The following is a 447,464-nucleotide window of genomic DNA, read 5'->3' on the forward strand; positions in this document are numbered from 1 at the left end:
GCACACCTGGCTCTGGGAAGCCATGCACGACGGCGAGCACCATCTGGCCGCCAGGCCCGACCTGCTGCTGGCCATCACCAGGTTGGTGCCCGGAGGACCGCGCGCGCCCGAGAGCCAGGGACGGGCGCCGCGGATGCTGTTCGCCGCGGGCGCCGCCCTCACCGACGAGGTGATCAGACCCGGCGCCATGTTCATGGGCCTGCTGCGCGCCCTCGACGCCGACGGCGTGGCCGTCACGCGCGTCGCCCAGGTGTCGGCGGAGGACCTCGCCGAGGTCTGCGCCGGCTTCAGACCCGACATCGTCCACCTGGTGGCGCACGGCTCCGTCGACGAGGACGGCGCCTCGGTGCTGATGCTGCGCGGCTCGTGGGTGGGAGCCGCCGACCTGGCCGCCGCGCTCACCGCAGGAGGCCCGGTGAAGGCGGTCGTGCTCGGCGCCTGCCACAGCGGCGCCGGATTCGCCGCCGAACTGGTCGCGGCCGGTGTCCCGCTGGTGTCGGCCATGGCCGGTGAGATCAGCGAGCGGGCCTGCAGGCTGTTCGCCCGCAGGCTGGCGGGCGCGCTCTCGGGCGGCGAGCTCGTCGTGGAGGCCTCGGCCAAGGGCCGCAGAGCAGCGCTGATCGGCACCTCTCGCGACCACCTCGACTGGGCCAGGCCCGCGCTGTTCATGGCCGAAGGGCTCGACGCCACCAGGCCGCTGGTCGACCCCTCGGCGGGAAGGCGGCTGGTGCGCTGGGCCGACGAGCTGAGGCTGCGCCACAAGCCGCTGCACATCGGCCGCGAACGCATCCTCGACCAGGTCGACAGGCTCTTCACCGACGGTCTCGGCCTCCTGGTCGCCTGCCGCGACGGCACCATCCGCAGGACGGGCGGCACCAGGCTGCTGCGCGAGGCGGGCTTCAGGCTGCTGCGCGACGGCCACGTCCCGCTGTTCGTCGGCCCCTTCAGCGGCACACCCCCGCAGAGCGTCCGCGAACTGCTGCGCGAGCTGTACTTCCTCGCGGCGGAGGCCGCCGAGACCCTGGGCGCGCCCCCGCCCCGCGTGTACGGCAGGCAGCCGGGCGGCTTCGACGAGGCCTTCGAGTGGATCGACGCCCTGGGCGACCCCGACCCCCCGCGCCGCCCGCCGCATCCTGGCCGCCGACCTGGCCGCGCTCGGCGACTCGCTGGCAGGGCTCGGCGAGCCGTTCGGCCCGCACACCCGCGCCGTCGTGCTCATGGACGGCCTGCACGCCTTCGGCGACGCGCTCACCGCGCTGCTGGCCATGGTCCGCGCCACCGGGCTCGGCACCGCCGAGCGGCCGGTCCCCGTCGTGGCCACCGCCTCTCTCACCGAGGACCACGGCCGCCTGCTGAAGTCCTTCAGCGAGAGGGAGGCGGGCGCGCCAGGCTTCGCCTTCCCCGAACTGGCCGCGCTCGGCGAGGATGAGGCGGTGCTCGGCTTCCAGTGGGTGCTGCTGCACCCGTGGCGGCGCGACAGGGAGCCCGAGTACCAGCGGGTGTACGTGACGCCCAGGAACGTGCCGCCCGGCAAGATCCGCGAAGGGCTGCGGCTGCTGAAGGGCGACCCGACGGTCGTGGAGGACAAGCTCTACCTCGCCGCCCAGCTGATGACCCTGCACGAGCTGTTCGTCACCGACGACGACGAGGCCGCCTACGCCGACTACCTGGAGCGGTTCGGATGAGCTCGCTGGAGCAGGAGCTGGAACGGCGCGGCGCCGAGCTCCTCGAACGCCGCCTGTCCGGCTTCGAACCGCGCCTGCTGGCCGGGCTCGCGCTGCTGCCCGAGTGGACGGAGGACCTGGCCAGGGCCGTCTCCCTCACCGGTGAGCCGCTGGCCGAGCTGCTCGAACGGCTGGAGAGCCTCGGCCTGATCGAAAGGCGGCGGGTGCTGGGCGCCAGAGGACGCCGCCAGGAGGCGTTCTGGGTGCGCTCGGGCCTGCGCTCCGACCTGGCCAGACAGGTGCGCGGCGTGCTGCGCGAGGAGTGCGGCAGGCTGGAGGCCGCGATCGGGGCGATCTCGCCGCTGTCCCCCTCGGCGCAGGCGTGGCTGCGGGCCGTACGGCTGCGCGAGGAGCCCACGGGGCTGGAGCTGGTGGCGACCGTCGACCGCCTCATCGAGGACGGTGACCTGGCCGCCGCCTCCCGCCTGGTCACCGCCGCCGAGGTGCTCGGGCGGACGCTCGGAGGGCCGCTCGCCGACGCCGCCCGCCGCGCCGCGTGGCGGGTCGACAGGCTGGCCCGCGCCACCGACGACCTCGAGCACCTGCGCCACTACCTGCACCGCCAGGAGGCCGAGCAGGCGCTCACCGAGCTGATCCTCGGCGACGGCGAGCAGTGGGCGCTGCACCTGCTGGGCGGCGGCGGCACGGGCAAGACGATGCTCGTGCGCTACCTGGCCTCAGGCCGCTTCGCCGCCGACCGCCGGGTGCCGCCCTTCCCTGTCGCCAGGGCCGACTTCGACCACCTCGACCCCCGCTACCCCGAGCAGCGGCCCGGCCTGCTGTTGCACGCCCTGGCAGACGAGTTGCTCGGGTACGGCACGCACCGCCATACCGCGAACGCCTTCCGCCACTTCGAGGACGCCTCGCTGGCCCTCGACGAGGAGCTGGGCAGGTCCATCCCTGACCGCTCGCGCGTCGAGGCGCTCCTGCGCGCCCTCGCGACGGCCTTCGCCCTGTTCGTCGCCTCACTGCCCGAGCCCGTCGTGCTGGTGCTCGACACCTGCGAGGAACTGGCCAAGCTCTACCCGCCGGGCTCGCCCGCGCCGGGCATCGAGCACACCTTCATGCTGCTCGAACTGCTCAGGGCCGAGCTGCCGCAGCTGAAGGTCGTGCTGGCCGGCCGTCGCTGGCTGGTGCCTCCTCCCGAGCCGCTCACGGCGGGGCCGCTGCTGAGCGAGCGCCACTACGTGCGGGTGCTGCGCCTCGGCGGGTTCGTCCAGCAGGAGGCCGACAGCTACCTGTCCCGGCGCGCGCCGGGGCTCCGCGCCGACCTGCGTGCCGCCGTGCTCGACAGAGCCAGGCAGCGGGGCGACGGCCGCTACAACCCCTTCGAGCTGGCCGCCTACGCCCACTGGGCCGCCGTCGAACCCGGACTCGACGCGCGCGAGCTGCTGGAGGCCCCCGGCGACCCCTACGTGGAGCGCCGCATCGTCGGGCGGGTCCTCTCCTCGGATCTGCGCGTCGCGCTGGCGGTGGCGGCCGAGCTGGGCCGCTTCGACCTGGGCCTGCTCTCGCCCGCCCTGCGCCGCCACGGTATCGACCCCGGTCCCGCCTTCGACGCGCTGGCCATGTACGACTGGGTGAACGTCGTCGCGCTCGGAGCCGACGGCAGGGCCAGGGTGATCGAGGTGGACGAGCACCTGCGCGACAGGCTGCGCGCGGTCCTGCCGCCCGCGGGCCCCGCGCTGCTGGGCCGCGACGCCGCCGCGGTCGTCGACGCCACCCCGCTGCCCGAGCTGCCGGTGGAGAGCGTCGAGGCCGCCGTACGGCTCCTGCCGCCCGCGGAGGCCGGCGAGCTGTGGGAGCGGCTGGAACGGCGCGTCGTCGAAGGCGGGCACTGGGGCTGGGCCGCCCAGGTGTGCGCGCGGGTGGCGGCGGTGGAGGAGGGCCGCGAGGGAGAGACGATCATCGCGGCGATCTTGGCCACCCAGGCGGCCGCCGACTCCAGAGCGGGCAGGCCGGGACCGAGGGTGTGGTCGATGGTGGAGCTGCACGCCGCCCGCCACCCCTCGCCGCGCCATCGCGAGGAACTGCGGACGCGGGCCCTTCTCGGCATGACGGCCACCGGCCAGGCCCTGGCGCGGACGTCCGACGCGGCGGAGGAGCCCGAGGAGTGGGAGCCCGAGGAGCGGGAGGCTGACGAGGAGGACCCGCTCGACGAGCCGCCCGCCACCGAGCCGGCCCACCGTGACGGACTCCTCGTCGGATCGACGGTCGCCGCGCTGGAAGCCGCGCCCGCCAGGGTCGCGTGGGCGGACGACACCCTCGCGACCCTGTGGGAGTCGCGCCACGACCCCGGCGCGGTCAACGCGGCGGCCGCCGCGCTGGCCGTCTCGCAGGCACGGGCGGCCGAGGAGGCGGAGGAGGCCTCGCGCCTGGCCGAGCTGGCCGTGGCCTTCGCCGCGCTTCCTCCTGGCCCGCCGCTGCTCGACTGGGACCCTCCCGCCAACCTGCTCTTCCACTGCAGGAAGGCGAGGCTCGAGGTGGCCGTCAGGTGGGGAGAGCCGCTCGACGCCGTCCCGTGGGAGCTCTGGCGCGCCGAGGCCCTCGCCGCGTCGGACGGCGACGAGGTCGCGGCGCTGACCGTCGCCTTCGAGCTCGGCCACCGCAGGCTCGCCCGCGAGACGCTCGAGGAGCTCGACCCCGGCACCCCCGGCCCCCTAGCCGTGGAGCTGGCCTGGGCGTGGGCGGTGGCGGGCGATCCCGAGCGCGGCAGGAGGCTGCTTGACGGGTGCGTGGAGCACGCGGTCCACGAGGGCGACGCCGACCTGGTGGAGCGGGCCAGACTCGCGCTGCTCGGCCTGGCGCTGCGCTGCCGTACGACGGCGTGGGTGCCCGAGCTGGAGGCCATCGCCACCACCGGCGCCCCGGCCGAACGGAGCGCCGCCCGCGCACTGGCGGCGCTGATGGAGGGCGGCCAGGCCGACCCGCCCGAGCACCTGGCCTCCGGCGCCCCCGGCCGGAGGGGAAGGGCGCTGCTGGCCGAGGCCCAGCACCTCGTCAAGGGCGACCCATGGCGGGCGGTCGCCCTGCTCGCGGAGGCCGAGCGCCTGCTCGCGAGGGCGCAGGACGACGACGGCGCCAACCAGGCGCTGGTGCTGCGGGTGCTGACCGAGACGTTCTCCGGCGCGCGGACCGGCCCCAGGGCCGCGCGGAGCCAGGAACCGCTCTTCCTCGTCGTGCCCGAGTCCGTCGAGGGCTCGCAGTGGCCCCCGCTGTCGAGGGCCGCCGAGGGCGTGCGGCGAGGAGAGACCCGAGGTCCCGTGCTCGACAGGGCCAGGCGCATGCTGTTCGGCCAGGAGCCCGCGGTCGTCCCTTCGCGGCGCGCGGGGGACAGGAGCACGGCCTGGCGGGTGGCAGTGGGGGCGCTGTACGCGGGCTCGGCCGTGGCGCTCACGCTCGGCGCCACGCTCTTGGGCACACCGGCCGAAGGCTTGGGCGTGGTCTCCCCCCTCCTCCTGGCGACCGTGGGAGGGGTCGCCGCCATGGGCCTGGGGATCAGCGGCAGGGCCAACGAGAACGTCGTCGCCCTGCTCCTCGGCGCGTGGGCGGCGGGCGGCGCCCTGGCCATCGCGGGGGCGACCCTGCCGTACGGGTGGCCGAGAGTGGCGGCCCTCGTCGTCTCGCTGGTGCCCGCCGCGCTGACGGGCGGCGGGTACGCGTACCTGTGGTCGGTCGTCATGCGCCATCCACCGGTCTACCGGTTCAGCGTGGACGCGGAGGGAATCACGGTCAGCGAACTCGGCTCGCTCACGTGGCTCGACGGCGGCCTCGTCGGGCGAGGCGGACGCTACGTGCGCGCGCCCTCCACCCTCAGGCGCGCCGCCACCCACGAGGACGGCTCCATCACGCTGGAGATGAGGCAGCCGCCCGGCACCGGTCCCGTTCCCATGGCGCTGCGGCTGTCGCCAGAGGTGCGTGACCAGCACTGGGAGCGCCGCCTGGCCGAGGCCGTGCCCGCCTCCGTGTGCGACAGGCTGGTCGTCTTCCGCGAAGGCTACGGAGAGAAGGTGTCGCGGCGGGTCTGGGTGGCCGCGCGCAGGGACGCCTACCTCGGCCCCCCGCATCTGGCCCAGGGCAGGAAGGCGCCGAGCGCGCGCGGAGGGATGCTCGGCTACCGCCTGCTCCACCTGGTCGGCCAGGTCGTCGACACCGCGGCGGGCCCGCGCCTACGCACCGCCGACGACGGTGCCACCGCCGTCACCAAGCGCGTCAGGGAGGGCGAGCGCCTGATCGGCCCCGAACTGGAGGACGCGATCGGCCTCGTCGTGCTGCAACCCGAGCCCGACGAGCGGCCCAGGGGCCTGGGGGAGAGCAGGGCCGCCTTCCTCTCCGTGGCCGCCAGGGCGTTCGCCCGCAACGCCCAGGCTGTGCTCGTGCTGCCCACCCTGACCGACGCCCTCGCCGCCGAGGTGACCTCGACGATCCGGGCGGACTACCCCAGCGGGCTGCGGCAGCCGTACCCGACGGAGATGCTCGAGCTGGCGCTGAAGGTGAAGCGGATCCTCGGACCCGAACTGGCCGACGAGATGGTGCTGCTGCTCAAGACCCGCTGACCCGATACGATCTTCGCGGCCACGCCTGACGACCACGGAGAGACCCCGATGACCCGTACCACTGTCATGAAGACCGCCGCCGGCCTGGCCGCGGGGCTGCTGCTCGTGAGCGCCTCGCCGGCCGTCGCGCAGGCCAAGGAGGCGCTCGGGCCCTTCGGGTACGGCGGCGTCAAGCTCGGGATGAGCGCCAAGACGGCCAGGGCGACCGGCAAGATCGTCGCCAAGACGAACGACGGCGGCTGCTCCGGCTGGGACCTGAAGGCGCACCCCACCGGCGAGAACGCCGTGGGCATGTTCATCTCCAAGAAGCGCGGCGTGGCGGTGATCTTCGCGGCCAAGGGGGTGAAGACCCCGCAGGGCATCGGGCTCGGCTCCACCACCAAGCAGCTGAAGCGGGCCTACCCCCGGCTCAAGACGAGCGCCAGTGGCTACCCCTACGTCAGCGTCGAGGGCAACCCGAAGGCGTACTACTCCTTCCTGGTCTCGCGCGGCAGGGTCTACGAGATGGCGCTCGGGCTCAACACCCAGGACTGCGTCAACTGAGCCTGGTTCGCACGACCAGGTCGTGCACGGCCGCACCGACGGTCGCCGCCTCGGGCAGGCTGGAGTCGGCCATGGCCTGCTCCAGCTCGGCCGTCAGCCGCGCGACGTCCTTCTCGGCCGAGCAGGAGGCGGCAAGGGCGGGCGCGGGAGCGTGCTCGGCCTCCTTCTTGGCCTCCACGAGCTCGGGCAGGTACGCGGGCCCGTAGGCGAACAGCCTGGTCAGGTCGGCCTCCAGCTCGCCCGTGCGCATCAGGTGGATGCCGGTGGCCAGCACCCTGAAGGTGTAGAGCAGCGGCTTGAGCTCGCCGGTCCTGCCGTACAGCCGCCACTGCGTGCGCGCGAAGCCGAGGTAGTGGTGGCCGTGGTTGCGCGTCACCAGGCCGGGGGCCAGCGCGACCAGCTCCTCGTGCACCGGCGAGGAGGCCACCACCAGCGGCGAGAGCAGCTGCTCCAGCACGTAGCCGTTGCGCCGCAGCAGCAGCCCGCAGAACTTCAGCAGGTCGTGCGTCACCAGGTCGACCTCGACGCCCGACCGCACCCACGACCTGTCGATCGTCGCCTCGCCGACCCGCAGCCCGACGACCTCCTCGACCGGCAGCACGTGCACGCCGCGCAGGTCCACGTCCGAGTCGGCCGAGGGGAAGCCGTACAGGTGCGCGCCGCTGACCGTCGCGAAGACCAGCGGGTACGGCTGCTCGCCGGGAATCTGCTCCAGCCACGGGGGAAGCGTCACAGGTTCGCCCTTCGCACGTCGATGAGGAACTCCTCCACCTTGTCCCGGTCGGGCGCGGCGGGCAGCGCGCTGTGCGGGAGCGCCCGCTCGAAAGCGGCCATCAGCTCGGCCCGCCACTCCTGCAGCTCCTCCCACGGCACCAGCCCCTGCCGTACGGCCAGCAACCGCTCGCGCCGCTCGCTGACGTCGACCAGCGGGGAGCCGTGCTCGACCAGATGGATGCCGCTGAGCAGCAGCCTGATCATGTGCATGGCCTGCTTCCACTTGGGCGCGGCCGGATCCAGGCGGCGGAACTGCGCGTCGGCGTAGCGGGCGAAGGTCTTGTGCGCCAGCTGCGACACGAACGCCCCGCGCAGGCCCAGCAGCCGCGCGCCCGTCGGCGTGACGTGCTCGACCAGCGGCGACCACAGGGTCTCCAGCACCGTCGGGTTGGCGTCGAGGGCCAGCGAACAGAAGCGCTCCACCTCCCACGAGAACTGCTCGGGCAGCGGCCCGTCCCGGTGGGTGGGCGGCTTGTCCAGCCGCCAGAACGCCTCGGTGGGCACGACGAACACGCCGCGCCTGTCGGTGTCGGAACCGGGGGTGTCGAGGCCGTAGGCCCGCGAACCGACGATCACCGACAGGATCAGGTCGTCGTTCACCCGCTCGCCCCCAGCCCGCTGATCAGGTCGGCGGCGTCCATCCTGCGCACGTCGGCCAGCCGGCCAGGGTACAGCGCGTAGACCTGGGCGGAGGAGGGCAGGTCCACGTCGCCGGAGACCAGGGCGGCGAAGTCCACCCGCTCGTACCCGCCGGAGTGCTCGCAGCCCTCGGCGCGGGCGACCAATCGGTCGGCGAAGTCCCGCACCGGCTCGTCACGCCCCCGGTCGAGACGCTCCACACGCTCGCCCCTGCGCACCAGCACCGAGCGGGAGCGGGCGGCGGCGTGCCAGCAGGCGACCTCCCACAGCGTCACCCTCGCGCCGGAGCCGAACGCGCTCTCCACCGCCGCGCCCATCCTGGCCAGCTGGTTCGAGGTGCTCGCCACACTGTGGAAGTCGCCGAAGGCCGAGACGTTCAGGTCGGCCCAGCGAGTGGTGCCCTCCCACAGGTCGGCCACCAGCGGCACCAGGATCTTGGCGGCACCGCTCAGGTCGAAGCGCTGCCGTACGGCGCGCGGATCGAACAGCTCGGCGGGCGAGCGCATGAACCCGGCGAATCCACGCGTGAGCCGGTCGAAGGGGACGTCGTTGTAGCTGTAGACGATCGGCACGACGTAGCGGCCGCCCAGCGCCGCCACCTTGGCCACGTCGAGGTCGACGAACTCCGAGGAGCCGAGCGGCTGGGGCGCGGAGGTCAGGTCGCCCGAGTGGACGACCGCGTCCTCGCCCAGTCGCAGGCGGGTGTAGTCGCACAACCCGACGAAGCGCCAGTCGGTGTCGAAGAGCGCCACCGACAGGTCGAGATCGACGACCGTGTCCTCGGGTTCGGCCCAGTGCAGGAACAGCCTGATCAGCTGCTCGCGGGGCAGCGGCTGGAGGCTGCCGCGGGCCAGCCGTACCAGAGCGGTGGAGTCGGCCCGCTCGGACGTCGGCGCGACCAGGTCGGCCAGGCCCTCGTCGAGCAGCGGGCAGGCCAGCGGCGGCAGCTTCCCCGCGCGGCGCAGCAGCTCGCCCGTGATCAGCTCCGCCGCGCCGAGCACGGCGGCGTCGGGCAGCGCGGGACGCTCGTCGCTCCTGCTGTGGAGGCGGGCGGTGCCGCCCCTGGGCAGGAACAGCCGCAGGCCGCCGGGCGGCGTGCGCAGCTGGCCGAGCGCCGACATCAGCACGCCGGGGGCGATGCGGGGCAGCGCCTGAGCCAGCGCGTCGCCCACCAGCTCGGGGGCCATGCGCACCAGCTGGCTGAGACGGCGGCCCAGCTCGCCGGGGCGCGCGGCCAGCAGGGCGAGCGCGCGCTCGGCGTCCTTGGCCGCCAGCGCCGACTCGACGTGGGTGGCGAACGTCGTCACCCGCAGCCTCCCCTCCCTGACGGTCAGCAGGCCGGGATGGCGGGCGGCGGCCTCCAGCAGCGCGGCGCCGAACGCGGTCGAGGGGTCGAGCCTGGTGCCGCGCAGCGCGGCGAAGGCCAGCGCGGCGTTGAGGTGGCGGGCGTGCTCCTCGTGCGGGTGCAGCACCTCGGCCATGCGCTTCCACTGCTCGCCGTGGCGGCGCAGATCCTCGATCAGGTACGGCAGCGCGAACCCGTCGAGCAGGCCGAGCAGCGTCCTGCGCAGCCGTCTGGGCAGCGACCGGCGGCGCTCGGGCCGTACGCGCAGCCCGGGGTCGGCGCCCATGAGCACGTACATCAGCCTGAGCACGTCGCTCGCCGTGCCGAGGTGCCGGGTCAGCAGCTCGTCGGCGGCGCCCGCCTCGGGACGGGCGACCCGCCCCTGCGAAGGGCCTGGCGCGGTGAGCGCGGCCGCCAGCGCGACAGCCCTGGTCTCCTTGACAGGGATCGTCTCCGGCAGCCACCCGGCCGACAGCGGCCAGTAGGCGTCCAGCAGCGTCAGCAGGTCGTCGCGGTCCTCCTGGGGCATCGGTGTCTGCCTGGACAGCATCGCCTCGGCCAGCTCGCGGGAGGCGGCGCCCGCGTCGTGGCAGGCGTGCAGCACCGCGGTGACGTAGGTGTTGATCACCGCGCCGCGCTCGCGCCTGGCCGACGGGATCAGGAAGGGGTCGGCGGGGTCGATCCTGCGGTGGCAGATCGGGCAGGCGCTGAAGTCGGAGCCGTCCCAGCAGGAGCGGCACACCAGGTGCGCGCACGGCGCGACCGGGTGCACGGTGCCGACCTTCCCGCACAGCACGCACGGCCTGCGCGGTTCCTGGAGCAGCAGGGTGAAGATCCTGCGCACGAAGAAGTCCTCGGTGTCGCGCGGCACGCTCTCGGGGAACTTCCTGAACATCGGCACGTGGTGGACGTGGCCGCCCAGCGCGGCCGCGACGCGGTGGAGCAGGCCCCTGCCCGTCGCGGCCAGCTCCGCCACCGGCAGCGCGGCCAGTGCTCGGCGCAGCTCGGCCGACAGCAGGAAGCCGAACTGCAGCAGCTCGGCCTCCAACGCCACGACGCCGGCCTGCGCGCCCAGCCGCTGCTCGCGGCGCGGCCCTCGCGAGTCGCCCGCCATGAGGTCGAGCGCCACCAGGTTCCTCCTGCGCAGCAGCACGTCAGCGGGTCCGATCACGGGAGCACCTCCTGGCCGGGCATGAAGAAAGGGTGGAGAGCGGACGCGCTGGTTGCCTTTGAAAGAAGGAGAAGGAAGCACGTCCAGGAGCCACCCTTGGTCGTGCACATTACCGGGGAGCTCCGGTAATGTCGCCCGATATATGGCCAGGCTCAAGGACGTCGTGTTCGACTGCCGTCACCCCGCCTCGCTCGCCAGGTTCTGGGCGGCGGCCCTCGACGGCTACCGCATCGCGCCCTATGACGGCACCGAGCCCTTCGACCCTGAGGACGATCCCACGGTCCTGGTCGAGGGAGGCTCGCCCCGGCTGTGGTTCCAGCTCGTCCCCGAGAGCAAGATCGTCAAGAACCGCGTCCACCTCGACGTGCGCTGCGACGACCTCGACGCGGAGTCGCGGCGGCTGACGGCGCTGGGCGCCCGCGTCGTCGAGTATGTCGAGGACTGGATCGTGATGGCCGACCCTGAGGGCAACGAGTTCTGCCTGCAGGGTCCCTGACGCTTGCGCGCGGCGGCCCCTCTTGATCTGATCGGAGGTGTGAGCGAGCTTTTCTGGGACGCGGCGGCCCGCGGCATCACCTGGGACGTCGAACCCCGCACCGTCTACGGCGAGGGACGCTGGTTCCCCGACGGACGGCTCAACACCTGCTTCAACGCCCTCGACAGGCACGTCCTCGACGGCAGGGGCGAGCAGGCGGCGCTCATCTACGACAGCCCCGTCACCGGCGTCAAACGCACCTACACCTACGCGGGGCTGCGCGACGAGGTCGCCAAGGCCGCGGGGATGCTGCGCGACCTCGGGGTGGGCAAGGGCGACACCGTGGTCATCTACATGCCGATGGTGCCCGAGACGGTCATCGCGATGCTGGCCTGCGCCAGGCTCGGCGCCGTCCACTCGGTGGTCTTCGGCGGGTTCGCCGCGGCCGAGCTGGCCGTGCGCGTCGACCACGCCAGGCCCAAGGTCGTGCTCAGCGCCTCGTGCGGCATCGAGGTCAGCAGGGTCGTGCCGTACAAGCCGCTGCTCGACGCCGCGCTGGCGCAGGCCTCCCACCGGCCCGACGCCGTGGTCGTCCTGCAACGACCCGAGTTGACGGCCGAGCTAGGCGAGGGCCAGCACGACTGGGCGAGCTTCGACAGCGAGCCCGCGGGCTGCGTCAGCGTGGCCGCGACCGACCCGCTCTACATCCTCTACACCTCGGGCACCACCGGCGCCCCCAAGGGCGTGGTCCGCGACAACGGCGGCCACGCCGTCGCGCTGCACTGGAGCATGAGCCACGTCTACGGCGCGGCGCCGGGCGAGGTCTTCTGGGCCGCCTCCGACGTCGGCTGGGTGGTCGGCCACTCCTACATCGTCTACGGGCCGCTGCTGGCCGGATGCACGAGCGTGCTCTACGAGGGCAAGCCGGTCGGCACCCCCGATCCCGGCGCGTTCTGGCGGGTGGTGGCCGAGCACGACGTGCGGACGCTGTTCACCGCGCCGACCGCGATCCGCGCCATCAGGAAGGAGGACCCCACCGGGTCCTACCTGCGCAAGCACGACCTGCGCCACCTGTTCCTCGCGGGGGAGCGGCTCGACCCCGACACCTACCACTGGGCAGGCGACCTGCTCGGCGTGCCGGTCATCGACCACTGGTGGCAGACGGAGACGGGCTGGCCGATCGCCGCCAACTGCGTCGGCATCGAGACGCTGCCGATCAAACCCGGTTCGCCCACCAAGCCGGTCCCCGGCTACGACGTGCGGATCCTGGACCCTGAGGGCCGGGAGTGCCCGCCGGGCGTCGAGGGCGCGGTGGTGATCAAGCTGCCGCTGCCGCCCGGCTGCCTGCCCACCCTCTACCGCGACGACGAGCGCTTCCACGCCGCCTACCTTTCACGCTTCCCCGGTTACTACCTCACAGGCGACGGCGGCTACTTCGACGAGGACGGCTACCTGTTCGTCATGGGCAGGACCGACGACGTCATCAACGTGGCGGGACACCGGCTGTCCACCGGCGCCATGGAGGAGGTCGTGGCCACCCACCCCGACGTGGCCGAGTGCGCGGTGATCGGCGTGGCCGACTCGCTGAAGGGGCAGTTGCCTGTCGGCTTCGTGGTGCTGAAGGCAGGAGCCGGGCGCGCGGCGGACGAGATCGAGGCCGAGCTCGTCGCGCTCGTCCGCGAGAGGATCGGCCCGGTGGCGGCCTTCAAGAGGGCGGTGGTGGTGGGCCGGTTGCCCAAGACCCGCTCGGGCAAGATCTTGCGCGGCACGATGCGCGCCATCGCCGCGGGCGAGGAGTACAGCATCCCTTCCACCATCGAGGACCCCGCCGCGCTCGAGGAGATCGCGGGAGCGGTCGAGCGGTAATCCCCTTGCCCCGCCCTCGTGGTCGTGGCCAGGATCGGTTCATGTATCTGATCGCATTCATCGGCGCCTGCGTCCTGGTGGCCATGGTCCCCGGCGTCAGCACCGCCGTCATCCTGCGCCAGACCGTCAGAGCGGGACGCGGCTCAGGCCTGGCGGCCATGCTGGGCAACGAGGCGGGCATCCTGCTGTGGGCGCTGGCCGCCGCCTTCGGCCTGTCGGCGCTCGTGCTGGCCTCCGAGCTCGCCTACGACATCATGCGCGTGGTCGGCGCCCTCGTCCTGCTGTACATGGGCGTGCAGTCGCTGCGCCGCAAGGACCACACCGAGATCGAGGTCAAGCCGGTCGACGGCGCGCGCAGGTCCTTCCTGGCCGGATTCGGGACCTGCCTCGCCAACCCGAAGGCGGCGGTGTTCGCGATGTCGTTCCTGCCGCAGTTCGTGCCGCAGGGACAGAACGTGCCGCTCACGCTGGTCACGCTGGCCGTGGTGTGGGTGCTGGTCGACACCGTCTGGTACGCCGGGGTCATCTGGGCCGTCGCCAAGGCCAGGGCGGTGCTGGGGCGGCCCGCCGTACGGCGCAGGCTGGAACAGATCTCGGGCGTCGTGCTCATCGCTCTGGGCGTGCGGCTGGTGGTGGAGTCCAGATAGCGTGAACCCATGACGAACGACCTGGCCACGCTGGCGCGGCAGACGGAGGACGACGACCCCCTGACGGCGCTGCGGGCGACGGCCGCCCTGCGCCGCGAGATCGAGCGCATGGAGGCGGTCCAGGTCCGCCGCGCGAGGGTCGCGGGCCTGGCCTGGTCGGTCATCGCCGACGCGATCGGCGTCAGCAAGCAGGCCGTGCACAAGAAGCACGGCGGGCGCGGGCTGCTCAGCCGAGGAATCTAGCGAACCAGCCCAGCGCCACCTGCCACGAGTAGCCCAGCCTGATCCGGCCGGCCACGGGAGGCGGCAGCGTGTCGAGGCCGCGGTGCTCGAGCGAGACCTCGGTGCCGTCCTCCACGGCGGTGAAGCCGACCTCCACCTCCATCGTGCCTCCGGCGTGGAGCAGGTCGGCCCAGACCAGCCGCCTGCCCGGCTCCCACACCAGCACCCTGCCGGTGTCGACGTGCCCGCCGTCGGACCACCGCTCACGCAGGAAACCGTCCTCGAAGCCGATGCCCACCGCCCGCTGCTGCCGCTCTACCTGCTGCGCCCTCGTCCTCGCCGGCACCACGTGCACGGTTTCGCCTGCATCCGCCGGATCTACTTTGTAAAGGCGGCGGGCCGGAGTGACACCGCCGACAGCGACATGAACAGGCACAGCACGACAGGGATGCCCAGAGCCAGCGGCAGCCCGACCAGCTCGGCCGCGCCGCCGATGATCACGGGACCGAGCATGAGCCCGGCGTATCCCAGCGTCGCCACCTGAGCGATGGCCTCGCCGGCCCGTGCGGGGTCGTGGTTGCCCGCCGCGGAGAACACCTGCGGCACCAGTGTGGACAGGCCGAATCCGAACAGCCCGAACCCGGCCATCGCCGCGACGGGATGCGCGGCCAGCAACGCCCCGCCCAGCCCGATCGCGGCCAGCAGTCCCGACCAGCGCACCAGCCTGACAGGGCCGAACCGCATAGCCAGCCGGTCTCCCGCGAACCTGCCCACGGTCATCGTGGTGGAGAAGACGGCGAAGCCTATCGCCGCGAGCCCGGTCCCCGTGCCCAGGTCCTCGTGCAGGTAGACCGCGCTCCAGTCGCCTGCCGCGCCTTCGCCGACCAGCCCGGCGAAGGCCATGGCGCCCATGAACAGCACCTTGCCGTGCCAGCTGACCCGCCTGCGCGGGCCGTCCTCGTGGTGGGAGGGGGCCGAGGGCAGCAGCGCTCCGCGGGCCAGGACGGCGAGCACGGCCAGCGGGACCGTCACGGCGGCGAAGGTGAGGCCGGGGGAGACCTCCAGCCAGGCGAACAGCGCGCCCGCGCCCGCGCCGAGCAGTCCTCCCGCGCTGAACATGCCGTGGAAGGACGACATGAGCGGCCTGCCGTACGCCCGCTCCACCTCGACCGCGTGGGTGTTCATGGAGACGTCGAGTGAGGCGTTGAGCAGTCCCCACAGGAACAGGGTGACGATCAGGACGGCGAGGTTCGGGGCGAAGCCCGGCGGGATCATCGCCAAAGCGCAGGTGACGCCGGCCGGGACCACGACCCTGGCGCTGCCGAGACGGTCGGTGATCCTGCCCGCGAACTGCATGCCGATGACCAGACCCACGGCGACGGCGAGCAGACCGAGGCTGAGCTGTCCGTCGCTGAGGTGCAGCGACTGCTTGACGGTGGGGATGCGGGCCGCCCATACGCCGGAGACGATGCCGAGAAGGGCGAAGAAGAACGAGACGGCCACCCTGGCCCCGCGCGGGATCACCCGGAGATTGTGTCAGACCGGCACGTTCTCCAGTAAAGCGGACAGCCTGCCTCTGGCGCGCCCGGGCAGCCGCGAGGTCGGGTGTCTTCGCCCCCCGCCACACGCTGGAACGGTGGTCAGGTCGCCCGAGCACTGACCTGTCCGCACCCCGCCACAGGCTGGAACGACGGTGGTCAGGTCGGCCCGAGCGCTGACCTGTCCGCGCGCCGCCGTCCGAACTGTCGGTGGCGTCGAGGATGATGTCCCGCATGAGTTCGTGGCAGGAGTTCGAGACACAGGCACCCGCGCTGGCGGCGACCGTTCGGGGGCTGCTCGACGCGCACAAGCACAAGACGATGGCCACCATCCGCAAGGACGGCTCCCCGCGCATCAGCGCCACGGAGGTCGACTTCAAGGGCGGGGAGATGTGGCTGGGGTCGATGCCGGGGGCGATGAAGGCGTTCGACCTGCGGCGTGACCCCAGGATGGCGCTGCACGCCGCGCCGACGACGCCCGATGACGACGATCCTTCGCGCTGGCAGGGCGATGCGAAGATCGCGGGGCGGGCGCTGGAGGTCACCGACCCCGAGGTGCTGTCCAGGTTCGAGCTGCCGGGGGAGGGGCCGCACCTGTTCAGGGTCGACCTCACGGAGGCGGTCTGGACGCGGGTGGAGGGCGACCAGCTGGTGATCGACATGTGGCACGAGGGGGAGGGCGTGCGTCAGGTCAGACGCAAGTGATCGTTCCCTCCTGACAGGCGCTGCCGGCGCGAGGGAGGCGAAGCACACGACTCCGTTGACCGCGTCGCCGAGTGCGCCACCGACCTGCGCGGCGATGGGTCGTCGAGCCGGACGTGGATATCGTGGCCGGCCAGGTGCCGGTAGCGGAACCGGCCTCCGTTTCGGGAGGCGGTGCGGCCGGCCTGGGCTGGAGCGCGCTGACTCGCCGCGTCCGATCGGCCGGGCTAGCCGGCGTGATGGGGTCGCAGGGGGGAGGATGTAGACGCGGCAGGGGTGGCCGTAGCGGTCGGTGCCGTCGTCGTGCAGGTGCATGCCCAACTTGGTCATGATCCGTCCGGATGCCCCGTTGGCCGGGTGGTGGCGCGCGACGAGGGTGGCGGCGCCCGGCAGGACCGCTTCTTCTCGGACGGCTGTCGCCGCCTCGGTCGCGATGCCCTTGCCCCAGGCCGCGGGGTCGATCCACCACCCGATCTCCCGTGCGGGCTCAGCCGCGCCGGGCAGCGTGCAGGAGGCGAGCGAGACCGGGCCCGCGAAGCGCTCGCCGCGCAGGATCGCGCGTATGCCGAAGCCCTCCTCTCGCCACTGCTGCAGCGCGTGGCGGTGCCGTTGCCTGGCGTACTCGACCGTCCACGGCCCGCTGCCGATGTGGCGCATCACGCGCTCGTCGCGGGAGAGGCGCAAGTAGGTCGTCCGCGAAGCGCGCGTGCCACGGTGGGAGCGTCAGGCGGGCCGTGGTCAACGTGCGCGCGTCAGCCGCGCCGGACCGGGCGCCGGGAGTGTTGGTGCCGGCGTCGTGATGGATGCTCATGGGGTGACGGGCGCGATCTGGTGGTTGCGGATGTGCTCGTAGACGATCGAGGTGCGGACGTCGGCGACCTCGGGGCGCTCGGTGAGCTTGTCGATGACGAACGCGTAGAGGCTGGCGTTGTCGGGGACCGCGACGTGCACGATGAAGTCCTCGGTCCCTGTCGTCACGTAGACGCCGAGCGTGTCGGGCAGCTCGCTGACCCAGTTGCGGAAGCCCTCGATGTTGCGTCGCGACGGCGGGCGTACCCGGATCGCGATGAGAGCCTGGACCGGGCGTCCGATCGCGGCGAGGTCCACGTCGAGGATCGCTCCGCGGATGATGTCCCGCTGCCGCAGGGCGCGGGTGCGATCGAGCGCCGTCGTCGGCGAGACGCCCACCGCGGCGGCGAGATCGCGGTTGGTCTTCCGCGCATCTGACTGCAGTTCCCGCAGGATCGCCTTATCAAGTTCGTCCATGACCACCAAAATCCAGTGCTGTCCGATACAAGTACGGATCTCTTGTTAGCTCTTCGTATATCTCTATAGCGTATCGGTCATAGTCCGTATGAGTGAGCAAAGGATGAAGAAATGACCGATCTTGGCATCACGTCAGAGGTCGTCGGCTTCGCGCCGGAGGAGAGGGACCCGGCCCTGCCGACTCGGGCGGCACGCCTCAAATGGGTGATCGTGGTCGACGAGGGCCTGCCCGCAGGTCGCGCGGTCAACGCCGCCGTCTGTGCGGCGGCCGCGACCTCGAGTGCGGTGACCGGTCTGCTGGGGGAGGACGCTGTCGACGCGGACGGCTGCGCGCACCCGGGGCTGCCCTGGGCGGGCTGCTCCATCCTCGTCGCGGACGCGGCCACGTTGCGTGCCGTCCGCTCCAGAGCGGCAGCGGCCGACGGCTGCTTCGTGGCCGACATGCCCTCCGCCGCGCAGCACACCCGCGTCTACGCGGACTACCTCCACACCGTGAAGGAGAGCGCGGCCGAGGACCTCGACTACTACGCCGTCAGCATCGTCGGCCCCCGCAACCGCGTCGACAAGATCGTGGGCCGCCTGCCCCTGATGCCCTGAAAGGGCCACCTCCGACTCCTGCCGTGCGATGTCGGCTGCCGCCTTGGTGTCATCCAGGCCGGCCTCGTCGCCGAGCGGTCTCGGCAGCCCCCCGGCGCGGGTCCGCACCTGGTCGCACAGCGCCGATCACCCGGCTCCCCACGCACCGCCCCCTCTCCTCCGCTGCCGTGACGACGCCGATGGTCTGGAGTCAAAGGGCCGAGGAGGACAGGAACAGCGGAATCCGGGCGCAGGCCGACCAGTTTCCGGCATCGGCGGTGTCCATCCATTCGAGAGGAACCACAAGCGAGAAGGAGCCACCATGCGAGGGATGCCGCCGGCCGGGCAGAGCGATGCCCCGGCCCATGACCGGCGCTCGGCCGAGGATCTGCTGGCGCTGGCGCGGCGAGGAGACGGTGAGGCGTTCCGCGGGCTCGTCGAGCCGTACCGGCGTGAGCTCCAGGTGCACTGCTACCGCATCCTCGGCTCGGTGCAGGACGCCGAGGACCTGCTGCAGGAGACGTTGCTGGCGGCATGGCGCGGGATCGGCGGCTACGAGGAGCGCGCGTCGGTACGGACGTGGCTCTACCGGATCGCGACCAACCGCTGTCTCAACGTCCTGCGGGCCGGCGCCCGTCGTCCGCACGAGTACGCGTCCTACCAGCCGGAAGTCCCCTTTCCCGAGCCGTCGCACCGCCGAGCGGAACCGAGCTGGCTGGAGCCGTACCCCGATGTGCTGCTCGACCAGATCGCCGACCGCACGCCTGGACCTGAGGCGCGATACGAGGTCAGGGAGTCGGTGTCGCTGGCGTTCCTGGCAGCACTGCAGCAGTTGCCCCCGAGGCAACGAGCCGTCCTGGTGCTGCGGGACGTCCTGGGATTCCGGGCCGTCGAGGTGGCGGACATGCTCGACACGACGGAGAACGCGGTGACCAGCGCGCTGAAACGAGCACGGGGGGCGCTGGCGCATGAGCTGCCGGGTCCCGGTCGGGAAAGCGCTCCGCTGCCCGACTCGCCGCAGGAACGCCGGATCGTGGACGACTTCACCCGCGCGTTCGAGGCCGGAGACGTTGACGCGATCGTGGCCATGCTGACGAACGACGCGTGGCTGACGATGCCGCCGCTGCCGCTGGAATACCAGGGCGTGGACGCCGTCCGGCACTTCCTGGCCACCGTCGCGCTGCGCAACGGCCGCCGGCACGTGCTGATCCCGACGCGGGCGAACGGTCAACCGGCGTTCGGCTGCTACATACGTGACCCGAGGACGCCGATCCTGCACGCGCACGGAGTGCTCGTACTGACTCTGACCGGCGACCGGATCACCGCGCTGACACGGTTTCTGGACAACTCGCTTCTGCCGGTCTTCGGACTTCCACGATCGCTCCGCACCTGATCGGCGGCGTGTGGATGGAGACCCGGCGCAGGGACAGCACGCGCAGGGGCGCGAGGAGCCGCCCTTGCATCTCGAGAAGACCTGAGCAGAAGGAGAATCGGTGACCACCGACGGGGGACGGATGACGTCCAAGCAGGCATGGGTGTTAGCGCTCGCCTCACTGGCGTCGTTCATGATGGCCCTGGACAGCTTGGTCGTGACGACGGCGCTGAGCACGATCCGGCAGGATCTGACGGCATCGCTCGAAGCACTCGAGTGGACCGTCAACGCCTACAACCTGACGTTCGCGGTCCTGCTGCTGACCGGAGCGGCGCTGGGTGACCGGTTCGGCCGCCGCCGCATGTTCGCCGTCGGGCTGGCGGGGTTCACCGTCGCGTCGGTGGGGTGCGCGCTGTCCCCGGACATCGGCACGCTCATCACATCCCGGGCGTTGCAGGGTGTCGGTGCCGCGATGGTGCTGCCGCTGTCGCTCACCCTGATCAGTGCGATGTTCCCGCCGCAGCAGCGGGGCAGGGCGATGGGGCTGTATCTGGGCATCACCGGGCTGGCGACGTTCAGCGGCCCGTTCGTCGGTGGCGTCGTCTCCGAGGGGCTGGCCTGGCAGTGGATCTTCTGGCTGAACCTGCCGATCGGGGCGATCGCCATCGTCCTCACGGCGCGGCGCGTCGAGGAGAGCGTCGGCCCGAACAGCCGGCTCGACCTGGTCGGGGTCGTGCTCGTGACCTTGGGCGCGTTCGGCATCGTGTGGGGTCTGGTCCGAGGGAACGCGGCGGGCTGGGGGAGCGCGGAGGTGCTGGGCGCGATGGTGCTCGGTGTCGCGCTGGTGGCCGCCTTCGTGCTGTGGGAACAGCGCACGAAGGCGCCGATGCTGCCGATGCGGTTCTTCCGGTTGAGGGCGTTCGCGACGGCCAACCCGGCCAACTTCCTCGTGTTCGCTTCGCTGTACGGCACGATGTTCTTCCTCGCGCAGTACTTCCAGACCGTACAAGGGCAAGGGCCGCTCGGCGCCGGCCTGCGGTTGATGCCGTGGACCGCGACGCTGATGGTGTGCGCGCCGATCGCCGGCCGGTTGGCCGACAAGGTCGGCGAGCGGACGTTCGTGGTCGGCGGGCTGCTGCTCCAGACTCTCGGCATGGGCTGGATCGCCATGGTCGCCGACACGGACACGAGCTATCTCGAGATCGTGCCCGCGCTGATCGTCGGCGGTGCCGGACTGACCATGGCCATGCCGGCGGCGCAGAAGGCGGTGGTCGGAGCGGTGCGACCACAGGAGATCGGTCAGGCGTCCGGCGCGTTCATGATGCTACGGATCTTCGGTGGGGTGTTCGGTGTCGCGGTCTCGGTCGCCGTCTTCGCGAGCGCCGGCGGCTACGCGTCGGCCGAGGAGTTCAGCGCGGGTTTCGCGGCGGCGATGGGCGCGGTAGCCGTGCTCGCGTTCGTCGGCGTGCTCGTCGCGCTCGGCATGCCGGGCAGACGAGCGACCGCCGTGGCCGCACCACCGCAGGCGGCAGGCGCTGCCGGGACCTCGCCGCGGCGATGAGCGTCGTCCGATCGGACACCCCCGGCGGCGCTCACGCGTTCACGGCGAGGTGAGTGGTTCGGCCCGGTAGGCCCGGTGAAGCAGCTCCAGGAAGGACGGCGCCTCAGGCAGGGGCACCGAGCCGATGCGGTGGACCGCCACCCCTGGTGTCCACGAGTTCATGACCACACCTCCGGCCAACGCCGGCAGGTCGGCGGGCGTGACCTCCTGGACGCGCTGCGGGACGCCCAGGCGATCCAGCTGCCTGCGGACGATGCCCATCGTGGTCCCGGCGAGCATCTCGGCCTCGGGCCACACCACCGCGGCGCCGTCCCAGAAGGCCAGGTTCCAGATCGTCGCCTCGCTGAGCCGGCCCTGCCGGTCGACGAAGGCGGCGTCGTCGAAGCCCTGTGCGACGGCCTGGCGGAGGAAGTACGTCTTGGCCACCTCGCCGACGTGCTTCACGGCAGGCAGAGCCCGTTCGTGTTCGACCGTCGTCAGTGTCAGCGGGCCCGCGGGGCCGGACGCGGCCGGTCCGGTACGGACGAGAACCTCGGGCTCCACCTCGGCCCCGGCCACGGTGAACTCGCCCGCGGGCGAGTAGACCGTCGCCATCAGCGAGAGGTCGGCGGGGCCTGCCTCGATCGCCGCCCGCAGGTGGGACCGTACCCGATCGTCGGGCAGCGCCCGGCCGAACAGCTCCATCGAGGCCGTCCGCAGCCGTTCCAGATGGAGGTCGAGGCCGCGGACCTGGCCCCCGCGCACCTGCATGGCGGTGAAGTGGGCATAGCCCGCGAAGGCCAGCGGCGCCAGATCCTCGGCGGTCGCCGCCCGGCCGTTACGTTGAACTACAGCGGTCGAAGTCATGCCAGTCCCCCAAGACGGACGCGGCGCTAGACTGATCTGCAGCGTCCGCAATCAGCAGCGTCCGCGATAGTTGCTAACGCGTCATGTTGCATAGGCAATAGTGCCCCATGCAAGAGTCGTTCGCAAGGAGGGGTGAAGCCTGTGGAGATCGATGACGACGCCGCCGAGGCTCGCGCGCAGGGGTGGCGCACGCTGGCGGCGCTGCACGCGCGGATCGAGGACACGCTCGAGCGGGCGCTGCAGCGCGAGCACGACCTGTCGGTGAGCGAGTACAGCGTGCTGGACGTGCTGGCCCGCCAGCACGGCTTCCACCTGCGGATGAACCAGCTGTCCGGGGCCGTGGTGCTGAGCCGCTCGGCCACCACCAGGCTGGTGACCCGGCTCGAACAGCGCGGGCTGCTGCAGCGGTATCTGTGCCCCGACGATCGCCGGGGCATCTACACCGAGCTCACCGCCGAGGGCAGGGCCGCGCTGGAGCGGGCGCGCCCGACCCATGACGCCTCGCTGGCCGACGCCCTGCGCCAGGCGGAGGGTCTGCCGGAGCTGGCGCCCCTGGTCGGCACGCTCGCCGCGCTGCCGCTTCGGGGTTAGGGGCACCATGGAGTCCGCCGCGGGCGAGGAGCCGTACGGCAGCGTGGGGCCGGGCGGCGAGAGCGACGACGCTCTCGCCAGACCCCGGCCGTCTTCCGCGCTGCGGTCAGCGAGCGGCGGTGACCACGATCTTGCCGAACTGGGTGTTGGACTCCATGTGCTGGTGCGCCTGCACGATCTCCTCCAGCGGGAACAGTCGGTCCACCACCGGGCGGAAGGCCCCGTTGCGCAGGCCCGAGGCGACGAACGCCGCCGCCCGGCGTAGCCGCACAGGGTCCTTCGTGGTCTCCAGCACCGTGTAGGTGCGCATGTTGAGGGCGGGCATGCCGAGGGTGAATCCCGGGTAGGGCGTCGGCTGCCCGCTCAGCCCGCCGTACAGGAAGTGCGTGCCACCGGGAGCCACCACCCGCGCCAGGTCGGTCACGCCCGGCCCCGCGACGGCGTCGAAGACGTACTCCACCCCCTTGCCGCCGGTCAGGTCCAGCAGCCTGGCGGCTACGTCCTCCTCGTCGGAGACGATCACCTCGGCCGCGCCCTCCTTGAGCAACCGCTCCTTCTTCTCGCTGGTGCGGGTGATGGCGATCGGTGTGGCGCCCACCCGGTTCGCGGTGTGGATCGCGGCCAGGCCGACGCTGCTGGAGGCGGCGTTCAGCGCCACCACATCGCCCGGTCGCATCCCGCCCACCTCCACCAGCGCGCCGTACGCGGTGAGGTAGGGCATCCACACGGCGGCACCGGACACCGCGTCCACGCCGTCGGGCCGGTGCAGAAGTGCGGCCGCGGGGACGATCGCCTGCTCGGCGTAGACGCCGTAGTCGTTCTGCGAGAACGCGGGCACGCTGCTGACCGCCTGCCCCTCCTCGAACCCGGTCACGCCGGGGCCGACGGCCTCGACCACCCCTGCCGCCTCGGCGCCGAGCCTGGCGGGGAAGCGCTTCACCTGCTCGATGTACTCACCGCGCCGGAACAGCGCCTCAGCCCTGTTGACCCCGATCGCCTCCACCCTGATGCGCACCTCGCCCGGTCCCGGCTCGCCGGTCTCCAGATCCTCCAGCCGCATCACTTCGGGCCCGCCGATCTCGTGGAACCGCACAGTCCTTGCCATGGCGCCGTCCTTCGCTCGTCGTCAACGCGCTCCACTGTCGGCTAAAAGTACGATGGCTGTCAAACTTTGATGGGTGTCGTACTATTGGCTCATGGGACGTACGCCTCCGCACCCCGAGGTGCCGCAGTTCGACCTCCAGCGGATACTGGAGGCCCTCGTCGATCCGGTGCGCCGCAGCATCGTCACGCAGCTCGAGGCGGCCGTTGAGGACATCAAGTGCGGGGGCTTCGACATGCGGGTCAGCAAGTCCACCGCCACCCACCACTTCAAGGTGCTGCGCGAGGCGGGCCTGATCCGGCAGTACTACGTGGGGACCTCGCGGATGAACGCGCTCCGCCGCGCCGAGATGGACGAGGCCTTCCCCGGCCTGCTCGACGCCCTCACCACCTCTCAGGCGCGAGGGGTGGGCCCGGCCGTCCCGACCAGATCTACTTTGTAAAGGGCCTGGGCGGGTTCAGGACCCCCGTCAGTGAACCGAGAAGCCGCCATCGACGAAGAGCAGCTGGCCCGTGACGAAGGCGGAAGCGTCGCTGGCCAGGAAGACCGCGGCCCCTCCGAAGTCGGCCGGCACGCCGTTGCGCCCGACCATGTGGCGGGCGGCGAGCTCCTCGACTCTTCCGGGGATGGACTGGGCGGGCTCGGTGAGCGGGGTGAGCACGAACCCGGGGATGATCGTGTTGATCAGCACGCCGTGGCGGGACCACGCCTCGGCCTGCGAGCGGGTGAGCCCTGCGATGGCGGCCTTGGCGGCGCCGTACACGCCGCTGTCGCCGAAGGCGCTGATGGTCTGCTGGGAGCCGATGTTGATGACCCTGCCCCAGCCCCGGGCGGCCATCAGGGGGCAGAAGTGCTGGCCGAGCAGGTACGGCGCGGTCAGGTTGACGGCGATCGTCTGCTCGTAGTCGTCTTCGGTGAGCTGCGCCATGGGTTTGCGGATGTTGTTGGCCGCGTCGTTGACGAGGATGTCGATGTCGCCCGCCTCGGCGATGACCCGCTCGAGGTCGGCGCGCCGGCCGAGGTCGGCGCTGATCCATGAGGCGCGTACGCCGTGGGAGCGCAGCCGGTCGGCGGCCTGCCTGAGTTCCTTCTCCCTGCGGGCGGCGATGACCACGTCGGCTCCCGCCCTGCCGAGGGCCTCGGCGATGGCGTAGCCGATGCCGGAGCTGCCGCCGGTGACCAGGGCGGTGCGTCCGCTGAGGGAGAAGAGTTCGCGCAGGTAGTCAGACACGACCCGACAAAATACCAGGCGCGGAGGATCACGCTGCCGGGTGGGGCGGGACGTCGTGGCCGGAGAAGAAGGCGGTCAGGACGGGGGCGAGCGCCTCGGGCTTGACCATGTGGGTCTGGCCGGGGAGCGTGCGGTGTTCGGCGCCCGGCAGGACGTCGGCCAGCTGCCTGGCTCCGTTGCGGATCCAGGTGGGGCTCTTGGCGCCGTCGGCGACCAGGGCCGGCATGGTGAGGGCGGTCCAGCGGTCGGTGGGGAGCGGGTGGCCGAGCTGGCGCTCGCCCATGATGGTGAGGTCGTAGGCCAGGGTGTGGGCGACGCTCTTGAGCTTGCTCCAGGCCGGCATGAAGCGCATCAGCGCGACCACGAGGCCGGGCAGGTTGACGCCCTTGGTCATGAAGAGTTTGACGGCGTCGCCGCGCTTTCCCGAGGCCAGGAGCGTCTGTGTCCGGGTGAGGAGGTCGGCCGGGGCGGGTGGGCGGGTGCCGTCGACGATGAAGGGCGGCTCGTAGAGCGCGAGGCTGGAGATGGGGAGGCCGGCGTTGGCGGCTTCGAGGGCGAGGGCGGCGCCGGAGGAGATGCCGTAGACGTGCGCGGCGCCGCCGGCCTCCTCGATGAGGGCGCGCAGGTCCTCGATCTCGCGCTCGACCTGGTAGGTGGTGGCGTCGTGGCTTTCGCCCCTGCCCCTGCGGTCGTAGGTGTAGACGGTGAAGTGTTGTTCGAGCAGGTCGGCGAGGGGGCCGCTGGGGCCTTGGGCGCGCCAGCACATGGCGCCGTCGACGAGGATGAGCGCGGGGCCGCTGCCCCTGCGGTCGTAGGCGATGGCGGTGCCGTCGGCGGACATGACCTTGTTCATGGAGGGCTCCCGGGAAGGGTGGGGGAAGTGCTCCTGCGCGCGGGGGCGCCCGCGCGCAGGAGGGGTGGGTCAGGAGGTGTGGTCGGCCAGCCAGCCCGTCCAGGCGCGGTCGGCCTCGTCGGGGTCGGCGCCGGGGGTGAACAGGTGGTGCTGGGCGAAGGTGCCGCCGCCGAATCCGTTGACGAAGCGGTACATCGCGTCGCGGGTGCGGATGCCGACGGTCTGGGAGTTGGTGAAGTAGACGACGCCTTCGGTCGGCCGCTGTCCTGGCGGGGTGAGGGTGAGGGTGTCGCCGGTGGCGGGCCGCCCGAGGGCGGTGCGCAGGTCGTCGAAGTCCGCTGGTCCGTGGGCGGTGACGGGGACGGCCGTACGGCCGGCGAAGTGCGTGAGGTATTCGGCGAGGGTGGCGTAGAACAGGGCCAGTCCTGTGCTCATGGCCTCGAACTCGGTCTCCCAGTCGTCGCCTGGCAGGAAGCCGCTGGTGACGACGCGGACGACGGTGCTGCTGGCGGCGCGGCCCTCGATGAGGAACTCGTAGGCGACGAAGCGGCCGTCGTCGGCGGGCTCGCTGGTGGCGGCCAGTCGCTTGCCAGGCTCCCAGGCGGTGACGGTGTTCTCGGGGGTGTAGCCGCCGAAGGCGGTGCGGATGACGCCCTCTTCGACCTGGGTGCGGCCCATGAACCAGGAGTCGATGCCGGGTCCTGTGGCGATGGCCTCCCAGACCTGCTCGGGGCTCGCCTCGACGGAGAGTTCGTGGTGGAGCTCGAACTCGTGCGACATGTCATGACTCCTGGGTGTCGGGGTCGACGGTGGGGTGGACGGCGAGGATGACGCGGTGGGTGCGGCCGCCTTCGGCGGTGTCGTCGTGGTACTTGCCGACGAGGGTGGTGACGGCGGTGGCGAGCTCCTCGGCGAACGCGGCGCGGTCGGCGGCGCTGGCGAAGCGGACCTGGCCGTCGATGGCGAAGGTGGCGACGCGTTTGCGGGCCTTGGCCGCGCCGGTGATGAGGGTGCCGACGTCGCTGACGAGTCTGGCGGCGATGGCCAGCAGCCAGCGGGCCGACAGCCGGTCGGGGGCGCGGCTGGGGTCTGGTGCGACGCCTGCCATGGCGCGGGGGGAGATGACGTAGGAGGAGGCGGTGGCGCGCATGACGCGCTCGGTGACGTTGCCCTTCCTGCGTTCCTCGACGAGCTCGACCAGGCCGTGCCGTTCGAGGGTCTTGAGGTGGTAGTTGATTTTCTGCCGGGGCAGGCCGACCTTGGCGGCCAGCATGGTGGCCGAGCCGGGCTGGGAGAGCTCGGCCAGGATCCTGGCCCTGATCGGGTCCAGCGATGCCTCGGCGGCTGCCGGGTCCTCGATCACCGTCACGTCGAACATGGCTCCACTCTCTCACCGACAACTTTTCTTGTCAAGGACGCGTGCGACGATGGGCGCATGGCCGAGACACGGGACGTTCGCGAGTGGCTCGACGGCCTGGACGCGCCGCTGCGTGGCCAGGTGGAGGAGCTCGACCAGGTGGTTCGGGAGGCCGACCCCCGGCTGGAGCAGTCCATCAAGTGGGGGCGGCTGACGTTCACCGTCGAGGGGAACTGGCACCACTGGTTGTGCGGCATCGCGGCGACGAAGAAGGGGGTGAAGCTGATCTTCCACAAGGGCGCGCTGCTGGAGGATCCCCACGACCTCCTGTTCGGGTCGGGCCGCCACCTGCGCGAGGTGCCGGCCGATGCGGCGATGCGGCAGGCAGGGGCGGTCGCCGGCCTGGTGCGCGAGGCGATCGCGCACCAGTGCGACATGCCGGAGTGAGGCCCGTCCACCGCAGGCGGCCCCCGTCGGCTATCGGGCGACGGCCGCGGCCCTGGTGCGCAGGAAGGCGCGCTCGGCGGCGTTGGCGGTGAGCTCGATCGCCGCCGTGTACGCCCGCAGCGCCTCGGCGTCGCGGCCCGTGCGGCGCAGCAGGTCGGCGCGGATGGCGTGGCTCTGTCCTGCTCGGCCAGCGGCACCAGCCGTCCGTCGGGCGTGGTGCGGGCGGCGCGGCGCGACTGCAGCAGGAGCATGAGGGCCAGCAGCCCCCACACCTCCGGCTCGTCGGGCATGAGCTCGGCCAGCAGGCGGCCCAGCCGGATGGCCTCGGCGCACAGCTCCTCGCGCACCAGCCGGTCTCCCGCGCCGGCGGCGTATCCCTCGTTGAAGATGAGGTAGAGCACCGACAGCACCGCGCGCAGCCGGTCGGGCAGGTCGGCCTCGCGCGGGATCCGATAGGGGACGCGCGCGTCGCGGATCTTGCCCTTGGCTCGGACCAGCCGCTGGGCCATCGTGGGTTCGGGCACGAGGAAGGCCCTGGCGATCTCGGCGGTGGTCAGGCCGCCCAGCAGGCGCAGGGTCGGCGCGACCTGGGCGGCGGTGGCCAGCGAGGGGTGGCAGCAGGTGAAGATCAGGCGGAGCCTGTCGTCGCGCACGGGCCCCTCCACCTGGTCTGTTTCGTCGGTGGCCGCCATGAGGGCGGCCTGGGCGTGGCGCTCGTCGCGTGAGGACTCACGGCGCAGTCTGTCGATGGCCCTGTTGCGGGCGGTGGTGATGATCCAGCCCGCGGGGCTCGGCGGCGTTCCCGCCGCCGGCCATCGCTTCGTGGCCTCGGCGAAGGCGTCCTGGACGGCGTCCTCGGCCAGGTCGATGTCGCCGAAGGCACGGACCAGGACGGCGACGGCGCGGCCGTACTCCTCGCGGAAGACGCCTTCGAGTTGCGACATCTCAGTCGTGCAGCGGCCGGACTTCGATGGGCAGGGTGGAGGCCAGCGTGGCCCTGCGAGCCCAGTCGAGGGCGGCGTCGAGGTCGGGCGCCTGTTTCGACAGGCTCGCGTGGTGAGTTGGTGGACAAGGGCGCCGATGGTCCTATCGGGCGTGCGGCCAGCCGCGGTCGGCCTGGTCCCGGGCGTCACCAACCTGCTGGTACGGCACTGCGTCGAGCGCTCGGGAACCGGCCAGGCCCGCGTCGGCGTGCTGCTCGGCTCGGGTGAGCGCCACGGCCCTTCGGCGATCCGCTGGGCCGCCTGCTGCGCCGCCCGAGGGCGCGCGAGGCGCGCAGGCTAGGCCGTCCGCCTGACTCTGAGGATGTTGTCGAGGCGGGTGCCTGGACGGCCGTCGGGGGAGGTCTGCTCGCGCTCGTACTCCTCGCAGCGCTGGACCTCCCACTGTCCTTCGGGCAGCTCCAGCGACTCCAGGACCTCCTGCGGGGTGGGGAGGTGCACCGCCGGGTGCGGCTCCGGCTCCCACGAGGGGAAGCCGGCGTGCCCGACGATCAGGAGCACGCCGCCCGGCGCGACCGCCGCGGCGGCGAACCTGAGGATCTTCTCGCGCGGCATGTCGCCGGGCGAGTGCAGGAAGTGCGCGGAGACGAGGTCGAAGGAGCCCTCGGGGAAGGACGCGCCGAGGTCGTGTTGCTGCCAGTCGATCCGGTCGGCGACCCCGGCCTGCTTCGCGTGCGCGGCGGCGCGCTCGAGGGCGACGCGGGAGATGTCGGTGGCCGTCACGCGCCAGCCCCTCGCGGCGAGCCAGACGGCGTCGCCGCCCTCGCCGCAGCCCAGGTCGAGAGCGGTGCCGGGCTCCAGGTCCGCGGCCTCGCGCACGAGGGCGACGTTGGGGTTGCCGCTCCAGATCCTGTCGCTCCCGGCGTAGCGGCTGTCCCAGAACTCCTGCTCGGTGACGTCCCGCTGGTCGTGGGCGCGGTGGTGGGAGCGGTGGCGGCGGGAGGCGACGGCCTGGCGGGTCTCCTCGTCGATCAGGTCGGCGTTGATTGCCGCGCCCGCGCGCACTCCCGCGCCCGCCGCGCCGATGACCTGCTCGGTCAGGTTGGCCACGTTGCCCGCCACCCACACCCCCTGCACCGCTGTGGCCCCCGAGGGGTCGGCGGCGATGGAGCTGCCCACCACGTGGCCGCCCATCTCCTGGTCGGTGGGTTCCAGGCCGAGGCCGGTCAGCACGTCGGTACGGGCGGTGAGGCGCGGCGCCACGACGACGGCCTCGCACGGGAGCACCCTGCCGTCAGCCAGGCGGACGCCGGTGAGCCTGTCGTCGCTCACCTCCAGTGCCGCGACCGGCCCCTCCACCACGCTGATGTCCCTCGCGGCCAGTTGCTCGCGTTCGTCGTCGCCGAGGCCGTCCTGTGTGTGCAGGAAGAGGGTCACGTCGCTGCTCCACTGCCGCCACAGCAACGCCTGGTGGACGGCGAACGGCCCGTCGGCCAGGACTCCGATGGCCTGGTCGCGCACCTCCCAGCCGTGGCAGTAGGGGCAGTGCAGCACCTCGCGGCCCCAGCGTTCGGCCAGGCCCCGCACGTCGGGCAGCTCGTCGACCAGCCCGGTGGTCACCAGCAGCCTGCCGGCCACGACGGAGGAGCCGTCGTCGAGCCGCACTCGGAAGCCGTCGCTCGCGCGCTCGGCCGCCACGACGCTGCCCCGGACGATCTGACCGCCGTAGCCGCTCACCTCCGCGCGGCCCGCGGCCAGCAGGTCGGCGGGGGAGACGCCCTCGCGCGCCAGGTAGCCGTGGACGTGCCCCGCCGGGGCGTTGCGCGGCTGTCCCGCGTCGATCACCAGGACCGTGCGGCGCGCTCTGGCCAGGGTGAGCGCGCCGCTGAGCCCTGCGGCGCCACCGCCTACCACCACGACGTCGTAGCGCCGCTCGTCACCTGTCTGTTCTGTCTGTGCGTTCATGTGTGCCTCCATTCACCGCAGATGGTCGGCCGAGGACCCGTCAGTGGGCAAAGTTCCTTGCCAAAATGGCAAATTCTCCGAGCGTGATCGAGCTTCCGTCTCGGCCCGGGTGGCTGGTGCCCGCCACCGGACGGGTGTTCCCCCTGATCGCCGGGACACGGCCCTCCTTCAGCTCCGACTGGACTTGATTTCCAATCTGGACGTATAGTCCAGCCATGGAGACGACAGCGGACGGCGCGGACCCGCGGGTGCGGGCCTGGTCGCCGGTGTGCCAGGCGATCGCCCTGCTGCTCGGACCGTACGCCGAGGTCGTGCTGCACGACGTCGCGAGCGACCGCGTGCTGGGCGTGTGGAACCCGATGAGCAGGCGCGAGCCCGGCGACCCGTCGCTGCTGGGCGAGCTGGGCCGGCTGGACCCGTCGGCGCACGACGTCTACGGCCCCTACCAGAAGCTGCTGTCCGACGGCCGGCGACTCTCCTCGGTCAGCGCGGTGCTGAGGGACGCGGAGGGACGGCCCTCGGCCGTGCTGTGCGTCAACCTCGATCGCACCCCGCTGGAGCAGGCGGCCGCCGTGCTGGCCGGGTTCGCCGCGCCCTCGCAGCCCCGCCCCGAAGCGCTGTTCGAGCAGGACTGGACCGAGCGGGTGCACCAGGTCGTCGGCTCGTTCGTGCGCGAACGCGGCCGCCCCGTCGACCGTCTCGGACGCGAGGACCGGCTCGCCGTCCTCACCGAACTCGACCAGGCCGGAGTGTTCGCCGTACGGCGGGCCGCCCCGGTCGTCGCCGGCGCGCTCAAGGTGTCGCGCTCCACCCTGTACGCCCTGCTCGCCGAGCTCAAAGCCCAGAGGAACGACTCGTGACCCGACTGCCCGACTTCCGGCTGGAGACGTACTTCTCCCGCTGGGAGTTCACCGCCCGCCACCACCTGACGGCCTCCGACGCCCAGACCATGACCATGCCCGAGCTGCTTGCGCTGGCCGACCCGGGGGACCTGCGTGCCTGGGAGACGCTGTCGTTCGGCTACACCGAGACCTTCGGTGATCCCGCGCTCCGGCAGGCGATCGCCGAGACCTACGCCCACGTCGACGCCGACGACGTGATCTGCTTCACCGGCGCCCAGGAGGCCCTCTACCTGGCCATGCACGTCCTGCTCGGACCGGCCGACCACGCCGTGGTCGTCACACCCAACTACCAGTCGGCCGAGACCGTCCCGCTGTCGCTGTGCGAGGTCAGCGGCGTGCCCCTGGACCCGGACAAGGACTGGGCGCTGGACCTGGAGCGGGTCGTCGCGGCGCTGCGCCCCAACACCCGCGTGCTGTCGGTCAACTTCCCCAACAATCCGACGGGAACGCTCGTCGACGCGGCCGACTTCGCCCGCCTGGCACAGCTGTGCGACGAGCGCGGAATCCACCTGTTCAGCGACGAGGTCTACCGCGGCCTGGAACTCGATCCGTCCCGCACGCTGCCGCAGGCGGCGGAGCTGTCGGAGCTGGCGCTGTCGCTGAACGTGACCTCCAAGTCGCTGGGGCTGCCCGGGCTGAGGCTCGGCTGGATCGCCTGCCGCGACAGGGAGGTGCGCTCGCGACTGGAACGCGCCAAGCACTACACGACCATCTGCAACGCGGCGCCGTCCGAGGTGCTGGCCAGGATCGCCGTCAAGGCCCGCGATCGCATCCTGGACCGCAACCGCGCCGTCATCGCCGCCAACCTGCCCGCGTTCGACGCGTTCTTCGCCGGGTTCGGGGAGCTGTTCGAGTGGCGGGCGCCTGACGGCGGCTGCGTCGCCTACCCCCGCTACCTGGGCACGGACGGGGTGGAGCGGTTCTGCGCCGAGCTCGTCGAGCAGGCAGGGGTCCTGCTACTTCCCGCGAGCATCTACCGTTCGGAGCTCACGCCCACACCCGGCGACCGCTTCCGCATCGGTGTCGGGCGCCGCGACCCCGGGCCCGCCCTGGACGCCTTCGCCGCGTGGCTGCGAGGCCGCCGGTGACCGTCCCCGTGCTCGGGCTGGAGGAGCTCGAGGCGGCGGCGCGCCCGCGGGTCGTCCTCGACACCGTCAGGGCCGCGCTCATCGCCCACGCCGAGGGCCGCACCACCGTGCCCCCGCCGCTGCACATGGAGTTCCCCGAGGCCGAGGGGGACTGCCATGTCAAGGCGGGCTGGATCGCCGGAGGAGACGACTTCACCGTCAAGATCGCCTCCGGTTTCTACCGCAATTCCGCGCTGGGCATGCCGACGAACAGCGGCCTGGTATGCGTGCTCAGCGCGCGCACCGGCCAGGTGCGCGCCGTCCTCGACGACCGTGGATGGCTGACGGCCTGGCGCACCGCCGCCGCGGGCGCCCTGATCACGCATGCCATGTCCAGGCCCGAGGCCGCCATGCTCGGCGTCTTCGGCACCGGCGAGCAGGCCAGGCTGCAGGTGCGGTGGCTGGCCATGCTGCGCCCCCTGACCAAAGTCCTGGTCTGCGGCAGGAGCGAGCGCAAGGCGGCCGCGTTGTGCGAGTGGCTGGGCGGGCACGGTCTCGACGCCGAACCGGCCGGCGCCGAGGAGGCCGCGGGCGCCGACATCGTCGTCACCACCACCCCCGCCACCGCGCCGGTGCTGGAGGCCGATGCGGTCAGACCCGGCGCGCACGTCACCGGCATCGGCGCCGACATGCCGCACAAGAACGAGCTGCCGCCGGCGCTCTTCCGCCGTGCGGAGACGATCGCGACCGACGACCACGACCAGTGCCTGCACCACGGGGACTTCGGCCGTGCGGTACGGGCGGGGGCGGTGGCGCAGGACTGCGACATCGCGGCCGGAGCCCTGCTTTTGCGCCAGATGCAAAGGTCCGCGACGGCCATCACGGTGGCCGATCTCACCGGCGTCGGCGCGCTCGACGCGGCGCTCGCCTCCGCGCTGCTGCGCGCCGCCGGCGCCTGACCCGGAGCCGCCGCGAGGAACGGGTCTGGTCGACCGGGAAGCAGTATGACTCCGGGCGTGCCTGCGGGGCAGGACGGGGGCACGGCCGGCGGGCAGATGGTCTTCGACGTCGAGGGGGAGGATCTCGGCGGCTAGGGCGGCGCTTTCGTGGAGCATCCGCCGGCTGTCATCGGTCCAGCTCGCCTGCTCTGTCCCGCAGGTAGCGCTGTTCGGGAAGGCTCGTGGTACGCCGGGCCGCCAGCCGGTAGTTCTCCCGTGCGGCGGCGTACTCGCCGGCCAGCTCCTGCAGGTGGGCGCGCACGGCGTGGAGACGGTGGTGACGGGCGACCCGGGGGTCGCCGTCCAGGCTTTCCAGCAGTTCGAGCCCGGCCTGGGGCCCGCGGGTCATCGCGACCGCGACGGCGTGATTGAGCGTGACCATCGGGTTCGGCGCGATCCGAGTGAGGATTCCGTACAGGATGCGGATCTGTTCCCAGTCGGTGTCCGCGGCCCGCGGCGCCTGGACGTGCAGCGCGGCGATCGCCGCCTGGAGCTGGTAAGGGCCGAGGGGTGAGGCGGACATGCCGTCGGTGACCAGCGCGGTGCCCTCTTCGATCATGGCGGCGTCCCACAGGTTCCTGTCCTGCTCGGCCAGTGGCACGAGGGCGCCGTCCGGGCCGGTGCGGGCCGCGCGGCGGGCGTCGGTCAGCAGCATCAGCGACAGAAGACCGGCGACTTCACCGTCATCCGGCAAGGACCTGTGCACCATCCGGGTGAGCCGGATCGCCTCTGTGGTGAGCTCGCCGCGGTGCAGGTCGGGTCCTGAGCTGGCGGTGTAGCCCTCGTTGAAGATCAGGTAGAGCACGTGCAGGACGGCGTCCAGCCGGTCGGCCCACTCCTGGGCGCTCGGCATCTCGAATGAGGCGCCGACGGCTTTGATCCGTTGCTTGGCGCGGCTGATCCGCGGCGCCATGGTGGCCTCCGGCATGAGGAATGCCCGCGCCACCTCGGCGGTGGTGAGGCCGCCGACGGCCCGCAGTGTGAGCGCCACCTGGGAGGCGGGCGTCAGCGCCGGGTGGCAGCACAGGAACAGCAGCGTGAGGGTGTCGTCGTGGTCGCGGGGGCCTTCGCTGCCGGGGGCCGGCGCGAGGCCGGCGTCCGGCGCCTCCCGTACCGCCGCGGTGGCCTCCCTTCGGCGGCGGGCCTGCTCGCTGCGTACCTGGTCGATCAGGCGGCGGGAGGCGACGGTCACCAGCCAGGACCGCGGGCTTTCCGGGACGCCCTCGGCGGGCCACTGCGTCGCGGCCGCGAGCAACGCCTCCTGGACCGCGTCCTCGCACTCCTCGAACCCGCCGTACCTGTGCAGGAGCACGCTGAGGACCTGCGGCGCCAGTTCACGCAGCAGGTCCTCGAGGCGTTCGGACGCGCTCACATCTCCATCCCGGCCGAGTCCATCAGTGGCCGTACCTCCACGCCGCAGGTCTGACCGCTCGATAGCAGGGTGGCCAGTTCGACGGCACGCTCCCGGCTCTCGCAGTCCACCACGTACTGGCAGGCGACATGATCCGAGGTCTGTAGGTACGGGCCGTCGGTCACCGTCACCACGCCGCGCCTGACCCGTATGGCGGCGCTGATGGAAGGATCGGCGAAGGCGTGGGCACTGATCAGTTCCCCTGCCTGCCCGGCGGCTGCCAGGAAGTCCTCATGGTCAGACCCTTGCCCCGGTGGGTCCGCCGCGTTCAGGTAGAGATTCAGCAGGAACTTCACCGCGTGCTCAGTCGTCTGCCGTGTCCACGTGGACCACGGGCCGGACCTCGATGCCCAGGCCCGCGACGCCGGCGTCCGGGATGAGCGCGGCCAACTCCAGAGCACGTTCCCTGCTGTCGCACTCCACCAGGTAGTAGCCGCCGAGGTACTCCTTGGCCTCGAGGTAGGGCCCGTCCGTCACCGCCGGGACGCCGCCCCGGACCTTGACCACGGCGCTCTGCGACGGGTCGGCCAGCGCGACGGTGCTGATCATCTCCCCGGACTTCTTGACGGTCTCCATGAACGCGCCGTGACCCCTCATCACCTCATTGCGCTCCTCCTCGGTCAGCGCATCCCAGATCTGCGGGTTGTTGTGCATGATCAACAAGAACTTCATGTCGTCTCCTTCGATGGTCGGGCGGCACCCCTGAGGCGCCGTTCACCATGGAGTCGACGCCGGTGCCGCGTTCTTGCGGTACCGACCGCAAGAATCTCCCCACTGTTTCGACTACCTCCCCAAAGGGGCGCCTGGCCTGGGCGTTCCGTCAGAAGTTGCTTGTCAGTCCCAAGGAGGACGCATGTCGCAGCTGTTGAGGGTGCAGTGCTTCAACGTGTCGCAGGACGGGTTCGGCACCGGTGAGGGGCAGAGTTTGGAGCGGCCCTTCGGCCACGCAGACCCCGGCCCCCTGTGGTCGTGGGCGGGCGCCACCGCCAGCTGGGTGAATCGCACCGACCCCGGCGGCACCCGCGGCCTGGACGACTACCTGACCCGCGACCACACCCGCAACATCGGTGCGGAGATCATGGGGCGTAACAAGTTCGGCCCCCAGCGTGGCCCCTGGGAGAACCACGAGTGGCGGGGATGGTGGGGAGAGACCCCGCCGTTCCACACGCCGGTCTTCGTGCTCACCCACCACGAACGCCCGTCCTTCACCCTGGCCGACACCACCTTCCATTTCCTCGACGCGGCACCAGCCGAGGCGCTGGCACGCGCGAAGCAGGCCGCCGACGGCCGGGACGTGCGCCTCGGCGGCGGAGTGGCCACCGTCCGCGAGTTCATCGAGGCCGACCTGGTCGACACGATGCACATCGCCGTCGCGCCCGTCGACCTCGGCCGAGGCGAACGACTGTGGGACAGCCACACCGACCTGCTCGACCGCTTCCACCTTGACACGGTACCGAGCCCCAGCGGAGTAACCCACCTGCTGTTCTGGAGACGGTGACCACGACCCCGCACGATCGCACGCACCTACCGCGATGAGATCGCCGGACGGCTCAGCGGAGCTCTTGGATGCGGATCAGGTTTCCGGCGGGATCACGGAAGACGCAGTCGCGTACCCCGTACGGCTGTTCGGTCGGCTCCTGGACGACCTCGGCGTCGCCGGCCGCCAGCCGCTCGAAGGCGCCATCGACGTCGGTGGTGGCCAGGACGATCCAGCCGTAGGTGCCCTTGGCCATCATCTCGACGATGGTGCGGCGCTCGTCCTCGGTGATGCCGGGGTCGGCGGCCGGCGGCCCGAGGAGGATGGACGTGCCGGGCCGGCCGGCGGGGCCGACCGTGATCCAGCGCATCTTGCCGCTTCCCACGTCGTTGCGGACCTCGAAGCCGAGGGCGTCTCGCCAGAAGGCCAGGGAGGCGTCCGGGTCGTCATGAGGGAGGAAGGTCGTGTGAATGGTGATGTCCATGGCGGTCACGCTAGTTGCGCTCGGTGACCAGAGCCATGCGATTCCTTGATCGGTCCGTTCACCTGTTTCGCCACGCGCTGCGGCGTCCCCGCCGTCACGCGCGCCGGTAGACGCTGGGCGGCGCACCGGCCGGCTCGGTGATGCGGGTGCTGTAGGCGCCCAGCGAGGCGTACCTCGGTGACACTGAGATCGCCACGGCGTAGCAGCTCCACCGACCGCTCGATACATGTACTTGCGTGTATATACACGCTCATGTATGTTCGCGGTGTGGTCAACAGCGTGCAACAGCGATTGACGGCGATCTCGGAGCCGAACCGGTTCCGGATCGTCGAGTTGCTCAGGGACGGCCCGCAGTCGGTGGGTGGCATCGTCGACGCGCTGGGCCTGGGCCAGCCGCAGGTGTCCCGGCATCTGCGGCTGCTCGCCGAGGCGGGCGTGGTCGAGGTCACCAAACGGGCCCAGCAGCGGATCTACCGGCTGCACTCCGCATCGATGCGCGAGCTGAGCGACTGGGTGCAGGGATTCGCCGTCCTGTGGTCGGAGCGGATGGATCGCCTCGGCTCCTTCCTCGAAGACGACGACCGTGTACCCGACGAGGCGAATCGGAAAGGAGCTTGAGCATGCCCGAACACACCGCGGACGGCATCGTGATCGACAAGTCCGGCAACACCATCCACATCCGCCGCACCTACGTCGCCGGCGTCGACCGTGTTTGGTGGGCGTGGACGGACGCCGAGGCGATCAGTCGCTGGTGGGGTCCGCAGGGCTGGGCCGCGACCGTGTACGAGATGGACGTGCGGCCGGGCGGACGCTGGCGGTTCCAGATCGCGCCGGTAGACGGATCGGCGGCCCCGGTCCGCAGCGTCGCCACCTACAAGGTGGTCGTCGCCCGCGCCGAGTTGGCCTACGACGACGCATTCGCCGACGAGGCATGGCAGTCCGACGGCACGGGCACCTTCCCGACCGCCGTCACCTTCGCCTCATCCGGTACCGGCTGCACCGTCCAAGTCGCGGCGAGCTTTCCCGACGGCCAGGCACTGCAGCGGGCAGTCGAGCTCCAGATGGCCGAAGGGTACGCCGAGGCTCTCGACCGGCTCGGCAGCCTGCTGGATGCTCCGCCCGGCGACCACACCGATGCACCATCGACCGAAGGACAAACGATCATGTCCGATCTTCTTACCGTCACCTCCGCCGACGGCACCACGATCGCCTACGAGAAGGCTGGTTCGGGTCCCGCGATCATCGTGATCAGCAATGTCGCCGAGGACCACACCGGGGTCGCAGGCGTGGCCAAGGCGTTGTCCGAACACTTCACCGTGATCAGCTTCGACCGCCGCGGGCGCGGTGCCAGCGGTGACCCGCAGCCCTACGACCCGGCGCGTGAGATCGACGACATCGCCGCACTGATCGATGTCGCAGGCGGCTCCGCGGCACTGGCCAGCGGATCTGGTGGCTGCGGGCTCGCCATGGACGCGGCCGGCGCGCTGGGCGGCAAGGTGACAGGGCTCTATCTCTATGAGCCGCCGTTCATCGTCGACGACTCCCGGTCTCCGGCGCCCGCCGGCTACGTCGAACACCAGGAGGCATTGGTCGCGGCGGGCAGGCGCAGCGAGGCCGTCGAGTACTTCATGACCGAGATGATCGGTGTCCCGGCCGAGTACCTCCCAGCGATGAAGCAGGACCCTTCCTGGGACGCCATGGCCAGGTACGCCCACACCTACGCCTACGACGGCCGGATCCTCCGCGGACTCCAGGACGGCAAGGCGCTGCCCACGGACCGCTGGTCGATCGACGCGCCGATCGCGGTGGCCGTCGGAGGCAACGGCGAGGCCTTCATCCGCGCGGGCGCCGACGCGCTGGCCGCGATCCTGCCGAACGTCACCGTGCTGACTCTGCCTGACCACGATCATTCCGCGTTCTGGATGGCGCCGGAAGCGGTCGCCGAACAAGCACGCGCTTTCCTGCTCGGCTGACGATCTCCGCCCAGGCCCTGGGACGCTGCTCAGGCACCTGAACACGATCGACCCCGACGGCTGGGGCCGCCGCGGTCAGGGGAGCTCGGCGGGCAGGCCGAAGGACGGGAAGTGGCCGGGGCCGAGGAACGAGGTGATCTCGGCGATCAGCTCCCCGCGCAGCCCGAACACGGTGATCGACCAGGCCTCGTGCGGTCCTTCGGCGGATCCGCCCAGGTAGAAGGCCACGGCGGGCTGGCCGTTGGCGGTGGTGGGCAGATGGCGCCAGCTGGGGCACCGGGTCAGCGGGATCTCGACCGTGAAGTCGGTGACCGCCGGCAGCCCGCCGTACCACTGCGCCAGAGGCGGCATCGACCAGGTGACGTCGGCGGTGAGCAGCGCCACCAGAGTGTCGGCGTCGCCGCGCTCGAGCGCGGTGGCGAAGCCCGTGACCAACTCCCTGACGCGGGCGTCGCCGAGCGTCCGCAGGTTCGGCTGCTGACTGGGGCCGGGGACCCGGTCGGCGACGACCCTGCGGGCCCGGGCCAGGGCGGAGTTCACGGAGGTGGTGGAGGCGTCCATCATGGCGGCGATCTCGGCGGCCGAGAATCCCAGCACGTCGAACAACAGCAGGGCGGCACGCTGGTTGCCCGGCAGGTGCTGCAGGGCCGCGACGAAGGCGAGCTCGACGGCCTCACGCTGCTCGTAGTCCAGCCCGACGTCGTGGTACGGGCCCAGCCAGGGCTGCTCGGTCACCGGAGCGGCGTCGAGCACCGCGTGGTCGCTCGACGGGCCGAGGTCGACGGGAAGGGCGCGCCTGTCGCGGGTCTTCACCAGGTCCAGGCACGTTCGGGTGGCCACCGTGTAGAGCCAGGAGCGCAGGGTCGAGCGGCCCTCGAAGCGGGGCAGTCCGCGCCAGGCCCGGAGGAGCGCCTCCTGCAGGGCGTCGTCGGCGTCGTGGAAGGAGCCGAGCATGCGGTAGCAGTGGGCGTGCAGCTCGCGCTGGAGCGGTTGGACGAGGCGGGTGAACGCCGCGTCGTTCCCGGCTCGGGCCTGCACCAGATCGGTGTTCTCCGTCACAGGCGACGATTCTGCCTCATGGCCGCAGTCCTACCTGTCAACGACTGGAGGTGCTCTGACATGACAGATTCCGGGCTTTGGGCGCTGATCCACGCCGAGCGGGCGGCTCTGGCCGCCGATCTCGCGACGCTGACGGACGGGCAGTGGGCGACGCCGTCCCTCTGCGAGGGCCTGACCGTGTGCGAGGTGCTGGCCCACCTGACCGCGGGCGCCCGCCTCAGCCCCGTGCGGTGGCTGGCGGGCGTGGTGCGCTGCCGGTTCGACTTCGACCGGCAGGTGGTGACGCGGCTGGCCGAGCAGCTGGGGGTGTCACCGACCGAGACGCTGGAGAGGTTCCGCGGGGCCGTGACGAGCAGGACCAAGCCGCCACTGCCCGTCGTGGCCATGCTGGGCGAGACGGTGGTCCACGGCGAGGACATCCGCCGCCCCCTGGGTATTCGCCGCGACTACCCGATCGCCACGCTCACCCACCTGGCCGAGTACTACGTGGGCTCCGACCAGGTCGTCCTGGCCAAGGGGCGGGTGCGCGGCCTGCGGCTGGCCGCCGACGACGGGCCGTTCGCCTGCGGCTCCGGGCCCGCGGTGACCGGTTCGACGCTGGCGTTGATCATGGCGATGACCGGGCGCGCCGGCTACCACGACGAGCTGTCGGGCGACGGCGTGGCGATCCTGCGCGAACGCTGACGGCATCCGCACACCTGGCGGCCGTCCCTTGTCTGGATGGCGGCCCGGCCCACGCCCCTTGGGCTCCCGTGGCCGCACCGCGCTTGTCGCCGGCGCCGGACGCCCATAGCCGTACCGGGCTGACGTCATGGGGCCGGTGCGACGGCGTCGCGGGGCTCGTGTGCCTGCGATGAGGACGACGGAGACGGTGCGGCGGCGGGTGACCGGCGCGAGAGCAGGTATCCCGTCAGGGCGGCGAGCAGGCCGGCCAGGCCGGCTGCCGCGAAGCCGCCCGCCGGCACGGACGCGTCGATCGCCACCCCCACGACCGGGGCGCCGAGCGCGAAGCCCGCGCTCGCCGCCGAGGCCTGCAGGCCGCTCGCCTCACCTCGCACACCGGCCGGCGTCAGCCGGCTCACCGCGTCGGAGACCGTGGAGAGGGTCGGTGCGGTGAGCAGTCCGGCACCGATGACGGCCACACACAGCCAAGGCCAGTCATGGGCAAGTCCGGCCGGAATCGTCACCAGCCCGAGCACGCCGAGCAGCAGCCAGGTGGGCATCGGCCGGGGCAGCGCTCCGTACACCAGACCGCCTACGACGGACGTCACCCCGAACACGGCGACGACCATGGCGGCCCACGAGAGCTGACCGGCTTCTTGGAGAGTGGCGACGATGGCCAGGTCGATGCCGCTGAGCAGCATCGCGACGCCGAACCCCATCGTCAGAACGGCGACCATGCGCGCTCCCAGCCACTCCCGGCGCCGGGGCCGGGCTGCTGCGTCGCCGTCCGCCTCGTCCTCGGCCCGCATCGGCGGGTTGAGCAGGGCGATTCCTGCCCTGCCGGCGACGATCGCGGCGCCCACTCCCCATGCCACCACGCCGGGGGACATCTTCGCCGCGCAAAGGATCACCACCGCAGGGCCCACCATGTACGACAGTTCGCCCGCCACCGACTCCAGCGCGAACGCCGCCCGCCGCTGCCCTGTCGTCGTCATCGCGGTGATCGCCTGCCTGGTGACCGATTGGATTGGCACCATCAGCAGACCGGCGGCGAAGGAGGCGCCCAGCAAGATCACGTACGGCTGTACGGGCACGGTGAGCCAGAACACGATCTGCGGCGCGACCGTGGCCAGCAGCACGGTACGCAGGCCCCGCCGGTCGATCATCCGGCCCAGCAGCGGCCCGCCCAGCGCGACACCGGCGGTGAGCGTCGCCGCCACGGCTCCCGCCGCCGCGTAACTCATGTCGAGGGCAAGCACGACGTACATCGTCAGCGCCATCGCGTCTGCCGTGATCGCGGCACGAGCGAGCAGCGAAATGCCCAGCAGTGGCGTCATCCCCGGCACCGCGAGCACCTGTCGGAATCTGATCACCGTTTTGACGGTAAATCATCCTCTTTGCCATAGGAAGTCGTCAATTCGTTGGACCGGGCATAATGAATACTTATGGCACGTGATCTCGAGACCGCATTGCTGCGGTCGTTCGTCACCGCCGTGCGAGCGGGCAGCATCAGCCGTGCGGCGGCCGCGCTGGGCCGTACCCAGCCCGCGCTCAGCCAGCACTTGCGCAAGCTCGAGAGGGCCGTCGGCAGTCCGCTGCTGCACCGGGCGCCGTCCGGCGTCTCGCTGACCAGGGCGGGCGAGGAGCTGCTGCCCTACGCCGAGCGCATTCTCGCGTTGTCGGCCCAGGCGCTCACCGAAACGGGACGTGCGCTCACCGGGCATTGCGGCGTGGGACTCCTCGAAGATCTCGCCGCTTCCCGCCTTTCTCAGGCACTCGCCGACCTCGCGCGGCTGCACCCCGACGCGACGCTGGAGGTGCTCAGTCTTTCCAACGCGACGATGCAGGAGGCCTACGACACGGGCCGTGTCCAGCTCGTGCTCGACGAGGTCCCCGATCTTCCCTGGCCGCCGCGCTGGACGGTGCGTCTGCCGCTGGTCTGGGCGGTCGGGCAGGGTGTCGCCGTTGACGCCGATCCGCTGCCGGTGGTGCTGTTCTCGAACACGTGTGCCTGGCGAACGTCGGTGCTGGAAGCGCTGGAAGGCACCGGGCGGCGCTGGCGGGTGGCGTTCGAAAGCAACAGTCTCGCCGGAGTGCTCGCCGCGCTGCGGGCCGGGCTCGGGGTCGGGGCGCTCATACCCGCCACCCTCGAGCCTGCCATGGCCTGCCACGAAGCGGCCGCGTTGCCTGCTCTGCCGGACGTCGAACTCGGCCTTGCCCGCCGCCCCGGTACCGAAGGTGATGCGCTCATCGACGCCGTGGAGACCGCCCTGCGGCGGATGATCTGAGCTGCCCGCGGAGACGCTGTCGGCGCTGCCCAGGAAGGTCAGCGAAAGCGAGAAATGGCACGGACCCGGAAAGGGGGCGCGCGATGACCGGCGATGCTAGAGTGGAAAACTTAGGCACGCCAAAAAGAGGCTGCTAAACCTCCACAGTCGGATGGTATCAATCACATGTCGATTCGTCAAGATGGGGTTGCCGAGGCCATCAGGACCGAGCAGGCGCGCGTCACCATGCTCTACGACCGTCTCGACCTGGCCAGACGGCGGGCTGAGCAGGCGCTGGGCGAGGTCTTCGGGCGCGGCGGCGCGGTCGCCAACGTGCAGGGGAGAGTCGAGCGGGAGGTGGCCGCCGCCGAGCAGTGGCGCAGGCTGGCGCAGTTGTCGGGCGTCGAGCGCGGCCTGTGCTTCGGCAGGATCGACGACGCCGACGGCGTCACCACCTACATCGGCCGCATCGGGCTGCGCGACGACGAGCACGAGTCGGTGCTGATCGACTGGCGGGCCCCTGCCGCCAGGCCGTTCTACGTGGCCACGCCGGGCGATCCCGGCACGCTGGTGCGCCGCCGTCACCTGCATCTGAGGGAGCGCACCGTCATCGGCCTCGACGACGAGGTCTTCGACCTGGAGCGGATGAGCGAGAGCGACAGGCGCTCCCTCGTCGGCGAGGCGGCGTTGATGGCGGCGCTGCGGCGGGGCCGTACCGGGCGCATGAGTGACGTGGTGGCCACCATCCAGACCGAGCAGGACCGGGTGATCCGCTCGGACCTGCAGGGGGCGCTGGTGGTGCAGGGCGGCCCCGGCACGGGCAAGACGGTGGCGGCGCTGCACCGCGCGGCCTACCTGCTGTACGCGCACCGCGACACGCTGGAGCGGCGCGGCGTGCTGGTCGTCGGGCCCAACACGATGTTCCTGCGCTACATCGAGCAGGTACTGCCTGCGCTGGGCGAGACGCAGGTGGTGATGGCCACGGTGGGGGAGCTGTATCCCGGTGTGCGGGCCGTCGCGGCCGACCCGCCGGCCGCCGCGGTGGTCAAGGGCGACGCGCGGATGGCCGGGGTGGTGGCGCAGGCCGTACGGCGGCGGCAGCGGGTGCCGGAGGGCGACCTGGAGATCGAGGTCGACGGGGGCGTGGCGAGGGTCGCGCACGAGACGTGCGCGCGCGTCAGGGACAGGGCCAGGGCGGTACGGCTGCCGCACAACATGGCCCGCAAGCTGTTCGTCACCGAGATGCTGCGGGAGCTGGCGCGCGACCTGCTGGTGAGCCTGGATGACTCGCTCGCGCTGGAGAACTTCCTGCCGGCAGAGGCGGTGGCGGCGCTGGAGAAGGAGCTGCCCGGCAGGCAGGAGCCCTACACCGAGCAGGAGCTGGCCTACGAGGCCGAGCGGCTTTGGGATCTGCCCGAGGTGCGCGCGGCGCTGGAGGCGCTGTGGCCGGAGCTGACGCCGCAGCGCCTGGTCTCAGAGCTGCTGTCCAGCCCCGAGACGCTGGCCGCCGTGGCGGGCGACCTCGACTGGCGGGCGATGGTACGGCCGGCGAGCGCGCCGTGGACGGTCGGCGACGTGCCGCTGCTGGACGAGGCGGCCGAGTTGCTGGGCGAGGACGACTCGGCGAGCAGGGTGGCGGCGCGCAGAGCGGGTGAGGCCAGGCGGGAGGCCGAGCTGTACGCCGGTGAGGTGCTGGTCTCCACCGGCCTGGCCGAGGAGGGCGTGATGGTGGCGTCGGCGCTGGCCGACAGGCACGACGACGATGGTGCGGCCCTGACGACGGCCGACAGGGCGGCGGCCGACCGCACGTGGGCCTACGGGCACGTGATCGTGGACGAGGCCCAGGAGCTGTCGCCGATGGCCTGGCGGGTGGTGATGCGCAGGGTCCCGGCCCTGTCGCTGACGGTGGTGGGCGATGTGGCGCAGACCGGCTCGGCGGCCGGGGCGCGATCGTGGGCCGAGATGCTGGAGCCCTACCTGGCCGGTCGCTGGCGGGAGGAGCGGCTGCTGGTCAACTACCGCACACCGGTGGAGATCATGGAGGTGGCCGCCGACGTGCTGCACGCCGTCGACCCCCTCCTCGAACCGCCCGAGTCGGTACGGCGGGGCGGGGCGGCGCCGCTTGCCGTACGGGGCGGGCCCGAGCAGGTGCCGTTGCTGGTGGAGGCGGAGAGGCGCGAGATCGGGGAGGGCAGGGTCGGGGTGGTGACCTCCGACGCCGTGCACACGCGGGTGGCGGCGCTGGTGCCCGGCGGTGACGACCTCGACGCGCCGGTGGTGGTGCTGACGGTGACCCAGTGCAAGGGCCTGGAGTTCGACTCGGTGGTCGTGGTGGACCCCGAGGGGATCCTGCGGCAGTCGGCCAGGGACCTGTACGTGGCGGTGACGAGGGCGACCAGGCGGTTGACCGTGCTCTGTCCCGATCGGCTTCCCGAAGTTCTCCGACGCTTGAAATCTACTTTGTAAAGGCGGTTGGCGGGGCGACCTTCGGTCGCCCACCCTAAGTGGACTAAAGACCTTCGACAACAAACAGGTGCGGCGTGGTCGTGGTCAGCGCGGTGAAGCCGAGGCGGCTCAGGATGGGGCGGCTGTCGTCAGAGGCGTCGACCTGCAGGTAGCGGTAGCCGTGGGCGGCGGCGATGCGCGCGCGGTAGGCGACCAGGGCCCGGTAGATGCCGCGTCCGCGCCAGTCGGGTACGGTTCCGCCGCTCCAGAGGCTGGCGAAGTGGGTGCCGGGGTGCAGGTCGAGGCGGGCGGCGCTGACGGGGCGGGTGCCTGCCATGGCGACGACGGCGGCGAGGGTGTCGGGTGCCTCGGCGAGTTGGGTGAGCAGGCGGTGCTTGATGTGGGTGGCGGTGGTGTCGAAGGCCTGCTGGTGGACCTGCATCATGAGGTCGACGTCTGCGGGGTCGGTGACGGGGTGCAGGTGGATGCCGTCGGGTGGCGGGGTGGTGGTGGGCAGGTCGCTGATGGCGGCGACCATGAGTGTTTCGGTGGGTTCGGGGGTGGCGCCTGCGGCGATGAGGCGTTGGGCGAGGTCGGTGGGCTGGTCGTGGGCGTAGAGCTTCCATTCGAAGTCGTGGCCGAGTGCGGCGAAGTGGCTGATCTGGTTGGCGATGGCGGTGTCGGCGGTGGTGTGGTCGAGGTCGCTCCAGAGGATGCCGTTCCAGCCTTGGCGGGTGCTGGTCTGGCGGAGGACGCCGTCGGTGAGGTGGAGGGTGGCGTGGGCGTCGTCGGGTTGGGCGTGGCGGCGCATCTGGTCGTCGAAGAGGGCGAGGGTGTCGTGGGGGTTCATGGGTGTTCCGGGGTTCCTGCGGTGGCGTGGGTGGTCATGGTTGGTCCTGGGTGATGTCGCGGAGGCCGTTGAGGAGTTCGGTGGTGGTGGGGAGGTCGCCGAGGATCATGAGGGTGAGGGTGGCGCGTTCGGTGTCGTAGCGGGTCTGGACGCGGAGGCCGTGGGTGGTGTTGAGGGTGGCCATGATCCAGTTGGTGAGGCGGTCGGTGTGGGGGGCGCTGATGGCGTGGATCTGGATGGTGGTGGAGACGTCGGTGTGGCGGTGGCGGATGGCGGTTTCGTCGGGTGGGGGGAGGGGGGTGCCGGTGAAGGTGTCGAGGTCGTGGCGGGCGATGCGGTATTGCTTGCCGATGCGGGTGGCTTTGAGTCGGCCGTCGCGGACGTAGCCGCGGATGGTTTTGACGTGGAGGCCGAGGAGGTTGGCGACTTGTTCGACGGTGTAGGGCTGTTCTGGCATGGCGTGGTCCTTCCCTTTTCTTCCCTAAGGTAGTGGTGTGGGGAAGGGTGAGGGCGGGTTAGGCCAGGTCCCAGAGCAGGCGGTAGTAGGCGATGCGTTCGGGGTCGGGGTCGATTCCGTAGGCGTCGTAGAGGATGCCGTCGTAGCCGGGGCCGTAGTCCTCTTCGGTGCTCCAGGCCGCTACGGCGAGGTCGGCCCATCGGTCGGCGACGCCGAGTGAGCCGAGGTCGACGTGGGCGGCGAAGGTGCCGTCGTGGTGGAGCAGGGTGTTGGGGACGCAGGCGTCTCCGTGGCAGACGACGAGGCGGTCGATCGGGGGTGGTTCGGCGAGGCGTGCGCGGGCGTGTTCGGGGTCGAGGTGTCGGTGTTCGGGGAACCAGTCGGCTGGGCCTTCGCCGTCGGCGAGGCGTTCGTCGGCGCGGGTGAGTCGTCGTTGGACGCTCCAGTCGAAGGGGCAGTCGTCGACGGGCAGGGCGTCGTGGAGGAGTCGTAGTCCTCGGCCGATGGCGGCGGTGGCGGTGGCGGGGTCGGCGATCCATCGGGGTTCGACGGCTGATTGGCCGGGGACGGCGGCGGTGAGGAGCCAGGCGCCGTCGGGGTTGGTGCCGTGTTCGATGACGGCTGGGACGCTGGCCCATCGCTGTGCCCAGGCGAGGCGTTGGGCTTCGGCGGGCAGGTCGATCTCTGGGGTGCCGGTGGCGACCCATTTGGCGTATCGGGTGGTGCCGTTCGGGTTTTCGAGGCGGAAGGTGAGGCCGCCGAGTTCGTTGCGCCAGACGGGGGTGATGGTGTCGTCGCCGGCGAGGGTGGTGACGATGTGGGGGACGGTGACGGGGCCGGTGGGGATCTCGGAGGTGTGGGGGCCGCTCATGATGACGGGATCTTTTCAGGGTCGCGGCGTCGGCGCTATCGGGTTTCGGGCTGCGCTTTTGCAGGGCGTATGCGGGGCGTGCGTCGCATGCCCCACCCCTGTGGCCGGGGGTGGCGGGTGTCGTCAGGTTGTGGCGTGCAGCCGGGCGTCGAGCGCGTCGAGGTCGGGCAGGAACCAGATGTGGTCGGCCTGGTTGGACTCGTGGACGAGGTCGCGTAGGGCGGAGCTGGCTTCGAGGTGGCGGGAGATGTCGCCGATGACGGCCAGGCGTAGCCGGTAGTTGACGAATTTCTGCATGACCTCGCCGGCGAAGCGGGTGCTGAGGGTGAAGAAGCGCTGGTCGAGTCGGTCGGCGGGGATGGCGATCATCTGGGCGCCGAGGAAGGCTGCGCCGATCAGGTCTGTGGCGTCCTGGAGGGTGGTGAGCGGGGGTCCGGCGGGGTCGCAGATCAGGATCTGGAGGCCGGCTCGCTGCTGCATCTCGTCAGGCATGGCGGGGCTGTGGGTTGTGTTTCGTGGTTTTCATGCGGTCCTCGTGGGTCGTTGATTCCTTCAACGTTCCCTAAAGTACGCCATTGAGGGAGTGATGGGGAAGTTCAGTGGGCTGCGGTGGTGTTCTGGCGGGGGAAGGGGAGTTCGGCCGCGATGGCGGCGATCTTGGCGGTGATGTCGGCCAGGGAGCGCAGGGAGTCGAGGTCGAGCCGCTCCATGATGCGCCGGTAGTTGCGTAGTCCGGCGTCGTTGATCTCTTCGACGAGGGCGCGGCCGGCGTCGGTGAGCTGGACGCGCCGTACGCGCCGGTCGTGGGGGTCCTCGTTGCGGGTGACGAGGCCGTGGCCGACGAGCCTGTCGACGATGCCGGTGACGGTGCCGAGGCCGACGCCGAGGTTGCCGGCGAGGTCCTGTCCTGAGGCGGAGCCTGCGCATGACAGGAGGATGACGACTTTGAGCTGCCGCATGGTGAGGTTGGAGTCGAACAGGGGTGAGCGGTCCTGGGCCAGGAGTCGTCCGAGGCCGCGTTGGGTCTCGCTGATCTGGCGAATCAGGGTTTCGCGTTCGTCGTCCACTCTCACCTCTCGCTTCCTGAGAAGGTTATCAGGAAAGACACGGTCAGTTAAATATTCGCTCAAGGCGAAGTGTTAGTCTGAGGCGAATTCTTTTTGTCGCTTCCCCCGTGAGGACCGGATGACTGCTCTGGCCCGGTTGAGCCTCGCCAACCGAAGTCTCGTCATATTGGTGGCGATCGTGTTGAGCGCGTTCGGCGCCTTCACCATTCCGCAGCTCAAGCAGCAGTTGCTGCCGTCGTTGTCGTTCCCTGGCGCGTTCGTCGTCGCGCCCTACCCCGGGGCCTCGCCTGAGATCGTCGAGGATCTGGTCACCAAGCCGATCGAGGACTCCTTCGCCGGCATCGACGGCATGGAGGAGATGACCTCGACGTCGAAGGAGGGGATGGCGCAGATCCAGGTGGCCTTCGCCTACGGCACCGACATCGACGACTCGCTGGCCAAGATGCAGCAGGCCGTCAGCCGTATCCCGCTGCCCGACGGGGTCGACCCGCAGGTGGTGGCGGGCAACACCGACGACATCCCGGTGCTGGTGCTGGCGGTGGGCGACGGCGGTGACGAGCGGCAGATGGCCGACAGGCTGCGCCGCGTCATGGTGCCGGAGCTGCAGGGCATCGAGGGCGTGCGCGAGGCCGACGTCACCGGCGCCAGGGACGAAGAGGTGGTGATCACGCCCGACGCCAAGAAGATGGCGAAGAAGGGTGTGTCGCCGGCGCAGATCCCCGAGGTGCTGAAGGCGAACGGCACGCCGGTGCCGGCCGGCACGCTGACCGAGGACGGTAAATCGCTGACGGTCCAGGTGGGCGAGCGGGTGGACTCGATCGAGGCGCTGAAGGACCTGTATCTGACGCCCGCGCCGCAGCCGGCGCAGGCGCAGCAGGCTCCTTCGCAGGCCTCTCAGCAGCAGACGGGCAGGCCCACCGGCCAGCTCGGCCGGCCGCAGGCCAACCCGGCCACCCCGGTCAACCCGGCCACCCCGGTCAACCCGGCCACGCCGGCTGTCGCGCCGAAGCCGCCCAAGCCGGTGAAGCTGGGCGAGGTGGCGAAGGTGGAGCGGCGCAAGGCCGAGGCCACGACGCTGACGCGGACCAACGGCGAGCCGAGCCTGGGCGTGTCGGTGACGATGACGCCGGACGGCAACGCGGTGAGCATCTCGCACGCCGTACGCGACAGGCTGCCGGAGCTGGGGGCGGCGCTCGGCGGCGCGGCGGTGACGGTGATCTTCGATCAGGCGCCGTACGTGGAGCGCTCGATCGAGTCGCTGACGACCGAGGGTCTGCTGGGTCTGGCGTTCGCGGTGCTGGTCATCTTGGTGTTCCTGCTGTCGGTGCGTTCGACGCTGGTGACGGCGGTGTCGATCCCGCTGTCGGTGGTGATCGCGTTGATCGCGTTGTGGGCGGGTGACTACTCGCTGAACATGCTGACGTTGGGTGCACTGACGATCGCGGTGGGCCGGGTGGTCGACGACTCGATCGTGGTGCTGGAGAACATCAAGCGGCATCTGGGTTACGGCGAGCCGAAACGGACGGCGGTGACCGCGGCGGTGCGTGAGGTGTCGGGCGCGGTGACGGCCTCGACGCTGACGACAGTGGCGGTGTTCGCGCCGATCGCGTTCGTGGGCGGCATGGTGGGTGAGCTGTTCGCGCCGTTCGCGATCACGGTGACGGTGGCGCTGCTGGCTTCGCTGCTGGTGTCGCTGACGGTCATCCCGGTGCTGGCCTACTGGTTTTTGAAGGCGCCGGCGCTGGAGCCTGAGGAGGCCAGGGCGGTCAGGGAGGCGGCCGAGGCCAAGGAGCTGCGCAGCCCGCTGCAGCGCATGTACCTGCCGGTGTTGCGGTTCGCCACGCGTCGCCGTCTGGTGACGGTGCTGATCGGTGTGGTGGTCTTCGCCGGGACGATGGGCCTGGCGGGCAGGCTGGAGACCAACTTCATCGACTCCTCGGGTCAGGACACGATCTCGGTGAGCCAGCGGATGCCGGTGGGCACGGATCTGGCCACGACCGACGCGGCGGCCAAGAAGGTGGAGCGGGTGCTGGCCGAGCTGGAGGGCGTGCGTTCCTACCAGGTCAACGTCGGCGGCGGCAACGCGATGATGGGCGGCACGGGCGGCGGCGCCGATCGGGTGTCGTACTCGCTGACGGCCGAGGAGGGCGCTGACACGGCGGCGCTGCAGGAGCGGCTGCGTGCCGAGCTGAAGGAGCTGTCGGGTGTGGGTGAGGTGACGGTCGGCGGGCAGGGCGGCGGCGGCTTCGCCTCCGACTCCATCGACGTGATCGTCCAGGCGCCGGACTCGCAGACGCTGGGCCGCGCGGCCGAGCAGGTGAAGGCGGCGATGGGCGAGCTGCCGCAGTTGCGTGACGTCTCCTCCAACCTGGAGGGCAGCGCGCCGCGTATCGAGGTGGCCGTCGACAGGGAGAAGGCCGCCGAGAAGGGCGTGAGCGAGGCGCAGGTCGGGCAGGCGGTGGCGCAGGCCTTCCGTGGCGCGCCGCTGGGCCAGCTGACCTTGGACGGCATCTCCAGCGATCTGATCCTGCGCGGCGACGACGCGCCTGCCGACGTGGAGGAGGTCGAGGACCTCAAGGTCGGGCCGGTCAAGGTGTCGCAGGTGGCGAAGGTGTCGCAGGTGGACGGGCCGACGCAGATCACCAGGATCGACGGTGAGCGCTCGGCGACGGTGTCGGCCAAGGCGGCCGCCAGCGACCTGGGCAGCGTGACGCAGACGCTGACGACCAAGCTGGACGCGCTGGCGCTGCCGGCGGGTGCCGCCTACACGATCGGCGGGGTGTCGGCCGACCAGGCCGACGCGTTCGCCGACCTGGGGCTGGCGATGGTGGCGGCGATCGCGATCGTCTTCATGATCATGGTGGCGGCGTTCAGGAGCTTCGTGCAGCCGCTGATCCTGCTGGTGTCGGTGCCGTTCGCGGCGACGGGCGCGATCGGGTTGCTGCTGGCGACGGGGACGCCGATGGGTGTGCCCGCGCTGATCGGCATGCTGATGCTGATCGGTATCGTGGTGACGAACGCGATCGTGCTGATCGACCTGATCAACCAGTACCGCGAGCAGGGCATGGGCGTGGTGGAGGCGGTCATCGAGGGCGGCAGGCGCAGGCTGCGGCCGATCCTGATGACCGCGGTGGCCACGATCGGGGCGCTGGCGCCGATGGCGCTGGGTGTGACGGGCTCGGGCGGGTTCATCTCCCAGCCGCTGGCGATCGTGGTGATCGGCGGGCTGATCTCCTCGACGCTGCTGACGCTGGTGCTGGTGCCGACGCTGTACACGATGGTGGAGCGGACCAAGGAGCGGCTGCGCCGCGCTCCGGCCGCGCCCGCGCACGCCAAGGAGAAGGTGGGCGCCCCGGCCTAGCGCCTGAGCACGAACGATGAGGGGGCGGTCCCTGCCGGGGCCGCCCCCTCATCGCATGCGCGGGGGCGGGCCCCATACACTGGGGCAACGTGACGTCCAAGCCGTTGATCCCCAATGTCCTGGCCGCCCGCTACGCCTCCGGCGAGCTGGCCCGCCTGTGGTCTCCCGAGTACAAGGTGGTCGCCGAGCGGCGGCTGTGGCTGGCGGTGTTGAGGGCGCAGGCGCAGCTGGGCGTCGCGGTGCCGCAGCAGGCGATCGACGACTACGAGAAGGTCGTCGAGCAGGTCGATCTGGCCTCCATCGCCGAGCGGGAGCGGGTCAGCAGGCACGATGTGAAGGCCCGCATCGAGGAGTTCAACGCGCTGGCCGGGCACGAGCACGTGCACAAGGGCATGACTTCGCGTGACCTGACCGAGAACGTCGAGCAGTTGCAGATTCGCGACAGCCTGCTGCTGGTGCGTGATCGGGCGGTGGCGTTGCTGGCGCGGCTGGCCTCGCTGGCCGAGGAGCACGAGGCGACGGTGATGGCGGGCCGTTCGCACAACGTGGCCGCGCAGGCCACGACGCTGGGCAAGCGTTTCGCCGGAGCGGCCGACGAGCTGCTGGTGGCTTTCGCGCGGCTGGAGGAGCTGATCGGGCGTTACCCGCTGCGCGGCATCAAGGGTCCTGTCGGCACCGCGCAGGACATGCTCGACCTGCTGGGCGGCGACCGGGCCAAGTTGGCGGCGCTGGAGGAGCAGGTGGCCGCGCACCTGGGCTTCGAGCGGCGCTTCACCAGTGTGGGGCAGGTCTATCCGCGTTCGCTGGACTTCGAGGTGGTCACGGCGCTGGTGCAGTTGGCGGCCGCGCCGAGTTCGCTGGCCAAGACGATCAGGTTGATGGCGGGGCACGAGCTGGTCACCGAGGGTTTCAAGGAGGGTCAGGTCGGCTCGTCGGCGATGCCGCACAAGATGAACACCCGCTCGTGCGAGCGGGTCAACGGCCTGACGGTGATTCTGCGCGGGTATGCGTCGATGACCGGTGAGCTGGCCGGCGATCAGTGGAACGAGGGCGACGTGTCGTGCTCGGTGGTGCGCAGGGTGGCGCTGCCGGACGCGTTCTTCGCCTTCGACGGGCTGGTGGAGACGATGCTGACGGTGCTGGCCGAGTTCGGCGCCTTCCCTGCGGTCATCTCGGCCGAGCTGGATCGCTATCTGCCGTTCCTGGGCACGACCAAGATGCTGATGGCCGCGGTGCGGGCCGGGGTGGGCCGCGAGCAGGCGCACGAGCTGATCAAGGAGCACGCGGTGGCCTCGGCGCTGGCGATGCGTTCGCAGGGGGAGGCCAACAGGCTGCTGGAGCGGCTGGGCGGGGATGAGCGCTTCCCGCTGGATGAGGCGCAGCTGCAGGCGTTGCTGGCCGACAGGGTCTCCTTCACGGGCGCGGCGGCCGACCAGGTCGAGTCGGTCTCGCAGCGGGTGGGGGAGATCGTGGCCCGCTACCCGCAGGCGGCCGGCTACGCGCCCGGCGCCATCCTGTGATCGTCGAGCTGACCTCGCTGGAGCAGGTGGCGGCCGCGTGCGGCGACGACGACCTGGTGGTGTGGGCGGCTCAGGACCTGCGTGGCGGCGCCAGGGCGTGGGCTTTGCGGGAGTCGTCGGGCGAGGCGGTGGTGGCTGCGGGCCCGGGGGTGTCGCTGCGTGACAGGCTGGCGGTGTGGGGCGCGCCCGCGCAGGCATCCACGCTGGTACGGCACGCGCTGGCCGAGGTGGGCGCCGGCTTTCGCCCGCTGGGTGAGGCGGAGCTGATGCGGCGCGTGGTGGCCGAGGTCGAGCCGCTGCGGTGGGTGGCGGGCTTTTCCTGGATGAGCCTGGACCATGTGCCTGTGGGTCCGGCCGACGGGGTGTCGTGGCTGGAGGGCTCCTTCGAGGAGGAGATCTCCAAGCTGCTGGCCGTCCATGCCCCCGACTCCTATGCCGCTCCCGGCAGGCCGGGGGTGACGCGGTGGGCTGGGCTGCGGGTGGAGGGCAGGCTGGCGGCCGTGGCCGCCGACGCGTGGAGCGCGCCGTCGGTCGGGTTCTTGGCGGGGGTGGCCACCGACGCCGCCCATCGGGGCAGGGGGCTGGCCGGGCGGGTGTGCAGGTGGCTGAGCGGCAGGCTGGTGGCGGCGCACGGCAGGGCGGCGCTGATGGTCGATGACCACAACGCCGCCGCGCTGGCCGTCTACGAGCGGCTGGGCTATCGGCGGCTGCCGGTGGCGGCGACCGAGGTGGCCGCCTGAGGCTCGCCCGCGTCGCTCCTTCGGCGCTGCTGGCGGCGTTCGAACCAGACGGTGGCCAGCGGCGGCACCGAGCAGGCCAGGCCGAGCACGGTGGCGGCTCTGCTCCAGCCCTCCTGGCGGGCCAGCAGCAGCACTGCGGCCAGGTAGAGCACGAACAGGCCGCCGTGGACGGGCCCGAAGATCTTCACGCCGAGCTCGCCGGCCTGCGCGATGTATTTGACGTACATGCCGGCCAGCAGGCCGACCCAGGAGCAGGCTTCGGCGATGGCGACGGCGCGGAACAGGCGGAGCACAGGAGGCGACCCTTTCGCTGGTGTGGTGGTGCGCAGGCCAGCCTAGGGGCAGGGTGGGCCGCCAGGTCATCCGGGCCGCCTGCCGGGCGGGCTCGGGCGGGCTCTGGCGGCCTGGGCGGCGGGTGAGAAAACCGGGTGAGGTTCCGGGACCGCTCAGGCACAGTTGAACGAATGATGTCCGGTTTTGTTCCTGGTCTTGAGCTGAGCCGCGCCTACTACGCCGACGTGGTGGCGCCGCTTGTCGCCGATATCCCGCACAGTGCCGCCCTGATCGGTCCCGGCTCGGAGGTGCTGGCCTTCGACACCCAGCGCAGCGCCGACCACGACTGGGGTCCTCGGGTGCTGCTGTTCGTGCCGCCCGGCGCCGCGGCCGAGGCCGAGGCGGCGGTCGAGGCGGGGCTTCCCTCCTCTTTCTGCGGCTATCCGACTGTGTTCGCCCAGCACGGCCAGGTGCGTCATGGGGTGCGGGTGGCCGAGCTGGGTGGCTGGCTCAGCTCACGGCTGGGCTTCGACCCGCGTGGGCCGATCACGCCGCTGGACTGGCTGTCGGCGCCGTGGCAGGCGCTGGCCGAGGTGACGTGCGGGGAGGTCTTCCACGACGGGCTGGAGGAGTTGAACCGGGTGCGGGCGGCGCTGCGCTGGTATCCCGACGATCTGTGGCGGTACGTGCTGGCCTGCCAGTGGCAGCGCATCGGGCAGGAGGAGTCCTTCCCCGGCAGGTGCGCCGAGGTGGGCGACGAGCTCGGCTCGGCGACGCTGGGCGGGCGGCTGGTGAGGGAGGTGATGCGGCTGGCGCTGCTGCAACGACGACGCTATCCCCCTTACGCCAAGTGGCTCGGCAGCGCGCTGGCCCGCCTGCCGGGCGCCGCGGAGCTCGGCGAGGCCCTGGGGGCGGCGCTGGCCGCACGCACCTGGCGCGAGCGGGAGGCGGCTCTCAGCGCCGCCTACGAGCGGTTGGCCGCCGTGCACAACAGGATCGCGCTGACCGGCCCCGTTGAGACGTCGGTGCGGCCCTTCCATGACCGGCCCTTCCAGGTGATCGACGGCGGACGCCTGGCCGGGGCGCTGCTGGAGTCCATCGGCGACCCGCAGGTGCGGGCGCTCGCGCTGTGCGGCAGCGTCGACCAGATGTGCGACAGCGTCGAGATCCTCACCCACCCGGCTCGCGCCAGAGCGGTGACCGCCGCCGTGCTCACCCTTCAGCCGGCAGCCGCCTGAGCCGTTCGGCCAGCTGCCTCAGGTGCTCGCGCCAGGCCGAGGCGGCCAGCTCACGTCCTGCGGCGGAGGTTCCGCTGTGGGTCAGGACCAGGCGTGCGCCCTGCCCGGTGCCCTCGCCCAGTTCCCAGGCCACCGTCCCGTCGGGGGTGTAGTAGACGAGCCTGCGCTCGGGCTCGACCTCTCCGACGTTGCCCGCGGGGATGGGCCGGCAGGTGAAGCCGGCAGGGACCGGGCCGTCGGCGCGTACCTGCAGGCCCGCCGTCAGCTCCCGCCACACCAGTTCGGCGCTCCTGGTCAGCTGGCGTTCCAGGCGTACCGATCCGGGGCCGAACTCCGGCTCGTCGAGCCCGAACTCGTTGACGAACGCGTCGTGCAGTTCGGCGGTGTCCTCCGCCTCGGGGGCGGGCAGGCCGGCCAGTTCGGCGGCCAGGATCCGCAGGCAGGTGTGCCAGCCCGCGGCGAAGCTGGCCGCGCCCGCCCTGTCGTCGAAGGTGTGGGCCAGCGTCAGCGCCCCTGGGCGCACCTGCCAGCGCAGGTGGTCGCCCTCCCAGGTGTAGGCCAGCAGGCGGGGCGGCTCGAAGTCGGTGACCATCCCGATCATGGCGGGCTCGCCTGCGCCGAAGTCGAAGACCACCTTGCCGCCCGGCATGGGATCGTCGATGCGCAGGTCGGCGGGGAACCAGCGGGCCAGCACGGCGCGGTCGGTCAGGGCCCGCCACACCGCGTGCACGGGGTGCGGCAGCGGGCGTTCCATCCGCAGGACGCTGCGGCCCAGATCGCTGTCCAGGGACTGGATGTTCATACAGGGCCTATACCCGCAGCCGGCGGCGAGCAGCCTCGAACCGCTCGAGACCCGGCCCCGCGGGCAGGTGGGCAGGTTGGGCAGGTGGGGCAGGTGGTTCGCCGGCTGGAGGGGTTCAGCGCGACAGCAGCGGCAGCAGCACCTCGTCCACGATCTCCACGATCGCCTCGTCGGCGATCGGCACGCCGTGCGAGAGGAACTGGTGGCGCAGCATCGCCTGCCCCACCTCCAGCCGGCGCGGCGTCACCGCGGAGGCTTCGATCTCGCCCCGCTCGACGGCCCTGCGCGCCACCTCGCCCATCGCCTGCCTGCTGCTGCCGTGCGACAGGCGGCGCAGCTCGGCCATCCTGGAGGCGTCCGACAGCACCTCCGACAGCAGCCCGCGCAACGCCTCCCCCGCGGGCCCGGCCAGCAGCTCGGCCTGGCTGCGCAGCAGCGCCAGCAGGTCGCCGCGCAGGCTGCCGGTCTGCGCGGGGCAGGCAGGGTCGGGCATCGCGTGGTAGACGGCCTCCATCGCCAGCTCCATGCGGTTGGGCCAGCGCCGATACAGCGACGCCTTGCCCGTCCTGGCTCGTTCGGCGACCCGCTCCATGGTCATCCTGGCGTAGCCGACCTCGGCCAGCTCGGCCAGCACGGCCTCGAAGATGGCGGCGTTGAGCGCCTCGCCCCTGCGCCTGGGCTGCTTGCGGTGGTCGGTCACCATGCCTGGATCCTCACCATGCCTAGATCCTAGGAAGCGGGCGCGGGTCCGGTGACCCGTCCGGTGGAGCCGTCCACCGTCACCGGCTGGCCGGTGCGCAGCACGCCGGTGCCGACCGCGGTGCCCATCACGGCGGGGATGCCGTATTCGCGGGCCACGATCGCGGCGTGCGAGGCGGGGCCGCCGGTGTCGACGACCACCGCGGCCGCCCGCTGGAACAGCGGTGTCCACGACGGGTTGGTGTAGGGGCACACCAGCACCTCCCCGTCGGCCAGCGTGCCGAACTCGGCGGGCTGATTGATGACGCGCACCGGCCCTGCGGCGCGCCCGCCGCCGGCCGGTGTGCCGGTGAGCAGGGCGTCGCCGTCGTCACGTGCGGGGAAGACGGCGCGCGCGTCGATGAGCGGCACCCCTTCCAGCTCGGCTCTGCGTTGTGCGCGCCGGGCCACCAGCTCGCGCAGGCGCCGCCGGTCGCCCTGGCCCATCGCGGCCGGGTCGCCCGCCGCCTCCAGCTCCTCCATCCGCAGGTGGAAGACCTCTTCGGGGGCGTCGAGCACGCCGGCGTCGCGAAGGCGGCCGCCCATCTCCAGGACGGCGCGGCGCAGCACCGGCAGCGGCTTGGTGAAGAAGAAGTGGCTGTCCTCCCTGAAGGCGATGCCGTGCCTGGCCTGCTCCACCCAGCGCCGAACCCGGCGCGCCGCGCGCGGGTCGGCGCGCAGCAGCGGGTGCGCCAGCAGGCGGCCCATCGCCTGCTCGCAGCGGTCGGCGGGGGCGGCGGGCCGCCCGGCCAGCACCTTGATCGTGCCGAGCACCACCTCGGGCGCCTCGCCCCACGTGGGCGGCGTGAGCAGGATCGGGCTGATGGTCTCCCTGTGCCCGTACTCGTGTAGGAAGGCGGCCAGCTCGCCGTGGAAGGGGTCGTGTCCTTCGAAGGTGAGCTCGCCCGCCTCGACGGCCGCGGTCAGGCGTGGGTCCCGGCGTACCGTCGCTGCCAGCGCCTCCAGCGCGGCGTTGGCGTCGGCGGTGCGGGTGCGCGCTCCGGTGATCAGCTCGCCGAGCAGCGCGTTCTTGCCCAGCAGGCGCAGCACCAGGGCCAGCCGCGCCAGTGACAGCCCGGTGCGGGGCAGGTAGTCGATGCGGAGGGCGGCGATCGGCGCGAGCGAGCGCAACGCGCGGCGCGGCAGCCGTACCAGCTCCTGCCAGGTCATCGCGGCGACGTCGAGGGCCTGCAGGCGGGCCGTCTCGGCCATGAACGCGGCCAAGCGCGGGTCCTCGGTCCATCGGGCCGGATCGTGGCGGCGCGCCAGGCGCACCAGCTTGTGCGGCGTGGCCAGCACGGCGGGCGAGGGGCGGGGGCTGGGTGGCACCAGCCGCTCGACCACGCCGTCGACCTCGGGCAGGAACCCCTCGAAGGCTTTCCTGATGCCGAAGTGGCGCATGACCTCGCCCATCAGTCCTGCCGGGCCGTAGGGCAGCCAGGTGGACATGTCGATGGGGTAGGGCCGCACCGGCAGGTACTCCAGCAGGATGGAGCCGAGCCTGCGCTGCAGCCTGCCCAGCCGCAGCGGCGGAGGGGGCAGCGCGGTCATCGGTCTGGCCTGCAGCAGCGTGACGGCTCCTGCGGCGTAGGCCCATTCGATGTCCTGGGGGCGGCCGAAGTGGGCCTGCAGCGCTCTGCCGAGCGCCGCCAGCCGCCGCAGCGCCTGCGCGGGAAGCGTCCGCGGCGGCTGGGCCGCGTCGGGGGTGTGCCTGAGCAGGCCGCCGTCCGGCGCGGGGCTGATGACGATCTCGCGCCTGCCCGGCCGCTGCTGGAGGATGTGGCCGCGCGCGTCCAGGACGTAGTGGTCGGGGGTGACCAGCCCGGAGACCACCGCCTCACCCAGCCCGGCGCTGGCCTCGATGACGATCTGTTCGCGCGCCCCCGTCACCGGGTGGGCGGTGAACATCACCCCGGCCACCTCTGCCTGCGCCATGACCTGCACCACGACCGCGATGCGCACCCGGCTCGCCTCGACGCCGCCGGCCCCGTGGACGGCCCCGTGGACGGCAGCGCGGCGGGCGCGGTAGGCGATGGCGCGGGCGCTCCACAGCGAGGCCCAGCATCCTCGCACGGCCCGCAGCAGTTCCTGCTCGCCGACGACGTTGAGGTAGGTGTCCTGCTGTCCGGCGAAGGCCGCTTCTGGCAGGTCCTCGGCGGTGGCGCTGGAGCGGACGGCGACGGGGCCAGCGCCGAGCGCCGCGTAGGCCTCGAGGATGGCGCGGGTGAGGTCGTCGGGCATCTCGACGGTCTCGAAGGCGGCCCTGACTTTCGCGCTGAGGTCGTCGTCCTGGTGGTGGGGCGCGGCCAGGGCGGCGAGCGGAGCGCTGAGGCCGGGGTCGGCGGTCACGAGATCGTAGGCGTCGGTGGTGACGACGAAGGCGTCGGGGACGGGGAAGCCGGCCCTGAGCGCCTCTGCCAGGTTGGCGGCCTTGCCGCCGGCCACCGCCAGGCTGTGCCTGTCGAGCTCCTGCAACGCTGTCACGAAAGTCATGCGGGCTCCTTCACATGCGCGGTGGTTCGCAACGGGCGGGCGGGCAGGACGAGCGCCAGCGCGAACGCCACCCCGAGCAGCGGCGCCATCAGGGCGAGCACCAGCGGCATCGCCTCGGCGAGCGCCGCGCCCTGCGAGGGTGCGTCCTCCAGTCGCCAGGTGATCAGCGTGCCGGCCACCGCCACCCCGGCCGAGGCGCCGATCTGGCGCAGGAAGGTGACAGCGGAGGTCGCCGCGCCCAGGTCGGCGTAGCCGACGGCGTTCTGCGCGGCCAGCACCATCACCTGCATGACCAGCCCGACGCCGAGCCCTGTCACCGCCATCGCCGCGCTGAGCGCGGCCACGGCCGCGCCCGGCCTCACATCGCCGGTCGCGAGCCCTGCCGACAGCACGGCCAGCAGCGTCAGGCCGGCCGCCGCCATCGCGGTTCCCGCGATCGGGTAGGGCCGGTAGCGGCCGGTCCTGGTGATGAGGCGGCCCGAGACGACGGTGGTGGCCAGCACGCCGGCCATGAGCGCGGTCACCACCAGTCCGGCCTGCGCGGCGGCGGCGCCGAGGGCGATCTGCAGGAAGGAGGGCAGGTAGGTGAGGGTGCCGAACAGGGCGAAGCCGAGCAGGAAGCTGATGGCCACCGGGACGGAGAAGGCGCGGTCGCGAAACAGCCGCAGCGGCAGGACCGGGTCGGCGGCCCTGGTGGCGCAGACGAACCAGGCGGCGGCGCCGGCCAGGGCGAGCAGGAGCCAGGCGGGCTGGCGGGTCTGGCCGAGCAGGACGACGCCGATCACCGCGGCCGCCAGAGTGAGGGTTCCGGCGTAGTCGAGGGGCGGGCGCGAGGCGGGTGAGGGGCGCGGCAGGTGGAGGGTGAGGGTGAGCAGCACGAAGGCCAGCAGGCCGAGCGGCGGGTAGATGACGAAGATCCACCGCCAGCTCAGGTGGTCGACGAACAAGCCGCCGAGCAGGGGCCCGCCGACGGCCGCCACCACGTAGGCGGCGCCGATGAAGCCGAGGTAGCGGCCGCGTTCGCGGGGGCTGACGATCTCGCCGATGACGGCCTGCGCGCCGATCATGAGGCCGCCGCCGCCCACGCCCTGCAGCGCCCGGAAGGCCACCAGTTGCGGCATGGAGGCGGCCAGTGAGCACGACAGCGCTCCGGCCACGAACAGCCCGATCGCCGCCTGCATGACGGCTTTGCGGCCGAACCTGTCGCCGAGCCTGCCGTAGACGGGCATGACGACGGTGGCGGCGAGGAGGTAGGCGGTGACGACGGCGGGCATCTGCGCCAGGCCGCCGAGGTCGGCGGCGATGGCCGGCAGCGCGGGCGTCATGATCGTCTGGTCGAGCGCGCCGAGCAGCATGGCCACCAGCAGGCCCGGCAGGACGGCGGTGACCGATCCACGCACGACGCCCCCTTAGAAGACGGTTCGTTCTCTAAGGAGAGTACGCTTCACCTATTGGATACGCAACGTTCACTAAGATTCGAGCGCCGCACCCCTCCGGCAGGCGCGCCCACGCCCCGGCCGAAACCCCGGCCGAGGTCACACCCCTTCCTGCCGGTCGGCGTTGGCCTCGATCGCCTCACCCAGATAGGCCGCCAGGCCCGATGCCACCGACTCGAACGTCTCGGTGAAACGGGCGTCGCCGACGTACAACTCACCCAGGCAGCGATGGATGGCGGGCGTGCACGCGTAGAACCAGCGGCTGATGTGCTCGCGATGCCGTTCGGCCAGATCCATCGCCGCCTCGCCGCCCGCGGGAAGGCCCGCCTTCATCGCCGCCACCAGCTCCTCGGTGATCAGCGCCGCCTCATCGCGCAGCCGCACCCAGTCGTCCCTGGTGTAGGAGGCGACCCGGCGGCGGCTTTCTGCGTACTCCCGCGTGCCGCCCCAGCGCCGCTGCACCTCCGCCTCGTACCGCTCGGGACGGAAGCCGCCGAACACCTCGAAGCGCTCCTCGGGCGTGAGCGTGATGTTCATGGTCCGCGCCTCCATCGCGACCTCCACCGCCGCGGCCATGTCCCGCAGCCGGTCGATGCGCGCCATGAGCAGCTCGTGCTGGCGACGCAGATGCGTCATCTCGTCACTGCCGGGGTCGTCCAGGATCGCGGTGATCTCCTCCAGCCCGAACCCGAGCTCCCTGTAGAACAGCACCTGCTGCAGCCGCTCCAGGTCGGCGTCGGTGTAACGCCGGTAGCCCGCCTGGCTGCGCTCGGAGGGCGACAGCAGGCCGATCTCGTCGTAGTGGTGCAGCGTCCGCACCGTCACCCCTGCCAGCCGCGCCACCTGCCCCACCGTCAAACTCATCCCTCCAGCATGAACCCTCACCCACCGTGAGGGTCAACCGGATGGACTCTCCTGCGGAGGGAGAGCCCATCCTTGAGACATGGACCTCCTGCCAATCGGGCAGTTCGCCCGTCTCAGCAGGCTCAGCGTGAAACAGCTGCGCCACTACGCCGACCTGGGCCTGCTGCCGCCCGCCCACGTCGACGACGACACCGGCTACCGCTACTACCACCCCTCCCAGGCCCGCCAGGCCATGTCGATCGGGTTGCTGCGGTCACTGGACGTGCCGCTCGCGGTCATCGCGCAGGTCCTGTCGGGTACGGCCGGCGCGCTCGGCCAGGTCCGCGACGACCTGGACAGCGAACTGCGCCGCCGCCGACGCACCCTGGCAGCCCTGGAGAAGGTCATGGCCGACGGGCTGCCGTCGGCCCAGGTCCGCATGGTCGAGGAGAGCGCCCGCCTGGTGGCGGTGACGAGGGAACAGGCCGCCGACGACCTTGACGTGGCCCGCGCCACCTCCGCGTGCGTGGCCAGGCTCCTGGCCGCCCGTTCCCAGCAGGCCCATCTCCAGCAGACCGCGCCCCGCCTGATCGGACTGTTCCCCGTCGACCTGAACGAACCCGTCACCGTCGAGGTGGCCCTGGAAAGCGACGCGCCCCTCACCGGCGCCACCAGCCGCCTCCTGCCGGGAGGCCGCTTCGCCCAGGCCACCCACATCGGCCCCTACGACCAGATCTCCCTGACCGCGCACGCCCTGCTGTCGTGGTGCGCCGAACGCAACCACCCCGTGCACGGCCCGATCAGGGAGGTCTACGCCAGCGATCCTGCCACCACCCCCGCAGACCAGCTCATCACCCATCTGCAGATCCCCCTGGAGGAAGACCAGTGATCACCACCTACGGGCCCGTCACCGCGCTGACCGTCTCAGGACTCGGCGAGCCCGGCGGCAGCGAGCACGCCTCGGCCATCACCGCGCTCTACACCGTCGCCGCCGCCATGAACGTCCCCTTCGGCCCGCTGGAGGGCCGCTGGTGGGTGGAGGAGGAGCGGCCCGCGCTTCAGGTGCCGCGCGAGCAGTGGCGCTGGCACCTGCACCTGCCGCTGCCCGCCGCACCGGCCGACGGGCAGATGGAGCGCGCCAGGGAGGCGGTGCGCTCCTCGGGCGCCGCCGTCGACCGGGTGCAGGTCGTCACCTTCACCGAGGGCGAGTGCGTCGAAGCGCTGCACGAGGGCCCCTACAGCGACGAGCACCTCACGCTGGCGGCGATGCAGGACTACATGGACGCCCACGATCTGGTGGCCAACGGCCTCCACCACGAGGTGTACCTGTCGGACCTGGGCGAGAGCGACCCCGCCAAGATGCGCACCGTGCTGCGCCAGCCGGTCAGGAGCGCGGCGACCGCCCAGTGATCGACCCGGCCGCGTGGCGGGCGGGCCCCGGTAGAGGAGACGGCCGCCATGCCCTCCACCGGCGCCCACCCCGGGTTCAGAAGCGCTCGGCGAACAGCCGCGCGACAAGCTCGCCCCGGCTGGAGACACCCGCCTTGCCGAAGACAGCCTTGAGGTAGCCGCGGACGGTGTGCGGAGACAGGAACAACGCCGCGGCGATCTCGGCGGTGGGCAGCCCCCGAGCGACCAGATGGGCGATCTCCAGCTCTCGCGGTGACAGACCGTAGGCCTGGGCCACGATGAGCGCCACGTCGGCCCGAGCCGTGGGCTCGATGACGAGCGCCACCGGACCCGGCCTGCCACCGGGGCCGCTGAGACATGAGGCGTGGCAGGTCAGCAACTGACCGTCGACGGTGCGGATACGGACCCTGGCGCTGCCCCGATCGCGGCCCCCCCGCGATCGCCCTGGCCTGCAGAGCCGCGCCCACCACCCAGATGGGCAGCCGCAACCCCAGCGCCGAAGGGACGGAAGGGCCGTCCGGCAGCAGCGCCAAATGGCCGCGCGCCTCCTCGTTGATGGACGTGGCCTCGCCGTGCTCGTCGAACAGCAGCAGCCCCGGCGCGGGCGCGCGGGATGCGCCGCCCGACCCGGAGGGACGAGCGAACCGGCGCAGCCGCTCGGCCAGCGGCCCGGACAGAGCGGCGAGCAACGCGATCTCCTCCTGCCCGAACGCCGAGCCAGGCCGCATGCGAAAGAGGCTGACCACACCCCACGGCCGCTCGCCGATCCGCAGCACGGCGCGCAACTCGTCATCGACACCCTGGACCCCGAGCAGGCGGCGAAAGCGTGCGCTACGCGAGGGCAGATCGCCGGTGGCCGCGCGCAGACCGGCCGCAGGGACGGCGGCGCGGGCCAGATCCCTGAAAGCGAGCACGTTCTCCTCCAGAAGCTCGCTCTCCCAGTAGGCGGCACAGCCTTCACCTGAGCCGAGGTTGTTGACCAGCATGGGCGCGGTGACCAGGCCGCTTTCGGGGTCGGTGGCCGTCCACACGGCCGCGTCGTAGGGCACGAGCCGCCGCAGCCTGTCGCAGACGCGGCTGAACAGCTCCAGCGCGTCACCGGCGCGCTCGGCGGCCGACATCACCTCGGCCTGACGGAGCCGATCGCTCATCGAGCCTCCTACCTGTGGTCAGGACCCCCGGTGAGCCTGCCCCATGTTCCGCTCGAGGCCAACCCCTCGTTTGAGGGGGATCGACGCCCGCCGGTCACCCGCCCGAGGGGATGGAGAGCGGCTCCGGCTGCCGTGATGCTTCGAGGCCCAGGACACGCCACGAAGGGAAAGACATGGACATCGCGATAGTCGGAGCGGGCGCGGCCACGGTCGCGCTGCTGGACACACTGGCCGCCACCGCCGCACGGCCCGGTGGCCTCACCGTGTTCGAGCCGTCGACGCACCTGTGGCGAGGCCGCCCGTACGGCCCCGACCTGGACACGGTGCTGGTCAACGCCCCACCCGCCCTCATGTCGATCCGTCACCAGGACAGGGGGCACTACGCGACCTGGCTGGGCGAGCGCGCTCCCGCCCACCTCGACGGCTTGCTCGGACAGCCGCTCGTTCCCCGCGCGCTCTACGGCCACTACCTGCAGCACACCGCCGAGACGGCACTGGCCACCCTGCGCGAGCGCGGCTGGCACGTACGCGTGCACGCCGCCCGCGTCACCGCGATGGCCGCCTCCGCAGACCGGCTGAGGTTGCGCACCGAGGACGGGCACGTGCACCAAGCCGACCACGTGGCGCTGTGCGTGGGCGCGGGAACACCCCACGACCACTACGGCCTCGGCGCGGCCCCCGGCTTCGTGGCCGATCCGTACCCGCTGGCCCGAACACTGGAACAGGTCACGGCCGAGAGCAGCGTGGCGGTCATCGGCAGCGGCCTGACCGCGGTCGACGTCGTCGTCTCGCTCGCCGCGCGCGGGCACACCGGGCCGATCAAGCTGGTCTCGCGCAGCGGCCTGCTGCCGCACGTCTGGCAGCGCCCCCTCGATCACCGGCCACGGCACCTGACCGCCGAACGCGTGACGGCGCTGCACCGCGAGAACGGCGCCGTCACCCTGGACGACCTCATCCAGTTGCTGCGCGCCGAACTGGATGCGGCGGGGGAGGACTTCGACGACTTCGCGGCCGACCTGCTGGCGGCCACAACCGAGGAGCCAGGCCGGCGGCTGCGACGCCAGCTGGCCGCCGTCGACGATCCCGCGATCGGCCGTCGCGTCCTGCAGGAGACGGCACACGCCCTCGGCCCCTACGCCTGGCGGCTGCTGCCCGAGCCCGACCGCGGGCGACTGCGGCGTCACTTCCGGCTGGCCACCAGCCTCGCCTCGCCCATGGTGCCGGTCAACGCGCGCGTCCTGAGGGAGCTGCTGGAGCGCGGGCAGCTCACCGTGGCCGCGGGCATCCGCGAGATCGAAGCCGCGCACGGGCGCTTCCGGCTGCGCTGCGACGACGGAACACAGAGCGCGGACGTCGTCGTCAATGCCGTGAACCCCTCCCCGCAGGCCGTGCCGCAGGCGGCCGCGCCGCTGGTCGCCTCCCTGCTGGCCGAAAAGCTGGCGGGGCCGCATCCGGCCGGTGGACTGGTCCCGGCCGATCCACGCCTGCACGTGGTAGGCGACCTCGCAGGCGGCGGCCCGTTCATCACCTCCGGCATCCTGGGCGTCGCCGCCCAAGCCGCCCGGGCCGCCCAGGCGACGCTCACGGCGCAAGCCGGCTGACCATCCCCGCCGCCCCGCCGCCCCGTCGTCCCCGCCGCGCAGGCCGAGCGCGCAGCGCGGGTACGGCGGACGGCGCACAGACTCTCCGGCCGGCCGCGCGAGACGGCAGGCCCAGGACGTGCGGCCCCGGCGCGGCGCGGCGCGGCCAGGAGGCCGGTGGCTGCCCGACGGCCGGAAGCCGTCGCGGCCCTCGCCGGCGTCGGGGCGGCGTTGCCTGGCCGACTTCGGTGCCGCTAGGGTGCTCGGTGTGACTGCCGGGTCGGCCTGTTTGGGCCAAGAGCGAGTGAGGGTCCCGGCCACGGCGTGAGCGCCGGGCGGGCCAGAGGTCCGCCTTTGCTGTCTGCTCCGCCCGTGGGCCACCCTTCCGCGCCGACGCGCGACATCCCCCTCTTGGCGGCGCCGCCGTACACCACCCGCCGGGTCAGCCCCGCCGGGCGGCATGGCGCGCCGTCCCCTCACCGCCGCACCACGGTCCTGCCGTGGTGACGTCGTCATGCTCACCACACCCGAAGAAGAAAGCAGAGAATGCCGAACGAGTTCAACCAGCAGGTCATCGAGGAGTTCCGGGCCAACGAAGGGCGGGTCGGCGGATACTTCGAAGGAGCCAGACTGCTCCTGCTGACCACCACGGGAGCGCGCTCGGGCCGCCCGCACACCACCCCCCTCGGATACCTGCCCGACGGCGACCGCGTCCTGGTCATCGGCTCGGCCGGAGGCGCGGCCCAGCACCCGGCCTGGTTCCACAACGTCGTGGCCAACCCGCGCGTCCAGGTCGAGACCGGCGTCTTCACCTACGACGCGCACGCCGCCGTCCTGGAGGGAGAAGAGCGCGACCGCCTGTTCGCCCGCGCGGTCGAGGCCGACCCTGGATGGGCCGACTACCAGGCCAAGACCACCCGCGTCCTCCCGGTCGTGGCGCTGAAGGAGATCCCGAGCGGGCCGCCCAACATCAAGGCCGACTCCTTCGGCCAGGCGCTCAGGCTCATCCACAACACCTTCAGGCGGGAGCTGGCCCTGATCCGCAAGGAGATCACCGAGTCGGGCGCCGGGCTGGGCGCCCAGCTGCGGGTGAACTGCCTGACCCTCTGCCAGGGACTGCACGTCCACCACACCCACGAGGACCAGGGAATGTTCCCCGCCCTGGCCGCCCGCCATCCCGAGCTCGCCCCGACCATCGAGCGGCTGGGGGAGGAGCACCACACCGTCGCCGCGCTGATCGAGGAACTGCAGCAGGTCATCTCCACCGCCGACGCCGATCCCGCCTCGGTGCTGGCCGAGGTCGACCGGCTCATCGACGCGCTGGAGAGCCACCTGACCTACGAGGAGGAGCAGCTGATCCCCATTCTCGACGCGTAAGCGAGTGTCCGGGGCGCGTGGGCGCGTGATCACGCGGCGGAGGGCCTGACAGGGCAGTGCGCCCAGGGGGAGTGCGCCCGGGGGAGTGCGGGGGTACGGCGGGCGAGCAGCGCCGCCCTGGCCGCAGCGCCTCCTCAGCGCCTGCCTGGGCTTCCTCCGAGCGCCCGCCGCCCCGGGTTCATGGAGCATCCTGGTGCGCAGGGCGGCGGCCCCGAAGGGCAGGGCCGGTTCTCCGCGACGCTCCACATGACGAGGGTGGAACCGAGGCGCTGGACACCGGGCAGGGCGGCCAGCTCGTTGTCGGTCTCGATCTCCACCACGGCGATAACTATACCGGTATTTCTATACCGCTTGATAGGGTGAGCCCATGGTGCGACCCCCTTTGACCCCAGACGAGCGCGAGCGCGGCGAACGGCTCGGCCACCTCCTCCGGCAGGCGCGCGGCGAACGCAGCATCGTGGAGGTGGCCGCCGCGGCGGGGATGTCCGCCGAAACGCTCCGCAAGATCGAGACGGGCCGCATCCCCACGCCCGCCTTCTTCACCATCGCAGCCCTGGCCGAGGTGCTCGACGTCTCCCTCGACCAGATCGCGCTCCACCTGACGCCCGCCGTACGAACCTAACACCGGCCGCCCGCGCCGACTGAAGTGCCTCATCTGTGGCAGGGGACAGGTGGGCAAGCCGGCGAAAGGGGCGACCATGGGGCCACTGACAGGCAGAACCGCGCTGGTGACGGGCGGCTCACGCGGCATCGGAAGGGCCATCGTGCAACGCCTGGCCGCCGACGGCGCCTCGGTCGTCTTCACCTACGCCTCGGCGGAGGCCGCCGCCCGGCGCGTGGCCGCCGAGATCGACCTCGAGGTCGGCGCCCTGCGCGGCTCGGCCGACGGCGGCGCCTGGCCCGTACGGCTCGACCTGACCGACCTCGACGACATCCAGCGACTGTTCGCCACCGCCTTCACCACCGCCCACGAGCGCTTCCCCGAACCCGGCCTCGACATCCTGGTCAACAACGCCGCCATCGCCGCCGACCGCCCCATCTCCGAGGTCACCGAGGCCGACTACGACCACGCCATGGCCGTCAACGCCAAAGGCGTCTTCTTCACCATCCAGCACGCCCTGCCCCACCTGCGAGACGGCGGCAGGATCATCAACCTGTCGACCGTCAGCACCACCTGGCCCAGCCCGGGCGAGGCCCTCTACACCGCGAGCAAGGCCGCCGTCGAGCAGTTCAGCAGGGTCGCGGCCAAGGAACTGGCAGGACGCGGCATCACCGTCAACACCATCTCACCCGGCCCCACCGACACCGACCTGCTGCGTGAGGCGACCACCGAACAGCAACGCCAGGCCGTGGCCACCATGACCCCCCTGGGCAGGCTCGGCACCCCCGCCGACGTCGCGGCCGTCGTCGCCTTCCTCGCAGGACCCGACAGCGGCTGGGTGACAGGCCAGAACATCCACGTCGACGGCGGGCTCATCTGAGCGCTCCCGGCCGCTACTGCGGCGACAACGCCAACCGCAGCCCGAAGGCGACCAGCACCGTGCCCGTCACCCTGTCGATCACCCTGCGCGCCACCGGCCGCTCCAGCCACGATCTCGCCGCCCCCGCCCCGAAGATCAGCAACGTGAACCAGGCCAGGCCCTCCACGTTGTGCACCAGCGCCAGCAGCAACCCGCCCACCAACGGCGGCGCCTCCTGCGGCAGGAACTGCGGCAGCAACGCCACGTAGAACACGCCGATCTTGGGATTGAGCAGGTTCGTCAGCGCGCCCCTGCCCCACGCCGAGACCAGCCCGCCACCCTCCCGTACGGCAGGCTCGGCCACCCCCTGCGCCGGCCGCCGGGCCTTCACGATCATCGACACCCCGAACCACACCAGGTAGGCCGCACCCGCGTAACGCAACGCGGTGAAGGCCACCTGCGAAGCGGTCAGCAACGCCGACAACCCCGCCGCCGCGGCCGCCCCCCACACCAGCACCCCGGTGTTGACCCCCAGCGCCGTCGCGAAAGCCACCCGCCTGCCCCGAGTCAACGCCGCCCGCAGCACCAGCGCCGTGTCGAGCCCAGGCACGATCGTGACCAACCCCGCAACCACCGCGAACGACCACAAAGCCGAAGTCATGCCTTCCATCATCGCCGATCAGGAGGCTTCAGCAACGGATGGGAGCGCATCGCCACCTCCAGCTCACCGGGCAGCTCATCGCGATAACGCCCCAACGTCGCCAGATCACTGTGCCCCAGCACCCGCCGCACCGCGTCCATGTCCACCGCGTCGGCCAGCAGATGCGTCGCCGTCGTATGCCGCAGACCATGCGGCGTCACCGAACGCCGCTGCGAAGGATCGACCTGCCGCTGCACCCTGTCGATCACCGCCTGCACATCACCGCGCGCCAGCCGCCGCCCCCGCCACGACAACAGCAACGCCTTGTCGGCCGTCTCCGGACGCCCCCCGGCCAGATACGCCTCCAACGCCTGCGCCACCACCCCCGGCAACGGCACATCACGCGTCTTGCCGCCCTTGCCGAAGATCCGCCAGTAACGCACCCCGTCGTTGGTGTAGAAATCCTCCACATTGGCCCGCACCAGCTCCGACACCCGCGGACCCACCGTCGACAACAACAACACGATCAACGCGTCACGCGACTCCGTACGCTGATCACTACGCGGCCTGCGCCGCCCCTTCGCCACCGGCGCCGCAACCGCAGGCTCGGCGCCCAACTGCCTGGCCGCGCCGATCAGCCCCTGCGCCTGCTCCCGCGTCAGCGCCCGCCGCTCGGCCCGCAGCCCGCCCCGCTCCCTGGCCGTCACCGTCGCCATCGCCATCGGATTGATCTGCACCCAGCCCGCCAGCGTCGCATGCTTGAACAGCGCCGAGATCGACCGCCTGAACCGCGCCTGCGAAGAGGCGCTCTGCAACCCGCCCGTCGGCTCGGCCCTGCGCCCGTCAGGCTTACGCGCGAACGCCAGCAAAATCGCATCCACGTCCTCGCCCGTCAGATCGTCGAGCACCGCCTCCTCACCTGCCAGCGCCACCAACGTCGCCACATCCCGCGCGTAGACCTCCGCCGTCGACATCGACAACGCCCCCGTCAACGTCTTGGCACGCACCAACTCCACATAACGGTCAGCCGCCTCCCGCACCGTCAGCCTGTTGAGCTCCGCAGGCCGCATGCCCCTCCTCGCCTAGAACATCAGCGCAAAGACCGTACCGAGCGGCACCGACAAAAACGTGAGGACCCCTGCGACCAGCCCCGATAACCTTGATGACCATGTCACACATCGCCATGGTCAGCATTCCGGCACCTGGCCACGTCAACCCGAGCCTGGAGGTCATCGCCGAACTGGTGCGCCGCGGCCATCGCGTCACCTACGCCAACGACCCCTCCTACCACGACGTCATCACCTCCGTCGGAGCCGAACCCAAGCCCTACACCTCCACCCTGCCCACCCACGACGACCCCGACGGCTGGCCCGACGACACCATCGCCCAACTCGACGTCTTCCTGCGCGACAACCAGGCCATGACCCCCCAGCTCCGCCAGGCCTACGACGACGACCGGCCCGACCTGTTCCTCTACGACATCGGCGCCGCACCAGCCCGCGTCCTGGCCACCCAGTGGAACACCCCGATCATCCAGCTCTCACCCACCTACGTCGCATGGGACGGCTACGAGAGCGACATGGCCCCCCTCATCGAGCAACTGCGCTCCACCCCCCAAGGCGCCGACTACTACCGCCGCGCCCAGCAATGGCTCGACGACGAAGGCATCGACGCCACCCACGAGAACTTCGTCGGCCGCCCCGACACCTGCCTCGTCCTCATCCCACGCGCCCTGCAACCCCACGCCGACCGCGTCGACGCCGCCCACTACACCTTCATCGGCCCCTGCACAGGCCCCCGCACCCAGCAAGGCACCTGGCAGCGCCCCCACGACGCCGACCACGTCATCCTGGTCTCGCTCGGCTCCGCCTTCACCAACCAGCCGGCCTTCTACCGCGAATGCCTCAAAGCCTTCGGCGACCTGCCCGGCTGGCACCTCGTCCTGCAGATCGGCAAACACGTCGACCCCACAGACCTCGGCCCCGTCCCCACCACCACCGAGATCCACACCTGGGTGCCCCAGCTCGACATCCTGCGCCAGGCCGACGCCTTCGTCACCCACGCCGGCATGGGCGGCGCCGCCGAAGGACTCACCTGCGCCGTCCCCATGATCGCCGTACCCCAGGCCGTCGACCAGTTCTCCAACGCCGACCGCCTCACCGAACTCGGCGTCGCCCGCCGCCTCGACACCGACCAGGCCACCGCCACCGCCCTGCGCCAGGCCCTGCTCGACCTCACCGGCGACCCCCACGTCACCGAACGCCTCGCCGCCATCCAGCACGAACTCCAGGCCGAAGGCGGCACCAAGCGCGCCGCCGACCTCATCGAGGCGGGGATCGAAGTACAGCGGAACGAAAACGTACGCTAAGCCCGTTCCCGCAGGTCAGCCATGACGGCTGAACGCCGGATCCGGAGGGGTTTGGCGTACGTTCCCGTTCCGTCGCACAGGCCGCAGTTCATCCTTCGACGACAAGCACCTCGCACGTTGGGTGATCATGGTGTAATTATTTGATCACTTCGATGACGGTATGTAGAGGTTGGTCCTACTTTCCGTGGATGCCTGTTGATTTCCTGAGCGATGGCGAGGCTGCCCGCTATGGGCAGTACTGCGGGCCGCCGTCGCAGGTCGAGTTGGAGAAGGTGTTCTTCCTCGACGACGCGGACAAGAAGCTGGTCAAGGCGTGCCGCGGGCCGCAGAATCGGCTCGGCTGCAGCTCACGCCCGTGCGGTACCTGGGTCGTTTCCTGGCCGATCCGCTGGACGGGGGCCGACCGAGGTCCTGGACTACCTGGCCGAGCAGCTGGGGATCTTCGACGCCTCCTGTGTGAAGACCTATGCGCAGCGCGAGGGCACCCATCGCGAGCACGCGGGGAAGATTCAGAAGGTGTTTCGGCTGCGGGAGTTCGCCGAGGACGAGGCCGAGTTGGTGTCGGTGCTGGCGGCGCACACGTGGAACTCCGGCGACGGCCCGACCGCGTTGTTTCAGCGGGCGGTGCGTTGGCTGCGGGAGCACGATGTGCTGCTGCCGGGTATCACCACGCTGACCCGGCTGTTGGCGGCGGCGCCCACCTCGGAGGAGGTGGAGGAGCTGGAGCGGCTGGCTGGAGGTGCCTGCGGGCGGGCGGATGTCGAAGCTGGAGCGCTGGCGGACCGGCCCGTCCAAGGCCTCGGGGCCGGGGATGGTCAAGGCGTTGGGCCTGGTGGAGGAGATCCTCACCTCGGGTCTGGGCCGGGTGGAGCTGGATCCATCTGTGCCGGCTGGTGGATCTGGCCCGTTACGGGCTGGGGGCGCGCTCGGCACACCTGAAGCGGCACCCGGACGAGCGGCGGATCGCGACGCTGGTGGCCGCGGTGCGGCGGCCGGAGACCAAGACGATCGACGACGCGCTGGAGCTGCTGGACCTACTGAGGTGAAGCGGCATCCGAAGCTGGCCAAAGCATCGGCCCGGCTCGCAGTCGTGGTGGAAGTGCTGCTGGAGGCGAGCGATTGGGGTGAGGAGGTGCGCCTGTTTGAGGTGTGGGAGAGAGATGATCGAGGCGCGCATCCCGCGCGCGCAGCTGCGCGATGCGGTGGAGACGGTGACCAGCATGGTGGCGCCGCCGGAAGCTGGCGACGACGGCGGGTGGCGGGCCGAGATGGCCTCGCGGTATCCGACGGTGTCGGGGTTTGTGAAGGTGCTCACCGAGGCGATCGCGTTCGAGGCCAGCCCCGAAGGGCGGCGGGTGCTGGCGGCGATGACGGCGCTGCCGAGAGCGCTGGCGCACAAACCGCGCGAGCATTCAGCAACCCTGGTGCCGATCCGCCTCATCGACCCGCAGGTGGTGGGCAGGGTGTGGAAGCGGCTGGTGTACGGCCACCCGGCCCGCAAAGACGGCCTGGCCGACCGCAACAAGTACGTGTTCTGCGTTTTGGAGCAGTTCCACCGGCGGCTCAAGCGCCGCGAGATCCACGCCCCGGCCTCCAGCCGGTGGCGTGATCTGGCCAAGGCGCCCACCACTGGCAGGACATCATCCGCCTGGTCGCCTCCATCTACACCAGCGAGGTCAGCCCGTACGACGTGGTGCGGATGCTGCAGCGCGATGGCCACCCCCCCGCGCTGGGCGAGGCCATCAACACCTACGGCCGCCTGGTCAAGTCCCTGCATGTGCTGGCGTTGATCGACGATGAGGATCTGCGGCGCGATATCAAGGGCATCCGCAACCTGCAGGAAGGCCGCCACGCCCTGGCCGAGCGGGTCTTCCACGGCCGCAAAGGGCAGCTGTTCCACCGCTACTACGACGGCCTGGAAGATCAGCTCGGCGCGCTGGGCATCGTGTTGAACTGCCTGGTGCTGTGGAACACCACCTACATCGACGACGCGCTCAGCCGACTGCGCGAGCAGGGATATCCGGTGCGAGAGGCGGACGTGGCCCGCCTGTCGCCGTTCATCTGCAAGCACATCAACGTGCACGGCCGCTACTCCTTCTACCGCCATGAGCTCGGCGGCGCCCGGCGCCCGTTACGTGATCCCGAGACTCCTGATCCCGACGCCGAGGACGAGCAGGACTGAGGCGCAGTGGCACCGGTCGAGCGACAAGACAGCAGCAGGAGCTGACGCACGCCATCAGAACGGGGGCTGCGGCCGGGTGACTGGCTGGATCCCTGGTTAGGGTGCGGTCGCAATGCACCCCGGCGCGACCGATGCCGAACTGTGTTCTGGTCGTCAGGGCGTGGAACGCCGGAGTGGATCATCGGCCTGCCTGCGGCTGTTCACTGCTCGGGGGCGAGCGGTTGGTGTGTTCTGCCGGTGCCGCTGCTGGCACGCGTGACCTGATGCGGTCAGGGGGATTGTCGCCCAAATGGTTGCGTGTTCAACTCAGGTCCTCATCTTCGTCTCGATGATCGGATGCCGGATGGCGCGATCGGAGACGGGCGGGTGCCAGTGCCGGTCTGCTGCGCCCGAGCACACCGGCAACGACCGAGACGCAACCGTGCGCCGCCCGACACCCATGTGGGCAGGCCGAAGCTTCTGGCGGACCGGGTCGGCACGAGGGCGAGACCCTCCCCAGCCACAGCCTGACAAAGCGTCAACGGCCTTCGACGCATGACGGCCCAGTTCCCGCCGTCCCGAGCTGGGGCTGCTTCTACCGCGGGCACCATCCCGCTCATGAGCCTGTTCATCGTGACCCGAGGAAGTGTCATGCGCTCGACGGTCAGATGAACGTGGCCGCCAGCCAGAACCCCACTGCTTAGCCGTCCTCGCTTTCGGCGCCGGGATCGAGGGTCTCGGGATCCTGCGAGAACGGGGTAGCGTGCGTTTTGCTCCGCTGTTCTTCGACCCCCGAGACGGGCGCGGGCGATACCCGTCGAAGGACCAGCGTCGAATGACCAGCGGGAGCAAAGTCGGCCCTTTACGCCCTCACAATGGACCGGTGCCGCCGGCACATTCGGGTCCAGGCGAAAAACTGCCCCGGATCCAATCCGGGGGCGCTTAGTTTTCGCTTTCCCCGTTTTCTTATACGTTGACGGTGTGGCCGACCTACTCTGCCTCCGCCATTCAACGGACAAACAGACCAACGCCCGCCAAGAGCGCGCGCTCGGCCCTTACCTGGGGCGCTGACGGTGAGTTCCCTTCGCGACCTTTGCGATGGGACACGAGGCCTCGATCAGCGGCTTGCCGACCTCCTCTCGGCATTCGGGAGAACAACCCGTTTCGGACGAGCCAATTCTCTTACCTTTCCAGACGCCCCATCCTGACGGGAATGCTGTCCGAAATATTCGGGACGCCTCAGTGGGCTCAGCGCTACGAGTTCCACTACGGCAAACCTTCCCATTTACATTCTCGGCACTCCGGTGAAAGCTATGAGAAAGGATGCCGTTGAATCATCAACACGAAGACGGCGACGACGTAACCGGCGTAGCGAAGGGATGACGTCGAATGGCACAACTAGACGAGAGCGTCATGATCAAGAGCCTCGGCTCGACCTACTGGCGCTGGCTTGAATACCAGGAGAAAACATTCTGGTGCTGGAACGCGACCACGATCAGCGTCGCCAACTCCTACGCCAACGCACGGGTTTGGACCCAGTGCGGATTCGCCACCGCGGTCCTCAACAGGGACGACTCCCGGCTCGCTGACCAGCGGCCGTTCCGCTGCTGCCCGGATGACGAGTTACGCGGGGACTGCAACCAGGGCTGGTGGCCGGACTTCGGGCCGCTGCAACAAGCCGGGATCCAGGTCCCGGTTGCCGAAGGTGACAGGCATCGAGTCGACGCGACGTGGATCGGCGGCAAGTGGGTCGAGGTCAAAAGGCTCACGGAGCTGACGAAGAACGAGGTCAAGGCGGAGATAGACGCCGGACGTCCGATCATCATGAACATCGGCTGGGGTGGCGGCCTGTCCGGCCACATCGTCAACATCTGGGGGTACAGCTACCGCCCGGAGACCGGTGAACTGGTGCACGTATGGGTGCATGACCCCTGGGAGGACACCGGGGGGATACACGAGGGCACGGAGGACGCTCCCATCATGTGGGTCGCGTGGGAGACGCTCTTCGGCGGCTACCCGGGCGGCCCGAACGGCACCTGGAACAGGACCTTCAAGACTCGGCGCCACTAGCCTCAGGGAGCTTCACAATGCCGTTGAACACGCCTGAACCCCCGGGACGGATGCGCGACGAAACGCGCTCCCATCTCGGCCAAATCGCCAGAGCCAGCGGAGACGGCCCGAAACTGCTGGGCGAGATCGCCCCGGATGACGTGCAGGTGTCCACCCCACACCGGGTGTTCGCGCTGCTCGTGCCAGACATCGAGACCGGCGGCGGCCTGGAAATGGCGCAACCGGTGGGCTGGCGATTCCTGCTGGAGTCCGGCGGCAATGTGCTCGCCGGCGCCGAAGTCTCCGAAACGCCGGAACGCACCTTCCCGCCAACGTTCTACAGAGGCTCATCCGTTGGAGCCACCGCGACCGCGGTCAAAGCCGCGCGAGCTCTGCCGCAGCTCCAATTGGCCGGGTTCGACCTCCGGCTCCTGCGGGTCCCCGAGCTCTACCAGATGGCCCTGTGGTTGCACTCACCCAACACCGACCTGCTCATACCGCTGGCGCCCTCCCCGATCGGGCGCGAGGGCCAGGTCACACCACCGCCGCTGTTCTTCCGAGAACTCACCGCCCGTGCCCAGGACTACAGAGCCCGCCAGCCCCGCGACCGGGAGCCGGCCTAACGCCATCCGCTCGCCCTTCCTGGAGGTGATCACACAAGATCGCCGGTCGGGGTGAGCTGCTCGGGGAAGCGGGGGTGACTTCACCGCCCCCGCTCCTAAGGCCGTGGTGCCCGCGCACATCATGCCCCAGCCCCGGCCGCACACCGCCAACCAGCTTGAGGCCAAAGTGCCGCTGCAGCTCATCATGGCCAAGACCCGGCACAAGAACCCGCGCACCACCATGCGCTACACCCGGCCCGGCGCAGAAGCCGTCGCTGAGATCACCGCCATCCTCGCCCCACCTCAACGCACCCACTGAAAACCCTGGGCGCACGCAGGTCAAAGCCAAGCTCGTTGCATGTCCGCCAGTCGGGCCCCTCCATAGAGGACTTGCCTAGAGACACCGACCTGAGCGGGGGCACAACCGTGCACCGGAAACCTCTGCGATGGAACGGGAACGTACGCCAAGCCTCTCTGACACTCGCGTTCAGCTCCTATGGCTGACCCGCACGGACGGCCTTAACGTACGTGTTCGTTCCGCTGCACTTCGCCCCCCGAGGCCGCCCTGCACTGACCCCGCCGCACCCGACAAAGCGCCCTACCACCGCCCCGCCGTACGGCGACAACCCCGCAGACGGCCGAGCCCCGCCACCCCCAACACCAGGGGAGCAGCGGGGCAGCCCCTCACAGCCTCCACCCTTCGACGAAGGCGGGGGAGAGGGACCCTAGATGTCGCGGAAGATCTCGATCCGCGCACCCAGCGCCGTCAACCGCTCAGCCAGATCCTCATAACCCCGATTGATCACATACACGTTCCGCAGCACCGACGTGCCCTCCGCCGCCATCATCGCCAGCAGCACCACCACCGCGGGACGCAACGCGGGCGGACACATCATCTCCGCCGACCGCCACCGCGTCGGCCCCTCCACCAGCACCCGATGCGGATCCAGCAACTTCACCGACGCACCCAGCCGCGTCAGCTCCGTCAGATAGATCGCCCGATTGTCGTAGACCCAGTCATGAATCAGCGTCGAGCCCTGCGCCGTCGCCGCGATCGCCGCGAAGAACGGCACATTGTCGATGTTCAGCCCAGGGAACGGCATCGGATGAATCTTGTCGGTGGGGGAGACCAGCTTCGAAGGCCGCACCGTCAGATCCACCAGACGCGTACGACCGTTCGCCGCCCGATACTCCACCCCCCGATCATGATCCAGCCCCATCTCCTCGAGCACCGCCAGCTCGATCTCCAGGAACTCGATCGGCACCCTGCAGATCGTCAGCTCCGACGACGTCACCACCGCCGCCGCCAGCAGACTCATCGCCTCCACCGGATCCTCGGAGGGGGAGTAGTCGACATCCGCCTCGATCTGCGGCACCCCGTGCACCGTCAGCGTCGTCGTCCCGACGCCCTCCACCTTCACACCCAGCTCCTCCAAGAAGAAGCACAGGTCCTGCACCATGTAATTCGACGACGCGTTACGGATCACCGACACCCCGTCATGACGCGCCGCCGCCAGCAGCGCGTTCTCCGTCACCGTGTCGCCCCGCTCGGTCAACACGATCGGCCTGGTGGGGGAGACCGACGCGTCCACCTTCGCGTGATACATCCCGCCCGTCGCCGTCAGCTCCAAACCGAAATGCTTCAACGCGCTCATGTGCGGCTGCACCGTCCGCGTCCCCAGATCGCACCCGCCCGCGTACGGAATCTCGAACTGCTCCGCCCGATGCATCAACGGCCCCAGGAACATGATCACACTCCTGGTACGGCGAGCCGCCTCGGTGTCCATCGACCCCAGATCCAGCCGCGCAGGCGGAACGATCTCCAGATCGCTCCCGTCGTTGATCCACCGCGCCCGCACCCCGATCGAGGCCAGCACCTCCAGAATCCGGTAGACCTCCTCGATCCGCGCCACCTTCCGCAGGATCGTCCGCCCCGAATTCAGCAACGACGCACACAACAACGCCACACACGCGTTCTTGCTCGTCTTCACCTCGATGCTGCCCGACAACCGCCGGCCACCCACCACCCGAAGATGCATCGGCCCCGCATAACCCAGCGACACGATCTCGCTGTCCAACGCCTCACCGATCCGGGCAATCATCTCAAGACTGATGTTCTGATTGCCCTTCTCGATCCGGTTCACCGCGCTCTGACTCGTCGCCAAAGCCTCCGCCAGCTGCAGCTGCGTCCAACCCCGATGCTGCCGCGCATCCCGGATCAGCCTGCCGATCCGCACAAGATAGTCATCCGCCATAACAGGGAAACATATCTCACATATGAGATGCGCACGCGACAAACGAGACCTCAGAGACCAGACACCCCACGATGCGACGCAAGATGCGCAGGCGTCGCCACCGCCTTCGCCTTACCCACAAACGCCCGCCGCGCCTCAGCGAACCCATGCCGATCATCGAACATGTCCCTGCTCATCTCCGCCAACTCCTCGATCCGATACGCCTCCAACGGCTTACGCCGCTCATCCTCCTCACGCCGCTCCCGCTTCACCCGCACCAACTCCTCATAGTCATCCCGCCCCGCCAACCGCTCGGCGTACTCCAGAACCTCCTGCTCGAACTCCTCCCTCGACCCCTTCAACAACCGATCAGCCAACCCCAGCGACACCGCCGACGCCGCCCCCAGCGGCAACGCCTCACCCGTCAACGACTGCGCCACCTCCGCACCCACCCGCCGAGGCAGCACATACGTCCAGTACTCCGAACCGAACAACCCCATCGTCCGATAATGCGGATTCAACACCCGCCCCTCACGCACCAGCACCCGATCGGCCCCCAGCGCCATCATCACCCCACCCGCGCCCGCGTTACCCCCCATCGACGCCACCACCAACTGCCCCGTACACGCGATGATCTCCTTGCACACCCCGTTGATGGCGTTGATGTTCATCCACGCCTCCATCTCCGGATGCCGCGCCGACTCGATCACATTCAGATGAATCCCGTTCGAGAACACCTCACCACCACGAACCACCACCACCCGCGTGTCCTGCGCCACCGCGTACTGCAACGCCTCCACCAGCCGCCGGCACTGGTTCGTCGCCATCGCCCCGTTGTAGAAGTCGAAACTCACCACCCCCACCCGGCCGGCCCGCTGATACGTGATCTCCGAAAACCCCGGCTGACTACCCGGCGCCCGCCCCAGCCGCCGACGCAACACCGACACCGCAGGCAGCTTCACCCCGACCCGGTCCTCACGCCGCAGCTGACCGACCCACACCGTCCCGTCACCGGTGTGCACCAACACCGCCCCACCCCGGCGAGCAGCCACCGAACCCGGCTGACCCACCAGCTCAGGACCCATCCGCGCGTCGAACACCCGCACCGGCATCCCGCACAGCAACGCCGCCGCACCCGGCGACCCGTCAGCCGCCCTGATCCGCCGCACCACCCGCTCCGACGACTCCGCCCACGAGAACTCCCGATCGGCCCGCACCATCGCAGGACGCAACCGGCCCCACACCTCAGGACGCCCGTAATCCAGCGGCATGGGCACGAACGAAGGATCAGCCGCCTTCTGCACCACCTCCACCACCAACTCCACCGCGGCGTCCGACACCAGCCCGTTGTACAGCGAGCTCTTACGCATCGGATCGGCCGGCAACGCGAACTCCCGCCACCCCCAGATCGGCCCCGCGTCCATCTCCTCGACCGCCTGCAACGCCGTCACGCCCCAGCGCCGCTCGCCCTCCAGGATCGCCCAGTCCAGCGAGGACGGGCCCCTGTCCCCACGCGGGCCGGGGTGGATGATGATCACCCGGTGCTCGCGCCACAACCGCTCGGGGACCCTGTCCTTCAGGAAGGGGCAGATCACCAGGTCGGGCTTGGCCAGAGCCACCGCCTCGAGCATCACCTCCTCCGACAGCGCCAGTTCCACCGTCACCTCGTGGCCGGCCTCGCGGAGTTCGATCCAGGCGCGCTGGGTCAGGCCGTTGAACGCAGAGACAAGGAGCAGAATCCGCACGTGAGGTCATCCTTCAGAGCTGAGCTTCGACTGAACAAGTGATGCTGACATGACTCAGCAAAGCCAAGTGACTGAACAGCGCAATTTCCCGAATTTCCGGACATCTCCACCCGGACAGATGGGCAGAAAGCGGACATAAGTCCGGCGGGAGTGATCACCGAAGGGGGAGAGGTGCGTCACAGGGAAACGGGGTCTTCAGGTACGGCGGGCGGGGCTCGGGCCTGGCCGTACACGTGCGGGAGAGCACCCGGACGCCGTCGGTCTTGCGGGGGGCGTCAGGGCCGCTCGTGGCGCACGTTTCTTATACCAAACAGAATTCACCTTCTGTCCGGTTTAGTCTCGATTCATAGCTTTCGCACGAATCTCGTGGCGGCGCGATGACTCATTCCCGTCTCGCCGCGCACCAGGAAGACCGCGTCGGTGAACTGGCCGGAGGCCTTCAGCTCACGTGCCTGGTCGGTGATGTCGAGGGAGGGCAGGAGGCGGTTACGGGGGCGCCGCGTCAGCCGTACGGCCAGGAAGATCAACCAGATGATCGCCGCTGTCACGAGAACGGTCAGGAGGACGAGGGAACCCAGACTCGTCGGCATGTGTCGATCGTAACGCCGATCACAGCGCTTGCACGAAGGTCTGTGCCTCGCTCTGTGTCATGCCGGTCTCGCCGATGACCAGATGCACGGCCTGCTGCTCGCGTCCTGCGGCCTTGAGCTCGCGGACTCTGGTGGCGAGGTCGGCCTGGTGGGCGCGTGGCGACGGTTGTGGGAGGCGGGCCATGGCGGGGTGGTCGATGAGGCGGCGTCCTGCGCGCATGCCGTCGACGGCGGTTTTGGCGTCCTGGAGGCTGAGGCCGGTGTGCTGGCGCAGGATCTTGATGGCGAGGATGGGCTTGCCTTGTTCGACGAGGGCCTGCAGCTGGTGTTCGAGTTCGGCGGGTGTCGTGGGTGCGAACGTCGGGTGGGGTGTGCGGCCTCGCGCGGCTTTGCCGGCGCTGATGACGATGGCCGCGATGATGGCTGCGATGATGCCGACGACGGGGAGCAGGATGAGGAGTTCGGGGACTCCGATGTTCGGCATGGCCTGATCGTAGCCCGATCTGGTTGCTCGATAATGAACATTATGTCAAGTAGATCTGATGTACGGCGTGGCGGCTTGCTCCCCCGGATGTTGACCGATGTGTTTGACGGATCGTGGAAATACTGACCCGGAATGATTGAGTGCGCATAGTGTGGGTTATCCGGCGAGACTTCGGATAGGGAGCACACGTGGGGAACGACGCGATTTTGTGCCAGGTGTGCCAGGGGGTCCTGCCCGCTTCCGGCCGTGAGGCGTACACGCCTGCCAGGGGGCGGCTGATCGTCACCAACGGTTACTGCGAGGGCGGCTGCGCTGAGCGCGTCTCGCCGCGGCAGCGTTCGGTGGATGCGGTACGGCAGCAGCAGCCGTCGATGGCGGCTCCGCAGGCGCCTGCGGTGCGGGTGCTGACTTCTTAGACGTTGAGGTGTGGTGGTGCCCCTCCCCCGTGGTGTCGGAGGTGGCGCCGCTCCCCTGTTTCCGGCCGTATGTCCGGCGGGGGCCGGCTCAGGCTTTGCTCGTGTAGGCGAACCTGGGCATGAAGAACTGGGTGATCGGCCCGACCGTGAGTGCGTACAGCACGGTGCCGGCGCCCACGCTGCCGCCGAGGAGCCAGCCGGCGGCGAGCACGGTGATCTCGATGAGGGTGCGGACCAGCCGGATGGAGCGTCCGGTGGCGGCGGAGGCGCCGGTCATGAGGCCGTCTCTGGGGCCTGGTCCGAGGCGGGCGCCGACGTAGATGGCGACGGACAGTCCGTTGAGGAGCACTCCCCCGGTCAGCAGGGCGATCCGTGCAGGCAGTTCGAGGTCGCCTGGGATGAGCGCGAGGCCGAGGTCGGCTGAGTAGGCCAGGACGATGATGTTGGCGGCGGTGCCGAGTGTCGGTCGCTGTTTGAGTGGGATCCACAGCAGCAGGACGAGTGCGCCCAGGACGGCGCTGATCGTGCCGAAGCTGAGGGTGGTGTGGTGGGTCAGGCCTTCGTACAGGACGCTCCAGGGGTTGACGCCGAGTGAGGCTCTGACCAGGAGTGAGAGGCTGAAGCCGTACAGGGTGAGGCCGATGAGCAGTTGGGGCAGGCGTCGGAGGGGTCGTTCGCCGAGGGGGACGTAGGTGAGTTCCATGTGGTGGTCTCCGGGGTGTGGTCGCGGGTGCTTTCAGGCCAATGGGGGCGAGTCTGTAGGGTGATTGGCCTGGGTGACATGGCCAATTTCAGGAGAGTGGTATGGCCGCTGACCGGATGGTGGGGAGCCGGCGGCTCGCCGCGATGTTGCCGGATCTGGCGGGGGCGAGGCCCGCTTACCGGTATCTGGCTCAGGCGATCAGCGGGCTGATCCTGGACGGGCGGGTCGCGTTGCATGTCAGGCTTCCCGCTGAGCGGGAGTTGGCTGCGGCGTTGGACGTCAGCAGGGCGACTGTCACCGCGGTGTACGACCTGTTGCGTGAGAGTGGTTTCGCGCGGAGCCGTCAGGGTTCGGGGACGTGGACGGCGCTGCCCGAGGGCCGGGCGCCGAGTGGGGTGTCGCGGCTGCTGGGGTCGAGGGACAGCGCGATCGATCTGGCCAGGGCGGCTCCGGCGTTGCCGGGCGCGGTGCTTGCCGATGCGCTGGCGCGGGTCGGTCCTGAGTTGGTGGAGCAGGCGGGTTCTCCCGGGTATCACCCTTATGGTTTGCCGGAGTTGCGTGCGGCCGTCGCGGAGCGTTTCACGTTGCGGGGTCTGGCCACGGTGCCGGAGCAGATTTTGGTGACCTCTGGTGCTCAGCATGCGTTGACGCTGGTGCTGGGGCTGTTGTGTCGTGCGGGTGATCGGGTGGTGGTGGAGAGTCCGTCGTATCCGAATGCTTTGGAGGCGATGCGTCGGGCGCGGTTGCGTGCGGTGTCGGTGCCGGTGGGTGATGCCGGGTGGGATGTGGAGATCGTGGAGTCGACGTTGGGTCAGGTGGTGCCGCAGCTGGCCTATCTGATCCCTGATTTTCACAATCCGACTGGGTGTCTCATGCCGGAGGGTGAGCGGGGTCGTGTTCTGCGTGCGGCTCAGCGCTGTGGTGCGTGGTTGGTGGTGGATGAGACGTTGGCCGAGCTCGCGCTTGATGGTGCCGCGCCGTCGCCTTTCGCCTGTCATGCTCCGTCGGGTGGGAGTGGTCAGGTCATCACGATCGGGTCGATGAGCAAGACGCACTGGGGTGGTCTGCGTATCGGGTGGTTGCGGGCGCCGTCGCAGTTGGTGACGGAGTTGGCGGGTCAGCGGGTGGCCACGGACATGGGTGGTTCGGTGCTTGATCAGCTTTTGGCGCTGGTTCTGCTGGGGCGCGCCGGGGAGTTGTTGCCTTCGCGTCTGGAGCGGTTGCGGGAGCAGCGTGCCGCTTTGGTGGCGGCGTTGGGTGAGCATGTTCCGCAGTGGTCGTGGCGGGTGCCTGCGGGTGGTTTGTCGCTGTGGGTGGATCTGGGTGAGCCGGTGGCGTCGGCGCTGGCTGAGCGGGCGTTGGATTATGGGGTGCGGATCGAGGGTGGTGCGTACTTCGCGGCTGATCCTGGGGTTTTCGAACAGCGGTTGCGCATTCCGTACACGGTGTCGGCGGATGTTCTGGGTGAGGCTGTGCGGCGGTTGGCCGCTGCTGTGGCCGATGGTCTGTCGCCGTCGTCGGCTTCTCGGCGGCCGCATTGGGTCGTGTGAGCGGCGTTGTTGAGGGCGGCAGCTGGGCCCGCTCGGCTCGCCTGTTGATCGCGGTGGTGGTCGCCGACCTGGGACGGGCGATGGGCGGCAGGATGCGCGCGGGGTGGTGCCACTCCCCCGCGCCGGCCGCTCCTCAGGGGCCGGCCGTGCTTTATTCACTTGCGGGATTGTCGGTGGGGTTGGTTAGTGTTCGGCCTCGTGGCTGAACATCGACCTCTTATTCACGCGCGCGGGCTGGTCAAGCGCTTCGGTGAGTTCACTGCGGTGGACGGCATCGATCTCGACGTCGAGCCGGGTGAGGCGTTCGGGTTTCTGGGTCCCAACGGTGCGGGCAAGTCGTCGACGATGCGGATGATCTCGTGTGTGTCGATGCCGTCGGCCGGTGAGCTGCGGATCCTGGGGATGGATCCGGTGCGGGAGGGGCCGGCGATCAGGGCTCGGCTGGGGGTGTGCCCTCAGTTGGACAACCTTGATCCCGATCTGACGGTGCGGGAGAACCTGACGACGTATGCCAGGTACTTCGGGCTGTCGCGGGCGCAGGCGCGGGAGCGGGCCGAGGAGATGCTCGACTTCGCGCAGTTGCGTGACAAGGCCTCCTCGAAGGTGGAGCCGCTGTCGGGCGGTATGAAGCGGCGGCTGACGATCGCGAGGGCGATGGTGAACGAGCCGGATCTGGTGCTGCTGGACGAGCCGACGACGGGGCTTGATCCGCAGGCGCGGCACCTGCTGTGGGAGCGGTTGTTCCGGTTGAAGCAGCGTGGGGTGACGTTGGTGTTGACGACGCACTACATGGACGAGGCCGAGCAGTTGTGCGATCGGCTGGTGGTGATGGACGGTGGGCGGATCGTGGCTGAGGGTTCGCCTCGGTCGCTGATCGAGTCGTATGCCTCGCCCGAGGTGGTGGAGTTGCGGTTCGGTGCGGAGCCGTTGGAGGGGTTCGTGGAGCGGCTGTCGGGGGTGGGTGATCGGGTGGACGTGCTGCCTGATCGGATCCTGCTGTATGCCAAGGACGGCGACGACGCGGTGTCGGAGGTGCATCGCAGGGGGTTGGCGCCCTCGAGTGTGCTGGTGCGGCGGGCGTCGCTGGAGGATGTGTTCCTGCACCTGACCGGCCGGACGTTGGTGGACTGATGGCGCATCCCACGGTGGCGGTGCTGGAGCGGCACCTGACGTTGTACAAGCGGTTGTGGCGGGCGTCGTTGTTCTCGTCGTTTCTTCTGCCGTTGTTGTTCCTGGTGAGCATCGGGCTGGGGGTCGGCGGTTACGTGGGCACGGTGGAGGGCGTGTCGTACGTGGAGTGGATCGTGCCGGGGGTGCTGGCTTCGACGGCTTTCCAGATGGCGGTGGGTGAGTGCACCTACAGCGTGCTGGGTGAGTTCAAGTGGACGCGGGGCGCGCACGCGATGTTCGCGACGCGGGTGTCGGCGTGGGACATGGTGCGTGGCTGGATGCTGTACATCGTGTTCAGGGTCGAGGCCGCGGCGGTGGTGTTCCTGGCGGTGGTGGCGGCTTTCGGGGTGTTGGCCTCGCCGTGGGCGGCGGTGACGCTGCTGGTGGTGGGGGTGCTGGCGGTGGCTGTGGCGGCGCCGGTGTCGGCGTTCTCGGCCTCGATCGACCATGACAGTTATTTCGCGTTGCTGTTTCGGTTCGTGATGATCCCTTCGACGTTGTTCGCGGGGGTGTTCTTCCCTGTGGAGCAGTTGCCGGCGTTGGTGCGGCCGTTGGCGTACGCCTCGCCGCTGTGGCATGGGGTGGAGTTGTGCAGGGCGGCGACGTTGGGGGTGGCTCCCCCGTGGCCGGTGTGGGTGCATGTGGGGTATCTGCTGGCCTTCGGGGTGGCCGGGTTGTGGTGGGCGGCGTTCTCCTTCCGTAAGCGACTTCAGGACTGATCATGGTGACGTTGATGGTGGCCCGGCAGGTGTCGGTGGGCCGGGTGGGCGCGGTGGTCGGCCGCAATGTGGGTGCGTTGCGCAGTGGTGCTTCGTACTGGCTGGTGCTGGTGTCGGGGTTCTTCGAGCCGCTGCTGTACCTGTTGTCGATCGGGGTCGGTGTGGGGGCGCTGGTGGGGCGGATTCCGCTGGGTGATGGGCGGGTGGTGTCCTATGCGGTGTTCGTGGCTCCGGCGATGCTGGCGGCGTCGGCGATGAACGGGGCGTTGGCGGAGACGACGTTCAACTTCTTCTTCAAGATGAAGTACGCCAAGACGTTTGAGGCGATCTTGGCGACGCCGGTGCGGCCGATCGAGGTGGCGTTGGGTGAGCTGACGTGGGCGATGGTGCGCAGTTCGTTCTACACGGCGGCGTTCTTGCTGGTGATGGCGGTGATGGGGCTGGCTGAGCCGTGGTGGGCGCTGGCGGCCTTTCCTGCGACGATGCTGGTGGGGGTGGCGTTCGGGGCGGCGGGGATGGCGGTGTCGACGTTCTTGCGGGGGTGGCAGGACTTCGATCTGATGACGGCGGCGCAGTTCTCGTTGTTCCTGTTTTCGGGGACGTTCGCGCCGGTGGGGGGCTATCCCCCGGTGCTGGCGGCGGTGGTGCAGGTGACGCCGCTGTATCACGCGGTGGAGCTGGTGCGGGGGCTGGCGCTGGGCCGGGTGGAGTGGGCGCTGGCCGGGCACGCGCTGTATCTGGTGGTGTTGGCCGGGTTGGGGTTGTGGGTGGCCTCGCGGCGGATTCAGCGGGTGTTGTGTTCGTAGACGGCGCTCACTGAGCTGGTCGGTAGGGGTCCGTAGAGGTGGGGGAAGGCTTCGTGGGCTCCTTCGGGCACTTCGTAGCGGATGTCGAGGCCGGTGGGGTCGATCTCGAGGAGGAGCAGGGGTTCGGTGACGTCGGCGTAGAAGAGTCGGGTGACGGTGCGGGCCTGGCTGTGGGTGGCGCTGCAGTGGATGAAGCCTTCTTGTTCGAGTGTGCGGCCGCGGGTGGAGATGCGGTATTCGCCGGTGTGCTGGGCGGCTTCCCAGTCGGTGGCGTAGGCGATGTGCAGGACGGTCATGTGGGGTGCCTTCGTGGTCGGTGTCTGTGGGGGTGCAGATGGGGTGCCGGTGGATGAGGTGTCGGCGGGTGGGGTGTCAGGTGAGGGCTTGCAGGGCGAGGTCGACGTCGCTTTCGCTGGTGTAGAGGTGGAAGGAGACGCGCAGTTTGCCTGCCCGTACGGCGGCGCGCACGCCGGCGTGTTCGAGGCGCCGGCCCGTTTCGGCTCCGGTGCCGAGCGCGTCGGTGTCGAGGGAGACGATGGCGCTGTCGCCCGGCGGTAGTCCCGTTCCGGCGCGGAAGCGGTTGGCCAGGGCGAGGTTGTGGGCGTGGATGTCGGCGAGGTCGAGCTGGTTGAGCAGTTCGAGGGTGGGGGCGGCGGCGACGTAGGAGAACCAGGCCGGTGACAGGTCGAAGGCTCGGGCGCCGGGGCGGTGGGTGAGCGGCATGCCGTACATGCTGGTGCCGGAGTACCAGTTGGCGGCGGTGGGGCGCATGCGGGCGCGCAGGCGGGGTGACAGGTAGCCGAAGGCGGCGCCTCGTGGGCACATCAGCCATTTGTAGGCGGCGCAGGCCAGGGCGTCGAGGCCGTCGGTGGTGACGGGCAGCCAGCCGCAGGCTTGGCTGGCGTCGGCGATGACGAGGGTGTCGTGGGCGCGGGCGGCTTCGATGATGTCGGCGAGCGGGGCTCTTTGGCCGGTGGCCGACTGGACGAGGCTGAAGGCCACGGCGCTGGTGTGCGGGGTGATGGCTTCGGCGAGGCGGTCGGGTGGGGCGGTGTCGACGTGGGCGGCCATGGCCCAGGGGTAGACGTTGCTGGTGAACTCGATGTCGGGCACCAGCACGCGTGCGCCGGGCGGTAGGGCGGTGGCGATCTGGGAGAAGATCTGGGAGGCGGTGGAGCTGAGGGTGATGTCGTCGGCGGGCGCGTCGATGAGGGTGGCGAAGGCGGCGCGTGAGCGGGTGACGGTGTCGTCCCATGGCTGCCAGTCGGTGCTGCCGTGCCGCCATTGGGTGAGGGCGGTGTGCAGGTCGTCGAGGGCGGGGCGGGGTGGCAGGCCGTAGCTGGCGGTGTTGAGCCAGCCGGGGGCGGGTTCCCAGAGTTTTCTGGCCGCGTCGAGGTCCATGCAGGCAGCTTAGGCAGGCGGGGGAAAAGGTGTCGCAGGGGCGGGGTGGGGGTTCCTACACTGCGTGTCGTGCTCAAGCCTTCGTTTCCGATCCTGACCGACCGTCTGCTTCTGCGTCCTTTCACCGTCGATGATGTGGAGGCCACTCACGCCTTCGAGCGGCTGCCCGAGGTGGCCAGGTTCCTGTACTGGGAGCCTCGGGATCTGGAGGCTTCTCGGGCCTTTCTCGACAAGCGCGTCACGCGGGTGGCGTTGCGGGAGGAGGGTGATGTGCTGGATCTGGCGGTCACGTTGCGGGAGACGGGGCAGCTGATCGGGCAGGTCCTGTTGATCTGGACCAGCCGTGAGCATCGGCAGGGCGAGATCGGTTATGTGCTGCACCCCGACTTCCACGGCAGGGGGTATGCGCCGGAGGCGTCGGTGGAGATGCTGCGGTTGGGTTTCGGGGAGCTGGGTCTGCACCGGATCGTGGGCCGTCTCGACGGGCGTAACACCGCTTCGGCGCGGGTGCTGGAGAAGCTGGGGATGCGCAAGGAGGCGCATCTGGTGGAGAACGAGCGGGTCAAGGGCGAGTGGTGCGATGAGGTGATCTTCGCGATGCTGTCGAGGGAGTGGGTCAGTAGGCGACGGTGAACCTGGTGCGCCGGTGGCGGGGGTGTTCGGCCTCGTCGAGCAGCGCCACGGCCAGGTCCTCCATGGAGATGGCCGAGGTGCCGTCGGCGTCCAGGAGGAGTTCGTCGGCGCCGAGGCGGTAGGCGCCGGTGCGCGCGCCCGGCAGGAGTTGCGCGGCGGGGCTGAGGTAGGTCCAGTCGGCGGCGCTGGCGCGGCAGGCCTGGAGTTGGGCGGCGCAGGCCAGCGCGATGGGGCGGTAGGCGGCGGGCAGGTGGGCGGGGTCGTCCAGCACCATGGTGGCGCCTGAGCCAGGCACGGTGAGGGTGGCGGCGCCGCCGACGAGCAGGATTCTGGTGGCGGCGTGGTGTGCGGCGCTCAGCAGGGTCTGGGTGGTGGTGACGAGGTCGGCTTCGTGTCCTGGGGGCGGGCGGACGGCGGTGATGACGAGGTCGTGGTCGGCGATGAGGCGGGCGGCGTCGGCGGGGTCGTTCGCGTCGCCGACGCCGAGGGTGGCGGCGGGAGTGGCGGCGGTGTCGGGGTGGGCGGTGTCGGGGTGGGCGGCGGCGGTGGGGGCCGGCTGGTAGCGGGAGGGGTCGCGGACGACAGCGGTGACGTGGTGGCCGCGTGAGAGCGCTTCGGTCACGACGCGGCTGCCGACGGCTCCTGCTGCTCCGAAGACGGTGATGCGCATGGGTTACCTGCCTGCGGGGAGGAGGGGGCGGGTGGCGTCGGCGGCGGGGGTGGCGGGGGTGCGGGTGGTGAGGCGTTCGAGCGCCCACAGGGCGAGGGTGCCTGCCGAGAGGGTGGCGCCGAGGATGACCACGCCGTTCCAGCCGTGGGCGACCCAGACCAGTGAGGTGAGGGCCGAGCCGATGGCGCCGCCGATGAAGTAGGAGGTCATGTAGGCGGAGTTGATGCGGTTGCGGGCTTCGGGGCGTAGGGCGTAGATGACGTTCTGGTTGCTGTTGAGGACCGCCTGCTGGGCCAGGTCGAGGACGATGACGCCGACCAGGAGCCAGATGAGGGAGCGGGCGCCGGCGGCCAGGGGCAGCCAGGAGGCGAGCATGAGCATGGTGCCGGCGGCGGTGACGGCCTGGACGTGGCCCCGGTCGGCCAGGCGTCCTGCGATGGTGGCGGTGAGGGCGCCGGCGGCGCCGACGAGGCCGAACAGTCCGATGCTGGATTCGCTCCAGCCGTAGGGCTGCTGGACCAGCAGGAAGGTCAGGGCGGTCCACAGGACGCTGAAGGAGCCGAGGGCCAGGGCGCCGATGCCGGCGCGCCAGCGCAGGACGGGCTCCTGGCGCAGCAGGGTGAAGATGGAGCGGAGCAGGGCGGGGTAGCTGAGGCCGGCGCGGGTGTGCAGGCGGGGCAGGTAGACGCGCAGCAGGACGGCCATGAGGAGCATGAGGCCGGCGTTGACCCAGTAGACGGTCCGCCAGCCGCCGAGTTCGGACAGGGCGCCGGAGGCGGTGCGGGCCAGGAGCAGGCCGAGCAGCAGGCCGGTCATGACGGTGCCGACGACTTTGCCGCGTTCGGCGGGGTCGGCGAGTGTGGCGGCGAAGGGCACGATGACCTGGGCGGCGACGGAGGTCAGTGCGGTCAGTACGGTTCCCGCCAGCAGGATGGGGCCGGTGGCGGCGGTGGCGGAGACGAGCAGGAACAGCGCGGTGAGGGCGTAGAGGATGACGGCCAGGCGGCGTCGTTCGACCAGGTCGCCGAGGGGCACCAGGAGGATCAGGCCGAGGGCGTAGCCGCCTTGGGCGGCGGTGACCAGGAGGGCGGCGGCGCCTGTGGTGAGGGCGAGTTCTCTGCTGATGAGGTCGAGCAGGGGTTGGGCGAAGTAGTTGCCTGCGACGGCGAGGCCGGTGGCTGTTGACATGAGCAACAGCAGTCCGCGGGAGAGTGTCCGGTTCGTCATGGTCTTAGCGTGGCGGACCACGGATTGATGAGTCCAACACATGTTTGTCATGTGAACGATCGTGGTTCACGATTGATGGATGGAACTCCAGCAGATGCGGTACGTGGTGGCGGTCGCCGAGACGAGCAACTTCACCAGGGCGGCCGAGCGGTGCATGGTGGTGCAGTCGGCGCTCAGCCACCAGATCGCCAGGCTGGAGCGTGAGCTGGGCGCCAGGTTGTTCGAGCGCACCAGCCGGCGGGTGCGGCTGACGCCCGCGGGTGAGGCGTTCCTGCCCGCGGCGCGCCAGGCGTTGGAGGCGGCCGAGCGGGCGCGGGCGGAGGTGGCGGCGGCCGCGGGCGAGATCCGCGGCCGGCTGGCGCTGGGGGCGATCCCGACGGTGGCCGCCGTCGACCTGCCGCGGGCGTTGAAGGACTTCCACGCCCGTCACCCGCAGGTGAAGGTGACGCTGCGGGTGGGCGCCAGCGAGGAGCTGACCGAGCGGGTACGGCAGGGCGACATGGACGTGGCCTTCCTCGGCCTGCCGCTGGGGATGTCGCCCAAGGGGGTGCGCAGCCGCGAGCTGGCCAGGGGGGAGCTGGTGGCGGTGGTGCCGGCCGGCCATCGGCTGGCCGGCGAGGTGGGGGTCGACCTGCGCAGGCTGGCACAGGAGGTGTTCGTCGACTTCCCCGAGGGGACGGCGGGGCGGGCGCAGTCGGATGAGGCGTTCGCGGCGGCGGGGTTGTCGAGGGAGGTGGCCTTCGAGGTGACGGCCGCCGACTTCATGGCGCGGCTGATCCGGCAGGGGCTCGGGATCGCGATGCTGCCTGCGGCGTTCGTGGGTGAGACGACGGATCTGCGGATGCTGCGGGTGATGGACGCGCCCGCGCGGATGGAGCACCTGATCTGGAGCCTGCACCGCCCCTCCCCCGCCGCCGCGGCCTTCCTGGCCGGTCTGACCGGCGGCCGGCCCGACGCGGCCTGACAGCTGAGGCTCGACGGCGAGCGGCTTGCCGGGGGCTGGATCATCGACGGTCGTCTCGTCGACGTCGGCGCTGCTATCGCTGTTGCGCGAGCCACTGGTCGAAGGTGGTCGGCGTGATGCGGGCGCCCTGGCCGGGCAGCAGCACGTCGCCAGCCATCTCCGGGCCGAACATCGTCGACCACGTCGGCACGAGTTTCACCGTACGGCCGTGCGCCTGGTGGGTGCGTCGGGCCATGTCCACCAGGTCCTGCGGTTCGGGCCCCGCGACGTCGGCGTGACGCCCCCGGGGCTGGCCCACCGCGATCTCGGCCAGGACCTCGGCCACGTCCGCGGGCGCGATCGGCTGCACCAGCAGCGGTGCGATGGTGGCGACGCCGTCCTGCTCGCTCCAGCCGGCCACCATCGCGGCGAAGTCGTGGAACTGCGTGGCCGGGACGATCGTCCACGGCACCGGTCCCGCGCTCACGAGGCGCTCCTGCTCCCGCTTGCCGGCGTAGTGGGCGTTGCCCTCGATGCGGTCGAGCCCGGCGATGGAGAGCAGCACGTGGTGGCGGACTCCGGCCCGCTCCTCGGCGGCGAGCAGGTGGCGCGTGGTGGTTCCGAAGTAGGCCACCGTCTCCTGTCGGTCGGCCGCGGGCCCGTTGGTGGCGTCGACGACCGCCTCGACGCCTGTCAGGGCGTCCTCGAGCCCTGCGCCGGTGGACAGGTCCACGCCGAGCGAGCGGCTGATGCGCGTGACGTGGTGACCGTCCCTTTCGAGGGCGGCGACGGTGAGGGCTCCGATGTTCCCGGTCGCGCCGGCGACGGCGATCCGCATGATGTTCTCCCTTGTCTGGGTTACGACACGGAGGCTATCAAGGACTAAAAAGGTCCGCAATGTCTGCGATAGACTCGGGGCTGTGAAGCTGCCTGTGAGCACGGAATGGGTCCTGCACTGCGCCACGTCGCTGGCACAGCTCGATCAGGGGGCGACTGCGTCGACGACACAGCTCGCGCAGTACTACGACCTTCCGGCGCCCTATCTGGCCAAGCAGCTGCAGGCGCTCGTCCGGGCCGGCCTGCTGGCCGCCACCACCGGGCCGCGGGGCGGATTCCGGCTCGCGCGCTCCGCCTCCGAGATCACGCTCCTGCAGATCGTCGAGGCCGTCGCCGGGACGTCCTCACCGTATGAGTGCCGCGAGATCCGCCAGCAGGGACGGGGAGCGCTGCCGCCCGAGGAGTGCCTGCGCACCTGCGTCCTGGCCGAGAAGATGGCCGAAGCCCACCAGGCGTGGCGCAGCAGCCTGGCCGAGGTCACCCTCGCCGACATCCTGGCCACACTGCCCCCGTCCGCGCCGCCCCGCACCCGGCAGCGCCTGACCGGAACGACGTAGAGCGCAGCGCGGGCTGCTGAGCTCCCGGCGCATGGAGCGGGGATGGACCCGCTGTTTCAGACGAATATGGCCTCGTACGGGGAGATCCAGCTGCGCATCGACCGCCGCCGCACTCTCACCGCCCTTCCGGCGGCATGATCTCGGCGTGGCCTCGAACCATTGATCGTGTTGCTGCATCCAACAAGATCCAAGCATCAGAAGGGGCTCATATGATCATTTGGTTGAACGGCACCTTCGGTGCGGGCAAGACGACGACCTCCGACCACCTGATGGCCCTGCTTGCCAACGCTCACCTCTTCGACCCCGAAACGGTCGGCTACTGCTTGAGGCATGTCATCAACGAGGAGATCAACGACTTCCAGAACTGGCCAGCCTGGCGCGCGCTGGCCGCTGAGACGATCAACCAGCTCGCCAGGCACAGGGGCGTCCCGCTCGTGGTTCCGATGACCCTGCTACGACAGCAGTACCACCAGGAGATCTTGTTCGCGCCGGCAGGACACGGCCTTCCGGTCCGGCACATCCTTCTCCACGCCAACGAGGATGCGTTGGTGCAGCGGATCGAACGTGACTCGGTTGGGGTGGCCGCCCGGCAGTGGCGGCTGAACCACCTGGAGGTGTACCGGGACGCCTTGCCATGGTTGCGGGAGAGTGCAGAGGTGTTCGACACCACGCACATTTCAGCCGCCGAAGTGGCCGTGATGATTGCCGAAGATGCCTGACCGGGTCTTCGTGCGGCGATCAGTCGTCGGGCCGATGGAGCCTTCCGGGGCCGCCTGGTTCACCGTGGCAGGCCGTTCGACGATCGACCGGGGCTGCGCATGACGCAACCTGTCCTCGACGCCGTGGGGGTGTCCCAGGCATGGTGATCCGCAAGCGCGCCGCACGCTCCACGCAGCGAATCGACGTGACCCGTCTCCCCGAAGACATCGTGGCGCTCATCGACGCCCTCGCGCCTGGCGAGAACGTGATCGTCACGCGTGACGGCGCGTCGATAGCGACGATCTCCAGCACCATCAGCGTGGTCCAAGGCGCCATCGTCGATCGCGACGCGCCAGATGAGGCCAACGATCAAGCACCAGTCGACTACGAGAGCGTCACCGTCGTGGCCACCGCGATGGAGCTGTCGACCGCGGCCCGGGTGGCGCTGTCCACCCAACTCGGCCCCGATTACGTGGTACTCGACATGCATGCGGCTCCCGCGACAGCCGATGTGCTGCTGGTGCCTCCAGGCAGCCCGCAGCTGATCGGGGCGCTCCGATCGATGTTCCCGAAAGCTCGCGTCATCGTCACCGAGATCGAGGACCACGAGCTCGGAGTTCAGTACCACGGCCCGGTCCGACGCCTGCTCGACGCCGGCGCTGATGCGTATCTCCCTCCGGCGACCCTCCCACACCTGGCCAGGCAGCTTGACTACACACTGAATCAAGGGCGCGAGATCGCCGGCGGGGCCGCTACGCCACTGCAGATCGCACCGGCCGTGGAACCGGCAGATCCCGACGACGAATGACCCCGCGTTGCCAACGTTGAGAGGCGAACACCGTCAACGGGCACCTCGCCGCCCTGGACCACTGAGCGACCGCCACGATCGCAGCGGTGTCATCCACCGGGGTCATCGTGTGGGAGGTCGAGGATGATGTCGGCGGCGCGGGCGATGACCGGGGCGCGGGTGCGGCCGGGGTGGTCGGCGGCGAGGAAGTGGCTGCCGATGGCCATACAGAATGCGAGCAGGGCGCGCGCCTCGACTTCGTCAGGGTCGGCGCAGAAGGTGCTGATGGCGTCGCGCGCCAACTGAATGCGCTTGTTGTCCACGCGGCGCAGGCGGGCGGCGACGGCGTGGTCGCGGCGGGCCCATTCGCGGATGGCCAGGTCGATGGGCAGCAGGCGGTCGCTCGAGAAGGTGAGCTGCCCGGCCAGGCGGACCTTGTCGCGCGGGTTGCCGCACTCCCGGTCGACTCGGTCGATCACGTCGTCGATGCTCTCGCGCTCCCAGGTGTCCAGCATCTCGGTCAGCAGTGCGTCGCGGTCGGCGAAGTAGCCGTAGAAGCCTCCCTTGGTCACCCCCAGCGCCTTGGCGAGCGCCTCGATCCGCACCGCGTCCACACCGCCTGCGGCCAGCGCGCGCAGCCCCTCCTCGACCCACTGCTCCCGCGGTGTGCGCAACGCGCCCATCGGTGGCCCACCTCACCCTGTCAGCCCTGTTGTACGAAGCCGTATAACAGGTCTAGCCTCACGTTGTACGGTATCGTATAACCCGAGAGGGGACACGTCATGTCCTTTGGTTTCGTTGCCTTCCACTACCCTGCCCCCGAGCATGTCGAGGCGTTCCTCGCCGAGTGCCACCAGGTCGCCGAGGCGATGCGACGGCAGCCGGGCTTCGAGTCCGTCGGGGTCTGGGTCACCCCGGACGGCGACGCCGTCGTCACCACCGGCGCGTTCGAGTCCGAGGAGGCCTTCTTGGCGACGGCCGACCTCGCCCGCGAGATGGACGCGACGCCCGACGGCCTGAGCGACCTGGAGGTCAGGCCCCGCGAGGTCCACTTCCTTGTGTCGCGCTAACGGTCTTGGGAGGTCAGCTCCCCGTTGGGAGCTTCGGCAGAAATGGTGGTGCCGAAGCTCCTGACGGTGGAGTTGACGCCCGAGCAGCAGGGTGTGAGCTTTCACTGAACGAGCGGCGGCGGCGGGAGTGCGTCCGGTGGCCGGGCCGGGGGCTGACCGTGTCGCAGATCGCCGACCGGCTGGAATGCGACCCGGTCACGGTGCGCGCGGCAGTGCACCGGTTCACCGGTGGCCGGTTCGATGCCCCGGCCGATGCCCCGCGTCAGGTAGCGCTTCTGCTCGCGGGCGTCCCGCGCCTTTGGGTCCGCAACCACCAGGACGGAGCCTGGATCCGGGCCACCTGGACGCACGTGCGCAGTACACCGCTACCCGCCAAGGGGATCATCGTTCAACTCTCGCGACCACGCTCTCGCCGGGAACGTGTCGCACCTCATCGGCGAGCGTCTCCGCGGCGATGAGGTCGCGGTGCGCGGCCACCGCCGCCGCCACCTCCTCGCCGCCCTCGATCCGCACACGGACCCGGTCGGCCACCTCGAACCCCGCCTCGCGCCTGGCCTGCTGGACGGCGCGGATGAGGTCACGCGCCACACCCTCCAGGAACAGTTCGGGGGTCACGGCCACGTCCAGGACCAGCACGCCGCCCGGGATGGCGGCCGAGTGGTCCGCGTCGGCGGCGACGCTGCGGAGCTCGTACTCCCCTGGCAGGAGTTCGACGCCGCCCGCCGTCACCACCCCGCCGTCCAACGCCCAGTCGCCCGCGCGCACCGCCTTGATCACGCGTTGCACGTCAGGTCCCAGCCGCGGGCCGCAGACCCTCGGGACGACGGTGAGCACCTGCTCGCTCACCTCGCCGAGATCGCCGGTGAGGACGACCTCCTTGACGTTGACCTCCTGCTCGATCAGCGCCACGAACGGCGCCAGCCGGGCGAACGCGGGCGTCGCCACCGTCAGCCGGGGCAGCGGCAGGCGCACCCGCAGCCCCGCCGCCTTGCGCAGCGCCAGGGCCGTGGAGCACACCTCGCGTACCTCGTCCATCGCGGTGACCAGGTCCTCGTCTCTCCCCTGAGGGCGGGGAAACGGCGTCAGATGCACGCTGCGGCCGCCGGTCAGGCCCTTCCAGATCTCCTCCGTCACCAGCGGTGCCAGCGGCGCCATGACCCGGGTCAGCACCTCCAGCACGGTGTGGAGGGTGCCGAGCGCCTGCGGGTCGCCGGTCCAGAACCTGGTCCGCGAACGGCGCACGTACCAGTTGGTGAGCACGTCGAGGAAGGTCCGCACCGAGCCGCACGCCCCCGACAGGTCGAAGGCGTCCATCCGGGCGGTCACGTCGGCGACGAGCCGGTCGGTTTTGGCCAGGGCGTATCGGTCGAGCGGATGGTCCGACTCCGTCTCCCGACCGCCCCTGTACAGGGAGTAGAACGACCACACGCTCCACAGCGGCATCAGCACCTGCCGGACGGCGTCGCGCACGGCCTGCTCCGACACCGCCATGTCGCCGCCGCGCATCACCGGCGACGACAACAGCATCCAGCGCATCGCGTCGGACCCGTACCGGTCGAACATCTCGTAGACGTCCGGGTAGTTCGACAGGCTCTTGGACATCTTCCTGCCGACGTCGCTCAGCAGGGTGCCGTGCACGAGCGCGGTGCGGAAGGCGGGCCGGTCGAACAGCGCCGTGGCCAGCACGTGCAGCGTGTAGAACCAGCCGCGCGTCTGCGCGGTGTACTCCACGATGAAGTCGCCGGGGTAGTGCGACTCGAACCACTCCCGGTTCTCGAACGGGTAGTGCGCCTGCGCGTACGGCATGGAGCCCGACTCGAACCAGCAGTCGAGCACCTCAGGCACCCGGCGCATGGTGGAACGGCCGGTCGGATCGTCCGGGTTCGGCCGCGTCAGCTCATCGATGTACGGCCGGTGCAGATCCGTCACCTGGGTGCCGAAATCCCGTTCCAGCTCCTCGACCGAGCCGTACACGTCCAGCCGAGGGTAGGCCGGGTCGTCGGACTTCCACACCGGGATCGGCGCGCCCCAGAACCTGCGGCGGCTGATCGACCAGTCGCGCGCCCCCTCCAGCCACTTGCCGAACTGGCCCTCGCCGACGTGGCCGGGCACCCAGGTGATCTCCTTGTTGAGCTCGACCATCCGGTCACGCACCTTGGTGACCGCCACGAACCAGCTCGACACCGCCTTGTAGACCAGCGGCGTGTCGCACCGCCAGCAATGCGGATAGGAGTGAACGTGGCTCTCGTGCCGGTGCACGAGCCCGCGCGCCCGCAGATCGTCGATGATCGGCCCGTTGGCCTCGAACACCTGCAGCCCCTCGAACGGGGGCACGAGCGCGGTGAAACGGGTGCGCTCGTCCACCGTCATGACCGGCGCGATGCCCGCCGCGGCGCACACCTCGTGGTCGTCCTCGCCGAACGCGGGCGCCAGGTGCACGATGCCGGTGCCCTCCCCCGCGTCGACGAAGCCGGCCGCCAGGATCCGGAAATCGCCCTCGACGAAGTCGAACGGCGGGACGTAGCTCCTGCCGACGAGCTCCCGGCCCTTGAACACCTCGACGACCGTCGCGCCCTCCGGCACGGCGTCACGACCGACCACGTACCGCTCGCCGTCCAGCTCCGCCACCGCGTAGTCCAGGTCGGGGCCGACGGCCAGCGCCTGGTTGCCCGGCAGGGTCCACGGTGTCGTCGTCCAGACCAGCGCCTTCTCGCCGGTCTCCAGCGGGAAGGTCACCGTCAGCGCCGGATCCCGGCGGTCGCGGTAGGTGTCGTCCATCTTGGTCTCGGTGGCCGACAGCGGCGTCTCGCACCGCCAGCAGTAGGCCAGCACCCGGTGACCCTCGTAGACCAGGCCCTTGTCGTGCAGCGTCTTGAAGGCCCACAGGACGCTCTCCATGTAGTCGACGTCGAGCGTCTTGTAGTCGCCGGCGAAGTCCACCCAGCGGGCCTGCCGGGTGACGTACCGCTCCCACTCGCGGGTGTAGCGCAGGACCGATTCCCTGGTCGCCGCGTTGAACGCGCCGATGCCCAGCCGCAGGATGTCGGCCTTGCCGGTGATGCCGAGCTGCTTTTCGGCGTCAACCTCGGCGGGCAGCCCGTGGCAGTCCCACCCGAACCGCCGCTCGACCCGCTTGCCGCGCATCGTCTGGTAGCGGGGGACGGCGTCCTTGATGTACCCGGTCAGCAGGTGGCCGTAGTGGGGCAGGCCGTTGGCGAACGGCGGGCCGTCGTAGAAGACGAACTCCTCGTCCCCGCCGATGGACGCCTCGAACGTACGGTCGTGCGCCCAGAAGTCGAGAATGCGCTGCTCGACCTGGGGGAACACTGGTTCGGACACTGCGCACTCCTCACATCCATCGGTCGGATGCGAGGACGGAGACTCCTCCGCGGTACCACCCCGCTTGGCGTCGAGACGCCCACTCGTTCTTCGGCTGTGACGGGCCGGCCCCGTCCGGTTCTACTGAGCCCTCGCGAGCCGTTCTTCCGGAGGCTTCCCGGTGATGGCCGGATCAACGCCTGTGCCCGGCAGCATAGCGGGACAACCCCGATCTTTCGCCAGCCGTTATCTGAACAGGGCTGGGGGCGGACGTGGTCGAGGGACCCGGGCGTCATGATCGCTCCCGAAGCTGTTCCAACCCCAGGAGTAGCTGTGAGCTAGATCACGGTTGAGGTTGACCTTGGGTCAGGGTGGAAGCTCGGCGCAGCGGCACGACGCCGACCGGACACAGCAGATTCAATGGAGCAGACCACCATGTCCATCACCCTTTCCGACCAGGACAAGAGCACCCTGCGGACCGCCGCGTACGGCGCCGTGTCGCTGATGGCCGCCGCCACCGGCACGCCTCACAAAGCCGCCACGAGTGCCTCCATCGCCCTGACATCGGCGACCGGTCTGGTCGGGCACGTGCTCGCCGCGAAGGCCAAGGACATCGAACTGCAGGGCAAGAGCGTCGCCGAACTCGCCGACCGGGTACTGCCGGCCCTGACCGCAGCCATGAAGCTGCTCGGCAAGCAAGCTCCGGCAGAGGCCGACAACTTCCGCAGCACCATCCTCCTCGCCGTCGAATCCGCCCAGATCCCCCCGGGCAAGCCCAGCACCACGGCCGAGATGGCCCGCAAGATCGCCGCCGCCCTCGACGCCGCCGGGGTGGCCACTGCGGACAGCGGGGCTGCGCCGGCGGCTGCTGCCCGGCAGGATCGCCCCGAGCTACAGAAGGCGATCGAGGAGATCGTCGAGTCCGGTTTCGTCGGGGTGTCGCTGCGCGTGCACGATGAGCGGGGCGAGTGGGTCGGCAGCGCCGGGACGGCCGAGTTGGGCGGGGCCGCGAAGCCGCCGACGAACGGGCATGTCCGGATCGGCAGCAACACCAAGACCTTCACCGCGACCCTGGTGCTGCAACTGGTGGCCGAGGGCAAGGTCGGGCTGGACACCCCGGCGGCGGACTACCTGCCCGAGTTCGGGCTGGACGAGCGGATCACGGTGCGGATGCTGTTGCAGCACACCAGCGGGGTGTTCAACTTCAGCGGCGAGGTCTACGACGACGGGACGGTCACGCCGGGGATCCCCATCCCCTACAGCACCACGGGCAAGGAGTGGATGGACAACCGGTTCAAGACCTACCGGCCGCAGGAACTGGTGGAGCTGGCGTTGTCGAAGCCGGCGCGGTTCGAGCCGGGAACGGGCTGGAGCTATTCCAACACCAACTACGTGCTGGCCAGGCTGCTGATCGAGAAGGTCACCGGCCGTTCGGTCGCCGAGGAGATGCAGCGGCTGATCCTGGGGCCGCTCGGGCTGTCGGGCACCGTGGTGCCGGACGCCTCGCCGGAGATCCCCGAGCCGCACGCCCACGCCTACTACCGGTACGAGGACGCCGGCGAGCAGAAGACGATCGACGTCACCCGCCAGAACCCCTCCTGGATCTCCAGCGGCGGCGACATGATCTCGACCACCCAGGACCTTCACACGTTCATCTCCGCGCTGCTGGGCGGCAAGCTCCTGCCGTCCCCGCTGCTGGCCGAGATGTGCACCCCGCACCCGACGGGCATCCCGAACATGGACTACGGCCTGGGAGTGTTCGTGGTGAACACGGACGGCGGCGGCACCGTCATCTGCCACAACGGCGCCGCCGTGGGCCACGCGGCGCTGATGTACGGCACGCCCGACGGCAGCAAGACCCTGATCGCCGCGCTGAACTGCGTGGACGACGCCGACTTGTCCATCGCAGCAGCATTCCAGAACGCCCGACAGAGGCTCGTCAACGAGGTGTTCTGCGGTGGGCAGGCCGATCCGGCTCAGCCGACGGACTGAGCACCTGTGACCCGTACGCCTCGAGAGGCGACCCCTTCCGGTCGTGCATCAGGGAGAACGCGAACCGGGGCCACGCCGAGCTCAACGGGCTCGGCGTGGCCCGTCCATACGCTCGGCGGTGGTGCGCGTGGTCGCCGAGCTCGAGCACAAGGCAGGCTGAGCAGATGAGGAACGGAGTCACGATCGGGCAGGCGGCGGCATTCGTCGGCGTCACGGTGAAGACGGTGCGGCACTACCACAACCTCGGCCTGGTCGAGGAGCCGGAACGCGACAGCTCCGGCTACCGGCGCTACGGATCGGCCGATCTGTTGCGGCTGGTGCAGGTCCGGACGCTGGCCGCCGCCGGGGTGCCGCTGGCCGAGATCAAGCCCCTGCTCGACGCCGATGCCGCGCTGTTCGCCGCCGCGCTCGCCGACGTCGAGCGGCAACTCACCGAACGGATCGAGGAGTTGATCGCGCGGCGTGACACGCTGCATCGGCTCGCCGACGGTGACCGGGCTCTGCTGCCCGACCGCGCTGTGGGGCTGCTGGAGCGGATGCTCGGCCTCGGATTCGCCGAGGAGGAGGTGGCGGCGACCAGGGAGGGCTGGGTGCTGGCCAGGGCCCTGGTTCCAGAAGGCTTCGACGACTACCTCACCCAGTTCGAGCACGCCCTCGAAGACACCAGGCTCGTCGCCTTGGCCAAGCGCGCAGCCGAAGCCGCGACCTGGGAACCGGACGACCCCCGCATCGCCGAACTCGCCACCGCCGCGGCCGACCACTACCTCGCCGACCCCGCACTGCTGAAGACCGTCACCGGCCTGCAAGCCCGCACCGAGGCCGCGACCCGGTACACGCTGATCGCCCACCACGGCGAAGAGCAGACGCCGGCCGCGGCGCGGCTGGCCGCGCTTTTCGAGACCAAGCTCCGTGCCGCGGGTATCCATATCCCCAGACCGGACTCCCACTGACCGCGCCGTGCTCCGATCCTTCGGCCCGGCGACCGGCCGGGGGCCTGCCCGCAGACACCGCTGGAGCGACTGCACGGCGTCACGCCGGGCGTGCCGCCCGGGTGGGGCGCGGATCAGAACAGCGTGTCGCGGACCCACAGCGGCTGCGGGACCGCGTTCAAGGTTCACGCGCTGCTGTCGGTCCGTTGGGCCTGCCGATCGCTGGGCCTATGACAAACATGATTCCTATGGCCATTCTTCTGGATCGACCGGTTCGCTATCCTCCGGGCGCATGGGCGAACAAGATCAGCACGACCATCTGGTGAACGCGAGCCAGTTGCTCGCCGAGTGCGAGTTCCTGCTCCGCTGGTTCCCCGAGGAACCGAAGATCGCCGACCTGCTGTCCGGAGCGCGCCGCTGCTGCGACGAGGTGGAGGAGGAAGCGCGTGCCGGCGACGCCGAGACCGCCGCCACGGTCGGCGTCCTGCGCGCGATGGCCGCGACGTTCGCCCTGCGGCAGACTGCTCTGGTCAAGGTCGCATCGGATTTCGATGACGACGACGGGACTGCGTTCAACGGGATCGACGATGACCAGGAGGGCGTCAGCCGTCCCCTCGCCGAGCAAGCCGTTCAGGCGGCGCGAGCGGCCTTGCACGGCGACCCCGACGACTCCCTCGTGCCGTTGTACCTGGGCCATGCGCTCACCTGGTGCGGCGACCGCGACGGCGCCGTCGCCGCCTACGAAGAGGCGCTGCGCCGCGACCCCTGGGACCGCTGTGCCAGATCCAGCCTGAAGCGCCTTGGCTCGGTGCCTGCCGTTCGGCGGTCGCCGAACGAGATGAGCCACGGACGTCACGGGTTCGCCCTGATCCGTGGCGCCTTCTGGATCTCAAACAACGACTGGACCTTCGAGCACCTGCTGTTCGGGTCCGTCGCCGATGCGCGAGCCCACGTCGACCAGAACATCGGTGATGACCACTACCTGATCATGGAAGACCTGGAGGATGAGGAAGCGGAGCTGGTCCTGCAGATCCATCGCCCCGGCCGACGCATCAGCGAGTACGACCTGAACGACCGGATTCCGGAAGATCCAGACGACTTCCCGCGCATCGACTGGTCGGGTATCCCCCTGGACGAGCCGCTGGAATCACCGCTCCCGCCGGGACGCCCGCTCCGGCTCAGCGGCAACACCTGCTTCTTCACCGACATGGTCTGAGCGCGGCATCCATGCAGGTCGGACCCATATCCTTTGGTGAGTCCGGCGCGGCAACGATCAGCCCGAAGCGCGGTTGGATCGGCGCGACCCTCCACTATCGAGAGGCGCGCGGCGAGCGCGTCCGGGATGGTGGAGCGCTGCGCCGGCGCGGCCTCCTCCACGGGATCGCCCCTTTCGGCTCCCGCAACGGCGTAGAGCCTGCCAGCGGAGGTAGCGCATGGCGATGGCGCCCGCCGCACTGATCAGACCTTTCCGGATCGTCGCCGACTCGGTCGAGGCCCGGACCGAGATCCGCGCCGTGTATGGAGGTTACGGTGTGGCCGTCGCCGGGTTGCTGATGGCGGCGGCGGCCGATGCGGGCGGGATCCGCGAAACTGGCCACCGCCTACGGCGCCATGACCGACGACCCCACCAGCACCGTGCTCCTCCGCCACCGCGCGGTGATGCTGGCCCTGCTTGGGGGCGCACTCCTGGCGGCGGCCTTCCTGCCGGCCCTGCGGATGCCGACGCCGGCCTACGTGAGGTTCGGCGCCAGGCCGAGGCACGCGGCCGCCGAGTGGCGGGCCGAGCTGGTCAAGCGCTATCGCACTGTGCAGAAAGTGCCCTAATATCCGCTCTCGTGATCGTCAATGTCCTCACCGGATTGGCCCTGCTGGCCGGTCCTGCCGCGGCCGACCCCGTGATCGGCGCACCCGAGCTGACCCATAACGAGCTCTACAAGAAAGGCAGGCTGGCCAAGATCAAGTGCTCGCTGGACAAGGGCACCAGCAAGGCTTCGACCGAGAAGTACGTCAAGAACCTGGTCGGCTGCCTCAACAAGGCCTGGGGTCCGTTGATCTCCGATTATGAGGACGTCGACGTCAAGTTCCTCAAGGCCTCCAAGGGGACCTGCACCGGGGTCGAGTTCAAGGACTCCTTCATCGACCTGTGCTACGGCGTCGACGTGCGTCTCTCCAACGACTGGATCAAGGCCAAGGACGACCTGGCCATCCAGGTCCAGTTCGCCGGCGCCTTCGCGGGGGTGATCCAGGGCCAGACCGGGATCGGCCGCGCCTACTCGGCGCTGCCGAACGACGGCAACGAGAAGGTGCTCGACGAGCACCGCCGCCGCTTCGGCTACCAGCAGGACTGCCTGGCCGGGGCGACAATGAAGGCCCTGGGCCGCACGGCCAAGAACTGGAAGCCGCTACTGCGCGCAGAGGCTCCCAATCCGGTCTACGAGGGCTACCGCAAGCACTGGCACTCGAAGGTGACCAAGAACGAGCTCTACTGGTTCACCCAGGGTTACCAGGCCGCCAGCCCCAAGGCGTGCAACACCTGGAAGGCCGCCGAGTCCAAGGTCAGCTGATGAAGTCCGCCAGGGCCCGCTCGTAGCGGGCCTGGTCCACGTTCCACGAGCCGACGTGCCCGACGCCCACCTGTGGCTGGGCGTCGGGCACGTCGAGACCGCCCCCGGGCGTCCACGAGTGCAAGACCTGCCTCTGCGGGCGTCGCTGCCGCGAGGCTACGCCGTGGTGGAACACGAATAGCTGCGGGCCGCAGCACCGGCCGTACCGACTCCTGGGGTACGGCCGGTGGGCGGCCCTTCGGCGTTCACAGGCGCCCGGCCTGGCCGCGCGAAACGGCGACCACCCGCACTCATTGCACACAGCGAACGTGGAAGCTCTCCTTGGGGGTGAAACCGTAGATGGCGGCGGTATCGAGCGCGTCGCGAGTCCCGCACGCCGGGCAGGAAGGCGTCTGAAGCTCCCCCACGACGATCTCGACGCCGACGCCCTTGTCACCCTCAGCGGGCTCTAGATCATCCACGGGCGCCCTGCCAGCGCCCAGGCGTCCTCAAGGGTGGGGCAGGCCCTTTCCAACTGGTTCCAGACCGCGCACCACGCCATCAACGACCAGCTGGGCGGTCTGGACCTGCCTGCTACCACGGCCACCTCGTCAGGGCCGTCGAGCGCGCGCACGGTCACGATCTGGCACGTCGGAAGGGGCAGACCAAGTAAGCCGGAAAGGTGCAACGGCGCAGGTCCGCGTTGGTTCACAATTGAACTGTGTGCTGTTGGATTTGTCGCAGAACTCTCACAGATGAACATTTATGAGAATGACCGTGCGTGACGCTCCTGGCCTGGGGTCGCCGGTGGCGCCGGAGTTTGTTCCGATGTACCGCAGGCCATGTTTGGGCGGGTCGAGATGCGGTGCGTGCGGCAGGCCGAATGCTGTTGTCGGTTATTCGATCACGCTGTTACGCTTCGCTCGCGTCCTCGACCGCAAAAAGGAGGTGGGAACCGTGAGCCAGCTGACTCTCATGTGCTCCCACCCCGTTCCGAGGACGCCGAGGATCTGAAGGGGAGCGCGTCGCTACCCGGAAGGACCCCTCACGTGACCGATCTGGTCATCCGCCCCCTCGCCACAGGCGAAGAAGCACTTTTCGAATCCCTGCCCGATCCAGGCCTGGTCGGCTTCGCCGCCTTCGGCGACACCTACAGCGGGATGGCCGCCGCCGGTGAGTACCGCCCTGAGTGGACCTGGGTGGCCCTGCGTGACGGCGCCGTCGTTGCGCGGGCAGCTTGGTGGGCCGGGCCGAAGGACGACAAGCCGGTCGCTCTGGACTGGTTCGACTTCACGGACGCCAGTGCGGCCGTACAACTGCTCCGCGACTCGCCGCTGCAGGCTGAGTACTCACTCAAGCTGCCGCCCGGCTGGCGCGACGTCCCCGCAGTCCGGGAGCAGGCCCAGGCCCGGATTGACGCGGCCATCGCCGCAGGAATGTCTCCTCTGGTCGAGCGGTTCCGCTACCGCTGGACGCCGGACTGCGGCGTGCCCGCGCGCCCGGGCCGCCTCGAATTCCGTCCCGAGCCCGACGACGCGGCGATCCTCGACGTCTTCCGTCGTATTCACCAGGGCAGTCTCGACGCCCATGTGCGCCGCACCGTCGCCGCATCCGGGCTGGACGTGGCCGCCCAGGAAGAACTGGACTATCTGCGCTGGTTGCCGAGCCCGCGCGAGTGGTGGCGCCTTGCCTACAACCCTGTCGGGGAACTCGTCGGCCTGAGCGTCCCCGCCCGCAACTACGGAGACCCTCTCATCGGCTACATCGGCGTCGTGCCCGAGCACCGCGGCCACGGATACGCCTATGACCTGCTCGTCGAGGCCACGCATACGCTCGCTGACGAGGGCGTGGACCGCATCGTGGCCGGGACTGACCAGACCAACGTTCCGATGGCCGCCCACTTCGCGAGGGTCGGCTACCCCATCGCCCAGGAACGCATCGATCTGATCTGACCCAGAGACAGGAATCGGTGGGGGCTCGGGGTGTGACAACTCGAGCCCCCACAGCTCGCTCCTGTGACTCCTGCCCGGGGCCACACACGGGTGAGCTCCGCGCCGTCCTCGTCGTCGTCGCGTTCCGGTGCCTCCGGGTCGCGCAGGGGCCGCGGTGCGCCGGCGGTTGGGGTGGAGGCGGAGAAGCTGTAGCGGCCGAGCACGTTGAGGTTGCGGTGCTTGAGCGGGGACAGCCGGGCGATGTCCTCGGCACGGAGCTGGGCGACGGCGGCGTCGATGTGGCGGGTCGTCCAGAGCACGATGGCGTTGAGGATCAGGCCGAGCGAGCCGAGTTGGCCATCCGCTCCCGAACGTGTCCCCAGCCGCCAGGGAGCGGGGTGAGACATCACGATTGCGGGTTCGTGGAGCAGCTACGCACCCGGCGAGCACAGACAGTGACGACCTACGGAGAACACAGACCGCTCAATCACCGGGCCTTACCAGGGCCGCTCCCGAAAGGGGCGTGCTGGGCGATCAGACCTCTCCGGCCTCTGCGCGAGTGCCGCCTCGCGTTCGAGTGCGATATCCCGTAGAAGCGCGGTGTCCTGGTAGAACGAACGCTTTTTGGTGATCTTTCCGTTCGCCACGTCGACCAGCTCGAGAACGGTCATCCTCCACGGGTTGCCGTGGATGTCGGTGCCACTGTTCGTGGCCACCACGACCACGCGAGTGGGACCGTCAGCAATGAGCTCATCAATGCTGATGGCTGAGATGTCCAACCCGGTCAGCTCGTGCATCCGATGCCGCGCCGGCCCGATGGCGGCTCCCCTGTGAACGCCGCTGTCGGGGTGGCCCCAGTTGAGCTCGATCTCCTGCTCGTCGGTCAGCTCTTTGATCGTTGCGAAATCCGGGCCGCCGGGTACTCGGAGAACGGCTTCGTAGAAGCGGCGGACCACTTCCTTGTTCAGCTCGGGCTGGGTCGGGTTTTCACTCGGCATGGAAGTTCCCGCTCTTTCGAAGGTGTCCGGAATCGGTGTGGATCCGGGGCGCTTGGGGCTGGTTCGCCCGCCGCGCGCTGGTCGGCTTGAGGCGTCCTGTCAGGGTGTCGGGTCGCCGAACCAACGGGTCGCGGCGTGCCGGAACGCCTCGGGGTCGAGATTGTGGCCGTCGGTCCAGGCCACGATGCCGTCGGGCCGGATCAGCAGGGCGCCGAATCCGAGGTCGTTGCTCACCGGCCCGGCCGCGTAGCGGATCCGGCCTTTCCAGCTCATCGCCGCGTCGTGCAGGCGCTGGTCGGCGGAGAAGTCGAGTGCGACGCCGTGTCCTTCTCGCAGCAGGTCGCCGAGGCGGGTGCCGTCGCCGAGGCGGAAGTCCGGGGCGGTCCGGCCGACGAGTGGCTGGTCGCTGCCCAGGTCGTAGCGGTGGGACAGTCCTGAGGTGCTGCGGAACACGTGGGTGGTTCCGTCGCGGGTGTCGAGCAGGTCGTGGATCAGCCGTCGCAGGGCCGGGGCGTTGGTACCAGGGTTCATGGTCGCGACCTGGGCGCGTGACCAGTCGAGGATCGCCGCGCCGACGGGGTGGCGTTCGGCGGTGTAGGTGTCGAGCAGGCCGTCTGGTGCGGTGCCGTGGATGGTGGCGGCGAGTTTCCAGCCGAGGTTCATGGCGTCGCCGATGCCGAGGTTGAGGCCCTGGCCGCCGAGCGGGGAGTGGATGTGGGCGGCGTCGCCGGCGAGCAGGATACGGCCGTTCCGGTAGGTCGTGGACTGCATCGCGCGGTCGGTGAAGCTGGAGGCGAGATGGACCTCGGTGAGTGTCGCGTCGGTGCCGGAGACCCGGCGCAGGACCGTCTGGAGGTGCTCGCGCGTCAGCGGCTGCGAGCGGTCGAAGGTGCCGCCGTCGAAGTCCATCATGCCCAGGTGTCCCTCGAAGGGCGTCCGCAGGTACATGCCGGTCGGCGTCAGGTTGAAGCCCAGGTCCAGCTTCTGCGGATCGGCGAAGGTGACGCGGGCGGCGTAGCCGGTGAACAGCGGTTCGGTGCCGACGAAATCAAAGCCCGCCAGTTCGCGCACCGTGCTGCGTCCGCCGTCGCATCCCACGAGCCAGCGCGCCTGGTAGTCGCGCCCGCCGGCTCGTGTGACGACGGTGTCGCCGTCCTGCGTCACGGCCTCGACGGGAACGCCTCGCAGGATCTGCACGCCGAGCCTGGCCGCCCGCTCGACCAGTACAGTCCCGACCGCGTCGAGGCTGGTCATGATGCTCTCCATCGCCGGGCCGGGCAGCCGGAAAGGGAGGGCGGCGATGTCGATGTCGGCCGGGTCGAGCCGCATGCCCGCGAAGTGGCTCACGTCACGAGGAGCCGGCGGCTCGTGCGCGTCGGGGTCCGCGCCGATCTGCTTCCCGTCGGCGCCTGAGGCTTTCAGCAGCTCTTCCAGCATCCCGCGGCGGTAGAACGTCTCGACCGATCCGGCGTTCAGGCCCCGCATCCCCAGCGGGAGCGCCTTCCACGGCGAAGTCCGCTCTTGGTCCCGCTCCAGAACCAGGACGGAGCAGCCCACCAGCGCGAGCTCACCGGCAAGGAACAGGCCCACCGGGCCCGCACCCACGATCACCACGTCATACACGTTGAGCCTCCTTCGATCAGGACCGCCCGGCGAGACCCCAGACAGCTTATGGAGCATCGCTCCAACATTGGAACGGTACTCCATGTTGGATCAATGCTCCAAACCTGCCAGAATGACAGGCATGGCCATACGGACACGTCAGTCACAGCGACTCAGGCAGGTGCTCACCAGGGAGCGCATCGTCGAGACCGCTGTCGAGCTGCTGGACGCGGTGGGCGAGGGCGCCCTGACGGTCCGGGCGCTGACCAGCCGCCTGGCCACCGGTCCCGGCGCGATCTACTGGCACATCGGCAACATGAACGAGCTGCTGGAGGCCGCGACCGCCGCCGTCGTCGCCACCGCCCTGGACACGCGCCCCACCCGGCCCGCCGAGCCCGCGGGAACCATCGAAGCCGGCGGGGCTGTAGGCACGCCCCAGGACGAGATTCGCGCGGTCGCACTCGGCCTGTTCGACGCGGTCACCGAACACCCATGGCTCGCCGCCCAGCTCGTGGTCCAGCTCACCCGCAACCCCTGGGGACCGGTGACATTGCGGATCTTCGAAAGCGTCGGCCGGCCGGTCCGCACGCTGGGCGTGCCGCAAGGCGACTGGTTCACCACGACCTCGACACTGGTCCACTACCTTCTCGGCGCCACCGCCCAGACCTCTCACAACACCGGCGACGACACCGTCCCCGGCTCCGAAGCGGACCGCGCCGAGTTCCTCAACACCGCATCCAGGGCATGGCAAGAGCTCGACCCCGACGACTACCCGTTCATCCAGGCCATCGCGGAGCAGATGCGCGAGCACGACGACCGCGAACAATTCCTCACCGGCATCGACCTCGTCCTCACCGGCATCACCACCCTCCATCCACCCACCACATCAAGGCCCCCAGCTCCCGAGCGCCTCCCCAGCCCCGAGTAGGTCTTCGTTGGGCACGCCACAAGGGGTGTTGGAATTGGATCGTTTGCCGACACCGAGTACCGTCATCCCGTGTCGGGCGCAGTGACAACGCCCTGAGTGGCGCAACCCAGAGCATCGGTGACGGCGCAAGCCCGTATGGCCCGTGGACACCGACCTCGACCTCGCTCACATTCGGCGAGAGCTGAGCGTCACGCCGGCGGCCGGGTGAGTTTGGCGGCCACGGCGTCGAGGACCCAGTCCAGTCCGGTCGCGAAGGATGCCTCGGCGTCCACGTCCGTGCCGTCGTACACCGCCTTGGCCAGCGCCGGGAAGCGGCCCGTGGCCAACATTCTCGTCACATGCGGGCCGGAGGCGCGCTGCCAGTCGCGCTTGGACAGGCCCGTGGCGCGCTCGGCCCGCAGGTTCGCGATCTCTCGCCTGATCGCGCCGGTGAAGTAGGCGCTGACAGTTTCCACGGCGCGCATGACGGTGTCGACGTCGGCGAGGCCGTCGAGGGCGGCCAGCGTGGCCTCGGTCACGGCGAGGCCGTTCGGGCCCAGGGTCGGGCGGCCGCCGAGCAGGTCGGCCAGCCATTCGTGACGGAGAGCGGCCTGTCTGGTGCGATGGGCGAGGATGCGCAGCGCCTCCCGCCAGTCACCGGGCTGCTCCTCGGGGAGAATCTCGGCATGGACCTCGTCCACCATGAGGTCGAACAGCTCCTGCTTGGTGGAGATGTATCCGTACAGCCGCATCGGGCCAGCGTTCAGCCGGGCGGCGACCTTGCGCAACGACACCGCTTCCAGCCCGCCCTCGTCGGCCAGCGCGATGGCGGTGGCGACGATCCGCTCCCGGTCGAGCGGCACGGGGCGAGTCGGCGGCTCCGGCCGGTCCCACACAGTCATGGTCACACCGTTCTGTTGCGATGCATCGTATTGGGGAAATACAGTGTATCGACATGAGACATCGTATCGCCGTTGTCGGGAGCGGCCCTGCCGGCCTTACCTTCGCCCGTGTCCTGCACCGCCATGGCTACCCCGTCGCCGTCCTCGAACGCGATCCCGCCCCCGACGCCCGCCCCCCGGGCGGCACGCTGGACCTGCACGAAGGGCTGGGCCAGCTCGCGCTGGACAAGGCGGGGCTGCTGGCGGAGTTCCAGGCGCTATCTCGCTCCGAGGGGCAGGCCATGCGCATCCTGGACGCGGACGGGACCGTCCTGCGCGACTGGCGACCCCGTCCAGGTGACCGGGCCAATCCCGAGATTGACCGCGGGCAACTCCGTGACCTGCTGCTCGGCCCTCTCGACGTCCAGTGGGGTCGGGGCGTGACGCAGGTAGTGCCGGGGACCCGGGATGGCGTACTGGTCCATTTCGCGGACGGGCGACAGGAGACCTTCGACCTCGTGGTCGGCGCGGACGGCGCCTGGTCTCGGATCCGCCCGGCAGTCTCGTCGGTGACGCCGCACTACACCGGCTTCACCTTGGTTGAGACCTCCCTGGACGACGTCGACACCCGCCACCCTGGCCTCGCCCGCTTGATCGGCGACGGTTCCGTGGCTGTGTACGGCGTGAACCGAGCTCTCGTCGCCCAGCGCAACAGCGGCGGCCACGTCAAGGTGTACGCCCAGTTCCGCGCGCCGCTGGACTGGCACACACACCTGGACCTGGCTGACGTCGAGGCTGTGCGATCGAGTCTGCTGGCTCTGTTCGACGGCTGGGCCGCTCCCGTCCTCGGCCTCCTCCGCCACGGCGCCGCTTTCGTCCACCGCCCCCTCTACGTCCTGCCCATGTCCCACACCTGGACCCACGTCTTCGGGGTGACGCTACTGGGCGACGCCGCCCATCTGATGCCCCCATTGGGGGCGGGCGCGAACCTGGCGATGCTGGAAGGCGCCGAGCTCGCCGAGTCCATCGCCGCCGGCCCTGGAGATCTGGACGAGGCCGTCCGCGCCTTCGAGGAACAGATGTGGGCACGGGCTGGCAGGTGGGCGAAGATCACGATGGCCGGTCTGGAGCGCCTCGTGAGCCCGGACCCCGCCGAAGCCCTCGCCCTCTTCGACCAAGTCCAGCCGTCCTGACTGCCGAGCGCGAGAGCACCAGTACTAACAGCTCGCCACAGCTTCACGGGACAGTACCGCACCACCGCAGTCCCTTCCGGCGAAACCACCGTTAGACGAACGCACGGACGCCTGCACCGAACGCAGCCCTCAGCCCGCTACCGCCAAAATCTGGTCCGATCCTCCTCGCGGGCCGGACAGCATCGCGCTGCCGCTGGAGGGGTGAGGGCGCACTTCAGTCCGCGTCGGTCTCGTCAACGTTCAGCTTCACTCGGCCGTCGTCCTGCACCTCGATACTGACCTTCGCGGCAGGTCCGGCCTCCTCCAGGCGCTCGGCCAGCTGCTTCCACCCGGCGTCCAGGCCCCGCACGAGATCCGCCAGGTGCTCCTCGACGGGCACCTCCAGGCTCAGCCCGGCCAGCACGTCCTCGCGTACGGCCTCCCACTCCGCGCCGTCCAACAGTCGGGCGCGCGGGTCGGACCAGCGGTGCGAGGGAGCGGCGAAGATGTCACGGCGCGTCAGCGCCCGGTGCAACTGCTCCCGCACGCACACCACGTACGCGTCTCGGTCCACGGCGCCCTGCGGCAGATCGGGGTTGGCGTACACCGCCTTGCGCCACGCCGGCGGCACCAGCTTGTCGTCGGCCTCGCGCGGCAGCAGCGGCTTGACGCTCACCTTCCGCCGAGCCAGAGCAGGAAGCCGGCGGACCCCGTCGAGGATCCGCTTGCCGCCGCTCGCCGCCCCCAGCGCCTTCGACTCGCCCAGCAACGCAAGGAACGGTCTCACCGTGTTGAACCGGGTCGCGAGCGCGTTGCGCATGGCGATCTCCCCCGAGTCCTCGTCCTCGGGCACCAGGGAGACGACCGTGGCGGCCGCGGGAAGCACGGCGGCCCGCGGGGCGACTTCCTCCACCGCCGCACCGTCGGTTAGGCGTCCTGTCCGACCTCGGCGAGGCGGCGTCTGGTTTGGCATCGCGGTCGGAGGCGCGCCGATGCGGCCCCTAAGTAGCAGGCGCCGAAAAACAACGCTTAGCCGTGCTGGCCCCACCTCGACATCGAGGGTGTGCCCGACCCGGAGCACGTCCCCTGGATCGACCCCGACCCATCCGGCCTGGCGAACGGCCCGGTGTCAGCGGCTTCACCGATCAGAAATCCTCCGCCACGTCGTCAGTTCTGTTAGCCCTCTCGCACCGGTGGAAGGATTGATGACCATGACCGACGCCAGACTGCTGGGCGCCGACGAGGCCGCGTTCATCGCGGCGGCCCGCTCAGGCGACGCAGCACAGTTCGCGCTCATCACGGAGCGCCACCGGCGTGAGCTGCAGGTGCACTGCTACCGGATGCTCGCGAACTACGAGGACGCCCAGGACATGACGCAGGAGACGTTCCTGCGGGTGTGGAACAAGCGGGAGTCGTTCAAGGGCCACGCTGCGCTGCGGACCTGGCTGTACCGGATCGCGACGAACGCCTGCCTCGACTTCCTGGAGAAGCGCAACGACCGCACACCCGTACCGTCCGAGCTGCCGGACCCCGGCTCCGAGGTGCTGTACCTGCAGCCGTACCCCGAATGGATGCTCCCCGAGGACCCGCAGGAATCGGTGGTGGCGCGGGAAACGATCGAGCTGGCGTTCATCGTCGCCGTCCAGCACCTGCCGCCGCGGCAGCGGGCGGCGTTCATCCTGCGCGACGTCCTCGGCTGGCCGGCGTCGAAAGCCGCCGACGCCCTCGAGCTGACCGTCGCATCGGTGACCAGCGCACTGCAGCGGGCCCGTGTGACGATGCGCGAGCAGCTGCCCGACCGCCGCCTCGACTGGCGGAGCCCTGCCACGCACGAGCTGTCGGATGACGAGCGCAGCGTGGTGAAGTCGTATATCGACGCCCATGAGCGCAACGACCTCGACGGGCTGATGGCCCTGCTGCGCGACGACCTGCGCTTCGCGATGCTGCCCGATCCGGGCACCTTGGTCGTCACAGCCAAGGACGCGGTGGACGGCTGGGTCTCCAGCGGGCTCTTCCAGCGCGGCTACGACGACTGGCGCTGCATCGCCACGACGGTCAACCGCATGCCTGCCGCCGCGCTGTACCTCCGCACCCCCGACGACCCGGAATACCGTTTGTTCAACATCGCGGTCCTGCACATCGTCGACGGGAAGATCGCCGAGCTCACCGGATTCGACGCCACCGACAAACCATGGCTGGGCCTGCCCGCGACGCTGTGATCAGACAAGTCCCCATCGTCGACGAGTCCAGCGCACGGGCCGGCGTCACCGAAGTCACATCGGAATGAGCACCCCGACCAGCTGAACATCAACGCGGCAACGCGAACACCACCGCCCCGCCGGCGTTGCCGGCGGGGCATCCTCATGCCCGAAGAACATCGTCACGATCAACGACGCCGTCGTCCTCATCTCCAGCGAGTCGGTCAACAGCTCACTCGGAACGCAAGGAAGGGCCGGGAAAAGGTCCCCTCATCGCCGAGGGTCACGGTGAGCACGCCAGGAAGGATTTCGACCCGGCCTCACGAGCCGAGCATTTGGCCCGTGCTCACCGCCTCGTCTCGTACCTGGCCAGCACCACGCCGCCGGGAAACGTCCGGGTCTCCACCAGGGTCAGGTTCACCCAGTGGTCCAGGGCTGTGAAGAACGGCGTGCCGCCGCCCACCAGGACCGGATGGGTGACGATCGCGTACTCGTCGATCAGCCCGGCCCGCATGGCCGCCGCGGCGAGTGTGGCACCGCCGATGTCCATGGGGCCGCCGTCGTCGGCCTTGAGCCTGGTGATCTCGGTGACCGCGTCGCCGGTGACCAGACGGGTGTTCCAGTCGACCGTGCTGGTGGTAGAGGAGAACACCACCTTCGGCATGTCCCGCCAGCGGCCGGCGAACTCGATCACCGCCGGTGTGGCACCCGGCTGCTTGTCGGCGGTCGGCCAGTAAGAGCTCATCGTCTCCCACAGCTTGCGCCCGTACAGCGCCAGGCCCGCGTCCACCCGGTCGGACCACCACTGGAACAGCTCGTCGCTCGGCGATGAGTCTCGATTTCACCCTTGCAAACGCCTGGTCACACAGCTACAGCGCCGGGCCCTCTCACCGCGCTGGAGATCGCCAAGCAGTTCCCGACGCTGGGCATCTCGCTCGGCGACCAGCGGCCGCACGTGCCCGGCAAGATCCGCGAGTACCTACCTCTCCTAGCGCCGACGCAGCTGAGCGTTGTTTTTCGGCGCCTACTACTGAAGGGGCCCCTGAGGGGGCAATGCCCCCGACGCCGAGTGCGCCCCGTGAGGGAAGCCTGTCAGAACAGCGTGTCGCGGACGCGCAGCGGCCGATAGCCGGTGGGACCGAGCTGGGCGAGTTCACCTTCGATGTCGACCTCGATTGCGCCGAAGAAGTTGATGTTCTCGCTATGCGCCGGGGAGATGCGGGCCAGGACCTCGTCGTCGATGCGGCGTCCCGCCCTGCGCATCGACTCGACCGCGAGGCCGTAGTACTCGGTGGTCCAGGCGACCACGGCGTTGGTGGCCAGCGTCAGGCACCACGCCTGCTCGGTCTGAGCTTCGAGGTGCCGCGCTCGGATGGCGTCCTCGTGGGCGTAGAGCAGGTCTCGCTTGAGCGCGTGCAGCGACTCGCCCTTGTTCAGCTGCCGGGAGATCTTGCGCCGGTAGGCCGGGTCGGCGAGGTATCGGGCGGCGTAGATGGTGCGCCGCAGTGCCCCGTACTCCTTGAGCGCTGCGGCGAGCGCGTTCTGCCTGCCGGCCGCGGACAGCTTGCCGACCAGTAGCGAGGCGGTGGCGTGACCGAACTTTAGCGAACCGGCCAGCCGGAGCAGGTCGTCGTAGTGCTCGGCGATCAGGTCAGTGTTGAGCTTGCGGGTCAGCAGCGGCCCGGTGTGCGGGAAGTCGGCCTCGACCTGCGCACGCGATCCGGCCCGGTAGAGCGTGATCTTGCCCAGATCCCGGATCCGCGGGGAGAACTGCACGCCGAGCAGGTCGAACAAGCCGAAGTTGACCAGCGTGACCCCGTGGGTGTCCGTCGCGTGCTCGGTGACGGGAATGCCGGTCGCGTTCCCGAGAATCTCGTCGAGGACGTAGTGGGCCTCGCGCTTGGTCGCGACGATGACTTTCGTGCCGTAGGTGGTGTGCTGGTCGGTCACGTGTGTGTACGTCGAGAGCCCCTCGGACGCGAAGTACCGGCTCAAAGCCCTTGCGGTGACTGACTTTCCGCGCGTGGGGAACCGCTGTCCGTCTGATGAGGACAGGGTGCTGGCGCCGAAGATGAGGCGACCAAGCGCGGAGCGGGGCAGGCGCCATTTCTTGTCGGCGCCGAACTGGGGCGATCGAATGCCGGCGGATCTTTTGAGCCATTGCTTGGTGCCGAGAGCCGGAGGGAGCTCGGCAATGATGCCGGAATCGAGGGGGAGCCGGATGCGCGGGACCGGCACTCCGGTACCAATGGAGAAATGTCCGTAAGCCCCTTCGAGCTCAGCCTGGAGGACGGGCCGCTGACCTGCATATCCGTTGTTTCCTGCGCCGTTACTAACGGGACCCCCTCTGATGGCCTGGGAAACGTCCGGCCCCCTGAAACTCCTGGTCCGAAGGCATCACTGCACACCAAGTCCCCGTCCGGCGCACATCCGGCGGGGTCTCCCGCGGCGGCGCAGCTCTTTGGTGACCTCGTCACGCAAGGTCCGGTGGGTCGCATTCAGCGTCAGATCACCTATATAGGGATTTATCGCATGAGAATGCTAGGAACCGAGGATCGCCGGTGCGGGCGACGGCCACGGGCAGCGGTGATCTGCGCGCTGCCCGTGGCCGGATTCCTGATCTCTGCGGTGTCAGTCCTCGTAGGCGCAGATCGCGTAGACCACGAGGTTCCAGTACCTGCTGTCGGGCACCACCTCGGCCGCCTTGGCCTCGACCTTCTCGCGGGTCGGGACCAGATAGTCGAGGGTGATGTCGGTGATCGGGATGGAGCCGATCTCATCCTGGACGGCGAACCCCGTCCCCAGGACCACCTGCCTGTCACCGGCGCCGCCGCAGGACACGTCGAGCTCCTTGCTGGGCAGGGTGGAGCTCGGGCTGTTCGCGGTGGAGTCGCTGTAGATCCACAGCCCCGGTGGCGCGTCTTCCGCGCATATCGCGAACATCTCGAGCGTCCAAGACGGTGCTGCCGACGAGGAGATCCACGTCGCGTGGCCGTGAACCGCGTTGAGCTGCGGCTTGATGTAGTCGACGACGGCTTTGCCGCCCGCTCCGTCCAGCCGGTAGCCGTTGCCGAGCAGGAACTCACCGGGGTCGCAGGTGACGGTCAGGGGGAGCAGCCCGTTCCGCGGGGCGGTCCGGCTGACGATCCTGGTCGCCTCGTCCGGGTCGCCGCAGACGGCCCACACGCGAATCATCCACAAGGACGAGGTGCCCGCTCCGGTCTCTATCCCGAACGCGTTGACCGTGTACGTCGTCGGTACCACCTCGTCGATGACGACGTCACCGCTCGGCCCCATGATCTCGGCCCCCGTGCCGAGCACGCGTGTACCCGAAGGGCAAGTGACATCGGCGCCCTTGTTGCCGGAGGTGTTGCCGCTCGTGTCGAATACGACCTCGTAGTCGGGGATGTTGGCGGATGAGGCACTGGCCGGCATCGTCACGATGACGGCGGACAGTGCGAGAACGAGCGAGATGACGGTGACCCAGGTGCGTCTTGTCGCGATAGGCAAGAGAGCCTTCTCTGAGTAGTGGGCGCGTGGGGACCTCCCCGATCTTCGGGGAGCACGGTTCCCTGTCTTTGCAGAGTCGCCCCGCCGCCTCGATCGGTCTGCGCACAATTACCGGTTGGCCCGGTGCCCTTCGGCGTTGCGTGTCTATGGCCTGAGGGGGGCAGACCAAGTAAGCAGGAAAGGTGCTCGCTAAAAGTCTTTATGTCCAAGCCCTCCGGGAGCTTCCGGTTACTGACAGCTACTTTGCGTCTGGTGGCACGGACCCGAGCGGAGGGCCGAGAACATCGTTCCCGCCTGGTTCGGGCGGGTGGGGCGAGCAGGGCTACCAGGTGACCGGCAGCCGGTGCGCGCCGTAGATGCTCATGCCCGTGCGCATCGGAACCTCCTCGGACGGCACCGCCAGCCGCAGCCCGGGAAAGCGCCAGAACAGCGCGGGGAAGGCCACGCGCATCTCGATCCTGGAGAGCTGCTGACCGAGGCACTGGTGGATGCCGTGCCCGAAGGTCAGGTGGCCCACGGTCGCGGGACGGGTGACGTCGAAGGTCTCAGGATCGGCGAACCGTTCGGGGTCGCGGTTGGCCGCCGACACCGAGATCGTGACCACCTGACCCTTCCCGATCGTCTGACCGGCGATCTCGACGTCCTCGAGAGCGGCCCTGAGCGGCCCGAGATGCGTGACGGCCAGATAGCGGAGCAGCTCCTCGACGGCCCCCTCGATCAGTGGCGGCTCCGACCGCAGGGCGGCGAGCTGTCCTGGGTCGCTCAGCAGGGCGAAGGTGCCGAGCCCCAGCATGTTGGCCGTGGTGTCATGCCCTGCGACCAGGAGCAGCAGCCCCGCCCCCGCGATCTCCTCATGAGAGAGATCGCCGCCGGATATGAGGCCGCTGAGCAGGTCGTCAGCCGGTTCCGCCCGCTTCCTTGCGACCAGTTCGTACAGGTCTGCCCCCCTCGGAGGGTCGTGGGAGGACGCTCATCAGCCGCACGCCCTCGCCGCGTCGTCCATGCCTTTGTGACGGGTCACAGGAATGGCCGCCCCGGTTTGCCGCCCGGCCCAATTCACAGATGCGCAAGCCCCCCTCATGGTGTGTGCCATGCAGCGACGTGCCTTCCTCCTGACCGTGTCCGCCGCCGCCTTCTCCGGCTCCCTCTGGCAGGAGGCCGCCATGGCCGCCGCCGGCGCGAGCCCGTACGGCCCGCTCGGCCCCGCCGACGCCAACGGCGTCGCCCTGCCGTCCGGCTTCACCAGCAGGATCGTGGCCAGGACGGGCAGGCCGGTCGGCGGCCTGTTGTGGCACCCCGCGCCCGACGGAGGCGCCTGCTTCCCCGACGGCACCGGCTGGATCTACGTCTCCAACTCCGAGATCCCGCTCGCCGGCGGCGCCTCGGCGATCAGGTTCGCCGCCGACGGCTCGATCACGCGGGCCTACCGCATCCTCAGCGGCACCAACCTCAACTGCGCAGGCGGCGCCACCCCGTGGGGCACCTGGCTGTCGTGCGAGGAGATCTTCCGCGGCAAGGTCTACGAGACCGACCCGTACGGCGCCCGCCCCGCGCAGCCGCGCAACGCGATGGGCAGGTTCAAGCACGAAGCCGCCGCCTGCGATCCCGACCACCGCGTCGTCTACCTCACCGAGGACGAGCAGGACGGCTGCTTCTACCGCTTCCGCCCCACGACATGGGGCGAGCTGTCGAGCGGCCGCCTCGAGGTGCTGTGCGAGGGACCGGTCTGGCGCGAGGTCCCCGACCCCACGCCGGGCGTGCTGCAGCGGCAGACCCGCCACCAGGTGAGCCAGGCCCTGCACTTCGACGGCGGCGAAGGCTGCCACTACGCGGGCGGCGTCTGCTACTTCACCGCCAAGGGAGATCGCAAGGTCTGGGCCTACGACGCGCGAACGGGCACACTGGGCTCGATCTACGACGGCGGCGGCACGCTCGACGGCGTCGACAACATCACCGGCACCCGCGCGGGCGACCTCTACGTGGCCGAGGACGGCGGAAACATGGAGATCAACATCATCACGCCCGACGGCCTCGTCGCGCCCGTGCTCCGCCTCGACGGCCACAGCAGATCGGAGATCACCGGCCCCGCCTTCTCCCCTGACGGCTCCCGCCTGTACTTCTCCTCCCAACGCGGCACCAGCGGCGAGACGGCGGGCACGGGCGGCATCACCTACGAGGTCACCGGCCCCTTCCGCCGCTAACGACAGGAACCCCCCATGAGCCTTGCCGCTGTCCTGCTGCCCATCGCCCTGGCCGTCATCATGTTCGGCCTCGGACTCGGGCTGGCGCCCGCCGACTTCCGCCGGGTGCTGCAGTACCCGAAGGCCAGCGTCATCGCGCTGGCCTGCCAGGTGCTCGTGCTGCCGGCCGTGTGCCTCGCGCTGGTCCTGCTGTTCGGGCTGCCGCCGGTGCTCGCCGTCGGCATGATGCTGCTGGCCGCCTCGCCCGGCGGCACCACCGCCAACCTCTACAGCCATCTGTTCGGCGGGGACGTGGCGCTCAACGTGACACTCACCGCGATCAACTCCGTGCTGGCCGTCTTCACGCTGCCGCTGATCACCAACCTGTCGATCGGCTTCTTCGGCGCCGAGGCGGGCACGCTCGGGCTGCAGTTCGACAAGAGCGTGCAGGTGTTCGCGATCGTCCTGGTGCCCGTGGCGATCGGCATGCTGGCCAGGGCCAGGTTCACCGCCTTCGCCGACCGTATGCACACCCCCGTGAAGATCACCTCGGCGGTGATCCTGGCGCTGGTGATCGTGGCCTCGGTGCTCCAGGAGCTCGACAACATCGGCGGCTACATCCGCGACGTCGGCCTGATCACGCTGCTGTTCAGCGTCATCAGCCTCGCCGTGGGCTACTGGGCGCCCAGGCTGGCCCGGGTCGGCAGGCGTCAGGCGATCGCCTCCTGCATGGAGATCGGCATCCACAACGCGACGCTCTCCATCACCGTGGCGGCGGGTCTGCTCGCCAACACGCAGATGGCCATCCCCTCGGCCACCTACGGCGTGCTCATGTTCTTCACCGCCGCGGTCGCGGGCTTCCTGCTCAGGGCGAGGAAGGAGGAGCCGGTCGCGGCCGGTTCATGACGCGGCGCGCGGCCAGCGCCGCGCCGATGCTCTGCAGCTGCGCGGGGTCCACGGGGTCGAGCCCGGTCAGCGCGACGGCCCTGCGCAGCCGGTAGTCAACGGTGTTGGGGTGCACGTGCAGCCGCTCGGCCGTCCGCCGCCTGTCCAGGCCGGTCTCCAGGTAGACGGTGAGCGTCCGGAGCAGGTCGGGGTTGTCGGTGAGCGGGTCGAGCAGCGTGGCCAGGCCGCTCATCGCCTGGCTCGGCCTGGTCAGCTGATACTCCAGCAGCACGTCGGCCAGCCGGTAGAGGCCAGGCGGATGGTGGAACAGGTGCACCACGTCGAGCACCTCCTGGGTCAGCCTGGCCGCCGCCGCCACCCCCTCGGGCGGCGCGACCTCGCCCGCCGCGCGCACCTCCACACCCGCCGCCTCGCAGATCGCCGCCACCAGCGCGCCCGCCGAGTCCCACGCGAGATCGGGCACGAGGATCAGCCCGCCGGTGGGATCGAGCAGCGACAGCACCGGTTCGGCTGAGAACCTCTGCGTCGCCTCGCGCACGCGGTGCAGCCTGCGCCGCGCGGCGATCGTGGCCGAGCGCTCGTCCGGGTGGGCGCCCAGAGTCACCGACAGCACCAGGTAGCGGGCCGCCAGCCTGATCCCGGTGGTGGCCTGCGGTTCGCCGCTGAGCAGGGCGGAGATGGTGGCGTGTCTGGCGTGCTGCTCCTGCCGTACGAGGCTCTCGCGTTCGTGCTGGTAGGCCGCGCAGACGGCGGCGGTGACGGCCTCGGTGTAGCCGAGCATCAGCCGTCCGGCCGCCAGTGCGTCGGCCAGGTCCTCGGGGGCGGCCCCGGCCAGCACGTGGTCCCAGATCCGGCCCGCGCCCTGCTGGTAGGCGGCCAGGATCGCCTCGAGTGGCACCCCCTCCTGCGCCCTGCGGACGGCAGAGGCGCGCAGCGGCGCCAGCTCGGCCGTCGTCGGCGCCCGCCGCTCACGCAGCAGCCTGGCCACCAGGCGCAGGTTCAGCTCGGTGATCTGGACGATGTCGCTCGTGAGTTCCTCGTCGGGTAACTCCCTGTAGAAGGGGATCTCGGCGACGAAGCCGCGGACCAGCTCGCGGGCGAGCCTGACCGCCTGCCCGTCCAGGACCTCGTGGACGGCGCGCCCCGCCAGGCGCAGTGGTTCGGACATCGGCCGGCTCCCAGGTGTCACGACGACACCCCAGAATGCCCTTTCTGTCGCGATCGGGACAGCCGTCTCCTTTCCTCCTGCTGACGGTGAGGTCTCAATCCCGCCAGCGCCCTACGGTCCTGAACCGCTGAAGTGGAGCACGTGTCCACTTCAACCTCCACCACTGCCGGGGACGTCGCCGCCGCGCGCTCGCCGCTGATCGGCTGGCTGGCCGTCGTCTCCGTGATGCTGGGAATCTTCTCGATCGTCACCGCGGAGATCCTGCCGATCGGTCTGCTGACCTCCATCGGCTCAGACTTCGAGATCTCCGACGGGGCGGCGGGGCTGATGATGACGATGCCGGGCATCCTGGCCGCGGTCGCCGCCCCCGCCGTCACCGTGGCGACGGGACGGCTCGACAGGCGCTTCATGCTGTGCGCTCTGATGCTCCTGCTCGCCGTCGCCAACTTCCTGGCCGCCGCCGCCACCTCCTATGGGGTCATGGTGGTGTCCAGGGTGCTGGTCGGACTGGTCATCGGCGGGTTCTGGTCGATCGGCGCGGGCCTGGCCGCCCGCCTGGTGCGACCCGCGCACGCCGGCACCGCGACCGCGGTGATCTTCTCGGCGGTCCCCCTGGGCTCCGTGCTCGGCGTGCCCGCGGGCACTCTCATCGGGCATCTCGCGGGCTGGCGGGCGACCTTCGTCATCATGGGGGTGCTGACCGTCGCGATCCTCGTGGCGCTGGCCGTCCTGCTCCCGCCGCTGCCGGCCGAACAGGTGACCAGGCTGGGCGTCCTGACCGGACTGCTGCGCGACAGGGGCGTGCGGGCGGGGCTGGTGCTGACCTTCCTCGTCGTGCTGGCCCACTTCGGCACCTACACCTATGTAACCCCCTTCCTGCAGCAGGTCACAGGCGCGAGCCCCGGCGTGGTCACGGCCTTCCTGCTCGTGTACGGCGTCGCCGGCATCGCGGGCAACTTCGTCGCGGGAGCCACGGCGAGGCGTGCGCTCGGGGCGACGTTCGCCGTGAGCGGTTGCATGATCGCCTGCGCGACCCTGCTGCTGCCCCTGCTCGGGACGAGCCACCTGGGCGCGCTGGCACTGCTGGTGGTGTGGGGCCTGGCCTACGGCGCGGTGCCCGTCTGCTCGCAGACCTGGTTCGCCGCCTCGGCGCCGCACGCGACGGAGGCGGCCACCATCGTGTTCACCTCCTCCTTCCAAGCGACCATCGCCGCCGGCGCCCTGCTCGGGGGTGTGGTGGTCGACGCCGCCTCACCCTCGGCGGTCATGACGCTCGGCGGCACGGTCGCCGTCCTCATGGCGCTGTGCGCCTGGGCTGCTGCTCGGCCAGGTGGTCGAGCTCGACGGCCACGTCGGGAAGCGACCTGACACCGGCCGGCGGGTTGTCGGCGGTAGGACCGGACAGATCGGCTGGCGCTGGTCGTGAAGCGCTCCTCGGCCGACCTGATCGTCACGCCGGCGCTCGGCGGTGACGCCTCCACTCGACGATGCGTGATCGACTCCGACCCTAGAAGTCCGGCGAACGAGCGAAATTCGTTTGCATAATGGTCAAGAGTCGTTGACCATTGGTGCCATGCCTACCGATGATCTCCCCGAGACGTTTCACGTCACCACTGACGAGCAACTACGCGCCGTCTCCAATCTCACGCGTCACCGGATCATGGCCGTGCTCCGCTTCGAGCCGGCGACGATCACGCAGATCGCCCAGCGGGTGGGCCTGGCGAAGGGGAGTTCCAGCTATCACGTGCGACTGCTGGAGCGGGCCGGTCTGGTGAAGGTGGTGCGGACGCGGAAGGTGAGAGGGGTCACCGAGCGGTACTACGCGATGGCCGCCCGGTCGATCGAACTGCCGGATCCGGGGCCGGGGCAGCCGGATGTGCTGCTGCGGAATGCGGTGGCGGACCTGGAGGCGTCGCCGGTGGATGGCGAGAGGCACGTGCGGATGGCGCATCTGCGGCTCACCGAGGAGCAGTTCACGGAGCTGGGGGCGCGGCTGCAGGCACTGGCGGATGAGTACCGGGCGCTGTCGGATCCCTCGCTTCCAGACGCGTCGCTGGTCTTCGCGCTGTTCCAGCCGGCTCCGCGCCAGCAGGTCGACCAGCAGGTCGAGGGGGACGCCAAGTGACCCCGAATCCGATGAATGATGTGGCGAAGTTGCCTACCGGGTTCGGGCGACTGTGGACCGCGCAGACGGTGTCCTCGCTCGGTGACGGGGTGACGCATGCCGCGCTGCCGCTGCTGGCATTGACGTTGACCCGGGATCCGATGGCGCTGGCCGTCGTCACGGCGGCCGGGACGCTGCCCTGGCTGCTGTTCGGGGTGCTCGGTGGCGCGCTGGTGGACCGCTGGGACCGCCGCCGCACGATGTGGGTCGCGGACACGATGCGTGCGGTGCTGCTCGCGATACCAGCGGCCGCGGCCGTGCTCGACGTGCTGAGCATTCCGCTGCTGTCGGCTGTCGCGTTCCTGCTCGCCCTCGGAGGGCTCTTCTTCGACACGGCCGCCACGGCCTATCTGCCGGATCTGCTCGGCCGCGACCCCGCACTCCTGGAACGCGCCAACTCCCGCCTGCGCGGCACCCAGACCGCCGCGTCCGGCTTCGCCGGGCCACCTGCGGGCAGTGCGCTGCTCGCGCTCGGGCGGGCGGTTCCGCTGCTCGCCGACATGGTGTCGTTCGTGCTCTCCGCACTGCTCGTACGGTCACTGCCCGCCGTGCCGCGGCCTACCGCAGGCGCCCGCGAGTCACTGCTCCGCCAAGCTCGGGCCGGGGCCTCCTACGTCTTCCAGGATCGGCTGCTGCTCGGGCTCGCGCTGCGTCCTGCGGTCGGGAACGTCGCCTTCCTCGCCGTGGAGACCGTACTCGCCCTCTTCGCCCATGAGCGCCTCGGCATCGGCCCTTTCGGCTTCGGGCTGCTCCTCACAGCGGAGGCCGCCGGCGGCCTGCTCGGCGCGGGCATCGCGTCCTTCCTCGGCCGGCGGCTCGGCACCGGCACCGCACTGACCTGCACGGCCGCGGTCGAGGGTCTTGCCATCCTGGGACTGGCCGCCGCCCCGAATCCGTACGTGGCTGGGCTCGCGCTCGCCATCTGCGGGGCGGGGATGGGCGCCACGATGGTGCTCGGGCCCTCCCTCCGGCAGGCGATCGTCCCGGCTCACCTGATGGGCCGGGTCGCCTCCACCTCCCGCATGCTCGCCATGTGCGCCGCCCCGTTCGGCGCCTTCCTCGGCGGCTGGCTGGCCACCACCTACGACATACGCACCCCGCTCTACGCCGCCGCCGGCCTACTCCTGGTCATGACCGCCGTCACGGCCACCATGACCAGCAACCGCCGAGTCGAAACGGCACTACGCAACGCCGCCACGACCCCTGGACCAGGACACCCGGAACCCGAGGACCCCATTCAGAAAAGCGCACCCGAATCACAGCAACCCACCGAGGTTCCGGCACGCTGAACAAACCCACCGGCAACGCCTGGACCACCCCTCCGGCCACGGCTGCCCGCATCCAAGCGGTAGATGGTGGTAAATCCGCCCGCGAAGTTGCTGCTCAAGCCCCGACTCAAGATCAATCTCAGCGATAACGGCCGTCCGCAGGTTCCTCAACCCCGAGGTCCTCGAGGCGGTCGAACTCTCCTCAACCGCTACAACTTCATCGGCCGCCGGATCGAGGACGGCGTGGTGGACGCCGACGATGTCCTACGCACGGAATGGCAACCCGTGATCCGCCTCCACCAGCAGCTCGGCCCGTTCATCGAAGCCGAAACCGCTCGCCTGGCGGCCAGAGCCCGCCAGTTCGGCGAAACCCCCTACCCACAGGCGACGGGCGAGCCGTTCCGCCGCCAGTTCACCGCCGAACTGGCACCAACCGAGTAGGGGTGTCGAGTCCGGGAGGACGTCAGATCAACTCCTACCTTGGGGCTGGGGCCACGTTCGGGAGCGGAGGGCTTACGCGCGGGCGGCCGAACTGTCGATACCGCGGCGTACCGTCGCCTTCATGACGGACGACCACGACACCTTGGACTCTCGCCACCAACAGCACGTCATCGAACTCGCCGATGACCTGCACGAGCTGGACACGGCCCTGCTGGCTCAGCTCACCCCGGCCGACCGCGCCCGCCAAGCCCGAGCCCGCCATGCGCTGTGGCTCCACGCCGACGCGATGTGGGACGCGGTCAAGCACACCCTGCCCGACAGCGGCCCGGCCACCCGCGACGCCTACAACTGCGTGGCCGCGCTGCGCGACCTGACGATGGAGCTGCAGGCCGCCGCCACCCAGGCTCAGCACGACGCCGGCGACCCCGACGACGACGGCCAGGGCGACGTGGCCATGTGGGCCGAAAGCCGGTACGCCCGCGGCGTCACTCCCCCGAGGTACACACTGCCCGACCGCACCCGGCACGCCGGCAGGTAGGCCAGCGACGTTCGTCGTGCCTTCCTGCTGTGGGACCGTTGCCCTGCGCCGCCACGCACAACCAGTCCGGGTCCAGCCGGGATACGGCCAGAACCGGCCATGGGTTGATTCGGCCGGGCCGTACGCCAGCCGCTTCCGCGCGGCGTCGCCGGCACGAACCTGGTCGGTGGGGCTGGTCAGCCCTGCGACCGCTCCGGCTGCTCCTCCTCGGGAAGGCACCACCGAAATGACGGCTGGTGACGGCGACGGCACCCCATGCCCCTTGCCGTCACCTTGCGCAAGCTTCTGATTACTATATGTGTTAATTTGGTCACGGAAAGTGTCGATATGCGTCTGATGCTGCGGATTCGTTGCGGGGCGCTGGCGAAAGGCGACGCCCGTGGCGACGCAGACCCAAGTGACCGAATTCTCGCGTGATGTCCTCGGCCGGTACGTGTGCAACACCCTGGCCGAGGCGATGGCCAGTACAGACAGTCAGGCGTCGCCGGGCGCCCGCCCGTTCGATGTCGTGGTCATCGGGGGCGGCAGCTTCGGCGCGGTGGTGGCCGCGCACATGTTCAACGTCGACGTGTCGCGCACACACCGGATCCTCGTGCTCGAGGGTGGCCCCTTCATGCTTCCCGAGCAGGTCCAGAACCTCCCGATGCTGGGATTGAACGTGCCCGCTGCGACGAGCATCGCCGCGCTGCGTCAAGCCGGGCAGGCGCACGTGCCGCGCAACGAGGTGTGGGGACTGGCATGGCATTCGCCGGTGCCGTTCCCGGGGCTGGCCTACTGCGTGGGAGGCCGGTCGCTGTACTGGGGCGGCTGGGCGCCCCGGCCGCTGCCCGAGGAGCTGTCACCCACGGTGTGGCCGAAGGCGCTGGTGGATGACCTGCAGGACGGCCAGCTCGATACGGCAGGTCAGCAGATCGGTGTCGACCAGACCAACGACTTCATCTTCGGCCCGCTGCACAACGCCCTGCGGGAACGTCTGCACGAGGCGGTGCGCGGGCAACTCGTACCCGGGGCGATGGACCTGGCGACGCTCCCCGACCATCCGGCACTGCGCGACGGGCTCCCCTCGCCGGCGCAGTTGAGTCAGCTGCTGGGCATGAGCCCAGATGCCGCCGGTGAGCGCAGCGCGCAGGAACTGGCGGATCAGCTGAAGCTGGAGGCCCCTCTGGCCGTGCAGGCCAGCACTCGTCCCGGGTTCTTCCCGAACAACAAGTTCAGCGCAGGACCGCTGCTGGTGCAGGCCGCCCGTACCGCCTGGGCCGACTCAGGTGGAAACGACGCCGACAAGCGGCTGATGATCGTCCCTCGATGCCACGTGCTGGGTCTGGATACCCGCGGCAGCGAGGTCACAGGTGTGCAGACCAGCCACGGGTACGTGCCGCTGCCGCCCGGCGGAGCGGTCGTGATCGCGCTGGGCACGATCGAAAGCACCCGGCTGGCGCTACACGCCTTCGACGCCCTGCCGGGGACCGGCCCGATCGGCAGCGGGCTGATGGCGCACCTGCGCTCCAACCTCACCATCCGGATCCCACGGGAGGCGCTGGGACAGATCACCGAACACGAACTCATGGCCGCGGCCCTGCTTCTCAAGGGCCACGCGGTGGACGCCGACGGGCGCGAGCGCTTCTTCCACCTGCAGATCACGGCCGCCGGCCTCGGATCCCGCAGTGCGGATTCCGAGGCGGAGCTGTTCAAGAAGCTCCCTGACATCGACCTGTTCAACCGGTTCCAATCCGCCAGCGACACACACGTGGTCATCACCTTGCGCGGGATCGGTGAGATGGATCCCGACAACCCGGCCAACCAGATCCGGCTGGACCCCGAACTCGACGAGTACGGAATCCCCCGCGCGCTGGTAGAGCTGTCGCCCAGCCCGGCCGACAGGCAACTGTGGGACGAGATGGACGCCTGCGCCGACGCCGCCGCCCTGGCCTTCGCCAACGGGTCACCGTTCGAGGTCCTCGACGGCCCGACGTTCCGCCCGGCGGCCGCCGGGCAGGCTCCCTCCGACGTGGTGCCGTTCAACCGCCGCCGCGACGGACTGGGCACCACCCACCATGAGGGCGGGACTCTGCGCCTCGGCGACGACCCGGCCGGCTCCGTCACCACCGCGGACTGCCGCCTGCACGGTGTGGACAACGCCTACGCGGCGGGCCCGGCGCTGTTCCCTCGGCTGGGCTCGCCGAACCCGATGCTCACCGGCGTCGCGCTCGCCCGCCGGCTGGCCGAACATCTCACTCCCACCCGCCGTTTCGTCGCCACCGACAACCACGAGGTGCTGTTCGACGGCACCGACATGAGCGCCTGGCGGATGGCCGGCGCCGGTCGATTCCAGATCGTGGACGGCGCACTCCAGTCGATCCCCGGCGACGGCCTTGGCCTGCTGTGGTGCACCCGCCCCACCCCGACCGACTTCTCACTGCGGTTGCAGTACCGCCTGACTCGCCCCGACGACAACTCGGGGGTGTTCATCCGCTTCCCCGATCCCACCAGTAAGGGCTACGACAACTCCGCCTGGGTGGCGGTCGACTTCGGCTTCGAGATCCAGATCGATGACCTGGCCCGGCCCGACGGCGCCGACATGCACCGCACAGGCGCTGTCCACGGAGTCGACGGCCAGACCTACACGGCAGCACCGGCAAGGCCGCCCGGCAAGTGGAACGACTACGAGATCCGCGTCCGCGGCCAGGACTACACCGTGATCCTCAACGGCCGACAAGTCACCACCTTCGCCAACACCGATCCTGAGCGCGGCCTGCCGACCACCCTTGACGCGGCCGCCTACCTCGGCCTGCAAGCCCATACCGGGCGCGTCTGCTTCCGCAACATACGTATCAGCGTCATCTGACCGCCGTTCCGTGAACAACGCCGGCGGGTCGCTCGATCGCTGGCCCGCCTACCGGCGGGCCAGCGCCTCGGAGCAGGCCCTGAACGCGGCGCTTGGGGACTATCGCCCTCCAAAGTCACGCTAAGCAAGATCAAACGATAACGATCAATCTTCCATCTCGTTGATCGGTCGTGAGAATATTTCTGACTGCCGCCGAAGAAGCGTTGTACGGCCGGTTTACCGGGCCGCCGGAGCAGGCGGTGCTGGAGCGGTTCTTCTTCCTGGATGACGCTGACCGTGAGCTCGTCGCCGTGCGGCGCGGTGATCACAATCGGGTCGGGTTCGCACTCCAGCTCGTCACGGTTCGCCATCTGGGCAGGTTCCTGGAGGACCCGCTGGATGTGCCGAACGTGGGAGCTGTGGACGCTTGTAGACGAACGCGCCCGCTCCGGCATCGGAGCGGGCGCGATTCTATGGACTCAAGAAGCCGGATGCCGGGCGGCGATCCCTTCAACGAGGATTTTCAGACGACTGGCGCTTCGATACGGACCAAGCTCAGTTCAAGGTCCATGCCGTCATGGTCGACGCGAGCGGTGACCTGGAACACCATGAACGCTATTCCAGCTAACAGCGAGACCATAAGCGAAACACGCCAACCGGAGCGCAGATCCTTCGCCCGTACGAGAAGGACCAGGCCGGCGATGAGTAGCACCGGTGTCGGCAGCAGGGTCACCATCACGGGCGTTGTCCACCGGCCCGTGAGCCCCCGCGCGGACAGGACACCGGACCGTTCGTGAGCAGGTTCTCTGCGTATACCGCGACTGAGCTGGTCACGGTCGGCCCGGTGTCCGCGGCGGCGGGCTTCACGCCGTAGGACTTTACACGGATACCTACGGTCGAAGGTCCTGTCGAAGGTCGGTCGTCGCGGGACCGGCTGGGACGGCGGGGGTTCGAGGCCATGTCCAGGCGGAGCGCAGGATGAAGGCCAGGATCAGCACCTCGATTCCGATGGAGAGGCCGTAGAAGGAGGCCCAGTCCCAGGACGTCCCTGCCGCGTTGAACACCGAGACGGGGATGTAAAGCAATGCAACGACGAGGTTCGTGGCGCGGTTCACACGGGCGGGCAGCGTCATGGAGAGCAGCACCATCAGGGCCGGGATCCCTATGAGCGCGAGGAAAATGGTCAACAATGTCCCGCTGATGTCGAACTCAAAGATGACGCCACCCCGGATTTCGTCGATGGCGCCGGGCTTGTAGAGGTGGAAGTAGTCGACGTAGATGTAGAGGAACATGAAGCTGGTCCAGGCTGCCGCGAGCTTGGCCTGCACGGGGATCGGCGGGTTGTCGAGCAGGCTCGGGGTGTTCGTTCGGATGGTCATCGGTTCTTCTTTCGAGAGGAGCGGTCCCTCCGCCGGAGTGGCGGCAGGTCTGGGCGTGCATACGCACGGGTTGGGTCGGTCTGGTCGTCAGACGGTGACGACAACCTTCCCTCGGGTGTGGCCGGCCGCGACGTAGCGGAGGGCGTCGGCTGCTTCGTCGAGGGGGTAGGTGCGGTCGATGACGGGTGTGACCTGCCCGGTCGTGAGCAGGTCGGCCAGGGTGAGCAGGTCCTGGCGCTTCGGGAGCGACAGGAAGGGCTTCAGCCGCTGACGGGTGAACCCGGACAGCACGCGCGCCTTGACGATCCGACCGAGGGGGCCGAGCCAGCGGCCGCCGCGTCCGCTGTTGGGGATGAGGGTGCCTGTGGGCGTCAGCGCTCGGCGGACAGCCGCCAGGGGCTGAGCTTCCACGTTGTCGAGGATGACGTCGTAGCGCTTCTCGGTGCGGGTGAAGTCGGTCCTCGTGTAGTCAACGACGTGGTCGGCACCGAGCGACCGGACCAAGTCGACGTTGCGGGTGCTGCACACACCCGTCACCTCGGCGCCAAACGCCTTGGCGACCTGTACGGCGAAGGAGCCCACGCCGCCCGACGCGCCCGTGACCAGCACCGTCTGGCCCGGTCGAACGTTCGCGATGTCGCGCAATGCCTGCAACGCCGTCATGGCCGACGTGGGGACCGCTGCCGCGTCCACGACCGACAGGTTGGCAGGCACGGACACGAGGTTGTCCGCCGGGACGCAGGCGTACTCCGCGAGCGTTCCAGCGGTGCTCCAGCCGAACACCTCCTCGCCGGGGCGGAGAGCGGTGACATCCTTCCCGACCGCTGCCACCACGCCAGCGAGGTCCCTGCCAGGGATGCCGTGGCGCGGCCGGCGGAGCCCGAACGCCAGCCGCACCACGTACGGCTCACCGGTCATGACGAAGTAGTCGCCGGGATGTACTGAGGCCGCGCCCACCTGGACGAGCACATCGCCTCGACCGGGCAGCGGTAGCCCGACCTCGCACAACTCGAGCACTGAGGGCGGGCCGTAGCGGTGCTGGACGGCGGCCCGCATCGTCGCCGCCCCGGCCGGACTGGCCCCTGGCACCAGGCGTGCTGAGGCGTTCGATCGCTGTTCGGTTCCCATAGGAGCCTCCTCACGTCCGAGCTGCGACCCTCGCTTGTTCGTACACCGTACGTCGTACGCCGTACTATGCTCGTACGCCGTACTATGCTCGTACGCTGTACGATAGTCAAGCCGTTCGAGGGAGCGAGGAGACCCGTGTCTGTGAGGAAGCAACGCCAGGTCGCGTCAGACGCGGGGCTGAGCAAGAAGCGGGTGGTGGTCGAGGCGGTCCGGCTCGCCGACCGCGAGGGGGTCGACGGGCTGAGCATGCGCCGGCTGGCTGGCGCGCTCGGCGCGGGCGCGATGTCGCTCTACCACTACGTGGCGAGCAAGGAGGAGTTGCTGGACGCCATGATCGACGTCGTGTTCGAGGAGATCGAGCTCCCGCCCGAGGAGACCGACTGGCAGTCGGCGATGCGACGGCGGGCGGTATCCGCCCGAAAGGTTCTCGCACGCCACCCGTGGGCGATCGGCCTGATGGAGTCGCGGACATCGCCGGGGCTCGCGCACCTCCGCCACCGCGAAGCGGTCACCGCCTGCCTGCGGAGGGCTGGCTTCCCGGTTCTGATGGCGACGCACGCCAACTGGTTGCTCGACGTCTACGTCTACGGGTTCGCCCTGCAGGAAGCCAGCCTGCCGTTCGACACCGCCGATGAGTTCGCGGACATGGCCGAGGACGTCTTCCTGCCCCAGCTTCCTCCTGACGAGTTCCCCTACCTCAACGAGTCCGCCGCGGCGCTCGTCGCTGCCGGCTACGACCCGGCAGAGGAGTTCATCTTCGGCCTCGACCTCATCCTGGCCGCCCTCGAGCCCCTGAGAGCCTCCGCATAGCGACGCTCACGGACCGTCGCGCGGCCCTCTGCACCGCAGCTCCGATCCATAACCGCCGTGTTGTAGCGGGGCTCGTAGCGGCCGTGCGCCTGGGGTGCCTACGTGACTTCGTCGATTGCCTCTGCTGCACTGGCAACAGCAGCCACATCAGCCACAGCCAGTTGTCCGCATCTAACAACACCCGCTGCCGAACTCTTGGCCTGAAATGCTCGGCTATTTGATCTGACCGGGCAGCGCCAGTTACCCATTGGCCTGGTTTTGATGCCTGTATGTTCCACGGTGTACCGTTCGGCCAGTTCGGAGGTGGTGTGCTGGCCGGCGCGGTGCAGCTTTACCAGGTGAGCTTCCTGTCGGGGTTGAGCTTGGGCTTCTGCCGCGCAGTCGGCCTTGGCGACCTTCATTCCCTAACGGGTGCGCATCTGGGTAAGGTCGGCCTCGAACTCCGCGACCATGGCCAGGGCGGTGAACAGCAGCTTGCCGATGGGGTCGGCGGGGTCGTGGACTGATCCGCCGAGGTTGAGCGTCACCCCGCGTGCGGTGAGTTTATGGAGATGTCGTGCGCGTCGGCCACGGACCGAGCCAGCAGGTCGAGCTTGGTGGCCACGAGGGTGTCACCGGCCCGGCAGGCCGCGAGGGCTTCCCGCAGGCCTGGCCGGGCGCGGTTGGGCCTGCGACGCGTGATCTTGTAAAAGACGGCGGTAGACGCTGACCAGTGGTCAGCGTCTACCGCCACGCGGCGGCCGACACCGTCGCCTTCTCCAGTACTCGGTACACCGTGGGCCGTGACACCTTGAACAACTCGGCCAGCTCGGTGATGTTGTGCTCACCCTCGGCGTGCAGTTTGACCAGGTGCCGCTGCTGCGCGGCCGACAGCTTGGGCTGCTTGCCCTTCAGCTTGCCCTTGGCGCGGGCGATCGCCATCCCCTCCCGGGTCCGCATCCGCGCCAGGTCTGCCTCGAATTCGGCGAACGTGGCCAGGATGTTGAAGAACATCTTGCCCATCGGGTCGGTCGGGTCGTAGATGCTGCCGCCCAGTGACAGCCTCACCCCGCGCGCCACCATTGAGTCGCCGATGTCGCGGGCATCCGGGACCGACCGGGCCAGGCGGTCCAGCTTCGGCACCACGAGGGTGTCGCCGGCGCGCACCGCCGCCAGGGCCTGGTCCAGACCGGGGCGTTTGCGGTTGGTGCCGGTCAGCCCCTCGTCCACATAGATCCGGTCCTCCGGCACCCCGAGCTCGCGCAGGATCATCCGCTGGGCCGCCACGTCCTGCTTGTCGGTCGAGCACCGCGCATAGCCGATCTTCGCCACACGACGAGTGTAACGTTTAACCCCCGGTCACCGTACAAGTCACCGGGCACCCTAACTGATACAAGATCAAGTTTGGCGACACTTCACGATCCGCCCTGCTCCGAAGGCCTACGCACCACCGATCCGAACTCCTGTGCACTGATCGCCTCCGGGTGTCCGGTGAGGGTTCCCCTAACGGACGCACTTGGCGCGGGCCGCAGACTCCACACCGGAAAATGTACGAATGGAATTCACCCCGACAGGATGGGCCCAGTCCGAGACCCTGACGGCCGGCTGATTTTGCTTAGCGTGACTTTGGAGGGCGGTAGTCCTCAAGCGCCAACTCCTACAGTCACGACGAGCCGCGCTTAGCTGGGGGTTCATCAGGGAAGCGCCCTCCGGGACCCGGTCTGCCTCGGGGGCGGCCAGGATAAGACCGTCGACCGTGGCCCGGACCGGCCGGGCCGCCACGCCGGATTCGCCCGGCAACCGCACGGGCCCGTCAGGGAGTCGTGATCACGTGGCTGGGAAAGGATTGGACGGTGTGATGCTCGGGCTTGTAGCTTGCAGTTGACTGTGACACCGCCTGAGGAGGTGAGACCCATGAACGCTGTATCGATGTGGGTGCTCCCCCTTCCCGTCACGGTCGGGCGATTGACGTAGGTGTCGCCGGGAGCGCCTCGACAACAAGGCACTCCCGAAAGGCAACACCTATGCACTCTCAGCAGGTCACCGCCGAGCCGCCGTCGAACGACAGGGTCGAGCGTGACTCCTCGGGGGGCGACGTCCCCGAACTCTGGTCGCCGGCCTCCGGCGCCGATCGCGCGCCCCTCATGTTCGACGTGATCATCGCCGGGTGCGGGCCGACTGGTGCGACGCTGGCCGCCGAACTGCGGCTGCACGATGTGCGGGTACTCGTTGTGGAGAAGGAAACCGAGCCCGCGTCGTTCGTCCGCATAGTCGGTCTGCATATTCGCAGTCTCGAGCTGATGGCAATGCGCGGACTGCTGGATCGCATTGTCCAGCGTGGAAGACAGCGTCCGGCCGGCGGTTTCTTCGCCGCCATCCCCAAACCCGCGCCCAAGGGCCTGGATTCCGCGCACGCCTATCTGCTGGGCATCCCACAGCCGGTCATCGAACATCTGCTCGAAGAGCATGCGATCGAACGGGGAGCGCAGGTCCGGCGCGGTTGCGCGGTCGCCGGTTTCGAGCAGGACGACGAGGGTGTGACCGTCGAGCTGGCCGACGGGGAACAGCTGCGTTCGCGCTACCTCATCGGCTGTGACGGCGGGCGCAGTACGGTGCGCAAACTGCTCGGTGTCGGCTTCCCCGGCGAGCCCTCGCGGACCGAGACGCTGATGGGCGAGATGGAAGTGGGTGTACCGCAGGAGGAGATCACCGCCAAGGTGACCGAAATCCACGAGACCCATCAGCCATTCTGGCTCCGGCCCTTCGGCGAAGGACTCTACAGCGTCGTCGTCCCCGCCGCGGGAGTCAGCGACCGCGCGGAACCGCCCACCCTCGAGGATTTCAAACGACAGCTGCGCACCATCGCCGGAACCGATTTCGGCGTGCACTCCCCGCGCTGGTTGTCCCGCTTCGGGGATGCCACCCGGCTGGCCGAACGTTATCGGGTCGGGCGGGTGCTGCTGGCCGGCGATGCGGCACACATCCATCCACCCATCGGCGGACAGGGCCTGAACCTGGGCGTTCAGGACGCCTTCAACCTCGGCTGGAAACTGGCCGCACAGATCCGCGGCTGGGCGCCGGAAACACTGCTGGACACCTACCAGGCCGAACGTCATCCGGTCGCCGAGGACGTGCTGGACAACACCCGCGCCCAGATGGAACTGCTGTCCACCGAACCGGGCCCGCAGGCCGTGCGCAGGCTGCTCACCGAACTGATGGACTTCGAGGAGGTGAACCGCCATCTGATCGAGAAGATCACCGCGATCGGCATCCGCTACGACTTCGGCGAAGGCCCCGACCTGCTCGGCCGCCGCCTGCACGACATCGACGTGAAACAGGGCCACCTCTACGGTCTGCTGCATCGCGGCCGCGGCCTGCTGCTGGACCGCACCGAACGCCTGACCGTCGGCGGCTGGTCAGACCGGGTCGACTACCTCGCGGATCCCACTGCGGTACTCGATGTTCCGTGCGTCCTGCTACGCCCCGACGGCCACGTCGCCTGGGTCGGCGACGATCAGCAGGACCTGGACGACCACCTCTCCCGCTGGTTCGGCAAGCCCGCCGACTGATTTCGCCTGAGCAGTGGTCATCCGTAGATACGGCCGCGCGCGCAGTCTTCTGGGACGCCGGCCGCTTCGACGGCTCGGCGTTCGATGAGGCAGCTCATCGAGGGGCTTCGCCGGGGGGTTCGTGGCGGGGGCGCCAGGATCGGCCTGCCCGGTGCTGGCTATCCTGTGGCACGTCGAGCCGGGCACGGCTCCCCACCACGAGCCCACCGGAAGGCGACGACCGTGACAGCCTCCCAGCGCCGGAGCACATGGCCGGCGACGACGGTGGTGGCGCACGTGGTCCTGGCTCTCCTGACGGTGATCATCCTGGCGGGCGTCTGGCACCTCGGCGCGGACCTGTGGCAGATCTTCGCCGCGACGGGTGCTGCCGTCCTGCTCCATGTAGGAGCGGTGGTGGCCCATCGACGGCCGTGGGTGGGGTACGCGATCGGCGCGCTGGCGATGCTCGTCCTGGTGACGATGCCCTTCCCGGGTTGGTCACCGAGCATGCTGCCCTCGGCTGTGTGCTTCCCCCTCACGTTGTGGCGGCTGACCAGCCTGGTCTCGGTCAGGTCCTCGGTGGTCGCGTTGGCCGTCGCCGCGCTCGGGATCGTCCTCACCGAGCTGGTGGCGTGGGCGCGGCTGCCCGCTGACCCTGGATGGACCCGCCTGGTCGAGGGAGGGCTGCTGATGCTCGTGGTCGGCGGTGTGTGGCTTGCGGCTCTGCTGGTACGCCGCAGGCACGAGGCCGGCCGACGAGCCGAGAGCGAACGACTGGCCGCGGCGGTCGCGGACGAACGGGCCAGCATCCGCCGCGACCTGCACGACGTGATCGCCCACACGGTCACCGTCATGGTCGCGCGGATCGAGGCCGCGGCGGTGACGACGGCGGATCCGGCGACCCGCCGCGAACTCGGCGACATCGCCGAGGCCGGCAGGGACGCCCACCAAGGTCTGCGAGCGATGCTGGCCACCTTGGGCCCGGCCGCCGTGGCGCCGCGCGCCGATTCCCGGCCCAGAGAGGTCCCGATCTCGCTCGACGCCCTCCCTGACCTCTTGGCCTCGGCGGCGAGCCCGCTCCATGCGGTGACGTTCGCGGAGGTGGGTGAGCGACGGCCACTGAGCCTGAGTGCCGAGGTAGCGGCGGTCCGGACCGTGCAGGAGGGCATCACCAACGCGCTGCGCCACCTCGAACCACCGGTCGAGGTGACCGTTCGCCTGCGCTGGACCCCGGCCGAGGTGGTGGTGGAGGTGCGCGACGACGGCGGCAAGGCGCTTCGCGACGTCGGCAGCCAGGGGACCGGCCTGATAGGGATCGAGGAACGTGTGCGTACCGCAGGCGGCACCCTGTCGATCGACGACGGGGACGACGGGTGGGTGCTGCGGGCGCGGCTCCCCACGAAGGAGGGGGCATGACCGGGATCCGTGTCATGCTCGTCGACGATCAGGAGTTGCTACGGGCCTCGCTCCGTACGGTGCTGTCGGCCGACGAACGCATCGAGGTCACCCACGACGTCGCGAACGGCAGCGACGCGATCGAGGTCGTCCGGCGGCACCGCCTCGACGTGGTACTGATGGACATCCGCATGCCGCGCATGGACGGGGTCGCCGCCACGGCGGAGATCGTCAGGATCGCACCGGCGACCCGGGTGCTCATGCTGACGACGTTCGATGATGACGAGCTGGTCGTGGCTGCCATCCGGGCCGGCGCGAGCGGCTACCTGACCAAGGACGTCCGGCCCGCCGCCCTGGCCCAGGCCGTGTGTGACGTCGCCTCCGGGACGTCGGCGCTGGCCCCGGGGGTGGCCGCGACGATCCTCGATCTCGTACGGCAGGTGCCGATGCGGAGGACGGCAGCCCTGGACGGCCTCACCCCACGCGAGGTCGAGATCTTCGGCCTGCTCGCCCGCGGCAGGTCCAACAGCGAGATGTGCGCGGAACTGGTGCTGAGCGAGAACACGGTGAAGTCGCACGTCCGGGCCGTCCTGCAGAAACTGAACCTGCGCGACCGCGTGCACGCGGTGATCCACGCGTACGAGAACGGGCTTGTGGGTCGCAAGGATCTGCCTGACTGAGATTCCATCCTGCCGGGTGGTGCCGTCTCACCCCTTTGGGTGATGTCGGCCGGTGACGCCCGGCCTAGGTTCGACGTCGTGCATTTCCTACGTGTGCCCTTTCCTCGTGTGACCTCCCTCCTCGTCCTCGGCGGTGTGCTCGTCGCCGTGCTGCTCGGCTGGACAGCACCGGCCCATGCCACCGGCGAACGACTGGTCGACGACTACCGTTCCGTCTACGGTACGCCGGGTGTCGCGGCGGCCGTGATCAACGGGTCGTCGGTCGAGACGATCGTCCGCGGCCGGGACGGGGACGGCAACGCGGTGACGGCGCGGACACGGTTCCGGATCGCGTCGATGAGCAAGTCGATGACGGCTGCGGCGATCATGCTGCTGGTCGACCGTGACCGCATCTCCCTGGACGACCCGCTCGTCAAGGTCCTGCCCGACTTCAGGATGGCCGATCCGCGCTTCACCGGGATCACCGTGCGCCAGATCCTCAGCCACACCTCGGGGCTGTCGAACAGCACGAACAACGAGTACGTGTTCCCCCCTCCGCGCAGCGCGCAGGAAATCGTGGCAGGGCTGGCCGACAAGACCCTGGCCGCCGATCCGGGCACCCGCTCGGAGTACCACAACACCAACTACTCGATCGCGGCGAGGATCGTCGAGGTGGTGTCGGGGAAGTCCTTCGACGCCTTCCTTCACGCCGAGCTGTTCACTCCGCTGGGCATGACCGGCACCAGCTCGACGCTGGGGTGCTCCGATCGTGCCGAGGGCCTGCCGTCCGGGTACGAGGTCGTTCTCGGGGTTGCCGTCGCGGCACCGGAGATGCCGGGGATGTGCGTCGGCAACGGCGGGGTGATCTCGACCCTGGATGACATGGTGCGGTGGCTGCGGTTCAACCAGGGAACCTTCGGGGCGGACCTGCTGAGTGCCGGCTCCCTGGCCGAGTTGCACACCGTCCAGCCGAAGGCCGGCGGCTACGCCCTCGGCTGGCAGTCCCGCCCCGTCGCAGCAGACGCCCCGCCGTCGGTGATCGGCCACGGCGGAACACTGGCGACGTGGACCGGGGACATGGTCTTCTCGCCCAAGACCGGTGTGGCCGCCCTCGTCCTCACCAACAGCGGCGGCGATCCCGGCCTGCTCTCGACCAACCTTCTCGCCGAACGGATCGGGGCGCCGGCAACGCCGATGAGCAACCCGCTGACCGTCGTGAACGCGGTCCTGCTCGGGCTCACGGTGGGGATGGCCGCACTGCTGGTCACCGCGGTCGTCCGAGCGCGCCGCTGGGCCTCGCGACGCCGCGCGGCGCGCCGGCCGAGGCTGGTTCTGCGGCTGGTGCCCCTTGCCCTGGTGACGGTGCTGGGCGCGGTGCTGCCGACGCTGATCTGGGGGGCGTTCAGCTTCCAGTACTGGATCGTCACCGCCTGGCTGCTGCCGCTGCTGGCGCTCTTCTGCCTCACCTGCTGCGTGCTCGGGGCGGTCGCACTCGGCCGTCGCCTTCGGTGCTTCCGCCGTGCCGGTCAGGCGACCTTCGCACCGGTACGGCCGGCCACAAGCTCAGCCGACCTGGGGTCTGTCCAGTGAGGCGGTCCGCCGGTGTCAGGCTGGGTTGTGGACCACCTGGGTTCGAAGCCGCCCTCCGAATGAGCAGAGCCTCGGCCGACACCTGAATTGGTCCTCATTCGGCCTACAGGATCGGACCTATCGCGTGTACCGATTCCTGCCAGGCTGAGTGCATGACAACGACAGCGACTCGCTTCGACGGCCGGCTCCTCACGCCTGGCGACGCCGGCTACGACACCGCCCGTACCGTCTGGAACGCCATGGTCGACCGCCGTCCACGCATGATCGTCCGCGCGGCGGGCGTCGCCGACGTGGTCGCCGCCGTGCGGATGGCCCGTGATCTGGATCTGGAGATCGGCGTGCGCTGCGGCGGACACAACGTCGCCGGCTTCGCCGTACCTGACGGGGGTCTCATGATCGACCTGACGCCCATGGGCGGCGTGCGGATCGACCCGGCCCGTCGCCGGGCCCGGGTGCAGGGCGGCGCGCTGCTCGGCGCGCTGGACCGGGCGTCCCAGGCGTATGGCCTGGCCACCACGGCCGGCAACGTCTCGCACACCGGCGTCGGCGGGCTCACGCTCGGCGGCGGCATGGGCTGGCTGGCCCGCCAGTACGGCCTGGCCTGCGACAACGTCGTCTCCTACACGATGGTCACCGCGGAGGGGGAGGTGGTGACCGCGAGCCGCACCGAGAACCCCGACCTGTTCTGGGGCCTGCGCGGCGGTGGCGGCAACTTCGGCATCGTCACCGAGTTCGAGTTCCAGTTGCATCGCACCGGCACGCGGACGCTGGTCGCCGAGTTCGACTTCCGCGCCGAGGACGCCGTCCCGGTCATCGAGGGCTGGCGCGACCTGAACGCCGTCGCGCCCCGTCAGGCGACGTTCACCGCCAGCGTCGGCAGCGCTCCCGCCGGTCCGATCGCCACGCTGGGGTTCGTGTGGGTCGGCGACCCGGCCGAGGGTAGCCGGCTGCTCCCCGCGATGCGGGCGCTCGGGCGTCCCGTCGCGTCGCGCGTCACCACACCGTCGTACCTCGAACTTCAGCAACGCGACGACTCCACCGGCGGCCACGCCTACCGCCGCTATTCCAAGGGGCACTACCTGCGGCGATTCCCCACCGCGGCGATCGAGGCGTTCCTGCTGCGCGGCGGCACCGACCTGAGCGCGAGCCCTTCCCTGCCGGGCGTCGGCCTGCAGGCGCACGGCGGCGCGATCGCCGATGTCCCTGAAGCGGACGCGGCGTTCAGCCACCGCGGCACGATGTTCGAGTTCGGTGCCGGCTCCCGCTGGACCGACCCGGCCGAGGACGACGCCAGGATGGGTGCCGCCCGCGCCGCCGGTGCGTCGCTCGAGCCGTACGCGAGTGGGGTGTACGTCAACTCGTTGACGGCCGACGAGCTGGCCGATGGGCAGCGCGGCGTACGGCGGGCGTATTCGGCCGCGAAGCTGGCCCGGCTGACCGCGGTGAAGACCGCGTACGACCCGGCCAACGCGTTCCACCTGAACCAGAACATCCGCCCGGCACACTGATGCGCATGTCCTGGATGTGCCGCCGGCCGAGCGCCTGCGCGGGATCAGGGTTCCCGTACCTCCCGGACGGCCGTCGCCAGCAGCGCGACCCCCTCGGCGATGGCGCGCTCGCCGAGGATGGCGTAGCCGAAGATGAGGCCACCCGGTCCGGTGCCGGCGATCCGGTACGGGCCGACGCCGTGGATGCCGAGCCCGTGCCGGGCGGCGGCCTTCACCACCGCCGTCTCATCGAGGTCGGGCGGGAGCCAGGCGACCACATGCTGCCCGGCGGCGACCCCGGCCGGTTCCAGGTCGGGCAGGTGAGTGCGCAGGGCGTCCAGCAGCGCGTCGCGGCGGCGGCGGTACACCGGACGCATCCGGCGCAGGTGGCGGTCGAACTCGCCGCGGGCGAGGAAGTCGGCGAACGTCAACTGGTCGATGACCGGCGAACCTCGGTCGGCGAGCACCTTCGCCGCGGCGACGTCGGCGACCAGCTGGGGAGGCACGACCAGCCAGCCGAGCCGCAACCCCGGCGCGAGCGTCTTGCTGGCCGTACCGCAGTAGACGACATGATCGGGCGCCAGGCCCTGCATGGCGCCCACCGGCGAACGGTCGTAGCGGTACTCCGCGTCGTAATCATCCTCGACCACGAGCGCGCCGCGGCGCTTCGCCCAGCGGATCACCTCGGCCCTCGCCGCAGCCGACAGCACTCCCCCGGTGGGCCACTGGTGCGACGGCGTGAGCACGACCGCGTCGGCGTCGGCCCGATGGAGCGCATCGACCTGAACGCCGTCCCGACCCACCGGGATGCCGACCACGTCCAGACCTGCGGCGCCGGCAAGCACCCGGGCGTCGTCGTTGGACGACGGGTCTTCCAGGGCGATCCGCCTGGCGCCGTGCCGGACGAGCACCTGGATCAGCAGCGAGATGCCCTGCCCGTAGCCGCTGCAGATCACCACGTTGCCCGGGACGGACGCCGTGCCGCGCACCCGGTTGAGGTAGTCGCACAGGGCCACGTGCAGTTCCGGCACGCCGCGCCCGTCGAGGTAGGCGAACCGGTCGTTGGGCGTGGTGGTGAGCACGGTACGGACCGAGCGCAGCCAGGCGGCCCGCGGGAACTGCGACACGTCGGTGCGCCCGTATCCGAAGTCGACCCTGAAGCCGACTGTGCGCGCGGCCGGCTGCGCCGTCGAAGCCGCGGAGCCCGCGCCGGCGGCGGCCGGCGGCATCGACGCGGCGACCTGGGTGTAACCGCCCGCTCGGCTGGCGAGGTAGCCCTCGGCGACGAGCTGCTGGTAGGCCTCCACGACCACCCCGCGGGACACCCCGAGGCCGGCCGCGAGGGTGCGGGTGGGTGGCAGCGACGCGCCCGCTCGCAGCCGTCCTGCCCGGATGCTCGCGCGGATGGACGCCTCGATCTGCCGGTGCAGTGGCACCCCGGCCTCGCGGTTCAGCTCGATGAGCAGGTCCTCGGCCGGCCCCGAATTGGTCCTCAATCGGCCCACAGGATCGGACCCTATCGGCATGTACCGATCCCTGCCAGGCTGAGTGACCTCCCGGCCCCGGGCACGGGGACTGGCACGTAGCCGAGCGACAGGCAGAGCCCTCTCTTTTCGGCAACGTCACAAACCGGCAGATCGCAGGAGGCGACGAATGAACGACACCGCGCCGCAGACCGCAGGCGGGAAGGTGCTCTGGCACTTCACGATGTCACTGGACGGCTTCGTGGCGGGGCCGAACCACGAGATGGACTGGATGACCACCGGGATGTCAGCCCGTCCTGGCCTGATCGACGAGTACGTCCAGACCACGGGCGCCGTGCTGGGAGGCCGAGACGGCTGGGACGCCTCGAGTGACAGCCGCCCGTACGGCGGCGACTGGAAAGGACCGATCTTCGTGCTCACCCACCACCCCGAGGACGCGACGCCCGCCGACGACGTCATGTTCCTGAACTGCGGCCCGGCCGAGGCGGTGCGGATCGGGCTGGAGGCGGCCGGCGGCAAGAACCTCGAAGTGTTCTCGCCCTCCATCGGCCGTCAGCTGCTCGAACTGGGACTGATCGACGAGATCGACCTGCACATCGCACCGGTACTGCTCGGCGAGGGCATCCGGCTGTACGACAACCCCGGCGGCGAGCCGATCCGCCTGCACCGGGTCGGCGAAGGCGACCCCACGGCGGTCGTGAACGTACGGTACCGACCCGGCCCGCTCACCGGCGTGTCTCCGTTGGATGTGGAGGACGGTGCCTGAGCCACCGCCCGCTGGCTCACCCGGTAGTTACGCGCCACGTCCCGCGCCGGACATGCCCTGCCTCCCCCGTGTGCGCTTGCACCCTCGGCGAGGCGGCCGTCCCCCACCCTGGAATCAATCTGGCGCTGCGGCCGCCTCCGGCGTGACGGCCAGGCAGTCTTCACAGCCGGCCAAACAGCCAGAGCCCTGGCCTCCTGCCCCGGCGGCAGCTCGCCCACCCTTCGCCAGGCGATGGTGAAGGTCTCCGCCACGACATCGGCCGCATCCTGCGAGGTTTGGCGGCTCATCGCACGTTTCTCAACGGCACCCCAATGCGGCAGTGGAGGTTGGCCTTGGCGCGTTCTTGATCTCCACTCGTCGTTGAGGTCGGCAAGCGCGGTCGCGGATGTGCTCGCGTTCCATGCCGGGCAAGGTCACGAGCCAGGCGATCGACCGGCTCCCCTGGTCCTCAAGGCCGGGCTCAGCCCGCGCGGACGTCGTCGATCAGGGCGGCCAGCAGGGCGGCGCGCTCGGCCATGGCGGAGATCACGATGTACTCGCCCTCGGCATGGGCGTGGTCTCCCACCGCGCCCATGCCGTCCAGGGTGGGCACGCCGACGCCGGCGGTGAAGTTGCCGTCGGAGCCGCCGCCGACCGCGACGCCCCGCAGCTCGGGCAGGCCGAGCTGCCGTGCCAGCCGTACGGCCCTGGCGAACAGCTCCGCGGAGCTGGACCTCTCCAGCGGCGGCCGGTTCGGCCCGCCCTTCACCTCGACCGACGCCCCTGGAAGGTGCGCTCGCAGGGCGCCGAAAGCCGCGTCCACCCGCGCCTGCTCGGCGACGGTCTCGGCCCTGACGTCCACGGTGAACCCGGCATGGGCGGGCACGGTGTTCGTGGTCGTCCCGCCGCTGACCACCGTCGGAGTGACCGTGGTGCCGTCCCGCTCGAACGCCTGGACGGCGAGGACCTGGTGGGCCAGCTCGACCGCGGCGTTGATCCCCTTGTGCGGCTCCAGCCCCGCGTGGGCGGCCCTTCCGCCGACGATCACCTCGTAGAGCGAGACGCCCTTGCGCTGCACCTTCAGCGCGCCGTCCGCGCTGGCCTCCAGGACGAACGCCGCCCTGGCGCCGCGGGCCTGCTCCTCGATCCAGGCGCGCGAGGTCGGCGAGCCCAGCTCCTCGTCGGTGGTCACCAGCAGCGTGACGCCGTCCAGATCGGTCAGCGTGGACACCGCGTGCAGCGCCTGGACGAGCCCCGCCTTCATGTCGAAGCTGCCGGGCCCGGTGGCCAGATCGCCGTCGACCTGGAACGGCCAGCGGTCGAGCGTGCCGAGCGGCCACACCGTGTCCAAGTGCCCGACCAGCAGCACCGTGGTCCTGCCGCCGAACCGCCACAGCAGATGCGGCCTGTCCTGCCTGCTCACCACCTCGGGCCGCCGCCCCGTGATACGCCAGGCGATCTCGGTGAGAACGTCGGCGCAGCGCATCGTGGCCTTGACGTCGTGCGAAGGCGACTCGCAGGTGACGAGCCGTTCCAGGTCGCGGACCATCTGGCGGACATCGAGGGGCGTGCTCACGGGACGTTCTCCTTCACAACGGCGCTGTCACCTCGGATTGTGCTGGGCGTAGGCCCGCGCCGCTTCGTCGCGTGGACCGAAAGAGCGGCGGTTCGTAGGGCCGTACGCACGGAAGGACCACCGGCCGGGCGTGAAGACGGTGGCCACCTTGTCCTCCGTGGCCATGCCGTTTCCTGTGGCGGACGTGGCTCGAACTCAGGGTTCGCGGGCGCAGAGGTACGCGTCCAGGTCGGCGGCGCCCTTGAGCATGGCGCGGCCCCTGGCGGACAGGCGGGCCTGCCAGTCGCGCAGGGTCGACTCCAGCGGGGCGACGCCTCCGGCGGAACGGACCTGAGCGATCAGCGGGGCGATCTGCTCCAGCAGGTAGCCGCCCCGCCTGAGCTGGTGGACCAGCCGGACGTCGCGGACGTCGGCCGCGCTGTAGATCCGGTAGCCCGTCTGCGGATCGCGGCTCGGCCGGACCAGCCCGGCGTTCTCCCATTTGCGCAGGGTGGCAGGGCGGATGCCGAGCCTCCTGGCCAGGGGGCCGATGAACGTGTCGCCGCGCTCCTGCGGCACGGGCGCCAGATCGCGGAGCGCGGCTTCGACGGCCTGGAGGGTGCGGCGGTCGTCGAGAAGCTGGCCGTGGCTCTCGTCGATGAGCCGCAGCGCGTCCTCGGTGGCACCCCGGTTGACCGCCTGCATGATCGACGTGGCCGTCTGGTGACCGTGCCCGGGTACGAGGGCGAGGAACGCGCGCAGGGCTTGCGCGTGCAGTGGCGTATAGGTGCGGTAGCCGTGGACGGTGCGTCCGGCGGCGGGCAGGATGCCGGCGTCCTCGTAGTTCCTGATCGCTTGGGTGGACAGGCCGTGCTCGCGCGCCAGGTCCACTGGCCTCATGGGTGCATCTCCGATTGAAGGTCCAGCGTGATGAGAGCGAGGTTTTCAGGGAAAAGTTTACAACGAAAGTTCAACGATACCGTTGAAGCCATGGATATCAAGAACCTGGCCCGGCCGCTCGACGGCGCCGGGGTCTCGGCGTTCCTCCGGTCGCTGCCCGCCAAGCCCCTGCTGCTCGGCCTGGGCGAGGCCAGGCACTTCGTGGAGGAACTGGGCGAGTTGCGCAACGAGATCTTCCGGCATCTGGTCGAGCACGAGGGCTACCGGTCGTTCGCCATCGAAAGCGACTGTCTCATGGGCCTGCTGGTGGACGACTACCTCACGACGGGCGCGCACACACTCGATGACGTCATGGAACGCGGCTTCAGCCACGGCTTCGGCGCCTCACCGGCCAACCGCGAACTCGTACGCTGGATGCGGGCGTACAACGAGGAGCATGACGAAAAGCTCCGGTTCTTCGGGTTCGACGCCCCTCTGGAGTACTGGGCGGCCAGCCCGCGCCAGGCGCTCACCGCCCTCCACGGCCTCCTCGACGGCCCGCTCCCCTGGACCAGGGAAACCCTCGACACGCTGCTGGGCCCCGACGACCGGTGGTCGAACGAGGCCACGGCCATGGATCCGTCCCAGTCGATCGGCCAGTCCGCCGACGCCCAGCGGCTGCGACTGATCGCCGACGACCTCGTGGCGCTGCTCGACACGCAGGCGCCGCGGCTGAGCGCGGAGGACAGGGACCGGGCGGCACTGTACGGGCGCACCGCCGCCGGCCTGCTCCGCTACCACTACTGGATGGCCGACGCGTCCCCGGCACGGTGGACCCGGTTGTCGGCCCTGCGAGACGCGATGATGGCCGCCAACCTGCGTGCCGTCGCCGAGCACGGCCCAGCCCTGGTCTTCGCGAGCAACCTCCACCTGCAGCGGAACAAGAGCGTCATGCCGCTCGGCGACCAGCAGCTGGAGTGGTGGAGCGCAGGGGCGATCACCGCGACGCACCTGGGCGACCGGTACGCCTTCCTGGCCTCAGCCCTCGGCACGGTCGCCGACGACGTCCCGGCCCCGGACACCGTCGAGGGCCTTATGTCCACGCTTCCGTGGGACCACTCTCTCGTCGACGCCCGCCGCCTGGCCGAGGCCATCACGAAGCCTGCCCCGCGCATCTCCCACGATTTCGCCTATTTCCCGCTGGACCCGGCCCAGCTCGACATGATCGACGGCGTCGTCTTCCTCAAGCAGGCCGTCAGGATGAAAAAGCTGGGTTGACAGGCGCGTGCGTGTCAGACTGTGCTGACACGCACCGCCTCAAGCACACCGTCCACGCCCGCCCCTTCACCGAAGGCGGCACCCGGATCGCCAGGCGATCGCCGCTGTGCGGACTCGTCGCCGGCCCGCTTTGACGGTGACCGGCTGCACCGACAAACCGAGCTCCTCCCGAAGAGGCTGGTATCGCGATGCAGAGATCAGGGCGTTGAAAGAGGGCCGCAGACCGGCCCGTCCCCGGTCGATCGAGGACGGGCCGGCAGCACCACCTGATCACCGAGGCCACCGGCATCCCGCTTGCCGTGATCGTGACCGGCGCCAACCGCAGGCGACGTCGCCCAGCTTCGCCCGCTGCTGGACGCCGTTCCCAAAGGTGCGCGGCAAGTGCGGCCGCCCCCGCCATTACGCCCGTGACGATGCGTCAGATGGTACGGCTGCGGCGATAGCAACTGCCGTCAATAGTCCCCTTGCGCTTGTCGAAGGTGAACGTGAAGGTGACGTAGATCCGGTCCCTCCGATTGACGGCGACGTTGACACTGCGTCCTCCGGAGCCCTTACGGGTCTTGATCTTCCAGGTCTTGACGGTCTGATCCGGTTTCCAGGCCAGGTCCTTGAAGATCTTGATGTCGACCTTGTTGTTGGGGCCCTGGGCGAGGCCGGAGCTGTACCAGTTGAGCCGGTTGAAGATGTCGTGCGTGGAGGTGCTGTTGTAGTACACCCGCAGGCTCCCGCGATACCCGCCGGAGTAACACTGCATCTCCAAGTAAGCGGCAGCCGCCTGCGCCGGCGCGGGCATGGCCAGCGACCCCAGCGGGACGAACGTAGCGGCGGCAAGCGCCACACCGACCTTCTGAATGCTTCTCATGCGAGACCCCGTCCTGTCTTCCCGATCCCCGGCAGCAAGCGGTCCCCTTGACCGCTTCCCCCGAGGCCTGTGCCACCAGGATCGTGGCGACGAGATTGTTCGGCACCCCTGATCAGGCAGGCAAACAATCGCGTTCCTGGGGAGAACGGAGGATCAGAGACATCTTCCAGAAAAGAGCGACATCTCGGTCTTCACACCGAGCTCGTTGACGAACAAGGCGCTGGCGCCCCCGTTGCCGGGCTCTGTCTCCCAGCCCACGTCTCGACGGCTGGCCGGCCAGGTCACATCCCTCGGCTCCGTTCCTGGTCATCGAGCTGGAATTCGAATGGGGGATGCGCGTCATCCCCGCCGAGCTCCCCGCGATTCACGCCAACCTCTATATCGGCAACATGGACTTCGGTGAGTTCGCCGAGAGTGCCGATGCGGCGCGGGTTCCGCGGCTGAACCGCTCCGCCGCCGGGAAGCACGGAACGTCACCATCCGGGCCTAGTGGGACGACAATTTGCGACAGTTGAATACGGGACTCCACCAGTAAGCCTTTTCCAACCTGTCGTCGCAGCTCAGCAGGGGACTATTCGGTCCGCGGAACGCCTGATTTGGAGTGACCCGGTCGATCGCAGCCTTCCCAGGTCCAAATGGACACGATCCAGCGCCGCTCAGCGGGTCGTATGAGACAGGATGAAAAAGCCTCAAAAGGCGAGGACGGTGCGGACGAGAGCACCGCGGGATCATCCGGAGAACAGTACGCGGTTCCTCTCCAGGAATTTCTGCAAGGACGTCGCCGGGCGGCCCGCCACCGCCTCGATCGTGCCGAAGACGCCGTCCGGCTCGATCAGGGAGCCGTTCCGCGTACGCTCGAAGACGTTGCGGACGCACGCCATGTATATGGGGTCAGCGCCTGCCGCGACCATGTTGTCGTAGAACACTCGCGGTTCTGCCGGCTCGTACCGCCACGGCTGTCCGGTCACCTTGCCCAGCAGCTCGGTGATCTCGCTCAGCGATGCGGCCTCGGCGGCCAGGTCGTAAGCGCGCCCAGCGTGCGGTCCCGGGTCGCGCAGCACGGTGGCCGCGACCTCGGCGATGTCGACGACGTCCACCCAGTTCGGCCGTGCTTCGCCGACGAAGTGCGTGAGCACGCCCGACGCCCCGACGCTCAACCGCAAGTTCTGCATGAAGGAAGCGGGTCGCAGGTGCGTGTGGCCGAGCCCAGAGCGTTCGATGTACGCCTCCACGAGCTGATGCCAAGCGAAATGGACGATGGTGGTGTCCTCGGCGGCGGACACCCCGACATGGACCAGATGGGAGACGCCCTCGGCCTTGGCCGCGTCCACGGCCGCCTTGGATTGCGCCAGCATCCTCACGTCGTAGCCGGTGACCAGGAACACCCGGTCGACACCCGCGAACGCGGGCCGCACCGCCTGCAGCCCGGCGGTCTCCGCCTCGTCCAGATCGAGACGGCGCACCTCGACCCCACGCTCCTGCAACCAGACTGCAGCATCCGGACGGCGGGTGGCGACGACCAGGCGCAGGCGTCCCTCCCGGTGATCGGGAACGAGCATCTCGACGAGTGGGGAGCCGATCGCCCCGGTGGCCCCGATGACCAGAACAGTTGCCGATGCCATATCTCCTCCACGTTTGGCTAGCTGGATTCACCTGCGATGCGGGTCTCGGGGAAACGTAAGGCCTCACGTCGGCGTGAGGGTCAAGCGCCTAGGATCCTGAGCATGCATATCGGTGAGCTGGCGCGGCGCACCGGCGTGAGCGTGCGGGCGCTGCGCTATTACGAGGAGCAGGGCCTATTGGTGCCGACGCGGGCCGCCAACGGCTACCGCGAGTACACCAAGGCCGCCGTGGACGTGGTCGGCTGCATCCAGCTGCTGTACGCGGCGGGCCTGTCCAGCGCCAAAGTCGCCGAGGTGCTGCCCGCTGCGTGCCGCGACGCCAGCGGGGTCGTGCTATCCGGCGAGCTGACCGGGGAGCTGGAAACGGTGCGGGCGCGGCTGGTCGCCGAGATCGAGGAGCGTCAGGCGTCGCTGCGCCTGCTTGACGAGGTGATAGCCGCCGCGTGTTGGGACGGCGTGACCCGTTCAGGAAGGGACGCCGCGCCCACATCGCGGTGATCGAGCCTTGGCGTCGGGCTCACCGGGTGAGCGGCAGAGTCTGAGTGAGCCCCTTTCATCCGCGGTCGAGGGGCTGCTGATCCTCCGGCATGCCTGTGCGTCGCCGTGCCGTCCGGGCACGAAGGTCGCCGTCGCGCCGGGGGTTCATCAATCGGCCTTCGACTGGGTGCGTCGGGCGTAGGCGCGGGCCGCGCGGGCGCGGTCGCCGCAGCGGATGGAGCACCAGTGGCGGCGGCCGTGGCGCAGCAGGTAGCGGTTGCAGGGGGTGGAGCCGCAGGTGGTGAGGCGGTCGGCGTCGGGGCTGGTGAGAAGGTCGGCCGTGTTGGCCGCGAGGGTCGCGAGAGCGCGGTCGAGGATCTCGGTGGTGGGGCACGGTGTCGCGCGGTAGGGGCCCTTCTTCTCGTCCCATTGCAGCAGGGCGGCCGTGGGGGCCCTGGTCATCGCGTCATTGACGGCGGACAGAGCCGCCGGCAAGGCGGGCACCCCGGCCACACGGGCGGCGAACAACCCCCTGAGGTGTTCGCGCAGCGAGCGCAGCTGCGTCGTGCACATCTCCTGCACCCCCGCATCGGCCGGAGCGAGGCCGCGTTCGGTGAGCCACTGGTTCGTCGTCCCGGGGGTGCCGAGGAGGTCGATGAACTGCCCACCGGGCAGCGCGATGGCGCTGTTGACGAAGTCGAGGGCCAGGTAGTCCTCCGCTCCCGGCGCGGGCGGCAACACCGACTCGGCGATCAGGGTCTCGCTCATAGCCTTCATGGTACGGCTTGCATCCATCCGTGAGAAACCGCTACCGTCCTTCACGGATAAACCGCTTCTCATCCGTGAGGTGTTGTGGATGGCCAGTACCGGCACGACCACTGAGCAGTTCCCCGTCCGCGTCTTCGGCGGCCCGACCGCCCTTTTCGAGTACGGTGGCCTGCGCTTCCTGACCGACCCGACCTTCGACGCTCCCGGCGACTACCAGGTGCCGGGCGGCCGGCTGACCAAGACCGCGCCCTCCTCCGCCGCACCGGCCGGACTCGGCCGTATCGACGTGGTCCTGCTCTCCCACGACGAACACCCTGACAACCTCGACAACGCTGGCCGAGCGCTGCTCGCCGACGTCCCGCTCACCCTCACCACCCCCGGGGGCGGGCAGCGCCTGGGGAAGGGGGCCAAGGGGCTGGCCGACTGGGAGTCGATCGAGCTGGACCGTCCCGGCGGCGGCACGATCACCGTCACGGGCGTGCCCGCCCTCCACGGACCCGGCCCACGCGAGGAGGTCGAACCGATCACCGGCCAGGTCGTCGGATTCGTCCTGACCGGGGAGGGCCTGCCCACGCTCTACGTCAGCGGCGACAACGCCTCGCTCGACCTGGTCGAGCAGATCGCCGAACGCTTCGGCCCCGTCGACACCGCCATCCTCTTCGCCGGGGCTCCCCGCTTCACCGTCCTCTTCGACGGCGCGGTGATCGTCCTCGACAGCGCGCAGGCCGCCGAGGCCTGCGGGATCCTCGGCGCCCGCCGGGTGGTTCCCGTCCACTACGACAGCTGGGCGCACTTCACCGAGGGCCGTGACGAACTGGTGGCCGCCTTCACCGACGCCGGGCTGATCGACCGCCTGGACCTGGGTGACAGGGGCTGACCGCGCAGCCGACGGACCCCGACCGATACCTCGGCGGGGCCCGTCGGCTCGGCCTGCCACCGACCTCACCCGCGACCCCCGTCCGGCCGGGTCACGCCTATCGAAAGAACCCTCTTGTGACGAATACCGTGCGTGCCCCGATCGAGGACCGCCCGCCCTCCCAGGCGCAGCGCCGCATCCTGATCGTCTTGGTCGCAGCCCAAGTCCTCAGTGGCGCCGGGCTGGCGGCAGGCGTGACCGTCGGCGCCCTGCTCGCACAGGAGATGCTCGGCTCCACCAGCCTTGCCGGTCTGCCCAGTGCCGTGGGCACCGCCGGTTCCGCGCTGGCGGCCATCGCCGTCGGGCAGATCTCCCAAGCCCGCGGCCGCCGCCCCGGCCTTGCCGCCGGGTATCTGGCCGGTGCGGTCGGCAGCGCGGGCGTCATCGCCGCCGCCGTCGCGGGCGACGCCGTCCTGCTGTTCCTCGCGCTGTTCGTCTACGGCGCCGGCACGGCCACCAATCTGCAGGCCCGCTACGCCGGGGCGGATCTGGCCTCCCCCGCGCACCGCGCCCGCGCCGTGTCCACCGTGCTGGTCGCCACGACCCTGGGCGGCGTGGTGGGCCCCAACCTCGCCGCGCCCACCGGCGACCTCGCTCACAGCCTCGGCATCCCCCACCTGGCCGGGCCGTTCCTTCTCGCCGGCGCCGCCTACGCCATAGCCGCCTTGGTCCTGGCCGTCTGGCTGCGCCCCGACCCGCTGCTGCTGGCCCGCACCCTGGAGGCCGAACGCACCGCGGCGGCGTACGCGCAGGCGGCCGATGCCGGCGGCCGGCCGTACCGGGCGGTCGAAGGACGCCGCTCCGGCGTGCTGGTCGGCACGCTGGTCATGGCGCTCACCCAAATGGTCATGGTCGCGATCATGACGATGACGCCCGTCCACCTGCACGACCACGGCCACAGCACCGCCGTCTCAGGCCTCGTCATCGCCATCCACATCGGCGCGATGTACCTGCCCTCGCCCCTGGCCGGGTGGCTCGTCGACCGCTACGGCCGCCTCACGATCGCCGCCGCCTCCGCGCTGGCCCTGCTGGCCGCCGGAATCGTGGCCGCCAACGCCCCCGGCCACTCCGTCGCCCTGTTCGCGGTGGCCCTCGCGCTGCTGGGTCTGGGCTGGAACCTCGGCCTGGTCACGGGCACCGCGATCATCACCGACGCCGTCCCTCCGGCTACCCGCGCCAGAACCCAGGGCCTGGTCGACGTCTCCATCGCCATCGCGGGCGCCGCCGGCGGCCTGGCCTCGGGACTCGTGGTGGCCGCTGCGGGCTACCCTCTCCTGGCCGTCGGTGGCGGAGTCCTGGCACTGGCCATCGTGCCGGCGGTCGTCGCCGCCGCGCGCAACCGATGACCGGAACCGCCGCAGGTCTCACCCGATCGCCGCCCCGCAGAGGCGGCCGGGATGGCGGCCGATCCGAAGAGGCCGGTGCCGGCACGGAGCCCGGCCACGAGGCGGTAGTTCGTCCCACGAATTTTGTTACTCTGGTGCGGTGAGCAAGCAAGTTGACGGACAGATCGGGGCGGTGGCGGCGCTGGTGCGGTCCACATTCCTGGTGAATGCCGTGTACGCAGATTCCGCCCGAGAGTACGGCCTCACCCAGCAGCAGGGCCAGCTGCTGTGCGTTTTGATGGCGCAGCCGTACGGCATGAGCGAGCTCGGCGCGGTGCTCGGCCTGGCCAAGTCGAGCCTGACCGGCCTGGTCGACCGCAGTGAGCGCAACGGACTGGTCCAGCGTAAGCCGGATCCCCAGGACTCCCGCGCGGTGAGGGTGGCGCTCACCAGGCAGGGCGCCAAGCTCGCCGACGAGTTCTACACCGAGACCTGCCGCCGCGTCGAGGAACTGACCTCGGGGTTCGCCGCCGAGGAACGCGAGACGCTGGCCGCCCTGCTCGGCCGCGTCGTCATGGACAACAAGGTTCCCACCGTTTTCCTGGAACCGGGCCCCACGCGCTGAACTCGAGAAGGAGTTGCAGTTCGTGCTACGAACTAATATGGTTCGTGACACGAACTCAACCCCTTTTTGCGTTGGAGCGTGAATCATGAGTCGTACAGTCGTGATCGTCGGCGGAGGGTACGGTGGCTCTGCGGTCGCCAAGGCGCTGGACCCGGAGGCCGACGTCGTCCTCATCGACCCCCGTGACGCGTTCATCAACTCGGCCGGCTCGCTGCGGGCGCTGACCCAGCCCGACTGGGCGGCCAACATGTTCTACCCCTACGACCAGTGGCTCAGGCGCGGCACGGTGGTGCGCGACCGCGCGGTCTCGGTGGACTCCGGCGGCGTCACCCTGGCCTCAGGCCGGCGGGTCGAGGCCGACTACCTGGTCCTGGCCACCGGCTCCAGCTACGCCTACCCCGCCAAACCCACCTCTGACTCCAGAGACGAGGTCCTGGACGACCTGCTCAGGACCCACAAGGAGCTGGCCGGTTCCGAGCGGGTACTGATCCTCGGCGCCGGACCAGTCGGCCTGGAACTGGCCGGAGAGATCAAGGAAGTCTGGCCGCACAAGCACGTGACCATCGTCGACCCGGCCGAGCGCCTGCTGGCCGCCTTCCCCGCGGAGATGCGCGAGGAGCTGCACCGCCAGCTCGACGAACTGGGCGTCAACCTGCGGCTGGGAACCGGACTGACCGCGCCTCCCGCGACCGAGCCCGGCCAGGCGGCGACCTTCACCGCCACCACCACCGGTGGGGAGGAGATCACCGCCCACATCTGGTTCCGCGCGCACGGCGTGCGCGTCAACAGCGACTACCTCGCCGGCGGCGGGCTGACGACCCGTACGCCGCAGGGGCAGGTGCCCGTCACCGAGACCCTCAACGTGCGCGGGTACGACCACGTCTACGCCATCGGCGACATCACCGACGTGGCCGAGGCCAAGATGGCCGGTTACGCGATGCAGCATGCGGAGGTGGTGGCCCAGAACATCATCGCCCAGCTGCGCGGCGAACAGCCGGCGGCCACCTACCAGCCGCTGCCTCACCCCATGATCCTGCTGCCCCTCGGCCCGCGTGGGGGTGTCGGTCAGCTGCCCACCCCTGACGGCCCGGCCGTCGTCCCGGCCGAGACCGTCTCGGCTTACAAGGGGGCCGACCTGTTCACCGGCCGCTTCACCGAGCAGTTCGGCGCCGCCTGACACGGACCACACCCGGGCCGAACGGCGCCAAGCTCGCGCCGCAAGCGTATGCCCGGTGAACATTTCCATCTGCACAGAAAGGCAGAGCATTGTCCGCACATGACGTTGTTTTCGGTTTTGGCGCGCATTCCGGCATCGAGGACGTGCCCGACCTGCTGCGCATGGCCCAGCAGGCCGACCAGGACGGGCTCGACATCTTCACCCTGTCGGACCATCCCTACATCGGCCGGGGTCTGGACGCCTACGCCGCGCTCGGCTTCGTTCTCGGGCGTACCCAGCACATCGCTGGTTTCGCCAACGTCACCAACCTGCCGACCAGGCCCGCTCCCATGCTGGCCAGGACGGTGACGTCGTTGTCGGCGCTGTCGGGCGGCAGGATCGTGCTGGGCATGGGCGCGGGCGGGTTGTGGGATCGCATCGCCGACATGGGGGTGCCGCGGTTGTCGCCGGGTGCGGCCGTGGACGCCTTCGAGGAGGCGATCGTCCTGGTCAAGCTGCTGTCGGGCGGCGGCCCTCCGGTCACCTACCAGGGCCGCCACTACCAGGTGACCCAGATCGAACCCGCCCCCGTGGCCGCGCCTGCCGTCTGGACCGGGTCGGTCGGCCCGAAATCCCTGGCCGCCACCGGCCGGGTGGCCGACGGCTGGATCCCCGGCCACGCGGCCGACTGGCACAGCGAGCGCTACCGGGCCTCGCGGCCGGTCATCGACGAGGCGGCGGCGGCCGTCGGCCGCGACCCGAGCGAGATCCGTACGATCTTCAACTTCCCCGGACGCATCACCGACCAGCCGCTGGCCGCCACCCGCGACCGCGACGGCCGCTGGCTCGGCGGCTCCGTCGGCCAGTGGGTCGAGGAGCTGACCGAGGCGGTGCTGGAGCACGGCGCGTCGGGCTTCACGCTCTTCTCCCCCGGCCACGGCGCCCCGGACCTCGCCCTCCTGGCCCGCTGGGCCAGGGAGATCGTCCCGGCCGTACGCGAGGCGATCGCGAAGGAGTGAGACACCGGCACGCTCCACACGGCCCGACAGGAGGGCAGGATCCAGCCGCGCGCCGCGGCCGAGGGCCCGGGTCGTCAGTCGCGGGCGGCGCTCAGGACCTCGTCGTCGGTGGGTGCGCCGGTGGTGTGGCAGCTGCCGGAGGCGCGGAACGGCTCGGCCAGCTGGGCCAGGTAGGCAGTGGGGTAGTTCGGCTTGGCCGCCATGCCGAGCTGGTCGGAGGTGAAGCGGCGGGTGGGGTCGTAGGAGAAGGTGCCGAGCAGGTGGTCCCAGGTCAGGGTGAACAGGCCGAAATTGACGTCGCCGATGCCGGCCCATTTCAGGTGGTGGAAGCGGTGGCCCTCGTTGAGGGCGAGCACGTACTTGAGTGCGCCGATGCGGTAGTCGGCGTTGGAGTGTTGCAGCAGCAGTTGCACGGCGACGGTGACGGCCAGGGCGGAGGCGACGTCGAGCGGTAGGCCGATGAGGATGAGCGGGGCGACGCCGGCGCTCATCTCCAGGGTCTGGTGCAGGGGGTGCTTCATCAGGCCGTTGAAGCCGTAGAAGCGCTTGATGGAGTGATGGACGGCGTGGAAGCGCCACAGCACGCCGACCTTGTGGCTGGCGTAGTGGGTCAGCGTGATGCCGAGGTCGGCGATCAGGATGGCGGCCAGCACCTGCAGCACGAAGGGCCAGGAGTGCGGCCACAGGTCGGCGACGGTGACGGTGGCGGCCAGCAGCGGGATGATGCCCACGCTGACGAGCAGCAGCAACTCGTTGACGCCTGCATGGGCGACGTCACGGCCGCCGTCCCCGGCAGGGCTGTTCCACTCCTGCTCGTACGGCAGGGCCCGCTCGGCGGCGAACGAGCAGCCGATCGCGGCCAGCAGCAGGCCCACGAGCCAGAGCTTGGAGGCGCCGGAGGCGGCCAGGGCGACGGCGGCGCCGTTGACGCCGAGCAGCATGAACGGCACGTAGCCATAGCGGATCACAGGTTGGATCAGGGTGCGATGCATGCCGTCCAGCGTCGCGGCGGTCGGACGTCCGGGGCTTGGACGGATCCGCTGACCTTGGGGGCCCGTGACGGTGGCACAGACCCTCGCCTGGGCGCTGAAGCGTCACCGTCGCGGCAACAGGACAGCTGCTTCAGGTGGCGTCGGCAGTGGCGGGCGGATGGTGTGCAGCAGGAGCGAGGGGGCCAGGCCGAACATCTCCCTGCAGGCGCGGGTCAGGTGGGAGCTGTCGGCGAACCCGGCACGGTGGGCGGCGTCGGTCAGCGTGGCCCCGCCGCGCACCGCCTCCATGGCGTGCAGCAACCGGGCCCAGCGCCGCCAGACCGGATACGGCAGGTGCAGGTGCTCGGCGAACAGGTGGCCCAGGCGGCTGGCCGACAAGCCCACGCGGGCGGCCAGCTCCTCCAGCAGCAGGGGTCCGCTGATCAGCTGCGGGATCGCCTCCAGGGCGCGGGCCAGCGCCACCGGGAGCACGGCCCTTTCCTGGGGCGAGGCAGCCGAGCAGAGCCCGGCCGACACCGGCGAGACAGCGTCCACCGGCTCCCCTGCCTGGGGTTGGGCGGCGGCCTGCCAGGTCTCCACCTCGCCAGGGTCGCCGCTGGAGGCGACCAGGGCGGTGGCCGCCCGTCCCGCCCGCCCGGCCGGATCCAGGTAGGCCAGCAGGCCGTGCGCTCCGGCGGCGGCGCTCAGCTCGTGCCGGGCACCCGCGGGAATGACCGCAGCGCTCACGTGGCGCCGGCGGCCACGCCGGTCGGTCAGCAGCACCTCACCGTCGAGCACCAGCAGCACCTGCACGGCAGCGTGCGCGTGTGAAGCGGCCGAGCCGATCTCCCCGGTGAAAACCAGCAGCCCAGGCGCAGCGCTCGCCGCTCCCGCCCAGCTCGCCGGGACCCGGATGCCGGCCGGGCGGGGCGGATTCCGCACCTGCGTACTCATCACACATTCCAAAAGTAGGCGATCACCAATGAGGGCGGACGATGTGTCGGCGCGGACGGCCATCTGGCCGCCTCGTCGCCGTCGGAGCTCATCACCCGTTCGGCAGCAGGTCTAGGTCGGATCGGCGCCGTCGGCGAAGTGCGGCAGAACCATCTCGACCAGGGCGGCGACGTCGGCGTCGACCATCGGCTCGCCGGTCATGCCCAGCCGGTGGAGCAAGGTGCCGACGACGACGTCGATGAAGAACAGGACCCGGTTCTCCGGTTCGCCGAGCGCGTCCTGGAGCGCGAGCCGGTAGCGGTCCTGCAACCGCGTGGACAGAACCTCGCGCAGGGCCGGATCGCTGACCGCGTCACTGAACACGCCCGCGAACGCGTCGCCCACCCCGGCCTCGCCGATCTTGGCCGCGATCCAGCGAACGGCCGAGGACATGAGCTCGGCTCGACCGGCGCCCTCCAGCGGTATCGGGCCGAACGCGTCCAGGAGGCAGTCCACGATCAGCTCGCCCTTCGACGGCCAGCGACGGTAGATCGTCGTCTTGGCGACGCCGGCCGCGGCGGCGATGCGGTCGACGGTGGCACGCGCGTAGCCGAGCTCGGCGACCGTGCTCAGCGTCGCGGCGAAGACCACGGCGTTGACGCCGGAGCGCGGGCGCCCGGGTGGTCTGGCGGATGTGCTCGCTCGGGTCATGGCCACACGATAGCCCTTTGCGCTACTCTTGGTATCGATACTTGCGGTAGCGAAACTGTTTGGCGGAGGAGAGCACATGAGCGAGGTAGATGGTGCGCTCTTCAATCGCGGGCGCTACTGCAGTTGGTCCCGGCGGCGGGTGAGGTAGGCGGTCTCGCCGGTGTTGCCGGCCAGCTCGATGGCCCGGTCGTAGGCCACGCGTGACTGCTGACTTTGGCCCAGCCTGCGCAGCAGGTCGGCGCGGGTGGCGTGGTAGGCGTGATAGCCGGCCAACGCCTCGGCGAGGCGGTCAACGATGGCCAGTGCCACCTCCGGCCCGTCGAGCTCGGCCACGGCGATGGCCCGGTTGAGGGCGATGATCGGCGAGGGGTCGAGGCGGACGAGTTGGTCATAGAGGGCGAGGACCTGCGACCAGTCGGTGTCGCGGATGTCACGGGCGGAGGTGTGCACCGCGTTGATCGCGGCGAGGATCTGGTAGCGACCCGGAGCCGCCCCGGCAGCGGCAGCGGCCAGGCGCTCGCGCACCAGCCGATGACCTTCGGTGATCAGTTCCACGTCCCAGGCCCCACGGTCCTGCTCGTCGAGCGCGACCAGTTCGCCGTTCGCCGAGAGCCGGGCGGTGCGACGGGCCTCGGTGAGCAGCATCAGCGCCAGCAGCCCGGCCACTTCTCCGTCCTGCGGCAGGAGCGCGCGGATCAGGCGGGTGAGCCGGATCGCCTTGGTGGTCAGGTCGTGTCGTACGGGATCGGTGTCGGGGCCGCTGGCCAGGTAGCCCTCGTTGTAGACGAGGAACAGGACGGCGAGCACGCCGGAGACACGAGCCGGCAGATCGTCGGCGGACGGCATCCGATAGGGGATGCGAGCCGCCTTGATCTTGGCCTTCGCGCGGGTGATGCGCCGCTCCATGGTGGTCCCCTGCACCAGGAAGGCGCGGGCGATCTCGGGCACGGTCAGACCGCCGACCATGCGCAGGGTCAACGCCACGCGCGCTTCCACCGCCAGCGCCGGGTGACAGCAGGTGAAGATCAGCCGGAGCCGGTCGTCATCGATGGCGCCGACAGGCTCGGGCGGGTCGTCGTACGTCATCTGAGCCTCCCTGTGCTTGTCGTCGCGCTTGTTCTCACGCCGTATCCGGTCGATGGCCTTGCGGTTGGCGGTTGTGGTCAGCCAGGCGCCGGGATTGGGCGGTACGCCGTCGGCCGGCCACCGCTCCACGGCGGTCGCGAACGCCTCGGCAGCCGCCTCCTCGGCGATGTCGAGGTCACCGAAACGCCTGGTCAGGGCGGCCACCACCCGCGCCCACTCGTCGTGGTGGGCCCGGATGATCGCCTCCTCGACGTCGCTCACAGGAACGGCCGCACCTCGACCTTCCGATCGCAGACCTTCGACGCCTCGGCGGCGAGCGTGAGCGCCACATCCAGATCGGGGGCCTCCCACACCCAGACGCCGGCGAGGTACTCCTTGGACTCCACGAAAGGCCCGTCGCTGAACACCGCCTGCTCGCCCCGGTTGTCGATGACCGTGGCCGCGTCGGTGTCCGCGAGTCCGCCCGAGAAGACCCAGTAGCCCTCGGCGATCAGTCGTTCGTTGAACGCGCTGATGGCGGGCCGCCTGTCCGTGCTGCCGGGATTGCTCTTGTCATCGATCACGGAAACCAGGTACCGCATCTGAAGATCATCTCCTGTGGTGTCAAGACAGCGTGGTTCGGTGGTCAGGGACTTCAGGCCGTTGCATACCGCGGGCGCCCGGCCGGCCGGTAGACCTGGATCGTCACACCCTTCGAGTCGACTCGCGACTCGACCAGGTCGAGCGCAAGGTCCGGACCGGTCTCCGGGAACAGTCTCGCGCCCTGGCCGAGGATCACCGGGATCACGATCAGAGTCATCTCGTCGACCAGATCGTTCTCCAGCAGCCACCGGGTCAGGATGCCACTGCCGTGCACCTGCAGCTCACCCCCGGGCTTCGCCTTCAGCTCACTGATGGCCGCCGCGAGGTCATCGCGGAGAACGGTCGTGTCCTCCCAACGCGGCGCGGTGAGCGTGGTCGAGGCAACGTACTTGGGGGCCTCGTTCAAGGCCACGCCGATGGGATGTGCGCGCATCGGGTCGATTGATCCCCAGGAGCCGGCGAACAACTCGTAGGTGCGCCGGCCGAACAGGAACGCCTCTGCGCGCTGGTAGGTCTGCGTGATGAACGTCCTGGTCTCGTCGTCGCCCTTCCCCCGGGCCCATCCGCCGCGTTCGAATCCGTTCCTGCGGTCATCCGTCGCCGCGCCGTTTCCCTGCATCACTCCATCGATGGTGACCTGAGTCATGGTCGTCAGCTTCACGATCGCGGTTCCTTTGCCCTGGCGCCGCCCCTTGTGGGCGGCCTCACCCCTGCTACGAACACCACCGCCCCGATCCGACACCGCCTCCCGGATTTTTTTGGAGAATTTTCCGGGACGCCCGTCGTCAGCGATCCGACAGCACGACAGTGTCGCGGCGACTGCGCTCCACCTCCTCAAGCGCGCCCAGTGCGGACAAGCTCGTGGACCAGGTCGATCGCGAGGATCCTGACCAGTGGTGGCGGGCGTCGAACGGCTCGGGCTCGTGGGCAACCGAAGCTCTCCTGACTTCCCCTCGCCTGGCCTGCGAGCTGGTGATCAAGCGGCCAGCTCGACGTCGGTGAAGTCGACCTCAGCACCGGCTCGATGGTCGCCGCCCTGGCAGCGATCCGGGCCAGGGAGTCAGGCCCGCTCCTGCGGGCGCAGGTGCTGGCCAACCCCGCCGTCGACCTGACCCCGACGATGTACGAGCACGCCTCGATGCGCCGGCACGCCGACAGCCCGACCCTCACCATGCCGCAGATGCGGCTGCTCCACCGCTTCGCCGTCCCGCGGGGAACCGATCCTCGTGCGATGTCGCCGCTGCATGCCGACGACCGGGCGGCCCTCACTGGGTACCGGGTCCCTGCCTGCCGCCCTGGCGGGTCTCGACGCCTCCCTGACCCTCAACACCGCCGTGTCACCGGGGCCGGAGAAGTCTTCTCTTCGCCGCCCGGTCCTGCGCATCACGGCGATCGCCCGGTGCGTCGGGCTCTCCGATCGGCTACCTGTGGGCGCGCGCGACGTTCACGAACCGAGCGTGATCTCGGCCAGCTCACGCCAATCCCGCTGCTGCCCCGCACGAGTCGCCTCGGTGAACACGGTTTCACCGAGGCGATCACGCGTGTCCGCGGCGATCCTGGAGGCGTCCGGCAGCGAACGATCCTGCGTACCGCGCACGCCGTCGCACGCCGCGAGCAACCGCACGGCCTGCTCGTACTCTCCATGGCGCAGCGCGAGATCCGCGATCCCGACCAACATCTCGGCGATCAGCGGCGGATACGTCGAGTCCACCGCCGCGCGGAACGCCTCGCTCCGATACGCGCCGGCCTTCTCGAGATCCTCGGTGAGGTAGCCGTACAGGTCCATGGCCCTGGCGCGGGCCATGTCGCTCAGTTCCTCGTAGCCCGGCATCGCCCGCACCGTGGCCAGGTGCTGATGTGCGGTGTCCGGTTCGCCGCGCCAGCGCGCCAACTGCGCCTTCGAAAGCGCAAGCTCGGCAAGCGCGTCCGGCCAGGTGATCCCGCCCGCATACCGCTGCGCTTCAGCCATGGCGGACGTGCTGGATCGCTCATCGCCGAGCAGCCAGTACAGCTGAGCCTGCCGCGCCCGCAGGCCGACCACGTCCTCGACCCCGCCTACCTCGGTCAGCGCCGCGACCGCCTCCTCGTAGTGCTCACACGCGCGTGCGAACTCGCCGCGCATGGCGAGCCGATCGGCCAGGAAGGTCAGCGCCAACGAGATCCCCCACCGGTCACCCAGCGTGCGGAACTCTGCAAGGGCGATGTCGATGTCGATGTCCACGTCAGTCTCGTCGCCGCCGAGCGTGAGCCGCAGTCGGCCACGAGTGAGCCTGGCCTGCGCGCGCACCCACGGATCGTCGCCGACGACGAGCGGCTCGAACGCGGGCAGGAATTCCGTCGGCTCCCGCAGCATCCGCTCCAGCGGCGCGATGAACCCGAGGATCGGGTGGCGATACCCGCTGCGCTGGGTGAGCCGGTGCGCCTCCTCGATCCACTCCCGCGCCTGATACTGATCCCGGCCGGGCCCGGAGGTCACGAACACTGCCACGATGGCGTACGCCATCGCCCGCACCGCATCGGGCACCTCACCGTGCAGCGAGGCGGCCGCGATGCTCAACTCGGTGCCCTCGCCCCTGTGCCCGCTGAGGAAGTAGTACCAGCCCACGGCCGCGACCAGCCGCATCGCCTCGTGCGCCCATCCCGCGGCGATCGCGCCGCGCAGGGCCGTACCGATGTTGTCGTGCTCGGCCTCGAGCGTGGCCAGCCATTCCAGTTGCTCGGCCCGACGCAGGTGCGGCTCGGCCTTCTCGGCCAGTTCGGTGAAGTAGGCAAGGTGCGCCCGGCGCGCCAGCTCGGCTTCCCCGGCTTCGACGAGCCGGTGCGCCGCGTACTCCCTGATGGTGTTGAGCATCCGGTAGCGCGGCGTGTCCTCGCCGTCGGCGACCAGCAGCGACTTCTCGATCAACGCGGTCAGCACGTCGAGCACCTGCTCCTCGGCGAACGCCTCCTCCCCGCCGAAGGCCTCGTCCTCGCACACCCGTTCGGCCGCCTCCAAGCTCGCCCCGCCGGAGAACACCGACAGCCGCCGCAGCACGCTGCGTTCGGCTTCGGTCAACAGATCCCAGCTCCAGTCCACGACCGCGCGCAGCGTCTTGTGCCGGGCAAGCGCCGTACGGCTGCCGCCGGTCAACAGACGGAATCGGTCATCGAGGCGGCGCGCCAGCTGATCGATGGACATGGTGCGCAGCCGTGCCGCGGCCAGTTCAATCGCCAGCGGCATCCCGTCGAGCGCCCGGCAGATCCGCGTCATGGCCGCCAGTGTGTGCGCGTCGGAGCCGATGTCCTTGCGCACCAGATCCGCGCGATCCCGCAGGAGCCGCACCGCGGCCGAGGACTCGACGTCGGAGGAGTCGGCTCCCTGCGCGGGCAGCGCGAGTGGCTCGACCTGCCACAGCACCTCCCCTGTGATACCGAGCGGCTCCCTGCTGGTGGCCAGAATCCGCAGCCTCCGGCACTCCCCCAGAAGCCGATCCGCGAAAGCCGCGGCCGCCTCGATCACGTGCTCGCAGTTGTCCAGGATCAGCAGGATCGCGCGCTCCCTGATCGCGGCGATGAGCCGATCCATCGCATCCCCACCCCGCGCACTGCCGAGCAATGCCTGGTCGCGCAGGCCGATCGCGGTAAGGGCGGCCTGCGCCAGCTCACCGCCGGCCCCCACCGAGGCCAGTTCGACCAGCCACGCCCCATCCGGCAGCTCGGTGAGCATCGTCCGCGCGGTCTCCGTGGCCAGCCTTGTCTTGCCGGAGCCACCCGGCCCCGTCAACGTGACCAGCCGGTAGCTGATGGCCAGACCGGCGACCGCGGAGATGTCATGGTCCTTGCCGACGAAACTCGTCAGTTCGGCGCGCAGGTTCGTCCTGTGGTGCTCCGCCCGCTCGCCCAGCTCGCCACGGAGCAACGCGGTGTGCAGCGCGGAGAGCTCGGCCGATGGATCGGCGCCCAGCTCCTCAGCGAGCCGCTCGCGCGTCCGCTGGTACAGGGTCAACGCCTCGTTCCCGCGCCCCGCCTCGGCGAGCCCTCGCATCAAGGCCGCCACGAACCCCTCCCGCAGCGGATACGTGGCAACCAGCTCGGTCAGCTCGGAGATCAGCTCCGAGCCACGGCCGAGGCGGATATCCGCATCCACCCGATCCCCGAGCGTGGCGACGTAGAGCTCGTCCAGACGCGCGACCACGGCGTCGAACGCGTCGCTGTCCTGCAGGGCGATGTCGGCCATGGCCGTACCTCGCCACAACGCCAGGGCCGAGCGCAGCAGATCCGCCCGCGCCGCGGGCTCGGCGGCGCGGGCCTGACCGACCAGGTGCTCGAACCGGCTCACGTCCACGGCATCAGGGGTCACGGCCAGCCGGTACCCGCCGGACTCCGCCTCGATCACGCCGTCCGGCAACACCCTGCGCAGCCTGGACACCAACGCCTGCAAGGCATTCACCTCGTCCGCGGGCGGCCGTTGCCCCCAGATCCAGTCCACCAGCCTCGCACGCGTGACGATCCGGCCAGGTTCGAGGGCGAGTGCAGCCAGCAGTGCGCGTAGCCGAATCCCAGGAACCTCCACCACGGCCCCATCGCGGTTTCTGACCTCGAACGGTCCGAGCAATTCGACTCTCACGTCAGTCATTGTGCCGAATTGTGGCGATGGCCGAACCGCCACTGCGCGCACACCGCCGACCTTCATCGGACCGTTATCATCGCAGGTCGGGCGAGCGTGGTGGATTTTCGGCGGATGCTACGGCGGCCCTGCGGTTGCAGGGCGTCTTCAGATGATCGATTCCGTACAAGCTCGCGGACGCACCCCTCCACGATCGCAGGGCGCGCCGGGACGGGCGCAGAATGCCGATGAATTGCGTGGATGACCAGACATTAACCAAACGCAACTGGTCAATCACATTAAGTTGCGGGATGGTGTTCGCGTTCTGATCACACCTGCCCAGGAGGCACCATGCTGCTTGCTCGCCATCTACTGGCCGGCGTCGCCGTCGCCGTCGTGAGCGCGTCCACCGTCCTGCCCGCCGCGGCCGCCGCCCACCTGCCCGCCCCCGACACCCTCACCCACGACTCCCCCGTCTGCCTGGACGCCACCAAATCCCGCACCAACGGCACCAAGGTCCAGCTGTGGCAATGCGTCGGCAACGCCAACCAGAGGTTCGTGATCGACAACGGCCTGATCAAGGTCGAGGACACCGCCGACACCGCCACCCCGATGTGCCTGGACGCCACCAAGGCCCGCACCAACGGCGCCCAGGTCCAGCTGTGGCAGTGCGTGAGCAACACCAACCAGCTCTGGGTCATCAGGAGAGGAGAGATCGTCATCAAGGACACCATCGACACCGCCAGCCCGATGTGCCTGGACGTCGGCAACTCCCGCGCCAACGGCACCAAGGTCCGCCTGTGGAAGTGCATGAACAACGCCAACCAGAAGTGGGTCATCTACGACGGGCAGATCAAGGTGCAGGACACCCTGGCCTGACCGCCGGCCACACCGGACACACCAAGGGCCGCGCGACCCGGGCTCACCCGCCCGGTCCCGGCCCTCCCTCCCCCCTCACCTCCAAACGTCCTGCGCGGGGGCATGCCGGACCCGGCTCCGCCGTCACGGTGAGAACGACTCGCCCGCCGCAGAGGGGACGACACCGACGCACTGCTCGCAGGCGGGCGCGCCGGCCAGTCCGTGGTGCAGCAGCGCGGTGAGGGTGTCGACGATCTCGTCGTCGGAGGCGGCAGGGCCGTGTTCGCCCCCCGTCAGCACGGCGTAGCCGAGCAGGGAGGTCATGGCGCCCATGGCCGCGGCCACCAGTTCGGGCGGGCCAGGAAGGACCTGTCCCTGCTCGCGCATGTGCTCCAGGTGGTCGCGCAGCGGGCCGGTCTCGGCGGCGAGGCTCTCCCACACCCGGCCCGATCCCGGCGAGTCGGACATCATCGACTGGAACAGCGCCGTCACCACCGGCAGGTGGTCGCGGAAGACGCCCCACGAGACGGCGAGATGCCGGCGGAGCTGGTCGCGGTCGGCCAGATCGTGGTCGTGCTCGTGCTCACCGGCGTCGAGACCCGCGTCGGCCTGCGCCTCCATGTCGCGCAGCAACGACTGCAGCAGGTCGTCCTTGTCGGTGAAGTGGTCGTAGAACGAGCCCGTCGCCCGGCCGGCCGCTCGGGTGATGTCGGTGATCTTCGTGTTGGGGAAGCCGCGTTCCACGAACAGCCGCCGCGCCGCCTCCTTGAGCGCCGCCTCGGTGCCCGCCGCCTTCTCCTTGCGCACTCCCACCGCTGCCCCTTCCGCTTGACGCGCGTCGTCGCCGCTCAGCATACTGAGTCCGCTTTCACCGAATAGAGATTCACCGAATGCGAATTCAGGAGTGAGCATGAACGTCATCGTCATCGGCGGGGGTGTGGCAGGGACCGCCTGCGCGATCGCGCTGCGCAGGATCGGCGCGGAGGTCACCGTTTACGAAGCCCATGCCGACCCCGCGGGTCAGGTGGGCTCGTTCCTGAGCCTGGCCGCCAACGGCCTGCGCGGTCTGCGGGCGCTCGGCTGCATGGAGCAGGTACGGCAGGCCGGCTTCGCCGTACCTGACCAGCGCATGTGGGCCGCCTCAGGCAGGCTCCTCGGTGAGATGCCGCGAGGACGGCGGGCCGACGACCCGCTGTTCAGCACCACCCTGATGCGCGGCCACCTGGTCGAGACGCTGCGCGAGCACGCGAGAGGCCTCGGGGCGCGGATCGTCACGGGAAGGCGGCTGACGGGGACCACCCCGGACGGCGACGGTGTCGTGGCGCGCTTCGCCGACGGTTCGAGCGCCCGCGCCGACCTGCTCGTGGGCGCCGACGGCCTGTGGTCGGCCACCAGGCGGGCCCTCGACCCGCTCGCCCCCTCCCCCGCCTACGCCGGGCTCTACACCGTCTCCGGCATCGCCGAGGGCGTGGCGTCCAGGCCTGGCACCTTCAACATGGTCTTCGCCCGCAACGGCGCCTTCCTGCACCTCGGCGCGCCCGACGGCACCGTGTGGTGGTCGGCGCAGGTGGCCGAGCCCCTGCAGCCCGAACTCGCGGGGGTGAGCGACGAGCAGTGGCTCGAGCGCCTCGCCGCGCTCTACCGGGCCGAGCGGCAGCCGAGCACGATCATCAGGGCGACCACGCTGCTGCACCGTCCGACCCTCATGCACACGCTGGCCGAGGTGCCGACCTGGCACGGCGGCCGTGTCGTGCTCGTCGGCGACGCCGCGCACCCGGTCGGCGCGGGGCAGGGCGCCTCCATGGCCATCGAGGACGCCGTCGTCCTGGCCCAGTCGCTGGCGAGCACCGCCACCGTCGAGGACGGCCTGGCCGCGTACGACCGCCTGCGCAGAGCCAGGGTCGGCAAGCTGTCCCGATCGGCCGCGAGCAACCGCGACGCCAAGACGACGGGCCCGATCAGGCGCCGCCTCAACGAACTGATCATGCCCATCGTCTTCAGGCACTTCTACGACAGGGCCACGGCCTGGCTCTACACCCACGACCTGGGCACCCTTGGGGGCAGGCCGTGATCAGCCGTCGAGGTAGCGCAGGATCGCCAGCACCCTGCGGCTGTAGCCGGGGTCGCGCGGCAGGTCGAGCTTGTCGACGATCGCGTTGACGTGCTTCTCGACGGTGCTCAGTGACACGTGCAGCCGCTCGGCGATCGCCGCGTTGACGAACCCCTCCGCGAGGTGGCGCAGCACCTCGCTCTCGCGCGGGCTCAGCCTGCTGAGCGGGTCGGCGTGGGTGGTGCGGGCGAGCAGCTGCCTGACCACCTCGGGATCGAAGACCGTGCCGCCGCCCCGCACCCGCTCGAGGGAGTCGAGGAAGTCGGCCACCTCCGAGACCCTGTCCTTGAGCAGATAGCCCAGCCCCTCGGTGGTGCCCGCGAGGAGCGTGGCCGCGTAGGTCTTCTCCACGTACTGCGACAGCACGAGCACGCCGACGCCCGGCCAGCGCTCGCGGATCTCCAGCGCCGCCCGCAGCCCTTCGTCGGTGTGCGTCGGCGGCATGCGCACGTCGACCACCGCCACGTCGGGCTCGTGCCGCTCGACCGCGTCGAGCAGCGCAGCGGCGTCGCCCACGGCCGCGACGACGTCGTGCCCCGCGTCCTCGAGCAGGCGGCTCAACCCTTCGCGCAGCAGCACGGAGTCGTCGGCCAGGATCAGCCGCACGGCGCCGCCTTCGGCAGCCTCGCGGCGATCTTGGTGGGGCCGCCCTCCGCGCTCTCGACGGTGAACTCGCCGTCGAGCGCCAGCACCCTCCTGGCCAGCCCCGACAGCCCGCCGCCCGAGGGGTCGGCGCCGCCCGCGCCGTCGTCTGAGATCGCCACGCTCACCGTCCGCTCGTCCTCGGTCAACACGACCAGGATGTCACGCGCGCCCGCGTGCTTGACCGCGTTGGTGATCGCCTCCCTGGCCACGAAGTAGAGCGCGGTCTCGACCTCGGAGACGGGCCGCTCGGTCAGCCCGTAGTGGACGGTCACCGGCACGCCGGCCCGCTCGGCCACCCCCGCCAGCGCTGCACGCAGGCCGAGCTCGTCGAGCGCGGTCGGATAGATCCGCCACGCCACGCTGCGCAGCTCGTCCAGGAGCTGGCGCGACTCGGTGTAGGCCTGCGTGACCAGTTCGGCCGTCCTGGCCTGGTCGGGGCTGTGCTTGGCGCGGCCGAGCAGCATGGCCAGCGCCACCCCTCGTTGCTGCACGCCGTCGTGCAGGTCGCGCTCGATCCTGCGCCGCTCGTCGTCGACGGCCCTGACGATGCCCGAACGGGTCGCGGTCAGCTCGGCGATGCGCCTGCGCATCAGCTCCTGCCTGCCGGGACCGAGGAAGTGGTCGGCCAGCCGCCGCTCGGCCGTCCCCATGGCCAGGACGGCGAGCGCGGTCAGCGCCAGCAGCACGACCGCACTGCTCATCCCTACCGCGGCGCTGTTGGTGACCACCTTCACGCCGGGCAGGTTCACGGGCACCACGTGCGCGCGGCCGACGATCAGCTCCCACACCCCGCCGACCAGCAGCAGGCCGCCGAGGAAGACCAGCGTCGCGCAGCAGTAGCCGCCGACGACGCCCAGCGCCGCGCGGACGGCCAGGTAGCCGTAGCCGCCGCCCTCCCGCGTCGGAGAGTGCTCGAGCCACGTGGCGAGCCTGGCCCGCTCCAGCGCCAGCAGCCTCGCGGCGCCTCTGCCGACGGCCTGCCGCGCGGCGGGGAACAGGGTGGCGGGCAGCAGCGTGACGGGCCAGGCCAGGAGGAGGAAGGCGAGTTCGACGACGCCGAGGGCCATGCCCGCGAGCACCCCCACCAGCGCGCGGATGACCCGGTTGGCTGACACGGCCACAGAGTCTAGGCGTCGCGCCTGCGCAGGACGGCATAGCCCGCCGCCAACGCCGCCGCCGTCCAGACCAGCAGCCACGCCAGCCCCTCGCCCGCCGGGTACGGGATGGGCCCGCCGGTCATGTTGTCGGTGCTTTCCATGAAGGCCAGCCCTGCGAAGAGCGGCATGCGCAGCGACACCTCGACCGCCGCCGGGCCACCCGCCATCAACAACATCAGCGGCAACCCCATGAGCAGCATGAACACCACGGTGAGCGTGCCGGCGGCGCTGCGCATCGCGGTGCCCACGCCGAGCGTCATCACCGAGACAAGGGCGAAGAAGACGCCCACGCGCAGCAGGTCGAGCGTGACCTCCCCGAGCGGCAGCGCCGCGTGGCCGCCGAAGGTGTCCAGGGAGAGGACGACGTAGCCGGCCATCGTCGCCAGCGCTCCCGACAGCACTCCGGCGACGAACATCACCGGCAGCACCACCAGCGCCTTCGCCGCCAGCATCCGGCCCCTGATCGGGGTGGCCTGCAACGTGCTCCTGATGCTGCCTGAGGCGTACTCCGAGGTGATCACCAGCATCGCCAGCGCGACCAGGGCGAACTGCGCGAACGTGGTGGCCGAGACCACCGGCTCGCTCACGGCGAAGCGGGCGCTCCGCGCGCCTTCCCGCATCAGGTCCGTGGCCGTCGCGCCGCCCAGCGCCAGCGCGCTCAGCACCATGAGCGCCGTCACCCCCGCCATGCACCACCACGTGGAGCGGACCGACCACAGCTTCGCCCACTCGGCGCCGATCACCTGCCGCATGTCACACCCCCGCCTTCTGCGCGCCGTACTCCACGCTGCTCGCCGTCAGTTCCTGGTAGGCCTGCTCGAGCGAGGCCTCGCGGGTGCGCAGCTCGTGCAGCCTGATGCCCGCCTCGTGGGCCAGGTCGCCGACGCGCTCGATCGCGACGCCGGTGGCGACGAGCTCGTTCTCGCCGGCGCGCTCCACCGCGACGCCCCCGGCCCTCAGCCGCACGGCCAGGTCGGCGGCGTGCGGCGTGCGCACGACCACGGCGGTCAGCGAGCTGCGCGCGATGACCTCGGCCAGCGGCGCGTCCATGATGAGCCGCCCCTTGCCCAGCACGACCAGGTGGTCGGCGGTGAGCTGCATCTCGCTCATGAGGTGGCTGGAGACGAACACGGTACGGCCCTCGTCGGCCAGCGAGCGCATCAGGTGGCGTACCCACCGCACGCCGTCGGGGTCGAGGCCGTTGACGGGCTCGTCGAACATCACCACCTCGGGGTCGCCCAGCAGCGCGCAGGCGATGCCGAGCCGCTGGCTCATGCCCAGCGACAGCGTGCCGGCCCGCTTGCGCGCCGCCTCGCCGAGACCGACCGTCTCCAGCACCTCGGCGACCCTGCCGCGCGGGATGCCGTTGCTGAGCGCCATCGCCACCAGGTGGGCGTGCCCGCTGCGCCCCGGATGCAGCGCCCGCGCGTCGAGCAGCGCGCCCACCTTCCGCAGCGGGTTTGCGATGCGGTGGTACGGCACGCCGCCGATGAGCGCCGTGCCCGCCGTGGGACGGTCGAGCCCGAGGATCATGCGCATCGTGGTCGACTTGCCCGCCCCGTTCGGCCCGAGGAACCCGGTCACCGCGCCCGGCCTCACCTCCAGTGTCAGCTCGTCGACCGCCATCCTGTCGCCGTAGCGCTTGCTCAACCCCTTGAGACTGATCACGTCGGACCACGCTAGGCAGCGGGAGGCGCGGCGACCATGGGGGCCGGCCGCCGACCTCGATGGCGGAAACCCGTAACCGGGCCGCCGAGCTCACCGCTCGGCGTCGCCGGCGAGGACACCCTCCTCCGCGCTGACCAGCTCGGCGATCGTGGCGAAGAACGCGGCGATGCCTGGCAGGTTGGCGCCCTTGCGGCGGGAGGCGGCGAAATCGTCGGCCGAGCGCCATTCCACGACGTCCAGCCACTCGCCGCCCGGCAGCCGCACCAGGCGGGCACCGAGAAAACCTTCCCTGTCGGCGCGGAAATCGGCCAGCATCCCCGGACGCGCGGCCAGCATCGCCTCGGTCCTGTCCTGTGCCACCTTGAAGCGGGTCAGCTCGACTGTCGTGCTCATCAGGGTCTCCTTCGAACGCTTATGAGGACACGATATAGTCACCAATCCATATAGTCAATTTTAGTGACTATATGGATGAGTGGGGGCGTGGAGCCTGACGGCGGCCCTCCGGCTGATCTGCTCGCCCTGCACGAAGGCGCTGACCGGCTCGGACGACGGCGCGTCGACGCGGGCGACGACCGGCCTGATGGCAAGTGACCCGCGCCGCCGTCCGCACCTTCCTGCAGGCATTCGGCCCCGCTCCTGCCTCCTGAGTAGCCTGGCAGCAGGTACGGACCTTTTGCAGGAGGAGCGCTGGTGAAGAAGCGGACCTTCACGTGCGGGCTGGACGCCGCGATCGACATCATGGGAGGCAAGTGGAAGGGGCTGATCCTCTTCTCGCTCGCCGAGGGGCCCCTGCGGTTCGGAGAGCTGAGGCGCTCTGTGCTGGGCATCAGCGAGCGCGTGCTGATCCTGCAGCTGCGGGAGATGGAGGCCAGCGGTCTGGTGCACCGCGAGGTCTACCACCAGGTGCCTCCGAAGGTGGAGTACTCGCTGACCGACTTCGGCCAGTCGCTCAACACCGCGATGGCGCCGCTCGGCGAGTGGGGCGAGGAGCACATGGAGCGCATCGAGAGCCTGCCCAGGTGACCTGGAACGCCGTGCGGTCGGCCGCGCCCCGCCACGCGTCAAGGGCTCTCCCCGATCGGGGAGAGCCCTTGACGCTCAGACACCGTGCGGGTTACGGGCGGTGCGGGAAGCGGCCGTAGTAGTCGCCGACCTGCTGGCGGTACGTCGGCTCCTGGTAGGTGTTCTCGTCGAACTCCGGAGCGTTCTTGATCTCCTCCTTGGTGCGGGCGAGGTAGACCTTCTTCTCCTGCGGGTCGATCCGGATGATGGTGCTCGCGGGCATCACGACCTTCTTGCCGAAGATCCAGAACCCGGTGTCGACGACGAGATAGCTGGCGCCGACCGCGTTGTTCTCCTCATCCACTGAGCCGATCTTGCCGTCGGTGGCTTCGACGTCGAAGCCGACCATGCTCATGGTCGGGTCGGAGGCGACACCCTCGCGGTAGCTCCAGTGCTCGGTCATGTAGGTGACTCCCAGTTGTCGAGATTGTGAGTCGCCCAGCTACCCGGCGAAGGCGCGCCAAACCCCGGCGCCCCTCAGGGAAGGCGCCAGTGACCGTCCCTCATGAGCTCGCGGCCCTTGAGCTCGTTGACCTCCCGCCAGGCCTGGATCCGCTCAGGACGGATGCGGAAGTACAGGTACGGGCTGCTCAGCTCACGCGGGTCGAAGCCCGTCTTGACGGCGAAGGCGTCGCCCACCTCTGCGGAGACCTCGCTCATCCGCAGCGGCTCGGCCGTGCCCTCGATGAGGATCACGTCGCGGGTGAGGCCGAGGCCGAGCCGCGCCCTCCCTGAAGCCCCCAGGTTGCGAGCGGTCGCCGAGTCGGCGGCCGTGGCGAACAGCAGCGTGGCGCCGTCCCACAGGAACGACAGCGGCACCATGTACGGCTCCCCGCCCTCCGGGTCGGCCGTGGCCACCCAGGCGTCGACATCGTGCTCCAGCCGGTGCAGGGTGTCGAGCCTGCGCTGTTCGAAGGTGCGGGCGGCGGGCAGGGTCATCGCGGACAACTCCTCAAAGCGACGAGAAAATCGCGCCGATGGTATCGAGCCGAGGCCGACCACTCGTGCGCGGGCATCGTGAACGCCTCCCCGCCTATGTGAGAACGGGCGGTTCGTGGAGCTCGGGCCGTACGAGCGGATCGTCTTCACCTTCGGCTGGGAGGCCACCCCCGAAGCCCCCGACATCCCGCCGGGAACCACCAGGGTCGAGGTCACCCTGACCCAGGACGGCGAAGGCACCCGGCTCATCCTGCGCGACAGTGGCCTTCCCGACATGCTCGAACAGGAGACCGGCAGCGGCTGGGCCGCTGTGCTCGGCCGTCTCGCGAGAGCGCGGACGGGCGCGGACGGCCTCAGCGCGACGGCGACACCAGGCCCGCCTCATAGGCCCGACCGGCGCTCTGGCGACCACGCTGTCCGGAACCGGGCCGCCCGTTCGTCATAGTGGTGAGTTCACGGGAGTGAGGAACAGCGATGAAGTACATGATGTTCGTCTGCACTGACACCGAGCCCGACACCGACAAGGCGGCCGAGCCCGACATCGAGGTGTGGGTGTCGGAGAATGACGCGCGCGGCCGTCGTCTGGAGGGCAGCGCGCTGGCTCCGACGTCCGCGGCCACGACGGTCCGGGTCCGCGACGGCAGGCTGATGGTGTCCGACGGCCCCTTCACGGAGACCAAGGAGGTGATCGTGGGCTACGACGTGCTGGAGTGCGCCGACCTGGACGAGGCGATCGAGGTGGCCCGCGCCCACCCGATGGCTCGGGCGGGACGGCTGGAGCTGCGCCCGCTGGTCGAGCTGAACGATTGACCGACGTGACCGATGTGCGTGTCGCGGTGGCGACGGCCGAGGCCGTCGCCGCCGCGAGCGCGGACGCGTACGCGCGGATCGTGGCGGCGCTGATCCGCGTCACCGGTGACTGGACGCTGGCCGAGGACTGTGCCCAGGAGGCGTTGACGCTCGCCCTGCAGCGGTGGCCCCTGGAGGGGGTGCCGCGCAACCCGGGCGGCTGGCTGATGACGGTGGCCCGCAACCGCGCGGTCGACGTGCTGCGCCGCGCTTCGGTCGAACGCCGCAAGCTGGCCGAGCTGGCGGTGCTCGCACTGCACGATCAGGGCCACGTCGCAGCGCGAGAGGAAGTGGTGGACGACCGGCTGCGGCTCATCTTCACCTGCTGCCACCCCGCTCTCGCCCTGGAGGCGCGCGTGGCCCTGACCCTGCGGACGATCGGCGGGGTGCCCACCGCTGACATCGCGCGGGCCTTCCTGGTCAGCGAGTCGACCATGACCAGACGCCTGACCAGGGCCAAGACGAGGATCGCGGAGGCCGGCATCCCTTACAGGGTGCCGACGGGCCCTGCGCTCACCGAGCGGCTGCCCGGCGTGCTGGCGGTGCTGTACCTGCTGTTCACCCACGGCTACAACGCCGACGGACGGCCCGCGTTCGCCGAGGAGGCCATCCGCCTGGCCAGGCTCCTGCGGCGGCTCATGCCCGACCAGGGCGAGGTGTCCGCGCTGCTGGCGCTGTTCCTGTTCCAGCACTCGCGGCGCGAGACCCGCAGGGATGGGCAGGGCAACCTGCTCACCCTGGACAGGCAGGACCGGCGCCGGTGGGACCACGCCGCGATCGCCGAGGGCCTGCGTGTCCTCGACGGTGCGCCAGAAGCAGGGTCGTACGCGCTGCAGGCCAGGATCGCCGCCTGCCACGCCACCGCCGCCTCCGCCGAGGCCACCGACTGGCCGGCGATCGCCACCTGGTACGACCGGCTGGCAGAGGTCCAGCCCTCGCCGGTGATCGAGCTGAACCGCGCCGTGGCGTACGGCTACGCGCACGGGCCCGCAGTCGGTCTCGCCCTGCTCGCCCAGGCCCGCGCGGGCGGCGCGCTGGACGACTACCCGCTGGCCGTGGCGGCCGAAGCGGACCTGCTCGCCCGGCACGGCGACCGCGAGCGGGCCGCGGCCCTGTTCCGGCAGGCCGCCGCCGTCGCCCACTCCGCACCCGAACGGCGCGCCCTGCTCGATCGGGCCGACGAGACGGCTTCGCACTCTTCGGGCTGACGCGCCGCCGCAGGAGCAGGTCGGCAGCCGGCGCGTCTGTCTGGGAAGGGTGGATACGATCCCGGAACGGCTGTTCGCTCATCGACCCTTCGAATGCGCACCGCCCCCGCACGCCAGGGCAGGCGCTGCGCCGGCTGGACGCGGCATGGGCGCATCGGCCCTGGCCCGGTGTCATCGGGTCGTCTCATCGGCGCATGAGAGCGAACACGAACCAGGCGATGGCGCAGACCGCGGACGACACCAGCAGGGCCCACCCCGTTCCCGCCGCGACGGCGGCGCCCATGACGGCGACGCCGAGGGTGGCGCCGACCTGGCGCACGGCGTTGAGCAGACCGCCCACCGCACCGGCCGTCCCCGCGGGGGCGACGCTGACCAGGGCCGCCACCAGGGCGGGCAAGGCGTAGGAGACGCCGAAGCCGCTCATCAGGAGGCCCACCGCGAGCCACGGGTACCCTCCGCCTGCGAAGACCGCGCCGGCCATCGCAGCGCCGCCGACGGCCAGCAGCAGCAAACCGGCCAGGATCGGACGGCGTGGACCCATCCGTGCCACGATCTTGCCCGTGAACGGCGGATTGGCGGCGAAGGGAACGGTCAGCGGCAGGAATGCCAGTCCCGTCTGCAGCGGGCTGAGGTGCCATTCCTGCTGCAACAGCAGCGGCAGGACGAAAAGACTCCCTGTCAACGCGAAGTTCACGGCCGCGGCGGCCAGCAGTCCGGCACGCACCAGGCCTGACCGCATCAGAGCCCGGTTCACGACCGGCGCCTTGCTGCGACGCTCCAGACCGCAGAAGGCCGGCACCGACACACCGAGTCCCACCGACGACCACGCGGCGTGGGCCCAGTCCTGCGCACCGGCGGCGATCAGCGCGTCTGTGAACAGGGCCAGCACCGCGGCGGCCGCCACCTGTGCGAGCCAGTCGATCCTGCGCTCACTGCGCGGGCAGGCCACCGCCCGGCCCAGCGTCAGCGTCAGTACCGCCAGGCCGATGGGCACGTTGACCAGGAAGATGGAGCGCCATCCTGCCGCGCCGACCAGTGCGCCGCCCACGAGCGGACCCGCTGCGACGGCCGCACCACTGATCGCGGCCCATGCCGAGACCGCGCGCGCCCGCGCCGCAGGCTCCGGGTAGAGCTGGGCGATCATCGCCATCGAGGCGGGCACGCACGCTGCCGCGGCGGCGCCGAGAATCGCGCGCAGGAGGACCAGGGCCGACAGCCCAGGGGCGAACGCGCTGAGCAAGGACGCCAGCGTGAAGACCGCGATCCCGGCCCGGAAGAGCCGCTCGGCACCGAAGCGGTCCGCCACCGCCCCCGCAGACAGCAGCAGCGCCGCGAACGCCACGGTGTATCCGGTGGTCGCCCACTGCAGCCCGGCCATCGAGGTCTTCAGAGACGACGCCAGATCGGGTTCGGCGACCGACAGCACCGTCATGTCCAGCAGCACCATGAAGTAGCCCAGCGAGAGACCCGCCAGCGCGCGAGCGCTCCCCCGGCGCGGACGGCGGTTCCCCGGCACCGGCATGGGTGAGTTCACAAGGGTCATGTCCGAGACAGCTCCCGAAGACAAAGGGTGGAGATGAGGCGACCCACTGTGCGTTCAGCAGGCCCACGGCTCCACCGCCACAGCCGCACGTCCCGTTCGGAATTCCCGCATGCTCCACGCGGTTCCTCTCCGCGTGGAGTTCCGCCAGCTCAGAACCTTCGAGGCGGTCGTCAAGCATCGGACCGTGACCGACGCCGCCGTCGCGCTCGACCTCGCCCCCTCGTCCGTCTCCCAGCAGATCCGCGCCCTCGAGGGAATGCTCGGCGTGGCCCTGTTCGTGCGCGGTCCCAGGGGAATGGACCTCACCCCCGCAGGACAGCGGCTGCAGGGGTGGGCGCGCTCCCTGCTCGACCAGGCCGAGCAGGCCGTCCGCGACGTCAGAGCCGAACGGCGGTTGCTGCGCCTCGGCGCGCTGGAAACGCTCGCCGGCTCCTACGTGCCCCAGGTCCTCGCCCGCTTCGCCGAACGCCGTCCCGACATCGAGGTCGAGGTGCAGACCGCACGCGCCCGCGACGGCCTCCTGGCCGACGTGACCGACGGACGCCTGGAAGCCGCCCTGCTGCTCGACTCCGGTGACGATGTCGGCGGACTCGGCTTCCCCGCCCCCGCCGGACCGCTCGCCTTCATCGACCTCGACCCGGTGCCCCTCGCGCTGGTGGCCGCCCCCGCCCATCCGCTCGCCGCCCGCGCCGCTCTGACACCCGGTGACCTCGAGCACGAGCGGCTCCTGGTCAACGTGCCGGAGTGCTCGTTCTGGATGGCAGGGAACAAGATCCTCGGCTCGGGCCCCCGGCGGATCAAAGCCGGAGGCGTCCCTGTGATGCGCGCATGGGCCGAGCACGGGCTCGGGATCTCGCTGCTCCCCCGGTTCGCGGTCGCCGACAGCCTCCGCTCGGGCGCCCTGGTCCCGCTCGACCTTCCGCTCCCGGATCTGAGTCTGCGGCTCGTCTGGCGAGAAGACCGGGAGTCCCTGCCCGGCATGCGCGACATCCTGTACGCCGCAGCCCGTCCCTGAACAGCGAACCCCGCTGTACTGCCAGGACCGCTACCACCCAGAGCTGTGGGGGGCGGGGAGTCTAAGCCGAACCGGACTCGACGCACGGATGAGCACGCGGGCCGACCCCCGATGCGTCGCGTCCAGCGCTGCCGGTCCTCGCCACGGCCGGGCTCCTGTGCGCCGTCCTGGTCGCCGTCACCGCGGTGCCGGCCTGGGTGAAGGGCTGGTGGGGCCGGCCAGGACGGCTGTGCCACACGACGCTCGCACTGTCCGGCGTGGTGTTCTTCAAGATCGCCATGACCTACAACCTCCTCGCCCTGCCTTCCCCACCAACTGATCAATTGGCATACTGTTCCCGCCCAACCATGATCATTCGCCTGAATGAGGACCACCTGCGGCGAAGTCGGCAAACCCCCTTTGGGCGTGGTCCACAGCGTCCCTCCCTGCGTGAGCGCCCTGGCCCCCGCTCGTCATCGGCTCACTTCGCACGCCGGTGACGGGGGTCGAAGAAAGGAAAGAACGTGTCCGAACAAGGAATCAATCGGCGTCAGCTCCTGGCCTCGGCGGCGGCCGTCGGCGGTTTGTCCCTGGGACTTTCACTCGCCCCCACCGCGGCCCACGCCACGTCCTCAGCCGCCAACCGCGCCCGCCGCACCGGCGCCTCGTGGGAGAACATCATCGAGAAGTCCTCCTTCAGCAGTACCTCGGCCTTCAACCAGGAGTGGAATCACCTCTACCCCTGGGACGGCAGCGCCGACACCCACAACGGCGCCGCCAGGATGCACGCCGGCCAGGTCTCTCTCGCTCAGGGTGTGCTGACCCTGACGGCGACCCGGCTGGCCGCGCCGGACGGGAACAGCCCGCACGCGCCGAACGCTCCGCTGTGGTACCGCTCGGGCGCCATCCACGCCAAGGAGCAGATCCTCGTCAACGACCAGTTCCCCGAGTACGACATCGAGGGCGAGTTCCGCACCCAGACCGGACAGGGCATCTGGCCGGCGTTCTGGACCACCGGCACCTGGCCGGCCTGGCCGCCGGAGAGCGACATCCTGGAATACGTGGGCAATTCGACCAACCTCTTCAACACCTGGAGCAAGAACGCCACTGGCGACGAGGTCGTCGAGCGTGAACCGGTCAGCGGCCACGACCCCGACGCCTGGCACAAGTACCGCGTCTGGATGTACAAGGACGGCGACGACGTCATGCTCGACTACTACTTCGACGGGGTCTGGAAGGCGACCCACCGGGGGGTCGGCTGGGCGGGCGTCCCGCAGTGGCTCATCATCAACCTGCAGATGGGCTCCTGGGCTTCCGGGATCGAGCCCGGCGGTCCTGGCTGGAACGAGCAACCGGGTCCTTCCGGCAACACCTATTTCCGTGCCCGGAACGTGTGGGTGGGGCGTACCCGCGCCTGGTGACGCGTCGCGGACCTGCCCGTCGGGGCTTGGCCGGTCTCAACTGCCTCCTGGAGCGGTCAGCGCCACCGTGACCGCCCAGGCGATGTAGGCGGCGTTGACCACCAGGCGGGCCACCACGCCCGCCGGACGGTCCAGCAGTCGCGGCCGGTCGCGACGCGCGTGCCGTAGCGCGTCCACGTGCGAGGCGAGGTAGGCGGTGATGAGCGCGGCGGCGGCCCAGCCCCCCGCCGCCCTGCCACCCGGAACGACCAGCATCGCGCCCACGAGGATCTCCGCCACCCCGCTGGCGGCGACGGCCGGCGCTGCCCAGGGGAACCAGCCGGGGACCAGTGTGCGGAAGTATCCGGGGAAGAGGAAGTGCGAGGCTCCCACGGCGATCAGGAAGAGGGCCAGAGCGATGGCGGCGATATCGTGCATGACGCGATGCTGACCCCTACGCCCGCGCAGGCGCTTGAACGAAACGATCGCCGGTTGGAGTCCGTCCCCGGCGGCGGGATGACCGTGTTCGAGGAGAACGGCCCGGCGAGGGTCGCCCGTCACGTGCATCCCGTGTGGAAGATCGTCCTCCCTGAGCGAGGGCCCGTCGTGGCCGGGCGGATCTCGGGCCCGGGGCTGCTCGTGCCGCCGCAGCTCGCCCACACCGCCGCGGTGACCTCGGCCTATACGGCGCTGTTCGTCGATGCGTGGCTGCTGCGCCCGCGCCAGGAGGTGACGGTGCTCGACGAGCGAGCCGTACGGCGGATGCGGGCGGCCCTCGGCTCCGGCGCCGCCTTGACGGAGCTCGTCACGCTCGCCGGCCCCGGCCCGCTCCTCGACCCGAGGGTGGCTCACGCGCTGGATCTGGCCGCCGACCTCCTGCCCATTGACGCCATCGCCGCCGAGGTAGGGCTGTCGCCGCCGCGGCTGCGCGCCCTGGTCCGCGCGTCCGTCGGGATCCCGCTGGTACGGCTGCGCCAGTGGGCGCGGCTGCGGGCGGCCGTCACCCAGCTCGGCCTCTCGTCGGTGGCGTCGGCAGCGGCCACGGCCGGATTCGCCGACCAGGCCCACCTTGCCCGCACCTCCCGCGCCCTGCTGGGCCGCACCCCCGTGTCGCTCACGCTCCGCGCCGCACCGGCGACAGGCCTCAGACGGCCGGCGGCTCGAGGACCCGGCCGACGGTCGTGCGGCGAGCCTGCATGACCAGGCCGGCCCCCTGTAGCGTGGCCGCCCCTGCCAGGACGAGCAGCATTCCAGACGACGCCCGGCACAAGGTCCTGACCGGCCCCTTCAGCCTGGGCAGCAGCGTGCGATTGCACCTTGCTGACCGGGGTGTCATCTTCATGCCACCTGGCATCACCGTCGCCAACGCTGTGCGCCTGGTCCCACCAGCCGTCGGGCGCGTTCCCTCTCAGGGTGAGCGGAAAAAGGCGTCGCCTCCGGGCGGGAAGGCGCCCTGCCGATATTCCGGGTTTCGTCGACCGTTCCAATCGGGCGTGGTGGGGCCGAGAACGGCCCTTGTAGATGGGTCGACTACTTCCTGGTGGAATCAGACCTTCCGGGGCAGGGCTGCGGACACTTCCAGCGCCACCCGGCTGAACGCCAAGGCCCTGGCGGATACGCCTGCCGTACGCCAGAGGAGCGCGTATTCCAGGGGTGGGGCGTCCTCGATGGGGAGGTAGATCAGGTTGGGGCGGGGATAGTAGCGGGCACCCTGGGCGGCGGCGATGGTGACGCCCTCGCCGGCGGCGACGAGCGCGAGCAGTTCCTGCCAGTAGGTGGTGCTGGCCTTGCGGTGGATGGGCCGCCCGCTCGGGGTGCGGTCGGGCATGTGCCGGTGCAGAAAGTAGTCCGGCAGGCTGTCGATGACCAGCAGGGTCTCGTGGGCCAGCTCTTCCAGCGAGATCGCGGTACGGCCCGCCAGGCGGTGAGTGCTGGAGACCGCGAGCACGGTCGGGTCGCGCAGGAGCACCGGTCCCATGGTCAGGTCGGGCTCGTCCGCGGGTAGCTCGATGAGCTGGATGTCGAGCTCGCCCCGGCGCAGGGCGCCATAGCGGTCCGACAGGTGCACCTCGCGGATCTGCACCTCGCAGCGAGGGTGCTCGCTGCGGAACGCCTCGACGACGGTCATGACCTTCTCGCTGACCAACGGGCTGGAGAAGCCCACGCGAAGCACGCCGTCCCCGCGCGCGCTGTCGGCGGCGTTGGCCAAGGCTACGAGGATGCCCTGGTAGTGGAGATCGAGGTCCTCGCGCAGCTGGCTGCCCAGCGGGGTCAGCGCCACCCGGCGGCTGGTGCGCTCGAACAGCGGGCCGCCGACCCGGCGTTCCAGGGCCTGGGTCATCTGGCTGACCCGGGCGCGCGAGACGTGCAACCGGTCGGCCGCGCGGCCGAAATGCAGCTCTTCGGCCAGTGTCAGAAACGTCTCCAGCTCCTGCCAGTTCACCGGCACCTCCCATCGGTAAGGGCACCTTACCGAACGGTGAGAACTTCGCCATTGTTCGTGGCCATCTGTCGGATTCACACTGATTTCCGGCGGAGGACGACCGACGAGCAAGGGGCTGAACGACACGATGACCAGGCAGCGCATCGAACTGGCGGCAGTGTCGCCACGAGCCGTTGACCTGATCACCGAGTTGGAGGACGCGCTGCGGCGTGAGGGACTGAGCGACGACCGGCTGCGCGAACTGACGCGCATCCGGGTCGCCCAGCTCAACGGCTGCGCGTACTTCCTGGCCCGGCGCTCGGCCGAAGCCCTCCGCCTGGGTGAGACGCAGGATCGGCTCAACGAGCTGGCGGGCTGGCGCGACTCGCTCCGGTTCACCGACTCCGAACGGGCCGCGCTGGCTCTCACCGAAATGATGACCAGGCTCCCCGCCGACGGCGTGCCCGACGACGTGTACGGCGCGGCGGAGAACCTGCTCGGTCCCTACAACCTCGCGAACCTGATCATGGCCGTGTCCGTCGCGAACGCGCTCGACCGCATGTGCCTGACCGCGAGGATCTCCCCTCCGCACTAGGCCTCACGAGGCTCGCCCCCCACGGGGTGGCTTCGCGCTGCCCTGAAACACCCTGAAAAGAAGGAAAACTTATGATGTCCCGTGAACCTCAGGAAGAGGCCTCCGATCCACGGAGATGGCTGGCGCTGACCCTCTTGGTGGCGGCCTTCTTCATGGTCATCGTCGACTCCCAGATCGTCATGCTGGCCCTGCCCTCCATCGAGAGCGAACTCGGGTTCTCCCCGGGCGGCGTCCAGTGGGTGATGAGCGCGTACCTGCTGAGCTTCGGCGGCCTGCTGATGTTCGGCGGGCGCACCGCCGATCTGCTCGGCGGGCGCCGGATGTTCCTGTTCGGCACCGCGCTGTTCGGCGTCGCCTCAGTGCTGTGCGGCCTGGCCTGGAACGACGAGGTGCTGATCGCGGCCCGTGTCGTGCAGGGCGCGGCTGCCGCGATCATGACCCCGACCGCGATGGCGGTGCTCATGCACACCTTCGCCGAGGGACCCGAACGCAACAAGGCGCTGGGCATCTGGACCGGCATCGGCGCGTTCGGCGCCACCGCCGCGCTGCTCATCGGCGGCCCGATCACCGACGGCCTCGGCTGGCAGTGGATCTTCTACATCAACGTCCCCGTGGTCGCCGCCGTGCTGCTGTTCGGCCCGCGCCTGCTGAAGCAGACGCCCGTCCAGCCGGGCCGCCGCCGATTCGACCCGGCGGGCGCGGTGACCATCACCGCCGCCATCGCGCTGCTCGTCTACGCCGTCTCCGAGGCCCCGCTCGTCGGCTGGGGCAGCGGCCAGACGATCGGCATGCTGATCGCCGCCGCCGTGCTACTCGTGATCTTCACGCTGATCGAGAACAGGTCGAAGGCGCCGCTGGTCCCGCTGCGGATCTTCCGCTCGCCGACCGTGGTCGGCGGCAACATCCTGATGCTCATCGTCGCCATGGCCGTGTACGGCGGAGCGCTCATCACCTCGCTCTATGCCCAGCAGGTGCTCGGCTACAGCGCGGTCAAGTTCGGCCTCAGCACCGCGGTCTACGCGGTCATGTCGATCATCGGCGCGAACGTCAGCGCCCGCCTGGTCGCCAAGGTCGGCTACAAGCCCATCGCGATCGTGGGCATGACGCTGCTGTCCGGCGGCCTGCTGCTGCTGACCCAGATCGACCCGAACGGCGGCTACTGGAGCGACCTGTTCTTCGGCCTGGTCATCTTCGGCACCGGCATCGGCAGCACCAACGTCGCCGCCTCCATCGCGTCGCTGACCGGCGCCAAGGCCGAGGAGTCCGGCCTGGTCTCGGGCATCAACAACGCCGTCTTCCAGATCGGCGCCGCGCTCGGCATCGCCATCGCCTCCTCGGTCGCCTTCGCCTACACCACCGGGACGAACGCCGAGGGCCTGAACGACGGCTTCCAGGCCGGGTTCTGGGCCACCGCGATCTTCGCGCTGACCGGCCTGGCCACCGCGCTGCTCCTGCTGCTGCACCGCAAGCCCGCTCAGCCCACTCCCAGCACCGGCACGGAAGCCGGCAAGCCCTCCATGGCCGTCCATCACTGACCGGCCACTATGCATCACCAAGGAATCAAACAATGACAGACGACAAGGTGACCGTCATCGGGCTGGGCTCGATGGGTACGGCCATCGCCGAAGCGTTCATCGGGGCAGGACACCCCACTGCAGTGTGGAACCGTACACCGCACAAGGCCGCGCCCCTCGCTGCCAAGGGCGCGATCCACACGGAGGCGATCGAGGACGCCGTGGCCGCGAGCCCGTTGATCATCACCTGCCTGACCACCTACGAAGACACCCACCGGATCCTGGAACCAGCCGCCGCCGTCCTGCCTGGGCGCACCCTGGTCACCCTGAACAGCGGATCCCCGGCCGGCGCCCGTGAAATGGCCGCCTGGGCCGGCAGTCACTCAGCCCGATACCTCGATGGCGCGGTCAAGAACGTGCCCTCAGCCGTGGGGGCGCGGGACACTTTGATCTACTACAGCGGCGCCAAGGCCGTCTTCGACGCATACGAGCCGACCCTGAAGGTGCTGGGCGGCGACACCGTCCACCTGGGCGACGAGATCGACCTGGCCGCCCTGTACGAGATGGCGGTGGGCGCCCTCCTGCTGCCCGCACTCGCCGGCTTCTTCCAGGGTGCCGCCGCCGTTCGGGCACGCGGACTGGAGGCGGCCAGCATGGTGCGCTTCGCCGGCAAGTGGCTGGACATGATCAAGTCTCTGCTGCCTGTCTATGCCAGGGAGATCGACAGCGGCGACTACAGCGACGCCGTCTCCTCGGTGAACCTCTTCCTGGCCGGAGCGGCCCATGACGAGGACCTGGCCCGGGAGACGAACGTCGACGTGGCCTGGCTCGCCCCCCTGAACGACCTGGTGAGGCGAGCCGCCGAGGCCGGCCACGGCGACCACAGCATCTCGGCTCTGACCGAGGTGCTCAGTAGGCCGTACCAGCCGACCTCGCCCTCCGGCTGGTAACGACAGGACGAGCCGGTGGACACCGCTCCCGCAGGCATGAACCTGAAGGTCACCGGTCATGCCCATCGTGGGCGGCCAAGACGGCATCGCCGTTCTGCTCGGCCCAACGGCACAGCACGTCGACCGGCTCCAGCGCCGACTGCCCCAGGTCGGTGAGCCAACCACCAATCGCTAACGGACGCACAGGAGAACAAGCCATGACCATCCTCATCGCCTACGACGGATCGGCCGACGCGAAGAGCGCGATCGAGTTCGCCGCCAAGCATCTCGCAGCCGAGGCCACCGTCGTGGTCACCGTGTGGGAGCCGCTGCTGGTGCAGCTCAGGCGGCACACGATCGCCGGTTTCGCGCTCATTTCCGAGCAGAAGGAGGAGTGGAAGGAGCTGGCGGAGCAGCAGGCCACGGAGGGCGCCGAGCTGGCCAGGGCAGCGGGCCTGCAGGACGTGACCCACCGGGCGGTCGCCGACAACGAATCGATCTGGCAGACCATCGTGGACGTGGCCGACGAGCTCGACGCCTCGCTGATCGTGACCGGGTCGCGTGGCCTGGCCGAGGTGCGTTCAGTGTTGCTGGGCAGCGTGTCGAACCACGTGCTGCACCACGCGCACCGGCCGATGCTGATCGTGCCGCCAGTGAAGAACTAGTGTGTCCTGCGCCTGAAATTCGTCGGCAGTATCGGGCGAGGGAGTGAAGGATACCCGCGGCGGTCTTCTTCCAGACGAAGGGCCGTGGGTTGTCGTTCCATCGGGCGATCCAGGCGAGGATGTCAGCTTCCGGGGACTGCACGCTCTTGTGCACTCCCCGGCGGATGAGCTGGCCGGTCAGGTAGCCGAACCAGCGCTCGACCTGATTGATCCAGGAGGAGCCGGCACGTCACGGACGCGCGCCGTGACTGTCTTCCTGGCCCAGCGCGGAGCAGGGGCGCCGTACATGCGGATGCCCTGAAGGTCACCGGTCATGCCCATCGTGGGTGGCCAAGACCGCGTCGCCGTTCTGCTCGGCCCAACGGCAGAGCACATCGACCGGCTCCAACGCCGACTGCCCGAGGCCGGTGAGCGCGTACTCGACGCGCGGAGGCACCTCGGCGAACGCCTGGCGCCGCACCAGACCGTGATGCTGAAGCCCTGCGCAACGTCTGCGTGAGCATCTTGGAACTGATGCCGCCGATGAGGGCCGCCGTTGCCGATGACGCTGGGCTGGGAACTGGCTGGAACTGTCGTCAACCGTGGTGCAAGACCTGGGAGCCGACCACGCCACGACCGACCGGACTACCCTGCGTGCGGGCGGCTACGACGCCGTTGAATATCCGGGTCGACGCGCACTACGGCGTGCAGAACGTGAAAGCCGCACATGAGCATTTGGGGAGCCTGAATGGGAAGATCGGGCTGACCTTCTGAACCGAGGGCGTCCGGGAAACGATCGATCTCAGCGCTAACGGCTGTACCGATGTTCCTCATCCCCGGATGAGGCCGCTCTCGTAGGCGAAGACCACGACCTGCGCGCGGTCGCGCAGCCCGAGTTTGAGCAGGACGCGGCTGAGGTGCGTCTTCACGGTGGCCTCGGCGAGGTGAAGGGCCGCGGCCACCTCGGCGTTGGACAGTCCGCGCGCCACCTGAAGCAGCACCTCGTGCTCGCGGGAGGTCAGCTGCGCAAGCCGCTCGTCGCGCTCGGGCGCGCCGGGCGTGAGCTGAGGGGCGAACCTCTCCAGCAGGCGGCGGGTGACCCGCGGGGACAGCGCGGCCTCGCCCGCCGCCACGTGGCGGATGGCGCTCAGCAGCTCCGCTGGCCGGGTGTTCTTCGGCAGGAAGCCCACGGCCCCGGCCTTCAGCCCGGCGAAGGCGTACTCGTCCAGGTCGAAGGTGGTCAGGATGAGCACGCGCGAGCGTGGGCAGTCCCTGACGATCCTGCGGGTGGCCTCGATCCCGTCGAGGCCGGGCATGCGCACATCCATCAGCACCACGTCAGGGCGCAGCTGCCGGGCCATCCGGGCGGCCTCCTCGCCCTCGCCCGCCTCACCGGCCACCTCCATGTCCGGCTCGGCCTCGAACACCATGCGGAAGGCCAGGCGCAGCAACGACTCGTCGTCGGCGATCAGCAGCCGGATCATCGGCCCGCGCCCTTGCCCGCCAGGTCCAGGCTGGCCGCCACCCGCCACCCGCCGCCGCGCACCGGGCCGGCGTGCAGGGTTCCTTCGTAGGCGGCGACACGCTCGCGCATCCCGGCCAGGCCCCGTCCGGGTGCCTCGTCCGCCGTCCGCCCGGGGAGGCCGTCGTCGGTGACCTCCACGTCGGCGCGCCGCGATGTCAGGTGGACGCGGACCTCCGCCGTCGCGCCGGGCGCGTGCCTGAGCGTGTTCGTCAGTGCCTCCTGGGCCAGCCGGTAGATGGTGAGCTGGGCGGCGGCGGGAATCGCCTCAGGGTCGCCGGCCACCTGCAGGCGTGTCGGCAGTCCGGCCGCGCGCATCCGGTCGGCCAGGGGGGCTAGCTGGGCGATCCCGGGCGCGGGGTGGAGCAGCGCACCCACCTGCTCCCCCGGCTCGACTGGGAGGCCGGGTTCGACTGCGAGGCCGGGTTCTGGGAGGACGGGTTCGACTGCCCGGCGAGGTTTGCCCGCGTGGCTGTCTTCGCGCGTGCCGAGGGCGCGGCGCATGTCCTCCAGCGCCTCGCGTCCGGTGTCGGCGACCTGCTCCATCGCGGCTGCCGCCTGCTCAGGCGCGCGGTGCCATACGTATGCGGCGCTGTCGGCCAGGGCCACCATGACCGACAGGTTGTGGGTGACGATGTCGTGCATGTCACGGGTCATCCGTGCGCGCTCCTCGGCGACCGCGATCCGCGCCCGCTGCTCTCGGTCACGTTCCAACGAGGAGATGTACGCCCGCCGTACCCGCATCCACAAACCCGTGGAGAGGGCGGCGGCGGACATCGCGCTCAGCGCGGCCGCAGTGAAAGGGAACTGACCCTGCGGCGCCCACCGCGCCGCGGCCAGCATCACCCCCGCCTCCAGCACGAGCCCGGCCATCAGCGTCTGCCGCCATGGGCAGCGCGCAGCCACGGTGTAGAGGGCGACCAGCAGGGCGGCGTCGGCGGGAAGCTGCACGTCGGAGGCCCACTGGATCGCGGCCGCTGCGCCGATCGCGCAGAAGACCGCCAGCGGGGCGCGCCGCCGCCACACCAAGGGCGCCACCAGGGCCGCCTGGAGCAGCAACACCCATGGCTCGCCAGTCGACACCTGGCCGGGTCCGAGTGTGGCCAGGAAGATCGCGGCCGCCAGGAGCGCGTCGGCGGGTACGGACGACCATCGGGTCAGTGCCGCGAGGCAGGCCACCAGGCGGTCGGCTCGCTTCATGCGCTCACCCTAGTTGTCCTGCGGGTTCGCTCCCCATCCTCCTCAGGGATGAAGATCCGGGCACCTCATTCAGAAGTCGCACACGCATATCAGCCGTATGCCGCTGTCCCTGATCCGCAGCCCGCTGCCAGCCTCGTCGGACACCTCTCGCTCAAGGAGCCTCGTATGCCCTTCATTCCGAACGCCGCGGGCCTGGCCGTGGTGGCGCTGGCCGCTTCCATGACGCCTGCCGCCGTTGCCCATGGCGTGCCCACTGCCGCTCTGGCCCGTCCCACGCCCGGCGCCGCCGTGGCCCATGATGTGCCTGACCTGGCCCGTCAGGCGGGCGGTGCCGCCTCGCCTCATCAGGCGTTCGCCGCCCCTGCCGCCGTGCCGGCCGATGACGCGCGCGCCCCGCGTCGTGTCACGATGAGCCTGCCCGCGCCGGGCGGGCCGTACCCCGTCGGCACCTTCGCCGTGCGCCTGGTCGACCGCTCGCGCCCCGACCCCCTGGCGAAGTCGAAGCCCTACCGGGAGCTGATGGTCAGCCTGTGGTACCCGGCCAAGGGCACCGGCCAGGCGCTGCCCGCAGCCCCGCACATGGCGCCCCTGTCCGCGGCCGACTGGGACCGCCACTCCGCGCCGCCCATGGGCATCGCGAAGGGCGCGGTGAACTGGGCCGCCACCCTCACCCACGCCCGCCTCGGCGCCCCGGTCGATCGCCACGCGGGCAAGCTGCCCGTCGTGCTGTTCGGCTCGGGGGACGGCGGGCCGCGCACCCTCGGCACCGCCCTGGTACAGGAGCTGGCCTCCCGCGGCTACCTGGTCGTCACCGTGGACGCCACCTACGAGGCCGACCAGGTGGAGTTCCCCGGCGGTCGGCTCGTCCGCGCCATGCCCCTGCCCACGAAGCTGACCCCGCGCGTCATCACGAGGCTGGTCGCCCGGCACTCCCAAGCGCGCCTGGCGGACATGCGGTTCGTCCTGGACCAGATCGCCGCTCTGGGACGGGGCGGCGGGCTCGGCGAGGAGCACACACCGCTGCCCGCCGGGCTGCGCGGCGCCCCGGACGTGTCACGGGTGGGAGCGCTCGGACAGTCCCTGGGCGGGTCGGTGGCGGCGCAGCTCGTCCACGACGACCGACGCGTGGACGCGGGAGTCAACCTCGACGGCGGATACGTCGGCCCGGTCGCCGGCAGCGGCGTCGCCAAGCCGTTCCTGCAGCTGGCGGCCGAGGCGCACACCCGGGCGAGCGAGCCCAGCTGGAAGTCCTTCTGGGAAGCCTCGACAGGCTGGAGGCGGGAGCTGCGGTTCAGGGGCGCGGCACACGGCTCGTTCACCGACCTGCAGGCGCTGCTGCCGCAGATCGCCGCGGCGCTGCCGAAGGTGCCCGTCGCCGAGTTCGTCGGCACGATCGATCCCGGCCGGTCCGTGTCTGCTCAGCGCGCCTACATCGCGGCCTTCTTCGACCTGCACCTGAGCAAGAAGCCCACCCGCCTGTTCGAGGCTCCCGACTCCCGCTTCCCCGAAATCTCCCTCATCCCCTGACCCGCCACGGCCCCGGCCTGGTGATCTCTCGGCGCCGACCCGCCGCGCTGTTTCCTCGGCGACCGCCGGTGAAACGGTGGCATCCGATCGCGCGTCCCGGAAGAGGACGGACCCCTGCTCGGTCGTCGAGGGCCGCTCCTGTCCACGAGTCGCCAGAGCCGGCATCGAGGGATCCACCGAGCGATCAGGCCAGGCCTTCGCCGCCGGCGTCCTGCGGACCGGCTGACGCGAGGCGCACAGTGCCGCGCTAGGGGGCGTCGGTTGCGGCCCTGGTGTAACGGCCGGCCAGGTGCGCGAAGGCTTCCTTGAGCTCGGCCGGGCCGACGACCTCGATGTCGGCGTCGAACCTGCCGATGGTGGCGGCCAGGCCGGTCCATGACCACGAGCCCAGGAGGAGCCGGCAGCGGTCCTGGCCGAGTTCCTCGACGACTCCGTCGCGGGTGTAGCTGGACACGGCGGCGGCGGGCAGGTCGAGGATCACCTCGCCGCGGCAGGGCCAGTCGCCGGAGCCGTCGGAGCCCCGGAACCTGCCGGCCAGGAAGGCGGCCACCTCGCCTCCGGGCAGTTCGCGCGGGCTGAAGCGGGGCCCTGTAGGGGTGCGCGGGGTGATCCGATCGGCGCGGAAGGTGCGCCAGTCCTCGCGGTCGAGGTCCCAGGCGACGAGGTACCAGCGCCCGCCCCAGGTGACGAGGTGATGGGGCTGCACCCGGCGCGGCGGGGTCCGGGCGCCGTCGCCGTCCACCCCTGGCGGGGATGCGGGCGCGTAGTCGAAGCGCAGCACCTCGCGGGCGTGGACGGCGGCGCTGAGAGCCATGAGCACGCTGCTGTCGACCTGTGGGTCCGGCCGGGTCGAGGGACGCTCGACGGCGGTGACCTGAAGGGTGTCGATCCGGCGGCGCAGCCGTGCGGGCATCACCTGCCGGACGGTGTTCAGCGCGCGCGCCGCGGCCTCCTCGATGCCGGCACCGGCGGTGGTGGCGATCTGGAGTGCGATGGCCAGGGCGACGGCCTGCTCGTCGTCGAACAGCAACGGGGGCAGCTCCGTGCCGGCGTCGAGCCGGTACCCACCGTCGGGCCCCTTGAAGGCGGTGATGGGATAGCCGAGCTCGCGCAGACGGTCGACGTCACGACGCACGGTGCGCGGGCTGACGTCCAGCCGCTCGGCCAGCAGCGCCCCCGGCCAGTCCCTGCGCGCCTGGAGCAGCGAGAGCAGTGACAGAAGTCGCGCTGAGGTCTTCGGCATGAATCCCATACTGCCCCGAGAAGCGGCCACACCCTGACCGCTACCCCTGCGACTGTTGCCTCGGGCCGAACAGCCGATTCCGGGATCGGCAGTTCGGTCCGGGCGCTTCACGGCGTCCGGAAACATTCACCGAAGGCTGGGAGCCGACAATGTCCGTCAAGTCCGTGACTCATCTGAACTTCCGGGGCGACGCCCGCGCGGCGCTCGAGTTCTACCAGTCCGTGTTCGGCGGTGACCTCGCCGCCGTCACGTACAAGGACGCCGGGAGCGTGCAGGACCCCGCCGAGGCGGACCAGGTGATGTGGGGCCAGGTGGTCGCGGACAACGGCTTCCACGTGATGGCCTACGACGTGCCCTCGCGGATGCCGTGGGAGCGGGGTGAGAACTCGTTCTTCGTCTCTCTCCGCGGTGAGACCACGGAGGAAGTCACCGCGTACTGGGAGAAGCTCTCCGCCGGAGCGACGATCGCGCAGCAGTTGGCGCCTGCGCAGTGGACGCCGCTGTACGGGATGCTCACGGACCGCTTCGGCGTCGTCTGGGTCGTGGACGTCGTGAGCGAGTACAACGGCTGAGCCATCATGCGTGGTGAGGGAGGCGCGCACCGTCCGTCCTCCCCCACCACGCTCCTGTCCCCGCACCTTCTTCCGAAGGGAACAACCACCATGAGGATGCGGCCCCCGGGGCGGACCGGAACGCAGATCAGCCCCTACCGCCTGAGCGTGTCCTACGACCCGCCGCCCATCCGACAAGCGGTGCCGCGCCGGCGACCGGCCGACGAGTGTGCGGCGGCGTGACACCGATGACTGTTCTCGACACCCGGGCGCTCAACCGCGCGACGCTGGCTCGGCAGTTGCTGCTCGATCGCGCCGGCATGCCGGTCCTCGACGCCGTCGCGCATCTGTGCGGTTTGCAGGCGCAGGAACCGCAGGAACCGTTCGTCGGCCTCTGGTCGCGGCTGAGCGTGTTCGATCCGGCGGCGCTCTCGGCCCTGCTGACCGGGCGGAGCGTGGTCCGTACCCACCTCATGCGCCGCACCGTCCACCTCCTCGCCGCCGACGACGCCCTGGCCTGGCGGGCCCGCCACGACATCATGCTGCGCCAACGGGTACTCGGGGTCTACCGCCGCGAGCTTGCCGGGATAGACCTCGACGAGCTGGCAAGGGCAGGCCTGGCGGTGATGGCCGACGACGAGCCCCGCTCGATGACCGAGCTCGCGCGGGCGCTGGCTGAGCGCTGGCCGGAGCCGGGGCCGCGGGCGCTGGGCGAGATGCTGGTCGCCGCGCTTCTCCCGGTGGCACAGCTGCCGCCGCGCGGGCTGTGGCGCACGAGGGCGGGAGTGCGCAACGTCCTGCTCTCCTCCTGGCTGGGGCGCGAGATCGACCCGCCGGCCCCTGAGGGATCCGATCCGGTCGGCGACGCGCTGGTACGGCGCTATCTGGCCGCCTTCGGCCCCGCCGCCACGGCCGACCTGCGCGCCTGGTGCGGCCTGGCAGGACTGCCGGCCGCGGTGGCCGCGATACGCGAGGAGCTGGTCACCTTCCGCGACGAGCGAGGCAGGGAACTGCTGGACCTCCCCGACGCGCCGCGCCCCGACCCCGACACGCCCGCCCCTGTGCGGTTCCTGCCGGCGTTCGACAACGCGATCCTCGGTTACCACGATCGCAGCCGGATCGTCGACGACGCCCATCGCGGCCTGTCGGTCGCCGGCGCCCGCGTTGTCCTGGTCGACGGCCGGGTCGCCGCGACCTGGCGCGTCCAGGCAGGCACCGTGACTGTCACCCCGCTGCGCCGCTTCTCACGAGCCGACCGCACTACCGTGGCCGAGCAGGGGCAGGCGCTGGCGGCGTTCCTGTCCGACGACGACGGTCACCGCGTGGAGATCGCCGCGTCTCCCAGCTGAGCGCGCTCTCGTACGCAGGCTCGTCGCTCGGCACGTGCGCCTGGCCACTTCGGTCGGAGGCGTCTGCCCGCACCCCGACTTGAGCGGCGGGACCTACAGGCTCAGGCCGGACTCCAGGTGCCCGAGTGCTCTGTCGATCTCGGCGGGCCCGTCCATGTCGGGGTCCTGGGCCCATTGCAGCCAGACCATGGCGACGACCCCGAAGACGGCGCCGGTGACGTTGCGGATCCGGGGGTCGTCCGCGCCGCATCCCGCCCTGTCCGCGACGATCTCGGAAAGCTCCTGCAGCAAGCCAGGGCTCCTGCGCAGGTTGGCGGTCAGCAGTTCAGGGACGGTCGCCGCGAACACCTCCCGCGCATGCCCTGCGGCGATCTCCTCGGCGGTCAGGGAGGCGAACGCCGTACGGAACGCGCCGCGCAGGACGGCGACCGGTTCACCGGGCGGCTGGACCTGGAGAGCCTCGATGAGCGGAGGGAAACGATCGAAGGTGACCAGGTCCTCCTTCGTCGGGAAGTAGCGGAAGAAGGTCGCGGGCGAGATCTCGGCGGCCTCGGCGATCTGGTCGATGGTGGTGGCGTTGTAGCCACGTTCACGGAAGAGCCTGAACGCTTCGCGCAGGATCGTCTCCCTGGTCCTCGCCTTCTTGCGTTCGCGCAGCCCGCTGGTGCCCATGCACGAAATGTACCGCACCAGCAAATGATGGTTTACTCTCAAAATAGAGTCCGCTATCAAAACCACCTGAACGGAGCTGTGTCAGTGGTCGATCAGAATGCTGAAATCCCGGTGACCCTGCCCACCCGGCGCGATCCCGCCTGCCCGTTCGACCCGCCCGAAGAGCTGACGCGGCTGCGTGACTCCCAGCCGCTCACCCGGCTCGCCTTCCCGGACGGCCACGTCGGCTGGCTGGTCACCGGCTACGACGCCGCACGCAAGGTCCTGGCCGATCCACGCTTCAGCGTCCGGATGGATCTCAAGCACTCGCCGCTTCCGCGGCGGAACGTCCTGGCCGGGAGCGGTGACAAGCCGGCGCCCGGCATGTTCGTCGTCATGGACGATCCGGATCACAGGCGGTTCCGGCGCCTGCTGACCGGGCAGTTCACCGTTCAGCGGATGAGGCGCCTCGAGCCTCGGATCGTCCAGATTACCGCCGACCACCTGGACGCCATGGCCGAGACCGTGCCGCCCGTCGATCTCGTGCAGACGTTCGCTCTGCCGATCCCCTCGCTGGTGATCTGCGAGCTGCTCGGCGTTCCCTACGAGGATCACGCCTTCTTCCAGGAGCAGACCGCCGTGGCCGTCGATCTGGACGCCTCAGTGGAACAGGCCACGGTCGCTGCAGGACGGCTCACCGGCTACTTCGCGGACCTGGTGCGGCGCAAGCGTTCGCGTCCCACCGACGACCTGCTGGGCGGGCTGATCACCGACAGCGACCTCACCGACGAGGAACTGACCAACATCGGGTTGGCGCTGCTGATCGCCGGGCACGAGACGACCGCGAACATGCTCGGCCTCGGTGCCTTCGCCCTCCTGTGCCACCCCGAGCAGCTCGACGCCTACCGCGCCGACACCTCACTGACCGACAGCGCGGTCGAGGAGCTGCTCCGTTATCTGACCATCATTCACCGGGGCTCGCCCAGCCGTGCCGCCCTGGCGGACGTCGAGCTGGACGGGCAGCTCATCCGTGCGGGCGAGACCGTGATCATCGGGCTGCCCGCGGTCAATCGTGATCCGGAGCGGTTCGCCGACCCCGACGTCCTGCGGCTCGGACGTGATGGAGCCCGGCACCACCTGGCCTTCGGCCACGGCGTGCATCAGTGTCTCGGCCAGCAGTTGGCGAGGATCGAGATGCGCATCGGCTATCGCATGCTGTTCGAGCGGTTTCCCGCACTGCGCCTGGCCGTACCAGCGGCTGAGATCTCCATGCGCGAGGCGTCCCTGGCCTATGGGGTGCGGCGGCTCCCCGTCACCTGGGAGCAGGCATGAGAGTGATCACCGACCAGGACCGCTGCGTAGCCGCCGGCCAGTGCGTCCTGTCCGCGCCTGACGTCTTCGACCAGCGCGAGGAGGACGGCGTCGTCATGCTTCGCGATCCCACGCCCCGCCCCGACCTGCACGACGCCGTCCGCAACGCCGTGGCCCTCTGCCCCGCCGCGGCCATCCGCGCGCAGGAAGACCGATGACGGCTCCGCCGACGTGCTCGTCATGGGCGCGGGACCCGCGATCAACGCGGCGGTGACGGCTTCGGTCACGGCGGGGTCCGCCGACCGGCCTGGCCACGTCATCGAGGACGGGGAGGAGCTGGAACTGTCCTATGTGCTGCGGCGCGGTGCGTGGGGCGCGGGGCTCGCGTTCGAGGCCGCGACGACCGTGTTGCGTGCTGCCGCCGACGAACTACCCGATCAGCCGGTCGTGGTCGTGACCCAGACAGCCAACGTGCGTTCGCTGAAGCTCGCCGTTCGCCTCGGCTTCCGCCATGTCAGCACCTTTGATGAGTTCGGCGCGGAGCAGACTCTGAGCACCGCCAGCCTCCATGCATTCACCACCTGACAGCGACACGCAGCACGAACACGGAGTCGCCGACGTGCCGGCCGCGGTAGGGCTACGGTTCTCGCCGGGCCGGCCCACCTCGACTACCCCTTTCTCGACCTCGTCGGCGTGATCGGCGCTCTGCCGGCCACCGCTCCACAGGCGTTCAGACGATGGCGGCCGTGGCTGAGCATCATCCTGACGCTCTCCGGTGCCGTGATCCTGACGACTTTCGGCACCCTCCTGATGCTCGTCCAGCGTGCCCGAGACCGAGCCCCAACCGGGGCTGGCTTCGCCAGACTGGCCCCAGCCGGACATGATGGCGACGACCTGCGGGGGTGCGGCGGCGTGGTGTGTTTTGTCCGTACTCCGGACGCCCTCGGGCAACGCGGCCGGCCCGCCGAGGGCGCCCGACGGACAGGGCGGACGTGCATCACAGTCGTCCCGCTCAGCTCCACAGAGGCGACGATGACCACGGTCACCCGAGAAAGTAGTCGGCTCCAACCGTGAGTCTGTCGATGGGAAGCACCGTGTCGGATACCTAGGAGGTGTTGCTGACGCGTGCGCGCCATAGGTCGTCCTGGGTGCCTGACTTGTGCCAGAGCTGAGCGACGCCATTGTGGCCGAGGTCGTCGAGCGGTACGAGGAAGTCCATGGCGAGCGTTCTGGCGAACTCGTCCGCGTCGCCGATGGTCCGGGGCGTCCTGCCGTCGGAGCCAGGCCGGCGCAGCGTACGTGACAGCAGTAACAGCGTGTGGCCGGCGATCGGCCGGGCGGCCATGAGCGTGGTGACATACGCCGACTGGGCGGAGGTGGACATCTCCCTGGAGCGGGCGGCGAAGTCGGCGATCTCGCGCGGTTGCAGCCGGAAGTCGTAGGAGGCGACTGTCCCGCCGGGATGGTGGTGGAAGCGCCAGGTGTCCGGATCGAGTCGCTCCAGCCGGTACGTCAGGGACCCCTGGGTGTGTGGCCCCTCGCGCAGCGGCAGCGGCTCGACGAAGCCGTCCCCGATGCCCGCGTCGGCCAGCCAGCGACCGCCGTCGAGGTCGACCAGCAGCGCGTTGTGGTTGCCCCACATCGCCTCTCCCCTGGCCTCGCGCAAGACGCCCGCCTCCACCAGCGTCACCTGGAAGCCGGCCAGGCGCAGCAGCATGGCCAGGCCGGCGTTCTGCTCGTAGCAGTAGCCGCCGCGTCGCCGCCGCACGAGTTTGTCGAACAGCGCGTCCGGCTCGAGACTGATCGGCCTGCCGAGCTGGATGTCGAGGTTCTCGTACGGCACAGCCCGCCGCCAGGCCCGGTGCAGGGCGAACAGTGTCTCCAGGTCGGCGGCCACGGGCCCGTGGTGCCCGATCCTGTGGAGCATCGGGTCGATGGTCATCTCTGCCTCCGTAAGTGAAAGAAGATCCGCCACTTATCGAGTGTAAATGAGAGAGATACATCCGTATACTGTTGCAGTGAAGAACGAGAGCCCCGGCCGCAAGCTCCGAGCCGACGCCAGGCTCAACCGCGAACAGATCATCGAGGCCGCCCGCGCACTCATCGCCGAACGCGGCGCCGAGGTGCCGATGGAGGAGGTGGCCCGCCGCGCCGGCGTCGGGACCGCCACCCTCTACCGCCGCTTTCCCGACCGCGAGGCACTGGTGCGCGGGGTCGCGCTGGACGGCTTCCACCGCGTGGTCGCCATCGCGCGCGACGCCGAGGACGAGGAGCCGGACGCCTGGCGGGCGCTGTCGCGCTTCATCCGCCGTGCCGCCGCCGAGCTGCGGCTGGCCACCTGGCTGTCGATCTGGTTCACCAGCACCTGGGAACAGCTCCACGCCGACCCCGAGGAACGGCGGCTGCGCCAGACCCTGCTGAAGATCCTCGACCGGCTCGTCCGTCGCGCCCAGGCCGACGGCGACCTGCGCCACGACGTGGACGCCGGCGATCTGACACTGATGATGGCCCTGCTGCTGCGGCCGATGCCCGGCCTGCGTGCCGAGCTCACCCAGCGCAGCGTGGACCGCTACCTGGCGCTCATGCTCGACGGCCTGCGCGCCCACCCGCACATCCAGCCACTGCCCGACAGCGACATCGGCCTGGCCGACCTCGGCGGCGGTTGACGGCCACCCGCACCAAGGGTCGGCCCTGACCCATCCAGGTCAGCGCTGACCGCATCCTTTCAGCCCGTCATGTGCTCCGCGGGCGAGCGGCCATCGCCTCGTGCCTGCCCCCGAAGGACAGGCACGAGCCGGTGGCGGGCCGCGCGCCTACGCACCGATGGAGACGCCGTGCGTCGCTTCGATGATCTTGAACATGAGATCCCAGGACTTCCACTCGGTGTTGGTGTGGACGGCGACGGTCTGCCGGCCGTCGGGGGTGCCCACCGCGAGGAACCAGGATCCCCAGAGGCTGCCGCCCACCCCACGCACCGTCCTGCCGCCCGTCGCCTCCTTGTCGAACTCGAACAGGCCGAGGCCGTATCGGGCGTGCGGCATCCAGTGGCCGCCCTCGGTGGAGACCGTGGTCCACATCTCGCGGTGCTGGGCAGGAGGGAGCAGACTGCCGCTCGCCATCGCGTTCACGAACCGGATCATGTCGCCGGTGGTGGAGACGACGTTGCCGGCCGACCAGCCACCTGAGGTGCCGGCCTCGGTGACGTCGAGGGGTGCGAGCCCGGGGTCCTCCATCATCGATTCCCAGTTCGCGGGGGTGATCGCCGCCGGGTCGACGCCGTCCTTGAAGAACAGCGTGGAGTACGCCCGCGGGTGCGGATCGGGGTATCCCTTGTCCTGGACGGGGCGCACGTAGGTGTGGGTCATGCCGAGCGGCCGGATGACCCTGCGCTCGACCTCCTCGGCGTAGCTGTTGCCCGTGACCTTCTCGATGATCGCCCCGGCGAGGTGGAAGCCGCCGTTGGAGTACGCGAAGCGTTCGCCGGGCTCGCCGACGGGCGGCTGGGAGACCGCCACCCTCAACAGGTCGTCGGTGGTGAATTCGTCGAACCGATGCTTGAGGAACGCGGGGCGGGTGAGGTAGCGGTGGGAGATCTCCGGCGCCAAGCCGGTGATGAACAGACCGCTGGTGTTGTTGAGCAGGTGCCTGATGGTGATCGTGTCGCCGTCATAGCCGTTGACGTCCAGCACGCCGGGCAGCCACTTGTTCACGGTGTCGTCCAGGCTCAGCAGGCCCTCGGCCTCCAGGGCCAGGATCGTGGCGGCGGTGAAGGCCTTGCCGCTGCTACCGGTGTGCACGTGCTCCCCCGGCTGTCGTCGGGCACCGGTCTCGATGTCGGCCACGCCGGCGGTGCCGAACCAGGTCCGGTCCCCGTCCTTGACGTCGGCGACGATGCCGGGGACGCCGGCCTCGGCCACCGCCCAGTCGAGCACCTGCTGCAGTTTCTCGTACGCTGCCATTGCACTGCCTTTCGGACGTTTCTTCCGTACGTCCTCCACGATGTCCGGCGGCTCTGACAGGGGTCTTACGACGCTCTTCCAGCCGGCACCGGCTCGCTGTAAGTGGGGTGTCAGGGCGGCGGATGTGCCCGACGGCGGGCACGCCCGGGTGCCGACTCACCGGTGCGTGATCGGTTTCCTCGCCGGTTAGCCTGGTGCGCATGCGGATTGAGGTGCTCGGGCCGGTCCGGGCCTATGCCGGCGACGGAGCACCGATCGAGGTCGGCGGGGCCAGGGTCCGCGCGCTTCTGGCCAGGTTGGCACTGGCCAGGGGCGAGGTGGTGTCGGTCGATTCGCTTCTCGACGGCCTGTGGGGCGAGCGCCCGTCCGGGGACCACGTCAACGCGCTGCATGCGCTGGTGCATCGGCTGCGCAGGGCGCTGGGTGGGGCGGGGGTCGTGGAGACCGTGGCCGGCGGCTACCGCCTGAACGTAGGCGCCGAGGAGGTCGACGCCGTCCGGTTCGAGGCCCTGGCGCGGCGGGGCGGTCGCGAACTGGCGGCGGGCGCTGCGGAGCAGGCGGCCGCGCTCCTGCGCGACGCGCTGAAGCTGTGGCGAGGAGACGCGCTGGCCGATGTGCGCGACCTCCCTTTCGCCGGTACGGCGGGCGCGCGCCTGGACGAACTGCGCGTCGGGGCCGTCGAAGACCGCTTCGAGGCGGAGCTGCGGCTCGGGCACCATGGCGAGATCCTGGCCGACGTGGAGGCGGCGGCCGCGGGCCATCCGCTGCGCGAACGGCTGGCCGGGCTGCGGATGCGGGCCTTGCACGCGGCGGGCCGCCAGTCCGACGCGCTGGCCGTGTTCGACGAGGTCCGCCGCACGCTCACCGAGGAGCTGGGCGTCGACCCTTCCGAGGAACTGCGCAGGACGCACGTCGCCGTCCTGCGGGGCGAGCTGGAGATCCCCGAGGCCGCGCAGGCTCGGCCTGAGGCGGTGCCTGGACGCCTGCCGGCCCAGCTGACCAGCTTCGTCGGCCGGGAGGACGAGCTGAGGTTGCTGGCCGGACTGCTGGAGGCCTCCCGGCTGGTCACCGTCGTGGGTCCCGGCGGAGTGGGGAAGACCCGGCTGGCCGTGGAGGTGGTGAGCCGGCACCGGGCCCATCGTCGCGGCCGGGTCTGGCTCGTCCCTCTGGCCGGGGTGAACACGGCCGACGGGCTGCCCGAGGCGGTTCTCGGCACGCTCGGCACCGCCGACGGCCGAGCCTCCGGCACGCCGTTGGATCGAGTGGTCAACCTGCTCGCCGGTGGTGAAGGCGTGCTGGTGCTGGACAACTGCGAACAGATCTCCGAGCCCGTCGCGGAGTTCGCCCGGCATCTGCTCGAGCGTCAGCCGTACCTCACCATCCTGGCCACGAGCCGGGGGCCGCTGGAGGTCATGGGTGAGGCGCTGTGCCGTCTGGGCCCGCTCGAACTGCCCCCCGGAACACGCGGATCCCGATCGTGCCGCCGGATCGGCCGCGGTGCAGCTGTTCCTCGATCGGGCGGCAGCCGTATCGTCGCAGGCTCCTCAACTTCGTATACGGCCCGGCTTCGCACTGGACGCGTCGACGGCGGCCCCGGTCGTGGACATCGTGCGCCGGCTGGACGGGCTGCCGCTCGCCCTGGAGCTGGCCGCGGCGCGGCTGCGTACCATGAGCGTCGATCAGCTGGCCAGGCGGCTCGACGACCGCTTCCGGCTGCTCAGCACCGGCAACAGGGCAGCCGAGCCCAGGCAGCAGACCCTCCACGCGGTCATCGAGTGGAGCTGGGACCTCCTCACCGATCAGGAACGGATGCTGGCGCGCCGGATGTCGACCTTTCCGGCGAGGACGGGGATCGCCGCGATCGAGGCCGTCTGTGCGGATGAGTTGCTCCCCACGGGCGAGGTCATCTATCTGCTGGACTCCCTGGTCGACAAGTCCATCGTGGAGCGGGCCGGCGACGGGCACCGGATGCTGGAATCCATCCGAACCCATGCGGACGGCAAGCTCAGACTCGCAGGCGAACGCGAAGCCGTCCTGGAAAGGCTCACGCGGCACTTCGCCGACCTGGCCGAGGAACACGAGCCGCTGCTGCGCTCGGCCAAGCAGGTGGAGTCGCTGCGCCTGTTCGAGGCCGAGTACGACAACGTGCTGTTCGCCCTGCAGACGGCCATCGAGGGCGGGGACGCCGAGGCGGCGGCCCGCATCCTCGGCCCGCTGTACTGGTACTGGGTCATGCTGCGCTACGACGGCCGGGCCGACGCCTACGTGGCCAGGGTCCTCGAGCTCGGCGACGCGCTGCCCGCGGACGCCAGGGCCGCCTTCACCGCGATCCATCTGGTGGCAGGAGCGGGAGGGCCGGTCACCGATCCCGTGCGGCTGCAGGCGCTCGTCGACGACTGCACGCGCACCGGCGCGCTGCGGCGTTACCCGATGCTGCTGACGATAGTGGTGGTGGCGGGAGCGATGAGCGGGCTGGACGAGCTGGTCGATCGAGAGATCGCCCAGGTGCGGAGCGGGTCGGACCGCTGGGCGATCGCCTGCACCTTCGTGATCGAGGCCGCGTGGTGGCGCCTGCGAGGCGGCCACGAGCGCTGCGCGACCGCGATGGCAGCGGCGCTGCACGCGTTCGAGGAGGTGGGCGACCGATGGTGGATCGCCAAGACGCTGATCGGCATGGCGCAGATCCACGCCCTCGACGGTGAGCACGACGAGGCCGTCGCCGCCTACGAGCGCAGCATCGCGATCGCCACCCACCTTCGCTCGCAGGACGAGGTCCTGACCCGGCTCGCGCTCGCCATCGAACGCATGCGCGGCGGCGACCTGAAGGGCGCAGGGCACGCCATCGATACCGCCGAACGAGCGGCATGGGACCGCGGTCAGCTCATGCTGGAGATCGAGGTCGCAGGCGCGCTGGCCGAGCTGTATCGCCGCGGCGGCGAGGTCGAGCGGGCCGATCAGGAGCTCGACCGGATGAACAGGCTCGCCCGCGAGTCCACCCTCCCGGTCGAGACGATGCAGAACACCCTGGTCCCCGCCCGGATGGCGAACCTCCTCACCGCAGGGGAGGCCGCGCGCGCCCGCGTGCTGCTGCCCCGCGCCTTCCAGGCGGCCCAGGCGAACAACGACATCCCATCGGCCGCCCAGTTCCTGGCCCGGCTGCTGTTCCTGGAGGGCGATCCGGCCGGTACGGCCACCGCGCTCGGCCTGAGCCATGCCATCCGCGGCGCCTTCGACCACGGTGACGTCGAACTACGCTCGCTCGTGGAGGCTGTCACGGAACGCCTCGGCCGTACCGGCTACGACAGGGCCTACCGCCGAGGCGCCGACCTGACCCGGCAGGAGGCCTTCGACCGGCTGACGCAGCTGAGCTCATGAACGGTGCCCGGCGGTCAGAAGCGCGGGCGGCTCGACGAGCGGCGCCGTCAGGTGAGGTCAAGGTAGGCCAGCCGGTCGGGGTCGGACAGGATGTCGATCGCGGCGATCCTGCCATCGGCGACGGTGAAGCTCATGACGGAGATCGGCTGACCGTCGATGGTGTTGACCAGGCCGGGGAGGCCATTGATCAGCGCTGGGTGGGTGGCGGCGGTGGTGGCCATGCGCTGGAAGGTGGCGGCCTGCCCGGCCACGGCCGCGGCGCTTCGGATGATCTTCATGCCGTTGGTGAGCATGCCGCCGTCGGCGCGCAGCACCACGTCGGGATCGAGGATGGCCAGCAGCGCGTCGAAGTCGCCGCCGCGTGCGGCGGCCAGGAACGCGTCCACTACCCGACGCTGAGCGGTCAGGTCGGGGTCAGGGCTCGGGGCTGAGCCGCGGACCCGCTGACGCGCCCGGCTGGCGAGCTTCTTGGCCGCCGAGGGGGTCCGGTCCACGATGGGCGCGATCTGCTCGAACGGCAGGCCGAACATGTCATGCAGCACGAACGCCAGCCGTTCCGCCGGGGTCAGCGATTCCAGCACCACCAGCAGCGCCAGCCCCACCGAGTCGGCCAGCAGCGCCTGCTGTTCCGGGTCGGCGGCATCTTCACGGCTGACCACCGGGTCGGGCAGACGGGCCTCCAGCGGCTCTTCGCGCCGCCCCTTCCTGGCGCGGAGCATGTCCAGACACACCCGGCCGACCACGGTGGTCAGCCAGCCGCCGAGGTTGTCGATGTCGCCGGCGTCCGAGCGGGCCAGCCGCAGCCACGCCTCCTGAACCGCGTCCTCGGCCTCCGCCAGCGAGCCGAGCATGCGGTAGGCGACCGCCTTCAGATGGGGGCGATGGCCCTCGAACCGGACGGCAAGGAAGTCATCGGGCTTCACGGTCGGCGTTCCTTTCCTCAACTGTGTCGTACGGCTGACGGATCACACCCGAAAAAGGTGACACGAAGGCGGATCACACCCGAAAAAGGTGACACGAAGCACGAAGACTCGCATCGGTCACCTTCGCCCCTCGCGAGCCGTCATGACGGCGACCATCCACACGAAAGGTTGCTGAACATAAGCAGGACGGATGTCCACGGAACGGTCGCGGACGGCTTCGAGCTGGTGCGCCGGGAGTTCGCCGCGGTGGTGGCCGAGCAGGACGGCCACGCGGGTTCGCAGCTGGCCGTCTACGCGCACGGCCGGCAGGTGGTCGACCTGTGGGCAGGGCAACAGGTGAACGGCGACACGTTGACCGGGGTCTACTCCTCCACCAAGGGCGCCGCGACGTTGGTGGTGGCATTGCTCGTGCAGGAGGGGATCCTCCAGCTCGACCAGCCCGTGTCCCGGCACTGGCCGGAGTTCGCCGTCGCAGGCAAGGACGCGATCACCCTGCGAGACGTGCTTACCCACCGCTCAGGCGTCATGGGCGTCGACGGCGGGTTGACAGCGGCCGAGCTCGCCGACGACCAGGTGATCGCCGCCCGCCTGGCCGGGCAGCGGCCGTACTGGAGGCCTGGCTCGGCCTACGGCTACGGCGGGTTCGTCACGTTCGCCGTGGTGAACGAGGTGATCCGGCGGGTGACCGGCCAGTCGCTGCAGCAGGTCTACGAAGAGCGGATCCGGGCCCCGTACGGGCTGGATCTGTACCTGGGACTGCCCGAGGGCGAGGAGGGCCGGTTCCTGCCGATCCAGTGGTGGCTGGCCACGCCTGAGCAGGAGGCCGCGTTCTGGGCGAACCTGCCTGGACCGCACAGCATCATGGGGATCGGATACGGGCTCAACAGCACGCCGCCGCTGGATCAGGTGGCCTTCGTCAACACCCGCACGGTGCGCGCGCTCGGGCAGGCCTCCGCCGGTGGGGTGGGCAGCGCACGCGGCCTGGCCGGCCTGTATGCCGCGGCCGTCTGGGGGCGGAACGGGCAGGCCCCACTGCTCAAGCCCGACACCGTCGGGGAGTTCTCCATGCTGCACTCCACCGGTGGCGATCTGGTCCGCGGAGACCAGGGCAACTACGCGCTCGGGTTCCAGGCCAAGGGCCTGCGGTACGGGTTCCTCAGCGCGAACGCCTTCGGCCATGACGGCTCGGCGGGCTCGGAAGCCTTCGCCGATCCCCGCAGCGGCATCGCCCTGGGCTACACCCGTCGCCGCTTCGGCTTCGGCTGGTCCTACCCCGAACACGACCGGCTCGCCACCGCGGTCCACCGCGCCGCCACTGCCTCCTGAACGACCTGCCGAGCACACTGAGATCCGCCGAGGAAACGGTCCGGCGGTGCTCGTGATCGCCGCCGCGCAGCTCCTGAGGGTGGTGGACCCTTCATCGTCGGGCGTCGCCGCGGTCAGCCGCGCCCGTGCCGCGGCAGCAGCAAGCTGACCACCGCGATCGCCAGGCCGAGCCCGGCCGCCATGAGGAAGACCAGGTCGTAGCCGGCGGCGAGGGCGGCGGCCGGGGAACTCCCGCCGGCCGCCGTCGCGGCTCCGGCGCCGGCGGCCGTCGCGAGCACCGCCAGGCCTACCGACCCGCCTACCTGACTGGCGGTTTGGGCAAGGCCGCCGACGATCCCCGCGTCACCCTCGGGAACGTCGGCGGTCGCCGCGGCCATGAGGGTGGGGAAGGTCAGCCCGATGCCGACCGCGATGAGCAGCGTGGGCCCGAGCACGCTGGTGACGTAGCCGCTGTCGGCGTGGGCCTGGGCGAGCCAGCCGAAACCGGCCAGGAAACAGCCGCATCCTGCCAGCACCAGAGTGCGCGCACCGGTTCGCGGCAGCAGGGCGGCGGCCCATCGCGCGATCACCATGAACGTCACCGCCGCGGGTGTCTGCCCGAGTCCGGCTTGAAGCGCACTGAAGCCGAGTACGTTCTGCAGGAACAGCGACGTGAAGTACCACATCGCGATGGCGATCGCTCCGAACAGCAGTAGCAGGCCGCTGCCGACGGCGACCCCCCGAATCCTGAACAGCCGCAGGGGCATGATCGGCTGGGTGGCGAAACGCGCCTCCACCACGGTGAAGACGCCGAGCAGGAGCAGGCCCGCCAGGGCCGGCCCGACGACCGCCACGGACGTCCAGCTGTGATCGGCGCTCTGCATGACACCGTAGATCAGCGCGGCCAGCCCCGCCGTCCCCGTGACCGCCCCCGTGAGGTCGAGCGATTCCCTGCGGCGGGTTCGCGCGCCGGTCAGCGACATCATGGCCACGACGATCAGCACCGCGCCGATCGGCACGTTGATGAGGAAGATCCACCGCCACGACAGGCCGGTGGTGAGGGAGCCGCCCGCGACCGCGCCGGCCATCCCGCCCACACCGCCCGCGGCAGACCATGCGCCGAACGCCCGGGCGCGGGCGTGCTCCTCGGTGAAGCGGGTGTTGATCACGGCCAGCGTCGCCGGGGCCAGCATGGCGGCCCCCACGCCCTGCGCGACGCGGGCCGCCACCAGTACCTCCGGAGCGGTCGCCAGGCCGCCGGCCAGACTCGAGGCGGAGAACAACAACAGCCCGGCGACCAGCATCCTGCGAGGGCCGAACAGGTCAATGGCGCGGCCACCCAGCAGCATGAAGCCGCCGAAGGTAAGCAGGTAGCCGTTCACCACCCAGGCCAGGCCGGTGGGTGTGAAGCCGAGGTCCCCGCGGATCGAGGGCAGGGCGACGTTGACGATGGACGCGTCCAGGATGACCATGAACTGGCAGGCACACGCCAGTGCCAGGGCCACCCAGGCGGGGGCGGCGTGCGGCCTGGCCCGCTGAGCTGCAGTGCTGGTGCTTGTCATGACTTCTTCCTCGCCGACCCCGCCGCTCACGCGGTCTGGGAGGTTGATCCGGCCAGGGTTCCGCGGGCGTTCCCTTCGCCCGCGGCGGCATCGGTGACACGGACGCCCCCCAGCAGCCGGATCGTGATCTGGGCCAATCGCCGTCCCTGGTACCTGGCCGCTTCCAGCGTCGCGGTATCGGGGCCGTCTCCGGCCGGCAGGCCGCTCACCAACGACGTGCCGTAGGGGTTGCCGCCGGCGGCGTACACGACAGGATCGGTGAATCCGGGCGGGACGATCAGCGCCCCCCAGTGGTAGAACACGTTGCCCAGCGACAAGATCGTGGCCTCGCTGCCGCCGTGCCGGTTGAATGCCGAGGTGAAGGCCGTCACCGGCTTGTCGGCCAGCGCGCCTTCCCGCCACAGACCGCCGGCCTGGTCGATGAACTGCTTGAGCTGCGCGGCCGGCGCGCCGAACCGGCTCGGCGTCCCGAACGCGAACGCGTCGGCCCACCCCAGGTCCTCGGTCGAGGCCTGGGCGATCGACGTGGCGGCGTCGGCGTGCCGCCGCCACTGCGGGTTCTGGTCGATCGCGCTGCCGGGTGCCAGTTCGGCGACCCGCCGCAGCCGCACCTCGGCTCCGGCCGACGCGGCGCCCTCGGCGACGGCCTGCGCGAGTGCGTGCACATTGCCCGTCGCGCTGTAGTAGATGACGGCGACCTTCACGACCATGTCGGCTCCCTCGATGTCGCATAGAATTAGTTATGCGGATAATGTTATGCGCATAACTAACCTGTCAAGGAGAGCCCATGGACTTCGAGCAAGCCGACGCCCTCAACCAGGCCATCCGCCTGCTGAGCCTGCGCCACCGTGCCAGGGCCGCAGCGCTGCTGGACCCCCTCGGCCTGCACCCCGGACAGGAAGCGCTCCTGCTCGAGCTCGCCCGGACCGGCCCCATGATCCAGGCCCAGCTCAGCGAGGCGCTCGGCTGCGAGCCGCCCAGCGTCACGCTCATGACCCGCAAACTCGAAGCCAACGGCCACATCCGCCGCAAACCCGCCCCCTCCGACAGACGCGCCAGCATCGTCGAACTCACCGACAGCGGCAAAGCTCTGGCCGACCAGGTCAAGCAGCTGTGGTGCGCCCTGGCGGAGGAGACGGTGACCGGCCTGTCCGCCGAAACGGTGGCAGAGCTACCTGCCATCCTCAACACCTTGACCGGCAACGTGGATACCAGGCGCCCCAGCCACCCACACGGCCGCCGGCACGGTGCGGTCGCCCCATCGCGACGGGCCGGGCACGTCGATGGCGTTGACCGGTGACCACGAGCTCAGGCCCGCGGTCGACGTGACCGCCACGCTGCTGCGCCACATCACGCCGGCCCTCGCCGGAACCGGGGACCTGGAGCCGGCGGCGCGGCACCTGGAGTGGCTGCGTGCCCACGGCACAGGAGCGACACGTCGGCGCAGGGCCTTCGAGCGGCGCGGTGACCCCACCGACGGCCATGCGAGCGAACGAGATCACCGAGATTCTGGACCGGCCGCTCAGCCGAGAGCTGTTGGCACGCGACGTGACCCGGCTGGCGTACGTGGCCAAGGACGGCACGCCCCGGAACGTCCCGATCGCGTTCACCTGGAACGGTTCGGAGATCGTCATGTGCACCACGAAGAATGCCCCGAAGCTCCCGGCTCTGCGCGAGAACCCGATGGTCGCCCTGACGATCGACACCGAGGTGCACCCGCCCAAGATCCTGCTGATCCGCGGTCGGGCCGAGCTGGACGTCGTCGACGGCATCCCGGACGAGTACCTCCAGATCAACGGCTCGTACGAGATGACGCCCGAGCAGCGGGTCGAGTGGGAGACCGAGGTCCGCTCCCTCTACGACGGCATGGTCCGGATCGTGGTGACCCCGACGTGGGCGAAGCTCATCGACTTCGAGACGACCCTGCCGAGCGCGGTCGAGGAGCTCGTCCGGCAGCGTGAAGAACGCCGGAGCGCCTGAGCGGAATCCGCGCACACAGCCGCCGGAAAAATGTCGCGGCGGCATGTCGAGAACCCGCGCGCGGCTCCGTCCCCGCACTGAACACCGGCCACAATGGGCCGTACCGCACAAAGGAGAACACGATGGCCAAGTACCTGCTCCTCAAGCACTACCGGGGCGCGCCGGCAGCGGTCAACGACGTGCCGATGGACCAGTGGACGCCGGAGGAGGTCTCGGCCCACGTGCAGTACATGCGGGACTTCGCCGCTCGGCTCGAGATCACCGGTGAGTTCGTCGACAGCCAGGCGCTCTCCCCTGAGGGCACGTTCGTCCGCTACGACGGCGAGGGGCGTCTGCCGGTCACCGACGGCCCGTTCGCGGAGACCAAGGACCTGATCGCCGGCTGGATGGTGATCGACGTCGACAGCTACGAGCGGGCGCTCGAGCTGGCAGGCGAGCTGTCGGCGGCTCCGGGCGCGGGCGGAAAGCCGATCCACGAGTGGCTCGAGCTGCGCCCGTTCCTGTCCGAGCCCCCGACCATCACGGAGTGACGAACGGTGGACGAGTCCCTGCTGCGGACCCTCACCCCCACGGTGATCGGCGTCCTCGTCCGTCGCGGAGCCGACTTCGCGTCGGCCGAGGACGCCGTGCAGGACGCCCTGATCGAGGCCGCGCGCGTGTGGCCGGACGACCTGCCGGGCGACCCCAAGGGCTGGCTGGTCACCGTGGCCTGGCGCAAGTTCCTCGACGCCGCCCGCGCCGACACCTCCCGACGGCAACGCGAGGTACGCGTCGAGGCCGAGCCCGTGCCAGGTCCTGGCGAGGCGGTGGACGACACGCTCCAGCTGTACTTCCTGTGCGCCCACCCGTCCCTGACACCGGCCTCGGCCGTCGCGCTCACGTTGCGCGCGGTCGGCGGCCTGACCACGCGCCAGATCGCGCAGGCCTACCTCGTGCCGGAGGCGACCATGGCCCAGCGCATCAGCAGGGCCAAGCGAACGGTCTCGTCCGTCAGGTTCAACCAGCCCGGTGACGTGGTCACCGTGCTGCGCGTGCTCTACCTCGTGTTCAACGAGGGGCATGGCGGGGACGTCGACCTGGCGGCCGAGGCGATCCGCCTCACCCGCCAGCTCTTCGCCCTGACCGACGAGCCCGAGGTCGCGGGGCTGCTCGCGCTCATGCTGCTGCACCACGCGCGCCGCGCGTCTCGCACCGGCCCCGGAGGCCGCCTGGTGCCGCTCGCCGAGCAGGACCGATCGCGCTGGGACACCTGCCTGATCGCCGAGGGAGTGACGATCCTGCAGGCGGCGCTGGCCCGCGACCGGTTGGGCGAGTACCAGGCGCAGGCCGCGGTCGCCGCCCTGCACGCGGACGCCCCGAGCACCTCCGAGACCGACTGGGTGCAGATCGTGGAGTGGTATGACGAGTTGCTGCTCCTCACCGGCAGTCCGGTCGTACGGCTCAACCGCGCGGTGGCGGTCGGCGAGGCCGACGGACCGCAGGCAGGCCTGGCGGCACTGGCCGAGGTGAGCCCCGACCTGCCCCGTTACGCCGCGGTACGGGCCTACCTGCTCGAACGCGCCGGTGACCTTGAGCAGGCCGCCGAGCTGTACGCCGAGGCCGCCCGTGCGGCGACCAGCCTGCCGGAGCACGTCCACCTCACCCGCGAGGCCGCCCGGGTGCGGCAACTGCTACAGGCGTGAGTACGGCTCACCCCGGCCGTGCTGGTCGCGCCGATGACGGGCCGCTGACGCCGAGCTTGTCCCAGCTCGCCGAGATGACTCATCACCACCCGGAACCGCAGCGCCGGCGCAGCGCCTCATCCCCTCCGGGGCTCTACTTCCGGCGAGCTTCGAGCGCATCCAGGATCAGGTCCAGGCCGTAGCCGAACTCGCTCGTGTGGTCGTAGCCCGGCCGCAGGGCGTAGTTGACGATCATCTCTGTGAGGTACGGCAGCTCGTCCACCGGCAGCTGCTCGAGGATGCTGCCGGCCACTTCACCGACATCGTCCGGCGTCCTCACCGGCAGGTTCGCCTCCTGGAGGACGAACCCGCCGATGTAGCTGTCGATGAGCGAGACGGCGTGCGCGGCCATCGGCAACGTGAACCCCGCCTCCCTGAGGACGCCGAGGACGGCGTCGTGGTGGCGTAGCGTCGCGGGCCCCGGGTTGCGACGGGAGTCCATGAGGCCGAGTGCCCAGCTGTGCTGCGACAGGACCGCACGCGCGGAGGAGGCGCGCGCCCGGATCGCGTCGCGCCAATCGTCGCACTCGGCGCTGGGTAGCTTGATCGCCGCGAACACCGCGTCGACCACACCGTCGAGGATCGCGTCCTTGTTCGGTACGTGGTGGTAGAGCGACATCGCCTCCACTCCCAGTTCCTGCGCCACCCGTCGCATCGTGATCGCCTCCACGCCGCCGCGATCCGCGACGCGGATCGCGGCTTCCAGCACGAGGCCTCTGCTGAGCGGTTGTGGTGGTGGTGACACGACGGCTCCCGGGTATGGGCAGGTTGACAACCTTACAAGTGTAAGCAAACCTTACAGACGTAAGCTACCTTACGGACGTAAGCCATCCTGGATATGTCTGACCGACGACGCGCCTCGCCGGGGCGAGAGAAGGAGATCCCTATGCCGATGCCGAGGTGGTGGGGGCATGTGAACAAGCGGATGTTCAACCCTCGCGCGATCGCGGGCGGGAAGTGGCCGGTACTGACTCACGTCGGTCGCGTCTCTGGCGCGACGTACCGCACGCCTCTCGATGCGCATCCCATCGACGGCGGCTACCTCTTCGTGCTGGTGTACGGATCGCGCTCGGACTGGGTGCAGAACGTCCTGGCGGCCAACGGTGCGCGGCTCCAGGTCGACGGGAGGGAGGTGAAGCTCGCCGCCCCACGCCTCGTCGGGGAGGACGAGGCGTTCCAGGCCCTCTCCGATGAGGTGGCACGTCCACCGAGGCTGCTTCGCATCACCGAGTTCCTTCGTCTGGACGTGGTCGCAGGCTGACGCTCGACGTCCAGCGCGGAGCCTCGTCCACCGTTGGGTGCCTGTTTCTCAAGGCGGCAGGACCTGGCATGGGCGGTGACAGCGCGTGAGAGTCGCGTTGTGGGTCGGCAAGCGATGTCCGTGTGTGAGGCCGGGCTCGTGGCCCTGGGCCCACCCGGCGAGGCCGCTACGCGTCGATCCAGCCGAGCTCAACGGCCCATTCGTGCATCATGGCTTCGACCGCCGGCAGTGTGAGGAACGAAACGGCATACAGAACGACGAGGATCCCGATCGGAACGGCCCAAGCGCGAGGGCGGGTTTCCGGCGGACCGGCCCCATCCTGTCCAGCGTCAGCGGGGCGGTCCCGCCGCGTCTCCGGGAGCCGACGGTCGGCAGGCCTCAGCACCCACGACGCGATGGCGCACGTCCCGAACATCAGCGGCACCCCCCACGTCTGAAGACCGTCGCCGACTATCAGATGCGACGCCACGGCACTCGACCACAGGAAGAAGCAACCCGCGTACGCCCATTCCTTGATCAGCGGGAGCCTGGGCGCGATGAGCGCGACAGCCGCAGCAGCCTGCCACACGCCCAGGATGTAGGCGAAGTAGTGCGGGTATCCCAGGTGGCGCAACTGGACTTCCACCCATTCGATCGGCAGAAGGTTCCACACCGATCCAGCCGTCAACTCGAAGACGATGACGAACGTGGTGGCGCAGTAGGCGATGGGGCGGATGTGGCTCCAGTTCCAGCCTCTTCGTGCGACGGTGGCCGATCTCTCTTTCGTCGCGTGCTGGAACGTCTCTGGCCTGTTCATGCAATTCTCCTGACAGGGGTTGTGAGCGACTCGGTTCGAAGTCGCGGCCTCGCTGTAGCCCTGGGAAGGCCCTCTCTGTGCTCGCCGGTGTTCACGGGGACGTGACCCCTCGCGGAGCGGAGGCCGGCTGCTCGGGACGCGGGCCGCCCTTGAGCCAGACGAGGGAACCCGGCTTGCGGGCCTCGTGGCGGATCCTCGACACCGCGACAGTGCAGGTCACTTCCTTGATCGCCGCGCCCGTGCGGCCGCCGACGTAGACGTTCACCGCGGTGTCGTCCTTGCGGGCGAGCTGTCGTATGGCGACGCGTCGGCCGAGGCTGACGCACGCCCCCGAGAAGGCCAGTTTGATCGTCGCCGGCTCGTTCCCCGCGATGCGGCTCAGCACGGTGTTCGCGGCCTGCGCCCCGAGCGGCCCGGCGGCGTAGCAGCTCATCCGCAGCGGCCGGCCCGACGGTGCGGCGGCGTCCCCGGCCGCGACGACGCGGTCGTCGTCGACGCTGGTCAGCGTCTCGTCGGTGAGCAGCCGGCCGAGCTCGTCGGTCTGCAGCCCGCTCGCGGCCGCCAACTCCGGCACGCCGAAACCGGCCGCCCAGATGGTCAGTGCGCTCGCGCGCACCGCACCGTCGGCGAAGACGACCACGTCCGGCCGGACCTCGCTCACCACGGTGTCCTCGAGCACCGAGGCACCGTGCAGGGACAGCCACTTGGCCACGGCTCGGCGACCCGGTGCACTGAATGTCGGCGCCAGGGTCCGGCCACACACCAGCGTGACCGTGCGCCCTTGCTCGGCCAGTTCGGCGGACGTCTCGATGCCGGTCAAGCCACCGCCGACCACGGTGACCGGCGCATCGAGAGGCAACTCCTCCAGCCTGGCACGCAGCCGTTGCGCGGTCTCGAATACAGCGAGGTCGAACGCGAATTCGGCCGCGCCGGGCACCGATGACGGTGTCGCCCCGGTGCTGCCGACCGCGTAGATGACGTAGTCGTAGTCCAGCGCGCGGCCCGATGCCAGTTGCACGGTGCGAGCGGCGGTGTCGATGCGCGTGGCGCTGTCGACGACCAACCCGATGCCCTCGCCCAGTAGCGTGCCGTAGTCGACCGTGGCCTCGCCGGTGCCGGCCACGAACTGATGCAGCCGGACTCGTTCGACGAACTCCGGGCGGGGATTGACCAGGGTGATGTCGATGTCGGCGCGCATCCGCAGATGGTTGGCCGCCAGTGTTCCGGCGTAGCCGCCGCCGATGACGACGACCTTGTGGGGTGTGTGGTGTTCAGGCGTGGGCATGGCGAGGTCTTCCCTTCTCGATCTCAGCGAGGATGTGAGGCTTGCGACCCGATGGGGTCGGTCCTTCATCACGAAGCGGCCGACCGCGGGGACTATCACGCGTTCCGACGAGGGTGCTCGACTTCAGCACTCCTGCGTGCTGGATGGTGTCTCACCAGTCCGACAACACAACGCCTCGGAATGTGAGGCGACACGCCAACCTCACAGTTCGCGGCGCTGTCTTGTCGAACTGGTAAAGGCAGATGCGACCACGGGAGCCGACGACACCATGACCACCCCATCCGAGCCGGGAGGCGACCAGCTCGATCCGGGCCTGAGCGCGATCATGAGCGAGCGGCGTCAGCTGATCAATCTCGCCTACCGGCTCCTCGGCTCCCTGGTCGACGCCGAGGACGTCGTCCAGGAGACCTACGCCCGCTGGTACGCCATGTCCCGGCAGCAGCAGGAAGCCATCGCATCCCCCGGCGCCTGGTCGACCACGGTCGCCAGCCGCATCTGCTTCAATCTGCTCTCCTCGGCACGGGCCCGGCGAGAGACCTACGTGGGCGAATGGATCCCCGAGCCGCTGCCCGAACCCACGGAGTGGATCACCGGGCGGTCCGACGGCATCGCCGTCGACCCGGCCGACCGGGTCACCCTTGACGAGTCGGTCAACATGGCCTTCCTCGTCGTGCTCGAAACGATGACCCCGGCCGAGCGCGTCGCCTTCATCCTGCACGACGTCTTCCGGTATTCCTTCGCCGAAGTGGCCGAGATCGTCGGCCGTACCCCGGCGGCCTGCCGCCAGCTGGCCTCCTCAGCCCGCCGTCGTATTCGCGCGTCGCGGGCTCCCGCGACTCCGGCGGCCCGGCAGGCCGGCATCGTGAGAAACTTCAAGCAGGCCTGGGAAGCCAAGGACATCGACGCCCTCATCGGTCTCCTCGACCCCGGCGCCACGGCGATCGCCGACGGCGGCAGCGTCAGCTCCGTGCTCCGCCCGGTCGAAGGCGCTGAGCAGATCGTGCGCTCTCTAATCCTTCTCGAGGGCAGGCTACGCAACCTGACGATGCTGGAGCGTACGGTCAACGGCCAGCCTGGCCTGATCGCCCAGCAGGACGGCGTCACCGTATCGGTGTACGCGTTCGACATCGCAGGCGAGCGGATCAAGCACATCTGGGCGGTACGCAACCCCGACAAGCTCCGGCCGTGGACGGTGGGACCGCAGAACCAGGAGAATCAGATACAGCAAGTGGTGCCAGAGCGATAGAAGATGATCCCCGTGGATTCGGCCCGCCGCTCCCGAAGGTGTTCCCAGCCGCCAGGTAGCAGAGCGGGGTTGAGGAACCTGCGGACAGCCGTTGGCGGTACCCCCGAGTAACTCAGCGGGATGCTTCGACCCTGCCAGGTAAAGGCCTCCGGAGCTCGCCCTCAGCTTGGTCGACTGGGGGGCCGGGCCGGCGTGGCCATAGCTGCAGGTGCCACCGGAGCCGGGGGCGGTTCACCACTATGGCCACCCGCCCCGCTCAGACGGCTGCGCTACGACGCTCAGCATAAAGTGAGCAAAGCACCACGCGCAGCGAGTTCCACGCCTCCCCTTCACGCCCGGTGGGGAGGACTGGCGGCACGGCCGCGAGCACGCGGTTCCTCACCGTCTGACGTGGGCGGGCCCTACCGCGAGAGTTGCCAGACGCGCGCCGTGCCGTCCTCCGCGCAGGAGACCAGCGCGGTGCCGTCGTGGTTGAAGGCCGCGAACCGCACCGCGCCGGTGTGGCCGGTAAGGGTTGCGGCTGCGGCTCCCGTGGCACCGTCCCACAGGAAGATCTCGCCGCTCTCGGCGCAGGTGGCCAGGAGTGAGCCGTCAGCGGAGAAGGTCAGGGCGTTGAGCCGGCCGTGGTTGGGCAGCTCCGTGGGCTGCCCGGGCGAGGCCGGGTTCCAGTACCGGAACGGCCCGCCGATGTCCGTGGTGGCCAGGACCGCGGGGTCGGCGGGCCGGAAGGCGACGTTGTAGGCCTCGCCCTCCAGTTCGGCCAGTTGCTCGCCGGTGTCGGTGTCCCACAGCCGGGTGGTGCCATCGCGGCTGGAGGTGGCCGCGAGTTTGCCGTCGTGGCTGATGGAGGCGTCGGTGACGATGTCCAGGTGGTCCTTGAAAGTGTGCAGGAGCTTGCGGTCGCGCACGTCCCACAACCGGGCCGTGCGATCCTCGCTGGGAGTGATGAGCAGGGTGGAGTCGGAGCTGAAGGCGGGGTTCCAGACGATGCCGGTGTGCCCCTTCAGCTTCGCGAGCAGCTTGCCGTCCGGGGTCCACAGCAGGACGTGCTCGCCCTTACCGGTGGTGACCAGCACCGAGCCGTCCGGGCTGAACTTCGTGTCCCAGGGAACTGCGTGGCCCCCCAGCTTCTTGAGCATGGCGCCGGTCGTCGGGTTCCACAGTGAAGCCCAGGTCACACCTGAGGTGACCACCCTGGACCCGTCCGGATCGAGGGACAGGGAGTCGGAGCCGAGTTCGGCGTCGCCGAAGACGCGCTGCCGTTGGCCGGTGCGCACGTCCCAGGTCGCGAGCATGGCGCCACGGTAGCGGCTGGTGATCACGGACTCGCCGTCCGGGGTGAACAGCGCCTGGCCCGGCTGCCTCTTGTGGTGACCGGTGAAGGTGTGCAGGGCCTTCCACTCCAGAGCGGTCGTCGCCGGACTGGGCGTACCGGACTGCTGGTCGAGCACGCCGCCGGTCTCCTGCGGGGTCGACGGCTGGGCCTGCGCCGCGCGGATGGGTGTGTCGTCTCGCAGCAGGATCGCGGCCGTGGCGCCGGCGCCGACCAGCAGGGCGGCGGCTCCGCCGTACAGGAAACCGCGGCGGCGCAGGAGCGCGGGCCCGGCCGGCGGCGCGGCGGGCGACATGGGGTGCGGTGCGGCGGGCGATGCGGCGTATGGGGCGGTGGGAGGTGCGGCCGGCGTGGCCATGGGCGGTCCGGCAGGCAAGGCAGCGGGAGGTGCGGCGAGTGGCCATGTGGGAGGTGCCGCGGCGAGGATCGCCAGCGCCTGGGCGGCGGTCGGGCGGCGGGCCGGATCCCGTTGGAGCAGGGCGTCCAGCAGCGGGGCCAGCGGACCCGTCCGCTCCGGGCGAGGCCGATCGGCGGCCAGGACCGCCGCCAGCGTCGCGACGAGGGTCGGACCCTCGAACGGCGAGCGCCCTTCCAGCGCGGCGTAGAGCGTGGCACCCAGCGACCACAGGTCGCCCGCCGCGCTCGTCCCCTCACCGCGCACCTGCTCCGGCGACAGGAAGGCCGCAGCGCTCAACGGCGCGTCCGGGGCCGTGGCGGAGTGCTCTTCGGCCGAACGGCTGAGGCCGAAGTCGGTCACGACGAGGCGGGCGTCGGACAGCAGGATGTTGGAGGGCCTGAGACCTCGATGGACGATGCCCACTTGGTGCGCCTCGACCAGCACGTTCAACACGTCAACAGCGATCCCGCGCACGTGCGCCATCGGCAGCGGGCCCTCGGCAGCGATCACCTGGGCCAGTGAGCGGCCGGCGAAGTACTCCATGACGATCATCGGACCGTTGTCGGTCGAAACGATGTCGTGGACCGTCGCGATGCAGGGATGGTTGAGCTGAGCCGCCGACTTGACCTCGCGCACGACCCGCTCGTGAACGTGTTCGTCGGCCGTCGGCAGGCGGATCTCCTTGACCGCGACCGTACGACCCATCAGCTCGTCCTGACCGCGCCAGACGCGGCCCATCCCACCTGCGCCGATCTCCTCCATCAAGCGATATCGGCCAGCCACTAAGACCCCGTTCATGGTCCGCAGTAAACCAGATGCGCGGGATATGCACCTATGTATCTTTTCGCCCTCGCCCGGCGAGACGGTGCCCCGAGCCGGGTGGCATCGTCGAGGCGACCTGAGTTGCGTCCGATCTTGAGGTCAACGGCTGAGCAGACCGTTGCGCACCCCAGCATGATCAGCTCGATCTCGACTTCTACGTCTCGCTGGTCGGCCACATGGTCGGCGTCGACACCGGCGCCGCGACGACCACCTCATACCCGGCGGCGGTGAGGACCTGGGTGAGAGCCGCCAGCCGGCTCGCCGCTGCGGCTTGACCCGGCAGAGCCGCCTGTCGGGATTAGGTCTAATCCCGACACCTTGGCGGGGTGCTGGGCAGCGCCACACAGAAGTACCCGGCGATCGTCTGCGCCCATCCGATCAGCAGTTGCAAGGAGCGTCCGGCAGGATCTATGGCGAGAGGCTCGCCCAGATGGGGTATGTGACGCTGGCGTTCGACGCCTCCCATCAGGGCGAGAGCGGCGGTGAGCCGCGATACCTGGAGGATCCGGCCACGCGGGTCGAGGACTTCCGGTGCGCCGTGGACTACCTGGTGACACTCGACTATGTCGATGAGGACCGCATCGGATGCCTGGGTGTGTGCGGCGGTGGAGGCTACGCCGCGAACGCGACGATGACCGAGCACCGGATCAAGGCGCTGGTGACCATGGTCGCCGCCAACTACGGGCGGCTTGTGCGTGAGGGCGACCTGAGCGCGGACGCGGCGCTCAGGACGCTCAAGACGATCGGCAGGCAGCGTACGGCCGAGGCGCGGGGCAAGGACCCGCTGATCACGACCTACATCCCCAACTCGGTCGGGGAGCGGGAGAAGGCCGGAATCACCGACGTCGACATCGTCAACGCCGTCGAGTACTACCGGACGCCCCGAGGGCAGAATGCCAACTCGCCCAACAAGCTGCTGTTCTCTGGGCTGGAGGCGGCGGTCGGGTGGGATGCCAGGATCTCGACGTACCCGTCGGTTCCGTGTACGCGGATCCGCTGCCCGTTCTGGATCAGCCGGGTGGCGTCGACCACACCGACGACGGCCGGCAAACCGTACTCCCGTGCGATCACTGCCCCGTGAGTCATCAATCCTCCGACCTCCGTCACCAGGCCTGAGACGGCGACGAACAGGGGCGTCCAGCTGGGGTCCGTATGGGCCGTGACCAGGATGTCGCCAGCTTCGAGATCGGCCTCAGCCATGTCCAGGATGACGCGGGCCCTGCCCTCGATGGTCCCGGCGGAGACCGGCAGGCCGATCAGGGCACCGGCCGGCACGTCGTCGCGTCGGTACGCCCCGGTGATGGCCTCGCCGTCCGAGGTGAGCACCCGGGGCGGCGTGAGCGCGTGGTACGACCGGTACGCGTCCTTGCGCTGCTGGATGAGCTGGTCGTCCACCTGGTTGGCGCGCACGACGTCGTGGAGCTCCTGGAATGTGAGGTAGAAGATGTCCTCCTTCTCGGGAAGTACGTCGGCCCGCACGAGACGCTCGGCCTCCTCCAGCAAGGCCTGCTTGTAGACGAGGTAGCGGCTGACGATGCCGTACTTCGGGTACTCCCGGTAGCCGATGAACGTCCGGACCCGGTCGATCATCCGCTTGGCCTCGTCGGCTTTCTGCTCCCCGTCCGGCAGGGCCCGCAGGAGTGAAAGCACGTCCCGTTCCTTCTTCTCCGCCTGCTGCCGCCCTTGCTCGAAGCGCCGCTCGGCGGCGCCCGGCTCGAAGAGCTTGATGTTGTCGAGGATCACGGGCACGAGCGTGCTGGGGCGCTCGCTCCAGCGGGGCCTCGTGATGTCGATCTCGCCGACGCAGCGCATGCCGTACCGGTCGAGGTATGCCTCGATGGCGTCGCGCGCTTCGGTCCCGCCCGCGAGCTTCGGCAACTCGTCCAGGAAGCCCTCGTCCTCGACGCCCTGCAGGAACGCCACCACCTCCGGATGCGGCCGGATCACGTCCGCGACGTCGAGCAGCGCCAGTCCCATCTCCGACGTGACGTTGTCAGGGGCGGACAGCGTGAGCGTGTCGGCCGCGTTCTTCTCGCCCAGCCACTCGTACAGCTTGTCGTTGAGCCACCACGTGGCCTCCATCCCCGCCATGATCGCCTGAAAGTTCAGCGGATCTCTGAGGACCCGCTTTTGCTCCTCGAAGGCATCCAGCAGGAAGTCGAGCAGCGCCGGTCCGGTCTTCGTCCGGATGTCGCGCCGCAGGGCGGCGATGGACGCCTGGCTGCGCTCGATCAGCTCGGTGACGATGGCCGGATCCGTCTCGATCGGGGCGGGTGGGCCGCCGGCCGGCGGCCCACCGGGACCTCCGTCAGGGAGCGACGGGACGAAGTCGCCGCGGTCGAGGACGGTCTCCAGCGCGTCCCTGATCAGCGGATCGGACCTCCCCATCATCTCCAGGAGGCCGGCGCGGCCCGCGGGCGACGCCAGGCGCGGGGTGACGTCGACGAACAGCCTCCCGCCGGCCTCGTGCATCGGCGCCATGGCCGTCAACTGCCACATGGAGAGCCCCAAGGGCTTCATGGGGTCGGTCATCATCTGCCCGTGACCGACGGAGACGTAGACGTGATTGTCCTGGTCGCCTCTCTCGGGGATGGGGAACAGCGTGGTGATCGGCCGACTCTGAACGATCTGGAAGCCATCATCGACCAGGCACCATTCGATGTCCTGCGGGCGGCCGAAGTGCGCTTCGATCCGCCGCCCGAGCTGCACGAGCCGCACGACCTGCGCATCCGTCAGCGCCGCCTGCTCCTGCCGCTGCGGGTCGATCGCCACTTCCTGTGTCCCGCCACCCGGCAGCGGGTGGATGGCACGCTGCTTGGCGGCGACCGCCTTGGCGACGACCTCGCCGTCGCGGACCTTGAACACGTCCGGATTGACCAGGCCGCAGACCAGGGCTTCGCCGAGGCCGAAGCTGGCGTCCACGGTGGCGACCTTCCGGTTGCCCGTCACGGGGTCGGCCGTGAACAGGATGCCTGCCGCATGCGCGTGGACCATCTGCTGGACGACCACGGCCATGCGGACCGTACGGTGGTCGATGCCGTTGCGCTGGCGGTAGGTCACGGCCCGCTCGGTGAACAGCGACGCCCAGCACCGGCTGACGTGCTGGAGGATCGCCGCCGGGCCCACGACGTTCAGGTAAGTATCCTGCTGGCCCGCGAAAGAGGCCGTCGGCAAGTCCTCTGCCGTCGCGCTGGACCGCACGGCGTAGGCGGCTTGCTCGCCGAGCTGGGCGAGCCCGCGGGTGATCGCCGCCGCGAGATCGCCAGGGATCGCGATCCCTTCAACGGTCCGGCGGATCTCCGCACTGAGCGTGCGGATCGCCTCCCGGTCATCCGGGTTCAGGTGCGACAGCTGATCGAGCCGATCGGCCATCGACGGCGCTTCTGCCACGATGCGCCGGTAGGCGTCCGTCGTCACGCAGAAGCCGGCCGGCACGCGGATCCCTTCGATCCGCGACAGCGTGCCCAGATGCGCGCCCTTGCCGCCCACGACCGCGACCTGCGTCTCGTCAACCTCTTGCAGACCCATCACGTACTGCTCGATCATTGCGATACCTCCGCGGCGGCCGTGCTCCGTCGCACTGCACCGGCCGATCGAATCACCGGTGCCTCGCGGTCTGTCGAACCCCCTTGTCGAGCACGTCGCCATCTCCGTTGCCTTCCCCGTGCCGAGTCGGCCTTCCGCTCCGCCCAGCCACGTGGCGTGCACCCCCGCACCGCCAGTCCCACCACCGGTTCGACGTCACCGCGTCCCCCGTACATCGACAACACAGGCATGTCGAGCCCCCCTTTCCGCAGGTTCTGGCCTCGGCCGACGATTCTGCGGCACCACCCGGGTCTTGCCGCAAGCCCCCCGGTGCGCTATACGTTGGGAGAGGCAAGGAGAGGGATCTCCTTGCCTTCGCCTTTGGTCGTCCACCGGAACTGACAAGCTTCTCGCGAAGCGGCGGCTGCAGCGCGATGGCCGGACGCGAGACGCCCGGCCGGCATGCGCCGCGAGCGCCTGGTCGTGCCTGACCGACGCGCCGCCGCGCACTGGTCTGGCGTCGCTGATCGGCCGCCCCGAGGCGGTCGACGCGCTGCGCCGCGTGCCCGGGCGCACGCACTTCGACCCGGGTTGGCGAGTCGGATGCCTGGCTAACCGGCCTCCTCGACCAAACCGCGCGGACCGCCAGTTCAGGCGTGTTCATGATGGTGTCGAAACTCCTCACCGATATGGCCACGGCGTGCGAAACGGTGTGATCAGAATTGGACGTTGGTCATCGTGTACCACGTCGGAACGAATACCAGCAGGGCCAGTGCGATGAGGACCGCGAACGACTTGAGGGCGCGCGAGGTGGTGATGATCGCGGGTGCGACGGGCCTCAGCCTCCATCGACCGACCGCGATGAACGCCGCGACGCCTCCCAGCAAAAGATTCGCGGGCACCAACGCGTATTCGCCGCGCATGATATGAAAACCAGCCGCGAGGACCATCGTCAGCGCCAGGCCAACGGCGGCGAGCGGCGTCAGCTTCGGTTTAACCCCCGTCATCGCCGGCAGGATCAGGCCGACCCCGCCAAGTACCTCACAGATCCCGATGAAGACGATCAGGGACTGCGGCACCGCGGCGTACCACGCCACGGCCCGGGGCGCTGCCGCATACAGGGCTCCGTCGTACAACAGCACTTTGCCGAAACCGCTGCCGGCGAAGAAGAAGCCGAACAACACTTGAAGTGACCAGACTGCGCCGTTGAGCGTGAACCTCTTTCCGCGCTCCTTGGGCTGCTGCTCGATGTCCTTGACGTCGAGTGAGTTCTCGCTGACGTGCTGGCTCATGTCCTGTCACTGCCTTTCTTGTCGGGTTGGCCGGGGAACGCGCTGGTTCTGTTCGTTCCTTCGTCAGCGCGTGGTGCTCGGTACGTGCTGACAGGACACATCTGACCACCGCAGCAGGGTCGCGCGCGCCGTCCACGGGACACGGTGGGACACGCGAGACGCGGTCTAGCTGCGAAAACAAGAAATTGACCCGTGACTGCGGGCTGGGACGGTTTCCGCGGCGCGGGGATCGAGCGTCCACGAGAGGCTCGCGTTCACGGGGCCCAAACTCTCCGCACCACCTGGCCGACCCCTCTTGGCGCCCTGGGTGATGACCAGGCGGGAGGCGATCTCGCGCAGGCTGAGGTCCTGGTCGCGTAGACGCAGCGCCATGGACAGCATGGCGGGGTCGATGGCGGTGGCCTTGCCGATTGCCGCTTGAATAGACGCAACGTTGAGTCTAGTCTCCTGGGTCGTACCCAAGACTCGACCAGAACAGGACGGTTCATGCTGAACTCCACCCCCGGCGCCGCCCCGAGCGGCGCCCCGGCGCGCAGGCGCCGCCCCGGCCCGGCCGTGACGGCGGTGGCCTTCGCCTTCTGGATCACGATGGCGGGCACGACCGCGCCGACCCCGCTGTATCCCCTCTACGGGGAGGCCCTCGGGTTCTCCCCGTTCACGGTGACGGTGGTGTTCGGCGTGTACGCCCTCGGGGTCGTGGCCGGGTTGCTGTCGTTCGGACGGCTGTCGGACCAGATCGGCCGGCGGCCCACGCTGGTGGCCGCGACCGTGCTGTCAGCGGTCGCGGCCGTGATCTTCCTGGTCACGCAGGACGTCGCGGTGCTGCTCGCCGCCCGCGTCGTGTCGGGGTTGTCGGCGGCGCTGGTCACCGGCGCCGCCACCGCCGCCCTCACCGAGCTGATCGGGCCGAACGCCCGGGTCCGGCCCGCCACCGTGGCGCTGTTCGCCAACATGGGTGGCCTGGCCTGTGGCACCCTGCTCGCCGGCATCCTGGCCGACCTCGCGCCCGAGCCGCTGCGTACCCCATGGGTTGTCCTGGGGGGCCTGGCCGTGCTGGGATCGCTGGGCGTGGCGGCCGGCCGGGAGAGCGCCGTGCACCGCTCCGGCTTCACGCTGCGGTTCCAGCCGCTGCACGTCCCGGGTGACATCCGGGCGGAGTTCTTGCGTTCGGCCATGGCCGCGGGAGCGGGCTTCGCCGTCCTCGGCGTCCTGACCGCGGTGACGGGCCTGTTCCTCGGCACGCTGCTGCACCAGCCGAGCCATGCGCTCACGGGTCTGGTGGTCTTCATCGCGTTCGCGTGCACGGCGCTGGGGCAGCTGCTGATCCGCGTCCTGAAGGACGCCGTCGCCCTGCCCGCCGCTTGTCTGGGGCTGATCGCCGCCGCCGGCCTGATCGCCTTGGCCCTGGCCACGACCTGGCTGGTCCCGCTGCTGATCGGTGCCGCGGTGAACGGGCTGGCGACTGGTGTCGCCCTCGGGCAGGGCATCGCGACCATCACGGCTCGCAGCGCTCCCCGGCATCGCGGAGCGTCGGTGTCGACCTTCTTCGCCATCCTCTACACGATGCTCGCGGTTCCGGCCATCGGCGTGGGCGTGCTGATCCACGCGTCCAGCCTGCGCCCGGCCGGGGAGATCTTCAGCGCGGTGGTCGCCGCGCTGGCCCTCGCCGTGCTGCTCAGCCTGATGGCTGCCAGGCGCGGGCGCTGACCGGAGCCCGTGCCAGAATCGGGTGGTGAGAAGGATCTGGGAGGAGGCCGGCCATCCCCGCCAAGCATGACGCCGAGCCGGCCGCCGTCGTGAGCCGCACTGGCCCCAAACGCAGTGAGAGCATCCGGCTGGCGGTGCTCAACGCCGCCGACGACCTGCTGGTGGAGCGCGGGTTCGACGGTGTGACCATCGAGAGCATCGCCGCCAGGGCCGGGGTCGCCAAGCAGACGGTCTACCGGTGGTGGAAGTCCAAGGTCGACATCCTCCTCGACACCCTGACCGGCGACGCCCACGATGGCCTGGCCTGGCGCATGGGCGCCGCGACCGCCGAGGAAGAGCTCAAACTGCACCTGCGGCGAATCAGCAGATTCCTCCAGGAACCCGCGGGCCAGGTCCTCCTGGCGCTCCTCGGCCACGCCCAGACCAACGAGAACACCGCCCGGGCGCTGCGCGAAGGATTCCTCCGCGATCAGCGCGAACGCGACCTCGCGGGGCTGCGCGCCGTGCTGGAGCGCCACACCGGCCGCCCCGTGGACGGGCGGACCGCCGCCGGCCTGCTGGACGTGATGCTCGGCCCGATCTACTACCAGGCGCTCGTCGTCGGCCGCCCGCCCGCCCCGGAACTCCTGGACATCACGGCCCGGCTCGTGCTCGACATGGCGACCTGAGGGCTGTTTTGGATCAGGTGCGGAGCAGGGCAGCCAGGGTGACGGCGCCGAGGAAGATGTAGGCGCGTTTCTCATACCGCGTGGCTACCGCGCGGAAGTTCTTCAGCCGGTTGATCGCCCGTTCGACGAGTTCCTGTCCTTGTAGCGGTCGGTGTCGAAGCCGGTGAGCCATCCTCCGGCCGAGCCGCGCCGCCGGCGGTTGGCCCGTTGACCCGGGGCCGGCTTTCCCGGGTGGATCAGAACTATGTGCGCGCCGGGACGCACGCCGCGGCGAACGCGATCCTGAGCGAGCACCAGGGCGGGGTGCCGATCGTGGCCGCGTGGGGTGGTGGGCTGCTGGCGACGCCAAGAACTGTGCGACGAGCCCTGAATCGCTCCTGAGCTGGGATTTCTGTGCTCCCCATACGCTCTTGTCGGTCCCCCCGACAAGCTCTTGCCATGGGTACCCCGACTTCTCTGGCAGTTCCCGAAACCAGGGAAGAGACCGGCGAGCCGGAAGGGTCGCTCTCGCCGGGCGAGCGTTCGAGCTCTCGAGATGTCAGTTACGCATCCTGGCCGGCAGGTCGATGATCTCGGCGGTGGAGCCGGTCTCGCCGAGGAGAGGGAAGATTCGTTCAATGCCGTTGCGGGCTCCCGACATCTCGACTCTCATACGCGAGACGGATAGTCATTATCCGAAACGCGCGATTCCGATCAGAAGTCTTACCGGTTAGTCTGACTCGAAACATCGGAGTTTCGGCGTCAGGATATGTTCATGCATTCATCAGCGCAAGAAGAGCTGTATCTGGCCGCGAGTAAAGTCCCCTGGGTTCCGCAAGGGGACGGCATCTATTTCAAACCCCTGCGCATCAATCGGAAAGCCGGAAGCTGGATCAACCTGCTCAAGGTCCAACGCGCGGGCCGGGTCAACCGGCACCGGCACCTGGGACCGGTCGAGGCCTACGTCCTGGCGGGATCCTGGCGTTACCTCGAGCGCGACTGGGTCGCGAAGGCCGGGGACTTCGTGTTCGAGGCCGATGACGACATCCACACGCTGGAAGTCGTCGGAGACGCAGAAATGATCACCCTGTTCTCCATTCACGGGCCGTTCGAATATTTGGACGACCAGGACAACGTCATCGGCGCCGAAACGGCCGACAGCAAACTGGATCGCTACGTCCGGCATTGCGAGCAGTTCGGTATCGAACTCGCTCCCATAATCTTCTAGGCGTTCCGATGAGAAACGACGACAATCTGTTCTCGTTGCACGGGCAGACGGCGATGATCACCGGAGCGGGCAGCGGAATCGGGTACTCCGTCGCACGGGCCCTGGCCGAAGCGGGCGCGGACCTGGTCGCCGCCTCGGACAGGGAGAACCTCGACGACATCCGCGAGCACGCCGAGAAACTGGGCCGCACCGTCCATACCGCGGTGTTCGACGTCGCCGACGCGCAGCAGACGCAGAGCGTGGTGAGCGGGTTCGCCGAGGACGTCGACATTCTGGTCAACAACGCCGGGATCATCAGACGGGCGCCGGCGGAGCGGTTCACCGACGGCGACTGGCAGGACGTGCTGGAGGTGAATCTCAGCGCGGCCTTCCGGATCTGCCGCCTGATCGGTCCCAGGATGCTGCGCCGGGGACAGGGGAAGATCATCAATATCGCGTCGCTGCTCGCGTTCCAGGGAGGACTCAACGTCGCCTCCTACGCGGCCAGCAAGCATGGGCTGGCCGGCCTCACGAAGGCGCTCGCGAACGAATGGGGCGAGTACAACGTGCAGGCGAACGCTATCGCGCCCGGCTACATCATCACGGACACCACCAAGGACCTCCAGGATGACGGCATGCGCTCCCAGCAGATCCTGGATCGCATTCCAGCGGGCCGCTGGGGCAGGGCCGACGACATCGCCGGGGCCGCGGTCTTCCTCGCATCAAGGGCCTCCGACTACGTGAACGGCCATCTCCTCGTCGTGGACGGCGGATGGCTGAGCCGCTGAAGGCACACAAGGACAAGAAAGAGAGTATGACGATGCATCGCTACACCGACCGGGTCGTCCTGATCACCGGCAGCGGTTCAGGCATCGGCAGGAACCTGGCGGAACGTTTCGCCGCCGAGGGAGCCACTGTGGCGGTGGCCGACATCAACGGTGATGCCGCGAGAGAGACCGCGAAGGCGATCACCGACTTGGGACACCGGGTCCAGGCCTTCACCGTGGACGTCGCCGACACGGTTTCCGTGCACGGTCTGGTCGAAGAGGTCGAATCCGCTCTCGGCGGGATCGACGTCCTGATCAACAACGCGGCGTCCACGCTGGATCTGCCGTTTTTGGACTTGTCCGAGCGCGAGTGGGATCTCGATGTGGGTGTCACCCTCAAGGGGCCGTTCCTCTGCTCGCAGGCCGTGCTTCCCGGCATGCTACGGCGCGAGGGTGGAGTGATCCTCAACATCGGCTCGGTGAACGGGTTCTCGTACTTCGGGAACGATCTCTACAGCGCCGCCAAGGCCGGGCTGCTCAGCCTCACCAGGGCTCTGGCGGTGCGTTACGGGCCGCGCGGGGTACGCGTCAACCTCATCGCCCCCGGAACGATCCGGACCCCGTTCTGGGACGGTCGCCTGGCGAAGGACCCTGCCGTTCACCAGCGGCTGGCTCGCTGGTATCCGCTCGGCCGGATCGGTGAACCGGACGACGTGGCGGACGCGGCGCTGTTCCTGGCCTCCAGCGCGGCGTCCTGGATCACCGGCACGGCGCTGACGGTGGACGGCGGTCTTCTGGCGGGCAATGCCGTGATGACCGCCGACATTCTCGGCGAGGAGTACTGAGGGTTCAGGTTCGCGGCGGGTGTGTGCCGTCGGGCAGCGGCTCGCGGCTGAGCGCGTCCAGCATGAGCCGACTGGCCGTTGACAGGGGCCGGTCGGCCGGCCAGTGCACCGCGACCTGACGGGGAGCGGCCCCGGCGAGTCGCCTGAGCCGGACACCGTTCGTGTCGGAGCAGTGGCCCGCGAGTAGATTCGTCACCCCGATCCCGAGCCCGGTGCGCACCATGGCGATCAGGGTTTGCGGCTGGTTGGTCATGAGTACGGGTTCGATGTCATGGCCGACCTGGGAAAAGGCCGCATAGGTCTCCAAGTTCCCGGATTCGGGAAGGTCTGATCTCCCGATGGTGATCAGCGGCTCGCGGGTGAGAATCTCCAGGGACAGATCGCCCGGGTGGTTGGCCAGCGGGTGCCGCTCGGGGATGACCGCGACGAGCGGCTCCTCCCAGAGCAGCACGCGCTCGGTGCTTCCCTCCGGCAGTACCGGCATGACCGGCCGCACGGCGATGTCCACACTCCCCGACAACAGATCGGCGCCGAGTTCCAGGGTCGACTCCTCCACGAGGACCACCTGCACTCCCGGGTGCCGGCGCTGGAACTCGATCAGCAACTTCGGCAGGAAGAGCGCGCTCGCGCTCGGGTAGCAGCCGAGTGTGACCAGGCCGCGGCTGGCCTCGCGGAACTTGTCCATCTCGCCTTCGCAGCGCTGGATGGCGGCAACCACCTCTCGGGCGTGCGCGGCGAACGCCCGGCCGGCGTCGGTCAACGCCACTGGCCGCCGGCGGCGGTCCAGAAGCTGGAGTCCCACGGCGCGTTCCAGTGCCGCGACGTGGGTGCTCACGCGGGGCTGTGAACGGTGAGTCGTCGCCGCGGCTGCGCTGAAGCTTCCCGAGTCGACGATGGCGAGGAAGGACACGAGCCATTCAGGGCGGACGTCATTGATCAACATGGCCACTACCAACGGATGTTCGAGCGCGGGGAGTCACCGAAGTGTTTCACATGGACGAAGGTGCGCTCGCGGCGCTGCACGCGGAGCGTGTCGACTGGCGTTTCAAGGGCTTACCGTCCACGGTGCAGGGGCGGAGCGTGGGCGAGCTTGCCGAGGCCCGCCTCGACCTGTTCGAGGCGGGCTTCACGACGCCGGTGCTGACCCTGTCACGCGCGGCCGTCGAGCACAACATCGCCGTGCTCGCCGGGTTCGCGGCCGAGCACGGCCTCGACCTGGCTCCGCACGGCAAGACGTCCATGGCGCCGCAGTTGTTCGCCCGCCAGGCCGCCCACGGCGCATGGGGGATGACCGCCGCCACGATCACCCAGGTGCGGGCCTATCGCGCCTTCGGGATCTCACGGATCTTCCTCGCGAACGAGCTGGTCAACGCCGCCGCGCTCTCCTGGATCGCGACGGAGCTCGCCGCCGATCCCGGCTTCACCTTCGTCTGCTGTGTGGATTCCGTGCGCGGGGTCGCCTTGATGGATGAGGTGCTGCGCTCGCGACCACGCTCGCGACCGCTGGACGTCGTCGTGGAGTTCGGCACGGCGGGCGGCCGCGCGGGCTGCCGTACCCCGGGGGAGGCCAGAGGGGTGGCGGACGCGGTCGCGGAGAGCGCGGCATTGCGCCTCGTCGGCGTGTCCGGCTACGAAGGCGTCGTGGCGCACGAGGCCACACCGGCCGCCCTGCGTAGCATCAGGGACTACCTGCGAACCATCGGCGGGCTGACCCGGCAGTTCGACGTCGAAGGCCGGTTCAAGCAGGCGGACGAGATCGTGGTGAGTGCTGGCGGGAGCGCGTACTTCGACATCGTGGCCGAGGAACTGGCCGGGCCGTGGCTCTTGTCCCAGCCGACGCGCGTCCTGCTGCGCAGCGGTGCATATGTGACCCATGACGACGGCTTCTATGCCGGGGTCGGGCCGTCCTCACGCGGCGTGACGGCGGACGCGCTGCGACCCGCGCTGTTGTTGTGGAGTCAGGTGATCTCCCGCCCTGAGCCTGGCCTGGCGCTGCTGGACTTCGGCAAGAGAGACGCTTCCTTCGATGTGGGGCTGCCGGTCCCGCGCGAGATCCGCCGGTCGGATGGCTCCTCGATGCCGGTCGAGGGGCTGGAGGTCGTGTCACTCAACGACCAACACGCCTATGTCGCCGTGGAGGGAGACCCGCGGCTCGAGGTCGGCGACTGGGTGGGCTGCGGCCTCTCGCACCCCTGCACGGTCTTCGACAAGTGGTCTCTGATCCCCATGGTCGAGGACGGCATCGTCGTCGACTACATCCGCACGCTGTTCTGAGGTGATGGACTCATGAGCTGCACCTTCCGGGGCGCCCAGGTCGTGGACGGCAGCGGGCGGCCCTCCTACCGCGCCGACGTCGTCACGAAGGCCGGCATGATCATCGAGATCACGGAACCCGGGCAGGCAACGGCGGGCACCGGACGCGTGATGGACGTCGACGGGCTCGTGCTGGCTCCGGGCTTCATCGACATGCACGCGCACTCCGACCTCGCCCTCCTCACCGACCCGCATCATGTGGCGAAGGCGGCGCAGGGTGTGACGCTTGAGGTCCTCGGGCAGGACGGCCTCGGCTACGCGCCGGTCGATGACACGACTCTCCGGCAATTGCGGATCCAGCTCGCCGGCTGGAACGGCGATCCCGAGGATCTCGACTGGGACTGGCGCACCGTGGGCAGTTACCTCGACCGGCTGGACGAGGGCATCGCGGTCAACGCCGCCTACCTGATCCCGCACGGGACGGTGCGCGCGCTCGTCCTCGGCTGGGAGAACCGGCCACCGACCAGCGGCGAACTCGACAAGATGCGCGAACTCGTCGCCGAGGGAATGCGGCAGGGAGCCGTCGGCATGTCGTCCGGCCTGACCTACCCGCCCGGCATGTACGCCGACACGGAGGAACTCGTGGAACTGTGCCGCGTGGTCGCGGCCCACGGCGGCTACCACAGCCCACACCACCGCAGCTACGGTCGGGACGCCCTCGCCGCCTACGCCGAGATGATCGATGTGTCGCGGCGTTCAAGCTGCCCCCTCCACCTCGCACACACCATGATGAACTTTCCTGACAACGCCGGACGCGCCGCCGACCTCCTGCGCCTGATCGACGACGCCCTCTCCGACGGCTGCGACATCAGCATGGACAGCTATCCCTACACCGCAGGTTCGACCACTCTCGCCGCGTTGCTGCCGAGCTGGGCGGCCGAGGGCGGTCCGCAGGCGTTGATCGACCGGTTGCAGGACCTTCCGACTCGTACGAGGCTCCGACGGGAACTGGAAGAGCTCGGCTCCGACGGGTGCCATGGCGTACCGGTCGACTGGAGCACCGTCCAGATCAGCGGTGTCCGTGATCCCGCCAACCAGGCCTACGTGGGCGCCACGCTCGCCGACCTCGCCGTACGGGAGGGGCGAGCGGCCGCGGACGTGTACTTCGACCTGCTCGTCCGCGACCGGCTCGGTACCACGTGCCTCCAGCACGTGGGGCACGAAGAGAACGTGCGTGTCATCATGCGCCACCCCGCGCATACGGTAGGGAGTGACGGGCTGCTCGCGGGAACTCGGCCGCACCCTCGCGCGTGGGGCGCCTTCCCTCGCCTTCTCGGCCGTTACGTCCGTGAACTCAACCTGCTGACGCTGGAGGAATGCGTCGCGAAGATGACGTCACGGCCCGCCAGCCGCCTCGGGCTCGCCACCCGTGGTCTGGTCAAACCCGGATACCTGGCCGACCTCGTGCTCTTCGACCCCGAAACGGTCGGCGACGTGGCAACGTACGACGAACCTCGGCTCCCCCCGCTGGGCATTCCCTTTGTCATGGTGGCCGGTACCTGGGTGATCGATGAGGGGCGGCCCACTGGTGCCCGGCCCGGTCGTTCCGTCCGCCGGCTCCGCTGAGCGCCCCCGCCAGGGTGCGCGTGGTCTCCGTCAGCGTGGCGGGACCGCGTCGACCAATCGCCTGACCGCCTCAAGGTCGCCGGTCACCGTGAGCTCGCCGTCATCGATCGCCGAGGCCAGCGTTCGTTCGTGGCTCAGTACGGACTGGAACATGAGGTGGTCGCCCTCGATGTATGCGTCCGCCGGGCCGGGATCCTGGCCGCGCGCGACGGTGCCCAGTTCGCCGTCGACGACCTCGACGCGGTAGACGTCGCGTCCCAGTGCGATCCGGTACGTCGCAGTCCACGACGCGCCCGGCTGCGGCACGAAGAAGGCGCGCAGGCCGAGCAGTACGGTATCGGTGCTGATCCCTCCGGTCAGCGGCACGACCGGTGAGCGCATGCCCCAGGTCCGAAGCGCCGCGAACACCGGCTCCAACTCGGCGCCCCATTCGGTCAGCTCGTACGTCCTGCCGGCCACAGGCGGTGGCAGCGTACGCCTGCGCAGAACGCCGACCGCCTCGAGGTCACGTAGCCGCTGCGCGAGCACACTGGGGCCCAGTCCGGGCAGGGCGGCCTGCAGGTCGGCGTAGCGGCGTGGCCCGAGGCGCAGTTCCCGCACCACCAGCAGCGCCCAGCGCTCGCCGATCATGTCGAGCGCGTGGGCAATGGGACACGCCTGCCCGTACGTGCGCTTTCCGACCTTCTCGCCGATCTTCTCGGAGGTTTCCTCAGGGATCTTCGCGCTCTCCATCGCCACCACGTCCGTAGTCGGCCAAATTTGACTATGAAAATAGTAGCACCCACTTCGATTTTAGAAGTAGGGTCACGGCGAGGCACGCTCGACCCGACCCAGGAGGCACACCATGCACGACAGCCGGCCGACCACGAATCCGTCCCTGGCCCCACGGGAGGAGACGGTGCACGCCAACGATGTCGACCTGGCCGTCCAGGCCTTCGGCAACCCGAGCACCCCCGCGATCCTGCTCATCTCGGGCGCGGAGGCGTCGATGGACTGGTGGGACGACGACTTCACCGCCCGGCTCGCCGCGTCCGGCCGCTATGTGATCCGCTACGACACCCGCGACACCGGCCGCTCCACGACGTTCCCCGTCGGCGCGCCGACGTACACACAGGATGACCTGCTCGCCGACGCGGTCGGCGTGCTCGACGCGTACGGCCTGGCCGCAGCGCACATCGTGGGCATCTCGATGGGCGGGGGGCTCGCACAGCGGCTCGGCCTCGAGCACCCGGAACGGGTCCTGTCGCTCACCTTGATGTCCACCAGCCCCGGCGGGCCCGGCGGGCCAGACAATCCCGACCTGCCGCCGATGAGCGAGGCGTTGGCCAAGATGTTCGCGGAGCCGGCCACCGCCCCCGACTGGTCCGACCGTGACGCGGTCATCGCGTACTTCCTCGCCGCCGAGCACGCCTTCTCCGGCACGATCCCGGTCGACGAGGACCGGGTACGCCGCACCGCCGGGCGCGCGTTCGACCGCAGCCCGGTTCCGGCCGCCGCGTCGAACCACTGGATGATCGAGGGTGGCGAGCCGATCCGCACCCGCCTCGGCGAGATCACCGCACCGACCCTGGTCCTGCATGGCACCGAGGACCCGCTCTTCCCCTACGGCCACGCCGAGGCCCTGGCCCGCGAGATCCCCGGCGCCTCGCTGATCCCGCTGCCCGGCATGGGCCACCAGATGCCGCCGTGCCAGGTGTGGGACACGGTCATCCAGGCGATCGTCGGGCACACCGAGCCCGGGGTGCGGTGACCGACCACGGTTGCGATGCCCGATCCCGGCCACTCGCCGGGTCCCGCATGTGTACCTCGCGTATATACCTCCGGTATATAGTGATCTGCCATGACAGTCCCCTTGGCCCTCCTGGGCCTGCTGGACCGCGAGCCCAGCTACGGATACGACCTGAAGCGCGGCTACGACACCTACTTCGGCAGGGGCAAGCCGCTCCCCTTCGGACAGGTCTATTCGACGCTCGGCCGCCTGGCCAGGGACGGCAAGGTCACGGCCGGTCAGAGCGAGCCAGGCGACGGCCCTGACCGCAAGCGCTACGCCATCACCCCGCTCGGCAAGCAGGAGGTGGAGGTGTGGCTGGCCGAGCCGGTAGCGGCGGAGCCGTTCCTGCAGACGGTGCTGTTCACGAAGGTCGTGCTGGCGCTGATGCTTGGCCACGATGCGCAGAGCTACCTCGACACCCAGCGCGCCACGCACATGCGGCGCATGCGCGAGCTGTCAGAGATCAAACGCAGCGGCGCCCTCGTGGACGCCCTGCTGGCCGACCACGCCCTGTTCCATCTGGAGGCCGACCTGCGCTGGATCGATGTGACCACGGCCCGGCTGGGCGCGCTGTCGGAAATGGTGCGCCGCGCATGACCGTCGACGCCCTTCCAGCGCCGGGCCCGCTGCTGGAGGCCCGTTCCATCGACCGCTCTTACGGCCGGACGCAGGCGCTGCGCGAGGCCAGCCTGTCCGTGACGGCGGGAGAGATTTTAGCGATCATGGGCCCGAGCGGCTCCGGCAAGTCCACGCTGCTGCACTGCCTGGCGGGCATCTTCACCCCCGACGCCGGTGAGGTCTGGTTCGACGGGCGGCGGCTGGACCTCCTGAGCGACGCCAGGCGGTCCGAGCTGCGCCGCACCACGTTCGGCTTCGTCTTCCAGTTCGGCCAGCTGGTGCCGGAGCTCACGGTGGCCGACAACGTCGCCCTGCCGCTGCTGCTCGGCAAGGCCAGGCGCAAGCAGGCCTACCAGCGGGCCGGCGGCTGGCTGGAGCGGCTGGAGCTGGACGAGTTGGGCGAGCGGCGCACCGGCGAGCTGTCCGGAGGGCAGGCGCAGCGGGTGGCGATCGCCAGGGCGCTGGTGACACGGCCCAAGGTGATCTTCGCGGACGAGCCCACCGGCGCGCTCGACTCGCTCACCGGCGAGAAGGTCATGGAACTGCTCGTCAGCCTGGCCCGCCAGGAGGGCACGACCGTGATCGTGGTCACCCACGACGCCCGCGTCGCCGCCTGCGCCGACCGGGAGGTCATGGTGCGCGACGGCAAGGTCACCGACCCCTACGCCAGCGAGGCCGTCCGATGACGCTCTGGCTGGGCCTGCGGCTGTCGCTGCGCGGCGGCCGGGAGGCGGCCGTCCGGCTGGCGCTCGTCACCACGGCCGTCGCGATGGGGGTGACGGTGCTGCTGTCCACGGTGGCGCTGTTCAACGCCTTCCAGGTCACCGCGGGCCGCCCATGCTGGGAGTGCACGACCGGCTCCGCGCCGGGCGGCTGGGCGCTGGGCGCCACCCCGGGCGCCGTGCTGTGGAACTATCGCCAGGACTCCTACGCGGGCCGCCCCATCAAGCGGCTCGACGTCGCCGTCCTGGATGCGAGAACACCCGCGCCGACCATGCCCGGCGTGCCCGCTCTGCCCGGCGCGGGGCGGTACTACGTCTCGCCCGCGCTCGCCGAGCTGATGGACGCCGTGCCGCGCGAGCAGCTCGCCGACCGCTTCCCCGGCACCCGCGCAGGCCTGATCGGACGGGCGGCGCTGTCCGGCCCTGATGACCTGGTCGTCGTCGTCGGCCAGACCCCCGACGGGCTGGCCGCCATGGCCGGCACCGTGGCGGTCGACGCCGTCGCCACCAGCCCGGTCGGGGACGACACCACGGCCCTCTACGAGCACGGCTTCGGCATCGCCGCCATCGGCCTGATCTTCCCGCTGCTCGTCCTCGTCGGCACGGCCACGCGCCTGGCCGCCGCCCGCCGCGAGGCGCGCTTCGCGGCGATCAGGCTGGCGGGCGCCACCGCGCGCCAGATCAGCGCGATCGCCTCGGTGGACGCGGCGCTCGGCGCGCTGCTGGGCGCGCTCGCCGGCATCGCGGTCTTCCAGGCGCTGCGGCCCGCGCTGGCAGGCGTCGCCATCACCGGCTCCCGCTTCTTCCCTGACATGGTCGCGCCCACCGCGCTGCAGTACGCCGCCGTGGTCGCGGGCGTGCCGCTCGCCGCCGCCGGCGCCGCCCTGTGGTCGCTGCGCCGGGTGCGGATCACGCCGCTCGGCGCGGCACGCAAGGTGCGGGCCTCCGCTCCGGGTTGGTGGCGGGTGCTCCCGCTCCTGGCGGGGCTGGGATTGTTCGCGGGCCCGGTGTTCGCGGGCGGCAATGACCCGAACGCGGTGCTCGTCGACGTCGGCCTGGCGCTGATCATGGTCGGTCTCGTGGTGGCCGGGCCGTGGCTGACGATGCTGGCCGCGCGGCTGGCCGCCCGAGTCACGTCCGGCGCGGCGACGCTGCTGGCCGCGCAGCGGCTGGCGGCCGACCCGAAGAGCGCCTTCCGGTCGGTGAACGGGATCGTGCTGGCGGTCTTCATCGGCACGGCCGTCGCCGGCATCGTCCCCGCCGTCGTCTCGGGCCAGAAGGCGGCGGGCGGCGGCACGCTGAACGAGGTCATGCGGGCGTCGTTCGGGTACGGCGGGGCCGCCGAAGGCCTGCCTCTGCCGCCTGGCACAGCGTCCGAGCTGATCGCCAAGGTACGCGCCCATCCCGGCGTCACCGTACTGCCGGTGTACCGCAGGGCCGACACACCGGCCTCGCCCGGAGGGCCTCCGCCGTGCGACCCGGGCCCCGGCTGCCGGCTCGACTTCCTGCTCGGCCACGTGGTCGAATGCGACGCCCTGACCAGCTTCCCTGCGCTCGGCCGGTGCGCCCCGGGCACCCCAGCGGCGACAGCCGACTTCAATCGGCTGCTGACCAGCGACAACATGCTCTCCGTCGACCGCAACCTGCCGATCGTGGACGCGGCCAACCCTCCCCCAGCCAGTAGCTCCGGCGACTCAGGAAAGGACGACCAGACCGCCTCAGCCGGCCTGCCCCTGGCGGCGATACTGATCCGCACGGACGACCCGGCCGTCCGTGAGCAGATCCGTTCCCTGCTCACGCCGTACGTCGCCCGCTCCGGCAGCGCCGAGATGCCGCAGACGTTCGCCGAGGTGGCCCAGGCCCGCGCGGTCCTGCTGGACCAGGTGGAACGCGTCGCGCTGGCCATCGTCGCGCTGACCCTGCTGGTGGCGGGCTGCGGCCTGCTGGTGGCGGTCGCCGGCGGCGTGGTGGAGCGCAGGCAGCCGTTCACGCTGCTGCGGCTGTGCGGCACACCGACCCGGACCCTGTCCAGGGTGGTGCTGCTGGAGACGGCTGCCCCGGTGGTGCTGGCCGCCCTGGTGGCGGCGGCCGCGGGCTTCGGCGTGGCCGAGCCGGTGATCGACCAGTTGGCCATCAGGAGCGCGCCGGCGGCGCTGCCAGGCCCCGCCTACTTCCTGACCGTCGGCGGCGGGCTGCTGACCGCCCTCCTGGTGATCCTCGCCGGCCTGCCACTGCTCAGACGCGTGACCGCGCCTGACAATGCCCGCTTCGAATAGGGACCCTCGATGATCATGACACTTGTCCGGCGGCTGGCCGCACCGCTCGTGGCGGCCCTGGTCGGCGCCCTCCTCGTGGCGGCGCCCGCGCCGGCGCGAGCCGCCGAAGGCCACTACGCCGCCGACATCAGGCGCACCGAGTACGGCATCCCGCACATCTCCGCCAAAGACCACGGCGGCCTCGGCTACGGCTACGGCTACGCCTTCGCGCAGGACAACCTGTGCGTCATGGCCTCGTGGGTGCTCACCTTGCGCGGCGAGCGGTCGCGCTACTTCGGCGCGGAAGCGATGTCGGACGACGCCATCGACCCGGTCTCCAACCTGGCCAGTGACGTGTACTACAAGAGCGTCCAGGCGTCGGGCGTGCTGCGCCGGGTGCTCGCCCGCCCCGCGCCCCACGGCCCCAGCACCGAGCTGCGCGCGCTCGTGGACGGCTACGTCGCCGGGTTCAACCGCTACCTGAGCGACACGGGCGTGGCCAAGCTGCCCGACCCGGCCTGCCGGGGCAAGGAGTGGGTCGGCCCCATCACCGCCACGGACGTCTGGACGAACCTGCTCGACCTCGGCCGCCTGGGCGGCAGCTCCTCGTTCAAGGAGGCCATCGCCGCCTCGGGGCAGGCGGAGGAGCAAGAGGGCAAGAAGGAGACGAACCAGCCACACAGGAAGGTCCCGTCGAAGACGGTGAGCGCCCCCGGCAGCAACGCCTACGCCATCGGGCTCGAGGCCACCCGCGACGGCCACGGCATGCTGCTGGCCGACCCCCACTTCCCTTGGAACGGCAGCCGCCGCTTCTACCAGGTCCACCTGACCATCCCGGGCGTGCTCGACGTGTCGGGCGGCAGCCTGTACGGCACCCCCATGGTCGAGATCGGCCACAACGCCGGCGTGGCCTGGACGCACACTGTCTCCCACGCCCAGCGCTTCACCCTGTACCAACTCAAGCTGGTGCCGGGCCAGCGCACCTCGTACCTGGTGGACGGCCGGCCCGAGCCGATGGGCCGGCAGGAGGTGTCGGTCACCGTCTCGGACGCCAAGGGCGCGACCCGAGCCGTCACCACCACCCTGTACACCTCTCGCTACGGCCCAGTGCTGGCCACCGGCTGGACGGAGAAGACGGCGATCGCCCTGGCCGACGTCAACGCCGCCAACCTGCGCTTCGCCGACGAGTGGCTGGCCATGGGCGCCGCCCGCGACCTGGCCGCGCTGCGCCGCGCGCAGGACACCTACCAGGGCATGCCCTTCGTCTACACGCTCGCCGCGGACGCCGGCGGCGAGGCGTACTTCGCCGACGCCTCGGTAGTCCCGCACGTCACCGACGAGCAGGCGGCGCGCTGCCGCGCCAAGGACGACCCCGAGATGCTCGTCCTGGACGGCTCCACGTCGGCCTGCCTGTGGGGCAAGGACGCGGACGCGGTCGAGCCGGGCATCTTCGGCCCCGCCGCCCAGCCCCGGCTGACCCGCGCCGACTACGTGACCAACGCCAACGCCAGCCCCTGGCTGACCAACCCGAAGGCCCCGCTCACGGACTATCCGCGCATCTACGGCGACGCCCGTACGGAACGGGACCTGCGCACCAGGGTCGGCCTCGACATGATCGCCCAGCGGCTGTCGGGCGACGACGGGCTCGGCGCCCCCGGCTTCACGCTGGAGACCCTCCAGCAGACGGCCACCGGCAAGCGCAACCTGGGCGCCGAACTGCTCCGCCCGGGTCTGCGCGTGCTGTGCCGGGCCAAGCCTTTCATGACGGCGAGCGATGGCGAGAAGATCGACGTCCGCCGGGCCTGCGCCACGCTGGCGGCCTGGGACGGGCGTGCCCGCCTCGGCAGCCGTGGCGCGATCCTGTGGCGCGAGTTCTTCCTTAACCTGAACCGCCCGCACAGACGGCCCGACGGCGCGGTCGTCCCGCCGAAGAGCTGGTGGAAGGTGCCGTTCGATCCAGAACACCCGCTCACCACGCCCCGCGGGCTCGACATCGCCAACCCGGTGGTGGCGACCGCGCTGGCCGACGCCGTGCGATTCTTCACGGCCAACGACATCGCGCTGACGCTCACGCCGGGGCAGGCCCAGCGGTACGGCGCCGTCCCGGTGCCGGGCTGCACCGAGGGTGAGGGCTGCTTCGACCGGATCCGCACCGGCGGCCCGCTCGACAAGGAAGGCCGCTATCCGGACGTCAACACCGGCTCCAGCTTCCTGATGGCCGTGGAGCTGACGCCGGCCGGGCCGCGCACCCGCACCATGCTGACGTACTCGCTGTCGGCCAACTCGGCCTCGCCGCATCACGCCGACCAGACCGAGCTGTTCTCGCGCGGTCAGTGGGTGACCGAGCGGTTCACGGAGGCGGAGATCACGGCGTATCCGCGGCTGGCGACGACGTCGTTGCGGTAGCGAACGCGCTCACCGGCACCCCCCGGTGAGCGCGATGCCGACCGTCAGGCGGGGCGGAGCTCTCGACGCTGACACCGATCGAACCGACGCCGTCCATCACCGGGCGGGCCATCGACAGCATGGCGTCGTCGGTGACGGCGGCGCCGCCGATGGTTTTGCCGCGGGTGCGGGCGGATTCGTGGCCTTCCAGGGTGCGGTCGCGGATGTATTCGCGTTCCATCCCGGACAGGGCGGCCAGCCCGGTGAACACGATCCCGGACGGGTCGTGCGATCCCTGCAGTTCACCGGTGAGGAACTCCAGGCCGATATCGCCGGCCTTGAGCTGTTCGGCCAGCGCCGCGAGTTCGATGCCGCGGCCGAGCCGTTTGTGCTCGTGGACCACGAGGGTGACCGCGACGCCCGAGGCGCGCAGTTCGCGGGCCAGGGCGACGGTCCGTTCGAGTTCGGGACGGCTCGTGGCGCGGGTGGAGATCTTCTCGGAGAAGATCCGGGTGACGCCTGCGGTCTTGAGGGAGTCAAGCTGGGTGTCCAGAGACTGGCGGATCGTGGAGGCGCGGGCATAGCCGATCCGCACGTGCCCGGCCGGTGCGGCGCCGGCCGCCGCCGGGCGGGGCAGCTCGGCCCAGGCCGATCCCGGCTTGCGGACTGGAGGCGTCGGGACGCTGAGAGTGCCTATGAAACAGGCCGGTATAAGATCCGAGGGGCAGTTTCACAACCATCCTTCAGCCGAGCGGGCTCTCCGCAGGAGAGAGAACGACGACTACCTGCCATGATCCTTCTCGGCGATAGCGGCTGTCTGCCGGTTCCTCAACCCTGGAGTACGACCTGTGGCTGGGCCGCATGGTCGGCAACTTCCCCCCGGGTGTTCAGCCACGTCCCCCGGTCCACACCTCCGAGGCGCTCACCGAGGAGGGTGCGTCGGGCGCTCGTGAAGAGGAATCCGGGGTACGGCGGAGTAATGGTGTGAACCACAGTGAACATACCCCCGTAGCCGGCCGACGGGCGGGCGCATGACGGCCTGGCCGAGGGTCTCCCACCCCCCGCAAGAGGTTGACGACGCCACGCTCGTCGAGCAGTCTCGCCGTTTCCCCGACCGGTTCGCGGTTCTCTACGATTGCTATTTCCCTGAAATTTACCGGTATGTAGCCGGGCGGCTGGGGACGCAGGTCGCAGACGATCTCGCCGCAGAGACGTTCCTTGTGGCGTTCCGCAAGCGGGAGAGCTTCGACAGCGCGCGCGGCCAGGTACGGGCCTGGCTCTACGGGATCGCGACCAACCTGGTCGCCCAGCACCGCAGAAGCGAGACCCGCCGCCTGCAGGCCCTGCAGCGGACGCCGGTCGAGCGCGTGACGGACCCCGGCCACGAGGATCTCGTGGCCCAGCGCCTGGCTGCCGCCGGCGTGCAGGGCCAGCTCGCGTCCGCGCTGGCGGCGCTTTCCGAGGCTGACCGCGACGTACTGATCCTCACGGCCCTGGCCGGGCTCGGCTACGAGGAGATCGCCCAGGCCCTCGACATCCCCCCGGGCACCGTCGGATCCCGGCTCAACCGCGCCCGCAGGAAGCTTCGCGGTGCCCTCGGCGGCGTCAACCCGATGCACGAAGACTTTGGAGACGCAGATGGATGACCTGAACGCGGTGCGGGACCTGCTCTCCGCGCCCCCGCCCTCCCCGCAGGTGACCGCCGAGGGCCGTGCCCGGCTCGTCGCCTCCTTCACCGCCCAGACGACCACCCCGAACCCTCAGGTGAACCTTCACATGGCCACGCAGACCTCCCCTCGCTCGCGCCGGGCGTCAGCCGAGGCGGGGCGCCGCCGCGGGGCGCTGCGCACGGCTAGGTGGACGGCGCTCGGTGTGGGGCTGCTCGGCGCGGCGTCCGCCGTCATCGTGGTGATTACGTCGGGCACGGCCCCGGGCGGCCCGGACTCCACCACCCTCGCCCAGCCGCCCTCGGCGGACGCGTCCACCGGCTCGTCTGCACGGCCCGACGCGAAGCCGTCGGCCCGGCAGATCCTGCTTGCCGCCGCGACGTCGGTTGCGAAGACTTCTGCGAACGGCGACTACTGGGTGAACCGTGTCGTCAGCGGCAGCACGTTGCCCGCCCCGAACGGAAAGTACCTGCTGGAGCAGGCTTACTCCGAGGAGCTGTGGGCGTCCCCGGAGGCGGGCAAGCCCACCTGGCTGATCACTCAGTTCCTCGGGGCCAAACCCGCCACCCCGGAGGACAAGGAGGCATGGCGCGCCGACGGCTCACCGAAGACCTGGACGTACCCGGGGAGGCGCATCACCGAGGGCGGTAGGTCCTTCGTGACGGAGAGCCAGACGGTCACCGCCGCTGCGGGCCCGCGCGAGGCACGGAGGGAGGACGCGGGCGGGTCACTGGGCATGCTGACCAACGGCGAGCCGATGACCCCGGACCGGCTGGGCAAGCTGCCGGCGACCCCTGAAGGGCTCCGGGACTACCTGGAGTCGGTCATCAAGAAGCGCGCCGCGGACGGCAGCGTACCGCCCCTGAGCCAAGGCCAGGACGCCGACCTGCGGCTCTACGACATGGGTGTGCACATCATCATGCGCTTCCCGGTGTCGCCGAAGGTGCGGGCCGCCGCGTACCGGATGATCGCGTCCCTGCCCGGCGTGACGGCCGTCGGCGAGGTCACCGACCCGCTCGGCCGCCGCGGCCGGGCCGTCAGCATCCCGCGCACAACCGACACAGGCCAGTCGGAGGGCGTGGACCGGCTCGTGGTGGACGCCGAAACCGGGCTGCCACTAGCGCTGGAACACACCAACGCACCGGGCCCGTCGAGGCAGGGTGCGGCCGGCTTCTCCTACGAAGTGGTCAAAGAGACTCGCTGGACCGAGGAGAAGCCCGACCTGCCCGCGAACGGGCGTGGCCCCGAGGACGCAGCCGACTGATCCAGGACACTCCTCGAGCGGTCAGCCGAGCGCTGGCGAAAGCGACCAGGACACGAGATCCGCAGCGCGGTCCCGGCCGAAGGCTTAACCGCTGGTCACCAAGACCGCGATGTCCTCGATGCGCACGATCTCCCCGCGCGCTCCCCCGTTGCCCTCCGGAATCTCGCGCCAGGCGCGACACCCCCGGCAGCAGCACATCTCGCTCGCGCAGCCACCGCACAGCGTCGGTGATGGCCGCACCGTAGGATCAAACCCGTACAGCCCAACCAATAAGCGATGAGACCGTTACACAGCGTTCATGAACTTGTTCCTAACCACGGCGACTGCGCCCTGTGCATCGTGATCAAGAGGCCAGGGTCCGCCTGCGGGAAGGCGCTTACCGTACGAAACGGTTCCGTTGCAGGTCCACCCCCGAGACCAAGGAACGCCACCCATGAGTACGTTCGTTCTGATCCATGGCGCAGGTGATGTCGGCTGGTACTGGCATCTGGTGGAAGCCGAGCTGCGCACCCGCGGGCACGACACCGTCGCCCCCGACCTTCCGGGCGACGACGACTCCGCGACCCTGACCGACTACGCCGATGCCGTGGTCGACGCCGTCGGCGACCGCAAGGATCTTGCCGTCGTGGCACAGTCGTTCGGCGGATTCACCGCACCCCTGGTCGCCGACCGGCTCCGGGCCGATGTCCTGGTCCTGGTCGCCGGCATGATCCCTTCCCCTGGCGAGGCCCCCCGGGACTGGTGGTCCAACACCGGCTACCGCGAAGCCGTACGGGAGCAGGCCGCCCGTGACGGCGGCGCGACCGGCAACGAAGACCCGTACGTCAGCTTCTACCACGACGTGCCGCGCGAACTGGCCGAGCAGGCGCTGAGCAAGGAGCGTGCGCACCCGTCCGAGGCCGCCATGAACTCGCCGTGGCCACTCAAGGCATGGCCAGACGTCCCGACGCATTTCGTGCTGTGCGACCAGGATCGCTTCTTCCCGCCCGCCTTCTTCCGCCGGCTGGTATCTGAGCGTCTCAACATCGTCCCGGACGAGATCGCGGCCGCGCACTGCGTCGCGCTCAGCCGTCCGAAGGAACTGGCAGATCTGCTGGTGAGGTACGCGACCAGCCGCCGGTGACGGATGGGCCCCACTCCCCCACGCCATCGACGCCGAACACGGGGCGCCGTTGACGAACGTGCTACCAGCCGCCGAAGGCGCAGTAGATCTGCAGCGGCGCCGACAGTCACCGGTCGATGCTGGCCATGTTCGCCTCGTCATGGCGCTCGCCCGCGGCCGGCGTGAGGTTGTTCAAGCGGTCGAGCTGAGCGGCGCTGAGTTCGATGCCGGCGGCGGCGGTGTTCTCTTCGACGCGCGAGACCCGCCGCGTTCCGGGGATCGGGGCGATGTCGTCGCCGCGGGGTCAGCAGCCACGCCAGCGCGGTCTGTGCCGGGGTGGCTCCGATCTCGGCGCCGATGGCCTGCACCTCGTCGACGATGCGCAGGTTGCGCTGGAAGTTCTCGCCGGTGAACCGCGGGTTGGTCTTGCGCCAGTCGTCATCGGCGAAGTCCTCCACGGTGCGGATCCGGCCGGTCAGCAGGCCATGGCCGAGCGGGGAGTAGGGCACGAACCCGATGCCGAGCTCGCGCAGCAGCGGGAGGATCTCGGCCTCGACGTCGCGGGTCCAGACTACGCGTCGACCAACGACGCCGAGTCGGCCGAGTCGACCGAGACACCCGACTGACGGCCGGCACACCGCGCACCGCACTCGGCACCTGACGCCGGTCCGCCTCGTGAACTTTGCGGATGTCGGGGGCGCCCGATGGTCAACTGGGGCGGTTCACAGGGGTCACGGCGTATTCGGTGAACTGGCCGCAGGAGCGGAAGCCCAGACGGCGGTAGACGGGCTCGCCGTCCGTGGATGCCTGGAGGACCGCGATGCGGTGGTGGTGGCGGGCGGTGTGCAGGGCGGCGAGCGTGATGGCGCCTCCGTAGCCGCGTCGGCGGTGGGTGGCCAGGGTACAGATGTTGTAGAGCCCGGCCACGTCCGCGTGGAGGAACACCTCGGCCGAGCAGACCGGGCGGTTCTCCACGTAGCCAACCAGGTAGCGGGCCGGGGAGTCGGCGGCCAGCGCCTGGGGGGCGGCCCGGTCGAAGAAACGGCGCACGGTTCCGGCGGGCGGGTCCCAGTTGGCGGCGATGACCGTGGCGTAGTCGGAGAGCTGTTCGGGTGTGGTCACCGGGCGGATATCCAGTCCGTCCGCGGACGGCTGGGGCATGGGGTCCTCCAGATCGGCCCACATGGCCGTCTCATGTTCGGTGGCCGGCAGACCGGCCGCCGAAAGGCGGGCGGTCAGGTCATCCGGCGTGGAGGCAGGGCCCACCCACCAGGAGAAGGGACGGCCGGTGACGGCCAGCGTCCGAATCGTCTCGGTGATCCGTTCCTCGGCGGTGTCGGAGGTGAAGCGGGCCGCCGCGACGATGTTGAACGTGTCGTCGTCGAGACCGCTGTCGGCGACCAGGAGGTCGTCGATCTCCAAGACGGTCGCGCCTTTGACCTGGCGGTGCAGATGGCAGGCATGCTCGGCCAGGTTCTGCTCCATCCTGACCAGCAGATCACTCACATCGCGGAAAGGGGTCTTCATCGGGTTCACGAGGGTTGATCCCATCACGAGCGCACAGCACTGCCCGGACTCTTGGCCGCCACACGACCGTGGTGCCGCGTCGAGCGGGCGTCACAGCATCTCGTTGAGGACTGCGACCAGCACGGTTCCCTCGTAGCGGACGGCGAGCTTGTCGCGTATCTCGCGATCACGGCCCGGTGACGCTGGAGGCGGTTGAGCGCCGCCACCGGGTTGCAGCACCGGCTGCGGCAGTCAGCGGAGCCGTATCCGGACCAGGACCAGGGTCCTGGTCGTGGGCCGAAGGGAAGGATCCAGGGCCCCGATCCGGATCATCCGTTGCCAGGAGGTTTGCCGCCTCTCGCAGTGATGGAGTGGATATCGGGCGGGAGCGCCCGGCAGACGTTCGTATTCCAGTCCGTCCGCCGAAGGACATCGTGATCCGCGCCCTGACCGGCTACTCCACCAGACACCCATGGTGGGCAGCATCGAATCTGCCGGGAGGCAAAGAATGATTATGAAGAGTGTGGGCTGGCGTCGTTTCCATGCGGTCGTGGCGTCAGCGGCCGTGGCCGCGTCCGTCGGTGCGCCGGCGGTGGGTCCGGCTCACGCATCGTCGCCCGGATACGATCGGGTGGCCTTGCAGGCGGATCTGGATGCGATCCGCGACGCCGGCACGCTGGGAGTGCAGGCGCGGGTGGTCTCACCCGGCGGTGACCTGGCCGCGGCGAGCGGTACGGCGGTGCTGGGCCGCAACGTGCCGATCCCGCTCGACGGGCACTTCCGGATGGGCAGCAACACCAAGACCTTCGTCGCCGCTGTGATCCTGCAGTTGGAGGCGGAGGGCCGCCTGTCCCTTGACGACAGCGTCGAACGATGGCTTCCCGGGCTGGTGCGCGGCAACGGCAACGACGGGCGCGCGATCACCATCAGACACCTGCTCCAGCACACCAGCGGCCTCTATGACTCCGTGGGCGACATCGAGAAGAAGATGCACACCGAGCAGGGCTACCGCACCTACCGGTTCCTGCGCATGAACCCGCGGCGGCTGGTGGCTCTCAGCGCCGGCCACCGCCCGCTGTTCGCTCCCGGCTCCCGCTGGAGCTATTCGAACATCAACTACCTCTTGGCCGGGCTGGTCATCGAGCGGGCCACCGGGAACTCCTGGCGCAAGGAGGTGAAGCGCCGGATCATCACGCCGCTGCGGCTGCGGAACACGACGTTGCCCGGCGACTCCCCGCTCCTGCCCAAGCCCCACGTGCAGAGCTACACCCAGGACGCCAAGACCTCCCGGCCGTTCCGCGCCACCCTGCTCAGTCTCGGCTGGGCCGGCGCGGCGGGCGAGGCCATCACCACCACCGGCGACCTGAGCAGGTTCTGGCGTGCGCTGCTGGGCGGGAAGCTACTGGCGCCGCAACAGCTGAAGAAGATGACGACCACGATTCCCATCGGCGCGCCCGGCAGGGAGTTCGGCCTGGGCATGGCCAAGCAGCAACTGAGTTGCGGGGTCACGGCCTGGTCGCACCCCGGCGGCACACCCGGGTTCATCACCGACAACGCTGTCACACAGGACGGCCGCACCAGCGTGATCGTCTCACGCACCACCTACCCCGGCACACGAGAGCAGGGCCAAGCCACTGCCCGCCTGATCGACAACGCACTCTGCGGCACCTCACCGACCGACTGACGCTCAGATCAGCCCGGCCCTCCGACGGGCCTTGCGGTTGAGGTCTCTGCGGCATGACAGAAGGTCAGCCTTCAGGTGTGGCGGCCCATGACGCGTTGGCGAACCGGCACCCCCCACGACCACCACGTCCAGCGACTTCACCGCGTCCCTGCTCGCCGGCGGAGCCGACCCGCTACGCGCGCACCCGGGCGGCATGCCGTCCGGGTGCGAAGCCGAAATTCGCGGGCACTGGCCGGCAGCCGCAATCATGCGGGCCTGGATCGGGCGCGGCGTTCGGGGTCGACGGGTCGGAACAGCCGTCAGTGAACCTGCGTTGCGCTTTCCGCTCGCGGTCGGTGCGCACCCTGATCTGGCCGTGCATGAGGTACGGCTTGCAAAAGTGAACGCAGCAGTTGTGCGGCAGTGTCGGCGGACACTTCGCCGGGCGTGTTCATGATCTGGGCGGCGAGTCCGTCGACGAATGTGTGCAGGAGCGCCGCCCAGAGCTCGACCTGGGCATCAGGGTGCGGAAGCGTGGCCTGGCCCGGTTCGCGGACCGGCTCGTATGCACAGAGGGCGGCGATGCATTGCCGGTACACCGCTCGTTGGTCGTTCCACGTCACAGAGCCTCCCTCCGGAGGGTGTTGACGCTCCCATGCCACGACCGCTGACCACAGCGCGTACTCCTCACGCCGGTCGGCATCGAGCGGCAGCATCTCCTCCACGATCGTGGCGATCCCTTCGACCACCGAACTCGCAGCGCGGGGCCGCTGGACGCGTGGGAGGACCCTTCGACGGAGGGTGTCGGTGGTGGCCTGTACGACGTAGGCCTGCAACTCGTGCTGATTGCGGAAGTAATGCCGCAGAGACCCGGTGGACCAGCCGGCTTCGGTGGCGACTCCACGGACGGTCACGCCGGCAAGGCCTTCGCGCAGGATCACCCGGATGGCAGCCTCGCCGAGCTCGGCCCGTCGCCGGTCGTGATCAACGAGTCGTGGCACCTCCCCATGCTAACACGCCTGTGATATTTTAACTGACACGGACGTGTTATTACGGCTTGTCGGCTCCCGAAGGGAGACAGTCTTGTCGATCGAGACGATCGGGGCGGTGCTCGGACTGGCCCTGCTCGACACGCTGAGCCCCACCGTGATCGGGATAACGCTCTATCTGCTGCTGACCAGGCCGCATCGCATGGGCGCGCTGCTTGGCGTCTACCTCGGATCGGTCGCGATCGCTTACTTCGCCTTGGGCGTACTGCTCATGGTCGGCCTGGGCGCTGTCGCGCCACGTGTCGATGACACCGTGTGGGCCTGGGGCCAGGCCGTCCTCGGCGCCGCGCTCATCGTGGGGAGCTACTTCATCCCCGACAAGAACCCCGAACGTGCGTCCATCCGGGCTCGGTCCTTCACCATGCGATCGATGCTGCTGTTAGGGCTGGGGACCTGGCTGTTCGAGTTCGCCACCGCCGTGCCGTACTTCGGCGCGATCGGCATCATGACCTCTGCCGACCTGCCTGCCGTCCAGTGGTCGCCGCTCCTCGGCGTGTACGTGACCATCATGGTGATCCCAGGCATCCTGCTCCTTGTCGCCTGGGCCGCCCTGGGCGAACGGCTGCGTGAACGGTTCGAACGGTGGCAGGACAAGCTCTCCTCCGGATCCCGCGCAGTGGCGAGCTGGATCGTCTGGATAGCAGGATGCCTGATTCTCCTGGAGGCGGTGGACACGCTGTTCACGGAGGTCTCCGTCGTCACTCCGTGGGGATAGCTGGGACGTGACCGACTGTGGCTGGTGCTGATCACACACGTGCAGCCGTACCGCCCGGCCTCCGACGACCGAGGAGGTGCTTGTTCACTATATTTAGAACATGGTGAATCTATCGTCCACGCTCTCTCTCCGCGGCTGCGACCTGCGCTACGCCGACAGCGGCAGCGACGGCATCCCGCTGGTGTTCTCCCACGGGGCCGGGGCCGACCACGTGATGTTCGACGCCCAACGGGACTACCTGCATGCCCGGGGATATCGCGTCGTCACCTGGGACATGCGCGGCCACGGCCTCTCGCGGTCGGCCGGTGTCCGGTTCACCGCCGAGCAGGCGATCGCTGACCTGCGCGCCTTGATCGAGCACCTGGCGCTGGACCGGCCGGTGCTCGTGGGACAGTCCCTCGGCGGCAACCTCAGCCAAGCCGTCGTCCAGCGGCATCCCGACCTCGCCCGCGCCCTGATCGTCATCGGCGCGACGCCGAACACCGCACCGTTGTCCTGGAAGGAGCGCCTGCTGGTGAAGGCGGCCGCGCCGATGCTGTCGACGATGCCGGCCAGGGTCCTTCCGCGGCTGATGGCCAAAGCCTCCGCGATCACCCAGGACGCGCAGGCCGATGCCCGACGAGCCTTCGGCCAGTTGCCGAAGAAGGAGTTCGTCCAGGTGTGGCGGGCAACCGTCGCATTCCTCTCCCCCGACCCCGGCTATCGCACACCGGTGCCCCTGTGCCTGATACGTGGCGCGCACGACCGCACCGGCAACATCGCCTCGGCCATGCCCCGATGGGCCGAGACCGAAGGCATCGAGGAGGTCGTCATCCCCGGCGCAGGCCATATCGCCAACCAGGACAACCCTCAGGCGGTCAATGAGGCGATCGACGCGTTCCTGCGCACGATCCCGGCACCGAACCAGGCACAGCGATGAGCGCGGACGGGCGGCAGACGTTCATCACCTCGGTGGGTGACCTGCTGGCCTCATGGAACCTCCCTCACGCGACCGGGCGTACCTACGGGCTGCTGCTCCTCAGCGAGAAGCCGCTCTCTCTCGACACGATCGCTGCCGAGCTCGCCCTGAGTAAGGGGGCGGTGAGCACCGCGGTACGGCAGTTGGATTCCTGGGGACTGGCCAAGGTGATCCCACAGCCCGGCAGTCGGCGGCTCCTGGTCGAAGCCACTGGAGGAATCGAGTCGCTGCTGGAGGCCAGCCAGGTGCGGGCCAGAACCTTGATAGCCGCCCTGCGCGAGGGTGAGGCGCTGGTGAATCCCGGCCCTGCACAGGAGCGACTCGACGAGGTGATCGGATTGTTCACCAGCTATGTCGACGTCGGAAGCCAGATGCTCACCAGATACCGCGGGCAGCGAACCGGGCCCACCAGGACCTGACGACGCAGCGCCCGGGCCACGGACCAGCCGAACCTGCTCCTCGATTCGGCGGTGACGCGCATCCCGTCTCCGAGAGGGCCGCGGTGGCGACGATCCGGTGGAAAGGTCGGGGCCGAGGCATAGCGTCATCCCTCCGGGAGCGTCTCAAGGGCGACAACCGAACTGTGGAGGTGATCGTGGACGCCGCAGAAGAGCGACGTTTCCGCGACTTCGTTTCGGCGCGGTCCCCCGCGTTGATGCGCCTGGCGTTCCTGCTGGCCGGCGGTGACCAGCACGCGGCCGAGGACCTGCTCCAGACCGCGCTGGCCAAAACGGTCGCCAGGTGGCACGCCGTGGACGCGCCCGAGGCGTACGTGCGCCAGGTGATGTACCGCCAGCAGATCTCCTGGTGGCGTCGGGGGGCGTTCCGCCGGGAGACCACGGTCGCCGAGCCACCGGAGTGGACCGTCCAGGACGCGACGCACGCCGTCGAGGTGGGCATCGTCGTCCGGCGCGCGCTGGCCAAGCTGGCGCCCAGGCAGCGGGCGGTGCTGGTCCTGCGCTACTTCGAGGATCTGCCGGAGGCCGAGGTCGCGGCGGTTCTGGGCTGCTCCGTGGGCACCGTGCGCAGCACCACCCATCGTTCGCTGGCCAGGCTCCGGGTCCTGGCGCCGGAGCTGGCCGAGCCGTACAAGATCGTTGGGGAGGCGATGGCGTGAAGATCGACGATGTCGTGAAGGACACCCTCGGCCGGTGGGCCGAGGAGGCCACGGTGCCGCAGGGGCTCGCCGATCGGGCGCTCCGCAGGCGCAGGCGGAACAGGGTCAAGGCGTTCGCGGTGATGGCAGGGGCCACCGCGACCGTCGTGGCGGCCGCTCTCACCGTGCCGGCCCTGGTGCAGGGCAGCGGTGGCGAGTCCGGTGTCATCCTCGCCGAGGGGAAGCTCGCCGACGATCCCGCGATCTCCCTGACGGGACCTCCGGAGGTGTCGGCCGACCCGGACGCCACGCCGCCCACCAAGCTGGTGGCGACCGAGAAGATGGCCATGTACGCCTACTACACCTGGGACTACGAGAAGATCTCGGACACGCGGCAGATTCTCAAGCAGACCTGGTACCTCTACAACCCCGGCACCGCGACCTACGAGAAGACCCCGTGGGCCGCCGTCGACGTGGCGGCGGGCGGACACGTCGCGGTGCTGGAGGAGCCCCAGGCCCGCCGGGTCGGCCTGCTGGGGCCGGGGGGCCAGGTGCGGTGGATCGACCTCGAGCAGCCCGCCTCCCAGCTCAAGTGGTCTCCCGACGGCGGGAAGCTGCTGCTCGTCAGCTACACCGCCAACCCCAACGAGCAAGGCGTGTTCGACGAGGACGGCTCGTCGAGAGAGGTCGTCCCCGTCACGCGCACCGGCTTCTCCGTCGTCGACGTGGCCGGCGGTCAAGCGTCATTCCGCCCGCTCCCGGCCGGCGGCGACGCCTGGGGCCGGAGCGTGGACCTGCACTGGAGCGACGACGGAACCCTGATCTGGGACTGGGACACCGACAGCGAGTCGTCGCCGCCCCCCAGGCGGTTCTACGACCTGGAGGGCAGACCGCACGCCACCCCGCCGAACCCGGCCGACACCGGTCAGGAGGCCGGGCTCTCGCCCAGTGGCCGTTTCTCGGCCATCCACAGCCCTGACAGGAGCGCGATCGCGGCGGTACGGGACACGTCCTCCGGCGTGATCACTCCCCTCAAGCCCGTCGCGGGGCACTGGATCGAGCAGGCCATCGCCTGGTCCGGTGACGACCACCTGATCACGTGGGCGTGCGAGCTCAAGGGCTCGGCCGGTTGCGAGGTAAGCGAGTTCCGCAACCGCCTGCTGCTGGTGAGCGTCGACGGCAGGCAGGCGGTGCCACTCACCGGGTTCCGGGAGAACAGCCAGAAACCCGGCTCGTGGGAGCCGCTCTTCGCCCGCCGCTGAGGCGCCCACCCCCACCCTGAAGGCGTTCACTGCGCTGTTCTGGGATAGCGGCCGTCGTGTGCGCCGATGTAGATCACCACGACGGTGTAGCGCGTCGTCCGGTCCTCGGCGGCGCGATAGGTGTGGGGCCGGTCACCGCGCAGGGAGAGGGCGTCGAGGGCGGGGACGACGAAGGTGGCGCCGCCGATGTCGACCTGGAGGACGCCCTCGGTGACGTGGATGAGCTCTTTGGTGCCGGCTGGGTGCCCGGTGTCGTGGATCGCGTCGCCGGGGGCAAGCGTGTGCTCCCACAGCTCGTGGCGGCCGTCGCCGACCAGGAGCGCGGTGGTGCTGCGGCCGTGCAGGGAGACGAGGGCGTCGGCGCGGCGGGCGAGCGACCCGAGCTGCGTGGGCGTCTCCACCAGCTCACTGATCGGGATCTTCAGGGCGTGGCACAGCCGGGCCAGGGTCGCCACGCTGGGGTGCGTGCGAGCGGTTTCGATCTGGTGGATCATCCCGCGGCTCACGCCGCTGGCCGCGGCCAGGTCGTCCAGCCGCCAGCCGCGCAGGCCGCGGGCGGCGCGCAGGTTGGCGGCCAGGGTCTGGCCGACCTCTTCGACGATGTCCACGATCCCTACCCAATGCCAAAATGTTGATATTGACGTCCATAATAGTGTGATCAGCATGAAGTGGTCAGGGAAGTATGAAGCGATCTTGTTCGATCTGGACGGCGTGCTGGTCGACTCGCTGGGCGTGATCGAGCGCATCCTGCGGGAATGGGCGGCCGAGCACGGCCTGAACGGCGACGAGGCGGTGGCGCTGTCGCACGGCCGCCGCGACATCGACCTGATCCGGCTGCTGGCGCCGCACCTGGACGCCGAGGCCGAGACCGCGCGCATCGTGGCCACGGAGGAGCGCGACACGGCGGGACTACGAGGGCTGCCCGGCGCCGCTGATCTGCTGGCCGCGCTGCCGTCCACGCTGTGGGCCGTGGTGACCTCGGGCACGCGTGCGGTCGCCGCCGCGCGCCTGCGCGCGGCGGGGCTCCCCGCGCCTACGCACCTGCTCGCCGCGGAGGACGTGCCGGTGGGCAAGCCCGACCCGACCGGCTACCAGTGGGCCGCGCGACTGCTCGGCCGCGGCGCGCGGCACTGCCTGGTCGTGGAGGACGCCGAGGCCGGCGCCAGGGCCGCGGGGGCCGCAGGCATGGACTGCGTGGGCGTCGGCCCCGCCCTCGAGGGCCGTCGTGACCTCACCGTCGCGCACGTGCCGGACCTGAGCCACCTTCGCTTCTCCCTCGAGGGGGACGTCCTGGTGGTCGGCGTGCTCTGACGGAGGCGAGCACGAGGGGCCCTTGACGGCGCACGTCACCGGGCCCCAGGTGTTCTGTCCCAGGGATGTGCGGATCCTGATGCCGCGGTTGTCGAAGAAGGTCTCGAACGCCGTAATGGGCAGGGCCGCACGCCGGGCTGGGGTGGCGTGGCCGGAGGGGTTGTGAAAGTGCAGCGTGTCGTCGTCGTGGCCGGTGAGCAGGACCAGGTGCCCGCCCCGGGCCAGGGGCGGGCTGGTCGGGGCGGTGGATCTCTTTGTGGACCGAGGCCATGACCAGGTGGCCCTCGTCCAGCAGGCTGGGCAGCTGTCGGGCGGGTGTCGGCGGCTGCCGACACCCGCCCGATCGCTGCGTTCAGGCGGACGTGGTGATGACTCTGGCGAGCATGTCGGCCATGGCCTCGGCTCCCGCGTCGTTGGGATGGATGTGATCGCCAGAGTCGTAGGCGGGCCGCAGGACAGTCGGCGCGGCTGGGTCATGCAGCGCGTGATCCAGGTCTGCGACGGTGTCGCAGTGGGCGCGGATCCACTCGTTGACCAGCTGGCGTGTCCGTTCCCCGTCGGAGGTGTCGAATCCGGGACTGACGCCGTCGGCTCCCCCGAAGGGGGACACGGTCGCGACGATCGTCGTCAGTCCCGCTCGCCCGGCTTGGTCGTTGATCGAGGTCAGCCCGGCGATGAGCTCGCCCGCCGACACCGCGGGCAGGCCCAGCATGCCCGGCATGCCGATGTCATTGATGCCGAGTTGCACGACGACATGTGTCACTCCCGGCGCGGCGAGCACGTCGCGCTCGAAGCGGGCGATGCCACGTTCGCCGAAGACGTCACTGAGCAGCCTGTTGCCGGCGATGCCGAGGTTGAGCACGAAGGTGTCGTCGAGCTTGCCGGCCAAGAGGTCGGGATAGCGGTGGTGGGCGCCGTGGGCGGTGCCCACCCCGTCGGTAAGAGAGTCGCCGAAGGCCGCGACCACCTGGCGTCCTTCGGGAGCCTCGATGTCGATGCCGCTCAGGTAGAAACGGGGTTCCACCTCTTCGGCGCCCGTCAGGTGGGTCCGGGAGACGGCGTCCCCGGCCACCACGTACCCGGTCTGCAGTGCGAACGGATGGTAGGTGGCCAGCCCGGCATCTGAGGCGTGATAGGTGCTGACCACCAGGTCGGTCTTGCCTGCGGCGGCGAAGTCGACGGGATCGCTCACAACTTCAGCGCCGGCCTCGATCGTCACCTGCGCTGTCCCTGCGAAGGTGACCGCGATGTCGGTGCCAGGGGTGATCGAGGATCGGGTGTCGTGCGCGGCCACGTGGGTGCGGGCGATGGTGAGGGGTTGCTTGCCGTACTGGTTGCTGAGTCGTACCCGCAGACGATCACCGGCTCCGTGCACGCGCACGATCTGACGGAGCGTCTGATCGCGGAAGGCGCGTGAGGGGTGGATGAGGGTCATCGACTCATGCGCGCTGACCGGGGCGGATCTGAAGGCCGCCGTCCATGTGGTGGTCACGTGTTCATCCCTCCAGGGAGCTCAGCAGGTGGCGGGTGAGGTCGCTGAGACGCGTGGCGGCCTCTGGGGAGAAGGACGGGTGGTCCAGGCTGATCGGCTTGGTCTGCATGAAGGCGCTGAGCGGGGCGGCGGGTGAGTCGTCGAGGAGGGCGATGATGGGTTTGACGCCTTCGGCGACGGGCGCGCCGTACCTCTTGAGCGACTCGACGTGGGCGGCGGTGGCGGCGTCGTACTCGCCGCGGAACGCGGTGGACACGGGCCCGGGGTTGATCAGGACATATCGGGTACGGCTGGACGCCCGTTCGGCGGTGAAGGCGGTGCCGAGCAGGTCGTTGGCGCGTCCGGCCTGCATCTGAGCCTCCACCCCGTCGTAGCCCCGCTGCAGCATCGGGTCGTCCCAGTGGATGCGGCCGATCGGGACACCGGGTCCGGACACGTTGATGATGACCTCGGGGTCGGTCAGGCCGTGGCTGAGCAGGTGGCGGCTCAGGTACTCCAGTGCGAAGGTGGCCTCGAATCCCTCGGCGGTGACGAACCGGGCTGAGCGGAAGTATCGGGCGCACAGCACGAGTGCGTCGACGGCCGGGTAGGCGGCGTTGATCTCGTCGATGACGCGCCGGTTCTCGCTGACCAGGCTCAGGTCAGCCGCGATGAGATGGGTGCCGGGGAGGGCTTTGTCCTTGTCACGTCCGACGATGACGACGGTGTCGCCGCGGCGCAGGTAGGTGCGGGCGAGCTCTCTGCCCATCCCGTCGGTGCCACCGGTGATCACGAGGGTCTTCACAGGGATGCCTTTCCGGTCAGAGCGGGTTCACGAGAGGGCAGGAGCGGGATGACGGCGAGAATGATCGCGATCATGGCGAGGGCGAGCCAGAAGATGCCGTGGAAGCCGGTGATCGGGTCACCGGCGATCTGCAGGACGAGCGTGACCATGGCGACGCCCAGTGCGGCGCCGAGCTGGTTGAGCATGTAAAGGACCGAGCTGCCCTGCGCCACCAGCGGGCCGGGCAGGCTGCGGTAGAGCGACCCCATGGTCGGGGCGCTGAAGCAGCCCATGCCGAGCCCGATCGCCAGCGCGGCAAGCACTGGCCAGACCTCGGCGGTGCCGGCACCGATGCGGGTGAAGGCCAGCGCGCTGAGCCCGGCCAGGATCGCGCCCGCCGTGGCCAGGCCGCGGGCGCCGAACCGGTCCGACAGCCGTCCGGCCAGCGGCATGGCGATCGCCCCGCCCAGGCCCGCGGGAGCCATCAGCAGCCCGGCGGTCAGCACGTCGTGCCCGTGTGCCTGCTGGTAGTACAAGGGCAGGGCGAACAGTGTGGCGAAGTTGGCCAGGCCGCCGAGCCCCATGATGGTGACGCTGGCGACGAAGCCGCGGCTGGCGAACAGCCTGGGCTCGATCAGGGGCGGTGTGCGGCGGGTCCGCAGCGCGTGCACGGCATAGCCGGTGATCAGTGCCGCGCCTGCGATCAGTGGGAGGGCGACCTGCCCGCCCTGCTCGGCCGATTGCGACACGGCCAGCACCAGAGCCGCGAAACCGGGCGCGAGCAGGGCCAGGCCCAGGACGTCCAGCCGGGTCCGCACGTGGTCCGCAGGCGCCTCGTCGGGCACCGCGCGCCGCGCGAGCAGGTAGGCGAGCATGCCGACCGGCACGCTGAGCAGGAACATCCAGCGCCAGTTCAGGGTGCTCAGCACGGCGCCGCCCGCAACCGGCCCGAGGACGGGCCCCAGCGACAGCACCACTCCCATCAACCCCATCACCCGTCCGGCGTGTCGTGGTCCTGCGGCGCGGGCCAGCAGGATCAGCACCAGCGGGTCCAGGATCCCGGCACCGACGCCTTGGAGGGCCCGGAAGGCGATCAGGCTGCCGACGTTCCACGCCAGCCCCGCTGCCAGCGAGCCGGCCATGAACACCACCAGGCCCGCCAGCCAGAGCCGTTTGCCGCCGAACCTGTCGACCGCCCACGTGGTGAACGGGATGGTGGCGGTGACGGCGAGCAGGAATCCTGTCGAGGCCCAGCCGACGGTGCCGAGCGAGGTGTCGAAGGCGGTGGCCAGGGTGTCGGTGGCCACGGCCGCCATCGTGCTGTTGAGAATGCCCAGCAGTCCGCCGAGCAGGATCACGGCGATCATCGCCAGGAGCCGAGGATCCAAACGATCGTCTATTGAACTCACGGGTTCAACATAGTTATCCAATGCGTATGCATGCAACCTAATGGTCCACCGTTATGAACCCATGGGTATAGTCAGTCCATGACCACATCGCGCGGACGGATCGACAAGCGGCAGGCGATCCTGCGGGGCGCGTTCGCCGTGTTCGCCCGGCAGGGCTACGCCCAGGCCTGCGTCCAGGAGATCGCCGACGAGGCGGGTGTGGCCAAGCCGACGGTCTACAACCACCTCACCGACAAGGCCACCCTGTTCAGGCACGCTGTCCAGGACGCGGCGCAGGCCGCCCTGCAGCAGCGCCTGGCCGCGCTGGAGCCGCTCGTCGAACCGGGCGACAACCTGCGCGCCACCCTCGAGGGCGTCGGCCACGAACTGCTGCGCCTGCACTGCGACGAGCACTCCTGCGCGCTGCGACGGCTCCTCTACTCGGAGATCATCCGCTTCCCCGACATCCTCGACGTCGTCAACGAGTCCGGTCCGCACCGACTCACCCAGGCGCTGGCCGACCGGCTTGCCCGCCTCATCCTGGCCGGCCGCCTGCGCGCCACCGACCCCGAGCTGGCGGCCGAGCAGCTACTCGCCCTGCTCGTCGGCCCCCTGGAGGCGCGCTCCCGCATGGGCACCCGGCTCCTCGGCGACGATGAGCTGCGGGAGGTGGCCCGGGTCGCCGTCGACACCTTCCTCCAGGCTTACGCCCCCTCTGACCGGCAAACCCTCGCCTCCTAGAGTCGCAGGGCTGTGACCGGACTCCGCGGATAATGAGCCATTATCTGCGATAAGCGTGGGTGCCGTCCTGGGAGAACACCCGTCCCGGCACCGGCGACTCCCCATGCTTATCTGCGATAGCTCCAGGGAAGCGAGTTCGACCCGCAGATGTCCCGGTTCGTGGCCAAGCTCACCGGCGCGCTGGAACTGGTTCCCCTCAGCTGAGCCACCTCCGACCTGGCCGCACGCCCTCACCTCTCCCGGCTCCTGTAGGTGGCCCGCAGGTCGATCAGCTTCTCCCTGGCCACCTCGTCCAAGGCCCGGCGCTGATCCTGGTCCTCCTCCCAGGTGGCCTCCGCGCACAAGACCCTGGCCGCCTCGTGCGGCTCGGCGTCGCGCACCACGTACCAGACGGTGTCGCCGCAGCCGCGCCTGTCGTGGTCGCGGCGCAGGACCGTCACGATGCCAGAGACGAGGATTTGCCTGGTCCACACATTCCTGGCCAGAATCTGCCGATCCACCGTCAGCCCCTCGTCCATGAGCTCGCCGCCGAGCATGTCGTCCTCCCACCGCCACACGCGGCGACTGACACCCGCTGCTACATAGAGGGCGCCACGGCCTTCGACGGGCACCGAGAACGTCTGCGTGCCGCCGCGGCACAACTCCTTGGCGATGCGCTCGCCGTCGGCGTACTCGCGCAGCCGATCCACGCCCAGGTCGCGCCCGGACAACGACCCCCGCCGCGCCTGCTCGGCGTAGTAGCGGTCGATCAGCGGATCCTTGAACCGCCCCGCACGAGTCTGCGGCGGGGCGCAGGAGGCCGGGGTGAGGTCCACACCGTCCTCGATGTCGACCCCGGCCGCGCGCAGCAACTCGTGAACGGTGACGCCCCTACCTTCCGCCTTGCGGCGCAACATGCGCAGCCAGCCGTCGAAGGTGTCCAGGTCCGGGTCCGCGCGCAGCGACGCCCAGTCCGCCACCGCCGAGACCGGCACCGGCACCTCCCGCCGCGCCGGAGGTTGCACGAGCTGCTCGGGCTCGAGGTCGATCGAGTAGTACAGAACCCCGCGCGCAATGTAGGAGAACGGCGCCGCGTGCGTAATCGGGTCGAAGACATCCCGGATCGGCCAGAACCTCAGCAGCCACGCCTCCTCGCACTCACCTGTGGCATGCCCGTCGCCTGGCTCGGGTTCACGCAGGTACATGTCCACGCCGTACTCGAAACGCGGCGGCCCGATCAGGAAGTCATGCCCCCTGCCGTCCAGCATCGCCACGATCGCGACCACACCGCTCTCCGCGACGAACGTCGCAGAACTAACCGGCGTCCACGAGGCGTCCGCGGCCCCCGGCTCGGCGTCCCAGGACTCCAGGCGCACGGCCGCGACGAAGTGGTAGATCTCGTCGGTGGGAGAGCCCCACTGCGGCAGGTCGGTGCCGTCCAGCCCGAACGTGTTGTACTCGACGTAGACTTCGTCGTCGAGCCTCCGCAGCAACTGTGCCATGTCAACGCCTTCGCCTTGTTGGTGATCATCCTGGCTTGGCGGAGTATGGCCCACCGCACTGACAATCCGAGGCGACGTGCACGTACGCCGCGCTGGCATCCGCGTCGTCCACGTAGGGATCTGTCCAGTTAACGACTCTGTCCCGTAATCGGGGTAGCGCTTAGTGATCACCTGCCAGATCGCCGATCTTGTGGATGTGGTGTTTTGCTGGGCTGTCTGCCCTGGTCTTCGAGGGAGTGAAGGATGAGGACAGCCTCATCCGGGTCCTGGCCCGGACGCGCGAGGAACCGGTGCCGTGCCTGGGGTGCCGGGCGCTGACCGGCCGGGTGCACGGCCTCCAACGGTGTTGCTGCACCTGGGGGAACTCCTTGAGAAACACGATCACGGGACGGCGGGCCCGGCTTCCATCCACGCAGGTCAGACCCATATCCGTTGGATTTTCCGCGATTGCTACCGGGACCCCCACCCCGCCGCGGCCGGCTGGCGCCACGCCGCCACCCGCGTAGTCGGCCCTCCGCTCGGGTCGGCGTCACCAGGGGAAAAGTAGCTCTACTCCGAACCTTTACCGGCGTTTCGCAGTCAAAGCAGAGCATGATGAAGACGATGATCGGAGCCTCGCTCCTCGCCGGCTCACTGCTGGTCTCCGGCGCCACCGCGGCGGACGCCCGTACGAAGCCGACGCTGGGTCCCTACGGTTATGGCGCCGTCAAGTTCGGCATGACCGTCAAGCAGGCCAAGACGACGGGGGACGTCGTCAAGAAGATGCCGGGCCACGGCGGCTGCTCCGGCTGGGACCTGAAGAAGTTCCCGACCCCCAAAGACTCGGTCGGCATCTACATCTCGCCGAACGTGGGACTGGCCGCCATCTTCGCCGCGAAGGGCATGAAAACCCCGGAAGGCATCAAGATCGGCTCCACCGTCAAGCAGGTGAAGGCGGCCTACCCGCACATCAAGAAGGACGTCCACGGCTTTTATGTGATCACGGTCCCCGGCAACAAGGAGGCTTACTACACCTTCGGTGTCACGCACGGCAAGGTCACCGAGTACGGCATCGCGCTCAACAAGCAGGACTGTTTCAACTAGTGGAGTAATTCTCCTGGATTAGGTCCTTCGTTCGGGCTGGCGCGATGGGGCGCAAGGTAGATCCGTTTCCCTAGGTCAAGCGCTGCGGAAGCATCTGTCGAGTTCCTTCGCCAAGCTGATTGTCGACGTTGATTCTCGACCCGAGTTCTCGCTCACCCTGCGACCTGTGGTCTTCCGACGCAGTCTCGACAACGAAGCGAGAAAGCTACTTTGCCCCGGGTGGCACGGACCCGAGTGGAGGGCCTAGTCACGTCGTGGGATGGAAAAACCCAGTCGCTGTTGATCAAGATCCCTGGAACCCTTCCGGCATGAACGGGGACCATCAACCAGGCGCGACGTCTCGCCTGTGGCCGTTTCCCCGATGCTCTCGTCGTGATCCTCGCCGGGTCGACGGCTGCCGGGCGGGCCACTGCCCGCAGTGACTTGGACATCGCGGTGCTCGTCGGGGACGGTGGCGAGACCGGCCGGGAGACGATCCGGTTCGAGGGTCGTGTCGTGGAGTTGTTCGTCCACACTCGTGCCGGTCTCGTGGAGCTCTTCGCCGCGGACGTCGCTGCACGTCGTGCGGTACCTGCTCAGGGCGGCCGGCGCTCTGGCAATCGCGGTCAACCTGCTGTTCACTGCCATCAAGCTGCCGATCATCGTGATGGTCGGCACCCCGGTCGACGTGGGCCTGGTGATGGCGGCCCTGGGCGCGGGCGGCCTGGTGGGGGCGTTGATCTCGGCCCGGCTCATGCGAGCCCTGCCCATCGGACGGCTCCTCCTCGTGGGCACCTGGTTCGTGGCAGCCGCTCTGCCGCTCGTGGTGCTTCCCCTGGGCTCGTACTGGGCTCACGTAGTCCTGTTCCTCGCCATGCTGGCCGCGCCCGCGCTGAACGTCGCGCTGGGGGTCGAGATCTCCCGCGCCACTCCCGATCACCTGCAAGGCCGTATTCACGGGGTGCTCATGCTCGCCTTCTCCGGCGCCACCCCGCTCGCCCCGCTGCTCGGCGGCCTGCTCACCCAGTACGCGGGAGCCGTACCGGCCATCCTTGGGTTGTCGGCGTGCCTGGCACCGTGTTGTGTTTGCGGCCACGTTCTCGCCCACGTTGCGCACGGCCGCTCCCCGCGTGTTCCAGGCATCGTGATCCGCAGACGGGCCCCGCGCTCCACCAAGCGAATCGACGTGACCCGCCTGCCTGAAGACGTCGTGGCGCTCATCGACGCCCTCGGGCCCGGCGAGAACCTGGTCATCACGCGTGACGGCGCGTCGATAGCGACAATCTCCAGCACCGTCGACGTCGTCCAAGGCGCCATCGTCGACCGCGTCGCGTCGGATGAGGCCACCGATCAAGCATCGAGGGCCCACGAGAGCGTGACAGTCGTGGTCACCGCGATGGCACTGTCGAAGAAGGCCCGGGTTGCGCTTTCGACACAGCTCGGGGCGGACTACGTAGTGCTCGACCTGCGCGCAGCCCCCAAAACAGCCGATGTGCTGCTGGTACCTCCAGGCAGCCCGCAACTGATCGGAGGGCTTCGATCGATGTTCCCGAAGGCTCGCGTCATCGTCACCGAGATCGAGGACCACGAGCTCGGAGTTCAGTACCACGGCCCGGTCCGACGCCTGCTCGACGCCGGCGCTGATGCGTATGTCCCTCCGGCGACCCTCCCACACCTGGCCAGGCAGCTTGACTACACACTGAATCAAGGGCGCGAGATCGCCGGCGGGGCCGCTACGCCACTGCAGATCGCACCGATCGTGGCGCTGACAGTGCGAGCGGCCGCGTTCAGGGCGCCTGATGACCCCTCGCGGCGTGTGTCTGCCGCGAGGCGAGTGCGAGACCTGCCTGCCGTGGCTGGGTGAATCGCAGCATGTTGCCGGAGGGATCGTGGAAGGCGCAGTCGCGGACGCCGTCGGGCTGGTTGATCGGTTCTTGCATCACTTCGGCTCCCGCGGCCTCGATGTGCTCGAAGGTGGCGTCGCAGTCGTCGGTCACGAAGCCAAGACGGCACAGGACGCCGTTGGGGATCAGGTCTGCGATTTTCTGCCGGTCGGCCTGCGCAACTCCCGGGTCCGTGCCGGGCACTTCGAGGACGATCTGCACGTCCGGCTGCGCCGGCGGGCCGACGCGCACCCGCCGCGTTCCCTCGGATTCGAGGTCGTCGCGTACCTCTAAGCCGAGTACGTCACGGTAGAAGGCGAGCGCCTCGTCGAGGTCATGGACGGCGAGAGCGCAGAAGGAGAGTTTGAGATCCGTGCTGGTCAACGCCGCTCCTTGTCGCTGGCGGAGAGGTAGACGATGTCGAGGTCGCGGAGCCGGTCCGGGTCGGTGTCGATGGCGATGCAGGTGATCTTCTCGTCGTGGATGGTGAAGGTGATGACGGCCTTCGGCCGTCCGCGGTGCGACCAGACGGCCGCCGGGACGCCGTCGACCAGGGCGAGCCGGGCGGCCTGAGCCCGTCCGGCGAAGAAGGCCGCCACCGCTTCGGCGCCACGGATCTCTATGGCCACGGCTTCCGGATCGAGCAGCTCGACCAGGGCGGTGAAGTCTCCGCCTCGGGCCGCAGCGAGGAATGCCTCGACGATGTCCCGCTTGGCCGATTGCGCGGCATCGGAGGCTTCGGCCGTTCCTTGCACCCGGCGCCGGGCTCGGCTGGCCAGTTGCCGGGCCGCCGCCGGGGAGCGGTCGATGATGGGGCCGATTTCGGCGAATGACACGGCGAAGACGTCGTGCAGGACGAACGCGAGCCGTTCGGCGGGGGTCAGCGTGTCCAGCACCACCATCAGCGCGACACCGACCGAATCGGCCAGCAGCGCCTCATCCTCGGGTCCGGCCTGACCGTTCGGGTGGATGCTGGGCTGCGGTGTGGCCGGCTCGGGCGGCAGCGCCCCGGCCGCGTCCTCTCGCCGGGCCCGGCGAGCCTCGAGCATGTTCAGGCAGACCCGGGCGACGATCGTGGTCAGCCACCCTCCCGGGTTCTCCACCTGGCTGGTGTCGGCGCGGCTGACCCGCAGCCACGCCTCCTGCACCGCGTCCTCGGCCTCGCCGGGTGAGCCGAGCATCCGGTAGGCCACCGCGTGCAAGCGGTCCTGGTGCTCGGCGAACCGCTCGCTCAGCCAGTCCTGCTCGATCATCTGTCACATTCCTCCGTCTAGCCGGTCATTACTGATTGACCGGTGAATACGCGCCGATGTGACATTCGGCGTTCGACCTGCTGGTTCAGGCAGCACCTACCCCTCTAGTACACAGGGAGATATGACATGACAGCGCACGTGATCCCGACCCTGATCGGCGTCCGGGACATGGAGGCCGCCAAGCGGTTCTACACCGACGGGCTCGGCTGGAAGGTCAAGAACGACTACGGCATCTCGGTGTTCTTCGAGTCCGACGGCGCCTCGCCCATCGGCCTTTACGGCCGCGAAGGTCTGGCCAAGCTGATGGGCACGAGCCCGGAGGGCAGCGGCTTCAGCGGGCTGGTCCTCACCTACGAGGTCAGCAGTGAGAGGCGGGTTGACGAGGTGTTGGCGGAGGCCGAGCAGGCCGGCGCCACGATCCTCAAGCCCGCCGAGGCCCTGCCGTGGGGTGGGTACGGCGGCACCTTCGCCGACCCGGAGGGCTACATCTGGCGCGTCGGCCACAGCGCCCAGGGCCAGGATTAGCCCTTCGCGGAGTAGCCGCAGAGGAAAAGCAAGGAGTAGATCGTGAAGTTTCGCACCCTCGTCGAGCCGCCCGAGCCCATGCGGGGGCTGGAAGTTCCACCCGAGGTGGTGGAGGCGCTCGGCGGGGGCGCGCGACCGCCGGTGACGATCACCGTCAACGGGCATTCCTGGAGGAGCCGCGTCGCCATCCTGCGCGGCCGTCACCTGCTCGGCCTCAGCAACGCCAACCGGCAGGCCGCGGGTGTCGCGATAGGCGAGGAGATCGAGGTCGAGCTGGAGCTCGACATCGAGCCGCGCGTCGTCGTCGAGCCCGCGGACTTCGCCCGAGCCCTCGACGACGACCCGGCCGCCCGCACCGCCTTCGACCGTCTCACCGACAGCCGCAAGCGTGAGCACGTGCGCGCCGTAGAGAGCGCGAAGAAGCCCGAGACGCGCCGGCGGCGTATCGAGAAAGCCGTCGCCGCCCTGCGGGGCTGAACCCAGAACAAGACTCCGTCGACAATGCGATCGCCGCGCGGAGGCCCGACCCTGCCCAACCTCCGGAAGAGACCATATGTCGAAACACCTAAAGACCGGTCTGTACTGGTTCCTGGCCCTTCAGTTCGCGCTGGGAGCCGTGACCAAGTACTGGCCGGGCGACACGATATTCAGCACCGCGTACTCCGTGAAGTTCGTCGATTGGGGTTACCCGTCCTGGATGCGCTTCGTGGTCGGTGCCCTGGAAGGCGTCGCCGCTGTCTTGCTCGTGATCCCTGACCGGCGTACGCGCTTCCTGGGTGCCGCAACGCTGATGTTCGTGCTCACCGGCGCGGTCACCACCCACATCGTCAACCACGATCCGGCGGTGGGAAGCTGGGCCGCGCCGACCCACCTCGTCATCATGGGCGTCCTCGCGCTGGCCAACTGGCCCGCCGACTGGCGAGACCTCCTGCGGGCTCCTACCGCGCCGAGAGCCCGAACACCACGTCCATCCAACGAAATGACAAGGGTGCAGCACCTTTGAAGGGAAACCCTGACCTGCGCCGACAGCGGCGGCCTCGTCGCCCCGCCGCTGGTCCCTGGCGCCGATCAGGACGGTCATGCCCAGCTCGGCGAGCTGTCCGGCGGCGGAACGGCCGATCCCCTTGCCCTGTTCGCCCCGGTGACCAGCGGCTTGAGCCCGGGCAGGGCGGCCTGTCGGGATCAGAAGGTTTCTCGACAGGCATCCGACGAGCCTCTCGGCGGCAAACCAGACACCAGATGACGAAGCATCGACCCGGATGGTCGTTCTCGGCGCGCGGGAATACGCTGCCGGGCCGGCAGGCGCGGTGAGGATCTGCCTCGAGGGCCCCTAAGATTGCATCCCGGAGGCAGGACCTACCTCAGGCTCCGTGCCCAAGTGGTCATCGAGGCTCCTGGTCAGGCGGCGGTCGTTACCGTGCTGGACATGTGGACCACGGGGGCTTCTGCGCCCCGATCGCACCGGCTGACTTGCCGAACCTGCCGCACCGCGCAGCTGGCCTGGTTACGGTTCTAGCTGGCCGTCTGGCGCCAACCGCTCTGGCTGACGTGGAGCGTCGGGAAACTCCGCCGAGCGGGATCCGCACACGCGCGTAGACCTGTCCGGAAGGCCCGGTATTCCGGGGGTGTGCCAAAACTTGTGACCTCCGCTCGCGTGCCCGAGCGTGGGTGCCTCGCGAAACTCGGCGACGCCCTGGTGTCCTCGTTAGCCCGCGCGACACGCCGTCACCATCGGTGGCCATCTCGGGCGGCGCCTACCGTGAGATCTGTCGCATGTGACCCTGGTGTGGGAACGACTTTGGCGCGGCTGCTGGTCGTGGTCGACGTCGTGGCGCGGATCGCCTGGAGCCCTGGGAGATCCCGATCGGCATCGTGACCGCGCTGCTCGGGGCGCCGCTGTTCCTGTATCTGCTGGACCGGAGATTGGGGCGCGGGTGAGGCTTGCGGTTGAGGGCCTGTCGGTCGAGCTGGCAGGGCGACAGGTGGTCTCGGACGTCGGGTTGCTGGTGGGCGACGGTGAGGTCGCCGGGCTGGTGGGTCCGAACGGCAGCGGCAGTCGACGCTGCTGCGCACCGTCTACCGGCACCTGCGACCGGTCCCGGGGCGGGTGCTGCTGCGCGGTGACGACCTGTGGCGGCAGCCGGCGGCGGTTACGGCCCGGGTGGTGGCGGCGTTGCCCCAGGAACGTCCTGCCGACTTCGAGCTGACGGTGGCCGAGGTGGTCGCGATGGGGCCTACGCCGGACAAGAGGGCCTTCTCGCGCGACGGCGCAGAGGATCGGGCCGTGGTGGAGGAGGAGGCGCTCGCGCAGGTAGGGAGGGAGGGGCTCGGTCCCCGGTCGCTCACGGGGCTGTCCGGCGGTGAGGGGCAGCGGGTGCTGCTGGCTCGGGCGCTGGCGCAGCGGCCGAGGGTGCTGGTGCGATTGTGGCCAGCGCGCGGGAGCAGACCGACGAGCACTGTCATGCGGTCGTGGCCCGGCAGGCACCGAAGCGGACGTCAGGCACGGAGATGGTGCGGGCCCTGCGGCGGGTGGTCAGTCTGGCCGCCTTCGAACTGGGCGGCTGAAGACGCTGGTTACGGCGAGACTCCGGACCGGCCGCGCCCCAAGTCGTTTTCGTCCCCTGACCAGGACGGAGCAAAAATGCGTGGCTGTGACGCAACCTGTCCGACCCCGCGCGCATGTAAGGGGCGTGAAAAGTAAGATCGTCAACGCGAAACCGCCACCGGCGGTTTCCGGGACCGGAGCCTCGGCCGATGCCGTCGTGACGGAGCTGTTCCTGGCTCATCGGCTCGATCTGGTCCGCCTGGCGTTCCTGCTGGCGGGAGACCAGGAGACGGCCGAGGACGTGGTGCAGGACGCCTTCGCGGCGGTGTACCGACGGTGGAGCCGGTTGGCCGAACGGGAGAAGGTGCTGCCGTACCTGCGGGCGGCCGTGATCAACGGGTGCCGGATGGTCCATCGGCGCAGGTCGGTCGCTCGCCGATTCCGCGGTGACCGCGAGGTCCCGTTCTGGTCGGCGGAGGCCGCCGTCCTTCTCGGAGAGAGCCGCCGAGAGGTGTTCCTGGCCGTACGGGCCCTGCCGCGCCGCCAGCGCGAGGCGCTGGTGCTGCGCTACTACCTTGACCTTTCCGAGGCGGAGATCGCCGAGGTGATGGGCGTCAGCCGCGGCACGGTGAAGTCGACGGCCTCCCGAGCGCTCCGGGCGCTGGCCGCAACCCTGCAGGAGGAACGATGAACGGCGACCTCGAAGACCGGCTGCGCGACGCCTTCGCCGCCGGTGCGGGACTCGTGACAGCGGAGCGCTTGCGCCCGGCTGAGCAGGCCGTACGACGGCGCGCCCCCGGCTTCCGGCGCGGAGCCTTCCGCGTGCTGCCGGTGCTCGCCGCCGCGTCCATGGCGGCGGTCATCGGGTCGGTCGCGATCGTCCCGTCCCTGCTCGGAAACGCTGCCGGTCCGCAACCCGCCGGTGTGCGGTCCCCGGCGAGCGCCCAGGAGGAGGAGTTCTCCGCGGTCGTGGATCGGCTGGCTCGCCGGGCCGAACAGCCGGGCAGGCACTGGCGCAGCGAGATCGAGGCGGTCACGTGGGGGCAGGTGCTCACGCAGACCTACAACGTGGAAGACCGCGTCAGGACGGTCTATTGGGCGACCGACCCGCTGCTCATGGTGACCACCCCGCTCTCCAGCCGACCGGCGACGGCAGCCGACGAGAAGAAGTGGCGCAAGTCCGGCTCGCCGGACCTGTGCGGCAACCACATCGGATGCGAGACAGCCTTGCTCCGGCGTGGGCTCACCGGTTACGTCCGCCTCGAGAAGCTCGCGCTCTCCCCGCCGCTGACACCCGCACAACTACGTGCGCTTCCGCAGGACCCGGACGAGCTGAGGAAACAGTTGCTTCAGCTGTGGTCCGCAGAGCGCCGGGCCGCGGCGCGGAGCGGCGGCCCCACCTTCGAGGCGCTCCCTGCGGCCGACATGTTGTGGGCGGCAGGGGAAGGGATCCTCACGCGGACGCCGGCGACGCCGGAGGTACGGGCGGCGGTGCTGCGCATGCTGGCCGCCCTTCCCGGCACCCGGATCGTCGACAACGCCCGGGACGCCGACGGGCGGCGCGGGCTGGCCCTCGTCCGCAGATCCGAACGCGATCCGCTGGAACGGCAGATCGTGCTCGATCGAACCAGCGGCGCCGTGCTCGGGATCCAATCGCTGGCGGTCCGGTCCGGCACTTACGCGGGGATGGGCGCGGGTGACATGGTCCGGGCGGACCTGGTCAGGAAGCTGGGCTGGACCGACAGCGGTCCCGTCGTTCCCGAGGACTGTCCGAAGAAGGCAGGCGAGGTGTGCGTCAGGCCGCGATCAGCGAAATGAACCCGCGGAGATCGTAACGGACGCTACCGAGGCGCGGCCCTCAGGCGTTACCAGGAGCGGGAGCTGCGGCCAGGATGTGGCCCTCCGGGAATCGCGCGAGTCACCCGGGAAGCCGCCGGCTGATCCCATCAAGGCCATGCCCGAGGGACCCTCGGGCAAGACCAGGATCGTGACGCCGGCGGCCGACAGCGACTCGCTGAGTTCCCGGTTGCATGACGTACAGCTCGGCTTGAGGCGTTTGCCGCTCAAGGGGCCGATCGCCACCGCATGCAGATGAATCGCACCAGTGCCCGCCAGAGCGTTCATCGCCGCGATCGGCCGTCTTCCTCAGTCTCCAGCGACCGGACCGGCCTGACGAAGCCTGATTCGTAAGCGTGGACGATGACCTGGGCCCGGTCGCGCAGACCGAGCTTGGCCAGCACCCGGGTGACGTGGGTCTTGACCGTGTGCTCGGTGACCACGAGTTCGGCAGCGATCTCGGCGTTGGACAGCCCGCGCGCGAGCAGCCGCAGGACCTCCCGCTCGCGCGCGGTCAGCCCGTCATAGGGGCGGGGCGCGGGCGGCCGGGTATTGGCGAACTCGGCGATCAGCCTACGGGTGATGCTGGGCGCAAGCAGGGCGTCACCGCGGGCCACGACGCGTACGGCGGTCATCAGCTCGGCCGCCGTCACGTCTTTCAGCAGAAATCCCGACGCCCCTGCGGCCAGCGCGTCGTATACATAGGAGTCCAGATCGAACGTCGTGATCATGATGGCCCGTGTCGGGCCCGAGGCGGCGATCCTGCGTACCGCCTCGATCCCGTTCAGCCTCGGCATCCGGATGTCCATGAGCACGACGTCCGGACTCGTCTCCTGTACCAGGCGTACCGCCTCCAGGCCGTCGGCTGCGGCCCCCACCACGGTCAGGTCTGGTGCGGTGGACAAGATGGCGGTGAACCCCCGCCGTACGGTGTGCTGGTCGTCCGCGACCAACACGCTGATGGACGCCGGAGTGCTCATTCGAGTGGCAGCCCGGCCTGGACCAGGAAGCCGCCGGCCTCCGTGGGCTGGGCGGAGAACCAGCCGCCCAGGCTCAGTGCCCGCTCTCGCATGCCGATCACCCCGTGGCCGCCGGCGCTGCCGGGCGGCTCGGGAACCTCCATCCGCGACGCCTCCCGGGCCGCGTCGTTGACGACACGGATGGCCAGCAGGTTGGGCCGGTACACCAGCTCGATCGACACATGTGAGCCCGGCGCGTGTGTACGAGCGTTGGCCAGGCACTCCTGGACGATCCGGTATGCCGATATGTCCACGGCCCTGGGCAGCTCACGCTCCTCGCCAACCACGTCGAGGTGCACCTCCCCGCCGTCCTGGTCGATCAGCGCGCCCAGCTGAGCCAGCCCCGGTTGGGGCTCGGTCTCGGGCACGCTGGTGATGTCGGTGCGGAGCACTCCCAGTAGCCGCCGCATCTCGGTCAGTGTGTGCCGCGCCGTGGTGGCGATCTCAGCGAACTCCGCCCTGGCGTCGCTGAGATTGGGCACGGTATACGGTGCCGCCTCCGCCTGCACGGCGACCATGGCGATCGAGTGCGCCACCACGTCGTGCATCTCCCGGGCGATCCTCGCTCGTTCGGCCATCGCGGCCTGCTCGCGCTGGGCGGCGATGGCGTGCTCGCTGCCGTCCTTCCGCGCCTCTCTGAGTTCGGTACGGCTGCGCACGAGGTCGGCGATCAGCCCCAAACCGACCACCCCCGCGAGACCGGCGACCATGACGAGAGCGCTCTCGAAGATGGCTCCGGACAGATCGGCCACGCTGAGAAGGGTCGGTTGCATCATGGCGATCGCCAGTCCGAAGACTCCCACGATGATCCAGGCGACCTGTCGGTCGACCAGGCGCAGCAGCGAGTACAGCGTGAGGGCCCCCGAACAGAACACCATAGGCGAGACGTATCCAAATCCCCGGACGAGCATCAGGAGGGTGCCGAAAGCCGTCAGGATCACGGCACCGAAGACCGTCAGGATGATGCTCAGCCACGGCCGCCATCGTCTGAACGCCTGCGGAGCGGTGGCCAGCAGAGCGCCGCTCACGAGGACGAGGTCGAGAAAGGGGTTGTCGAGGTAGCGGTTGGCCAAGCTGTCGAACGTCACCAGAACGGCCAGCGTGAGCCCGATGACGATGTCCAGCGGCGGTATATCCCGTAGGGGCCGGAAATCGATTGTCTTGGAGAGCGCGAGATGCATGCCGATCAGTGTGCTGGGTCCGCTCCGGCGGGCGCGTCAGTCCTTCGTGTGATCTTCTCCTGAGCAGGGCCACAGGAGGCCCACTCCTTGATCATCGATCCATGGTTGCGCCGGACAACGACGAACGTGTCATCGCCGCGGTCCAGCAGGGCCACACCCCGACCCTGCGCGGCGGCGGATCAGCGTAATAGGCCGTGCAGGCGCCGACCGGCCGCAACCGGCAGCGCTGGCATTTCATGGTCGTGACCGAGGCCGAGCAGCGGCGGGCCGTGGCCGACATCTTCCAGCGCGCCCTGCCGCTGGCCACCGGGCAGCCGCTGACCGAACGCGATGTGTGGCGGATGAACTACATTCCGGCTCCACCGAGCGGGTCTTCGACGGCCTGCGGCACCTGGCCGACAACATCCACCGCGTGCCCGCGTTCGTCATCCCAGGCGTGGAAGGACGCACCGACCGAGCCCCGGTCGCCGTACAGGCGGGGGCCTGGGGATCGATCCTTCCGGCCGTGTGGAGCTTCATGCTGGCCGCCAGGGCACGCGGCCTGGGCACGGTGTGGACCACCGCGCAAGGACCGCTCGAACGCGAACTGGCCCAGGTGCTCGGCGTGCCGTACGAGGAGGTCATGCTGGCGGCGTTCATCCCGCTGGCCTTCGCCCTCGGCACCGACTTCAAACCCGCTCCCCGCATCCCGCGCAAGGAGGTCCTGCACTGGGAACGGTGGTGAGCCCACTTGCCAGGCCGCTTGGACCTGGAAACGGTGCACAAACGACCTTGACCTGCAAGGCAGGCGTCTTTCGTGAAGAGAATTCGCGGCGATCCTTAGACGCTCTGGCAGGCACAGGCCGGGCTGTGAGGCCAGGCCTCTTCACAGAAGGGGTCTTCCCTGAAGAGACCTGGCAAGCAAGGGATGGCCTCCGCCCCCTCGGCGTCAACGGATGTGACATCAACCCCGGCTCACCCGGTCGCGGAGTACCGGAAGGCCCACCTTCAAGGACCGGGTCATGCGGTGCCGTGGGGGTTGTCGATGACGTACCGCCATTGGCCGTCGGGGCCGCGGCGGGCGACGTCGGTGGCGGTGCCGCTCAGGTCGACGGTGCTGCCGTCGCAGGCGGTGCCGCGCATCGACCAGTCCACGATGAGCAGGGCGATGTCGCCGGCGACGTACACGTGGCGGGGGCGGGCCTCGATGGGGAGCCCGAAGCTCTGCAGGTGCTGGTTGGCGGCCAGGCGCGCGGCACCGGTGACGGGGTGTCCGGGGACCGGTACGAGCACGGCGTCGTCCTCGTAGACGTGGTCGACGGCCTGGGGGTCGCCGGAGTTCATGGCCGCGACGAATCGTGCGGCGGGGCTGTCGGGGTCGCCGGCGAGGATCACATGCGGCTGCGAAGCGTCATGACTATTCATGACAAAATGATCATATCGGCTCTCGAGGAGAAACGGAACGGTCAGTGGCGCCAGCGTGTGCAGGAAACTGCACACTCGTTTGCGTCTGGCCGCGGCTATGAGAATGGCGTAGCTTCGAATCCAGGCCAGACAGCCTTCCGAGGATGCGGCGGCGGCCGGTGCCGGTGTGCAGCATGGTCGCCATGATGCGCCGGTTGATCTCCAGGCGCACGCGTGATCCGCTCAACACCAGCCCGGTGCGATGGTCGGTCATGGCCAGGACGGCGGAGCCGACAGGATGCCGCTCGGTGGTAGGTGTCGAGCAGCCAGGGCGGGGCCCAGCCATGCAGCGCGGCGGCGAGCTTCCAGCCCAGGTTGACGGCGTCCTGGATGCCGGTGTTCATGCCCTGACCGCCGATGGGCGAGTTCACATGTGCGGCGTCCCCGATCAGGAAGACCCGCCCTGATCGGTAACTGCGGGCCTGCCGGCGCTCGGCGGTGAAAGTGCCACGACGTTGTCCGGCGCCCTCGACCGGTCCACTGGCAGTCAACAGATTTGATCGTCTTCCATCCGCCGGCACGCGCAGCTCCCGGAAACCCATCGCGCACACAGAAAGGGACATTCACACCATGCCCTCCACCGATTCCCCGATCCCGCGCTTCCACCTGGCCGTACCAGTCGACGACCTGACCGCAGCGCGCCGCTTCTACGGCGAGGTGCTCGGTCTGGAGCAGGGCCGCAGCTCCGAGACCTGGGTGGACTGGAACCTGCACGGCCACCAGTTCGTCACCCATCTCGCCCCGGGCCGCGCCCAGCGCATCCACAACCCGGTCGACGGCCACGACGTCCCCGTACCGCACTTCGGCCTCATCCTGACCATCCCGGAATTCCACGTACTCGCCGACCGCCTTCGCGGCGCGGGCGCCGCGTTCGTCATCGAGCCGTACGTACGCTTCGAGGGTGAAGTCGGCGAGCAGTGGACGATGTTCCTGCTCGACCCGGCGGGAAACGCCCTTGAGTTCAAGGCGTTCGCCGACGACTCCCAGGTCTTCGCCACCTGACGACGCACCGTCCCATGCCGCACTCCCGGGGGCGCGCCCCATGCCCCCCGGGAACCCACTACATCCGGGTCCGCGCGTACGCGTGCAGTGCGTCGCGGACGAACGCCGCCCCCGCGGCGTCGTCGTACATGCCGGCGAAGCGGGGATCGTCGACGTACATGTCCCCCAGGCCTTTCACCATCTCGATCGAGCACTCCCGATCACCCTCGGCCGTGGGGGTACCCGGGATCTGGCTCAGCCACCGGACGTGCCGGGCGGCCAGTGACTGAGCGTGTTCCGATGTCGGGCAAACCCCGGCCTTCGCCGCGGCGACCCATGCGGCGACGAGGTCCTCGGTGGCCTGCTTCCAGGCAAGCTGCTGGTCAAGGGTCTTGCCGTGCCACCAGTCGTTGCTCACCTGGAACGCGCGCTCGCCCCAGCGTGAGATCACCTCGTCCTTGTAGTGGTCGTTGAACCCCGCCAACATGACGTCCATCCGCGGTTCCGCCCCCGACTGCAGGGCCTCGAGCGTGTGACGCACAGACCGGATCTGCCGTTCGATGCGGTCCCGTTCCTCCTCCAGTTCGGCGATGTGCACGCGGAGCCCGTCGCACGTGTCCACCTCGTCGGCCAGGACCTTGGCGATGGCCGGCAAGCCCATGCCCAGCCGGCGCATGAGCAGGATCCGCTGTAGCCAGGCGACCGCGGCGGAATTGTAGTAGCGGTACCCGTTCTCGCCGACCCTGGACGGGGCCAGGAGCCCAAAGCGGTCGTAGTGACGCAGGGTGCGACTGGTGATGCCGGCCCTCGCCGCGAGTTCCTGGATCGTCCACTCCATCGTTCCAGTGTCACCCGCGGCGCAGCGTGGCTGCGATGATCTCCGAGCTGTCGGCATGCAGGGCCTGCGCCGCCGTCTGCCCGGTCGCCGCCAGGTAGGTGTCGACCAGCCGGTTGCCCGCGGCGTAACCGGCACCCATCGGCAATCCCACCGGGGTGACACCGAGGTGCTCGGCGCCGGGGTCGCCGTGCACCCAGGCAGTGAAGTTCTGCATGCCTGTCACGTCGAGCCCGGTGAGCACCTTGGCGAAGATCTCGTCGTCGTGCAGGTGCGGCACGCCGATGCGGGCGGGGCCGAGCTCGTCGCCGTAGAGCTGGCGGGCGAAGGCGTCGGCCAGGCCCTCGCCGACGATGTGCTCGCCGACCGTGACGGTCATCGGGTCCCACACAACCCCGCCCGGGCTCCACCGCAGGTTGTGGTGCAGTTCGTGCACGGCGGTAGCCTCCAGCCGCTCCACGTTCTCGGGGAAGGGCCAGAACGTGATGGCGATGTGGCCCGAGATGCCGCCGAACCCGGTCAATCCTTTGCAGGGACCCATGAAGTGTTCGTCACCCGGATCGCCGAGGACGAACAGCACGGTGATGTCCGGGGCCTCCAGCCCCGGCGTCGCCTCCAGCAGTACGGCGAGAGCGTCGTCGAGCGCGCGTTGCATCCGCTCCCAGGCCCCGGCCGCCGCCAGGGTTTCGAGCGCGTCGAGGCAACGCTCCTCGTCGCGGTCGATGGGGAACCCTGACGATTCGAGGTGCACGGCAACCAGGTCGACCTCGCCGGGGTTGTAGCGGTACATGCCCCTGTTGGCCTCCAGCATCGAACGCAGCAGGTCAACGCGGTCCGCGACCGGGGCCAGCAGGATCCGCCTCATGGCGGAGTAGGTGTCAAGAACGGTGATGGACATGGCCCCGATGCTAGAAGTTGACGCAGCGTCAAGGTCAAACCAGCGGCGCTCTTCGTCGAGAAGCGTCCGTGCCGGGTGGCGGTCGCCCAGTTCGCCCCCGGCCTGTGATCGCCATCTCGCCACATCAAACGGAGGTGATCGTGCAAGTCGTGCGCCTGTCAGCTGCCGCTCGTTGAGCCGCCGGTGGACGGCGTGGTCGGCCCGCCGGGTGGTTGCCAGCCGCGGGTGAGGATGCCGAAGATCGTTTCGACGGCGGCGCGGCGGTCTTGGTGGCCTCGCGCGAGGGCGGGGATTTCGAGGACGTATCGGGCGAGGACCGTACAGGCGAGGTCGTCGTGGCCGACGCCGAGTTCGTCGGCGATGGCCGCGGCGAGGGCGTCGGTGTGCCGGGTCCACATGCGTTCGGCGTAGGCGTGCAGCTCCGGCGTAGAGTCCACCAGCTGGGTGAACCCGGCCCGCTGCGGGTGCGTCTCGATGGGCAGCCAGGTATCCAGGACGTGCCGGCGGAGGGCGTCGGGGATGCTCTTGCCGGCGGGCCGCTGCCGTACCGCGGCGACCAGCTCCGCTTCCCGGTCCTCGTCCTGGTCGAAGACGAGGGCTTCCTTGCCGGTGAAGTGCTTGAACACCGTGGTGGTCGACACATCGGCAGCTTCCGCGATGTCGCGGATGCTCACCTGGTCGTAGCCGTGCTCCAGGAAGAGCTCCAGGGCGGCGTCGGCGATCGCTTGACGGGTGGCCGCCTTCTTGCGTTCGCGGCGGCTGACGGGTGACACGGTCATGGGTTGAGCATATCCGCTAGTGGCATCATGAAAATAGTGGCATCAGTTGCTTAGTTGACTCGTTGCACTTTTATACCTAGTGTGCAGCGTGGGAGCCACGAGACCCGAACGGTGCAGGATCCAGGCGTTTCGCCCGTCACCGCTTCCGTTAGCCGTGGGCCTGCCACCACGGACCTGTCTGCGAGGCGCCTGGCCGGAAGACCCGGCTCAGGCGCCCCGAGGTCCCGAGTCCCGCTCTTCACTGACCGAAAGGAATCAGTCATGACGTCTTCTGCGCCCGCCCGCGCCCGCATCGCCATCATCGGCGCCGGGCCCGGCGGCTTGACCTGCGCACGAATCCTGCAGCGGCGCGGTCTGGCGGTCACCGTCCATGACCGCGACAGCGGCCCGAACGCCCGCGATCAGGGTGGCACCCTGGACCTGCACGCCGACAGCGGCCAGATCGCACTGCGCGAAGCCGACCTGCTGGAAGAGTTCTTGGTCCTGGCCCGCCCTGAGGGGCAGGAGATGCGCCAGATGAACCCCGCTGGCGAGATCCTGTTCCATCACGTCCCCGAGGACGGCGAGCTGTTCAAGCCGGAAATCAACCGCGGTGACCTGCGGGACCTGCTGCTGGGCTCGCTGCAGCCGGGAACCGTGCAGTGGGGCCGCGCCCTCGCCTCGATCAGCGGCCCCGCCGACGGGCCGCGCCTGCTGCACTTCGCCGACGGCACGACCCTCGAGACGGACTTGGTCATCGGCGCAGACGGCGCCTTCTCCCGGGTCCGCCCGGCCGTCTCGCCCACCGTCCCGCAGTACAGCGGGGTGAGCTTCCTTGAGGTGTGGTTCTCCGACGTCCAGACCCTGCACCCCGAGATCGCCGAGCTGGTCGGCCAGGGCGGCGCCGCCGCGGCCGACGGCGACCGCGGCATGTTCGCCCAACGCAACAGCAGCGATCACATCCGCGTCTACCTCATCCGGCGCGTCCCGGTCGATTGGATCAAGCGAAGCGGCCTGACCATCGACGACACCGACGCCATCCGCGCCCTGCTCCTTGAGGAGTACGCCAGATGGTCGCCGCGCCTGCGCCAGCTGATCGGCGGCAACGACGGCCTCTACGTCGACCGCCCGATCTTCGCCCTCCCCGTCCCACACACCTGGGCGCACAACCCGACCGTCACCCTGCTCGGCGACGCGGCCCACCTCATGCCCCCGCTCGGCGTCGGCGTCAACCTCGCCATGCTCGACGCCAGCGAGCTCGCCGTCGCTTTGGCGGATTCTGCCACCGTCGCCGACGCCGTCCGCGCCTACGAAAGCACCATGCTGCCCCGCGCTGCCGAGATGGCCAAGCTCCTGGAGGGCGGCACCGAGCAGCTGCTGTCCGACGAGCTGCCCGACTTCGCCCAGGACAACACGCAGCCGTGAACACCACCGACACCAATGATCGACGTGTCCGGTGGACGCTGTTGGGCGACATGCTGGCGATGCTCGACAACACGCTCGTGAGCACGGCGAGGCGCCATGAGCCGCCGCCTGGAGCTGGACGGCGTCCCCCTCACCCCCCTCTACTACGACCCGGCGGGCCCGTCCTGTCCTTCCCGTCCCTCTCGGTGGGCCGACATCGGAAGCTCGGCCGTTGATGGGAGGGCCGCGGCGATGCAGTCGAGGACGCGCTGGAGCCCGTACCGGAACTGGTCGTCGCGGCTCAGGTGAGGCTGGCGCGCCTCCATCACGATCTTGGTGAAGATCGGGTACTCCCCGCTCTTCACCAGCCGCTCGATGTACGGGTAGCTCCGCGCCATCCACTCCGACTCGCTGAGCCCGCTGCGGCGGAATTCCTTGGCCGAGCTGATCTCCTCGCGGACGGTGCCCTCGATGTAGCTGTTCAGCATGGCCATGAGGCCGAGGTTCTCGTCGATGGAGACGAAGGCGTCGAGCACTCCCATCAGCCGTTCGATCAAGAGCAGCTGGTTGGGGCCGAAGCTGGGGAGTGACCGCTGCACGGTGGCGATCCACGGGTGCCTCAGCCACATGGCCCGCAGCCCGTCGGCGTAGCGGGTCAGGTCGGCGCGCCAGTCGCCCGAGGGCATGCCCGTGACGTCGATCTCGCCCATCATCCGGTCGGCCATGAGCTCGACCAGGTTGTCGCGGCTCGGGACGTACCGGTAGAGGGACATCGCGCCGGCGCCGATCTCGGCCGCGATCCGCCGCATGGTGGCGGCCTCCAGCCCCTCGGCGTCGGCGATCCGGACGGCCGCCTCGGTGATCTGCGCGCGGCTGTAGACCGGCTTCGGCCCGCGGGCGGGGCGTTCGGGCCGCATCCAGATGTTCACGTACTCGGCGTCGGCCACCGTCTCCTCCTCCCCAGTTGCGTACATGGTACCCAGTAATCTAACCTGACCCGCAACCGCGTACAACGTACCCAGTGGAGGGGTCATGCCTGATCCGATCGTGGTCGCCGAGGGGCTGCACAAGTCCTTCGGCGACACCCATGCGCTGCGAGGGCTGGACCTGAGCGTTCCGAGAGGAACGGTCTGCGGCGTGCTGGGGCCCAACGGCGCGGGGAAGACGACCGCGGTGCGCATCCTGGCGACCTTGTCCGATCCCGATGCCGGGCACGCCCGCATCGCCGGATACGACGTCGTCCGCGAGGCCGGCCAAGTGCGCGCCAGGATCGGGCTCGCGGGCCAGTACGCCGCCGTGGACGAGAAGCTCACCGGTCGCGGCAACCTGCGCATGTTCGGGCGCCTCTACCACCTGTCCCGGCGACAGGCGCACCGGCGGGCCGACGAACTGCTCGACCGCTTCGGCCTGACGGACGCCGCCGATCGCCAGGTCGCCGGCTACTCCGGCGGCATGCGGCGCCGCCTCGACCTGATCACCTGCCTCATCCTGCGCCCCGAGGTGCTCTTCCTGGACGAGCCGACCACCGGCCTGGACCCGCGCAGCCGCGGCGAGATCTGGGACAGCGTCCGCGAGCTGGTGGCCGACGGCACCACGGTCCTGCTCACCACCCAGTATCTGGACGAGGCCGACCGGCTGGCCGACGCCATCGCCGTCATCGACCACGGGCAGGTGATCGCCACCGGCACTCCCGACGAGCTGAAGGCCACGATCGGGGACCGCCTCGACGTCGTCCTCGAAGACCCCGCCGCGCTGCGTCCGGCGGCGGCCGTACTGAACGCCCTGACCGGGAGCGATCCCACGCTGACGGGCGCCGACCGGCTCAGCGTCGCCCTGCCCGGCGGCGCCCTGCGGCTCGCCGACATCGTGCGCGAGCTCGACCGCGCCGAGGTCGCCGCGGCCGACGTGAGACTGCGCCGCCCCACCCTCGACGAGGTGTTCCTGCGCCTCACCGACCGCAAGGAGCCCGTACGATGACCGCCCTCACCCCACCGCTGGGCCATCGCCTGCGCTGGACGTTCGCCGACGGGCTGACCCTGGTCGGCCGCGAGCTGGGGCGGCTGCGCCAGGAGCCCGGAGAGCTCGTCGCCGCGCTGATCTTCCCGGCCGTCATGGTGGTGCTGTTCGGGTACGTCTTCGGCAGCGCGATCCAGGTGCCGGACGGCGGCGACTACCGCGAGTACCTCATGCCCGGCCTGTTCGCGATGGTGACCTTCTCCTCGCTCATGGGGGTCATGCAGCGGATGGCCTCCGACGCCTCCAAGGGGGTGATGGACCGGTTCCGCTCCATGCCGATGGCGCGCTTGGCGGTGCCGTTCGGGCAGACCGGCGCCGACCTGCTGACCGGCCTGCTGATGCTGGCCATCATGGTGGGCGCGGGCCTGCTGGTGGGCTGGCAGCCGCACCGCGGCCTGATCCCCACGGCCCAGGCGTTCCTGCTGATGATCGTGCTGCGGTACGCGCTGAGCTGGGTGGGCGTCTATGTGGGCCTGGCAGTGAAGAACGACCAGGTCGCCGACGCGATGGTGCCGCTGTTCCTGCCGTTCACGATGCTGTCGAACGCGTTCGTCCCGACCGACGGCATGCCGGGCTGGCTGCGCTTCCTGGCCGACTGGAACCCGGTGAGCGCGCTGACGGCCGCCTCACGGGAGCTGTTCGGCAATCCGGGCACCCCGTCCGGCGACGTGGCCTGGCCACTGGCGCATCCGGTGGCCGCCGTCCTGCTCTGGTCGGCCGCGCTGCTGGTGGTGTTCGTCCCGCTGTCGCTCCGCGCCTACATGCGCAGAGGACGCTGAACGCCCGAGCACCTGCACACCGCTTGTTCTCCTCCGAAAGGCATCAAATGGCACACGACATCCACGAAAAGGTGCAGCAGATCCTGGACTGGGCTGTGGCCGAGGACAGCATTCCCGGCATCGTCGCCGAAGTTCACAACGCCGACGGAACATGGTTCGGCACCGCAGGAGTGGCCGACCTCGCCACCGGGCATCGGCGTCAGCCCGGGGAGTACCTGCACATCGGCAGCTCCGGCAAGGCCTTCACCGCCGCCACCGTGCTGGCCCTGGCCGCCGAAGGCAGGCTGAGCCTCGAGGATCCGGTGAACACATGGCTGCCCGGCGTCATGGAGACGGGCGGCTACGACGGCGACAAGATCACCATTCGACATCTGCTCAACCACACCAGCGGCCTGTTCCTCACCGGCCTCGCACCCGAACTACAGCACAGCATCGCCGCGCAGCCAACCCGCATCTGGACCACCTCAGAGCTGGTGAAGCTCGCGGTGTCCCAGCCGCCGGCCGGCGAGCCGGGCGAGCAGTTCATCTACGCCAACGGCGGCTACTACCTGGCCGGCGCGATCATCGAGAAGGTCACAGGCAACACCTACGCCGCCGAAGTCGAACGCACAGTCATCCGGCCGCTCGGCCTGACCCACACCTACGTACGGCCCGCCGACGCCACAAGCTATCTCCGCCCGCATCCCACGCCCTACGTTGCCGGCGCCCTCAAGGACGGCGTCGACCCGGCGATGCTCACCGCGGAGAACTGGGCGTCAATGATCGACCATGACAAGCCGCCCATCGACGTCACCGCGCTCAACACCTCATGGGGCTGGGCGGCCGGCGGCATCGTCTCCACCACCGAAGACCTGACCCGCTTCCTCAAGGCGATCGCGACCGGCGACCTGCTACCACCGGTTCAGCACCAGGAGATGTGGACCACGGTCGCCAACGACAGCGTCGTCTGGCTGCCGCATGCCCGCTACGGCCTCGGCGTGATCGAGTTCGACAGCGCGGGGATGGACGGCCTGACCGTGCGTGGCGTCAGCGGCACCCTCCCGGGATCCTTCACCCTCGCGCTGAGCACCGACGACGGCCAGCAGAGCGTCGTCATCCACGCCAACATCGAGCCGAAGACCTTGGACATCCCCATCAAGATCATCAAGGCGATGTACGGCGTCACCCTCGGCTGACCGGATGGCCAGAGGAGCCCGCCGCATGCCGCGGTGCGCGGACCGGTTTGCCTCGCGACCTCCCGGGGCGTTGCCATCGTGACGCTCACTGCGGGCGGAGCTGGAGGCAAGGACGCCTCTATCATCGATGCGCTTGACGTGCGGCCTGCTCGGTGACGCGCTCGATGGCCTGGACGGCGACATCGGGCTGATCGACGTAGATGTAGTGCCCGCTGTTGGCGGCCGTGCTCAATGTGCTGCCGCTGGACAGCGCGAGCCACTTGCGCTGTCCAGCGGCCCACGCCTTCTCCAGGCGCGGCCCGTACTCGGGCAGGGCCTGGAGGTACGGCTTGCCGTGCGTGATGACCTCGACCGGGATGTCTCCGGCGGAGCGGACCTTGCCGTCGGTGATGACGATCTTCTCCGGGTTCTGTCCCTGAAAGATCGCGAGGTTCTGCGCGCGCAACTCGGCCGCCGGGCCCTTGGCGGACTCGGGGATCGCCTTCGTGATGTCGCCCAGCATCGTGGGCGGTGTGGCGTCCATCAGGACCAGCCCCTTGACCCGGTCCTGATGGTCGGGGGCGTACCTCGCGGCGATCAGCCCGCCCAGCGAGTGCCCGGCCAGGACGACCGGGCGGTCACCGGCGACGCGGTCGAGCACCCGGGTCAGGATCTTCCCAGTGCTGGAGAAGTCCTGGGGGCCGTCCGGCCGGTCGCTCGCGCCCGCGCCGAGCCGGTCGTAGGAGCAGACCCGGTTCTGTTTGCTCAGCGTCTTCTGGACGGCGGCCAGCTTGTCCAGCCCATCGCCCCCTCCGTGCATCAGCACGATGACCGGCTTGCCTTTCGCCGGGTCGCCGGAACAGGACACGTTCACCGAACGGCCCGCGACCTCGATCTTCTCGGACCCGGAGATCGGGGCGGCATCGGCTGACCGCGTGGCGGAGGCGAAGGGGTCCCAGTTCTCCACCGCGTCGCCATCGCAGCCGGCGACCCCCGCGCCGAGCACGGTGCAGCACAGCGCGGCCGCAACGGATGTCTTGATCTTGCGGAGCATGAGGTCCTCCAGTGAGGGAGTCGACGCGGGGTGAGGCACACGGCGGTGTAGCGGGCAAAGCGGACGGAGCGCCGTGGCTGCGTCGTAACGCTACGGATCGCGCGGTCCGAGATCGTCCCCGCACGGTGGACATGCGCCTGTCCCCCGTGCGAGCTACCGGCGAATGTCCACGGTGCGGGGACGATCCCGGAGCGCCGGATCCCTAGCGTTTGTCGGCGTACCCGCGGCGCACCGGCCGCGGGAGGAGGCAAGGGAGTCGTCATGCGTCTGTTGAAGCAGCTCGTGCCCGTTGCGGCGGTCGCCGCCATCGGCAGCGCGGGCGTGCAGGCAGTGGGGGGAAATCCGTACCTCACCCTGGTCCTCGGTGTCGCGACGGCCGTGCTCGCACTGTTCGTGTACGCCCGCGCGGTGCGGTGGTCCGAGCGCCGCGCACCGGTGGAGGTGGCGGCGCAAGGCGCCGCCCGCGCGATCGCACGAGGGGCGCTGATCGGTGTCGCGCTGTTCGCGGCCGTCATCGTGAACATCGCTCTCGTGGGCGGCTACCGCATCGACGGCCTGGGCTCGCCGGCGGGCGCGGTCGGGCTGCTCGGGTTCATGGCCGCCGCCGCGGTGACGGAGGAGCTGTTGTTTCGCGGCATCCTGTTCAGGATCGTCGAGGAACGCGCAGGAACGTGGACGGCGCTGGCGCTGACAGGCCTGCTGTTCGGCCTGTCGCACCTGTTCAACCCGCACGCCGACCTGTGGGGCGCGATCGCCATCGCGATCGAGGCGGGCGGCATGCTCGCCGCCGCCTACGCCGCCACGCGCACCCTGTGGGTGCCGATCGGTGTGCACTTCGGCTGGAACTTCGCGGCGGCCGGCATCTTCGGCACGGAGGTCTCGGGCAACGGCGCGACGCAGGGGCTGCTACATGGCGTGACGTCGGGCCCTGCCCTGCTCACGGGCGGCGCGTTCGGGCCGGAGGCGAGCCCGTACGCGGTGGTGTTCGGCCTGCTGCTGACGGTCGGGTTCATGTGGCTGGCCCGCCGGCGCGGCAACGTGGTCCCGCTCCGGCGCGGCGCGACCGCTACGCTCGCCCGATGATCGATCTACGGCGGGTCACGGACCTGTGGCGGCGGTGCGACGTCGTGGTCCGGGATCTGCCGTTCGGGCTGCTGCTGGCCGTCGCATCGCTCCTGCCGGCGCTCCACGGCAAGGGGACGCAGGTCGGCGACCTGCCGGCTCGTCCCTTCGACGCGCTGGCGCTCGTGGTGATCGCCCTGGAGTGCCTTCCGCTCGCCGTGCGCCGGCGGTGGCCGGCCGTCTGTCTCGTCCTGGTGTCGCTCGGCTTCGCCCTCGACCAGCTCCACGCCTACCACGTGTTCGCGAGCACCGCGATGCCCATCGCGCTCATCAGCGCGGGCGCCCATCTGGAGCGCCACCGGCGCGTCACCGTACTCCTCCTTTCCATGGCGTACGTGCCGCTGGCGGTCGCGCTCGGCCGGCTCGGCGCGACCGAGAGGCCGGAAGGGTACGTGGTGTTCTACCTGGCGCTGGCGCTCGCGTGGGGCATCGGCGCCTGGCTGCGCTCCACCCGGGCCGCCGAGGCCGAGCGCCGCCGCCACGTCGCCGAGGTCACCCGCGCCGCCGAGCGGACCCGCATCGCCCGCGAGCTTCACGACGTCGTGACCCACCACGTGACGGCCATGGTCGTGCAGGCCGAGGCCGCACGCTACCTGACCGCCGCGCCCGACCGCCTGGACGCGACCCTGAGCGCCGTCACCGACACCGGCCGGCGGGCCATCGCCGACCTGCGGCACATGCTCGACCTCCTCAGGGCCGATCACGACACCGACGTCAGCATGCCGACCGCCGGTGAGCTCCACACGCTCGTGGAGCAGACCCGCCGGGCCGGTCAGCCGGTGGAGTTCACCGAGGAGGGCAGCCCGGCGGAATCGGCGGGCAGCGCCGAGTTCGTGACCTATAGGGTCGTCCAGGAGGCCCTGACGAACGCCCTCAAATACGCTCACGGCAGCCCCACCGTGGTTCGCGTGCGCTACGGCGAGAAGGAGATCAGCGTGGCGGTCAGCACCGACGGCTCCGGCTCCCTGGCCGCCGCCTCTCCCGGCGGAAGCGGGCGCGGCCTGGCCGGGCTCCGCGAGCGGGTCGAAGCCCTCGGCGGCGAGTTCCGGGCCGACCGGCAGGCGGGCGGCGGCTTCCTCGTACGGGCCATCATCCCTGCGGGGAGCCCGTCGTGACCGCGCCGATCCGGGTCCTGGTCTGCGACGACCAGGCGCTGATCCGCACCGGCTTCGCGACGATCATCGACGCGCAGCCCGACATGGAGGTGGTGGGCGAGTGCGGCGACGGCCGCGCCGCTGTCGACCTCGCCCGGCGCCTGAGCCCCGACATCGTGGTGATGGACGTGCGGATGCCGGTGCTCGACGGCATCGAGGCGACCCGCCTGCTGGCCGGCGCCGGGGTGGAGCATCCGGTCAAGGTGCTCGTGGTAACCACCTTCAACCTGGACGAGTACGTCTACGAGGCGCTGCGCGCGGGGGCCGGCGGCTTCCTGCTCAAGGACGCTCCACCGGCGCAGCTCCTGCACGGCATCCGCACCGTCGCGACCGGCGCCGCGCTGCTGGCCCCCGAGGTGACCCGGCAGCTCGTCGGCAGGTACGCCTCCAGGATCCGCCCCACCGAGGGCACCCCGGACGACACCGCGCTGACACCGCGCGAGCTGGAGGTGCTGCGCCTGATCGCCGACGGCCAGTCCAACAGCGAGATCGCCGCCACCCTGGTGATCAGCCAGGAGACCGTCAAGACGTACGTGTCGCGTATCCTCACCAAGCTCGGCCTGCGCGACCGCGTGCAGGCGGTGGTCTACGCCTACCGCAGGGGCCTGGTGACCTGAGACACACCGCCCGGAAACCTTGATGGGGCGAGGCCGCCAGACATCAGGAACTGACCGTGGCCCTATTCGCCCATCAGCACGCCGCCGTCGGCCCGGCTGCGGCATGTGTGCGGGCCGAGACGACGTTGAGCAGGTTGACGAGTCGATCGAGCTGTTCCGGGTCCAGGCGGCCGGTCGTGGGCGCCAGGGCGCGCCGGATGTCGTCCTCCAGGCGTTTGGCGAGTTCGAGCCCGGCTGGGGTCATGTACACCTCGACCACCCGGCCGTCCTCGGGGTTCTTGCCGCGTGTCAGCAACCCCCGGCGCTGGGCGCGGTCGATGAGGCCGGACATCGTGGACTTGTCCAGGCCGAGGTAGGCGGCCAGTTCGGTGACGCGGGCGCGGCGGTCGCGGAGGATGCCGAGCACCCGTAGCTGGGTGAGCGACAAATCGTGCTCGCCGCCGATGCGGGTCAGCACGCCTGCCACCTCGAAGGTGGTCCGGACGAGGGCGTCCACGACATCGTCGGTGGCGGTCATGCTGTCATGCTAGTCCGGAATGGTTGGCAATACCAACCATGCATGAGCGAGGAAGGTCGGCACCGCCGCCGCCCGGGGACGCCTCGCGACCCGATGCCGCGCCAGGTGATCGACGGATCGACGTACGGGCCCACGCCGTACCCCTCGCCCAGGTCGCGCAGGCGTGGACCGCCGAGACCGACGACCGCATCGTTCTCGTCCCCTAGCCGTCACTTCCAAGGAGAAAGCCATGACTTCGCTGAGCAGCAGGAGACGGGCCCTGGTCGTTGGTCTCGGCGCCAGCGGCATCGCCACGGCGATCGGCCTTCGGCGCATCGGCTGGGATCCGGTGATCGTGGAGAGAGCGCCGGGCCGCCGATCGGGCGGCTACTTTGTCGTGTTGTTCGTCGCCGGCCAGGCCGCCGCGCGTCGTCACCCCCGGCAACCAGCGGCAGATCGCCCTCCGGCCGGTCATGGCGCGCAGCCTCCGGCTCCCAGTGATCGGCAATGCCTTGCGCTCCCTGCGAAGCAGCAGCAAGTCCATCCGAGCAAGGGAACTGGACATCGCCTACGCCGGATGACAAGAGCCCGGTCCGCATACACGCACTCAGACGGTGATGCCCCGCCCGGACAGCGATGTCGGCGCGGCTCATCGCCGAGCCGAGCCGGTCGTGGCCGAGGAACCCGGAGCGGACGCGGCCGGTGGCGGGTGTGCGCAGCGGGCGCAGGGCACCGTCGCGGATGATCTCCGGCAGGGCGAAGTTGTGGCGCCCCAGGGAAGAACGTGCACGGCGCCTACAACTTCCTGCTTCCCGATCTGGCCTCCGGCACCATCCGCGACCTGCGCGATCCGGACGGCGCCGAAGACGACGAGATCTGACCGTCACCCTGGCGGGCGGGCTTCGATCACGCGGTCTGGCTCCTCTGACCAGGCGATGTCTCCGGACAGGGTGTGCCCTTCACAGTGCTCGCGGCGACATCCGTCACGCGGGTTCGGTGTGGCCCCGCCGCCCCGGTGGGCGGAGGGACCAAGACCTGCCGGGAACCGATCTATCCGAGCACCGGGTAGTTCGCGCGGAACACGTTGTGCGGGTCACGGGCGCGCTTGATCTCCCGCAGCCGCGCGAGCGCGCTGCCGGAGAAGGACTTCGCCGCCGTGTCACCGGGGGACAGCACGGTGTACGGCTTGCGGCCGCTGATGTAGGCCTCCAGGTCGGCCACGACCTCGGCCTGCTTGGCGCGCGTCGCATCGGCCGCGTGCGGCAGGCCGAGGCCCACCAGGCCGAGCAGGTACGGCTCAGCCACAGCGCCGCTCGCACCGGCCCCGCCGCCCGGCTCGGCGAGCGCCCCGCCCAGGTGCCTGATCTGCACGTTGATGAGCGGTTCGACCGGCTTGGCCAGCAGGAGCTCCACCGCGTCCGCGTCCAGGCCGGTGAGCAACTCCGCACGAGCGATGGATGGGGCCGGATCGGTGGGCTCGGCGGCGATGCCCCCCAGGTCGGCAACCGGGACGACGCCGCGGCTGTCGGAGATCGCGCCCTCGATCTTGTCGATGCGCGCCAGCAGGTCCTGCCCCTGAGCCGCCTCACCCAGGTAGGCCAGATCCAGCGTCACCATCGGCGGCGCGCCGGGGGGCTGGAGCCGGTTGATCCAGACACTGAGTTCACGCGGCGCCTCGGCGGTGATCTCCAGGAACGCGTCGTACACCTCCCTGGTCCGGTGCTCCGGCCAGATCACACGCCCGCCGTACAGGACTGGCGCGGGATACAGCTCGAGTTCGAGGGCGGTCACCACCGCGAAGTCCCCGCCACCGCCGCGCAGCGCCCAGAACAGCTCGGGATCGGACTCGGCGGTCACCCGGCCGGGCTCGCCGTCGGCGTCCACGATGTCGATAGCCCGCACGCTGTCGGAGGCCAAGCCGTACTTGCGGCTGAACCAGCCGACCCCACCGCCCAGGGTGTAGCCGGTCACGCTGACCCCCGGCGCGCTGCCGGCCAGCCCAGTCAGACCCAGCGGACCGGCCGCCGCCAGCACCTGCCCCCACTTCACGCCCGCGCCCACCCGGACCACGCGCTCCTGCGCGCGTACCTCCACCTCGTTCAGCAGGCCGGTACGCAACAGGATCAGGCCTTCCACATCACCCGAGGCGCCATGTCCGCTCGGCTGCGCGGTCACCGTCATACCCGCCCGCCGCGCGTAACGCACGAGCGCCGCCACGTCATCGGCATCCGCGGCCTCCGCCACGGCCGCCACCGGCTGCCTGACGGTCAGATTCCACGCGGTGGCCGCCTGTTCAAAGCCGTCGTCATCGGCCAGGAGCACGCGCCCCTTCAGGACACCGCGCAAATCGTTGATCGTCATCGTCGTCTCCCTTTTTCGAGTTCTCAGAACATGCGAAGGAATACCGTGCTGCGCCCTGACCGCGCTGTTCTGGTCCAGCTCGACCGGCTGCTGGATGGCGGGACGCTTCGAAGAGCTCCGGTCGCCGGACCGCGTGGTTACGCGATGAGCAGGAGCGCGCTGATCGTCGGCATCACCACGGCGGTGGCGCCGTGGATGCCGTAGGCGACCGCCTTGGGCCCGTTGCTGCGCAGCACGATCACCGCGTCGCCGACGGGTATGGCGCTGGCGGCCAGCATGAACCAGCCCAACAGGTGGGTCGTCCCGCCGGCCAGCACGATGAAGATGGACAGCCCTGAGGCGGTGTCGCGCACGCGAACGCCGACACGCGCCAAGGTGGCGTCAGGCGGGCTGCGGGGCGGCTGTCGCCGGAGCGGCCGCGACCTTGCGGGTCTCGCGCATCATCAGCAGGCCGTTGACCACCATCAGCGTCGCGGTCAGGCCGTGGACGCCGAGCGCGGTGGCCACGGAGCCGTGGTGGGCCAGCACGGTGGTCATGTCGCCGTACGCGGCGAGGGCCTCCACCAGCAGCACCCAGCCCAGCGCCCGGCGGTGGCCCGTCACCAGCAGGATGCCCAGGACCAGGGCCAAGACGACGTCGCGGATTCCCTTGATGATCAGGAAGCCGCCGCCGTCGCCGGACGGCCAGCTCGGCAGGCCGAAGCCCGGCGCCACCGTCTCCGGCCTCAGGATGAACTCCACCCCGAACCAGAGGATGAAGAGGATGAAGGCGGCGGCCACGACGGTGTTGATCTTCTTCAGTGACATTGTTCTTCTCCTGCGCGTCCTTTGTGAGCTTGGTGAGCTTCGTGGAGCTTGGTGGGCTTGGGAGTCCTGTGGGTCTGGTCAGGCGGCGCGGACGCGGCTGATGTGGCGGGCGTAGCGGGGGCGCCCGATGATGTGCCAGATGCCGCGTACCGGAGCGGGAAGGGCGGACAGGAGCGTGGCGCGCTCGGCCGGGTTCGCATCCTCCAGGACGAGGCCGAAGAGGGTGAGCAGGGTGAACTTGGGCGTGTTGGCCACCAGGTGGTCGCCCAGGGAGGCCCATTCCTTTTCGGTGATGTGCTCGGCCGCGAGCGGAAGGAGAGTGGCCTCCTCGTCGTCGAGGTGCTCGAGAAGCACGGCCCGGTGGTCGGCTAGGGCGGCCACGAGCGTGTCGCGCTCGTCCGCCCCTGCGGCGGCCTCCCACGCAGGGACCGCCGCGTCCAGCCTGGTCAGCGTGGCCGCGACGCGCTCGTGCTGGGCCTCCATGCGCAGCACGATGTCGGCCTCCAGATCGACCCGGGACAGCAGCGGCGGCCACAGCAGCTCGTCCTCACCCTCGTGGTGGTTCTTCAGTCCCAGCCGGTAGTCGCGGAAGTGGTCGGCGATCACCTTGGCGCGAGCGGTGTCGCCCGGGGCGACCCCCGCGACGAGCTCCATCAGCATCCGCGACTCGCGACGGAAGGCGCGGTGGACGATCTCCATGTCCTGGGTGTTGACGCTCATTTCGTTCCTGCCCTTCATCGGTTCGACGTGTTAAGACTGCTCCCGGCGTTTGGAAGGCACTTGGAACCGATTTGGAAGACCCGCGCGCTTAGGATGTTCCACGTCATGGTCTTGATCCGGGTTTTGGGCTCTTTCGGCGCCGAGGTCAACGGCGAGTCCGTCCCCCTGGGCGGGCCGCGGCAGCGCGGCGTCCTGGCCCGCCTGGTCGCGGCGCGCGGAGAGGTCGTGTCGGTCGACCGGATGATCGAGGACCTCTGGCGCGGCGAGCCGCCATCCCGTGCGCTGGCCTCCCTGCAGGCGTACGTCTCCAACCTGCGCCGGCTGCTGGAGCCCGGCCGCCCGCCCCGAACCCCGGCCCGCCTCCTGGTGAGCGCCTCCCCCGGCTACGCGCTGCGGCTGCCGCCGGAGTCGGTGGACGCGTGGCGTTTCGAGGACCTGCTCGACGAGGCCCGCACGCTCACCGAGCCTCAGGCCGCCCGCGCCCGGCTGGCCGAGGCACTGGGCCTATGGCAGGGACCCGCGTTCGCCGAGGTCGCCGACGAGCCGTGGGCCGCCGCCGAGACCGCCCGCCTGAACGAGCTACGCCTGGTCGCCCGCGAGCTCCACGTCGCGGCGGGCCTGCGGACGGGCGACCCCGCCTCGGTGGTCCCCGAGGCCGATCGCCTCACCCGCGACGAACCTCTGCGCGAAGAGGGCTGGCGCCTGCACGCCCTAGCGCTGTGGAGCCGCGCCCGGCAGGCCGACGCCCTGGCGACGCTCCGCCGCGCCCGCGCCACCTTCGCCGACGAACTCGGTCTCGACCCCGGCCCCGACCTGGTCGCCCTGGAAGAGGCGATCCTCGCCCAGCGCATCGACATCCTCCGCACGGCCGTCCCCCCACCCCCGGTAACCAAACCCCCACACGCCACACCCCCACACGCCACGCCCTCGCACGATGCGCGCCTGCACGACGCGTCCCCGCACCGCGCTGCCTCTTTCGTGGGGCGGGAGGGAGAACTTGCCGCGCTGGTTTCGGCCGCCGGGGAGGCTGCCGCCGATGGGGGGCGCGTCGCTCTTGTCACTGGGGAAGCGGGGCTGGGCAAGTCGACGCTCTTGGAGCACCTCGGCGCGCAGTTGGAGCGCGACGGCTGGCTCGTCGCCGCCGGGCGTTGTCCGGAGGTCGACGGCGCGCCGCCCGCGTGGGCGTGGGTCGAGGCGCTGCGGGCCGTCGCCGCGACCGTTCCTCCGGGGGAGTTCGCGGAAGACCTGGCGCCGCTGCTTTCCGACTCCATGCCGGTGGACAGCGACGCCGCCGCCGGGCGGTTCCGGCTGCGCCGGGCCGTGTGGGGCTGGCTCGCGGCGGCCGCCACGGAACGACCGGTCGCCGTCGTGCTGGACGATCTGCACTGGGCGGACACGACCACGCTGGGGCTGCTCGGCGGCGGCGTCGGCGTGCGGGCCCCGATCCTGGTCGTCGCGGCGTACCGCCCGGACGAGAGCGAGCACCTCACCGAGACGCTGGGTGCGCTCGCCCGCACCGCGCCGCTCCGGATCGCGCTGCCCGGGCTCGACGGCGCGGCGGTGGCCGAGCTCGTACGGGCCGAAAGCGTGGCCGACGACGCGACGGTGGCGGGGATCGCCGAGCGCACCGGCGGCAACCCGTTCTACGTGCGGGAGAGCGCGCGGCTGCTGAACGGCGAGGGTGCGCTGGTCGCGCTCTCCGAGGTCCCCGAGGGCGTACGAGACGTGCTGCGGCGCCGACTGGCAAGGCTCCCCGAGAGCGGCGTGTCCGTCCTGCGGCTGGCGGCGGTGGCCGGCAGGGAAAGTTCGGTGGACGTGCTCGTGCAGGCCGCCGACTCCGACGGGGACGGCGTGCTGGACGCGCTGGACGCGGGCGTCATCGCCGGGTTGCTCGACGAGCCGGGGCCGGGGCGCGTCCGGTTCGTTCACGCGCTGGTCAGGGACACGCTGGTCGCCGACGTCAGCCGGTTGCGGGCCGCAAGGATGCACGCCCGGATCGCCGCCGCTCTGGAGGGCACTGGCGACGTCGCGGCGCTCGCCCATCACTATGCGCGAGCGGGATCGCCGAAGGCCGTCGGCTATTGCGTGCGGGCCGCCGAGCTGGCCGAGGCGCGCTACGCCCACGACGTGGCGGCTGCCCTCCTCACCGACGCGGTCGCCAACTCCAGCGAACCGGACGAGCGCGTCGGCCTGCTCGGCAGGCTGCTCCGGGCGCAGATCAGGGCCGGGGCCGTCGCTGCGGCCAGGGACACGCGCGAGCAGGCCGTGGAGTACGCCGAGTCGATCGGCCGCGACGACCTGATGATCGCCGCGTTCACCGCCTGGACCGAGCCCACCTCCTGGCGGGCCCGCACGTACGGCACGGTCGACCGTCCCATCGTCGGCCGCCTCAGCCGCCTGCTCAAGCGGACCGGTCTCGCCCCCGACGTGCGGTCCCGCCTCCTCATCGCGTACGCCAACGAGCTGGTGGGCGAGGACGATCCGACGGTCATGGCGGCGGCGCGGGAAGCCCTCGACCTCGCCACCGATCCCCGCCTCCGGGCCGCGGCGCTCCTGGTCCTCGCCAACGACTCCGGGCGGGAGGAGTACTCCCGCGAGCTGGTGGAGATCGGCGTCGAGCACGACCTGCCCGTCTACCGCGTGACCGGGCTGCTCACCCAGGCCGCGAACGCCGCTGCGGCCAACGACCCGGCGACGATGCGCCGCGTGGCTGGGGAGGCGCTCGACCTCGCCCGCGCCTACCGGATGCCGGAGGCGATCGGCGCCGTCGAGATCGCGCTGGCGACCCTGGTGCTCATCGAGGGCCGGTTCGCCGACGCCGCGCGCCTCTACGTCGAGGCCACCGAACGCATGGAACGCGCCGGATCGGTGCACGGCGGTTTCGTCCGCCTCGCGCTGGCGGCGATCTGGCTGAACGACGGCACGCTCGGCGACCACCTGGACGACGTGCGCGCTCTCCACGAGGCGCTCGGCCCGATGGTCGCCGACCTGCTCGCGCTCGCCCTCCACGCCGCCGGCCGCAGCGACGAGGCACGCCTGGCCCGCACGTCACCGAGCCCGATCCGGCCCGACTTCTTCTTCACCTTCCTGACCACCCTGCGCGCCATGGCCGTCATCGCACTGAACGACACCGGCGCCGCTGAGGAGTGCTACGCGGCCCTGTTCCCCCATCGCGACGGTCCTCCGGCCGGCGCCACCAGCCTGTCGCTGGCCGTGCGCCCGGCCGCCCACACGCTCGGCGAGCTGGCGCTGCTGCTCGGCCGCGACGAAGAGGCCGCCGCCCACTTCGCCCGGGCCGCCGCCATCGCCGACCGCTGGAATGCCCCCCACTGGTCCGCCCCAGCCCGCGCACACCTCTGACCAGCCCAGCCTGGACGGAAGATTCGCAAACCTTTGCGCTGCCCTCGGGGCCGGGGGCTGTTCCGTCATGGGATCCCTCAGCGGACACCGCGCAACCGGAACAGCCCCCCAGGTCATGGCCTGCCGGGCGGACAAGCCGATGCGGAGCTGCCGCCGCCACTCGGCGTACTCCTCGTTCAGGTGACGCCCTGCGCGAGCAGCAGCTCGGCCTGGTCCGCAGGGGCGGCTGTCGCGTCCGCCCAGGCGCGGACGTCCTCTTCGGTGGGTGTCTGCTTGCCGTGCTCGATCTTGGACACCTTGGTGGCGATCCAGCCGAGCCGCTCGGCGAACTCCTTGCCGTTGAGGCCTGCGCCCGTCCGTAGCTCGCGCAGTCGTCTGCCCAAAGCTTCACGGGCGGGCTGGACGTTGGGCACCTACATGTCCTTGAAGTATTCGGTAGGGCATCGCATAGTGCCAGGCGGCGTCGCGCCAGGCGCAATGCTCGACGACTCGGCCGGGGTCGTCGAGGAGCTCGGCGCCCTGCAGCCGGTCGGCGTCGTCGAAGACGAGCCTGGCCACCAGGCGGGAGTCGAACAGCCAGTAGTCCCATGACGGGAGACCGGCCACGGCCGGGTGGGTACGCGGCAGGTAGCGGATGTCCTCCCCGGCCTCGAGGTTGCCGGGCGTCATGTCCGCCTCGAACCGGATGTAGTCGGAGTGCGGCTCGGTGACGACTCGGTTTCTCGCGTTCCGCGGTTCTTGCTGATCATCTCCGCTATGGGCTTGAGTGGGAACTTCGGGGCGGCATGTCGTTCGAGTGGGGTCGTTTACTGGGTGGAGTTGAGGGCGCGTTCGACCAGTTGCGCTATCTCGGCAGCGCCGGCGCGGAAGTACCGCTGGGAGGTGTCGATGGAGTTCAGCTACTCGGTCTCACCTCACCACATGAGAACGCTTTAGCCCTGGCCCGCCTGCGCACCGAAGGCCGCGAACTCCTCCTCACGGCCCCCCGCCTGATCGACATGCTCCCCCGGAGGTGCCCCGCCCGAGCTGATGCGCATCACCGAGTTCCTCAGGATGGACCTCGCCACGGACTAACCACCCACCTATGGACATATGGGCAGTTATCCCTGGATGATTCCCCCATGAAGATCAAGAAACTGCTTTCCGCCCTCGCGGCGTCTGTCCTTGCCCTGTCTCTGACCAGCGCCCCGGCACAGGCGTCGGCCGCGATGGGTTACGTGGTCGCCGTCACCGTGGGCGGCGGAAGCGTGTACGGCGAGGCCCACCTCGGCCCGAGCGGCGGGCAGACGTACCTGAAGGTCCAGGACTTCACCGAGCTCGGCAACTGGCGCATCAGGGGCAGCATCGAGAAGTACTACCGCGGCGAGTGGGTCCAGGTCGTCGCGTGCACGGCGAAGGACACCTACTCGACGACCTGCTACGCGAGCATCCCCGTGGGCACGCTGGTCAGGTCCCATGTGTGGGCGTTCCTCAACAACACCGTCCGCTACCACGGCTACAGCCCCTCGACCCGCGTCTGACGAATGCGGTGCGGCCCCAGCCTCCCGGCGGGGCCGCACACACCCCCGCAGTTTCCTAACCGTTGAAGACCTGCGGTTCTTCAAACTCCGAGTAGCCCCGACGGGGCACACGGCAGATGGGTGCAGGATGCGCCCCTGGTCATCGAAGCCTTGTGTTCGCTGGACCGATCTGTCGTGTGAGAAGCGGTTCGCTTCGGGCGAGGGTGAGTTTCGTCGACGAGGTCAGCGAGACAGTCCAGCTGCCCCGGACGTCGCGTCGCTTCTTCGATCCGCCCGACAGGGATCAGGCCGTCGAGGACGTCGACGACGAACTGGGACGCGGGGCATGGCTTCGAACTCGTCTCGTGAGTCGTCGTTCAGCACCGTGTGCGTATCAGGTGACGGATGCTCAGCGATGGCTGGGCCCGCCGGTCAGTCGATGCCTTCGATGATGCGGAAGTCGCGCTCGAAGCCGTCGGGGAGGGCCACCAGCGCCTTCTGGTATGCCTCGCTCTCGTATGCCGCGACGGCCTGTTCAAAGCTGTCGAACTCGATCAGAACGACGCGTTGCGTGATTCCGGCCTCGTGGGCGACGACTCGACCGCCACGGGACGGGATCCGGGACAGGACGCGCCCGCCCCCAGCCTGGACAGCCGGACCGGCCAGCTTGTCGTAGGCAGTCAGCCTCTCAGGGTCGGAAATGGCGGGGTAGACACTGACCCAGTAGCCCTTAGCCATGGAAACCTCCTGTGTTGGGCCGGACACGTCCGACTTCGAATTGACACTCAGATCGATCGATCCCGGCGACGGGTACTGCGGTCAGTTGAATCGTCATATGCGCAGGTTAGGGCTTGATGTGCGGTCGAGGGAAAGACCGGTACGGGATAGACTCAGAACGGATCGTTATCAATCGGCAGGGAGGCACGTGGCGCCGGATACGGTGAGCCTGCGGTACTTCCTGGTGCTGGCGCAGGAGTTGAACTTCACCCGCGCGGCCGCACGGATCGGTATCGCACAGCCCGCACTCAGCGCCCGGATGCGCCGATTGGAGGCGGAACTCGGTACGGCCCTGCTGGTCCGCAACACGCGTAGCGTCGTATTGACCACGGCCGGTGCGGCTTTGGCGGAGTCCGCGCCGCCCGCGCTGGCGGCGCTGGACCGGGCATGGGACACCGCCCGGAGCGCGGCGGCCGGTGAACTGGGCACGCTGCGCATCGGATACAGCCTCAGCGCCGGGGCCGAGACGGCACCGGCCCTGGTGGACAGGCTGATTCGCGGCAACAGCGGACTCGAGGTCGGCGCGGTCCCGATGGCGACACCGGAGATCTCCCCCGCGGTCGCCGACGGCCGCATCGATGCCGGGATCACCCGCGGTGAACAGCCGGGCCGTGGCGTGCGCCGGTTCCTGCTGCGGCGTATGCGCGTCGGGGTCCAGCTGGCGCAGCATCATCCGCTGGCCGAACACCCGGAGATCGAGATCGCCGACGCGGCCGCGTATCCGCTGCGACTCCCGGACCGTGCGGCCAACCCCGTGATCCACGATCAGCTGTCCGCACTGTTCCGAGACACCCGACCACACCCCCGATTCCACACGCCCGCAGTCTCTTTCGACATGTCTCAGCGCGACCTGCGCGACGGGGTCACCCTCGCCCCGGCCGGAGAAGCCGCGGTCACGGCACAACCGGCCGGTCTCACCTGGCGACCGCTGCGGGGCGCGCCCAGCCTGACGATCCACCTGGTCCTCCCACGCGAGCAGTCGCCGCTTCACCGCCGCATCCGTGCCGTCGCCAAAACCCTGGCGCACGAGCTGCACTGGCTGTCGGACTGACGCGCAAGAGGTCAAGCGAGACGGACGCCTGCGGTGGCGAGGCCGAAGACCTTGCGCCCGGCGGACTTCGCGGTGATGACGACGGCGGTCTTGCTGAATGTCCGACACGACCTCGCTACGCCGGCGGATCAGCATCCGATGATGGCCCCGGGTCCGGTCCGAGTCGTACACCGCGGCGACGTCCTCGCCCAGCCCGAGATCTCGGCGGATACCGCGCCTTCGCCGACGCCGAACCGGACAAGCACGGGTATCCGGCGGGAACGCCCGCCGTCAACGGCGTCCATGACGTCGGTCAATGCTTAACGCCAACCACTGTTCCATTGCTCCCCGGGGCCGGCGTAGGGGTTGTGCTCCCTGATCATGCGAAGCATTCGCACCGCTGAAGACTCCATCACGATCTCCGCTCGGGGGTCGGGGTCGGCTTCGTGCACCACAGGGCCAGACGATGATTCGCAGTCCCTTCGATGACACCGACCGCATCGCGAACCGCACCTGCCGTATGACCGGCCGCGCCGCGTCAGTCCCCCTTCGCAGCCGCCCGCAGCTCCGCTTTCACCGCGCGCTCCCGCAACTGCGCCGCCTCCGCCCTGACCGCCTCCAGCTCCGCCCGAAGATCCTCCAGCCGCGCCCGGTCGAGCTGCGACTCCAGCCGCAACCGGTCGCGCTCCTCCACCAGCGCCGGCTCCCCCGCCGCCAGCCCCTCAAGCTCACGCACCCGCGCCGCCGCCCGATCCCGCTCCCGCTCGGCGGACGCCACCCGCGCCTCCGACTCGGCCGCCAACCTGGCGCCCGCCTCTCCGACCTGCGCCGCGCGCGCCTCGGCCGCCTCGGCCCGCTCGAGCGCCCGGTCCCGCTCCGCCTCCGCGGCCGTGGCCCGCGCCTGCGCCGCGGCCACCTCACGCTCGGCCCGCTCCCTGGCCTCCCCCGCCTGCGCCGCCGCCGTCCTTGCCGTGTCCCGCTCCTCCAACGCGGACGTGACCGCCCGATCGGCCTCCTCCCTCGCCTGCCGTACGGCCTGCTCGGCCTCCGCCGCCGCTCGCTCGACCTCCTCGCGCGCCTGCTCAGCCCGCGCATGACCCTTTTCCTCAGCCTGTACGGCCTGCGCCCTGGCCTCCTCCGCCCGCGCCTCAGCCGCCTCCACCCGTTCGGACAGCTCCCTGACCGCCTGGTCACGCGCCCGCTCGGCCACTCCTGCCCTGCGCTCGGCCTCGGCGGCTGCCTGCTTGGCCACCCGTTCGGTGGTGGCCGCCTCACGCAGCGCCGCCAACGCCTGTTCGCGCGCCGTCTCCGCGTCGCGTAGCGCGGTGTCCCTGTCGGCCTGCGCCTCCTCGGCCACCTGACGCATCTCGATGGTCTGCTTGCGGGCGTGCTCAGCCGCTTCGCGTGCCAGCCGTACCTGCTCGAAAGCCTGTTCGCGCTCGGTGCGAGCGATGGCGACCCGCGTGTGCGCCTCGGCCTGGACCGCGCTGAGCTTGGCCTCCACTCCCGCGGGGCTGAGTTCCTGCGTCAACGCCCTGGCCAGTGGTTCTATCGCGGCGGCGAGGCCGATCTCCATCCGCTCGTACAACTGCTCGGCCCTGGCCAACGATCCTTCGAGCCCGGGAGTCGCCCTGCGCAACTCCCGCTCCCGCTTGGCCGCCGCCTGGCAGTCGGTGTCGGTGCAGTACGCCCTGGGCCGCCCCCTGCCCTTGCGCTGCTCGATCGGCGCCCCACAGTGCGCACACGGCGTAACGGTCATCTCCGCTGTCACCCTGGAAGCCTATCATTTTTGATTTTCTAGAAAATCAAATTCAGAAAATGCGATCCGTTGTGTCATGACGCGATGCCGTAACTTGCGAGAAGTGCAGTTCCCGCAGCTAACAGGCAACCGCGTCTGCTGAGGATCCCGCTTCAGCCAGTGACTTCGAGCTCGCGTACGCGATGCCGGACGGCGCGGAAGCTCGCGTGGGGCTGGCCGACGTCTGGCCGATTGCACTGGAGGATGCGCCATCGGTGCGCCGGTTCTCCTCCTACAAAGGCCGAAAGCATCTGCCGGGCGATTGGTGGTCGGCAACCACGCGCAGCCTGGTCGGGTACGAGTCATGGCTGGAGCGCGACCATGTCATGCTGCTCGATTTCGACCGAGCGGTGACCGGCATCGCCTCCCAGCCGTTCTGGTTGTTCTGGACGACCCAGGAGGATAAGTCCCGCTCGCTACTTCGCACGGCGGCGAGACGGAGCGGGCCTTGTGGTCGATTGCCGACCCGTGAACAGGCGCCGCCCTCGCGATCTGGTCGCGTTCGAGGTGACTCGCCGTGCGTGCGAGATCGTCGGTTGGGAGTATCGCCTTGTCGGTGCCGCAGACATTGTTCTGGTGCGGAACGTGCGCTGGTTGTCGGGCTGTCGGCACCCTCGTTACCGCCAAGAAGGGGCGACGGCAGCGCTGCTTGCTGCCTTCTCCGAGCCGATGCCGTGATGGACGGCGTCGCACATGTGGGTGATCCGATCGCTGTGTTGCCGACGCTGTTTCACCTCCCTCCTCTGGCAGCAGGAATTGGCCCTGGATCTGTTACTACCGCTCCACCATGCCGTCCTGGTGTCGCCGCCGGAGGTGCAGGGAGATGAGCGAGCAGACGACCAGGCGGGTCCTGCGGCTGGGAGATTGGGTGCACTTCGACGGCAGCGAGCACCAGGTGGTCGCTGGCTGGCGTCGCGGTTCGTCTTACGCCTGTTCGCCCACCACGAGTTCCTCTGCGCCGACCACGGCTACTGGTTCGAGCCGGCGGAGAAGGTAGGCAAGGGCACCGTCGAGCCCCTCGGCGCCGTGCCTCACGCGCGACGGCTGACCAACCACATCCCGGAACTACCTGACGCCCAACGCCGTCACCGGCGACTGGTGCACCGCCACGGCTGGCTCAGTTGCTTCAACGGCTTCGAAGCCTCGCTCAACCTATCTCGCCCTACATCACCCACACCATCCGCCGGTTCGGCAACTGGACGCTCAACCTCAACCCACCGATCGCCCCCACCACCCGTCTTGATCTCGAATCTCGCGTCCTGTTCGCCCCATAAGGGCCGCAGGCGGCTTCCTGCTCGCAGATCTTTGAACTATCGATATGGACCGGATAGCCCATTTGTCCGTGACGCCGCAGAGGATCCGTCACAGGGTGCCGGGGAAGCCTGGGAGCACGAGTTGGAAGAAGCCTTGGGCAGTGTAGGTGGCGAGCTTCCTGGCCTTGCCGGTCTCGACGTTCACCGCGTAGGCCGTGAAGGGAACGTATGGCGGGTCGAGGCTCGATCCAGGCGCGTTGTCGTCCCGCTCACGGCAGTCCAGGGGCTTGGCCAGGGCCGTGATCTCGTGAGGGCCGGTCCAGCTGCGCAGGTAGACGAAGTTGGCCGTCATGGACAGGCCCCGCACGGGGACCCTCCGGAGCACCTTGCCGGTCTTCCGATCCAGGTGCACGAGGTCGGCGCCGCTTCTCAGGCATCCGGTGATGCCCGCGTCCACGCTCTCCACCGCGACGACGCTGTGCCCGTCGGGCCCGAGCGCGCCGACCATGTAGTGCCCGGCGACGTCGACGGCTGTCGCGTTGCCCGCCGTGGACGTCTGCCAGAGCCGGGTGATGGTCTGCAGACGGGTCTTGGGCGCGTACTCCGCCAAGGTGATCGTGTCACCGTCCGGAGACAGACCGATGGGGTTCCAGCCGTTCGGCAGTGGCCGGACCATGCGTTCGCGCATGTCGAACAGCATGGCCGGGTCCTTGAGTGGCGGTCTTTTGGTGAAGGCGAGGAAGCGGCCGTCATCCGAAAGCAGGAGGTGCGCGATACTGCCGAGCCAGGCTGTGGGCACCTTCGTCGGCGCGGTGATCACTGTTCCGGAGGCGAGGTCACGCACCGCGAAGGTGTCAACCTCGGTGTCGTAGTACGCGATCTTACGGCCGTCCCGGCTGATCGCCAGCGGGCTCGGCCGGAGCCCCGACGGGGAACCGGACAGGGCCTGCGCCACCCGATACGTCGTGCCACCACGGGTGACCACCCGCCAGCCGCCGTTCACGCATCCCGCCGGTGCCTTGCCGCGCTCCGGCCGGCAGAACGTCATGAAGGCGTGGCTCAGCGGCCCCACCCCGCGCGCCGGCAGGTCGCTCACCGTCCCGGGCGCGACGGCCGGGCGCGGCTCCGTAGGCAGCAGCCGTACGGCGGCCGTCGCGCCGAGCGCGGTGGCGACGACCGCGGCGGCCGCGACGATCGAGGCCGTCCTGCGCTGCCGCCGCTTGCGGATCCCGATCGTCCGCTCGGTCAGGTCTACCTCGGGCGCGTTGTCGGCCACGTCGTCCAGCACATCTCGCAGCCAAGTCATCGGTGTGCTCCCTTCAGGTCTTCCATTTCGGCGAACTTCGGTGCCAACTCCGGCGCGAGTACTCGTAACCGGGCGAGCGCATGATGGGCTTGGCTCTTGACCGTGCCGATCGAGCAGCTCAGCAGCTTGGCGGTCTCGTGTTCGGTGAGGTCCTCGTAGTAGCGCAGAACGATCACCGCCCGCTGCTTGGGCGGCAGTTTCGCGAGCGCTCGCAGCATGACGATCCGGACGATCGTGGAATCCTCGGTGGAATACGGCCGATCGGGCGGCTCCGCGCTCGGCAGCTCGGCCACCCTGGCCAGACGCCGGCGCCAGGAGATGTACTGGTTGACCAGGGCCTTGCGGGCGTACGCCTGCGGACTGGTGACATCCGCCAGCTTGGGCCAGCGGCCGAGCACCTTCAGCAGCACGCTCTGCAACAGGTCCTCGGCCAGGTGGGCGTCGCCCGTGAGCAGGTACGCCGTCCGCATCAGCGACTGCTGATGGATGGCCATGAACTCGCGGAAGCTGTCATTGGGGTCCAAGGTGACTCCTCTCATCCGTTACCGACGCCCGTGATCGGCGAATGGTTGGGCCGCTCCATCTCGCAGCCGGAGTCGAAAGCAGGCGGCCTGGGCGAAGTCACCCCGCGGACACATCCGTGAGGAGCCACACCATCAGACGTGTCCCGCTTGAGAACGCGGTTTTCAAAGCCCTCGGCTACCAGCTCGGCCCTGCGCGCCACGGGCATGGTTTGGGGTGCCCGCTAACCACCCACCCGATCGTGGCCAGCAGAAGCCTGAACCATTGCGGTGAAGCTCAAGCTTCTGGCGTGGCCGGGTGCCCTTGGGCGGAGGGCATGCCACGAACGGCTCATGACGTAGATACGGGAGACTCCGCCACGCAGTCCTTCTGGACGGAGGTTTCTGGACGGTATCGCACCTGGTCGTGGCCACGGCTAAGGCTGGCGACATTGTCAAGTTCTGGAAGTCTGATCGGTGGGGACGCTCCGCCGCTCACGTGCTGACCACCGTCAACGACCTGCGTGACCGTGGGGTGAAGGTGGTCAGCCTGACGGAGAACTTTGACCTGGACACCAAGGAAGGCCGCTTCATGTTCGCGGTCCTGGCCGCCGCGGCCGAGTACGAGCTGGAGCTGCGCGCCGAACGCCAGGCCGAGGGCATCGCCGCCGCTAAACGTCGTCAGGCCGAGGGGCGAATGCTGCCCGGGAAGAAGCACATGGGTCGGCCCCGCGTCGTCGGCCCCGCCGAGTTGGAAACGTTGCGCCGCCTCGTTGACGATGGCAAATCGGTGACCGAGGCAGCCCGCACGCTGAAGATCTCAAGATCTACCGCTTACGCAGCATTAGCACAGCGCTGACCAGCGATTATCTAGCTACGCGGCCCGTTTCTGCCGTATTCCGGTGGCACCCGTGAAGGGGATCCGGGGCGCAGCTGTATTGGATGGTTGTGATCCTGATCGTCGGTTCACCGGCAACAAGACCTGAACGATTCCGCTCGAGCCTGCCCGCATCAACATGTCGAGCTGGAGGTCACTACGTGCCCGCCCCGCCAAGTTCAGCCGAAAGGGACACCGACGTGCTCCACGTCGAGGGAGACTTCATGGCCGACCAAGAGCGCGGTTCCAGGTCAGGGACACGTCCTCGCAGTCTGCCGGGGACCACACGAAGCCCGTGGGGGGTACGGCGGAGCGTCTCGTTTGATGAGGCGCCAAGGCCTGCGTTCGAAGAACGCCTTGCCAGTGCTGGACCCAGGACGGCCGCGATCGCAGCCACGTTCCCGACTACTGTGCACGGCTGACCGAAGGGACGGGCGTGGTGATCGGTTGCCGTCCAGCTGATCGCATCGCTGCACTGTCGCGTCCCTACCCGAGATCCTCAGCGCCGCCCGCGCCCACAGCCTCGCCGAAGCCAAAGGAAAGAAGATCAAGACCATAGGCGTTATCGAGCGTGGCATCCGCCTCGTTGATGAGGAGGTCGGGCTCTGAGTTCAGTCGGCGGTGCGGGCCGGGCGGGACGACCATACCTGTGCCACCAGGACGGCGCCCGCGCCGAACAGCACCACGCCAAGGGGCACGTGGATGGCGACGTCGCCGCTGGCGCCGACCACGAACTGGACGCCGGTCAACAGAACCATTGACGCGCTGACGACCAGGTATCGCGCTGATCCGTGGCCCGCCCGCCACACCAGGAGCGTGGCGATGATCTGGAGGACCAGCGCGGCAGAGACGGCGCCGCCCGTGGCATGGTGCAACTGGCGGCTGCCGCCGTTCGACAAGAGCTGTCCAGCGGTGATCGCCTGCGTCAGCAGGGCGGCGGCCAGGAACAGCGTTGTCGCCTTCATCAGGCCGAAGAACCGGGGAGGCAGGGCGTGCTCCGCGTGAGCCGGAAAGGGCAGCTTGGCCGACGATGACATGGTTCACTCCTTGGTGGTCGTTCTGCTGGGTGGGGCGAAGGGTTTTGCTGGCTGCGGGAGGAGAAGTGCCGGGCCGCGGTCACCGCCCGCCGAGCGGGCCCCGGCGGGTTGGCGTTGATGAAGGCGAGACCGCCCAAGCCGGTCCGGGAGGGGGTGCCGGCTGGGGCGATCTGCTCCTGGTTTCGGGCGGTGGCCGCTCTCAGCGGCACTCGCTCACCAGGTAACCCGCAGCGTGCGAAGGCTGTACACCAGGCTGAAGACCCGGAAGTCCACCTGCTCGTACGCATCGGCCAGGGCAAGGCCGGGGAAGCGCCGCAGCAGTGCGGGGAAGGCGATGCGCATCTCCATCCGCGCCAGCGGCGCCCCGAGACAGTGGTGCACCCCGTGGCCGAAGGCGACGTGGCCGGCAGCTCCCCGGGTGATGTCGAGGATGTCGGGATCGTCGATGAAGGCAGGGTCGCGGTTGGCGGCAGGAAGCGAGCAGATCACGAGCGAGCCGGCGGGGATGGCATGTCCGGCGATCTCCACCTCCGTCGTGGTCGTGCGCGGCGGCAGCGAGTGCACGACGGACAGCCAGCGCTGCATCTCCTCGACGGCGGGCTCGACCTGGGCCGGATCCTCGCGGATCATGGCGAGCTGGTCTGGGTGCCGCAGCAGGGCCAGGGTGCCCAGGGCGAGCATGTTCGAGGTGGTCTCGTGCCCGGCCAGCAGCAGCAGTCCCGCGATGCCGATGAGCTCGTCGGTGCTGAGATCGTCGCCGTGCTCACGTACCAGCATGCCCAGCATGTCCTCGCCCGGGTCGGCTTGGGCGCGGTCCACCAGGCCGGCCATGTAGGCGCGGTCCTCCCGCTGCGCCGCGACGCGCTGCTCCATCGGCAAGGAGGTGTCCAGCAGGCGCACGGCACGCTCGTGGAACTCGGCGCGGTCGGCCTGCGGCACGCCCAGCAGCTCGCAGATCACCAGCGACGGCACCGGCAGCGCGAAGTGCGCCACCAGATCAGCCGGCTTACCGGCCCGCTCCAGGTCGTCCAGGGCCGTCTGGACGATCTCGGTGATCCGCGGCTCGAGCCTGCGCATCCGCCGTACCGTGAACTCCGGGGTGAGCATCCGGCGCAACCGCGTGTGCTCGGGCGGGTCGAACCCGATCATTTGCCCGGCCTGCATCTTGGCCAGCTCGTCGGCGTTCATCTGCCCGGATCCAGGGAATGGCGTCAGGGCACTGCTGAACCGGGCCGGATCCGACAGTACCTGGCGAACGTCCTCGTGGCGGCAGACCAGGTACGCGGGCAGACCGAACGGCGTCTCCACCCGCACCACCCCCTCGCCGTCGCGAGCCCAGGCCAGCTCCTCGACCGGGCTGAGCCCGTTCCGCCGCATGTGCAGCGGCAATTCCGGCGTTTGCGTCATCATCTGTCCATTCAGCTGGTGATCGTGTGAGATCGGCAGGCGCGGGTCTTGGCCAGCAGGTCGATGACCTCGGCGGTGGTAGCGCTCTCGCCGAGGAGTGGGAAGATCCGTTCCATGCTGTTGCGATGCGCCTCCGCGTCCAGATCGGCCATGGCGTCCGTCACCAGCGTGACGTTGTAGCCGTGTTCGTAGGCGGCGCGGGCGGTGGACTCCACGCCGATGCTGGTGGCGATCCCGGCCAGCACGACCTGTGTGACGCCGCGGCGGCGCAGCTGCAGGTCGAGGTCGGTGCCGTAGAAGGCGCCCCAGGTGCGCTTGGTCACGGTGATGTCGCCGGGGTGGCCGGCCAGGTCATCGACGATGACGTCCCAGCCCGCGGGCAGGGGGCCAGGCGGACGCGGAATCTCGGTGCGTCCTGGAGCAGCATCCGATCTGTCCGCACGGGCCGTGACCCTTACCAGGACCACCGGAGCACTGTGGTCGCGAAAGGCGTCAGCCAGTTCGACCGCCCGGGCCACCACCTCAGCGCCGGTGTAGGGGGTTGCGGGGCGGCTGACGACGGCGTTCTGCAGGTCGATGAGGACGAGTGCGGTTGTTCTGTCGATAGTGGTGACGGGCATGAGTGAGCCCCTTTCCGGGATGCGGTGATGAGTCCAGGCGTCAGACGGAGGAAGCCTTGTTCTCGGAGCTCCGGGCCGTGGAGCTCCGAGAACAAGGTCAGGCCGTGGTCATACGGCCGGCTCAGGGTTGGGTGTCGAGCCACTCCTGGAAGGTGGGTCCTGCGAGCTTGGCGTGCGGGCTGGGCAGGAACCCACCCTTGGCGGCAATCTCGGCATCGGGCATGGCCGAGCCGTCAACGCCGACGACCTTGATGCCTCGGCGGGCGCCGAGGAGTGCGGCCGCCTCCGCCATGGTCTCCTTTCGGGGTCCGGCGATCTCGGGGATCGGCGTTCCTGGAGCGGGCTCGCCGGGGTCGACGGTCAGGTCGACCAGTTCCTCGGCCACAGTGCGGCAGGCCACCAGCTGGGTGGGAAGGGCCGGGATGTAGGCGACGTCGCCCTGCTGCCAGTCCAGAAGCTGACCGACGAACTCGTGGAACTGCGCGGCCCGCAGGATGCGGACGGCGAGCGGGCCGGACAGGAGGAGTTCCTCGTGCGCCTTCTTGGCGGCGACGAAACCGGCGGTGGCCTTGTCGACGCCGATGATGGAGGCCACGGTGATCTGGGCGACCCCCGCCTTCTGGCCGTACTCGTGCAGATTGCGGGCCGACGTGCGGAAGAACTCCGTCGCCGCCTCCTGTTCGGAGGCGTGCCACGAGGCGACGTCGATGATGACTTCCACCCCGGTGAGCGCCTCGGCCAGGCCGTCACCGGTGATGATGTCCACGCCGGTGGCTCGTGACATCGGCACGACCTGGTGGCCCCGTTCGGTGAGGACGTCGACGACGTGGCGTCCCAGCCGCCCGGTCGCTCCTGCCACCGCGAACTTGGCGATGCTCATGCTCTATCCCTTTCTTACTCGCTGTAGTTCTGGCCGGGGGGCATGCCGGGGATCGGCTTGGCGATGAGAGCGGCGGGGGTGAAGAAGCCGATGTGGGCGATCGCCATGATGAGCGTCCAGAGCGCCTTGTCGTCGTAGTGCGCGGACGCCTTGGCGTACAGCTCGTCGGGGACTCGCTCCCCGGACGGGTTCGGGGACAGGACGGCCTCCACCAGCTCCAGCGCGACCCGTTCGGCGTCGGTGAAGTAGGTGGCGTCCCGCCAGGTCGCCACGGCGGTGATGCGCTCCTCTGATTCCCCTGCCTGGCGGAGGTTGCCGGTTTCCCTGATGGTGAAGTACGTGCTGCCGAGCATCTGCCCGGCGCGCAGCTGCAGCAGGTGGACGGTGACCTGCGGAATCGAGCCGTTCTTGATGACCTTGTGCAGGCCTTCGCCGACTACCGCCATCTCGGGGACGAACGGGAGGGGGTTGGGCATGCGCGACCGGAGGTTGGTCGTCGTGGGTGTGGACATGCTGGGACTTCCTTACTCGTGGTGTTGCGTCATTACGAGCAAGAGATCCCGGCGACCCGATCCTTGTGACAGCGGTACCTGTGTGACATAGCCCACCGATCGTCGGTGTCACAAAGCGGCGGGGACCGGGATCGTATGCATGGCACGGTCGCGAACGAACAGGTAGGAACCAGCGATGAGCGAACGAACTGAGCAACCGACGGGCACAGCTCGTGGCAGTCGCATGGACGCGGCCACCGAGGCGTTCGTCGCCCACCGCAATTTGCTGTTCACCCTCGCCTACGAGATCCTCGGCTCCGCCACCGACGCCGAGGACGTCCTCCAGGAGACCTGGATGCTGTGGGTGGGCGTCGACCTCGGCACGGTGCTGGACCAGCGCGCGTACCTGATCCGGATCGCCACCAGGCAGGCGCTGAAACGACTGCGCACACTGGACCGGCGCAAGGAGACCTACGTCGGGCCGTGGCTACCCGAGCCGCTGCTGACCGCCCCGGATGTGGCCGAGGACGTCGAACTGGCCGACAGCGTCTCGATGGCGATGCTACTGGTGCTGGAGACGCTCACGCCGACCGAGCGGGCCGTGTTCGTGCTGCGCGAGGTGTTCGATCTGGACTACGACGAGATCGCCGAAGCCGTCGACAAGACCCCGGCCGCGGTCCGCCAGATCGCCCACCGGGCACGGGCACACGTCGCCGCGCGCCGACCCCGCGGCATCGGCTCCCCTGCCGAGCACCGCGCCGCGCTCCAGGCTTTCCAGCGAGCGGTCGAGACCGGCGAGTTGCAGAGCCTGCTCGACATCCTCGCGCCGGACGTCGTCGCCCTGAGCGACGGCGGCGGTGTCAAGCATGCCCTGCTGCGGCCCATTGCAGGGGCTGACAACGTTGCTCGCTTGCTGGCCGTCGGCTGGTGGAAGCGCGACGCAGAAAGGTCGGTCGAGCTGGTGCAGATCAATGGTGGCCCTGGGCTGCTCGTCCGAGTCAACGGCGAGATCGACGGCGTGGTGGCGGTGCGAGTGGAGAACGGCTACGTCACCGGCGCTTACCACGTGCGCAATCCCGAGAAGCTGTCGCGCATGGAACAGGAGACCGCCGTGAGCCGCTGAAAGGCTTGTCCGACACCGGAACGGTCACCGAACGAGGCAACGCTCACTGGTGCCGGCGACCGTGAGGACCTCAAGGCCGCGCGGCCTCCGTCGGTCTCGACGAGGCGCGCCACGCTAGGACCGGACGACCTGGCGAAACTGGCCGCTCTGGAACGCTTCATGGCCGGCAGAAGCGCCTACCTCACGCTCCAGTCCACCCAGCCGCAGACCCTTGCGCACGCGCTCGCCGACTCCCCGGCCGGTCAGCTGGCCTGGAACCTGCAGCTCTTCAGCGACTCGGTGAGCGACGACTACATCCTCACCAACGCCACGATCTACTGGCTGACCGACACCGCCGGCAGTTCCGCCCTGATCGGCTACCACGGAAACCGGCCGCCGGCCGAGCCGTCGACCTTCCCCTTGGGTCTGGCCTGCTTCGCCGACGACTTCTTCCCTTCCATCCGCCCGCTCGCCGAACGCGACCACAGCGCCATCGTGCACTGGAACGAGTACGGCAAAGGCGGACACCATGCCGCGCAGGAAGAACCGCAGCACCTCGCCGACGACATCCGCACCTTCTTCGCTACCCGCCTATGACGCCGCCGGGGAGCACTCGCGCCGGCAGCTGGCTGGCGGAGTTCCGCCAGCGGCTGTACGGAGCCCGGCGCCGTGCCCCCGACAAGCACCGCTGGCAAGGTGTCACAGAGCGGCGAGGGCCGTGCGGGCCTCCTCGGCGACGACGCGTCGGTAGCCCTGGTCGCCCAGCGTGAGGACATGCTGCAGGGCGAGCTTGTAGGCGTGGTCGAAGGCCTGGTCGGCGGGCAGGGCGATGTCGGGGGCGACGCCGACGCCCTCCCAGTTGGTGCCGGTCACCGGGTTGATCGCCATGCCCGAGGGCACCGAGGACTTCAGGTGGGGGCCGACGCGGTAGCGACTGCCTGGGTTGGCGCCGCCTCGGGTGCGTTCGCCCACGAGGACGGCGCGGCCGCGGGTCTGCAGGTCGTAGGAGAGCTCCTCGGCGCCGGAGAAGGTCTCGGAGCTGGTCAGCACGTAGATCGGCTTGTCGGGGCCGAAACGCGGGCCGGGTACGTACGGCAGCGTCCATGACTGCTGGGTGACGCCCGAGGCCCGGTTGTAGATCGAGTTCAGGTGGGTGGCGGGCCAGCCGTAGGGGAACAGGTAGCTGCAGAGCAGAGCCACCATGCCGGGCGAGCCGCCGCCGTTGCGGCGCACGTCGAACAGCAGCACGTCGGTGTCGGCCAGCAGGGTCATCACGGCCACGGCCCGCTCCCCCGCCACTTCGGGCGCGTGAAACATGGTCGTGTCCACGTAGCCGATGTTTCCAGGCAGGCGCTCCACGCGGGCGAAGCCGTAGCCGGACAGCTTCACCTCCTGCATGTAAAGGTCCATGTCGAAGGGGTCGTGTTCGGGCACCTCCTCGACGCTGTAGAGCAGGCGCAGGTGCTTGTCACCGTTGATCGACTGCAGGTCTGCCGTCACCACGGCGGCGAAGGCCTCCTCCTGGGAAATGTCGGTGTAGGCGCCCTTGGCCAGTCGCTTCTGGAGCTCGCTGGTGATCTCCGAAGCCACCTCGGGGAAGACATAGTGTTCGTCGAGCTGCCGGCAAAGGGTCTCAATCTGCTCTGACCAGTTCATTCGGGCACTCTAGCCTCACTTTTCACAATGCACCCGATCTTCAGGGCTGCTCAGGCACTTCGAGTGCTCATATAGGGCGCTGATCGCTCCATAAGCGACGGTCGCGGTTCGGAAAACAGGCACTGAGACGGACCGGACCCCTGTTCGGGGTCCGGTCGATCGGTCAGAAGTAGCGGCCGCAGGGTACCTGGCCCCAGTCGTGGCTCCAGCAGAGCTCCACCGTGTAGGGGCGGCCGTCCTCGTAATGGACCTGGTACAGGCCTGCATCCCCGAACTCGTCCTGGTAGGACCACCACGGGGGCGCCGCGTGGGCGGGAGCGGCGGCCGTGGTGCTGATCAGGGCGGCGGCCACCGCGCCGAACAGCACGGCTACGACCCGCTTACCCGTCCCGGACAGTCGTGACATTGATGACTCCCATCTCATTCCTTTGGAACCACGGCATAGTCCACCGCCGCGAGCTTGGAGATGAGTGGGATCTGACTGAAGATCGTCCTGGGGTGTCGGGTCCTGAGGAACATCGGGTGGTTACCGCTGACCATCTGTGATCGCTGCCGGAACCTTCGGGAGTCTTGTCATAGACCTGGTGGAGGATCGACTTGAGGTCAGCTTGGTCAGCACCTCGACCACCTCGCCGGGCGCGGCCGGCGTCAGTCAGCCCGCAGGAGGGTGTGCAACTCGGTGGTTTCGAGGATGTGGGCCCGTGAGGGAAAGACCTGATGGAGCAGGACGTCGTGCGCTTGGGTGTCAGGGTCGGCGACGCCGTCGGCCAGGACGTAGAGCTGGTAGTCGCGGTCGGCCGCGTCGAGGACGGTGGACAGGACGACGCCGCTGGTACTGATGCCCGCGATGACCAGAGTGGTGATGCCGTGTTTGCGCAGCCGCTGATCGAGGTCGGTGGTGGACAGGCCTCCGTAACGGATCTTACGCACGATGATGTCTCCGTCCTGGGGAGCGAGACGTTCGTGGATGGCGGTGTCAAGGTCTGCGTGGTGCATGAGACGGTGCTGGGCGATCGGTGCGAAAGACCTGTTGGTGGGCGGGATCGCGGCCCAATCGGTCTCGGTGAAGCCGACCCGGACATAGGCGACGGTGCCGCCCCTGGCGCGAACGTCGGCGATTACCTTTTCCATGCGTCCCAGCAGGGCTTCACTGTCGCTTTCGGGCAGCAGCGCGAGGATCGCGGGCTGATAGTCCATGACGAGCAGGGCGGTGCGTGCGGGGTCGAGCGCGGGGGCGGTGCTCATGCGAGTGTGTGCCTTTCCTGTGGCGCCTGGCCGGCGTTCTTGAGTGGGGGCGTGCGGTCGTGTCGAGGGAGGAGGAGCGAGGTCGCCAGGAGCAGGAGGCCGGCGATCGCGATCGCGGTGCGGGGACCGGTGAGGCCGGCCAGCAGACCCCACACGCCGGTCATGGCGGCGATGGTGGCTTTACTGGTGATCGACCAGGCAGCCAGCGTGCGGACGACCCGGTCCGACGGGAGCCGTTCGAGCCGGTAGGTAGCGAACACCGGGTTGAACACGCCCATGCAGGTGATCAGCCCGAGTTCGACGGCGATGACGAGGAAGAGCCCGGTGGGGCCGGGGTGGACGAAGGCCAGCCCGAGTGGCCAGCACGCGCGCAGCGTCCCGGCGGTGAGCATGACCTTGTGCTGTCCGAACCGGGCGAGGAGCGGGCGGGCCAGTCGCGAGCCGATGAGGCCGCCGATGCAGGGGACGCCGAAGGCGAGGCCGTACTGCCAGGGTGCGAACCCGAGGTCGCCGAGCATGAGGACGGCGAGCAACGGTAAGGCTGCCATGATCAGGCCGCTGACCAGGACAGTGTTGAAGAACAACGGACGCAGCGCCGGGCTGGCGAGGATGTACCGCCATCCCTCCAGCAGGTCGCCGGCTCCAGGCCGGGGCGGGGTGGCGGTTCGCGCGGGACGTGGCTCCCGCCCGCCGATGGCGCGGATCCCCGCGGCCGAGAGAAGGAAGCTGACCGCGTTGGCCGCCACGCTCGTCACCGGGCCCACCAGCCCGATCGCGGCGGTACCGAGCGGCGGCCCGAGCGCGGTGGCGGTCCAGGTCGTGGCCTCGAACCGCCCGTTCGCAACGAGCAGGTCCTCGGGCCGGACGAGCGACTTCAGACATGCTCCACTCGCAGCGGTGAAGGCGATGTCGGCTGCGCCGACAACGACCGCCACAACCAGGAGCTGAGCGAAGCTCAGCCAGCCGAGCGCGTAGGCGGCGGGAACGCTCATCAGCGCCGCGAACCGGATCAGGTCCATCGCGATCATCACCGGCCGTCTACGCCGGAACTCCACCCACGGCCCCAGCGGCACCGCGACCACCGCCCCGACCGCGAGGCCCGCGGCGGCCAGAACCGACACCTCGGTAGGCCCTGCGTCCAGAGCGAGAATCGCGATCAGGGCGAACGCGTCGAACGCGAGCCATGTGCCGAACGTGCTGACCGCATAAGCGGCCCAGAACCACCTGAACCGCCGCCCCAGCGACGTTCCCAAGGCGCACCCCGCCATCTCTAGAAAACAACCACCCGTTGACCTGGGAGATCAAAGCGCGCAGCTAGGAGGCAGGTCAAACAACCGGCTGGCCGAAGGCGCACAACCATGAGTTGTGCACTAAGGTCAGTTGGTGTGGATCTCGATGCTGTGCGCACGTTCGTCGCCGTCGTGGACACCGGCCAGTTCCAGGACGCCGCCGCAGATCTGTCGATCACCCAGCAGGCCGTCTCCAAGCGCATCGCCGGGCTGGAGAAGGACCTCGCCGTGCGGCTGTTCACCCGCACCGCGCGCGGGGCCCGGCTCACCATCGACGCGCAGGCGTTCCTGCCCCACGCGCGCGAGCTGCTGCGCGTCGCCGAGCGCGCGGTCGCGTCCGTGCTACCCGGCAGCCGGCCGCTGCGCGTCGACGTGATCGCCTCACGCAGCGCGGCCTCGGGCCTGATGCGCGCCTTCCACCGCGCGCACCCCGAGATCGAGCTCGACGTGGTGATGCTGTTCGACATCGAGACGGCCGTCGCCGCCATCCGGTCCGGTGCGATCGACGCGTCCTTCCGCGCCGTCGCCGTGCCCGGCCGGCCCCTTCCCGAGGACATCGAGTCCGTCCGGGTGCTCGACGAGGCGCTCCAGCTCCTCACCGGGCCCGCCCACGCGCTGGCGGGCGCCCGGTCGTTGACCATTGCTCAGCTCGCCGGGCACCGGATCTGGATGCCCGGCATCGTCCCCGGTACCGAGTGGGCCGCCTACTACGACGATCTCGTCGCCGAGTTCGGCCTCACCATCGAGGCGACGGGCCCCAACTTCGGCTCCGACGCGCTCCTCGACACCATCGCCGACACCCCGGCCTTGGCCACCTTCATGGGCGAGCAGACCCGCCTGGTGTGGCCCGCCGACCACGGCCTGCGCCGCATCCCGGTGACCGACCCGACGCCCGTCTACCCGCACTCGCTCCTGTGGCACCGCGACAACCCCCACCCAGGGCTGGCCACCCTCCGCGCCCGCCTCGCCGCCACAGCGGCCGGCCGCGACGCCGCCGGTACCTGGGCGCCGGGCTGGGTGGTTCCGCGCTGAAACGCCGCCGCGTCTGCGATCATCGTGGCCGGATCGACGGACGGTGGCTCGGCCGGGCGCTGTTCGTATCGACGATACGACATGATCACGCAGGGGGCTGGCCAGGGCGGCTCTGGTGGTGCCTGCAGTAGATACGTCTGACCTGCCAACACACCGAGGCGGAGACCAGTTCTGCGGTGGCGGAGGACGACGTCATGGACCGCCTCGATCGAGCGGCATGGCCGACCTCGAGAGGGTGACCCACAGGGTCGGCACCGCTGGTCGCGCCGCCGGGATTCCGGCGGCGCGACCGGCCTGGTGGGCGCGCTACCGCGCTACCTCCCCCACGCCTCGAACTCGTAGATCCGGGCGGCGGAGTCGGTGTTCTGGGTCGGTTTACTGATGGACAGCCTGACGTGGCGGGCGGTGAGGGTGACCGGGTGGGTGGTGGTGGCCGCCGTGTTGCCGGTGACGGTCACCGCCGTCTTCCACTCCTCCGAGGCGGCCGAGCGCACCTGGATCGTGAAGTCCCGGGTGTTGAACGCCGCGGACTCCCCGCCGGCCTGCGCGTGCCGGACTACGAACCGGGTCAGGGAGCGGGCCTCGCCGAGGTCCACCTCCAGCCACCTGTCCGCGGTGAGGGTGCACCACTTGTCGGAGTTCCCGCCGGTGACGGTGCCGTTCACGGCCTTGGCCGGTCCCTCGTCCGCGGCGCACTGCCCGGAGGCGGTCGCCGGACGGCCGAGCGCGCGGTTCTCCTCCCCTGGCTCACCCGACCAGGCGACCGTCACGGTCGCGGCGGCCGACCGGCCGTACTCGGTGGAGACGGCCTCGACCTCGATCCTCGTGCTGGTCTCCGCGCCGGCCCGGTCGAGCTGCGGCACGAAGTACGCGTCGTTCGGGGTAGCACCCAGGTACGTCCGGGAGCCGTCGGCGTTGCGGCGGTAGACGTCGTAGTGGTGGACCTGGCCGGATCCGGTGCCGGCGGCGGTCCAGGCCAGGCGGAGCGACTTGCGGGAGGAGGACACGTCGGTCGCGCCGAGCACCTGGAGGCCGGAGGGCGCGGCGGGCGCGTCCACGGCTCCGTCGTACACGGCGAGCTGCCCGACCCGGATGTCGTACGAGGCGGCGGAGCCCTCGGCGCGCAGGCCGAGCTGGGCGATGGTCTTGCCGGCGTGCGCCGACAGGTCCAGCGTCTTCCGCTCCCAGCCGGTGCCGCTCGTGGACCCCAGGTCGACCGTGGTGAAGGTGCCCGGCGCGTCGGTGAACGCGACGGCGGCCTTCAGGTGGGTCGGGCCCGCGGCGGGCCTCTTGACCACGACGGACAGCTTGGTGTCGGCCGTCACCGGCAGCTTCGCCTGGTAGAGCCGCACGGTGTTGGCCGCGTCGAGCTTCCCGGTGAGCCGCAGCGAGGAGCCGCCCTCGTAGGCGTCGCCGTAGTCGACGGACGGCGTGAGCCGGGTCCCGGTGGAGTTCACCACCCACTGATAGGTGGGGGGCACGTCCTGCACTGACAGATTGTTCCAGCCGCCGGTGCGCACGCGGGCCCCGCCGACGTTGTAGAAGTCGCCGTGCCCGGTGTTGAACCCGGTGACGAACGGCTTCGCGGTCACGGCCGTGGACTCGGCGATGTAATGCGCCAGGCCCTTCCAGGAGGAGGAGGTCGCGGTGTTGGACGGGTCAGCGTTCGCGCCCACCCAGTACCGGGAGTCGCGGGTGCGGAAGTCGGCCGGGCCTGAGGAGGACTTCCATGTCCACTCGGGGCGGTAGATGCCCAGCGAGGTGACGTGCGGCTGACCGGCGGGGAAGACCGCGTCCCAGCTCACCCCGGTGTTGTATCCGTTGGCCTCGGTGTCGATGCCCGCGTACAGCTCGTGCTCGTCCCGGCCGAGGGAGCGGGCCAGGTCGCGCGACGACCGCAGGTTGCCCGCGCCCCAGCCGAAGTCCAGGAACATCGAGTCCGACACCCTGGCGGGGTCGCTCAGGAAGGCGTCGTTGGCCGTGGTGAGCGCGTCCTGCCAGGTGACCGAGCCGTTCTCGGTCATGGCGTCGTACCACATGAACTCGACCTGGCCCTTGGCCCTGGCGTACTTCATCAGCGTGCGGATCTCGGTCGCCAGGGCGGCGTCGCCGCCCGCGGTCTCCTGGTTGATGAACCAGCCGTCGAACCCATAGTGCTGGGCCACCTGCACCAGCTTGTCGGCGACCGGGTAGTTCGAGCCGGACTTCTGCACGAAGTCGCGCACCCATTGGATCTGCCCGCCGTATGCCGTGGGCGGGAAGAACACCGTCCCGTAGACCTTGACCCCGTTGCGGTGCGCGGCGTCGATCACCGTCGCGTTGGGGGCGAGGATGAGGCCCTCGCTCGCCGAACCGCCCCAGAAGACCAGGGTGTCGATGTACTGCCAGTGGGTGAAGGCGTAGTAGTTGGGGTCGAGGGAGCCCTGCGACGGGTTGTTCGAGGTCGGCCCGAACGACACCAGCGAGGCGATCTCGCCCTCGCCGGCGCGGGCGTTCGGGTTGGCCTTGAGCGCGGGGTCTGAGACGCGGGGCCGCAGCGGCACCCGTGACCGGTTGAACCGCGCGTCAGGGTCCGTCGCCGGGTTCCAGTTCAGGATCGTGTTCGGGTGCCAGTAGGAGGCGTAGGGCTGGTCGCCCGCCGCCCGCGCCGCCGCGCGGCCCGACCGGCCTGGCGCCGCCGGGGTGGACGAAGCGGTCGGGGTATCCGAGGGGGACGGATCGACGGACGGGTCGGCGGGTGAGGAGGGCCTGGAGGTGGACCGGGCCGTGGGGTCGGCCAGGGCGGGCTGGGCGGCGAGGGCCGTCGCGATCAGGACTCCGCACAGGGCGGGTAACAAGCGGCGTCGCATCTGGGCTCCCTCTCATTCCTGAGTGAGGACGGTGTCGATTCCCCGAGTCGTGAGGTGGCCAGGGTCGGCGGCGCGGTCGCCGGCGACGATGGCCACGGGTCCGTTCTGGCGCAGCCGGACCCATTCGGTGTGGAAGGCGCTGCCGGGCGCGACCTCGGCCCGGCGGCCGGGCTCGGTCCGCAGGTCCACGTCGCACCGCAGGGCAGGGCGCCTTTCCTCGGTACGGCGGCGGCGCTCGCCGATGATCGTCGCGAGCTCTTTGGCCGCCGGCTTGGGATGGTGGTCCACGGTGAACAGGCCCAGGTCGTACTCCCGCTCAGGGAAGTCGGCGAGAGAACGTTCCAGGTCGTGGGAGCACCACCAGGTGACGCCCCACAGCGCGGGGTTGGCGGTCACCGTGTCGAGCGTGCGACGGACGAACTCGGCGGCGTGGGCCTCGGGCACGTCGGGCAGGGGCGCGCCGATCTCCTGCAGCCAGACGGGCCTGGTCGGGTCGAGCGAGGTGGCGGCTGCCAGTTCGACGAGGTATTCGGCGTGGCCGACGGTGGCGGGGCCGAGCGGGCCGTCGATCGCGGAGACACCGTTGAACACCCAGGAGTGGACCGTGGTCAGGTCGCCGAGGTCCACATTGTCGGCCGGATGGAACGGGTGCTCAGGGTCGTACCACGTGGCGTCGTACAGCGAGTGGAGGGCGAGCAGGCCGGGCGCGGCGGAGCGCACGACATCCACCAGCTCCGCGGCCCAGGCCGTGGACGCCTCGGGCGTGGTGGGGTTGCTCGGATAGAGGTTGTTGACCTCGTTGCCGAGCGTGACGGCGAACACGTTGTCGCGGGTGGCGACGGCGCGCGCGATCCGGTCGGCGTACGCGGCGATGCCGTCACGCACGTCACGGTCGGTGAAGAGGCTGCGCCGGTGCCAGGTGAGCACCCACGACGGAAGGAAGTCGAAGCTGGACAGGTGCCCCTGAAGCAGGTCCACGGCGACGGACAGGTCGAACTCGGCGGCGACGTCGATCAGCGCCAGCAGGTCATCCACGCCACGCTGCCGGATCAGCGCCCGGTTCGGCTGGATCCACGGCCAGATCGGAAACACTCGCACGTGGTCCAGGCCGATCGAAGCCAGGTCCTCGAAGTCGCGGCGGACGGCGTCGAGCGAGAGGTCGAGCCAACTGTGGAACCAGCCGGCCGAGGGCACGTAGTTGGCGCCGTAGCGGATGGGGTCGGACAGGGGCACGCGTCCTCCGGGGGTCGAACGATCTCCCGGCGGAGCCTAAAGCGTTTTAGTTCTCCTGCCAAGTCCCGGGCGGCGCCGTGCTCTCCCGGACCACCAGCCGGGGGGTCGCCGTCTTGACGTCCCTGCGCAGCCCCGGCTCGGCGATGATCTCCAGCATCACCTCGGCAAGCTGCTTGCCGAAGGCGAAGGTGTCGCGGGAGAGCGCGCTGATCGCGGGGTGCGCGATCCGGGTCAGCACCGAGTCGTCGAAGGCCACGATGGACAGCTCGTCCGGCACCTTCACCCCCATCTCGCCCGCCACCCCCAGCCCGGCCAGCGCCATCACGTCGCTGTCGTAGACGATGGCCGTCGGCCGGCGGGGGCGGGACAGCAGCGCCCGGGTCGCTGCCGCGCCCTCGGAGTCGCTGAAGTCGGTGGGCACCGACACCGCCTCCTCCAGGTCAAGCCGGCCGGCACGGTCGTGCAGCGCGCGCATGCGCCGCTGGGTGTGCCGGAACGCCGGGAGGCCCGCGACGTGGGCGATCCTGCGGTGGCCGAGCGCGGCCAGGTAGTCCACGACCGACAGCATCGCCCCGCGGTCGTCGGCCCACACGCTGGACAGGCTCCCGTGCTTGCCGGGACCGCCCAGGACCACCGCGGGCGTCCCCGCCTCCTCCAGCACCTCGATGCGCGGGTCCCGGACCTTGAGGTCCACCATGACGAACCCGTCCACCCGGTGCGCGGAGGCCCACTCGCGGTAGACCTCCATCTCGGCCTCGACGTCCTCGACGATCAGCAGGTGCAGCGCCACTGACTGCGCCGACAGCCCCGCCTGCAGCCCGGACAGCAACTGGGCGAAGAACGGCTCCACGCCGAGGGTGCTGGCGGGCCGGGCGATGACCAGGCCCACCGCCTCCGCCCGGGCCCCGCTCAGGGCCCGGGCGGCGCTGTGCGGGCGCCAGTTCATCTCCTTCGCGACCTGCAGGATTCGCGCGCGGGTGGCCTCGCCGACCCCTGGGCGGCCGTTGAGCGCGAAGGACACCGCGCCCTTCGAAACCCCGACCCGCTCCGCGATGTCGGTGATCGTCGGTCGGCGCACTGCTGCTCCTTCACGAGTTCGTCTCAGCTATTGACACGCGAGTCTAGCCGGGGGAATAGTCCGGCAACTAGAGCGATTTAGCACCCAAGGAGAGCGCCATGCGTAGGTACTGGACGGGACTGGCGGTGGCAGCCGTCATGGTCGTCTCGGGCTGCGGGCTCGGCGGGGCCGACCCGCAGGCTGCCCCCGCCCCGACCGCGGCGGCCACGGGCGAGGTGAAGGGCACGGTCACGCTACAGACCTGGGCCCTGAAGCCCAAGTTCACGACGTACATGGAGGGCGTCATCGGCGCCTTCGAGAAGAAGTACCCGGGTACGAAGGTCGAATGGATCGACCAGCCGCCGGACGCCTACTCGGAGAAGGTCCTCAACCAGGCCGCCTCCGGCACCCTGCCGGACGTGACCAACCTGCCGCCGGACTTCGCCCGGCCCCTGGTCATGCAGGACCTGCTGCTCGACGTCGCCCAGGTCGACCCCAAGCTCGCCGAAGAGTACGTCGCCGGCGGCCTCGACGCGTACAAGTTCCGCGGGTTCTCCGGGACGTACGGCTACCCGTGGTACCTCAACACGGACGTCAACTACTGGAACTCCGAGCTGATGAAGAAGAACGGGCTGGACCCGGCCACGCCGCCGGCGACCTTCGACGAGCTGGTCGAGCAGGCCCGAACCTTCAAGCAGAAGTCCGGCGGCAAGGCCTACCTGATGAGCCGCCGTCCCGAACTGGGTGACCTCACCCAGGCGGGTGTGAAGATCCTTTCCGATGACGGCAAGAGCTTCGTCTTCAACACCCCCGAGGCCGCCGCGGTGATCGACAAGTACCGCGCCGCGTACAAGGAGGGCCTGCTGCCGCGTGACGTGCTCACCGACACCTACGCAGGCAACGCCAAGCTGTTCAACGAGGGCACCGTGGCCTGGACGACGGCAGGCGCCAACCACATCATCGCCGTCAAGACCGACAACCCCTCGCTCGCACCCAAGGTCGTGCCGTCGGTCGCCATGGGCATCCCGCCGCTGTACGTCCAGGGCCTGTCGATCTCGAAGAAGTCGAAGAACCCGGCCGCGGCGGTCGCGCTGGCGCGCTGGGTGACCAGCCCGGAGAACCAGGCGGCGTTCGCCCACGAGGTCAGCGTCTTCCCGAGCACCAAGGCCTCGGCGAACGACCCGTTCTTCACCGAGAGCGACGGCACCAACGGCGGCGACGCCAAGGTCATCGCGTTCAAGTCCCTCGCTTCGGCGAAGGTGCTCCAGCCCTTCGAGGTCACCGAGGCGATGAGCAAGTTCATTCGGCAGCAGATCGCGCTCGCGCTCACCGGCGAGGTCTCCTCGAAGGAGGCGCTGGACGCCGCGGTCGCCAAATGCAACGAGCTGCTCAACCAGTGACCACTCCCGTACTCCCCGCGCAGAGCGCCCTCCGCCGCCGGATCATCCCCTGGCTGCTGGTGGCGCCCGCCGCGCTGTGGTTGTTCGTCTTCAACGTCTGGCCCTCGCTGAACACGCTGGTCCTGGCTTTCACGAACGCGAAGCCGCTGAGCGGCGGGCACTTCACCGGCCTGGACAACTTCGGGCGCATGCTCGACGACACCCAGCTCGTCGACGCGCTGCTCAACAGCATCGTGTTCATGGTGGTCTGCCTACCGGTGCTCACCTTCCTACCGCTGCTGCTGGCAGTGCTGGTCGAGAAGAAGATCCCGGGAATCACGTTCTTCCGCACCGCCTTCTACACCCCCGTCGTCGCCTCGGCGGTCGTGGTAGCCCTGATCTGGAGCTGGCTCCTGAGCGACCGGGGCGTGATCAACGGGCTCGCGCAGGAGATGGGGGTGCTCCAGGGGCCGCTGCCGTTCCTGACCGACCGCTGGCTGCTGGTGTTCAGCGCCATCACGCTGACGGTGTGGAAGGGCCTGGGCTACTACATGATCATCTACCTGTCCGCGCTCGGGAACGTACGACGTGAGCTGCACGAGGCCGCGGCCGTGGACGGGGCCGGGCCGGTGCGCCGCTTCTGGAGCGTGACAGTCCCGGGCGTACGCAACACGATGTTGCTGGTCTCGGTGCTGGTGGCGGTCTCGGCGCTGCGGGTGTTCTCCGAACTGTTCGTGTTGTCGAACGGCACGGGCGGGCCCGGCGGGCGCGCGATGTCGCTCGTGATGCTGATCCAGCTCTACAGCCGCGGTTTCTACGGCCACTTCGGCTACGCCTCCGCGCTGAGCATCCTCCTCTTCGTCATCACGATCGGTCCGATGCTCCTGCTGGCGCGGCTCACCAGGAAGGCGACCTGACATGGCGGACATGAAGACGCGCGAGGCGACCGGCGACGCCGTACCCGCCCTTCGATCGTCGTCGGGGCGGCACGCGGGCCGGGTACGGCGGGGCCGGGGCGGTTTCGGCGCTCCGGGGCCCGGGGAGCTGGTGCTGCGGTACACGCTGCTGCTGGTCGTGCTGGCGATCACGGTCCTGCCGTTCCTGTGGCAGGTGTCCACCTCGCTCAAAGGGCCGTACGAGGACGTCTTCGCGCAGACGCCGAGCTTCGTCCCGCTCCAGCCGACGCTGGAGAACTACGCGAAGGTCGCGGCGACGATCCCCGTCTGGACGTACGCGCTCAACTCGCTGATCGTGGCGGTCATCGTCGTGTGCGGCAACGCGATCGGCGCAACGCTGGCTGGGTTCGCGCTGGCCCGGCTGGAGTTCCGGGGCGCGAAGCTGCTCTTGGCGTTGTTCCTGTCCACGCTCGTGCTGCCGGGCGAGGTGACGATCATCTCCCAGTACCTCACCGTCCGGAGCATGGGCCTGGCCGACACCCTGGTGGGCGTGGCGCTGCCCGGCACGATCGGGATGCTGAACGTGCTGCTCATGCGCACGGCGTTCCAGGCCATCCCCAAGGAGATGGACGAAGCGGCGGTCATCGACGGGGCGACGCCCTGGCAACGGCTGGTGCACCTGGGCCTGCCGAACGTGCGCGGCATGCTCAGCGTCATCACGATCTTCGCCTTCATCGGGGCCTGGGACGACTTCCTGTGGCCGCTCATCGTGCTCAACGACCCGAAGAACTTCACGCTCACCGTTGGCCTGCAGTACCTCAACGGGACTTTCACCGCCAATCCCCGCCTCATCGCGGCTGGGACAATGATCTCCTTCCTGCCCATCGTGATCCTCTTCGCCTCGCTGCAGCGGTTCTTCTTCCGCGGCGTCGCGGAGGGCGCGATCAAGGGTTGAACCGGTTTCCAGAACAAGGAGTCTCTCTCCATGCATGACGACCGCGAGCTGGTCGAAGCGCGCCTCAAGCGCGTCCTCGACGAGCGGATCCGCCCCGCGGTGTACCCCGCGTCCGTGCCGCTGGACGTGGCCGTGTGGCACGCGCCCGGCGAACCCGTACCGGTGGCCGAGGGCCTGGCGGCCTCCCCCTCGCCGATCGCGGTCGGTGACCCGTGGGGCGCGCCGTGGGGCACGAGCTGGTTCACGGTCGCCGGCACGGTGCCCGCCGACTGGGCGGGCCGGACTGTGGAGGTCATCCTCGACCTGGGCTTCGACGAGAACATGCCGGGCTTCCAGTGCGAGGGCCTGGTCTACCGCCCCGACGGGACCCCTGTGAAGGGGCTCAACCCGCGCAACCAGTGGGTGCGCGTCGGCGCGCCGGTCCAGGGTGGCGAGGAGGTACGGCTGCACATCGAGGCGGCCTCCAACCCCGTCATCCTCGACTACCACCCCTTCGTTCCCACGAAGCTCGGGGACAAGGCGACGGCCGGGAGCGAGCCGCAGTACCGGCTGGCCCGCATGGACCTGGCGATCTTCGACGAGACCGTCTGGCAGCTGGTGATCGACCTGGAGGTTCTCGGCGAGCTGATGGTGGAGCTGCCCGTCGACGGCGCCCGCCGCTGGGAGCTGCTGCGCGCCGTCGAGCGGGCCCTCGACGCGATCGACCTGCAGGACGTCAACGGTACGGCCGCCGCCGGCCGCGCCGAGCTGGCCGGGGTGCTGGCCACGCCGGCGGCACCCTCGGCCCACCGGATCAGCGCGGTCGGCCACGCCCACATCGACTCGGCATGGCTCTGGCCGCTGCGCGAGACCGTGCGCAAGGTCGCCCGCACGACCTCCAACATGACCGCGCTGCTGGAGGACGAGCCCGACTTCGTCTTCGTCATGTCGCAGGCCCAGCAGTGGGCCTGGGTGAAGGAGCACCGGCCCGAGGTCTGGGCCAGGGTCGTCAAGGCGGTGGCCGCGGGACGGTTCGTCCCCACGGGCGGCATGTGGGTGGAGTCCGACACCAACATGCCTGGCTCGGAGGCCATGGCCAGGCAGTTCGTCCACGGCAAGCGGTTCTTCCTCGACGAGTTCGGCATCGAGAACGACGAGGTGTGGCTGCCCGACACGTTCGGCTTCGCCGCAGGGCTGCCCCAGATCATCAAGGCGGCCGGGTCGAAGCGGCTGCTCACCCAGAAGATCTCGTGGAGCCAGGTCAACAAGTTCCCCCACCACACGTTCCTGTGGGAGGGCATCGACGGGACCAGGATCTTCACCCACTTCCCGCCCGTCGACACCTACAACTGCTCGATGAAGGGCAGCGAGATCGCCCACGCGGCGCGCAACTTCAAGGACAAGGGCGTCGCGCGGCACTCCCTCGCTCCGACCGGCTGGGGCGACGGAGGCGGCGGCACCACCCGCGAGATGGTCGCCAAGGCGGCCAGGCTGCGGGACCTGGAGGGCTCGGCCACCGTCACGTGGGAGACGCCCGCCGACTTCTTCGCCAAGGCCGAGGCCGAGTACCCCAACCCGCCCGTCTGGGTCGGCGAGCTCTACCTCGAACTGCACCGCGCCACGCTCACCAGCCAGGCCAAGACCAAGCAGGGCAACAGGCGCAGCGAATCCCTGCTGCGCGAGGCCGAGCTGTGGACCGCGACCGCCGCCGTCCGCGCCGGGCACCCCTACCCCCACGAGCAGCTCGACCGGATCTGGAAGACCGTGCTGCTCCACCAGTTCCACGATATCCTGCCCGGCTCGTCCATCGCCTGGGTGCACCGCGAGGCCGAGAAGACGTACGCCGCCGTGGCCGAGGAGCTGAACGACATTATCGACGCCGCGCAGCGGGCCCTCGCGGGGAACCCCGGCTCCGGCGAGCTGGTCTTCAACGCGGCGCCGCACGCCCGCAACGGCGTCCCAGCCGGCGGAGCGTCCGCGGTGACAGCCCCCGCCCTCGCCGCCGAACTCCGGACCCGCGACGACGGCGGGTACGTCCTGGACGACGGCCTGCTCCGGGTGGAGATCGACGGCCGTGGCCTGGTCGTCTCGGCGTACGACCTGCGGGCGCAGCGGGAGACGGTCGCGCCAGGGCAGGCCGCCAACCTGCTGCAGATCCACCCTGACTTCCCCAACATGTGGGACGCCTGGGACGTGGACCAGTTCTACCGGAACACGGTGACCGACCTGGTGGACGCCGACGAGGTCGCGCCGGGCGAGGAGCCAGGCTCGGTTCGCGTGGTGCGCTCGTTCGGCGCGTCGCGGGTCACGCAGGTCCTCACCGTGAAGGCCGGACGGCTTGACATCCGCACCGAGGTCGACTGGCACGAGACCGAGAAGTTCCTCAAGCTGGCCTTCCCCCTGGACGTCCACGCCGACCGGTACGCCTCGGAGAGCCAGTACGGCCACGCCTACCGCGCCACCCACACCAACACCAGCTGGGAGGCGGCCAAGTTCGAGGCGTGCAACCACAAGTTCGTACACGTGGAGGAGCCGGGCTGGGGCGTGGCACTGGTCACCGACTCCACCTACGGCCACGACGTGACCCGCACCGTGCGGGCGTTGGACTCGGGCACGACCACCATGCTGCGGGTGTCGCTGCTGCGCGCCCCGCGCTTCCCCGACCCCGAGACCGACCAGGGCACGCACCGGTTCAGTCACGCGCTGGTGCCGGGCGCGGCGATCGGCGACGCGATCCGCGAGGGCTGGTTCGTCAACCTGCCCGAGCGGCGGGTCCCGGGCGACGCGGTGATCGCGCCCCTGGTCACCGTGGACGACGACGCGGTCGTGGTGACCGCCGTGAAGCTGGCCGACGACGGGAGCGGGGACGTCGTCGTCCGCTTCCACGAGTCCAGGGGAGGCCGGGCCCGCGCCCGCCTCTCGACCGGCTTCGCCGCCACCGGCGTCGCCGTGACCGACCTGCTGGAGCGCCCGCTCGCCGACGTGGCCGCACCGGAGCTGACGGACGGGTCGGTGGCGGTGTCGCTGCGCCCGTTCGAGCTGGTCACGCTGCGGTTCAGCCGCTGAGCGCCCGCCTTCGGCGTACCGCCCGCCTGGTACGCCGAAGGCGCTTTCGCCTTTGAGAGGCTCGCCCCGCCTCCGGCCGCGCCGGGCCCGGCCATGGCCGCGATCCAGACCGGCTCGACGGCAGGGTCAGTGCGAATGAGCCTCTTCGTGAGCCTCTTCGAGAGAAGATCCCTCCAGGAGCGCCGCGACCCCCCTGGCGAAGTTGGAGCACTCGAAGATGTCCTTGTGCCGGCAGGCCAAGCCATGGGCGATGACAGTACGTGCCACCTGAGCCTGGGCAATCCGTTGATCCAGCTCGGTCAGCTTGCGTTGGTACAGCTCCCGCCAGCCGTCGGCGGCCGGCGAACGAGACGCGACGAACGCTTTGACCTCCCGCAACGTGAAACCGACATCTCGCAGCAACACGACCAGCCCGACCAGCTCGACCGCCGATGGCGGATAACGTCGTTGGCCTGACACTCGGGCCGGTGCCGGGAGCAGGCCGAGCTCCTCCCAGTAGCGCAGAGCGGAGGTGGCGACACCGGTGCGGCGCGCCAGCTCACCGATCGTCAACTGCTCAGCCATTTGACTTCAAGCGTACTTGAAGTCGTTGACTGCGATCATGCAGACAGCAGGTACATCTCTCAAGCAGCGCGCGCTCAGAAGGCTGGTGCGCCAGGCGCACCGCCCCCGGGGCATCGTCGGGTGGGCGGTCGGCTGGATGTTCGCTCATCGCCTCTCCAACCGGCAGCGCAACGTCTGGGCGGTGTCGTTGCTGGACGTGCAGCCCACCGACCGGGTGCTCGAGATCGGCTTCGGTCCCGGCATCGCCATCGCCGAGTTCGCCGGCCGCGCCACCCGGGGCCACGTCTTCGGCATCGACCACTCGCAGGTCATGGTCCGGCAGGCCACCCGTCGCAACGCCGCCGCCGTCCGCGCCCACCGCGTGCACCTCACGCACGCCTCCGTGGAGCAGTTGCCGCGCTTCGGCGATCCGCTCGATGCCATCCTCGCCGTCAACTCCGTGGGGTTCTGGCCCGAGCCGGTGGAGCGGCTTCGCGAGCTGCGCCGCCTGCTCCGCCCCGCAGGACGCATCGCGCTCGTCAGCCAGCCCCGCTCCCCCGGTGCCACCCGGGACACCACGGCCCGAGCCGCCCAAGAGCTCCAGGACATGCTCACCCGGGCCGGCTTCACGCATCTCCGGGTCGAGACCCTCGAGCTCGACCCGCCCGTTGCCTGTGTGCTTGCCGACAATCCGAGCGGCATGCCGGTATGACCGCGGACAACACACCGACCAGCTTCCCCACCGACATCCGATCATCGGGCTCGGCCTGCCTGTGATGGTCGAGCTGTTCGACGACCCCCAGGCCGACCGCTGGACCCCCGCTGCGCTCCCTGGTGGAGACGGCGGCTCTTCAGCGGAAGGAGCGGCGGTAGGCGGCCGGGGTGGTGCGCAGGGCGGTGTGGAAGCGACGGCGGAGGTTGACCGCCGAGGAGAGGCCGACGCGGGTGGCGATGGTCTCGACGGGCAGGTCGGTCTCCTCCAGCAGGGCGCGGGTGGCGGCCAGGCGGCGTTCCAGCAGCCAGCGGGCGGGTGGGACCCCGAGCTGGTCGGCGAACTGGCGGGTGAGGGTGCGGGGGGAGACGCCCGAGTAGGCGGCCATGTCCTCGACGGTGATCTGGTCGGGCAGGCGCGAGAGGAGCCATTCGAGCAGCGGGGCCAGGGAGTCTGGCATGGGGCCGGTGGTGGGGAGGGAAGGGTACTGGCGCTGGCAGCCCTCGCGATGCGGACCGGCGGCGAGCTGGCGGCCGATGCGCATGGCGTGGGCCGCGCCGTACTCCTGGAGGACCTGGTGAAGGCAGAGGTCGAGGGTGGCGGCCGAGGCTCCGGCGGTGGCGACGTCGCCATGATCGACGTAGATGACGGTGTCGTCGGGGATGACGCGGGGGTGGCGGGCGGCGAGTTCGCCGGAGAGCTCCCAGTGGACGGAGGCGCGGCGGCCGTCCAGGAGGCCCAGGGCGGCGGGGATGAAGATTCCGGCGCAGACGGCGACGATGCGGGCGCCCCGGGCATGGGCTTGGGACACCGCGTGGAGTACGGCGGGCGAGGGGGTGAGGGTCCAGCCCGCGATCACCACGGTGTCGGCGTCGTCGAGGGCCTCGAGGCCGCTGTCCACCTGGATGGGGACGCCGAGGGTGGTGGGGAGGGAGCCGGGGTGTTCGGCGCACAGGCTGAAGCTGTAGTGCTGGGGGATGTCGGGGCCGTGGTAGCCGAAGACCGCTGAGGCGGAGGTGACAGGGTAGAGCTCTTGGTTCCGGGCGACCAAGGCGACCACGCGATGCGGGCTGAGGGGCGTCGGGGGCGTTTCCGGGCAATCCAGGGGCATGGCGCAAATGTACCTAATGATGTCATTTGGGACACCGGCGCCCTGATCTGGAAAAATCCAGAATTGGGGCTCATGTGGACGAGGAGCTTCACCCTCTACTTCGGGGCCCGCACGATCTCGCTGCTCGGTGACGCGATGATGCCCGTCGCCTCGGCGCTGGCGATCGGGAAAGTCTATGGGATCGCGGGCGTCGGCTACGTGCTCGCGCTCTGGACCGCGTCGGCCGTGCTGGTCATGCTGTTCGGCGGGGTCGTCGCCGACCGGATAGGTGCCCGGCGCCTGATGATCGTCGCGGACGTGATCAGGGTCGTCACCCAGGGGGTCGTGGCTGTCGCCTTCCTGGATGGCGCTCCGCCGTACGCCCTGTTGCTGGTGATGGCGTTCTTGTCGGGCACGGCCGCCGGGCTGTTCGAGCCGGGCGTCAACGGCATGGTCTCCCTGGTCGCCAAAGATCCGCAGCGGGCCAACGCGACGCTGAAGATCGCCGAGGCGGTCACCCATCTGGCGGGGCCCGCACTGGCCGGAGTCCTCATCGTCGTCGCCGGGCCGGTCTTCGTCTACACGGTGGACGCCGCGACGTTCCTGGTCAGCGGGGTGTGCCTGCTGCTGGTCCGGGTCACCGTACCCAGGCCGGAGCCCTCCAACGTGCTGAGCGACCTGCGCAGGGGCTGGGAGGAGTTCAAGGCCAGGAGCTGGATGTGGTCGGTCATCCTGGTCTGGGTGTTCTGGGGCGTTCTGGTGGTCGGGCCGTACGTGCCGCTGTCGTCGCAGGTCATCGGGGCCGACTACGGCTGGGTGATGGCGGCGCTCGGTCTCGGCACCGTGCTGGGCGGGCTGGTGGCGATCAGGCTCAGGCCGCGCAGGCCGCTGGCGGCCGGGGCGGTGGCGCTGAGCGGGTACGTGGCGGTGCCGCTGACGGTCGCGCTCGGGCTGCCGCTGCCGCTGCTGATGGCCGGGCACCTGCTCGGTGGGTGCGCGTTGGCGTTCTGGTCGGTGATGTGGTCGACCAGCGTGCAGACGCAGGTCGCGCCGGACGTGGTGAACCGGGTCAACGCCTACCAGGTGGCGGGGTCGGTCGCGGGCATGGCAGTCGGGCAGGCGCTGGCCGGTCCGGTCACGGCGCTGGTCGAACCGCGCGCCTTCATGCTGGGGTCGGCCCTGGTGACGGCCGGCGTGGTCGCGGCACTGCTGTTGATCAAGCCGGTCAGGCGGCTGGGCCGAGAACCCCTGGAGGCCGGACGCCAGTCAGCCCCGGTCTCGGCCAGCTTGTTGACGTAGTCGGTCATCATCTGGGAGGGCGACGAGCGCGGCGATCTCCAGCAGCTGCTGGTCGGTTCATCGGGGCCGTGGACGCCATGTTGATCTCAGGGCGTGTTTGAGAAGGTCAGCTTGAGGGGTGGAGTTGCCCCACTTCAAGGAGCCGCATCAGCCCGCGGAGCCGGTTGGCAGACTGCGGACATGTTCGAGGAGCGCGGCATGTCACGTATGCGGCCGCCGTGGCGGCAGCGTCGACGATCGGGAGGCTGAGGCCTCCCTGACCGCGGCGGACAGCCAGACGGTCAGCGCGGTGAGGGTCACGACGGCGATGACGATCAGTGCAGGAAAGTACCAATCTGGGAAAAGAACCCCGAGATCGAAATCGCCATTGGGATACAGCACGAACGCGTGAGTGCCCAATACGGCCAGGGCGAGAGTGAACAGGTAGACCGTGCTGGCGGCCGTGCACGGCACGAGGCCGCTGACGGCGGATCGACGATTCAGCGAGCCACCCAGCGCGGCGAGTACGGCCGCCTCGACCGCGAGGATGAGAGTGATGCTGAGCATCACCGTCCACGCCCACGCGATCGCGGGGCCCAGCCGGCTTGGCAGCAGGTCGCTCCAGGGCTCGTGCCAGGAGTTGAGCCCCTTCTGGATGGCCAACTGGAGCGCGATCAGGGTCACTCCGGCGTACAGCAACGGCGCTGCCAGAGCGCACAGCAGAGCGGGCGAGCGTTTCAGGTGTCGCAGCAGGTCCATGATCGATTAGACGGCAGACTCAAACTGAGCGTTCCGCGACGGATCACCTCCAGGTGCTTGAGATGGTGATCATCTCTGTCAGTTGCAGATGTAACGAGCCTGGCGTTGGGCGGGTCCGCCGCGAGAAGTACCAGTACACGGTCTGCCATGGCGGCAAGCCGGTGGGCAGGTACCGCCGTGGACGGCCGGAGCGCACCACGTACAGGATCGCGTTGACGATCTACCCGCGCGGATGCTTCTCCGGACGTCCGCCGGTGTTCGGCTCGGGCGGTGTGGGCTCGATCAGCTCCCACTGCGCGTCGGTCAGGTTCGAGGGGTAACGAGCAGGGGTTTCCCCTTCCCCGCATCCGCTCGCCTGGCGATGGGGAACGCGGGGGTTGACGTAGCGGGCGGGCGTGGACGGACATCCAGGTCGCGATCTTGCGGGTACCCAGGACCGCGTGGACGCCCGCCTACGACCTCGACGGCCAGGTCCGAGCCGGGGTTTGGGTGACCGAGCTCACCGGCATGCCTCGACCTGACCGGCCGGCCCAAAGGCGATGCGCGTGGGCCCCATGTCGCCGTAGGGGCCGGTTCAGCAGAGAACGCCCTTGTACCAGGCGTATCTGATCTCGGATGTAGAGCCGAGATAGGTGCGCCCCGGCCTGACGCATCGGTCGAATCCGGGCAGCCCCAAGTGCCGCTCGACGCGGATGACGACGTTGGAGTTGGAGTTGCAGTGGTTGTAGTAGGCGCCGAAGGCGTCAGGGTCCCAGCCGCAGGCGGCTGCCCCGACCCCGGCCGCGCTGTTCGCGCTCGCGATGGTGCCGGCGTACGTCGGCGCGGTGGTCAGTGCCAGGGCGGCCAACGTTCCGCCGATCGCCTTGAAAATCTGTGTACGCATGTTGCTCTGCTGCCCCTTTGCGTTGTGCAACCGGTCCCTGACGAGCCGGTCCCTTTGCTGAGATCACTTCACTGACGATCCCCGAAGCGCGCTCACGATTTTGGGTGAGCTCAGATGGTAAGCGCATAGGTGGAGGAATTCGCGCGATATTCGTGGCCTCTATCGCGGAATGAACACGCTGAGGCGCGCACCGACCTCCACCGGTGTCCTGTCAGGGTGCACGACAACGGATCCGACTCGGCAGTACGCATCTTGATATACGACGATGGCGACGTCTGTGGAGTTTCTCACTATGTCGAACTCGCCGGTCCGATGGCATCCCGGAGGGGGGTCAGCAACAAACGTGGTTAGGCCCGTGGCGCTGTTGGTAAAAAGCACGTTCCCCCTGGCGGCCTCCGCCGGGGCGGCGAGGAAAGCGAAACTTCCGGCTGCCGCCAGCATGATGGCGCCGAGGCTTTTCACGCTCTTCACATCAGCCCTTTCTTTCTGGAAGTAGATCTATCGCGCCGTTTCTCGATAAGTGTTTCCTCATCGACTGGTGGAGCGCCAGCGTGATGCCTGCCATTGATCGCAGGAAAGCCGCCATCCACGTATGAGGAACCAGCGGCGGCCGGCACCGCACACTGCGCATCGGTCAGACCGAACCGCCTTGTCGCCGCTGAGGTCGCTGTCTTGGCCGACCGACCAGCTACCGGAGACCTCGTTTGTCGTCGATCTACGACGCGCTACGTCCCGCCAGGTCGACTCCGATACAGCGGACCTTGATTCGCGCCCCCGGATGCGAACTGAGGGCTTTCAGGCTGAACCTAGGGATGTTGGGTGGTTCTGACTCTTGGGTCCGTGGGAATCGGCGGGATAGACCAACCCAAAGGAGACCGTAAAGATGCAGGCGACCGACAAACCACGCCATCACAGTCTCGACGTGGACGGACTCGAGATCTTCTACCGGGAGGCCGGCGCGGCGGACAAGCCCTGCGTCCTGCTGCTGCACGGCTTCCCGAGCTCCTCGCACACCTTCCGGCACATGCTCTCGCCGCTGGCCGAGGTGAGCCGGGTCATCGCCCCTGACCTGCCGGGCTTCGGGTTCTCCGCCTCGCCCGGCGTCGACGAGTACGAGTACACGTTCGCCAATCTGGCCGACACCGTCGAGGCGTTCCTCGAGCAGATCGGCGTCGACGAGTTCTTCGTCTACCTGCACGACTTCGGCGCCCCGGTCGGCTACCACCTCGCCACCCGGCGTCCCGAGCGCATCCTCGGGCTCATCGTGCAGAACGGCAACGCCCACGAGGACGGCCTGGGCAGCCAGTGGGACAGCACACGGGCCTTTTGGGCCGATCCTTCGGAAGCCAATCGTGCCCGGCTGCCCGAGTGGCTGAACTTCGAGGGCACTCGCGAGCAGTACCTGGGCGGGCTGCCGGAGCGGGTGCGCGTCCTCCATCCGCCCGAGCCGTGGCATCTGGACTGGGCGCGGATGTCGCGGCCGGGCAACGTCGAGGCCCAGTTCCTGTTGTTCTGCGACTACGCCAGCCACGTCGCCCGCTTCGGCGAACTGGCCGACTACCACCGGACCCGCCAGCCGCCGTGCCTGCTGCTCTGGGGCCGTCACGACCCGTTCTTCGACCTGTCCGAGATCATGGGCTACGCGCGAACGCTCGACCGGCTCGAGATGCACGTCTACGACGCCGGCCACCTCCTGCTGGAGACCCACGCGCCCGAGTGCGCCGCGGCGATGAGGTCCTTCATCACCGACGTCGGCGCCGAGCGCTCCGTGGCTGACGTCGTCACCAGTCGTCGGCGCTGACGCATGACCGCGTCCACACGGTCATGTGCAGCACAGCACGTGCTCGACTCGACGATCTTCTACCGCGAGCTCGGCACCGGCACTCCCATGGTCGCCGACCCGACCTCGTCGTATCTGTGGCGGCACGCCCTTCACGGGATGCCGCGCGGACTTCGCTGATCGCCGCGCTGCCGGTCACGCGCGCTAGGGTGACGGCCCATGTTACGGCGATCATCACTCGTGCTGTGGGCGCTGGCCTTGGCGCTGACCGCGCTTCCCTACGCGATCTCGTTCACGATGGAGGAGTCCGGCTTCCTCGCCATCTCGAGGGCGGGGAAGTGCCCGGGCTTCGAGCTCCACAGTGATGTCAGCATGGCCCTCCTGCCGCTGTACGTGGTGCCCGAACCGCTGATCGCCCTCGTCGGATTCGGCCTCTGGCTGCTCCTGGTGCGGAAGGGCAGGCCTCGGTGGGGCCGCGCGGCCGGATGGCTGGCCGCGCTGGGCGTCACCTGGCCCACCCTTCTCGAGCTCGGGTTCGCGGCGGTGGACCTGGTGGTGAACGAGGGGTGCGGGCAGACGTGGGCCCCGTTCTTCCTGGGCGCCATGTCCATCGTGTGGACGGCGGGCGATGCGCTGACGCTCGCGCTGATACTCGTCGCGGTGAGGGTGCGCCGCACGACCCCGCGAGGCTGGATCGCCCGTACGGCGGTCGCCGTCCTTGCCGTGCTCCTCCTTCTGGGCCTGCAGACCGGGGACAGGGTCGTGGGGAAGGTCACGGAGGCGGCCGAGGAGAAGTGCCGCCCCTGGGACCTCCGCTACGGCACCAGACCTGCCGGCCGTACGGACAGGGAGACCGCCTTCGTCTGCGTGGCGCGGGGGAACGATGACGTCCTGCCGCGGAGGTTCCGCGATCTGCCCGACGCCGAGCTGGTCGCCTTCGGCAGGAGCCTGTGCGGAGCGAGCATGCGCGACCCGAAGGAGCTGGAACGCCTCCGTGGCGAGACCGGCGTGACCGTCGGCATCGAGACGACGCAGGCGCTGACGCTGCTCTGCCCCGAGGTGGACGCGCGCGAGCAGGCCGAGGAGAAGCGGCAGGACGCGGAGAACGACGCGTTCATCGCGACCGCGAAGAAGCGCTGCGCGAGCGTCCCGCCGCACCGGCCACGGATCAGGCCGGCGGTACAGGGCGCGGCGTCGATGTGGTCGGACTACGGCGCGGTGACCGCCTTCGAGGGCGAGGAACCACCAGAGGGAGTGGCGCTGGACAAGGCTTTCGGCAACGACCTCGTGGGCGCGGACAAGGGCGAGCTCGCCATCCTCACCGCCGACGAGGCGATGCACGTCTGCGTCGCGGTCGAGGGGTACGGCACGCGCCCGCCCGTCGAGCGCGAGGGCTGGGAGAAGGTCGTCGAGATCGGCTACACGAGCCCCGAGGGCGAGCTGACCTACTGGGCCGAGGCCGCGGCCGACCTCCCGAACCCGCTGGTGAAGGGCCCTGGACGCTACCGGGTCCGCGTGCACATGCGCGGCGCCGAAGCGGCGATGAAGGACGACGGCGACGCCCGCCAGCGGTTCCTCGTCATGATCTTCCCGGGTTCGTCCCGCAGGACCGAAATCCTCAGGTAGCCCCAGGCCCAGGGTGGCGTCCTCTCACCGGTCGCGCCCTTGTCCAAGCGGTTTCCGGTTCGCGTACGGCACGCCGGTCACTCGGGCGCGGACGGCCGTCACCAGCGCCTCCCCCGCCAGCCCGACGCCGATGGACAGCGACATCGGCCTCGCCTGCTCGTGAAGGCCGTATCGGGTGGCCAGCAGGCCGACACCCATGCTCGCCGCCGCTGAGACGACCCAGACGACCAGCGTCCGCCAGGTGTAGCGCTGCCAGAGCACCCCTTCGCGCTCGAACAGCCCCGTCGTCGAGGCACGCATCGCGCCGAACGCCAGCGCGACCAGGCCGCTGATCGCGAGCCAGAGCACGTCAGCGGGCGTGAGGGCCACGCCGGTCAGCGCGTGGACCCCGATACCGATCAGGACCAGGGGCGCAATGTAGACGTCGCGCGCGTTCAGCGGCTCGCCCATCATGCGCCTGACCACGACGTAACCGACGAGCCCGGCGATCAGCACAGCATTTAGCACGGTCATGCCAAATAAATTAGCAGGGACGTGCTATAAAAGAAAGGTGCCGAAAGTCGTCGATCCTGAGGCCCGCCGCGAGGAGGTCGCGGAGGCCGTCTTCCGTGTCGTGCGCCGCGACGGGCTCGAACAGGCCTCGCTGCGCAACGTCGCGGAGGAGGCGGGGCTGGCCATCGGCTCGGTCAGGCACTACTTCGCGGGGCACAGCGAGTTGATGGTCTTCGCGATGCAGGCGATGAACGAGCGCGTGGTGCGGCGGCTTCTCGAGCACGTCGAGAAGCTGGAGACCACCGACGACCGCCTTCCCCTCGCGGAGTCGATGCTGGCCGAGCTGCTCCCCCTCGACGAGCGGCGGCGCGAGGAGGCCACGATCTGGCTGGCGTTCGCGACGGCCGCCCGCACCCGTCCCGAGCTGCGCCCGCACGCCGAGGAGAGCTACGACGGCCTGCGCCGCCTGGTCTTCAAGGTGCTGGACGGCGCGCGCAGGAGCGGCCGCCTCCGGGAGGGCACCGACCTGGCGGTGGAGGTCGAGCGGCTCTGCGCGCTGATCGACGGACTGACCGTGCATGCGGTGCTGCACCCCGACCGCATGAACGCCGAGACCATGACCAGGGTCCTACGCCACCACCTCCAGAGCCTCACCTGATCAGGGCGCGGGATCACCTCGACCTCCCGCGCCCGCCCGGCCTGCCTGGCACCTCCCCTTACTCACAGGGCCCACGGGGGCGCCGGCCTGACCCAGACGATCAACCGGGCGTACGCCGTGGGCTGATCCGCAGCCTCTGGTACGGCTGAGCGCGCAGCCGTACCAGCAGGCTCGGGGATGCCCGGATCGACGTGGTCGTGCGCCGGGCCAGGCTGCCTGTTGTGCGGTCGCGATCTGGTCGTCGGTTCAGGGCGTGCCGAACCAGCGAGAGAGTGCTTCTCGCAGGGCGGGCGCGGCGGTGCCGGCGGGCTCGTCGATGGTCGCGGCCCAGGCGATGTGGGCGTCCGGGCGGATCAGCAGCGCGTCGGCCGGCCGCTGATCGGTTTTGGCGGTGCGGACGTCGACGCGATGCTGCCAGTCTTGGGCGGCCTGGCGGAGGTCTGGGCGGTCGGCGAGGTCGAGGAGGACGGGCCGTGCGGTGTGCATGAGTTCCGCGACGCTGGTGACGCCCTGGTCGGTGTGCAGGGTGAGGTCGGGGGCGAAGGTGCCGGCCAACGCCTGGTGGTCGGAGCCTGGCATCGGGTAGCGGATGTCAGTGCCGGCGAGCAGCGCTCCCATGCGGCGCAACGGCTGCTCGTCGGCGAGCAGTTCCTGGAAGAGCTCCCGCAGCGCCTCGGCGGCCGGGTCGTGCCCGCGCCGCAGTGCCACCTGGGCTCGGGTGTGCAGCATGGTGCGGGCGCCTGCGAGGTGGCGTTCGCCGTGGTAGGTCTCCAGCAGGCCGGCCGGGGCCCAGCCGTGGATGTCGGCGGCCAGCTTCCAGGCCAGGTTCACCGCGTCGAGCATGCCGGCGTTGATCGCCACACCCGTGGCGGGGAACAGGTGCGCCGCATCACCGGCCAGCAGGATCCGCCCGTCACGGTATCGCTCGGCCTGCCGAGCCTTGAAGGTGAACCGCGAGAGCCGAACCGCTTCTCCCAGGGGCAGATGCACGCCGATCACGCGGCGGAGGCTGTCCTGGAGTTCGGTCACGGTCATCGGGGTGTCGTCGTCGTATTCGGTGCTCTCGTCTTCGACGGTGTAGAGGGAGACAACAGCGGAGGCGGGCGATGCGGCGACTCCGAGGAGACCATGATCCGTCCGGGTGAAACCCGCGCGGATCATGCCGAAGCCGGGGACATCGAGATCGCCGTTGCCGAGTATGGTCACCGTTTCGGGCAGGGTGACCTGGGCCAGCCGGTTGACCTCCGGATAGGTGGCGCCGGGGAAGCCGATGCCGGCCCAGTCACGGACCCGGCTGCGTGCGCCGTCGCAACCCACGAGGTACCGGCCGCTCACCCGGTACGGCCCGTCCGGGCCCCGCACGTCCACGGTCACCGCGGCATCGTCCTGGCTCACCCCGACCACCTGGTGTCCGCGGCGGATGTCGAAACCGAGTTCGCCGGCGCGTTCGTCGAGCAGCCTCTCAAGCAGCTGTTGCGGGAGCGGCAGGGCGTGCATCGGAGGATCTGCCAGCTGGGTGAAGTCCAGATGCACACCGCCGAACGGGAATCGGGGAGCCGGGACAGGATCGGTGCAGGCCGCTTCGAACCGTTCCAGCAAGCCCCGGTAGCGCAGCAGCTCCAGGATCTGCCCGCCGAGGCCACCGGCCTTGGGGGTGTCTCGGCGCTGCGGCTGCCGCTCCAGCACCAGCGGTCGCACACCTGCCAGGCGCAGTTCGGCGGCCAGCATGAGACCGGTCGGGCCGGCCCCCACAATGATCACGTCGGCGCCCGTCATTGGCCACTCCCCTCCCAGGCTTTCGTCGCGTCCGCGCGCGACCCGATCGTCAACAACGTGACGCTTCATATCGATGGCCTTCCAATCGTGCCGTTCGGTCCCAGGAGTCTGCCCTACGTCATGGGCGAAGCCGCAGCCGAGCCTCGGTCTCGTGGGCCACCGCATCATCAGCCGCACCCCCGGGACCTGCTCGGGTCCCGCGTCAACCGGCGGTTTCGGGGGCGGGGACGGCGTGTTCGGCGGCCCGGCTGACCTTCTCCCAGGCAGCCCAGGTCTCCATCCGCCGCCGGGAGATGTCGAAGGCCAGGTCGTAGACCATGCTGCCGAGCAGCAGCCGCAGCGGCGGGTCTTCGCTGTCGACCAGCTTCAGCAGCGCCTCGGCGGCCAGGCGTGGCTCACTGTCGATCGAGCCCTCGGCCCACTGCTTCTCCAGCTCGGCGCGCAGCGGGCCGTACTCCTTCATAGGCGCCGCCGTCGTCATGCTGGTGTACAGGTCGGTCCAGTAGCCGCCGGGCTGGACGATGCTGACCTTGACGCCGAACGGCGCGGCCTCCATCGCCAGTGCCTCGCTCATGCCCTCCAGCGCGAACTTGCTCGCGCTGTACATCCCGGTGCTCGGGAAGCCGCCCAGGGCCGCGATGCTGGAGACCTGCACGATGTGACCGGACCCTTGGCCACGCAGATGCGGCAGGACGGCCTGGCAGACCCACATCGCCCCGAAGAGATTGACCTCCAGCTGGGCGCGTGCCTCGGCCTCGGTGAACTCCTCGACCATGCCCGAGGCCATGGTCCCGGCATTGTTCACCACGATGTCGAGCCGGCCGAAGTGCTCGACGGCGCTGTTCACGGCGGTGAACACCGCGTCGCGGTCGGTCACGTCCAGGGGAAGGACGAGGAGCCGGTCTCCGTACCGGTCGTCGAAGTCCTGTCGGGTGATGGTGCGGGCGGCGGCGGCCACCTGGTCGCCGCGCTCCAGCGCGGCGAGAGCGAACGCACGGCCCAGGCCGCGGCTGGCTCCCGTGATGAACCAGGTGCGGGAAGAGACGGTATCCGGGGTACGCATCTGCAGAACTCCGATCGGTAGCGTTTCACCTGATCGAGACGAGCCGTCTCGTCTCGAAGCATGACGATAGCGGTCCTCTGTTGCCGCGTCAAGACGGACCGTCTCGTCTAGTTATTTGTTAGGTTTGACGGCATGACGACACAGCGCAAGCCCCTTTCCAGCACGACCCGCCGGAACGAGGCCTCCCACCGGGCCATCCTCACCGCAGCGTTCGAGCTGGTGCAGGAGGTGGGATACGCCAAGCTGAGCATCGAGGGCATCGCGGCCCGTGCTGGTGTCGGCAAGCAGACGATCTACCGCTGGTGGCCCTCCAAGGGGGCGGTCCTCTTCGATGCCTTCCTCATGCTCAGCGAGCAACCAGACGGCGAAGGGGTTGGCCTGCCCGACACCGGTGACCTGGAGGCGGACCTGAAGGCGGTACTCCGGGCCACGATCGAAGAACTCAACGATCCGCGCTACGACGAGCCGATGCGCGCCCTGAACACGGAGATCACGCATGATCCGACGCTCGCCGCTCTCTACGCGGAACGGCTGGACGGCCCGATGAGAGAGCTGAAGAGGCAACGCCTGCGCAGCGCGCAGCGGGCCGGGCAGCTGGCCGAGGACCTCGACCTCGACGTGGCCGTCGACCTGCTTTGGGGACCACTGCTCAACCGATGGCTCCAGCGCAGCGGAGCGCTCACCCCCGACTATGCCGACAGCATCGTCGAGACCGCTCTCAACGGTCTGCGCCCGCGTCGCTGAGGCTCGCGCGACATCCCCTGAGTTCCTGCGCGTCTCTCCAACGGAGGACCCTTGCTCAGGTGCCGGCACTTCGGGGCCTGCCTGACCATCCCCACCGGCAAGGCGGCGCCGCCACAAACTTTTTCTGTCGGCATGTCACAGGTAGCCGGGCTGTCTCGTCTCGGGTCTCGAAGACAGGTCCTGAGAAGCACACATCATCCGACAGCAAGGAACTGGGCATGAGCGAGCAGACCACCCACCAGAAGATCGCGTTGATCACCGGGGCGAACAAGGGGATCGGCCGTGCGGCTGCCGAGCAGCTCGCTGCGCTGGGCATGACGGTCCTGATCGGCGCCAGAGACCCGCGGCGCGGCGAGGAGGCCGCTGCTGCGCTGCGCGCGACAGGCGGCGACGCGCACGCGCTCACCCTGGACGTCACCGACCAGGCCACCGCCCGGACGGCCGCGAAGCAGGTCGAGGAGCGCTTCGGCCACCTCGACGTGCTGATCAACAACGCAGGCATCACCGGCTCAGGGCAGGTCTCGCCCGCAGACGCCTACGATCAGATCCCCAGCTCCGTCGACCTGGACATGGTCCGGGCGGTGTTCGAGACCAACGTCTTCGGAGTGATAGCGGTGACCAACGCCATGCTGCCGCTGCTGCGGCGGTCGCCGGCGCCGCGCATCGTCAACGTCAGCAGTCACGCCGCGTCGCTGACTCTCACCAGCGACCCGGACGGCCCCTTCACAGCACTGCTGCCGTCGGCCGCGTACACGCCGTCCAAGACCGCGCTGTCCGCGCTGACCGTGCAGTACGCCAACGAACTGCGGAAGGACGGCATCCTGGTCAACGCCGTCGCCCCCGGCTTCGTCGACACGGACAGCAACAACCACAGCGGGCACCTCACTCCGGCGCAGGGCGCCGCGGTCGTGGTGCGCCTGGCAACGCTCGGCTCGGACGGGCCCACCGCCGGGTTCTTCAGCGAGGACGGCTCGGTGCCCTGGTGATGGCCGCCCCGGACCGCGGCAGGCGGACGGTGCAGACAGCCTCGGCGAGGCCCTCGGCGGGCTGTCTCGTCTCGGGCTTCGAAACAGATGGAGGGATGAGGGAAGGTGATGGTCATGCGGGACGGCATCCGTGAGGGCGGCTGGGTGAAGATCGAGCAAGACCCGGTGAACCCGATGACGGGGACGCCGGCGGAGCCTGTGATGACGGAGGAGTCGGCGTGAGCAGGGCCGAGGAGTTCCAGGAGCTGCGGCCGCTGCTGTTCTCGATCGCCTACCGGATCCTGGGCAGCGTGAGCGAGGCCGAGGACGCGGTCCAGGAGACCTGGCTGCGTTACGGAGCCTCGCTGACACAGCCCACCTCGACCAAGGCCTTCCTCTCTGCCGCGGTCACCCGGATCTCGATCGATGTGCTGCGGTCGGCCCGCGTCCGGCGGGAGGAGTATGTCGGTTCGTGGTTTCCCGAGCCGCTGCTGACCGACCCTTATGAGGACCCGGTGCGGTCGGCGGAGCTGGCCGACTCGGTGTCGATGGCGGCCCTGTTGCTGCTCGAGCGGCTCAGCCCGCTGGAGCGGGCGGTCTTCGTGCTACGGGAGGTGTTCGGGTTCGGCTTCCCCGAGATCGCGTCGGCGGTGGAGCGGTCGGAGGCGGCGTGCCGCCAGCTGGCGGTGCGGGCGCGCCGCCACATGGACGAGGGCCGGCCCCGGTTCGAGGCCGACCGGCGCGAGCGTGAGGAACTCGCCGAGCGCTTCTTCGACGCCTTCAGGGAAGGGGAGGTCGCCGGGCTGCGAGAGCTCCTCGCCGCAGACGTCCACATGGTCAGCGACAGCGGCGGCAAGGCCCCCCAGTGGGGCACGGGCATCTTCGGCGCCGAAAACGTGGCCAGGGTGCTGGCCGCGATCGTCGCGCCGTTCGTCCGGATCGGCGGCGTGGTGGAGCGGCACGAGGTGAACGGCCAGCCGGGCGCGATCTTCCGCGACCGGGACGGCAAGGTCCTCAACACCTGGGCGCTCGACATCCTCGACGGGCGGATCCAGACGATCCGCACGGTGATCAACCCCGACAAGCTCGGGCACGTTGGCCCCGTGGCGGACGCCTGGGCGGTCCTCCGGGAGGCGAACCAGGCCCGCCGGCCCACGGACTGACCGCAAGAGCCGACCGCGTTCCAGACCCGGGATGCCGGGCGGGGGGTGAACCCTGGGTGTCGATCAGGAGATGGCGGCTACCCGTAAGAAACTCAGGGGAGTTCCGCAATGGTCCCGGCCAGGCGGCGTCAATAGCGTCGAAAGGTGCTGAGAAACACCTTTACCGCCCTCTGCCTGGCACTTCTCCCCGCCTCCGGCCATCTCCCGCCACCCGGCATCACGCCCGCGGCAGTGGACGAGTTCGTCGCGCAATACCGTGAAGCGACAGGGTTGCCCGGGGCCGCGGTCGCGATCACCAAGGGGACGGAGGTGGTCCACGCCGCCGGGTACGGCCAGACCGCCGCCGGAGACCCCGTGACGGCCGACACCCCCATGGCCGTCGCGTCGGTCAGCAAGTCCATGACCTCCCTCGCCGTCATGCGGCTGGTGGAGCAGGGCAAGGTCGAACTCGACAGGCCGGTGCGCGGCTACCTGCCCGAGTTCACGATGGCGGACTCCAGGGCGGCCACGATCACCGTACGGCAGCTGCTCAACCAGACCTCGGGCATGGCCGACTCGACCTTCCGCGAGAAGAGCCTGCCGCAGCCCCGCACCCTCGAAGGCGCCGTGGCGCGGCTCAGGACGGCGAAGCTCGCCTCGGAGCCGGGCACCGCCTTCAGTTACCACAACACCAACTACCAGGTCGCCGCGCGGCTGGTCGAGGTGGTGAGCGGACGGCCGTTCGCCGCCCACCTGCAGTCACAGGTGTTCGCGCCGCTCGGCATGCGCCACAGCACCACCGTCGACACCGACATGGACCTGCCCGGCAGCGCCCGCGGCCACCTGTACATCCTCGGCCAGGCGGTGGCCCTGCCGGAGCCCACCGGGTTCGGCAACGGCTCGGGCGGAGTCCTCAGCACGGCCAACGACATGGCCCGCTGGCTGATCGCGCAGCAGGACGGCAGCCTCTCCGCTGAAAGCCTCAAGGAGATGCGCACGCCGTCCCAGCAGGACGACACGTACGCGCTCGGGTGGTCGATCGGCAGGACCGAGCGCGGCACGCCTGTCATCGAACACGGCGGCGACCTTTTCACCTCGACGGCGTATCAACTGCTCATGCCGGAGTCCGGGTACGGCGTCGCGGTCATGGCCAACACGGGCATGGCCTTCGCCGACGCCGACGCCCTCACGGACGGCATCGTCGACCTGATCGAGGGAGGCAGGCCCGAGATTCCCTCCCTGCCGCCCACGCTGGTGATCGACCTGGTGTTCGTGCTGCTGACCCTGGCGACCGTCGGCCTGGCCGTGCGTGGCGTGGCCCGCTCGCGGCGGTGGTCCGCCCGCCGTACGGGATGGCAGCGGTGGCGGCTGCTGCCGCACCTGGCGCCGGTGGCGCTGTGCGCCGCGGTCACCCCGATCTTCCGCGTGCTCGCCAGGGGCAGTGACATCATGTGGATTCAGGTGGCCTATCTCTACCCGACCTTCATGATCTGGCTGGTGGCCGCCGCGATCGCCTGCACGGCTGTGGTGGCCGCACGGCTCTTCAACGCCGCACGGCTACGCCGTCGCTGACTCGTTCAGGCGGCGGGCGAGGTCGTCGAGGATCGACGCGGTGGCCGTGGCGCCGAAGCGGGTGGCGCCCAGCTCGTGCGGCGCCAGGAGGGAGTCCAGGGTGCGTACGCCGCCGGCCGCCTTCACCTTCACCGCGGGCGACACGGTGCGCCGCACGAGAGCGGCGGCACCCCCGCCACCCCCCTGCTCGTCGAGACGCGATCCATCGTCGACCAGCACGGCGACCCGCTCGAGTACACGATCAGCTCCTACGTGGCCGACCGGTACGCACTCAAGGTCGACTTCACCGTCGCCGCACCCACCCGCCACCGAAGCCGGCCGCACGCGCGCAGGTCCTGACGCGGTTGCCGGGGAAGCCCGCGTCAAGAAGGAGCTGCGCGAGTTGGAGGCGTCCTTCAAGGGCCGCATCGGCGCGTACGCGATGGACACGGCCACCGGCAGGACGGTGGCGTACAGGGCGGGCGAACGCTTCCCGATGCTGTCCACCTTCAAGGCGCCCCTCTGCGCAGCCGTGCTGCACAAGGCACGCACATCCGAGCCCGGCCTGCTGGGCAGGCTCGTCAAGTGGACGGCCGCCGAGATGACTCCCGGCTCGCCGGTCACCGAGAAGCACCTCGAGGACGGCCTGACCGTCGCCCAGCTGTGCGAGGCGCCCGTCACCATGAGCGACGGCACCGCGTCCAACCTGCTGCTGAAGGAGATCCGGGGCTGAGGAACAGCGGTACAGCCATTATCGGTGAGATTGATCTTGGTAGTCGTGGCGGCAGTCAAGGGTGACGTCGACCAGGCCTGATGGGCTTATGCGCTGCGGCCAGGACGACTTACGGGGCCTGGGCATCGATCGCCTTCGTGCCGGCTGCGCGTAGTTCGTTCAGGTCGGGGATGTGGTTGTAGAGGGTCCCCACTGATACGCCCAGGAGCTTGGCGATCGAGGTGACGGAGCGTCCAGGATCCGGCAGCAGGTCACGGGCGGCTTTGAGGAGTTCGGCGGTGACGACGGTGGGACGTCCCCCGGTACGACCTCGCGCTTTCGCAGCGGCCAGGCCCTCATGGGTGCCGGCGACGATGAGTTCGCGGATGAACTCGGCCAGGGCGGCGAAGACGTGGAAGACGAGGCGGCCGCCGGGGGTGGTGGTGTCGAGGCTCTCATGCAGGCTGGTGAAGCCGATGTCGCGTTTGCGGAGATCGCCGACCATGGTGATGAGGTCATGCAGGCTGCGACCGTAGCGGGCGAGCTCGGGCACCACGAGGGTGTCGCCAGCCGTCAAGAACGCGTGGCAGGCCTGCAGCTCCGGCCGGAGCGCGTTCTTGCCCGACTTCTTGTCGGCGAAGATCTTGCGGCAGCCAGCCGCCTGCAGGGCGTCGATCTGACGATCGAGGCTCTGGCCCCGGGTGGAAACGCGGGCGTATCCGATGCGGACCTCGGACCGGGTTGCGGGGAAGGCGGCGAGGATGTCGTCGGGCAGACCCGGGGGCATGGTCGTCACCACCAAATTCTCTCAACAAACGGTCTCGGGAGTTATTGAAGGCGGGCGGTTTTTGAAGCGAGTTTTTGAAGATCCCGTCTCAGGTCGGCGCCGAGGCAATGATCGCCCTCATAAAACGAACGTTTTTTGAAGGCCCTGGAGCGTGATCGGCAACAGTCGCTACTCCCTGGCCGGATCGCGGACTCTGGCCAGTCAGGCTGATGGCCAGCACATCCATGCCCAGGTGCTGGTAAAGGCCGTCTAACCATCCGAAGGTAGCGCTGAGATACGCGGCGCTGGCGACAATTTCGCCAGCAGATTCAGTTGCCGGGAGCGCCCGCTGTCTGTGGGCATGTCGGGATCGGTCGACCAGGTCATCAACTGCTGCGCGCTACCCAGTCCCGTCTCTAGACACCTCCGATGCGGCTCTGCGCCGCTGGCACCACTCTGCCGATCGTAGTGGCGAGCGTGGCTCCGAGGACGCTGACGCCGACCAGGGTCAGCCAGATCGCGGCTGCCCCGGTGGACAACAACCCGGAGAGCGCGGCCGGAGCGACCGCTCCTGCGACAGTCACGGCGAGCTGATTGAGGGCCAAGTACCGACCGCGGAGAGCGTCTGGGGCGCTCTCCGCGGCGACAGTCGACGTGATGGGGCCGCCGAGGATTTCACCGAAGGTGTAGCTGCCTGCACCGAGCAACACGACGCCGACCGCGAGGGCGAGCGCAGCCACGTGGTCGGCGGCGAGGAACAGGAGGTAGCCGGCCGCAAAGCAGGCGTGTCCGGCGACGAGGACGCGGCTGCGGATCCGCCCGCTGAGCCACCCGAGGACGATGCCTTGGCCGAAGCCGACCATCAGGGTGTTGAGCGTGAAGACCATGCCGGCAGTCCAGCTAGGCAGTCCCAGTACGTCCACGGCGTAGACCGGTATCGCGATGTTGAGGGCGAACAAGGAGATCGCGAAGCACAGTTGATGCGCGACGAGTGACAGGTACCGCCGGTCCCGGAGCACGTGCACCCAGCCTCCAGCAGCGTCCTGGCCCGCCTCGGGACGGACATTCGGCACGGCGCGCATCAGAACGAAGGCGGTGACATAGGACAAGGCGTTGACGATCACGATCCCTGCGTAGACGCCGTGAGTACCGAAACTGACCGCGACAGCGGAGAGGAGGCCGCCGAGTGCGTAGCCGAGGTTGCGTACCGACCCCAGAAGACCGAACCAGCGCTCGCGTTGGCCGGGCGCGGCCAGCGCCGTGACGGTCGCGCCGTAGCAGCTGAAGGACACCGCCCGCCCTGCACTGTTCAACCAGGCGCAGATGGCGATCTGCCATGTCTGGTCCACAACGAGATACCCGGCGAAGCCGAGCGCCTGGGCCAGGTTTGCCGCCTGCAGTACCGGCTTGGCGCCGTACCGGTCGACCAGTCCTCCGACCAGAGGGCCCGCCGGGAGCGCCAGCAGCCCGGCCGTCGTCAGTGCCGCGCCCACCTGCACCAGCGTCAGCGGCGTCGTGGCCAGGAAATACAGCATCGAAACGGGGACGAAGACACCGGTGCCGATCGAGTCGATGACGATCGCTGCGACGAAACGGCCGTGCCGAGCAATCGATGGACGGACCGTGTAATCGGGAATAGACACAACCCGAGACGGTATAGATTGTATACCGGTATCTACAACGCTACCGGGAGTCGTTCATGGGCAAGGCCTACAACATCATGGCCGCGACCTGCCCCAGTCGCACCGTCCTGCACCGGATCGGGGCGCGCTGGACGGTGTTCATCGTCAACGCGCTGGACAACAGGCCGATGCGATTCACCGAGCTCAAGGCGCACATCCGGGGGATCACACCGAAAGCGCTCACCGAGACGCTTCGCGCGATGGAGTACGACGGTCTGATCTCTCGCACGGAGATTCCCGCAAATCCCCCGCATGTCGAGTACGCCCTCACCGACCTCGGTCGGTCACTGCTGGCACCCCTACGTGCCGTCCGGGAATGGGCCGAGAGTCACGTCCCCGACATCGAACGCGCCCGCGCACAAGCCGACGCGCAACGGTAACCCGTTCGCCGATTGGTGCACCGCCGACACCCCGGCCAGGGCCGCTTCTCCCGGTCCAAACGGCCAGTCCACCGGCCTCCAGGCGTTTCACGGCGTCGTCGATTCTCGCTGAGCCCCAGGACCCAGGCCCTCAAACGAGATCATCCTCGGCGTCGCGAGCCGCTGGATCACGCAGCGGCCGCAGCCCCTCGCGAGGCTGGGAGGCGGCGAAGCTGTAGCGGCCGAGGAGATTGATGTGCCGCTGGCTCAGCGGCGACAGCCGGGCCACGTCCTCATCGAGAACCTCACGATCCTTGGGCGGATGGGCACGCAGGTGCGTCACGGCCGCATCCAAATAGCGGCTGTTCCACAGGACGATCGCGTTGAGCACCAAGCCCAGGGAGCCGAGCTGGTCTTCCTGCCCCTCACGGTAGGCCTGGTGGATGCGGCCGCGCCGGCCGTGGCAGACGTCCCGCGCCAGGGTGTGGCGGGCTTCTTGGATCGTCAGCTGCCGGTTGACCCGGCGCCGGTAGGTGTCATCAACCGGGTCGATCACCGCCAGCAGGTGCAGGGTCTTGGCGATCCGGCCGTACTCGGCGAACGCCTGCCCGAGCGGGGTGGGACGACCGTCACGGCCGAACATGCGCAGCAGGTCATAGGCCCTCACCTGGTTGGTGATCAGTGATCCGGCCACGCGGAGCATGTCCGGCCACCACGTGGTGATCTTCTTGGTGTTGATCCTGTTGCGCGCCAGCGCCTCCAGCGGCCCGTAGGTTCCGCGCGGCCCCTCGGGCAGGTCGGCGCGCCATAGCCGCTGATCGGCCAGGTCGGCGAAGCGCGGTGAGAAGCGGTAGCCGAGGATATCGAAAACGCCGAAGACCATGTCGGAGTAGGAGGCGTTGTCGGTGGTGACCATCTCCGGCTTCACCCCGCCGTCCAGATTCAGCAGGATGTCCAGAATGTGCAGGCTGTCGCGCGGGGTGCCGGCCACAACCATCTGCCCGATACCCGACACCCGGTCGTTGATCGCGTTCAGCCAGGTGATGCCGCGCTTGAAGTGGAAGTACTTGGGCGACGGGCCGGAGTTGATGCTGTGCTTGGGCACGATGAAACGCAGTCCGTCCACCGAGGCGAGCAAGCCGCCGCCCCACAGTTGCACGATCGGCACCACCGACTGGGCGCCGATCAGTGCCGCGTTGGCCGCGGCGAGGGTGTCGCCGCGGAGGTAGTACTGGTCCACGTGAGCCAGCCGGTCACGAGTCAACGCCCGATAGTGCGGGTTGATCACGGGCGTGAGGCCGATGTTGCAAGCCTCGCTGACTAGCAGGGCGACCAGAGAGGTGGGCAGGTCGTCCATGCGGGTCCCGCCGTCGCCCAGGTGGACGAAGGCGTCCAGGAATCCAGTCCAGGCGTGCACTTCGAACAACAGGTCCGGCAGGTCGATACGCGGCAGCATCGCCGAAGTGGTCGCGCGCAGCCAGCGCAACGACTCGCTTTCGCCCAGCGCGCCAGCCGCTCAACGTTCAGCTTGGGCCCGCCCCTGTCGGAGGCGACGATGGAGACCTTGGCCTCCTCGCCGGCTTCTTCCAGCCGCTCGGCCATCTGCAGCCAGGCAGCGTCCAACACCGTCACCCGCTCGGCCAGAAGCTCCTCCACCGGCGCCTCCAAGTTCAGCCCGGCCAGCACATCCTCGCGGACCGCCTGCCAGGCCGGGCCATCCAGCAGCCGAGCGCGAGGATCGGACCAGCGGTGGGAGGGAGCCGCGTAGATGTCACGCTGGTGCAGGGCCCTGACCAGGTGCTCCAACACGCACATCACGTACGCGTCGCGATCGACCGAGCCGGTGGGCAGATCCGGATCGGCGTAGACAGCGCGCCGCCACATCGGCGGCACCAACTTCTCGTCGATCTCCTTGGGAAGCAGCGGCTTTTGTTTGACCTTCCGCCGCGCCAGGGCCGGCAACCGCTTCACCGCCGCCAGCACTCGACTGCCGCCCGAGGCGGCGCCCAGCGCAGCCGAGTCACCCAGCAGCGTCAGGAACGGCCGGACGGTGTTGTATCGCTCCGTCAAGGACTGACGCATCCGGCTGTCACCGTCGTCGACATCGGGACCGATGAGCGTTTCGACCTGCTCCAACGCCTGGCGCACCTCATCCCTGGAGGCGACGCTCTCCACCGCGATCCACAACGCGGCCACATCCAGATCCGTTTCGGTCTCCTCCACCAGGTGTAGCTGCTCGATCAGCGCCCGGGACGCGCGCGCCAGCGTCCGCGAGGCCCTCTCCAGACGCGGCAGCACCGCCAGGCGCTCCTTGTCGGTCGCCCGCCGCGCCGGATTGATCAACTTGGTGGCCATGAGCAGCACGAGCAGGTCCAACGCGTCGTCGATCGCTATGGCCTCCAGATGCCGCACGATCGCACACACCATCGCCGTCCGCTTGGGCTCACCTGCCCGGGCCAGATTGGGCGTCTTGCTGCCCGATCCATAGCGGGCCAGCGCCGACAGCCGATTCGGCGGCACATGCGCCAGCCTCAACCGGCCCAGCCCGAACGCGGAAATCTCCTCCACCCGCTCCAGCGCTTTGGCCATCCCCGTTCCCGTGGTCCGGGTCGGCGGCCGCCGCAGCCGCTCCAGATGCGACCACCGCTTGCCCTCGGGAACCTGCAACAAGGCCACCAACTCGGCCGATAGCGCCGGGTCGGCGCGCCGCACGGCGCTGGCCACCGTGGCATGCAGACGCCGTTCGGCTGCCGCACGCACCTCCGACACCTGCCGAGCCAGCACCTGCACCCCGGGCAACAACACCCGGTGGCGGCGCAGCCAGCCGACCGCGTGATCGAACAGCGCGACTGGGCCTTCGGCATGGATCCACGCCCGCCCGTGCAGGAAGGTCCGGAACTTCTGGCCCGCCTCGCGATCCTCATATACCCGGTAGCCGTAGGCCTTGCGGATCTCCCAGGCATGGTCGTACAGCGTCTGCCTGCGCGCCGTGTAGGCCTTGATACACGACGGATCGTCGATCCGTAGTTGCTCGGCCAGATACTTCACCACCGGCCACGGCACACCCAAGGGGTCTTCCAGGAACAGGCCGACATAGCGCACCGTGCAGAGCTGCAAAGCGAAGCCGAGTTGATGTGACCGGGTCCGGCGCAGCGTGATCAAGTCCCGATCGACGTCATCGAGGTAGAAGAACCGCTCTAGCTCCGACCGCATCGGCACCTCGGCGAACGTCCCATACGCAGCCGCCTGCTCATCTGTCAGAAATTCCACCGGCACGGCGCGGACGATATCCACCCAGATCCACGCCCGATGGCGCGGTGATACCGTTGTCGGGCCGGATCGGTCCAACCAAGGACAAGATCAATCTCACCGATAACGGCTGTACCGCTGTTCCTCAGCCCCGAGATCGGCGGGCCCGCGGGCCTGACGAGGTACTTCCGTACGCTGAAGGACCCGATCTCCCGGATGGACCGCCGGCACCCCCAGCTCAACGACTGGACCCCGAAGGAGAAGCGCGACACCACCACCCCCGTGGCCATCGGCGGCGACCTGCGCGTGCTCACGACGGGCCAGGCGCTGCACGCCAAGGACCGCGAGCAGCTCATCGTCTGGCTGCTCGCCAGCAAGACCGGTGCCGAACGCATCCGGGCCGGCCTGCCCAAGACCTGGACGATCGGTGACAAGACCGGCACCAACTCCGACGGGTTCGGCGGCGGCAACGACATCGCCGTCATCTGGCCCGAGAAGGGCGCCGCTCCTCTCATCATGGCGATCTACACCCACCGCACTCCCGGCCTCGCCACTGACAACAAGACCATCGCGAAGACCGCCACCATCCTGGCCCGAGGCCTCGGCAAGCTCTGAGAACCCGAACGGGCTCTGCGGAGAAGCCCCTGAACAGGGACGACCTGCTCGGGGGCTTCTCGATTGTCAGGATGTCCGCGGCCCCGGCCGACCAGCCGGCTGCGGATCTGACGGGCAGCCCTGTGCCCGGCTGCCAGGATCAGAGAGTGGAGGTGAGCCCCTCCGCGATCTTCTTCAGCTCGGCGGTGACGGCCTCGGGGCCGGAGAACTCCTTGGCGTACGTGGGGCTGAACATGATCTCGGCCCACTGCTTCTCGCCCATTCCGAGGAAGAGCGTCGGGGTTCCCTTCATGCCGTCCTCACCGACGTCCTGCACGACCAGATAGCCGGTTCGATCGCCGATGGTCACCTCCTCGCCGTCCCCCTCGTCGCGGTACCCCTGGATCCGTCCGGCGATCTCCTGGACGGCCGCCTCCTCGTACATGTAGATCTGGACGCAGTAGAAGCCCTCCTTGTCGCCCTTGTAGTCGTACGAGGTCGAGTACCTGTTGCCGTAGTCCACCGACCAGTGCGACCACCGCAGCCGTTCGGGCAGGTACCCCACCTTGACGTGCCCGAACTCTTTCCCGTCCCCCAGGTCCCCGAGCTCCGGCGGGTCGGACGGCAGGGCAGGGATGTCGTCGATGGGGGGTGGCTCCGGCGCCACGGAGGCCGTGACCTGCGTCCCGGTCGTGGCCACCGAGCCGACGCTCAGGTACGCGACGGGCGTGGCGGCCACGACGGCCACGGACGCGGCCACCGCGGCGGTCCAGGCCCTTCTCCTCTTGACCCGGGAGGAGCGCACCACCCGCTCCGCCAGGTCGGACGCGGCCTGCAGCCCCGCGGTCTCGGCCGCCATGAGCCGGCGGATCTCGTCCTCAAGCATGGGCATTCCTGATCACTCCTTCCACTGTTTCCGTGCCGAGCGCCGAACGGAGCTTGGCCATGGCCTTCGACGTCTGGCTCTTGACCGTGCCGACCGCGCATCCGAGCACCTCGGCGGTCTGCGTCTCGCTGAGGTCCTCCCAGTACCGCAGGACGATCACTGCTCGCTGCCGGGGCGGCAGAGCACGCAGCGCCTCCATGAGCACATGCCTCAGGTCGGTGTCGGTCGCGTGGGCCGACCTCTCCGGAGGGCTGTGCATCGGGATGATGCTGAGGATCGCCCGGCGGCGGGCGCGGCTGATGGCAGCGTTGACGATGACGCGACGCACGTAGGGCTCAAGGGTTTCGTGATGGACCCGGTCCCAGTTCCGGTAGGTACGCTCCAGCGCCGTCTGCAGCACGTCCTCGGCCTCCGCCTGGTCGCCACACGCGAGATAGGCGACCCGCAGCAGGCTGGTGGCACGTGCGGCCACGAAGGCGCTGAAGTCATGTTCCACGCCGCTCACGGCTGTCTGTCCGATTTCACGCCTCCTAATACGCCTCGGCCTTCGCCAGGGTTGCCCGTTCGCGAAGAACATTCCGCGGGCAACCGTTCGAGGGAACCCAGGCGTATAGACAGTCGTGACTTCGCATCCATGGAGGAAACATATGAAGTTCGCGACCGCACCGGCCCGGCAGCTGATCACTCTCGGCGTCAGCCTGGCCGTGGGTGCCACCGTCCTGGGCGCGCCGGCGACCGCCGCAGCCTCTCCCCCTGAGGGCGCCTACTGGCATACCAGGACGCTGACGACGACCACCCACCCCTGGCAGTTCGGCACCAGCTCGGACCCCTACTCGCTGGTCCAGCAGGAGATCGTGGAAAGGTGGAGCGCGCCCGACGGCAAGTCGTGGTTCGGATACCGGGAGCTGGGGACTCTGCCGAAGAGCGCGACGGACAAGAAGGCATGGCAGCGTGACGGCTCCCCTTCCCAGTGGAGCGAGTCGATCGACGGCAAGACCGTGAAGTTGTCCACCCAGCCCGCCAAGGGCAGCCTGAATCCTGTGGAGCAGCAGGGCCCGAACTCGTTCGAGCTCGCGGGGCAGCGGTTGACCTACGAGGAGGTCCAGCGACTGCCCGCCGACCCGAACCGCCTGAAGGACTGGCTCACCAAGGCGAGCCAGGTCGGCCGGATTCCGGACAACCTCATCGGCAGCTCGCTCACGACGACCCTGCCTCAGATCCTCCACGACCTTCCCGCTCCTAAGGAGGTCCGCGCCGCGGCCTACCAGGCGCTGCTGACGATGCCGGGCGTGCGCGCCGACGGCAACGCGAAGGACGGCCTGGGCAGATCCGGCACCGCCGTCCTGATCGACAGGACGAGCGAGGAGAAGAGCACGAGCTCGTCCAGGATGAGACTGGTCGTCGACACCAGCAGGATGGTGCTGCTCTCACAGAGCGGGACGGTCAAGGTCAACGGCAAGGCGCTCGTGCCCAAGAGCTACGACCACACGCTGGTCGAGGCCGGCTGGACCGACTCCCAGCCGGCCGTGCCGGCTCTGCCCTGACAGGCGGCACACGGGCGGCCGTGCCGGCCGCCTGTGTGCTGGCCGTCGCCACGGGCCTCCACGACCTCTCCCCCGGCGCGATCGCCGCCGTCATCAGTGCCATCCGCAGCCGCCGGTCTCGACGGCCGCCCCTGCCCGCCCCACGCTTACCGCGTGCTCGCGTGGGGCGGGCGTTGATCCCTGGGCGGGCGGTGATCTTCGGGTACGGCGTGTGCCCGGCCAAAGGCGCTGCTCGTCAGCTCGCCGCTTGGGCTGCGGCCTGGAACGGTGCCCGGTCGAAGAGGAATCGGCTGTAGGTGATCTTTCCGTTCTTGACGGTGACGCACTCGGCGCCAGGCGCGCTCGGCACGGGGATGCTCTCGGTGTCGTACATGACCAGTGCGGTCTCCTCATCACCGAAGGCCGCGATCATCTTCGTGCTGAGGAGAGTCTGCGCGAACGGCGCCAGGAAGGCGCGGTACGCCGAGGCGCCCTCGATGCGCCCGGCCGGGGCGTCGCAGACGATGTCGTCGGCGATGTAGGTCATCGCCTTCTCCAGGTCCTTGCTGGTCCACGCGTCGTGGTAGGCCAGCGCGGTGGTCAGGGCGGGGCTGGTGTGGTCGGTCATCGGTGTTCCTCTCTGGTCATCACGAAGTCGCGCGTCTTCTCGAGGAAGGCGACGCAGGTGTGTTCGTCAGTCGGGATGAGGCGGACCTTCCCACATGGGACGCCCGCCGCGTGCCGCGCGAGCATCCGTTCGAATCCCGGGTCGATTCCCGTGGTGTCCATGTAAGTTGAGACACCGCCGTCGCCATGAACGGAACGGGGAAGGGATCGACAGTGACCGAGGCCACACTGGCGCGCGCCCGTGCCGGCGACGGCGACGCGTTCCGTGAGCTCACCGAGCCCTACCGCGGCGAGCTGCACCTGCACTGCTACCGGATCCTCGGCTCGCTGACCGACGCCGACGACCTGCTGCAGGAGACCCTGCTGGCGGCCTGGCGCGGCCTGGACACCTTCGCCGGCCGGGCATCGCTACGGGCCTGGCTGTACCGCATCGCCACCAACCGATGCCTCAACGCCCTCCGCGACGGCCGGCGCCGCATCCCAGCGGAGCCGGTCCCGCCCTTCGACCCTCCCGAACCCACGCGCCGCGGCGAAGCGACCTGGCTCCAGCCCTACCCGGACGCGCTACTGGAACAGATACCCGACGCCGAGCCCGGGCCGGAGGTCCGCTACAACGGCAGGGAGGCGGTGGAACTGGCGTTCATCGCGGCACTGCAGCAACTGCCGCCACGCCAGACTGCGACGCTGGTGCTACGCGACGTGCTCGGCTACTCCGCTGCCGAGGTCGCCGACATGCTGGTCACCACCGAGACCGCCGTCAAAGGCACCCTGCAGCGCGCCCGCGCCACACTCGACAAACGCCGCGGCGACGTGACCTTGGCTCGACCCGGCTCCGCCGAGGAGCGCGACCTCACCAGGCGCTTCGCCGACGCGTTCACCGCCGACGACATCAACGGCATCGTCGCCCTGCTCACCGACGACGCGTGGCTCGCGATGCCACCGGCACCGCACGAGTACCACGGTCCGGACGCGATCGTGGCGTTCCTGCGCGCCAGTACGGCCTGGCGCCCCGGCCGCCCGTTCAAGCTCGTCGCCACCCGCGCCAACACCCAGGCCGCGTTCGGCTGGTACCTCGCCGACCGCACCCGCCCGATCGCCCACCCGGCAGGGCTGATCGTGCTCACGCCAGGCCCGCACCAGATCCACGTCATCACCCAGTTCCTCGACAGCGACCTTCCCCTCCGGTTCGGACTGCCCGCCACGGTCACGTGGTAGCCCCGCCATCAGGGTGCGGTCTCACGGGCGTCGCAGGGCAGCGAAGTCTTACGGGGGACTCCGCCTCTCGCCGTCGCTTCGGGAGGCACGCGAGCCCCTCGACCCCGGCGGGCTGGTCCCGGGCTCCTCCAGGAACGGCGTGCGGGACCTGCCCGCTCCCCTGCTGTCCGCCCTGGCCCTGGCGGCCGCGATCGGGCTGCACCTGAAGACCCGCGACGCTGTGATCAGCGTCCTGGGCGCCACCGCCTTGCACGTGGTGCTGTCGACCCTCTGGCATGCCTGAAGATCCGCCGCACGACTGCGGTCGTCTCGCGCGTACGCAGCCGAAGCCCCAGGACCACGGCCAGACCGAAGGTCACGAGGAGGGCCGCGACGGCGAAGGTCCAGTGAGTTCCTCGGGCCACCTCCGCTGACGCGGCTGTGGTCACATCACTCGTGCCGGCGGCGAAGGCGAAGACCGCACCCATGACCGACGCGCCGGTCATGAGCCCCAGGTTGCGGGAGAGGTTCAGCATGCCCGACACCAGGCCACGCTGCGTCGGGGAGACGTCCTTCATGACCGCCGTGTTGTTGGCCGCCTGGAACAGCGCGTAGCCGGCAGTGACGGCGACCAGCGGCAGGACGTACCCGATGACACCGGCCGCCGTGGGCATCAGGGAGAGCACCACGGTGCCGCCGATGATGCCGCACAGCCCGACGACCACCATCGTCTCTGCTCCGAAACGATCGGTGGCGCGGCCTGCCGGGACGCCGGTGAGAGCGGACACCGCCGGGCCTGCCGACATCGCCAGGCCGACGAAGGCCGGGTCGAGGCCGAGTGCCAGGGCAAGGTGGAAGGGGCCCACGACGAGAGTGGCCATCATGACGGCCGATACCAGGGCGCTTGTCGTCAGGCCACCGGCCAGGACGGGGTCGCGCAACATCGACAGGGTGAGCAGCGGGGATGAGACCCGGCTCTCGGTGATGACGAACAGGGCCAGGCCTGCCCCCGAGGCGACGAGCAGTCCGATGGCGAGGCGGCCGAACGAGTTCCCTTCGATCGTCATGGCCAGCGCGTAGGCGCCCAGGGTGATCGCCAGCAACGCCGTACCCACAGTGTCGAACCGCCGCCGGGCGGACCCGGCCGCCGGGGCCGAGCCGGGCAGCAACCGGAAGCTGAGCGCGAGCGCGAGAAGGCCGAGCGGCACGCCGGCCAGGAAGATCGAACGCCAGCCGAAGACCGCGATCAGGACCCCGCCGAGGGAGGGCCCCAGCGCGGTGCCGACCGCCGACATCGTCCCGAGCAGCCCCATGACGCTGCCGGTGCGGTCCTTGGGTACCGTGTCACCGACGAAGGCCATGGTCAGCGCCATCATGCACGCGGCGCCGACTCCCTGGAGCGCCCTGGCGGCGACCAGGAGGGGAAGGTTCGGGGCCAGAGCGCACAGCAGCGTCGCGAGGGTGAACACGGCGATGCCGGTCAGCAGGAGGCGACGTCGGCCGGCGAGGTCGCCGAGTCGGCCCACTCCGACGATCAGTGTCGTGACGGCCAGAAGGTAGGCGATCACAACCCACTGGACCTCGTTGAACGCGGCGCCGAAGGCCACCGCCATGTTCGGCAGGCCGACGTTGGCGATGCTCGTGCCAAGCGAGGGCAGCAGCATGGACAGCGACAGTGCGGTGAGAACCCAGGCCGGTGATGGACGGCGCGCGGGCGATGTCTGCTGAGCCTCGATGCCGGGAGGGGTCGCTGATCTCAAGATGATGGCCTCTTCCTGGAGTCGAGGGGGGTCGCAACGAACGTAGATCCCGTTTCGACCTGGCGGAAGACGCAAAGATGGAAAGCCATGTGTGCATGGAACGCCATGTCACGCCGAGGTGTGAGAAGGTGTGCCCATGGCCAGGCCCGATCTGAACTTGCTGGTCACGCTGGACGTCCTGCTCGAGGAGGGCAGCGTGACGAGGGCGGGAGAACGGCTTGCGCTCAGTCCGTCCGCGATGAGTCGCGCGCTCGCGCGGTTGCGGCGAGCCACGGGTGACCCGCTGCTGGTGCGGGCCGGCCGAGGGCTGGTGCCCACACCCCGCGCCCTGGAGCTGCGCGACCGCGTGCGCGGCCTGGTCCAGGAGGCCGAGGAGGTGTTGCGGCCGGCCGAGAAGCTGAATCTGGCGACGCTGGAGAGGACTTTCGCGTTGCGCACCAGCGACGGATTCGTGGAGAGCTTCGGACCCGCGTTGGTGGCCAAGGTGGGCAGAGAGGCCCCTGGCGCGCGACTGCGGTTCCTGCAGAAGACCAAGAAGGACGCGGGTTCCCTTCGAGACGGCGGTGTCGACCTGGAGACGGGCGTCGTCGAGCACGCACTGGCTCCGGACGTGCTGAGCAGGCCCCTGTTCACCGACCGGTTCGTCGGGGTGGTGCGGAGCGAGCACCCCCTGAGCACCGGCAAGGTCACGACCGCCCGGTACACCTCCTCGCGACACGTGCACGTCTCGCGGCGCGGTCTGACAGAGGGGCTGGTGGACGAGGCTCTTCGCCCGGCGGGCCGCGGGCGGGAGATCGTGACGGTGGTGGACGGCTTCAGCGCCGCGTTGGCGTTGGCGAAGGCCTCGGACCTGGTCGCCACGGTTCCTGAGCGTCACACCGAGAACCTGCGGCAGGGGATGTGCACCTTCGAGCTGCCCTTCCGCGCTCCGGAGGTGACGGTGTCGCTGCTGTGGCACGTCCGGCTCGACGCGGACCCGGCTCACGGGTGGCTGCGCGACTGCGTCCTCGACGTGTGCCGCTTCGACGGAGGTTGATGGCTTGGCTGCCAGGGGGGTCCCAGTAGCAAACGGCGAAAATCCAACGGATATAGCTCTGGCCTGCGGTTACTTAGGTTCTACCGGCGTTTGTTGATCAGCACAGCTACGGTTCGTCATGGTTTGTGTCCTGTGACGTGCGGGGTGGTTGATGGCGGCGCGGTTTCTGTCGGATGAGCAGTTGGAGCGTCTTCGGTCGTTCCCGGACATCGGGCGGGAGGAGTTGAACAAGTACTTCACGTTGACGCCGCGTGAGCATGGGTTCCTGGATGCGCCGGGCCGGGGCCCGGAGGCAAGGTTGGGGCTGGCTGTCCAACTCTGTTCGTTGCCGTGGCTCGGCTATATCCCCGACGACCTCCTGGGCATCCCGCAGGCAGCGCTGATGCGGCTGGCGGGCCAGATGGCGGTGTTCCCCGGGATGCTGGAGCAGTACGACAGGGCGGTGCGGAAGCGGCCGCAGACCCGCAGTGATCACCTGAAGCTGGTGATGAAGTACCTGACGTGGAAGAACTCGAAGCCGGGCAGCATCCAGTGGAAGGAACTCGAGCAGTTCCTGCTGGACCGGGCGATGGAGCACGACACCCCGTCGCTGTTGTTCCAGCAGGCGGTGGAGCATCTACAGGCCGCGCAGGTGGTGCGGCCCGGGGCGGTCACGTTGATGGAGCTGGTGACCACTGCCCGGACGGCTGCGGGGAAGCTGACCACCCAGAAGGTCGGGCATCTGCTCACCGGGCCGATGCGGGCCGACCTTGACCGGTTGCTGGTGGAGAATGCGGAGATCGGTACGTCCCGGCTGCGGTGGCTGACGACGCCCGCGGTGGAGGCGAGCGCTCCGGCGATCGGGGTGTCGGTCGACAAGCTGCTGTACCTGCGGGCGATGGACGCCCACCAGCTGGATTTGTCGATGCTGCCCAGGGAGCGGCGCCGGTTCCTGGCCACGGTGGCCCGTCGTTCCACGGTGCAGGGTTTGGAGCGGCGGGAGGAGCGCCGCTACCCGATCCTGCTGTCTCTGGTCGCGCAGTCCGCGGTCGATCAGCTGGACGAGGTCATCGCTTTGTTCGACCAGGCGGTGTCGGCGCGGGAGTCCCATGCCAAGGCCAAGACGGACGAGGCTCTCGCCGAGCGGGCCAAGAAGGGCGAGGCCCGGCAGCTGCTGATGGACGTGATCCTGCCGGTGCTGAACGATCCGGGGATCGCGGACGAGGAGGTCGGCGGGCTGCTGCGGACGCAGATCGGGTTGGAGAAGCTCCGCGAGGTCGCTTCGGTGTCGTGGAAGCCGCTGCCCCGCGACCACGGGCGGCTGGCGGCGTTGGAGGCGTCCTATACCTATCTGCGCCGCTTCACTCCCAAGGTGCTGTCCACCGTCGACTTCCACGGCGGGCCGGGCGCGCAGGATCTGATGACCGCGTTGGGGATGTTGAAGGAGCTGAACCGGACCGGTGGCCGCAAGGTCCCGACCGGGGCGCCGACGTCGTTCGTGCCGCCCCGGTATACCGACTATTTGGCCAAGGCGCGCAAGGCGGGTGATGAGACGGCGTTGCGGCACTACTGGGAGCTGTGCGTGGTGCTCGCGCTGCGGGACGGGCTACGCAGCGGGGATGTGTTCGTGCCGGGCTCGCGCCGGTACGCCGACCCGGGCACCTACCTGTTCACGCCGGAGCAGTGGGAGGGCAAGCGGGCGGAGTTCTGCCAGCTGGTCCGCAAGCCCGCCGCCGCCTCTGAGGCGATCGACCAGGTCAAGGAAGAGCTCCACCAGGCTCTGGAGGATCTGGAGGAGACCCTGGCGAACGCCTCGGCGAACGATGTCGGCGCGGTCCGTCTGGACGAGGAAGGGCGTCTGGTCATTCCGCCGCTGTCGGCCGAGGACATTCCCGCGGAGGCCAAGGCGCTGCGGGAGGAGCTGGCGGGGATGCTGCCGTTCGTGCCGATCGCCTCGCTGCTGATTGAGCTGGACGTCCGCACGAAGTTCTTGGACTGCTTTACTCACGCCGGCGGCCGGAAGATCAACCTGTCGGTGGAGACCCGCCGCAACATTCTCGCGGTCCTCATCGCGGGTGCCACCAACCTCGGGTTGACCCGGATGTCGGAGGCGTGCGGGGTCTCCTACGACACCCTCGCCTGGACCCAGGAGTGGTACGTGCGGGAGGAGACGCTGCGCGAGGCCAACACGGTGCTGGTCAACCACCATTACCAGCTGGAGCTGGCCAAGAAGTTCGGCGGCGGCACCATGTCGTCCTCCGACGGGCAGCGGTTCCCCATCCGTGGCAGGTCGTTGACCGGCCGGGACATGAACATCCACGGCGGGAAGGTTCTGTCGACCTACACGCACCAAGCAGATCGTGCCGACCACCCGCGAGGCCAACTACACCCTGGATGAGTTGCTCGGGAACGAGACCGATTTGCCGATCCACGAGCACGCGACCGACACCTATGGCGCCACGCTGGTCAATTTCGGGTTGTTCGACCTGGTCGGCAAGGCGCTGACGCCGCGGATCCGCGACCTGGGAAAGATCACGATGTTGCGGGTCGACAACCCGAACGCCACCAACGTGCTGTACCCACACGCCGGGCCTTTGCTGGCCGACCGGTGGAACGAGGACCTGATCCGCGGCACCTACGACGACATGCTGCGGATGGCCGGATCGCTGAAGTTCGGTGAGGCGACCGCGTCGCTGGTGGTCGGGAAGTGGTCGGCGGCCTCCCGGCAGAACACCCTCGCCGCGGCGATCAAGGAATGGGGGCGGATCCGCAGAACCATCCACGCCGCTCGGTATCTGTCGGATCCGGTGTACCGGCGGAAGATCTCCCGGCAGCTGAACAAGGGCGAGTCCCTGCACGCGCTGCGCCGGGACCTGCACTACGCCCAGCAGGGCACGATCGTCCGGCCGCATCTGCAGGACCAGACCGAGCAGTCCTGGTGCCTGACCATCTTGACCAACGCGGTGATCACCTGGACGACCGAGTACTACGGCATGGGGATCGCCGAGCTGCGCGAGCAGGGCCGTGAGGTTCCCGATGAGCTGCTGTCGTTCATCGCGCCCGGTCACCGGGAGAACATCAACTTCTTCGGGTTCATCGAGGTCGACATCGAAGGTGAGGTCGCCAAGCTCGACGAGGGGTGACGGCCGCTGCGCCCGACGCTGGTGAACGAGGCTGGCACCACCTTCCTGCTCAATCCCTGAGCGTGTATCAGGAGGGCAGCGGCCAGGACGGTCCTGAGGGCTGGTCGAGCCAGATCCGCTGGGATCCCGGCTGGACGGTCCATACCGAACGCCGACCAGTGCGGCCGCCCGGCCGTGCACCACCAGGTGTGCGCGGCCTCGATCTCGTTCCACACGGCGCGCGGTCCCGCTTCCAGGGTTTTCCAGGCTCCGGCGCCGTCCGGGAAGACTCGTGCCCATTAGCCGTCTGCGGTGGTGAACACGAGGGTCTGGCCGCCGTCGGGTTCGTTCTCGCCGTGCGCGGTGACGTCGGGCAGGTGGAGGTGGGCGAGTGGAGGTGGGCGATGAACCCGAGATGGTTTCAGGATTCGAGGAAGCGCAGTGCCGCGGCGACGAATTCGTGGTGGTGTTGCCGATGGTCCGGTAGATGTTGTTTCGTTAGGTCATCGTGACGACGACCTTGCCGGCCTTCGCGCGTCCTGCCTCGACGTAGGCCAGCGCTTGCCGGGTTTCCCTGAACGGGAAGACGGTGTCGACCACGGGCCGGATCTTGCCCGCGTCGATGAGCGGGGTGAGTTCGCGGAGCTGGTTGCCGCTGGCTTTCATGAACAGGAACGAGTAGCTGACGCCGTGACTGCGGGCGCGGCGGCGGGTCTGGAAGCTCAGCGCGGACACCACGAGCTGGATGATCAGATTGGATCCGAGTTCCTTGCCGACCGCGGCGTCGGGCGGGCCCGCGACACTGATGACCTTCCCGCCGGGCTTGAGCACCTGGAAGGACTTGGTGAGGGTCTCGCCGCCGAGGGAGTCGAGGACCACGTCGTAGTCGTGCAGGACCGTCTCGAACGCCTGCTTCTTGTAGTCGATGACGACGTCCGCACCCAGGGTCTTGACCAGGTCGATGTTGGCGGTGCTGGTGGTCGTGGCCACGGTCGCGCCCAGGTGTTTGGCGAGCTGGATGGCGATGGTGCCCAGGCCGCCGGAGCCGGCGTGGATGAGGATCTTCTGGCCCGGTTGGAGCTGTGCCCGCTCGACCAGGACCTGCCACGAGGTCAGGGCGACCAGGGGGAGGGATGCGGCTTCTTCCATGGTGAGTGTGGCCGGTTTGATCGCGACGTCGTCCTGGTGCACGGCGATGAGTTCGGCGAACGTGCCTATCCGGTCCTTGCCGGGCCGGGCGTACACCTCATCGCCCACCGCGAATCGGGTGACGGCCGCGCCCACCTCGACCACCACCCCGGCCAGGTCGTTGCCCAGGATGAACGGGACCCGGTAGGGCAGGATCGTCTTCAACTTCCCGTTCCGGATCATGAGGTCGAGCGGATTGACGCTCGCCGCGTGGATCCGGATCAGGACGTCGTCGACGCCGACCCGCGGGTCCGGCACCTCACCCGCCTGAACACTGGCTTCGCCGCCGTAGCTTTCGACCATGAAGGCCTTCATCGTCGTCTCCCTTTTCGTTCTCTGCTGCTTCAGGCCGGGTTAAGTACGGTGGACAGGTTCTGCTTGACGTTCCGGGTGGGCTCGTCGGCGAGGATCTCGGGGCGGCGCGCCGTCGCGTACACCTTCGCTCCCTGCTCGACGAGCTGGGCGGCCAGATGGCGGCCCAGCCCCCGGTTGGCTCCGGTGACCACGGCGACCGCGTTCTTCAGTTCCATGCCTGCTCCTCACGTTGCGGGGCCCGTGTGAACGGACCCATCAGATTTAGATTATGTTTCAAATCTAAATCAGAGTGTAGGTTAGAAGTCAACCAACATCCAAATGGGGGTGGCTGATGGGCCGCGTATCGCGGGCGCAAGCGCTGGAGAACCGCAAGCGAATCGTGGAGAGCGCCTCCCGGCTCTTTCGTGAGCAGGGCACCCAGGTCAGCGTCGCCGATCTGATGAAGGCTGTCGGGCTGACTCACGGCGGTTTCTATAAGCAGTTCGCCTCCAAGCAGGCGCTCATCGACGAGGCCACCACCCACGCCTTCGACGAGCGCACCCAGCGCCATAGGGCTGCGCTCGAACGGCACGCCGGGCAACTCGAGGCCCAGCGGGCGCTGATCGACGCCTACCTGTCCGTCGAACACCGCGACGACCCCGGAGGCGGCTGCCCCGTCGCTGGTCTCGCCAGTGACATGGCACGCGAACCCGGCAACGACGAGGCCCACCGCGTCTACACCGAAGGCGTCGGCGACTTGGCCGATTGGCTGGCCACCGACGACCAGGACGGCCTTACCCGGCTGTGCACCATGCTCGGCGCACTCCTGCTGGCCCGCGCCACTAAGGACTCCCCCCTGTCGGAGGAGATCCTCACCGCCGCAAGGGCGGCCCTGACGACTACCGCCCGATCTGGGACGTGAGGTTTTGTCCTGGCTCTCGGTGGACACGGGCGTGCCTTTCCGCGAGTTCGTTCCGTGGTCTCGCAGGAGTGGGTCCACTACTGCTGAGGGCCGATGCGGTCGCCCATGTTGAGTTCCAGATCGAGGATCATTTCCGGTGGCAGCTGTCCTGACATTTGGAGGCGCAGTTATACAGAATCCCGGGCGAGCAGCCAGTTGAAGCGCGCGTTCGTGACCTTGAGGCTCTCGGCGGCCGGAGGGGGATTCTCCTCGTTGAGGATCTCCTTGACCGCGACGAGGGCCTCGGTGTCGAACGAGGCGATCCGCTGGGCGAAGCGTTCGACGAAGTTGTCGAGTTCGGTGTCGGGGATTGCGCGGTCTGCCAGGGCGCTGTCGAAGACGACGACCTTGACCTCAGCGTCGGCTTCGAGCTGGTACCCGATCCTGGTCAGACACCCCTCGACCTCGGGGTCGTAGAGGTTCAGCGGCGGATTGTCGAAGGTCACCCGCCAGTAGGCGGGTCCGCGACGCTCGGCGCGGACAGGCTCACGGGCGGCATCCACTGCGGATTCACTCATGTGCCCTTGTCTCCTTCGAAGAAAGAGAATTTCCATGCACGGAGGCAGCCGTGGTCGCCGAACACACTCCAATTGGCCACACTGGGTTACGTTGATACTACATAAGGTGATACTGATCTCCTGTCCGGGCAGGCCATGAGAGGCCGAGCGACCGACTCTCGCGAGTACTACGACACCGATGGCGGTCCGGTGTTGTCAGGCAGGCCGTTACTGGGGACGAGTTGGTGGTGGTCTTCCCAGCGCTTCGACCTCGTTCTCGAGGGTCGGAACCGACTGGACGGCGAAGCGCCTCGTCCAGGGCCAGGTCAGGGGTGAGCTCAGACGGGTAACTGGCGTGGACGTCAAGTAGCGGCACCGGGGGACGTTGAGCGCGATGTAGGCGTCCCCCCGGACATGGGCCAAGTTGCGCCACGTGGTCCGAGTAGTGTGCTGATCGAGACAAGCTCGGAGAAGATCGTTTCGTGCCAGCTCGACGTTTCATAGGTGGTCGGATATGAAACGGCGCGGCGGTCTCAGACGGAGGACCTCGACCAGGTGCGTCCGGCACGGAAATCGTTTCACACCGTGTTTCAAATCTGCTAAACCTTTGAACCAACCCATGAAACGATTCCTGGGTGAGCGACACCGAGGACGCCTTCCTGCGCGTGGAGGCCTTCGCCTGCCCGATGTCAACGTGCGGCGCCCCGGCCGGATCGCCGTGCCGGACGACCAAGAACCGGGTGGCGATCCAGTACCACACCGCCCGCTTCCGGCTCGTGCCCGCGCTCGCGAAGGCGCTGAGCGTGCCGATCCCGGCGCTGCGCCGGCCGGGCACCGCCTGGACCGAACTGCCCGCGCCACCGGCGGCCACCGCCCCGACCGGTCACGCCCGGATCGGCTACGCCCGCGCCTCCACAGCCCGCCAGTCCCTGGACACCCAGCTTGACGCACTCAAAGCAGCCGGGGTGCCCCGCATCTTCTCCGAGAAGGTCTCCACCCGCATCACCACCCGGCCCGAACTCGAACGCGCCATCGCGCACGCCGCAGACCTGCGCGCCTCCGGCGTCAGCGTCACCCTCGTGGCCCACGAGCACAAACGCCTCGGCCGCGGCCTCGAACTCGCCGAGCTCGCCGAACGGCTGCGCGTCGGCGACATCGGCCTGGAGTTCCTCACTGGCGAACTCCAAGGCAGCCACGACCCCGGCGGCATCGTGTTCACCGTCCTGGCCGCCCTGTCAGGGATGGAACGCGAATACATCCGCGACAAGACCCTCGACGGCCACGAGTCCGCCCGCAACCGCGGCAAGAACATCGGCGGCGCCACCGTCACCGACCCCGCCATGCTGTCCATGGCCCTGCACCTACGCGACCAAGGACAAAGCCTGCGCGACATCGCCAGCCAACTCCTCATCACCCAAGGCGCCAAGAAGGGCAAACGACCCTCGCCCGCCACCGTCATGCGCATGCTCCGCGACCACGACGAACACGCCACCACGGCCTCACAGTAGGCCGATCATTGACCCCACTACCTCGTAACCGCAGGTCAGAGCTATATCCGTTGAATTTTCGCCGTTTGCTACGGGGACCCCCAGGGACATCGACACCAGGGTCCGGGTCGCGATCGCCGGGCTGCTGGGCTGGCGACGATCTATGCGGCGAGCGCTCCCGGGGGCAACTTCGCGCTGCTGGTGTTCTCAGGCTTCACCTGGCCGTGGTTCGGCGGAGTGCGGCTGATCGCGTCATCCTCGCCGACGGGCATCCGGGCTCCTACGCCCCAGGCTCGATCAATGCCGCCTCGTACGCGACGATCACGGCCTGCGCCCGGTCCCTGACGCCGATCTTGGAGAACAGGTTCGTCACGTGGTTCTTGACGGTCGAAGGGGAGACGGACAGGTCGGCGGCGATCTCCGGGTTCGAGCGGCCTCGGGCGATCAGCACGAGGATCTCCCGCTCCCTGTCGGTCAGCCCGGACAGCTCGGCGGGCAGCGCCTTCGGACGCGAGGCGCGGACGAACGTGCCGATGAGCCTGGTCAGCAGGCGCGGCGCGACGGCCGACTCGCCGCGGTGCACCACGCGTACGCCCTCGATGAGCTCCTCGGGCGAGACGTCCTTGGGCAGGAAGCCGTCGGCGCCGGCCCTCAGCGCCGCGACCACGTTCTCGTCCAGGTCGAACGTGCTCAGCGCGAGCACCCGGACTCCCGGCAGCTGCGCGGTGATCAGCTCGGTGGCGCGCACGCCGTCCAGGCCGGGCATGTGCAGGTCCATGAGCACCACGTCGGGCCGGAGTTTCCCGCTCAGCTCCACCGCCTCCGCGCCGTCGGCGGCCTCGCCGACCACGCTCAGGTCGGGCTGGGCGTCCAGCATCAGCGTGAAGCCCTTGCGTACCAGCTCGTGGTCGTCGGCCAGCAGAACTCTGATCATGGTCTCTCCAGGGGGATGCGGGCGTGCACCCGGAAGCCGCCTTCCGGACGCCGGCCCGTGGACAGCCGGCCGCCGCACAACGCCACCCGCTCGGCCATGCCGACGAGCCCGAACCCCGGCGCGCCGACCTCCTTCGGCAGGCCGTCGTCGAGCACCTCGACCTCCACCGCGGCCGGCTCGTACGCCAGCCGCACGCTGGTCCTGGCGCTGACGGCGTGCTTGCGGGTGTTGGTCAGCGCCTCCTGCACGATGCGGTAGACCGCGTGGTCCACGGCGGAGGGCAGCTCGACGGGCTCGCCGGTCACCGTCAGGCTGGCGGGCAGTCCCGACGAGCTGGCCTCCTTGATCAGTACGGGAAGCCGCTCCGCGCCCACCCCCGTCGCGGCGTCCGGCCCTTCGTTGCCGTCGATTCTGAGCACGTCGAGCAGGCGACGCATCTCCGACATCGCCTGGCGGGCCGTCTGCTCGGCGCTCTCCAGAGCGTTCTTGGTGACATCCTGCCCGGGTGGGAGCGTGGCCCGCGCGCCGCCGACCAGGGCGTTGATCACGGTGATGTGGTGGGCGACCACGTCGTGCAGTTCCCTGGCGATGCGCCGCCGCTCGGCGCGTACGGCGGCGTCGGCGGCCTCCTGCCTGCTGCGCTCGTCGAGCTCGGTCCTGAGCCTGACGAACTGGCCGATGCCCACGGGCACGAGGACGGCGAACAGGGACCCCAACCAGCTGCCCGTGCCTGCGAGGAACACCTCCGTGTCGACCGCGTAGACGACGAAGACCGCCGCCGAGGTGATCAGGGTGGGACGGCCGGTGGTGTAGCGGCCCAGGCTGTAGCACGCTATGAGCGAGGGCAGGCTGGTGAAGAACACCGACTGCGTCATGATGCCCACGACGTCCAGCGCGGCCACCAGCCCGACGGTCAGGATCGGGCGGCCACGCCTCATGAGCAGGCACAGGGAGCCCGCCACATGAAGCCCGGCGCTCAGCGTCGCCCACGTCTCGCCCCGGGCGATCATGGAGATCGTGCCCAGGAGCACCGGGACGAGGAGCACGATCGCCAGCGTCGTGTCGAAGACCCGGGGGCGTCTGAGGAAACGCACGAGCGTCATGAAGGTTCGTGCCACGCGCACGCTCAAACCCTAAGTCACGCTGCTTCGCCGTGGACCTCGGCCACAGGACGAGTGCCAGGGCTTTGACGATCATGCCTTCAGCGTGGCCCGTCGCGCCGCCGGTTCACTCGGCCCTGCGGAGGATTCCGTTCTGGGACCCTGCTCCCAGAGAGGCGACATCCCCGGTGCGCTGGCGGATCTGTTCGGCGGGGTCCTCCGGCAGGTGGTGGTGGGGCTCAGGCCGGGGTCGCGCTCCTGAAGTGTCGCGCCCTCCTGCGGAGGGCGGCGCATCCGGCGAGCACCGCCTCACGATTCTTGGCGCTCTTCACCCAGGCGGGAAGGCGGTCGCGCGTCAGCACGGCGCAGTGCTCGCATCGCGGGCAGCGCACCAGGACCCGGGGCGAGACCAGGTACTGGCGAGGATGCAGAGCCCGCTCAACGCGTCGGAGGTTCGTCAACGGGTGATTCGGGCCAGCCGGATTCGAGGAGGTCGAAGATCGCGTTCATCGCGGCCAGGGGGTCGGGTTCCGTACCCGCGAGCTCAGGGATCTCCAGGACGTAGCGGGCGAGGGCGCGGACGGTCATGTCGGAGGGGTCGCGGCCGCTCTCGGCCGCGATCGCCTCGGCCAGAGCGCCCTCGCTGGCCACCCAGAGCTTGCGTGAGTACTCCCGCAGGGCGGGGGTGCTCACGATCAGGTCGCGTTTGCGCAGCAGCTCCGGCGGGAGATCGTCGGTGAAGGGCCCCCTGCCTGCCATGCAGCGGCGCAGGGCCTCCAGCACCGACTGGCCGGAGGGCCGCTCGCGGACCGCCGCGACCAGCCAGACGCGTCGTTCTGCGCCGTCGTCGAAGATCAGCGCTTCCTTGCCGTCCGGCACGTGCGCGAACAGCGTGGCGATGGAGACGTCCGCCTCGTCGGCGATCTGGGCGACGGTGACGCCGTCGTACCCGTGCTCGGAGAACAGCCGCAACGCGGCGTCCGACAACGCCTGGCGGGTCTGTGCCTTCTTGCGCTCGCGGCGCCCCATCGTCGTCGCCATGCCCTCATGGTACCCGGAACCCTGAACGCATCTAAATGTATAGTGGCTATAGTTTCAGAGTCAGTTCAGATTTCCTAGTGAAGGGCATCCCATGGCAATCCCCCTCACGGCCGGCCCGCCGGCCACCGCGTCCACCAGACTCATGTGGGCGATCCTGGGCTTGGTGCTGCTCGCCGACGCCCTCGACATGATCGACGCCACGGTCACCAACATCGCCGCGCCGACGATCGCGGCCGAACTGCACGGCGGCGAGGACCTGATCAAGTGGCTCGGGTCGGCCTACATGCTCGCGATGGGCGTCCTGCTCGTGGTCGGCGGACGGCTGGGCGACAAGTACGGCCAGCGCAGGCTGTTCCTCATCGGCATGACCGGCTTCACGATCGCCTCGACGGTGGCGGGCCTCTCCCCTGACCCCGCTCTGCTGGTCATCGCCCGCGGCGCGCAGGGCGCGTTCGGCGCGCTTCTGATCCCGCAGGGCATGGCGATCATGACCAGGACGTTCTCGCGTGACATGCTCGCCAAGGCGTTCGGGATATTCGGCCCTCTGCTCGGCGTCGCCTCGGTCGGCGGCCCGATCCTGGCCGGGTTCGTCATCGACGCCGACATCGCAGGACTGTCATGGCGTCCGATCTTCCTGGTCAACCTGGTGCTCGGCGTCCTCGGCCTGGCCCTGGCCGTCCGGCTGCTGCCGCACGACGAAGGAGACGCGTCCATCCGCGTGGACGGGGTGGGCTCGGGACTTCTCGCCGCGGCCATGTTCGGCCTGCTCTTCGGGCTGGTCGAGGGGTCGGGCAGCGGTTGGCCCGCCGGCGCGGTCCTCTCGGTCGTCGTCGGCCTGGTGTTCCTCACGGCCTTCGCCCGCCGTCAGATCACGGCCGCGGACCCGCTGCTCAAGCCGTCGCTGTTGCGCAACCGCGGCTTCGGCTCCGGCCTGCTCGTCGGCCTGATCGTCTTCGCCGCCACCACCGGGCTGGTCTACGTCCTCTCCCTGTTCATGCAGCAGGGGCTGCACGCCTCGGCGCGGGACGCCTCCCTGGGCCTGCTGCCGATGACCGTGGGCATCATCGTGGCCGCTGGAGCGTGCATGGCGCTGATCAAGAGGATGGGCCGCACCCTCATCCTCATCGGCCTGGCCGTCATCCTGGCCGGCTGCGGCTGGCTGCTCGTCCTGGTCATGGCCTCCGGCACGGACCTGAGCCTGTGGGACCTCGCTCCAGCCGTCTTCCTCACCGGCCTGGGAATGGGGACCTGTTACGGCACGATCTTCGACGTCGCGATCGGCGACATCCATCCCGACGAGGCCGGTAGCGCCAGCGGCTCCCTGTCGGCGATCCAGCAGCTCGCGGCAGGCGCGGGATCGGCCGCCGTCACCTCGATCTTCTTCCGGTCCACCGGCTCCGGCCTCGGCCATGCCATGACGACCAGCCTCATCGTCGTCGTGGTCCTCACCGCCGTCACCGTCCCCGCCGTGATGCTGATGCCCAGGCGAGCCCCGCAGGGCCTCCAGCACTGACACATTGAAGGAGACCGACCATGTCCCCTCTCCGCGACCCAGACCCCTGGGACGTGAAACGCCTGCCGTCCGCCGAGGGCAGGAATGTCCTGGTCACCGGCGGCAACGCGGGCATCGGATACTTCGTCGCCGAACAGCTCGCCGGCGCGGGCGCCACCGTCGTCCTCGGCAGTCGTGACAGCGCCAAGGCCGAAGCCGCGCGGGCAGCGATCCGCGCCCGGGTCCCCTGCGCGCGCGTCCGTCACGTCCACCTGGACCTCGCCGATCTCTCCTCGCTCGAAGCCTCCGCGGAAGCCCTGGGCACGCAAAGACTGGACGCGCTGGTCTGCAATGCGGGAGTGTTGCTCGACCAGCCGCCACGGCGTGAGACCAAGGACGGCAACGAGCTGATGCTCGCCACCAACCACCTCGGACACTTCGCGCTGACCTGGTGGCTGGCACCCCTGCTGACGGCCACACCCGCGAGCCGCGTCGTCATCACCGGCAGCCTGACGGCGAAGTCCGAGAGCCTCGATCTCGATGATCTCCAGAGCACGCGCGACTACCGGCCGAAGCGCGCGTACGCGCGATCGAAACTCGCCCAGATGCTCTTCGGCCTCGAACTCGACCGCCGCCTGCGCGCCGCCGGCAGCGGCACGCTGAGCGTGATCACCCATCCCGGTGGCGCGCTCGACTCCCTCACCCCCTCACGCCCGCCGGTCCGCCTCCGGACCACCGGCGAACGGCTGCGCGGCCTGCCTGCCGGGCTGCTTTTGCAGAGCAAGCAGGCCGCCGCCTGGCCCGCCGTCCGGGCCGTCCTCGACCCGTCCGTTCGCGGCGGCCAGCTGTGGGGACCCCGAATGTTCGGGATTCGCGGCCTGCCCACCCTCGAACCCCTCCGGGGTCACCTGGCCGACGCTGAACTCGCGGCGCGGGTGTGGATCGCCAGCGCCGGCCTGACGGGCCTCGATCCGAGCTGGAACCTCGGGTGACCCGGCGGTCTTCGCATCACCGCTCCTCGAGCCGTTCGGGCGGGTTCCGGGGTTTGGGACGGGCGCGGAGGTGCGCGCGTTCGCCCTGCCTGCCGAACAGGCTGAGGAACTCGACCGGCTCGGCGCCCGCTGCGCCGAACCAGTGCGGTACGCGGGTGTCGAACTCGGCCGCTTCGCCGGGTGAGAGCACCAGATCCTGTTCACCGAGCACGAGCCGCAGCCGTCCATTGAGGACATAGAGCCACTCGTAGCCCTCGTGGGTCTGTGGGTCGGGTTCCTTGCGGGGGCCGCCGGCCGAGATCACGAGCTTGTACGCCTGGATGCCGCCGGCTCGGCGGGTCAGGGGCACCATGGTCATGCCGTGGTGGTTGACAGGGCGCAGGTGGATGCGCGGGTCTCCGGTGGGCGGGGCGTCGACGAGGTCGTCGAGCGTGACGCCGTGGGCCCTGGCCAGAGGGAGCAGTTGCTCGAGGGTCGGCCGGCGGGCCCCTGACTCCAGCCGGGACAGGGTGCTCACCGAGATGCCGGTGGCCGCCGACAGGTCGGCCAGCGTGGTTTCGCGCTGCCGGCGCAGCACGCGTAGCCGGGGCCCGACCGCGTCGAGCGCTTGGTGGAGGTCGCTGTCCATGAAAGTAGTTTGCCAGATCGGCAACAAGGTTTGCACATATGCCTGGTGTGCTCGCATGGTTGTCGTGGAGGTGGTCATGGTGACCGATCAGCTGAAGGACGGCTACGACGTGGTGGTGTTCGGCGGTGGCGCCGCCGGGTTGAGCGGGGCGCTGATGCTGGCCCGAGCGCGGCGGGCGGTGGTGGTGATCGACGCGGGCGCGCCGCGCAACGCCCCGGCCGAAGGTGTGCACGGGCTGCTTGCCCTCGACGGGACCCCGCCTGCCGAGCTGCTGGAGCGCGGCCGGGCCGAGGTCCGCCGGTACGGCGGGCACGTGGTGTCGGGGGAGGTCGTCACGGCGGTCCGCGACACCGAGGGGTTCACCGTGACGCTGGCCGACGGCAGGTCCGTCCGGGCACGCCGGCTCCTGGTGGCCACCGGGCTGGTCGACGGACTGCCGGACGTGCGGGGCCTGCGGGACCGGTGGGGCCGTGACGTGGTGCATTGTCCGTACTGCCACGGCTGGGAGGTCCGCGACCAGGCCATCGGTGTGCTGGCCACCGGGCCGCTGTCGGTGCACCAGGCGTTGCTGTTCCGGCAGTGGAGCGCCGATGTCACCTTCTTCTCCCACACCATGCCGCCGCCTACCGGCGAGCAGGCGCAGCAGCTGGCTGCCCGCGGCATCCGTGTGGTGGAGGGCGAGGTCGCCTCCCTGGAGATCGCCGAGGACCGCCTCGTGGGCGTACGGCTGAGCGACGGCAGGCTGGTCGGCCGCGAGACAGTGGCGGTCTCGCCGCGGATGACGGCGCGTGCCTGCTTCCTGGCGGCGCTCGGGCTGCGACCGGCCGAACACCCGTCAGGGGCCGGTGAGCACATCCCCTCCGACGCGGCCGGCCGTACCGAAGTGCCGGGGGTGTGGGTCGCGGGCAACGTCACCGACCTGGCGGCCCAGGTCGGGGCCTCGGCGGCGGCGGGCGCCGCAGCGGCGGCCCAGATCAACGCCGACCTGGTCGCGGAGGAGACCCGCCAGGCGGTCGCCGCCTACCTGGACCCGTTCTCGGCCGAGTCCGAGGCGCGTCTGTGTGAACTGGCGATGGGCGACCGTCGCCACGGCCTGTGAAGCAGAGAAAGGGAACCACTGTGTCCGAAGAATTCGGCAGGACGTACTGGGAAGAGCGCTACCACGGCCACGCAGCGGTCCGCGGCAGGCGGCCCAACCCGCAACTCGTGGCGGAGGCCGGGGATCTGCCGCCCGGCACGGCTCTGGACGCGGGCTGCGGCGAGGGAGCCGACGCCGTCTGGCTCGCCTCGCGCGGCTGGCGGGTGACGGCGGTGGACATCGCCGCCACCGCGCTGGCCCGGGCGCGAGAGCACGCCGAAAGCCTCGGCGCCGACCTCACGAGCCGGATCGACTGGGTACAGGCCGACCTGACCAGCTGGACGCCCGCCGAGGAACGCTTCGACCTGGTCTCCACCCACTACGTGCACCTGTCGGCATCGCGCGAGGCGCTGTTCGGCCGCCTGGCCGCATCGGTCGCGCCGGGCGGCACGCTGCTCATCGTCGGTCACCACCCGTCAGACCCCCATACCACCCTCTCTCACGGCCCCTCGCCCGCGGTGCACTTCACCGCCGAGGAGGTCGCCGCCGGCCTCGACCCCGGCCGATGGGACATCGCCGTCGCCGAGGCCAGGTCCCGATCGGCCACCGCCCCCGACGGTCACGAGATGATCATGCACGACGCCGTCGTTCGCGCCCGCAGGCGTCCATGACCCGCGGAGGTGGCGCCACTGCGTTGGCCCAACGGGCCCCTCCCCCGCAGGGTCCGTGACAGCGCCTCGGCGATGCGTCCTTCCCCGGATGCCGGGAGATCACGGGGTCAGTGGGGGGCCGCCTCCGCGTACTGCGGGTGCCACCGGAATACCGCAGAAACGGGTTGCGAGCTGAGGTAGCTGCTGGTCAGTGCTTGGCGAGGGCGGCGTAGGCGGTGGAGCGGCCGATCTTGAGGTACGTGCGGCTTCGGTCACCGAGACGCCGTCGTCGACCAGGCGGCGCAGAGTGGCGAGTTCGGCCGGGCCCAGGACATGGGGACGGCCCATGTCCTTCTTGCCGGGAAGCATGGTGCCCTCGCTCTGACGTCGCTTGGCGGCCGCGATCCCTTCGGCTTGTCGCTCGGCGCGCAGTTCCAGCTCGTACTCGGCGGCCGCGGCCAAGACCGCGAACATGAAGCGCCCCTCCTTGGTGTCCAGATCGAAGTTCTCGGTCAAGGACACGACCATGACGCCGCGCTCGCGTAGCTCGTTGACGGTGGTCAGCACGTGCCCGGCCGAGCGGCCCCACCGGTCGGACTTCCAGAACTTGAGGGTGTCACCGGCCTGTGGGCGGGACACGAGCGCCTGCCATTCGGGCCGGGCGACCCCGCGCTTGCCGGACTCCTTCTCCATCACCAGTTCGTCGTAGCCGCTGGCGTGCAGGGCGTCGAGCTGGAGCTGAGGTCGCACTTCGTCGCGCCGGGCATCGTCGAGCGCGGGTCGTCGACCGCGGTAGCGGCCTTCGGCTTCGGCGGCGGCGATCCCCTCGACGGTCAGTTCGTTCTGGATGTCGCGCTGGAACTGCCCCACCGCGGTGATGACGTTGATCAGCAGGTCGGTGGTGGCGTCGTTGGCGGCGAGGTCGTGGAAGTTCGACAGCGGTCCGGACAGCACGCGCAGGACGACGCCGCGGGCCTGGCACCCGGCGCGGACGTTGTGGATGTCGACCAGGTCGCGGCAGAGGCGGAACAGCTCTGACACCGTGAGCACGTCGCCGGGGTGCGCGGCGGCGGCGACTTTCGCGAACGCGGGCCGTTCCAGCGCGGGGATCTTCGAGGTGGTCGCGGGGTCCTCGAACAGCAGGACTCCGTCGGCCGGGCGGAACCCTTCAGCGACGCCCCCTGTCCGGACCAGGAGGCCGGCCTCGGTGAGGATGTGCCGCTGGCGGAGAAGGGACTGGGTCGCGGTGGAGACGCGGGAGTAAACGATCTTCACCGGAACTCCTCGGCAGGGGCGTGGAGCCTCGTTCTATCTGTCGGAAAATCCTGTCGTCAATTGTGGGCCGAATCGGCGGTCTAGCGTCATGGCTTGTTGCCCGATGTCCTATTTCTCGGGTGGCTACGAGGCCCGTTCGAAGCCTGTGGGGAAATCACCGTTTGCCGACGGGGAAGTGGCCCGTATTGCGGTGCGGTGCACCAGGCCGTCCAAGATGAGGGTCAGGCCGGCCTCGAACGCCGACTCGTGGTCGATCACAGGCATGTCCGCCGGTGGATCCGAGCCGTCGCCGGAGTCGGCGTCCGCCTGTTCCTCCAGGACGCTGCCGACCGTGAAACGGCCGGCGGCCAGCATCGCCATCTGGGCGTCCCGCTCAGGCACTCCGGAGGTGACCAGGAAGTCCATCTTGCGGCGGATCCGGTCGAGGTCGTTGGCGGGGGTGCTGCCTGCGTGGAGGCGTGCGCCGTCCCGGCGCATCAGCAGGGTGCGCCGGAAGCTTCGCATGTTGTCCAGGAACCAGTCGCGCCAGTCGTCGTCGGGCGTCGGCAGCGGGGCGGCCGCATGCGGTGCCATCGCCGCCTCCGCCATGGCGGCGAGGAGGTCCTTCTTGGTGCGGAAGTACCAGTAGAGCGAGGGCTGTTCGACGCCCAGCCGCTTCGCCAGCCGCCGCGTACTGACCGTGTCCAGCCCGACCTCGTCGAGCAGGTCGAGTGCTTCGGAGACGACGATCTCACGGTTCACCTTGGTCACGTTGACAAATCTATCACTGATAGATGACTCTGGAGAGGAATCATTCACTGATAGATTTTTGGGTGATGGGCATGGCAAACGGATCGGGAGCGCACCCCCTGCGGGTCCTTGTTGCCGGCGGCGGGATAGCGGGCCACGCGCTGGCTTTCTGGCTCACGCGGGGCGGCCACAGGGTGACCGTCGTCGAACGCTTTCCGGCGCTGCGGGCCACCGGGGCGCAGGTCGACCTCCGGGGGCAGGGCATCGAGGCCGTCGAGCGGATGGGGCTTCTGGACGCCGTCCGCGGCAAGCTGGTGGACGAGGCGGGTGTCGCCTTCGTCGACGCGCGCGGCAGGGCCAAGGCGACGATCATGGCCAACACCTCCGGCCGTGGCCGGCAGACTCTCACCTCCGAGTACGAGATCATGCGCGGTGACCTGGTACGCATCCTGCACGACGCGTCGAAGGACGACACCGAGTACGTCTTCGGCGTGAGCGTGGACGGCTTCGAACAGGACGAACAGAAGGTCATCGCGCACTTCTCCGACGGCTCCTCCGGCGAGTTCGACCTCCTGGTCGGCGCGGACGGGCAGGGATCGCGCATCCGGCAGGCGATCCTCCCCGCGGGCTGCGACCCGTACTGGCGGGTCGGCATCCACATGGCCTACTGGTTCATCCCGCGCATCGCGTCCGACAGCAACATCCGGGACACCTACATGGTCCCGGGTGGCCGTCAGATCATGCGCCGCAGCCACAACCCGACCGAGACCCAGGTGTACTTCGTGATGCGGGAGGAGTCCGAGGAGGCCTCGGCGAGCCACCGGAAACCCGTCGAGCGCCAGCAGAAGTTCTGGGTGAGCAGGTTCCGCGACGCGGGCTGGCAGACAGAGCGCTTCATCGACGGCATGCAGACGAGCCCCTTCTTCTACTCCCAGGAGATCGTCCAGGTTCGCACCGACAACTGGTCCAAGGGCCGCGTGGTCCTGGCCGGCGACGCCGCCCACTGTGCCTCCCCTTACAGCGGCATGGGCATCTCCGGCGGCCTGGTGGGCGCCTACGTCCTGGCCGGCGAGATCAACCGGCACCCTGGCGACCTGCCAACCGCACTGGCGAACTACGACAGCGTACTGCGGCCCTTCGTCGACGAGATCCAGGGCGAGGTGAATCCGCGCCTCCTGCGCCTGGGCATGCCGATGACCCAGCGTGCGATCGACGCCTTCCAGGCCGCCACCGCACTGGCCTGCTTCCTGCACGTCCCCGATCTCGCCGCGCGCTTTTCGAAGGAGGACCGCGGCGGCAGCTGGCAGCTCCCCGAGAACCCGGCTCCGATCATCGCCGTCTGAAAGCGACCGGACATCGGGGACCGATGGCCGTCGTGACCAAGGCTTGGCCTGTGGCGCTGCTGTGGGACAGGGTGGATCCGGCCAGGGCGGCGGCGTGGTCGCGGTGGATGCCCTGGATGAAGGATTGCAGGTGCGGCAGGTCGTCGTTGTCGGCGTCGGCGAGCCAGGCGTCGAGCCGGTCGCCGTAACGGCCGGTGAGCATGGGCGAAGGCGGTGACGTGGGTGCTGAGCCGTTCTAGCTCATCGCTACTTTGGGGCTGGGGCCACCTTCGGGAGCGGAGGGCCTTCAACGCCGGCCCGGTTGTCTGAGGGCAGTGCGCGGTCGTGAGTCATGGGCCGGTGAGACCCCTGAGGTTTAAGAGATCGCCGCGCTATACCCCTCAAAATGCCTGGTCACACCCGAAGCTCCGCTCGTTTTGCTGCACGTTCGCTGTGAGTCTCGATCACGTTTTGATCTCGATAGATTCGTCGCGACCTGGAACGTTTACAGACAGTCATGGTTGACCACATGTCGACCCGCATGTCCGGTAAGGGCGATTCCCCCTTGTGGGCACCGCTTTCCGAGAGTTGAACACACGTTCGCATGGAGCGGATGATCACGATGCGTAGATCTTGACCGAATGTGCGTATTTCTGGCTTGATCAGGACGCTTTTACATCCCCCTTATCCCTTCGTGAGCGGAGTTCCGTGCGCCTTTTACCCCCCACCCGTACCGACCATGACCGCCGAGCATCCCACCCCCGCCGGCCCTGGCTGACCGGCCAACGGCTGCGCCGAGCCACCGTCCTGACCCTGACTCCAGTCCTGCTGATCACGACGGCACCCGCCATCCCGGCCCAAGCACAGACTCCTGTCGCCCCCCACGAGGCAGGATTCGTGTCGCAGCTGGCCTCCTGGGTGAGCGGCGGCATCGCCGGCCTGTTCACCGAGGATCCGAAGGGCGAGATCCGCCCCAGCGGGCAGCAGACCACCCTTCCCGGCAGCCGGGCCGCCGCGCCTGCTTCGGCGGCCAAGCAGCCGCCGGGCAAGCGGGTGAAGGAGGAGGCCGGTAAGCGGTCACTGTTCGGCAAGGTCTACCAGCTGGAGGACGGCCGTTCTCAGCTGGAGCTGTCCACCCGGCCGGTGCACTACAAGGACGCCGACGGCAGCTGGCAGGACGTCGACACCCGCATCGAGGCCGTGGCGGAGGACGGGTTCGTCCAAGGCAACGACAAGGCCGGATACTCCACCCGGTTCGGCGACAAGACCGACAAGCTCGCCAAGATCAAGCTCGGTGAGCGGCAGCTGACCTTCGGCGTGGCCGGCGATGCCAAGCAGGTCGCCCCGGTGGTGAAGGGTTCGACCGTCACCTATCCGGGCGTGTGGGATGGCACCGACCTGGTCTACACGGTCACGCCGAGCGGGGTGAAGGAGTACCTCGTGCTATCCAAGCCGCCCGCCTCCGGGACGGCGTACTCGTTCACGGTCAAGACCGGCGGGGTGCAGGCGCAGCAGAACGCCGACGGCTCGATCGCGTTCAACGGCGACGACGGCACCCCGGCTTTCACCGTGCCGAAACCGTTCATGATCGATTCTGAGGTGGATGCAGCCTCGCCGTACGGCAAGCGCTACTCCGACGCGGTCACCCAGGCGGTGACGCTACAGGGCAGCGAGGCGACGATCACGCTCACCCCGGACGCGGCGTGGCTCGCCGCGCCGGAGCGCAAGTGGCCGGTGGTGATCGACCCGACGATCAACCTGCCGGACTGGGCGAATCCGACCCAGGACACCTACGTCGACGCGGGCGCCGCCACCGGCAACTTCGTCTCCTCGTGGATGCTGCCGGTCGGCAAGTCGGCCAGCGGCGTGAAGCGCTCGCTGCTGTACTTCAACCCGCCGGACGCCGACGTGCTGCCGATCGGCACACGCATCGACCAAGCGCAGTTGCAGATGTACTTCGACCAGTCACTGGGGGACGCGGCGCCGGTGACGATCGAGGCTCGAGAGATCACCTCCGACTGGGTGAGCGACATCGGGTCCACGACGTGGAACCGGCAGCCGACCTTCTCCTCCACCGTGGCCTCCTCGGTGACGCGCAACGCGGGCGAGGTGTCGCGCTGGCACTCCTTCGATGTCACCGGCATGGTCAACGCCTGGTACGCCACGGTCGAGGCGCCGATGCACGGCATCATGCTGAAGGCGGCCAACGAGGCGAAAACCGCCCCGGTCGCCGGCGTGGCCTATCACGCCAGTGAGGATGTCTTCGGTGGCGAAGGCATGATCGGTGACGGTTCGACCTTTCCCCGGCTGGTCGTCACCTTCGGCAAGCCGTCGGTGAGCTTGAAGCCGGTGACCACCACGACGTCGCTGGGCGCGTCACTGGAGTGGACGGCCTACGCCGATCCCACCCCCGCCGACGCATCCGATGATCTGGCCGAGTACCGGCTGCACCGCGTCTGCCCCTCGGGCTGCTACGACACCAGCACCACCAGGCGCAGCGTGGACACGCTGGTAGCGGCGTTGCAGCCCGGGACCACGGCGTATGTGGACACCAGCAGCGGCGCCGACCCCAGCGACGCGGCTTCCGACTGGTACATCCACGAGGCCACCTACTGGGTGGAGGCGGTGCTGAAGAACGGCCAGGCCGTGCCGTCGCAGCGGCTGCGGGTGCCGCTGCCCAAGCCCGGCATGATCTCCAAGGTGCTGACCGGCAGCGCCGACACCACCCTGGCCTCCGGCGAACCCACCACCGGCCACGACCAGCTGTCCGGGGCGAAGTGGGTACGGGCGGCCAACACCGCCACTACCCAGGGCAACACCCGCGCCGTGGTCAAATTCGACGACTATGCCACCCAGATTCCCGCCGACGCGCAGGTCAGCCAGGCGTCGCTGTCGCTGTGGCAGACCACCGGCAGTGGGTCGGGAGCCGGCTTCGACGCCCACAAGCTGACCAAGGCGTTCGACGAGAGCGCCACGTGGAACAGCCCGTGGACCAGCCCGGGAGGCGACTTCGACCCGGCCGTGCTCGGCAGCGCCTCCGGGCTGGCCGGCCAGCCCGGCTGGCGCCGATGGACGGTCACCGACGCCGCCAAGGCCTGGACCGCCACCCCGGCCTCCAACCACGGCCTGCTGGTCAAGGTCGCAGGTGAGGCGGGCACGGCCAAGCAGTCGGTCTCCTTCCTCGCCTCCGAGGGCGAGGAAAGCCTGCTGCGGCCCAAGCTGCGCGTCACCTACGTCGATCCGGCAGCGGTGCGCTCGTTCTATGTGCCGGGCACGCCGGAGCGGATGGAGACCGGCTCCACCAAGCAGGTCTCGGTGCTGGTCACCAACACCACTAACGAGACCTGGCCGGCGGCCTCGACGGCGGTGTCCTATCACTGGAAGCTGCCGGACGGCACCGAGGTGTCCACGCCCGACAGCCAGCTGAAGACGGCGCTGCCCTACGACCTGCCGCCCGGTGCCTCCGTCCAGGTGGACGCGGACGTGAAGGCGCCTGCGGTGAGCGGGGACGGCACGAACAAGGCCGAAGGCATGCAGCTGGTCTGGGACGTGCAGGACACCGTCACCAACAACTGGAAGTCGGCCAGCCATCACCTGCCGGAGCTGCCGCAGCAGATCCGCATCGACTCCCCCACCTCCAACCTGCTGGGGGCGGAGAAGTTCTACGCCTACACCGGCAAGAACACCGGCGCCGGATCGACCGCGCTGGTCAACCCGTACGCGGGCAACGTGGTGTGGAACTACAACGCCTTCACCAACCCCTCCCGCGGGGTGCAGACGTTCGTCCGGATGACCTACAACAGCCTGGACACCTCCACGGCTTCTCTGGGCTACGGCTGGTCGCTGCAGACCTCGACCTTGCAGAAGCTGGGCTCGCAGCTGCAGTTCCACCCGCCCGGCGCCCGGTTCTGGCCCGAGCAGGTCCGGCTGATCGACGGTGATGGCACCACCCACGTGTGGACGCTGGACACCCACGGGCTTGACGTCAGTGACTGTCTCCCGAACACCTGCGACTACAAGCACCCCCGAGGTGTGCACCTGTACCTGCAGCGGGTGGCCGACGCGGCCGACCCGGCCCGCTACTCCGAGGACCCGACGCGGCAGTGGGTGTTCACCAAGCCGGACCGGACCCAGTTCGTCTTCGATGAGGAGGGCTTCCAGTCCGCGATCGTGGACAAGAACGGCAACACCATGTCGTTCACCTACGAGCGGCGTAAGTCCAACAACAAGCCGACCAAGTTCTTGCAGTACATCACCGACGCGGCAGCCCGTGAGACGCTGCGGCTGACCTACTACAAGAAGGGTCAGGACTACACCTACATCAACGACGAGGGCGCCGAGGTCAGCGACACCAAGCTGACCAACCCGCACATCATCGACAACGTCGAATCCATCACCGACATCGCCGGCCGGAAGGTGAGGTTCACCTACACCGACAAGGGCCTGATGGCCAAGATGGTCGACGGCTTCGGCGACGAGGGTGCCAAGACGTTCCGCTTCACCTACGACGCGCTGCAGGGCAACAAGAACGTCAAGCTCGTCGCGGTCGAGGACCCGCGCGGCAACGCCACGAAGCTGAAGTACTACACGGCTCCGGTCGACCCGAAGGACCTGTGGAAGGTCGAAACCCTCACCGACCGGCTCAACGGCGTCACCAAGTTCGACTACGTCGACCCGGACGGCCCGCAGGGCGGCATGATCCACGCCACCATCACCGACCCGCTCCAGCACGCCACCAAGTACGTGCTGGACGCCTACGGCCGGCCGGAATCAATCCTCAACGCCAAGAACGAGACCACCGCCCTCACCTGGGACCCTGACCACAACGTGGTCAAGCTGACCGAGGCCAACGGCGCGTACGCCACCTGGCTCTTCGATCAGAAGACCGGCTACCCGCTGGAGCTGAAGGACGCCGAGGCCAACGCCAACAGCACCGCTCCCACCGTGCTGGGCTACGAGGCCCCTGCCATCTTCAATGGCTATGTCGCCGATCTGGTCGAGAAGACCTCGCCGGAGGGCCGCAAGTGGAAGTTCGGCTACGACGCCAAGGGCAATCTGAAGACGGTCACTGACCCGCTCGGCGTCGCCTCCCCTACCGAGGGCGACTACACCACCAGCTATGACTACGACCCGGTCGGCCAGCTGATCAAATCGACGGACGCCAACGGCAACCCGACCGTCTTCAGCGACTACCACCCAACCGGCTACCCGCAGAAGATCACCGACGCCCTCGGCGTGGAGACGCCGGCCGAAGGCGACCACACCACCAGCACCGAGTACGACAAGCGCGGCAACGTGCTGTCGGTGACCGACGCGCTGGGCAAGAAGACCACCCAGACCTACGACCTGTTCAAGCGTCCGCTGGAGTCGAAGGTCCCCAAGGACCAGGACAAGGGCGAGTACATCGTCACCCCGGCCCCGATCTACGACTTCAACGACAACGCCGTCAAGATGACCTCCCCCAACGGCGCCGTGGCCACCGCAGTCTACGACCAGGCCGACCAGTTGATCGAGTCGAACCTGCCTAAGGACTTCGACAGCGGCCCCGAGCGCAAGGCCACCTACACCTGGGACCTGGCTGGCAACCTTAAGACGCGGACGGAACCGAAGGGCAACCTCACTCCCGACGTGGCCGGTGACTTCACCACCTCGTATGTGTACGACAAGATCTACCAGCTGACCGACGTCCTCAACGCCGAGCCATACAAGCACAAGATCACCTACACCTACGACAACGTCGGCAACGTGGAGAAGGTCGTCGACCCGCGCAAGAACACCACCGCGGACGCGGCCGACTTCACGACCTTCTACGCTTACGACCGCAACCACCGGGTCACCCACGTCAAGGACGCCGCGGGCTTCCAGACCATCACCGACTACGACCTGGACGGCCTGGTCGAAGGTCGGACCGACCAGGACGGCAACAAGACGCTATTCGGCCTCGACAAGCGTGGCGCCGTCACCGAGACCCGCGTCCCGCACTCGGAGACCGACGGCGTGATCAAGTACACGATCACCCAGTTCGCCTACGACCAGGTCGGCAACCGTACCAAGGTCGTCACCCCGCGCGGGGTGGAGACCGCCGACGACCCGACCGACTTCATCGCCGAGACCAAGTACGACAAGCTCAACCGTCCGATGGAGGAGATCTATCCCTTCGATCGGGACGACCCCAAGTACAACACCCCCGACTCGGTGAAGTACGTCTACGACGAGGTCTCGCGGCTGAAGGAGATCTCCGCCCCGCCCTCCCACGGGCAGAGCATCCGCAACGTCAGCTCGATGAGCTACTGGGACAACGGCTGGTCCAAGACCACCATCGATCAGTGGGACATCAAGACCACCTACGAGTACAACCCGCTTGGCCTGCAGACCAACCGCACCGTCACCTCCGCAGGCGGCTCCAGCCAGCGCGCGCTGGACTGGTCCTACTACCCCGACGGCAAGCTCAAGACCCACTCCGACGACGGCGTCCCGCTCGGCCTGGACGTGGTGCTCGGCGACAACTCCGACATCGGCCAGGTCACCGCGGTCGGCTCGTGGACCCTCGCCGGAACCGGCACCGCCTCCTCGTCGAACATCGTCGGCCCCGCCGTCACCGCCACGGCGACGTCCGGGTTCGTCGGCTACGACTACGCCACCGCCCCCGCCGGCACCGGCCAGTCCTCCTTCACCTGGGGCCTGACCACCCCGACCCCCAGCAGCTACAAGGTGCAGGTCAAGTACCCGGCCGGCGCGACCGCGACCAACGCCAAGTACACGATCAAGCACGACAGCGGCGAACAGGTCGCCATCGTCGACCAGACCAAGAACACCGGCGACTGGGTCGACCTGGGCTCGTTCGCCTTCACCGCGGGCAACACCCACACCATCACGCTGACCGACGAGGCCAACGGCAGCGTGGTCGCCGACGCGGTCAAGCTGGTGCGCGACAACAGCGGTGAGACCGACGCGGAGAAGAAGGACTTCGCCTACACCTACGACGCCAACGCCAATCTCACCAAAATCGACGACCGCTCCCCGACCGCGAAGATCGACGTCTGGGACATCGCCTACACCGGCCTCAACCAGATCAGCAAGGTTGAGGAGAAGCTCGCCGGAGTGCTGAAGAACACCACCACCTACACCTACAACGAAAACAGCGCCGTCACCGAGCGCACCCACGACAAGACCCTCGCCACCTACCGGTATGACGTGCGGGACCTGGTCGACCAGGTCGTCAACAAGAAGTCGGCCACCGACACCGCGCCGAAGGTCACCAGCTACACCTACACCCCCAAGGCCGAACGCCTCACCGAGACCAAGGCCAACGGCAACACCGTCACCTACGACTACTTCCTCGACCGCCTGCTCCAGCACTCGATCGAGAAGAAGTCCAACCAGACGGTGGTCGCCGAGCACACCATCGGCTACCAGGGCAACCTGCACCGCTCCCGCGACCTGACCAAGATCCAGAACGCCGACAACCCCGGCGCGTACCTCGAACACGACTTCACCTACACCTACGACCCGCGCGACCGCATCGCCAAGACCGTCAAAACCCCGGTCTCCGGCGGGACGGCCAGCACCGAGACGTACTGGCACGACGCCAACAGCAACGTCTACGAAGAAGACGTCCTCGGCAAGAAGACCACCTTCACCTACGACCGCAACCGCCTGATGACCTCCGTCACCGACGGAGCCACCAGCACCTACAACTACGACCCGTACGGCCGGCTGCGCACCATCACCGGCGGCGGCAAGGTGCAGGAGAAGTACACCTACGACGGCTTCGACCACGTCACCCGGCACGAGAAGCTCGGCGGCGACGGCGCCTCCACGGTGACCACCTACACCTACGACCCGCTGGATCGCACCACCAGCAAGACAGAGAAGGACGGCTCGGCTTCAGCCAAGACCACCGCCTACTCCTACCTCGGCCTGTCCGGCGAGGTCCTGGACGAAGAGGTCGCCGGCAAGCTCACCAAGTCCTTCCAGTACAGCCCGTGGGGCGAACGCCTGTCCCAGGTCAAGGTGACCGGCACCGGCGGCGAGGAGTCGTCATACTACGGCTACAACGCCCACACCGACGTCGAGCAGATCACCACCGACGCCGGTGACACCCGCGCCACCTACGGCTACACCGCCTACGGCAGCAACGACGACAAACTCTTCACCGGCGTCGACAAACCCGACCCCGCCGACCCGACCGCCAAGGAGGAGTACAACCCCTACCGCTTCAATGCCAAGCGCTGGGACAACTCCACCGGCATGTATGACATGGGGTTCCGCGACTACAACCCCAACCTCAACCGCTTCCTCAACCTGGACAGCTACAACGGTGCCCTGGCCGATCTCGGCCTCGGACTCGACCCCTGGACCGCCAACCGCTACGCCTTCACCGGCGGCAACCCCATCACCAACATCGAGATCGACGGGCACGACTTCTGGGACGACCTGAGCGGAGCTACTGCCTTCGGTGCCGATCCCGGGAGTGCTGGCTCCATCCTCGCGCACGGAGCGGAGGCGGCAGCCGGATGGGCCACCATGATGGCGGGCGCGGCTAGCGCCTTCGGTGGGGGCGCTGCGTGCCTGACCGGCGTGGGCTGTGTGGCCGGAGCACCTGCCGTGGCACTGGGGGCCGGTGCCGTCACCGTCGGCGCCACCACCGCGGGTCTCGGCGCGTCTGGTCTCCTCAACGACATCCGCCATATCGTGCAGGCGGCAGCTGGAGAAGGCACGGAAAGCTCCCAAAACTCCAGCAACAGCAGTAGCAGCAGTGCGGGCAATGAAGAGGTGGCCAAGTCCAGAGGCCAGCTCGCACAAGAAGGCGGATCGGAGTACGAGCGATTCCTCTGGAAGAAATTCGGCCACGAGGGTGATTTCAAAGTAGGCAAGCGCCAATTCGACGGCAAGCGCTTCGAGGGGGAGGTCGAGACCTGGTACGAAGCCAAATCGGGAGCGTTCTGGGACAGGGTGCTGAAGGACTCCAAAACGATGGAATCCTTCAAGGGCAAGATGGGCGAGGCGGTGAAAATCGCCAGAGAGAACAACGCTAGATTCGAGATCATCTCCGAGAATCCCATTCCCGAGACGATTACGAAGTGGCTGACGAAGAAGGGGATCCCGTTCCGAGAGGTAACGCGTCCCAAGCCGTCATCAAGCGGGCCGGCGAGGTACAGCGCGGAGTAATACCTGATAACCTCTAAATGACCTCCTGGTGGGCAATCTGCGCCAAGAGCGCTCACCAGGAGTATTTCCCCATCAACCTGGTCGAGGAAAGATGAGTCGCGACGTCATTATCAGCCTGCAGTTCGAACACGAAATTGACTTCGAGGAAATTCTCGAACGGCTCGCACAGGCGAACTGGGCGTTCCTCCGCGGAGAAGACTCCATCTGGTATATGGCCGACTTTGACTGGAGGGAGGTGCCGCTGAACGGCCTGACCGAGGCAAAACGCGACATGCGCGCCTCTTACGAGGCCGGGGAAACGATAGCCATAACGACCAGGCTGCCTGACGGAGAATTCTTTGCAAACGTGATGTTCCACGAGGACAGGACGTCGATCTCGCTGATCCCCTTGCTGGATTACCGCACCATCGCACACTTGCCGGAGTTCGCCGATCTGGGGTGGTACATCGAGAGCTTCCTGGCACCATGTCGGGACCTCCCCATAGTGCGAACGGAAGCGAGCGACCAGCGGTGAGCACACCGGGCCTTGGCGATGTGACACCGCCGCCAAGGCCCGGGCAGAAGCGTTCCCATGTTGAGACCGAGTGGCCCGGAAACGGTTTAAGGGACGGTGCCAAGGTGGACGACCAGGAAGCGCGTTTCCCCAGGAACGACCGTTCCGAAAGTCGTCTGTCGATGTCCGAAGTGCCCTGCACAATCGACCTGGGCTGTTGGCCCCGTTTGCAGAGGACTTCGGATCGTCGCGCTGTCCGTACTTCTGTGCACGGTGGGTCGATCCTGTCCGTACTCGTGTGCGCGACCGTGACGCTGGCCTTCTTCGCGAGTGTCCGTTAGGGGAATCCCCTAACGGACACCGAGTGCATTACGCTCACGTCCATGACCGCGGCCATGATCGAGTTGGATGACGGTGCACACCTACGCACGTGGACTACGGGCTCGGTGGTCCCGCAAAGGTATCCCGTGGTTATGGTGCACGGCGGTCCAGGAGTTCCCGACTATCTCGCTCCGGTCGCCGGCATCATCGATGACCTGTGCCTGGTCCACCGCTACGACCAGCGCGGCACCGGCGGATCGTCCTGGGAGGGAGAGCACACGATCGTCCGCCACGTTCACGACTTGTCGTTGTCGCTCGATGCGTGGGGACACGACCGGGTTGTTCTGGTGGGGCATTCGTTCGGAACCAATATGGCCAGCTACTTCTTGCTGGCCCATCCCGAGCGCGTGGCGGGATTGATCCAGATCGCCGGGCCCTTTCTGGATCCATGGCGGGAAGCCGACCGAGCAGCACAGCGAGCACGACGCACTGGCGAGCAGCAGGCCAGGCTCGAGGAACTCGATGCGATCGAATCGCGTACCGACACCGAGGAGATCGAGTACCTCACGGTGTCGTGGCTTACTGACCACGCCGACCGAACTCGGGCGCGGGATTGGGCGCTGGCATCAGCCTGCACACTGCGGCCCATCAACTACGCGATGAACGCTCAGCTCAACGCAGCGAAGAAGGCCGACCCGCTCGAGTCACACGTGGACGAACTTCGCGAGCACCTGCCGCCCGGCGCGGTGATCATCGGCGGGGCCGGCGATAGCCGCCCCGCTGGCGCCCTGCGACGTCTCGGAACACGCCTCAATTGCGAGGTCATCATCGTCCCAAACGCGGGGCACAATCCATGGCTGGAAGCGCCCGACCAGTTCGGTGCGACGCTCCGCGCTGCAGTGGAGAGGCAGACCCGAAGGGCTGGCAACCGGCCTCGCCCCCGACCGCCGCTGGAGCGCCGGGGAAGCAGGTCCGAGACGACACCCTCGCCCTGACGCCACCAGTCCAGCAGCACGAACACCTGCCGCCGCGAGATCCCCAGCTCGACGGCCGCCGTGCGCGGGCAGCGCCGGCGCCACCCGGCCGTACCGCGCCACGTCGCCCAGTTCGGCCTGATACCCATCAGCGGGGCGGGGACGCTTTGACCTCGCCCCGGGTACTGTGCCCCTCCTGGGGCGCAGACCAAGAAACGGCGAAAGGGGCAGTCCCCTGGTCGCGGCAGGTGTGCGCGCGAGGGTTACGGCTCAAACATCGAGGGATAAGTCCGGCGCGATGACGATCACTGGGCCGTTTTTCGCAGGTCGGAACTGGCAGGGACGGGTGTTGAGGAGCCGGGAGTAGCAGCACGCAATGCGGCTGGAGGTCATTTCCGGCCGGGTCAGCGCCAGTTCAGGCACCGGCCTCGAGCACGGCGAGGTCGCGCACCGCATAACGGTGATGCTCGGCCTCTTCCTTCAGCACCACCTTGAGGCAGCGGCGCACGACGTACTCCTGGTCGGGATACGGGTCCGCCGGCTTGCGACCGCATACCCGATCGAGCGCGGCCTCGGTGAGCCCGTCGACGACACGCCGCATCGTGGCCATGCGGGCGAGCCGCGGCGCGAGCACCTCGTCGAGCGTCGGGGTGGCTTCGAGGGTGAGACCGAGCTTCGCCGTCGCGTCGGGCGGCATCCCGCCGACAGGGAAGCCCAACGGGTGGTACGGCGCTTCCTCCTCCAGCACGGCATTGCCGAGCCAGGCATCGCCGGCGAACAGCAGGTGCCGTTGGGTCTCGACCAACGACCACTCGCCGTTGACCTGCTCGTGCAGCTTGGCCTCGGGCAACAGCCTGGCGCGGTCGAGCGTCGCCGCCCACAGCGTCTCGATGGCATCCCAAGCAGCCCGGTAGTCGTCGGGGGACGCGGCGTCACGCGCCAGCACCCGCGTGGGGTGCTGGCGGTCGAGTTCGGCCTCGACGTAGGCGGTCACGTCGACGTCGTTGACGACGAGACGCTCGAAGTCGCCACCGAGGTAGACGTCGCTCCCATAGCAGTCGACGATCTTCAGACCGCTGACCTCGCAATCGCGGATCTCGAGACCGGCAAGGTCGCACAGGTGGATACGGGCACCACGGAACTGGTCACTCTGGGCGTACTCAGCAGCCATCGAGGCAGTCTGCCGCACCCGTCCCGCCCGCGCCACGTTTGGCAACTAAGTTTCGGGGCCAACTGTGTGGAACGTGCTCACGCCCGCGTCCCGCTCGGCGGCACCACAAGACGGGTGGCCTGCATGAGATGCAGCTCCCCGTCTCCCGCGGCACGGTGCTGGCGACACACTCACGAGCCGCTTTTCATCCCGGACGAAACGGAACAAGTTAGTAGATAAGACGGTCTTACCGGCACGGAGGGCCGCACGGTCACCGCTGCGCGGAGCAAGTTAGTACATATCTCGGAGAAGACTCCGGATCGGGGTCGCGGGCAGGGCCTGCCGTACGGCCACGAGCACCAGGGCGACGTCGACCGGAGCTGGGTCGACCACTCCTGAAGGCCTGACGATCGCCATGCGGTGGTTGCCGAAACAGCGGGGCGGGGGGCGATCGACGGTCCGGCACCTCCTTCGTCGGCACCGGCCCACCGAGACCACGGGCTGATGTAGTCGAGACGACCCAAGGGTCATGATCGAATGCATATTTTCTCTACGACTATCAAGGGCGCCCGATGCACGGCCGCCGGGCCGGTTCACCGGAGTGAATGTGTGGGAGTTCGAGCGCCGTTCGTCCGTCTCCGCGATCTAGCTGGCCGCTGCGATCTCCACCGCGGTGATGGGCCGGAAGGTCGGCAGCACAGAGAGAAGGAAGTCCTCAGTTATGGCGTCGTAGCCGCCCACCTGTACCAGGGCATCACCATGCCTGGCGTACACGGGGGTGTAGCCATTCTCCAGGCGTGTCGTCCAGACGCCGGGGGCGATCTGCCGGCACGGCGTGACCGTCTTCCAGCTCCAGTCCGGCATGGGGTCGGCGCACGCCGCCTCAGGGGAGGCCGCGCCGCCTGGCCTGACGTAAACCTCGACCCACCGGCCGCTCCCGTGGTCGTCCGTGGGGTGGTAGGTGAAGCCGATCATCTCCGGCAGCCAGGTCGGGTCCACAGAGTCGAGCCGATAGTTCGGAATGGCTGGCGCGACCAGCGGAATCCCCGAGCTCTTCATATCCCCGATGACTTCCGCCGCCTGGATGGCTTTGGATACCAGCGGAGCCGCGCATAAGGCGAGAAGGACCGTCCCCACCGCGGCAATGCGGGCCATCCTGTTGCCCGGAGCACACAGCCACGCCGTGAACGGGAATCCGATCACGGCGGGGATGGCGAGGCTGACAGGCGAGTCGGGCAGCCACTGCATGCCCGGGCCCATGACCATGGCGAACACGAGCATGACGAACGGCGTGGACAGTCCCACGATCGGCCAACGCGGCATCCTTGCGGCCCAGCTCAACAGGAACGCGAGTGGGAAGGGCGCGAACATCATCACCGCCACCCCGGTGAATTCGTCGTCCGGATCATGAGGCCAGAAGACCAGGATGAGGACCTGGGAGGCCCCGATCGCGGCGCCCGCTAGAACCGCCTTGAGCAGCATCGGCATTGTGTGATTCTTTCCCACAGACCGCGGCGAAGGCCGAGCAGGCCGTGAACGGCGTAGGAGCGAGAACCAGTTGGCGAAACACGCGACAAGTCGCGGCCAGGAAGCCCCTCAGAACGCCTCTACGGGCATCTCCGCTGCGGAAGACCCGAGGCAGCAACCCGCCCCGACCACAGAACGCGCAGAAGCCGTTTGAGCGGTCGCGGCTCGGGTCGCGCCACCGCGACCCGAGCACCCTGCGAAAGAGGCAGAAGCCTGGCACTCCGACGCACTGCCGAAAGAATCAGCTCGCTGCCGTCGACCACCGCCAGGCCCTCACCGGGTACATCCGGGATATGGCCAAGCACACGCTGATGAACAAGACCGCCTACGCGGGCGACCGCAACGAGCACCGCCGCCAGGAGGACGAAGACGAGTAGCCGCCGCGGTTGCCGAAAAGCTCGAGGACCCGCCAAGGCCCCGTTTCGTCGTGGCGGCCGCCAGCTGCCGGCGAGCGACGCAACAACGAGCTCGGCGCACTGCCGAATCGTTCTCATAGGGAATCAAGAAGCCCACCGCGCCGTAGCGGCGAGGTCGGCGGGCCGGGACGGATCGACGGCCGGGGCGTGCGGCTCTTCGGCCGGTCCCGGCCGAAGAGCCGCCCGCCCCGGCCCGCCGACCACAAGCCAATCGGGAGGACCCGCCTCTAGCCTCTAGAGCCCAGGTAGAGGCCCGGATCAGCCTCTAGAGCGCCCTCTAGATCTAGACCCCCTGGTCTCTAGACCTAGAGCCTCCAAGCGGTTGTTGAGCGCGGTGAGAATGGGCTCTGGCTCACTCTCGATGATCTCGGTGACAGATCGTGCAGGGTGTCAGGAGTAGCGGAGGACGCGGGCCCGTAGAAGGTCGAAGTTGGCGCGGCCGAACATCTGCCTCTTCAAGAATTTGATCTTGTTGACGGTTCCCTCGACGGCACCGCTGCTGTGGGCCAGCGTTAGCCCGGCTTGCACTGCGGCGTGGTCGCGTCGGAGTCCCGTGGCGAAGGCGGCCAGGTGAGGCGATGCTCCGGCTTCGGCGGTGGTGATCCAGTCGTCGAGCAGGTGACCATTTCGGTTGGTCATCATCGTGGCGAAGCTGCGGACGAGGCCGGCGGTGTCGACGAGCTCAGGGCAGCGGTCAAGGAGCTGCTCCAGTTTGGCCTTGTCCTCGGTGTCCAGGTGGTCGGGGTGGGCCATGATCCAGCCGGTGACGCGGCGGGGTCTGGGTGGTGGGCATGGTTCTTGCCGGACTTCCTGGTGTCCGCGAAGTGGTTTGAGCCAGCCCTGGACAGCGCGTCGGCTGCCGGTGAAGCCTTGGGCCTTGATCTCGTTGTGGAGCTGGATGGCGTTGGCGCAGCCCTCGTTCCACCGGCGGGTGAGGTAGGGCTTGAACTCATCCAGCTTGCTGGCGCGATCGAGGGTAGCGGCCAAGAGTTCGTCCGCGCTGGTGGCGCTGGTGTACTTGCGGACGGTGCGGAAGGCCAGGCCGAGTTCGCGGCTGATGGCGTTCAGTGACGCGCCGTTGGCCCTCAACGCCTGGACCTGGGCGTAGCGTTCTTGTGTCCGTGCCACCATCGGCCGTTCGTTGCCGTAGGAGTCCAGGGTCTTGGGTCGCTCGGCAGGCTCGGCATGGCGGCCGGTTTCGTCCGTGATTGTGGTGTCTTGTTCGGGGACTTCCTGCAGGCAGGATCGGTGTGCGCGGATCGTCTTCTCCAGCGCTGCGGCGAGGTTTTGCCACAAGTGGAAACGATCAGCGACTTGGATGGCCTCGGGGGCGCCCTCACGGGCGCCGTCGGCATAGGAGCCAGCCCTGTCCCGGCAGATCATCTGCACCCCGGGATGGTCCTTCAGCCAGGTGGCCAAGTCCTCGGCGGTCCGGCCGTCCAGCAGATCGACGGGACGATGGGTTTCCATGTCCACCAGGACAGTGCCATAAGAGTTTCCGCGCCTCTTGGCGAAGTCGTCGACGCCCAGTACTGTGACCTGCCCTATCTCCGGATCGGGCAACGCTCGCAGGATCCGCAAGAGTGTTGATCGGCCGACCGGCACGCCGACCAGGCAGGCCATGCGGGCGCCGGCTCGTCCGGCCAGCGCTATCGCGATCGAGGTGAGAAGAGCGCGTAACGCGTTGGTGCGACGGGCATGCCGCTGGGTCAGCCCGTCGATCTGCTCGGCGAAGATCTTTCGATCACAGGAGGGCTCGCTGCAGAAGAAGCGGCGTACCTCCAACTCGACCTTGACCGGCCGCCCGCACGTCGCCAGATCCCACACGGTCCGGCGATAGCGGCTGTGCGCCCGGGCCGAGAGCAGCCCACACTCGGGACACGAGGCTCCGGCCGCCACGGTGCGCGCCGCGATCAGCACGGTGTCACCTAAGTCCTCAACATCCAGGACTTCCATATCCCTGAGAGCAGGGCAGAACAAACGAAGGCAGCAGGCATCCTCGCCCGCTGGCACATGCGCCACAATTAACCTCACGGCCGCTTGTTGATGATCGGGTTCTCGACAAACCAGATCGTTGACGGGCGGCCGCCTGAGCGTGGGGTCCGTCACAAGATCGCGACAACGACGCCCAGCGCGCCAGGATCCTCGCGTTGAGCGTCAGCTTTCCGGCGTGCCGTCGGCGTCTGTTCCCGCGCTTTGGTACCAGCTTGTCGGCGGTATCCGGAGTTGGGGCTTCCGTTAACGCCAGACGACGCTGTCGAGAAAGGCCTCAATGGTCGTCGTCACCTGACCAAGCACCTCGGCGGATCTGCGCAGCGGTCCCGGCACCTTCATGCCATGATCAGCGCCGTCGACCTCGAGAACGTGCGGCGTCAACTCCCGTGCCAGCGCACCATCCCAGAAGTCGTCCGCGGTGCCGCCGACGAGCAGGAATGGCTGGGTGGCCCGACGCAACGGCTCCACGCATGCGGGCATGGTGAGCAACGGCGTCAGCCAGATCCCTGGCAGACCGCGATCTGCCGCCACGGCGGCGCCGTACGAGCCGAGCGACTTGCCGATCAGCAGGGGTGTCCCCAGCTTCTCCACGACGGGCATCACCTGCTCGTAGACCCAGGAATGCCTCTCCACCAGGGGCCGGCCCTTCGGCGGCGTCCACGAGATCAGTTCGAGGTTGGCACCACGGCGGGCGACTGCTTCACTGGCATAGGCGAGCAGTCCTGCCTGCGGTCCGTACATCCCGCCGGGAATGATGACGGCGTTCCGGTTCCATTCCCCTTCGCTCATCGCTGGAAGGTATCGCCCTTGACCGGAGGAAACGTTCCGATCAGGAGCAGAACTTGTCGGCATCTCGGACATCAAGCAGACGCTACTCCCGCTGATCTCACCCAGAGTCACTGATCATCGAGAGTGAGCCAGAGCCTGAGAATGTCAGTGGCTCGGCGGACTTAATGTCAGTGATTCGTCGGGGCCGCAACGCCCGTCCTGAGGACGTTGGCCTCTACCAGCCCACGCTGCGCAGCCAGGCCAACGGGCAACTGCTCGACCCGACTGGCTGCCCCGTGCGAGCTCAGATCCGCGCCTACCCCAGCTCAGAGGCGGGCACGTCCACCAGCCGAGCGACATAGGCAACGGCCTGATCAGGGAATTCCGCCCGGCCTGTCGGGAACCGGCCGTTCAGCGCGTAGAACCGCAGAAGCAGCGCGAAGCCGAGCTTCGTCGCGCCCCGCCGGCCCGATAGCTGATCCAGCTCGTCCCCGACCAGCGTCCATTTCCCAACGAGCTCGTTCTCGTCCAGCACACGCGCCACGCGGCATCCGGCTCTCTCGCGAAGCGGTCAGCCAGGCCGCCGCATACCTCACGAATCCGGATCAATACTGGCCACACACGATCGCCGACGTCGGACAATCCGAGAAAGATCCCTTAACGGTTCGTCAGCGGTGTCGCTGACCTGGGTGAACTCAATCGCGTGTACCTGGCTGCACGACTCTTACCGACACCTCGAACACCATAAGGGTGATCTGGTCCAGTTCCGGGCCACGGCCCCAGTGCGAACACCAGAGCTGCGAATCGTCCATGCAGCTTCGAGGTCAGCGCGAGCGGAGAAAGGTCAGCGCGGCGAGAACCCTGCGATGATCGTCGGCGTCCGGGCCGAGGCTCAGCTTGGTGTAGACGCCGGTGACGTGCTTGGCCACGGCGGCCTCCGACACGTACAGGCGCTGGGCGATCGCACTGTTCGACCGGCCCTGGGCGACCAGCGCGAGCACCTCGCGTTCGCGTGGCGAGAGCGCGTCCAGCGGATCGTGCGCGCGATGGTGGACCAGCAGCTGGTGGACCACGTCAGGATCGATGACCGTGCCCCCGGCGGCGACCTCACGTACCGCCTCCACGAACTGGCTGATCGCGCCGATCCGATCCTTGAGCAGGTAACCGATGCCGCGCGTGCCGGCCTCCAGCAGTTCCCCGGCCGCGGCCGCCTCGACGAACTGCGACAGGACGAGGATGCCGAGCCGGGGATACTCGCCACGCAGCTTCATGGCGGCCCGCAGCCCCTCGTCGTGGAAGGTCGGCGGCATGCGGACGTCCACCACGACGACGTCGGGCAGGTCTCGGGCGATGGCGTGCAGCAGCTCGTCGGCGCTGCCGACGGCGGCGACCACCTCGCAGCCGAACCGGGTGAAGATGCCGGTCAGCCCCTCCCGCAGGAGCATCGAATCCTCGGCGATCATCAACCGCATGGCAGCTCCACCCGGATCGCCGTGGGCCCTCCCTGCGGGCTGCTGAGCGACAGGGTTCCCTCGAGTACGCCGATCCGATCGGCCAGCCCGGTGAGCCCGCTACCCTTCGTGGCGTCGGCTCCGCCGATGCCGTCGTCGTGCATGTCGAGGGCGAGAAGATGGTCCGACAGCTTCGCTTTGATCGTGATGTTCTGTGCCTTGCTGTGTTTGATCGCGTTGGTGAGGGTTTCCGAGATGCAGAAGTAGGCCGCCGCCTCCACGCCCGCGGGCGGGCGGCGGGGTAGGTCGAGGTTCAGGGTCACCGGGATGGGGCAGTGGCGGGCCAGGTCGGTGACGGCGACCCCGAGCCCCCGGTCGGTGAGCGCGGAGGGGTGGATGCCTCTGATGACGCGGCGCAACTCCTCCAGCGCGGCCTGCGTGTGGTCATAGGCCAGGCTGACGGCTTTCGCCGTACGTTCCGGGTCTTCCCGTACGTCCAGCTGGGCGAGGCCGAGCTGCATGAGCACGGCGGTGAGCTGGTGCTGAGTGCCGTCGTGCAGATCCCGTTCGATGCGCCGCCGCTCGGCTTCGAAGGCGTCCACCAACCGGGCCCGCGACCGGGTCAACTCGATCATCCGCTCCTCAGGGGGCGCGGCGAGCAGACTGCGCGTCAGCGCCCCCTGCGCCGCGGCCACCACCGTGAACAGGTACGCGCAACCGGCCAGCCCGGCCAGCACCACGACGACGGCCAGCAACACCACCAGCGGTGAGCCGCCAGACCGGAGAGCCGAGGCGTAGGAAAAGACGGTCAACGCCGCCAAAGAGATGACGAGGCCGTTGACCGCAGGCAGGATCGTCGCCCACAGCAGCGCGTAGCCGATCTCGCGCCAGGCGGTCGGGTTCGCGAAGGAGATCGGCGTTCTCGGCTTCGGCGTGGGGACCGCCACCGGGTCGATCAGCCTCAGCCGCCAGCGCTCGAGGGAGGCGATCGAGCCGCTCAGCACGACGGTGACGATCAACAACGTGATCATCGCGATCAGCATCGCGGTCTGCCGTCCGAAGGCGGCCACCACGGCCACCGCAACGCCGCCGGGCAGACTGGTCAGCAGGTAGGCGAGCGCCCGCCAGGGCCATGGCGACCCGAGGAACCGCAGCGGGTTCCCCGTGATCGCCTGCCAGAGGGAGGTGACGTTCTTCATCAGCCCTTGATCGTCCGAGTGACCTTGCCCTTGGCGTTCAGGAACTGGATCTGGGGGTTGCCGTCCTGATCGACCCGCATCACGATGCGCGGCGTGCCCTTGCCGTCGGCGAGCGTCACGACCGACGACTTGTCGGGGTTCTTGCCGATGAAGACCCTCTGCGGGCTCGGGTACTTTTTCCTGTACTCGGCCATCGCCTGGTCCCGCGCCGGGCCGGGGGGCATCTGCTCGATCTTTTTGGCCTCCTCGTAGGACTCCGGAAGGGGCACCTCGGGCCGGTCATTGACCGCCAGGCCGACGCCTCGGACGCCCTCTTGTTCCATGTACCGGAGAACGAGGGTCTGGTCCTGCTTGTACTGGTCGAAGGAGAGCTGCCCGACCGCCCACGATTTTCCGTCGTTGACACCGTTGTCGGCGCCCAGGCCGCCGGACTCATCTCCCTCACTGTTGTACAGGGTCATACCCGGCCGCGTGCCGGCGTGGCCCAGATCGACGCCGTTCACGACGGCGCCCGGCGACCTTTCCTTGTTACTCAGGACCATGCGCGGCTTGCCGTCCGGCTCCACCACGTTGATCCGCTGGACCTCGATCTCGTCGAATTTGGCCTTACCGCCGCCCTGCGCGACGGCTTCCCCGCTGTTGGCCACGATCGCCGCCGTGGCGACCCCGGCGGCGACTGCGGTGATCAGGCAAACCTGCATCCGCCGCAGTTGCCGCTTGACCTTCACGATTTCCAGTGATGCATCCATGCCTTCGATGATCTTAGCTGCCTTGGTGGTTGACGATAGGGCTGCTTACCGATCAGGGGTAGAGGTCCTTCTACCTCGGCAACTTTCATGGGTGAGCGCTGATCGTTCGACGGGACAGACGGTGCCCGGCTCGGGGAGCGTCAGGTTGGTCAGAAGGGTCAGACACCACGCCTGTTCGGTCTGCTGGGACAGGTGCGGCTTGGTGACCATGCCCTGCTGAGCGAGGCGATCGGCGCGAACGGCAGCGTGCCAGCCAGCTCGTCTTTCAGCTCCTTGGCCTCGGCTGGGAAGTTCTCGGCCGACAGCGGCGGGATCACCAGGTGATCATCGTCATCCAGGCGGACCGCGCCGGTATCGTCGGGCAAGGCGCCCGCCAGCGTGGTCTCCAGCTCGGCCAAGGCGGTGTGCAGTTCCTGCTTACCCTGCTCCAGCGCCTCGGCCGCCGTCGCCGGTTTGCGGACCAGACGGCAGTACTCGGCCCGGCGCGGCGCCCACTGCTCGGGCGTGTACAGGTAGGTGGTCGGGTCGGCGTAGCGGCGCGAGCCCGGCACGAACACATCCCCGCTGCGCAACCCGTCGCGCAGGCCCAGCAGCACACACAGCTCCCAATAGTGGCGAAAGGCGGTGTCATCGCCGCTCTTGCGGGCCTTCTCCAGGTAGTCGGCGTACCGGGTGGGCACGAACGAGACCGGCGCTTCGATGGGGACCTTACGCCCGCCGACTCATTCAGCTTCTTCAAGATGGCCACCGCACTCATCAGGTCGGCCGTCCCCGGCCCGCCATGGAAGTCGATCGCCGACAGCACCAGCGGGGTGAACTGCCGCAGGTAGGAGTAGGAGGATGCCATCTCCGACAGGCGGCCGTGGTCCTTGGGCTTGAACCTGACCCCGAAAGAGGGGTATCGGTTCTCCGCCGACCCCGCCGACTGGATCAGCTACGAGCGACGCCAATTCCACACCGAACTCACCCGGATCACCCGGCTGATCACCGCGACCGTTGGGCCACACGCCGGCGCACGCCCCAACGACAAGTTCGCCAGGATCATCCTGGCTCAGCTTGAAGGCGTCCGCGCCACGTTCGAGTCGCTGGTCACCGACCAGCCGTGAGGTTCTGAGATCGGCCTTTCCAGGGCTGTCCGCATCCAGCCCTCCTGCGCATCCCCGTAGTTCCTGCACCACCGTCTGGGGTTGAGCCATGCGTCGACGCCGCTACCCGTCCGACACCACCGCCGCCGAGTGGGTGCTGTTGGAGCCGCTGCTGCCCACGCCGGCCTGCCGCACCAAGCGCGGCTGCCGTCCCGAGGCCCATCCCCGCCGCGAGATTGTGGACGCGATCCGCTACATCGTGGACAACGGCTGCAAGTGGCGCGCCCTGCCTGCCGACTTTCCCCCGTGGCGCACGGTTTACGGGTTCTTCGCGCGCTGGGCGCGCGCCGGCATCGTCGCCGCTATCCGCGACCACCTGCGCGAACAGGTCCGGCTCCGGGCGGGACGGTGTCGCGCCCCGGTGACCGCGATCGTCGACTCCCAATCGGTCAAGGCCGCTGAGACCGTCTCCCGCTCCAGCCGCGGCTACGACGCCGCCAAGAAGATCAACGGGAGGAAGCGGCACCTCGTGGTCGACACCCGTGGCTTGCCCATGATGGTGATGGTGACCCGCGCGGACTATCCGGACCGAGCTGTCGCCCGCGACCTGCTGCTGCGGGTCAGGCTGTTGCATCCCCAGCTCACCCTCGCCTGGGCCGATTCGGCCTACTCCGGCGACCTGGTCGACTGGTCCAAGCGCCGGCTGCGCCTGACTCTGAAAATCGTCAACCGCCCACCCGGCCAGAGCGGGTTCGTCGTGCTGGCCCGACGCTGGATCGTGGAGCGCACGTTGTCGTGGGTGATGCGGGCCCGCCGCAACTGCCGGGACTACGAGCGGCTGCCCTCGCACAGCGAAGCGCACATCACCTGGGCCGCGATCACGGTGATGTCGCGGCGGCTCACCCGCAGATCACCCCGACGGCACGCCTGGTTGCCTAACGATCAGCTGTTACAACCACCAGAGCAAACCGGACATCGGTAACGGCTAGACGTTGTGATCGTCTTGCTGGCCGGACTCACTCTGCCGGGCCCGCCAGACGCGGACCCGGCACCGCGCCGAACAGAACACCGCATCGGCGCGGCGCCGCACCCCCGCCCACACCACCACGCCGCACCCCGGGCAGCGTGCCCACGCCGTCAACCGCGCCCGCCGCGCATCCGCCTGCTCAAACCACGCCGCGGCCTCCGCCGAGATCACCGCCGCCGCCAGCATCTCACGCTGAACGGCACGCCTGCGCGCTCGATAAGCCCGCATCCCGCACGCCGCAGAGCAATACCGCCGCCGCACCGTGGACTCGGCCGGCAACGGTCGCCCGCACACCGCGCATCTTCGGACCTTGCCCACCACACCGGCATCCTCCGCCCACACCCACGGCGACGGCCAGCGGGTTCGACCGCTTCATTTCTGAACGGGGCTGATTCTGACGATTCGGCAAGGGCGACGCCGTGGCCGCCGAAACCTGGCCGCGGGCCGCGCTCTTCGACAACGACGCCATTCGGGATTCCCGCCTTCGGCCGAAGGCTCCTGACCCCCTCAGGAGACTCCTCGACGCTTTTTAACAATTGCCTCCGCGCAGTGTGATCACTAGTCTCAATAGAGCGTGCGAGGGCGCTGCCAGTCCGCGGGCAGGGACTTTCCCACCTCGAGCAACACGTCAACGCACCGGACAAGGCCAACCTCTTTCCGGCCGAGCAAGCGGACCTCGGCGACGAAGGAGGTTGTGATGTCCGATCGTCATTTCGAACTGCCGGCCCATCCAAACCTGGAGTACTACCGCAAGCAGGCCAAGCACCTGCACCGCACATACGAGACAGGTGATCCGGCAGCCAAAGCCCGAGTTGCCGAGGTGCTGGGCGACCGGGCCGCCGAGCGGTTCCTGCTCAGCGATGCCCAATTCGTGCTCGCTCAGGAACACGGATTCCGGACCTGGGCCGAGTTCCGCGCCCACATCGACAGCCGCAGCACTACTGAGGACCGGCCGGTCTCCCGCCTCATGGGGATCAGGCCGGGCGCCTACGCCTCGATGGCCGACACCCTCCTCGCCGAGCTGCGCCGTAACGACCCGGCCGCGCTGCAACGGTTGCGGGCCTACGTGCCCCGGTACGCCACCGCAACCTCTGCCGCCACCGCGGAGCTTCGCGACGCGCGGCTGATCATCGCGCGGGAGCTCGGCTTCCCGACCTGGCGGGAGCTCGTATCGTTCACCGAGAAATCCCGGCGCGATCTCGACGAACGCCAGGAGAAGCGGCGGCGGCTGCACCGCGAGACCGAAGCCCTGCTGGCCGGCGACACCGATCGGCTGGCCGGTCTGACCGCCGAGCAGGCCGACACCCTGCTGCACATGCTCGCCGGCCCCGAGACGATCCCCGGTGTCCGGCTCGAGAAGGAGCTCGGCGTGCCACGCGCCGCAGTCGACGTCCTGCTCAGCAAGGCCACCGACCTGAACGTCCCGCTCATCTGGGCCGCCCGCGCCAACCGGGTCGAATATGTGCGCCTGCTGCTTGAAGCCGGCGCCGACCCTGGCACCCGGAAGTGGGGCAGCACCCCGCTGGAGAACGCCATCCTCCTCGACAACACGGAGGGCGTGGACCTGCTCGCCGAGCACGGGATCGTCCCGCAGGCGCTCTGGACGTATGCCGCCTGCGGCCGGCTGGATCTGGTGCGGGCCTGTTTCGAGCCGGACGGCAGGCTACGTCCGGACGCCGCGTCAGCGCGCCCCAACCTCGCGGACGCTACAGCCGGCTTTCCGTCCCGGCTGCCGGCGACCGATGATCCGGAGGAGATCGTGGGAGAGGCGTTCGTCCATGCCTGCCAGCACGGCCGGATCGAGGTCGTGCGCTGGTTCCTCGACCGCGGCGTCCATCCCGACATCGCGCCCTATCTCGGGCGGACCGGCCTGCACTGGGCGATCCCGGGCGGTCATCTCGAGGTGATCCGCTTGCTCCTGGAACGCGGTGCCGACCCGTCCATCCGCGACGCTCTCTTCCAGATCGACGCCGACGGCTGGCTGCACATGTTCCACGCCGCTCACCCGCACGATCCCGTGACCCGGCAGATCCGTGATCTGATCGAGTCTCGATCGCGCTGAGCTATTTCTGCGGGTCCAGGCTGCCCACCGCGCAGATGGCTCTCCCTCGTCTTCGAGACCACGAGGGGACTCCGCCTCCGACATTCGAGTCCGTCGGGGGCGCGGGTCTCATCCTTGGCCCCAGACAGACAACACGCAGCCGAAAAAGCCTTCGGCTAGCCGACCGAAATTGCATGATCACGACGCCTCATTGGGTTGTGACACAGGCACTTAACGGTCCGTCAGCGGTGTCGCTGACCTGGGTGAACTCAATCGCGTGTACCTGGCTGCACGACTCTTACCGACACCCCATACCCGGTCACCACCCATTGGGTCAGGGCGATCGAGGTGTCGAACTGGGTGTGCAGGTGATCCAGGGCGATGTTCACGATCGTGGTGTCCGGGGCGCGCGAATTGTTCGCGCGCCAGGGGGTGGACAGCGTCAGCATGGACGCCGTGGCGGCCCGCGCCGGGGTTTCCAAGCGCACCGTCTACGACTACTTCGGCGACAAGAACCGCCTGTTCCTGGCCATCCTGTCCGAAACCTCCGACACCCTCAACGCCTCGATCCAGCGCGCCCTGGACTGGCACCTCCCCGAGAACGGGACCATCACCACGGTCCCCGGCCTTCAGGAGGCGATCACTGCACTTGTCGTCGAACTCGGCCAGACACTCGTCGGCTCCGCCGACTACGCCGCCGCGTTCGCGCTGGTCACTCAGCGGCGCTGGCGGGAGCCGGGCAGCCAGGACGACGTCGTAACGGTGTCCGCCGCCGAAGACGCCCTCGCCCATCGCGTCGCCCACTTCGCGAACGTGGGACTTCTCGACACCGACGATCCGTGCACGGCCGCCGGCCACCTCGCCGCCCTGACCATCCTGCTCGCCTACAACGACCAGCCCGACCCCGCCACCGCCGATCCTGAGCGCATCCGCCACATCATGACCTCCGGCGCCCGCGCCTTCATCCGCGCCTACGCCACGCGCTAGTCAATGTCGAGGGCGCAACCCCCGCCTGCCGACCATCATCGTTTGTCAGGAGCGACATCGCGGCATACATGTCCCGGACCTGGAGCGCCCGAGACGGATGCCTCCAGAACGCACACCACATACCCGTCGCGGTCCAAGCGCTCTTGGGCGGATCAGGGTGCAACCACCGGCCGTCGCCGCAGTCACCAAGAGGGCGCGGTCTCCCTCCAGAGCCCTCGCCTCGCCGCTAACGGCATGGCGGCTGGGGACACGTTCGGGAGCAGAGGGCCACCAACAGCGAACGCCTCGATCGGCCGCGGGCCCGCATGTCGTAGGTGATGTGCCGGTATTCGCCGCCGAGTTCGGCGATGACGCGCCGCCAGTACGACTGGGTGGCGAACTGGCCATTGAGGTAGAGCACGGAGCGGCCGGGCCCACCGGCGTCGGTCACGGCCAGCGCGGTGTCGTCGACCGGCACCATGCCGGTCCAGGTGGAGTTCACGTTGGTCACCCGTTCAGCGTGCACCCTGACCTGAGGTCAAGGTCAACCCCAGGAGTGACACCCACGCTCGCCAGCGAAGTTCGCTCAGTCGGGTCGCCCGGGGCGTCGCAGCCTCCGGGCTCCCACAGAATCCCGACATGACGAAGCCCTTCCTCCTCAAATGAGACTTATCGATCCGATGCAACCTTTTATGCCCCGCTTGGCGCGTTCGACGTCACATCAAGATCATTGTGGGGTGCTGCTACTGCTCACCGACATTCCGAGCCCGATCAGCCCTCGAGTGCTGTCCAAGCTGACCGGCAAACGCTGCTGCTACCCACCCGCAAGATCAAACGACCTTGACCTGCGACGAGAACCAACCATCATCACGGCGCCGGGAAGAGCGAGCTGATGGCCTTCACTCACTGCTGGCCATAGATGGCCAGGTGGGGTGGGTCGGTGGCGATCAGCAGGAACTGGTCAGAGGGCTCGCCAGGTGGTTCGGCTGAGACCCGTCACGTCAGGAGGGTGCGCCAGCGGTCGGCCGACTCCATGATGTCCAGGCTGACGCGTTCCAGGTACGCCGCTGTCTTGGCCAGCCGTTGCCCCACGGGGCTGTCGAGCCCGTACATCTCGGCCGCCGCCATTGTGGCCCGGGCCGTCTCGAGTGTCTGCCGCTCGCTGATCATGATCGCGTGGTACCAGGCGTCGTCGTCGATCACGTAGATGTCGCGACGCCGCCGCGGATCGCGCTCGCGACGGACGAATCCCTGCTGGACCAGGTAGTCCACGGCCACGGAGACGGAGGCCGGGCTGACCTTCAGCCTGCGGGTCAGCTCGGCCGCGGTGCGCTGGCCGTCCTCGGACAGCGCCAGGTCGTGGTGCACGCGCGCGGCTGTCCTCGGCATCCCCGCTCTGACCGTCATCTCGATGATCTCCTGTTCCATCGTGGCGACCGGCGGTGTGGCCGCGTGTGGGGGTGCCGGTGTGCCGCGGCGGGCCCGCTGGATCGTCGCCTGGTGTGCCTGCTGGGGCCGGTAGCCGGCGGGGCCGCCGTTGCGTGCGATCTCCCGGGTGATCGTCGAGGTCGGCCGGTCGAGCCGCCTGGCGATCTCACCGTAGGAGAGCTTGTCGGCGAGTCCGGCCGCGATGCGCTCGCGGTCCTGCTGGGTCAATCGTCCTCCTGGCATGCCGCCAGTGTTGTCTTCGCCGCCAGCCATTGCAACATAGTCTTGCATTCGAGCTCAGCGTCATTGCTCCAATTTGCGGCCCTTTACCTGGGGAAAACGCGTTTTCGCGATTGACAGTATTTCGAATGCAACCTAGCTTTCGAGCTGAACAAAACACGTACTATCGCGAAACGAGGACAGGCCATGAGTGAATCCCTCCACACCGCCAAGAACAACAGGGTCCGGACGCCGAGGATGTCCCTGCCAGTGGCCGTCACGGCGCTGGCGGCCGCGCTGCTGGCCGGGGCCGCCGCACCCGCCTTGGCCACCTCGGACAGCAAGGCCGTGCCGAAGGCCGCTGCCGGACAGGACCGCCCGGAACTGCAGAAGGCCATGCAGGCGATCGTCGATGCCGGTTTCCTCGGAATGCAGATGCGCGTGAACGATGAGCGCGGCGAGTGGGCCGGCAGCACCGGGAAGCGCAAGCTCGGCGCGAACGCGAAGCCGCCGACGAACGGGCTGTTCCGGGCAGGCAGCAGCACCAAGCCCTTCATCGCGACCGTGGTCCTGCAACTGGTGGCCGACGGCAAGATCGGACTGGACGCCCCGGTGGCCGACTACCTGCCCACGTTCAAGCTGGACCGGCGGATCACGGTGCGGATGCTGCTGCAGCACACCAGCGGGCTGTACGCCTACACCGGCGAGTTCCGCCCTGACGGGTCGGTCGAGCCGGGGATCCCCGCGACGGGCAAGGAGTGGGTGGACAACCGCTTCAAGACCTACCAGCCGGAGGAACTGGTGCGGTTCGGGCTGTCCAGGCCGGCGCGGTTCGAGCCGGGGACGGGCTGGAGCTACTCCAACACCAACTACACACTGGCCCAGTTGCTGATCGAGAAGGTCACCGGCCACTCGATCGCCGAGGAGATGAAGCGGCGGATCCTGCGGCCGCTCAAGCTGCGAGGCACGGTGATGCCGGGCACCACGAACATCCCCGGGCCGCACGCCCACGGCTACTACCGCTACCAAGACGCCGCAGACCAGTGGAAGGTGATCGACGTCACCCGCCAAAACCCCTCCATGACGGCCGGCGCCGGTGACATCATCTCGACCACCAAGGATTTCCACACGTTCTTCTCCGCGCTGAACAGCGGCAAGCTCCTGCCGGCCCGGCTGCTGGCCGAGATGCGCAAGCCGCACCCCGACAGCGCCGGCATCTTCGGCAGCTACGGCCTCGGGCTGTACGTGCAGGACCTGGGCCCGGGCTGCGGCACCGTCCTCAACCACAACGGCAGCGCCACGGCGGGCTACGCGGCGGCGATGATCAGCACGCCCGACGGCAAGACGACCCTGACCGCCTCGATCACCTATGGGGACGCCGCACCCGACCTGGCGGCGTTCCCGAAGGCGCTGGACAACCTCCTCAAGGAGGTGTTCTGCGGCGGGCAGGCCGGCGCAACTGACGAGGCCAAGCCGGCTCAGTAGACGGGGCCGACCACCTTGGACCCGTACACCTAGTCCACAGCGGCCCTCGGAACCTCACCCGCATGCCGCGGGAACCGGCCCTCCTTCTCGAAGAACTTCAGCAGCAGACCGAACCCCAGACGCGTCGCACCGGTCTTGTTCCCCACCAGCTCCCAGTCGCCGTCAGCAGCGTCCACGCCGCGATCAGCTCCTCCGGCTCCCACTCCCGACGCACCGAACCGCCCTCCGCCACGACCGTCTCCGAGACGAACACGATCAAGCAGAAACCCCAACCAACCAGCCCGATTAACCCACCCGTGACGATCACGAACCGCAAACGTGATCACTCACAGAGCTACTTTGGAGCTGGGGCCACGTTCGGGAGCGGAGGGCCGACCAAGGCGGCAGCGACCAGGACGGCGAACGCGCCTGGTTCGGGGTTGAGGAACCTAGGAACAGCCGTTGGCGGTGAGAATGATCTTGCCCGAAAGGGTGATGTCCGGCTTTGGCGTGTGATCCCCCTACCTGGAGATTTCTGGCCCGTGGATGATGCGGTGGATGGTGGAGCGTCCGACGCTGTACTCGGTGGCCAGGTCGGCCAGGGATACCTCGCCCTCGGCGTATCGGCGGCGGATGGAGCGCCGGGCAGGTTCGGGCAGTTTGGGTTGCTTGCCCTTGAGTTTGCCGTTCTTCTTGGCCAGGGCCATGCCCTCGCGGGTGCGCATATGTCCGAGGTTGGCCTCGAATTCGGCGACCATGGCGAGGGTCTGCAGGAACAGCCGCCCGAACGGGTCGTTCCAGTCGTAGACCGAGCCGCCGAGTCCGAACGGGACGCCGCGTCCGGACAGGTCGGTGAGGATCTCGTTGGCCTCGGCCATGTTGCGGGCGAACCGGTCGAACTTGGTGACAGTGAACACTGACCCGTTCCAGGCAGCGGCGAGGGCCTGGTCAAGGCCAGCGCGGTTGCGGCGGATGGTGCCGGAGAACCCGCGGTCGATGTAGATGCGATCTTCGGGGACGCCAAAAGTCAGGAGTTGCTCGGTCTGGATCACGACGTCTTGTTCGTCGGTGGAGCAGCGGCCGTAGCCGACGCGGGTTCCGGTTACGGCTCCAAGTGTTCCGGATAGGGGGCCTTCACCGGAACAGTACGCGGAACACCTATACGGAACACCTCGACCTGGGGCTCTGTCTCGGCTGGCGGGTGCTCCGGTTGGGGCCCTTACGGAACGCCAATTCATCCCGGCCACGTTCTGGATCTCCCTCGTGCGCGGCTGTGGTCCGCGCCGATGGGCGCCACGCATGTTCGCTGTCTACCGTCACGTCCCGCACGAGCAACCGACTGGCACTCACCCCACATACCTCGGGCGCGGCCCCGACCCGTAGCGAAGCGGCGGGCGGCCATGTACGTGATAGCTGTCCTTCCACGTACATGGCCACCCATAAGTGTCCGTTCATGCGTCGCGGTGGTTGATCGCCAGGGTTGCCAGCAGGAAGGACACCACGACGTAACCCACCAGGATGACGGCGGCCGTTGAGGGACCGAAGGCTCCTGCGTCAGGTACGGCGGCCAGTTGCCTGGCCAGTGACGGAATCGTCAGGGAGCTGATCCAGTCGTTCCACGGAGCCGGGAGGAAGCGCTCGAGCACGGTCGGGGACAGCGGGAGGACGACCAGCGCGATGAGCGCTCCCGGTGTCGACCGCAGGACCGTGGCCAGGCCCAGCCCCAGCACCCCGGCGACGGCGGAGCCGGCGCCGGTAGTCAGCACCTCGGCCAGGGCCGCATGTTCGGCGAACGAGGCGCCGATCGGACGCCCGGCCACCACGGCCTGTGCGGTGAAGTAGGTGGCGAACGCCAGCACTTGGCCCGCGACAGCGGCCACGGCGGCCACCACGGCGGCCTTGGCCAGAAGGAGCATCCACCGGCTCCGGATCGTGGTCAGCGTGAGTCTGATCATGCCGGTGGCGTACTCGCCGGAGATGGCGAACACGCCCAGCATGCCGAACAGCACAGGCGGAATGTCGGCGCTGAGGCTGAGACCCGTGCCGACGGGATCGCCGCCGGGGCCGTTGGTGTCGAAGTAGTGCGAGATCGAGTAGGCGGCGAAGCCGGTGAGCGCAAGGGCCGAGAGCGTGGAGGCCAGGACGTAATAGGTGGCTCGGAGCGAGCGTAGCTTGAGCCATTCCGATGCGACGACGTTGCTCATTGGGTGATCTCCATAAAGGCTTCCTCCAGTGATGTCCGGCGCGACACCAGCTCGTGAACGGCACAGCCGTTCGCCAGGGCGATGTCGCCGATGGCGGCTGCGGTCAGGCCAGTCACCAGCAATTCCTCTCCCGCGCCGGCGTCCCGCACGGGGCGCGCATCGACTCCAGCGCCTGCGGGCCGACCGGGCACCGGCTCCTCACCGGCGTTGGCGTCCTGAGCGGGGCGGATGGTTGCGCCGGCCGCTTCGAGTGCCCTGGACAGGCGGGCCGCGTGGGGTGATCGGACCAGTACGCCGCTCTGGAAGCGGGCCAGCAGGTCCGCCGTAGTGGTGTCCTCGATCAGTCGGCCCTGGCCGATGATGATGAGCCGGTCAGCGGTGAGGGACATCTCGGTCATCAGGTGGCTCGACAGCAGGACGGTGCGCCCTTCGGCGGCCAGGGATCTGAGCAGTGTCCTGAGCCAGCGGATGCCGTCGGGGTCGAGGCCGTTGACCGGCTCGTCGAGGATGAGCACGCCCGGGTCACCGAGCAGTGCCGCCGCGATGCCGAGGCGCTGGCGCATCCCCTGGGAGAACCCGGCGATCCGCTTGCGTGCCGCGCCGGCCAGGCTGACCTCCTCCAGCACCTCCACGACCCTGCGGCGCCCGATCCCGCCCGCATACGCCAGCGCCTGGAGGTGATCGAACGCGCTGCGCCCGCCCTGCACCTCTGCGGCGTCGAGCATAGCGCCGACCTCGCGCATGGGGTCGCGCAGGTCGTGTTTGCGGACGCCGTTGATCAACGCCTTGCCCGACGTGGGCGTATGGAGGCCGAGGATCATGCGCATGGTGGTGGACTTGCCGGCGCCGTTGTGCCCGAGGAAGCCGGTGACCTGTCCGGGTTTGACATCGAACGTGAGCCCGGACACCGCGCGGGTGGAGCCGTACAGCTTCGTCAGTTCTGCGACCTCGATCATTTCCCCACCTTCTGGATAATCTCGGCGGGGCAGCGCGTGCCCGGCGCGGGCAACTCCCCTGTGGTCAGGTAGGCGTTGACGTGCCGCCGCAGGCAGATGTTTCGCGCCCACGGGGCGTGGCCGTCGCCGTGCCACAGGACGCGCGCGGACGGGATCTGCTCGGCCACGTGCGCCTGCCCGAGATAATTGGTGTTGTTGTCGAGCTCCCCGATCGCGAAGAGGATCGGCGGGGGGTCCTCCACGCGCAACGGGTGCGGCGCCCAGGACGCGCCCCCGCTGCGCCCCCAGCACCGCCCGAGCTCGAAGCGTCCCTCGAGCCAGCCGAACCTCGGCGCGATCTCACGGAGTCTGGCCTCGATGCCCTGGAATTCCTCGTATGTCGGCGGCTTCGGCATGAAGTCGTTGCACAAGGAGTCTTGGCTCACGGACGCGATGCCCTCGTCCGGGAGCAGTTCTTCCAGGAAGTCGCTGGCGTCGCCGTCGAGGGCCTTGCGGATGGCGGTGGCGAGCTGGGGCCAGAGTGCCGGATTCATGCCTTCGACCGCACCGGCGTACAGCTGCCCCTCGTGCACCGTACGGCCGGCCGACGCCGGCAGTGGCGCGCGGCGCACCCTGGCGACGAGCTCGTCCCATGCCTTGCCGGCGTCCGTGCCGCGCAGGGCGCAGTCGGTGCGGCGGGCGCACCAGTCGCGGAAGCGAGTGAGATGGCGCTCCTGCGTGAGCGCGTAGTTGCGTATCCAGGGCTCGAACTCCTGCTGAGTGTGATCGGCGGTGCCGTCGAAGTACATCCGGCCGACCCGCTGCGGAAACAGCTCCAGATATGCCTGGGCGTAGACGGTGCCGTAGGAGTTGCCCGCGTAAATGAGCTTGTCCTGGCCGAGTGCGGCGCGCAGGGCGTCGATGTCGTGCGCCACGTTCCACGCCGTCATCCCGCGCCAGGCCGATTTGGCCGCCTTGCGGCAGCTCGCCTGATGGGCCGCGTTCTTGGCGGCGTGGGTGTCCCAGTCCTGCTTCGTCGTGGCCAGGAGCAGTCCGTAGACGGAGGGCTCGGGCTCCGCGCAGCTCACCCTCTTGCTGCTCGCGGGCTCCGACAGGCCGCGCGGATCGATGGCGATGACGTCGAAGCTCCTCTGTAACTCATCGAGCAGGCTCGGCAGCTCCGGCTGAGCGTCGGGGTCGCTTTTCCGCCTGAGCATCGACGTGCTGGTGCCGGGCCCTCCGAAGTTGATGATCAGCGGCCCGATGCTCTTGCCCGTCGCGGGCAGTTTGGCCACGTGCACCGAGGTTCTGGGCCCGCCAGGATCGGCCCAGTCCACGGGAACGACCAGCTCGGCGCATCGCAGGCCGTCACCACAGTCCTTCCACACGAGGTCGTGGGCCTGCGTCGAGGCCAGCGCGATACCGCCGAGCGGCACGGCGAGACAGGCCGCCAGGCACAGGGCGATGAGTTTGCGTCGGTTCATGGCGGCAACGATGCTGTACGGCGGTGGGCCGCACATCGGAGCCGGATCCGATCTTTGGGGTCGGACCAGGGTCATACGGTACGGGCGTACGTGGGCGGAGTACGACCCTGGTCCGACGGCCCGTGCTCCGATTCGCCCCCGGCCGTTCCTCGATAACGTCGGGCTGTGAATCTGCTCGCCCGACGGCCTCCGTCCTGGCCGCTCATCCTGGCCGACACCGTGGTCGCGGTGCTGCTCGCGCTGGCGTCCACGGCGAGTCCGCCGGAGCTGACCACGAACGCCGTGACCACCGTGCTCTGCTGGCTGCTTGCGGTGCCTGTGGCGGTGCGGCGGGTATGGCCGGAGCCCGCCTACTACGGTGCGCTCCTGATCGGCCTTGCCGTGCTGGCGCTGCAGACCAACCGGCTGATGCCGACGGCCGTGGCGGCCCTGGCCATCTACCCGGTGGCGACCGGCCGGCCGGTGTGGCGATCGGCGATCGCCCTGGTGTCGGGCCTGCTCGTCAACGGAAGCTCGCTGCTGGTCTCGATGTCGGGCTCACCACGATATGCGAACGGCTGGCCCGACCTCGTCTTCATCGTCGGTACGGCCTGGCTGGTCGTCGGAGCGAGCTGGAGTCTCGGCGCGGCGGCGCGCACCCGCCGCGAGTTCGCCGCCCGCGAGGCCAGGAGGCAGGCCGAGCAGGCAGCAGCCGACGAGCGCTTGCGGATCGCGCGCGAGCTGCACGACGTCGTCGCCCATTCGATGAGCGTGATCACCGTCAAGGCGGGGGTGGCGGCCAAGGTCCTGGACAAGCATCCGGAGGAAGGGCGCAAGGCATTGCGGGCCATCGAGGAGATCGGGCGCGGCTCCCTCGCGGAGATGCGCCACCTTCTCGGCGTGCTGCGCGAACCCGGCAGCGCGCCCGACAGCGCGCCGCTCCCCCGGCTCGCCGACCTGCCGTCCCTGGCGCGCCAGGCGGCGGAGGCCGGCGTGCGGGTCGACCTGTCGGTGGACGGAACCGTGCCCGACAGCATGGCGCCGGCCGTTTACCGCATCGTCCAGGAGGCGATCACCAACGTCGTCAAGCACGCCGCTCCCGCCCACTGCCAGGCCAGCGTGTCGGTCGCCGATGGAAGGTTGCGGATCTCCGTGGTCGACGACGGGCCTGGGCAGCGGGTGCTGCCGGGGCGATCGGGCGGGCACGGGCTGGCGGGGATGCGCGAACGGACCCTGCTGTACGGCGGCACCTTCGAGGCCGGCCCGCTCCCGGGAACGGGGTTCGGCGTGCACGCGTCATGGGAGATCCCTTGACCCGCCTGGGACTTCGACGGAGGGACAGGGCGCAGCGCCGGGCGTTCCGGCGGAGCGCGGGCGTGCGCGAACGGCGGGCCATTCGACACAGCGCCGCAGTGGCGCATGGAGGTACGTACGGCCGGCGTTCCGAAAAGCATCGACGTGGTGGGAGCGATAGGCGCGGATCGGCCATGATGGACGTGATGACGAGGATCTTGAGCGTGAGCTGGAAAAAGCGGAGTCGGCGGGTTCGGAGAGGACGTCCGCGGACCGGGCCTGGTTGGGGTGGGTGCGGCAGGGGAGGCTCGTGATTCGGGTACTCATCGCCGACGATCAGGCGCTCCTGCGCGGCAGTTTCCGCTTGCTGATCGATTCGGAGGACGATCTCACCGTGGTCGGGGAGGCGGGCGACGGGCGGGAGGCGGTGGCGCTCGCACGTACGGAGTCACCCGACGTGGTGCTCATGGACGTCAGAATGCCCAAGATGGATGGCATCACCGCGACCAGGGAGATCGCCGGGGACACCCGGGTGCTCATCCTGACCACCTTCGACCTCGACGAGTACGTTTATTCGGCGCTGCGGGCGGGTGCCAGCGGGTTCCTGCTCAAGGACGCGCCTCCGGACGACCTGTTGAAGGGGATCCGAGTGGTGGCGTCGGGTGAGACGCTGCTCGCGCCGACCGTCACCACCAGGCTGATCGCGGAGTTCGTACGGCGGCCGGTCCAGCAGCCCCTTCACGGGCTCGACACGCTGACGGACCGGGAGCGTGAAGTGCTCACCCTCGTCGCCCACGGACTGTCCAACGCCGAGCTCAGTGCGCAGCTCCAGGTGAGTCCTGGGACCGTGAAGACGCATATCGGCCGCCTGCTGGCCAAGCTCAACGCCCGCGACCGCGCCCAGCTCGTCATCGCCGCCTACGAGGCCCGCCTGGTCACGCCGCGTTAGCCTCCCGCGCGCCGTGACCGCAGGCCGCGTCACCGCATCGCCAGGCCGGCCCGCGCACCGTGCATGCGAGGAAAGCATCGGGACCACGACGCTTGTCGTGGCCCGCGAGCCCGGAAGCCTACACCCCCTCCTCGTTCACGCCGCCACCGTCGGGGAGGTCAGGGATCTCGCCGAGCTGCCGCAGTCCCTCGGCCGGGGCGGAGGAGGAGATGGAGTAGCGGCCCAGAACGTTGAGGTGGGCGTGGCCGAGCGGGGACAGCCGGGCGGCGTCCTCGTCCTTGACCGAGACGCCTGCGGCGCGCAGCCGGTCGACCGCGGCCGACAGCTTGAACGTCGCCGTGCGGTGCGGTTTGAGGTCGAAGGCCCGCCAGATCCGGCCGATGGTCGACTCCGACAGCCCGCTGCGCCGCGCCATCGAGGAGCGAGTCCAGTGCGTGGCACCGGCTGGCGTCTCCTCCAGCGTGGCCACTATTACCTGCTCGACCTGATCCAGACTGATCGACGGCGGGCGGCCCGGGCGGGCCTCATCGATCAACCCGTCCAGTCGTAACTTCAAGAACCGGTGGCGCCATTTGGACACCGTGTCCGGATGCACCCGTAGCTGCTCGGCGATCTGCTTGTTGTCCGTGCCGTCCGCACAGGCCAGCACGATCTTTGCGCGCATCGCCAGGACCTGCGCGGACCTGGCCCGCCGCGCCCACCGCTGCAGCACCGACCGCTCGGCATCGGACACCGTCAGCTCCGCTTTAGGTCGGCCCGTGCGCGCTTCGTCGGCCAGCGCCTCGAGCCCGCCCCGGGCGAACGCCGCACGCCACTTGCGCACAGTGCTCTCGGCGAGACCCAGATCTCGCGCCACCTGCGCGGTGCTGACCCCCGGCCCCGCACACGCCAGCACGATCCTCGCCCGGACCGCCACCCTCGACGGCTCCGCCGACATGCCGATCAGCCGAGCCCGTTCCCTCTCCGATAACCGGATCTCCACCGCAGCCGGCCCTGGATGCGCCATAGCCAGCACCATACGGACTTGCCTGGCGAACTTCAGGCGGATGACACTAGGTGGTGCGGCCAAGCGCTGAGGAGGTGGAGCCCGGCACTTCACCAGGCTGACTCGGTTTCGCCCTGATCAAGCCGATTTCTGGGCGGCCGCGTCCTTGGTCGCGCCCTCACGCTCCAGCCACGTCGCGAAATCCATCAGCCGTGGATGGCGCTCACGCAGGGACGGGATGTCGGCGTGCCAGCCGCCCATGTGGTTGGCGAACTCGTAACCGGCCACGGCGTCGTGCCCCTTGTCGGCCAGGGCTTCGCGTGGGATGGCGCGGTAGGTGATCGGGCGGCCGAGTGTCTGGCTCATCAGGTGGGCGATTTCCGGCATGGTCCGCTCGTCGCCGGCCAGCTCCAGAGTCAGGTCCAGGTACTGCTCTCGGTGGGTGAAGGCCAAGGCCGCGAAGACGCCGATGTCGGTGCCGGCGATGAGCTGCACCGGTACGTCGGGGCGGATGACGTCGGCAACGACACCATCGCGGGCGCCGAAGCGGGGGTCGATCTGGTTCTCCATGAACCGGACCGGCCGCAAGATCGTAAGCGGCAAGCCGAGCTGCTTGGCGTACGTCTCCAGTTCCGCCTTGCTCTCCCACCGCCGAATTCCGTGGTCGGCGTCGGCCGAACCGACGGAGGCGTACACGAAGTGCCGCACGCGGGCCTCGGCGGCGGCGTCGGCGACGTTTCTGCCCAGACGCAGCTCGTCCTCGATGGTGAAATCGGCGGAGGTGCCCGGGTAGCCCATGGTGGGCTGCACGCTGAAGACGCCGTACGCGCCCTGGAATGCGGTCTCAAGCTGGGCGCGGTCCCCCATGTCGCCGCGGACGAGCTGCGCACCCGCGCGGGCCAATTCTTGGGCGGCGGCCGTCTGCGGGTCGCGTACCAGGGCACGCACCCGCCACCCGGCGGCCAGCAGAGCCCTCGCCGTCGCGCCGCCCTGGGTGCCGGTGGCACCCGTGACCACGATCGTGTTGTCCATCTTTATGCTCCTCTCGACAAAGCGGGGATAGTCCCCGGTTAACAACACGGTACGATACGGGGACTATCCCCGTTTTGGCAAAGCGAGCAAGGAGAACCGTGACGCGACCACCGGCCCGCCCTCGGCGCGCCGACGCCCTGCGCAACTATGAACGCCTCCTCGCCGCGGCCACCGACGCCTTCGCTGAGCACGGCCCCCAGGCGCCGCTCGACGACATCGCCCGTGCCGCCGGGGTCGGCAACGCGACGCTCTACCGCCACTTCCCCACCCGCCAGGCGCTGCTCGAAGCCGTCTTCCACGACCACATCCAGCGCCTGTGCCACCGGGCCGAGGAACTGGCGTCAGCGCCTCAGTCCGCCGCCGCGCTGATGTCCTGGCTCAAGGACGTCGCCGCCCAGGGCAGCGCCGCCCACGGACTGGCCGCCTCGCTCATGGCGGCGATGGAAGGTCCGGAGGATTCATGGTGCCGAAAGGCCGTCTCCGACGCAGCCGCCGCCCTACTGGCCCGGGCTCAGGAGGCGGGCGAGATCCGTATCGACGTCACCGTGCGGCAACTGCTCAAGCTCGTCAATGCCATCGCCCTGGCCACGGAGGCCGACCCGAAGCCGGAGGAGGCCGACCGGCTCCTCGACATCCTGCTCAACGGATTGCGCACCCCGAGCGGTCGGCGAGCGGGAGCCTGATTGCGAAGGAGGCGCCATCGCCAAAGCTCAGCCGCCCCGTTCTGGTTCCTCGGCCGACATGCCTGACATTGCGGGTGCCGATTAATCATCCGGCCAGGTCAAGCCGCATGCCGATATTCCCTTAGGATGCCCCCAAGTCGATCACGTCGATGGATGTCGAGCGCTGTGATCCGGGCTGGGTCAGCGTTGGGATCGGGAAGCGGTCGGAGCGGAGCTGCCTGGCGGAGAGCCCGATGCGGCCGGTGTTCGTTGTAGAAGGCTTCGAACTCGCGCAGCGCGTGCCGAAGGTGGTGCTGGTTCCAGATCAACGTCCGGTCCAGCAGTTCGCGCCGACAGGTCTGGATCCACCGCTCCATGACCGCATTCATTCGCAGTATCCGGACACCGCTCTTAACGATGCGGATTCCAGCATCGACCAGCACGGCGTCGAAGGCTGCGGCAAACTTGGCGTCCCGGTCCCGTATCAAGAACCTGGCCCTGCTGCTGGCGTCCTGCAGGTCCATGACGAGGTTGCGACCGACTTGGGTCGCTCACTGCCCGGTGGGATGCGCGGTGACGCCGAGGATCCGCACGGCGGGTGGCGTGCTCGATGACTGCCAGCGCATACAGGCGTGCTCCAGTCAGGGTGCGAACCTCGAAGAAGTCACAAGCAAGCAGGGCGACTGCCTGGCTGCGTAGAAAGTCGGACCAGGGGGTGTGCCCCCGTTGGGGCGACGGGTCGATGCCGTGGTCTTTGAGGATCTCCCAGACTGTGGAGGCGGCGATCTTGATGCCAAGCGCGGCCAGCTCGCCGTGGATGCGCCGATAGCCCCATGAGGAGTTCTCCCGTGCCAGTCGCAACACCAGGACGCGGATGGACCGAACGGTGCGCGGGCGTCCACGCTGCTGGGGTACGCAGGCTGCGGCGTCACGGCGCCGCACCAGCTCGCGGTGCCAGCGCAGGATGGTGTCCGGCCGAACCAGCAACGTCAAGTGGCGCAGCCTGGCGACCGGCAGGCGGCGAAGCAGCCCGAGCAACACGACCGACCATCATGCCGTCCTCTGGCGTAGCGCTCGCGATACCCGCCAGAGGCCGAGCCCGTCCATCACGTCTTTGACCTGCACGGATGAATATTCGGCACCCGCAGTGTTCACGAGTAGGTCTGGCCTGGGGCGCGGAGGGTATCTCGAAGATCGCTTCCCGAGGCGACGAAGATCGCTTCCCGAGGCATATCCAGCGAGACCCCTGGGCGGGCGGGTATGGCGCTCACGGGGGCCGGGGGCCGTCACCTGCCGCTGCCTCTTCCAGAGCACGGCAGGAGACCCGGGTCGCGGCCTGGTCGGGATCGCGGACGTATTTTCTTCGCCTCGGACTCGGGAACCAGCCGCCGGTGCTGTATCTCGAACTCCGGCTCCCATTCCTGAAGCCGGACCTCCGCGCGCCAGTAAGAGCGGATGAGGACCAGACCAGACTCGTGCCCGCGCACGCATTCGCTGCGGGAATATCCAAGCAGGCGGCTACCGATGACGGTGACGCACGCTTCTTCGAGCATTTCCCGGCGAAGGGTCTCCTCGATAGTCTCTGTTCCTTCAGGACGTCCGGCCGGGAAACCCCAGTGCTCGCCGTCATGGCTGATCAGGACCATCTCATTGGCAGCCGTCACGCAGATGCTGGCCCGCGCGATGTACGGCGGATGCGGACGGACAGGAGCGGGCGGCCCGCAGCGGCGTGATCACCGCCATCTCGTGACCGGTCCGCGCCCAGCTCCGTCAGGGAGCCGGAGGATCAGCGGCGGGGGAGGGCGAGGGCGCAGAGCGCGAAGGCGACGGCGAAGGTGGCCTGCACGATCATGCACACGACGAGTGCGGTGGTGTATGTGACGCCGGTAGGTGCTACTGATCCGACAGTAACTGCGGCGAGTAGTCCGCCGGCTACGGCGACGCCGAGGCCCATCGCGGCTTGTTGCGTCGTCTGGAGTGCTCCTGATGCGGCACCGGCGGAGGCTGGGGGGACGTCGGCGATCATCGCGCCGACGAGGGGCCCGAACATGAACGCTTGCCCGATGCCGACGCCAACCAGGGATGCGGCGAGAGTCCAGGAGTTCAGGTCGGCGCCTTGCAGGAACACCGATGTCGCGGTGAGCGCAAGCAGTGCTGCCTGGATGACGCCGCCGATGATCAGCAGTCGGCGGAATCCGAAGCGCGGTACGAGTTTTCCGGACCAGACGGAGACGACGAAGAAGCAGAGGGCGTACGGAAGCAGCACGAGAGCGGCGTGCATCGGGGTCCAGCCCAGCCCGGTCTGTGTGGTGAGGGCGTAGAGGAAGGTGAATGCGCCGAAAGCCGACTGGAGCATGAGTGCCATCACGAGTCCGACGCGGTAGGAACCCAGGCGGAACAGGGGCGGCGGAACCAGCGGGACGCGGTCGTCGCGGTGCAGCCGGAGCTGTCGTCTCCAGAACGCGGCGAACAGGACGGGGACGGCGACAAGCAGTGCCCAGCACCATGCGGGCCAGCCGAGCGCGGCGCCCTGAGACAGCGGGACGAGCAACGAGAGGAGGGCGGAGCCCAGAAGCACGGTGCCGATCAGGTCAAGTGAGCGGTGGCCGGGGGAACTGGTGGCCGGCACCCAGCGCAGGGCGGCGAGAAACGCGACGACACCCATGATGACACTCACCGCGAACACCATGCGCCAGCCGGCGCCGAGGAGCGGCACGGAGAGCAGCACTCCGCCGAGGATCTGCCCGATCGCTGTCGCGCCTCCCGCGGTGGCTCCGAACAACGCGATGGCTCTGGCGCGTTCGCGCCCCTGCGTCGATGCGGTGATCGTTGCGAGCACCTGGGGAACCATCGCCGCCGCGGAGACGCCGGTGAGGGCGCGCGCGGCGATCAGGACGATGACGGTGGGGGAGAGGGCCGCCACCAAGGAGAAGAGGGTGAAGCCGGCCATGCCGAGGAGGAACAGGCTGCGGCGTCCGTAGAGGTCACCGAGGCGGCCGCCGAGAACCATCGGCACCGCGAAGCCGAGTGAATACACCGAGACCACGAGCGACTGCTCGGCAGGGGAGGCGTGCAGTGACGCGCCGATATCGGGTATGGCGATGCCCGCGGCGGCGAAGCTGACCACCGAGAGGAGCAGAGCGGCGAGGGTGGCGAGGAGTCCGGGAAGACCGAGCGTTCGTGGCTGGGATCGGGTCGTTGGGGTGGAAGCTGTGGTCACGTGTCGATGCTGCGTGTTCGCGGATCCGGGTACCAGAAGCCTGTTTATGGGGGTATTAGCCGAACCTGGCTGGGCAACCGTGGGTGCAGCAGTATGGAGTCATGACCGACACGATCTCCCCGAGCGCCCGGCGTGAGCTCGGCGACTTCCTCCGCACCCGGCGCGAGCGGTTGAGTCCCGACAGGGTCGGGCTTCCGGCCACCGGACGACGTCGCACGCCGGGCCTACGGCGCGAGGAGGTCGCGGTGCTCGCAGGGGTGGGGGTTACGTGGTACACCTGGCTGGAGCAGGGGCGGCCGATCAATGTCAGCACGCACGTGCTCAGATCGGTCGGCCGGGCATTGCATCTGGACGAGGCGGAAACGCAGCACCTGCGGAGGCTTGCCGGTGTGCGGACACCGCCCACCGATCCGGTCGTATGCGACCCGGCTCTGCTGACGGCCTTTCAGCCGGTGCTGGACAAACTGGATCCCTATCCCGCGTGTCTGCAAACGCGCCTTTTCGACGTGGTGGCGTACAACCGCGCCTACCGGCACCTCTTCACCGACTTGGACCTGATCCCATCCGGTGAACGGAACTGCGCTGTGCAGTTCTTCACGGACCCGGACTGGCGCAGCCGGTACGTCGACGACGACATCGTCGCGACCAGGATGGTGGCGAGGATGCGTGCCACGGCGAGTGCCGGGCCGGCAGGAGCGGATGCCTCGAGCGTGGTCGGGCGGTTGCTGGAGCGATCGGACGAGTTCGCGCGATTGTGGAGCCGCCACGACGTGCTTCTCCAGCACTACGAGGTGAAACGCCTTGAGAGTCCGCTGGTGGGGCTTCTCCAGCTGAACTTCGTTTCCACCGACGTCACGGAGACGGGCCATCGGCTGATGGTGATGACCCCCGACGACGGGGAGACATCGCGGAGGCTGGAACAGTTGTCAGGCCTTGCCGCGACTGTTGCGTAGTGGTGACGTGCCCGCGGCGCACGGCCCGAATTCGCCGCCGCCTTGGCTGCGCTGCGCCCCGGCGACACGTTGAAGTTCTGGAAGTCCGACCGCTGGGGCCGCTCAGCCGCCCACGTCCTGACCGTCGTGACCGATCTACGCGACCGCGGCGTGCGGATCGGGTCACTGACCGAGAACTTCGACCTGGACACCAAAGAGGGCCGGTTCATGTTCGCAGTCCTTGCCGCGGCCGCCGAGTACGAACTGGAGCTGCGCGCCGAGCGCCAAGGCGAGGGCATCGCCGCGGCCAAACGCCGCGAAGCCACCGGCGCCATACTGCCCGGCAAGAAGAAGACTGGACGACCCCCGCCATCGGTCCCGCCGAACTCGCCGCCCAGCGCCGCCTGGTCGATGACGGCGCCTCCGTCACCCAGGCCGCCCGCATCCTCAAGATCGGCCGCTCCACCGCCTACGCGGCACTCACGTAACGCTGACCAGCAGTGATCTCACTCCGCGGCCCGTTGTCGCCGTATTCCGGAAGTGCCCCTACAGGTCCCACACCTCGCGCCCGCGGGGAACGAGAGCGACCAGGGCGACGAGCGCGTCCGCGCTGGGAGAGGGGTCGGCGAGTACGGCCAGCACCGCCTGCTCCGGCGGAAGTGTCACGCCTTCGCGTTCCCGCATCTCCCGATCGATGCCGCTCGAATACCGGGCGGTGAGGAGGCGCGCGGCCTCGTCAGGTCCGCGGTCGATACCCGCTGCTGCGGCGACATCACCTACCGTCGCCGAACGACCAGTCGATCGGCTCGTTCTCGGTGATCGTGACGAGGACGTTGCGCGGCTCGGTGCCCGCGTACTCCTGGGCGAGTTCGGCGATCCTGCGGTAGAGCGCCTGCGCGTGTAAGAGTGAGGTCGATCCCGCACAGGGCAGCCTGGCCCCCTCGCCCATCATGACTTGTGCGGTAGGAAGGCATACATGACTGATGATCAGGGACAAGGCCGTCGACGGCGGGACCGCTCACGTGTGACCCGACTTGCGGGAATCCTGGTGAGTGCCCTGGCGGTCGGAGCGGGATTCGGTGCGGCGACCTCCCTCGTCAACGCCATCTCCCACAGCTACGCCGATCTTGGAAGCCGTGCCCATACCACCAGTGGGTGGTCAGTCGTGGAAATCATGAGCGTGCTGCTGGACTCCGGCTGGGCGTGGGCGGGATTGGCGGTCGCCACGGGTTGGCTGGTCACTCACGCTGGGGAGGGCCGTCCCGCGGCACTGGCCCGGGGTGGTGCCGCGGGTGCGCTGGCCCTTCTCGCAGCCACGGCGGCCTACAGCATCGTGGACACCATTCGCAGCGACGGGCCCTTGTCTTCCTGGTACGAGTCCGAGCCGCTCATATGGTGGGTCACCAGCGTCATCTTCGGGGCGCCTCTGGGTGCCGTAGGCGCCTGCGTCAAGTATCCGGAAGTGATCGGATTCCTCGCGAGATTGACCGTGCCGGTCGGCGCCGCCGTCCAGATGATCGTGCTCCCACCCGGCAGGAACGAGGTGGTCGCGACCATCGTGAAGACGATCGTGTGGACGGCGGCTGCCGCGGCTATCGGCTTCGTCATCGTCTGCTTCCTCAGCGTGGAGCGCCGTCGACACTCTCTGACCGCCGCGGAGTCGCCGTAGGACGGCGAATCACACTGCTCTCCGCGGGAAGGTCCAGATGGCCTGTGTGCCACCGCGATCGAGGTGGCTTGTCACCTTCCCTCGGCTCCGGTGATGGAGCCGCCCTGAGCGCGCTCCAGCACCCGAGACACCGTAGCGCAGAGAACTACGGATAAGCCGGTGCTTCACAGTCCTCTGCATAGTCCCCCGAAAGCCCAGGACATCTGTACACACGACTTCGGAAAGTGACACCCGCTCCCATCAGCGTGGTAATCGCGATCGTCGCCGGGCACGGCGTTTCAGGCCGTATTGCGGGTGCCGGGCCGGCCAATATAACCTACGTACATGTCTGTAGGTAAAGCTTCCGAGGGTGGCCGTCAGAAGCAGGCGGATCGGCGCGCTCGGACCAAAAGCGCCCTGTTGGAGGCCGCGGCGCGGGGGCTCTCTACGTACGGGTACGCGAACCTGGTGCTGGAGCGGGTGGCCAGCGAGGCGGGATACACGCGCGGTGCGCTGTATCACCTGTTCGCCAACAAGGAGGAGCTGGCGCTGGCGGTGGTGCGCTGGGTCGAGGAGAGCTGGAACGCCGAGGTCGGCAGGCTCGCCGACGACGAGGCCGACCCTGTCGAAGCGCTCCTGTTGATCGCGCGGGGTCACGCCGTCTACTGCCGCCGCGACGTCGCCGGGGTGCTGATGACGCTGCGGATGGAGTTCGCCGGGCAGGATCATCCCGTCGGCCGGGCCATCACGGAGATCGTCGGCGGGTTGCTCGCCGAGTGCGCCGACCGGATCGCCGCAGGACGCGCCAGCGGTGCGATCCCGCCCGGGCCGCCACCCCAGGAGATGGCGGACGCCTACCTCGGCGCCCTCGAGGGCGTCACGATCCCGCTTGCCGGCCACGCGCCCTACGACGTCGAACTCACCGAGAGGGCGGTGCGCGGCATTCTCGGCCTCCCGCCCGTACCCATCACCTTGGAGAACCACGAATGAAGCTGCCGAAGTCCGCGCACACCTCGCGTCCCTGGCTGATCCACGAACTCACCACCGACTTCGCGGTCGAGGACGTGTGGGCGCTGCCGACGCCAGGCGGGCCCGACGACCTCCCCCTGCTGGTGTCGCAGGTCGTCAAGGGCGACTTCCCTGAGGGCGCCCCGCTCGTCGTCCGCCTGCTCTGGGAGGCCCGGTGGAAGATCGGCGCGGTGCTCGGCTGGGACCGGCCGAGCGCCGGTTTTGGCTCCAGGGTGGCCACGCTCAAGGATCGGCTGCCGAGGGCTCTGCGTGACGAACCATCGGGCCCCGACACCAACGACCTCCCCTTCACGTCCCTGTACCTGCTCCAGGACGAATGGGCGGCAGAGATGGCCAACGGGACGGTGCACACGGTCATGCACATCGGCTGGGTCCCGGACGGATCCGGCGGCTACCACGGCCAGATGGCGGTCCTGGTGAAGCCGAACGGACTGTTCGGCGCGGCCTACATGGCCGCGATCAAGCCGTTCCGGTATGCGCTGGTGTACCCGGCGCTGATGCGGACGATCGAGAACACGTGGCGAGCGGGCACCGCCGGCCCGCCACCGCTGCACGCGTAGCCACCGCCCGACCCAGGCCGGCCCGAATCCCCGGGTCGGGGAATCAGCCGCGAACACCCCGCAGGAGAACGGTCGCCCTTCGGCCTGGAAATCACCGAAGGTCTTGCTCCGGTGGCCGCGTGGGTGGTCGGGTCCCCGTTACTTGTCCAGGTGAGGCGGCTCGACCGCACTCGAACCAGGGCATTCCTGCCAACGACCGCCAGGGGCCCGCCCTAGACTCCCGGGCATGAAGACAGAGATCATCTCCGCCCGGGGCGTGCAGGTGGACCTGGGCGGGCGCCCCGTGCTGCGCGGGGTGGACCTCACCGCCGGACCCGGGCAGATCGTCGCCGTCGCCGGCGAGAACGGCGTCGGCAAGTCGACCCTGCTGCGCTGCCTTGCCGGGCTGCACAACCCATCCGCCGGCCACGTCGAGGTGCTGGACGCGCCCCCGGCCGACACGGCGGGCTTCTGGCGCGAGGTGGCGCTGACCGGTGACGAACCGGCCTGGTATCCGGGGATGAGCGTGCGCGAACATCTGGAACTGGCGGTGTCGGTGCATGACGGCGGACGCCTGGGCGTGGAAGAGGCACTGACGGCCTTCGACCTGCACGAGCGGGCCGACCTGCACCCGCTTGCCCTGTCCACCGGGCAGCGGCAGCGGTTGTCACTGGCCATGGCACTGATCAGGCCCAGCCGGCTGCTGCTGCTGGACGAGCCGGAGCGTGGGCTGGACGCCGCCTTCCGCGCCCGGCTGGCGGGCGTGCTGCGCCGGTACGCCGCCGAAGGCGGCACCGTGATCATGGCCACCCACGACCACGAACTCGCCGACAAGTGTGGCGCACGCCTGGTCACCCTGGAGGCCGTCGCATGAAGGGCTGGCAGGAGCGGTACACGGCGTTGTTCGGCGCCGCGATGCTCATCGCGATCGTCAGCCAGCCGATCGCGTCCGCGCTGGGCTCGCTGGCCCGGCAGGCCGACCCCGCCCGCGCCGGCTCCGGGCTGGCGCTGGTGGCCGTGGCCTACGCGGCCTACCTGACGCTGGCACGGGCGGCCGGCCCGGTGGTGGTGTCAGCCGCCGACGCCTCCTGGCGGCTGCTGTCGCCGCTGCCACGCCGTACCGTCCTCGGCAAAACGACGCTGGCGTTGCTGGCGGTCTCGGTGTTGAGCGGGTTGGTCCTGGGCGTGGCGTTGATCTCGGCGCTCGGCGCCCCCGACCACACCTCTCTACGCCTGGCGGCGGCGCTGGTGCTCGGCGTCGGGGCCGGACTGGGCGGCATGGCGCTGACCGTCCTGGGGCAGGCCTCCCCCGCCTGGGACGAATGGGTGCAGGCGCTGATCGCGTTCACCGTGGTGACGGCCGTCCTGCTGGCCGTGCTCAGTGCCGGCCCCGGACGGCACCTGACCACGGTCCTGGCCGGAGCGCCGGTGGGCCTGGCCGCGGCCGCCGCCGGATGCGCGGCCGCGGTGGCCACGTTCCTGGTACGGCAGGCCTGGACCGCGCTCGACCGCCTACCCGCCCGCGCGATCATCGCCGCCTCCGCCAGGAGCGGCCAGGTCGCGCAGGCGACCGTGATGGTGGATCCCGGCGCGCTGACCTGGGCGGCAGAAGACAATCACTGGCGGGCCCGCACGCTGCGCTCACGACCGTGGCCCGTGCGCGGCGCGTGGGCACTGGCCTGGCAAGAAGTCCGCCGCACCGCCCGCCGGCCGGTCCGGTTCGCGGTGCTGGTCACCTCCTGCGCCCTGCCCTCCCTGGCCGTGACCGCCGGGCTGACCGAAGTGGCCACCGTCCTGGTGGTGGCCGGCGCGCTGGCCGCGGCCGCGTCGGTGACGGCCGGCGCACGGCGCGACGGCGACAATCCCGCGCTGTCACGGCTGCTGGCCGTGGGGCGCCGGACCGCGATGAGCGCACGCGCCCTGCCTCCCGCCCTGCTGGGAGCGGCCTGGCTGAGCGCCGCCCTGGCCGGGATGAGCGCCGCCGGCGCCCTGTCCGCCGGGCCATGGTGGCTGCTCGGGCCCGCGTGCGCACCCGCGCTGGCGGCGGCGGCGCTGCGCGTAGCCGGCCGGCGGCCGGTCGACCACTCCCTGCCCATCATCGACACGCCCGGCGGCGCGATTCCAACCGGGCCGCTGCTGTGGGCGATGACCGGCGTCGACCTCGCCCTGCTCGGCTGCGCGCCCGCCCTCGTCGCCCTCGCCGTACAGCCGGCCGATCTGATCCCCTACCTGGTGGCGCAGGCGCTGACAGGCCTCGGGGTGATCGGCGGATACACCTTGACCGCCACCGGCCACAAGCGGTGACCGGACGCCGGGAGCTCAAGGATCACCCGCCCAGATGCAGACAGGGCACTGCTGTGCGTCACGGCGGCTACTGACGCAGTTCGAAGGACAGGTGCGCGGACAGCGCGCGGAGGAAGTCGGCCGCGTCGAAGATCTCCCCAGCGGAGGCGACCCCGGTCGTCCTGGTCTGACCGGTGAGGATGCGGCGGACCGCCTCCACCGCGAGCGGCGCGCTGACGGCGTAGATGTCCTGGCCGCTCGCCGTGGCGCGCCGTTCCACGCCGCCGGAGCGCACGACGACATCGACGAGGAACGTCTGGTCGGAGCGCCCGCGTTCGTCGGCCGGCGCCGGCGCCGGAGTGTCCGGGGCCGACAGGTCCTCGACCGCTTCGACCGTCATGTACGAGCGCACCTCGGGGATCGCCAGATGGCTGGGGATCGTGACGACGTCGGCCATGCTGAACTCCCCGAAGACGGGCCGCACGCCCATCGGCTCGGGAAACGTCCACTTCAGGGACGGCAGAGCGTCCTGGTGGTACTCCAGCTTCCCGTTGGTGAAGCGGACCCGCCGGCCGTCCCGCCGTTCCCGGGAGACTGTTCCCGCGTCGCGCGTCCCCGCGGTGGGGTGCCAGCTGCTCAGCGCGTACGCGACGTGCGCCTCGTCGGCGGCCGTCCAGTCGCCCATCGCGGCGGTGGCCAGCAGGTCGCCGAGACCGCCGAAGAAGGCCATCGCGGGGACGATCACGGTCCCGGCGGCGTGGGCGCGCTGCGCGAAGTGCGCGAACGTGTCGGCGTTGGCCTCGATCTCGGCCGCCACGTCCACGTACGGGATGCCGGCGCGCAGCGCCGCCTCGATCACCGGGGCGGCCGTCGCGGCGAAGGGCCCCGCGCTGTTGATCACAGCTGCCGTGCCGGCCAGCGCGCGGTCGAGCGACGCCGGATCGTCGACCGACGCGGGCCGGACGTCGAGCCCTGGGAACGACGCCGCCAGCGCTTCCAGCTTCACGGCGTCGCGGCCGGAGACGACCGGGACGAACCCGCGATCCCGCAGCTCCGCCACCACGAAGCGGCCGGTGTGCCCGTACGCGCCGAAGACCGCGACTGCCTGACCCGATTCCATCATTTCCCCCATCGTGCTCAGTTGTTCCACTGCAGAGAGCATGGCGGAGGGAGCCGTTCCGCACGAGTGTCTGGAACGCCATACCCCGTACAATTCCGGACATGAAGACTGTCGCGGTCGCCGTCACGGACGGGATGCTGCATTTCGAACTGTCGGTGGCCTACGAGGTGTTCGGCACCGCACCGGCCGGCATGGTCGGCCCCTGGTACCGCCTCATCGGATGCGGGCCAGGCGTCGTACAGGCCGGCAGGTTCCGGCTGGAGCCCGACTACGGGTTCGACCGGCTGCCGAGCGCCGACGTCGTGATCGTCCCGGCGTGGGCCGATGTCGACGCGGACCCGCCCGGCGACCTCATCGACGCGGTGCGCGCGGCCCACCAGGCGGGTGCGCGCGTGGCAGCCCTCTGCACGGGCGCGTTCGTGCTGGCCGCCGCCGGCCTGCTGGACGGGCGGCGCGCGACCACGCACTGGGCGCACACCGGCGCGCTGGCCACGCGCTATCCCCGGGTGGGGGTCGATCCTGACGTGCTCTACGTGGACAACGGCAGCGTGCTCACCTCGGCAGGCAAGGCCGCCGCAATGGACCTGTGCCTGCACCTCGTCCGCCTCGACCACGGTTCTGCGGTCGCGAACGCGGTCGCGCGCCGGCTGGTCGTGCCGCCGCACCGGGCCGGCGGCCAGGCCCAGTTCGTCACCTCGCCGGTGCCCGCGCAGGAGAACCACCCGCTGGCGGAGCTGTTCCCGTGGGCGATCGAACGGCTGGACCATCCGCTGACCGTGGAGGACCTGGCGCGCCAGGCCGCCATGAGCTCGCGCAACCTGGGCCGCCATTTCAGGTCGGTGGCCGGCACCACCCCGCTGCAATGGCTGCTGACCCAGCGGATCCGCCGCGCCCAGGAACTGCTGGAGACCACCGACGACAGTGTCGAGGCGATCGCGGCAGCCACCGGCATGGGCACCGGCACGACGTTGCGCCGGCACTTCAACCGCACGGTCGGCGTGCCGCCCGACACCTACCGCCGGACCTTCCGCACCTCGCACGCCGAGGGCGGCGGACGGCAGGCCAGTACGTTTCAGGCGTGAACGACAATCGTCGGGCTCGTTCCTGCGCGTCTCCCGCGAAGCCGTCACGGCTCCCCACTCGGGCAGCCGCCTCAACCCTGGTTCGTGGACGCCAGGCCGGGCCGGAGCATTGCTATGTGCCGGGCCGGGCCGGCGGGCGGAGGCGGTGAGCGGGTTCGAGGAGTACCGGTGTAGGACGCTCGACGGCGCACGTCATGCCGCGCCTTCGGAGCGGTGCGTCATACCGTACGGCTCGCTCGCGGCCCGCCCAGCCCCCATGAGATGACCTTGGTGGGCGTGATTCTGATGATCTCTCGAGACAGGCCGGGCAGGGGCGGCTCGTGGTCGGTCAGCGCCGCTGCCTTGCCCCGGATCTCGATGCCCCTGGGCGTCCACGGATCGACCGTCGCAAGGTCGTCCACGACGAACGCGACCGTGCTGCCCTGCAGGACGTTCCGGAACTTCTTCGTCCTGCCCAGCGCGCCCCCGCCGATGACGATCGTGCCGGTGTCGGCATCGAGGAAGAAGTTGGTCGGGTTGTTCTGCACCTGCCCGTCGGGCGAGACGGTGGCCAGCCGCCCGATGTGCTGCGAATCCAGGTAGTCGCGTTCGGCTTGGGTGAAGATCATACGTGTCAGTCCTTCCGTTGCGCCTGTGGTGGCGGCTGCGGCGAGCTTGCCCTTCCATGATCCCAGCGGCCCTGCGCGGCCATCACCCGACGTGAGCACCTACGACTTCCTCGCCTGACCAGCGGCGACGGAATGCGTGAACCTGGTGGGGTGCGTCGTGCCGGCACCGGCCCCTCAAACATCGAGTTCCGAGACAGCCGGCAGAGCGTCCGCTGGCGGACACGGAAGATCGCTCATTCGTGGACTGGGGCGGCGGCTTCCAGGCCGGTGATGCTGCCCGACATGATCGTCCGCACGTGCCCCGTGATGTGCTCCGCCGGCCAGTCCCACCAGGCCAGTGCCAGCAGCCGGGCGACGTCCTCGTCGCTGTAGCGGGTGCGGATGAGACGGGCCGGGTTGCCGCCGACGATGCCGTAGTCGGGGACGTCGTCGACGACGACGGAACCGGAGGCGATGACCGCTCCGTGGCCGATGCGGACGCCGGGCATCACCACGGACCGATAACCGAGCCAGACGTCGTTGCCCACCACGGTGTCACCCCGTCCTGGCAGGCCGGTGATGAGGTCGAAGTGCTCGGCCCAGGAACCGCCCATGATGGGGAAGGGGAACGTCGAGGGGCCATCCATGCGGTGGTTGGCGCCGTTCATGATGAACCGCACGCCCTCGCCCAACGCGCAGAACTTCCCGATGACCAGTCTCTCCGGCCCGTAGTGGTACAGCACGTTACGGGTCTCGAAGGCGGTCGGATCATCAGGATCGTCGTAGTAGGAGAACTCCCCGACCTCGATCAGCGGCGAGGTGATCAGGGGCTTCAGCAGCACCAGACGCGGCTGTTCGGGCATGGGATGCACGACGGTCGGGTCGGCGGGAACAGCTGACATCACGAATCGTTTCCTTCCTGAAGCTGTCTGCGGCCTGGAAGACGTCAGGCCTTGGCGCGGGACGCCGGAGTCGCGTGCACGGCCGGATGGCCGCCCTGCCGGCGCCGACACGGCAGGCGATCGTGGCTGACGACCGGCCGGTCCCGCGGCCCGAGCGGCTGCTTTCCTCGGCCTGTTCGACCGTGGCCGGCACACGATGCCGGCTGGCCGGCCGTCCACCGGACAGCAGCAGCGTCTCGCCCCCTGTCCACTAATGCGACAGCTGCTACATTAAGATCCTGCCACGACACCGTTCACTGAGCAAACCGGATGACCAGCGATGACCACCCCAGCACCACGACCGGAGGACACCCGGCCGACGCCACCGACCCGACGCCGCCCCGGCGGCCGTACTGCCCGTATTCGTGCGCAGGTGCTTGACGCGGTGCGCGAGGAGCTCGGTGAGCGCGGATACGACGAGCTCACCCTGGAGGCGGTCGCGGCCCGTGCGGGTGTGCATCGCGCAACGGTGTACCGGCGCTGGCGAGATGTCGGCGGCCTGCTCGCCGACCTGTTCGAGGCGACGAGTGACGATGACTGGCAGCCCCAGGACACCGGCTCCCTGCACGGCGACCTGGCGGCGCTGAACCACGAGAACCAGGCGGCCCTGACCGCGCGGCCGTCGATCGCCACGGCCCTGATCGCCGCCTCGTTCCGCTCCGAAGAAGCCGCCCTCGGCGTGCGGCGACTCTGGGAGGACCGCTACGCCCGCTGTGAGGTCATCGTCAGCCGAGCCGTTCGCCGCGGCGAACTCCCTCCGGACACCGACGCGCGGCGACTCCTCATCGCCGCCACCGCGCCGCTGTACCACCAGTTGGTACTTCTCCGTACGCCAGCCGACCCGGACCTTCCCGACGAGGCGGCCAGGACCGCCGTCCTCGCCGCCTCCGCCGGCGCCTTCGTCAAGTCACCGCCGGTCGGCGACGCCTGAGGTTGCGATGCAACCTCTGAACTTTGCCTTTGCCCTGTTTGGTGTCGATGGCGATCTATTACGCGTTCGCCTGCCCGACGGAGTCGCGGCGAGGAGTTGTTCGAGCTGACCGACGCGGTGCTGTGCGCGGATGGGCCGGTCCAGACGCTGGTCGGGCCGGCACCGGCCCCTGAGCACCGGCGCGGGGCTTTTCACCACGGGCTCGACCACGGTCGACTCAACATCGCACGGGTACGCATGGCCCTGTCCGCGCTGCCGCTGCCGCGGGCCGTCGACGGGCGGCTCGTGCTGGCCGTCGACGTCTCACCATGGCTGCGCCCGACGCGGCCACCGTGCCGAGACGCTCGTTCTGCCACACCTACGGCCGGGGCAAGAACAAGCATCGGATGATCCCGGGGTTGCCGTACTCGATCGTGGCCGCGCTGGAGCCGGGCCGCACTTCCTGGACCGCCCTGCTGGACGCAATCCGCTTGGAACCAGATGCAGATGTCCTGGCGGTCACCGCCGTCCAACTTCGCCAGGTCGTCGAGAGGCTGATCTGCCCGTGCGTGGAGACACCGCACGCCGAGTGCGGCGGACGGGCCGGGGAACCCACCATGAGCGATCACGACAGGGCGCCCCGGCCCGACCCAACACGGCTCCCGCAGTCCCGCGCCTACGGCGCCCCGACAGTGTTGGTGGTCGCGGTATCGCGGGTTCGGCCCTGTGCGCTCAGCACAGAGTCGAGCAGGCCGGGGAACAGTGCGTCGAGGTCCTGTCTGCGCAGCCGTACCAGCCGGGATCGGCCCTGCACAGTCGTCCACGTCACGCCGGCCTCGCGCAGCACCCGGTAGTGGTGCGACAGCGTCGTCTGATGCACGTCGATTTCGGCGCCGATCGCGTTGCAGGAGTCCTCGCCCAGCCGGTCGAGCCGCAGGACGAGGTCCAGCCTCACCGGATCGGCCAGAGCGCGCAGCACCTCGACCAGCCGGATGGCCTCGGTCGCCGGCTGTGACACCTCACGCATCGCCGCCCCCCGTGTTCCGCACAACCCGCACCCTACCAACCCATGGATACATGGACAAGCATCCATATATTGCTTAGGCTTCCGCCCGGTACTTCTGAGGTTCCTCTGGAAAGGCGGCACCACCCGGTGTTGAAACGACTGCTTCCTCTGGCCCTGGCGACCTTCGCCGTCGGCACCGACAGCTACGTCATCGCGGGTCTGCTCCCCGCCATCGCCACCGACCTGCAGGTCTCCACTCCGGCCGCCGGGCAGCTGGTGACGGTGTTCGCCCTGGTGATGGCCCTGTCGGCGCCCGTCATGGGCGCGCTCACCAGTGGACTGGACAGGCGGTCAGCGCTACTGATCGCGTTGAGTGTCTTCGTGGTCGGCAACGCTGTCACCGCCCTGGGCACCAGCTACGAGATAGTGATGATCGCTCGCATCGTCACCGCGGTCGGGGCCGGGATGATCAACTCCGCCGCCTCCAGCACTGCGGGGGCCATCGCACCCCCGGAACGCCGAGGCAGGGCACTGGCCTTCGTGTTGGGCGGCCTCACGTTGGCGACGGCGTTGGGCCTTCCTCTCGGCACGCTGATCGGCCGTACCGACTGGCACATCACCCTGTGGGCCGTCGCCGGGATCGGCCTTGTCGCGATCCTCGGAATCGCCGCCGGCCTGCCCAAGGTGACGCTCCCCGCCGCCTCACTGGGCGACCGGCTGCGCCCGCTCAAGCAGGGCCGGGTCCTCGCGCTGCTGGCCGTCACCACGCTGGTCTTCTTCGGCGCCTACACCCTCTACACCTACATCGGCCCGGCCCTACAGGATGCGACCGGCGGCTCCGAATCGCTGCTCACCGTCATCCTGCTGGCCTGGGGAATCGGCATCCTGACCGGAAACGTCATCGCCGGACGGCTGGTCGACCGGCACGACCCCGCGCACGTGTTGACCGGACCCCTCGCCATCGCCGCCGTCGCCCTTGCCCTCACTTCGGTGGCGACCGCCACGCTCGTGTCCACCCTGGCATGGGCCGCGATCTGGGGTGCGGCCCTGGGCGTCATCGTCGTGCCCCAGCAACACCGACTCATCGCCCTCAGTCCGGCCGCAGCACCGGTTCTGCTCGGCCTCAACTCCTCGGCCATCTACGTCGGGATAGCCCTCGGCGGCGGCCTGGGCGGACTGGCCCAGGAGTGGTTCGCCATCGTGCCCACCGCGCTGGGGCTGCCGGCCGCCGGTGTCACGACCCTGGCGCTGCTCTACCACCTGACGACCGCACGCCACCGTGCGCCCGCAGCACCTCTGCCGACCCCCTCCACCCCGGAGCAGGCCGAGGCGTAACGCCCCTGTTGGGGCCCGCTACGAGCCCCGGAGCCGTGGCCGGTTCGGGGCTCGAACGCTACCGGTCTTCACAACACATGTAGGCCGGCCAGGCGCCACCGTGCTCAGCACGAACAAACGGCCCGTTCTTGCCATGGAAGATCTTGCGGGCTCGGCCTGGCCAGGTGCGAGGGCGGCCGACTCCCTGTGGTTCGCGCACCGTTGGGCGCATCCGCCCTGGTCGGGTGGGGTTATCCCTACCGCGTGCAGGCCTGCTGGCATGATCGCCCCGAAAAAGCCAGACATATAGCTTCATAACGTCACAAACAACCGATGAAGGGGCTTCACCCGTGTCTGGCACCACCTCGTTCCGCCGTATCGTCTCCCGCTCCGCCGTCGTCGCGCTGGCCGGCGCGGCCTGCCTCGCGGTCACCGCCGGGAGCGCCGGAGCGATCATCAACGGCTCCAAGCCCACCGAGTCCTACCCCTTCATGGCGACCATCCCGACCACGGCCCCTCTCATGGGCCTCATGGACGGCAACTGCGGCGCGGCCCTGATCAACCCGCAGTGGGTCGTGACCGCGGCGCACTGCCTCGACATGGAGATCGGCTCGATCCCGGAGGGGACGGTGCGCGTCGGCAGCGACAAGCGGAAGTCCGGCGGAACCGTCCGCAAGATCGCGCAGGCGTTCCTGCACCCGGACTACGCCCAGCACTCGCCGAACAAGAACGACATCGCGCTGGTCCGCCTGGACCGCCCGGTCAGCATCACGCCCATCAAGATCGCCGACCAGGCGGGCAAGCCCGGCACGCCGACCCGGATCATCGGCTTCGGCATCACCAAGTTCAGCACCAATCCGGCTGACTGGAAGATGGCCAAGGAACTGCGCCAGCTCGACACCCGCCGCGGCGCGGTCTCCGAGTGCGGCCCCGGCTTCGCCGATGACACCCGCCTGTGCACGGTCAGCCAGAAGCCCAAGGCCATGGCCTGCAACGGCGACTCCGGCGGCCCCCAGATCCAGCGCGGCCGCGGCGGACGCTGGGAGCTGATCGGCGTCACCTCCGGCCCCGGCGCCAAGAGCCCCTCCTGCGAGCAGGGTCCCGGCCTCTACACCAACGTGCCCGCCTACAGCGAATGGATCAACAAGACCATCCGCGCGAACAGCTGAGTCGCGGCCCGGCAGGCCAGGAGACGGACCGGGCCTGCCCACGGGTGGCCCACGAGGTGCGGGTCCGGCTTGGAGGGCGAGGTCTGCCCTCCCGGCCGGGCGTTCCCGCGCGCACCATGGCGAGGCGACGAAATGCGCGTCTCCCCGCCTCATCAGCGGTATGACGCCATGGCATCCGCACCCTGCATCCATCGTTGTCTGGGGTTGTCAAGCGAACGTGCTGGTCAGCCGCATGGGCCGTGAAGCCATGTCAGGCAAGTAACCCCAGCATGCCGAGCATGACCATGCCCGGCTCGAAGGCACGGAGCGAGTGGGAAGCGGTTGATCAGCGGTGGGCCGTTGCGATGAGGCGTCGCAGTGCGGCGTGGGCGGGTGGGCCCCACGTGGCCTTGCCTCCTGGGCGGCCGCGGACGCCGGCTTCTCCGATATGGATGCCGCCGAGAGCGCGGCGTACCGCCCATCCGCGTGCGCGGCGCAGGGTCGCGGCGTCCGGGGCCGGCCGGTAGGCGTCATAAAAGCGGTCGGCGGCGCCGTCCGGCAGCAGGTTCCAGGCGGCGGCGAGGTCGCCGGCCGGATCGCCGGCGAAGAGGTCTCCGAAGTCGATCACGCCGCAGATGGTGCCGTCCTCGGTGAGGACGTTGGCCGGATGCAGGTCGCCGTGGAGCCAAAGCGCCGGGCCCGTCCAGTCAGGCGCGGCGGCGGCGTCGTCCCAGACCGCGCGGACGGCGTCTGGGTCGGGGATCAGCCCCATCTCGGTGGCCGAGGCGAGCCCCTTGACGAACCCCTCGGAGTAGTCGGCCAGCGACCCTCCGCGGTCCCGCCCTGCGGGAGCCTGTTCGGGGGCGGGTTGGTGCAAAGCCGTCAGGAAACCGGCCAGGGCGTCGGCAGCCTCCGCGGCGCGCGTGACGGGGGCGCGGTCGGCAGGCTCGCCCGGCACCCAGGTGGTGACGATCCAAGGTCGTGGAAACAGAGCGGAGGGCTCGCCGAGGCGCTGCGGGACGGGAACCGGCAGAGGAAGGCGCGGGGCGAGAGCGGGCAGCCAGGTGTGCTCCTTTCGCAGCAGCGCGTCTGCGTCCTGCGTCGCCCAGGGCAACCGGACGGCGAGGTCGTCGCCGAGCCGCCACAGCTGGTTGTCCCAGCCACGCGCGCCGAGCCGCACAGGGTAATCGGCCAGGTCGGGGTGCTGGTCACGCAGCAAATCCCGCACCAACTCCGCGCTGATCTCGATCTCAGTGTGAGTCATGCGGAGCAACAGTAGCCGGATGGCAGCAGGCCGGCCCCAGCACAGCGGCGCTGTCATTCTGACCGACATTCCCGGCGCAGACCTGCCTGCGGCACAACCCATCACATACGTAGGGCCAACGAACGACTGACATCGCGGTAGTCCGGCGACAGCTTGAACACCAAGCCGCCATACAGGGATCTTCTCGCTTCCACACGTCTCCATCCTGGATGTCCGCGCACCCGCTGACCGTCACCAGATCTCGCGGTCGATCCCCGTCGTGACGATTCGCAGCGCGCTGAACGCCACGGACGGCCGGTCGTGCGAGCTGATCCCGCCGTACGACGGCATCGGCACCTTCGGAAGCACCCGGTCCTGTGCGCCCAGAGCGTCCGAGACGGCACGATCCGTCGTGTCGGTGATCTTCATGGCCAGCGATGGTAGGGGACGCCGCCGACGGCCGCGCGGCACCGGCAGCCAGCCGGTAGGCGTCGCTCGGCCAGCCGGGACGACGTCGAGGCGTGAACCATGGCCCACAGGCCACGCCTCAGGCGCCCGCCACCGCACGTTCCGCCGCCGTGATGGCGTTGCGGAACAGCATCGCGACCGTGGTGGGCCCCACCCCGCCCACGCGCGGCGTGATCGCGCCCGCCACGCTCTCGACCGACTCGTCCACGTCCGGCAGCAGGCGGCGGCCCTCGTAGCGGACCCCGCCGCCGACCACGACCGCGCCCGGCTTGACGTGCTCGGGCTGGATGATGCCCGGCACGCCCGCCGCGGCGATGAGGATGTCGGCTCGCTGGGTGTAGCGCGCCCAGTCGGGCACACCGGTGTGGACCACGGTGACGGCGGCGTTGGCCGTCGGGCGCTTCTGGCTGAGCAGCATGGCCAGGGGCCGTCCGAGGGTGGCGCCGCGGCCGAGGATGACGACCTCGCGCCCGGACACCGGAATGTCGTAGTACGCGAGCAGGGCCTCGATGCCCGCCGGCGTGCACGGCAACGGGCCCGGCATGCCGAGGGCCAGGCGGCCCATGTTGAGCGGGTGCATCCCGTCGACGTCCTTGTCCGGGTCCATGGCCTGGAGCGCGGCGTCGTAGTCGAGGTGCCCTGGCACCGGGTACTGCACCAGCAGCCCATGCACCGCCGGGTCGTCGTTGTGGGCGGCGATGGCGGCGTGCAGGTCGGCCTGGGTGGCGTCGGCGGGCAGGTGCGTGTGCGGCGAGTCGAAGCCGAGCTCGGCGGCCTGACGCTGCTTGATGCGGATGTATCCGGCGCTGGCGTCGTCGTCGCCGACGAGGATGGTGGCCAGGGACGGGGTGACGCCCTTCTCTGTCAGTACGGCGGCGCGGGCGGCCACGTCGTTGAGTACGCTCTCGGCGACCGGACCGCCGGGCAGCAGGCGTGTGCTGGACATACGTCTCCTCGAGGAGTGGTCGCCCAGGCGGTCGGCTTCCACGACGAGCTCCCCGATGGTCGATTCCATCCTCTTGCCGCCAGTCGCGCTCCCTCTAGGATGCCCGGCATTCGAAGATGCCGCGACCCCCACCTCCGTGTGCGGAGCCCCCGCGCCGCCGGCCCTGGGCATCGGCCGACGCGGGTTGGCCCCGTAATCGAGCAGCGTTCATCTAGGCGGCGTCCCACACGCCGGTGGGGGCGAGCTCGGCCACCCAGTCCGCGAAGTCGCGGGGCTTGCGGTCCAGGGCACGCTCGACGCCGTCGGCCAGCGAGCTGTTCCGGCCGTCGAAGAACTCGGAGATGAGCGTGGCCAGCGGCTCGGCGAACTCGCGCGGGGCGCCGTCGTTGACGACTGTGTCGGCGAACTGGTCCCGGGTGATCGGCACGTAGCGGAGCTCGCGGCCCGTCGCCCGGGCGATCTCCCCGACGCCTTCGGCGAAGGTCCACAGGCGGGGGCCCGTCAGCTCGTAGCGCTCCCCCACGTGGCCGTCCTCGGTGAGGGCCGCCACCGCGACGTCGGCGATGTCGTTGGCGTCGATGAACGGGTCGGCGTTGTCGCCGGCGGGCAGAGCCAGCACGCCGTGGCGCAGCGGCTCGAGAAACACGCCCTCGTCGAAGTTCTGGTTGAACGAGGCCGGGGCGACGATGGTCCACTCCACCGGGAGGCTCGTCACGGCGTCCTCGCACCGGGCGGCCTCGTCCTGGTTGCGGGCGGACAGGAGGACCAGGCGCTCGACGCCGGCGTCGACCGCCAGCCGGGCCACGGCGGCGATGGCGTCGCCGGCGCCGGGCCACTCGACCTCGGGGTAGTACATCAGGTAGGCCGACTTGACGCCGGCGACGGCGCCGGCCCAGGTTGAGGGGTCCTCCCAGTCGAACGGGGGCTCCCCGGTGCGGGAGCCGACCCGCACGTTCACGCCTCGCTCGATCAGCCTCTGCGTCACCCTGCGGCCGACCCGGCCGGTACCACCGAGGACCAACGTCGTGTGCTCGTTTGTAGTCATGGCTACAGCCTGGATGGCACCATCTGGATGGTCCATGGCTGAGATGCCGGAATGCATATCCGATCGTCTACTCTTGAGCGGGTGGACGCACTCGCAGGGTTGCTCGAGGGGCCGCGGGCCAGCGGCGCCTTCCTCCTCCGCATCGTGCTGGACCCCCCATGGTCGATCCGGGTCCAGGACGGCTCGCCGCTGTGCCTCGCCGTTATGCTCAGCGGCGAAGCGTGCTTCGAGCCCGACCACGGCGAGCCGGTGCGGCTGCGCCCGGGTGACGTCGCCATCGTCCGTGGGCCGGACCCCTACGTGATGAGCGACGACAGGGCGACCCCGCCGCAGGTCATCGTGCACCCCGGCCAGCAGTGCGTCACGCCCGAGGGCGTCGAGCTGCGCGAGCGGATGGCGCTGGGGGTGCGCACGTGGGGCAGCAACCCCGACGGGTCGGTGCAGCTGCTGCTCGGCGTGTACGAGGAGGTCGGCGCCGTCGGCCAGCGCCTGCTCGACGTGCTGCCGCCGCTGCTGGTCGTGTCCGAAGACACGTGGGACTCGACGCTCATCCCGGTGCTGGCCGGCGAGGTCACCAAACAGGGGGCGGCCCAGGGCGTGATGCTCGACCGCCTGCTCGACCTGCTGCTCATCTCGGTGCTGCGGGTGTGGTTCGACCGGCCCGAGACCGAGGCCCCGGCCTGGTACCGGGCCTACACCCACCCGGTGGCCGGCGAGGCGCTGCGCCTGTTCCACGAGGACCCGGCGAACGACTGGACGCTGGCGCGGGTCGCCGCCGAGGTCGGCGTGTCACGGGCGACGCTGGCCGAGTGCTTCCGCAACACCGTCGGCACGCCGCCGATGACCTACCTGACCGAGTGGCGCCTGGCCCTGGCCGCCGACCTGCTGCGCCAATCTGACGCCACGCTGAACGCCGTCGCCCGGCAGGTCGGCTACGGCAGCGGGTTCGCCCTCAGCTCGGCGTTCAAGCGGGTGTACGGCATCAGTCCGCAGGAGCATCGCAGCGCCGCGCCGGCGCAGTGAGCACGGTGCGGGAGACGACACCCCGGCGTTCCCCGGAGGAAGCCGCGCTCGGCGTTGAGGAGCACTCCTTCCCACTGACGATCAGGGCCCGGCCGTGAGGTCGTCGGAGCGGCCGGCCTCGAGGCGCGACCAGTGGGCGATGGGGCGTCCGTTGATCCGCGTGACACTGCTGGAGCCGGCCCCCCCACGGTTGTGGCCAGCCGGGAGGCGAGTCCTCCTGCGGCTCCTGACGTCCGTACACGGTGAGGTCCATGAGCGCGTAGCTGTAGTCCATCACCTCTACGCCGCGGCGGGTCGTCCAGTAGGTTTCGAAGACGCGGTCACCGTCCCGTACGTAGCACACGAGGTGCATCATGCCGATGTGGCGTCCGACGAGGAGCGTGTCGAGGGAGTCCTGCGCCGAGTACCACGGCACGTCCCAGCCCATGAAGTCGTGGTAGCGGGCGCTTTCGTCGTACGGCCCCTGGCAGAAGACCGCGTAGGTGATGTCGCGAGAATGAAGGTAGGACAGCTCCGCGACCTGGGTGGCGCACCACGTACAGCCCTCGCACTGCTCGGCCGCGGGGTTCCCGGGGTACCACATGAAGTAGTAGGCGATGAGCTGCCGGCGCCCTTCGAACGCGTCGAGCAGAGTGGTCGGCCCGTTGGGCCCGATCAGCGCGATGCCGGCGTCTACCTCGACCATGGGCAGGCGGCGTCGGGACGCGGCGATCGCGTCGCCTTCCCTGGTGTGCGCCTTCTCCCGAGCCCGCAGCCTGTCCAGCTCGGCCTGGAAGGTGGCCCGGTCGACGGCCGCGGGCAGGCCCGGTGCGTCGGTGGCGCCGGCCGTGGCCGACGGCGGCGAGGCTGACCCTGCCGCGCAGCAGCCGGAGGGCCCGCCGTGGTTCGTTGTTTCCTTCTCCATGGCTGTCTCCTCTCACCGTGGTCATGTCGGTTCTCCCGTCCGCTGAGGCGACAGCCTGGTTCCTCATGCTGTTCCCGCCGGGTCTGCCCCCTCAGTTGCTTCGCTGGCAAAACACAACCGCTATTGTTTTGCAACCGCTTCTAGCCTAGAAAGTGCTGGTACAAGAACACAACCAGTTCGACAATGGAATCGGAGGTGAATCCATGCGGAGGGACGTCCGGTCGAGGTGTCCGGTCAACCTGTCGCTGGAGATCTTCGGCGACCGCTGGACGCTGCTCGTCCTGCGTGACGTGATCTTCGTCGGTTCCCGCCACTTCCGTGAGCTGCTCGCCGGCCCGGAGCGGATCTCCAGCAACATCCTCGCCGACCGGCTCGCCACGCTCGTCGAACACGGCCTGCTCACCAAGAGCGACGACCCCGCCCACAAGCAGAAGACCATCTACTCCCTGACCGAGCAGGCCATCCAGCTGGTCCCGGTCTTCGCCCAGCTCAGCGCATGGGGAATCGAACATCTTGAGGTGGCCGACGAGTTCGCCGCCCGCGCGCGGGTGCTCGTCAGCGGTGGACCCCCACTATGGGAGGCGTACATGGACGAACTACGCGAGACCCACCTCGGATCACAGGCCCGGCACCGGCCACCGCCGGACGGACCGACCGTACGCGCCCGCATGGACACCGCGTACGCCGCGGCGCTCAACAAGTCCACCTGATCGTGCGAGCACCTCGGTCCCTTTCGGCAGGCGCAGACGCCGCCCAGACCTCCGGCGATCGAGGTATGCCTGTCCCCCACTGACCGGCAAGCCAGATCCAGGGCGCGCGGCCCCGCCTCGCGCCCCATGAAACCCTTCCACCGCTGGACGGCGGCGCCGGCCGCCCCGTGTGGACCGTCGAGCGCTGGGAGGACGACGTCACCTCGGGTGACGATCTGCTGCCCAGCGAGACCTTCACCGTCGGCGACCAGCCCCGGCAGGACCTGGTCTTCCGCGGCACTCTCGGCGGCGCGGACCACACCCTCCACGCCCGCCTGTCCCAGGGGTTGTAGCAGTTGGCCAGCGTGGCGTCGCAGGCACACGTTTGCAGCCGGTTCCAACCGAGATCACAGTAATGATCGTTAGTACCGTGTCATGAGAAATCTCCGCCTGCTCCTGGGCACGTTACTCCTCGCCGCAACGCTGACCGCGCTCCCGGTCCCTGCCACCGCCGGCGGCGACCCGGCCACGGTCGACAGCGTGCGACTCGGCACACCGGAATCGATTCGCGCCTACTGGACCCAGGAACGCATGGCGCGGGCCACGCCGAAGGACATCGTCGACGGCGCGGTCCGCGGCGCCTCCGGCCAGACGGTCGAGGCAGTCGGCCGCGAGGTGACCGTGGCCGGCGCCGCACCCGCCCGGCCGACGGCGCCCTCCCCGGTCGGCTCGCTGGCGTTCTTCGCCACCCCGACGGTCGGCAAGATCTTCGGTGTCGACTCGGAAGGCCGCGATTTCAGCTGCTCGGCCGGCGCGGTGCCGGGTCCTGCGCGCAACGTCATCGCCACCGCCGGCCACTGCGTCCACGACGGCCCCGGCCGCGGCTGGGCCCGTCTGATGATCTACATGCCGTACTACAACCATCAGCCCGACCCGTCGTACGGCTCATGGACGGTCGCCTGGATGCACGTCTACAAGGGCTGGAGCCAGGAAGGCAAGTCCGGCTACGACTACGCCTTCGCCAGCGTCTGGCCGCGCGGCGACGGCGCCGTGCTCGGTGACGTCACAGGTTTCAACGGCATGTCGTTCAACCGCACCACCAGCTACACCGGTTCTCTGTGGGGCTATCCGGGCATCCCGCCGAGTGAGGGCGGCTGGCAGTACAACTGCAGCGACACCGTCATGGCCATCTTCGGCAACAACCGCGTGGACGACTGCCCGCAGATCGCGCAGCACGGCGCGAGCGGCGGACCATGGATGTACGACTACCGCAACGACCGCATGTGGGGGTATGTCACGACGGTGACCAGCGAAGGCTACATCGGAGAAACAGTCTTCGGTCCCTTCTTCGGTGACAACGCCAGACGGCTCTGGGAGATCGCCGGCGAGCGCGGAGCCAACCAGGGTTGAGGTCCTGTGTCCGGCGCGGTGAACCTTCCGCGGCGGCCGGCGAAGAACGCGATCGAGGAGCACCTCGACCTGCAGGTCGCCTCCGACAGGTCGCAGGTCGAGGAGCGCCTCAGGTCAGCGGCGGTGGCGGTGATGGGCGGCTCGCACCGGTAACGGAGGCTCCCACGCGGCGGACGTTCTCCACCTCGGCGATGCTCCTGGAATACGGGGCGTCAGGCGGGTTCCCGGTGCGGGCCAGCCACGCCGTGACACCGAGCAGCGCCGCCGTCGCGACGGTGACCGCCGTCAGGCCGGCCAGGCCGACGAACCACGCCTGACAGCGACGACGAGGAACGGCGTCAGGATGGCGGCCGTCCGGCGACCAGCGGAGGAGCGCAACGCCAGCACGGCCACCGTACCGAAGGCGGCCAGGAGCAGGACGCGCGCCGGATCGCCAGGCCGCCGCGCGCCAGGTCGAACGCGTCCCGCCAGGCCGGGCTGCTCTGGCCCGGAGTCGAGGCCGCCAGCAGCACGGCCGGCATCTCCTCCTCGTGCCGCAGGACATCGGTGATGATGCCGTGGCCGTGCTGCGGCCCGGCAGCAAGAGCCGTCAGGATCAGGAACGTCGGTTCCTGCATCGACCTGTTTCTTCATGCGGACGATATATGCCGATGATCTGACTATGGTGCAAGCCGAGCTGCGCTGCGCTAGGAGGCTGTGTCCTGGTGGGCGCGGGGTTTGGCCCGCACGTGCATGCGTTCGCCCTGGCGGCCGAACAGGTTGAGGACCTCCACGGGCGTGTCGCCCGCGGGGCCGAACCAGTGCGGCAGGCGGGTGTCGAACTCGGCGGCCTCGCCCGGTCCCATGATCACGTCGTGGTCGGCCACGATGAGCCGCACGCGTCCGGACAGGACGTACATCCATTCGTAGCCTTCGTGCGTGATCGGCCGCGGCTGGTTCTGCTCGGCAGGGATGATCGACTTCCACGCCTGCAGGGGGCCCGGCTGGGTGGTCAGGGGCAGTACGGTCCGCCCGTTGCGGACGAGGGGCTTGCAGCGGATGCGCGGGTCGCCGACCTCCGGCGCGCCGACCAGCTCGTCCAGTGGCACCTGGTGCGCCTGCGCGATCGGCAGCAGGAGTTCCAGGCTGGGGCGGCGCTGGTTCGACTCCAGCCGCGAGAGCGTGCTCTTGCTGATGCCGGTGGCCTCGGCCAGTGCAGACAGGGACACTCCACGCTGGGTGCGTATACGCCTGAGGCGGGCGCCGACCTGAGCCAGCGTGGCGCTTATCGAGGGCTGCTGTTCCATGGGTCCCATTCCACCTCCACTGTTCCAGAAATGGCAACAGAAGTTGTCACCGGCTCCGGGCGGGACGCACCATCGGGGCCGGAGGTGATCGTCATGAACAAGGCGATGAACAGTTATGACGCCGACGCGCGGCCTGCGGCCGACGAGAGACACGACGTGGTGGTGGTCGGCGCAGGAGCGGCCGGTCTGAACGCCGCCCTGCTCCTGGGTCGCGCGCGGCGCAAGGTGGTCGTGATCGACGCCGGGCAGCCGCGCAACGCCCCGGCCGCGCACATGCACGGCTTCCTGTCCCGCGACGGCCTGCCACCGGCCACGCTGCTGGAGCTCGGGCGAGCCGAGATCGCCCGGTACGGCGTGCGCCTCGTCAGGGGCCGCGTGGAGGACATCGACCACGGCTTCTCCGTCCGACTGGAGGGCGGCCCCGTGCTGGACGCCCGCCGTGTCCTGGTCGCCACCGGCCTGCGCGACGAGCTGCCTGACATCCCGGGGGTGCGCGAGCGGTGGGGCAAGGACGTGCTGCACTGCCCGTACTGCCACGGCTACGAGGTCGGCGACCAGCCGCTCGCCGTACTCGGCACGCATCCGGGGGCGGTGCACCAGGCCCTGCTCCTGCGCCAGTGGAGCGACGACGTGATCTTCCTCCCGCACACCCTCGACCTGACGGCGGAGGACCGGGAGCGCCTGGAGGGGCGCGGTCTGCGCATCGTCGAGGGAAAGATCGACCACCTCGTCGTCGAAGGAGGCCGGCTGCGCGGCATCGAGCTCGCCGACGGTCGCGTACTCCCCCGCACCGCCGCTTTCCTCTTCCCGCGGACGGTGGCGCACGACGGGCTGCTGACCCGCCTCGGCTGCGCCAAGGACGACACCGGCTGGATCACCACCGACCGCACGGGCCGTACCAGCGTCCCTGGGGTCTGGGCCGCAGGGAACGTCATCGACCCGCGCGCCCAGGTCGTCACCGCCGCAGGGATGGGATCGGCCGCCGCTTTCGCCATCAACGCCGACCTGGTGGACGAGGACGTCCGCCACGCCGTCGAGCAGCACCGCGCCTCGGCCGCCGCCAGCAGGTAGCCGGCCGGCGTAGCCCGGCGGCACTCCCCCGCCGCCACATTCACGCGGGCACCGGCGCGCGAGCGCAGCCCCGACCCGCCACCTCACCCTCACCCCGCAAAGGAGACTCACTCATGCCCGAGCAGACCTTCCCCGCCTTCGTCATGTACGCCGGAGGCCGCCCCCTCGGCTCGTGGACAGGCACGACTCCCCAGCACGTGCCGCACCACGGTCTCACCTCGATGCTGCGCGACGGGGGTATGGACCGATGAGCGCCGAGGCCACGATCCAGCAGGCACCGGCCGCCCGCGGCAGGCTGCCTCTGGGGGTCTACCTGCTGTCCTTCAGCCTGTTCTCGATGGGCAGCGCGGAGTTCCTGCTCGCAGGGGTTCTGCCGGCCGTCGCCGACGACCTGCAGATCACGCTGTCCTCCGCCGGAGCGCTGATCTCGGCGTTCGCCGCCGGCGTCGTCGTCGGCGGGCCGCCCCTGGCCATCATGACCCTCCGCTGGCCGCGGCGGACGACGCTGGTGGTCACGCAGGTGGTTTTCGCCGCCTGTGTGGCGATCGGCATCCTCACCGACAGCTACGCGGTGCTCCTGGCCACGCGCTTCCTGTGCGGTCTCGCCTACGCGGGATTCTGGGCGGTCGCGGCGGTCACCGCGATCAGCCTGGTCCCGTCCGACCGTACCGCCCGCGCCTCCGGCGTCGTCGTCAGCGGGCTCAGCCTCGCGATGATCGCCGGTGGCCCGGCCGGCGCGTTGCTCAGCTACTACACCGGGTGGCGCGGTGGCTTCTGGGCCGTGGCCGCCGTCACCGTCGCCAGCGCGGTCTTGACGCTCGTGGCGCTGCCCGCCACGAGCGTGCGCGCCGAGGCCAGCGTGAGAAGCGAGTTTCGCACGATGAGGCGGCCCCAGCTGTGGGTGGTCTACGCCGTCACCCTGTTGAGCACCGCCGCCTACATGATCTCGTTCAACTACCTGGCGGCGTTCCTGACCGACGTCACCCGCATACCCGGGGTATGGGTTCCTGCGATCCTGACCCTGTTCGGCGTCGGCGCCCTGATCGGCCTGTCCATCGGGGGCAGGATCGCCGACAGGTTGCCCACCCGCGCGCTCCTGGCGGGGGCGCTCGGGATCGCGGCCTGCTCCGTTCTGCTCGCCGTACTCGCTCGGCACCCGCTGGCCGTCGTCCCTCTGGTCCTGCTTCTCGGCGTCGCCGGATTCGTGCTGAACCCGGCCATCTACGGGCGCGTGTTCGCCATCGCGTCCCAGGCGCCCACGCTCGCGGGGGCGACCACCGTCTCCGCCTTCCAGCTCGGCATCAGCCTCGTTCCTGTACTGGCAGCCGCCGCGCTCAATGCCGGAGCAGGGATCACCGTCATCCCGTGGCTCGGTGCGGGCCTGGCCGCGATAACGATCGTGCCCGTCCTGCTCGACAGGATGATGTCGTCCCGGCGGGCTTGAGAGCGTCGAAGCGGGAACATCGCTAGCTCAGCACCTTGCGGAGCAGCGCACCGAACGCGGCGGGGTGCGTGCTGAGACCCGTGTGGCCGCCGGGGAAGTGGATGAGTTCCGTGCCGAACCGCTCGGCCAGGAAGGCGGCGGGACGGTAGGGCAGTTCACCGCGCGAGTCCGCTCCGCCCGCGAGCACGAGCCGGTCCGACAGAGCTTCCAGGCGATCCACGTCCGGGACATAGGCCATGAAGCTCGGCACGACACGCCCGAGGAAGTAGGGCATGTCCGCCATCGTTCGCTCAGCTCGGGCCGTCGCCTGCGGCGGCAGCTCCGTGGCCGCCTGGGCGTCGACGGGATCGGCGCCGGGCCGCCTGAGTCCGGCCGCGAACTCGGCCGCCGCGGGCATCAGCCCGTCCCTGCGGAACGTGTCCTGGACGCGGGCGAGCAGCGCGCGATGCTCGGCAGCGTCTGGCAGGACCTCCACCACCGGCGGCTCGTGCGCCACGACGCGTTCGATCCGCTCGGGATGGGTGGTGAGCAGGTGCAGCGCGACGATCGCGCCCGAACTGCAGCCGACCACGCGGGCGGGTGCGTCTGGAGACAGCAGCTCCAGCAGCTGCAACGCGTCGTCGGCATGCTGCGCCACCCGCTGTCGGACCTCCGGGTCGTCCAGCGGGCTGCGGGACAGGCCGCGCGGGTCGTAGGAGACGACCGTGTGATCGTCGGCCAGATCGTCGGCGACACCGTCGAAGGAGGCCGCGCCACCCGTGCCGCCGGGGATCAGCAGCAGGAGTGGTCCCCTTCCGCGCACCTCGTAGTGCAGGGTGGCGCCGTCCACGCGCAGGCGGCCAACGGTCGGGTCGGTCATGTCGGGTCTCCTTCATGGTGTGCGGGCCAGCGCTCCAGGAGGGTGTGCAGGGCGTCGAGGCAGCGGACCCAGGAGTCCTCTGCTGGGCGCGCGTGCGCGAATCCGCCCGCGGCCTCGAGGCTGATGAAGCCGTGGAGCGTGCTGCGCACCAGCCGTACCGCGTCGGTCAGGTCGGGCTCGTCCAGCGCATAGGCGCGCAGCATGCCGTAGGTCAGCTCGACCGCACGCCGCGGCCCGGGTGCCCGGGCGGCGAGCTCCGGATCGATCTGTATCGGGATCTGCGTCGCCGTGTACCGGCCAGGGTGGTCGTGGGCATACGCCCGATAGGCGTTCGCGAACGCCACCAGCGCGTCCTTCCCTGCCCGCCCGGCGGTGTCCTCGGCGATGCGAATGGTCTTCTCGTCCGCCGCCAGCAGCGCGATCCGCCCGCGCAGGTCCTCCAGGTTGCGCACGTGCGCATACAGGCTCGCGTCCTTCACCCCGAGCCGCCGCGCCACCGCCGACATGGTCACGTGGTCGAGCCCGACCTCGTCCGCCAACTCGGCACCGGCGAGCGTCACCCGGTCCGCCGTCAACCCGGCCCGCGCCATGCGCGTACCACCCTTCTCCTAGAACCACTTAATTTCAACCTAATGCTATTAGGCTAAACCTTGAGGTCGAAGGATTGCAAAACGAGCCCCATGCCGCTGTTCGCTGGTGTTGCCGCGTGGGCGGCGGAGAGGTGTCCCCCATGAGCGAGCCTGCAGAGGTCTCGCCAAGCGCGAGGCAGTTCCCGCAGGTAAGTGCCCCGCGCCGGCTGGAGGCGCAGAATACAGGTCCGCACAGGCTGCCCGCGGGCCGCCCGATCCTCAGCGCAAGGCGCCGAAGATGAACCTGATCATCGAGCGGGCAAGGGCCTCAGGATCGCCGTCGGCGCTCTCAGGCAGAGCTCCGCTCAGCCACAGACTGGCGAAGCCGTGAGCCAGCGACCAGGCGGCGATCGTGGTCATCCGGTCGTGCGCCGGGCTCGGCGACAGCGTGCCGGCGCTGGCGACGAGCACATTGGCGGCGCGCTCACGCGCGGATGTGATGCTGGGATCGTCGGCGCGGTACAGCTCGGGCCGGAACATCACCTCGGAATAGGGCCGATGGTCGATGGCGAAGCGGACGTAGGCAACGCCGACCTCCCACACGTCAGCGGCAGATCGCTCGAGGGTGTCGGCGAACATCGCGAAACCCTCGGCGGCCACGGCTGTCAGCAGGCCCTGCTTGTCACCGAAGTGATGGGCGGGGGCGGCGTGTGAGACGCCCGCCCGCCGGGCCAGCTCACGCAGACTCCACCCCGCGGGGCCGGATTCGCTGATGGCCTGAAGGGCGGCGTCGATGATGACGCGCCTCAGGTTGCCGTGGTGGTAGGCCGGTTGGTTGATCTACCTCACCTCCGAGCTCCAGTGCTTCCGCGTGACGACCTCACCCTATCTTGACATTGACAAGATAGCCAGTCTCCTCCAATCTTGCCGATGACAAGATTGGAGGACGGGATGGTTCCGTTCATCGCCCTCACCGGCGGCTTCGTCGTCCTGCGGCTGATCGGCCTGGCCGGTATCGACGCACTGGACGCCTGGCAACCCGCACTACGCGGCGCTCTCGCCCTGATGTTCGTCTTCACCGGCGTGCCGCACTTCCTGCCCTCATGGCGCCGCGACTTCGTCGCGATGATCCCGCCGGCATTCCCGCACCCGGCCATGCTGGTCACCCTCACCGGCGTCCTGGAGCTGGCCGGCGCCGCCGGGCTGCTGCTCTCGCCGGTCGCGCCGTACGCCGCGATCGGGCTGGCACTCCTCATGATCGCCATGTTCCCGGCCAACGTCTCGGCGGCCCGCCGCGGTCTCACCCTGGCCGGCAAACCGGTGACTACCCTGCCCACCCGTACGGCCCTGCAGGTGCTCTTCATCGCCGCCGCCGTCGCAGCGGCCGTGTGAGCTACGCCCCGATCATCACCAGCTTCGCCCACACGGCCCAAGACGATCAAAGGAGTGGCGTCCAGAAGGAGCTCGGCGAGAACACCCTGGCCGGCAGCGAACGTGAGCGCCTGGCCGCCGCGCTGGCCATCGCCGAGCGGGCGATGAACGTGGCCGCCACGGCCGCAAGCGGGGGGTTGCCGGGCACGACGCTGGACCGCACTCTGAGCTGAAGACGGCCACGACAGGCGCGGCCAGGGGCCGACTGTCGCTGCCGCCCACGCCCCAAAAGCCCAACCGGCCTGGTCCGCCTCATACCCGCCGAGATCCGCCGTCTCCTGGCACACCTGAGCGCCGCCACCCGTCTCCTCGACCCGACCCTCCAACGAGCTCTCGGCCTGGTCACAGCGTCGGCGACAACACCAAACACGCGCCCGCAGCAGCCATTACTGGAAACGCTGGCTCCGCCCCCACCAGATCCAGGTGTAGATCACAAAGCCTGGTCGGCTGTTGCTTTGCGCGCTCGGCCCGGGCGGTGATGGCCTCGACCTGCGCGGCGTGCGCGGTGGCGAGCTCCTCTTCGAGGAAGACCAGCAGTTCCTTCATGCTGCGGGCAACCCGGTCAGGCTTGGTGATGACCAGCGCGTCGCCCGGCTCCAAGCTCGCCACGGTCGTGGCCAGTTGGGCCGCTCGGCGCGGCTGGTGGAGATGACATCCGGCGGCTGGTCCGCCGGGGCGGCCGGGCTCGCGGCGATCGGTCAGGTTCTGCAAGAGACGCTGACCGGCGACACACGCCCCGTCGTGCGCGGACTCCGCCTTGAGGGCTGCACCGGCACACTGGCCCACGCGGTACTCACTCACCTGCCGGACCACTTCGAGATCATGGCCTTCCACGAAGACCCCCGCCTATCGACCCATCAGCTGATCGAGTACCCCGCCCACGTTCCGGGCTCATCGACCAGATGCGCGTCGACCTGGCCGCGCGATTGATCGCGCTGGAGCAGAAGACCAGCCCGTTCGTGGGGCCGATCCCGGCAGAGCATGCGCAGGCCGCCCGGAGGGTGCGGCCGGTCCTGGTGGGCGAGGTCCGCTGCGTTGAGCGCCCGCTCGACGGCCGCCTGCGACATCCTTCCTGGCGAGGGCTGCGCACAGACTGGTCTACGGCCAAGGTGGCGCCGATCGGTCGGCGCCACGCAGGCTGATGCGTGAGCAACAAAGGACGAAGTCGCAGGTCAGCGGTCCATACGAATATCAGATCATCGAACCTTGCCCAAATGAGGAGAGGGACGGTGGGGCCCGGCGGGTAGTTCATCGCGAGGGAGTGCTGTGCTTTCCCAGACGACTTGCAAACGGACACGAAGTGGAGGGGAGAGCGGTGCGTTATGGAATCGAAGGCGTCCGACGGTTCGGCGCTGCGCGAGCGGCTGGTTATCGAGCTGGTGACCTCACCTATGTATTCAACATTTGCAACGGCTTCGACCGGCAGCTGCGTGATGCCGGACACACCCGGGCGTTCTACTGGGCTAACGACGCATGCTGGGAGACCGATCTCCGTAGCTCGGACCTGGGGGGCGCGGACGGCAACTGGTCCGATGACGTCGACGTCTTCTTCATCCTGACGCATGGACGAATGAACAACGGGGTGGCCTCTCTTCTCTACAACACGAAAGCCGACAGCTGGGAGGCAAGGTCGGACATGTGGCGCCTGGGGGACCGATTCATCGAATGGCTCTTCATCTATGGCTGTCACACCATCGACATTGAAGACCCGACAAGCCACTGGGACGTCTTTCAGCGTCTCCATCATTTCTGCGGATCCTGGGGCGACATGTGGGATGGGATCACCACGGACGAGGTCGGCGAGGACGTCGCCGACAATCTCACAGACGGATACTCCGTCGTCGGCTCCTGGATCGACGGGGTATCCGACTGGTGGGTGAACAACCATGCCGCCGTGGTCGCGTCCGAGAGGCAAAGCACATGGAACGGCGGCAACATCGATTGGTCGAACACCACGATGAATCGTGATCACGTATGGGGACATGGCGTCGTGGTGGGAGACGTCCGCCCTCGGGACAAATACTGGCTCAGCTGGGTTTTCGTGCTTCCTCTCGACATTCGCGTATCCGGCGGCGGGTGGAGGGTGCTGAATCATGTCTGAGATGAACGAGTCGCTTGCCGATGCGCTGCTCGAAAAGCTCACACATCATGCCGAGCACGCACCGGTTTACGAGCTGAGGCAGCCGAGCGTCACCGAACTCGTCGAGCGGGCACACCAATGGGGTGGACGCGTCCTCGGTACACCGATCGATCGCGATGCGCCACGCATCGACCTCTGCCACCGCACGGACAGCACGGTGATTCGACTGCCTGAGGGCGGGACGGTGAAGATCTACCACGCGTCCGGCGCGATGATGATCGCGCGGCGGCTGGAACCGGTATCTCACACCTTCGGATCGCAGGTCGACCATGAGCGGGTCATCGAGCGTGCCACCGAGGTCATAGAAGGGCTTGACATACCGACGCGTCCTGTGAGCGGTGAACGGATCGAGGTGGAGCGACTGTGGCAGATCAACGCCCAAGGGATGACACAGCGGGGAGACGTCGGAAAGCCGGTTGTATGTCGAGTGGTGTCGGCATTCCGTCGCTACGTAGACGACTTTCCCGTATGGGGACGTGCATCGGTGTTCGTGAAGCTGGCGGCCAACGATCTGGTCGAGTCCGTCGGAGTCGATTGGCGGGAGCGGATCACGGAGGCAGTCGATCACGTGAGGTTGATCGAGCCGAACGACGCGGTTCGCTGTGTGCTCGCCGAGCTCGCCGTGAACACGCCAGGCCACCTGCCGGAGATCGATGAATATGAGCCCGAACTGTTCGCCGTCGGGTACTTCTCACTTCCCAAACGGCGCCCGCAGGGCTTTCTCCAGCCTGTGTACGTGGCGGCGCTACGAGCCCGTGGGGACACGACGATGAGTCGCCTTGTAGTGGTTCCCGGAGCGGTGGCGGCATACGAGTCGCTCAGTCGCATCGCGGCCGCCCCGCCACATGAGGCGGCGCGGACCTGACCTGGCGCTCCAAGGGCCGTCCCAGTCGAGAACACCGGCGGCGGCTACGTCAAACCCGGCAGCGAGGCCATCGCCACGGTCACCGAACATCTCGCCCATCGTGCAGGAGCCCTCGGGGCGGTCGGCCAGGCGGGCCAGGTCGGAGGCGGTCCCCTGCAGCGCCTGGGCGCTCCGGCCGCGCGCACGCACGCCTGGTCGCGTTAAGAACACGAAGTGGGTCCGTGACGCTGAGGCGCGGGCGAGTGCCCTGAAGAGGGCCGACGCCCCGGCGGAACAGGTAGAGGGCGAAGTGTCGGCGGCGCGTGAGACCGATGAGGAGATGTGGGACCTCCTCAGCGAGCTGCGGGTGCTGTCCCCGCTGCACGTGGTGGAGGCGGCCGATCAACCGCGCGCACAGACCAGAGCGCATATGGAAACGGTCCGCGACCAGCAGGCCATGACGGAGGACGACGACTCGCAGTGGAGGCGCGCGCTCCAGGCTGCGAAGGTGTTGCTGCAGATCACTTAGTGCAGGCCGGCGTGGCGGCTTCGAGATTTCACGCGACGAAACCACCCCGTCGACCCCGGTCTGCCCCGTGCGCGGTGCACCGATCGGAGCAAGCCCGCACCGGCTGCTACACGGCGCGGGTCAGGGTCTCGGAGGCGGACCGTTGACGTGAGTATGCGTTGTCTCCCGCGTTGCTTGCTCATCCGCCTGACACCGCCGGGTTACTCTGCCATCGATTACCAGTCATGAACACCAGGCACGTTCGAAACGCCAGGCCCCCTCCGCAGACCCCGAGGAGACCCATGTTTCGACGACTCGGCCTCGTCATCTCGACCTTCCTCGCCACCCTCACCGCCCCCGCCGCCGTCGCCGCCCCTTCGGTCACGGTCGTCAACGTCGCCCACCGCGGCGCCTCCGCCTACGCGCCGGAGAACACCCTCGCGGCCTTCGAACTGGCCGACGAGCAGGATGCCGACATGGTCGAGCTCGACGTCCAGGAGACGAGAGACCACCACCTGGTCCTGATGCACGACACCACCCTGGCCCGCACCACCGACGTCGAAAAGCTCTTCCCGCACCGCGCGCCCTGGCGGGTCGGTGACTTCACCCTCGCCGAGATCCGCAGGCTCGACGCGGGATCGTGGTCCTCCCCCGAGCACCGGGGCGAGGCGGTGCCCACCCTGGGCGAGGCGCTGCAGGCGATGAGCGGGAGCGGGCTCGGCCTCCTGCTGGAGATCAAAGCGCCGCACCTCTACCCGGGTATCGAGTCCCGCGTGGCCGAGGAGCTGCGCCGTAACGTCTCCTGGCCGAGCAGGCTGGTGGTGCAGTCGTTCGACTGGGGCTCGATGCGCAGGTTCCACCGGGTCATGCCGCAGGTCCAGACCGGACTGCTCGGCACGCCGTCGACAGGGCAACTCGCCAGGCTGGCGGGGTTCGCCGCTCAGATCAACCCGCCCCACCACGAGCTCACCGCCGACTACGTCCGGCGTGTCCATCGTCACGGCATGGAGGTCTTCGCCTGGACCGTCGACGACGCCGACATCATGCGCCGCGTGATCTCCTACCAGGTGGACGGCATCATCACCAACAGGCCGGACGTGTTGGACGAGGTCACCGACGCTTGACCGCAGCCCGCCGTACGGCTCGCATGGATCCGCTGGCGGGCCGGCGCGGTCAGCATGAGCCCCTGGGGCGCGAGCGTAAGACGCCGAGGGTCCCCACCGGCGATGAAGCGCTCCCGCGTCTCTGCTCCCGGACTGTTCGCATCGCCGTAGAGGGGCGTCGGAGACTCACGGGCGTGACCGGCGACGCGAGCCGCGGACAGCCCGGGAGATCAGCGAGACAGCTACCGTTTCTGGGCCGAGATGATCATGTGAGTGCCGAAGAACTTCTTCTTCCACGCTATGGAGGCGAAGCCGACT

432 protein-coding genes, 21 pseudogenes and 1 riboswitch (2 of these 454 running past the window's edge) are annotated in these 447,464 nt (G+C 69.6%); of the genes and pseudogenes, 233 read left to right on the forward strand and 220 right to left on the reverse strand.

Translation table 11 applies throughout. From position 1 onward, the window contains the following. The 4 genes in view from ABFX55_RS03480 to ABFX55_RS03495 are tightly spaced (at most 48 nt apart) and all read left to right on the forward strand, a layout consistent with a single transcriptional unit that may run on beyond the window. Positions 1-1,429 carry the 3' portion of a CHAT domain-containing protein gene (locus ABFX55_RS03480; RefSeq protein ID WP_346117531.1) on the forward strand. The gene continues 263 nt to the left of window position 1, outside the view, so 1,429 of the gene's 1,692 nt are visible here — the last part of the coding sequence; its start codon lies beyond the left edge, outside the window; the stop codon is at positions 1,427-1,429. Next, positions 1,314-1,685, forward strand: coding sequence for a hypothetical protein (locus ABFX55_RS03485; RefSeq protein WP_346117532.1), 372 nt, complete (start codon positions 1,314-1,316; stop codon positions 1,683-1,685). Before ABFX55_RS03480 ends, ABFX55_RS03485 begins: the two co-directional genes overlap by 116 nt. Beyond that, positions 1,682-6,280 carry a hypothetical protein gene (locus ABFX55_RS03490; RefSeq protein ID WP_346117533.1) on the forward strand — a complete coding sequence of 1,533 codons (4,599 nt, stop codon included), beginning with the start codon at positions 1,682-1,684 and terminating at the stop codon, positions 6,278-6,280. Before ABFX55_RS03485 ends, ABFX55_RS03490 begins: the two co-directional genes overlap by 4 nt. A 48-nt stretch (positions 6,281-6,328) precedes the next feature. Further along, positions 6,329-6,823: a hypothetical protein gene (locus ABFX55_RS03495; protein ID WP_346117534.1), complete on the forward strand. Its 495-nt coding sequence runs from the start codon at positions 6,329-6,331 to the stop codon at positions 6,821-6,823. On the opposite strand, the gene ABFX55_RS03500 is transcribed toward ABFX55_RS03495, so the two are convergent. Genes ABFX55_RS03500 through ABFX55_RS03510 form a run of 3 tightly spaced genes read right to left on the reverse strand, consistent with a single transcriptional unit; the run spans position 6,816 to position 10,752 of the window. Then, positions 6,816-7,556 (reverse strand): nucleotidyltransferase domain-containing protein, encoded by a 741-nt coding sequence (locus tag ABFX55_RS03500; RefSeq protein ID WP_346117535.1) that lies wholly within the window; start codon positions 7,554-7,556, stop codon positions 6,816-6,818. The two genes, ABFX55_RS03495 and ABFX55_RS03500, sit on opposite strands and share 8 nt — an antisense overlap. Continuing rightward, positions 7,553-8,197 carry a nucleotidyltransferase domain-containing protein gene (locus tag ABFX55_RS03505; protein WP_346117537.1) on the reverse strand — a complete coding sequence of 215 codons (645 nt, stop codon included), beginning with the start codon at positions 8,195-8,197 and terminating at the stop codon, positions 7,553-7,555. Before ABFX55_RS03505 ends, ABFX55_RS03500 begins: the two co-directional genes overlap by 4 nt. Further along, positions 8,194-10,752, reverse strand: a complete 2,559-nt coding sequence (locus tag ABFX55_RS03510; RefSeq protein ID WP_346117538.1) for an MXAN_6230/SCO0854 family RING domain-containing protein — start codon at positions 10,750-10,752, stop codon at positions 8,194-8,196. The genes ABFX55_RS03505 and ABFX55_RS03510 overlap by 4 nt, the downstream gene beginning before the upstream one ends. A gap of 142 nt (positions 10,753-10,894) precedes the next feature. Here ABFX55_RS03510 and ABFX55_RS03515 point away from each other — a divergent pair, with 142 nt between their 5' ends. Genes ABFX55_RS03515 through ABFX55_RS03530 form a run of 4 tightly spaced genes read left to right on the forward strand, consistent with a single transcriptional unit; the run spans position 10,895 to position 13,983 of the window. Then, positions 10,895-11,248, forward strand: coding sequence for a VOC family protein (locus ABFX55_RS03515; RefSeq protein WP_183643865.1), 354 nt, complete (start codon positions 10,895-10,897; stop codon positions 11,246-11,248). Between the two features lie 39 nt (positions 11,249-11,287). Next, on the forward strand, positions 11,288-13,093 hold the full coding sequence (locus tag ABFX55_RS03520) for a propionyl-CoA synthetase (RefSeq protein ID WP_346117540.1): 1,806 nt from the start codon (positions 11,288-11,290) through the stop codon (positions 13,091-13,093). Positions 13,094-13,134: 41 nt separating this feature from the next. After that, entirely contained in the window at positions 13,135-13,740 is a 606-nt protein-coding gene (locus ABFX55_RS03525; protein ID WP_346117542.1) for a LysE family translocator, read from the forward strand. A gap of 9 nt (positions 13,741-13,749) precedes the next feature. Continuing rightward, on the forward strand, positions 13,750-13,983 hold the full coding sequence (locus tag ABFX55_RS03530) for a hypothetical protein (RefSeq protein ID WP_346117544.1): 234 nt from the start codon (positions 13,750-13,752) through the stop codon (positions 13,981-13,983). Here ABFX55_RS03530 and ABFX55_RS03535 read toward each other — a convergent pair. Both ABFX55_RS03535 and ABFX55_RS03540 read right to left on the reverse strand, forming a co-directional pair. Beyond that, the gene (locus ABFX55_RS03535) at positions 13,967-14,308 is read right to left on the reverse strand and encodes an SRPBCC domain-containing protein (RefSeq protein WP_346117546.1); all 342 of its coding nucleotides are present in this window, start codon (positions 14,306-14,308) and stop codon (positions 13,967-13,969) included. The two genes, ABFX55_RS03530 and ABFX55_RS03535, sit on opposite strands and share 17 nt — an antisense overlap. A gap of 32 nt (positions 14,309-14,340) precedes the next feature. After that, positions 14,341-15,486, reverse strand: a complete 1,146-nt coding sequence (locus ABFX55_RS03540; protein ID WP_346117548.1) for an MFS transporter — start codon at positions 15,484-15,486, stop codon at positions 14,341-14,343. A 248-nt stretch (positions 15,487-15,734) separates the two neighbouring features. Here ABFX55_RS03540 and ABFX55_RS03545 point away from each other — a divergent pair, with 248 nt between their 5' ends. After that, positions 15,735-16,205, forward strand: a complete 471-nt coding sequence (locus tag ABFX55_RS03545; RefSeq protein WP_346117550.1) for a pyridoxamine 5'-phosphate oxidase family protein — start codon at positions 15,735-15,737, stop codon at positions 16,203-16,205. Between the two features lie 318 nt (positions 16,206-16,523). Here the strand turns inward: ABFX55_RS03545 and ABFX55_RS49650 are convergent. Then, positions 16,524-16,886 (reverse strand): annotated as a pseudogene (locus ABFX55_RS49650) (GNAT family N-acetyltransferase); the annotation flags it as partial. 123 nt (positions 16,887-17,009) lie between these two features. Then, on the reverse strand, positions 17,010-17,468 hold the full coding sequence (locus tag ABFX55_RS03550; RefSeq protein ID WP_183643840.1) for an Lrp/AsnC family transcriptional regulator: 459 nt from the start codon (positions 17,466-17,468) through the stop codon (positions 17,010-17,012). 111 nt (positions 17,469-17,579) lie between these two features. Here ABFX55_RS03550 and ABFX55_RS03555 point away from each other — a divergent pair, with 111 nt between their 5' ends. The 3 genes from ABFX55_RS03555 to ABFX55_RS03565 all read left to right on the forward strand — a co-directional run bounded on the left by ABFX55_RS03555 (position 17,580) and on the right by ABFX55_RS03565 (position 20,977). After that, a complete protein-coding gene (locus ABFX55_RS03555; protein ID WP_346117554.1) occupies positions 17,580-18,065 on the forward strand; it encodes a DUF2000 domain-containing protein in 486 nt (161 codons plus the stop codon). Between the two features lie 301 nt (positions 18,066-18,366). After that, the gene (locus tag ABFX55_RS03560; RefSeq protein WP_346117556.1) at positions 18,367-19,437 is read left to right on the forward strand and encodes a sigma-70 family RNA polymerase sigma factor; all 1,071 of its coding nucleotides are present in this window, start codon (positions 18,367-18,369) and stop codon (positions 19,435-19,437) included. Positions 19,438-19,537: 100 nt separating this feature from the next. Beyond that, positions 19,538-20,977, forward strand: a complete 1,440-nt coding sequence (locus tag ABFX55_RS03565) for a DHA2 family efflux MFS transporter permease subunit (RefSeq protein WP_346117558.1) — start codon at positions 19,538-19,540, stop codon at positions 20,975-20,977. 39 nt (positions 20,978-21,016) lie between these two features. On the opposite strand, the gene ABFX55_RS03570 is transcribed toward ABFX55_RS03565, so the two are convergent. After that, a complete protein-coding gene (locus tag ABFX55_RS03570) occupies positions 21,017-21,823 on the reverse strand; it encodes an aminotransferase class IV family protein (protein WP_346117560.1) in 807 nt (268 codons plus the stop codon). Positions 21,824-21,964: 141 nt separating this feature from the next. Between ABFX55_RS03570 and ABFX55_RS03575 the strand changes: the two genes are divergently transcribed. After that, entirely contained in the window at positions 21,965-22,414 is a 450-nt protein-coding gene (locus tag ABFX55_RS03575; protein ID WP_346117562.1) for a MarR family winged helix-turn-helix transcriptional regulator, read from the forward strand. Between the two features lie 106 nt (positions 22,415-22,520). On the opposite strand, the gene ABFX55_RS03580 is transcribed toward ABFX55_RS03575, so the two are convergent. Then, a complete protein-coding gene (locus ABFX55_RS03580) occupies positions 22,521-23,519 on the reverse strand; it encodes a zinc-dependent alcohol dehydrogenase family protein (protein WP_346117564.1) in 999 nt (332 codons plus the stop codon). 91 nt (positions 23,520-23,610) lie between these two features. Here ABFX55_RS03580 and ABFX55_RS03585 point away from each other — a divergent pair, with 91 nt between their 5' ends. Continuing rightward, the gene (locus ABFX55_RS03585; RefSeq protein ID WP_346117566.1) at positions 23,611-23,958 is read left to right on the forward strand and encodes an ArsR/SmtB family transcription factor; all 348 of its coding nucleotides are present in this window, start codon (positions 23,611-23,613) and stop codon (positions 23,956-23,958) included. A 27-nt stretch (positions 23,959-23,985) separates the two neighbouring features. Here the strand turns inward: ABFX55_RS03585 and ABFX55_RS03590 are convergent, their stop codons facing one another. The 4 genes from ABFX55_RS03590 to ABFX55_RS03605 form a co-directional block, all read right to left on the reverse strand. Beyond that, entirely contained in the window at positions 23,986-24,747 is a 762-nt protein-coding gene (locus ABFX55_RS03590) for an SDR family NAD(P)-dependent oxidoreductase (RefSeq protein WP_346117567.1), read from the reverse strand. A gap of 28 nt (positions 24,748-24,775) precedes the next feature. Then, the gene (locus tag ABFX55_RS03595; protein WP_346117569.1) at positions 24,776-25,600 is read right to left on the reverse strand and encodes an alpha/beta fold hydrolase; all 825 of its coding nucleotides are present in this window, start codon (positions 25,598-25,600) and stop codon (positions 24,776-24,778) included. 69 nt (positions 25,601-25,669) lie between these two features. Further along, positions 25,670-26,380, reverse strand: a complete 711-nt coding sequence (locus ABFX55_RS03600; RefSeq protein ID WP_346117571.1) for an SRPBCC family protein — start codon at positions 26,378-26,380, stop codon at positions 25,670-25,672. A gap of 1 nt (position 26,381) precedes the next feature. Then, complete coding sequence (locus tag ABFX55_RS03605) at positions 26,382-26,978, reverse strand: ArsR/SmtB family transcription factor (RefSeq protein WP_346117573.1); 597 nt, start codon at positions 26,976-26,978, stop codon at positions 26,382-26,384. A gap of 57 nt (positions 26,979-27,035) precedes the next feature. On the opposite strand from ABFX55_RS03605, the gene ABFX55_RS49655 reads away from it, so the two are divergent. Then, entirely contained in the window at positions 27,036-27,404 is a 369-nt protein-coding gene (locus ABFX55_RS49655) for a DUF1801 domain-containing protein (RefSeq protein WP_379479214.1), read from the forward strand. Between the two features lie 161 nt (positions 27,405-27,565). Here ABFX55_RS49655 and ABFX55_RS49660 read toward each other — a convergent pair. Continuing rightward, positions 27,566-28,348, reverse strand: a pseudogene (locus tag ABFX55_RS49660) (RNA polymerase sigma factor); the annotation flags it as partial. Positions 28,349-28,460: 112 nt separating this feature from the next. On the opposite strand from ABFX55_RS49660, the gene ABFX55_RS03615 reads away from it, so the two are divergent. Beyond that, positions 28,461-28,688 carry a hypothetical protein gene (locus tag ABFX55_RS03615; RefSeq protein ID WP_346117577.1) on the forward strand — a complete coding sequence of 76 codons (228 nt, stop codon included), beginning with the start codon at positions 28,461-28,463 and terminating at the stop codon, positions 28,686-28,688. On the opposite strand, the gene ABFX55_RS03620 is transcribed toward ABFX55_RS03615, so the two are convergent. Beyond that, a complete protein-coding gene (locus ABFX55_RS03620; protein ID WP_346117579.1) occupies positions 28,685-30,310 on the reverse strand; it encodes an FAD-dependent oxidoreductase in 1,626 nt (541 codons plus the stop codon). The two genes, ABFX55_RS03615 and ABFX55_RS03620, sit on opposite strands and share 4 nt — an antisense overlap. A 215-nt stretch (positions 30,311-30,525) precedes the next feature. Between ABFX55_RS03620 and ABFX55_RS03625 the strand changes: the two genes are divergently transcribed. The 3 genes from ABFX55_RS03625 to ABFX55_RS03635 are packed head-to-tail and all read left to right on the forward strand — an operon-like array spanning position 30,526 to position 33,238. Continuing rightward, a complete protein-coding gene (locus ABFX55_RS03625; RefSeq protein ID WP_346117581.1) occupies positions 30,526-31,170 on the forward strand; it encodes a helix-turn-helix transcriptional regulator in 645 nt (214 codons plus the stop codon). Beyond that, positions 31,167-32,300, forward strand: a complete 1,134-nt coding sequence (locus ABFX55_RS03630) for an aminotransferase class I/II-fold pyridoxal phosphate-dependent enzyme (RefSeq protein ID WP_346117582.1) — start codon at positions 31,167-31,169, stop codon at positions 32,298-32,300. The genes ABFX55_RS03625 and ABFX55_RS03630 overlap by 4 nt, the downstream gene beginning before the upstream one ends. Continuing rightward, positions 32,297-33,238: an ornithine cyclodeaminase family protein gene (locus ABFX55_RS03635; RefSeq protein WP_346117584.1), complete on the forward strand. Its 942-nt coding sequence runs from the start codon at positions 32,297-32,299 to the stop codon at positions 33,236-33,238. The genes ABFX55_RS03630 and ABFX55_RS03635 overlap by 4 nt, the downstream gene beginning before the upstream one ends. Positions 33,239-33,404: 166 nt before the next feature. Here ABFX55_RS03635 and ABFX55_RS03640 read toward each other — a convergent pair whose 3' ends face one another. From ABFX55_RS03640 to ABFX55_RS03650, 3 genes are read right to left on the reverse strand one after another with little or no spacing between them, the layout of a single operon-like run. After that, positions 33,405-34,649, reverse strand: coding sequence for an RNA polymerase sigma factor (locus ABFX55_RS03640; protein WP_346117586.1), 1,245 nt, complete (start codon positions 34,647-34,649; stop codon positions 33,405-33,407). After that, positions 34,646-34,984: a YciI family protein gene (locus tag ABFX55_RS03645; RefSeq protein WP_346117588.1), complete on the reverse strand. Its 339-nt coding sequence runs from the start codon at positions 34,982-34,984 to the stop codon at positions 34,646-34,648. Before ABFX55_RS03645 ends, ABFX55_RS03640 begins: the two co-directional genes overlap by 4 nt. 7 nt (positions 34,985-34,991) lie before the next feature. Further along, positions 34,992-35,360 carry a YciI family protein gene (locus ABFX55_RS03650; RefSeq protein ID WP_346117590.1) on the reverse strand — a complete coding sequence of 123 codons (369 nt, stop codon included), beginning with the start codon at positions 35,358-35,360 and terminating at the stop codon, positions 34,992-34,994. A gap of 181 nt (positions 35,361-35,541) precedes the next feature. On the opposite strand from ABFX55_RS03650, the gene ABFX55_RS03655 reads away from it, so the two are divergent. After that, on the forward strand, positions 35,542-36,186 hold the full coding sequence (locus ABFX55_RS03655; protein WP_346117592.1) for a dihydrofolate reductase family protein: 645 nt from the start codon (positions 35,542-35,544) through the stop codon (positions 36,184-36,186). A gap of 52 nt (positions 36,187-36,238) precedes the next feature. Here ABFX55_RS03655 and ABFX55_RS03660 read toward each other — a convergent pair whose 3' ends face one another. Further along, positions 36,239-36,649, reverse strand: a complete 411-nt coding sequence (locus tag ABFX55_RS03660; protein WP_346117593.1) for a VOC family protein — start codon at positions 36,647-36,649, stop codon at positions 36,239-36,241. A 252-nt stretch (positions 36,650-36,901) separates the two neighbouring features. Here ABFX55_RS03660 and ABFX55_RS03665 point away from each other — a divergent pair, with 252 nt between their 5' ends. Together ABFX55_RS03665 and ABFX55_RS03670 are read left to right on the forward strand one after the other, a co-directional pair. Next, positions 36,902-37,267, forward strand: coding sequence for an ArsR/SmtB family transcription factor (locus ABFX55_RS03665; protein WP_346117595.1), 366 nt, complete (start codon positions 36,902-36,904; stop codon positions 37,265-37,267). 2 nt (positions 37,268-37,269) lie between these two features. Beyond that, positions 37,270-38,622, forward strand: coding sequence for an alpha/beta fold hydrolase (locus ABFX55_RS03670; RefSeq protein ID WP_346117597.1), 1,353 nt, complete (start codon positions 37,270-37,272; stop codon positions 38,620-38,622). Between the two features lie 75 nt (positions 38,623-38,697). On the opposite strand, the gene ABFX55_RS03675 is transcribed toward ABFX55_RS03670, so the two are convergent. Further along, entirely contained in the window at positions 38,698-39,681 is a 984-nt protein-coding gene (locus ABFX55_RS03675) for a sigma-70 family RNA polymerase sigma factor (RefSeq protein ID WP_346117599.1), read from the reverse strand. 60 nt (positions 39,682-39,741) lie between these two features. On the opposite strand from ABFX55_RS03675, the gene ABFX55_RS03680 reads away from it, so the two are divergent. Further along, a complete protein-coding gene (locus tag ABFX55_RS03680; protein ID WP_346117600.1) occupies positions 39,742-40,365 on the forward strand; it encodes a maleylpyruvate isomerase family mycothiol-dependent enzyme in 624 nt (207 codons plus the stop codon). Between the two features lie 125 nt (positions 40,366-40,490). Here the strand turns inward: ABFX55_RS03680 and ABFX55_RS03685 are convergent, their stop codons facing one another. Continuing rightward, positions 40,491-41,717 (reverse strand): MFS transporter, encoded by a 1,227-nt coding sequence (locus ABFX55_RS03685; RefSeq protein ID WP_346117601.1) that lies wholly within the window; start codon positions 41,715-41,717, stop codon positions 40,491-40,493. Between the two features lie 72 nt (positions 41,718-41,789). Here ABFX55_RS03685 and ABFX55_RS03690 point away from each other — a divergent pair, with 72 nt between their 5' ends. Together ABFX55_RS03690 and ABFX55_RS03695 are read left to right on the forward strand one after the other, a co-directional pair. After that, entirely contained in the window at positions 41,790-42,632 is an 843-nt protein-coding gene (locus ABFX55_RS03690) for a LysR family transcriptional regulator (protein ID WP_346117603.1), read from the forward strand. Between the two features lie 165 nt (positions 42,633-42,797). Beyond that, the gene (locus ABFX55_RS03695) at positions 42,798-45,077 is read left to right on the forward strand and encodes a HelD family protein (RefSeq protein ID WP_346117605.1); all 2,280 of its coding nucleotides are present in this window, start codon (positions 42,798-42,800) and stop codon (positions 45,075-45,077) included. A gap of 43 nt (positions 45,078-45,120) precedes the next feature. Here the strand turns inward: ABFX55_RS03695 and ABFX55_RS03700 are convergent, their stop codons facing one another. From ABFX55_RS03700 to ABFX55_RS03720, 5 genes are all read right to left on the reverse strand, one after another. After that, on the reverse strand, positions 45,121-45,906 hold the full coding sequence (locus ABFX55_RS03700) for a GNAT family N-acetyltransferase (RefSeq protein WP_346117607.1): 786 nt from the start codon (positions 45,904-45,906) through the stop codon (positions 45,121-45,123). Between the two features lie 34 nt (positions 45,907-45,940). Further along, entirely contained in the window at positions 45,941-46,363 is a 423-nt protein-coding gene (locus ABFX55_RS03705) for a helix-turn-helix domain-containing protein (protein WP_346117609.1), read from the reverse strand. A 58-nt stretch (positions 46,364-46,421) separates the two neighbouring features. Next, positions 46,422-47,234 carry an aminoglycoside 3'-phosphotransferase gene (locus ABFX55_RS03710; protein WP_346117611.1) on the reverse strand — a complete coding sequence of 271 codons (813 nt, stop codon included), beginning with the start codon at positions 47,232-47,234 and terminating at the stop codon, positions 46,422-46,424. 123 nt (positions 47,235-47,357) lie between these two features. Beyond that, positions 47,358-47,726: a DUF4180 domain-containing protein gene (locus ABFX55_RS03715; RefSeq protein WP_346117612.1), complete on the reverse strand. Its 369-nt coding sequence runs from the start codon at positions 47,724-47,726 to the stop codon at positions 47,358-47,360. A gap of 104 nt (positions 47,727-47,830) precedes the next feature. Then, on the reverse strand, positions 47,831-48,307 hold the full coding sequence (locus ABFX55_RS03720; protein WP_346117614.1) for a MarR family winged helix-turn-helix transcriptional regulator: 477 nt from the start codon (positions 48,305-48,307) through the stop codon (positions 47,831-47,833). Positions 48,308-48,419: 112 nt separating this feature from the next. Between ABFX55_RS03720 and ABFX55_RS03725 the strand changes: the two genes are divergently transcribed. The 3 genes from ABFX55_RS03725 (at position 48,420) to ABFX55_RS03735 (ending at position 53,922) form a co-directional block, all read left to right on the forward strand. Then, positions 48,420-51,662: an efflux RND transporter permease subunit gene (locus ABFX55_RS03725; RefSeq protein WP_346117616.1), complete on the forward strand. Its 3,243-nt coding sequence runs from the start codon at positions 48,420-48,422 to the stop codon at positions 51,660-51,662. Positions 51,663-51,751: 89 nt separating this feature from the next. Further along, a complete protein-coding gene (gene purB / locus ABFX55_RS03730) occupies positions 51,752-53,182 on the forward strand; it encodes an adenylosuccinate lyase (RefSeq protein ID WP_346117618.1) in 1,431 nt (476 codons plus the stop codon). After that, on the forward strand, positions 53,179-53,922 hold the full coding sequence (locus ABFX55_RS03735; RefSeq protein WP_346117619.1) for a GNAT family N-acetyltransferase: 744 nt from the start codon (positions 53,179-53,181) through the stop codon (positions 53,920-53,922). The genes purB and ABFX55_RS03735 overlap by 4 nt, the downstream gene beginning before the upstream one ends. Here the strand turns inward: ABFX55_RS03735 and ABFX55_RS03740 are convergent. Then, a complete protein-coding gene (locus tag ABFX55_RS03740) occupies positions 53,880-54,215 on the reverse strand; it encodes a DUF3817 domain-containing protein (protein WP_346117621.1) in 336 nt (111 codons plus the stop codon). The two genes, ABFX55_RS03735 and ABFX55_RS03740, sit on opposite strands and share 43 nt — an antisense overlap. Before the next feature lie 171 nt (positions 54,216-54,386). On the opposite strand from ABFX55_RS03740, the gene ABFX55_RS03745 reads away from it, so the two are divergent. Beyond that, positions 54,387-55,433: a DUF4037 domain-containing protein gene (locus tag ABFX55_RS03745; protein WP_346117623.1), complete on the forward strand. Its 1,047-nt coding sequence runs from the start codon at positions 54,387-54,389 to the stop codon at positions 55,431-55,433. On the opposite strand, the gene ABFX55_RS03750 is transcribed toward ABFX55_RS03745, so the two are convergent. The 5 genes from ABFX55_RS03750 to ABFX55_RS03770 all read right to left on the reverse strand — a co-directional run bounded on the left by ABFX55_RS03750 (position 55,408) and on the right by ABFX55_RS03770 (position 61,766). Then, on the reverse strand, positions 55,408-56,235 hold the full coding sequence (locus ABFX55_RS03750; protein WP_346117625.1) for an SRPBCC family protein: 828 nt from the start codon (positions 56,233-56,235) through the stop codon (positions 55,408-55,410). The two genes, ABFX55_RS03745 and ABFX55_RS03750, sit on opposite strands and share 26 nt — an antisense overlap. A 115-nt stretch (positions 56,236-56,350) precedes the next feature. Continuing rightward, the gene (locus ABFX55_RS03755) at positions 56,351-56,938 is read right to left on the reverse strand and encodes a TetR/AcrR family transcriptional regulator (protein ID WP_346117627.1); all 588 of its coding nucleotides are present in this window, start codon (positions 56,936-56,938) and stop codon (positions 56,351-56,353) included. A 26-nt stretch (positions 56,939-56,964) separates the two neighbouring features. After that, positions 56,965-59,466: a PEP/pyruvate-binding domain-containing protein gene (locus tag ABFX55_RS03760; protein ID WP_346117629.1), complete on the reverse strand. Its 2,502-nt coding sequence runs from the start codon at positions 59,464-59,466 to the stop codon at positions 56,965-56,967. Beyond that, on the reverse strand, positions 59,463-60,866 hold the full coding sequence (locus tag ABFX55_RS03765; protein ID WP_346117631.1) for an MFS transporter: 1,404 nt from the start codon (positions 60,864-60,866) through the stop codon (positions 59,463-59,465). Before ABFX55_RS03765 ends, ABFX55_RS03760 begins: the two co-directional genes overlap by 4 nt. Positions 60,867-61,001: 135 nt before the next feature. Next, positions 61,002-61,766 carry a MerR family transcriptional regulator gene (locus ABFX55_RS03770; protein ID WP_346117632.1) on the reverse strand — a complete coding sequence of 255 codons (765 nt, stop codon included), beginning with the start codon at positions 61,764-61,766 and terminating at the stop codon, positions 61,002-61,004. 79 nt (positions 61,767-61,845) lie between these two features. On the opposite strand from ABFX55_RS03770, the gene ABFX55_RS03775 reads away from it, so the two are divergent. Together ABFX55_RS03775 and ABFX55_RS03780 are read left to right on the forward strand one after the other, a co-directional pair. After that, positions 61,846-62,634 (forward strand): MerR family transcriptional regulator, encoded by a 789-nt coding sequence (locus tag ABFX55_RS03775; protein WP_346117634.1) that lies wholly within the window; start codon positions 61,846-61,848, stop codon positions 62,632-62,634. Beyond that, complete coding sequence (locus tag ABFX55_RS03780; RefSeq protein WP_346117636.1) at positions 62,631-63,155, forward strand: GyrI-like domain-containing protein; 525 nt, start codon at positions 62,631-62,633, stop codon at positions 63,153-63,155. The genes ABFX55_RS03775 and ABFX55_RS03780 overlap by 4 nt, the downstream gene beginning before the upstream one ends. 76 nt (positions 63,156-63,231) lie before the next feature. Here ABFX55_RS03780 and ABFX55_RS03785 read toward each other — a convergent pair whose 3' ends face one another. Continuing rightward, entirely contained in the window at positions 63,232-63,480 is a 249-nt protein-coding gene (locus tag ABFX55_RS03785; protein ID WP_346117638.1) for a response regulator transcription factor, read from the reverse strand. A gap of 208 nt (positions 63,481-63,688) precedes the next feature. Between ABFX55_RS03785 and ABFX55_RS03790 the strand changes: the two genes are divergently transcribed. The 3 genes from ABFX55_RS03790 to ABFX55_RS03800 all read left to right on the forward strand — a co-directional run bounded on the left by ABFX55_RS03790 (position 63,689) and on the right by ABFX55_RS03800 (position 67,263). Next, positions 63,689-64,120, forward strand: coding sequence for a hypothetical protein (locus tag ABFX55_RS03790; protein WP_346117639.1), 432 nt, complete (start codon positions 63,689-63,691; stop codon positions 64,118-64,120). Positions 64,121-64,479: 359 nt separating this feature from the next. Beyond that, positions 64,480-65,907 carry an FAD/NAD(P)-binding protein gene (locus ABFX55_RS03795; RefSeq protein ID WP_346117641.1) on the forward strand — a complete coding sequence of 476 codons (1,428 nt, stop codon included), beginning with the start codon at positions 64,480-64,482 and terminating at the stop codon, positions 65,905-65,907. 525 nt (positions 65,908-66,432) lie between these two features. After that, on the forward strand, positions 66,433-67,263 hold the full coding sequence (locus tag ABFX55_RS03800) for a nitroreductase/quinone reductase family protein (RefSeq protein WP_346117643.1): 831 nt from the start codon (positions 66,433-66,435) through the stop codon (positions 67,261-67,263). A gap of 134 nt (positions 67,264-67,397) precedes the next feature. Here the strand turns inward: ABFX55_RS03800 and ABFX55_RS03805 are convergent, their stop codons facing one another. Beyond that, positions 67,398-67,583 carry a hypothetical protein gene (locus ABFX55_RS03805; RefSeq protein ID WP_346117645.1) on the reverse strand — a complete coding sequence of 62 codons (186 nt, stop codon included), beginning with the start codon at positions 67,581-67,583 and terminating at the stop codon, positions 67,398-67,400. A gap of 47 nt (positions 67,584-67,630) precedes the next feature. Between ABFX55_RS03805 and ABFX55_RS03810 the strand changes: the two genes are divergently transcribed. Further along, positions 67,631-67,885 (forward strand): helix-turn-helix domain-containing protein, encoded by a 255-nt coding sequence (locus ABFX55_RS03810; protein ID WP_183643691.1) that lies wholly within the window; start codon positions 67,631-67,633, stop codon positions 67,883-67,885. Between the two features lie 76 nt (positions 67,886-67,961). Then, positions 67,962-68,744 carry an SDR family NAD(P)-dependent oxidoreductase gene (locus tag ABFX55_RS03815; protein WP_346117647.1) on the forward strand — a complete coding sequence of 261 codons (783 nt, stop codon included), beginning with the start codon at positions 67,962-67,964 and terminating at the stop codon, positions 68,742-68,744. 13 nt (positions 68,745-68,757) lie between these two features. Here the strand turns inward: ABFX55_RS03815 and ABFX55_RS03820 are convergent, their stop codons facing one another. Together ABFX55_RS03820 and ABFX55_RS03825 are read right to left on the reverse strand one after the other, a co-directional pair. Then, the gene (locus ABFX55_RS03820) at positions 68,758-69,384 is read right to left on the reverse strand and encodes a LysE family translocator (RefSeq protein ID WP_346117649.1); all 627 of its coding nucleotides are present in this window, start codon (positions 69,382-69,384) and stop codon (positions 68,758-68,760) included. An 8-nt stretch (positions 69,385-69,392) separates the two neighbouring features. Then, positions 69,393-70,433, reverse strand: coding sequence for a tyrosine-type recombinase/integrase (locus ABFX55_RS03825; RefSeq protein ID WP_346117650.1), 1,041 nt, complete (start codon positions 70,431-70,433; stop codon positions 69,393-69,395). 98 nt (positions 70,434-70,531) lie between these two features. Here ABFX55_RS03825 and ABFX55_RS03830 point away from each other — a divergent pair, with 98 nt between their 5' ends. The 8 genes and pseudogenes from ABFX55_RS03830 (at position 70,532) to ABFX55_RS03865 (ending at position 76,862) form a co-directional block, all read left to right on the forward strand. Continuing rightward, positions 70,532-71,731 carry a macrolide family glycosyltransferase gene (locus tag ABFX55_RS03830; protein WP_346117652.1) on the forward strand — a complete coding sequence of 400 codons (1,200 nt, stop codon included), beginning with the start codon at positions 70,532-70,534 and terminating at the stop codon, positions 71,729-71,731. A 188-nt stretch (positions 71,732-71,919) separates the two neighbouring features. Beyond that, positions 71,920-72,063, forward strand: a pseudogene (locus tag ABFX55_RS03835) (hypothetical protein); the annotation flags it as partial. After that, on the forward strand, positions 72,062-72,670 hold the full coding sequence (locus ABFX55_RS03840) for a DUF4158 domain-containing protein (protein WP_428834754.1): 609 nt from the start codon (positions 72,062-72,064) through the stop codon (positions 72,668-72,670). The pseudogene ABFX55_RS03835 and the gene ABFX55_RS03840, both read left to right, overlap by 2 nt. Next, entirely contained in the window at positions 72,625-72,777 is a 153-nt protein-coding gene (locus ABFX55_RS03845) for a hypothetical protein (protein ID WP_346118313.1), read from the forward strand. The genes ABFX55_RS03840 and ABFX55_RS03845 overlap by 46 nt, the downstream gene beginning before the upstream one ends. Before the next feature lie 614 nt (positions 72,778-73,391). Further along, entirely contained in the window at positions 73,392-73,913 is a 522-nt protein-coding gene (locus tag ABFX55_RS03850; RefSeq protein ID WP_346118291.1) for a Tn3 family transposase, read from the forward strand. Between the two features lie 1,392 nt (positions 73,914-75,305). After that, positions 75,306-75,962 (forward strand): C39 family peptidase, encoded by a 657-nt coding sequence (locus tag ABFX55_RS03855; protein WP_346117656.1) that lies wholly within the window; start codon positions 75,306-75,308, stop codon positions 75,960-75,962. A 17-nt stretch (positions 75,963-75,979) separates the two neighbouring features. Then, on the forward strand, positions 75,980-76,564 hold the full coding sequence (locus ABFX55_RS03860) for a hypothetical protein (RefSeq protein WP_346117658.1): 585 nt from the start codon (positions 75,980-75,982) through the stop codon (positions 76,562-76,564). A gap of 103 nt (positions 76,565-76,667) precedes the next feature. Continuing rightward, the gene (locus ABFX55_RS03865) at positions 76,668-76,862 is read left to right on the forward strand and encodes a hypothetical protein (protein ID WP_346117659.1); all 195 of its coding nucleotides are present in this window, start codon (positions 76,668-76,670) and stop codon (positions 76,860-76,862) included. Between the two features lie 406 nt (positions 76,863-77,268). Here ABFX55_RS03865 and ABFX55_RS03870 read toward each other — a convergent pair whose 3' ends face one another. From ABFX55_RS03870 to ABFX55_RS03885, 4 genes are all read right to left on the reverse strand, one after another. Continuing rightward, positions 77,269-78,798, reverse strand: a complete 1,530-nt coding sequence (locus ABFX55_RS03870; RefSeq protein WP_346117661.1) for a helix-turn-helix domain-containing protein — start codon at positions 78,796-78,798, stop codon at positions 77,269-77,271. A gap of 50 nt (positions 78,799-78,848) precedes the next feature. After that, positions 78,849-80,522 carry an enoyl-CoA hydratase-related protein gene (locus ABFX55_RS03875; RefSeq protein ID WP_346117662.1) on the reverse strand — a complete coding sequence of 558 codons (1,674 nt, stop codon included), beginning with the start codon at positions 80,520-80,522 and terminating at the stop codon, positions 78,849-78,851. 344 nt (positions 80,523-80,866) lie between these two features. Further along, positions 80,867-81,112 (reverse strand): hypothetical protein, encoded by a 246-nt coding sequence (locus tag ABFX55_RS03880; protein WP_183643671.1) that lies wholly within the window; start codon positions 81,110-81,112, stop codon positions 80,867-80,869. Between the two features lie 19 nt (positions 81,113-81,131). Continuing rightward, positions 81,132-81,596 (reverse strand): hypothetical protein, encoded by a 465-nt coding sequence (locus ABFX55_RS03885; RefSeq protein ID WP_346117664.1) that lies wholly within the window; start codon positions 81,594-81,596, stop codon positions 81,132-81,134. A gap of 188 nt (positions 81,597-81,784) precedes the next feature. Here ABFX55_RS03885 and ABFX55_RS03890 point away from each other — a divergent pair, with 188 nt between their 5' ends. After that, on the forward strand, positions 81,785-82,012 hold the full coding sequence (locus tag ABFX55_RS03890; protein ID WP_183643665.1) for a hypothetical protein: 228 nt from the start codon (positions 81,785-81,787) through the stop codon (positions 82,010-82,012). A gap of 88 nt (positions 82,013-82,100) precedes the next feature. Here the strand turns inward: ABFX55_RS03890 and yczE are convergent, their stop codons facing one another. Then, entirely contained in the window at positions 82,101-82,715 is a 615-nt protein-coding gene (yczE, locus tag ABFX55_RS03895; RefSeq protein WP_346117666.1) for a membrane protein YczE, read from the reverse strand. 101 nt (positions 82,716-82,816) lie between these two features. Here yczE and yczR point away from each other — a divergent pair, with 101 nt between their 5' ends. The 4 genes from yczR to ABFX55_RS03915 all read left to right on the forward strand — a co-directional run bounded on the left by yczR (position 82,817) and on the right by ABFX55_RS03915 (position 86,960). Then, entirely contained in the window at positions 82,817-84,265 is a 1,449-nt protein-coding gene (gene yczR, locus ABFX55_RS03900) for a MocR-like transcription factor YczR (RefSeq protein WP_346117668.1), read from the forward strand. A gap of 186 nt (positions 84,266-84,451) precedes the next feature. After that, entirely contained in the window at positions 84,452-85,396 is a 945-nt protein-coding gene (locus ABFX55_RS03905) for an ABC transporter ATP-binding protein (RefSeq protein ID WP_346117670.1), read from the forward strand. After that, positions 85,396-86,154 (forward strand): ABC transporter permease, encoded by a 759-nt coding sequence (locus ABFX55_RS03910; RefSeq protein WP_346117672.1) that lies wholly within the window; start codon positions 85,396-85,398, stop codon positions 86,152-86,154. Before ABFX55_RS03905 ends, ABFX55_RS03910 begins: the two co-directional genes overlap by 1 nt. Positions 86,155-86,156: 2 nt before the next feature. Then, positions 86,157-86,960: an ABC transporter permease gene (locus tag ABFX55_RS03915; protein WP_346117674.1), complete on the forward strand. Its 804-nt coding sequence runs from the start codon at positions 86,157-86,159 to the stop codon at positions 86,958-86,960. Here the strand turns inward: ABFX55_RS03915 and ABFX55_RS03920 are convergent. Continuing rightward, complete coding sequence (locus ABFX55_RS03920) at positions 86,939-87,256, reverse strand: DUF952 domain-containing protein (protein WP_346117676.1); 318 nt, start codon at positions 87,254-87,256, stop codon at positions 86,939-86,941. The genes ABFX55_RS03915 and ABFX55_RS03920 overlap by 22 nt on opposite strands. A 76-nt stretch (positions 87,257-87,332) precedes the next feature. Continuing rightward, positions 87,333-88,361: an aminotransferase class V-fold PLP-dependent enzyme gene (locus ABFX55_RS03925; protein WP_346117678.1), complete on the reverse strand. Its 1,029-nt coding sequence runs from the start codon at positions 88,359-88,361 to the stop codon at positions 87,333-87,335. A gap of 69 nt (positions 88,362-88,430) precedes the next feature. Here ABFX55_RS03925 and ABFX55_RS03930 point away from each other — a divergent pair, with 69 nt between their 5' ends. After that, positions 88,431-88,994, forward strand: coding sequence for a GNAT family N-acetyltransferase (locus ABFX55_RS03930; RefSeq protein WP_346117680.1), 564 nt, complete (start codon positions 88,431-88,433; stop codon positions 88,992-88,994). Here ABFX55_RS03930 and ABFX55_RS03935 read toward each other — a convergent pair. Both ABFX55_RS03935 and ABFX55_RS03940 read right to left on the reverse strand, forming a co-directional pair. Further along, on the reverse strand, positions 88,978-89,664 hold the full coding sequence (locus ABFX55_RS03935) for an NAD(P)-dependent oxidoreductase (RefSeq protein ID WP_346117682.1): 687 nt from the start codon (positions 89,662-89,664) through the stop codon (positions 88,978-88,980). The genes ABFX55_RS03930 and ABFX55_RS03935 overlap by 17 nt on opposite strands. A 3-nt stretch (positions 89,665-89,667) precedes the next feature. Further along, complete coding sequence (locus ABFX55_RS03940) at positions 89,668-90,891, reverse strand: MFS transporter (RefSeq protein WP_346117684.1); 1,224 nt, start codon at positions 90,889-90,891, stop codon at positions 89,668-89,670. A 79-nt stretch (positions 90,892-90,970) separates the two neighbouring features. Here ABFX55_RS03940 and ABFX55_RS03945 point away from each other — a divergent pair, with 79 nt between their 5' ends. Continuing rightward, positions 90,971-91,855, forward strand: coding sequence for a LysR family transcriptional regulator (locus ABFX55_RS03945; protein ID WP_346117686.1), 885 nt, complete (start codon positions 90,971-90,973; stop codon positions 91,853-91,855). Between the two features lie 73 nt (positions 91,856-91,928). Here the strand turns inward: ABFX55_RS03945 and ABFX55_RS03950 are convergent, their stop codons facing one another. Then, positions 91,929-92,672, reverse strand: a complete 744-nt coding sequence (locus ABFX55_RS03950) for an SDR family oxidoreductase (RefSeq protein WP_346117688.1) — start codon at positions 92,670-92,672, stop codon at positions 91,929-91,931. An 82-nt stretch (positions 92,673-92,754) separates the two neighbouring features. On the opposite strand from ABFX55_RS03950, the gene ABFX55_RS03955 reads away from it, so the two are divergent. The 3 genes from ABFX55_RS03955 (at position 92,755) to ABFX55_RS03965 (ending at position 94,735) form a co-directional block, all read left to right on the forward strand. Continuing rightward, positions 92,755-93,228, forward strand: coding sequence for an RrF2 family transcriptional regulator (locus ABFX55_RS03955; RefSeq protein WP_346117690.1), 474 nt, complete (start codon positions 92,755-92,757; stop codon positions 93,226-93,228). Positions 93,229-93,449: 221 nt separating this feature from the next. After that, a complete protein-coding gene (locus ABFX55_RS03960; RefSeq protein WP_346117691.1) occupies positions 93,450-93,947 on the forward strand; it encodes an AAA family ATPase in 498 nt (165 codons plus the stop codon). Between the two features lie 140 nt (positions 93,948-94,087). After that, positions 94,088-94,735 carry a hypothetical protein gene (locus ABFX55_RS03965; RefSeq protein WP_346117692.1) on the forward strand — a complete coding sequence of 216 codons (648 nt, stop codon included), beginning with the start codon at positions 94,088-94,090 and terminating at the stop codon, positions 94,733-94,735. A gap of 89 nt (positions 94,736-94,824) precedes the next feature. Here ABFX55_RS03965 and ABFX55_RS03970 read toward each other — a convergent pair whose 3' ends face one another. Continuing rightward, entirely contained in the window at positions 94,825-95,397 is a 573-nt protein-coding gene (locus ABFX55_RS03970; protein ID WP_346117693.1) for a TetR/AcrR family transcriptional regulator, read from the reverse strand. A gap of 99 nt (positions 95,398-95,496) precedes the next feature. On the opposite strand from ABFX55_RS03970, the gene ABFX55_RS03975 reads away from it, so the two are divergent. Together ABFX55_RS03975 and ABFX55_RS49665 are read left to right on the forward strand one after the other, a co-directional pair. Next, positions 95,497-95,784 carry an antibiotic biosynthesis monooxygenase gene (locus ABFX55_RS03975; protein WP_346117694.1) on the forward strand — a complete coding sequence of 96 codons (288 nt, stop codon included), beginning with the start codon at positions 95,497-95,499 and terminating at the stop codon, positions 95,782-95,784. A gap of 5 nt (positions 95,785-95,789) precedes the next feature. Further along, the gene (locus tag ABFX55_RS49665) at positions 95,790-96,242 is read left to right on the forward strand and encodes a helix-turn-helix domain-containing protein (protein WP_379479213.1); all 453 of its coding nucleotides are present in this window, start codon (positions 95,790-95,792) and stop codon (positions 96,240-96,242) included. On the opposite strand, the gene ileS is transcribed toward ABFX55_RS49665, so the two are convergent. After that, complete coding sequence (ileS, locus tag ABFX55_RS03980; protein WP_346117696.1) at positions 96,166-99,123, reverse strand: isoleucine--tRNA ligase; 2,958 nt, start codon at positions 99,121-99,123, stop codon at positions 96,166-96,168. The two genes, ABFX55_RS49665 and ileS, sit on opposite strands and share 77 nt — an antisense overlap. 414 nt (positions 99,124-99,537) lie before the next feature. Between ileS and ABFX55_RS03985 the strand changes: the two genes are divergently transcribed. The 5 genes from ABFX55_RS03985 to ABFX55_RS04005 all read left to right on the forward strand — a co-directional run bounded on the left by ABFX55_RS03985 (position 99,538) and on the right by ABFX55_RS04005 (position 104,587). After that, positions 99,538-101,094, forward strand: coding sequence for a serine hydrolase domain-containing protein (locus ABFX55_RS03985; RefSeq protein ID WP_346117698.1), 1,557 nt, complete (start codon positions 99,538-99,540; stop codon positions 101,092-101,094). A gap of 164 nt (positions 101,095-101,258) precedes the next feature. After that, positions 101,259-102,044: a MerR family transcriptional regulator gene (locus ABFX55_RS03990; RefSeq protein WP_346117699.1), complete on the forward strand. Its 786-nt coding sequence runs from the start codon at positions 101,259-101,261 to the stop codon at positions 102,042-102,044. A gap of 271 nt (positions 102,045-102,315) precedes the next feature. Then, on the forward strand, positions 102,316-103,239 hold the full coding sequence (locus ABFX55_RS03995; protein ID WP_346117701.1) for a tetratricopeptide repeat protein: 924 nt from the start codon (positions 102,316-102,318) through the stop codon (positions 103,237-103,239). 353 nt (positions 103,240-103,592) lie between these two features. After that, positions 103,593-103,847 carry a hypothetical protein gene (locus tag ABFX55_RS04000; RefSeq protein WP_346117703.1) on the forward strand — a complete coding sequence of 85 codons (255 nt, stop codon included), beginning with the start codon at positions 103,593-103,595 and terminating at the stop codon, positions 103,845-103,847. Between the two features lie 11 nt (positions 103,848-103,858). Beyond that, entirely contained in the window at positions 103,859-104,587 is a 729-nt protein-coding gene (locus ABFX55_RS04005; protein ID WP_346117705.1) for a hypothetical protein, read from the forward strand. On the opposite strand, the gene ABFX55_RS04010 is transcribed toward ABFX55_RS04005, so the two are convergent. After that, a complete protein-coding gene (locus ABFX55_RS04010) occupies positions 104,580-104,711 on the reverse strand; it encodes a hypothetical protein (protein ID WP_346117707.1) in 132 nt (43 codons plus the stop codon). The genes ABFX55_RS04005 and ABFX55_RS04010 overlap by 8 nt on opposite strands. Before the next feature lie 324 nt (positions 104,712-105,035). After that, a complete protein-coding gene (locus ABFX55_RS04015; RefSeq protein ID WP_346117709.1) occupies positions 105,036-105,206 on the reverse strand; it encodes a hypothetical protein in 171 nt (56 codons plus the stop codon). A gap of 409 nt (positions 105,207-105,615) precedes the next feature. Between ABFX55_RS04015 and ABFX55_RS04020 the strand changes: the two genes are divergently transcribed. Next, positions 105,616-106,518, forward strand: a complete 903-nt coding sequence (locus ABFX55_RS04020) for a GNAT family N-acetyltransferase (RefSeq protein WP_346117711.1) — start codon at positions 105,616-105,618, stop codon at positions 106,516-106,518. On the opposite strand, the gene ABFX55_RS04025 is transcribed toward ABFX55_RS04020, so the two are convergent. The 3 genes from ABFX55_RS04025 to ABFX55_RS04035 all read right to left on the reverse strand — a co-directional run bounded on the left by ABFX55_RS04025 (position 106,482) and on the right by ABFX55_RS04035 (position 109,118). Beyond that, positions 106,482-106,904, reverse strand: a complete 423-nt coding sequence (locus tag ABFX55_RS04025; protein WP_346118293.1) for a Tn3 family transposase — start codon at positions 106,902-106,904, stop codon at positions 106,482-106,484. The genes ABFX55_RS04020 and ABFX55_RS04025 overlap by 37 nt on opposite strands. Positions 106,905-106,994: 90 nt before the next feature. Further along, positions 106,995-107,495, reverse strand: coding sequence for a nuclear transport factor 2 family protein (locus tag ABFX55_RS04030; RefSeq protein ID WP_346117713.1), 501 nt, complete (start codon positions 107,493-107,495; stop codon positions 106,995-106,997). 99 nt (positions 107,496-107,594) lie between these two features. Next, positions 107,595-109,118 (reverse strand): FAD-dependent monooxygenase, encoded by a 1,524-nt coding sequence (locus tag ABFX55_RS04035; protein WP_346117714.1) that lies wholly within the window; start codon positions 109,116-109,118, stop codon positions 107,595-107,597. Between the two features lie 121 nt (positions 109,119-109,239). On the opposite strand from ABFX55_RS04035, the gene ABFX55_RS04040 reads away from it, so the two are divergent. Beyond that, positions 109,240-110,025 (forward strand): TetR/AcrR family transcriptional regulator, encoded by a 786-nt coding sequence (locus ABFX55_RS04040; RefSeq protein WP_346117716.1) that lies wholly within the window; start codon positions 109,240-109,242, stop codon positions 110,023-110,025. A 188-nt stretch (positions 110,026-110,213) separates the two neighbouring features. Here the strand turns inward: ABFX55_RS04040 and ABFX55_RS04045 are convergent, their stop codons facing one another. Continuing rightward, a complete protein-coding gene (locus ABFX55_RS04045; protein WP_346117718.1) occupies positions 110,214-110,906 on the reverse strand; it encodes a TetR/AcrR family transcriptional regulator in 693 nt (230 codons plus the stop codon). A gap of 53 nt (positions 110,907-110,959) precedes the next feature. On the opposite strand from ABFX55_RS04045, the gene ABFX55_RS04050 reads away from it, so the two are divergent. After that, the gene (locus tag ABFX55_RS04050; RefSeq protein WP_346117720.1) at positions 110,960-112,078 is read left to right on the forward strand and encodes an FAD-dependent oxidoreductase; all 1,119 of its coding nucleotides are present in this window, start codon (positions 110,960-110,962) and stop codon (positions 112,076-112,078) included. Positions 112,079-112,292: 214 nt separating this feature from the next. Here the strand turns inward: ABFX55_RS04050 and ABFX55_RS04055 are convergent, their stop codons facing one another. Next, positions 112,293-112,970: a hypothetical protein gene (locus ABFX55_RS04055; RefSeq protein WP_346117722.1), complete on the reverse strand. Its 678-nt coding sequence runs from the start codon at positions 112,968-112,970 to the stop codon at positions 112,293-112,295. A gap of 298 nt (positions 112,971-113,268) precedes the next feature. On the opposite strand from ABFX55_RS04055, the gene ABFX55_RS04060 reads away from it, so the two are divergent. After that, on the forward strand, positions 113,269-114,276 hold the full coding sequence (locus ABFX55_RS04060; protein WP_346117724.1) for an RNA polymerase subunit sigma-70: 1,008 nt from the start codon (positions 113,269-113,271) through the stop codon (positions 114,274-114,276). Between the two features lie 325 nt (positions 114,277-114,601). Here the strand turns inward: ABFX55_RS04060 and ABFX55_RS04065 are convergent. From ABFX55_RS04065 to ABFX55_RS04080, 4 genes and pseudogenes are all read right to left on the reverse strand, one after another. Beyond that, a pseudogene (locus ABFX55_RS04065) lies at positions 114,602-115,081 on the reverse strand (dihydrofolate reductase family protein); the annotation flags it as partial. 266 nt (positions 115,082-115,347) lie between these two features. Further along, entirely contained in the window at positions 115,348-116,493 is a 1,146-nt protein-coding gene (locus ABFX55_RS04070; protein ID WP_346117726.1) for a Tn3 family transposase, read from the reverse strand. 393 nt (positions 116,494-116,886) lie between these two features. Continuing rightward, positions 116,887-117,765: a hypothetical protein gene (locus ABFX55_RS04075; protein ID WP_346117728.1), complete on the reverse strand. Its 879-nt coding sequence runs from the start codon at positions 117,763-117,765 to the stop codon at positions 116,887-116,889. Positions 117,766-118,087: 322 nt separating this feature from the next. Next, positions 118,088-118,702: pseudogene (locus ABFX55_RS04080) on the reverse strand (cytochrome P450); the annotation flags it as partial. Between the two features lie 154 nt (positions 118,703-118,856). On the opposite strand from ABFX55_RS04080, the gene ABFX55_RS04085 reads away from it, so the two are divergent. Beyond that, positions 118,857-119,966, forward strand: coding sequence for an alkaline phosphatase PhoX (locus ABFX55_RS04085; protein WP_346117729.1), 1,110 nt, complete (start codon positions 118,857-118,859; stop codon positions 119,964-119,966). A 15-nt stretch (positions 119,967-119,981) separates the two neighbouring features. After that, positions 119,982-120,851: a bile acid:sodium symporter family protein gene (locus ABFX55_RS04090; protein ID WP_346117731.1), complete on the forward strand. Its 870-nt coding sequence runs from the start codon at positions 119,982-119,984 to the stop codon at positions 120,849-120,851. Here ABFX55_RS04090 and ABFX55_RS04095 read toward each other — a convergent pair. Continuing rightward, a complete protein-coding gene (locus tag ABFX55_RS04095; protein WP_346117733.1) occupies positions 120,811-122,019 on the reverse strand; it encodes a PucR family transcriptional regulator in 1,209 nt (402 codons plus the stop codon). The genes ABFX55_RS04090 and ABFX55_RS04095 overlap by 41 nt on opposite strands. A gap of 141 nt (positions 122,020-122,160) precedes the next feature. Between ABFX55_RS04095 and ABFX55_RS04100 the strand changes: the two genes are divergently transcribed. The 7 genes and pseudogenes from ABFX55_RS04100 to ABFX55_RS49670 all read left to right on the forward strand — a co-directional run. Beyond that, complete coding sequence (locus tag ABFX55_RS04100; RefSeq protein WP_346117735.1) at positions 122,161-123,387, forward strand: MFS transporter; 1,227 nt, start codon at positions 122,161-122,163, stop codon at positions 123,385-123,387. Positions 123,388-123,577: 190 nt separating this feature from the next. Further along, complete coding sequence (locus tag ABFX55_RS04105) at positions 123,578-124,144, forward strand: ArsR/SmtB family transcription factor (protein ID WP_346117737.1); 567 nt, start codon at positions 123,578-123,580, stop codon at positions 124,142-124,144. A 20-nt stretch (positions 124,145-124,164) separates the two neighbouring features. Next, positions 124,165-125,472, forward strand: coding sequence for an MFS transporter (locus ABFX55_RS04110; protein ID WP_346117739.1), 1,308 nt, complete (start codon positions 124,165-124,167; stop codon positions 125,470-125,472). Positions 125,473-125,535: 63 nt separating this feature from the next. Continuing rightward, positions 125,536-125,892: a hypothetical protein gene (locus ABFX55_RS04115; protein ID WP_346117741.1), complete on the forward strand. Its 357-nt coding sequence runs from the start codon at positions 125,536-125,538 to the stop codon at positions 125,890-125,892. A 121-nt stretch (positions 125,893-126,013) separates the two neighbouring features. Then, positions 126,014-126,430, forward strand: coding sequence for a hypothetical protein (locus tag ABFX55_RS04120; protein WP_346117743.1), 417 nt, complete (start codon positions 126,014-126,016; stop codon positions 126,428-126,430). A gap of 397 nt (positions 126,431-126,827) precedes the next feature. Further along, positions 126,828-129,275, forward strand: coding sequence for a 3-keto-alpha-glucoside-1,2-lyase-like domain-containing protein (locus ABFX55_RS04125; protein ID WP_346117745.1), 2,448 nt, complete (start codon positions 126,828-126,830; stop codon positions 129,273-129,275). 170 nt (positions 129,276-129,445) lie between these two features. Next, a pseudogene (locus ABFX55_RS49670) lies at positions 129,446-129,679 on the forward strand (DUF4158 domain-containing protein); the annotation flags it as partial. Positions 129,680-129,777: 98 nt separating this feature from the next. Here ABFX55_RS49670 and ABFX55_RS04130 read toward each other — a convergent pair. The 3 genes from ABFX55_RS04130 to ABFX55_RS04140 all read right to left on the reverse strand — a co-directional run bounded on the left by ABFX55_RS04130 (position 129,778) and on the right by ABFX55_RS04140 (position 131,761). Then, positions 129,778-129,993 (reverse strand): hypothetical protein, encoded by a 216-nt coding sequence (locus ABFX55_RS04130; RefSeq protein ID WP_346117747.1) that lies wholly within the window; start codon positions 129,991-129,993, stop codon positions 129,778-129,780. Positions 129,994-130,144: 151 nt separating this feature from the next. Then, positions 130,145-130,633 (reverse strand): DUF6326 family protein, encoded by a 489-nt coding sequence (locus ABFX55_RS04135; protein WP_346117749.1) that lies wholly within the window; start codon positions 130,631-130,633, stop codon positions 130,145-130,147. A gap of 87 nt (positions 130,634-130,720) precedes the next feature. After that, on the reverse strand, positions 130,721-131,761 hold the full coding sequence (locus ABFX55_RS04140; RefSeq protein WP_346117751.1) for an NAD(P)-dependent alcohol dehydrogenase: 1,041 nt from the start codon (positions 131,759-131,761) through the stop codon (positions 130,721-130,723). 141 nt (positions 131,762-131,902) lie between these two features. Between ABFX55_RS04140 and ABFX55_RS04145 the strand changes: the two genes are divergently transcribed. Next, the gene (locus ABFX55_RS04145) at positions 131,903-132,571 is read left to right on the forward strand and encodes a TetR/AcrR family transcriptional regulator (protein ID WP_346117754.1); all 669 of its coding nucleotides are present in this window, start codon (positions 131,903-131,905) and stop codon (positions 132,569-132,571) included. Positions 132,572-132,669: 98 nt separating this feature from the next. Here ABFX55_RS04145 and ABFX55_RS04150 read toward each other — a convergent pair whose 3' ends face one another. The 3 genes and pseudogenes from ABFX55_RS04150 to ABFX55_RS04160 all read right to left on the reverse strand — a co-directional run bounded on the left by ABFX55_RS04150 (position 132,670) and on the right by ABFX55_RS04160 (position 133,882). Then, positions 132,670-132,972 carry a hypothetical protein gene (locus ABFX55_RS04150; RefSeq protein ID WP_346117756.1) on the reverse strand — a complete coding sequence of 101 codons (303 nt, stop codon included), beginning with the start codon at positions 132,970-132,972 and terminating at the stop codon, positions 132,670-132,672. Between the two features lie 3 nt (positions 132,973-132,975). Further along, positions 132,976-133,304: pseudogene (locus ABFX55_RS04155) on the reverse strand (recombinase family protein). After that, on the reverse strand, positions 133,295-133,882 hold the full coding sequence (locus ABFX55_RS04160; protein WP_346117758.1) for a recombinase family protein: 588 nt from the start codon (positions 133,880-133,882) through the stop codon (positions 133,295-133,297). The pseudogene ABFX55_RS04155 and the gene ABFX55_RS04160 overlap by 10 nt, the downstream one beginning before the upstream one ends. An 812-nt stretch (positions 133,883-134,694) precedes the next feature. Here ABFX55_RS04160 and rox point away from each other — a divergent pair. From rox to ABFX55_RS04185, 5 genes are all read left to right on the forward strand, one after another. After that, positions 134,695-136,119 (forward strand): rifampin monooxygenase, encoded by a 1,425-nt coding sequence (rox, locus tag ABFX55_RS04165; RefSeq protein WP_346118295.1) that lies wholly within the window; start codon positions 134,695-134,697, stop codon positions 136,117-136,119. Positions 136,120-136,395: 276 nt separating this feature from the next. After that, positions 136,396-137,514 (forward strand): sensor histidine kinase, encoded by a 1,119-nt coding sequence (locus ABFX55_RS04170; RefSeq protein WP_346117760.1) that lies wholly within the window; start codon positions 136,396-136,398, stop codon positions 137,512-137,514. Further along, the gene (locus tag ABFX55_RS04175) at positions 137,511-138,173 is read left to right on the forward strand and encodes a response regulator (RefSeq protein WP_346117762.1); all 663 of its coding nucleotides are present in this window, start codon (positions 137,511-137,513) and stop codon (positions 138,171-138,173) included. Before ABFX55_RS04170 ends, ABFX55_RS04175 begins: the two co-directional genes overlap by 4 nt. A gap of 108 nt (positions 138,174-138,281) precedes the next feature. Further along, complete coding sequence (locus ABFX55_RS04180) at positions 138,282-139,742, forward strand: serine hydrolase domain-containing protein (protein WP_346117763.1); 1,461 nt, start codon at positions 138,282-138,284, stop codon at positions 139,740-139,742. A 152-nt stretch (positions 139,743-139,894) separates the two neighbouring features. Continuing rightward, entirely contained in the window at positions 139,895-141,250 is a 1,356-nt protein-coding gene (locus ABFX55_RS04185) for an FAD-binding oxidoreductase (protein ID WP_346117765.1), read from the forward strand. 44 nt (positions 141,251-141,294) lie between these two features. Here ABFX55_RS04185 and pdxR read toward each other — a convergent pair whose 3' ends face one another. After that, positions 141,295-142,725 (reverse strand): MocR-like pyridoxine biosynthesis transcription factor PdxR, encoded by a 1,431-nt coding sequence (gene pdxR / locus ABFX55_RS04190; RefSeq protein ID WP_346117767.1) that lies wholly within the window; start codon positions 142,723-142,725, stop codon positions 141,295-141,297. A gap of 157 nt (positions 142,726-142,882) precedes the next feature. Here pdxR and ABFX55_RS04195 point away from each other — a divergent pair, with 157 nt between their 5' ends. Further along, entirely contained in the window at positions 142,883-143,479 is a 597-nt protein-coding gene (locus ABFX55_RS04195; protein WP_346117769.1) for a dihydrofolate reductase family protein, read from the forward strand. A gap of 460 nt (positions 143,480-143,939) precedes the next feature. Here ABFX55_RS04195 and ABFX55_RS04200 read toward each other — a convergent pair whose 3' ends face one another. Continuing rightward, complete coding sequence (locus tag ABFX55_RS04200) at positions 143,940-145,034, reverse strand: M20 family metallopeptidase (RefSeq protein ID WP_346117770.1); 1,095 nt, start codon at positions 145,032-145,034, stop codon at positions 143,940-143,942. A 195-nt stretch (positions 145,035-145,229) separates the two neighbouring features. After that, entirely contained in the window at positions 145,230-145,913 is a 684-nt protein-coding gene (locus ABFX55_RS04205) for a TioE family transcriptional regulator (protein ID WP_346117772.1), read from the reverse strand. 90 nt (positions 145,914-146,003) lie between these two features. On the opposite strand from ABFX55_RS04205, the gene ABFX55_RS04210 reads away from it, so the two are divergent. Continuing rightward, positions 146,004-147,170, forward strand: a complete 1,167-nt coding sequence (locus ABFX55_RS04210; RefSeq protein ID WP_346117774.1) for an erythromycin esterase family protein — start codon at positions 146,004-146,006, stop codon at positions 147,168-147,170. A 210-nt stretch (positions 147,171-147,380) separates the two neighbouring features. Next, positions 147,381-147,594 (forward strand): annotated as a pseudogene (locus tag ABFX55_RS04215) (IS5/IS1182 family transposase); the annotation flags it as partial. Here ABFX55_RS04215 and ABFX55_RS04220 read toward each other — a convergent pair. After that, positions 147,589-148,032: a hypothetical protein gene (locus ABFX55_RS04220; protein WP_346117776.1), complete on the reverse strand. Its 444-nt coding sequence runs from the start codon at positions 148,030-148,032 to the stop codon at positions 147,589-147,591. The pseudogene ABFX55_RS04215 and the gene ABFX55_RS04220 sit on opposite strands and share 6 nt — an antisense overlap. A gap of 242 nt (positions 148,033-148,274) precedes the next feature. Here ABFX55_RS04220 and ABFX55_RS49675 point away from each other — a divergent pair, with 242 nt between their 5' ends. Beyond that, complete coding sequence (locus tag ABFX55_RS49675; RefSeq protein WP_379479216.1) at positions 148,275-148,547, forward strand: DUF6924 domain-containing protein; 273 nt, start codon at positions 148,275-148,277, stop codon at positions 148,545-148,547. A 213-nt stretch (positions 148,548-148,760) separates the two neighbouring features. On the opposite strand, the gene ABFX55_RS04225 is transcribed toward ABFX55_RS49675, so the two are convergent. After that, entirely contained in the window at positions 148,761-149,654 is an 894-nt protein-coding gene (locus tag ABFX55_RS04225; RefSeq protein WP_346117778.1) for an NmrA family NAD(P)-binding protein, read from the reverse strand. 102 nt (positions 149,655-149,756) lie between these two features. Here ABFX55_RS04225 and ABFX55_RS04230 point away from each other — a divergent pair, with 102 nt between their 5' ends. Then, on the forward strand, positions 149,757-150,152 hold the full coding sequence (locus tag ABFX55_RS04230; RefSeq protein ID WP_346117780.1) for a MerR family transcriptional regulator: 396 nt from the start codon (positions 149,757-149,759) through the stop codon (positions 150,150-150,152). Positions 150,153-150,299: 147 nt separating this feature from the next. Here the strand turns inward: ABFX55_RS04230 and ABFX55_RS04235 are convergent, their stop codons facing one another. Next, complete coding sequence (locus tag ABFX55_RS04235; protein ID WP_346117782.1) at positions 150,300-150,899, reverse strand: CGNR zinc finger domain-containing protein; 600 nt, start codon at positions 150,897-150,899, stop codon at positions 150,300-150,302. Between the two features lie 88 nt (positions 150,900-150,987). Here ABFX55_RS04235 and ABFX55_RS04240 point away from each other — a divergent pair, with 88 nt between their 5' ends. The 5 genes from ABFX55_RS04240 to ABFX55_RS04260 all read left to right on the forward strand — a co-directional run bounded on the left by ABFX55_RS04240 (position 150,988) and on the right by ABFX55_RS04260 (position 155,940). Then, a complete protein-coding gene (locus tag ABFX55_RS04240) occupies positions 150,988-151,776 on the forward strand; it encodes an MBL fold metallo-hydrolase (protein WP_346117783.1) in 789 nt (262 codons plus the stop codon). Between the two features lie 116 nt (positions 151,777-151,892). Then, positions 151,893-153,161 carry an MFS transporter gene (locus tag ABFX55_RS04245; RefSeq protein WP_346117785.1) on the forward strand — a complete coding sequence of 423 codons (1,269 nt, stop codon included), beginning with the start codon at positions 151,893-151,895 and terminating at the stop codon, positions 153,159-153,161. Between the two features lie 139 nt (positions 153,162-153,300). After that, positions 153,301-153,765: a MarR family winged helix-turn-helix transcriptional regulator gene (locus tag ABFX55_RS04250; protein ID WP_346117787.1), complete on the forward strand. Its 465-nt coding sequence runs from the start codon at positions 153,301-153,303 to the stop codon at positions 153,763-153,765. An 85-nt stretch (positions 153,766-153,850) separates the two neighbouring features. Continuing rightward, positions 153,851-154,942, forward strand: coding sequence for an NAD(P)/FAD-dependent oxidoreductase (locus ABFX55_RS04255; RefSeq protein ID WP_346117789.1), 1,092 nt, complete (start codon positions 153,851-153,853; stop codon positions 154,940-154,942). An 89-nt stretch (positions 154,943-155,031) separates the two neighbouring features. After that, the gene (locus ABFX55_RS04260) at positions 155,032-155,940 is read left to right on the forward strand and encodes an LLM class flavin-dependent oxidoreductase (protein ID WP_346117791.1); all 909 of its coding nucleotides are present in this window, start codon (positions 155,032-155,034) and stop codon (positions 155,938-155,940) included. Between the two features lie 74 nt (positions 155,941-156,014). Here the strand turns inward: ABFX55_RS04260 and ABFX55_RS04265 are convergent, their stop codons facing one another. From ABFX55_RS04265 to ABFX55_RS04290, 6 genes are all read right to left on the reverse strand, one after another. Continuing rightward, positions 156,015-156,932, reverse strand: a complete 918-nt coding sequence (locus ABFX55_RS04265; protein WP_346117793.1) for a sterol desaturase family protein — start codon at positions 156,930-156,932, stop codon at positions 156,015-156,017. Positions 156,933-157,034: 102 nt separating this feature from the next. Beyond that, complete coding sequence (locus ABFX55_RS04270) at positions 157,035-157,865, reverse strand: helix-turn-helix domain-containing protein (protein ID WP_346117795.1); 831 nt, start codon at positions 157,863-157,865, stop codon at positions 157,035-157,037. A gap of 111 nt (positions 157,866-157,976) precedes the next feature. Continuing rightward, entirely contained in the window at positions 157,977-158,555 is a 579-nt protein-coding gene (locus ABFX55_RS04275; protein WP_346117797.1) for a TetR/AcrR family transcriptional regulator, read from the reverse strand. 114 nt (positions 158,556-158,669) lie between these two features. After that, complete coding sequence (locus tag ABFX55_RS04280) at positions 158,670-159,902, reverse strand: RNA polymerase sigma factor (RefSeq protein WP_346117799.1); 1,233 nt, start codon at positions 159,900-159,902, stop codon at positions 158,670-158,672. Beyond that, complete coding sequence (locus ABFX55_RS04285; protein WP_346117801.1) at positions 159,899-160,222, reverse strand: YciI family protein; 324 nt, start codon at positions 160,220-160,222, stop codon at positions 159,899-159,901. Before ABFX55_RS04285 ends, ABFX55_RS04280 begins: the two co-directional genes overlap by 4 nt. A gap of 53 nt (positions 160,223-160,275) precedes the next feature. Beyond that, positions 160,276-160,884, reverse strand: coding sequence for a dihydrofolate reductase family protein (locus tag ABFX55_RS04290; RefSeq protein WP_346117803.1), 609 nt, complete (start codon positions 160,882-160,884; stop codon positions 160,276-160,278). A 363-nt stretch (positions 160,885-161,247) separates the two neighbouring features. On the opposite strand from ABFX55_RS04290, the pseudogene ABFX55_RS04295 reads away from it, so the two are divergent. Next, positions 161,248-161,418 (forward strand): annotated as a pseudogene (locus ABFX55_RS04295) (alpha/beta hydrolase); the annotation flags it as partial. A 249-nt stretch (positions 161,419-161,667) separates the two neighbouring features. Here the strand turns inward: ABFX55_RS04295 and ABFX55_RS04300 are convergent. Further along, positions 161,668-164,829, reverse strand: coding sequence for an AfsR/SARP family transcriptional regulator (locus ABFX55_RS04300; protein WP_487047394.1), 3,162 nt, complete (start codon positions 164,827-164,829; stop codon positions 161,668-161,670). A gap of 330 nt (positions 164,830-165,159) precedes the next feature. Between ABFX55_RS04300 and ABFX55_RS04305 the strand changes: the two genes are divergently transcribed. Continuing rightward, positions 165,160-165,687, forward strand: coding sequence for an RICIN domain-containing protein (locus ABFX55_RS04305; RefSeq protein ID WP_346117807.1), 528 nt, complete (start codon positions 165,160-165,162; stop codon positions 165,685-165,687). Between the two features lie 123 nt (positions 165,688-165,810). On the opposite strand, the gene ABFX55_RS04310 is transcribed toward ABFX55_RS04305, so the two are convergent. Further along, positions 165,811-166,479 (reverse strand): TetR/AcrR family transcriptional regulator, encoded by a 669-nt coding sequence (locus ABFX55_RS04310; RefSeq protein ID WP_346117808.1) that lies wholly within the window; start codon positions 166,477-166,479, stop codon positions 165,811-165,813. Positions 166,480-166,576: 97 nt separating this feature from the next. Between ABFX55_RS04310 and ABFX55_RS04315 the strand changes: the two genes are divergently transcribed. After that, positions 166,577-167,737, forward strand: a complete 1,161-nt coding sequence (locus tag ABFX55_RS04315; protein ID WP_346117810.1) for an FAD-dependent oxidoreductase — start codon at positions 166,577-166,579, stop codon at positions 167,735-167,737. Here ABFX55_RS04315 and ABFX55_RS04320 read toward each other — a convergent pair whose 3' ends face one another. The 5 genes from ABFX55_RS04320 to ABFX55_RS04340 all read right to left on the reverse strand — a co-directional run bounded on the left by ABFX55_RS04320 (position 167,738) and on the right by ABFX55_RS04340 (position 171,639). Further along, positions 167,738-168,382 carry a response regulator transcription factor gene (locus ABFX55_RS04320; RefSeq protein ID WP_183643465.1) on the reverse strand — a complete coding sequence of 215 codons (645 nt, stop codon included), beginning with the start codon at positions 168,380-168,382 and terminating at the stop codon, positions 167,738-167,740. Continuing rightward, entirely contained in the window at positions 168,373-169,536 is a 1,164-nt protein-coding gene (locus ABFX55_RS04325; RefSeq protein ID WP_346117812.1) for a sensor histidine kinase, read from the reverse strand. Before ABFX55_RS04325 ends, ABFX55_RS04320 begins: the two co-directional genes overlap by 10 nt. A gap of 11 nt (positions 169,537-169,547) precedes the next feature. Next, positions 169,548-170,330 (reverse strand): ABC transporter permease subunit, encoded by a 783-nt coding sequence (locus tag ABFX55_RS04330; RefSeq protein ID WP_346117814.1) that lies wholly within the window; start codon positions 170,328-170,330, stop codon positions 169,548-169,550. Between the two features lies 1 nt (position 170,331). Next, positions 170,332-171,246, reverse strand: coding sequence for an ATP-binding cassette domain-containing protein (locus ABFX55_RS04335; protein WP_346117816.1), 915 nt, complete (start codon positions 171,244-171,246; stop codon positions 170,332-170,334). A 90-nt stretch (positions 171,247-171,336) separates the two neighbouring features. Then, on the reverse strand, positions 171,337-171,639 hold the full coding sequence (locus ABFX55_RS04340; RefSeq protein WP_346117818.1) for an antibiotic biosynthesis monooxygenase: 303 nt from the start codon (positions 171,637-171,639) through the stop codon (positions 171,337-171,339). A gap of 297 nt (positions 171,640-171,936) precedes the next feature. Between ABFX55_RS04340 and ABFX55_RS04345 the strand changes: the two genes are divergently transcribed. Continuing rightward, entirely contained in the window at positions 171,937-172,269 is a 333-nt protein-coding gene (locus ABFX55_RS04345; protein WP_346117819.1) for a winged helix-turn-helix transcriptional regulator, read from the forward strand. A 91-nt stretch (positions 172,270-172,360) separates the two neighbouring features. Here the strand turns inward: ABFX55_RS04345 and ABFX55_RS04350 are convergent, their stop codons facing one another. Together ABFX55_RS04350 and ABFX55_RS04355 are read right to left on the reverse strand one after the other, a co-directional pair. Next, positions 172,361-172,711 (reverse strand): PRC-barrel domain containing protein, encoded by a 351-nt coding sequence (locus ABFX55_RS04350; RefSeq protein ID WP_346117821.1) that lies wholly within the window; start codon positions 172,709-172,711, stop codon positions 172,361-172,363. A gap of 74 nt (positions 172,712-172,785) precedes the next feature. Further along, positions 172,786-173,247, reverse strand: coding sequence for a pyridoxamine 5'-phosphate oxidase family protein (locus ABFX55_RS04355; protein ID WP_346117823.1), 462 nt, complete (start codon positions 173,245-173,247; stop codon positions 172,786-172,788). A gap of 115 nt (positions 173,248-173,362) precedes the next feature. On the opposite strand from ABFX55_RS04355, the gene ABFX55_RS04360 reads away from it, so the two are divergent. From ABFX55_RS04360 to ABFX55_RS04370, 3 genes are read left to right on the forward strand one after another with little or no spacing between them, the layout of a single operon-like run. After that, the gene (locus ABFX55_RS04360) at positions 173,363-173,692 is read left to right on the forward strand and encodes an SRPBCC family protein (protein ID WP_346117825.1); all 330 of its coding nucleotides are present in this window, start codon (positions 173,363-173,365) and stop codon (positions 173,690-173,692) included. Positions 173,693-173,721: 29 nt separating this feature from the next. Beyond that, positions 173,722-174,057 carry a YciI family protein gene (locus tag ABFX55_RS04365; RefSeq protein ID WP_346117827.1) on the forward strand — a complete coding sequence of 112 codons (336 nt, stop codon included), beginning with the start codon at positions 173,722-173,724 and terminating at the stop codon, positions 174,055-174,057. Between the two features lie 5 nt (positions 174,058-174,062). Then, complete coding sequence (locus ABFX55_RS04370) at positions 174,063-175,304, forward strand: RNA polymerase sigma factor (RefSeq protein ID WP_346117829.1); 1,242 nt, start codon at positions 174,063-174,065, stop codon at positions 175,302-175,304. A gap of 184 nt (positions 175,305-175,488) precedes the next feature. Here ABFX55_RS04370 and ABFX55_RS04375 read toward each other — a convergent pair whose 3' ends face one another. Further along, complete coding sequence (locus ABFX55_RS04375; RefSeq protein WP_346117831.1) at positions 175,489-176,847, reverse strand: MFS transporter; 1,359 nt, start codon at positions 176,845-176,847, stop codon at positions 175,489-175,491. A 109-nt stretch (positions 176,848-176,956) separates the two neighbouring features. Between ABFX55_RS04375 and ABFX55_RS04380 the strand changes: the two genes are divergently transcribed. Beyond that, positions 176,957-177,862: a LysR family transcriptional regulator gene (locus ABFX55_RS04380; RefSeq protein ID WP_346117833.1), complete on the forward strand. Its 906-nt coding sequence runs from the start codon at positions 176,957-176,959 to the stop codon at positions 177,860-177,862. Positions 177,863-178,365: 503 nt separating this feature from the next. After that, positions 178,366-179,262, forward strand: coding sequence for a glycoside hydrolase family 16 protein (locus ABFX55_RS04385; protein ID WP_346117835.1), 897 nt, complete (start codon positions 178,366-178,368; stop codon positions 179,260-179,262). Positions 179,263-179,298: 36 nt separating this feature from the next. Here ABFX55_RS04385 and ABFX55_RS04390 read toward each other — a convergent pair whose 3' ends face one another. Continuing rightward, the gene (locus ABFX55_RS04390; RefSeq protein ID WP_346117836.1) at positions 179,299-179,679 is read right to left on the reverse strand and encodes a DoxX family protein; all 381 of its coding nucleotides are present in this window, start codon (positions 179,677-179,679) and stop codon (positions 179,299-179,301) included. A gap of 54 nt (positions 179,680-179,733) precedes the next feature. Between ABFX55_RS04390 and ABFX55_RS04395 the strand changes: the two genes are divergently transcribed. Further along, the gene (locus ABFX55_RS04395; protein ID WP_346117838.1) at positions 179,734-180,441 is read left to right on the forward strand and encodes a helix-turn-helix domain-containing protein; all 708 of its coding nucleotides are present in this window, start codon (positions 179,734-179,736) and stop codon (positions 180,439-180,441) included. 346 nt (positions 180,442-180,787) lie between these two features. Here ABFX55_RS04395 and ABFX55_RS04400 read toward each other — a convergent pair whose 3' ends face one another. After that, on the reverse strand, positions 180,788-181,684 hold the full coding sequence (locus tag ABFX55_RS04400) for a LysR family transcriptional regulator (protein ID WP_346117840.1): 897 nt from the start codon (positions 181,682-181,684) through the stop codon (positions 180,788-180,790). Positions 181,685-181,811: 127 nt separating this feature from the next. Between ABFX55_RS04400 and ABFX55_RS04405 the strand changes: the two genes are divergently transcribed. From ABFX55_RS04405 to ABFX55_RS04420, 4 genes are all read left to right on the forward strand, one after another. Next, positions 181,812-182,258 carry a carboxymuconolactone decarboxylase family protein gene (locus ABFX55_RS04405; protein ID WP_346117842.1) on the forward strand — a complete coding sequence of 149 codons (447 nt, stop codon included), beginning with the start codon at positions 181,812-181,814 and terminating at the stop codon, positions 182,256-182,258. A gap of 71 nt (positions 182,259-182,329) precedes the next feature. Beyond that, a complete protein-coding gene (locus ABFX55_RS04410) occupies positions 182,330-183,793 on the forward strand; it encodes an MFS transporter (protein ID WP_346117843.1) in 1,464 nt (487 codons plus the stop codon). Next, complete coding sequence (locus tag ABFX55_RS04415; protein ID WP_346118297.1) at positions 183,790-184,722, forward strand: NAD(P)-dependent oxidoreductase; 933 nt, start codon at positions 183,790-183,792, stop codon at positions 184,720-184,722. Before ABFX55_RS04410 ends, ABFX55_RS04415 begins: the two co-directional genes overlap by 4 nt. A 197-nt stretch (positions 184,723-184,919) precedes the next feature. Then, complete coding sequence (locus tag ABFX55_RS04420; protein WP_346117845.1) at positions 184,920-185,366, forward strand: universal stress protein; 447 nt, start codon at positions 184,920-184,922, stop codon at positions 185,364-185,366. A gap of 304 nt (positions 185,367-185,670) precedes the next feature. Here ABFX55_RS04420 and ABFX55_RS04425 read toward each other — a convergent pair whose 3' ends face one another. The 3 genes from ABFX55_RS04425 to ABFX55_RS04435 all read right to left on the reverse strand — a co-directional run bounded on the left by ABFX55_RS04425 (position 185,671) and on the right by ABFX55_RS04435 (position 188,067). Continuing rightward, entirely contained in the window at positions 185,671-185,826 is a 156-nt protein-coding gene (locus ABFX55_RS04425; protein WP_346117846.1) for a winged helix-turn-helix transcriptional regulator, read from the reverse strand. A 349-nt stretch (positions 185,827-186,175) separates the two neighbouring features. Further along, positions 186,176-186,829, reverse strand: a complete 654-nt coding sequence (locus ABFX55_RS04430) for a response regulator (protein WP_346117847.1) — start codon at positions 186,827-186,829, stop codon at positions 186,176-186,178. Continuing rightward, a complete protein-coding gene (locus ABFX55_RS04435; RefSeq protein ID WP_346117848.1) occupies positions 186,826-188,067 on the reverse strand; it encodes a sensor histidine kinase in 1,242 nt (413 codons plus the stop codon). The genes ABFX55_RS04430 and ABFX55_RS04435 overlap by 4 nt, the downstream gene beginning before the upstream one ends. Positions 188,068-188,232: 165 nt before the next feature. Here ABFX55_RS04435 and ABFX55_RS04440 point away from each other — a divergent pair, with 165 nt between their 5' ends. Next, positions 188,233-189,594: an alpha/beta hydrolase family protein gene (locus tag ABFX55_RS04440; RefSeq protein ID WP_346117849.1), complete on the forward strand. Its 1,362-nt coding sequence runs from the start codon at positions 188,233-188,235 to the stop codon at positions 189,592-189,594. 247 nt (positions 189,595-189,841) lie between these two features. Here the strand turns inward: ABFX55_RS04440 and ABFX55_RS04445 are convergent, their stop codons facing one another. Next, complete coding sequence (locus ABFX55_RS04445; RefSeq protein ID WP_346117851.1) at positions 189,842-190,837, reverse strand: helix-turn-helix transcriptional regulator; 996 nt, start codon at positions 190,835-190,837, stop codon at positions 189,842-189,844. A 149-nt stretch (positions 190,838-190,986) separates the two neighbouring features. On the opposite strand from ABFX55_RS04445, the gene ABFX55_RS04450 reads away from it, so the two are divergent. Further along, positions 190,987-191,409 carry a VOC family protein gene (locus ABFX55_RS04450; protein ID WP_346117853.1) on the forward strand — a complete coding sequence of 141 codons (423 nt, stop codon included), beginning with the start codon at positions 190,987-190,989 and terminating at the stop codon, positions 191,407-191,409. Between the two features lie 227 nt (positions 191,410-191,636). Then, positions 191,637-192,737, forward strand: a complete 1,101-nt coding sequence (locus tag ABFX55_RS04455; protein ID WP_346117854.1) for a winged helix DNA-binding domain-containing protein — start codon at positions 191,637-191,639, stop codon at positions 192,735-192,737. A 93-nt stretch (positions 192,738-192,830) separates the two neighbouring features. Here ABFX55_RS04455 and ABFX55_RS04460 read toward each other — a convergent pair whose 3' ends face one another. Continuing rightward, positions 192,831-193,409 (reverse strand): TetR family transcriptional regulator, encoded by a 579-nt coding sequence (locus tag ABFX55_RS04460; protein ID WP_346117856.1) that lies wholly within the window; start codon positions 193,407-193,409, stop codon positions 192,831-192,833. A gap of 27 nt (positions 193,410-193,436) precedes the next feature. Between ABFX55_RS04460 and ABFX55_RS04465 the strand changes: the two genes are divergently transcribed. From ABFX55_RS04465 to ABFX55_RS04475, 3 genes are read left to right on the forward strand one after another with little or no spacing between them, the layout of a single operon-like run. Beyond that, complete coding sequence (locus ABFX55_RS04465) at positions 193,437-194,720, forward strand: cytochrome P450 (protein ID WP_428834755.1); 1,284 nt, start codon at positions 193,437-193,439, stop codon at positions 194,718-194,720. Next, on the forward strand, positions 194,717-194,917 hold the full coding sequence (locus ABFX55_RS04470) for a ferredoxin (RefSeq protein WP_346117859.1): 201 nt from the start codon (positions 194,717-194,719) through the stop codon (positions 194,915-194,917). The genes ABFX55_RS04465 and ABFX55_RS04470 overlap by 4 nt, the downstream gene beginning before the upstream one ends. A gap of 22 nt (positions 194,918-194,939) precedes the next feature. Further along, entirely contained in the window at positions 194,940-195,284 is a 345-nt protein-coding gene (locus ABFX55_RS04475; protein ID WP_346117861.1) for a GNAT family N-acetyltransferase, read from the forward strand. 520 nt (positions 195,285-195,804) lie between these two features. Here the strand turns inward: ABFX55_RS04475 and ABFX55_RS04480 are convergent. After that, positions 195,805-196,641 carry an arylamine N-acetyltransferase family protein gene (locus ABFX55_RS04480; RefSeq protein WP_346117863.1) on the reverse strand — a complete coding sequence of 279 codons (837 nt, stop codon included), beginning with the start codon at positions 196,639-196,641 and terminating at the stop codon, positions 195,805-195,807. A gap of 76 nt (positions 196,642-196,717) precedes the next feature. Here ABFX55_RS04480 and ABFX55_RS04485 point away from each other — a divergent pair, with 76 nt between their 5' ends. After that, positions 196,718-197,365 carry a TetR/AcrR family transcriptional regulator gene (locus tag ABFX55_RS04485; protein WP_346117865.1) on the forward strand — a complete coding sequence of 216 codons (648 nt, stop codon included), beginning with the start codon at positions 196,718-196,720 and terminating at the stop codon, positions 197,363-197,365. Positions 197,366-197,512: 147 nt separating this feature from the next. Here ABFX55_RS04485 and ABFX55_RS04490 read toward each other — a convergent pair whose 3' ends face one another. Continuing rightward, on the reverse strand, positions 197,513-198,658 hold the full coding sequence (locus tag ABFX55_RS04490; RefSeq protein ID WP_346117867.1) for a serine hydrolase domain-containing protein: 1,146 nt from the start codon (positions 198,656-198,658) through the stop codon (positions 197,513-197,515). A gap of 200 nt (positions 198,659-198,858) precedes the next feature. On the opposite strand from ABFX55_RS04490, the gene ABFX55_RS04495 reads away from it, so the two are divergent. Further along, positions 198,859-200,541: an AfsR/SARP family transcriptional regulator gene (locus ABFX55_RS04495; protein ID WP_346117869.1), complete on the forward strand. Its 1,683-nt coding sequence runs from the start codon at positions 198,859-198,861 to the stop codon at positions 200,539-200,541. Between the two features lie 1,539 nt (positions 200,542-202,080). Here ABFX55_RS04495 and sigJ (ABFX55_RS04500) read toward each other — a convergent pair. Next, entirely contained in the window at positions 202,081-202,956 is an 876-nt protein-coding gene (sigJ, locus tag ABFX55_RS04500; protein WP_346117871.1) for an RNA polymerase sigma factor SigJ, read from the reverse strand. A gap of 168 nt (positions 202,957-203,124) precedes the next feature. On the opposite strand from sigJ (ABFX55_RS04500), the gene ABFX55_RS04505 reads away from it, so the two are divergent. Next, positions 203,125-204,282, forward strand: a complete 1,158-nt coding sequence (locus ABFX55_RS04505) for a serine hydrolase domain-containing protein (RefSeq protein WP_346117873.1) — start codon at positions 203,125-203,127, stop codon at positions 204,280-204,282. Between the two features lie 113 nt (positions 204,283-204,395). Here the strand turns inward: ABFX55_RS04505 and ABFX55_RS04510 are convergent, their stop codons facing one another. Both ABFX55_RS04510 and wrbA read right to left on the reverse strand, forming a co-directional pair. Further along, positions 204,396-205,823, reverse strand: a complete 1,428-nt coding sequence (locus ABFX55_RS04510; RefSeq protein ID WP_346117875.1) for an MFS transporter — start codon at positions 205,821-205,823, stop codon at positions 204,396-204,398. A gap of 26 nt (positions 205,824-205,849) precedes the next feature. After that, positions 205,850-206,533: an NAD(P)H:quinone oxidoreductase gene (gene wrbA / locus ABFX55_RS04515; RefSeq protein WP_346117877.1), complete on the reverse strand. Its 684-nt coding sequence runs from the start codon at positions 206,531-206,533 to the stop codon at positions 205,850-205,852. 77 nt (positions 206,534-206,610) lie between these two features. On the opposite strand from wrbA, the gene ABFX55_RS04520 reads away from it, so the two are divergent. From ABFX55_RS04520 to ABFX55_RS04535, 4 genes are all read left to right on the forward strand, one after another. Next, a complete protein-coding gene (locus tag ABFX55_RS04520) occupies positions 206,611-207,123 on the forward strand; it encodes a MarR family winged helix-turn-helix transcriptional regulator (RefSeq protein ID WP_346117879.1) in 513 nt (170 codons plus the stop codon). A 113-nt stretch (positions 207,124-207,236) separates the two neighbouring features. Next, the gene (locus ABFX55_RS04525; RefSeq protein WP_346117881.1) at positions 207,237-207,803 is read left to right on the forward strand and encodes a pyridoxamine 5'-phosphate oxidase family protein; all 567 of its coding nucleotides are present in this window, start codon (positions 207,237-207,239) and stop codon (positions 207,801-207,803) included. 122 nt (positions 207,804-207,925) lie between these two features. Continuing rightward, a complete protein-coding gene (locus ABFX55_RS04530; protein WP_346117883.1) occupies positions 207,926-208,333 on the forward strand; it encodes a YciI family protein in 408 nt (135 codons plus the stop codon). A 6-nt stretch (positions 208,334-208,339) separates the two neighbouring features. Beyond that, a complete protein-coding gene (locus ABFX55_RS04535; protein WP_346117885.1) occupies positions 208,340-209,485 on the forward strand; it encodes an RNA polymerase sigma factor in 1,146 nt (381 codons plus the stop codon). A gap of 133 nt (positions 209,486-209,618) precedes the next feature. Here the strand turns inward: ABFX55_RS04535 and ABFX55_RS04540 are convergent, their stop codons facing one another. Next, positions 209,619-210,233: a TetR/AcrR family transcriptional regulator gene (locus ABFX55_RS04540; RefSeq protein ID WP_346117887.1), complete on the reverse strand. Its 615-nt coding sequence runs from the start codon at positions 210,231-210,233 to the stop codon at positions 209,619-209,621. Between the two features lie 177 nt (positions 210,234-210,410). Here ABFX55_RS04540 and ABFX55_RS04545 point away from each other — a divergent pair, with 177 nt between their 5' ends. Further along, positions 210,411-210,785: a nitroreductase family deazaflavin-dependent oxidoreductase gene (locus ABFX55_RS04545; protein ID WP_346117889.1), complete on the forward strand. Its 375-nt coding sequence runs from the start codon at positions 210,411-210,413 to the stop codon at positions 210,783-210,785. Positions 210,786-210,951: 166 nt separating this feature from the next. Here the strand turns inward: ABFX55_RS04545 and ABFX55_RS04550 are convergent, their stop codons facing one another. Continuing rightward, on the reverse strand, positions 210,952-211,581 hold the full coding sequence (locus ABFX55_RS04550) for a DoxX family protein (protein WP_346117890.1): 630 nt from the start codon (positions 211,579-211,581) through the stop codon (positions 210,952-210,954). 91 nt (positions 211,582-211,672) lie between these two features. Beyond that, the gene (locus ABFX55_RS04555; protein WP_346117892.1) at positions 211,673-212,866 is read right to left on the reverse strand and encodes an NAD(P)/FAD-dependent oxidoreductase; all 1,194 of its coding nucleotides are present in this window, start codon (positions 212,864-212,866) and stop codon (positions 211,673-211,675) included. A 136-nt stretch (positions 212,867-213,002) separates the two neighbouring features. Between ABFX55_RS04555 and sigJ (ABFX55_RS04560) the strand changes: the two genes are divergently transcribed. Then, complete coding sequence (sigJ, locus tag ABFX55_RS04560) at positions 213,003-214,112, forward strand: RNA polymerase sigma factor SigJ (protein WP_346117894.1); 1,110 nt, start codon at positions 213,003-213,005, stop codon at positions 214,110-214,112. Positions 214,113-214,513: 401 nt separating this feature from the next. On the opposite strand, the gene ABFX55_RS04565 is transcribed toward sigJ (ABFX55_RS04560), so the two are convergent. Next, positions 214,514-216,604 carry a WD40 repeat domain-containing serine/threonine protein kinase gene (locus tag ABFX55_RS04565; RefSeq protein WP_346117896.1) on the reverse strand — a complete coding sequence of 697 codons (2,091 nt, stop codon included), beginning with the start codon at positions 216,602-216,604 and terminating at the stop codon, positions 214,514-214,516. 490 nt (positions 216,605-217,094) lie between these two features. Here ABFX55_RS04565 and ABFX55_RS04570 point away from each other — a divergent pair. Beyond that, positions 217,095-217,295, forward strand: a pseudogene (locus ABFX55_RS04570) (prolyl oligopeptidase family serine peptidase); the annotation flags it as partial. Positions 217,296-217,534: 239 nt separating this feature from the next. Here ABFX55_RS04570 and rph read toward each other — a convergent pair. Beyond that, positions 217,535-220,210 carry a rifamycin-inactivating phosphotransferase gene (gene rph / locus ABFX55_RS04575; RefSeq protein WP_346117898.1) on the reverse strand — a complete coding sequence of 892 codons (2,676 nt, stop codon included), beginning with the start codon at positions 220,208-220,210 and terminating at the stop codon, positions 217,535-217,537. Positions 220,211-220,905: 695 nt separating this feature from the next. Continuing rightward, complete coding sequence (locus ABFX55_RS04580; protein WP_346117900.1) at positions 220,906-221,481, reverse strand: DoxX family protein; 576 nt, start codon at positions 221,479-221,481, stop codon at positions 220,906-220,908. A gap of 486 nt (positions 221,482-221,967) precedes the next feature. Here ABFX55_RS04580 and ABFX55_RS04585 point away from each other — a divergent pair, with 486 nt between their 5' ends. Both ABFX55_RS04585 and ABFX55_RS04590 read left to right on the forward strand, forming a co-directional pair. After that, positions 221,968-223,188 (forward strand): MFS transporter, encoded by a 1,221-nt coding sequence (locus tag ABFX55_RS04585; protein WP_346117902.1) that lies wholly within the window; start codon positions 221,968-221,970, stop codon positions 223,186-223,188. 89 nt (positions 223,189-223,277) lie between these two features. Then, positions 223,278-223,856: a TetR/AcrR family transcriptional regulator gene (locus tag ABFX55_RS04590; protein ID WP_346117904.1), complete on the forward strand. Its 579-nt coding sequence runs from the start codon at positions 223,278-223,280 to the stop codon at positions 223,854-223,856. Between the two features lie 13 nt (positions 223,857-223,869). On the opposite strand, the pseudogene ABFX55_RS49680 reads toward ABFX55_RS04590, so the two are convergent. Then, positions 223,870-224,066: pseudogene (locus ABFX55_RS49680) on the reverse strand (IS5/IS1182 family transposase); the annotation flags it as partial. On the opposite strand from ABFX55_RS49680, the pseudogene ABFX55_RS49685 reads away from it, so the two are divergent. The 4 genes and pseudogenes from ABFX55_RS49685 to ABFX55_RS04610 form a co-directional block, all read left to right on the forward strand. After that, positions 224,055-224,201: pseudogene (locus tag ABFX55_RS49685) on the forward strand (Tn3 family transposase); the annotation flags it as partial. The pseudogenes ABFX55_RS49680 and ABFX55_RS49685 overlap by 12 nt on opposite strands. A 409-nt stretch (positions 224,202-224,610) precedes the next feature. Next, positions 224,611-225,063, forward strand: a complete 453-nt coding sequence (locus tag ABFX55_RS04600) for a 2,4'-dihydroxyacetophenone dioxygenase family protein (RefSeq protein WP_346117905.1) — start codon at positions 224,611-224,613, stop codon at positions 225,061-225,063. 8 nt (positions 225,064-225,071) lie between these two features. Beyond that, positions 225,072-225,830, forward strand: coding sequence for an SDR family oxidoreductase (locus tag ABFX55_RS04605; RefSeq protein WP_346117907.1), 759 nt, complete (start codon positions 225,072-225,074; stop codon positions 225,828-225,830). Further along, the gene (locus ABFX55_RS04610) at positions 225,815-226,654 is read left to right on the forward strand and encodes an SDR family NAD(P)-dependent oxidoreductase (RefSeq protein WP_346117909.1); all 840 of its coding nucleotides are present in this window, start codon (positions 225,815-225,817) and stop codon (positions 226,652-226,654) included. Before ABFX55_RS04605 ends, ABFX55_RS04610 begins: the two co-directional genes overlap by 16 nt. Before the next feature lie 4 nt (positions 226,655-226,658). Here ABFX55_RS04610 and ABFX55_RS04615 read toward each other — a convergent pair whose 3' ends face one another. After that, the gene (locus ABFX55_RS04615) at positions 226,659-227,597 is read right to left on the reverse strand and encodes a LysR family transcriptional regulator (protein ID WP_346117910.1); all 939 of its coding nucleotides are present in this window, start codon (positions 227,595-227,597) and stop codon (positions 226,659-226,661) included. Between the two features lie 50 nt (positions 227,598-227,647). Here ABFX55_RS04615 and ABFX55_RS04620 point away from each other — a divergent pair, with 50 nt between their 5' ends. Both ABFX55_RS04620 and ABFX55_RS04625 read left to right on the forward strand, forming a co-directional pair. Next, positions 227,648-228,928, forward strand: coding sequence for an amino acid deaminase (locus tag ABFX55_RS04620; RefSeq protein ID WP_346117912.1), 1,281 nt, complete (start codon positions 227,648-227,650; stop codon positions 228,926-228,928). A 12-nt stretch (positions 228,929-228,940) separates the two neighbouring features. Next, on the forward strand, positions 228,941-230,533 hold the full coding sequence (locus tag ABFX55_RS04625) for an N-acyl-D-amino-acid deacylase family protein (RefSeq protein ID WP_346117914.1): 1,593 nt from the start codon (positions 228,941-228,943) through the stop codon (positions 230,531-230,533). A 30-nt stretch (positions 230,534-230,563) separates the two neighbouring features. Here ABFX55_RS04625 and ABFX55_RS04630 read toward each other — a convergent pair whose 3' ends face one another. Then, on the reverse strand, positions 230,564-231,265 hold the full coding sequence (locus ABFX55_RS04630) for a winged helix-turn-helix transcriptional regulator (protein WP_346118299.1): 702 nt from the start codon (positions 231,263-231,265) through the stop codon (positions 230,564-230,566). A gap of 112 nt (positions 231,266-231,377) precedes the next feature. Here ABFX55_RS04630 and ABFX55_RS04635 point away from each other — a divergent pair, with 112 nt between their 5' ends. The 5 genes from ABFX55_RS04635 (at position 231,378) to ABFX55_RS04655 (ending at position 238,305) form a co-directional block, all read left to right on the forward strand. Continuing rightward, positions 231,378-232,283, forward strand: a complete 906-nt coding sequence (locus ABFX55_RS04635; protein WP_346117916.1) for an alpha/beta fold hydrolase — start codon at positions 231,378-231,380, stop codon at positions 232,281-232,283. A gap of 90 nt (positions 232,284-232,373) precedes the next feature. After that, positions 232,374-232,901, forward strand: a complete 528-nt coding sequence (locus tag ABFX55_RS04640) for a PadR family transcriptional regulator (RefSeq protein ID WP_346117918.1) — start codon at positions 232,374-232,376, stop codon at positions 232,899-232,901. Then, the gene (locus tag ABFX55_RS04645; protein ID WP_346117920.1) at positions 232,898-233,608 is read left to right on the forward strand and encodes an ABC transporter ATP-binding protein; all 711 of its coding nucleotides are present in this window, start codon (positions 232,898-232,900) and stop codon (positions 233,606-233,608) included. Before ABFX55_RS04640 ends, ABFX55_RS04645 begins: the two co-directional genes overlap by 4 nt. Further along, positions 233,605-235,920 carry an FtsX-like permease family protein gene (locus tag ABFX55_RS04650; protein ID WP_346117922.1) on the forward strand — a complete coding sequence of 772 codons (2,316 nt, stop codon included), beginning with the start codon at positions 233,605-233,607 and terminating at the stop codon, positions 235,918-235,920. Before ABFX55_RS04645 ends, ABFX55_RS04650 begins: the two co-directional genes overlap by 4 nt. Positions 235,921-235,929: 9 nt before the next feature. Further along, entirely contained in the window at positions 235,930-238,305 is a 2,376-nt protein-coding gene (locus ABFX55_RS04655) for a penicillin acylase family protein (RefSeq protein ID WP_346117924.1), read from the forward strand. Here the strand turns inward: ABFX55_RS04655 and ABFX55_RS04660 are convergent. Continuing rightward, positions 238,265-238,879: a recombinase family protein gene (locus tag ABFX55_RS04660; protein WP_346117926.1), complete on the reverse strand. Its 615-nt coding sequence runs from the start codon at positions 238,877-238,879 to the stop codon at positions 238,265-238,267. The genes ABFX55_RS04655 and ABFX55_RS04660 overlap by 41 nt on opposite strands. 436 nt (positions 238,880-239,315) lie before the next feature. Between ABFX55_RS04660 and ABFX55_RS04665 the strand changes: the two genes are divergently transcribed. The 3 genes from ABFX55_RS04665 to ABFX55_RS04675 all read left to right on the forward strand — a co-directional run bounded on the left by ABFX55_RS04665 (position 239,316) and on the right by ABFX55_RS04675 (position 242,338). Further along, positions 239,316-239,930: an RNA polymerase sigma factor gene (locus ABFX55_RS04665; protein ID WP_346117928.1), complete on the forward strand. Its 615-nt coding sequence runs from the start codon at positions 239,316-239,318 to the stop codon at positions 239,928-239,930. After that, positions 239,911-241,215: a CU044_5270 family protein gene (locus ABFX55_RS04670; protein ID WP_346117930.1), complete on the forward strand. Its 1,305-nt coding sequence runs from the start codon at positions 239,911-239,913 to the stop codon at positions 241,213-241,215. Before ABFX55_RS04665 ends, ABFX55_RS04670 begins: the two co-directional genes overlap by 20 nt. A 433-nt stretch (positions 241,216-241,648) precedes the next feature. Continuing rightward, the gene (locus ABFX55_RS04675; protein WP_346117932.1) at positions 241,649-242,338 is read left to right on the forward strand and encodes an alpha/beta fold hydrolase; all 690 of its coding nucleotides are present in this window, start codon (positions 241,649-241,651) and stop codon (positions 242,336-242,338) included. A gap of 137 nt (positions 242,339-242,475) precedes the next feature. Here ABFX55_RS04675 and ABFX55_RS04680 read toward each other — a convergent pair whose 3' ends face one another. Together ABFX55_RS04680 and ABFX55_RS04685 are read right to left on the reverse strand one after the other, a co-directional pair. After that, positions 242,476-242,967 carry an aldo/keto reductase gene (locus tag ABFX55_RS04680; protein ID WP_346117934.1) on the reverse strand — a complete coding sequence of 164 codons (492 nt, stop codon included), beginning with the start codon at positions 242,965-242,967 and terminating at the stop codon, positions 242,476-242,478. Positions 242,968-243,025: 58 nt separating this feature from the next. Continuing rightward, positions 243,026-243,844, reverse strand: a complete 819-nt coding sequence (locus ABFX55_RS04685; protein ID WP_346117936.1) for a GNAT family N-acetyltransferase — start codon at positions 243,842-243,844, stop codon at positions 243,026-243,028. A 451-nt stretch (positions 243,845-244,295) separates the two neighbouring features. On the opposite strand from ABFX55_RS04685, the gene ABFX55_RS04690 reads away from it, so the two are divergent. After that, positions 244,296-245,507 carry a serine hydrolase domain-containing protein gene (locus ABFX55_RS04690; protein ID WP_346117938.1) on the forward strand — a complete coding sequence of 404 codons (1,212 nt, stop codon included), beginning with the start codon at positions 244,296-244,298 and terminating at the stop codon, positions 245,505-245,507. Between the two features lie 299 nt (positions 245,508-245,806). Here ABFX55_RS04690 and ABFX55_RS04695 read toward each other — a convergent pair whose 3' ends face one another. Then, positions 245,807-246,487 carry a TetR/AcrR family transcriptional regulator gene (locus ABFX55_RS04695; protein ID WP_346117940.1) on the reverse strand — a complete coding sequence of 227 codons (681 nt, stop codon included), beginning with the start codon at positions 246,485-246,487 and terminating at the stop codon, positions 245,807-245,809. Positions 246,488-246,569: 82 nt separating this feature from the next. Here ABFX55_RS04695 and ABFX55_RS04700 point away from each other — a divergent pair, with 82 nt between their 5' ends. The 5 genes from ABFX55_RS04700 to ABFX55_RS04720 all read left to right on the forward strand — a co-directional run bounded on the left by ABFX55_RS04700 (position 246,570) and on the right by ABFX55_RS04720 (position 250,566). After that, on the forward strand, positions 246,570-247,250 hold the full coding sequence (locus ABFX55_RS04700) for a GAP family protein (RefSeq protein WP_346117941.1): 681 nt from the start codon (positions 246,570-246,572) through the stop codon (positions 247,248-247,250). A gap of 100 nt (positions 247,251-247,350) precedes the next feature. Then, positions 247,351-248,169 carry an alpha/beta fold hydrolase gene (locus ABFX55_RS04705; RefSeq protein ID WP_346117943.1) on the forward strand — a complete coding sequence of 273 codons (819 nt, stop codon included), beginning with the start codon at positions 247,351-247,353 and terminating at the stop codon, positions 248,167-248,169. After that, complete coding sequence (locus tag ABFX55_RS04710) at positions 248,166-248,627, forward strand: GbsR/MarR family transcriptional regulator (RefSeq protein WP_346117945.1); 462 nt, start codon at positions 248,166-248,168, stop codon at positions 248,625-248,627. The genes ABFX55_RS04705 and ABFX55_RS04710 overlap by 4 nt, the downstream gene beginning before the upstream one ends. A gap of 176 nt (positions 248,628-248,803) precedes the next feature. Next, positions 248,804-249,325, forward strand: a complete 522-nt coding sequence (locus ABFX55_RS04715) for a SigE family RNA polymerase sigma factor (protein WP_346117946.1) — start codon at positions 248,804-248,806, stop codon at positions 249,323-249,325. Further along, positions 249,322-250,566: a hypothetical protein gene (locus tag ABFX55_RS04720; RefSeq protein ID WP_346117948.1), complete on the forward strand. Its 1,245-nt coding sequence runs from the start codon at positions 249,322-249,324 to the stop codon at positions 250,564-250,566. The genes ABFX55_RS04715 and ABFX55_RS04720 overlap by 4 nt, the downstream gene beginning before the upstream one ends. A 26-nt stretch (positions 250,567-250,592) precedes the next feature. Here ABFX55_RS04720 and ABFX55_RS04725 read toward each other — a convergent pair whose 3' ends face one another. Continuing rightward, on the reverse strand, positions 250,593-251,174 hold the full coding sequence (locus tag ABFX55_RS04725) for a helix-turn-helix domain-containing protein (RefSeq protein WP_346117950.1): 582 nt from the start codon (positions 251,172-251,174) through the stop codon (positions 250,593-250,595). 85 nt (positions 251,175-251,259) lie between these two features. Between ABFX55_RS04725 and ABFX55_RS04730 the strand changes: the two genes are divergently transcribed. Then, on the forward strand, positions 251,260-251,877 hold the full coding sequence (locus ABFX55_RS04730; RefSeq protein ID WP_346117952.1) for an HAD-IA family hydrolase: 618 nt from the start codon (positions 251,260-251,262) through the stop codon (positions 251,875-251,877). A 352-nt stretch (positions 251,878-252,229) separates the two neighbouring features. Here ABFX55_RS04730 and ABFX55_RS04735 read toward each other — a convergent pair whose 3' ends face one another. Genes ABFX55_RS04735 through ABFX55_RS04745 form a run of 3 tightly spaced genes read right to left on the reverse strand, consistent with a single transcriptional unit; the run spans position 252,230 to position 255,499 of the window. Continuing rightward, the gene (locus tag ABFX55_RS04735) at positions 252,230-253,369 is read right to left on the reverse strand and encodes a GDSL-type esterase/lipase family protein (protein ID WP_346117954.1); all 1,140 of its coding nucleotides are present in this window, start codon (positions 253,367-253,369) and stop codon (positions 252,230-252,232) included. A 4-nt stretch (positions 253,370-253,373) separates the two neighbouring features. Beyond that, on the reverse strand, positions 253,374-254,153 hold the full coding sequence (locus tag ABFX55_RS04740) for an SDR family NAD(P)-dependent oxidoreductase (protein WP_346117956.1): 780 nt from the start codon (positions 254,151-254,153) through the stop codon (positions 253,374-253,376). Beyond that, a complete protein-coding gene (locus ABFX55_RS04745) occupies positions 254,150-255,499 on the reverse strand; it encodes a DHA2 family efflux MFS transporter permease subunit (RefSeq protein ID WP_346117957.1) in 1,350 nt (449 codons plus the stop codon). Before ABFX55_RS04745 ends, ABFX55_RS04740 begins: the two co-directional genes overlap by 4 nt. A gap of 120 nt (positions 255,500-255,619) precedes the next feature. On the opposite strand from ABFX55_RS04745, the gene ABFX55_RS04750 reads away from it, so the two are divergent. Then, entirely contained in the window at positions 255,620-256,261 is a 642-nt protein-coding gene (locus ABFX55_RS04750) for a TetR/AcrR family transcriptional regulator (RefSeq protein WP_346117959.1), read from the forward strand. Positions 256,262-256,491: 230 nt separating this feature from the next. Here ABFX55_RS04750 and ABFX55_RS04755 read toward each other — a convergent pair whose 3' ends face one another. Then, the gene (locus ABFX55_RS04755) at positions 256,492-257,742 is read right to left on the reverse strand and encodes a hypothetical protein (protein ID WP_346117961.1); all 1,251 of its coding nucleotides are present in this window, start codon (positions 257,740-257,742) and stop codon (positions 256,492-256,494) included. A 594-nt stretch (positions 257,743-258,336) separates the two neighbouring features. On the opposite strand from ABFX55_RS04755, the gene ABFX55_RS04760 reads away from it, so the two are divergent. Further along, on the forward strand, positions 258,337-258,825 hold the full coding sequence (locus ABFX55_RS04760) for a hypothetical protein (protein ID WP_346117963.1): 489 nt from the start codon (positions 258,337-258,339) through the stop codon (positions 258,823-258,825). Positions 258,826-259,387: 562 nt separating this feature from the next. After that, positions 259,388-260,668: an MFS transporter gene (locus ABFX55_RS04765; protein WP_346117965.1), complete on the forward strand. Its 1,281-nt coding sequence runs from the start codon at positions 259,388-259,390 to the stop codon at positions 260,666-260,668. Here ABFX55_RS04765 and ABFX55_RS04770 read toward each other — a convergent pair. Continuing rightward, positions 260,592-261,071, reverse strand: a complete 480-nt coding sequence (locus ABFX55_RS04770) for a VOC family protein (protein ID WP_346117967.1) — start codon at positions 261,069-261,071, stop codon at positions 260,592-260,594. The genes ABFX55_RS04765 and ABFX55_RS04770 overlap by 77 nt on opposite strands. Further along, positions 261,068-261,940, reverse strand: a complete 873-nt coding sequence (locus ABFX55_RS04775; RefSeq protein WP_346117969.1) for a sigma-70 family RNA polymerase sigma factor — start codon at positions 261,938-261,940, stop codon at positions 261,068-261,070. Before ABFX55_RS04775 ends, ABFX55_RS04770 begins: the two co-directional genes overlap by 4 nt. 126 nt (positions 261,941-262,066) lie before the next feature. Between ABFX55_RS04775 and ABFX55_RS04780 the strand changes: the two genes are divergently transcribed. The 6 genes from ABFX55_RS04780 (at position 262,067) to ABFX55_RS04800 (ending at position 266,828) form a co-directional block, all read left to right on the forward strand. Further along, entirely contained in the window at positions 262,067-262,465 is a 399-nt protein-coding gene (locus tag ABFX55_RS04780; RefSeq protein WP_346117971.1) for a VOC family protein, read from the forward strand. Positions 262,466-262,507: 42 nt separating this feature from the next. Continuing rightward, on the forward strand, positions 262,508-262,942 hold the full coding sequence (locus ABFX55_RS04785; RefSeq protein WP_346117973.1) for a YdeI/OmpD-associated family protein: 435 nt from the start codon (positions 262,508-262,510) through the stop codon (positions 262,940-262,942). A gap of 76 nt (positions 262,943-263,018) precedes the next feature. Beyond that, entirely contained in the window at positions 263,019-263,468 is a 450-nt protein-coding gene (locus tag ABFX55_RS04790; RefSeq protein WP_346117974.1) for a DoxX family protein, read from the forward strand. A 1,062-nt stretch (positions 263,469-264,530) separates the two neighbouring features. Beyond that, on the forward strand, positions 264,531-265,166 hold the full coding sequence (locus ABFX55_RS49690) for an ATP-binding cassette domain-containing protein (RefSeq protein WP_379479272.1): 636 nt from the start codon (positions 264,531-264,533) through the stop codon (positions 265,164-265,166). 61 nt (positions 265,167-265,227) lie between these two features. Further along, positions 265,228-265,701 (forward strand): SigE family RNA polymerase sigma factor, encoded by a 474-nt coding sequence (locus tag ABFX55_RS04795; RefSeq protein ID WP_346117976.1) that lies wholly within the window; start codon positions 265,228-265,230, stop codon positions 265,699-265,701. Next, the gene (locus tag ABFX55_RS04800; RefSeq protein WP_346117977.1) at positions 265,698-266,828 is read left to right on the forward strand and encodes a hypothetical protein; all 1,131 of its coding nucleotides are present in this window, start codon (positions 265,698-265,700) and stop codon (positions 266,826-266,828) included. The genes ABFX55_RS04795 and ABFX55_RS04800 overlap by 4 nt, the downstream gene beginning before the upstream one ends. A gap of 302 nt (positions 266,829-267,130) precedes the next feature. On the opposite strand, the gene ABFX55_RS04805 is transcribed toward ABFX55_RS04800, so the two are convergent. After that, complete coding sequence (locus ABFX55_RS04805) at positions 267,131-267,826, reverse strand: response regulator (protein ID WP_346117979.1); 696 nt, start codon at positions 267,824-267,826, stop codon at positions 267,131-267,133. Next, positions 267,823-269,046 (reverse strand): sensor histidine kinase, encoded by a 1,224-nt coding sequence (locus ABFX55_RS04810; protein WP_346117981.1) that lies wholly within the window; start codon positions 269,044-269,046, stop codon positions 267,823-267,825. The genes ABFX55_RS04805 and ABFX55_RS04810 overlap by 4 nt, the downstream gene beginning before the upstream one ends. Positions 269,047-269,380: 334 nt before the next feature. Here ABFX55_RS04810 and ABFX55_RS04815 point away from each other — a divergent pair, with 334 nt between their 5' ends. Beyond that, positions 269,381-269,770, forward strand: a complete 390-nt coding sequence (locus ABFX55_RS04815; protein WP_346117983.1) for a nitroreductase family protein — start codon at positions 269,381-269,383, stop codon at positions 269,768-269,770. Positions 269,771-270,045: 275 nt separating this feature from the next. Here ABFX55_RS04815 and ABFX55_RS04820 read toward each other — a convergent pair whose 3' ends face one another. From ABFX55_RS04820 to ABFX55_RS04830, 3 genes and pseudogenes are all read right to left on the reverse strand, one after another. After that, positions 270,046-270,450 carry a YybH family protein gene (locus ABFX55_RS04820; RefSeq protein WP_346117985.1) on the reverse strand — a complete coding sequence of 135 codons (405 nt, stop codon included), beginning with the start codon at positions 270,448-270,450 and terminating at the stop codon, positions 270,046-270,048. 10 nt (positions 270,451-270,460) lie between these two features. Next, positions 270,461-270,703, reverse strand: coding sequence for a hypothetical protein (locus tag ABFX55_RS04825; protein ID WP_346118315.1), 243 nt, complete (start codon positions 270,701-270,703; stop codon positions 270,461-270,463). Between the two features lie 2 nt (positions 270,704-270,705). Next, positions 270,706-270,932, reverse strand: a pseudogene (locus tag ABFX55_RS04830) (FAD-dependent monooxygenase); the annotation flags it as partial. Between the two features lie 127 nt (positions 270,933-271,059). On the opposite strand from ABFX55_RS04830, the gene ABFX55_RS04835 reads away from it, so the two are divergent. Beyond that, entirely contained in the window at positions 271,060-271,491 is a 432-nt protein-coding gene (locus ABFX55_RS04835; RefSeq protein ID WP_346117987.1) for a VOC family protein, read from the forward strand. Between the two features lie 58 nt (positions 271,492-271,549). On the opposite strand, the gene ABFX55_RS04840 is transcribed toward ABFX55_RS04835, so the two are convergent. The 3 genes from ABFX55_RS04840 to ABFX55_RS04850 form a co-directional block, all read right to left on the reverse strand. Then, positions 271,550-272,308 (reverse strand): MerR family transcriptional regulator, encoded by a 759-nt coding sequence (locus tag ABFX55_RS04840; protein WP_346117989.1) that lies wholly within the window; start codon positions 272,306-272,308, stop codon positions 271,550-271,552. Positions 272,309-272,318: 10 nt separating this feature from the next. After that, positions 272,319-273,203 carry a DUF2268 domain-containing putative Zn-dependent protease gene (locus ABFX55_RS04845; RefSeq protein WP_346117991.1) on the reverse strand — a complete coding sequence of 295 codons (885 nt, stop codon included), beginning with the start codon at positions 273,201-273,203 and terminating at the stop codon, positions 272,319-272,321. A 158-nt stretch (positions 273,204-273,361) separates the two neighbouring features. Next, a complete protein-coding gene (locus ABFX55_RS04850) occupies positions 273,362-273,982 on the reverse strand; it encodes a TetR/AcrR family transcriptional regulator (protein ID WP_346117993.1) in 621 nt (206 codons plus the stop codon). A gap of 261 nt (positions 273,983-274,243) precedes the next feature. On the opposite strand from ABFX55_RS04850, the gene ABFX55_RS04855 reads away from it, so the two are divergent. After that, positions 274,244-275,386 (forward strand): FAD-dependent oxidoreductase, encoded by a 1,143-nt coding sequence (locus ABFX55_RS04855; protein ID WP_346117995.1) that lies wholly within the window; start codon positions 274,244-274,246, stop codon positions 275,384-275,386. A 143-nt stretch (positions 275,387-275,529) separates the two neighbouring features. On the opposite strand, the gene ABFX55_RS04860 is transcribed toward ABFX55_RS04855, so the two are convergent. Further along, on the reverse strand, positions 275,530-276,339 hold the full coding sequence (locus ABFX55_RS04860) for a TetR/AcrR family transcriptional regulator (protein WP_346117997.1): 810 nt from the start codon (positions 276,337-276,339) through the stop codon (positions 275,530-275,532). A gap of 58 nt (positions 276,340-276,397) precedes the next feature. Here ABFX55_RS04860 and ABFX55_RS04865 point away from each other — a divergent pair, with 58 nt between their 5' ends. From ABFX55_RS04865 to ABFX55_RS04875, 3 genes are read left to right on the forward strand one after another with little or no spacing between them, the layout of a single operon-like run. Beyond that, complete coding sequence (locus ABFX55_RS04865) at positions 276,398-277,342, forward strand: ATP-binding cassette domain-containing protein (RefSeq protein ID WP_346117998.1); 945 nt, start codon at positions 276,398-276,400, stop codon at positions 277,340-277,342. Beyond that, positions 277,339-278,160, forward strand: coding sequence for an ABC transporter permease (locus tag ABFX55_RS04870; RefSeq protein WP_346118000.1), 822 nt, complete (start codon positions 277,339-277,341; stop codon positions 278,158-278,160). The genes ABFX55_RS04865 and ABFX55_RS04870 overlap by 4 nt, the downstream gene beginning before the upstream one ends. A 47-nt stretch (positions 278,161-278,207) precedes the next feature. Continuing rightward, on the forward strand, positions 278,208-279,335 hold the full coding sequence (locus ABFX55_RS04875) for a serine hydrolase domain-containing protein (protein ID WP_346118002.1): 1,128 nt from the start codon (positions 278,208-278,210) through the stop codon (positions 279,333-279,335). A gap of 121 nt (positions 279,336-279,456) precedes the next feature. On the opposite strand, the gene ABFX55_RS04880 is transcribed toward ABFX55_RS04875, so the two are convergent. Then, positions 279,457-280,368, reverse strand: a complete 912-nt coding sequence (locus ABFX55_RS04880; RefSeq protein WP_346118004.1) for an alpha/beta fold hydrolase — start codon at positions 280,366-280,368, stop codon at positions 279,457-279,459. A gap of 261 nt (positions 280,369-280,629) precedes the next feature. Here ABFX55_RS04880 and ABFX55_RS04885 point away from each other — a divergent pair, with 261 nt between their 5' ends. Genes ABFX55_RS04885 through ABFX55_RS04895 form a run of 3 tightly spaced genes read left to right on the forward strand, consistent with a single transcriptional unit; the run spans position 280,630 to position 283,261 of the window. Beyond that, positions 280,630-281,451 carry a CPBP family intramembrane glutamic endopeptidase gene (locus ABFX55_RS04885; RefSeq protein WP_346118005.1) on the forward strand — a complete coding sequence of 274 codons (822 nt, stop codon included), beginning with the start codon at positions 280,630-280,632 and terminating at the stop codon, positions 281,449-281,451. Beyond that, a complete protein-coding gene (locus ABFX55_RS04890; RefSeq protein ID WP_346118007.1) occupies positions 281,448-282,605 on the forward strand; it encodes a histidine kinase in 1,158 nt (385 codons plus the stop codon). The genes ABFX55_RS04885 and ABFX55_RS04890 overlap by 4 nt, the downstream gene beginning before the upstream one ends. Further along, complete coding sequence (locus ABFX55_RS04895) at positions 282,602-283,261, forward strand: response regulator (protein ID WP_346118009.1); 660 nt, start codon at positions 282,602-282,604, stop codon at positions 283,259-283,261. The genes ABFX55_RS04890 and ABFX55_RS04895 overlap by 4 nt, the downstream gene beginning before the upstream one ends. Positions 283,262-283,334: 73 nt before the next feature. Here the strand turns inward: ABFX55_RS04895 and ABFX55_RS04900 are convergent, their stop codons facing one another. The 6 genes from ABFX55_RS04900 to ABFX55_RS04925 all read right to left on the reverse strand — a co-directional run bounded on the left by ABFX55_RS04900 (position 283,335) and on the right by ABFX55_RS04925 (position 287,645). Beyond that, a complete protein-coding gene (locus tag ABFX55_RS04900) occupies positions 283,335-283,778 on the reverse strand; it encodes a MarR family winged helix-turn-helix transcriptional regulator (RefSeq protein WP_346118011.1) in 444 nt (147 codons plus the stop codon). Between the two features lie 202 nt (positions 283,779-283,980). Next, positions 283,981-284,301, reverse strand: coding sequence for a hypothetical protein (locus ABFX55_RS04905; RefSeq protein ID WP_346118012.1), 321 nt, complete (start codon positions 284,299-284,301; stop codon positions 283,981-283,983). A gap of 506 nt (positions 284,302-284,807) precedes the next feature. Then, a complete protein-coding gene (locus ABFX55_RS04910; RefSeq protein WP_346118014.1) occupies positions 284,808-286,118 on the reverse strand; it encodes an FAD-binding oxidoreductase in 1,311 nt (436 codons plus the stop codon). A gap of 137 nt (positions 286,119-286,255) precedes the next feature. Continuing rightward, entirely contained in the window at positions 286,256-286,471 is a 216-nt protein-coding gene (locus tag ABFX55_RS04915) for a DUF4267 domain-containing protein (protein WP_346118016.1), read from the reverse strand. Between the two features lie 28 nt (positions 286,472-286,499). After that, on the reverse strand, positions 286,500-286,925 hold the full coding sequence (locus ABFX55_RS04920) for a DUF4267 domain-containing protein (RefSeq protein WP_346118017.1): 426 nt from the start codon (positions 286,923-286,925) through the stop codon (positions 286,500-286,502). 78 nt (positions 286,926-287,003) lie between these two features. After that, positions 287,004-287,645 carry a hemerythrin domain-containing protein gene (locus ABFX55_RS04925; protein WP_346118019.1) on the reverse strand — a complete coding sequence of 214 codons (642 nt, stop codon included), beginning with the start codon at positions 287,643-287,645 and terminating at the stop codon, positions 287,004-287,006. 105 nt (positions 287,646-287,750) lie between these two features. Here ABFX55_RS04925 and ABFX55_RS04930 point away from each other — a divergent pair, with 105 nt between their 5' ends. Next, positions 287,751-291,005 carry an ATP-binding protein gene (locus ABFX55_RS04930; RefSeq protein ID WP_346118021.1) on the forward strand — a complete coding sequence of 1,085 codons (3,255 nt, stop codon included), beginning with the start codon at positions 287,751-287,753 and terminating at the stop codon, positions 291,003-291,005. 176 nt (positions 291,006-291,181) lie between these two features. On the opposite strand, the gene ABFX55_RS04935 is transcribed toward ABFX55_RS04930, so the two are convergent. Together ABFX55_RS04935 and ABFX55_RS04940 are read right to left on the reverse strand one after the other, a co-directional pair. Continuing rightward, a complete protein-coding gene (locus tag ABFX55_RS04935; RefSeq protein WP_346118023.1) occupies positions 291,182-291,418 on the reverse strand; it encodes a helix-turn-helix domain-containing protein in 237 nt (78 codons plus the stop codon). Continuing rightward, positions 291,393-291,728 (reverse strand): annotated as a pseudogene (locus ABFX55_RS04940) (DUF6879 family protein); the annotation flags it as partial. The gene ABFX55_RS04935 and the pseudogene ABFX55_RS04940, both read right to left, overlap by 26 nt. Before the next feature lie 398 nt (positions 291,729-292,126). On the opposite strand from ABFX55_RS04940, the gene ABFX55_RS04945 reads away from it, so the two are divergent. Beyond that, positions 292,127-292,525, forward strand: coding sequence for a hypothetical protein (locus tag ABFX55_RS04945; RefSeq protein WP_346118024.1), 399 nt, complete (start codon positions 292,127-292,129; stop codon positions 292,523-292,525). A 411-nt stretch (positions 292,526-292,936) separates the two neighbouring features. Here ABFX55_RS04945 and ABFX55_RS04950 read toward each other — a convergent pair whose 3' ends face one another. After that, positions 292,937-293,242, reverse strand: a complete 306-nt coding sequence (locus ABFX55_RS04950) for a DUF1330 domain-containing protein (RefSeq protein ID WP_189142964.1) — start codon at positions 293,240-293,242, stop codon at positions 292,937-292,939. A 187-nt stretch (positions 293,243-293,429) separates the two neighbouring features. Between ABFX55_RS04950 and ABFX55_RS04955 the strand changes: the two genes are divergently transcribed. After that, complete coding sequence (locus ABFX55_RS04955) at positions 293,430-294,332, forward strand: LysR family transcriptional regulator (RefSeq protein WP_346118026.1); 903 nt, start codon at positions 293,430-293,432, stop codon at positions 294,330-294,332. A gap of 517 nt (positions 294,333-294,849) precedes the next feature. Here the strand turns inward: ABFX55_RS04955 and ABFX55_RS04960 are convergent. From ABFX55_RS04960 to ABFX55_RS04970, 3 genes are all read right to left on the reverse strand, one after another. Continuing rightward, the gene (locus ABFX55_RS04960; protein ID WP_346118028.1) at positions 294,850-296,082 is read right to left on the reverse strand and encodes a coiled-coil domain-containing protein; all 1,233 of its coding nucleotides are present in this window, start codon (positions 296,080-296,082) and stop codon (positions 294,850-294,852) included. Between the two features lie 1,389 nt (positions 296,083-297,471). Then, positions 297,472-298,668, reverse strand: coding sequence for a hypothetical protein (locus tag ABFX55_RS04965; RefSeq protein ID WP_346118029.1), 1,197 nt, complete (start codon positions 298,666-298,668; stop codon positions 297,472-297,474). Next, the gene (locus ABFX55_RS04970; RefSeq protein WP_346118030.1) at positions 298,665-299,192 is read right to left on the reverse strand and encodes a SigE family RNA polymerase sigma factor; all 528 of its coding nucleotides are present in this window, start codon (positions 299,190-299,192) and stop codon (positions 298,665-298,667) included. Before ABFX55_RS04970 ends, ABFX55_RS04965 begins: the two co-directional genes overlap by 4 nt. Positions 299,193-299,595: 403 nt before the next feature. Between ABFX55_RS04970 and ABFX55_RS04975 the strand changes: the two genes are divergently transcribed. Continuing rightward, a complete protein-coding gene (locus tag ABFX55_RS04975) occupies positions 299,596-300,027 on the forward strand; it encodes a recombinase family protein (RefSeq protein ID WP_346118032.1) in 432 nt (143 codons plus the stop codon). A gap of 629 nt (positions 300,028-300,656) precedes the next feature. Here the strand turns inward: ABFX55_RS04975 and ABFX55_RS04980 are convergent. The 5 genes from ABFX55_RS04980 to ABFX55_RS05000 form a co-directional block, all read right to left on the reverse strand. Beyond that, complete coding sequence (locus ABFX55_RS04980) at positions 300,657-301,082, reverse strand: hypothetical protein (protein ID WP_346118034.1); 426 nt, start codon at positions 301,080-301,082, stop codon at positions 300,657-300,659. Between the two features lie 213 nt (positions 301,083-301,295). After that, on the reverse strand, positions 301,296-302,492 hold the full coding sequence (locus tag ABFX55_RS04985) for a cytochrome P450 (RefSeq protein WP_346118036.1): 1,197 nt from the start codon (positions 302,490-302,492) through the stop codon (positions 301,296-301,298). Positions 302,493-302,500: 8 nt separating this feature from the next. After that, on the reverse strand, positions 302,501-303,109 hold the full coding sequence (locus tag ABFX55_RS04990) for a hydrolase (protein ID WP_346118038.1): 609 nt from the start codon (positions 303,107-303,109) through the stop codon (positions 302,501-302,503). Positions 303,110-303,230: 121 nt separating this feature from the next. After that, positions 303,231-303,989, reverse strand: a complete 759-nt coding sequence (locus tag ABFX55_RS04995; protein WP_346118040.1) for an SDR family oxidoreductase — start codon at positions 303,987-303,989, stop codon at positions 303,231-303,233. A 14-nt stretch (positions 303,990-304,003) separates the two neighbouring features. Further along, positions 304,004-304,501 carry a carboxymuconolactone decarboxylase family protein gene (locus ABFX55_RS05000; RefSeq protein WP_346118042.1) on the reverse strand — a complete coding sequence of 166 codons (498 nt, stop codon included), beginning with the start codon at positions 304,499-304,501 and terminating at the stop codon, positions 304,004-304,006. 223 nt (positions 304,502-304,724) lie between these two features. On the opposite strand from ABFX55_RS05000, the gene ABFX55_RS05005 reads away from it, so the two are divergent. Continuing rightward, the gene (locus ABFX55_RS05005) at positions 304,725-305,603 is read left to right on the forward strand and encodes an RNA polymerase sigma-70 factor (protein WP_346118044.1); all 879 of its coding nucleotides are present in this window, start codon (positions 304,725-304,727) and stop codon (positions 305,601-305,603) included. Between the two features lie 159 nt (positions 305,604-305,762). Next, positions 305,763-306,179: a hypothetical protein gene (locus ABFX55_RS05010; protein ID WP_346118046.1), complete on the forward strand. Its 417-nt coding sequence runs from the start codon at positions 305,763-305,765 to the stop codon at positions 306,177-306,179. 102 nt (positions 306,180-306,281) lie between these two features. Here ABFX55_RS05010 and ABFX55_RS05015 read toward each other — a convergent pair whose 3' ends face one another. The 4 genes from ABFX55_RS05015 to ABFX55_RS05030 form a co-directional block, all read right to left on the reverse strand. Next, a complete protein-coding gene (locus tag ABFX55_RS05015) occupies positions 306,282-307,238 on the reverse strand; it encodes a S41 family peptidase (RefSeq protein ID WP_346118048.1) in 957 nt (318 codons plus the stop codon). 163 nt (positions 307,239-307,401) lie between these two features. Continuing rightward, positions 307,402-307,644 carry a hypothetical protein gene (locus ABFX55_RS05020; RefSeq protein ID WP_346118050.1) on the reverse strand — a complete coding sequence of 81 codons (243 nt, stop codon included), beginning with the start codon at positions 307,642-307,644 and terminating at the stop codon, positions 307,402-307,404. Positions 307,645-307,886: 242 nt separating this feature from the next. After that, positions 307,887-308,483: a cysteine hydrolase family protein gene (locus tag ABFX55_RS05025; RefSeq protein WP_346118052.1), complete on the reverse strand. Its 597-nt coding sequence runs from the start codon at positions 308,481-308,483 to the stop codon at positions 307,887-307,889. Continuing rightward, a complete protein-coding gene (locus ABFX55_RS05030; protein WP_346118054.1) occupies positions 308,480-309,736 on the reverse strand; it encodes an MFS transporter in 1,257 nt (418 codons plus the stop codon). Before ABFX55_RS05030 ends, ABFX55_RS05025 begins: the two co-directional genes overlap by 4 nt. A 105-nt stretch (positions 309,737-309,841) precedes the next feature. Between ABFX55_RS05030 and ABFX55_RS05035 the strand changes: the two genes are divergently transcribed. Further along, the gene (locus tag ABFX55_RS05035) at positions 309,842-310,804 is read left to right on the forward strand and encodes a LysR family transcriptional regulator (RefSeq protein ID WP_379479254.1); all 963 of its coding nucleotides are present in this window, start codon (positions 309,842-309,844) and stop codon (positions 310,802-310,804) included. 314 nt (positions 310,805-311,118) lie between these two features. Here the strand turns inward: ABFX55_RS05035 and ABFX55_RS05040 are convergent, their stop codons facing one another. The 3 genes from ABFX55_RS05040 to ABFX55_RS05050 are packed head-to-tail and all read right to left on the reverse strand — an operon-like array spanning position 311,119 to position 315,964. Next, entirely contained in the window at positions 311,119-313,653 is a 2,535-nt protein-coding gene (locus ABFX55_RS05040; RefSeq protein WP_346118058.1) for an endo-beta-N-acetylglucosaminidase, read from the reverse strand. A gap of 12 nt (positions 313,654-313,665) precedes the next feature. Then, entirely contained in the window at positions 313,666-314,886 is a 1,221-nt protein-coding gene (locus ABFX55_RS05045; protein ID WP_346118060.1) for a glycoside hydrolase 5 family protein, read from the reverse strand. A 46-nt stretch (positions 314,887-314,932) separates the two neighbouring features. Continuing rightward, on the reverse strand, positions 314,933-315,964 hold the full coding sequence (locus ABFX55_RS05050; RefSeq protein WP_346118062.1) for a LacI family DNA-binding transcriptional regulator: 1,032 nt from the start codon (positions 315,962-315,964) through the stop codon (positions 314,933-314,935). A 98-nt stretch (positions 315,965-316,062) separates the two neighbouring features. On the opposite strand from ABFX55_RS05050, the gene ABFX55_RS05055 reads away from it, so the two are divergent. Genes ABFX55_RS05055 through ABFX55_RS05070 form a run of 4 tightly spaced genes read left to right on the forward strand, consistent with a single transcriptional unit; the run spans position 316,063 to position 322,218 of the window. Further along, on the forward strand, positions 316,063-317,343 hold the full coding sequence (locus tag ABFX55_RS05055) for an ABC transporter substrate-binding protein (RefSeq protein WP_346118064.1): 1,281 nt from the start codon (positions 316,063-316,065) through the stop codon (positions 317,341-317,343). Then, complete coding sequence (locus ABFX55_RS05060; protein WP_346118066.1) at positions 317,340-318,239, forward strand: carbohydrate ABC transporter permease; 900 nt, start codon at positions 317,340-317,342, stop codon at positions 318,237-318,239. The genes ABFX55_RS05055 and ABFX55_RS05060 overlap by 4 nt, the downstream gene beginning before the upstream one ends. Position 318,240: 1 nt before the next feature. Further along, positions 318,241-319,173 (forward strand): carbohydrate ABC transporter permease, encoded by a 933-nt coding sequence (locus ABFX55_RS05065; RefSeq protein WP_346118068.1) that lies wholly within the window; start codon positions 318,241-318,243, stop codon positions 319,171-319,173. 30 nt (positions 319,174-319,203) lie between these two features. Beyond that, positions 319,204-322,218: an alpha-mannosidase gene (locus ABFX55_RS05070; protein ID WP_346118070.1), complete on the forward strand. Its 3,015-nt coding sequence runs from the start codon at positions 319,204-319,206 to the stop codon at positions 322,216-322,218. Positions 322,219-322,344: 126 nt separating this feature from the next. On the opposite strand, the gene ABFX55_RS05075 is transcribed toward ABFX55_RS05070, so the two are convergent. Further along, entirely contained in the window at positions 322,345-322,782 is a 438-nt protein-coding gene (locus ABFX55_RS05075) for a MerR family transcriptional regulator (RefSeq protein ID WP_346118071.1), read from the reverse strand. Positions 322,783-322,819: 37 nt separating this feature from the next. On the opposite strand from ABFX55_RS05075, the gene ABFX55_RS05080 reads away from it, so the two are divergent. Further along, entirely contained in the window at positions 322,820-323,473 is a 654-nt protein-coding gene (locus ABFX55_RS05080) for a class I SAM-dependent methyltransferase (RefSeq protein WP_346118073.1), read from the forward strand. 139 nt (positions 323,474-323,612) lie between these two features. On the opposite strand, the gene ABFX55_RS05085 is transcribed toward ABFX55_RS05080, so the two are convergent. Then, a complete protein-coding gene (locus ABFX55_RS05085) occupies positions 323,613-324,533 on the reverse strand; it encodes a GlxA family transcriptional regulator (protein WP_346118075.1) in 921 nt (306 codons plus the stop codon). A gap of 123 nt (positions 324,534-324,656) precedes the next feature. Between ABFX55_RS05085 and ABFX55_RS05090 the strand changes: the two genes are divergently transcribed. Then, positions 324,657-325,862, forward strand: a complete 1,206-nt coding sequence (locus ABFX55_RS05090) for an MFS transporter (protein ID WP_346118077.1) — start codon at positions 324,657-324,659, stop codon at positions 325,860-325,862. A 201-nt stretch (positions 325,863-326,063) separates the two neighbouring features. Here ABFX55_RS05090 and ABFX55_RS05095 read toward each other — a convergent pair whose 3' ends face one another. The 3 genes from ABFX55_RS05095 to ABFX55_RS05105 form a co-directional block, all read right to left on the reverse strand. Beyond that, positions 326,064-326,600 carry a hypothetical protein gene (locus ABFX55_RS05095; protein WP_346118079.1) on the reverse strand — a complete coding sequence of 179 codons (537 nt, stop codon included), beginning with the start codon at positions 326,598-326,600 and terminating at the stop codon, positions 326,064-326,066. Positions 326,601-326,643: 43 nt separating this feature from the next. Next, a complete protein-coding gene (locus tag ABFX55_RS49695; RefSeq protein ID WP_379479255.1) occupies positions 326,644-326,799 on the reverse strand; it encodes a hypothetical protein in 156 nt (51 codons plus the stop codon). A gap of 375 nt (positions 326,800-327,174) precedes the next feature. Beyond that, positions 327,175-327,483 (reverse strand): DUF6355 family natural product biosynthesis protein, encoded by a 309-nt coding sequence (locus tag ABFX55_RS05105; protein WP_346118082.1) that lies wholly within the window; start codon positions 327,481-327,483, stop codon positions 327,175-327,177. Positions 327,484-328,405: 922 nt separating this feature from the next. On the opposite strand from ABFX55_RS05105, the gene ABFX55_RS05110 reads away from it, so the two are divergent. Both ABFX55_RS05110 and ABFX55_RS05115 read left to right on the forward strand, forming a co-directional pair. Beyond that, positions 328,406-329,284, forward strand: coding sequence for an alpha/beta fold hydrolase (locus ABFX55_RS05110; protein ID WP_346118084.1), 879 nt, complete (start codon positions 328,406-328,408; stop codon positions 329,282-329,284). Positions 329,285-329,482: 198 nt separating this feature from the next. Further along, on the forward strand, positions 329,483-330,889 hold the full coding sequence (locus ABFX55_RS05115) for a hypothetical protein (RefSeq protein WP_346118086.1): 1,407 nt from the start codon (positions 329,483-329,485) through the stop codon (positions 330,887-330,889). 24 nt (positions 330,890-330,913) lie between these two features. Here ABFX55_RS05115 and ABFX55_RS05120 read toward each other — a convergent pair whose 3' ends face one another. Beyond that, positions 330,914-331,402: a hypothetical protein gene (locus ABFX55_RS05120; RefSeq protein ID WP_346118087.1), complete on the reverse strand. Its 489-nt coding sequence runs from the start codon at positions 331,400-331,402 to the stop codon at positions 330,914-330,916. Between the two features lie 37 nt (positions 331,403-331,439). Between ABFX55_RS05120 and ABFX55_RS05125 the strand changes: the two genes are divergently transcribed. Beyond that, on the forward strand, positions 331,440-332,039 hold the full coding sequence (locus ABFX55_RS05125; protein ID WP_346118088.1) for a TetR/AcrR family transcriptional regulator: 600 nt from the start codon (positions 331,440-331,442) through the stop codon (positions 332,037-332,039). 246 nt (positions 332,040-332,285) lie between these two features. On the opposite strand, the gene ABFX55_RS05130 is transcribed toward ABFX55_RS05125, so the two are convergent. Next, positions 332,286-333,815, reverse strand: coding sequence for an FAD-dependent monooxygenase (locus tag ABFX55_RS05130; protein ID WP_346118090.1), 1,530 nt, complete (start codon positions 333,813-333,815; stop codon positions 332,286-332,288). Positions 333,816-334,017: 202 nt separating this feature from the next. Further along, entirely contained in the window at positions 334,018-334,878 is an 861-nt protein-coding gene (locus tag ABFX55_RS05135; RefSeq protein ID WP_346118092.1) for an SDR family oxidoreductase, read from the reverse strand. A gap of 132 nt (positions 334,879-335,010) precedes the next feature. Here ABFX55_RS05135 and ABFX55_RS05140 point away from each other — a divergent pair, with 132 nt between their 5' ends. The 4 genes from ABFX55_RS05140 to ABFX55_RS05155 all read left to right on the forward strand — a co-directional run bounded on the left by ABFX55_RS05140 (position 335,011) and on the right by ABFX55_RS05155 (position 339,301). Then, positions 335,011-335,622, forward strand: coding sequence for a TetR/AcrR family transcriptional regulator (locus ABFX55_RS05140; RefSeq protein ID WP_346118094.1), 612 nt, complete (start codon positions 335,011-335,013; stop codon positions 335,620-335,622). A 218-nt stretch (positions 335,623-335,840) separates the two neighbouring features. After that, the gene (locus tag ABFX55_RS05145; protein ID WP_346118096.1) at positions 335,841-336,608 is read left to right on the forward strand and encodes an SDR family oxidoreductase; all 768 of its coding nucleotides are present in this window, start codon (positions 335,841-335,843) and stop codon (positions 336,606-336,608) included. 218 nt (positions 336,609-336,826) lie between these two features. Further along, complete coding sequence (locus tag ABFX55_RS05150) at positions 336,827-337,750, forward strand: RNA polymerase sigma-70 factor (RefSeq protein ID WP_346118098.1); 924 nt, start codon at positions 336,827-336,829, stop codon at positions 337,748-337,750. A 144-nt stretch (positions 337,751-337,894) separates the two neighbouring features. Then, positions 337,895-339,301, forward strand: a complete 1,407-nt coding sequence (locus tag ABFX55_RS05155) for a serine hydrolase domain-containing protein (protein WP_346118100.1) — start codon at positions 337,895-337,897, stop codon at positions 339,299-339,301. Here ABFX55_RS05155 and ABFX55_RS05160 read toward each other — a convergent pair. Beyond that, the gene (locus ABFX55_RS05160) at positions 339,287-339,520 is read right to left on the reverse strand and encodes a hypothetical protein (protein WP_346118102.1); all 234 of its coding nucleotides are present in this window, start codon (positions 339,518-339,520) and stop codon (positions 339,287-339,289) included. The two genes, ABFX55_RS05155 and ABFX55_RS05160, sit on opposite strands and share 15 nt — an antisense overlap. 181 nt (positions 339,521-339,701) lie before the next feature. Between ABFX55_RS05160 and ABFX55_RS05165 the strand changes: the two are divergent. Next, a pseudogene (locus ABFX55_RS05165) lies at positions 339,702-340,010 on the forward strand (serine hydrolase); the annotation flags it as partial. A 112-nt stretch (positions 340,011-340,122) separates the two neighbouring features. Here the strand turns inward: ABFX55_RS05165 and ABFX55_RS05170 are convergent. Together ABFX55_RS05170 and ABFX55_RS05175 are read right to left on the reverse strand one after the other, a co-directional pair. Then, entirely contained in the window at positions 340,123-340,779 is a 657-nt protein-coding gene (locus ABFX55_RS05170) for a recombinase family protein (protein ID WP_185087476.1), read from the reverse strand. A 395-nt stretch (positions 340,780-341,174) separates the two neighbouring features. Continuing rightward, positions 341,175-342,401: an MFS transporter gene (locus tag ABFX55_RS05175; RefSeq protein ID WP_346118106.1), complete on the reverse strand. Its 1,227-nt coding sequence runs from the start codon at positions 342,399-342,401 to the stop codon at positions 341,175-341,177. A gap of 56 nt (positions 342,402-342,457) precedes the next feature. Between ABFX55_RS05175 and ABFX55_RS05180 the strand changes: the two genes are divergently transcribed. After that, the gene (locus tag ABFX55_RS05180; RefSeq protein ID WP_093890865.1) at positions 342,458-342,820 is read left to right on the forward strand and encodes a winged helix-turn-helix transcriptional regulator; all 363 of its coding nucleotides are present in this window, start codon (positions 342,458-342,460) and stop codon (positions 342,818-342,820) included. Between the two features lie 130 nt (positions 342,821-342,950). Here the strand turns inward: ABFX55_RS05180 and ABFX55_RS05185 are convergent. Continuing rightward, a pseudogene (locus ABFX55_RS05185) lies at positions 342,951-346,075 on the reverse strand (Tn3 family transposase). A gap of 129 nt (positions 346,076-346,204) precedes the next feature. Between ABFX55_RS05185 and ABFX55_RS05190 the strand changes: the two are divergent. Further along, the gene (locus ABFX55_RS05190) at positions 346,205-346,663 is read left to right on the forward strand and encodes a serine hydrolase (RefSeq protein ID WP_346118301.1); all 459 of its coding nucleotides are present in this window, start codon (positions 346,205-346,207) and stop codon (positions 346,661-346,663) included. Between the two features lie 139 nt (positions 346,664-346,802). Here the strand turns inward: ABFX55_RS05190 and ABFX55_RS05195 are convergent, their stop codons facing one another. Further along, the gene (locus tag ABFX55_RS05195) at positions 346,803-347,534 is read right to left on the reverse strand and encodes a hypothetical protein (RefSeq protein ID WP_346118108.1); all 732 of its coding nucleotides are present in this window, start codon (positions 347,532-347,534) and stop codon (positions 346,803-346,805) included. Beyond that, positions 347,521-348,033, reverse strand: coding sequence for a SigE family RNA polymerase sigma factor (locus ABFX55_RS05200; protein ID WP_346118109.1), 513 nt, complete (start codon positions 348,031-348,033; stop codon positions 347,521-347,523). Before ABFX55_RS05200 ends, ABFX55_RS05195 begins: the two co-directional genes overlap by 14 nt. 142 nt (positions 348,034-348,175) lie before the next feature. Between ABFX55_RS05200 and ABFX55_RS05205 the strand changes: the two genes are divergently transcribed. Next, positions 348,176-349,072, forward strand: coding sequence for a hypothetical protein (locus ABFX55_RS05205; protein WP_346118111.1), 897 nt, complete (start codon positions 348,176-348,178; stop codon positions 349,070-349,072). A gap of 235 nt (positions 349,073-349,307) precedes the next feature. Here ABFX55_RS05205 and ABFX55_RS05210 read toward each other — a convergent pair whose 3' ends face one another. Next, complete coding sequence (locus ABFX55_RS05210) at positions 349,308-349,679, reverse strand: nuclear transport factor 2 family protein (protein WP_346118113.1); 372 nt, start codon at positions 349,677-349,679, stop codon at positions 349,308-349,310. Between the two features lie 212 nt (positions 349,680-349,891). Here ABFX55_RS05210 and ABFX55_RS05215 point away from each other — a divergent pair, with 212 nt between their 5' ends. After that, complete coding sequence (locus tag ABFX55_RS05215) at positions 349,892-350,893, forward strand: RNA polymerase subunit sigma-70 (RefSeq protein WP_346118115.1); 1,002 nt, start codon at positions 349,892-349,894, stop codon at positions 350,891-350,893. Between the two features lie 224 nt (positions 350,894-351,117). Here the strand turns inward: ABFX55_RS05215 and ABFX55_RS05220 are convergent, their stop codons facing one another. Then, positions 351,118-352,632: an MFS transporter gene (locus ABFX55_RS05220; protein ID WP_346118117.1), complete on the reverse strand. Its 1,515-nt coding sequence runs from the start codon at positions 352,630-352,632 to the stop codon at positions 351,118-351,120. Between the two features lie 136 nt (positions 352,633-352,768). On the opposite strand from ABFX55_RS05220, the gene ABFX55_RS05225 reads away from it, so the two are divergent. Together ABFX55_RS05225 and ABFX55_RS05230 are read left to right on the forward strand one after the other, a co-directional pair. Continuing rightward, entirely contained in the window at positions 352,769-353,668 is a 900-nt protein-coding gene (locus tag ABFX55_RS05225) for a LysR family transcriptional regulator (protein ID WP_346118119.1), read from the forward strand. Between the two features lie 151 nt (positions 353,669-353,819). Beyond that, positions 353,820-356,790 (forward strand): annotated as a pseudogene (locus tag ABFX55_RS05230) (Tn3 family transposase). Positions 356,791-357,267: 477 nt separating this feature from the next. Here ABFX55_RS05230 and ABFX55_RS05235 read toward each other — a convergent pair. Together ABFX55_RS05235 and ABFX55_RS05240 are read right to left on the reverse strand one after the other, a co-directional pair. After that, positions 357,268-358,272 carry an NADP-dependent oxidoreductase gene (locus ABFX55_RS05235; protein ID WP_346118121.1) on the reverse strand — a complete coding sequence of 335 codons (1,005 nt, stop codon included), beginning with the start codon at positions 358,270-358,272 and terminating at the stop codon, positions 357,268-357,270. Between the two features lie 29 nt (positions 358,273-358,301). After that, positions 358,302-358,487: an SDR family NAD(P)-dependent oxidoreductase gene (locus ABFX55_RS05240; RefSeq protein WP_200825027.1), complete on the reverse strand. Its 186-nt coding sequence runs from the start codon at positions 358,485-358,487 to the stop codon at positions 358,302-358,304. 116 nt (positions 358,488-358,603) lie between these two features. On the opposite strand from ABFX55_RS05240, the gene ABFX55_RS05245 reads away from it, so the two are divergent. Next, positions 358,604-359,173, forward strand: coding sequence for a TetR/AcrR family transcriptional regulator (locus ABFX55_RS05245; protein WP_103964811.1), 570 nt, complete (start codon positions 358,604-358,606; stop codon positions 359,171-359,173). Between the two features lie 167 nt (positions 359,174-359,340). On the opposite strand, the gene ABFX55_RS05250 is transcribed toward ABFX55_RS05245, so the two are convergent. After that, complete coding sequence (locus ABFX55_RS05250) at positions 359,341-359,730, reverse strand: Clp protease/crotonase-like domain-containing protein (protein ID WP_346118124.1); 390 nt, start codon at positions 359,728-359,730, stop codon at positions 359,341-359,343. 614 nt (positions 359,731-360,344) lie between these two features. Here ABFX55_RS05250 and ABFX55_RS05255 point away from each other — a divergent pair. Continuing rightward, positions 360,345-361,217, forward strand: coding sequence for a recombinase family protein (locus ABFX55_RS05255; RefSeq protein ID WP_235031090.1), 873 nt, complete (start codon positions 360,345-360,347; stop codon positions 361,215-361,217). A 259-nt stretch (positions 361,218-361,476) separates the two neighbouring features. Here ABFX55_RS05255 and ABFX55_RS05260 read toward each other — a convergent pair whose 3' ends face one another. The 3 genes from ABFX55_RS05260 to ABFX55_RS05270 all read right to left on the reverse strand — a co-directional run bounded on the left by ABFX55_RS05260 (position 361,477) and on the right by ABFX55_RS05270 (position 364,271). After that, entirely contained in the window at positions 361,477-362,130 is a 654-nt protein-coding gene (locus ABFX55_RS05260) for a response regulator (RefSeq protein ID WP_346118126.1), read from the reverse strand. Beyond that, positions 362,127-363,254: a sensor histidine kinase gene (locus tag ABFX55_RS05265; protein WP_346118128.1), complete on the reverse strand. Its 1,128-nt coding sequence runs from the start codon at positions 363,252-363,254 to the stop codon at positions 362,127-362,129. The genes ABFX55_RS05260 and ABFX55_RS05265 overlap by 4 nt, the downstream gene beginning before the upstream one ends. Before the next feature lie 414 nt (positions 363,255-363,668). After that, complete coding sequence (locus tag ABFX55_RS05270; RefSeq protein ID WP_346118130.1) at positions 363,669-364,271, reverse strand: TetR/AcrR family transcriptional regulator; 603 nt, start codon at positions 364,269-364,271, stop codon at positions 363,669-363,671. Between the two features lie 91 nt (positions 364,272-364,362). Between ABFX55_RS05270 and ABFX55_RS05275 the strand changes: the two genes are divergently transcribed. Then, positions 364,363-365,784, forward strand: a complete 1,422-nt coding sequence (locus ABFX55_RS05275; RefSeq protein ID WP_346118131.1) for an MFS transporter — start codon at positions 364,363-364,365, stop codon at positions 365,782-365,784. A gap of 20 nt (positions 365,785-365,804) precedes the next feature. Next, complete coding sequence (locus ABFX55_RS05280) at positions 365,805-366,755, forward strand: SDR family NAD(P)-dependent oxidoreductase (protein ID WP_346118133.1); 951 nt, start codon at positions 365,805-365,807, stop codon at positions 366,753-366,755. Between the two features lie 16 nt (positions 366,756-366,771). Here ABFX55_RS05280 and ABFX55_RS05285 read toward each other — a convergent pair whose 3' ends face one another. Further along, on the reverse strand, positions 366,772-367,383 hold the full coding sequence (locus tag ABFX55_RS05285; RefSeq protein WP_346118134.1) for a helix-turn-helix domain-containing protein: 612 nt from the start codon (positions 367,381-367,383) through the stop codon (positions 366,772-366,774). Between the two features lie 55 nt (positions 367,384-367,438). Here ABFX55_RS05285 and ABFX55_RS05290 point away from each other — a divergent pair, with 55 nt between their 5' ends. Both ABFX55_RS05290 and ABFX55_RS05295 read left to right on the forward strand, forming a co-directional pair. Then, positions 367,439-368,482, forward strand: coding sequence for an NAD(P)/FAD-dependent oxidoreductase (locus ABFX55_RS05290; RefSeq protein WP_346118136.1), 1,044 nt, complete (start codon positions 367,439-367,441; stop codon positions 368,480-368,482). Positions 368,483-368,502: 20 nt separating this feature from the next. Further along, on the forward strand, positions 368,503-369,132 hold the full coding sequence (locus ABFX55_RS05295; RefSeq protein WP_346118138.1) for a class I SAM-dependent methyltransferase: 630 nt from the start codon (positions 368,503-368,505) through the stop codon (positions 369,130-369,132). Between the two features lie 99 nt (positions 369,133-369,231). Here the strand turns inward: ABFX55_RS05295 and ABFX55_RS05300 are convergent, their stop codons facing one another. Together ABFX55_RS05300 and ABFX55_RS05305 are read right to left on the reverse strand one after the other, a co-directional pair. Further along, the gene (locus ABFX55_RS05300; RefSeq protein WP_346118140.1) at positions 369,232-370,386 is read right to left on the reverse strand and encodes a recombinase family protein; all 1,155 of its coding nucleotides are present in this window, start codon (positions 370,384-370,386) and stop codon (positions 369,232-369,234) included. A 123-nt stretch (positions 370,387-370,509) separates the two neighbouring features. After that, complete coding sequence (locus ABFX55_RS05305; protein ID WP_346118142.1) at positions 370,510-371,136, reverse strand: TetR/AcrR family transcriptional regulator C-terminal domain-containing protein; 627 nt, start codon at positions 371,134-371,136, stop codon at positions 370,510-370,512. 71 nt (positions 371,137-371,207) lie between these two features. Here ABFX55_RS05305 and ABFX55_RS05310 point away from each other — a divergent pair, with 71 nt between their 5' ends. Next, positions 371,208-372,458, forward strand: a complete 1,251-nt coding sequence (locus ABFX55_RS05310) for an FAD-dependent monooxygenase (RefSeq protein ID WP_346118143.1) — start codon at positions 371,208-371,210, stop codon at positions 372,456-372,458. On the opposite strand, the gene ABFX55_RS05315 is transcribed toward ABFX55_RS05310, so the two are convergent. Beyond that, positions 372,445-372,660 (reverse strand): hypothetical protein, encoded by a 216-nt coding sequence (locus ABFX55_RS05315; RefSeq protein WP_346118145.1) that lies wholly within the window; start codon positions 372,658-372,660, stop codon positions 372,445-372,447. The two genes, ABFX55_RS05310 and ABFX55_RS05315, sit on opposite strands and share 14 nt — an antisense overlap. A 674-nt stretch (positions 372,661-373,334) precedes the next feature. On the opposite strand from ABFX55_RS05315, the gene ABFX55_RS05320 reads away from it, so the two are divergent. From ABFX55_RS05320 to ABFX55_RS05330, 3 genes are all read left to right on the forward strand, one after another. After that, positions 373,335-381,608, forward strand: coding sequence for a DNRLRE domain-containing protein (locus ABFX55_RS05320; RefSeq protein ID WP_346118147.1), 8,274 nt, complete (start codon positions 373,335-373,337; stop codon positions 381,606-381,608). 91 nt (positions 381,609-381,699) lie between these two features. Continuing rightward, positions 381,700-382,122: a hypothetical protein gene (locus ABFX55_RS05325; protein WP_192775021.1), complete on the forward strand. Its 423-nt coding sequence runs from the start codon at positions 381,700-381,702 to the stop codon at positions 382,120-382,122. A gap of 362 nt (positions 382,123-382,484) precedes the next feature. Next, a complete protein-coding gene (locus ABFX55_RS05330) occupies positions 382,485-383,417 on the forward strand; it encodes an alpha/beta fold hydrolase (protein WP_379479256.1) in 933 nt (310 codons plus the stop codon). Positions 383,418-383,811: 394 nt separating this feature from the next. On the opposite strand, the gene ABFX55_RS05335 is transcribed toward ABFX55_RS05330, so the two are convergent. From ABFX55_RS05335 to ABFX55_RS05375, 9 genes and pseudogenes are all read right to left on the reverse strand, one after another. Beyond that, positions 383,812-384,567, reverse strand: a complete 756-nt coding sequence (locus ABFX55_RS05335) for a DinB family protein (RefSeq protein WP_346118149.1) — start codon at positions 384,565-384,567, stop codon at positions 383,812-383,814. A gap of 624 nt (positions 384,568-385,191) precedes the next feature. Next, entirely contained in the window at positions 385,192-386,034 is an 843-nt protein-coding gene (locus ABFX55_RS05340) for a hypothetical protein (RefSeq protein ID WP_346118151.1), read from the reverse strand. Between the two features lie 845 nt (positions 386,035-386,879). Further along, positions 386,880-388,445, reverse strand: coding sequence for an ISL3 family transposase (locus ABFX55_RS05345; RefSeq protein ID WP_346118153.1), 1,566 nt, complete (start codon positions 388,443-388,445; stop codon positions 386,880-386,882). Positions 388,446-388,727: 282 nt separating this feature from the next. Beyond that, complete coding sequence (locus tag ABFX55_RS05350) at positions 388,728-389,273, reverse strand: hypothetical protein (protein ID WP_346118155.1); 546 nt, start codon at positions 389,271-389,273, stop codon at positions 388,728-388,730. A gap of 298 nt (positions 389,274-389,571) precedes the next feature. After that, a pseudogene (locus ABFX55_RS05355) lies at positions 389,572-389,796 on the reverse strand (DUF4158 domain-containing protein); the annotation flags it as partial. A gap of 280 nt (positions 389,797-390,076) precedes the next feature. Then, positions 390,077-390,724, reverse strand: a complete 648-nt coding sequence (locus ABFX55_RS05360; RefSeq protein ID WP_346118158.1) for a response regulator — start codon at positions 390,722-390,724, stop codon at positions 390,077-390,079. Next, positions 390,715-391,902 (reverse strand): sensor histidine kinase, encoded by a 1,188-nt coding sequence (locus ABFX55_RS05365; protein WP_346118160.1) that lies wholly within the window; start codon positions 391,900-391,902, stop codon positions 390,715-390,717. The genes ABFX55_RS05360 and ABFX55_RS05365 overlap by 10 nt, the downstream gene beginning before the upstream one ends. After that, on the reverse strand, positions 391,902-392,651 hold the full coding sequence (locus ABFX55_RS05370; protein WP_346118162.1) for a hypothetical protein: 750 nt from the start codon (positions 392,649-392,651) through the stop codon (positions 391,902-391,904). The genes ABFX55_RS05365 and ABFX55_RS05370 overlap by 1 nt, the downstream gene beginning before the upstream one ends. A gap of 158 nt (positions 392,652-392,809) precedes the next feature. Then, positions 392,810-393,331 (reverse strand): hypothetical protein, encoded by a 522-nt coding sequence (locus tag ABFX55_RS05375; RefSeq protein ID WP_346118164.1) that lies wholly within the window; start codon positions 393,329-393,331, stop codon positions 392,810-392,812. Between the two features lie 195 nt (positions 393,332-393,526). Between ABFX55_RS05375 and ABFX55_RS05380 the strand changes: the two genes are divergently transcribed. Continuing rightward, complete coding sequence (locus tag ABFX55_RS05380) at positions 393,527-393,757, forward strand: hypothetical protein (protein ID WP_346118165.1); 231 nt, start codon at positions 393,527-393,529, stop codon at positions 393,755-393,757. Positions 393,758-393,845: 88 nt separating this feature from the next. Continuing rightward, a pseudogene (locus ABFX55_RS05385) lies at positions 393,846-394,652 on the forward strand (IS5 family transposase); the annotation flags it as partial. 69 nt (positions 394,653-394,721) lie between these two features. Here the strand turns inward: ABFX55_RS05385 and ABFX55_RS05390 are convergent. Next, positions 394,722-395,105 carry a DUF2116 family Zn-ribbon domain-containing protein gene (locus ABFX55_RS05390; protein WP_346118167.1) on the reverse strand — a complete coding sequence of 128 codons (384 nt, stop codon included), beginning with the start codon at positions 395,103-395,105 and terminating at the stop codon, positions 394,722-394,724. A 355-nt stretch (positions 395,106-395,460) separates the two neighbouring features. On the opposite strand from ABFX55_RS05390, the gene ABFX55_RS05395 reads away from it, so the two are divergent. Then, positions 395,461-396,825: an ankyrin repeat domain-containing protein gene (locus ABFX55_RS05395; protein ID WP_346118169.1), complete on the forward strand. Its 1,365-nt coding sequence runs from the start codon at positions 395,461-395,463 to the stop codon at positions 396,823-396,825. Positions 396,826-397,185: 360 nt separating this feature from the next. After that, complete coding sequence (locus ABFX55_RS05400) at positions 397,186-397,791, forward strand: TetR/AcrR family transcriptional regulator (RefSeq protein ID WP_346118171.1); 606 nt, start codon at positions 397,186-397,188, stop codon at positions 397,789-397,791. Positions 397,792-398,017: 226 nt separating this feature from the next. Here the strand turns inward: ABFX55_RS05400 and ABFX55_RS05405 are convergent, their stop codons facing one another. Beyond that, positions 398,018-398,281, reverse strand: coding sequence for an alpha/beta fold hydrolase (locus tag ABFX55_RS05405; RefSeq protein WP_346118173.1), 264 nt, complete (start codon positions 398,279-398,281; stop codon positions 398,018-398,020). A gap of 485 nt (positions 398,282-398,766) precedes the next feature. Then, complete coding sequence (locus ABFX55_RS05410; protein WP_346118175.1) at positions 398,767-399,426, reverse strand: GbsR/MarR family transcriptional regulator; 660 nt, start codon at positions 399,424-399,426, stop codon at positions 398,767-398,769. 198 nt (positions 399,427-399,624) lie between these two features. On the opposite strand from ABFX55_RS05410, the gene ABFX55_RS05415 reads away from it, so the two are divergent. Beyond that, positions 399,625-400,902, forward strand: coding sequence for a serine hydrolase domain-containing protein (locus ABFX55_RS05415; RefSeq protein ID WP_346118177.1), 1,278 nt, complete (start codon positions 399,625-399,627; stop codon positions 400,900-400,902). Between the two features lie 29 nt (positions 400,903-400,931). Here ABFX55_RS05415 and ABFX55_RS05420 read toward each other — a convergent pair whose 3' ends face one another. The 5 genes from ABFX55_RS05420 to ABFX55_RS05440 all read right to left on the reverse strand — a co-directional run bounded on the left by ABFX55_RS05420 (position 400,932) and on the right by ABFX55_RS05440 (position 405,504). Beyond that, positions 400,932-401,078 (reverse strand): hypothetical protein, encoded by a 147-nt coding sequence (locus tag ABFX55_RS05420; RefSeq protein WP_346118179.1) that lies wholly within the window; start codon positions 401,076-401,078, stop codon positions 400,932-400,934. A 324-nt stretch (positions 401,079-401,402) separates the two neighbouring features. Beyond that, positions 401,403-402,182 (reverse strand): recombinase family protein, encoded by a 780-nt coding sequence (locus ABFX55_RS05425; protein ID WP_346118181.1) that lies wholly within the window; start codon positions 402,180-402,182, stop codon positions 401,403-401,405. A gap of 150 nt (positions 402,183-402,332) precedes the next feature. Then, positions 402,333-403,085: an ABC transporter permease subunit gene (locus ABFX55_RS05430; RefSeq protein ID WP_346118182.1), complete on the reverse strand. Its 753-nt coding sequence runs from the start codon at positions 403,083-403,085 to the stop codon at positions 402,333-402,335. Continuing rightward, the gene (locus ABFX55_RS05435) at positions 403,082-404,041 is read right to left on the reverse strand and encodes an ATP-binding cassette domain-containing protein (protein WP_346118184.1); all 960 of its coding nucleotides are present in this window, start codon (positions 404,039-404,041) and stop codon (positions 403,082-403,084) included. Before ABFX55_RS05435 ends, ABFX55_RS05430 begins: the two co-directional genes overlap by 4 nt. Then, the gene (locus ABFX55_RS05440; RefSeq protein WP_346118186.1) at positions 404,038-405,504 is read right to left on the reverse strand and encodes an alpha/beta fold hydrolase; all 1,467 of its coding nucleotides are present in this window, start codon (positions 405,502-405,504) and stop codon (positions 404,038-404,040) included. Before ABFX55_RS05440 ends, ABFX55_RS05435 begins: the two co-directional genes overlap by 4 nt. A gap of 165 nt (positions 405,505-405,669) precedes the next feature. On the opposite strand from ABFX55_RS05440, the gene ABFX55_RS05445 reads away from it, so the two are divergent. Beyond that, a complete protein-coding gene (locus ABFX55_RS05445; protein WP_346118188.1) occupies positions 405,670-406,797 on the forward strand; it encodes a sensor histidine kinase in 1,128 nt (375 codons plus the stop codon). 289 nt (positions 406,798-407,086) lie between these two features. After that, positions 407,087-407,725 (forward strand): response regulator, encoded by a 639-nt coding sequence (locus ABFX55_RS05450; RefSeq protein WP_346118190.1) that lies wholly within the window; start codon positions 407,087-407,089, stop codon positions 407,723-407,725. 118 nt (positions 407,726-407,843) lie between these two features. Here the strand turns inward: ABFX55_RS05450 and ABFX55_RS05455 are convergent, their stop codons facing one another. After that, entirely contained in the window at positions 407,844-408,731 is an 888-nt protein-coding gene (locus ABFX55_RS05455) for a helix-turn-helix domain-containing protein (protein WP_346118191.1), read from the reverse strand. Positions 408,732-408,848: 117 nt separating this feature from the next. Next, positions 408,849-409,742 carry an NmrA/HSCARG family protein gene (locus ABFX55_RS05460; protein ID WP_346118192.1) on the reverse strand — a complete coding sequence of 298 codons (894 nt, stop codon included), beginning with the start codon at positions 409,740-409,742 and terminating at the stop codon, positions 408,849-408,851. 98 nt (positions 409,743-409,840) lie between these two features. Here ABFX55_RS05460 and ABFX55_RS05465 point away from each other — a divergent pair, with 98 nt between their 5' ends. After that, positions 409,841-410,425: a TetR/AcrR family transcriptional regulator gene (locus ABFX55_RS05465; protein WP_346118194.1), complete on the forward strand. Its 585-nt coding sequence runs from the start codon at positions 409,841-409,843 to the stop codon at positions 410,423-410,425. Between the two features lie 98 nt (positions 410,426-410,523). Here ABFX55_RS05465 and ABFX55_RS49700 read toward each other — a convergent pair whose 3' ends face one another. From ABFX55_RS49700 to ABFX55_RS05480, 3 genes are all read right to left on the reverse strand, one after another. Next, entirely contained in the window at positions 410,524-410,781 is a 258-nt protein-coding gene (locus ABFX55_RS49700) for an integrase core domain-containing protein (protein ID WP_379479259.1), read from the reverse strand. 909 nt (positions 410,782-411,690) lie between these two features. Continuing rightward, entirely contained in the window at positions 411,691-412,089 is a 399-nt protein-coding gene (locus ABFX55_RS05475; protein ID WP_346118303.1) for an NUDIX hydrolase, read from the reverse strand. A 101-nt stretch (positions 412,090-412,190) separates the two neighbouring features. Beyond that, positions 412,191-413,624, reverse strand: coding sequence for an MFS transporter (locus ABFX55_RS05480; RefSeq protein ID WP_346118197.1), 1,434 nt, complete (start codon positions 413,622-413,624; stop codon positions 412,191-412,193). Between the two features lie 101 nt (positions 413,625-413,725). On the opposite strand from ABFX55_RS05480, the gene ABFX55_RS05485 reads away from it, so the two are divergent. Beyond that, the gene (locus ABFX55_RS05485; RefSeq protein WP_346118199.1) at positions 413,726-414,577 is read left to right on the forward strand and encodes a helix-turn-helix transcriptional regulator; all 852 of its coding nucleotides are present in this window, start codon (positions 413,726-413,728) and stop codon (positions 414,575-414,577) included. Positions 414,578-414,607: 30 nt separating this feature from the next. Beyond that, positions 414,608-415,060 (forward strand): annotated as a pseudogene (locus tag ABFX55_RS05490) (recombinase family protein); the annotation flags it as partial. A 268-nt stretch (positions 415,061-415,328) separates the two neighbouring features. Here ABFX55_RS05490 and ABFX55_RS05495 read toward each other — a convergent pair. Next, the gene (locus tag ABFX55_RS05495) at positions 415,329-415,508 is read right to left on the reverse strand and encodes a tautomerase family protein (protein ID WP_346118201.1); all 180 of its coding nucleotides are present in this window, start codon (positions 415,506-415,508) and stop codon (positions 415,329-415,331) included. A 96-nt stretch (positions 415,509-415,604) separates the two neighbouring features. Between ABFX55_RS05495 and ABFX55_RS05500 the strand changes: the two genes are divergently transcribed. From ABFX55_RS05500 to ABFX55_RS05520, 5 genes are all read left to right on the forward strand, one after another. Beyond that, on the forward strand, positions 415,605-416,225 hold the full coding sequence (locus ABFX55_RS05500) for a hypothetical protein (RefSeq protein ID WP_346118203.1): 621 nt from the start codon (positions 415,605-415,607) through the stop codon (positions 416,223-416,225). A 324-nt stretch (positions 416,226-416,549) separates the two neighbouring features. Beyond that, positions 416,550-417,194 (forward strand): TetR/AcrR family transcriptional regulator, encoded by a 645-nt coding sequence (locus tag ABFX55_RS05505; RefSeq protein ID WP_346118204.1) that lies wholly within the window; start codon positions 416,550-416,552, stop codon positions 417,192-417,194. Further along, complete coding sequence (locus tag ABFX55_RS05510) at positions 417,191-417,793, forward strand: DUF2867 domain-containing protein (RefSeq protein ID WP_346118206.1); 603 nt, start codon at positions 417,191-417,193, stop codon at positions 417,791-417,793. The genes ABFX55_RS05505 and ABFX55_RS05510 overlap by 4 nt, the downstream gene beginning before the upstream one ends. A gap of 226 nt (positions 417,794-418,019) precedes the next feature. After that, positions 418,020-418,646, forward strand: coding sequence for a heme ABC exporter ATP-binding protein CcmA (gene ccmA, locus ABFX55_RS05515; RefSeq protein ID WP_346118208.1), 627 nt, complete (start codon positions 418,020-418,022; stop codon positions 418,644-418,646). Beyond that, complete coding sequence (locus ABFX55_RS05520; RefSeq protein WP_346118210.1) at positions 418,643-420,076, forward strand: DUF6297 family protein; 1,434 nt, start codon at positions 418,643-418,645, stop codon at positions 420,074-420,076. Before ccmA ends, ABFX55_RS05520 begins: the two co-directional genes overlap by 4 nt. A 67-nt stretch (positions 420,077-420,143) precedes the next feature. Here the strand turns inward: ABFX55_RS05520 and ABFX55_RS05525 are convergent, their stop codons facing one another. Then, on the reverse strand, positions 420,144-421,178 hold the full coding sequence (locus tag ABFX55_RS05525; protein ID WP_346118212.1) for a saccharopine dehydrogenase family protein: 1,035 nt from the start codon (positions 421,176-421,178) through the stop codon (positions 420,144-420,146). A gap of 98 nt (positions 421,179-421,276) precedes the next feature. Here ABFX55_RS05525 and ABFX55_RS05530 point away from each other — a divergent pair, with 98 nt between their 5' ends. Continuing rightward, on the forward strand, positions 421,277-422,257 hold the full coding sequence (locus ABFX55_RS05530; protein ID WP_346118214.1) for a helix-turn-helix domain-containing protein: 981 nt from the start codon (positions 421,277-421,279) through the stop codon (positions 422,255-422,257). Between the two features lie 218 nt (positions 422,258-422,475). On the opposite strand, the gene ABFX55_RS05535 is transcribed toward ABFX55_RS05530, so the two are convergent. Together ABFX55_RS05535 and ABFX55_RS05540 are read right to left on the reverse strand one after the other, a co-directional pair. After that, positions 422,476-422,865 (reverse strand): PPOX class F420-dependent oxidoreductase, encoded by a 390-nt coding sequence (locus ABFX55_RS05535; RefSeq protein ID WP_346118216.1) that lies wholly within the window; start codon positions 422,863-422,865, stop codon positions 422,476-422,478. Positions 422,866-423,098: 233 nt separating this feature from the next. Then, a complete protein-coding gene (locus tag ABFX55_RS05540) occupies positions 423,099-423,746 on the reverse strand; it encodes a CatB-related O-acetyltransferase (RefSeq protein WP_346118305.1) in 648 nt (215 codons plus the stop codon). A gap of 412 nt (positions 423,747-424,158) precedes the next feature. On the opposite strand from ABFX55_RS05540, the gene ABFX55_RS05545 reads away from it, so the two are divergent. Continuing rightward, positions 424,159-424,716: a TetR/AcrR family transcriptional regulator gene (locus ABFX55_RS05545; protein ID WP_346118218.1), complete on the forward strand. Its 558-nt coding sequence runs from the start codon at positions 424,159-424,161 to the stop codon at positions 424,714-424,716. A gap of 117 nt (positions 424,717-424,833) precedes the next feature. Then, positions 424,834-425,106: a transposase gene (locus ABFX55_RS05550; protein ID WP_346118306.1), complete on the forward strand. Its 273-nt coding sequence runs from the start codon at positions 424,834-424,836 to the stop codon at positions 425,104-425,106. Positions 425,107-425,371: 265 nt separating this feature from the next. Here ABFX55_RS05550 and ABFX55_RS05555 read toward each other — a convergent pair whose 3' ends face one another. Next, positions 425,372-425,722, reverse strand: a complete 351-nt coding sequence (locus tag ABFX55_RS05555) for an ArsR/SmtB family transcription factor (RefSeq protein ID WP_346118219.1) — start codon at positions 425,720-425,722, stop codon at positions 425,372-425,374. 129 nt (positions 425,723-425,851) lie between these two features. Here ABFX55_RS05555 and ABFX55_RS05560 point away from each other — a divergent pair, with 129 nt between their 5' ends. Both ABFX55_RS05560 and ABFX55_RS05565 read left to right on the forward strand, forming a co-directional pair. Continuing rightward, the gene (locus ABFX55_RS05560) at positions 425,852-427,036 is read left to right on the forward strand and encodes an MFS transporter (protein WP_346118221.1); all 1,185 of its coding nucleotides are present in this window, start codon (positions 425,852-425,854) and stop codon (positions 427,034-427,036) included. A gap of 329 nt (positions 427,037-427,365) precedes the next feature. Beyond that, the gene (locus tag ABFX55_RS05565; protein WP_346118223.1) at positions 427,366-428,184 is read left to right on the forward strand and encodes a S1 family peptidase; all 819 of its coding nucleotides are present in this window, start codon (positions 427,366-427,368) and stop codon (positions 428,182-428,184) included. A 325-nt stretch (positions 428,185-428,509) separates the two neighbouring features. Here ABFX55_RS05565 and ABFX55_RS05570 read toward each other — a convergent pair whose 3' ends face one another. From ABFX55_RS05570 to ABFX55_RS05585, 4 genes are all read right to left on the reverse strand, one after another. Next, entirely contained in the window at positions 428,510-429,427 is a 918-nt protein-coding gene (locus ABFX55_RS05570; protein WP_346118224.1) for an aminoglycoside phosphotransferase family protein, read from the reverse strand. 231 nt (positions 429,428-429,658) lie between these two features. Continuing rightward, positions 429,659-429,835: a hypothetical protein gene (locus tag ABFX55_RS05575; protein ID WP_346118226.1), complete on the reverse strand. Its 177-nt coding sequence runs from the start codon at positions 429,833-429,835 to the stop codon at positions 429,659-429,661. Positions 429,836-429,953: 118 nt separating this feature from the next. Next, on the reverse strand, positions 429,954-430,820 hold the full coding sequence (locus ABFX55_RS05580; protein ID WP_346118228.1) for a bifunctional 5,10-methylenetetrahydrofolate dehydrogenase/5,10-methenyltetrahydrofolate cyclohydrolase: 867 nt from the start codon (positions 430,818-430,820) through the stop codon (positions 429,954-429,956). 14 nt (positions 430,821-430,834) lie between these two features. Beyond that, positions 430,835-430,917, reverse strand: a riboswitch (ZMP/ZTP riboswitch). A 114-nt stretch (positions 430,918-431,031) separates the two neighbouring features. Next, complete coding sequence (locus ABFX55_RS05585; RefSeq protein ID WP_346118229.1) at positions 431,032-431,865, reverse strand: Rossmann-fold NAD(P)-binding domain-containing protein; 834 nt, start codon at positions 431,863-431,865, stop codon at positions 431,032-431,034. Between the two features lie 81 nt (positions 431,866-431,946). On the opposite strand from ABFX55_RS05585, the gene ABFX55_RS05590 reads away from it, so the two are divergent. Beyond that, positions 431,947-432,888, forward strand: coding sequence for an AraC family transcriptional regulator (locus ABFX55_RS05590; protein ID WP_346118231.1), 942 nt, complete (start codon positions 431,947-431,949; stop codon positions 432,886-432,888). Here ABFX55_RS05590 and ABFX55_RS05595 read toward each other — a convergent pair. After that, complete coding sequence (locus ABFX55_RS05595) at positions 432,848-433,792, reverse strand: DUF899 family protein (protein ID WP_346118233.1); 945 nt, start codon at positions 433,790-433,792, stop codon at positions 432,848-432,850. The two genes, ABFX55_RS05590 and ABFX55_RS05595, sit on opposite strands and share 41 nt — an antisense overlap. A 203-nt stretch (positions 433,793-433,995) precedes the next feature. On the opposite strand from ABFX55_RS05595, the gene ABFX55_RS05600 reads away from it, so the two are divergent. From ABFX55_RS05600 to ABFX55_RS05615, 4 genes are all read left to right on the forward strand, one after another. Beyond that, entirely contained in the window at positions 433,996-434,502 is a 507-nt protein-coding gene (locus ABFX55_RS05600; RefSeq protein WP_346118235.1) for a winged helix-turn-helix transcriptional regulator, read from the forward strand. A 167-nt stretch (positions 434,503-434,669) separates the two neighbouring features. Continuing rightward, positions 434,670-434,834 carry a hypothetical protein gene (locus ABFX55_RS05605; protein ID WP_346118237.1) on the forward strand — a complete coding sequence of 55 codons (165 nt, stop codon included), beginning with the start codon at positions 434,670-434,672 and terminating at the stop codon, positions 434,832-434,834. A gap of 82 nt (positions 434,835-434,916) precedes the next feature. Then, complete coding sequence (locus tag ABFX55_RS05610; RefSeq protein ID WP_346118238.1) at positions 434,917-435,891, forward strand: trypsin-like serine peptidase; 975 nt, start codon at positions 434,917-434,919, stop codon at positions 435,889-435,891. Positions 435,892-435,897: 6 nt separating this feature from the next. Continuing rightward, the gene (locus tag ABFX55_RS05615; protein ID WP_346118240.1) at positions 435,898-436,044 is read left to right on the forward strand and encodes a hypothetical protein; all 147 of its coding nucleotides are present in this window, start codon (positions 435,898-435,900) and stop codon (positions 436,042-436,044) included. A gap of 185 nt (positions 436,045-436,229) precedes the next feature. Here the strand turns inward: ABFX55_RS05615 and ABFX55_RS05620 are convergent, their stop codons facing one another. Both ABFX55_RS05620 and ABFX55_RS05625 read right to left on the reverse strand, forming a co-directional pair. Continuing rightward, the gene (locus ABFX55_RS05620) at positions 436,230-436,508 is read right to left on the reverse strand and encodes a hypothetical protein (protein ID WP_346118242.1); all 279 of its coding nucleotides are present in this window, start codon (positions 436,506-436,508) and stop codon (positions 436,230-436,232) included. Positions 436,509-436,577: 69 nt separating this feature from the next. Beyond that, positions 436,578-437,177: a helix-turn-helix domain-containing protein gene (locus ABFX55_RS05625; RefSeq protein WP_346118244.1), complete on the reverse strand. Its 600-nt coding sequence runs from the start codon at positions 437,175-437,177 to the stop codon at positions 436,578-436,580. A gap of 93 nt (positions 437,178-437,270) precedes the next feature. Between ABFX55_RS05625 and ABFX55_RS05630 the strand changes: the two genes are divergently transcribed. The 3 genes from ABFX55_RS05630 (at position 437,271) to ABFX55_RS05640 (ending at position 439,692) form a co-directional block, all read left to right on the forward strand. Next, a complete protein-coding gene (locus ABFX55_RS05630; protein WP_346118245.1) occupies positions 437,271-438,248 on the forward strand; it encodes an NAD(P)/FAD-dependent oxidoreductase in 978 nt (325 codons plus the stop codon). A 113-nt stretch (positions 438,249-438,361) separates the two neighbouring features. Continuing rightward, a complete protein-coding gene (locus ABFX55_RS05635) occupies positions 438,362-438,499 on the forward strand; it encodes a hypothetical protein (RefSeq protein ID WP_346118247.1) in 138 nt (45 codons plus the stop codon). Further along, on the forward strand, positions 438,496-439,692 hold the full coding sequence (locus ABFX55_RS05640) for an MFS transporter (RefSeq protein ID WP_346118248.1): 1,197 nt from the start codon (positions 438,496-438,498) through the stop codon (positions 439,690-439,692). Before ABFX55_RS05635 ends, ABFX55_RS05640 begins: the two co-directional genes overlap by 4 nt. A gap of 22 nt (positions 439,693-439,714) precedes the next feature. On the opposite strand, the gene ABFX55_RS05645 is transcribed toward ABFX55_RS05640, so the two are convergent. The 4 genes and pseudogenes from ABFX55_RS05645 to ABFX55_RS05660 all read right to left on the reverse strand — a co-directional run. Further along, entirely contained in the window at positions 439,715-440,551 is an 837-nt protein-coding gene (locus tag ABFX55_RS05645) for an alpha/beta fold hydrolase (RefSeq protein WP_346118250.1), read from the reverse strand. Beyond that, the gene (locus ABFX55_RS05650; RefSeq protein ID WP_346118252.1) at positions 440,548-441,141 is read right to left on the reverse strand and encodes a TetR/AcrR family transcriptional regulator; all 594 of its coding nucleotides are present in this window, start codon (positions 441,139-441,141) and stop codon (positions 440,548-440,550) included. The genes ABFX55_RS05645 and ABFX55_RS05650 overlap by 4 nt, the downstream gene beginning before the upstream one ends. Before the next feature lie 258 nt (positions 441,142-441,399). Then, the gene (locus tag ABFX55_RS05655; RefSeq protein WP_346118254.1) at positions 441,400-441,759 is read right to left on the reverse strand and encodes a TetR-like C-terminal domain-containing protein; all 360 of its coding nucleotides are present in this window, start codon (positions 441,757-441,759) and stop codon (positions 441,400-441,402) included. A gap of 30 nt (positions 441,760-441,789) precedes the next feature. Then, a pseudogene (locus ABFX55_RS05660) lies at positions 441,790-441,960 on the reverse strand (TetR/AcrR family transcriptional regulator); the annotation flags it as partial. 90 nt (positions 441,961-442,050) lie between these two features. Between ABFX55_RS05660 and ABFX55_RS05665 the strand changes: the two are divergent. Then, a complete protein-coding gene (locus tag ABFX55_RS05665) occupies positions 442,051-442,512 on the forward strand; it encodes a DoxX family protein (RefSeq protein WP_346118255.1) in 462 nt (153 codons plus the stop codon). After that, positions 442,509-442,724, forward strand: a complete 216-nt coding sequence (locus ABFX55_RS05670) for a hypothetical protein (RefSeq protein ID WP_346118257.1) — start codon at positions 442,509-442,511, stop codon at positions 442,722-442,724. The genes ABFX55_RS05665 and ABFX55_RS05670 overlap by 4 nt, the downstream gene beginning before the upstream one ends. A 169-nt stretch (positions 442,725-442,893) precedes the next feature. Here ABFX55_RS05670 and ABFX55_RS05675 read toward each other — a convergent pair whose 3' ends face one another. Beyond that, entirely contained in the window at positions 442,894-443,385 is a 492-nt protein-coding gene (locus tag ABFX55_RS05675) for a recombinase family protein (protein ID WP_346118259.1), read from the reverse strand. 59 nt (positions 443,386-443,444) lie between these two features. Between ABFX55_RS05675 and ABFX55_RS05680 the strand changes: the two genes are divergently transcribed. From ABFX55_RS05680 to ABFX55_RS05700, 5 genes are all read left to right on the forward strand, one after another. Next, entirely contained in the window at positions 443,445-443,693 is a 249-nt protein-coding gene (locus ABFX55_RS05680; protein ID WP_346118308.1) for an ATP dependent DNA ligase, read from the forward strand. 173 nt (positions 443,694-443,866) lie between these two features. Continuing rightward, positions 443,867-444,652, forward strand: a complete 786-nt coding sequence (locus ABFX55_RS05685; RefSeq protein WP_346118261.1) for a DUF6345 domain-containing protein — start codon at positions 443,867-443,869, stop codon at positions 444,650-444,652. After that, positions 444,645-445,556: a hypothetical protein gene (locus tag ABFX55_RS05690; protein WP_346118263.1), complete on the forward strand. Its 912-nt coding sequence runs from the start codon at positions 444,645-444,647 to the stop codon at positions 445,554-445,556. Before ABFX55_RS05685 ends, ABFX55_RS05690 begins: the two co-directional genes overlap by 8 nt. A 319-nt stretch (positions 445,557-445,875) precedes the next feature. Further along, positions 445,876-446,064 (forward strand): hypothetical protein, encoded by a 189-nt coding sequence (locus ABFX55_RS05695; RefSeq protein WP_346118264.1) that lies wholly within the window; start codon positions 445,876-445,878, stop codon positions 446,062-446,064. A 281-nt stretch (positions 446,065-446,345) separates the two neighbouring features. Next, positions 446,346-447,167, forward strand: a complete 822-nt coding sequence (locus tag ABFX55_RS05700) for a glycerophosphodiester phosphodiesterase (protein WP_346118266.1) — start codon at positions 446,346-446,348, stop codon at positions 447,165-447,167. A 221-nt stretch (positions 447,168-447,388) separates the two neighbouring features. Here ABFX55_RS05700 and ABFX55_RS05705 read toward each other — a convergent pair whose 3' ends face one another. Beyond that, on the reverse strand, positions 447,389-447,464 hold the 3' portion of the coding sequence (locus ABFX55_RS05705; RefSeq protein WP_346118310.1) for a ubiquinone/menaquinone biosynthesis methyltransferase. The gene runs 629 nt beyond the window's last position; the window shows 76 of its 705 coding nt (coding positions 630-705); the start codon falls outside the window, past its right edge; its stop codon occupies positions 447,389-447,391.

This window comes from Nonomuraea roseola (assembly GCF_039535395.1).
GTDB lineage: Bacteria > Actinomycetota > Actinomycetes > Streptosporangiales > Streptosporangiaceae > Nonomuraea > Nonomuraea roseola.

What these genes read in the sequence shown, in the direction of transcription:
- ABFX55_RS05280 (WP_346118133.1), top strand. Translation starts at nt 365,805, where the DNA reads ATGTCCCCTCTCCGCGACCCAGACCCCTGGGACGTGAAACGCCTGCCG.
- ABFX55_RS05650 (WP_346118252.1), bottom strand. Translation starts at nt 441,141, where the DNA reads ATGGCGCGGGCCGGGTTGACGGCGGACCGGGTGACGCTCGCCGGTGCC.
- ABFX55_RS05115 (WP_346118086.1), top strand. Translation starts at nt 329,483, where the DNA reads ATGTTACGGCGATCATCACTCGTGCTGTGGGCGCTGGCCTTGGCGCTG.
- ABFX55_RS04610 (WP_346117909.1), top strand. Translation starts at nt 225,815, where the DNA reads ATGGCTGAGCCGCTGAAGGCACACAAGGACAAGAAAGAGAGTATGACG.
- ABFX55_RS03585 (WP_346117566.1), top strand. Translation starts at nt 23,611, where the DNA reads ATGGGACGTACGCCTCCGCACCCCGAGGTGCCGCAGTTCGACCTCCAG.
- ABFX55_RS04980 (WP_346118034.1), bottom strand. Translation starts at nt 301,082, where the DNA reads ATGTCATCGTCGGCCAAGCTGCCCTTTCCGGCTCACGCGGAGCACGCC.
- ABFX55_RS04495 (WP_346117869.1), top strand. Translation starts at nt 198,859, where the DNA reads ATGCGGATTGAGGTGCTCGGGCCGGTCCGGGCCTATGCCGGCGACGGA.
- ABFX55_RS05350 (WP_346118155.1), bottom strand. Translation starts at nt 389,273, where the DNA reads ATGAGCGAAGGGGAATGGAACCGGAACGCCGTCATCATTCCCGGCGGG.
- ABFX55_RS03970 (WP_346117693.1), bottom strand. Translation starts at nt 95,397, where the DNA reads ATGGGCGCGTTGCGCACACCGCGGGAGCAGTGGGTCGAGGAGGGGCTG.
- ABFX55_RS04220 (WP_346117776.1), bottom strand. Translation starts at nt 148,032, where the DNA reads ATGAGAAGCATTCAGAAGGTCGGTGTGGCGCTTGCCGCCGCTACGTTC.
- ABFX55_RS05335 (WP_346118149.1), bottom strand. Translation starts at nt 384,567, where the DNA reads ATGGCTGCTGAGTACGCCCAGAGTGACCAGTTCCGTGGTGCCCGTATC.
- ABFX55_RS04890 (WP_346118007.1), top strand. Translation starts at nt 281,448, where the DNA reads ATGATCGATCTACGGCGGGTCACGGACCTGTGGCGGCGGTGCGACGTC.
- ABFX55_RS03985 (WP_346117698.1), top strand. Translation starts at nt 99,538, where the DNA reads ATGTCCATCACCCTTTCCGACCAGGACAAGAGCACCCTGCGGACCGCC.
- ABFX55_RS04095 (WP_346117733.1), bottom strand. Translation starts at nt 122,019, where the DNA reads ATGTCCGAACCACTGCGCCTGGCGGGGCGCGCCGTCCACGAGGTCCTG.
- ABFX55_RS05485 (WP_346118199.1), top strand. Translation starts at nt 413,726, where the DNA reads ATGACCGACACGATCTCCCCGAGCGCCCGGCGTGAGCTCGGCGACTTC.
- ABFX55_RS04460 (WP_346117856.1), bottom strand. Translation starts at nt 193,409, where the DNA reads ATGGGCACCAGCGGGCTGCGCGAACGCAAGAAGGCGAGGACCAGGGAG.
- ABFX55_RS03760 (WP_346117629.1), bottom strand. Translation starts at nt 59,466, where the DNA reads ATGACTTTCGTGACAGCGTTGCAGGAGCTCGACAGGCACAGCCTGGCG.
- ABFX55_RS04140 (WP_346117751.1), bottom strand. Translation starts at nt 131,761, where the DNA reads ATGGGAACCGAACAGCGATCGAACGCCTCAGCACGCCTGGTGCCAGGG.
- ABFX55_RS04435 (WP_346117848.1), bottom strand. Translation starts at nt 188,067, where the DNA reads ATGAAGCGAGCCGACCGCCTGGTGGCCTGCCTCGCGGCACTGACCCGA.
- ABFX55_RS04760 (WP_346117963.1), top strand. Translation starts at nt 258,337, where the DNA reads ATGAAGACGATGATCGGAGCCTCGCTCCTCGCCGGCTCACTGCTGGTC.
- ABFX55_RS04235 (WP_346117782.1), bottom strand. Translation starts at nt 150,899, where the DNA reads ATGAGCGAGACCCTGATCGCCGAGTCGGTGTTGCCGCCCGCGCCGGGA.
- ABFX55_RS05580 (WP_346118228.1), bottom strand. Translation starts at nt 430,820, where the DNA reads ATGTCCAGCACACGCCTGCTGCCCGGCGGTCCGGTCGCCGAGAGCGTA.
- ABFX55_RS04810 (WP_346117981.1), bottom strand. Translation starts at nt 269,046, where the DNA reads ATGCATCTCGCGCTCTCCAAGACAATCGATTTCCGGCCCCTACGGGAT.
- ABFX55_RS04665 (WP_346117928.1), top strand. Translation starts at nt 239,316, where the DNA reads ATGACGGCCTGGCCGAGGGTCTCCCACCCCCCGCAAGAGGTTGACGAC.
- ABFX55_RS05460 (WP_346118192.1), bottom strand. Translation starts at nt 409,742, where the DNA reads ATGGACAACACGATCGTGGTCACGGGTGCCACCGGCACCCAGGGCGGC.
- ABFX55_RS03515 (WP_183643865.1), top strand. Translation starts at nt 10,895, where the DNA reads ATGGCCAGGCTCAAGGACGTCGTGTTCGACTGCCGTCACCCCGCCTCG.
- ABFX55_RS05340 (WP_346118151.1), bottom strand. Translation starts at nt 386,034, where the DNA reads ATGCCGATGCTGCTCAAGGCGGTTCTAGCGGGCGCCGCGATCGGGGCC.
- ABFX55_RS04790 (WP_346117974.1), top strand. Translation starts at nt 263,019, where the DNA reads ATGTCGAAACACCTAAAGACCGGTCTGTACTGGTTCCTGGCCCTTCAG.
- ABFX55_RS04545 (WP_346117889.1), top strand. Translation starts at nt 210,411, where the DNA reads ATGCCGATGCCGAGGTGGTGGGGGCATGTGAACAAGCGGATGTTCAAC.
- ABFX55_RS03525 (WP_346117542.1), top strand. Translation starts at nt 13,135, where the DNA reads ATGTATCTGATCGCATTCATCGGCGCCTGCGTCCTGGTGGCCATGGTC.
- ABFX55_RS03715 (WP_346117612.1), bottom strand. Translation starts at nt 47,726, where the DNA reads ATGCCTGACGAGATGCAGCAGCGAGCCGGCCTCCAGATCCTGATCTGC.
- ABFX55_RS05510 (WP_346118206.1), top strand. Translation starts at nt 417,191, where the DNA reads ATGAAGCTGCCGAAGTCCGCGCACACCTCGCGTCCCTGGCTGATCCAC.
- ABFX55_RS04255 (WP_346117789.1), top strand. Translation starts at nt 153,851, where the DNA reads ATGAGTCGTACAGTCGTGATCGTCGGCGGAGGGTACGGTGGCTCTGCG.
- ABFX55_RS03570 (WP_346117560.1), bottom strand. Translation starts at nt 21,823, where the DNA reads ATGACTTCGACCGCTGTAGTTCAACGTAACGGCCGGGCGGCGACCGCC.
- ABFX55_RS03990 (WP_346117699.1), top strand. Translation starts at nt 101,259, where the DNA reads ATGAGGAACGGAGTCACGATCGGGCAGGCGGCGGCATTCGTCGGCGTC.
- ABFX55_RS03800 (WP_346117643.1), top strand. Translation starts at nt 66,433, where the DNA reads ATGCCGAACGAGTTCAACCAGCAGGTCATCGAGGAGTTCCGGGCCAAC.
- ABFX55_RS04675 (WP_346117932.1), top strand. Translation starts at nt 241,649, where the DNA reads ATGAGTACGTTCGTTCTGATCCATGGCGCAGGTGATGTCGGCTGGTAC.
- ABFX55_RS04580 (WP_346117900.1), bottom strand. Translation starts at nt 221,481, where the DNA reads ATGAGCCAGCACGTCAGCGAGAACTCACTCGACGTCAAGGACATCGAG.
- ABFX55_RS05275 (WP_346118131.1), top strand. Translation starts at nt 364,363, where the DNA reads ATGGCAATCCCCCTCACGGCCGGCCCGCCGGCCACCGCGTCCACCAGA.
- ABFX55_RS04340 (WP_346117818.1), bottom strand. Translation starts at nt 171,639, where the DNA reads ATGAGCACGACAGTCGAGCTGACCCGCTTCAAGGTGGCACAGGACAGG.
- ABFX55_RS03790 (WP_346117639.1), top strand. Translation starts at nt 63,689, where the DNA reads ATGGCCGCGCGCCTCCTCGTTGATGGACGTGGCCTCGCCGTGCTCGTC.
- ABFX55_RS05635 (WP_346118247.1), top strand. Translation starts at nt 438,362, where the DNA reads ATGCCCGAGCAGACCTTCCCCGCCTTCGTCATGTACGCCGGAGGCCGC.
- ABFX55_RS03490 (WP_346117533.1), top strand. Translation starts at nt 1,682, where the DNA reads ATGAGCTCGCTGGAGCAGGAGCTGGAACGGCGCGGCGCCGAGCTCCTC.
- ABFX55_RS05130 (WP_346118090.1), bottom strand. Translation starts at nt 333,815, where the DNA reads ATGACGGGCGCCGACGTGATCATTGTGGGGGCCGGCCCGACCGGTCTC.
- ABFX55_RS04620 (WP_346117912.1), top strand. Translation starts at nt 227,648, where the DNA reads ATGGACGAAGGTGCGCTCGCGGCGCTGCACGCGGAGCGTGTCGACTGG.
- ABFX55_RS05555 (WP_346118219.1), bottom strand. Translation starts at nt 425,722, where the DNA reads ATGCGTGAGGTGTCACAGCCGGCGACCGAGGCCATCCGGCTGGTCGAG.
- ABFX55_RS04605 (WP_346117907.1), top strand. Translation starts at nt 225,072, where the DNA reads ATGAGAAACGACGACAATCTGTTCTCGTTGCACGGGCAGACGGCGATG.
- ABFX55_RS04045 (WP_346117718.1), bottom strand. Translation starts at nt 110,906, where the DNA reads ATGACTGTGTGGGACCGGCCGGAGCCGCCGACTCGCCCCGTGCCGCTC.
- ABFX55_RS04355 (WP_346117823.1), bottom strand. Translation starts at nt 173,247, where the DNA reads ATGACCCTGCCCGCCGCCCGCACCTTCGAACAGCGCAGGCTCGACACC.
- ABFX55_RS04645 (WP_346117920.1), top strand. Translation starts at nt 232,898, where the DNA reads ATGACCGTCGACGCCCTTCCAGCGCCGGGCCCGCTGCTGGAGGCCCGT.
- ABFX55_RS05535 (WP_346118216.1), bottom strand. Translation starts at nt 422,865, where the DNA reads ATGATCTTCACCCAAGCCGAACGCGACTACCTGGATTCGCAGCACATC.
- ABFX55_RS05325 (WP_192775021.1), top strand. Translation starts at nt 381,700, where the DNA reads ATGAGTCGCGACGTCATTATCAGCCTGCAGTTCGAACACGAAATTGAC.
- ABFX55_RS03665 (WP_346117595.1), top strand. Translation starts at nt 36,902, where the DNA reads ATGTATGTTCGCGGTGTGGTCAACAGCGTGCAACAGCGATTGACGGCG.
- ABFX55_RS03690 (WP_346117603.1), top strand. Translation starts at nt 41,790, where the DNA reads ATGGCACGTGATCTCGAGACCGCATTGCTGCGGTCGTTCGTCACCGCC.
- ABFX55_RS05010 (WP_346118046.1), top strand. Translation starts at nt 305,763, where the DNA reads ATGGCCGGCAGAAGCGCCTACCTCACGCTCCAGTCCACCCAGCCGCAG.
- ABFX55_RS05630 (WP_346118245.1), top strand. Translation starts at nt 437,271, where the DNA reads ATGAACAAGGCGATGAACAGTTATGACGCCGACGCGCGGCCTGCGGCC.
- ABFX55_RS03680 (WP_346117600.1), top strand. Translation starts at nt 39,742, where the DNA reads ATGACAGATTCCGGGCTTTGGGCGCTGATCCACGCCGAGCGGGCGGCT.
- ABFX55_RS03710 (WP_346117611.1), bottom strand. Translation starts at nt 47,234, where the DNA reads ATGAGCGGCCCCCACACCTCCGAGATCCCCACCGGCCCCGTCACCGTC.
- ABFX55_RS05235 (WP_346118121.1), bottom strand. Translation starts at nt 358,272, where the DNA reads ATGAAGGCCTTCATGGTCGAAAGCTACGGCGGCGAAGCCAGTGTTCAG.
- ABFX55_RS04520 (WP_346117879.1), top strand. Translation starts at nt 206,611, where the DNA reads ATGGACTTCGAGCAAGCCGACGCCCTCAACCAGGCCATCCGCCTGCTG.
- ABFX55_RS04210 (WP_346117774.1), top strand. Translation starts at nt 146,004, where the DNA reads ATGGATATCAAGAACCTGGCCCGGCCGCTCGACGGCGCCGGGGTCTCG.
- ABFX55_RS05025 (WP_346118052.1), bottom strand. Translation starts at nt 308,483, where the DNA reads ATGAGCACCGCCCCCGCGCTCGACCCCGCACGCACCGCCCTGCTCGTC.
- ABFX55_RS04945 (WP_346118024.1), top strand. Translation starts at nt 292,127, where the DNA reads ATGAAGATCAAGAAACTGCTTTCCGCCCTCGCGGCGTCTGTCCTTGCC.
- ABFX55_RS04455 (WP_346117854.1), top strand. Translation starts at nt 191,637, where the DNA reads ATGACTGTTCTCGACACCCGGGCGCTCAACCGCGCGACGCTGGCTCGG.
- ABFX55_RS05400 (WP_346118171.1), top strand. Translation starts at nt 397,186, where the DNA reads ATGTTCACGATCGTGGTGTCCGGGGCGCGCGAATTGTTCGCGCGCCAG.
- ABFX55_RS04135 (WP_346117749.1), bottom strand. Translation starts at nt 130,633, where the DNA reads ATGACCATCCGAACGAACACCCCGAGCCTGCTCGACAACCCGCCGATC.
- ABFX55_RS04885 (WP_346118005.1), top strand. Translation starts at nt 280,630, where the DNA reads ATGCGTCTGTTGAAGCAGCTCGTGCCCGTTGCGGCGGTCGCCGCCATC.
- ABFX55_RS04195 (WP_346117769.1), top strand. Translation starts at nt 142,883, where the DNA reads ATGAACGACACCGCGCCGCAGACCGCAGGCGGGAAGGTGCTCTGGCAC.
- ABFX55_RS05610 (WP_346118238.1), top strand. Translation starts at nt 434,917, where the DNA reads ATGAGAAATCTCCGCCTGCTCCTGGGCACGTTACTCCTCGCCGCAACG.
- ABFX55_RS04480 (WP_346117863.1), bottom strand. Translation starts at nt 196,641, where the DNA reads ATGACCATCGACCCGATGCTCCACAGGATCGGGCACCACGGGCCCGTG.
- ABFX55_RS04630 (WP_346118299.1), bottom strand. Translation starts at nt 231,265, where the DNA reads ATGGAGAGCGCGAAGATCCCTGAGGAAACCTCCGAGAAGATCGGCGAG.
- ABFX55_RS04910 (WP_346118014.1), bottom strand. Translation starts at nt 286,118, where the DNA reads ATGACGATCAACGATTTGCGCGGTGTCCTGAAGGGGCGCGTGCTCCTG.
- ABFX55_RS03975 (WP_346117694.1), top strand. Translation starts at nt 95,497, where the DNA reads ATGTCCTTTGGTTTCGTTGCCTTCCACTACCCTGCCCCCGAGCATGTC.
- ABFX55_RS05040 (WP_346118058.1), bottom strand. Translation starts at nt 313,653, where the DNA reads ATGCGACGCCGCTTGTTACCCGCCCTGTGCGGAGTCCTGATCGCGACG.
- ABFX55_RS04090 (WP_346117731.1), top strand. Translation starts at nt 119,982, where the DNA reads ATGAGCCTTGCCGCTGTCCTGCTGCCCATCGCCCTGGCCGTCATCATG.
- ABFX55_RS03650 (WP_346117590.1), bottom strand. Translation starts at nt 35,360, where the DNA reads ATGAAGTTCTTGTTGATCATGCACAACAACCCGCAGATCTGGGATGCG.
- ABFX55_RS03815 (WP_346117647.1), top strand. Translation starts at nt 67,962, where the DNA reads ATGGGGCCACTGACAGGCAGAACCGCGCTGGTGACGGGCGGCTCACGC.
- ABFX55_RS05090 (WP_346118077.1), top strand. Translation starts at nt 324,657, where the DNA reads ATGTGGACGAGGAGCTTCACCCTCTACTTCGGGGCCCGCACGATCTCG.
- ABFX55_RS05600 (WP_346118235.1), top strand. Translation starts at nt 433,996, where the DNA reads ATGCGGAGGGACGTCCGGTCGAGGTGTCCGGTCAACCTGTCGCTGGAG.
- ABFX55_RS05205 (WP_346118111.1), top strand. Translation starts at nt 348,176, where the DNA reads ATGAAGTTCGCGACCGCACCGGCCCGGCAGCTGATCACTCTCGGCGTC.
- ABFX55_RS03560 (WP_346117556.1), top strand. Translation starts at nt 18,367, where the DNA reads ATGCGAGGGATGCCGCCGGCCGGGCAGAGCGATGCCCCGGCCCATGAC.
- ABFX55_RS04905 (WP_346118012.1), bottom strand. Translation starts at nt 284,301, where the DNA reads ATGGACTTGCTGCTGCTTCGCAGGGAGCGCAAGGCATTGCCGATCACT.
- ABFX55_RS05690 (WP_346118263.1), top strand. Translation starts at nt 444,645, where the DNA reads ATGTCTGAGATGAACGAGTCGCTTGCCGATGCGCTGCTCGAAAAGCTC.
- ABFX55_RS04120 (WP_346117743.1), top strand. Translation starts at nt 126,014, where the DNA reads ATGACGGACGACCACGACACCTTGGACTCTCGCCACCAACAGCACGTC.
- ABFX55_RS05260 (WP_346118126.1), bottom strand. Translation starts at nt 362,130, where the DNA reads ATGATCAGAGTTCTGCTGGCCGACGACCACGAGCTGGTACGCAAGGGC.
- ABFX55_RS04840 (WP_346117989.1), bottom strand. Translation starts at nt 272,308, where the DNA reads ATGGAGTGGACGATCCAGGAACTCGCGGCGAGGGCCGGCATCACCAGT.
- ABFX55_RS05180 (WP_093890865.1), top strand. Translation starts at nt 342,458, where the DNA reads ATGGGCAAGGCCTACAACATCATGGCCGCGACCTGCCCCAGTCGCACC.
- ABFX55_RS04640 (WP_346117918.1), top strand. Translation starts at nt 232,374, where the DNA reads ATGACAGTCCCCTTGGCCCTCCTGGGCCTGCTGGACCGCGAGCCCAGC.
- ABFX55_RS05440 (WP_346118186.1), bottom strand. Translation starts at nt 405,504, where the DNA reads ATGAACCGACGCAAACTCATCGCCCTGTGCCTGGCGGCCTGTCTCGCC.
- ABFX55_RS03550 (WP_183643840.1), bottom strand. Translation starts at nt 17,468, where the DNA reads ATGGACGAACTTGATAAGGCGATCCTGCGGGAACTGCAGTCAGATGCG.
- ABFX55_RS05315 (WP_346118145.1), bottom strand. Translation starts at nt 372,660, where the DNA reads ATGCTCACCGGCCGTTACGGCGACCGGCTCGACGCCTGGCTCGCCGAC.
- ABFX55_RS05330 (WP_379479256.1), top strand. Translation starts at nt 382,485, where the DNA reads ATGACCGCGGCCATGATCGAGTTGGATGACGGTGCACACCTACGCACG.
- ABFX55_RS03695 (WP_346117605.1), top strand. Translation starts at nt 42,798, where the DNA reads ATGTCGATTCGTCAAGATGGGGTTGCCGAGGCCATCAGGACCGAGCAG.
- ABFX55_RS04555 (WP_346117892.1), bottom strand. Translation starts at nt 212,866, where the DNA reads ATGCCCACGCCTGAACACCACACACCCCACAAGGTCGTCGTCATCGGC.
- ABFX55_RS04440 (WP_346117849.1), top strand. Translation starts at nt 188,233, where the DNA reads ATGCCCTTCATTCCGAACGCCGCGGGCCTGGCCGTGGTGGCGCTGGCC.
- ABFX55_RS03700 (WP_346117607.1), bottom strand. Translation starts at nt 45,906, where the DNA reads ATGAACCCCCACGACACCCTCGCCCTCTTCGACGACCAGATGCGCCGC.
- ABFX55_RS04060 (WP_346117724.1), top strand. Translation starts at nt 113,269, where the DNA reads ATGACCGACGCCAGACTGCTGGGCGCCGACGAGGCCGCGTTCATCGCG.
- ABFX55_RS04745 (WP_346117957.1), bottom strand. Translation starts at nt 255,499, where the DNA reads ATGATCGCCGTGATCCTGCTCGGCGGACTGCTGGGCATTCTCAACAGC.
- ABFX55_RS04845 (WP_346117991.1), bottom strand. Translation starts at nt 273,203, where the DNA reads ATGTCCATCACCGTTCTTGACACCTACTCCGCCATGAGGCGGATCCTG.
- ABFX55_RS04510 (WP_346117875.1), bottom strand. Translation starts at nt 205,823, where the DNA reads ATGACAAGCACCAGCACTGCAGCTCAGCGGGCCAGGCCGCACGCCGCC.
- ABFX55_RS03910 (WP_346117672.1), top strand. Translation starts at nt 85,396, where the DNA reads ATGGCGCATCCCACGGTGGCGGTGCTGGAGCGGCACCTGACGTTGTAC.
- ABFX55_RS05000 (WP_346118042.1), bottom strand. Translation starts at nt 304,501, where the DNA reads ATGTCCACACCCACGACGACCAACCTCCGGTCGCGCATGCCCAACCCC.
- ABFX55_RS04870 (WP_346118000.1), top strand. Translation starts at nt 277,339, where the DNA reads ATGACCGCCCTCACCCCACCGCTGGGCCATCGCCTGCGCTGGACGTTC.
- ABFX55_RS05240 (WP_200825027.1), bottom strand. Translation starts at nt 358,487, where the DNA reads ATGGAACTGAAGAACGCGGTCGCCGTGGTCACCGGAGCCAACCGGGGG.
- ABFX55_RS04950 (WP_189142964.1), bottom strand. Translation starts at nt 293,242, where the DNA reads ATGGCTAAGGGCTACTGGGTCAGTGTCTACCCCGCCATTTCCGACCCT.
- ABFX55_RS04550 (WP_346117890.1), bottom strand. Translation starts at nt 211,581, where the DNA reads ATGAACAGGCCAGAGACGTTCCAGCACGCGACGAAAGAGAGATCGGCC.
- ABFX55_RS04420 (WP_346117845.1), top strand. Translation starts at nt 184,920, where the DNA reads ATGACCATCCTCATCGCCTACGACGGATCGGCCGACGCGAAGAGCGCG.
- ABFX55_RS04380 (WP_346117833.1), top strand. Translation starts at nt 176,957, where the DNA reads ATGCTCCACGCGGTTCCTCTCCGCGTGGAGTTCCGCCAGCTCAGAACC.
- ABFX55_RS04375 (WP_346117831.1), bottom strand. Translation starts at nt 176,847, where the DNA reads ATGACCCTTGTGAACTCACCCATGCCGGTGCCGGGGAACCGCCGTCCG.
- ABFX55_RS05020 (WP_346118050.1), bottom strand. Translation starts at nt 307,644, where the DNA reads ATGTCACGACTGTCCGGGACGGGTAAGCGGGTCGTAGCCGTGCTGTTC.
- ABFX55_RS05570 (WP_346118224.1), bottom strand. Translation starts at nt 429,427, where the DNA reads ATGACTCACACTGAGATCGAGATCAGCGCGGAGTTGGTGCGGGATTTG.
- ABFX55_RS04775 (WP_346117969.1), bottom strand. Translation starts at nt 261,940, where the DNA reads ATGATCGAGCAGGACTGGCTGAGCGAGCGGTTCGCCGAGCACCAGGAC.
- ABFX55_RS05140 (WP_346118094.1), top strand. Translation starts at nt 335,011, where the DNA reads ATGACGACACAGCGCAAGCCCCTTTCCAGCACGACCCGCCGGAACGAG.
- ABFX55_RS04000 (WP_346117703.1), top strand. Translation starts at nt 103,593, where the DNA reads ATGCGGGCGGGATCCGCGAAACTGGCCACCGCCTACGGCGCCATGACC.
- ABFX55_RS05080 (WP_346118073.1), top strand. Translation starts at nt 322,820, where the DNA reads ATGCAGACAGCAGGTACATCTCTCAAGCAGCGCGCGCTCAGAAGGCTG.
- ABFX55_RS04565 (WP_346117896.1), bottom strand. Translation starts at nt 216,604, where the DNA reads ATGGAGGAGATCGGCGCAGGTGGGATGGGCCGCGTCTGGCGCGGTCAG.
- rox (WP_346118295.1), top strand. Translation starts at nt 134,695, where the DNA reads ATGTTCGACGTGATCATCGCCGGGTGCGGGCCGACTGGTGCGACGCTG.
- ABFX55_RS03625 (WP_346117581.1), top strand. Translation starts at nt 30,526, where the DNA reads ATGGAGACGACAGCGGACGGCGCGGACCCGCGGGTGCGGGCCTGGTCG.
- ABFX55_RS04655 (WP_346117924.1), top strand. Translation starts at nt 235,930, where the DNA reads ATGATCATGACACTTGTCCGGCGGCTGGCCGCACCGCTCGTGGCGGCC.
- ABFX55_RS03945 (WP_346117686.1), top strand. Translation starts at nt 90,971, where the DNA reads ATGGAACTCCAGCAGATGCGGTACGTGGTGGCGGTCGCCGAGACGAGC.
- ABFX55_RS05525 (WP_346118212.1), bottom strand. Translation starts at nt 421,178, where the DNA reads ATGATGGAATCGGGTCAGGCAGTCGCGGTCTTCGGCGCGTACGGGCAC.
- ABFX55_RS05665 (WP_346118255.1), top strand. Translation starts at nt 442,051, where the DNA reads ATGACAAGATTGGAGGACGGGATGGTTCCGTTCATCGCCCTCACCGGC.
- ABFX55_RS04450 (WP_346117853.1), top strand. Translation starts at nt 190,987, where the DNA reads ATGTCCGTCAAGTCCGTGACTCATCTGAACTTCCGGGGCGACGCCCGC.
- ABFX55_RS03660 (WP_346117593.1), bottom strand. Translation starts at nt 36,649, where the DNA reads ATGGACATCACCATTCACACGACCTTCCTCCCTCATGACGACCCGGAC.
- ABFX55_RS04330 (WP_346117814.1), bottom strand. Translation starts at nt 170,330, where the DNA reads ATGCGGCAGGTGATCGGCGCCGAGTGGGCGAAGCTGTGGTCGGTCCGC.
- ABFX55_RS04270 (WP_346117795.1), bottom strand. Translation starts at nt 157,865, where the DNA reads ATGAGTACGCAGGTGCGGAATCCGCCCCGCCCGGCCGGCATCCGGGTC.
- ABFX55_RS04405 (WP_346117842.1), top strand. Translation starts at nt 181,812, where the DNA reads ATGACCAGGCAGCGCATCGAACTGGCGGCAGTGTCGCCACGAGCCGTT.
- ABFX55_RS04410 (WP_346117843.1), top strand. Translation starts at nt 182,330, where the DNA reads ATGATGTCCCGTGAACCTCAGGAAGAGGCCTCCGATCCACGGAGATGG.
- ABFX55_RS04685 (WP_346117936.1), bottom strand. Translation starts at nt 243,844, where the DNA reads ATGAAGACCCCTTTCCGCGATGTGAGTGATCTGCTGGTCAGGATGGAG.
- ABFX55_RS03670 (WP_346117597.1), top strand. Translation starts at nt 37,270, where the DNA reads ATGCCCGAACACACCGCGGACGGCATCGTGATCGACAAGTCCGGCAAC.
- ABFX55_RS03915 (WP_346117674.1), top strand. Translation starts at nt 86,157, where the DNA reads ATGGTGACGTTGATGGTGGCCCGGCAGGTGTCGGTGGGCCGGGTGGGC.
- ABFX55_RS03770 (WP_346117632.1), bottom strand. Translation starts at nt 61,766, where the DNA reads ATGAGTTTGACGGTGGGGCAGGTGGCGCGGCTGGCAGGGGTGACGGTG.
- ABFX55_RS05415 (WP_346118177.1), top strand. Translation starts at nt 399,625, where the DNA reads ATGAGTGAATCCCTCCACACCGCCAAGAACAACAGGGTCCGGACGCCG.
- ABFX55_RS05520 (WP_346118210.1), top strand. Translation starts at nt 418,643, where the DNA reads ATGAAGGGCTGGCAGGAGCGGTACACGGCGTTGTTCGGCGCCGCGATG.
- ABFX55_RS03655 (WP_346117592.1), top strand. Translation starts at nt 35,542, where the DNA reads ATGTCGCAGCTGTTGAGGGTGCAGTGCTTCAACGTGTCGCAGGACGGG.
- ABFX55_RS05250 (WP_346118124.1), bottom strand. Translation starts at nt 359,730, where the DNA reads ATGAGTGAATCCGCAGTGGATGCCGCCCGTGAGCCTGTCCGCGCCGAG.
- ABFX55_RS03935 (WP_346117682.1), bottom strand. Translation starts at nt 89,664, where the DNA reads ATGCGCATCACCGTCTTCGGAGCAGCAGGAGCCGTCGGCAGCCGCGTC.
- ABFX55_RS05625 (WP_346118244.1), bottom strand. Translation starts at nt 437,177, where the DNA reads ATGGAACAGCAGCCCTCGATAAGCGCCACGCTGGCTCAGGTCGGCGCC.
- ABFX55_RS05620 (WP_346118242.1), bottom strand. Translation starts at nt 436,508, where the DNA reads ATGCAGGAACCGACGTTCCTGATCCTGACGGCTCTTGCTGCCGGGCCG.
- ABFX55_RS04175 (WP_346117762.1), top strand. Translation starts at nt 137,511, where the DNA reads ATGACCGGGATCCGTGTCATGCTCGTCGACGATCAGGAGTTGCTACGG.
- ABFX55_RS05345 (WP_346118153.1), bottom strand. Translation starts at nt 388,445, where the DNA reads ATGGAAGTCCTGGATGTTGAGGACTTAGGTGACACCGTGCTGATCGCG.
- ABFX55_RS03495 (WP_346117534.1), top strand. Translation starts at nt 6,329, where the DNA reads ATGACCCGTACCACTGTCATGAAGACCGCCGCCGGCCTGGCCGCGGGG.
- ABFX55_RS05585 (WP_346118229.1), bottom strand. Translation starts at nt 431,865, where the DNA reads ATGACTACAAACGAGCACACGACGTTGGTCCTCGGTGGTACCGGCCGG.
- ABFX55_RS04990 (WP_346118038.1), bottom strand. Translation starts at nt 303,109, where the DNA reads ATGCCCGTCACCACTATCGACAGAACAACCGCACTCGTCCTCATCGAC.
- ABFX55_RS05120 (WP_346118087.1), bottom strand. Translation starts at nt 331,402, where the DNA reads ATGACCGTGCTAAATGCTGTGCTGATCGCCGGGCTCGTCGGTTACGTC.
- ABFX55_RS03555 (WP_346117554.1), top strand. Translation starts at nt 17,580, where the DNA reads ATGACCGATCTTGGCATCACGTCAGAGGTCGTCGGCTTCGCGCCGGAG.
- ABFX55_RS03530 (WP_346117544.1), top strand. Translation starts at nt 13,750, where the DNA reads ATGACGAACGACCTGGCCACGCTGGCGCGGCAGACGGAGGACGACGAC.
- rph (WP_346117898.1), bottom strand. Translation starts at nt 220,210, where the DNA reads ATGATCGAGCAGTACGTGATGGGTCTGCAAGAGGTTGACGAGACGCAG.
- ABFX55_RS04030 (WP_346117713.1), bottom strand. Translation starts at nt 107,495, where the DNA reads ATGCCGAGTGAAAACCCGACCCAGCCCGAGCTGAACAAGGAAGTGGTC.
- ABFX55_RS04285 (WP_346117801.1), bottom strand. Translation starts at nt 160,222, where the DNA reads ATGCGGTACCTGGTTTCCGTGATCGATGACAAGAGCAATCCCGGCAGC.
- ABFX55_RS05645 (WP_346118250.1), bottom strand. Translation starts at nt 440,551, where the DNA reads ATGACCGACCCGACCGTTGGCCGCCTGCGCGTGGACGGCGCCACCCTG.
- ABFX55_RS05285 (WP_346118134.1), bottom strand. Translation starts at nt 367,383, where the DNA reads ATGGACAGCGACCTCCACCAAGCGCTCGACGCGGTCGGGCCCCGGCTA.
- ABFX55_RS04925 (WP_346118019.1), bottom strand. Translation starts at nt 287,645, where the DNA reads ATGAGCGTCAACACCCAGGACATGGAGATCGTCCACCGCGCCTTCCGT.
- ABFX55_RS04185 (WP_346117765.1), top strand. Translation starts at nt 139,895, where the DNA reads ATGACAACGACAGCGACTCGCTTCGACGGCCGGCTCCTCACGCCTGGC.
- ABFX55_RS04850 (WP_346117993.1), bottom strand. Translation starts at nt 273,982, where the DNA reads ATGACCGTGTCACCCGTCAGCCGCCGCGAACGCAAGAAGGCGGCCACC.
- ABFX55_RS03965 (WP_346117692.1), top strand. Translation starts at nt 94,088, where the DNA reads ATGGTGATCCGCAAGCGCGCCGCACGCTCCACGCAGCGAATCGACGTG.
- ABFX55_RS04710 (WP_346117945.1), top strand. Translation starts at nt 248,166, where the DNA reads ATGAGCGCGGACGGGCGGCAGACGTTCATCACCTCGGTGGGTGACCTG.
- ABFX55_RS04085 (WP_346117729.1), top strand. Translation starts at nt 118,857, where the DNA reads ATGCAGCGACGTGCCTTCCTCCTGACCGTGTCCGCCGCCGCCTTCTCC.
- ABFX55_RS03580 (WP_346117564.1), bottom strand. Translation starts at nt 23,519, where the DNA reads ATGGCAAGGACTGTGCGGTTCCACGAGATCGGCGGGCCCGAAGTGATG.
- ABFX55_RS05095 (WP_346118079.1), bottom strand. Translation starts at nt 326,600, where the DNA reads ATGGACCTGCTGCGACACCTGAAACGCTCGCCCGCTCTGCTGTGCGCT.
- ABFX55_RS04225 (WP_346117778.1), bottom strand. Translation starts at nt 149,654, where the DNA reads ATGGCATCGGCAACTGTTCTGGTCATCGGGGCCACCGGGGCGATCGGC.
- ABFX55_RS03940 (WP_346117684.1), bottom strand. Translation starts at nt 90,891, where the DNA reads ATGACGAACCGGACACTCTCCCGCGGACTGCTGTTGCTCATGTCAACA.
- ABFX55_RS03750 (WP_346117625.1), bottom strand. Translation starts at nt 56,235, where the DNA reads ATGAACATCCAGTCCCTGGACAGCGATCTGGGCCGCAGCGTCCTGCGG.
- ABFX55_RS05360 (WP_346118158.1), bottom strand. Translation starts at nt 390,724, where the DNA reads ATGCGGTTGATGATCGCCGAGGATTCGATGCTCCTGCGGGAGGGGCTG.
- ABFX55_RS05075 (WP_346118071.1), bottom strand. Translation starts at nt 322,782, where the DNA reads ATGGCTGAGCAGTTGACGATCGGTGAGCTGGCGCGCCGCACCGGTGTC.
- ABFX55_RS03885 (WP_346117664.1), bottom strand. Translation starts at nt 81,596, where the DNA reads ATGCCGAACATCGGAGTCCCCGAACTCCTCATCCTGCTCCCCGTCGTC.
- ABFX55_RS03745 (WP_346117623.1), top strand. Translation starts at nt 54,387, where the DNA reads ATGATGTCCGGTTTTGTTCCTGGTCTTGAGCTGAGCCGCGCCTACTAC.
- ABFX55_RS05505 (WP_346118204.1), top strand. Translation starts at nt 416,550, where the DNA reads ATGTCTGTAGGTAAAGCTTCCGAGGGTGGCCGTCAGAAGCAGGCGGAT.
- ABFX55_RS03855 (WP_346117656.1), top strand. Translation starts at nt 75,306, where the DNA reads ATGATCAAGAGCCTCGGCTCGACCTACTGGCGCTGGCTTGAATACCAG.
- ABFX55_RS05540 (WP_346118305.1), bottom strand. Translation starts at nt 423,746, where the DNA reads ATGTCAGCTGTTCCCGCCGACCCGACCGTCGTGCATCCCATGCCCGAA.
- ABFX55_RS04800 (WP_346117977.1), top strand. Translation starts at nt 265,698, where the DNA reads ATGAACGGCGACCTCGAAGACCGGCTGCGCGACGCCTTCGCCGCCGGT.
- ABFX55_RS03820 (WP_346117649.1), bottom strand. Translation starts at nt 69,384, where the DNA reads ATGACTTCGGCTTTGTGGTCGTTCGCGGTGGTTGCGGGGTTGGTCACG.
- ABFX55_RS03950 (WP_346117688.1), bottom strand. Translation starts at nt 92,672, where the DNA reads ATGCGGATCGCCGTCGCCGGCGCGACCGGGAACATCGGAGCCCTCACC.
- ABFX55_RS04650 (WP_346117922.1), top strand. Translation starts at nt 233,605, where the DNA reads ATGACGCTCTGGCTGGGCCTGCGGCTGTCGCTGCGCGGCGGCCGGGAG.
- ABFX55_RS03705 (WP_346117609.1), bottom strand. Translation starts at nt 46,363, where the DNA reads ATGCCAGAACAGCCCTACACCGTCGAACAAGTCGCCAACCTCCTCGGC.
- ABFX55_RS04780 (WP_346117971.1), top strand. Translation starts at nt 262,067, where the DNA reads ATGACAGCGCACGTGATCCCGACCCTGATCGGCGTCCGGGACATGGAG.
- ABFX55_RS05290 (WP_346118136.1), top strand. Translation starts at nt 367,439, where the DNA reads ATGGTTGTCGTGGAGGTGGTCATGGTGACCGATCAGCTGAAGGACGGC.
- ABFX55_RS04635 (WP_346117916.1), top strand. Translation starts at nt 231,378, where the DNA reads ATGCACGACAGCCGGCCGACCACGAATCCGTCCCTGGCCCCACGGGAG.
- ABFX55_RS05245 (WP_103964811.1), top strand. Translation starts at nt 358,604, where the DNA reads ATGGGCCGCGTATCGCGGGCGCAAGCGCTGGAGAACCGCAAGCGAATC.
- ABFX55_RS03620 (WP_346117579.1), bottom strand. Translation starts at nt 30,310, where the DNA reads ATGAACGCACAGACAGAACAGACAGGTGACGAGCGGCGCTACGACGTC.
- ABFX55_RS05195 (WP_346118108.1), bottom strand. Translation starts at nt 347,534, where the DNA reads ATGCCCATGCTTGAGGACGAGATCCGCCGGCTCATGGCGGCCGAGACC.
- ABFX55_RS04315 (WP_346117810.1), top strand. Translation starts at nt 166,577, where the DNA reads ATGAACGTCATCGTCATCGGCGGGGGTGTGGCAGGGACCGCCTGCGCG.
- ABFX55_RS04750 (WP_346117959.1), top strand. Translation starts at nt 255,620, where the DNA reads ATGACCACATCGCGCGGACGGATCGACAAGCGGCAGGCGATCCTGCGG.
- ABFX55_RS04490 (WP_346117867.1), bottom strand. Translation starts at nt 198,658, where the DNA reads ATGGCAGCGTACGAGAAACTGCAGCAGGTGCTCGACTGGGCGGTGGCC.
- ABFX55_RS04625 (WP_346117914.1), top strand. Translation starts at nt 228,941, where the DNA reads ATGAGCTGCACCTTCCGGGGCGCCCAGGTCGTGGACGGCAGCGGGCGG.
- ABFX55_RS03600 (WP_346117571.1), bottom strand. Translation starts at nt 26,380, where the DNA reads ATGTCGCACGAGTTCGAGCTCCACCACGAACTCTCCGTCGAGGCGAGC.
- ABFX55_RS04985 (WP_346118036.1), bottom strand. Translation starts at nt 302,492, where the DNA reads ATGATGACGCAAACGCCGGAATTGCCGCTGCACATGCGGCGGAACGGG.
- ABFX55_RS05135 (WP_346118092.1), bottom strand. Translation starts at nt 334,878, where the DNA reads ATGCGTACCCCGGATACCGTCTCTTCCCGCACCTGGTTCATCACGGGA.
- ABFX55_RS04875 (WP_346118002.1), top strand. Translation starts at nt 278,208, where the DNA reads ATGGCACACGACATCCACGAAAAGGTGCAGCAGATCCTGGACTGGGCT.
- yczR (WP_346117668.1), top strand. Translation starts at nt 82,817, where the DNA reads ATGGCCGCTGACCGGATGGTGGGGAGCCGGCGGCTCGCCGCGATGTTG.
- ABFX55_RS05145 (WP_346118096.1), top strand. Translation starts at nt 335,841, where the DNA reads ATGAGCGAGCAGACCACCCACCAGAAGATCGCGTTGATCACCGGGGCG.
- ABFX55_RS04900 (WP_346118011.1), bottom strand. Translation starts at nt 283,778, where the DNA reads ATGACCGCCACCGACGATGTCGTGGACGCCCTCGTCCGGACCACCTTC.
- ABFX55_RS04835 (WP_346117987.1), top strand. Translation starts at nt 271,060, where the DNA reads ATGCCCTCCACCGATTCCCCGATCCCGCGCTTCCACCTGGCCGTACCA.
- ABFX55_RS05225 (WP_346118119.1), top strand. Translation starts at nt 352,769, where the DNA reads ATGGCCAGGCCCGATCTGAACTTGCTGGTCACGCTGGACGTCCTGCTC.
- ABFX55_RS03545 (WP_346117550.1), top strand. Translation starts at nt 15,735, where the DNA reads ATGAGTTCGTGGCAGGAGTTCGAGACACAGGCACCCGCGCTGGCGGCG.
- ABFX55_RS05310 (WP_346118143.1), top strand. Translation starts at nt 371,208, where the DNA reads ATGGCAAACGGATCGGGAGCGCACCCCCTGCGGGTCCTTGTTGCCGGC.
- ABFX55_RS04350 (WP_346117821.1), bottom strand. Translation starts at nt 172,711, where the DNA reads ATGACCGAGCACTGGAGCTACCGCGAGGGTGTCGCCTCCGACCCGACC.
- ABFX55_RS03860 (WP_346117658.1), top strand. Translation starts at nt 75,980, where the DNA reads ATGCCGTTGAACACGCCTGAACCCCCGGGACGGATGCGCGACGAAACG.
- ABFX55_RS04880 (WP_346118004.1), bottom strand. Translation starts at nt 280,368, where the DNA reads ATGCTCCGCAAGATCAAGACATCCGTTGCGGCCGCGCTGTGCTGCACC.
- ABFX55_RS05365 (WP_346118160.1), bottom strand. Translation starts at nt 391,902, where the DNA reads ATGAAGAACGTCACCTCCCTCTGGCAGGCGATCACGGGGAACCCGCTG.
- ABFX55_RS05575 (WP_346118226.1), bottom strand. Translation starts at nt 429,835, where the DNA reads ATGAAGATCACCGACACGACGGATCGTGCCGTCTCGGACGCTCTGGGC.
- ABFX55_RS05015 (WP_346118048.1), bottom strand. Translation starts at nt 307,238, where the DNA reads ATGAACTGGTCAGAGCAGATTGAGACCCTTTGCCGGCAGCTCGACGAA.
- ABFX55_RS03775 (WP_346117634.1), top strand. Translation starts at nt 61,846, where the DNA reads ATGGACCTCCTGCCAATCGGGCAGTTCGCCCGTCTCAGCAGGCTCAGC.
- ABFX55_RS04530 (WP_346117883.1), top strand. Translation starts at nt 207,926, where the DNA reads ATGGCCAAGTACCTGCTCCTCAAGCACTACCGGGGCGCGCCGGCAGCG.
- ABFX55_RS05035 (WP_379479254.1), top strand. Translation starts at nt 309,842, where the DNA reads ATGAGTTGTGCACTAAGGTCAGTTGGTGTGGATCTCGATGCTGTGCGC.
- ABFX55_RS05270 (WP_346118130.1), bottom strand. Translation starts at nt 364,271, where the DNA reads ATGGCGACGACGATGGGGCGCCGCGAGCGCAAGAAGGCACAGACCCGC.
- ABFX55_RS03880 (WP_183643671.1), bottom strand. Translation starts at nt 81,112, where the DNA reads ATGCCGACGAGTCTGGGTTCCCTCGTCCTCCTGACCGTTCTCGTGACA.
- ABFX55_RS03605 (WP_346117573.1), bottom strand. Translation starts at nt 26,978, where the DNA reads ATGTTCGACGTGACGGTGATCGAGGACCCGGCAGCCGCCGAGGCATCG.
- ABFX55_RS05070 (WP_346118070.1), top strand. Translation starts at nt 319,204, where the DNA reads ATGCATGACGACCGCGAGCTGGTCGAAGCGCGCCTCAAGCGCGTCCTC.
- ABFX55_RS03920 (WP_346117676.1), bottom strand. Translation starts at nt 87,256, where the DNA reads ATGACCGTCCTGCACATCGCCTACGCCACCGACTGGGAAGCCGCCCAG.
- ABFX55_RS04115 (WP_346117741.1), top strand. Translation starts at nt 125,536, where the DNA reads ATGGTGGTAAATCCGCCCGCGAAGTTGCTGCTCAAGCCCCGACTCAAG.
- ABFX55_RS05595 (WP_346118233.1), bottom strand. Translation starts at nt 433,792, where the DNA reads ATGGAGAAGGAAACAACGAACCACGGCGGGCCCTCCGGCTGCTGCGCG.
- ABFX55_RS05435 (WP_346118184.1), bottom strand. Translation starts at nt 404,041, where the DNA reads ATGATCGAGGTCGCAGAACTGACGAAGCTGTACGGCTCCACCCGCGCG.
- ABFX55_RS04755 (WP_346117961.1), bottom strand. Translation starts at nt 257,742, where the DNA reads ATGGCACAGTTGCTGCGGAGGCTCGACGACGAAGTCTACGTCGAGTAC.
- ABFX55_RS04825 (WP_346118315.1), bottom strand. Translation starts at nt 270,703, where the DNA reads ATGACCGACCATCGCACCGGGCTGGTGTTGAGCGGATCACGCGTGCGC.
- ABFX55_RS04475 (WP_346117861.1), top strand. Translation starts at nt 194,940, where the DNA reads ATGGGCGCGGGACCCGCGATCAACGCGGCGGTGACGGCTTCGGTCACG.
- ccmA (WP_346118208.1), top strand. Translation starts at nt 418,020, where the DNA reads ATGAAGACAGAGATCATCTCCGCCCGGGGCGTGCAGGTGGACCTGGGC.
- ABFX55_RS04600 (WP_346117905.1), top strand. Translation starts at nt 224,611, where the DNA reads ATGCATTCATCAGCGCAAGAAGAGCTGTATCTGGCCGCGAGTAAAGTC.
- ABFX55_RS04430 (WP_346117847.1), bottom strand. Translation starts at nt 186,829, where the DNA reads ATGATCCGGCTGCTGATCGCCGACGACGAGTCGTTGCTGCGCCTGGCC.
- ABFX55_RS04820 (WP_346117985.1), bottom strand. Translation starts at nt 270,450, where the DNA reads ATGAATAGTCATGACGCTTCGCAGCCGCATGTGATCCTCGCCGGCGAC.
- ABFX55_RS05495 (WP_346118201.1), bottom strand. Translation starts at nt 415,508, where the DNA reads ATGATGGGCGAGGGGGCCAGGCTGCCCTGTGCGGGATCGACCTCACTC.
- ABFX55_RS04805 (WP_346117979.1), bottom strand. Translation starts at nt 267,826, where the DNA reads ATGAGCACTCCGGCGTCCATCAGCGTGTTGGTCGCGGACGACCAGCAC.
- ABFX55_RS04365 (WP_346117827.1), top strand. Translation starts at nt 173,722, where the DNA reads ATGAAGTACATGATGTTCGTCTGCACTGACACCGAGCCCGACACCGAC.
- yczE (WP_346117666.1), bottom strand. Translation starts at nt 82,715, where the DNA reads ATGGAACTCACCTACGTCCCCCTCGGCGAACGACCCCTCCGACGCCTG.
- ABFX55_RS05105 (WP_346118082.1), bottom strand. Translation starts at nt 327,483, where the DNA reads ATGCGTACACAGATTTTCAAGGCGATCGGCGGAACGTTGGCCGCCCTG.
- ABFX55_RS03825 (WP_346117650.1), bottom strand. Translation starts at nt 70,433, where the DNA reads ATGCGGCCTGCGGAGCTCAACAGGCTGACGGTGCGGGAGGCGGCTGAC.
- ABFX55_RS49700 (WP_379479259.1), bottom strand. Translation starts at nt 410,781, where the DNA reads ATGGAGCGGTGGATCCAGACCTGTCGGCGCGAACTGCTGGACCGGACG.
- ABFX55_RS04615 (WP_346117910.1), bottom strand. Translation starts at nt 227,597, where the DNA reads ATGTTGATCAATGACGTCCGCCCTGAATGGCTCGTGTCCTTCCTCGCC.
- ABFX55_RS04040 (WP_346117716.1), top strand. Translation starts at nt 109,240, where the DNA reads ATGGCCATACGGACACGTCAGTCACAGCGACTCAGGCAGGTGCTCACC.
- ABFX55_RS04865 (WP_346117998.1), top strand. Translation starts at nt 276,398, where the DNA reads ATGCCTGATCCGATCGTGGTCGCCGAGGGGCTGCACAAGTCCTTCGGC.
- ABFX55_RS05065 (WP_346118068.1), top strand. Translation starts at nt 318,241, where the DNA reads ATGGCGGACATGAAGACGCGCGAGGCGACCGGCGACGCCGTACCCGCC.
- ABFX55_RS04305 (WP_346117807.1), top strand. Translation starts at nt 165,160, where the DNA reads ATGCTGCTTGCTCGCCATCTACTGGCCGGCGTCGCCGTCGCCGTCGTG.
- ABFX55_RS03925 (WP_346117678.1), bottom strand. Translation starts at nt 88,361, where the DNA reads ATGGACCTCGACGCGGCCAGAAAACTCTGGGAACCCGCCCCCGGCTGG.
- wrbA (WP_346117877.1), bottom strand. Translation starts at nt 206,533, where the DNA reads ATGGTCGTGAAGGTCGCCGTCATCTACTACAGCGCGACGGGCAATGTG.
- ABFX55_RS04240 (WP_346117783.1), top strand. Translation starts at nt 150,988, where the DNA reads ATGGCCAGTACCGGCACGACCACTGAGCAGTTCCCCGTCCGCGTCTTC.
- ABFX55_RS04930 (WP_346118021.1), top strand. Translation starts at nt 287,751, where the DNA reads ATGGTCTTGATCCGGGTTTTGGGCTCTTTCGGCGCCGAGGTCAACGGC.
- ABFX55_RS04050 (WP_346117720.1), top strand. Translation starts at nt 110,960, where the DNA reads ATGAGACATCGTATCGCCGTTGTCGGGAGCGGCCCTGCCGGCCTTACC.
- ABFX55_RS05640 (WP_346118248.1), top strand. Translation starts at nt 438,496, where the DNA reads ATGAGCGCCGAGGCCACGATCCAGCAGGCACCGGCCGCCCGCGGCAGG.
- ABFX55_RS05005 (WP_346118044.1), top strand. Translation starts at nt 304,725, where the DNA reads ATGGACGCGGCCACCGAGGCGTTCGTCGCCCACCGCAATTTGCTGTTC.
- ABFX55_RS03725 (WP_346117616.1), top strand. Translation starts at nt 48,420, where the DNA reads ATGACTGCTCTGGCCCGGTTGAGCCTCGCCAACCGAAGTCTCGTCATA.
- ABFX55_RS05430 (WP_346118182.1), bottom strand. Translation starts at nt 403,085, where the DNA reads ATGAGCAACGTCGTCGCATCGGAATGGCTCAAGCTACGCTCGCTCCGA.
- ABFX55_RS05530 (WP_346118214.1), top strand. Translation starts at nt 421,277, where the DNA reads ATGAAGACTGTCGCGGTCGCCGTCACGGACGGGATGCTGCATTTCGAA.
- ABFX55_RS03810 (WP_183643691.1), top strand. Translation starts at nt 67,631, where the DNA reads ATGGTGCGACCCCCTTTGACCCCAGACGAGCGCGAGCGCGGCGAACGG.
- ABFX55_RS05655 (WP_346118254.1), bottom strand. Translation starts at nt 441,759, where the DNA reads ATGTTCGCCGACACCCTCGAGCGATCTGCCGCTGACGTGTGGGAGGTC.
- ABFX55_RS05210 (WP_346118113.1), bottom strand. Translation starts at nt 349,679, where the DNA reads ATGACCGACCACACCAGCCCCGCCCTGACCACCGCGCTGGCCTACCAC.
- ABFX55_RS05700 (WP_346118266.1), top strand. Translation starts at nt 446,346, where the DNA reads ATGTTTCGACGACTCGGCCTCGTCATCTCGACCTTCCTCGCCACCCTC.
- ABFX55_RS03870 (WP_346117661.1), bottom strand. Translation starts at nt 78,798, where the DNA reads ATGGCGGATGACTATCTTGTGCGGATCGGCAGGCTGATCCGGGATGCG.
- ABFX55_RS49655 (WP_379479214.1), top strand. Translation starts at nt 27,036, where the DNA reads ATGGCCGAGACACGGGACGTTCGCGAGTGGCTCGACGGCCTGGACGCG.
- ABFX55_RS04275 (WP_346117797.1), bottom strand. Translation starts at nt 158,555, where the DNA reads ATGACCCGAGCGAGCACATCCGCCAGACCACCCGGGCGCCCGCGCTCC.
- ABFX55_RS04855 (WP_346117995.1), top strand. Translation starts at nt 274,244, where the DNA reads ATGACGTCTTCTGCGCCCGCCCGCGCCCGCATCGCCATCATCGGCGCC.
- ABFX55_RS04690 (WP_346117938.1), top strand. Translation starts at nt 244,296, where the DNA reads ATGGTGGGCAGCATCGAATCTGCCGGGAGGCAAAGAATGATTATGAAG.
- ABFX55_RS04585 (WP_346117902.1), top strand. Translation starts at nt 221,968, where the DNA reads ATGCTGAACTCCACCCCCGGCGCCGCCCCGAGCGGCGCCCCGGCGCGC.
- ABFX55_RS04705 (WP_346117943.1), top strand. Translation starts at nt 247,351, where the DNA reads ATGGTGAATCTATCGTCCACGCTCTCTCTCCGCGGCTGCGACCTGCGC.
- ABFX55_RS05425 (WP_346118181.1), bottom strand. Translation starts at nt 402,182, where the DNA reads ATGCGTGGCGCCCATCGGCGCGGACCACAGCCGCGCACGAGGGAGATC.
- ABFX55_RS04920 (WP_346118017.1), bottom strand. Translation starts at nt 286,925, where the DNA reads ATGTCACTGAAGAAGATCAACACCGTCGTGGCCGCCGCCTTCATCCTC.
- ABFX55_RS05170 (WP_185087476.1), bottom strand. Translation starts at nt 340,779, where the DNA reads ATGCCCCCGGGTCTGCCCGACGACATCCTCGCCGCCTTCCCCGCAACC.
- ABFX55_RS03830 (WP_346117652.1), top strand. Translation starts at nt 70,532, where the DNA reads ATGTCACACATCGCCATGGTCAGCATTCCGGCACCTGGCCACGTCAAC.
- ABFX55_RS04995 (WP_346118040.1), bottom strand. Translation starts at nt 303,989, where the DNA reads ATGAGCATCGCCAAGTTCGCGGTGGCAGGAGCGACCGGGCGGCTGGGA.
- ABFX55_RS04265 (WP_346117793.1), bottom strand. Translation starts at nt 156,932, where the DNA reads ATGCATCGCACCCTGATCCAACCTGTGATCCGCTATGGCTACGTGCCG.
- ABFX55_RS03795 (WP_346117641.1), top strand. Translation starts at nt 64,480, where the DNA reads ATGGACATCGCGATAGTCGGAGCGGGCGCGGCCACGGTCGCGCTGCTG.
- ABFX55_RS05455 (WP_346118191.1), bottom strand. Translation starts at nt 408,731, where the DNA reads ATGGCGCATCCAGGGCCGGCTGCGGTGGAGATCCGGTTATCGGAGAGG.
- ABFX55_RS05370 (WP_346118162.1), bottom strand. Translation starts at nt 392,651, where the DNA reads ATGGATGCATCACTGGAAATCGTGAAGGTCAAGCGGCAACTGCGGCGG.
- ABFX55_RS04150 (WP_346117756.1), bottom strand. Translation starts at nt 132,972, where the DNA reads ATGAAGGTCGCCAAGGCCGACTGCGCGGCAGAAGCCCAAGCTCAACCC.
- ABFX55_RS05695 (WP_346118264.1), top strand. Translation starts at nt 445,876, where the DNA reads ATGTGGGACCTCCTCAGCGAGCTGCGGGTGCTGTCCCCGCTGCACGTG.
- ABFX55_RS03595 (WP_346117569.1), bottom strand. Translation starts at nt 25,600, where the DNA reads ATGAACAAGGTCATGTCCGCCGACGGCACCGCCATCGCCTACGACCGC.
- ABFX55_RS04465 (WP_428834755.1), top strand. Translation starts at nt 193,437, where the DNA reads ATGGTTTACTCTCAAAATAGAGTCCGCTATCAAAACCACCTGAACGGA.
- ABFX55_RS04965 (WP_346118029.1), bottom strand. Translation starts at nt 298,668, where the DNA reads ATGACTTGGCTGCGAGATGTGCTGGACGACGTGGCCGACAACGCGCCC.
- ABFX55_RS05395 (WP_346118169.1), top strand. Translation starts at nt 395,461, where the DNA reads ATGTCCGATCGTCATTTCGAACTGCCGGCCCATCCAAACCTGGAGTAC.
- ABFX55_RS05055 (WP_346118064.1), top strand. Translation starts at nt 316,063, where the DNA reads ATGCGTAGGTACTGGACGGGACTGGCGGTGGCAGCCGTCATGGTCGTC.
- ABFX55_RS04860 (WP_346117997.1), bottom strand. Translation starts at nt 276,339, where the DNA reads ATGTACGCAACTGGGGAGGAGGAGACGGTGGCCGACGCCGAGTACGTG.
- ABFX55_RS03995 (WP_346117701.1), top strand. Translation starts at nt 102,316, where the DNA reads ATGGGCGAACAAGATCAGCACGACCATCTGGTGAACGCGAGCCAGTTG.
- ABFX55_RS04025 (WP_346118293.1), bottom strand. Translation starts at nt 106,904, where the DNA reads ATGTCTCACCCCGCTCCCTGGCGGCTGGGGACACGTTCGGGAGCGGAT.
- ABFX55_RS04470 (WP_346117859.1), top strand. Translation starts at nt 194,717, where the DNA reads ATGAGAGTGATCACCGACCAGGACCGCTGCGTAGCCGCCGGCCAGTGC.
- ABFX55_RS04390 (WP_346117836.1), bottom strand. Translation starts at nt 179,679, where the DNA reads ATGCACGATATCGCCGCCATCGCTCTGGCCCTCTTCCTGATCGCCGTG.
- ABFX55_RS03755 (WP_346117627.1), bottom strand. Translation starts at nt 56,938, where the DNA reads ATGGTGACCGACCACCGCAAGCAGCCCAGGCGCAGGGGCGAGGCGCTC.
- ABFX55_RS04205 (WP_346117772.1), bottom strand. Translation starts at nt 145,913, where the DNA reads ATGAGGCCAGTGGACCTGGCGCGCGAGCACGGCCTGTCCACCCAAGCG.
- ABFX55_RS04230 (WP_346117780.1), top strand. Translation starts at nt 149,757, where the DNA reads ATGCATATCGGTGAGCTGGCGCGGCGCACCGGCGTGAGCGTGCGGGCG.
- ABFX55_RS04445 (WP_346117851.1), bottom strand. Translation starts at nt 190,837, where the DNA reads ATGCCGAAGACCTCAGCGCGACTTCTGTCACTGCTCTCGCTGCTCCAG.